443 protein-coding genes, 5 tRNA genes and 2 pseudogenes (2 of these 450 only partly in view) are annotated in these 453,377 nt (G+C 57.5%); 264 read left to right on the top strand and 186 right to left on the bottom strand.

The annotated features are described in order from the left end of the window. A protein-coding gene (locus AC0V6Q_RS05975; RefSeq protein WP_486169264.1) for an SDR family oxidoreductase crosses the window boundary here: on the bottom strand, positions 1-678 show its 5' portion. It extends 84 nt beyond the left edge of the window; 678 of the gene's 762 nt are visible here — the first part of the coding sequence; the start codon lies at positions 676-678; its stop codon lies off the left edge, out of view. An 83-nt stretch (positions 679-761) separates the two neighbouring features. On the opposite strand from AC0V6Q_RS05975, the gene AC0V6Q_RS05970 reads away from it, so the two are divergent. Beyond that, positions 762-1,601, top strand: a complete 840-nt coding sequence (locus AC0V6Q_RS05970; RefSeq protein WP_486167491.1) for a PhzF family phenazine biosynthesis protein — start codon at positions 762-764, stop codon at positions 1,599-1,601. Positions 1,602-1,649: 48 nt separating this feature from the next. Here AC0V6Q_RS05970 and AC0V6Q_RS05965 read toward each other — a convergent pair whose 3' ends face one another. The 6 genes from AC0V6Q_RS05965 to AC0V6Q_RS05940 all read right to left on the bottom strand — a co-directional run bounded on the left by AC0V6Q_RS05965 (position 1,650) and on the right by AC0V6Q_RS05940 (position 6,234). Next, positions 1,650-2,099 (bottom strand): glycine zipper 2TM domain-containing protein, encoded by a 450-nt coding sequence (locus AC0V6Q_RS05965; RefSeq protein WP_486167490.1) that lies wholly within the window; start codon positions 2,097-2,099, stop codon positions 1,650-1,652. 156 nt (positions 2,100-2,255) lie between these two features. Further along, entirely contained in the window at positions 2,256-2,906 is a 651-nt protein-coding gene (locus tag AC0V6Q_RS05960; protein ID WP_486167489.1) for an MOSC domain-containing protein, read from the bottom strand. Further along, the gene (locus AC0V6Q_RS05955; RefSeq protein ID WP_486167488.1) at positions 2,903-3,511 is read right to left on the bottom strand and encodes a class I SAM-dependent methyltransferase; all 609 of its coding nucleotides are present in this window, start codon (positions 3,509-3,511) and stop codon (positions 2,903-2,905) included. The genes AC0V6Q_RS05960 and AC0V6Q_RS05955 overlap by 4 nt, the downstream gene beginning before the upstream one ends. 9 nt (positions 3,512-3,520) lie before the next feature. After that, on the bottom strand, positions 3,521-4,438 hold the full coding sequence (locus tag AC0V6Q_RS05950) for a hypothetical protein (RefSeq protein WP_486167487.1): 918 nt from the start codon (positions 4,436-4,438) through the stop codon (positions 3,521-3,523). Between the two features lie 14 nt (positions 4,439-4,452). Further along, positions 4,453-5,703 (bottom strand): dual-specificity RNA methyltransferase RlmN, encoded by a 1,251-nt coding sequence (gene rlmN, locus AC0V6Q_RS05945; protein WP_486167486.1) that lies wholly within the window; start codon positions 5,701-5,703, stop codon positions 4,453-4,455. A 36-nt stretch (positions 5,704-5,739) separates the two neighbouring features. After that, positions 5,740-6,234: an invasion associated locus B family protein gene (locus AC0V6Q_RS05940; protein ID WP_486167485.1), complete on the bottom strand. Its 495-nt coding sequence runs from the start codon at positions 6,232-6,234 to the stop codon at positions 5,740-5,742. 51 nt (positions 6,235-6,285) lie between these two features. On the opposite strand from AC0V6Q_RS05940, the gene AC0V6Q_RS05935 reads away from it, so the two are divergent. Next, entirely contained in the window at positions 6,286-6,828 is a 543-nt protein-coding gene (locus AC0V6Q_RS05935) for an RNA 2'-phosphotransferase (RefSeq protein WP_486167484.1), read from the top strand. Here AC0V6Q_RS05935 and greB read toward each other — a convergent pair. Further along, on the bottom strand, positions 6,825-7,307 hold the full coding sequence (gene greB / locus AC0V6Q_RS05930) for a transcription elongation factor GreB (RefSeq protein ID WP_486167483.1): 483 nt from the start codon (positions 7,305-7,307) through the stop codon (positions 6,825-6,827). The two genes, AC0V6Q_RS05935 and greB, sit on opposite strands and share 4 nt — an antisense overlap. Before the next feature lie 11 nt (positions 7,308-7,318). Beyond that, a complete protein-coding gene (locus tag AC0V6Q_RS05925) occupies positions 7,319-9,283 on the bottom strand; it encodes a lytic transglycosylase domain-containing protein (protein WP_486167482.1) in 1,965 nt (654 codons plus the stop codon). Between the two features lie 95 nt (positions 9,284-9,378). Here AC0V6Q_RS05925 and dapA point away from each other — a divergent pair, with 95 nt between their 5' ends. Then, positions 9,379-10,260: a 4-hydroxy-tetrahydrodipicolinate synthase gene (gene dapA, locus AC0V6Q_RS05920; protein ID WP_486167481.1), complete on the top strand. Its 882-nt coding sequence runs from the start codon at positions 9,379-9,381 to the stop codon at positions 10,258-10,260. Positions 10,261-10,484: 224 nt separating this feature from the next. Beyond that, a complete protein-coding gene (locus tag AC0V6Q_RS05915) occupies positions 10,485-10,763 on the top strand; it encodes a hypothetical protein (RefSeq protein WP_486167480.1) in 279 nt (92 codons plus the stop codon). On the opposite strand, the gene AC0V6Q_RS05910 is transcribed toward AC0V6Q_RS05915, so the two are convergent. After that, positions 10,760-11,815, bottom strand: a complete 1,056-nt coding sequence (locus AC0V6Q_RS05910) for a succinylglutamate desuccinylase/aspartoacylase family protein (protein ID WP_486167479.1) — start codon at positions 11,813-11,815, stop codon at positions 10,760-10,762. The genes AC0V6Q_RS05915 and AC0V6Q_RS05910 overlap by 4 nt on opposite strands. Positions 11,816-11,916: 101 nt before the next feature. On the opposite strand from AC0V6Q_RS05910, the gene smpB reads away from it, so the two are divergent. The 9 genes from smpB (at position 11,917) to AC0V6Q_RS05865 (ending at position 24,548) form a co-directional block, all read left to right on the top strand. Beyond that, a complete protein-coding gene (gene smpB, locus AC0V6Q_RS05905; protein ID WP_486167478.1) occupies positions 11,917-12,399 on the top strand; it encodes an SsrA-binding protein SmpB in 483 nt (160 codons plus the stop codon). A 183-nt stretch (positions 12,400-12,582) separates the two neighbouring features. Then, positions 12,583-13,206, top strand: a complete 624-nt coding sequence (locus AC0V6Q_RS05900; protein ID WP_486167477.1) for a DUF2062 domain-containing protein — start codon at positions 12,583-12,585, stop codon at positions 13,204-13,206. A gap of 300 nt (positions 13,207-13,506) precedes the next feature. Further along, positions 13,507-15,882: a response regulator gene (locus tag AC0V6Q_RS05895; RefSeq protein ID WP_486169263.1), complete on the top strand. Its 2,376-nt coding sequence runs from the start codon at positions 13,507-13,509 to the stop codon at positions 15,880-15,882. A gap of 75 nt (positions 15,883-15,957) precedes the next feature. Beyond that, positions 15,958-17,454: a DUF4139 domain-containing protein gene (locus AC0V6Q_RS05890; RefSeq protein WP_486167476.1), complete on the top strand. Its 1,497-nt coding sequence runs from the start codon at positions 15,958-15,960 to the stop codon at positions 17,452-17,454. A 14-nt stretch (positions 17,455-17,468) separates the two neighbouring features. After that, entirely contained in the window at positions 17,469-19,160 is a 1,692-nt protein-coding gene (locus tag AC0V6Q_RS05885) for a DUF4139 domain-containing protein (RefSeq protein WP_486167475.1), read from the top strand. A gap of 156 nt (positions 19,161-19,316) precedes the next feature. Beyond that, positions 19,317-20,372, top strand: a complete 1,056-nt coding sequence (gene recA / locus AC0V6Q_RS05880; protein WP_486167474.1) for a recombinase RecA — start codon at positions 19,317-19,319, stop codon at positions 20,370-20,372. A 360-nt stretch (positions 20,373-20,732) separates the two neighbouring features. Then, a complete protein-coding gene (alaS, locus tag AC0V6Q_RS05875) occupies positions 20,733-23,390 on the top strand; it encodes an alanine--tRNA ligase (RefSeq protein WP_486167473.1) in 2,658 nt (885 codons plus the stop codon). Between the two features lie 95 nt (positions 23,391-23,485). Next, positions 23,486-24,007 (top strand): hypothetical protein, encoded by a 522-nt coding sequence (locus AC0V6Q_RS05870; RefSeq protein ID WP_486167472.1) that lies wholly within the window; start codon positions 23,486-23,488, stop codon positions 24,005-24,007. Then, positions 23,985-24,548, top strand: a complete 564-nt coding sequence (locus AC0V6Q_RS05865) for a hypothetical protein (RefSeq protein WP_486167471.1) — start codon at positions 23,985-23,987, stop codon at positions 24,546-24,548. Before AC0V6Q_RS05870 ends, AC0V6Q_RS05865 begins: the two co-directional genes overlap by 23 nt. On the opposite strand, the gene AC0V6Q_RS05860 is transcribed toward AC0V6Q_RS05865, so the two are convergent. The 5 genes from AC0V6Q_RS05860 to cpdR form a co-directional block, all read right to left on the bottom strand. Further along, on the bottom strand, positions 24,549-26,312 hold the full coding sequence (locus AC0V6Q_RS05860; RefSeq protein WP_486167470.1) for a cation:proton antiporter domain-containing protein: 1,764 nt from the start codon (positions 26,310-26,312) through the stop codon (positions 24,549-24,551). 150 nt (positions 26,313-26,462) lie between these two features. Then, entirely contained in the window at positions 26,463-27,683 is a 1,221-nt protein-coding gene (locus tag AC0V6Q_RS05855) for an NADP-dependent isocitrate dehydrogenase (protein ID WP_486167469.1), read from the bottom strand. A 138-nt stretch (positions 27,684-27,821) separates the two neighbouring features. Further along, positions 27,822-28,382: a DUF924 family protein gene (locus tag AC0V6Q_RS05850; protein WP_486167468.1), complete on the bottom strand. Its 561-nt coding sequence runs from the start codon at positions 28,380-28,382 to the stop codon at positions 27,822-27,824. A gap of 99 nt (positions 28,383-28,481) precedes the next feature. Then, positions 28,482-28,556, bottom strand: a tRNA-Val gene (locus AC0V6Q_RS05845). Between the two features lie 101 nt (positions 28,557-28,657). Beyond that, positions 28,658-29,047, bottom strand: coding sequence for a cell cycle two-component system response regulator CpdR (cpdR, locus tag AC0V6Q_RS05840; protein ID WP_486167467.1), 390 nt, complete (start codon positions 29,045-29,047; stop codon positions 28,658-28,660). A 300-nt stretch (positions 29,048-29,347) separates the two neighbouring features. On the opposite strand from cpdR, the gene AC0V6Q_RS05835 reads away from it, so the two are divergent. Next, positions 29,348-30,310, top strand: a complete 963-nt coding sequence (locus AC0V6Q_RS05835) for an N-formylglutamate amidohydrolase (protein WP_486167466.1) — start codon at positions 29,348-29,350, stop codon at positions 30,308-30,310. Positions 30,311-30,575: 265 nt separating this feature from the next. Here the strand turns inward: AC0V6Q_RS05835 and AC0V6Q_RS05830 are convergent, their stop codons facing one another. Next, the gene (locus AC0V6Q_RS05830; RefSeq protein ID WP_486167465.1) at positions 30,576-31,364 is read right to left on the bottom strand and encodes a SapC family protein; all 789 of its coding nucleotides are present in this window, start codon (positions 31,362-31,364) and stop codon (positions 30,576-30,578) included. A 128-nt stretch (positions 31,365-31,492) separates the two neighbouring features. After that, positions 31,493-32,941 carry an FAD-binding oxidoreductase gene (locus tag AC0V6Q_RS05825; RefSeq protein ID WP_486167464.1) on the bottom strand — a complete coding sequence of 483 codons (1,449 nt, stop codon included), beginning with the start codon at positions 32,939-32,941 and terminating at the stop codon, positions 31,493-31,495. A gap of 170 nt (positions 32,942-33,111) precedes the next feature. Between AC0V6Q_RS05825 and AC0V6Q_RS05820 the strand changes: the two genes are divergently transcribed. From AC0V6Q_RS05820 to trhA, 3 genes are all read left to right on the top strand, one after another. Next, a complete protein-coding gene (locus AC0V6Q_RS05820; protein WP_486167463.1) occupies positions 33,112-33,777 on the top strand; it encodes a hypothetical protein in 666 nt (221 codons plus the stop codon). 191 nt (positions 33,778-33,968) lie between these two features. Then, a complete protein-coding gene (locus AC0V6Q_RS05815) occupies positions 33,969-35,384 on the top strand; it encodes a DEAD/DEAH box helicase (protein ID WP_486167462.1) in 1,416 nt (471 codons plus the stop codon). A gap of 29 nt (positions 35,385-35,413) precedes the next feature. Beyond that, positions 35,414-36,046: a PAQR family membrane homeostasis protein TrhA gene (gene trhA / locus AC0V6Q_RS05810; protein WP_486167461.1), complete on the top strand. Its 633-nt coding sequence runs from the start codon at positions 35,414-35,416 to the stop codon at positions 36,044-36,046. Between the two features lie 14 nt (positions 36,047-36,060). Here the strand turns inward: trhA and AC0V6Q_RS05805 are convergent, their stop codons facing one another. Together AC0V6Q_RS05805 and AC0V6Q_RS05800 are read right to left on the bottom strand one after the other, a co-directional pair. Next, a complete protein-coding gene (locus AC0V6Q_RS05805) occupies positions 36,061-36,567 on the bottom strand; it encodes a DUF7282 domain-containing protein (protein ID WP_486167460.1) in 507 nt (168 codons plus the stop codon). A gap of 60 nt (positions 36,568-36,627) precedes the next feature. Further along, on the bottom strand, positions 36,628-38,874 hold the full coding sequence (locus AC0V6Q_RS05800) for an ATP-dependent helicase (protein ID WP_486167459.1): 2,247 nt from the start codon (positions 38,872-38,874) through the stop codon (positions 36,628-36,630). Positions 38,875-39,256: 382 nt separating this feature from the next. Here AC0V6Q_RS05800 and AC0V6Q_RS05795 point away from each other — a divergent pair, with 382 nt between their 5' ends. Then, positions 39,257-39,625, top strand: a complete 369-nt coding sequence (locus AC0V6Q_RS05795) for a hypothetical protein (protein ID WP_486167458.1) — start codon at positions 39,257-39,259, stop codon at positions 39,623-39,625. Positions 39,626-39,658: 33 nt separating this feature from the next. On the opposite strand, the gene rsmD is transcribed toward AC0V6Q_RS05795, so the two are convergent. The 3 genes from rsmD to AC0V6Q_RS05780 are packed head-to-tail and all read right to left on the bottom strand — an operon-like array spanning position 39,659 to position 42,232. Further along, positions 39,659-40,237, bottom strand: coding sequence for a 16S rRNA (guanine(966)-N(2))-methyltransferase RsmD (rsmD, locus tag AC0V6Q_RS05790; RefSeq protein WP_486167457.1), 579 nt, complete (start codon positions 40,235-40,237; stop codon positions 39,659-39,661). Further along, the gene (locus AC0V6Q_RS05785; protein ID WP_486167456.1) at positions 40,237-41,049 is read right to left on the bottom strand and encodes a pseudouridine synthase; all 813 of its coding nucleotides are present in this window, start codon (positions 41,047-41,049) and stop codon (positions 40,237-40,239) included. The genes rsmD and AC0V6Q_RS05785 overlap by 1 nt, the downstream gene beginning before the upstream one ends. Before the next feature lie 25 nt (positions 41,050-41,074). After that, on the bottom strand, positions 41,075-42,232 hold the full coding sequence (locus tag AC0V6Q_RS05780) for an aromatic ring-hydroxylating oxygenase subunit alpha (RefSeq protein ID WP_486167455.1): 1,158 nt from the start codon (positions 42,230-42,232) through the stop codon (positions 41,075-41,077). A gap of 73 nt (positions 42,233-42,305) precedes the next feature. On the opposite strand from AC0V6Q_RS05780, the gene AC0V6Q_RS05775 reads away from it, so the two are divergent. Together AC0V6Q_RS05775 and AC0V6Q_RS05770 are read left to right on the top strand one after the other, a co-directional pair. After that, entirely contained in the window at positions 42,306-44,120 is a 1,815-nt protein-coding gene (locus AC0V6Q_RS05775; protein ID WP_486167454.1) for an AmpG family muropeptide MFS transporter, read from the top strand. After that, positions 44,117-45,418 (top strand): AmpG family muropeptide MFS transporter, encoded by a 1,302-nt coding sequence (locus AC0V6Q_RS05770; protein WP_486167453.1) that lies wholly within the window; start codon positions 44,117-44,119, stop codon positions 45,416-45,418. The genes AC0V6Q_RS05775 and AC0V6Q_RS05770 overlap by 4 nt, the downstream gene beginning before the upstream one ends. Here the strand turns inward: AC0V6Q_RS05770 and AC0V6Q_RS05765 are convergent. The 10 genes from AC0V6Q_RS05765 to purB form a co-directional block, all read right to left on the bottom strand. Next, positions 45,415-46,722, bottom strand: coding sequence for a bifunctional folylpolyglutamate synthase/dihydrofolate synthase (locus AC0V6Q_RS05765; protein WP_486167452.1), 1,308 nt, complete (start codon positions 46,720-46,722; stop codon positions 45,415-45,417). The two genes, AC0V6Q_RS05770 and AC0V6Q_RS05765, sit on opposite strands and share 4 nt — an antisense overlap. A gap of 5 nt (positions 46,723-46,727) precedes the next feature. Then, complete coding sequence (gene accD, locus AC0V6Q_RS05760) at positions 46,728-47,582, bottom strand: acetyl-CoA carboxylase, carboxyltransferase subunit beta (protein WP_486167451.1); 855 nt, start codon at positions 47,580-47,582, stop codon at positions 46,728-46,730. A 30-nt stretch (positions 47,583-47,612) separates the two neighbouring features. Continuing rightward, positions 47,613-48,389 (bottom strand): tryptophan synthase subunit alpha, encoded by a 777-nt coding sequence (gene trpA, locus AC0V6Q_RS05755; protein WP_486167450.1) that lies wholly within the window; start codon positions 48,387-48,389, stop codon positions 47,613-47,615. After that, positions 48,386-48,907: a hypothetical protein gene (locus AC0V6Q_RS05750; protein WP_486167449.1), complete on the bottom strand. Its 522-nt coding sequence runs from the start codon at positions 48,905-48,907 to the stop codon at positions 48,386-48,388. The genes trpA and AC0V6Q_RS05750 overlap by 4 nt, the downstream gene beginning before the upstream one ends. A gap of 4 nt (positions 48,908-48,911) precedes the next feature. Beyond that, positions 48,912-50,147, bottom strand: a complete 1,236-nt coding sequence (gene trpB / locus AC0V6Q_RS05745; protein WP_486167448.1) for a tryptophan synthase subunit beta — start codon at positions 50,145-50,147, stop codon at positions 48,912-48,914. A 106-nt stretch (positions 50,148-50,253) separates the two neighbouring features. Beyond that, complete coding sequence (locus AC0V6Q_RS05740; RefSeq protein ID WP_486167447.1) at positions 50,254-50,892, bottom strand: phosphoribosylanthranilate isomerase; 639 nt, start codon at positions 50,890-50,892, stop codon at positions 50,254-50,256. Further along, positions 50,889-51,269 carry a bleomycin resistance protein gene (locus AC0V6Q_RS05735; protein WP_486167446.1) on the bottom strand — a complete coding sequence of 127 codons (381 nt, stop codon included), beginning with the start codon at positions 51,267-51,269 and terminating at the stop codon, positions 50,889-50,891. The genes AC0V6Q_RS05740 and AC0V6Q_RS05735 overlap by 4 nt, the downstream gene beginning before the upstream one ends. Positions 51,270-51,280: 11 nt before the next feature. Next, positions 51,281-51,967: an orotidine-5'-phosphate decarboxylase gene (pyrF, locus tag AC0V6Q_RS05730; RefSeq protein WP_486167445.1), complete on the bottom strand. Its 687-nt coding sequence runs from the start codon at positions 51,965-51,967 to the stop codon at positions 51,281-51,283. Continuing rightward, positions 51,964-52,320, bottom strand: coding sequence for a hypothetical protein (locus AC0V6Q_RS05725; RefSeq protein ID WP_486167444.1), 357 nt, complete (start codon positions 52,318-52,320; stop codon positions 51,964-51,966). Before AC0V6Q_RS05725 ends, pyrF begins: the two co-directional genes overlap by 4 nt. Before the next feature lie 78 nt (positions 52,321-52,398). Further along, entirely contained in the window at positions 52,399-53,724 is a 1,326-nt protein-coding gene (purB, locus tag AC0V6Q_RS05720; protein WP_486167443.1) for an adenylosuccinate lyase, read from the bottom strand. A 141-nt stretch (positions 53,725-53,865) separates the two neighbouring features. Here purB and AC0V6Q_RS05715 point away from each other — a divergent pair, with 141 nt between their 5' ends. Both AC0V6Q_RS05715 and AC0V6Q_RS05710 read left to right on the top strand, forming a co-directional pair. After that, the gene (locus AC0V6Q_RS05715; RefSeq protein ID WP_486167442.1) at positions 53,866-56,076 is read left to right on the top strand and encodes an FAD-dependent oxidoreductase; all 2,211 of its coding nucleotides are present in this window, start codon (positions 53,866-53,868) and stop codon (positions 56,074-56,076) included. A gap of 102 nt (positions 56,077-56,178) precedes the next feature. Further along, positions 56,179-58,956 (top strand): DUF3857 domain-containing protein, encoded by a 2,778-nt coding sequence (locus AC0V6Q_RS05710; RefSeq protein ID WP_486167441.1) that lies wholly within the window; start codon positions 56,179-56,181, stop codon positions 58,954-58,956. Positions 58,957-58,975: 19 nt separating this feature from the next. Here the strand turns inward: AC0V6Q_RS05710 and radC are convergent, their stop codons facing one another. Further along, the gene (gene radC / locus AC0V6Q_RS05705; RefSeq protein ID WP_486167440.1) at positions 58,976-59,770 is read right to left on the bottom strand and encodes a RadC family protein; all 795 of its coding nucleotides are present in this window, start codon (positions 59,768-59,770) and stop codon (positions 58,976-58,978) included. A gap of 39 nt (positions 59,771-59,809) precedes the next feature. Between radC and AC0V6Q_RS05700 the strand changes: the two genes are divergently transcribed. From AC0V6Q_RS05700 to AC0V6Q_RS05665, 8 genes are all read left to right on the top strand, one after another. After that, positions 59,810-63,103: an intermembrane phospholipid transport protein YdbH family protein gene (locus AC0V6Q_RS05700; protein ID WP_486167439.1), complete on the top strand. Its 3,294-nt coding sequence runs from the start codon at positions 59,810-59,812 to the stop codon at positions 63,101-63,103. Positions 63,104-63,114: 11 nt separating this feature from the next. Continuing rightward, positions 63,115-63,360, top strand: a complete 246-nt coding sequence (locus tag AC0V6Q_RS05695) for a YnbE family lipoprotein (RefSeq protein WP_486167438.1) — start codon at positions 63,115-63,117, stop codon at positions 63,358-63,360. Positions 63,361-63,417: 57 nt separating this feature from the next. After that, positions 63,418-63,798, top strand: coding sequence for a YdbL family probable chaperone protein (locus AC0V6Q_RS05690; RefSeq protein WP_486169262.1), 381 nt, complete (start codon positions 63,418-63,420; stop codon positions 63,796-63,798). A 152-nt stretch (positions 63,799-63,950) separates the two neighbouring features. Next, complete coding sequence (locus AC0V6Q_RS05685) at positions 63,951-64,277, top strand: AtpZ/AtpI family protein (RefSeq protein WP_486167437.1); 327 nt, start codon at positions 63,951-63,953, stop codon at positions 64,275-64,277. A gap of 82 nt (positions 64,278-64,359) precedes the next feature. Continuing rightward, positions 64,360-65,118, top strand: a complete 759-nt coding sequence (locus AC0V6Q_RS05680; protein WP_486169261.1) for a F0F1 ATP synthase subunit A — start codon at positions 64,360-64,362, stop codon at positions 65,116-65,118. Between the two features lie 50 nt (positions 65,119-65,168). Continuing rightward, on the top strand, positions 65,169-65,396 hold the full coding sequence (locus tag AC0V6Q_RS05675; RefSeq protein ID WP_027442220.1) for a F0F1 ATP synthase subunit C: 228 nt from the start codon (positions 65,169-65,171) through the stop codon (positions 65,394-65,396). An 89-nt stretch (positions 65,397-65,485) separates the two neighbouring features. Beyond that, a complete protein-coding gene (locus AC0V6Q_RS05670; protein WP_486167436.1) occupies positions 65,486-65,980 on the top strand; it encodes a F0F1 ATP synthase subunit B family protein in 495 nt (164 codons plus the stop codon). After that, complete coding sequence (locus tag AC0V6Q_RS05665; protein ID WP_486167435.1) at positions 65,973-66,497, top strand: F0F1 ATP synthase subunit B family protein; 525 nt, start codon at positions 65,973-65,975, stop codon at positions 66,495-66,497. The genes AC0V6Q_RS05670 and AC0V6Q_RS05665 overlap by 8 nt, the downstream gene beginning before the upstream one ends. 78 nt (positions 66,498-66,575) lie before the next feature. On the opposite strand, the gene AC0V6Q_RS05660 is transcribed toward AC0V6Q_RS05665, so the two are convergent. The 6 genes from AC0V6Q_RS05660 to aroA form a co-directional block, all read right to left on the bottom strand. Further along, positions 66,576-67,556 carry an NADPH:quinone oxidoreductase family protein gene (locus AC0V6Q_RS05660; RefSeq protein ID WP_486167434.1) on the bottom strand — a complete coding sequence of 327 codons (981 nt, stop codon included), beginning with the start codon at positions 67,554-67,556 and terminating at the stop codon, positions 66,576-66,578. A gap of 5 nt (positions 67,557-67,561) precedes the next feature. Further along, a complete protein-coding gene (gene gloB / locus AC0V6Q_RS05655; protein WP_486167433.1) occupies positions 67,562-68,317 on the bottom strand; it encodes a hydroxyacylglutathione hydrolase in 756 nt (251 codons plus the stop codon). Positions 68,318-68,430: 113 nt separating this feature from the next. Then, entirely contained in the window at positions 68,431-70,140 is a 1,710-nt protein-coding gene (gene rpsA, locus AC0V6Q_RS05650; protein ID WP_486167432.1) for a 30S ribosomal protein S1, read from the bottom strand. Positions 70,141-70,351: 211 nt separating this feature from the next. Then, positions 70,352-70,990: a (d)CMP kinase gene (locus tag AC0V6Q_RS05645; protein WP_486167431.1), complete on the bottom strand. Its 639-nt coding sequence runs from the start codon at positions 70,988-70,990 to the stop codon at positions 70,352-70,354. Then, positions 70,987-71,247, bottom strand: coding sequence for a CBU_0592 family membrane protein (locus tag AC0V6Q_RS05640; protein ID WP_486167430.1), 261 nt, complete (start codon positions 71,245-71,247; stop codon positions 70,987-70,989). The genes AC0V6Q_RS05645 and AC0V6Q_RS05640 overlap by 4 nt, the downstream gene beginning before the upstream one ends. Continuing rightward, positions 71,244-72,566, bottom strand: coding sequence for a 3-phosphoshikimate 1-carboxyvinyltransferase (aroA, locus tag AC0V6Q_RS05635; protein ID WP_486167429.1), 1,323 nt, complete (start codon positions 72,564-72,566; stop codon positions 71,244-71,246). Before aroA ends, AC0V6Q_RS05640 begins: the two co-directional genes overlap by 4 nt. Before the next feature lie 166 nt (positions 72,567-72,732). Here aroA and AC0V6Q_RS05630 point away from each other — a divergent pair, with 166 nt between their 5' ends. The 13 genes from AC0V6Q_RS05630 (at position 72,733) to AC0V6Q_RS05570 (ending at position 82,748) form a co-directional block, all read left to right on the top strand. Then, entirely contained in the window at positions 72,733-73,068 is a 336-nt protein-coding gene (locus tag AC0V6Q_RS05630) for a TIGR02300 family protein (RefSeq protein ID WP_486167428.1), read from the top strand. 100 nt (positions 73,069-73,168) lie between these two features. Then, a tRNA-Ala gene (locus tag AC0V6Q_RS05625) sits at positions 73,169-73,244 on the top strand. Between the two features lie 123 nt (positions 73,245-73,367). Next, positions 73,368-74,852, top strand: coding sequence for a signal recognition particle protein (gene ffh, locus AC0V6Q_RS05620; protein WP_486167427.1), 1,485 nt, complete (start codon positions 73,368-73,370; stop codon positions 74,850-74,852). 61 nt (positions 74,853-74,913) lie between these two features. Further along, positions 74,914-75,411, top strand: a complete 498-nt coding sequence (rpsP, locus tag AC0V6Q_RS05615) for a 30S ribosomal protein S16 (RefSeq protein ID WP_486167426.1) — start codon at positions 74,914-74,916, stop codon at positions 75,409-75,411. A 102-nt stretch (positions 75,412-75,513) separates the two neighbouring features. After that, positions 75,514-76,020 (top strand): ribosome maturation factor RimM, encoded by a 507-nt coding sequence (rimM, locus tag AC0V6Q_RS05610; protein ID WP_486167425.1) that lies wholly within the window; start codon positions 75,514-75,516, stop codon positions 76,018-76,020. 3 nt (positions 76,021-76,023) lie between these two features. Then, complete coding sequence (locus tag AC0V6Q_RS05605; protein WP_486167424.1) at positions 76,024-76,593, top strand: glycine-rich domain-containing protein; 570 nt, start codon at positions 76,024-76,026, stop codon at positions 76,591-76,593. Continuing rightward, positions 76,593-77,444: a TIGR04222 domain-containing membrane protein gene (locus AC0V6Q_RS05600; RefSeq protein WP_486167423.1), complete on the top strand. Its 852-nt coding sequence runs from the start codon at positions 76,593-76,595 to the stop codon at positions 77,442-77,444. The genes AC0V6Q_RS05605 and AC0V6Q_RS05600 overlap by 1 nt, the downstream gene beginning before the upstream one ends. 22 nt (positions 77,445-77,466) lie before the next feature. Next, the gene (locus AC0V6Q_RS05595; RefSeq protein WP_486167422.1) at positions 77,467-77,805 is read left to right on the top strand and encodes a hypothetical protein; all 339 of its coding nucleotides are present in this window, start codon (positions 77,467-77,469) and stop codon (positions 77,803-77,805) included. After that, complete coding sequence (locus AC0V6Q_RS05590; RefSeq protein WP_486167421.1) at positions 77,802-78,752, top strand: carbon-nitrogen hydrolase family protein; 951 nt, start codon at positions 77,802-77,804, stop codon at positions 78,750-78,752. The genes AC0V6Q_RS05595 and AC0V6Q_RS05590 overlap by 4 nt, the downstream gene beginning before the upstream one ends. Next, the gene (locus AC0V6Q_RS05585; RefSeq protein WP_486167420.1) at positions 78,743-79,168 is read left to right on the top strand and encodes a hypothetical protein; all 426 of its coding nucleotides are present in this window, start codon (positions 78,743-78,745) and stop codon (positions 79,166-79,168) included. The genes AC0V6Q_RS05590 and AC0V6Q_RS05585 overlap by 10 nt, the downstream gene beginning before the upstream one ends. Next, positions 79,165-80,010, top strand: coding sequence for a tRNA (guanosine(37)-N1)-methyltransferase TrmD (gene trmD, locus AC0V6Q_RS05580; RefSeq protein ID WP_486167419.1), 846 nt, complete (start codon positions 79,165-79,167; stop codon positions 80,008-80,010). The genes AC0V6Q_RS05585 and trmD overlap by 4 nt, the downstream gene beginning before the upstream one ends. Continuing rightward, the gene (gene rplS / locus AC0V6Q_RS05575) at positions 80,007-80,375 is read left to right on the top strand and encodes a 50S ribosomal protein L19 (protein ID WP_486167418.1); all 369 of its coding nucleotides are present in this window, start codon (positions 80,007-80,009) and stop codon (positions 80,373-80,375) included. The genes trmD and rplS overlap by 4 nt, the downstream gene beginning before the upstream one ends. A 153-nt stretch (positions 80,376-80,528) precedes the next feature. Next, positions 80,529-82,748, top strand: coding sequence for a S9 family peptidase (locus AC0V6Q_RS05570; RefSeq protein ID WP_486167417.1), 2,220 nt, complete (start codon positions 80,529-80,531; stop codon positions 82,746-82,748). Here the strand turns inward: AC0V6Q_RS05570 and AC0V6Q_RS05565 are convergent, their stop codons facing one another. Further along, complete coding sequence (locus tag AC0V6Q_RS05565) at positions 82,749-83,615, bottom strand: alpha/beta fold hydrolase (RefSeq protein WP_486167416.1); 867 nt, start codon at positions 83,613-83,615, stop codon at positions 82,749-82,751. Positions 83,616-83,690: 75 nt separating this feature from the next. Between AC0V6Q_RS05565 and AC0V6Q_RS05560 the strand changes: the two genes are divergently transcribed. The 7 genes from AC0V6Q_RS05560 to AC0V6Q_RS05530 are packed head-to-tail and all read left to right on the top strand — an operon-like array spanning position 83,691 to position 88,345. Continuing rightward, positions 83,691-84,716 (top strand): aspartate-semialdehyde dehydrogenase, encoded by a 1,026-nt coding sequence (locus tag AC0V6Q_RS05560; protein ID WP_486167415.1) that lies wholly within the window; start codon positions 83,691-83,693, stop codon positions 84,714-84,716. A gap of 25 nt (positions 84,717-84,741) precedes the next feature. After that, the gene (locus AC0V6Q_RS05555; RefSeq protein WP_486167414.1) at positions 84,742-85,362 is read left to right on the top strand and encodes a DUF2238 domain-containing protein; all 621 of its coding nucleotides are present in this window, start codon (positions 84,742-84,744) and stop codon (positions 85,360-85,362) included. 2 nt (positions 85,363-85,364) lie between these two features. Continuing rightward, positions 85,365-85,919, top strand: coding sequence for an aspartate-semialdehyde dehydrogenase (locus AC0V6Q_RS05550; RefSeq protein WP_486167413.1), 555 nt, complete (start codon positions 85,365-85,367; stop codon positions 85,917-85,919). Positions 85,920-85,956: 37 nt separating this feature from the next. Next, on the top strand, positions 85,957-86,607 hold the full coding sequence (locus AC0V6Q_RS05545) for a DsbA family protein (RefSeq protein WP_486167412.1): 651 nt from the start codon (positions 85,957-85,959) through the stop codon (positions 86,605-86,607). After that, positions 86,571-87,059 carry a GFA family protein gene (locus tag AC0V6Q_RS05540; protein WP_486167411.1) on the top strand — a complete coding sequence of 163 codons (489 nt, stop codon included), beginning with the start codon at positions 86,571-86,573 and terminating at the stop codon, positions 87,057-87,059. The genes AC0V6Q_RS05545 and AC0V6Q_RS05540 overlap by 37 nt, the downstream gene beginning before the upstream one ends. Further along, on the top strand, positions 87,056-87,802 hold the full coding sequence (locus AC0V6Q_RS05535; RefSeq protein ID WP_486167410.1) for an alpha/beta fold hydrolase: 747 nt from the start codon (positions 87,056-87,058) through the stop codon (positions 87,800-87,802). The genes AC0V6Q_RS05540 and AC0V6Q_RS05535 overlap by 4 nt, the downstream gene beginning before the upstream one ends. 24 nt (positions 87,803-87,826) lie before the next feature. Next, entirely contained in the window at positions 87,827-88,345 is a 519-nt protein-coding gene (locus AC0V6Q_RS05530) for a hypothetical protein (protein ID WP_486167409.1), read from the top strand. Positions 88,346-88,350: 5 nt separating this feature from the next. On the opposite strand, the gene AC0V6Q_RS05525 is transcribed toward AC0V6Q_RS05530, so the two are convergent. From AC0V6Q_RS05525 to rpsF, 5 genes are all read right to left on the bottom strand, one after another. After that, positions 88,351-89,865 carry a methyl-accepting chemotaxis protein gene (locus tag AC0V6Q_RS05525; protein ID WP_486167408.1) on the bottom strand — a complete coding sequence of 505 codons (1,515 nt, stop codon included), beginning with the start codon at positions 89,863-89,865 and terminating at the stop codon, positions 88,351-88,353. Positions 89,866-90,029: 164 nt separating this feature from the next. Continuing rightward, complete coding sequence (locus tag AC0V6Q_RS05520; RefSeq protein ID WP_486167407.1) at positions 90,030-91,466, bottom strand: AMP nucleosidase; 1,437 nt, start codon at positions 91,464-91,466, stop codon at positions 90,030-90,032. Positions 91,467-91,587: 121 nt separating this feature from the next. Continuing rightward, on the bottom strand, positions 91,588-92,265 hold the full coding sequence (gene rplI / locus AC0V6Q_RS05515; RefSeq protein WP_486167406.1) for a 50S ribosomal protein L9: 678 nt from the start codon (positions 92,263-92,265) through the stop codon (positions 91,588-91,590). 11 nt (positions 92,266-92,276) lie between these two features. Continuing rightward, positions 92,277-92,501 carry a 30S ribosomal protein S18 gene (gene rpsR, locus AC0V6Q_RS05510; protein ID WP_034957989.1) on the bottom strand — a complete coding sequence of 75 codons (225 nt, stop codon included), beginning with the start codon at positions 92,499-92,501 and terminating at the stop codon, positions 92,277-92,279. Next, positions 92,501-92,866 (bottom strand): 30S ribosomal protein S6, encoded by a 366-nt coding sequence (gene rpsF, locus AC0V6Q_RS05505; RefSeq protein ID WP_486167405.1) that lies wholly within the window; start codon positions 92,864-92,866, stop codon positions 92,501-92,503. The genes rpsR and rpsF overlap by 1 nt, the downstream gene beginning before the upstream one ends. A gap of 197 nt (positions 92,867-93,063) precedes the next feature. On the opposite strand from rpsF, the gene AC0V6Q_RS05500 reads away from it, so the two are divergent. Together AC0V6Q_RS05500 and AC0V6Q_RS05495 are read left to right on the top strand one after the other, a co-directional pair. Next, complete coding sequence (locus AC0V6Q_RS05500; RefSeq protein WP_486167404.1) at positions 93,064-94,008, top strand: DUF808 domain-containing protein; 945 nt, start codon at positions 93,064-93,066, stop codon at positions 94,006-94,008. Further along, a complete protein-coding gene (locus AC0V6Q_RS05495; protein ID WP_486167403.1) occupies positions 94,008-94,652 on the top strand; it encodes a glutathione S-transferase family protein in 645 nt (214 codons plus the stop codon). Before AC0V6Q_RS05500 ends, AC0V6Q_RS05495 begins: the two co-directional genes overlap by 1 nt. Here the strand turns inward: AC0V6Q_RS05495 and AC0V6Q_RS05490 are convergent. After that, on the bottom strand, positions 94,649-94,924 hold the full coding sequence (locus tag AC0V6Q_RS05490) for a hypothetical protein (RefSeq protein ID WP_486167402.1): 276 nt from the start codon (positions 94,922-94,924) through the stop codon (positions 94,649-94,651). The genes AC0V6Q_RS05495 and AC0V6Q_RS05490 overlap by 4 nt on opposite strands. Positions 94,925-95,240: 316 nt before the next feature. Beyond that, entirely contained in the window at positions 95,241-96,665 is a 1,425-nt protein-coding gene (locus tag AC0V6Q_RS05485; protein WP_486167401.1) for a glutamate ligase domain-containing protein, read from the bottom strand. A 55-nt stretch (positions 96,666-96,720) separates the two neighbouring features. On the opposite strand from AC0V6Q_RS05485, the gene AC0V6Q_RS05480 reads away from it, so the two are divergent. The 9 genes from AC0V6Q_RS05480 to AC0V6Q_RS05440 all read left to right on the top strand — a co-directional run bounded on the left by AC0V6Q_RS05480 (position 96,721) and on the right by AC0V6Q_RS05440 (position 103,716). Continuing rightward, positions 96,721-97,551, top strand: coding sequence for an LD-carboxypeptidase (locus AC0V6Q_RS05480; protein WP_486167400.1), 831 nt, complete (start codon positions 96,721-96,723; stop codon positions 97,549-97,551). A gap of 28 nt (positions 97,552-97,579) precedes the next feature. Beyond that, positions 97,580-98,515 carry an ACP S-malonyltransferase gene (gene fabD / locus AC0V6Q_RS05475; RefSeq protein ID WP_486167399.1) on the top strand — a complete coding sequence of 312 codons (936 nt, stop codon included), beginning with the start codon at positions 97,580-97,582 and terminating at the stop codon, positions 98,513-98,515. Beyond that, a complete protein-coding gene (locus tag AC0V6Q_RS05470; protein ID WP_486167398.1) occupies positions 98,512-98,940 on the top strand; it encodes a GNAT family N-acetyltransferase in 429 nt (142 codons plus the stop codon). Before fabD ends, AC0V6Q_RS05470 begins: the two co-directional genes overlap by 4 nt. A gap of 10 nt (positions 98,941-98,950) precedes the next feature. Continuing rightward, the gene (gene fabG, locus AC0V6Q_RS05465; RefSeq protein WP_486167397.1) at positions 98,951-99,712 is read left to right on the top strand and encodes a 3-oxoacyl-[acyl-carrier-protein] reductase; all 762 of its coding nucleotides are present in this window, start codon (positions 98,951-98,953) and stop codon (positions 99,710-99,712) included. A gap of 198 nt (positions 99,713-99,910) precedes the next feature. Next, positions 99,911-101,038: a DNA polymerase III subunit beta gene (gene dnaN, locus AC0V6Q_RS05460; RefSeq protein ID WP_486167396.1), complete on the top strand. Its 1,128-nt coding sequence runs from the start codon at positions 99,911-99,913 to the stop codon at positions 101,036-101,038. Continuing rightward, positions 101,038-101,460 carry a hypothetical protein gene (locus AC0V6Q_RS05455; protein ID WP_486167395.1) on the top strand — a complete coding sequence of 141 codons (423 nt, stop codon included), beginning with the start codon at positions 101,038-101,040 and terminating at the stop codon, positions 101,458-101,460. The genes dnaN and AC0V6Q_RS05455 overlap by 1 nt, the downstream gene beginning before the upstream one ends. A gap of 9 nt (positions 101,461-101,469) precedes the next feature. After that, positions 101,470-102,123 carry a glutathione S-transferase family protein gene (locus AC0V6Q_RS05450; protein ID WP_486167394.1) on the top strand — a complete coding sequence of 218 codons (654 nt, stop codon included), beginning with the start codon at positions 101,470-101,472 and terminating at the stop codon, positions 102,121-102,123. Between the two features lie 37 nt (positions 102,124-102,160). Continuing rightward, complete coding sequence (locus AC0V6Q_RS05445) at positions 102,161-103,255, top strand: DUF2855 family protein (RefSeq protein WP_486167393.1); 1,095 nt, start codon at positions 102,161-102,163, stop codon at positions 103,253-103,255. Further along, positions 103,252-103,716, top strand: a complete 465-nt coding sequence (locus AC0V6Q_RS05440; RefSeq protein ID WP_486167392.1) for a hypothetical protein — start codon at positions 103,252-103,254, stop codon at positions 103,714-103,716. The genes AC0V6Q_RS05445 and AC0V6Q_RS05440 overlap by 4 nt, the downstream gene beginning before the upstream one ends. A 23-nt stretch (positions 103,717-103,739) precedes the next feature. On the opposite strand, the gene AC0V6Q_RS05435 is transcribed toward AC0V6Q_RS05440, so the two are convergent. After that, complete coding sequence (locus AC0V6Q_RS05435; protein ID WP_486167391.1) at positions 103,740-104,570, bottom strand: SDR family NAD(P)-dependent oxidoreductase; 831 nt, start codon at positions 104,568-104,570, stop codon at positions 103,740-103,742. Continuing rightward, on the bottom strand, positions 104,567-106,333 hold the full coding sequence (locus AC0V6Q_RS05430) for an N-acyl-D-amino-acid deacylase family protein (protein WP_486167390.1): 1,767 nt from the start codon (positions 106,331-106,333) through the stop codon (positions 104,567-104,569). The genes AC0V6Q_RS05435 and AC0V6Q_RS05430 overlap by 4 nt, the downstream gene beginning before the upstream one ends. A 134-nt stretch (positions 106,334-106,467) precedes the next feature. Here AC0V6Q_RS05430 and AC0V6Q_RS05425 point away from each other — a divergent pair, with 134 nt between their 5' ends. Together AC0V6Q_RS05425 and AC0V6Q_RS05420 are read left to right on the top strand one after the other, a co-directional pair. After that, on the top strand, positions 106,468-107,397 hold the full coding sequence (locus AC0V6Q_RS05425; RefSeq protein WP_486167389.1) for a glycerophosphodiester phosphodiesterase family protein: 930 nt from the start codon (positions 106,468-106,470) through the stop codon (positions 107,395-107,397). Next, complete coding sequence (locus AC0V6Q_RS05420; protein ID WP_486167388.1) at positions 107,397-108,293, top strand: alpha/beta fold hydrolase; 897 nt, start codon at positions 107,397-107,399, stop codon at positions 108,291-108,293. The genes AC0V6Q_RS05425 and AC0V6Q_RS05420 overlap by 1 nt, the downstream gene beginning before the upstream one ends. A gap of 9 nt (positions 108,294-108,302) precedes the next feature. Here the strand turns inward: AC0V6Q_RS05420 and AC0V6Q_RS05415 are convergent, their stop codons facing one another. Further along, positions 108,303-109,160: an alpha/beta fold hydrolase gene (locus AC0V6Q_RS05415; protein ID WP_486167387.1), complete on the bottom strand. Its 858-nt coding sequence runs from the start codon at positions 109,158-109,160 to the stop codon at positions 108,303-108,305. Between the two features lie 117 nt (positions 109,161-109,277). Continuing rightward, complete coding sequence (locus tag AC0V6Q_RS05410; protein WP_486167386.1) at positions 109,278-110,975, bottom strand: alpha/beta fold hydrolase; 1,698 nt, start codon at positions 110,973-110,975, stop codon at positions 109,278-109,280. A gap of 218 nt (positions 110,976-111,193) precedes the next feature. On the opposite strand from AC0V6Q_RS05410, the gene AC0V6Q_RS05405 reads away from it, so the two are divergent. The 4 genes from AC0V6Q_RS05405 to lepA all read left to right on the top strand — a co-directional run bounded on the left by AC0V6Q_RS05405 (position 111,194) and on the right by lepA (position 117,683). Next, entirely contained in the window at positions 111,194-113,389 is a 2,196-nt protein-coding gene (locus AC0V6Q_RS05405; RefSeq protein ID WP_486167385.1) for an EAL domain-containing protein, read from the top strand. 227 nt (positions 113,390-113,616) lie between these two features. Next, a complete protein-coding gene (locus tag AC0V6Q_RS05400; protein ID WP_486167384.1) occupies positions 113,617-115,464 on the top strand; it encodes a putative bifunctional diguanylate cyclase/phosphodiesterase in 1,848 nt (615 codons plus the stop codon). A 33-nt stretch (positions 115,465-115,497) separates the two neighbouring features. After that, a complete protein-coding gene (locus AC0V6Q_RS05395; protein ID WP_486167383.1) occupies positions 115,498-115,773 on the top strand; it encodes a hypothetical protein in 276 nt (91 codons plus the stop codon). Between the two features lie 92 nt (positions 115,774-115,865). Next, complete coding sequence (gene lepA / locus AC0V6Q_RS05390) at positions 115,866-117,683, top strand: translation elongation factor 4 (RefSeq protein WP_486167382.1); 1,818 nt, start codon at positions 115,866-115,868, stop codon at positions 117,681-117,683. Between the two features lie 329 nt (positions 117,684-118,012). On the opposite strand, the gene AC0V6Q_RS05385 is transcribed toward lepA, so the two are convergent. Both AC0V6Q_RS05385 and AC0V6Q_RS05380 read right to left on the bottom strand, forming a co-directional pair. Continuing rightward, on the bottom strand, positions 118,013-120,226 hold the full coding sequence (locus AC0V6Q_RS05385) for a hypothetical protein (RefSeq protein WP_486167381.1): 2,214 nt from the start codon (positions 120,224-120,226) through the stop codon (positions 118,013-118,015). Between the two features lie 53 nt (positions 120,227-120,279). Further along, a complete protein-coding gene (locus AC0V6Q_RS05380; RefSeq protein WP_486167380.1) occupies positions 120,280-121,164 on the bottom strand; it encodes a hypothetical protein in 885 nt (294 codons plus the stop codon). A gap of 100 nt (positions 121,165-121,264) precedes the next feature. Between AC0V6Q_RS05380 and AC0V6Q_RS05375 the strand changes: the two genes are divergently transcribed. The 9 genes from AC0V6Q_RS05375 (at position 121,265) to AC0V6Q_RS05335 (ending at position 130,894) form a co-directional block, all read left to right on the top strand. Then, the gene (locus AC0V6Q_RS05375) at positions 121,265-123,361 is read left to right on the top strand and encodes a molybdopterin-dependent oxidoreductase (RefSeq protein ID WP_486167379.1); all 2,097 of its coding nucleotides are present in this window, start codon (positions 121,265-121,267) and stop codon (positions 123,359-123,361) included. A gap of 149 nt (positions 123,362-123,510) precedes the next feature. Next, positions 123,511-124,473 (top strand): tetratricopeptide repeat protein, encoded by a 963-nt coding sequence (locus tag AC0V6Q_RS05370; RefSeq protein WP_486167378.1) that lies wholly within the window; start codon positions 123,511-123,513, stop codon positions 124,471-124,473. Positions 124,474-124,580: 107 nt separating this feature from the next. Then, positions 124,581-125,375, top strand: coding sequence for an outer membrane protein assembly factor BamD (locus tag AC0V6Q_RS05365; RefSeq protein ID WP_486167377.1), 795 nt, complete (start codon positions 124,581-124,583; stop codon positions 125,373-125,375). A 99-nt stretch (positions 125,376-125,474) separates the two neighbouring features. Then, positions 125,475-127,142 carry a DNA repair protein RecN gene (recN, locus tag AC0V6Q_RS05360; protein WP_486167376.1) on the top strand — a complete coding sequence of 556 codons (1,668 nt, stop codon included), beginning with the start codon at positions 125,475-125,477 and terminating at the stop codon, positions 127,140-127,142. Continuing rightward, a complete protein-coding gene (locus AC0V6Q_RS05355; protein WP_486167375.1) occupies positions 127,142-127,660 on the top strand; it encodes a hypothetical protein in 519 nt (172 codons plus the stop codon). The genes recN and AC0V6Q_RS05355 overlap by 1 nt, the downstream gene beginning before the upstream one ends. A gap of 6 nt (positions 127,661-127,666) precedes the next feature. Next, the gene (locus AC0V6Q_RS05350; protein ID WP_486167374.1) at positions 127,667-128,029 is read left to right on the top strand and encodes a hypothetical protein; all 363 of its coding nucleotides are present in this window, start codon (positions 127,667-127,669) and stop codon (positions 128,027-128,029) included. A gap of 98 nt (positions 128,030-128,127) precedes the next feature. Beyond that, positions 128,128-130,209 (top strand): NAD-dependent DNA ligase LigA, encoded by a 2,082-nt coding sequence (gene ligA, locus AC0V6Q_RS05345; RefSeq protein ID WP_486167373.1) that lies wholly within the window; start codon positions 128,128-128,130, stop codon positions 130,207-130,209. Then, positions 130,206-130,400, top strand: coding sequence for a glycine zipper domain-containing protein (locus AC0V6Q_RS05340; RefSeq protein ID WP_486167372.1), 195 nt, complete (start codon positions 130,206-130,208; stop codon positions 130,398-130,400). Before ligA ends, AC0V6Q_RS05340 begins: the two co-directional genes overlap by 4 nt. Continuing rightward, entirely contained in the window at positions 130,400-130,894 is a 495-nt protein-coding gene (locus tag AC0V6Q_RS05335; RefSeq protein ID WP_486167371.1) for a CinA family protein, read from the top strand. The genes AC0V6Q_RS05340 and AC0V6Q_RS05335 overlap by 1 nt, the downstream gene beginning before the upstream one ends. A gap of 16 nt (positions 130,895-130,910) precedes the next feature. On the opposite strand, the gene AC0V6Q_RS05330 is transcribed toward AC0V6Q_RS05335, so the two are convergent. Genes AC0V6Q_RS05330 through AC0V6Q_RS05320 form a run of 3 tightly spaced genes read right to left on the bottom strand, consistent with a single transcriptional unit; the run spans position 130,911 to position 133,451 of the window. Further along, positions 130,911-131,816 carry a 50S ribosomal protein L11 methyltransferase gene (locus AC0V6Q_RS05330; RefSeq protein ID WP_486167370.1) on the bottom strand — a complete coding sequence of 302 codons (906 nt, stop codon included), beginning with the start codon at positions 131,814-131,816 and terminating at the stop codon, positions 130,911-130,913. Continuing rightward, complete coding sequence (gene bla / locus AC0V6Q_RS05325) at positions 131,813-132,736, bottom strand: subclass B3 metallo-beta-lactamase (protein ID WP_486167369.1); 924 nt, start codon at positions 132,734-132,736, stop codon at positions 131,813-131,815. Before bla ends, AC0V6Q_RS05330 begins: the two co-directional genes overlap by 4 nt. After that, complete coding sequence (locus AC0V6Q_RS05320) at positions 132,726-133,451, bottom strand: SDR family NAD(P)-dependent oxidoreductase (protein ID WP_486167368.1); 726 nt, start codon at positions 133,449-133,451, stop codon at positions 132,726-132,728. The genes bla and AC0V6Q_RS05320 overlap by 11 nt, the downstream gene beginning before the upstream one ends. 109 nt (positions 133,452-133,560) lie before the next feature. Between AC0V6Q_RS05320 and sdhC the strand changes: the two genes are divergently transcribed. The 4 genes from sdhC to AC0V6Q_RS05300 are packed head-to-tail and all read left to right on the top strand — an operon-like array spanning position 133,561 to position 136,560. Continuing rightward, on the top strand, positions 133,561-133,950 hold the full coding sequence (sdhC, locus tag AC0V6Q_RS05315) for a succinate dehydrogenase, cytochrome b556 subunit (RefSeq protein ID WP_486167367.1): 390 nt from the start codon (positions 133,561-133,563) through the stop codon (positions 133,948-133,950). A gap of 3 nt (positions 133,951-133,953) precedes the next feature. Next, the gene (sdhD, locus tag AC0V6Q_RS05310) at positions 133,954-134,340 is read left to right on the top strand and encodes a succinate dehydrogenase, hydrophobic membrane anchor protein (protein ID WP_486167366.1); all 387 of its coding nucleotides are present in this window, start codon (positions 133,954-133,956) and stop codon (positions 134,338-134,340) included. Then, positions 134,340-136,172, top strand: a complete 1,833-nt coding sequence (gene sdhA, locus AC0V6Q_RS05305) for a succinate dehydrogenase flavoprotein subunit (RefSeq protein ID WP_486167365.1) — start codon at positions 134,340-134,342, stop codon at positions 136,170-136,172. The genes sdhD and sdhA overlap by 1 nt, the downstream gene beginning before the upstream one ends. 1 nt (position 136,173) lies before the next feature. Beyond that, complete coding sequence (locus AC0V6Q_RS05300) at positions 136,174-136,560, top strand: hypothetical protein (RefSeq protein ID WP_486167364.1); 387 nt, start codon at positions 136,174-136,176, stop codon at positions 136,558-136,560. 12 nt (positions 136,561-136,572) lie between these two features. On the opposite strand, the gene AC0V6Q_RS05295 is transcribed toward AC0V6Q_RS05300, so the two are convergent. From AC0V6Q_RS05295 to AC0V6Q_RS05280, 4 genes are read right to left on the bottom strand one after another with little or no spacing between them, the layout of a single operon-like run. Beyond that, a complete protein-coding gene (locus tag AC0V6Q_RS05295) occupies positions 136,573-136,872 on the bottom strand; it encodes a type II toxin-antitoxin system ParD family antitoxin (RefSeq protein ID WP_486167363.1) in 300 nt (99 codons plus the stop codon). After that, positions 136,863-137,147 carry a type II toxin-antitoxin system RelE/ParE family toxin gene (locus tag AC0V6Q_RS05290; protein WP_486167362.1) on the bottom strand — a complete coding sequence of 95 codons (285 nt, stop codon included), beginning with the start codon at positions 137,145-137,147 and terminating at the stop codon, positions 136,863-136,865. The genes AC0V6Q_RS05295 and AC0V6Q_RS05290 overlap by 10 nt, the downstream gene beginning before the upstream one ends. Further along, on the bottom strand, positions 137,147-137,386 hold the full coding sequence (locus tag AC0V6Q_RS05285; RefSeq protein ID WP_486167361.1) for a type II toxin-antitoxin system ParD family antitoxin: 240 nt from the start codon (positions 137,384-137,386) through the stop codon (positions 137,147-137,149). The genes AC0V6Q_RS05290 and AC0V6Q_RS05285 overlap by 1 nt, the downstream gene beginning before the upstream one ends. A gap of 36 nt (positions 137,387-137,422) precedes the next feature. Continuing rightward, entirely contained in the window at positions 137,423-137,593 is a 171-nt protein-coding gene (locus AC0V6Q_RS05280; RefSeq protein ID WP_486167360.1) for a hypothetical protein, read from the bottom strand. Between the two features lie 186 nt (positions 137,594-137,779). Here AC0V6Q_RS05280 and AC0V6Q_RS05275 point away from each other — a divergent pair, with 186 nt between their 5' ends. After that, positions 137,780-138,769, top strand: a complete 990-nt coding sequence (locus tag AC0V6Q_RS05275) for a C13 family peptidase (RefSeq protein WP_486167359.1) — start codon at positions 137,780-137,782, stop codon at positions 138,767-138,769. Here the strand turns inward: AC0V6Q_RS05275 and AC0V6Q_RS05270 are convergent, their stop codons facing one another. Next, entirely contained in the window at positions 138,770-140,332 is a 1,563-nt protein-coding gene (locus AC0V6Q_RS05270) for an esterase-like activity of phytase family protein (RefSeq protein WP_486167358.1), read from the bottom strand. 137 nt (positions 140,333-140,469) lie between these two features. Between AC0V6Q_RS05270 and AC0V6Q_RS05265 the strand changes: the two genes are divergently transcribed. Beyond that, complete coding sequence (locus tag AC0V6Q_RS05265) at positions 140,470-140,874, top strand: BlaI/MecI/CopY family transcriptional regulator (protein WP_486167357.1); 405 nt, start codon at positions 140,470-140,472, stop codon at positions 140,872-140,874. Continuing rightward, complete coding sequence (locus AC0V6Q_RS05260; RefSeq protein WP_486167356.1) at positions 140,871-142,700, top strand: M56 family metallopeptidase; 1,830 nt, start codon at positions 140,871-140,873, stop codon at positions 142,698-142,700. The genes AC0V6Q_RS05265 and AC0V6Q_RS05260 overlap by 4 nt, the downstream gene beginning before the upstream one ends. A 64-nt stretch (positions 142,701-142,764) precedes the next feature. Here the strand turns inward: AC0V6Q_RS05260 and AC0V6Q_RS05255 are convergent, their stop codons facing one another. Continuing rightward, the gene (locus AC0V6Q_RS05255) at positions 142,765-143,391 is read right to left on the bottom strand and encodes a hypothetical protein (protein ID WP_486167355.1); all 627 of its coding nucleotides are present in this window, start codon (positions 143,389-143,391) and stop codon (positions 142,765-142,767) included. Continuing rightward, positions 143,369-144,253 (bottom strand): KPN_02809 family neutral zinc metallopeptidase, encoded by an 885-nt coding sequence (ypfJ, locus tag AC0V6Q_RS05250; protein ID WP_486169260.1) that lies wholly within the window; start codon positions 144,251-144,253, stop codon positions 143,369-143,371. Before ypfJ ends, AC0V6Q_RS05255 begins: the two co-directional genes overlap by 23 nt. A 173-nt stretch (positions 144,254-144,426) precedes the next feature. Between ypfJ and AC0V6Q_RS05245 the strand changes: the two genes are divergently transcribed. The 8 genes from AC0V6Q_RS05245 to AC0V6Q_RS05210 all read left to right on the top strand — a co-directional run bounded on the left by AC0V6Q_RS05245 (position 144,427) and on the right by AC0V6Q_RS05210 (position 151,715). Next, positions 144,427-145,179 (top strand): 3-hydroxybutyrate dehydrogenase, encoded by a 753-nt coding sequence (locus tag AC0V6Q_RS05245; protein ID WP_486167354.1) that lies wholly within the window; start codon positions 144,427-144,429, stop codon positions 145,177-145,179. Beyond that, entirely contained in the window at positions 145,176-146,705 is a 1,530-nt protein-coding gene (locus AC0V6Q_RS05240) for a M20/M25/M40 family metallo-hydrolase (protein WP_486167353.1), read from the top strand. The genes AC0V6Q_RS05245 and AC0V6Q_RS05240 overlap by 4 nt, the downstream gene beginning before the upstream one ends. Positions 146,706-146,717: 12 nt before the next feature. After that, entirely contained in the window at positions 146,718-147,443 is a 726-nt protein-coding gene (locus AC0V6Q_RS05235; protein ID WP_486167352.1) for a hypothetical protein, read from the top strand. A 74-nt stretch (positions 147,444-147,517) separates the two neighbouring features. Then, on the top strand, positions 147,518-148,978 hold the full coding sequence (guaB, locus tag AC0V6Q_RS05230) for an IMP dehydrogenase (protein ID WP_486167351.1): 1,461 nt from the start codon (positions 147,518-147,520) through the stop codon (positions 148,976-148,978). 9 nt (positions 148,979-148,987) lie between these two features. Then, the gene (locus AC0V6Q_RS05225) at positions 148,988-149,245 is read left to right on the top strand and encodes a hypothetical protein (RefSeq protein WP_486167350.1); all 258 of its coding nucleotides are present in this window, start codon (positions 148,988-148,990) and stop codon (positions 149,243-149,245) included. Next, positions 149,242-150,420, top strand: coding sequence for an RsmB/NOP family class I SAM-dependent RNA methyltransferase (locus AC0V6Q_RS05220; RefSeq protein ID WP_486167349.1), 1,179 nt, complete (start codon positions 149,242-149,244; stop codon positions 150,418-150,420). Before AC0V6Q_RS05225 ends, AC0V6Q_RS05220 begins: the two co-directional genes overlap by 4 nt. 77 nt (positions 150,421-150,497) lie before the next feature. Continuing rightward, positions 150,498-151,004, top strand: coding sequence for a tetratricopeptide repeat protein (locus tag AC0V6Q_RS05215; RefSeq protein WP_486167348.1), 507 nt, complete (start codon positions 150,498-150,500; stop codon positions 151,002-151,004). A gap of 39 nt (positions 151,005-151,043) precedes the next feature. Then, complete coding sequence (locus AC0V6Q_RS05210; RefSeq protein ID WP_486167347.1) at positions 151,044-151,715, top strand: glutathione S-transferase family protein; 672 nt, start codon at positions 151,044-151,046, stop codon at positions 151,713-151,715. On the opposite strand, the gene AC0V6Q_RS05205 is transcribed toward AC0V6Q_RS05210, so the two are convergent. Then, a complete protein-coding gene (locus AC0V6Q_RS05205) occupies positions 151,712-152,185 on the bottom strand; it encodes an RNA pyrophosphohydrolase (RefSeq protein ID WP_486167346.1) in 474 nt (157 codons plus the stop codon). The genes AC0V6Q_RS05210 and AC0V6Q_RS05205 overlap by 4 nt on opposite strands. A 2-nt stretch (positions 152,186-152,187) precedes the next feature. Further along, positions 152,188-153,132, bottom strand: coding sequence for an alpha/beta hydrolase (locus AC0V6Q_RS05200; RefSeq protein WP_486167345.1), 945 nt, complete (start codon positions 153,130-153,132; stop codon positions 152,188-152,190). 64 nt (positions 153,133-153,196) lie between these two features. On the opposite strand from AC0V6Q_RS05200, the gene AC0V6Q_RS05195 reads away from it, so the two are divergent. From AC0V6Q_RS05195 to AC0V6Q_RS05180, 4 genes are all read left to right on the top strand, one after another. After that, positions 153,197-154,159, top strand: coding sequence for a metal-dependent hydrolase (locus tag AC0V6Q_RS05195; RefSeq protein WP_486167344.1), 963 nt, complete (start codon positions 153,197-153,199; stop codon positions 154,157-154,159). Positions 154,160-154,252: 93 nt separating this feature from the next. Next, positions 154,253-155,644, top strand: coding sequence for a cryptochrome/photolyase family protein (locus tag AC0V6Q_RS05190; protein WP_486167343.1), 1,392 nt, complete (start codon positions 154,253-154,255; stop codon positions 155,642-155,644). An 85-nt stretch (positions 155,645-155,729) separates the two neighbouring features. After that, entirely contained in the window at positions 155,730-156,953 is a 1,224-nt protein-coding gene (locus tag AC0V6Q_RS05185) for a serine hydrolase domain-containing protein (RefSeq protein ID WP_486167342.1), read from the top strand. A gap of 28 nt (positions 156,954-156,981) precedes the next feature. Beyond that, a complete protein-coding gene (locus AC0V6Q_RS05180; RefSeq protein ID WP_486167341.1) occupies positions 156,982-158,172 on the top strand; it encodes a serine hydrolase domain-containing protein in 1,191 nt (396 codons plus the stop codon). 15 nt (positions 158,173-158,187) lie between these two features. On the opposite strand, the gene AC0V6Q_RS05175 is transcribed toward AC0V6Q_RS05180, so the two are convergent. The 3 genes from AC0V6Q_RS05175 to purF form a co-directional block, all read right to left on the bottom strand. Then, on the bottom strand, positions 158,188-158,535 hold the full coding sequence (locus AC0V6Q_RS05175) for a PilZ domain-containing protein (protein ID WP_486167340.1): 348 nt from the start codon (positions 158,533-158,535) through the stop codon (positions 158,188-158,190). 142 nt (positions 158,536-158,677) lie between these two features. Continuing rightward, positions 158,678-159,391: an SDR family NAD(P)-dependent oxidoreductase gene (locus AC0V6Q_RS05170; RefSeq protein ID WP_486167339.1), complete on the bottom strand. Its 714-nt coding sequence runs from the start codon at positions 159,389-159,391 to the stop codon at positions 158,678-158,680. Positions 159,392-159,403: 12 nt separating this feature from the next. After that, positions 159,404-160,921, bottom strand: coding sequence for an amidophosphoribosyltransferase (gene purF / locus AC0V6Q_RS05165; protein WP_486169259.1), 1,518 nt, complete (start codon positions 160,919-160,921; stop codon positions 159,404-159,406). Between the two features lie 270 nt (positions 160,922-161,191). On the opposite strand from purF, the gene AC0V6Q_RS05160 reads away from it, so the two are divergent. The 6 genes from AC0V6Q_RS05160 to AC0V6Q_RS05135 all read left to right on the top strand — a co-directional run bounded on the left by AC0V6Q_RS05160 (position 161,192) and on the right by AC0V6Q_RS05135 (position 168,717). Beyond that, entirely contained in the window at positions 161,192-162,430 is a 1,239-nt protein-coding gene (locus AC0V6Q_RS05160; RefSeq protein WP_486167338.1) for a lipoprotein-releasing ABC transporter permease subunit, read from the top strand. Continuing rightward, positions 162,423-163,097 carry an ABC transporter ATP-binding protein gene (locus AC0V6Q_RS05155; RefSeq protein ID WP_486167337.1) on the top strand — a complete coding sequence of 225 codons (675 nt, stop codon included), beginning with the start codon at positions 162,423-162,425 and terminating at the stop codon, positions 163,095-163,097. Before AC0V6Q_RS05160 ends, AC0V6Q_RS05155 begins: the two co-directional genes overlap by 8 nt. A gap of 94 nt (positions 163,098-163,191) precedes the next feature. After that, positions 163,192-163,740 (top strand): hypothetical protein, encoded by a 549-nt coding sequence (locus tag AC0V6Q_RS05150; RefSeq protein ID WP_486167336.1) that lies wholly within the window; start codon positions 163,192-163,194, stop codon positions 163,738-163,740. Next, on the top strand, positions 163,737-164,216 hold the full coding sequence (locus AC0V6Q_RS05145; protein ID WP_034957899.1) for a glutathione peroxidase: 480 nt from the start codon (positions 163,737-163,739) through the stop codon (positions 164,214-164,216). Before AC0V6Q_RS05150 ends, AC0V6Q_RS05145 begins: the two co-directional genes overlap by 4 nt. 168 nt (positions 164,217-164,384) lie before the next feature. Further along, entirely contained in the window at positions 164,385-167,885 is a 3,501-nt protein-coding gene (gene dnaE / locus AC0V6Q_RS05140) for a DNA polymerase III subunit alpha (RefSeq protein ID WP_486169258.1), read from the top strand. Between the two features lie 13 nt (positions 167,886-167,898). After that, positions 167,899-168,717: a DUF4019 domain-containing protein gene (locus AC0V6Q_RS05135; protein WP_486167335.1), complete on the top strand. Its 819-nt coding sequence runs from the start codon at positions 167,899-167,901 to the stop codon at positions 168,715-168,717. A gap of 80 nt (positions 168,718-168,797) precedes the next feature. On the opposite strand, the gene AC0V6Q_RS05130 is transcribed toward AC0V6Q_RS05135, so the two are convergent. Continuing rightward, complete coding sequence (locus AC0V6Q_RS05130; RefSeq protein WP_486167334.1) at positions 168,798-169,928, bottom strand: OmpA family protein; 1,131 nt, start codon at positions 169,926-169,928, stop codon at positions 168,798-168,800. A gap of 361 nt (positions 169,929-170,289) precedes the next feature. Between AC0V6Q_RS05130 and AC0V6Q_RS05125 the strand changes: the two genes are divergently transcribed. The 4 genes from AC0V6Q_RS05125 (at position 170,290) to AC0V6Q_RS05110 (ending at position 173,401) form a co-directional block, all read left to right on the top strand. After that, entirely contained in the window at positions 170,290-171,900 is a 1,611-nt protein-coding gene (locus AC0V6Q_RS05125; RefSeq protein WP_486167333.1) for a long-chain fatty acid--CoA ligase, read from the top strand. A 5-nt stretch (positions 171,901-171,905) separates the two neighbouring features. Beyond that, positions 171,906-172,367 (top strand): DUF411 domain-containing protein, encoded by a 462-nt coding sequence (locus tag AC0V6Q_RS05120; protein ID WP_486167332.1) that lies wholly within the window; start codon positions 171,906-171,908, stop codon positions 172,365-172,367. Positions 172,368-172,397: 30 nt separating this feature from the next. Next, positions 172,398-172,838, top strand: a complete 441-nt coding sequence (locus AC0V6Q_RS05115) for a DUF1330 domain-containing protein (protein WP_486167331.1) — start codon at positions 172,398-172,400, stop codon at positions 172,836-172,838. A gap of 167 nt (positions 172,839-173,005) precedes the next feature. Beyond that, positions 173,006-173,401, top strand: coding sequence for a hypothetical protein (locus AC0V6Q_RS05110; RefSeq protein WP_486167330.1), 396 nt, complete (start codon positions 173,006-173,008; stop codon positions 173,399-173,401). 62 nt (positions 173,402-173,463) lie between these two features. On the opposite strand, the gene AC0V6Q_RS05105 is transcribed toward AC0V6Q_RS05110, so the two are convergent. From AC0V6Q_RS05105 to AC0V6Q_RS05080, 6 genes are all read right to left on the bottom strand, one after another. Further along, positions 173,464-173,610 (bottom strand): hypothetical protein, encoded by a 147-nt coding sequence (locus tag AC0V6Q_RS05105; protein ID WP_486167329.1) that lies wholly within the window; start codon positions 173,608-173,610, stop codon positions 173,464-173,466. A 181-nt stretch (positions 173,611-173,791) separates the two neighbouring features. Continuing rightward, entirely contained in the window at positions 173,792-174,901 is a 1,110-nt protein-coding gene (locus AC0V6Q_RS05100) for a PA0069 family radical SAM protein (RefSeq protein ID WP_486167328.1), read from the bottom strand. Positions 174,902-174,955: 54 nt separating this feature from the next. Further along, positions 174,956-176,560, bottom strand: coding sequence for a hypothetical protein (locus AC0V6Q_RS05095; protein WP_486167327.1), 1,605 nt, complete (start codon positions 176,558-176,560; stop codon positions 174,956-174,958). Positions 176,561-176,657: 97 nt separating this feature from the next. Continuing rightward, positions 176,658-177,188 carry a molybdenum cofactor biosynthesis protein B gene (gene moaB / locus AC0V6Q_RS05090; RefSeq protein ID WP_486167326.1) on the bottom strand — a complete coding sequence of 177 codons (531 nt, stop codon included), beginning with the start codon at positions 177,186-177,188 and terminating at the stop codon, positions 176,658-176,660. Between the two features lie 9 nt (positions 177,189-177,197). After that, positions 177,198-178,955, bottom strand: a complete 1,758-nt coding sequence (locus AC0V6Q_RS05085) for a lytic transglycosylase domain-containing protein (protein ID WP_486167325.1) — start codon at positions 178,953-178,955, stop codon at positions 177,198-177,200. An 11-nt stretch (positions 178,956-178,966) separates the two neighbouring features. After that, positions 178,967-179,752 carry a uracil-DNA glycosylase family protein gene (locus AC0V6Q_RS05080; RefSeq protein ID WP_486167324.1) on the bottom strand — a complete coding sequence of 262 codons (786 nt, stop codon included), beginning with the start codon at positions 179,750-179,752 and terminating at the stop codon, positions 178,967-178,969. Between the two features lie 105 nt (positions 179,753-179,857). Here AC0V6Q_RS05080 and AC0V6Q_RS05075 point away from each other — a divergent pair, with 105 nt between their 5' ends. The 10 genes from AC0V6Q_RS05075 to AC0V6Q_RS05030 all read left to right on the top strand — a co-directional run bounded on the left by AC0V6Q_RS05075 (position 179,858) and on the right by AC0V6Q_RS05030 (position 189,099). Next, positions 179,858-181,504: an electron transfer flavoprotein-ubiquinone oxidoreductase gene (locus AC0V6Q_RS05075; RefSeq protein WP_486167323.1), complete on the top strand. Its 1,647-nt coding sequence runs from the start codon at positions 179,858-179,860 to the stop codon at positions 181,502-181,504. 7 nt (positions 181,505-181,511) lie between these two features. Further along, positions 181,512-181,934, top strand: coding sequence for a DMP19 family protein (locus AC0V6Q_RS05070; RefSeq protein WP_486167322.1), 423 nt, complete (start codon positions 181,512-181,514; stop codon positions 181,932-181,934). 80 nt (positions 181,935-182,014) lie between these two features. Beyond that, on the top strand, positions 182,015-182,419 hold the full coding sequence (locus AC0V6Q_RS05065) for an endonuclease domain-containing protein (RefSeq protein ID WP_486167321.1): 405 nt from the start codon (positions 182,015-182,017) through the stop codon (positions 182,417-182,419). An 86-nt stretch (positions 182,420-182,505) separates the two neighbouring features. Beyond that, positions 182,506-182,877, top strand: a complete 372-nt coding sequence (locus AC0V6Q_RS05060; RefSeq protein ID WP_486167320.1) for a hypothetical protein — start codon at positions 182,506-182,508, stop codon at positions 182,875-182,877. Next, positions 182,874-183,698 (top strand): 4-(cytidine 5'-diphospho)-2-C-methyl-D-erythritol kinase, encoded by an 825-nt coding sequence (locus AC0V6Q_RS05055; RefSeq protein ID WP_486167319.1) that lies wholly within the window; start codon positions 182,874-182,876, stop codon positions 183,696-183,698. The genes AC0V6Q_RS05060 and AC0V6Q_RS05055 overlap by 4 nt, the downstream gene beginning before the upstream one ends. 32 nt (positions 183,699-183,730) lie before the next feature. Beyond that, complete coding sequence (locus tag AC0V6Q_RS05050; protein ID WP_486169257.1) at positions 183,731-184,426, top strand: N-formylglutamate amidohydrolase; 696 nt, start codon at positions 183,731-183,733, stop codon at positions 184,424-184,426. Between the two features lie 41 nt (positions 184,427-184,467). Further along, positions 184,468-186,183 (top strand): dihydroxy-acid dehydratase, encoded by a 1,716-nt coding sequence (gene ilvD / locus AC0V6Q_RS05045; protein ID WP_486167318.1) that lies wholly within the window; start codon positions 184,468-184,470, stop codon positions 186,181-186,183. After that, positions 186,164-186,505, top strand: coding sequence for a hypothetical protein (locus AC0V6Q_RS05040; protein ID WP_486167317.1), 342 nt, complete (start codon positions 186,164-186,166; stop codon positions 186,503-186,505). The genes ilvD and AC0V6Q_RS05040 overlap by 20 nt, the downstream gene beginning before the upstream one ends. Beyond that, on the top strand, positions 186,506-187,894 hold the full coding sequence (locus AC0V6Q_RS05035) for an NAD(P)H-hydrate dehydratase (RefSeq protein ID WP_486167316.1): 1,389 nt from the start codon (positions 186,506-186,508) through the stop codon (positions 187,892-187,894). Next, positions 187,891-189,099, top strand: a complete 1,209-nt coding sequence (locus AC0V6Q_RS05030) for a class I SAM-dependent RNA methyltransferase (RefSeq protein ID WP_486167315.1) — start codon at positions 187,891-187,893, stop codon at positions 189,097-189,099. The genes AC0V6Q_RS05035 and AC0V6Q_RS05030 overlap by 4 nt, the downstream gene beginning before the upstream one ends. A gap of 7 nt (positions 189,100-189,106) precedes the next feature. On the opposite strand, the gene AC0V6Q_RS05025 is transcribed toward AC0V6Q_RS05030, so the two are convergent. The 4 genes from AC0V6Q_RS05025 to AC0V6Q_RS05010 all read right to left on the bottom strand — a co-directional run bounded on the left by AC0V6Q_RS05025 (position 189,107) and on the right by AC0V6Q_RS05010 (position 192,057). Further along, positions 189,107-189,895: a hydrolase 1, exosortase A system-associated gene (locus AC0V6Q_RS05025; RefSeq protein ID WP_486167314.1), complete on the bottom strand. Its 789-nt coding sequence runs from the start codon at positions 189,893-189,895 to the stop codon at positions 189,107-189,109. Continuing rightward, entirely contained in the window at positions 189,892-190,596 is a 705-nt protein-coding gene (locus AC0V6Q_RS05020) for a hypothetical protein (protein ID WP_486167313.1), read from the bottom strand. Before AC0V6Q_RS05020 ends, AC0V6Q_RS05025 begins: the two co-directional genes overlap by 4 nt. A 5-nt stretch (positions 190,597-190,601) precedes the next feature. Then, positions 190,602-190,961, bottom strand: coding sequence for an acyl carrier protein (locus AC0V6Q_RS05015; RefSeq protein ID WP_486167312.1), 360 nt, complete (start codon positions 190,959-190,961; stop codon positions 190,602-190,604). A gap of 70 nt (positions 190,962-191,031) precedes the next feature. Beyond that, entirely contained in the window at positions 191,032-192,057 is a 1,026-nt protein-coding gene (locus tag AC0V6Q_RS05010) for a GNAT family N-acetyltransferase (RefSeq protein ID WP_486167311.1), read from the bottom strand. A gap of 29 nt (positions 192,058-192,086) precedes the next feature. Between AC0V6Q_RS05010 and AC0V6Q_RS05005 the strand changes: the two genes are divergently transcribed. The 13 genes from AC0V6Q_RS05005 to AC0V6Q_RS04945 all read left to right on the top strand — a co-directional run bounded on the left by AC0V6Q_RS05005 (position 192,087) and on the right by AC0V6Q_RS04945 (position 208,589). After that, positions 192,087-193,649, top strand: a complete 1,563-nt coding sequence (locus tag AC0V6Q_RS05005) for an acyl-CoA ligase (AMP-forming), exosortase A system-associated (RefSeq protein WP_486167310.1) — start codon at positions 192,087-192,089, stop codon at positions 193,647-193,649. After that, positions 193,646-194,893 carry a pyridoxal-dependent decarboxylase, exosortase A system-associated gene (locus AC0V6Q_RS05000; RefSeq protein ID WP_486167309.1) on the top strand — a complete coding sequence of 416 codons (1,248 nt, stop codon included), beginning with the start codon at positions 193,646-193,648 and terminating at the stop codon, positions 194,891-194,893. The genes AC0V6Q_RS05005 and AC0V6Q_RS05000 overlap by 4 nt, the downstream gene beginning before the upstream one ends. Positions 194,894-195,072: 179 nt before the next feature. After that, complete coding sequence (locus tag AC0V6Q_RS04995) at positions 195,073-195,714, top strand: XrtA/PEP-CTERM system exopolysaccharide export protein (protein ID WP_486167308.1); 642 nt, start codon at positions 195,073-195,075, stop codon at positions 195,712-195,714. Between the two features lie 18 nt (positions 195,715-195,732). Next, positions 195,733-197,256, top strand: a complete 1,524-nt coding sequence (locus tag AC0V6Q_RS04990) for an XrtA system polysaccharide chain length determinant (protein ID WP_486167307.1) — start codon at positions 195,733-195,735, stop codon at positions 197,254-197,256. Positions 197,257-197,267: 11 nt separating this feature from the next. Continuing rightward, complete coding sequence (locus AC0V6Q_RS04985; RefSeq protein ID WP_486167306.1) at positions 197,268-198,293, top strand: P-loop NTPase; 1,026 nt, start codon at positions 197,268-197,270, stop codon at positions 198,291-198,293. A gap of 2 nt (positions 198,294-198,295) precedes the next feature. After that, a complete protein-coding gene (locus AC0V6Q_RS04980; RefSeq protein WP_486167305.1) occupies positions 198,296-199,945 on the top strand; it encodes a preprotein translocase subunit YajC in 1,650 nt (549 codons plus the stop codon). 24 nt (positions 199,946-199,969) lie between these two features. Continuing rightward, positions 199,970-201,253, top strand: a complete 1,284-nt coding sequence (locus AC0V6Q_RS04975; protein WP_486167304.1) for an XrtA/PEP-CTERM system-associated ATPase — start codon at positions 199,970-199,972, stop codon at positions 201,251-201,253. A gap of 20 nt (positions 201,254-201,273) precedes the next feature. Next, positions 201,274-202,206 (top strand): XrtA system polysaccharide deacetylase, encoded by a 933-nt coding sequence (locus tag AC0V6Q_RS04970; RefSeq protein WP_486167303.1) that lies wholly within the window; start codon positions 201,274-201,276, stop codon positions 202,204-202,206. After that, the gene (locus AC0V6Q_RS04965) at positions 202,203-203,264 is read left to right on the top strand and encodes a FemAB family XrtA/PEP-CTERM system-associated protein (protein WP_486167302.1); all 1,062 of its coding nucleotides are present in this window, start codon (positions 202,203-202,205) and stop codon (positions 203,262-203,264) included. The genes AC0V6Q_RS04970 and AC0V6Q_RS04965 overlap by 4 nt, the downstream gene beginning before the upstream one ends. 12 nt (positions 203,265-203,276) lie before the next feature. After that, entirely contained in the window at positions 203,277-204,500 is a 1,224-nt protein-coding gene (locus AC0V6Q_RS04960; protein ID WP_486167301.1) for a TIGR03087 family PEP-CTERM/XrtA system glycosyltransferase, read from the top strand. Next, on the top strand, positions 204,490-205,521 hold the full coding sequence (gene xrtA, locus AC0V6Q_RS04955) for an exosortase A (protein ID WP_486167300.1): 1,032 nt from the start codon (positions 204,490-204,492) through the stop codon (positions 205,519-205,521). Before AC0V6Q_RS04960 ends, xrtA begins: the two co-directional genes overlap by 11 nt. 14 nt (positions 205,522-205,535) lie before the next feature. Then, on the top strand, positions 205,536-207,434 hold the full coding sequence (locus AC0V6Q_RS04950; protein WP_486167299.1) for an XrtA/PEP-CTERM system amidotransferase: 1,899 nt from the start codon (positions 205,536-205,538) through the stop codon (positions 207,432-207,434). Positions 207,435-207,665: 231 nt separating this feature from the next. Continuing rightward, positions 207,666-208,589, top strand: a complete 924-nt coding sequence (locus AC0V6Q_RS04945) for a crotonase/enoyl-CoA hydratase family protein (protein WP_486167298.1) — start codon at positions 207,666-207,668, stop codon at positions 208,587-208,589. Positions 208,590-208,605: 16 nt separating this feature from the next. On the opposite strand, the gene zapE is transcribed toward AC0V6Q_RS04945, so the two are convergent. From zapE to AC0V6Q_RS04930, 3 genes are read right to left on the bottom strand one after another with little or no spacing between them, the layout of a single operon-like run. Beyond that, entirely contained in the window at positions 208,606-209,736 is a 1,131-nt protein-coding gene (gene zapE, locus AC0V6Q_RS04940) for a cell division protein ZapE (RefSeq protein WP_486167297.1), read from the bottom strand. After that, a complete protein-coding gene (locus tag AC0V6Q_RS04935) occupies positions 209,733-210,209 on the bottom strand; it encodes a PaaI family thioesterase (RefSeq protein WP_486167296.1) in 477 nt (158 codons plus the stop codon). The genes zapE and AC0V6Q_RS04935 overlap by 4 nt, the downstream gene beginning before the upstream one ends. 11 nt (positions 210,210-210,220) lie before the next feature. Continuing rightward, the gene (locus AC0V6Q_RS04930) at positions 210,221-211,003 is read right to left on the bottom strand and encodes a succinate dehydrogenase iron-sulfur subunit (protein ID WP_486167295.1); all 783 of its coding nucleotides are present in this window, start codon (positions 211,001-211,003) and stop codon (positions 210,221-210,223) included. Between the two features lie 274 nt (positions 211,004-211,277). Between AC0V6Q_RS04930 and AC0V6Q_RS04925 the strand changes: the two genes are divergently transcribed. After that, a complete protein-coding gene (locus AC0V6Q_RS04925; RefSeq protein WP_486167294.1) occupies positions 211,278-212,045 on the top strand; it encodes an SDR family NAD(P)-dependent oxidoreductase in 768 nt (255 codons plus the stop codon). Positions 212,046-212,123: 78 nt separating this feature from the next. Continuing rightward, positions 212,124-212,768 (top strand): class I SAM-dependent methyltransferase, encoded by a 645-nt coding sequence (locus tag AC0V6Q_RS04920; protein WP_486167293.1) that lies wholly within the window; start codon positions 212,124-212,126, stop codon positions 212,766-212,768. On the opposite strand, the gene AC0V6Q_RS04915 is transcribed toward AC0V6Q_RS04920, so the two are convergent. The 3 genes from AC0V6Q_RS04915 to AC0V6Q_RS04905 all read right to left on the bottom strand — a co-directional run bounded on the left by AC0V6Q_RS04915 (position 212,758) and on the right by AC0V6Q_RS04905 (position 217,563). Continuing rightward, the gene (locus AC0V6Q_RS04915) at positions 212,758-213,777 is read right to left on the bottom strand and encodes a D-alanine--D-alanine ligase family protein (RefSeq protein WP_486167292.1); all 1,020 of its coding nucleotides are present in this window, start codon (positions 213,775-213,777) and stop codon (positions 212,758-212,760) included. The two genes, AC0V6Q_RS04920 and AC0V6Q_RS04915, sit on opposite strands and share 11 nt — an antisense overlap. Positions 213,778-213,883: 106 nt before the next feature. Beyond that, on the bottom strand, positions 213,884-214,711 hold the full coding sequence (locus tag AC0V6Q_RS04910; RefSeq protein ID WP_486167291.1) for an NTP transferase domain-containing protein: 828 nt from the start codon (positions 214,709-214,711) through the stop codon (positions 213,884-213,886). 29 nt (positions 214,712-214,740) lie between these two features. Further along, positions 214,741-217,563, bottom strand: coding sequence for an Rne/Rng family ribonuclease (locus tag AC0V6Q_RS04905; RefSeq protein WP_486167290.1), 2,823 nt, complete (start codon positions 217,561-217,563; stop codon positions 214,741-214,743). A 469-nt stretch (positions 217,564-218,032) separates the two neighbouring features. On the opposite strand from AC0V6Q_RS04905, the gene AC0V6Q_RS04900 reads away from it, so the two are divergent. The 11 genes from AC0V6Q_RS04900 (at position 218,033) to AC0V6Q_RS04850 (ending at position 228,915) form a co-directional block, all read left to right on the top strand. Continuing rightward, positions 218,033-218,917: an N-acetylmuramoyl-L-alanine amidase family protein gene (locus AC0V6Q_RS04900; RefSeq protein WP_486167289.1), complete on the top strand. Its 885-nt coding sequence runs from the start codon at positions 218,033-218,035 to the stop codon at positions 218,915-218,917. A 49-nt stretch (positions 218,918-218,966) separates the two neighbouring features. Next, complete coding sequence (locus tag AC0V6Q_RS04895) at positions 218,967-221,492, top strand: penicillin-binding protein 1A (protein WP_486167288.1); 2,526 nt, start codon at positions 218,967-218,969, stop codon at positions 221,490-221,492. Further along, the gene (locus AC0V6Q_RS04890) at positions 221,492-222,022 is read left to right on the top strand and encodes a peroxiredoxin (protein WP_486167287.1); all 531 of its coding nucleotides are present in this window, start codon (positions 221,492-221,494) and stop codon (positions 222,020-222,022) included. The genes AC0V6Q_RS04895 and AC0V6Q_RS04890 overlap by 1 nt, the downstream gene beginning before the upstream one ends. Positions 222,023-222,089: 67 nt before the next feature. Beyond that, positions 222,090-223,217: a peptide chain release factor 2 gene (prfB, locus tag AC0V6Q_RS04885; protein ID WP_486167286.1), complete on the top strand. Its 1,128-nt coding sequence runs from the start codon at positions 222,090-222,092 to the stop codon at positions 223,215-223,217. Beyond that, a complete protein-coding gene (locus tag AC0V6Q_RS04880) occupies positions 223,198-224,232 on the top strand; it encodes a hypothetical protein (protein WP_486167285.1) in 1,035 nt (344 codons plus the stop codon). The genes prfB and AC0V6Q_RS04880 overlap by 20 nt, the downstream gene beginning before the upstream one ends. An 8-nt stretch (positions 224,233-224,240) precedes the next feature. Continuing rightward, positions 224,241-225,080, top strand: a complete 840-nt coding sequence (locus tag AC0V6Q_RS04875) for a caspase family protein (RefSeq protein WP_486167284.1) — start codon at positions 224,241-224,243, stop codon at positions 225,078-225,080. Then, entirely contained in the window at positions 225,077-225,817 is a 741-nt protein-coding gene (locus AC0V6Q_RS04870; RefSeq protein WP_486167283.1) for a class I SAM-dependent methyltransferase, read from the top strand. Before AC0V6Q_RS04875 ends, AC0V6Q_RS04870 begins: the two co-directional genes overlap by 4 nt. Positions 225,818-225,936: 119 nt before the next feature. Further along, positions 225,937-226,446 carry a bifunctional 3-hydroxydecanoyl-ACP dehydratase/trans-2-decenoyl-ACP isomerase gene (gene fabA / locus AC0V6Q_RS04865; RefSeq protein WP_486167282.1) on the top strand — a complete coding sequence of 170 codons (510 nt, stop codon included), beginning with the start codon at positions 225,937-225,939 and terminating at the stop codon, positions 226,444-226,446. Positions 226,447-226,492: 46 nt separating this feature from the next. Beyond that, positions 226,493-227,722, top strand: coding sequence for a beta-ketoacyl-ACP synthase II (locus AC0V6Q_RS04860; RefSeq protein WP_486167281.1), 1,230 nt, complete (start codon positions 226,493-226,495; stop codon positions 227,720-227,722). A 6-nt stretch (positions 227,723-227,728) separates the two neighbouring features. Beyond that, on the top strand, positions 227,729-228,181 hold the full coding sequence (locus AC0V6Q_RS04855; RefSeq protein ID WP_486167280.1) for a GNAT family N-acetyltransferase: 453 nt from the start codon (positions 227,729-227,731) through the stop codon (positions 228,179-228,181). Beyond that, positions 228,181-228,915, top strand: coding sequence for an alpha/beta fold hydrolase (locus tag AC0V6Q_RS04850; protein WP_486167279.1), 735 nt, complete (start codon positions 228,181-228,183; stop codon positions 228,913-228,915). The genes AC0V6Q_RS04855 and AC0V6Q_RS04850 overlap by 1 nt, the downstream gene beginning before the upstream one ends. Here the strand turns inward: AC0V6Q_RS04850 and AC0V6Q_RS04845 are convergent. Continuing rightward, positions 228,885-229,904, bottom strand: coding sequence for a 2-hydroxyacid dehydrogenase (locus AC0V6Q_RS04845; protein ID WP_486167278.1), 1,020 nt, complete (start codon positions 229,902-229,904; stop codon positions 228,885-228,887). The two genes, AC0V6Q_RS04850 and AC0V6Q_RS04845, sit on opposite strands and share 31 nt — an antisense overlap. Before the next feature lie 99 nt (positions 229,905-230,003). On the opposite strand from AC0V6Q_RS04845, the gene AC0V6Q_RS04840 reads away from it, so the two are divergent. Further along, entirely contained in the window at positions 230,004-230,534 is a 531-nt protein-coding gene (locus AC0V6Q_RS04840) for an SH3 domain-containing protein (RefSeq protein WP_486167277.1), read from the top strand. 56 nt (positions 230,535-230,590) lie between these two features. Here AC0V6Q_RS04840 and AC0V6Q_RS04835 read toward each other — a convergent pair whose 3' ends face one another. Beyond that, complete coding sequence (locus AC0V6Q_RS04835) at positions 230,591-231,787, bottom strand: thiolase family protein (protein ID WP_486167276.1); 1,197 nt, start codon at positions 231,785-231,787, stop codon at positions 230,591-230,593. A gap of 172 nt (positions 231,788-231,959) precedes the next feature. On the opposite strand from AC0V6Q_RS04835, the gene AC0V6Q_RS04830 reads away from it, so the two are divergent. The 27 genes from AC0V6Q_RS04830 (at position 231,960) to AC0V6Q_RS04700 (ending at position 254,167) form a co-directional block, all read left to right on the top strand. Further along, the gene (locus tag AC0V6Q_RS04830) at positions 231,960-233,390 is read left to right on the top strand and encodes a coniferyl aldehyde dehydrogenase (RefSeq protein ID WP_486167275.1); all 1,431 of its coding nucleotides are present in this window, start codon (positions 231,960-231,962) and stop codon (positions 233,388-233,390) included. A 241-nt stretch (positions 233,391-233,631) separates the two neighbouring features. After that, on the top strand, positions 233,632-234,018 hold the full coding sequence (locus AC0V6Q_RS04825; RefSeq protein ID WP_486167274.1) for an NADH-quinone oxidoreductase subunit A: 387 nt from the start codon (positions 233,632-233,634) through the stop codon (positions 234,016-234,018). A 38-nt stretch (positions 234,019-234,056) separates the two neighbouring features. Beyond that, entirely contained in the window at positions 234,057-234,632 is a 576-nt protein-coding gene (locus AC0V6Q_RS04820) for a NuoB/complex I 20 kDa subunit family protein (protein WP_486167273.1), read from the top strand. Beyond that, positions 234,629-235,141, top strand: coding sequence for a hypothetical protein (locus AC0V6Q_RS04815; RefSeq protein ID WP_486167272.1), 513 nt, complete (start codon positions 234,629-234,631; stop codon positions 235,139-235,141). The genes AC0V6Q_RS04820 and AC0V6Q_RS04815 overlap by 4 nt, the downstream gene beginning before the upstream one ends. Continuing rightward, positions 235,138-235,842 carry an NADH-quinone oxidoreductase subunit C gene (locus AC0V6Q_RS04810; protein WP_486167271.1) on the top strand — a complete coding sequence of 235 codons (705 nt, stop codon included), beginning with the start codon at positions 235,138-235,140 and terminating at the stop codon, positions 235,840-235,842. Before AC0V6Q_RS04815 ends, AC0V6Q_RS04810 begins: the two co-directional genes overlap by 4 nt. Then, complete coding sequence (locus AC0V6Q_RS04805) at positions 235,839-237,050, top strand: NADH-quinone oxidoreductase subunit D (RefSeq protein ID WP_486167270.1); 1,212 nt, start codon at positions 235,839-235,841, stop codon at positions 237,048-237,050. Before AC0V6Q_RS04810 ends, AC0V6Q_RS04805 begins: the two co-directional genes overlap by 4 nt. Before the next feature lie 162 nt (positions 237,051-237,212). Further along, positions 237,213-237,881 carry a complex I 24 kDa subunit family protein gene (locus AC0V6Q_RS04800; protein ID WP_486167269.1) on the top strand — a complete coding sequence of 223 codons (669 nt, stop codon included), beginning with the start codon at positions 237,213-237,215 and terminating at the stop codon, positions 237,879-237,881. Next, positions 237,881-238,081, top strand: coding sequence for a hypothetical protein (locus AC0V6Q_RS04795; RefSeq protein WP_486167268.1), 201 nt, complete (start codon positions 237,881-237,883; stop codon positions 238,079-238,081). The genes AC0V6Q_RS04800 and AC0V6Q_RS04795 overlap by 1 nt, the downstream gene beginning before the upstream one ends. Further along, positions 238,081-238,254 (top strand): hypothetical protein, encoded by a 174-nt coding sequence (locus AC0V6Q_RS04790; protein ID WP_486167267.1) that lies wholly within the window; start codon positions 238,081-238,083, stop codon positions 238,252-238,254. Before AC0V6Q_RS04795 ends, AC0V6Q_RS04790 begins: the two co-directional genes overlap by 1 nt. Further along, a complete protein-coding gene (locus AC0V6Q_RS04785) occupies positions 238,254-238,394 on the top strand; it encodes a hypothetical protein (RefSeq protein WP_486167266.1) in 141 nt (46 codons plus the stop codon). The genes AC0V6Q_RS04790 and AC0V6Q_RS04785 overlap by 1 nt, the downstream gene beginning before the upstream one ends. Before the next feature lie 88 nt (positions 238,395-238,482). Further along, positions 238,483-238,683, top strand: coding sequence for a hypothetical protein (locus AC0V6Q_RS04780; RefSeq protein ID WP_486167265.1), 201 nt, complete (start codon positions 238,483-238,485; stop codon positions 238,681-238,683). After that, on the top strand, positions 238,673-239,965 hold the full coding sequence (gene nuoF, locus AC0V6Q_RS04775; RefSeq protein ID WP_486167264.1) for an NADH-quinone oxidoreductase subunit NuoF: 1,293 nt from the start codon (positions 238,673-238,675) through the stop codon (positions 239,963-239,965). Before AC0V6Q_RS04780 ends, nuoF begins: the two co-directional genes overlap by 11 nt. Then, complete coding sequence (locus tag AC0V6Q_RS04770; protein WP_486167263.1) at positions 239,962-240,264, top strand: hypothetical protein; 303 nt, start codon at positions 239,962-239,964, stop codon at positions 240,262-240,264. Before nuoF ends, AC0V6Q_RS04770 begins: the two co-directional genes overlap by 4 nt. After that, a complete protein-coding gene (gene nuoG, locus AC0V6Q_RS04765; protein ID WP_486167262.1) occupies positions 240,257-242,302 on the top strand; it encodes an NADH-quinone oxidoreductase subunit NuoG in 2,046 nt (681 codons plus the stop codon). The genes AC0V6Q_RS04770 and nuoG overlap by 8 nt, the downstream gene beginning before the upstream one ends. Further along, positions 242,299-242,511 carry a hypothetical protein gene (locus AC0V6Q_RS04760; protein ID WP_486167261.1) on the top strand — a complete coding sequence of 71 codons (213 nt, stop codon included), beginning with the start codon at positions 242,299-242,301 and terminating at the stop codon, positions 242,509-242,511. Before nuoG ends, AC0V6Q_RS04760 begins: the two co-directional genes overlap by 4 nt. Continuing rightward, on the top strand, positions 242,511-243,653 hold the full coding sequence (gene nuoH / locus AC0V6Q_RS04755; protein ID WP_486167260.1) for an NADH-quinone oxidoreductase subunit NuoH: 1,143 nt from the start codon (positions 242,511-242,513) through the stop codon (positions 243,651-243,653). Before AC0V6Q_RS04760 ends, nuoH begins: the two co-directional genes overlap by 1 nt. After that, a complete protein-coding gene (locus tag AC0V6Q_RS04750) occupies positions 243,650-244,132 on the top strand; it encodes a hypothetical protein (protein WP_486167259.1) in 483 nt (160 codons plus the stop codon). The genes nuoH and AC0V6Q_RS04750 overlap by 4 nt, the downstream gene beginning before the upstream one ends. Further along, the gene (gene nuoI / locus AC0V6Q_RS04745) at positions 244,129-244,617 is read left to right on the top strand and encodes an NADH-quinone oxidoreductase subunit NuoI (RefSeq protein ID WP_218405600.1); all 489 of its coding nucleotides are present in this window, start codon (positions 244,129-244,131) and stop codon (positions 244,615-244,617) included. Before AC0V6Q_RS04750 ends, nuoI begins: the two co-directional genes overlap by 4 nt. 44 nt (positions 244,618-244,661) lie before the next feature. Next, the gene (locus AC0V6Q_RS04740; RefSeq protein ID WP_486167258.1) at positions 244,662-245,285 is read left to right on the top strand and encodes an NADH-quinone oxidoreductase subunit J; all 624 of its coding nucleotides are present in this window, start codon (positions 244,662-244,664) and stop codon (positions 245,283-245,285) included. Continuing rightward, complete coding sequence (gene nuoK / locus AC0V6Q_RS04735) at positions 245,285-245,596, top strand: NADH-quinone oxidoreductase subunit NuoK (protein ID WP_034957791.1); 312 nt, start codon at positions 245,285-245,287, stop codon at positions 245,594-245,596. The genes AC0V6Q_RS04740 and nuoK overlap by 1 nt, the downstream gene beginning before the upstream one ends. Positions 245,597-245,604: 8 nt before the next feature. Then, positions 245,605-247,599 (top strand): NADH-quinone oxidoreductase subunit L, encoded by a 1,995-nt coding sequence (gene nuoL / locus AC0V6Q_RS04730; RefSeq protein ID WP_486167257.1) that lies wholly within the window; start codon positions 245,605-245,607, stop codon positions 247,597-247,599. Positions 247,600-247,614: 15 nt separating this feature from the next. Then, complete coding sequence (locus tag AC0V6Q_RS04725; RefSeq protein WP_486167256.1) at positions 247,615-249,159, top strand: NADH-quinone oxidoreductase subunit M; 1,545 nt, start codon at positions 247,615-247,617, stop codon at positions 249,157-249,159. Beyond that, on the top strand, positions 249,159-250,640 hold the full coding sequence (nuoN, locus tag AC0V6Q_RS04720; RefSeq protein WP_486167255.1) for an NADH-quinone oxidoreductase subunit NuoN: 1,482 nt from the start codon (positions 249,159-249,161) through the stop codon (positions 250,638-250,640). Before AC0V6Q_RS04725 ends, nuoN begins: the two co-directional genes overlap by 1 nt. Beyond that, on the top strand, positions 250,637-251,380 hold the full coding sequence (locus tag AC0V6Q_RS04715) for a biotin--[acetyl-CoA-carboxylase] ligase (protein WP_486167254.1): 744 nt from the start codon (positions 250,637-250,639) through the stop codon (positions 251,378-251,380). Before nuoN ends, AC0V6Q_RS04715 begins: the two co-directional genes overlap by 4 nt. Beyond that, on the top strand, positions 251,380-252,177 hold the full coding sequence (locus tag AC0V6Q_RS04710) for a type III pantothenate kinase (RefSeq protein WP_486167253.1): 798 nt from the start codon (positions 251,380-251,382) through the stop codon (positions 252,175-252,177). Before AC0V6Q_RS04715 ends, AC0V6Q_RS04710 begins: the two co-directional genes overlap by 1 nt. Positions 252,178-252,212: 35 nt before the next feature. After that, positions 252,213-253,877, top strand: a complete 1,665-nt coding sequence (locus AC0V6Q_RS04705) for a ribonuclease J (protein WP_486167252.1) — start codon at positions 252,213-252,215, stop codon at positions 253,875-253,877. Further along, positions 253,877-254,167 (top strand): DUF1467 family protein, encoded by a 291-nt coding sequence (locus AC0V6Q_RS04700; protein WP_486167251.1) that lies wholly within the window; start codon positions 253,877-253,879, stop codon positions 254,165-254,167. Before AC0V6Q_RS04705 ends, AC0V6Q_RS04700 begins: the two co-directional genes overlap by 1 nt. Positions 254,168-254,187: 20 nt before the next feature. Here the strand turns inward: AC0V6Q_RS04700 and AC0V6Q_RS04695 are convergent, their stop codons facing one another. Then, entirely contained in the window at positions 254,188-256,770 is a 2,583-nt protein-coding gene (locus AC0V6Q_RS04695; RefSeq protein ID WP_486167250.1) for a coiled-coil domain-containing protein, read from the bottom strand. A 70-nt stretch (positions 256,771-256,840) separates the two neighbouring features. Here AC0V6Q_RS04695 and AC0V6Q_RS04690 point away from each other — a divergent pair, with 70 nt between their 5' ends. From AC0V6Q_RS04690 to AC0V6Q_RS04675, 4 genes are all read left to right on the top strand, one after another. After that, positions 256,841-257,158, top strand: a complete 318-nt coding sequence (locus AC0V6Q_RS04690) for an Hpt domain-containing protein (RefSeq protein WP_486167249.1) — start codon at positions 256,841-256,843, stop codon at positions 257,156-257,158. A 106-nt stretch (positions 257,159-257,264) separates the two neighbouring features. Then, complete coding sequence (locus AC0V6Q_RS04685) at positions 257,265-258,476, top strand: hypothetical protein (RefSeq protein ID WP_486167248.1); 1,212 nt, start codon at positions 257,265-257,267, stop codon at positions 258,474-258,476. 41 nt (positions 258,477-258,517) lie between these two features. Continuing rightward, the gene (locus AC0V6Q_RS04680) at positions 258,518-259,462 is read left to right on the top strand and encodes a hypothetical protein (RefSeq protein ID WP_486167247.1); all 945 of its coding nucleotides are present in this window, start codon (positions 258,518-258,520) and stop codon (positions 259,460-259,462) included. 10 nt (positions 259,463-259,472) lie between these two features. Next, positions 259,473-260,906: a sensor histidine kinase gene (locus AC0V6Q_RS04675; RefSeq protein ID WP_486167246.1), complete on the top strand. Its 1,434-nt coding sequence runs from the start codon at positions 259,473-259,475 to the stop codon at positions 260,904-260,906. Between the two features lie 73 nt (positions 260,907-260,979). On the opposite strand, the gene AC0V6Q_RS04670 is transcribed toward AC0V6Q_RS04675, so the two are convergent. Together AC0V6Q_RS04670 and gltX are read right to left on the bottom strand one after the other, a co-directional pair. Further along, complete coding sequence (locus tag AC0V6Q_RS04670; RefSeq protein WP_486167245.1) at positions 260,980-262,266, bottom strand: citrate synthase; 1,287 nt, start codon at positions 262,264-262,266, stop codon at positions 260,980-260,982. Between the two features lie 60 nt (positions 262,267-262,326). Next, complete coding sequence (gltX, locus tag AC0V6Q_RS04665; RefSeq protein WP_486167244.1) at positions 262,327-263,757, bottom strand: glutamate--tRNA ligase; 1,431 nt, start codon at positions 263,755-263,757, stop codon at positions 262,327-262,329. Positions 263,758-263,822: 65 nt separating this feature from the next. Between gltX and AC0V6Q_RS04660 the strand changes: the two genes are divergently transcribed. Next, positions 263,823-266,102 (top strand): ComEC/Rec2 family competence protein, encoded by a 2,280-nt coding sequence (locus AC0V6Q_RS04660; RefSeq protein ID WP_486169256.1) that lies wholly within the window; start codon positions 263,823-263,825, stop codon positions 266,100-266,102. A 46-nt stretch (positions 266,103-266,148) separates the two neighbouring features. Here AC0V6Q_RS04660 and lexA read toward each other — a convergent pair whose 3' ends face one another. The 11 genes from lexA to AC0V6Q_RS04605 form a co-directional block, all read right to left on the bottom strand. After that, entirely contained in the window at positions 266,149-266,847 is a 699-nt protein-coding gene (gene lexA / locus AC0V6Q_RS04655) for a transcriptional repressor LexA (protein WP_486167243.1), read from the bottom strand. Positions 266,848-267,048: 201 nt separating this feature from the next. Further along, complete coding sequence (locus AC0V6Q_RS04650; protein ID WP_486169255.1) at positions 267,049-268,257, bottom strand: molybdopterin molybdotransferase MoeA; 1,209 nt, start codon at positions 268,255-268,257, stop codon at positions 267,049-267,051. A gap of 5 nt (positions 268,258-268,262) precedes the next feature. Continuing rightward, positions 268,263-268,739 (bottom strand): cyclic pyranopterin monophosphate synthase MoaC, encoded by a 477-nt coding sequence (gene moaC, locus AC0V6Q_RS04645; protein ID WP_486167242.1) that lies wholly within the window; start codon positions 268,737-268,739, stop codon positions 268,263-268,265. A 193-nt stretch (positions 268,740-268,932) separates the two neighbouring features. Next, positions 268,933-269,721, bottom strand: coding sequence for an indole-3-glycerol phosphate synthase TrpC (trpC, locus tag AC0V6Q_RS04640; protein ID WP_486167241.1), 789 nt, complete (start codon positions 269,719-269,721; stop codon positions 268,933-268,935). An 8-nt stretch (positions 269,722-269,729) separates the two neighbouring features. After that, on the bottom strand, positions 269,730-270,722 hold the full coding sequence (gene trpD / locus AC0V6Q_RS04635; protein WP_486167240.1) for an anthranilate phosphoribosyltransferase: 993 nt from the start codon (positions 270,720-270,722) through the stop codon (positions 269,730-269,732). Beyond that, positions 270,719-271,318: an anthranilate synthase component II gene (locus AC0V6Q_RS04630; protein WP_486167239.1), complete on the bottom strand. Its 600-nt coding sequence runs from the start codon at positions 271,316-271,318 to the stop codon at positions 270,719-270,721. The genes trpD and AC0V6Q_RS04630 overlap by 4 nt, the downstream gene beginning before the upstream one ends. A gap of 1 nt (position 271,319) precedes the next feature. Next, complete coding sequence (locus tag AC0V6Q_RS04625; RefSeq protein WP_486167238.1) at positions 271,320-271,862, bottom strand: YcxB family protein; 543 nt, start codon at positions 271,860-271,862, stop codon at positions 271,320-271,322. Further along, a complete protein-coding gene (gene pip / locus AC0V6Q_RS04620) occupies positions 271,862-272,833 on the bottom strand; it encodes a prolyl aminopeptidase (protein WP_486167237.1) in 972 nt (323 codons plus the stop codon). The genes AC0V6Q_RS04625 and pip overlap by 1 nt, the downstream gene beginning before the upstream one ends. Beyond that, entirely contained in the window at positions 272,833-273,675 is an 843-nt protein-coding gene (locus tag AC0V6Q_RS04615; RefSeq protein WP_486167236.1) for a phosphodiester glycosidase family protein, read from the bottom strand. Before AC0V6Q_RS04615 ends, pip begins: the two co-directional genes overlap by 1 nt. Further along, a complete protein-coding gene (gene trpE, locus AC0V6Q_RS04610) occupies positions 273,672-275,201 on the bottom strand; it encodes an anthranilate synthase component I (RefSeq protein ID WP_486167235.1) in 1,530 nt (509 codons plus the stop codon). Before trpE ends, AC0V6Q_RS04615 begins: the two co-directional genes overlap by 4 nt. A 34-nt stretch (positions 275,202-275,235) precedes the next feature. After that, positions 275,236-277,173, bottom strand: coding sequence for a peptidylprolyl isomerase (locus tag AC0V6Q_RS04605; RefSeq protein ID WP_486167234.1), 1,938 nt, complete (start codon positions 277,171-277,173; stop codon positions 275,236-275,238). 317 nt (positions 277,174-277,490) lie between these two features. Here AC0V6Q_RS04605 and tpiA point away from each other — a divergent pair, with 317 nt between their 5' ends. The 3 genes from tpiA (at position 277,491) to pyrG (ending at position 280,532) form a co-directional block, all read left to right on the top strand. After that, positions 277,491-278,255 (top strand): triose-phosphate isomerase, encoded by a 765-nt coding sequence (gene tpiA / locus AC0V6Q_RS04600; RefSeq protein ID WP_486167233.1) that lies wholly within the window; start codon positions 277,491-277,493, stop codon positions 278,253-278,255. Positions 278,256-278,352: 97 nt separating this feature from the next. Further along, entirely contained in the window at positions 278,353-278,772 is a 420-nt protein-coding gene (gene secG, locus AC0V6Q_RS04595; protein WP_486167232.1) for a preprotein translocase subunit SecG, read from the top strand. Between the two features lie 122 nt (positions 278,773-278,894). Continuing rightward, positions 278,895-280,532 (top strand): CTP synthase, encoded by a 1,638-nt coding sequence (gene pyrG, locus AC0V6Q_RS04590; RefSeq protein WP_486167231.1) that lies wholly within the window; start codon positions 278,895-278,897, stop codon positions 280,530-280,532. Positions 280,533-280,910: 378 nt separating this feature from the next. Here the strand turns inward: pyrG and AC0V6Q_RS04585 are convergent, their stop codons facing one another. Then, positions 280,911-281,405 carry an Hsp20 family protein gene (locus AC0V6Q_RS04585; RefSeq protein ID WP_486167230.1) on the bottom strand — a complete coding sequence of 165 codons (495 nt, stop codon included), beginning with the start codon at positions 281,403-281,405 and terminating at the stop codon, positions 280,911-280,913. Positions 281,406-281,585: 180 nt separating this feature from the next. On the opposite strand from AC0V6Q_RS04585, the gene grxC reads away from it, so the two are divergent. From grxC to AC0V6Q_RS04565, 4 genes are all read left to right on the top strand, one after another. Beyond that, on the top strand, positions 281,586-281,849 hold the full coding sequence (grxC, locus tag AC0V6Q_RS04580) for a glutaredoxin 3 (RefSeq protein WP_486167229.1): 264 nt from the start codon (positions 281,586-281,588) through the stop codon (positions 281,847-281,849). Positions 281,850-281,861: 12 nt separating this feature from the next. Further along, a complete protein-coding gene (locus AC0V6Q_RS04575) occupies positions 281,862-282,689 on the top strand; it encodes a carbon-nitrogen hydrolase family protein (protein WP_486167228.1) in 828 nt (275 codons plus the stop codon). Then, positions 282,686-283,204, top strand: a complete 519-nt coding sequence (locus tag AC0V6Q_RS04570) for a DUF1178 family protein (RefSeq protein WP_486167227.1) — start codon at positions 282,686-282,688, stop codon at positions 283,202-283,204. Before AC0V6Q_RS04575 ends, AC0V6Q_RS04570 begins: the two co-directional genes overlap by 4 nt. 35 nt (positions 283,205-283,239) lie before the next feature. Beyond that, positions 283,240-283,316 (top strand) — tRNA-Arg (locus tag AC0V6Q_RS04565). Positions 283,317-283,444: 128 nt separating this feature from the next. Here the strand turns inward: AC0V6Q_RS04565 and ggt are convergent. From ggt to AC0V6Q_RS04535, 6 genes are all read right to left on the bottom strand, one after another. After that, a complete protein-coding gene (gene ggt, locus AC0V6Q_RS04560) occupies positions 283,445-285,235 on the bottom strand; it encodes a gamma-glutamyltransferase (protein WP_486167226.1) in 1,791 nt (596 codons plus the stop codon). A gap of 10 nt (positions 285,236-285,245) precedes the next feature. Next, a complete protein-coding gene (locus AC0V6Q_RS04555; protein ID WP_486167225.1) occupies positions 285,246-285,791 on the bottom strand; it encodes a PepSY domain-containing protein in 546 nt (181 codons plus the stop codon). A 70-nt stretch (positions 285,792-285,861) separates the two neighbouring features. After that, the gene (locus AC0V6Q_RS04550) at positions 285,862-289,143 is read right to left on the bottom strand and encodes a VPS10 domain-containing protein (RefSeq protein ID WP_486167224.1); all 3,282 of its coding nucleotides are present in this window, start codon (positions 289,141-289,143) and stop codon (positions 285,862-285,864) included. 502 nt (positions 289,144-289,645) lie between these two features. Beyond that, positions 289,646-290,791, bottom strand: a complete 1,146-nt coding sequence (locus tag AC0V6Q_RS04545) for an MFS transporter (RefSeq protein ID WP_486167223.1) — start codon at positions 290,789-290,791, stop codon at positions 289,646-289,648. A 74-nt stretch (positions 290,792-290,865) separates the two neighbouring features. Continuing rightward, positions 290,866-291,777 (bottom strand): haloalkane dehalogenase, encoded by a 912-nt coding sequence (locus AC0V6Q_RS04540; protein ID WP_486167222.1) that lies wholly within the window; start codon positions 291,775-291,777, stop codon positions 290,866-290,868. A 63-nt stretch (positions 291,778-291,840) separates the two neighbouring features. Further along, on the bottom strand, positions 291,841-292,686 hold the full coding sequence (locus tag AC0V6Q_RS04535) for a mechanosensitive ion channel family protein (protein WP_486167221.1): 846 nt from the start codon (positions 292,684-292,686) through the stop codon (positions 291,841-291,843). A gap of 159 nt (positions 292,687-292,845) precedes the next feature. On the opposite strand from AC0V6Q_RS04535, the gene AC0V6Q_RS04530 reads away from it, so the two are divergent. From AC0V6Q_RS04530 to AC0V6Q_RS04515, 4 genes are all read left to right on the top strand, one after another. After that, positions 292,846-294,003 (top strand): acyl-CoA dehydrogenase family protein, encoded by a 1,158-nt coding sequence (locus tag AC0V6Q_RS04530; RefSeq protein ID WP_486167220.1) that lies wholly within the window; start codon positions 292,846-292,848, stop codon positions 294,001-294,003. A 116-nt stretch (positions 294,004-294,119) separates the two neighbouring features. After that, positions 294,120-294,419, top strand: a complete 300-nt coding sequence (locus AC0V6Q_RS04525; protein ID WP_486167219.1) for an FtsB family cell division protein — start codon at positions 294,120-294,122, stop codon at positions 294,417-294,419. A gap of 177 nt (positions 294,420-294,596) precedes the next feature. Further along, a complete protein-coding gene (pdhA, locus tag AC0V6Q_RS04520) occupies positions 294,597-295,685 on the top strand; it encodes a pyruvate dehydrogenase (acetyl-transferring) E1 component subunit alpha (protein ID WP_486167218.1) in 1,089 nt (362 codons plus the stop codon). A 3-nt stretch (positions 295,686-295,688) separates the two neighbouring features. Continuing rightward, the gene (locus AC0V6Q_RS04515; protein WP_486167217.1) at positions 295,689-297,056 is read left to right on the top strand and encodes a pyruvate dehydrogenase complex E1 component subunit beta; all 1,368 of its coding nucleotides are present in this window, start codon (positions 295,689-295,691) and stop codon (positions 297,054-297,056) included. Positions 297,057-297,110: 54 nt separating this feature from the next. Here the strand turns inward: AC0V6Q_RS04515 and AC0V6Q_RS04510 are convergent, their stop codons facing one another. From AC0V6Q_RS04510 to AC0V6Q_RS04500, 3 genes are read right to left on the bottom strand one after another with little or no spacing between them, the layout of a single operon-like run. Continuing rightward, complete coding sequence (locus AC0V6Q_RS04510; RefSeq protein ID WP_486167216.1) at positions 297,111-297,812, bottom strand: TadE/TadG family type IV pilus assembly protein; 702 nt, start codon at positions 297,810-297,812, stop codon at positions 297,111-297,113. Next, the gene (locus AC0V6Q_RS04505) at positions 297,809-298,405 is read right to left on the bottom strand and encodes a TadE/TadG family type IV pilus assembly protein (protein ID WP_486167215.1); all 597 of its coding nucleotides are present in this window, start codon (positions 298,403-298,405) and stop codon (positions 297,809-297,811) included. Before AC0V6Q_RS04505 ends, AC0V6Q_RS04510 begins: the two co-directional genes overlap by 4 nt. After that, positions 298,405-300,357, bottom strand: coding sequence for a vWA domain-containing protein (locus AC0V6Q_RS04500; RefSeq protein ID WP_486167214.1), 1,953 nt, complete (start codon positions 300,355-300,357; stop codon positions 298,405-298,407). The genes AC0V6Q_RS04505 and AC0V6Q_RS04500 overlap by 1 nt, the downstream gene beginning before the upstream one ends. A 215-nt stretch (positions 300,358-300,572) precedes the next feature. Between AC0V6Q_RS04500 and AC0V6Q_RS04495 the strand changes: the two genes are divergently transcribed. Both AC0V6Q_RS04495 and AC0V6Q_RS04490 read left to right on the top strand, forming a co-directional pair. Then, the gene (locus AC0V6Q_RS04495; RefSeq protein WP_486167213.1) at positions 300,573-301,235 is read left to right on the top strand and encodes a hypothetical protein; all 663 of its coding nucleotides are present in this window, start codon (positions 300,573-300,575) and stop codon (positions 301,233-301,235) included. Between the two features lie 42 nt (positions 301,236-301,277). After that, positions 301,278-301,742 (top strand): EF-hand domain-containing protein, encoded by a 465-nt coding sequence (locus AC0V6Q_RS04490; protein ID WP_486167212.1) that lies wholly within the window; start codon positions 301,278-301,280, stop codon positions 301,740-301,742. On the opposite strand, the gene trmFO is transcribed toward AC0V6Q_RS04490, so the two are convergent. Continuing rightward, entirely contained in the window at positions 301,739-303,124 is a 1,386-nt protein-coding gene (gene trmFO / locus AC0V6Q_RS04485; protein WP_486167211.1) for a methylenetetrahydrofolate--tRNA-(uracil(54)-C(5))-methyltransferase (FADH(2)-oxidizing) TrmFO, read from the bottom strand. The two genes, AC0V6Q_RS04490 and trmFO, sit on opposite strands and share 4 nt — an antisense overlap. Before the next feature lie 64 nt (positions 303,125-303,188). On the opposite strand from trmFO, the gene AC0V6Q_RS04480 reads away from it, so the two are divergent. Further along, the gene (locus AC0V6Q_RS04480) at positions 303,189-303,839 is read left to right on the top strand and encodes a lysoplasmalogenase family protein (RefSeq protein WP_486167210.1); all 651 of its coding nucleotides are present in this window, start codon (positions 303,189-303,191) and stop codon (positions 303,837-303,839) included. On the opposite strand, the gene AC0V6Q_RS04475 is transcribed toward AC0V6Q_RS04480, so the two are convergent. Together AC0V6Q_RS04475 and gyrA are read right to left on the bottom strand one after the other, a co-directional pair. Next, the gene (locus AC0V6Q_RS04475; RefSeq protein ID WP_486167209.1) at positions 303,836-304,663 is read right to left on the bottom strand and encodes a TauD/TfdA dioxygenase family protein; all 828 of its coding nucleotides are present in this window, start codon (positions 304,661-304,663) and stop codon (positions 303,836-303,838) included. The two genes, AC0V6Q_RS04480 and AC0V6Q_RS04475, sit on opposite strands and share 4 nt — an antisense overlap. Before the next feature lie 52 nt (positions 304,664-304,715). Next, on the bottom strand, positions 304,716-307,490 hold the full coding sequence (gene gyrA, locus AC0V6Q_RS04470; protein WP_486167208.1) for a DNA gyrase subunit A: 2,775 nt from the start codon (positions 307,488-307,490) through the stop codon (positions 304,716-304,718). A gap of 404 nt (positions 307,491-307,894) precedes the next feature. Here gyrA and AC0V6Q_RS04465 point away from each other — a divergent pair, with 404 nt between their 5' ends. Beyond that, positions 307,895-309,244 (top strand): hypothetical protein, encoded by a 1,350-nt coding sequence (locus AC0V6Q_RS04465; protein ID WP_486167207.1) that lies wholly within the window; start codon positions 307,895-307,897, stop codon positions 309,242-309,244. 86 nt (positions 309,245-309,330) lie between these two features. Here AC0V6Q_RS04465 and AC0V6Q_RS04460 read toward each other — a convergent pair whose 3' ends face one another. The 4 genes from AC0V6Q_RS04460 to AC0V6Q_RS04445 form a co-directional block, all read right to left on the bottom strand. Next, positions 309,331-310,059, bottom strand: a complete 729-nt coding sequence (locus tag AC0V6Q_RS04460; protein WP_486167206.1) for an NYN domain-containing protein — start codon at positions 310,057-310,059, stop codon at positions 309,331-309,333. A 64-nt stretch (positions 310,060-310,123) separates the two neighbouring features. Beyond that, entirely contained in the window at positions 310,124-310,765 is a 642-nt protein-coding gene (locus tag AC0V6Q_RS04455) for a carbonic anhydrase (RefSeq protein WP_486167205.1), read from the bottom strand. 33 nt (positions 310,766-310,798) lie between these two features. Continuing rightward, complete coding sequence (locus AC0V6Q_RS04450) at positions 310,799-311,110, bottom strand: P-II family nitrogen regulator (RefSeq protein ID WP_486167204.1); 312 nt, start codon at positions 311,108-311,110, stop codon at positions 310,799-310,801. After that, positions 311,107-312,093, bottom strand: a complete 987-nt coding sequence (locus AC0V6Q_RS04445) for a sodium-dependent bicarbonate transport family permease (RefSeq protein ID WP_486167203.1) — start codon at positions 312,091-312,093, stop codon at positions 311,107-311,109. Before AC0V6Q_RS04445 ends, AC0V6Q_RS04450 begins: the two co-directional genes overlap by 4 nt. A gap of 138 nt (positions 312,094-312,231) precedes the next feature. Here AC0V6Q_RS04445 and lipA point away from each other — a divergent pair, with 138 nt between their 5' ends. Both lipA and AC0V6Q_RS04435 read left to right on the top strand, forming a co-directional pair. Then, complete coding sequence (lipA, locus tag AC0V6Q_RS04440; protein ID WP_486167202.1) at positions 312,232-313,197, top strand: lipoyl synthase; 966 nt, start codon at positions 312,232-312,234, stop codon at positions 313,195-313,197. Next, on the top strand, positions 313,197-313,658 hold the full coding sequence (locus tag AC0V6Q_RS04435) for a type II toxin-antitoxin system RatA family toxin (protein ID WP_486167201.1): 462 nt from the start codon (positions 313,197-313,199) through the stop codon (positions 313,656-313,658). The genes lipA and AC0V6Q_RS04435 overlap by 1 nt, the downstream gene beginning before the upstream one ends. Here the strand turns inward: AC0V6Q_RS04435 and AC0V6Q_RS04430 are convergent. The 3 genes from AC0V6Q_RS04430 to AC0V6Q_RS04420 are packed head-to-tail and all read right to left on the bottom strand — an operon-like array spanning position 313,619 to position 315,899. Beyond that, complete coding sequence (locus tag AC0V6Q_RS04430; RefSeq protein ID WP_486167200.1) at positions 313,619-314,131, bottom strand: CinA family protein; 513 nt, start codon at positions 314,129-314,131, stop codon at positions 313,619-313,621. The two genes, AC0V6Q_RS04435 and AC0V6Q_RS04430, sit on opposite strands and share 40 nt — an antisense overlap. Beyond that, positions 314,128-314,733, bottom strand: coding sequence for a hypothetical protein (locus tag AC0V6Q_RS04425; RefSeq protein WP_486167199.1), 606 nt, complete (start codon positions 314,731-314,733; stop codon positions 314,128-314,130). The genes AC0V6Q_RS04430 and AC0V6Q_RS04425 overlap by 4 nt, the downstream gene beginning before the upstream one ends. Continuing rightward, positions 314,730-315,899: a bifunctional 2-C-methyl-D-erythritol 4-phosphate cytidylyltransferase/2-C-methyl-D-erythritol 2,4-cyclodiphosphate synthase gene (locus AC0V6Q_RS04420; protein ID WP_486167198.1), complete on the bottom strand. Its 1,170-nt coding sequence runs from the start codon at positions 315,897-315,899 to the stop codon at positions 314,730-314,732. The genes AC0V6Q_RS04425 and AC0V6Q_RS04420 overlap by 4 nt, the downstream gene beginning before the upstream one ends. 96 nt (positions 315,900-315,995) lie before the next feature. Between AC0V6Q_RS04420 and dusB the strand changes: the two genes are divergently transcribed. The 7 genes from dusB to hflX all read left to right on the top strand — a co-directional run bounded on the left by dusB (position 315,996) and on the right by hflX (position 325,464). Next, entirely contained in the window at positions 315,996-317,018 is a 1,023-nt protein-coding gene (gene dusB / locus AC0V6Q_RS04415; protein WP_486167197.1) for a tRNA dihydrouridine synthase DusB, read from the top strand. A 17-nt stretch (positions 317,019-317,035) separates the two neighbouring features. Next, the gene (locus AC0V6Q_RS04410) at positions 317,036-318,142 is read left to right on the top strand and encodes a two-component system sensor histidine kinase NtrB (protein ID WP_486167196.1); all 1,107 of its coding nucleotides are present in this window, start codon (positions 317,036-317,038) and stop codon (positions 318,140-318,142) included. A gap of 21 nt (positions 318,143-318,163) precedes the next feature. After that, the gene (gene ntrC, locus AC0V6Q_RS04405) at positions 318,164-319,597 is read left to right on the top strand and encodes a nitrogen regulation protein NR(I) (RefSeq protein ID WP_486167195.1); all 1,434 of its coding nucleotides are present in this window, start codon (positions 318,164-318,166) and stop codon (positions 319,595-319,597) included. A 69-nt stretch (positions 319,598-319,666) separates the two neighbouring features. Continuing rightward, positions 319,667-321,928: a sensor histidine kinase gene (locus AC0V6Q_RS04400; protein ID WP_486167194.1), complete on the top strand. Its 2,262-nt coding sequence runs from the start codon at positions 319,667-319,669 to the stop codon at positions 321,926-321,928. 72 nt (positions 321,929-322,000) lie between these two features. Next, positions 322,001-323,386: a nitrogen assimilation response regulator NtrX gene (gene ntrX, locus AC0V6Q_RS04395; RefSeq protein ID WP_486167193.1), complete on the top strand. Its 1,386-nt coding sequence runs from the start codon at positions 322,001-322,003 to the stop codon at positions 323,384-323,386. Between the two features lie 168 nt (positions 323,387-323,554). Next, entirely contained in the window at positions 323,555-324,148 is a 594-nt protein-coding gene (gene hfq, locus AC0V6Q_RS04390; RefSeq protein WP_486167192.1) for an RNA chaperone Hfq, read from the top strand. Between the two features lie 17 nt (positions 324,149-324,165). Next, the gene (hflX, locus tag AC0V6Q_RS04385) at positions 324,166-325,464 is read left to right on the top strand and encodes a GTPase HflX (RefSeq protein ID WP_486167191.1); all 1,299 of its coding nucleotides are present in this window, start codon (positions 324,166-324,168) and stop codon (positions 325,462-325,464) included. A gap of 22 nt (positions 325,465-325,486) precedes the next feature. Here hflX and mazG read toward each other — a convergent pair whose 3' ends face one another. The 11 genes and pseudogenes from mazG to AC0V6Q_RS04330 all read right to left on the bottom strand — a co-directional run bounded on the left by mazG (position 325,487) and on the right by AC0V6Q_RS04330 (position 335,270). Beyond that, positions 325,487-326,269, bottom strand: a complete 783-nt coding sequence (gene mazG / locus AC0V6Q_RS04380; protein ID WP_486167190.1) for a nucleoside triphosphate pyrophosphohydrolase — start codon at positions 326,267-326,269, stop codon at positions 325,487-325,489. Positions 326,270-326,342: 73 nt separating this feature from the next. Next, on the bottom strand, positions 326,343-326,525 hold the full coding sequence (locus AC0V6Q_RS04375) for a hypothetical protein (RefSeq protein ID WP_486167189.1): 183 nt from the start codon (positions 326,523-326,525) through the stop codon (positions 326,343-326,345). Continuing rightward, positions 326,522-327,304 (bottom strand): MBL fold metallo-hydrolase, encoded by a 783-nt coding sequence (locus AC0V6Q_RS04370; protein WP_486167188.1) that lies wholly within the window; start codon positions 327,302-327,304, stop codon positions 326,522-326,524. Before AC0V6Q_RS04370 ends, AC0V6Q_RS04375 begins: the two co-directional genes overlap by 4 nt. Continuing rightward, entirely contained in the window at positions 327,301-328,077 is a 777-nt protein-coding gene (locus tag AC0V6Q_RS04365) for a TatD family hydrolase (RefSeq protein WP_486167187.1), read from the bottom strand. Before AC0V6Q_RS04365 ends, AC0V6Q_RS04370 begins: the two co-directional genes overlap by 4 nt. Continuing rightward, positions 328,077-329,657 (bottom strand): methionine--tRNA ligase, encoded by a 1,581-nt coding sequence (gene metG / locus AC0V6Q_RS04360; RefSeq protein ID WP_486167186.1) that lies wholly within the window; start codon positions 329,655-329,657, stop codon positions 328,077-328,079. The genes AC0V6Q_RS04365 and metG overlap by 1 nt, the downstream gene beginning before the upstream one ends. After that, positions 329,644-330,542 (bottom strand): annotated as a pseudogene (locus AC0V6Q_RS04355) (DNA polymerase III subunit delta'). The gene metG and the pseudogene AC0V6Q_RS04355 overlap by 14 nt, the downstream one beginning before the upstream one ends. 62 nt (positions 330,543-330,604) lie before the next feature. Further along, complete coding sequence (tmk, locus tag AC0V6Q_RS04350; protein WP_486167185.1) at positions 330,605-331,261, bottom strand: dTMP kinase; 657 nt, start codon at positions 331,259-331,261, stop codon at positions 330,605-330,607. Next, a complete protein-coding gene (locus AC0V6Q_RS04345) occupies positions 331,258-332,445 on the bottom strand; it encodes a D-alanyl-D-alanine carboxypeptidase family protein (protein ID WP_486167184.1) in 1,188 nt (395 codons plus the stop codon). The genes tmk and AC0V6Q_RS04345 overlap by 4 nt, the downstream gene beginning before the upstream one ends. Positions 332,446-332,495: 50 nt before the next feature. Next, positions 332,496-333,557, bottom strand: coding sequence for a lytic murein transglycosylase (locus AC0V6Q_RS04340; protein ID WP_486167183.1), 1,062 nt, complete (start codon positions 333,555-333,557; stop codon positions 332,496-332,498). 49 nt (positions 333,558-333,606) lie between these two features. Next, positions 333,607-334,356 carry a sulfotransferase-like domain-containing protein gene (locus AC0V6Q_RS04335; protein WP_486167182.1) on the bottom strand — a complete coding sequence of 250 codons (750 nt, stop codon included), beginning with the start codon at positions 334,354-334,356 and terminating at the stop codon, positions 333,607-333,609. Continuing rightward, positions 334,353-335,270, bottom strand: coding sequence for an aminotransferase class IV (locus AC0V6Q_RS04330; protein WP_486167181.1), 918 nt, complete (start codon positions 335,268-335,270; stop codon positions 334,353-334,355). The genes AC0V6Q_RS04335 and AC0V6Q_RS04330 overlap by 4 nt, the downstream gene beginning before the upstream one ends. Before the next feature lie 72 nt (positions 335,271-335,342). On the opposite strand from AC0V6Q_RS04330, the gene AC0V6Q_RS04325 reads away from it, so the two are divergent. Together AC0V6Q_RS04325 and AC0V6Q_RS04320 are read left to right on the top strand one after the other, a co-directional pair. Then, a tRNA-Ser gene (locus AC0V6Q_RS04325) sits at positions 335,343-335,432 on the top strand. A gap of 31 nt (positions 335,433-335,463) precedes the next feature. Then, positions 335,464-335,832, top strand: a complete 369-nt coding sequence (locus AC0V6Q_RS04320) for a hypothetical protein (protein WP_486167180.1) — start codon at positions 335,464-335,466, stop codon at positions 335,830-335,832. Positions 335,833-335,842: 10 nt separating this feature from the next. On the opposite strand, the gene lpdA is transcribed toward AC0V6Q_RS04320, so the two are convergent. Both lpdA and AC0V6Q_RS04310 read right to left on the bottom strand, forming a co-directional pair. Further along, positions 335,843-337,255, bottom strand: coding sequence for a dihydrolipoyl dehydrogenase (gene lpdA, locus AC0V6Q_RS04315; RefSeq protein ID WP_486167179.1), 1,413 nt, complete (start codon positions 337,253-337,255; stop codon positions 335,843-335,845). 183 nt (positions 337,256-337,438) lie between these two features. Next, complete coding sequence (locus tag AC0V6Q_RS04310; RefSeq protein ID WP_486167178.1) at positions 337,439-338,851, bottom strand: 2-oxo acid dehydrogenase subunit E2; 1,413 nt, start codon at positions 338,849-338,851, stop codon at positions 337,439-337,441. A 172-nt stretch (positions 338,852-339,023) separates the two neighbouring features. Between AC0V6Q_RS04310 and AC0V6Q_RS04305 the strand changes: the two genes are divergently transcribed. Further along, a complete protein-coding gene (locus AC0V6Q_RS04305; protein WP_486167177.1) occupies positions 339,024-339,476 on the top strand; it encodes a universal stress protein in 453 nt (150 codons plus the stop codon). Between the two features lie 3 nt (positions 339,477-339,479). Here the strand turns inward: AC0V6Q_RS04305 and rnr are convergent, their stop codons facing one another. The 9 genes from rnr to radA all read right to left on the bottom strand — a co-directional run bounded on the left by rnr (position 339,480) and on the right by radA (position 349,776). Further along, positions 339,480-341,801 (bottom strand): ribonuclease R, encoded by a 2,322-nt coding sequence (gene rnr, locus AC0V6Q_RS04300; RefSeq protein WP_486167176.1) that lies wholly within the window; start codon positions 341,799-341,801, stop codon positions 339,480-339,482. Continuing rightward, a complete protein-coding gene (locus AC0V6Q_RS04295; RefSeq protein WP_486167175.1) occupies positions 341,801-342,343 on the bottom strand; it encodes a DUF805 domain-containing protein in 543 nt (180 codons plus the stop codon). Before AC0V6Q_RS04295 ends, rnr begins: the two co-directional genes overlap by 1 nt. Positions 342,344-342,361: 18 nt before the next feature. After that, positions 342,362-343,918: a proline--tRNA ligase gene (gene proS / locus AC0V6Q_RS04290; RefSeq protein WP_486167174.1), complete on the bottom strand. Its 1,557-nt coding sequence runs from the start codon at positions 343,916-343,918 to the stop codon at positions 342,362-342,364. Positions 343,919-343,970: 52 nt separating this feature from the next. Next, entirely contained in the window at positions 343,971-344,558 is a 588-nt protein-coding gene (gene phaR, locus AC0V6Q_RS04285) for a polyhydroxyalkanoate synthesis repressor PhaR (RefSeq protein WP_486167173.1), read from the bottom strand. Positions 344,559-344,660: 102 nt separating this feature from the next. Continuing rightward, positions 344,661-345,695, bottom strand: a complete 1,035-nt coding sequence (alr, locus tag AC0V6Q_RS04280; protein WP_486167172.1) for an alanine racemase — start codon at positions 345,693-345,695, stop codon at positions 344,661-344,663. Further along, entirely contained in the window at positions 345,682-347,340 is a 1,659-nt protein-coding gene (locus tag AC0V6Q_RS04275) for an MFS transporter (RefSeq protein ID WP_486167171.1), read from the bottom strand. Before AC0V6Q_RS04275 ends, alr begins: the two co-directional genes overlap by 14 nt. 54 nt (positions 347,341-347,394) lie before the next feature. Continuing rightward, the gene (locus tag AC0V6Q_RS04270) at positions 347,395-347,847 is read right to left on the bottom strand and encodes an iron-sulfur cluster assembly scaffold protein (RefSeq protein WP_486167170.1); all 453 of its coding nucleotides are present in this window, start codon (positions 347,845-347,847) and stop codon (positions 347,395-347,397) included. Between the two features lie 20 nt (positions 347,848-347,867). Next, entirely contained in the window at positions 347,868-348,395 is a 528-nt protein-coding gene (locus AC0V6Q_RS04265; protein WP_486167169.1) for a CvpA family protein, read from the bottom strand. A gap of 13 nt (positions 348,396-348,408) precedes the next feature. Next, complete coding sequence (radA, locus tag AC0V6Q_RS04260) at positions 348,409-349,776, bottom strand: DNA repair protein RadA (RefSeq protein WP_486167168.1); 1,368 nt, start codon at positions 349,774-349,776, stop codon at positions 348,409-348,411. A 73-nt stretch (positions 349,777-349,849) separates the two neighbouring features. Between radA and AC0V6Q_RS04255 the strand changes: the two genes are divergently transcribed. Next, positions 349,850-352,180, top strand: coding sequence for a patatin-like protein (locus AC0V6Q_RS04255; protein ID WP_486167167.1), 2,331 nt, complete (start codon positions 349,850-349,852; stop codon positions 352,178-352,180). A 6-nt stretch (positions 352,181-352,186) separates the two neighbouring features. Here AC0V6Q_RS04255 and AC0V6Q_RS04250 read toward each other — a convergent pair whose 3' ends face one another. From AC0V6Q_RS04250 to dnaK, 4 genes are all read right to left on the bottom strand, one after another. Continuing rightward, on the bottom strand, positions 352,187-353,080 hold the full coding sequence (locus AC0V6Q_RS04250; protein ID WP_486167166.1) for an MBL fold metallo-hydrolase: 894 nt from the start codon (positions 353,078-353,080) through the stop codon (positions 352,187-352,189). Between the two features lie 65 nt (positions 353,081-353,145). Continuing rightward, a complete protein-coding gene (locus AC0V6Q_RS04245; protein ID WP_486167165.1) occupies positions 353,146-354,414 on the bottom strand; it encodes a putative 2OG-Fe(II) oxygenase in 1,269 nt (422 codons plus the stop codon). 3 nt (positions 354,415-354,417) lie between these two features. Continuing rightward, complete coding sequence (gene dnaJ, locus AC0V6Q_RS04240) at positions 354,418-355,557, bottom strand: molecular chaperone DnaJ (RefSeq protein ID WP_486167164.1); 1,140 nt, start codon at positions 355,555-355,557, stop codon at positions 354,418-354,420. Between the two features lie 69 nt (positions 355,558-355,626). Further along, positions 355,627-357,573 carry a molecular chaperone DnaK gene (dnaK, locus tag AC0V6Q_RS04235; RefSeq protein ID WP_486167163.1) on the bottom strand — a complete coding sequence of 649 codons (1,947 nt, stop codon included), beginning with the start codon at positions 357,571-357,573 and terminating at the stop codon, positions 355,627-355,629. A 202-nt stretch (positions 357,574-357,775) separates the two neighbouring features. On the opposite strand from dnaK, the gene AC0V6Q_RS04230 reads away from it, so the two are divergent. The 3 genes from AC0V6Q_RS04230 to AC0V6Q_RS04220 are packed head-to-tail and all read left to right on the top strand — an operon-like array spanning position 357,776 to position 359,348. After that, positions 357,776-358,270 carry a copper chaperone PCu(A)C gene (locus AC0V6Q_RS04230; RefSeq protein ID WP_486167162.1) on the top strand — a complete coding sequence of 165 codons (495 nt, stop codon included), beginning with the start codon at positions 357,776-357,778 and terminating at the stop codon, positions 358,268-358,270. Then, entirely contained in the window at positions 358,270-358,776 is a 507-nt protein-coding gene (locus AC0V6Q_RS04225; RefSeq protein ID WP_486169254.1) for a vgr related protein, read from the top strand. The genes AC0V6Q_RS04230 and AC0V6Q_RS04225 overlap by 1 nt, the downstream gene beginning before the upstream one ends. Continuing rightward, positions 358,773-359,348 (top strand): hypothetical protein, encoded by a 576-nt coding sequence (locus AC0V6Q_RS04220; protein WP_486167161.1) that lies wholly within the window; start codon positions 358,773-358,775, stop codon positions 359,346-359,348. Before AC0V6Q_RS04225 ends, AC0V6Q_RS04220 begins: the two co-directional genes overlap by 4 nt. 85 nt (positions 359,349-359,433) lie before the next feature. Here AC0V6Q_RS04220 and AC0V6Q_RS04215 read toward each other — a convergent pair whose 3' ends face one another. From AC0V6Q_RS04215 to hrcA, 3 genes are all read right to left on the bottom strand, one after another. Further along, positions 359,434-360,240 carry a hypothetical protein gene (locus tag AC0V6Q_RS04215; RefSeq protein ID WP_486167160.1) on the bottom strand — a complete coding sequence of 269 codons (807 nt, stop codon included), beginning with the start codon at positions 360,238-360,240 and terminating at the stop codon, positions 359,434-359,436. A gap of 128 nt (positions 360,241-360,368) precedes the next feature. Then, positions 360,369-360,977, bottom strand: a complete 609-nt coding sequence (locus AC0V6Q_RS04210) for a nucleotide exchange factor GrpE (RefSeq protein ID WP_486167159.1) — start codon at positions 360,975-360,977, stop codon at positions 360,369-360,371. 20 nt (positions 360,978-360,997) lie between these two features. Then, on the bottom strand, positions 360,998-362,062 hold the full coding sequence (gene hrcA, locus AC0V6Q_RS04205) for a heat-inducible transcriptional repressor HrcA (protein ID WP_486167158.1): 1,065 nt from the start codon (positions 362,060-362,062) through the stop codon (positions 360,998-361,000). Between the two features lie 79 nt (positions 362,063-362,141). On the opposite strand from hrcA, the gene rph reads away from it, so the two are divergent. Both rph and rdgB read left to right on the top strand, forming a co-directional pair. Then, entirely contained in the window at positions 362,142-362,855 is a 714-nt protein-coding gene (gene rph, locus AC0V6Q_RS04200; RefSeq protein WP_486169253.1) for a ribonuclease PH, read from the top strand. Then, positions 362,852-363,487, top strand: a complete 636-nt coding sequence (gene rdgB, locus AC0V6Q_RS04195; RefSeq protein ID WP_486167157.1) for an RdgB/HAM1 family non-canonical purine NTP pyrophosphatase — start codon at positions 362,852-362,854, stop codon at positions 363,485-363,487. The genes rph and rdgB overlap by 4 nt, the downstream gene beginning before the upstream one ends. Here the strand turns inward: rdgB and AC0V6Q_RS04190 are convergent. Then, positions 363,484-364,035 carry a CAP domain-containing protein gene (locus tag AC0V6Q_RS04190; protein ID WP_486167156.1) on the bottom strand — a complete coding sequence of 184 codons (552 nt, stop codon included), beginning with the start codon at positions 364,033-364,035 and terminating at the stop codon, positions 363,484-363,486. The genes rdgB and AC0V6Q_RS04190 overlap by 4 nt on opposite strands. Positions 364,036-364,087: 52 nt before the next feature. Here AC0V6Q_RS04190 and hemW point away from each other — a divergent pair, with 52 nt between their 5' ends. Further along, the gene (gene hemW, locus AC0V6Q_RS04185) at positions 364,088-365,263 is read left to right on the top strand and encodes a radical SAM family heme chaperone HemW (RefSeq protein WP_486167155.1); all 1,176 of its coding nucleotides are present in this window, start codon (positions 364,088-364,090) and stop codon (positions 365,261-365,263) included. Beyond that, entirely contained in the window at positions 365,260-366,162 is a 903-nt protein-coding gene (locus tag AC0V6Q_RS04180; protein ID WP_486167154.1) for a tyrosine recombinase XerC, read from the top strand. The genes hemW and AC0V6Q_RS04180 overlap by 4 nt, the downstream gene beginning before the upstream one ends. Here AC0V6Q_RS04180 and AC0V6Q_RS04175 read toward each other — a convergent pair. From AC0V6Q_RS04175 to rsmI, 4 genes are read right to left on the bottom strand one after another with little or no spacing between them, the layout of a single operon-like run. After that, positions 366,159-366,572 (bottom strand): hypothetical protein, encoded by a 414-nt coding sequence (locus AC0V6Q_RS04175; RefSeq protein ID WP_486167153.1) that lies wholly within the window; start codon positions 366,570-366,572, stop codon positions 366,159-366,161. The genes AC0V6Q_RS04180 and AC0V6Q_RS04175 overlap by 4 nt on opposite strands. Then, the gene (gshB, locus tag AC0V6Q_RS04170; RefSeq protein ID WP_486167152.1) at positions 366,569-367,519 is read right to left on the bottom strand and encodes a glutathione synthase; all 951 of its coding nucleotides are present in this window, start codon (positions 367,517-367,519) and stop codon (positions 366,569-366,571) included. Before gshB ends, AC0V6Q_RS04175 begins: the two co-directional genes overlap by 4 nt. A 10-nt stretch (positions 367,520-367,529) precedes the next feature. Continuing rightward, positions 367,530-367,886, bottom strand: coding sequence for a YraN family protein (locus tag AC0V6Q_RS04165; protein WP_486167151.1), 357 nt, complete (start codon positions 367,884-367,886; stop codon positions 367,530-367,532). Then, entirely contained in the window at positions 367,883-368,752 is an 870-nt protein-coding gene (rsmI, locus tag AC0V6Q_RS04160) for a 16S rRNA (cytidine(1402)-2'-O)-methyltransferase (protein ID WP_486167150.1), read from the bottom strand. The genes AC0V6Q_RS04165 and rsmI overlap by 4 nt, the downstream gene beginning before the upstream one ends. 40 nt (positions 368,753-368,792) lie before the next feature. Here rsmI and AC0V6Q_RS04155 point away from each other — a divergent pair, with 40 nt between their 5' ends. From AC0V6Q_RS04155 to AC0V6Q_RS04135, 5 genes are all read left to right on the top strand, one after another. After that, positions 368,793-370,016, top strand: a complete 1,224-nt coding sequence (locus tag AC0V6Q_RS04155; RefSeq protein WP_486167149.1) for a penicillin-binding protein activator — start codon at positions 368,793-368,795, stop codon at positions 370,014-370,016. A 76-nt stretch (positions 370,017-370,092) separates the two neighbouring features. Continuing rightward, a complete protein-coding gene (gene parE, locus AC0V6Q_RS04150) occupies positions 370,093-372,069 on the top strand; it encodes a DNA topoisomerase IV subunit B (protein WP_486167148.1) in 1,977 nt (658 codons plus the stop codon). Then, positions 372,062-372,448 carry a hypothetical protein gene (locus AC0V6Q_RS04145; RefSeq protein ID WP_486167147.1) on the top strand — a complete coding sequence of 129 codons (387 nt, stop codon included), beginning with the start codon at positions 372,062-372,064 and terminating at the stop codon, positions 372,446-372,448. Before parE ends, AC0V6Q_RS04145 begins: the two co-directional genes overlap by 8 nt. A 30-nt stretch (positions 372,449-372,478) precedes the next feature. Next, entirely contained in the window at positions 372,479-373,789 is a 1,311-nt protein-coding gene (locus tag AC0V6Q_RS04140; RefSeq protein WP_486167146.1) for a serine hydrolase, read from the top strand. A gap of 81 nt (positions 373,790-373,870) precedes the next feature. After that, positions 373,871-374,734, top strand: a complete 864-nt coding sequence (locus AC0V6Q_RS04135) for an AAA family ATPase (RefSeq protein ID WP_486167145.1) — start codon at positions 373,871-373,873, stop codon at positions 374,732-374,734. Positions 374,735-374,788: 54 nt separating this feature from the next. Here AC0V6Q_RS04135 and AC0V6Q_RS04130 read toward each other — a convergent pair whose 3' ends face one another. Further along, positions 374,789-376,189 carry a methyl-accepting chemotaxis protein gene (locus tag AC0V6Q_RS04130; protein WP_486167144.1) on the bottom strand — a complete coding sequence of 467 codons (1,401 nt, stop codon included), beginning with the start codon at positions 376,187-376,189 and terminating at the stop codon, positions 374,789-374,791. Between the two features lie 118 nt (positions 376,190-376,307). Between AC0V6Q_RS04130 and AC0V6Q_RS04125 the strand changes: the two genes are divergently transcribed. Continuing rightward, complete coding sequence (locus AC0V6Q_RS04125; protein ID WP_486167143.1) at positions 376,308-377,492, top strand: vWA domain-containing protein; 1,185 nt, start codon at positions 376,308-376,310, stop codon at positions 377,490-377,492. 21 nt (positions 377,493-377,513) lie between these two features. On the opposite strand, the gene AC0V6Q_RS04120 is transcribed toward AC0V6Q_RS04125, so the two are convergent. Beyond that, positions 377,514-378,527, bottom strand: a complete 1,014-nt coding sequence (locus AC0V6Q_RS04120; protein WP_486167142.1) for an aspartyl/asparaginyl beta-hydroxylase domain-containing protein — start codon at positions 378,525-378,527, stop codon at positions 377,514-377,516. 11 nt (positions 378,528-378,538) lie between these two features. Next, the gene (locus AC0V6Q_RS04115) at positions 378,539-379,759 is read right to left on the bottom strand and encodes an exo-beta-N-acetylmuramidase NamZ family protein (protein WP_486169252.1); all 1,221 of its coding nucleotides are present in this window, start codon (positions 379,757-379,759) and stop codon (positions 378,539-378,541) included. 125 nt (positions 379,760-379,884) lie between these two features. Here AC0V6Q_RS04115 and AC0V6Q_RS04110 point away from each other — a divergent pair, with 125 nt between their 5' ends. Then, positions 379,885-380,382 (top strand): TspO/MBR family protein, encoded by a 498-nt coding sequence (locus AC0V6Q_RS04110; RefSeq protein ID WP_486167141.1) that lies wholly within the window; start codon positions 379,885-379,887, stop codon positions 380,380-380,382. A 10-nt stretch (positions 380,383-380,392) separates the two neighbouring features. Here AC0V6Q_RS04110 and AC0V6Q_RS04105 read toward each other — a convergent pair whose 3' ends face one another. Further along, positions 380,393-380,923, bottom strand: coding sequence for a DOMON domain-containing protein (locus AC0V6Q_RS04105; protein WP_486167140.1), 531 nt, complete (start codon positions 380,921-380,923; stop codon positions 380,393-380,395). A 125-nt stretch (positions 380,924-381,048) separates the two neighbouring features. On the opposite strand from AC0V6Q_RS04105, the gene tyrS reads away from it, so the two are divergent. From tyrS to cysK, 4 genes are all read left to right on the top strand, one after another. After that, a complete protein-coding gene (tyrS, locus tag AC0V6Q_RS04100; protein ID WP_486167139.1) occupies positions 381,049-382,275 on the top strand; it encodes a tyrosine--tRNA ligase in 1,227 nt (408 codons plus the stop codon). Positions 382,276-382,431: 156 nt separating this feature from the next. Continuing rightward, positions 382,432-382,770 carry a PilZ domain-containing protein gene (locus tag AC0V6Q_RS04095; protein WP_486169251.1) on the top strand — a complete coding sequence of 113 codons (339 nt, stop codon included), beginning with the start codon at positions 382,432-382,434 and terminating at the stop codon, positions 382,768-382,770. A 154-nt stretch (positions 382,771-382,924) separates the two neighbouring features. After that, positions 382,925-384,151, top strand: a complete 1,227-nt coding sequence (locus AC0V6Q_RS04090) for an MFS transporter (RefSeq protein ID WP_486169250.1) — start codon at positions 382,925-382,927, stop codon at positions 384,149-384,151. Positions 384,152-384,161: 10 nt separating this feature from the next. Further along, positions 384,162-385,082 carry a cysteine synthase A gene (gene cysK, locus AC0V6Q_RS04085; protein WP_486167138.1) on the top strand — a complete coding sequence of 307 codons (921 nt, stop codon included), beginning with the start codon at positions 384,162-384,164 and terminating at the stop codon, positions 385,080-385,082. A gap of 8 nt (positions 385,083-385,090) precedes the next feature. On the opposite strand, the gene AC0V6Q_RS04080 is transcribed toward cysK, so the two are convergent. The 5 genes from AC0V6Q_RS04080 to AC0V6Q_RS04060 form a co-directional block, all read right to left on the bottom strand. After that, on the bottom strand, positions 385,091-387,388 hold the full coding sequence (locus tag AC0V6Q_RS04080; protein ID WP_486167137.1) for a penicillin acylase family protein: 2,298 nt from the start codon (positions 387,386-387,388) through the stop codon (positions 385,091-385,093). A 153-nt stretch (positions 387,389-387,541) separates the two neighbouring features. After that, the gene (locus AC0V6Q_RS04075) at positions 387,542-389,347 is read right to left on the bottom strand and encodes an acyl-CoA dehydrogenase C-terminal domain-containing protein (protein ID WP_486167136.1); all 1,806 of its coding nucleotides are present in this window, start codon (positions 389,345-389,347) and stop codon (positions 387,542-387,544) included. A 54-nt stretch (positions 389,348-389,401) separates the two neighbouring features. After that, entirely contained in the window at positions 389,402-389,881 is a 480-nt protein-coding gene (locus AC0V6Q_RS04070) for a MerR family transcriptional regulator (RefSeq protein ID WP_486167135.1), read from the bottom strand. Positions 389,882-389,914: 33 nt separating this feature from the next. Next, positions 389,915-390,316 (bottom strand): phosphoribosyl-AMP cyclohydrolase, encoded by a 402-nt coding sequence (hisI, locus tag AC0V6Q_RS04065; RefSeq protein WP_486167134.1) that lies wholly within the window; start codon positions 390,314-390,316, stop codon positions 389,915-389,917. 450 nt (positions 390,317-390,766) lie between these two features. Next, the gene (locus AC0V6Q_RS04060) at positions 390,767-391,456 is read right to left on the bottom strand and encodes a ComF family protein (RefSeq protein ID WP_486167133.1); all 690 of its coding nucleotides are present in this window, start codon (positions 391,454-391,456) and stop codon (positions 390,767-390,769) included. Positions 391,457-391,512: 56 nt separating this feature from the next. Here AC0V6Q_RS04060 and AC0V6Q_RS04055 point away from each other — a divergent pair, with 56 nt between their 5' ends. Continuing rightward, positions 391,513-392,244 carry a methyltransferase gene (locus AC0V6Q_RS04055; protein ID WP_486167132.1) on the top strand — a complete coding sequence of 244 codons (732 nt, stop codon included), beginning with the start codon at positions 391,513-391,515 and terminating at the stop codon, positions 392,242-392,244. A 3-nt stretch (positions 392,245-392,247) separates the two neighbouring features. Here the strand turns inward: AC0V6Q_RS04055 and ppdK are convergent, their stop codons facing one another. The 3 genes from ppdK to AC0V6Q_RS04040 are packed head-to-tail and all read right to left on the bottom strand — an operon-like array spanning position 392,248 to position 397,837. Continuing rightward, positions 392,248-394,923 carry a pyruvate, phosphate dikinase gene (gene ppdK, locus AC0V6Q_RS04050; protein ID WP_486167131.1) on the bottom strand — a complete coding sequence of 892 codons (2,676 nt, stop codon included), beginning with the start codon at positions 394,921-394,923 and terminating at the stop codon, positions 392,248-392,250. Next, a complete protein-coding gene (glyS, locus tag AC0V6Q_RS04045; RefSeq protein ID WP_486167130.1) occupies positions 394,923-396,968 on the bottom strand; it encodes a glycine--tRNA ligase subunit beta in 2,046 nt (681 codons plus the stop codon). Before glyS ends, ppdK begins: the two co-directional genes overlap by 1 nt. Then, positions 396,968-397,837, bottom strand: a complete 870-nt coding sequence (locus tag AC0V6Q_RS04040) for a glycine--tRNA ligase subunit alpha (protein ID WP_486169249.1) — start codon at positions 397,835-397,837, stop codon at positions 396,968-396,970. Before AC0V6Q_RS04040 ends, glyS begins: the two co-directional genes overlap by 1 nt. Before the next feature lie 354 nt (positions 397,838-398,191). Between AC0V6Q_RS04040 and AC0V6Q_RS04035 the strand changes: the two genes are divergently transcribed. The 9 genes from AC0V6Q_RS04035 to ychF all read left to right on the top strand — a co-directional run bounded on the left by AC0V6Q_RS04035 (position 398,192) and on the right by ychF (position 405,322). Beyond that, positions 398,192-398,386 (top strand): helix-turn-helix transcriptional regulator, encoded by a 195-nt coding sequence (locus tag AC0V6Q_RS04035; RefSeq protein ID WP_486167129.1) that lies wholly within the window; start codon positions 398,192-398,194, stop codon positions 398,384-398,386. Beyond that, positions 398,373-399,002, top strand: a complete 630-nt coding sequence (locus AC0V6Q_RS04030) for a hypothetical protein (protein WP_486167128.1) — start codon at positions 398,373-398,375, stop codon at positions 399,000-399,002. The genes AC0V6Q_RS04035 and AC0V6Q_RS04030 overlap by 14 nt, the downstream gene beginning before the upstream one ends. Positions 399,003-399,083: 81 nt before the next feature. Further along, entirely contained in the window at positions 399,084-400,010 is a 927-nt protein-coding gene (locus tag AC0V6Q_RS04025) for a TraB/GumN family protein (protein WP_486167127.1), read from the top strand. Then, positions 400,010-400,954 carry a TraB/GumN family protein gene (locus AC0V6Q_RS04020; protein WP_486167126.1) on the top strand — a complete coding sequence of 315 codons (945 nt, stop codon included), beginning with the start codon at positions 400,010-400,012 and terminating at the stop codon, positions 400,952-400,954. Before AC0V6Q_RS04025 ends, AC0V6Q_RS04020 begins: the two co-directional genes overlap by 1 nt. 132 nt (positions 400,955-401,086) lie before the next feature. Continuing rightward, complete coding sequence (locus AC0V6Q_RS04015; protein ID WP_486167125.1) at positions 401,087-401,752, top strand: 50S ribosomal protein L25/general stress protein Ctc; 666 nt, start codon at positions 401,087-401,089, stop codon at positions 401,750-401,752. Positions 401,753-401,858: 106 nt separating this feature from the next. Next, positions 401,859-402,428: an aminoacyl-tRNA hydrolase gene (gene pth / locus AC0V6Q_RS04010; protein WP_486167124.1), complete on the top strand. Its 570-nt coding sequence runs from the start codon at positions 401,859-401,861 to the stop codon at positions 402,426-402,428. Between the two features lie 40 nt (positions 402,429-402,468). After that, positions 402,469-403,083 (top strand): CPBP family intramembrane glutamic endopeptidase, encoded by a 615-nt coding sequence (locus tag AC0V6Q_RS04005; protein WP_486167123.1) that lies wholly within the window; start codon positions 402,469-402,471, stop codon positions 403,081-403,083. A 73-nt stretch (positions 403,084-403,156) separates the two neighbouring features. Continuing rightward, entirely contained in the window at positions 403,157-404,149 is a 993-nt protein-coding gene (locus tag AC0V6Q_RS04000; RefSeq protein ID WP_486167122.1) for an SDR family oxidoreductase, read from the top strand. 72 nt (positions 404,150-404,221) lie between these two features. Then, entirely contained in the window at positions 404,222-405,322 is a 1,101-nt protein-coding gene (gene ychF, locus AC0V6Q_RS03995) for a redox-regulated ATPase YchF (protein WP_486167121.1), read from the top strand. Positions 405,323-405,354: 32 nt separating this feature from the next. Here the strand turns inward: ychF and AC0V6Q_RS03990 are convergent, their stop codons facing one another. Beyond that, complete coding sequence (locus AC0V6Q_RS03990; protein WP_486167120.1) at positions 405,355-405,786, bottom strand: hypothetical protein; 432 nt, start codon at positions 405,784-405,786, stop codon at positions 405,355-405,357. Positions 405,787-406,088: 302 nt separating this feature from the next. Then, positions 406,089-407,948 carry a DNA mismatch repair endonuclease MutL gene (gene mutL / locus AC0V6Q_RS03985; protein WP_486167119.1) on the bottom strand — a complete coding sequence of 620 codons (1,860 nt, stop codon included), beginning with the start codon at positions 407,946-407,948 and terminating at the stop codon, positions 406,089-406,091. A 193-nt stretch (positions 407,949-408,141) separates the two neighbouring features. On the opposite strand from mutL, the gene AC0V6Q_RS03980 reads away from it, so the two are divergent. From AC0V6Q_RS03980 to AC0V6Q_RS03930, 11 genes and pseudogenes are all read left to right on the top strand, one after another. Beyond that, positions 408,142-409,185: a rod shape-determining protein gene (locus AC0V6Q_RS03980; protein ID WP_486167118.1), complete on the top strand. Its 1,044-nt coding sequence runs from the start codon at positions 408,142-408,144 to the stop codon at positions 409,183-409,185. A gap of 31 nt (positions 409,186-409,216) precedes the next feature. After that, positions 409,217-410,122, top strand: coding sequence for a rod shape-determining protein MreC (mreC, locus tag AC0V6Q_RS03975; protein ID WP_486167117.1), 906 nt, complete (start codon positions 409,217-409,219; stop codon positions 410,120-410,122). Continuing rightward, entirely contained in the window at positions 410,119-410,679 is a 561-nt protein-coding gene (locus AC0V6Q_RS03970; RefSeq protein ID WP_486167116.1) for a rod shape-determining protein MreD, read from the top strand. The genes mreC and AC0V6Q_RS03970 overlap by 4 nt, the downstream gene beginning before the upstream one ends. 62 nt (positions 410,680-410,741) lie before the next feature. Beyond that, positions 410,742-412,811: a penicillin-binding protein 2 gene (mrdA, locus tag AC0V6Q_RS03965; RefSeq protein ID WP_486169248.1), complete on the top strand. Its 2,070-nt coding sequence runs from the start codon at positions 410,742-410,744 to the stop codon at positions 412,809-412,811. 50 nt (positions 412,812-412,861) lie between these two features. After that, positions 412,862-413,935 (top strand): rod shape-determining protein RodA, encoded by a 1,074-nt coding sequence (gene rodA / locus AC0V6Q_RS03960; RefSeq protein ID WP_486169247.1) that lies wholly within the window; start codon positions 412,862-412,864, stop codon positions 413,933-413,935. A 107-nt stretch (positions 413,936-414,042) separates the two neighbouring features. Beyond that, a tRNA-Lys gene (locus AC0V6Q_RS03955) sits at positions 414,043-414,118 on the top strand. A gap of 111 nt (positions 414,119-414,229) precedes the next feature. Beyond that, positions 414,230-414,727: pseudogene (locus AC0V6Q_RS03950) on the top strand (transglycosylase SLT domain-containing protein); the annotation flags it as partial. 681 nt (positions 414,728-415,408) lie between these two features. Next, entirely contained in the window at positions 415,409-416,659 is a 1,251-nt protein-coding gene (gene ribB, locus AC0V6Q_RS03945; protein WP_486169246.1) for a 3,4-dihydroxy-2-butanone-4-phosphate synthase, read from the top strand. Positions 416,660-416,812: 153 nt separating this feature from the next. Further along, positions 416,813-417,235, top strand: coding sequence for a 6,7-dimethyl-8-ribityllumazine synthase (gene ribH / locus AC0V6Q_RS03940; RefSeq protein ID WP_486167115.1), 423 nt, complete (start codon positions 416,813-416,815; stop codon positions 417,233-417,235). Between the two features lie 204 nt (positions 417,236-417,439). Further along, entirely contained in the window at positions 417,440-417,652 is a 213-nt protein-coding gene (locus AC0V6Q_RS03935; RefSeq protein ID WP_486167114.1) for a hypothetical protein, read from the top strand. 224 nt (positions 417,653-417,876) lie between these two features. Beyond that, positions 417,877-418,488, top strand: a complete 612-nt coding sequence (locus AC0V6Q_RS03930; protein ID WP_486167113.1) for a MarR family transcriptional regulator — start codon at positions 417,877-417,879, stop codon at positions 418,486-418,488. Positions 418,489-418,517: 29 nt separating this feature from the next. Here the strand turns inward: AC0V6Q_RS03930 and eno are convergent, their stop codons facing one another. Continuing rightward, positions 418,518-419,807, bottom strand: a complete 1,290-nt coding sequence (gene eno / locus AC0V6Q_RS03925) for a phosphopyruvate hydratase (protein WP_486167112.1) — start codon at positions 419,805-419,807, stop codon at positions 418,518-418,520. A gap of 195 nt (positions 419,808-420,002) precedes the next feature. On the opposite strand from eno, the gene AC0V6Q_RS03920 reads away from it, so the two are divergent. From AC0V6Q_RS03920 to AC0V6Q_RS03895, 6 genes are all read left to right on the top strand, one after another. Next, the gene (locus AC0V6Q_RS03920) at positions 420,003-420,620 is read left to right on the top strand and encodes a hypothetical protein (protein WP_486167111.1); all 618 of its coding nucleotides are present in this window, start codon (positions 420,003-420,005) and stop codon (positions 420,618-420,620) included. A 34-nt stretch (positions 420,621-420,654) separates the two neighbouring features. Next, positions 420,655-421,104, top strand: a complete 450-nt coding sequence (locus tag AC0V6Q_RS03915; RefSeq protein WP_486167110.1) for a phage holin family protein — start codon at positions 420,655-420,657, stop codon at positions 421,102-421,104. Continuing rightward, complete coding sequence (locus AC0V6Q_RS03910) at positions 421,101-421,517, top strand: hypothetical protein (protein WP_486167109.1); 417 nt, start codon at positions 421,101-421,103, stop codon at positions 421,515-421,517. The genes AC0V6Q_RS03915 and AC0V6Q_RS03910 overlap by 4 nt, the downstream gene beginning before the upstream one ends. After that, the gene (locus tag AC0V6Q_RS03905) at positions 421,507-422,118 is read left to right on the top strand and encodes a hypothetical protein (RefSeq protein WP_486167108.1); all 612 of its coding nucleotides are present in this window, start codon (positions 421,507-421,509) and stop codon (positions 422,116-422,118) included. The genes AC0V6Q_RS03910 and AC0V6Q_RS03905 overlap by 11 nt, the downstream gene beginning before the upstream one ends. Positions 422,119-422,262: 144 nt before the next feature. Then, positions 422,263-422,493 carry a DUF4170 domain-containing protein gene (locus tag AC0V6Q_RS03900; protein ID WP_486167107.1) on the top strand — a complete coding sequence of 77 codons (231 nt, stop codon included), beginning with the start codon at positions 422,263-422,265 and terminating at the stop codon, positions 422,491-422,493. Between the two features lie 12 nt (positions 422,494-422,505). Continuing rightward, a complete protein-coding gene (locus tag AC0V6Q_RS03895) occupies positions 422,506-422,982 on the top strand; it encodes a GNAT family N-acetyltransferase (RefSeq protein ID WP_486167106.1) in 477 nt (158 codons plus the stop codon). Positions 422,983-423,016: 34 nt separating this feature from the next. Here the strand turns inward: AC0V6Q_RS03895 and greA are convergent, their stop codons facing one another. The 3 genes from greA to AC0V6Q_RS03880 all read right to left on the bottom strand — a co-directional run bounded on the left by greA (position 423,017) and on the right by AC0V6Q_RS03880 (position 427,494). Further along, the gene (gene greA, locus AC0V6Q_RS03890) at positions 423,017-423,493 is read right to left on the bottom strand and encodes a transcription elongation factor GreA (RefSeq protein WP_486167105.1); all 477 of its coding nucleotides are present in this window, start codon (positions 423,491-423,493) and stop codon (positions 423,017-423,019) included. A gap of 120 nt (positions 423,494-423,613) precedes the next feature. Then, positions 423,614-426,937: a carbamoyl-phosphate synthase large subunit gene (gene carB, locus AC0V6Q_RS03885; protein WP_486167104.1), complete on the bottom strand. Its 3,324-nt coding sequence runs from the start codon at positions 426,935-426,937 to the stop codon at positions 423,614-423,616. After that, positions 426,937-427,494: a hypothetical protein gene (locus tag AC0V6Q_RS03880; protein WP_486167103.1), complete on the bottom strand. Its 558-nt coding sequence runs from the start codon at positions 427,492-427,494 to the stop codon at positions 426,937-426,939. Before AC0V6Q_RS03880 ends, carB begins: the two co-directional genes overlap by 1 nt. Positions 427,495-427,676: 182 nt before the next feature. On the opposite strand from AC0V6Q_RS03880, the gene AC0V6Q_RS03875 reads away from it, so the two are divergent. After that, positions 427,677-427,943 (top strand): endonuclease domain-containing protein, encoded by a 267-nt coding sequence (locus AC0V6Q_RS03875; RefSeq protein WP_486169245.1) that lies wholly within the window; start codon positions 427,677-427,679, stop codon positions 427,941-427,943. A 23-nt stretch (positions 427,944-427,966) separates the two neighbouring features. Here AC0V6Q_RS03875 and carA read toward each other — a convergent pair whose 3' ends face one another. Beyond that, complete coding sequence (gene carA, locus AC0V6Q_RS03870; protein ID WP_486167102.1) at positions 427,967-429,148, bottom strand: glutamine-hydrolyzing carbamoyl-phosphate synthase small subunit; 1,182 nt, start codon at positions 429,146-429,148, stop codon at positions 427,967-427,969. Positions 429,149-429,299: 151 nt separating this feature from the next. On the opposite strand from carA, the gene AC0V6Q_RS03865 reads away from it, so the two are divergent. The 5 genes from AC0V6Q_RS03865 (at position 429,300) to parA (ending at position 435,164) form a co-directional block, all read left to right on the top strand. After that, positions 429,300-429,752: a GatB/YqeY domain-containing protein gene (locus AC0V6Q_RS03865; RefSeq protein WP_486167101.1), complete on the top strand. Its 453-nt coding sequence runs from the start codon at positions 429,300-429,302 to the stop codon at positions 429,750-429,752. A gap of 60 nt (positions 429,753-429,812) precedes the next feature. Next, complete coding sequence (gene dnaG / locus AC0V6Q_RS03860) at positions 429,813-431,663, top strand: DNA primase (protein ID WP_486167100.1); 1,851 nt, start codon at positions 429,813-429,815, stop codon at positions 431,661-431,663. Positions 431,664-431,780: 117 nt separating this feature from the next. After that, the gene (gene rpoD, locus AC0V6Q_RS03855; RefSeq protein WP_486167099.1) at positions 431,781-433,802 is read left to right on the top strand and encodes an RNA polymerase sigma factor RpoD; all 2,022 of its coding nucleotides are present in this window, start codon (positions 431,781-431,783) and stop codon (positions 433,800-433,802) included. 11 nt (positions 433,803-433,813) lie between these two features. After that, positions 433,814-434,416 carry a hypothetical protein gene (locus AC0V6Q_RS03850; RefSeq protein WP_486167098.1) on the top strand — a complete coding sequence of 201 codons (603 nt, stop codon included), beginning with the start codon at positions 433,814-433,816 and terminating at the stop codon, positions 434,414-434,416. 100 nt (positions 434,417-434,516) lie between these two features. Further along, positions 434,517-435,164, top strand: a complete 648-nt coding sequence (gene parA, locus AC0V6Q_RS03845) for a ParA family partition ATPase (protein ID WP_486167097.1) — start codon at positions 434,517-434,519, stop codon at positions 435,162-435,164. A gap of 11 nt (positions 435,165-435,175) precedes the next feature. On the opposite strand, the gene AC0V6Q_RS03840 is transcribed toward parA, so the two are convergent. Then, positions 435,176-435,865: a hypothetical protein gene (locus tag AC0V6Q_RS03840; protein ID WP_486167096.1), complete on the bottom strand. Its 690-nt coding sequence runs from the start codon at positions 435,863-435,865 to the stop codon at positions 435,176-435,178. Between the two features lie 163 nt (positions 435,866-436,028). Between AC0V6Q_RS03840 and rpiB the strand changes: the two genes are divergently transcribed. The 8 genes from rpiB (at position 436,029) to AC0V6Q_RS03800 (ending at position 442,150) form a co-directional block, all read left to right on the top strand. After that, positions 436,029-436,508: a ribose 5-phosphate isomerase B gene (gene rpiB, locus AC0V6Q_RS03835; RefSeq protein ID WP_486167095.1), complete on the top strand. Its 480-nt coding sequence runs from the start codon at positions 436,029-436,031 to the stop codon at positions 436,506-436,508. Continuing rightward, the gene (glyA, locus tag AC0V6Q_RS03830; RefSeq protein WP_486167094.1) at positions 436,505-437,827 is read left to right on the top strand and encodes a serine hydroxymethyltransferase; all 1,323 of its coding nucleotides are present in this window, start codon (positions 436,505-436,507) and stop codon (positions 437,825-437,827) included. Before rpiB ends, glyA begins: the two co-directional genes overlap by 4 nt. A 9-nt stretch (positions 437,828-437,836) precedes the next feature. After that, positions 437,837-438,313 carry a transcriptional regulator NrdR gene (gene nrdR / locus AC0V6Q_RS03825; RefSeq protein ID WP_486167093.1) on the top strand — a complete coding sequence of 159 codons (477 nt, stop codon included), beginning with the start codon at positions 437,837-437,839 and terminating at the stop codon, positions 438,311-438,313. A gap of 2 nt (positions 438,314-438,315) precedes the next feature. Next, entirely contained in the window at positions 438,316-439,062 is a 747-nt protein-coding gene (locus AC0V6Q_RS03820) for an RNA methyltransferase (RefSeq protein WP_486167092.1), read from the top strand. Positions 439,063-439,234: 172 nt separating this feature from the next. Then, positions 439,235-439,849, top strand: a complete 615-nt coding sequence (gene rpsD, locus AC0V6Q_RS03815; RefSeq protein ID WP_486167091.1) for a 30S ribosomal protein S4 — start codon at positions 439,235-439,237, stop codon at positions 439,847-439,849. A 184-nt stretch (positions 439,850-440,033) separates the two neighbouring features. Then, complete coding sequence (locus AC0V6Q_RS03810) at positions 440,034-440,486, top strand: ATP-dependent zinc protease family protein (protein ID WP_486167090.1); 453 nt, start codon at positions 440,034-440,036, stop codon at positions 440,484-440,486. Then, on the top strand, positions 440,483-441,388 hold the full coding sequence (gene rimK / locus AC0V6Q_RS03805; RefSeq protein ID WP_486167089.1) for a 30S ribosomal protein S6--L-glutamate ligase: 906 nt from the start codon (positions 440,483-440,485) through the stop codon (positions 441,386-441,388). Before AC0V6Q_RS03810 ends, rimK begins: the two co-directional genes overlap by 4 nt. A gap of 132 nt (positions 441,389-441,520) precedes the next feature. Then, complete coding sequence (locus AC0V6Q_RS03800; protein WP_486167088.1) at positions 441,521-442,150, top strand: NAD(P)H-dependent oxidoreductase; 630 nt, start codon at positions 441,521-441,523, stop codon at positions 442,148-442,150. Here the strand turns inward: AC0V6Q_RS03800 and AC0V6Q_RS03795 are convergent. The 11 genes from AC0V6Q_RS03795 to AC0V6Q_RS03745 all read right to left on the bottom strand — a co-directional run bounded on the left by AC0V6Q_RS03795 (position 442,147) and on the right by AC0V6Q_RS03745 (position 451,540). Further along, positions 442,147-442,461, bottom strand: coding sequence for a chorismate mutase (locus AC0V6Q_RS03795; protein ID WP_486167087.1), 315 nt, complete (start codon positions 442,459-442,461; stop codon positions 442,147-442,149). The two genes, AC0V6Q_RS03800 and AC0V6Q_RS03795, sit on opposite strands and share 4 nt — an antisense overlap. Before the next feature lie 56 nt (positions 442,462-442,517). Continuing rightward, the gene (locus tag AC0V6Q_RS03790; protein ID WP_486167086.1) at positions 442,518-444,548 is read right to left on the bottom strand and encodes an alpha/beta hydrolase family protein; all 2,031 of its coding nucleotides are present in this window, start codon (positions 444,546-444,548) and stop codon (positions 442,518-442,520) included. Between the two features lie 62 nt (positions 444,549-444,610). Beyond that, positions 444,611-445,735: a tRNA guanosine(34) transglycosylase Tgt gene (tgt, locus tag AC0V6Q_RS03785; RefSeq protein WP_486167085.1), complete on the bottom strand. Its 1,125-nt coding sequence runs from the start codon at positions 445,733-445,735 to the stop codon at positions 444,611-444,613. A gap of 7 nt (positions 445,736-445,742) precedes the next feature. After that, positions 445,743-446,522 carry an ABC transporter permease gene (locus tag AC0V6Q_RS03780; protein WP_486167084.1) on the bottom strand — a complete coding sequence of 260 codons (780 nt, stop codon included), beginning with the start codon at positions 446,520-446,522 and terminating at the stop codon, positions 445,743-445,745. Beyond that, positions 446,522-447,490, bottom strand: coding sequence for an ABC transporter ATP-binding protein (locus AC0V6Q_RS03775; protein WP_486167083.1), 969 nt, complete (start codon positions 447,488-447,490; stop codon positions 446,522-446,524). Before AC0V6Q_RS03775 ends, AC0V6Q_RS03780 begins: the two co-directional genes overlap by 1 nt. Positions 447,491-447,500: 10 nt before the next feature. Continuing rightward, positions 447,501-448,538 carry a tRNA preQ1(34) S-adenosylmethionine ribosyltransferase-isomerase QueA gene (queA, locus tag AC0V6Q_RS03770; RefSeq protein ID WP_486167082.1) on the bottom strand — a complete coding sequence of 346 codons (1,038 nt, stop codon included), beginning with the start codon at positions 448,536-448,538 and terminating at the stop codon, positions 447,501-447,503. Positions 448,539-448,607: 69 nt separating this feature from the next. Continuing rightward, positions 448,608-449,291 carry a peptidylprolyl isomerase gene (locus AC0V6Q_RS03765; protein ID WP_486167081.1) on the bottom strand — a complete coding sequence of 228 codons (684 nt, stop codon included), beginning with the start codon at positions 449,289-449,291 and terminating at the stop codon, positions 448,608-448,610. 130 nt (positions 449,292-449,421) lie between these two features. Further along, complete coding sequence (gene coaD / locus AC0V6Q_RS03760) at positions 449,422-449,934, bottom strand: pantetheine-phosphate adenylyltransferase (protein ID WP_486167080.1); 513 nt, start codon at positions 449,932-449,934, stop codon at positions 449,422-449,424. Further along, positions 449,931-450,368 (bottom strand): hypothetical protein, encoded by a 438-nt coding sequence (locus AC0V6Q_RS03755; protein ID WP_486167079.1) that lies wholly within the window; start codon positions 450,366-450,368, stop codon positions 449,931-449,933. The genes coaD and AC0V6Q_RS03755 overlap by 4 nt, the downstream gene beginning before the upstream one ends. Continuing rightward, on the bottom strand, positions 450,368-451,282 hold the full coding sequence (locus tag AC0V6Q_RS03750) for a polyprenyl synthetase family protein (protein WP_486167078.1): 915 nt from the start codon (positions 451,280-451,282) through the stop codon (positions 450,368-450,370). The genes AC0V6Q_RS03755 and AC0V6Q_RS03750 overlap by 1 nt, the downstream gene beginning before the upstream one ends. Further along, positions 451,283-451,540: an exodeoxyribonuclease VII small subunit gene (locus AC0V6Q_RS03745; RefSeq protein ID WP_486167077.1), complete on the bottom strand. Its 258-nt coding sequence runs from the start codon at positions 451,538-451,540 to the stop codon at positions 451,283-451,285. It abuts the gene before it with no gap. 101 nt (positions 451,541-451,641) lie between these two features. Here AC0V6Q_RS03745 and AC0V6Q_RS03740 point away from each other — a divergent pair, with 101 nt between their 5' ends. From AC0V6Q_RS03740 to purL, 3 genes are all read left to right on the top strand, one after another. Next, positions 451,642-452,055, top strand: coding sequence for a DUF2177 family protein (locus AC0V6Q_RS03740; protein ID WP_486167076.1), 414 nt, complete (start codon positions 451,642-451,644; stop codon positions 452,053-452,055). Between the two features lie 66 nt (positions 452,056-452,121). After that, the gene (locus AC0V6Q_RS03735) at positions 452,122-452,796 is read left to right on the top strand and encodes a hypothetical protein (RefSeq protein ID WP_486167075.1); all 675 of its coding nucleotides are present in this window, start codon (positions 452,122-452,124) and stop codon (positions 452,794-452,796) included. Between the two features lie 15 nt (positions 452,797-452,811). Next, positions 452,812-453,377, top strand: partial view of a phosphoribosylformylglycinamidine synthase subunit PurL gene (gene purL / locus AC0V6Q_RS03730; RefSeq protein WP_486167074.1) — the beginning only. 1,675 nt of this gene lie beyond the right edge of the window; 566 of the gene's 2,241 nt are visible here — the first part of the coding sequence; its start codon is at positions 452,812-452,814; its stop codon lies beyond the right edge, outside the window.

The following is a 453,377-nucleotide window of genomic DNA, read 5'->3' as shown; positions in this document are numbered from 1 at the left end:
GGAGCCGCTCTTAAGGGTGCCTGTGCTCAGGAACAGCGCTGCATCCACAATCTCATCCGCGCCCGTTTTTCGGCCCAGCAGATTGAGGCGGTGCGAGGTTTCGGTCTCATCCTCGGTCTGGTCATGGCTTGCCAAAATCGCTCCCGGAGCAATGCCATAGATGCGCGCCGTGTCGCCTGCTTCCATCGCAAACATCTCAATCGTTGAAGCAAGCGCGTGCTTCGACATGGTGTAGCTGAAGAAATCGGGATTAGGATTCTCGATCTTCATATCGGTCACCTGGATCGCGCATAAAGGCGCATCACCTTTCGCGATGTCGAGAAAGGCCCGCGTCATCAGGGCAGGGGTCAGCGCGTTCACTTGCATTGCTTGCCGGTTCGTATCGGCGTCGGGTTTAGTTGCACTGTCATAGTGAAAAACCGATGCTGAATTCACAAGGCACCGAAACTTGGGAAGATGCGCGGCGAGGTCTTCGATCATCGCGGTCGCTGCCGTCTCGTCGCTGAGATCGCATGAAACAGTTTCAGCAGAGGGCAAGGAGGCGGCCAGAGCCTCTGCCTCATCATGCGAGGTGAGGTGATGGATCACCACATGCCAGCCTGCCAACGCGAACCCTTTCGCGATTTCGGCGCCTATGCGCGTCGCGCTTCCGGTGATCAGAACGGCTGGCTTTTGCATAATCGTCATGGAGCAGAAAATTCTCGTCTTGCCTAGCGGCGTTCCGGTGCCACATGAGGCAATACGAAGAAGAGGAGAGAAAGTTGCCAACCTGCGATCTGGTCGATGTGTTTTGTGATGGGCCTTTGTCGGGCAACCCGCTTGGTGTTGTGCAAGGAGGGGATAACCTTAGCACAGAGGAAATGCAGGCCTACACCAATTGGCTCGGCTTTTCGGAGACAACTTTTCTGCTGCCACCCACAGCGCCCGAGGCGGATTACCGTGTGCGCATTTTCTATCCCGGCGGTGAGCTTCCTTTTGCGGGGCATCCGACCTTGGGATCGTGCCATTCATGGCTTGCCGCGGGCGGGAAACCGGCTCGCGAAGGAACCGTGGTGCAGCAGTGCGGAATTGGCCTTGTCGAAGTGCGCGTGGATGGCGACAACCTTGCCTTCAAAGCGCCCAGTCTTCTGAAATACGAACCGCTAACCGATGATGAGCGTGCCTTTGCGATTGCCACGACGGGCATTGACGAAGCGTCACTGGTCGAGGCGGTGCATGTGGTGAATGGCCCCAAATGGCAGCTTTTGCGCTTGAAATCCGCCGCAGATGTACTCGCCGCAAACCCTGCATCCAAGGCTCCGCTTGGCACTGATATTGGAATCGCTGGCCCCCATGAGACCGGATTTGAACGCGATTGGGAATTGCGAGCATTTTTTGCCGACACTCACGAACACCTCACTGAAGACCCGGTCACGGGCAGCTTCAATGCGGGCGTCGCGATCCATTTGTTTGGCACCGGCCTTGCAGCGGGTTCATACCGTGCAGGGCAGGGGCGAAAGATCGGCGCGAACGGGCTGGTGCTTTGCGAGCAGCATGCAAACGGCGATATCTGGATCGGAGGACGGTGCCATATTGTAAGCAAAAAAGGGACGCTCGCCTGAGTGCCTTAACGCCTGAGCGAACGTCCCATTGTGTCATGCTGAGTGCGATTAGCGGCAGCGAACATCGCCGCGGTCAAGTTCCCGGCCCAAGACCGCTCCCAGTGCGCCGCCAAGCAGCGTGCCTACGGTGCGGTCGCCGCGTGTGTCGATCGTGCGGCCAAGAAGCGCTCCAACGCCTGCGCCGATAACAAGACCGGTCGTTCCATTATCGCGCTCGCAATAATACCGGCCATCGCGGCCCCTCCAAACACGGTCACGGCTGCGAAGGCGGCGCGGTTCACGGTAACGCCCGCGGCGGTCATAGATGCGGTCGTTGTAATATCCACGACCCCGACGGTAATCGCGATCATCATCGTCCCAGTCATCATCCGCATAGTGAGATGTCAGGCTCATATCGATCAGTGAAGCGGTGGATGCAGGAGCAATCTCGGCGGCCTGTGCGGGCACGCTCAAAGCGGCAAGTGAGCCTGTCATGGCAATCATAGCAACAGTTTTCATCGGCGTTTCCTTTCAAGCCCCTCATGGGCGTGAATCGGTATTTCGTTCATCAAAGGCGAACGCCAGATGAACGGCACGTTGGAGTTCCGTTTAAGAGACGAAGCGATTGCCGCCTGCGACCAAATGGTGTGTGCGTGAAGTTCAGGTGCGACCAAATCAGGAGAGTTTGGCCTTTGCCCTCTTCCGCTCCTTAACCGACAATGCCTCCATCGCGGCAAGCTCGGCATAATCCTCTGCGGTCCCTTTCCCGGCGTGCAGGGCCAGAGACGCGCGTGCAATATCCCAGTGCTCGTGACCGATGGCTACACGTTCAAGGATATCGCCCGCCTCGGCCTCACCCATTTCCAGCACCCGAAAATACCATCCGCAGCGGGCGGTTTTAACGATAGTCGCCACCATGCCTTTGGAATTGCAGTGCTGGCCAAAGCGGTGCTCGATCTTCCAACACGGTTTGCGCGGCTGGCTGACTTCCAGCAGCGCCGTGCCAAGTCGGAAGCGGTCGCCAATATGGACTTGTGTTTCGATGAGGTCATCCACGCTAAGGTTTGACCCGAATGCGCCCGGCTCATTTAGCAGATCAATCGCGCCGAGTTTCTCGCGCCAGAAATCGTGGTGCGCCAGCGGATAGAGATGCACCGCCATATCCGGCCCGCCGTGGTTCTTGCAGTCGGCCTGTTCATCAGGGGCAAGGCCCTCTTCAAGGATCTGAACGGGCCCCACGCGCGGGCGTTTTATAAAGGCGCTCAGTTCTGCGTCGTTAAAGGGGCGGGCGGTGCCGGTGCAGATTGCTTCGAGCGTGCGTTTCAAATCTTCCTCACCGTGATGGCCAACCAGTCGCGCTGTGTTCCATCGCTGCCTTCGCCTGCGAAGACCTCGCTGTCAACGCGCTCAAACCCGGCTTCATCATAGGTCTGGATCAGCCAATCTGACGAGGGAAAATTGTGCAATCGGCCAAGCAAGTCGCGTCCGTCACTTTTGGCGTCTCCATCGCCCAATTTGTAGCTCGCATAATGATATCCTCCGGGCCTCAGGGCGCGGTGAATGCGCGCCAAAACATTAGGGAGCTCTGCGCGCGGGCAATGAAGCAGGCAGGCGTGGGCCCACACCGCATGATATTCGCCGCGTGCCTCTAGCTGATCGAAAGGCAACAAACGCGCATCGACGTCGTGGCGTTCATTGGCTTTGGCAACCATTGCCGGAATGCCGTCGGTTGCATCTAGGGTAAAGCCACGCTCTTTGATGCGCGCAGCATCACGGCCTGCGCCACATCCAAGCTCTAACACGCGCGCATGCTTGGGCAGGCGATCAAGAAACCCGTCCAGATGGCGCGAATGCGCGGCGGCGCTGCTCAAAGAAAAATGCGGCGCCTGCGACTGGTAGAAGTCATAAGTGGCAGGATCTATTTCTGGCATTGGATAATGCTATTTTTCGACCAGAAGGTGCTCGTAAGGGAAATCCGTCTTATCCCAATGCGACACATAGACATGGGGCGGGGCGAGAACGACACTCAACTGCCAGTCTGGCCTGATCGCTTGCAGTCGCTGATACTCTGCCTTGCTAAGCCGGGCGTTTCGCAGCCGCATACCCCACATGCGCGCGCCGTTTTCCGAGGCGGCTAACTGCTCATAAGCAGAAGAGGATGTGGCGCTAAAATCACCTTCTTGAGGGGCGTTGATGGAATTCCAAGGCTCAAGCGAGTCCCCGAAATCAAGAAACGTAAGTGCGGGGAAAAGGTCACTCTTCGACAAACGCTGAATGAAATTGTGATGTTGGAAGGCCGACCCGCAAGTCAGGTGCTCAAGTTTTTCCAGCGGCGCGTGAAGCTGTTCAAGGTCAAGCGGTTGAGGCACGCAGAGCAATTGCAAATTGGGCATGGCTGAAATGAGCCGCTCAAGCTGGCCCTCTTCAACAGATGAGAAATTGTGATCGCCCGGGTCCGTGGTCCTGATCCACAAAGTGCTCAGGACTGGAAAGGTGACACCGCTTTCTAGCACTTCTTCGAAATTGTATGTCCGTGAGCCATTGGCGCCCTGATCGGGTCCGCCGATGCGCAGACTACCCAAGGTTTCGGCCACGTCGCGCTCGCGCAGCACAGCCAGAAATTCATCCCAGCCTTGTGCATAGTCGGGCCCGTAATATTCGAGCGCCAGCATATCTCCGAGATGAGACGCACTCAGCCGCGCATGATCGTTGTCGATAAACCAACCGGTGCGTGGAAGGCTGGATGGATCGAAGTTTCCTTCGTCGTCTTCCTCGCCAAATTCCTCAAGCAGATGCGCGTTAATGCGCCGCTGGGCGTTTGTTATGATGGCCATTGCTCGGTCGATCTGGGTGGTCATCATTGCGCCCTTTTCTAACTGGTTGTGTTTTCCCTCAGGGCCGCTTCTTCGCGGTCTCTTTCAGCACGAGACTTCTTCTGCGCGGCTGTCTTGAGTTGCCCGCACGCTGCATCAATATCGCGCCCTCGCGGAGTACGCACAGGCGCGCTGATGCCGCCTTCGAAGACGATGTCGCTAAACGCCTTGATCCGTTCCGGCGTCGAGCATTCATATTCCGCGCCCGGCCACGGGTTGAACGGGATCAGGTTTACCTTGGCGGGCAAATTGAACTTTTTGAGAAGACGGACAAGCTCATGCGCGTCTTCATCTGAGTCGTTCTTGTCTTTGAGCATCACATATTCAAACGTGATCCGCCGCGCGTTGGAGGCTCCGGGATAATCGGCACATGCCTGTAGCAGGTCTTCGATCCCGTACTTCTTGTTCAAGGGCACGATCTCGTCGCGCACTTCCTTGTTTACCGCATGGAGTGAAACCGCGAGATTGACGCCGATCTCCTCACCGCAGCGCTCCATCGCCGGGATAACTCCGCTGGTGGACAGAGTGATCCGGCGCTTTGACAGAGCAAGACCCTCGCCATCCATCACCAGTTTCAACGCGTCGCGCACATAGTCGAAGTTATAGAGCGGCTCGCCCATGCCCATCATCACGATGTTGGTGAGCAGGCGGCCGTCAGACGTGTAGTCACCAGCATCCTCCGCCTCATCGAGGCCGTCCATCACGCCTTTGGGCCATTCGCCCAGAGCATCACGGGCAAGCATAACCTGACCCACGATTTCACCAGGGGTAAGGTTGCGCACAAGACGCATGGTACCGGTGTGGCAGAAAGTGCAGTTCAATGTGCAGCCTACTTGAGAAGACACACACAGCGTTCCGCGATCTGCATCAGGAATAAAAACCATCTCGAAATCGTGGCCATCATCGGTTTGCAGCAGCCATTTGCGCGTGCCGTCAGATGAATGCTGAGCCTCGACCACATTTGGACGACCGATCACAAACCTCTGGGAAAGCCACGGGCGCATCGCCTTGGAAATATCGGTCATCGCGTCAAAATCGGTGACGCCGCGGTGATAAATCCAGTGATACACCTGTTTGGAACGCAGCTTCGCCTGCTTCGCATCAAGGCCAGCTTCGGCAAAAATCTCGCGGATGCGGGGACGGGAGACGCCCATAAGGTCGATACGACCATCCTCGCGGGGCGTGATATCACGCGCGACGGGAACCGGATCCACCTGTCCGGGAATTGTCATTAGGTTCGTATCTGCCATGGTTGGTGGCGCATATAAGCGTGCGCGCGCGGTTTGTCAGCTTCTACTTGCGCAGCCGACGACGCTTGCATCCATCGCAGTGGCGGCACCAGTCAAACTGTATCGGTCGGAAAAACGCGCACCATTGCTGCCACGAGCAGCGACCGTCATGCGCGATGCTGAACGCATTGCGGCGATGATGCCGGCATCAACACTGTTATTCGCGGCCCACGCATTGCGGCCTTGGGTGACCAGCTCGAATTTCTTGTCACCGATGGTAAGGGTTGCGCTTGCATCCTCCCCCGTTTCGCGTGACAGACGAAAGTAGACCTGTCCGCGAAGGCCCTTGTCCGGCCAGGTGGCGACACTTGCGAAGGGACCAGCTGACCCGGAACGCGGCTTTGCAATGGCGTAGCAGCGCGAGGGGGTGTCATCGCGAAACGCTGCCCAATTGGAATAGACGCCAAGGCTGTCGCGTGCAGCGGCGGGGGCAGCCAGAGGGAGCGTGGCAGTTGCCAGAAGGCAGCATAGAAGCGCAATTCGAGTGTGCATCACACTGCTTAGATTGCCGCTCTTAAACGAATATGCAACCGCCAAACCATTATGTCTGATACTTTGAAGAAACGATCAAAGGCGCTGTCCTATTGGCTGCGTCATGCGCCTGAGAAAGGCGGAATTACGCTTAATGCGGAAGGTTGGGCCGATGTTGGCGCGGTCCTCGGCGCTTTGGAAAAGAAGGGCCTTGCCACCGACCTCGCTCTGCTCACCCGAGTGGTTGAGGAGAATGACAAGAAGCGCTTTGAGTTCTCACCCGACCAAGCTCAGATCAGAGCGCGGCAGGGGCACTCGATAGCTGTCGAAGGCTCATGGGAGCGCGCTGATCCTCCAACGATCTTGTACCACGGGACGGTCGAGAAATTTATGGAGGCGATCGAGGCGGAAGGGCTGACCAAGCGAAACCGCCATCACGTTCACCTATCGCCAGACCTTGAAACCGCGAACACAGTTGGCGGGCGGCGGGGCAAGCCAGTGATCTTGGCAATCGACGCGGCAGCCATGGTGGAGGCGGGTTTTGAGTTCTATCTCTCGGCCAATGGCGTGTGGCTGGTGGACGCGGTTCCGCCGCGCTTTTTTAGGCGCGCCTAGTCATAGCTAACCGCCATCACTTCCCACTCTTTGAGGCCTCCGGGAAGCTTTACCGTCCGGCAATCCCCAACCGATGCGCCTTTGAGGGCCTTAGCGATGGGCGAAGACCACCCGATGCGCCCCTTGCCAGCGTCCTGTTCGTCATCGCCAACAATCTGAACCGTCATGCGTTCATCGTCCTCATCGGCAAGCTCTACCCGGGCGCCAAAGAAAACACGGGCCTTGTCGGGTTGCTCGGACGGATCAACCACGCGGCACGCCTTCATCCGGCGTGAGAGATAGCCAAGCTCGCGGTCAATTTCGCGCATACGCTTTCGACCATAGAGATAGTCGCCGTTCTCGCTGCGGTCGCCGTTTCCGGCTGCCCAGCTGACGATCTCTACGATCTCGGGTCGTTCCTTGCCCAGCAAATGGTCATAGCGCGCCTTTAAGGACGCCATGCCTTCAGGCGTGATGGGCGGGCCCGGCTTACTCGCCATGGAAGCTGACCTTAGGGCAGGAAGCGATCGACAGTTCGCGGAAGGCCGGCCTCATCTGGATACATATGCGAATATGTGACCGCATTGCCGATGACGCGCATCACGTAATAACGGGTCTCGAAATTCGCCGGGATCTTCTCGATCCATTCGACCCAATCGATGCCACCATTGCGTGGGTCGCCGTTGAGACGCACCCATTGGCGCACACGCCCTGGACCTGCGTTGTAAGACGCAATCGCAAGCGGATATGCGCCCCGATAAAGGTCCATCCGCCGTGAGAAGTGAGCATCGCCCAAAGTGATGTTGTAGAGCGGGTCTTCTGTCAGCGAAGCGCTCATATACTGAATGCCGAGAATGCCCGCCTCTTCGCGCGCGGTGCTGCGCAGAAGTTGCATCATGCCAATCGCGTTCGCGTGGCTTTTGCGGGTGCGATCAAACTCGCTTTCCTGACGGGCAATGGCGTGAACCATGGTCCAATCGTTGACACGCGGGGTTGGAACGATGGGGAAACCTGCACGCTCAACGCCCTTAATGCCGCTGGCGCCTGCTTCCATGCCAAGGACAACAGCCATTTCAGGCAGAGCCGTTTGTTCGGCAAGCTGCGCGTACATTGCGACATCTTCCGGTGTTTTTGCACTTGCACCGATGGCTTGGAAGAAACGGCGCTCGGTTTGCCATTTTTGACGATTGCTCGCGATGGAGCGGATGGCTTTCACCAGTGGACGCGCCTCAAATTCGACGCGTTTTGCCTCATCCCAATTGACTGCTGGAAGCTGGGCAAAGGTCGGCATCGGACGGCCCAAAGCGCCAAGGGCAAGCTGTCCGTAATAATAGTGCGGATACTCGGCAGCCTTCTCAAAATAGGCCTGCGCATCTGCCGTGAGTCCGGCCTGGCGTGCGGCGCGGCCTGCCCAGAAATAGCCTTTCGATTTCGTCAGAGGGGTTCGCGCTGCATCGCCATATCGGTCGAACATCGGCGCTGCGGTCGCGCCACTACCCATGCGCCATAGGGCGTTGGTGCCGCCCTTCCACATAAGGTCGGTGTAACGATCACGCAGGCGGAAAGAGCCTTTGGATATGTCTGTTCCTGGCGCAAATAGGTCATCGATCTTGCTGGCGATCCGTACCGTGTCGGCAACATTTGCCGCTTCGGCGCTGGTCAACATGACGCCGACCAAATCCTCCGCATTGAACGCGGGGGAGGCAAATTGTGGGCGATTTTTCAGCAGGTTGATCGCAGACGCGCGGTCCCCGCGTTTGAGGTAATAGCTCGCCAGATTATAAACATAGCCCGCGTCATTCATCGCGCTAGCAGGGATCGTAAGACCTGCCGCCGACGGTGTGGACCCGCGCACAAGAGCAAGCCGCGCCAAAGCCATATCGCGCATGGCAGGATCAAGATTGATCAAATTGCGCTCAACCGCCTCTGCCTCGCCCTGCCAAAGCAAAGCGTCAATACGGGCTGCGTGATCTTCCGGCGTAAAGCGCGATCCATAAAGCCCGGTCAGATACGCCTCTGTTGGTCCCGACATTTGGCCGCCGCGCCATGCTTCGCGCGCGACATCAAACGCGTCAGCACGCTGAGCACCTGCAAGCGAAAGAGCGTAACGCGCGCGCCCAGCGTTGGTGAGCGGCGCATGCATGTCGAAAAAGGCGAGGATATCGGCCTGTGAGGGCGCTTCTTCATCCAACCGGCTTTCCGCTTTGCTGCGAATAATCTCCATCCGCGGGAAATCGGGATATTTGAGCGCAAAGCCCGCATAGGTTCCGAAAGTGTAGGTGCCGTCGCCCTGCAATTGTTCCCACCGCGCAATCGCCGCGCCTGCAAACTGTGGCTGGCCCGCGACCATATTTCCGCGCTGGTTTCCTTCGCCCATTTGGGCCGAAGACGGGGTGGAAAGCGCTCCGATTGAACACGCTGCAAGAGCTGCCAAGGCAATGGGTGATGTAAGCAAATTTCTGACCATGCTGGACATAATGCCGCTGGGCTCCTTAGTAGGCGCTGAACGAGAGGGTGGTTGACGCCCCTTCAACCAATTTCAAGACTATTGTTCAATACAGGATTATTACAATGTTCAGCGGCTCCATTCCCGCTCTAGCGACTCCTTTTCGCGACGGATCGTTTGACGAGAGCGCTTTTCGCAAACTTGTCGATTGGCAAATCGAAAACGGCAGCTCTGCTTTGGTGCCTTGCGGGACCACGGGCGAGGCGTCGACACTTTCCAATGCAGAGCATCACCGAGTGATCGAAGTTTGCATTGAACAGGCCGCGGGCCGGGTGCCAGTGATCGCAGGTTGCGGGTCGAATGACACGCGCAATGCCGCCTTGCACATGAACTTTGCCAAGAAAGCGGGCGCGGCGGCGGGACTGTGTGTGGCGCCTTATTACAACCGGCCAAGCCAGGCGGGACTGATCGCGCATTTCAGCTATTTGGCGGAAACCTGCGACCTGCCGATTGTTCTATACAACGTGCCGAGCCGCACTGTGACGGACATTGAAGACGAAACCGTCGTAGAACTCGTCAAGAAATACCCTGAGCAAATTGTTGCGATCAAGGATGCCAGCGGCGATTTGAGCCGGGTGGCCGATCACCGCATGGGCATTGGCCGCGATTTCTGCCAGCTTTCAGGCAATGATGAACTGTGGCTGCCGCACAATGCCGCAGGGGGCAGGGGCGCAATTTCGGTGACCGCCAATGTTGCGCCGGCTCTGTGTGCGGAATTCCAGGAGGCGATCAACAATAACGAGCTTAAACGCGCGCGCGAGCTGAATGACCGCCTGTTTCCCCTGCACTATGCAATGTTCTCTGATGCGAGCCCTGCACCTGTGAAATATGCGCTAAGCCGCGTGCACGACTGGTTCTCGCCTTCCGTCCGCTTGCCGATTGTCGAGGCTTCAGACGCCTCGCGCGAAGCGGTCGATTCAGCGCTTGAGCATGCTGGGCTGGTTTGAGGTCGATATGATTAGAGCATTTTCGAATACGTGGTTTTATTGGCTCTTGGTCCCATGCGTTTTTGCAGCTTGGCAATTGTCCCTAACTCCTGAGACTGCAGCTGATCCGATTATAACAGAGCGGGTTTTCCTGCTCGACTTCGCCCTTCTATTGCCGCTGTTGTATTTCGTGTTTTTGCGTTCCCGCGTTCCGCCCAGAGCAGCCATTTTGCGTTCGCTTGCTCTTGGCGCAGCAGGAATTCAGCTATGCGGCTTGGCTTATGCCAGAGGGCACTGGCCAAGTGCTCCCGTTTCTTAATTGGCTCCGATGGACAGTGCTGCCTGTCATTATTTTTATCGAGCTCGCCGCCTTCGTTGCGCTCATGCGCTATTTGTATGGTTCAGAGCCCAAAGAAGAAGAGTTGGTGAAGCAGGGAATACCCGCGCCTGTAGTCAAGCTTTTGCTGATTGAGGCGCGCTTTTGGAAACGGGTCTTTCGTTTCCTGACCGGACGCAGCGACTAAAGCACTTCGTCCTCGTCCAAGAGCGCTTCGGCAAAGCCTTCGGGTTCGCCTGAATAGATCGCATCGCTCAAGGTTTCGATCTGCGCGCCTACGTTTTCCGGATTTTCGACCTGCGCGATATGAAACATCGCGTCGCCCTGGTGCACGACGGGCAGGGTGGCGTGGCCGATGATGATACCGTCAATCGGGCTCACAAGCTCCTCTGGCTCCTCACCGAAAAGGCCGGACACAGCCGCCAGCAAGTCGCCTTTCCTAACCGCATCGCCTGACTTGCAGGCCCTGTGGGATACTCCGCCGCGCGGGGAGCGGACCCATTGCGTTTTCTTGGAGCGCGCAGAGGGTGTGGCTGGCGGCACATCTTCATCAAGCTCGATCATCCCGAGGTGAGCAAGAACGCGCTTGATACCGGTGACGCCCGTTTCAATGGAAAAGCGATCAAACCGCAGCGCTTCGCCGGTTTCCATCAAAAGCATATCAACGCCCTCTTTGGCAGCAAGCGCGCGCAAGGAACCATCGCGCAGAGGGCTTTCGATTATAACGGGCGCGGCGAAAGCTTTGGCGAGCTCTGCCAGTCGCGGATTTCCTGCGGCGATGCGGATTTGAGGCAGGTTGTAGCGGTGAATTGCAGCGGTATGGATATCAATGCCAAGCGAGGCGCGGCTCACAACCTCATTGAAAAAGACATTGGCAACCTGGCCCGCAAGCGATCCGTTTGCACTGCCGGGAAAAGAGCGATTCAGATCACGCCGGTCGGGCAGATAGCGGTTGTGATTGAGGAAGCCGAAAATGTTGGTAACCGGCACCAGCATCAGCGTGCCCGCTAGCTCTTTTGCGTCCAGATGGGCTGCAAGTCTCTGGATTATGGCGGTGCCGTTAAGCTCGTCGCCATGGATCGCACCGCTTATAAAGACAGTTGGCCCCGGTTTTGCGCCATGCAGAACGCGCACGGCGAGCTGCGAGTTATAGCCGGTCGCCATGGTCGTAATCGGCAAGCCGATGTCGGCCTCGCTTCCGGTCGAAACCGTCTCGCCGCCTATAGTAAAACTGGTCAATTCAAAGGGCCTTCATGCCGTTGATATTTTGCTTGGCGTTCACTGCGCTTCAATTACGCAGCTTGGCAAGCGAGAAGTGTGAGCCTATCTGCCACCCCACCATGGCACGTCCTAAACCCGAAACTTTCGACAAGCACAAAGTCGTCGCAGAAAATCGCCGTGCGCGGTTTGATTATCATATCGAGGACAAGTTTGAGGCAGGCCTCGCGCTGCAAGGCACCGAGGTGAAAGCTCTGCGCGCAGGTCAGGCGACGATTGCGGAAAGCTATGCCGAGGTTCGCGATGGCGAGGTTTGGCTCGTGAATGCCAATCTTCCTGAATACAGCCACGGCAACAGGTTGAACCACGAACCTAAGCGTCCGCGCAAATTGCTCCTTCACGAGCGAGAGATCAACAAGCTCTTTGGCGCGGTCGAGCGCAAAGGCATGACGATTGTTCCGCTCTCGATCTATTTTAACCGCACAGGTCGCGCGAAGGTGGAGTTGGCACTTGCAAAGGGCAAGCAGGCTCACGACAAACGCGCCAGTGTCAAAGATCGGGATTGGAAGCGGGACAAGGCGCGCCTAATGCGAGAGCGGTCTTAAGGTCGCTTTTCACGCCAGCGGTCATCATCTTGACGCAAAACAAAGTAATTTTGTCGCTATTCTAATTCACCCATTGGTCAGATGACCTGTGCTACCCATATGAGTGATCATGGTGGAACACACATCTCTTTACAGCCATCGCTCTGCAGCGCTCTTGCGTGCTTGCGGAAGGCGGTTGTGTAAATGAGCGTGCATTCACCATCATCTCCCGGCTTCTTTCCCAATCCCTGGATTTGGATGAAGCATCGCCTTGGCCGCACTATGCCAAGCCGTGAGGAAATGGCTAAGAACAGATATTTGGCACCTATTGGTCACCGTTTTCTCAACCCGGAATTGTGGCGCTTTACCCGCCGGTCGGTTCCCCGCGGTGTGGCCTTGGGTTTGTTCGCAGCGTTCATTATCCCTGTGGGCCAGATTTTTCTGGCGGCATTTCTTGCGTGGCCAGCGCGGGCAAATGTGCCTCTCGCTGCTGCGGTCACATTCGTGACAAATCCGTTCACCATTGCTTTTTGGGCAGTGGTAGCGAACCGGGTCGGCAATTTCATCCTGCGCATTGATGCCACCGCGACCGAAATGGTGATGACGCAGGCCGATAGCAGTTGGTGGGTTTACATCGTTGATGCGTTTCAGGTGGCAGGCGTCACCGTGGTGGGCTTTTTTGTGCTTGCCGTTGTGACGTCATCGGTGGGTTATCTGGCGGCTGGCTGGATCTGGCGCTTCATTGTGGGCCGGAAAGTTGCACGCAAACGGGCAAAACGCCTTAATCTTGAGACAGCAAGCCTCGACCCTGAGCACGGCTCGAAGTAATAGTCTTGACCAGACGAGATAGACGCCGACCCCAAGTGGGCGGGTTTGATCGGGATTGAGACTATCAAGAGCGTGATCGGGAAAGGCGTGGCTGGCAAAAGCGTGGACGGCACATCTGCACAAATCGACAAAAATCCCGTGTCAGGTCCCCCCGCTGGACCTGCGAAAGGTCTTGCCCCTTCCACCCAACTGCCCACGCAACTGCCATCTGAGAAACCAAACAGGCTTCTGCTTGCAGCAGTTGGGGCCGCACTTTTGTTGAGCGCTGCTCTGATCTTTGCCGTCACGTCCAGTCCGGTAATGGCTGGGGTCTATATCGGCGGGCTGATCGTATTATTGCTTGGCGCATTTGCGGCTGAACGATTTACCGGCGTTACGGAACAAGCGGAAATCGCGACGCCCGATTGGTCGGTCACAGTTGCCGCCATTGAAACGGGGAACGACGCTGTTCCCCAAGCGATAGCAATCACCGACAGAGCCAACAGGCTGGTGTGCGCGAACAAAACCTTCCTTGCAGCCTTCGGTACTCAGGCGGCGCCTCCCATGCTTGATGCCGAGCGTCCGGCATTGGAAGATATCAACCGTGCCGCCCGAGCTGCCTGGCGTGATGGCGAAGCGGTGATTGAAGAGTTTGTCGACAGCAGCCTGCGCAGTTGGGGTGTTCGCGCGACGCGGGCCGGGCGCGGTGATGATCACCTCATCTGGCGCCTGACGCGCAAGATTGTTCCGACCGCTAGCGAAGCATTACAGGTTGATCTTTCCGGTCCACTCAGCGGCATCCTGAGCCGGGCTGGCATTGAGGCAGCTATCACAGGTCCTGACGGAACCATCCGCAGTGTTGGTGCAGGCTTTGCCGAAAGGGCGGTCGGAGATCCCGCCGCAACCTTGGTGGGTCAGTCGTTTGTGTCTTTCCTTCGCGCCGATGAGCGCGAACGCATCTTCTTCGCCCGCGAAGGGCGCAGTGGAACGCCGCAGACTTTGATTGATGTGCCTTTGTCGGAGGCTCCGCTTGCTGGCACTGCTCCATCACCGGAAGACGGTGCGACCCTGATGCTGTTGGTGGACAGCGGCGTTGGTGTCGGAAGCGGTTGGGATGGATCGGCGCAGGCCGGCGTTGCCCAGCTTGAGGCGCTTTTGGCGCAATTGCCACTGGGCCTTGCGATGACCGACCGCGACGGGCGGTTCTTGTTTGGCAATGAAGCATTCCTGCGATCAGTCGGCAGAGGCGAGGGTGAATTGCCAGCCTTCCCGACAGACCTTGTCGTGCGCGAAGACAAAACCCCGCTTTCCGATGCTGTGCGCCGCTATGGCCGTGGACCCGCGTCGAGAGGCGACATGGCTGTTCGGCTAAGTTCGCAGCCTGATGAGCCTGTATCAATGGGGCTTGCAGGCGTTCGCGGGCTTGGTGAGGCAGCCGTTCTGCTCAGCCTTGCTGACAGTTCGGAAGAGACACAGCTTAAACGTCAGGTTGCACAGGCCACGAAAATGCAGGCGGTCGGTCAACTGGCAGGCGGCGTTGCGCACGACTTTAACAATGTCCTGACTGCGATCATCGGGACATGCGATCTTATGCTGCTGCGCCATACGCCAGGCGACAGCGACTATGACGATATTCAGCAAATCCGCGCGAACTCGAACCGTGCGGCTGCATTGACCCGCCAATTGCTCGCCTTCTCACGTCAGCAAACCTTGCGGCCAGAGATCCTGCAATTGCCCGATGTGATCAGCGAGGTTGGTCCTCTTATCAAGCGACTTCTGGGTGAGAAGATCGACTATCACGTCCAACATGACCGCAACCTTGGCCAAGTGCGCGCCGACCCGCAGCAGCTTGAGCAGGTCATTATGAATCTGGCCGTGAACGCGCGAGATGCGATTAACACCAATGGCGCTCATGGCCGCACCAGCAAAGAGAATGTCCAGGGGCGCATTTCGCTACTCACCCGCAGCGTTAAATCGCACGAGGTGGTCAAGTTCGGTTCGGAGATTTTGCCAGCTGCAGACTACACGGTCCTGATCGTGCAGGACAATGGCGGCGGTATCCCTACCGAGGTCCTGCCAAAACTGTTTGAGCCATTCTTTACGACCAAGGAGCTTGGCAAGGGCACGGGGCTTGGCCTTTCGACCGTTTACGGGATCGTCAAGCAAACCGGCGGCTTTATCTTTGCTGACAATGTGACAAACACTTCGGGCCGGCCAATGGGCGCGCGCTTCACCATTTATTTGCCAGTGCACGCAGGCGAAGCGCCTCAAAGGCGCAAGGTCGAAGCACCCGAAACCTCGTCCGAATGGTCGGCTGGGGGCAGGGTCCTGCTGGTCGAAGACGAAGATATGGTGCGCGCCGTTGCCGAACGCGCTCTTGTAAGGGCCGGTTATCAGATCACAGCATGCAGCGATGGCGAGGACGGACTGGAAGCCTTTGAAGCCGACAGCGACTTCGATATTGTTGTCAGCGACGTTGTTATGCCCGGCATGGATGGTCCGGCCATGGTGCGCGGTATCCGCAAGCTGAATCCTGAGATCCCTGTGCTCTTCATGTCCGGCTATGCAGAAGAGGCTTTGCGTAAAGACATCGACGTGCCCCACATGCACTTTTTGCCCAAACCCTTTAGCGTCGCTGCGATCACCGATAAGGTCGCCATGGTTATGTCTGAGGCACGGGCACAAAAGGCCGATTAGTCGTAAGTGGCGGGCGTTCATATGGCATAAAGCCTCAGAATCGCAGGCATTGTGTTCGGTTTATGGGGAGTTTGCATGAAACAGGTACATTGGCTCTTGGCTGCGGGCGCGGGCGCGCTTTTGAGTTCCGCAGCAGCGTCGCAGACCACGAACGCGAGCGGCGAGGAAACCTCTCAGGGTGATGTGTCGGTCACGATCTACAATTCCAATCGCGCGCTTATTCAGGATGTGCGTCAGATCGACATCGATAGGGGCCGCAGCCGCGTGGAATTGCCCGATGTTTCCGCCAGCATAAGCCCGCAGACCTTGAGCTTTTACGCTCCGCAAACCACGATCATCGAACAGAATTTCGATTTCGATCTCCTCACTCCGGGCAAGCTGATGGACAAGGCCATTGGCGAGACGGTCACCTTGCTGCGTACAAATCCCGCCACGGGCCGTGAAACGCGCGAGCGTGCCAAGGTGCTCTCAACAGCAGGCGGCGTCGTGGTGCAGATTGGCAACCGGATCGAGGTTTTGCGCGATGATGGTCTGCCGGTGCGTGTGATCTTTGACGAAGTGCCGCCAAACCTGCGCGCGCGGCCAACGCTCTCCGTCAATCTGGAAAGCACGGGATCGGGACGGCGCCCTGTTTCGATCCGCTATTTGTCAAGCGGGCTTGGATGGAGCGCGGATTACGTCGCTTTGTTCAATGAAGAGAACAGCACGATTGATATGCAGGGCTGGGTAACGCTCACAAACAACACGGGAACTACCTTTCACCGTGCTAACACATTGCTGGTCGCTGGAGACCCTGTCAGCAACAGGCGCGGCGGGCGCGGCTCTGTCAACATGAGCACCCTTTCGCCCGGTACAGAGGCTGCTGACCGGGAGCGGCTGGGTGACTTTTATCTCTACCCGATTGCCGAACGCACAACGATCGCCAACGCCCAAACAAAGCAGGTGAGCTTCCTGGACGTGCAAAGCGTGCCTGCACGCAAGGTCTATACGCGCAATGTTGGTTGGCTCGCCAATGATAGCAACCCGATCAACGTCGCAAGCGGCATATCCTTTTCCACCTCGCGTGATCAGGGGCTGGGCGATGCTCTGCCCGCGGGTACGGTGCGTTTTTATCAGCGCGACAGTCAAGGCACGCCGCAGTTTATCGGCGAGAACGGTCTTGGTCATACGCCTATGGGTAGTGAGCTCTTGCTTCAAACGGGCGCTGCTTTTGACATCACTGTTCAAGCGGAGGTCGAATCCCGCGAGTCAATTACATCAAGGGAATGGGAGCGCACCGCGCGATACCGTGTGATAGAGGATGGCGAGGTAACGCGTCAGTACGACGTCGAGCGTCCCAAACGCTTTTACCGAACAACCATGCGCTACACCCTCACCAATGCCAAATCGCAAGCGGTTGACGTTGATCTGACCCAATCGGGCCTGATGCGATATTGGTGGGCGGATGATTTCCGCATTGTCAGCGAGGATGTCGAAGGCAAGCAGATCAATGCCGACCTTCGTAAATGGATCGTCCCTGTGCCTGCCGAGGGTAAGCGGGTCGTAAGGGTCGTCTACGAGACACGATACTGAGGAAAGGGCACCGCATGATGCGTTCCTCCCTCCTGACTGCAGCCTTTGGCGCAGTGCTGGCTTTCGTGCCGGCGCGGGCAGTGCTGGCCCAGGATCAATCTGCGTCCGATATCGCGCCGGTGCAGCGCACTGTCATCTATGCAGATGCGCCAAGCGATCTGTCGGTCACGATCTATCGCAATCCAAACAGGTTTGAAGGTCAGGCGATGGATGCGGACAACCCCCGCGGCTTTGCTATGATCAGCGAGACCCGCAAGGTCACCTTGCCCCAAGGCGAAAGCACGATCCGATTTGAAGGGGTCGCGGAAGGTATGATCGGGGTCAGCGCGATTGTGACCGGCCTGCCCGGCGGCACGATCGAGAAAAACCGCAATGCCGAGATTTTGTCGCCTGCTGCGCTTGTAAACGGCACATTGGGCAACCGGGTCACAATTACCCGGACCAATCCGGCAACCGGAAAGGCCATATCCGAACAAGCGATTGTGCGCACGCGTGCCGACGGCGGTCTGGTGCTGCAAACGGGAAACGGCTTCGAGGCGGTGCGATGCGCGGGAATAGCCGAAACGCTCGGCTTTGACCGCGTGCCCGAAGGTTTGTCCGCTCAGCCCGTCTTCTCGATCGACACACGCGATGAGAATGGCGGCACCTATGAAGTGACGCTTACCTATCTTTCGTGGGGCTTCGACTGGCAGGCCAATTACATCGCTTCTCTGAAGGAGGAGGGTGGCTCGGATGATTTCGAGATGGGGATGCTTAGCTGGCTGACGGTGCTCAATGACAATGCCCAAAGCTTTGCCGATGCACAGCTTCTGGTGGTCGCAGGCGAGCTTAGCGTTGTGAGCGACTATGAAGGACTGGCCAGCCCCCCTCGCGGTGAGCCGTTGAGCCTGTCCTGCTATCCCATTGGTAGCACAGCGGCCGGATCGCCCATTCCAACGTTTGCCGGCCCCCTCGGCCTCTCAAAGTATAATGCCGCCAACTATGAGGGTAACGATATGATCGTTGTCACGGCTCAGCGACGTTCCAGAGCAGATATGGAAGCGCCAATGGCTGTTGCTTCTATCAGTTCCGAAGTGATGGAGGCGGCAGAAGAGCAGTTGGGTGATCTCAAGCTTTACCGTGTTCCGGAACGGGTCACGGTCAGCGCGCAAGGGATCAAGCAAATTGCCTTCCTGAACCGCGATGAGGTTAGCGCGCGCTATATCTATGAACTCGGCTGTGCCGCCGAGGCGATGATGCGCCCGAACCCTCCGGCCGGTATTCGGCAAGCCACAGTTTTCCTTCAAACCGAAAATGAGACCGAGCAAGGCCTGGGCATTGCCCTTCCCCAAGGGGCGTTCAATCTGTTCGAGCCCAGTTCCCATGGCCCTCTTCTGGTGAATGAAAACTCCCTTCGCGATTATGCGGTGGGCCAGGACATCGAGCTTGATGTCGGGCAGAGCCAGCATGTCACCGCAAGCTGCGCGCCAATGGCGGCCTATGATGAAAAACGCGATGACAGCAAATGGCAAGAGGTCGAAGCCGAACTCACCAATACCAACGATCACAGCGTTATGGCGCGCCTTGTTCTGGGCCGCGCCGGTTCGTGGCGCATTCGCTGGCCGGGTAGCTCAACCAAAATCAAAGACGGGAAGGTTATCGCCAAACTTGTTCTTGCACCGCACGAAACGCAGACAGTCCGGTGGAGAGTAAGGCGTCCGGAATAGCCCGTTTCAGACATAATTGAAAAATTTCTGTTCCCCTCTTGTTCTAGTGGAACAAATGGGATACATGCATTCCTACAGGGGGGCAGCAATCAAGCTTTCCCAGATGGCCGGTTAAAAGTACTTAATCGGACCTATGCAAGCGAAGGAGTGCATGCGATGGCTACGCAACTTAAGCTGGTAGACAAGGAAAAAGACGTGGACCGTCAAAAAGCGCTGGACGCTGCTCTTCAACAAATTGACCGTGCCTTTGGTAAAGGTTCAGCGATGAAGCTGGGCTCGAAAGAGGCGATGCAGGTTGAATCGATTTCAACCGGTTCGCTTGGTCTTGATATCGCGCTTGGCATCGGCGGCCTTCCGAAAGGTCGCGTGGTAGAAGTCTATGGCCCAGAAAGCTCTGGTAAGACAACGCTGGCATTGCATTGCATTGCCGAGGCTCAGAAAGCTGGCGGTACGGCAGCATTTGTCGATGCGGAACACGCGCTTGACCCTGTCTATGCAAAGAAGCTTGGCGTGGACATTGACGAACTGATCGTCTCGCAGCCCGATACCGGCGAACAAGCGCTCGAGATCACGGACACTCTGGTTCGCTCTAATGCGGTTGATATTCTGGTGGTCGATTCGGTCGCCGCACTTGTTCCGCGCGCTGAGATCGAAGGCGAAATGGGCGACAGCCATGTTGGCCTTCAGGCACGCCTTATGTCGCAATCGCTGCGTAAGCTGACAGGCTCGATCAACCGATCAAAGTGCATGGTGATCTTCATCAACCAGCTGCGCATGAAAATCGGCGTGATGTACGGTAACCCGGAGACAACGACAGGCGGTAACGCGCTCAAGTTCTACGCCTCGGTTCGTCTTGATATTCGCCGCACGGGCCAGATCAAAGACCGCGACGAGGTGATCGGTAACTCGACCCGCGTCAAAGTGGTGAAGAACAAAGTTGCGCCTCCGTTCAAGCAGGTCGAATTCGACATCATGTACGGAGAGGGCATCTCCAAGATTGGTGAGATACTCGACCTTGGTGTGAAGGCCGGCGTGGTTGAAAAATCGGGTAGCTGGTATTCCTACGACAGCGTGCGAATTGGCCAGGGGCGTGAAAACTCCAAGCTTTACCTCAAGGAAAACCCTGAAGTTTGCGACAAATTGGAAGCCGCCATTCGCGGTAAAACCGATGAGGTCGCCGAGGAGATGATGACCGGTCCGGACGCGGACTGAGAATTCACATCCTCAAGCGGGCGCTCCTGATGTTCCTGATCGGCCCAATGGCCCGATTTGGATGGGAGCAGTAGAAGAGCGGGACCTAATTCTCGCCGCCCGGAAACATGGAATACCGGTGTAGATCGCTTTTTGCCCCACGGGCGGACCGCGGATTTGCACCGGTTTTTCGTTTGCAGGTCCAGCCACAGTTAACTGCAGGATCAAGGCCGCAGTCAAAGCCGTCCCAAAAAGTGCCCACGGGGAACTTGGCCTCCAAGCTGAACACTGTGATCGAAAATCAGTGATGAGCTTTCGCTTGTCGCATTCCGGTCCATGGATTACCTGCACGCCATAACATTCAGCGGTTCGGCTACAGGCATGACTTCAACAAACGATATTCGTCGCTCCTTCCTCGATTTCTTTGCAGGTGAAGGCCACGTTTGTGTGCCAAGTGCACCGCTCGTTCCATACAACGATCCAACGCTCATGTTCGTGAACGCAGGGATGGTGCCGTTCAAGAACGTATTTACGGGGCTCGAAACACCTCCGGGCCCTTGCGCCACCTCGTCGCAAAAATGTGTCCGTGCAGGCGGCAAACACAATGACCTCGACAATGTGGGTTACACCGCGCGTCACCACACATTCTTTGAAATGCTGGGCAACTTCTCGTTTGGCGATTATTTCAAAGAACAAGCGATCCATAACGCCTGGAATTTGTTGACCCGCGAATGGGGAATTCCGGCGGACAAGCTGTTGGTCACTGTCTATCACACCGACGATGAAGCCTTTGACCTGTGGCGCAAGATTGCGGGTCTTCCCGAAGATCGTATCATCCGCATCGCCACCAATGACAATTTCTGGTCGATGGGCGAAACGGGCCCGTGCGGACCGTGCTCTGAAATTTTCTACGATCACGGCGCACACATTCCCGGCGGCCCTCCCGGAAGTCCAGACGAAGACGGTGACCGTTTCATTGAAATCTGGAACCTCGTTTTCATGCAGTTCGACCAACAGGCAGACGGCACGCGTAAGGATTTGCCAAGCCCTTCGATCGATACGGGAATGGGCCTCGAACGCATCGCAGCCGTGATGCAAGGTGTTCACGACAATTACGACACCGACACATTCAAGGCGCTGATCGCAGCGTCAGAAGGTCTCACCGGCGTTGCTGCAACGGATGAAACCACCGCGTCTCACCGTGTCATTGCAGACCACTTGCGTTCGACTTCTTTCCTTATGGCCGACGGTGTGCTCCCGTCTAACGAAGGGCGCGGCTATGTGCTGCGCCGTATTATGCGCCGCGCGATGCGCCATGCCCATTTGCTGGGGGCAAGTGAGCCTTTGATGCACCGCCTTGTTCCATCGCTGGTCACTGAAATGGGGCAGGCCTATCCCGAACTCGGCCGCGGCCAGGCGCTGATCGAAGAAGTGCTCCTTCGCGAGGAAACCCAGTTCCGCAGGACGCTTGATAAGGGTCTGAAACTCCTCGACGAAGCAACCGGCGATATGGGCGAGGGCGGAGAGCTTGACGGCGAGACCGCCTTCAAACTCTACGACACTTACGGTTTCCCTTATGATCTGACCGAAGACGCCCTTCGTGCACGCGGCATTGCGGTGGATCGCGGTGGCTTTGACGCCGCGATGACCCGGCAGAAAGAGGCAGCGCGCGCAGCCTGGAAAGGTTCCGGCGAGGCGGCTTCTGATGAAATCTGGTTCGATATCGCCGACCGCGAAGGTTCCAGCGAGTTCACTGGATACGTTGCGACCTCAGGCGAGGGCAGCGTCGTTGCCATCGTCAAGGATGGCGCAGAAGTGCAAAGCGCTTCGGCAGGTGATGAGGTTGTAATTCTGTGTAATCAGACCCCTTTCTATGGCGAGAGTGGTGGTCAAACCGGCGACACCGGCGCGATCAGCACACCCGAAGGGTTCGCCGCAAAGGTCACCGACACCAGCAAACCGCTCGGCCGCCTTCACGCGCATCACACCAAGATTACCGCTGGTGAGGTCAAAGTCGGCGACAATGTGCAGCTCGAAGTCGATGTAAAGCGCCGCAATCAGGTTCGCGCCAATCACTCGGCGACGCACCTTGTCCACGCGGCCCTGCGCGGTCAGCTTGGGGATCACGTAACGCAAAAAGGTTCGCTTGTCGCAGATGATCGCCTGCGCTTTGACTTCTCGCACCCCAAGGCGCTTTCGCCTGAAGACATCAACGCTATCGAAGCCGAGGTGAATGCCGAAATCCTTGCTAATCAGGAAGTCAGCACACGGCTGATGAGCCCCGATGACGCGGTCGAAGCGGGTGCGTTAGCGCTGTTTGGCGAGAAATATGGCGACGAAGTCCGCGTTCTTTCGATGGGCCGCACAGGCGGGTCAGGGCGCAGCTACTCTGTTGAATTATGCGGTGGCACCCACGTGAAAGCGACCGGCGATATTGGCCTGTTCCGTATCATCTCGGAAAGCGCGGTGTCCTCAGGCGTGCGCCGGATCGAAGCGCTTACCGGTGATGCCGCTCGCCAATGGCTGGTTGCGCGTGAGGAAGCGCTCAAGTCTGCTGCGAGCGTCATCCGGGCAACTCCCGAAGAGGTTCCTGGCCGGATCACTGCCTTGATGGAAGAGCGCAAGCGGCTTGAGAAAGAACTGGCGGAAGCCAGGAAAGCGCTTGCCCTTGGCGGCGGCGGATCAAGCGGTGAGGCGTCGGGTTCAAGCGACGAAGATATTGGCGGCGTCGCGTTCAGCGGACAAGTCCTCGAAGGGCTCAACCCCAAAGAGCTTCGCCCGTTGCTGGATGAGACCAAGCAGCGTTTGGGCAGCGGCATTGCGGCGATCGTTGCGGTGAATGACGGCAAAGCGAGTATCGCAGCTGCAGTTACGGACGACCTTACTGACCGGTTTAGCGCGGTTGACCTCGTGCAAGCAGGTGTTGCAGCGCTTGGCGGCAAGGGCGGCGGCGGGCGGCCCGACATGGCGCAAGGCGGCGGCCCCGACGGGACGAAAGCGTCCGATGCGATTGCGGCCGTGAAAGCTGTGCTTGCATAATCCGCCGCATTAAAGAGCCAGTATTTCAGGCTTTTTCAACTTTTCTGACCCAATTCTTCGTCTCTTGTTTCAGAGAGTTTGAAGGATTGGGGAATATGAAGAGCACATTTAGCGCGCATCTTTCGGTGGTTTGGGCAGCCAGTTGTTTTGCTTTGGTTACACCTGCCGTTGCGCAGGATCCCAGTCCGCCACCACCAGTGATGGAAATCCCGGCTAACGTTAGAACAGCGGAAGCGCAGCGTCAGGCCGAACCCTTCACGATTTCTGTGCGGATTATGGGACAGGATCGCGAGCTTTGGGCGGGCGATCTGGCTATGTGGGGCTCTAACCGCGCACAGGTTCGCCTCGATGTGCAAGATGTCGATATCACATGCCCCTTGGAAAACGCCCGCTTTGCCTCCCGGCGTAATGCGATCGAGCTTCAGGTGCGTCGCGGATATGGCAGAGACAACGCCAGATACACCGTCGAGGCAAACTGGACGCGCCCAACCGCTTCCTGCGCAGAGCAAGGCTCTCGCGCCACCGGCTTTGAAGTACAGGTTGAACTTGAAGAGGGAACACCGCGCGTGATCGAAGCAGACGGGGGTCTTCGTGTTGAGCTTACGCGTCGCAAGTAGCTCGCTGGAGAAAGTCCTTTTCCACACAGCACTGAGTGCTGTCCTGCTTGCGCTGCCTGCCCATTCGGGTGCGCAAGACCGCAGTGCGCGTGATCATGATAAACCACGGGCGATCCCCAACTATCACGTCCTGACTGATACCCCCAGACGCGATACAGCAGAGCAGAACTTTGCTTTCTTTGTCAGCGTCAAGGGGAGGGGGCGGGTCCTTTGGGCAGGCGATTTGTTTCTTGCCGAATACAATGGCGCGCGTATTGAAACGGACCTTCAGGACGTAAATCCCACGTGCGGATTTGATGATCGCCGCATCTCGTCACGCAATAATGCATTGGTTCTATCGCTTTCGCCGGTCGATTTGATCGAAGGCTATCGCTTCAGATTGAAAGCGTATTGGAAGCACCGCTTGCCATCTTGCGAGGAGATGCGCAGCGAGACCGAGTGGTTGAACGTTCCCGTCGAAATCGCTGAAGGCGAGACCAAGGTTCTTTCTGGCGATGGTGATCTCGAAGTCGAGTTGACGCGGCGCGCATGGCCTCAATGATCAGTTGTCGATCGTTGACGTCCGCAGTTTAGGGCGCGACTTCAAACCGCCGTCGATCTCAAGCTTTTCGCGATATTCGTCACGCTTTTCGTGGATCGAGGCGATGACCGGTCCCATGGCAACTCCGATGTCGACAAGCACCGCTTCTGATAGCTGCAGAGAACTCTCTAGCGTTTCCGGTACGGCGTGACTTGCCCCTGCACGGTAAAGCTGTGCGGCGTGGTCGGTGTCTCTTGCGCGCGATACGATCAGCAGATCCGGGTATTCGCGGCGGAGTTTTGAAACGAGGCGCTGTGCAAGCACAGGCTCGTCCATGGTCAGGACGACCGACGGTGCGTTTTCAATGCCGAGCCTAGTCAGAGCATCGCCTCTCGCCGCATCGCCGAAGGTTGCACGATACCCTGCGCGTTTTGCATCAGCGATGAGGTCGGGATCAGAATCGAGGATCACATAGGCTTGATCGTGCTCGGTCAGCATATCGGCGATCAATCGGCCAACACGGCCACCGCCAATGATGATCGTGCGCGCATCCTCTTCGTCTTCATCGGGCAGTTCGGGCGTGGCTTCGATCCGCCGGGCGATGACGCGGCCAAGTTTTGCCAGAAGCGGGGTAACGGTCAGGCCAATCGCGGTGACGATCTGCCAGAATTGTGCAGTGTCGGAATCGATAACCAGTGCGCTGGTCGCTGCTGCCAGAACAATGAGGCTGGTTTCTGACGGGCTTGCCATCAAAACGCCCGTTTCCGCAGCGGTGCTGCGCCGTGCACCCATCATCCTAAGCAAGGTGCCAGTGATCACGGCCTTGAATACGAGAACACCAACAACTGCGGCCATGATCTCCCAGACATTGGCCCAGATTTCAATCAGGTTGACGCTCATCCCGATGGTGATGAGGAAAATGCCGAGCGCAAGACCTTTGAACGGCTCGATGATCAATTCTACCTCGCTGTGATACTCGGTCTCAGCGATGAGCAGACCAGCGATGAGCGCTCCCACGATTGGCGAGAGGCCGGTCGCAGATGTGGCGAGGCTGGCGCCAATAACGACAAGCATCGTTGCTGCAAGGAAAAGCTCAGGGCTTTTCGTCCGCGCGGCCTGGCTAAACAGGCTTGGCAGGGCATAGCGGCCCACCACAAGCAGCACCAAAATAACAATCCCGCCATAGATCAACGTGTCGGTGATTCCTTCAACCCCGCCGCCCGCAGCGGCAGGGGCGAGCGCACCCAGGATAAAGATGATCGGCACGATCATGATGTCTTCGAACAGAAGCATCGACAGCGCGGCGCGCCCGACCGGGCTTTTCGTGCCTGATATCGGCAGCACAATCGCGGTGGACGAGAAGGCGAGGGCGAACCCGAGGGCCAGCGCCGCTGTTGTATTCATCCCGCTGTATTGTCCGAAGAAAGCGGCCGAAATGCTGCCAATGATGAGAAGCTCCAGGCTACCCAAACCAAAGACAAGTTTTCGCAGTTGCCACAAGCGGTTGAACGATAGCTCCAACCCAATCGCAAACAGAAGCAGGATTATCCCGAAGTCTGCAAAAGGCGTCAATCGTTCCGGGTCGGATATGGTCACATATTGAAGCCAGGGCACCTCATCGACCAAGGTGCCAAGTCCAAAGGGGCCAACAGCCACCCCGATCAGGATGAAACCGATAATTGGCGTAATCCGGAAGCGGGCGAACACCGGGATAACGATCCCTGCCGATCCAAGGATCACCAGAGCGTCTTGCATAACCGGAGAGAGGGTCAGTTCGCCTGCCATAAGTTCCTTTGGGCCGAGCTTTCAGTGTTGGGTTGCCCGGATGCAGATTGCTCCTCCAGGCCGACATTGCAATGCGCTATACCATTTCAACCAAGAGGGGCGGCCGTTCGTTCCAACAGCCGCCCCTCAAAAACCGATCAAACTGAACGTCTAGGCCCAGTTTTTCATCTCTGTTTCGAGGTTCTGCACGATCGCCTCGAAGAATTGCTCGGTTGTGAGCCAGTTCTGGCCAGGGCCGATAAGCAGCGCCAAGTCTTTGGTCATCTGACCCTTTTCGACCGTTTCGATGCAAACCCGCTCAAGAGTTTCGGCGAATTTAACCACATCGGGTGTGTCGTCGAACTTGCCGCGATACATCAGGCCTCTGGTCCATGCGAAGATCGAGGCAATCGGGTTGGTCGAGGTCGCCTTGCCCTGCTGGTGCTGGCGATAGTGGCGGGTAACGGTGCCGTGTGCGGCTTCTGCTTCGATGGTTTTGCCATCGGGCGTCATCAGAACAGACGTCATCAGACCGAGTGAGCCGAAGCCTTGAGCCACGGTGTCAGACTGAACGTCGCCGTCGTAGTTCTTACATGCCCAAACAAACTTGCCCGACCACTTGAGGGCGGAGGCAACCATGTCATCGATCAACCGGTGCTCATAAGTGATGCCGGCCTCAGCGAATTTCTCTTTGAACTCAGCTTCGAACACTTCTTCGAACAGGTCTTTAAAGCGGCCATCATAAGCTTTCATGATGGTGTTTTTGGTCGAGAGATAGACCGGCCAGCCGCGGTCGAGGCCGTAGTTCATCGACGCACGCGCAAAGTCGCGGATCGAGTCGTCGAGGTTGTACATCGACATAGCGATACCAGCGCTCGGGAAGTCGAAGACGTTGAGATCAATTTGGGTGCCATCATCGCCTTCGTAAACCATGCGAAGGCGGCCAGGACCCGGGATCAGCGTGTCGGTTGCACGGTATTGGTCACCAAATGCGTGACGACCAACCACAATGGGGTCAGTCCAGCCCGGCACAAGGCGCGGCACGTTGTCGATCACGATAGGCTCACGGAAAACCACACCGCCAAGGATGTTGCGGATCGTGCCGTTTGGCGACTTCCACATTTTCTTGAGGTCAAACTCTTCAACGCGCGCCTCATCCGGGGTGATGGTGGCGCATTTGACGCCGACGCCGTGCTCTTTGATCGCGTTTGCTGCGTCGATCGTGATCTGGTCATCGGTCTCGTCGCGCTTTTCAACCGAGAGATCGTAATACTTCAGATCAACGTCGAGATAAGGCAGGATCAGCCTTTCGCGGATCCACTGCCAGATGATTTTGGTCATTTCATCGCCGTCGAGCTCGACGACCGGGTTCTTAACCTGAATTTTTTGCATGGGCGTACGCCTGTTCCTTCCGTCCAGGGGACAGTCATAAATTTGCTTTTGCGGATGTGTGATCCCATCCCTGTGACGGGGCTTTAGCAGAGGAGCGGCGTTGCGCAAGTCAGGCAACGGGCGAGAGGCTATTTGGGGCTAAAATCCACTTCCTGGTTCTCGCAGATATGCCTCTTCAGCCGCTGTCGAGGTTCGGCCCAAAATAGCATTTCTGTGAGGGAACCGGCCAAACCGTTCAATTACATCCCTGTGCGCGTGCGCGTAACGCGTGTATCCGTCATCACCCAGCGCCTCAATCAACCGAACCGCTTCGTTTTGGTCGGCCAAATCCTCGCTGTGCTCGAACGGGAGATAGGCGAACACTCTTCGGTTAACTGCAATGTCCTGATCCCAACCTCTGCTTACTAATTCGCGTGCAATTTCCAAGCCTATCGGATCGCTCGCAAAACTGCGCGGGTCGCCGCGGTATAGGTTTCGGGAAAACTGATCGAAGACAATGATTGCGGCAAAGGCCTCGGAGGGCGATCCCATCAAGTCACCGAGCGACACTTGCGAGAGCTCTTTGTGCAGTCCGCAAAAGCGAGCGCGGATTTCATCGTCCAGCGCCTCGTTCTTGTAAAACCAGTCTTTGGCATCCAGTTCATCGAACCAAAAGCTGAGGACCATGCCGGGCCAGTCAGCGTGTCGAGAATTTGTCATGCAACGAGCCTATAGCAATCCAAGCCAATCATTCGGGCCAAATACACAAAAAGGCGCCGCTTTTGCGACGCCTCTTGAGTGGTGCTGTTTAGCGGATGATGGTGGGCGTACCAAGATTTGAACTTGGGACCCCTACGATGTCAACATAGTGCTCTACCCCTGAGCTATACGCCCGCACCATCATCAAGCCCGCGTCGTATCGAAGCGGGAAGCGGCGAGTTAGCGAAGCTCGCGGATCAGTGCAAGCGATTCGCTGACGCTGCGTCCAAGTTTTCTCAGATACGTGCTTCCTGCTGTTCTTCGAACACGCGCTCCACCTCAAGGACAAGATCGCGAAGGTGGAAGGGTTTTGACAGTACTTTGGCATGGGGCTGTTCGCGGCTTGCGCGCAGCGAAACGGCAGCAAAGCCTGTAATAAACATGACTTTAGTGCGCGGGCTCACCTCGGCGCAGCGCTGCGCCAATTCAATACCGTCCATTTCTGGCATAACGATGTCAGACAAGAGCAGATCAAAGAACTCCGCCTCAAGCAGCGGCACAGCCTCTGTCCCGCGGTCAACGCTGACCACTTCGAAGCCGGCTTTGGTTAGCGCGCGCTCAAGGTATGCACGCATGGCTTCTTCGTCTTCAGCAAGAAGGATTCGCGGGATTTGCGGTGTTGTCATGTGCAGCGTGATACAATCGATCGCTTAATAAATCTTATTCATTTTACCAAGGTGACCAGCTTTGGAACGCCTGTTTGGGGCATTTTTCATCCGAAGTGGATTAACTATATCCGGCTGACCACACGCCATTGAGACTGAAATCGAGCCGTGATGCGGCGCGAAGTGGGTGATTTTGCCTTTGACTCGCACAGTCAAAGCAGGCAGCACTAAGTGAACATGTCATCATCGCCCAACAACCGGCAAACCTCTCGATTAGACACAACCGTACGCAGCCAACCGGGAAGCGTGCGAAGGGACCTTGTGACCAACAAAGGTGGCTCGGTCGCTGGATCATCGCCCAGTGTGGATGGGCATGCGTTTGTTCATGTCGCTCCGCGTCACATGCCGCTTCCCGTGCTTATTGCGGTACCGCATGCCGGGCGGGTGTATCCATCTGAAATAAAGGCGCAAATGCGCGATGTTCGCCATAGCCAGCTTCGCCTTGAGGACAGGCTTGTTGATACAATCGGGGTGGAGGTCGCGCGGGCGACTGGGACGGGCCTGCTGGTTGCTCATGCGCCGCGTGCAATGATCGATCTTAACCGTGCCGCCGATGATATTGACTGGGGCATGGTCAAAAAGCCCAGAGGGTTTGATCAGGGTGCCTTTGCCGAGGGCCTTATCGGCGTAGGGCCGACGGTTGGTTCCGCTAATGCGCGTTCTCGCAGCGGTTTGGGTCTTGTTCCACGGCGTTTGCCGGGATTTGGCGAGATATGGCGCTCCGCGATTTCTGCAGATGAAATAAAGCGCAGGGTGGAACAGATTCACCGCCCTTATCATGACTTTCTTGCCCGTGAGCTTATCCGGATACGCGACGCCTGGGGCGCTGCACTTCTTATCGATTTGCACTCCATGCCACCGTTGCGGCGACGTGATGGCGAAAAGCAGGCCCCGCGCATTGTGTTGGGCGATCGTTACGGAGTCTCGTGTGACAGCACCATTGCTAATCACGCCTTCAACTATCTGGAACATCATGGCTGTGTGACGGCGCATAATCGCCCGTATTCAGGTGGTTATGTGCTTGATCGTCATGCAAGGCCAGCGCGCGGAATTCATGCCATTCAGGTTGAGATATGCCGAAGCACCTATCTTGATGCCGCCTATGAAGAGACGACCGATGGCGCTTCTAATTTGGCACAATTGCTTGCTGGACTAGTGCGCGTGCTGGGGGCCGAGACCGCTGGTCTTGTATCAGGCGGCCGTGTTCCCCAAGCTGCTGAATAGGGCTCGCTTAATAGCACCTTCGAACGAACGCCCTCTTCCCAAATTCCAAAAAAGAAGCCACCTCGCGCGAAAGGGGGGAGCACGAGGTGGCCAGGTTCAGGGAGGATCACGCCAATGAATGGCGAATCCGGAGCGGCTCATGAGGGGGTAACCGCTCCATGCTACTAAATAAGCTTGGGGCGACCCGCTTTCAAGCTGCGGGCCGCCCCAATTGTATCGCAAATGGACGCAAATTACGTCCGGTAGCTCTTTTGCTTTGAGCCGTTTATTTGGCTTTGTCTTCGGGCATAGGCACTTTGCCTTGCGCGCTTTGGCGTTCGAAGATGATCCGCATCAGGTTCATTGAGAACAGGTGCGCATGGATCAGCATAAGCATACCGCTCTTGTTGAGCTCTTCCACCTTCTCAGCAGGAAGCTCGCGCAGCTTCTCTTCGTTCACCATGCGGAAGCCGCGATAAACAAATGGCTTGTCCGGCATGTCGTTGCGGGTGATCGCAATTTCGCCGTCCATCATAAGGTCAAGGGCAGTGAGTTGCTCGAGAAACGCCTTTGTGCGCTGACCCGAGGTTTCAAAGCGGCGGCAGAACTCCAGGACATCATTGGTGTACTGGGTCGGCTTTTGCTCGTCACCATCCGCTTGGAACAGCGCATTGCCTTCATTGGCTTTGCCTACAACGCCGGATTCCGGGTCGAAGCAAAGAGACATTTCCTCGCTGCCCTGATTCAGCTTTGCGAGGATGAAGGGGTAGCGGCGGATGTAGGCTGGTACATAGACGCCTGCTTCAAGCTTGCCGTTTTCTTCGATGAAGGTGTTCACGCCTTCGTTGAGGCCCATCAGAGCGATTGGCAGCGGCGCGTCGTTTGCGGTGAAAACGATCGGATAATGGCGCTGAGCATCGACAAATTCATCAACCGTAAGCGGGATGGCGTGCGTATCGGCCATGAAGGATGCATCATCAAAGCTGCTTACTGACCAGTCAGCGTGATCTTTGCTGTTGAGCGGAAGCAAGTCTTTGTAAAAAAGCGGTAGTTGTGGCTGCGGCGCGGTCGCCATGGATAGTCTCCTAGATCCCATAAGTGAGTGTTGATTGAGGGCGGCGCGCGGCTTCAGCTTAGTCCCCACCCAAGAATTGTGAGGCGCTTTAGGCGTTCAGGGACGTAAGGGCAAGCGCGCAAGGCGTACTACTCGTCAACCAATGGTACAAGCTTGCCCGGATTGAGTAATCCTTGCGGGTCGAGCGCCTGTTTTACGCTGCGCATCATCGATAAAGCCACCGGGTCGCCCAGGCGTCCAAGCTCGCCCACTTTCATTTGTCCGATGCCGTGTTCTGCGCTGATCGATCCGCCCCACCGGGTGACAAGATCATAGACGCGCGCGCTGACCTGTTTGCCTTCGCCTTCTTCCCATTCACCGGGCACCGCCCCTTGCGGGGCGAGGACGTGAAAGTGGACATTGCCATCGCCCAGATGGCCAAAAGCAACCGCCGTTGTGCCCGCGAATTCTGCTTCGACTTTAGGGGAGGCGTCCAGAATGAACTCGGGCATTTTTTCGACGGGCACGGAAATATCATGCTGCATCGCCGGGCCCAGAGCGCGCTCTGCTGCTGAAATGGAATCGCGAAGGGTCCAGAAATCTTCGGCCTGCCGCTCGTTCGCGGCGATGACTGCGTCGCTCAACAGACTGTCTTCAGCGGCTTGCCCAAGCGCTTCCTCAAGCCGTTCGCGCAGGCTTGTATCGTCACAATCGACGGCTACACATTCGACCAGCGCATTCCATTCGTGGCGCTCGCTTAGCGGACAACGCGCGACAGGTAGATGTGCAAGGACGCTGCCCAGGCAATGGTCCGGAATAACCTCGAACCCTTCCAATGTGTCGCCCAATGCCCGGTCTACCCGTCGAAGGAGCGTGCGCGCATCAATGATCGAAGAAAGCCCAACCCACGCCGTCGCCCGGGCGCGCGGTGCAGGCAAGAGGCGCAATGTCGCACCTGTGACAATTCCAAGCGTACCCTCTGATCCGATCAAAAGCTGCTTAAGGTCGAACCCGCGATTGTCTTTTTTCAAAGCGGTGAGGGCATTGAAGATGCTGCCATCGGCAAGCACAGCCTCGACGCCCAGAACCTGCGCGCGCATGGTTCCGTGGCGCAGGACCTGTGTGCCGCCTGCATTGGTAGAGATCAGCCCGCCGATGGTCGCAGAACCCTTGCCGCCAAGGGTCAAAGGAAAGCGCAGATCCGCTGCGTCAGCTGCTTCGTGAAGCGTTTGCAGGATCACGCCCGCATCGCACACCGCAAGTCCGGCATCTGCGTCCAATACGCGGATCGCGTTCATGCGGCGCAGTGACAGCAGAATGGCATTGCCGCTCGCGTCCGGGGTCGCTCCGCCAGCCATTCCGCTATTGCCGCCTTGGGGCACAATCGGAATGAAGTGCTCCGCGCACAGCTTCACCAGTGCGGCGACTTCAGCCGTCGAAGCGGGTGATGCAAGCCCGAAAGCTTTGCCCGAATAACGACCACGCCAATCTGTCAGCCAAGGCTCCAGATCGTCAGCAATCGTGGTCCACCCTTTGGAACCAAGCAGTTCGGCGGCCTTCTTTGTGAAGTTTGAGATGTCGATAGTTGGAGCTGTCATTGTTGCGCCTATGCCACAATCGCGCGGGAATGCACCAGACCTTTGGCGTCACGGAGCCGCGAGGTTAAGGCAGCGTTCAATCACTGATGCTAGGCCAATCGCTCGCTTTTATGAGACGGCTCAGGTGGGGCCAGGTTGAAATTGTTGTTTGGAGGGTCCGCAAGACACTGATGTCTAGCCTATACGCCTTGGCAGCGTCGGCCGCTCTGTTCTTGCCGTTTTTGGGGCAGGCAAACGATGCGCCTGCGGCTTCCGCTCCGTTGGCTCCATCCTCTGCTGTGACTTCCGCTCCGCAATGCTCGATCACCAATGCTGGGCCGGTTTCCGGTGCCGAGCCTCTCAAGCAATCTGCGCAAAATAGCGAGCCACCAGCTGCGCAACTGCCATTGCCGATCTCATCTGAAGGGCGTGCATCCACTCCGCTAGAAGCGTTTTATGCCACGCGCACCGCCAATCAAGTGAGGATCGAGCGGCGCGTGACAATTCGGATCGCTCCCTATCGCCAAAGCAACCGCAACAGCCTTTTAGCCCAGCTCCCAAGGCGCGGCGTTGCCCGCGAGTACGAAGAGCGCAAGATGGATGACTGCATTCCTGTGGCGGGCATCGCGGGCGTCCAGACGGGCACGGGCAATCGCTTGCTGTTGTTCCTGCGCGACCAGCGCATCATTAGCCTCAACCTTGAACGTGGATGCGAGGCTCGTGACTTTTATTCCGGCTTCTACGTCGAGCGAAGCGAAGATGGTCGGCTTTGCGTGAAACGCGATCAACTTCAGTCCCGAAGCGGTGCCAAATGCGAAGTTGAACGCATGCGCCGTCTTGTCGCCGCTGACAACTGATCGTCTGCACATTGTTGCAACCAAGGGCGCAGCCTCTGGAACCTCAGGGGGCGAAGAGGCGCAATTCCTTGACTCCGAGCGCCTTTTTGGCCAAGCGAAGCACGCCTTCTTGGACGGCGTTAAGCCCAGATGCGTTCTGCCTTTCATGAAACAGCAATCCTTGCATTTTTTATCCGGACATTTTTGCGCCTATGACATTTGCCGATCTCGGCCTCTCTCCTGAATTGCTCAAAGCGGTTGAAGAAGCCGGCTATACCGAGCCGACCGCTATTCAAGCAGAAGCAATTCCTTCCGTCCTAATGATGAAGGACCTCATCGGGATTGCACAAACAGGCACGGGTAAAACCGCCAGTTTCGTGCTGCCGATGATCGATGTGATGGCCTCTGGTCGCAGGCGTGCATTAATGCCGCGCTCGCTCATTCTTGAGCCGACGCGCGAACTTGCTGCGCAGGTTGCCGAGAATTTCGAAAAATACGGCAAGAACCATGACCTTAAGATGGCGCTGCTTATCGGCGGCGTGCAGATGGGCGATCAGGTTAAGGCTCTGAACGAGGGCGTTGATGTCCTGATCGCGACGCCGGGCCGGATGATGGACCTGTTCGAGCGGGGCAAAATCCTGCTTTCGGGCTGCGAACTTCTGGTGATCGACGAAGCGGACCGGATGCTCGACATGGGCTTTATCCCGGATATCGAGTTTATCTGCGACAAGCTTCCAGAGACGCGTCAAACCATGCTGTTCTCGGCCACCATGCCTGCGCCGATTGAAAAGCTGGCGAAGAAGTTCCTGAACAATCCCAAGCGGATCGAGACGGCGCGCGCGGCGACCACGAACAAGGACATCACGGCCTTCAAAGTGCCAGTAAAGAGCCGCCAGAAGCGCGATACTCTTGAGTGGCTGCTGGCGAACGATCAGGTCGAAACCGCCATCATTTTTGCCAATCGCAAAACAACCGTTCGCGACCTCAACAAGCATTTGCAAAAGCGCGGCTTTGCCTCAAGCGAGATCCACGGCGACATGGACCAAGGGTCGCGGCTTAAGGAGCTGGACCGGTTTAAGTCGGGTGATGTGAACATTCTGGTGGCGTCCGATGTGGCCGCTCGCGGGCTTGACATCAAAGGCGTCAGCCACGTCTTCAACTTCGATACGCCGTGGCACCCGGACGATTATGTCCACCGCATTGGCCGCACCGGCCGTGCAGGCGCAAAGGGCCGGGCGTTTACGCTCGTATCTGATGAGGACGCAGAAGCGATCTCGAATGTCGAAAAACTCACCGGCCATCCGGTCAAGGTGTTCGGCAAAGAGGACGTTCGCGTCGAGCTTGCCGATTCAGGCTCTGAGCCAAAAGCCGAAGAAGGTGAAGAGCGCGAAGAACGCGAGGAGCGTCCCAAGCGTTCGCGAGGTGGCAAATCGCGCCGCGATGCGTCAGACAAGAAACCTACTGATGAAAAGCCGAAGCGGGCCAAGCGTTTGCGTGACGACGATAGCGACGAAAAGCAGCGCAAAGCGCGCAAATCCCGCCGCCGCGAGGAGGACGATGAACCCGTCGCGGCAGGTGAGTGGAACGGGCCAAAGCCAGGGTTTCTGGATATCGGATTTAGCGGCTAGAGCCGCGAAATCTCTTCAGCTGCCTTCCAATGTATCCCAGCAAAAGACCCGAAGAGCGCAAGGCTGACTTTATCATCCACGCGATAAGCGTGGCACTCATCGTGCCGGTGAGCGGGCTTTTTATCCAGTGGGCCTCGCAGCGCGGTGATCCGCTCTTGCTGATTGCGACCATCGGTTATGCTGTGACGGCACTGTTTTCGATTGCGGTCTCGTTTGCCTATCACTTGTTGCCGCGCCATGATTTGCGTGCTGTGCTGCGCAGATGGGATCATGCCGCCATTTATGTCGTGATCGCCGGGACTTTCAGCCCGCTGCTGATTATGGCGGGAACGCCGAGTGCATTTCTCATCCTCGCAGTGATCTGGGCGCTTGCGTTGTTCGGTTTTGTTTTCAAGCTGGCGGCGTCCAACATGGACCCGCGCTGGTCGGTCGTTTCCTACCTTGGTCTTGGCGCACTGGGTTTGTTGGCCATGCCGGACTTCTGGCGCGAGCTGCCCTTGCTAACCACCGTCGCGATCGGGGTGGGTGCGCTTTTCTACACGGTCGGAACGTGGTTTTACCGGCAAAAAGAACGTCCTTTCAGATACCCGATCTGGCACTCATGGGGCACCTTGGGCGGTACGTCTCTATGCGCAAGTATCGGGATTGCGCTCGTGGGTTAGACCCAAGCCACGCGTCAGGGCACGGCAAAGACATGCGCGATCATTGTGCTGCCTTCGAAGACTGCGCGGTCTTCGACATTTATACCGTCCTCAACAAAGACAAAATCGAAAACACCGTCTGAATTGCTGTCAGAATGCAGCATGACCAGAAACATTGTCCCCGGCTTTGGCGCAGGGTTTAATGTGACGGCGACGTCCTTACTGGTTCCGCTTTCCACGAATGTGTAGCCTGCGACCCAGTCACCATTCGGCTTGCCGTCGATAAACGGGTGAAGCACCAGCCAGCCATCGCCCTCGATATGCACCTCGTCAAAGGTGAGGGTGGCCCCGTCACCTCTGCGCACGGCGCTGTTGGCAGAAGTTATGCGTTGTTCGGTGTAGGTCGTATCGGCGGAGCGGCTGACCCCTTCCACCATGATCCAGTTTTTCTCGCCATTGCCCAGAGTGATGGCAGGCGCATCCTGTGCCTGCGCATTGGCGCCGCATGCCAGAGCGAAAGCCAACCCAAGTGTAAAACGCATCGATAATCCCCTCTCGAGCTCCGTATTGCAGACCTTGCCAAAAGGGGGAAGAGGACCGCTCTAGCTAACTACACTCACAAAGCTGTCGATGACGCGCTTCTCGCCTGCCTCTTCGAATTGAATGGTGAGTTTGTTGCCTTCCTGATCGATCACGCAGCCAATCCCGAACTTCACATGTTCAACCATCGCGCCAATTGCGATGTCCGAGCGGGGTTGCGCGGCGAAGCTGGCGGCACTTCGACCTGGTTCGGCGAGGCGTTTGGGCTGTGTGTCGTACCCTGAAGAAACAGCACGTCTCCAACCAGGGCCACGGGTTTCGGCGCGGCCCGGATTTTGCTGGGCGACATGGGCGAAGGGGTCTTCGTTCTCTGACCAGTTTGCCCGCCAAAGCGATGCGCCGCCTGTCATCGTGCTTTCCTGATCGATGAATTCCTCTGGCAATTCTTCGATAAAGCGCGACGGGATGGAGCTTGTCCATTGCCCATAAATTCGCCGGTTGGCCGCGTGCATAATGATGCATTTGCGCCGTGCTCGTGTGATCGCGACGTAGGCCAAGCGTCGCTCTTCCTCGAGAGAGGCAAGGCCCCCTTCGTCGATTGCGCGCTGTGAAGGGAAGACGCCCTCTTCCCAGCCAACACAGAAAACATGGTCGAATTCGAGACCTTTGGCCGCGTGGATCGTCATGATTGTGACAGTTTCCTCGCCATCGTTCCGGTCATTGTCCATGACGAGGCTGACGTGTTCGAGGAAGTCGCCGAGCGTCTCATACTCCTCCATTGCGCGGGCAAGTTCGGAAAGGTTTTCTGCCCGCCCGGCGCTTTCGGCAGAGCGGTCTTTCGCGAGCATGTCGTTATAGCCGCTCTCATCGAGGACGAGCCGCAGCAGGTCTGCAGGCGATGTGACTTCAGCCGCTTCACGCCAAGACAGGAACTGCCGCATAAGCGTGCCGATGGTGTTCGCCGCGCGCTTGGGCAATTCATCGCTGTCCGCCAATTGCAACGAGGCCGCCGCCAAAGGCAGGTTCACCCGGCGCGCGTGAATGTGCATTTTCTCCAGCGTTTTCGAGCCAAGCCCGCGTTTGGGCTGGTTATATATACGCTCGAAAGCCAGATCATCTTGCGGCTGTGCGATTACCCGCAAATAGGCGAGGGCATCGCGGATCTCGGCCCGTTCGTAGAAGCGAAAACCGCCGATAATCCGGTAGTTAATGCCCACTTGTATAAAACGGTCTTCAAATTCGCGGGTCTGGTATTGCGCGCGAACAAGGATGGCGACTTGGTCGAGCGGTGCGCCTTCGCGCTCCAGCCGTTCGATCTCTTCGTTGACACGCCGCGCCTCTTCGGGGGCGTCCCATACGCCGATGACCTTGACCTTGTCGCCGCCATTGGCATGCGTCCAAAGCGTCTTGTCATGCCGCTCTGAATTGGCGCGGATGAGGCCAGATGCCGCGCCCAGAATTTGCGGGGTCGAGCGATAGTTTTGCTCAAGCCGCACGACATGTGCGCCGGAAAAATCCTTTTCAAACCGCAGGATATTGGCAACTTCTGCGCCGCGCCATGAATAGATCGACTGATCATCATCGCCCACAACGCATATGTTCTTGTGCGACTGGGCCAGCAGTCTTAGCCACAGGTACTGAACCGCATTGGTGTCCTGATACTCGTCCACCATGATATATTTGAAGCGGCTCTGATACTCGGCCAGCACATCGGTATGCTTGCGGAAAATATTCAGAATATGCAGCATCAGATCGCCGAAATCACAGGCATTGAGCGCCTTTAACCGATCCTGATACGCGCCATACATCTGAGCGCCTTTGCCGTTCGCATAAGCCTCATTCTCAGCCGCATCCAAATCAGCGGGATTGAGCCCACGGTTCTTCCATCGGTCGATGCACCCCGCCAATTGCCGCGCGGGCCAGCGCTTTTCATCGATCTGATGATCGTTGATGATCTGTTTTAGCAAACGCAGCTGATCATCGGTGTCGATAATGGTGTAATTGCTCTGTAGCCCCGCAAGCTCCGCGTGACGCCGTAGCATTTTTGCGCAGATTGAGTGGAAGGTGCCGAGCCACGGCAAGCCCTCTCCCGGTGCGCCCAAGTGGGCTGCTACCCGCTCACGCATTTCTTTGGCGGCCTTATTGGTGAAAGTCACACACAGGATCTGGCTAGGCCAAGCGCGGCGTGTCGCCACCAAATGCGCCATTCGCGCCGTGAGCGCCGCTGTTTTTCCTGTGCCAGCACCCGCCAGCATCAGCACCGGCCCTTCGGTCGTAAGGACGGCCTCGCGCTGAGGCTGGTTCAGCATCTGCGCGTAGGGCGGCACCGAAGAATCAAGCGGCGCACCGCTGCTAGTGTGGGGTAGGTTGGGGGTCATCGCACCAGAACAACTAGAGAACATCAGTTACGGATGCAATGTCGCATATTCAATTGCGGCGTGCACCCCCGGGGACGCCGCAATCTCGATATCGTCCCCACAATTGGCCGAAAAAGCGGCTCACCGCGTTTGGGAAACGGCTCTCGGCAAGGCGGTTTGAAAGCGCGATGCACGCAATTGCGGGCGGTTCGCAAAGGCACAAAACCCTGCCATCAAGCGGGTGTCGGGGCAAACGGGAAGCAACCAGTGGGGATTCTCGCCCGGCAAAACACAGTTCGTCATCGCTTGGGTGTCACCATTAAGGAGTATCCCAATGCGTAAATCCAAGTACCAAGCCTCAGGTGTTGCAGCAGCAGCGCTCGGCTTTCTTGCCGCGACGCCTTCTATGGCTTTTGCGCCGCAAGACGAAGGGGTGGCTGATGCAGGGCCCGCACAGCCGTCCGATCCTGATCTTTCGAGCGAACAACAGGCCGAGGTGGACAGTTGGCCGGTCGAACAGCAGACAGCCTATATGGGCTGGCCTGCCGAGACGAAGGGCTATTACTGGTCTCTGTCGCCAAGCCAGCAAATGCTGTTCTGGCGATTGACGGATGAGCAGAAGATCGCCCTCACCGCAATGACCGGTCCTGAACGCGACGCAGCTTGGCAGCAAATCGAAGGTCGCGCCTCTTCTTCGCGTTAGGCGGGTCATTCACCCCGCGGACCAGCGTCCTCTTCAGTCCAGGGCCGGGTCCGCAACCGGGGTGGCGGCAGGCTCACGTGTAAAAAGCGTGAGCCTGCCTTTGCCAACCCTGCGGCTTTTCTCGATCCGCAGGCCTTTGATTTCAGGCTCTTCGTTGAAGGCCGTTTCAAGCGCAATCCAGGTCTCGTCACCGATCCAGCCAAGGCGCTGAAGGCGGTCGAGGGCGACCTCGCCAGCGCCGGTATGGTACGGCGGATCGAGAAGGAGGATGTCATAGGGCTCGCACGCAGGCCGGAGGGTCATGACGGAATTGGATTCGACTGTCGTGCGGGCGCGGGCATCGAAGGTCGATATGTTCGCGCGAATTGTATCCACCGCCGCGCGATCTTGTTCAACGAACAGGCAATGCGCAGCACCCCTGGAAAGTGCCTCCAGCCCTAAAGCGCCGGACCCTGCGAAAAGGTCAGCGACGCGCAAATCCTCGAAACTGCCAAGCCTGCTGGTCAGCATCGAGAATAGAGTTTCGCGTGTGCGGTCGGCAGTGGGGCGGGTCGCATCGCCCTTGGGTGCCACCAGCTTACGTCCGCGCCAGTCGCCTGCAATAATGCGCATTAGTCTTGCTTGCCTCTCGAACCGTTTCTGGAACCACTTTTCAGGCTGCTCACAAAACGATCGAGGTCGCCCTTTTTGATGCGCGCAGCCTGGCCACGGGGCAGTTCGTCCAGATAGAACGGCCCGTAACCCACCCGGATCAGGCGGTTCACTTCAAGTCCGAGGAATTCGAGAACCCGCCGTACTTCGCGGTTTTTGCCCTCTGTAATCGTCATCTCAATCCAGTGGTTTTTGTGCCCTTTGCCACCGGAGCCACGTTCAAGATTGGCGTCGATCGAGCCGTAGCGCATACCTTCAATCTCTACCCCCTCGCTCAAGGCTTCGAGCTGATCCTGATGAATCTCACCAAAGGCCCGCGCGCGATAGGTGCGTGGAATGCCGCTCGATGGAAGCTCCATCGTGCGTTTGAGGCCGCCATCATTGGTAAGCAACAACAACCCTTCGGTGTTAAAATCAAGCCGGCCAATGGGCATCACCCGCGGTGTGCCTTTCGGTAGGGCATTGATCAGCGCTGAGTAAATCGTTGCGCGTCCGGCCGGATCGCTTTCTGCAGTGATCAGCCCTGCCGGTTTATGAAATGCGAAAAGCTGTGTGGGCTCCGGCGCAGCAACAGGTTTTCCATCGACGCTGACACCCCTGAGGCTGGTGAGGAATGTGGCAGGCGTTTCCACCGGCTTTCCATTCAGTGTGATGCGCTTGTCAGCAATCATGCGCTCGATCTCGCGGCGCGAGGCAATGCCTGCGCGGGCGAGCAATTTGGCGATCCGGTCTCCCTCGGGGCGATCGTCTGACTTTTTCGGATTAGTGGGCATGCGCTTCCTTAGGGTTTGGGGCCCTTTAGGCGCTTAAGTGCTCCTGCACAATCTCGTCGAAGCGAACGATCCCGCTTTCAAGCGTGCCCAGCGTCAGTTCCTTGATCGCGCCGCTTTCAAGGCCTTGCTGGCCAAGCTCGGCTGCGCGGAAGTCTTCGCTAGCAAAAACGCCGCCATCCAGAAGCTTCCAACTGCGCTCCCAATGGCTCAAAGCTTTCTCTGTCTTGGGCTCTTCGGGGATAAGCATAAAGTCCTCGACCACGGTGTGATTATGCGCGGTTGGCATCAGCACCATGACGTTCACATAATCGGGGCTGGGCACGATGATGGTCGCAGGAAACAGTTGATACGCAAAGGTAATCACCCGGCGCATGGCAGCCATATCGGTGAAGTCCACGCCTTCCATTTCCTCCAATCGGCCAACGGCGGAGCGCATATGCGGGCCCACGATATCGCCGCTTGTGATGCCGTCCTTGAAGAAGGGGCCGATGGTATTCGCATGGAGGCGCGTCACATGATAGCTTTCCAGAAACGCATCCATGATGAGCTTCCAATTGCCATTCACCTGATGGGTTTTGCGCCGGAACAGGTGCAGGCCTCGCATGCCAAATGCATCAAAATCTGCGCTAATCGCTTTTGCATCACCGAAGTCCGCACGTTCCTTTGGCGCGAACCAAATGAGGCCGCCGGTTTCAAGGGAAGGGAGCTCGATCAGGCTATGCTCGCTTTTTTCGAGGCCCGGGAATGTCTCTGGCCGGGGGAGGGCAAGGAGCTTGCCATCCAACCGGTATGTCCAAGCATGATAGGGGCAAACCATACGCGCTGCGCATTGCACATCCTTGCCCTCAACAAGACGGGTGCCCCGGTGGCGACAGACATTGAGGAAGACGTGAACCTCTCCGTCTCTGTCTCGGGTAATCAGCAGTTGGCGCCCTGTATCGTCATGCGGCACGACCATACCGGGCTCTGGAATGAGGGCAGAGGGGGCAAGCACTTGGGGCAGGCGGTCAAACAGTCCTGCTTGCTCTTTCGCGAAGTGATCAGCGCAGGTGTAGCGGCTGGCCGGGACGGTGCCTATCGTGTCGACGGGCCGCGCTTTGCCCTTACGAATATCCTCAGCAAGCGCCAATTGGCCCGGAGTTGGCTGTAAACTGGGTAAATCTGCCGTTGCGGTCGCGTTCATCGCCTTGTCCCTATTTCCCTCTCGCGCTTTATGTCCCACACAGCCTAGCAAATAGCAAAGGATGAGCGAGCCTGTGAATACCGCAACAGCCAATGACGCTGAAGAGGGCAAACCCAAAAAGCCCGGCATCCGCGAAGTCCTGCGCGCACTGCGAAACAAGAAGTCCGCCTATATGGCGCTGTTCGGCTTCACCAGCGGGCTGCCCTTCGCGCTGTTTCTGGGCACGCTCTATGCGTGGCTGTCCGAGGCTGAGGTGGATCTGGAGACGATGGGTGTCTTCTCGCTGATTGGCCTTGCCTACGCCTTCCAGTTCATCTGGTCGCCATTGGTGGACAAGGTGAACTTCCCTGGCCTTCGCAAATTGGGCAAGCGCAAGCAGTGGATTGCTCCCATGCAATTGAGCCTCGGGATTATCCTTGTGACGCTTTCGCTGCTTGAGCCCAAGACACAGCTTGGCTGGTTCTCACTGCTGGCCGGTATCGGAGCGCTCGCCAGCGCCACGCAGGATATCGCGATCAACGCTTGGCGGATTGACGTGGCGGACGAAGAAGCAACGCTCGATATGCTCTCCACCATCTATCAGATGGGTTTTCGTCTCGCCTCGCTGTTCGGCGGCGCATTGGGCCTCATAATCGCGGCGCGCATTGGTTGGCCCGAGACTTATATGATCTTCGGTGCGAGCGTGCTTCTGATCGGATTTGCCGGACTTTTCGCGCCGGACAGCGACCGCGAACAAACGAAGGCGGTAAGCACCAGCGAAGAGGAAATCGAAGAGCTTTACGCCGTTGGCGAAGTTCGCCCGGGTGTGCGCCGCCATTACCTTTGGATGGTGGTCGGCCTTTGGGCATGGGCGCTGACGATCCTTGGTATTTTCATGGTTCGCGCCCTTGGCGGATATGTGCCGATGATGGGCGTTCTGGACCTGGGGCTTTTCGCGCTTGATCCGAATTACCTGCTCGGCATGTTTGCCTTGAACGAAAGCGGGCGGCCCGACCCAACCGAATTCACCGCCAAGATGGGCCCGCTGATTATCGCGGCGACCATAATCCTTCCGGCAGCGATTGCCGGAATGCTTCACCGGCGCAAGCTGGATGGGCGCGATGTCATCGCGGCAGGTGAAACCACTGCCAGGGCATCAGGGGCCATCGACCATCTCTACCGCGCATTGCTAGCGCCACTGGTGGAGTTTGTCGGGCGCATTGGCTGGTCGCTGGTGCTGATCCTCGCGCTCGTCCTCACATACCGGATTTGCGATGCGATCTGGGGCACCTTTGCCTATCCGTTCTACTTGGGCGAGCTCAATTACACCAATGACGAGGTCGCCTTTGCCTCCAAGTTCTTTGGCGTGGGCGCGATTATCGCAGGGCTCGCTTTGGGCGGATATATGCTGACCGTTTTGGGGCGGATGTTGACGCTGACCTTGGGCGCGCTTCTGGCAGCGCTCACAAACCTCCTGTACGCCGATATGGCCGTGGGCGGGGCCAATATGCAGGCGGCAAGCGACATGATCGGCTTCACTTGGCTGATCAGCACCTTTGCGCCGTTTGGTTCAGACGCTCTTCCGCGCCTCACGTTCACGATCATGTTTGAGAACCTAGCCATCGGCATAGCAGGGGCTGCCTATATCGCATGGTTGTCCTCTATAGTTTCTAAGAAGTATGCCGCAGTTCAGTATGCGCTGCTGTCATCGCTCACCCTTCTGGTCGGCACTCTGGGACGTGGAGCCTTGGGCGAGATGATCGAGGAGCAGGGCTATTTCGATGTCTTCGTGCTCACCACGCTGATCGGGCTGTTCGCCGTGGTGCTGTGTTTGGCGGAATGGTTTCGTCAATCGCGCATGGGCACCGATGATGTAGGACCCGAGCCAAAGGTCGAACCGGCGCAGTGAGCTCGGCCAGCCAAGGGGTTCGGGGAGCGATCGTTCCTTACCTTGAAAAAGAGGCTTTGGCGGCCTTCTTCGTCGGAGTCTCTTCCGGCTTTCCGTACGCGATGATCGGCGCAACGCTGACCACACGGCTTGCGCAAGACGGGATCGACAAAGCCACTGTCACGGCGTTTACGCTTGCCTTCCTCGTCTACAATTTCAAGGTCTTCTGGGCATGGGTGGTCGATGGTGTGCACCTGCCAGTGATCGGGCGATTGGGTCAGAGGGTCTCGTGGATGCTCTTATCCGGCGCCATGGTCATTGCATCGGTGGTCAACTTGGCGCTTGTGGACCCAGCGGCAAGCCTTACGGCAACCATCATCGCCGCCGTTTTAGTGGGCGTGGCGGGCGCTACTTTCGATATAGTGATCGACGCCTACCGGATCGAGACGTTGCGGCCCGACCAACTCGGCACGGGGTCGGGCATGAGCCAATATGGCTGGCGTATTGGAGCCGCAGGCGCTGGGGCGCTCGCGCTGGTTGTGGCGGCGCGCTACGGTTGGTCGGCGGGCTATCTCGCCTGCGCAGCCTTCGCTCTCCCTGCAATGCTCACCGCGCTGATCATAGGAGAGCCTGCAAGGCGTACCGTCACCATCGCCAAAAAGGGCGTCGCCGATGTGTGGCAATCCATCGCGGGGCCTTTCCGAGAGTTTCTTGGAAGGCACGGTGCGTGGTTGGTGCTCGCCTTTATCCTCGTCCACAAGATCGGCGACACACTCGCGAACCTCACCTTCCGCCTGCTGTTTGACGACCTAGGTTTTACCAATGACGAGATTGCGCTTTACGATGTGGGGCTGGGCTTTTGGGCCTATATGGTGGGGATATTCCTCGGCGGGATATTGTACGCGAAATTGGGCCTGAAACGCTCAGTGATGCTCGCGCTGATCCTTATGGCGGTGTCCAATGTGAGCTTTGCGGGGCTTGCAATAGTCGGACACTCAAATTGGGCGATGGCAGGAGCGATCGGGTTCGAGAATTTCGCCAGCGGATATGGCGGCGTGGTGGTGGTCGCCTATTTCTCGGCGCTGTGTGACCTGCGGTTTACGGCGGCTCAATATGCGCTGATTTCAGCGGGCGCGAGTGTTGTGGGAAGGCTCCTCACCGGCACAACGGCGGGCGGGCTGATCGAGGGGATCGGCTATGTGAATTTCTACCTGCTCACCACCCTGCTCGCACTGCCGGGAATAGCGCTGTTCTGGTGGATGATGCGCAGCGGTTTGGTGGATGAGGCGCTGGGCACGGCGGGTAAGGATCAGCTTTAGTCTGGAAGCTCGTCATTCAATCGCAGCGCCTCGCCTGCGAGGTAGAGCGAGCCTGCGATCAGGATGGGATAGCCATCGTCGGGGATATTCAGCAGCGCGTCTTCGAGGTCGGCGCGTGCGACTGCTTCCGGTCCGAACGCTTCGACCGGATGGTGGTCGTGACCGGGGACCGGCACGATTGAGAGGGTCCGCACCCGGTCGCCTAGCGGATTAAGCAAAGCGCGCGGGTTCTTGTTGTCGAGCATGCCTAGGATGAGGTGGATCGGGCCGTAGAAATGCGCAGCAATCGCCTCGCCAGCGCTGGGGTTGTGCCCACCATCGAGCCAGACCGCCGGAGCCGAAGTCAGTGCAGTAAGCGGCCCTTGGGAGAGGTTTTGCATCCGGGCGGGCCATTCTGCTCTATGCAAGCCAGAAAGAATCGCACCCTCATTCAAGCGCACTCGGTTTTGATGTTCGATCATCGCGATTGCGAGACCGGCATTTAGGTATTGATGATCGCCTTTCAGACCAATCTTTTCATTGGACCAAATTATGCGCCTGCTCTTGTCAGAGTACTCACCCTGAAAGAGCCCATCGGCGAACCACTCACTGCCCAATTCGAACGTAAGTGCTCCAAATCTATCGGTCAGCTTGCTGATCGCCTCGCGCGCTTCTGGAGGGTACTCGTTGCCCATCGTCACCAAAGGCACGCCCTTCTTCGCAATCCCCGCCTTCTCAAACGCAATCCGCGCTATCGGCTCGGTTGGCACACCTTCCTCTGGCGCGAGCAAGAACCGCTCATGGTCCAGCCCCAACGCCGCAATCCCGCACGCCGCGAGCGCCTCAGGCTCGAGCACATTGGTTGCATCAAAGCGCCCACCAAGGCCTACTTCGACGACGCAAGCGTCTGCTGGCGTGCGGCTGAAGGCGAGGAATGCGGCGGCGATGGTGACTTCGAAGAAACTGGGTGCGAGGTCCTCGCCTGCGTCCAGTACCTCTTCGAGCAACTTCGCCAGCGGCCCATCTTCGATAAGCTTGCCTGCAATTCTTATCCGCTCGTTATAGCGCACCAGATGGGGCGAGGTGGTGACGTGGACGCGCTTGCCATCGGCCTCGAGCATGGCGCGAAGGAACGCGCAGACCGAGCCTTTGCCGTTGGTGCCAGCGACATGGAACACGGGCGGCAGCTTGCGGTGCGGGTTGCTGAGGCGTTCCATCAGAGCGCGTATCGTCCCCAGCCCCAAGCGCCCTTGTGGCACGCTAAGCGCGCCTAAACGGTCGAGTTGCGCCTGGACGCGCGGGTCATCCGAGCGGCCAAAATCCATAATTCTTAGGCAGCTTCATCTGCCGGCTGAAGGAACCCCAACACCGCCGCCAAGCGCTCTTTGAGCTCACTGCGAGGCACAACCATATCGACCATGCCGTGCTTGTGAAGATACTCTGCGCGCTGGAAACCCTCGGGCAGGCTTTCGCGGATGGTGTCCTGGATCACCCGCTGGCCAGCAAAGCCGATCAGTGCGCCGGGCTCTGCGATGTGGATGTCGCCGAGCATCGCATAACTTGCCGTGACGCCGCCAGTGGTGGGGTCGGTGAGCACTACGATGTAAGGCAGACCAGCCCCCTTCAAACGCCGGGTCATCACGGTCGCGCGCGGCATCTGCATAAGGGACAAAATGCCCTCTTGCATGCGCGCACCGCCCGCTGCTGTCACCACGACGAAGGCGCATTTGCGGTCCAAAGCCTTTTGCGCGGCCTGACAAAACGCCTCGCCCACGGCCATACCCATTGAGCCGCCCATAAACGAGAAATCCTGCACGCCCACGACGGCCGCCTGACCATTGATCGAGCCCGAACCTGTGACAAACGCATCAGCATGCGGGCTCTTGGCGCGCGCTGCTTTCAACCGGTCGGTGTATTTCTTGGAGTCTTTGAATTTGAGCGGATCTTCGGTCACCGTCGGCACGGGGAGAAGCTCAAACCCGTCATCCAAAAGCAGCGCAAGGCGCGCGTCGGCATTGATCCGCCCGTGGTGCCCGCACTTGGGGCACACAGAAAGGTTTTGCTCATATTCCTGAACGAACAGCATTTCCTGACAATTGGAACATTTGATCCAAAGGTCTTTTTCAGTGCTCGATTTCTCTGTGCCAAAGCCCAGAGAATTGCGGACGCGGTTTAACCAGCTCATTTCAAAACGATCCCTTTGGTGCCTCGGCCTTTACACCGCTTTGATGGCGTCAACCATGGCAGCGGTCAGCTCTTTTAGCTTTGCCGGAGCCTTTGCGCCATGTTCGCCTACCAAGTCAACAAAGGCTGACCCTACGACAACCCCGTCTGCATGCTTGGCAATTGCCGCGGCTTGAGCGGGTTCGCGCACGCCAAAGCCGACGGCGACCGGCAAATCGGTGGCAGCTTTGAGGGCTGCGACAGCCTCTTCGACGGAGCCTGCTGCGGCTTGCTGTAGCCCGGTGACCCCCGCGACCGAGACATAGTAGAGAAAGCCGCTCGACCCCTCGAGCACTTGCGGAAGGCGCTTTGCATCAGTGGTGGGGGTTGCAAGGCGGATGGGCGAAATTCCAGCATCGCGCAAAGCCGGACCCAGCGCATCATCCTCTTCAGGCGGAATATCGACGCAGATAACGCCGTCCACGCCTGCGCCTTTGGCCGCATTGGCGAACCATTCAGGCCCGCGCCGGATCATCGGGTTGGCATAGCCCATAAGGACCAGCGGCACATCGGGGTGACGCTCGCGGAACTCATAGGCGATTTGCAGCACATCGGCGGTGGAGGTGCCTTTGCCAAGCGAGCGCAGATTGGCGCTCTGGATCGCAGGGCCATCGGCCATCGGATCGGTGAACGGCATCCCCAATTCGATCACATCCGCGCCGCCTTCGACGAGGGCATCGAGGTTGGCAGCGGTGTCGCCATCGCCAGCGGTGATGAAGGCAACGAATGCGGCGTGGGATTTGGAAAAGGCTTTTGAGAGGCGGGTCATTGGGCTCCGGGCAATCGTGATTTGATGGTGACAATGGCTTTGCCAATGCAAAGAACTAGCGAAAACAGCAAGGGGACAAAGATCAGCGTCATGATCCAGCCGTCGATCCCGACCCTGCATGAATGCGGAAACGCATCATGAGGTAGATCATCACAGGAGTTCCAATCGAACCATCCAGTCATCGATAGTACCATGCCAACTTGCGAGAAAAGTATGGTGGCAGCGAAGACAGTATAGCTTGCGAATAGCTTGAGAATTGAACTCAAGTTCTCGCGTTGCGTTTTCTCGAAGAAATCAAGCAAATGCCAAGTGATCAATGGGGGAAAAAGCACCGCATAAGTTACAATCGCCTCGCCCATCATTGCGGCAATCCAAGCGCCGCGATCCATGTAAGGTGAAGGATTTATAAGCGGGACTTTTAGAATCCAAACTACCAACAACCCTGTCACAAGTGTGGCCATCAGCAGAAGAACGCTACAAAACCAATTGAGAAGTTTCTGGCGAAAGTCGGCGGTCACCGCTTCACATCTCCACCCCAAGCTTCTCCGCAACGGTGAAAATGTCCTTATCGCCGCGGCCGCACAGGTTCATGCAGATGATCTCGTCTTCGCGCATTTGCGGGGCGCGTTTGGCGACGGCTGCCAGCGCATGGCTCGGCTCCAGCGCAGGGATGATTCCCTCAGTGCGGCAGAGCAATTGGAAGCCTTCAAGCGCCTCATCATCGGTGACGGCGGTGTATTCGACGCGGCCTGTGTCTTTGAGCCATGCGTGCTCGGGTCCGATACCGGGGTAGTCTAGCCCTGCGCTAATCGAGTGGCCTACGGTGATCTGGCCATCTTCGTCTTGCAGGAGGTAGGTTTTATTGCCGTGGAGTACGCCGGGAGCGCCTCCGAGCAAGCTTGCCGCATGTTCGTCGCCGTCAAGACCGTGGCCTGCGGCTTCTACGCCGAGCATTTTAACGTCTGCATCGTCCAGGAATGGGTGGAACAGACCCAGCGCATTGGAACCGCCACCGATGCACGCGATGAGGAGGTCAGGAAGGCGGCCAGTTCGGCTAAGCAATTGCGCGCGCGCTTCGGTGCCGATGACGCTTTGGAAATTGCGGACGAGTTCTGGGTAGGGGTGGGGGCCAGCGGCGGTGCCGATGATGTAGAAGGTGTCGTGCACATTGGCGACCCAATCGCGCAGGCCTTCGTTCATCGCGTCTTTGAGGGTCGCGCCGCCGCTGGTGACGGGGACAACTTCTGCGCCCAGCAGCTTCATGCGGAAGACATTGGGAGACTGCCGCGCAACGTCCTCTGCGCCCATGTAGATGACGCAAGGAAGGCCGAAACGCGCGCACACGGTCGCGGTCGCCACCCCGTGCTGCCCCGCACCGGTTTCCGCAATGATGCGGGTCTTGCCCATGCGCTTGGCAAGCAGGATCTGCCCGATGCAATTGTTGATTTTGTGCGCGCCGGTGTGATTGAGCTCATCGCGCTTGAACCACACTTGCGCGCCCATGCCTTCGCTAGCGTCTTTGCGCAGTTCCTCGGTCAGACGCTCGGCGTAATACATCGGGGAGGGGCGCCCGACATAGTGCTCCATGAGATCGTCAAACTCAGCCTGAAACGCGGGGTCTTGCTGCGCTGCGCGATACTCGCGCTCCAGGTCCAAAATCAGCGGCATCAGCGTTTCAGCGACATAGCGCCCGCCAAAATCGCCAAAATGGCCGCGGTCATCAGGTTGGTTTCTAAAAGTGTTGGGCAAGTCGTTCAAAACAAAAATCCGTTCGGGCTGAGCGTGTTGAAGCCTTTTCTCGGCCTCCAACCCAGCCAATTTGTCTGCGCGCGCCCTTCGAAAAGCTCGGGGCGAACGAGGGTGGTTAGGGGTTTAACGCCGCTTTACAGAACGCGGCAATCTTGTCCACGGCCTTGATGCCGGGCGCGCGCTCTACGCCTGATGCGGTGTCCACCAGAGCGGCGCCAGTCGACCGGATTGCGTCTGCGACATTGTCTGGGTTAAGCCCACCTGCAAGTCCCCATGGGACAGCCCGATCGTATGCTTCAAGCAAGCTCCAATCGAAACCAAGACCCATGCCGCCAGGGAGCGATGCGCCCTTGGGTGTCTTGGTGTCGAAAAGCAGAAAATCGGCATTGGCAAAGTCGTTTGCCCGCGCAACGTCCTCGGCCGTCTCCACGCTTAGCACCTTCCAAACTGGCAGGCCAAAACGCGACCTTATCGCTTCGAGTTGGAGCGCATCTTCCTTGCCGTGCAGTTGGATCGCATCGAGCTTCCCTGCAGCGACGCTCTCTTCGAGAAATTCGTCATCCGGGTTCACAAAAACGCCGACTTTCAAGAGGTTTGCAGGCGTGTTTTGCGAAAGTTTCTCGGCTTGATGCGCGGAGACGAAACGCGGCGAAGGCGGGTAGAAGTTAAACCCGATATGTGTCGCACCAGCGTCCGCACAAGCCCCAATGGTCTCAGGCGTAGAGAGGCCGCAAATCTTGATCTGGACGCTCATGGCTCATCGTTCTGGATCAGGCGTATCAGTGTCCCGTCCGGATCGACCATATACGCAATGGTAAGGCCGCTCGCTTCTTTTTGAGGAGGGGTAAAACGAGGTATTCCCAAGTGTCTTTGCGAGACATCGCTTGCCGCGATCTCCTCAATGATTGCGGGCAGGTCGTCAAGGCGCAGGCAGGCGCTGAACCAACTGCTTTTGGGATCGAGATCAGGGTGGAGAAAGAATTCGAGGACCGCGCGGTTTCCCTTTGGCCCACGATGCAGGATCATCCATCCGCCATCCTTATACCCGCATTCAAAGCCGAACTGCGCATAGAAAGCCTGCGTCGCGTCAAAGTCTCGCGAGGGAAGGTTGGGCGTCGCTATATCAGACATCAGATGCTTCCCTAAAGGGTAGCCTCAATCGCCCGTGCAGCTGTCTCTGGATCATCTGCGCGGCTGATCGGGCGGCCTATTACCAGGACGCTTGCCCCATCATCGCGGGCTTTTCGCGGGGTGACGACGCGTTTTTGGTCGGCCCCGAACGTTTTGGCTCCGGTGCCTGCGGGGCGAAGGCCGGGGACGACGAAATAGCCGTCTTTCCATTGCTTGTGGACTTTGCCCACTTCCTGACCCGAACACACTATCCCGTCGAGCCCCGATGCATGGGCGAGTTCGGCAAGACGCATGACCTGGTCCTCGGCGCTACCGCTGACGCCGGTTGAGGCAAGGTCGCTTGCGTCCATGCTGGTCAGCGTGGTGACAGCGACTACCTTGCAGCCTTCGGCGGCTGCGGCCTTCGCATCCTCCATCATGGCGCGCCCTCCGCTGGCGTGGATGGTGACGATTTTAGGTTCGTAAACATGGATCGCCATCATCGCGGATGCGACGGTGTTGGGGATGTCGTGAAATTTGAGATCAAGGAATATCGGCAAGCCCATATGCGCGATTTCGTGGACGCCGTGGCCGCCATGCGCGCAAAAGAACTCAAGGCCGAGCTTCACTCCGCCAATATGCGCTTTCACCTTCTCGATGAGCGCTTTGGCAGGGTCGATTTGCGGAACATCCAGCGCCAGAAAAACGGGGTTGCTCATGCAGGCTTCTCTTCAACCGGGTTCAAACTGTCCCCGGACTTATCCTCTAGTTTCTCGACAGGCTTATCCACAGGCTCTTGGGTGCCATGGTCGCGTTGCCGCGCGAGCGCTGCGGATTTGATCGAATTTTCAAGGCTGCGGATGCGGCGATCAAGGCCCCATTTGACCGAGCGGTGGTAGAGCCACATCGGAAACAGGCCGAGCAGAAACGCGAGGATCACAAGCGCGGGCACTTTGGTTTCGACCAGAAGCCCATCCCACAAGGTCACTTCAACCGGTGTCCAGTTGAGGAACGAAAAGAGCATGATTGCGCAGGCCAATATGACCCACAAAATGGTGCGCACTATCTGCATAAGGTCCCGTGATCCTTCCTGATGGTCGCGAAGGGCGTAAGCCTAGGACTTTTGGCTCTTGAGTCCAGTGTTTGGGGCTTAGCCAAAGACGCGGGCGAAAATCGTCTCGACATGTTTGAAGTGGTACTCAAGGTCGAATTTCTCTTCCAATTGCTCATGGGAGAGCGCCGCTGTCACCTCTTCGTCGCCCTTCAGCAGGTCGAGCAGCATCAAAGAGCCGCCCGATTCCCACACCTTCATCGCATTGCGCTGAACGAGGCGGTAGGCGTCTTCGCGGCTAACCCCGGCTTGGGTGAGGGCGAGGAGGACGCGCTGGGAGTGCACAAGGCCGCCCATGCTATCCATGTTGGACATCATGCGGTCAGGATAAACCAGCAGCTTCTCAACCACACCGGTCAGGCGGGCGAGGGCGAAATCGAGAGTTATCGTCGCATCAGGGCCGATAAAGCGTTCGACCGAAGAGTGCGAGATATCGCGCTCATGCCACAGCGCCACGTTTTCGAGCGCGGGAAGGGCATAGGCGCGGATCATGCGCGCTTGGCCGGTGAGGTTTTCGGTGAGGATCGGGTTGCGCTTATGCGGCATCGCCGATGAACCCTTTTGGCCCTTGGAGAAGAACTCCTCTGCTTCCAGAACTTCGGTGCGTTGCAGGTGGCGCACTTCGACGGCGAGGCGTTCGATCGAGCCTGCGATTACGGCTAGCGTCGCGAAGTATGCCGCGTGCCGGTCGCGCGGGATGACCTGCGTACTGATCGGCTCGATCTCGAGGCCCAATTTCTCCGCAACATAAGCCTCAACCTCTGGGTCGATATTGGCGAAAGTCCCAACCGCGCCAGACACAGCGCAGGTCGCGATTTCCTTGCGAGCAGCGATAAGGCGGGTCTTGCAGCGGTCGAACTCGGCATAGGCCTGCGCAAGCTTCAACCCGAACGTGACGGGCTCTGCGTGGATACCGTGGCTGCGTCCGATGGTGGGGGTGAACTTGTGTTCCTCGGCGCGGGTTTTGATCGCGGCCAGAAGCGCATCGAGGTCTTCCAAAAGCAGGTCTGTTGCCTTGGCCAATTGCACAGCAAGCGTCGTGTCGAGCACGTCTGAGCTAGTCATGCCCTGGTGCATAAACCGCGCTTCGCCGGTGTAGCCTGCCGCGTCCACTTGCTCGGCCACCCATGTGAGGAAGGCGATCACATCGTGCTTGGTCACCGCTTCAATCGCGTCGATGGCCTCGACGTCGATTTTGGGGTTCGTCGCCCACCAATCCCACAGCGCTTTGCCAGCCGAAGCCGGGACCACTCCAAGCTCGCCCAGCTTCTGCGTCGCATGCGCCTCGATTTCGAACCAGATGCGAAACTTGGCTTCCGGCTCCCAAAGAGCAGTCATGGCGGGGCGGGCGTAACGGGGGACCATGTCAGGCGTCCTTCGTATGGGTTTAAAGTCGTTGGGGCGCGGCTATGCGCGTGAGCGCGGCTTGGCAAGAGCGAATAGGGCGCTATCAACTGTAACTCATGGGGGGCTGGGCGCGAATGAGCCGGGCAGGAGGACAATTCAATGAAAAGCGAGAATGCTGACCCGCCCGAAACCCTGCCAGCACAAACGCGCCTGCAAGAAGAAAGGTATTCGCCGTTTTTGCGGGTCACTTTCCGGAGGTGGACCAAATGGTATCTGGAGGGGACCGAGACGTTCTGGCCGTTTAGCGATCTCGCCATCCGCTTTCTTATCGGCATGTGGTTCCTTCGCTCGGGCCTTGTGAAAGCGGCCGACTGGGATACTGCGCTTTTGCTCGCGACGGTCGAGTATCCGGTCAGCTGGATGACCCCCGCCAATGCCGCAATGACCGGCGTTGCGATTGAGCTTATTGGGCCGATCCTTCTCATCGCAGGGCTTTTTACCCGGCCGGCAGCGCTTGCCATGGCCGTGCTGACAATTGTGAGCCAAGCGGTTTACGTGCCCACCACGACCAATCTGATCGTGAGCGCGATGTTAATCTGGTATGTGTTCCACGGGCCGGGCGCATTCTCGCTCGACCGGGTTCTGGCCTTGGGTTTCAAGTCCTCTGCACTTCCCTTGGCGCAGCCTGCTATCATCGCATCAGAATGGTCGCGTCAGCATCTGGCACCGATTGTCATGGCGATTTTGCGGCTGTGGATGGGGGTGAGCCTGCTTACCTATGCCGATGTGATCGAACCGCCGATTGCGGTTATGACATGGCTGCCGGTCACAATCTTCGCAGGATTTCCCGATTGGCTTGCGCTGGTTTCCGCCGCTTTCTTCTTCACAGGCTTTGGCGCGGTCATCGTGTCATACGGCCTGTTCTTCTTGATCGCAGCGTTCATGATCGCAGGCGCGCACCCCAATGTGACGCTGTTCCCGTTCCTCTTTCTCGCTATCTACGAAGCCAAGGGAGCAGGCATATTCTCGGTCGACCGCACAATCCTGAGCTGGCTTGAAAAGAACATTCTGTTCGACCGCGACTATTCGGAGATTCCCGACCGTTGGCCCCATGTGGTGGTTGTCGGAGCAGGATTTGGCGGGCTGGCCGCCGTCGAGCGCCTTAAGCGCCTGCCCGTGCGCATTACCTTGATCGACAAGCGCAATTACCACCTGTTCCAACCCCTGCTCTATCAAATTGCAACCGCGACATTGAACCCTGCCGATATTGCGGCACCCATCCGCTCATTGTTTAAAGGCGATGGCAATGTGCGGGTGCTGAAAGGTGAGGTCACCGGCATCAATGCCGAGGCGGGCACGCTAACCTATGGAGACGGGGCGGAGCTTTCTTACGACCGTCTGGTCCTCGCGACCGGCGCAACGCACAGCTATTTTGGCCGCGATGAATGGGGAGCCTTTGCACCGGGCCTGAAAACCATCGAAGACGGCGTGGAAGTACGTGCGTCCATCCTCAACGCGTTCGAAGAGGCCGAGGCGTCGGGAGATGAGGAACGTATCAAGCGCCTGCTGACATTCGTGATCGTTGGCGCAGGGCCGACAGGCGTTGAGCTTGCCGGAGCAATTGCAGAGCTTGCCAGGGTGAGTGTCGAGCGCGAATTTCGCACCATCGATCCAGCGACTGCGCGCGTCATTCTGGTGCAATCAGGCGACCGCATCCTTCCGGCTTTCCCCGAAGAATTATCGGCCAAGGCAGCCCAGTCATTGAAGTCCCTTGGCGTCGAAATCCGAACAGGGGGCCGCGTCACGGAAATTGCCGAACGCCACGTATGCATTGGCGAGGATATCACGCTTGAAACCGAAACCGTCCTTTGGGCGGCGGGTGTTGCAGCCTCCCCTGCTGCCAAATGGCTGGGTGCCAAATCAGACCGGGCAGGGCGCGCGCAGGTCACCGATCACTGCCGCGTCATCGGCGCGGACGGAGAAGCATTCGCGAACGTTTTTGCCATCGGAGACACAGCCGGAAGCAATGGTTGGGACGGGAAAGCAGTGCCGGGCCTTGCGCCTGCCGCGAAACAGGCGGGGGCGTATGTGAGCAAGGTCATCGAGGCTGAATTGCTTGATAAGGAGTGCCCGGGCCCCTTCGTCTACAGACACCAGGGAAGCCTGGCGACCATCGGCCGCAAATCGGCGGTTGCTGATTTTGGTGTGTTCAAATTGTCGGGCGCGCTTGCATGGTGGCTTTGGGGCCTGGTTCATGTCGGTTTTCTGACCGGTGCACGCAACCGCGTGACGGTGACGGTGAACTGGGCGTGGAGCTTTTTTGCGAAACACTCAGGCGTGCGGCTGATCACGGGCAAAGAGAGCTCGTAGGCCCTGGCCCCAATAGATTTCTTGAAATCGTTGATGAGCCGAGAAAACAACTGGAACAGTGCGGTGTTTTCTTGATAGGCATAGGAAAAACAGGGATTCTTAATGCGTTTTTCTTCTGCGTGCTGTGCTATTTCGTGTCTTGCTTTGGGTTGGTCGTCGGCTGTTCTCGCCGGTGAAACCCCGCTCTATCAACCTGTGCCCGACTGGGTTGAACGGGTTGATTTATCCGAGCTGGAACGTGATCCCGCCAACACCACTTTGGTCGCCGATACTCAGATCAGGATCGAGGAGGGCCAGCGTTGGCAGTATACCGACGAAATTATCCGGATTGCCGGATCCCAGCAGCTGACCAATGCAGGCACAGTCAAGGCTGTTTGGTACCCTGATAAAGGCGACCTTATCGTCCATGACATTGCGATTATACGCGATGGAGAGGTCATCGACGTGCTCGCACAGGGCGAAAGGTTTGAGGTTCTTCGCCGCGAACGTCGCCTCGAAGACGCTATTGTAGACGGCTCCTTGACTGCAACGCTGTTTGTGCCTGGCCTCCAGATCGGGGACGAATTGCGCGTCAGCTATTCCATGACCCTTTCGGATCAAGCGCTTGGCAAAGAGGTTCAGAGCCAGACCTATTTATGGCGCAAGCCTGACCGAACTGCCGACTTTGCGCGTGTATTGGTCTCTTGGCCTGAAGAGCTGGATGTGAGCTACAAGGCATGGCCGCAAGCAGAGCTGGCACCGGTCGAGACCCGAAAGGGATATGATTGGCTCAACGTCGAGTTGCCTTTAGCCGAAGCCATCGAGATGCCGAGTGATGCGCCCATGCGTTTTCGCCAGTCCTCCATTCTCCAAGTTGGGACATTTGCGAATTGGGGCGAAGTTTCCTCGACCATGGCGCCTCACTACACGGTTGAGGGCGCGCTTGAGGGGCTTGACGATCTGATCGCACGTGCAGACGCAATCCGGTCCGAAAACAGCAGCGATCTGGAGCGCGCTGTGGCCGCTCTAGATCTTGTGCAAAGCGATATCCGCTATCTCTTAAACGGGCTCGATGGCGGGAATTACATTCCGCAAGATGTCGCGACTACTTGGGACAAGAGATATGGTGATTGCAAAGCCAAAACACTGATCTTGCTTGCATTGCTTGACCATTTGGGGATCGAGGCCGAGCCTGTTCTGGTCGATGTTGACGCAGGAGATGCGGCGCAAATATCTCTGCCAATGCCCGGCGCGTTTGACCATGTCCTGGTGCGCGCGACAATTGATGGTCAGCTTTACTATCTGGATGGCACCTCTACGGGCGCAAATATCGATCTGGTCGGGAATGTTCCGGGTTTTCAGTTTGCTCTGCCGCTCCGCGAAGCAGGAGCCGATTTGGAACCGATCGTTCAGGTCCTTCCACGGGTCCCGGAAATGAAATTGCTTGCAAGGTTTGATGCCTCCGCCGGTGCCGATCTCCCTGCGCTGATCACATTTGAAATGCGGATGTTCGGGCCAGCAGCCGCGCAGATGAATGCGATTGCGGATATGATGACCGCGGATGTCAAACGCCGGATCGCGCGCGAAAATTCTTCCGAGATTGAATTGATCGATGTCGAATTCATCAAGGGCGCCACCAAAAGCGAAGCGGTGATGAGATACAAGGGCATTTCAGAACCTGTCTTCGATTTTGACAGCGGGCGCGGCGAATTGGGCGGCGGTGACTCCGCTGGGAGAGTTGATTTCTCCCCAAACCGATCGCGCCGCGATTGGCGTGAAATTCCTGTCGCGATTGAAGGGCCAACCGCGACGGAGATTTCGTCGCTGATCATTCTACCCTCCGATTCTGGGGGATATGAGATGGTTGGGGGACCACAGATCAAGGTCGAGGCCGCTGGTCAGGAAATCACGGTCAACTCCTCGCTGGACGGCAATGAATATAAGGTCGTAGGCACGACTATCGCTCGTGGCGGTGAGATCGCGGCTGATCAGGTGCTGACCGAACGCCGCAAGGCTATGGGCTTGGCACGCAATGAACTCAAACTGCTTGCCCCCGAGGACACCCCCCGATTGTGGCGTTTTGCGCAAAAGAAGGATCGCAGTGAGCTCGCTGCTCTTGATAGCGCTTACGCGGAGCTGATTGCATTCGATCCCGAAAAAGCCGCACCCTATCTGAAGAGATCATGGTTCCGGTATGACACATTCGACTTCGCCGGGTCGCTCGCAGATATGGACAAGGTCATCGAGATCGAGGGAACGGCCGGCCATTACTCCGGGCGCGCTTCTGTGAAAAAACAACTGCTTGATTACGAAGGGGCAAAACAGGACCTTGAGGAAGCATATGCGCTCGATCCTACACCAGACCGGGCGATGGATTTGGCTTCTATCCTGCTTGATATGCAAGACCCACAAGCAGCGCGCGAAGCGATTGAATACGAAGACGGTGATGAGGATGTGCGGCGCAGACTCGCGTACTGGATGGCTGACGCTGACGCACTAGAAGGCAACGCTGCACAAGGGCTTGAGCGGTACGAATTGCTTTTGCTTGATGACCCAAACAATGATGGTGTGCTCAACAATAAGTGCTGGTTTATGGGGGTTTGGCAGGTCCAACTGGATCAAGCAGCACAAGTTTGCACCCGGGCGGTTGAGGTTAACGGCACTGCCGATGCGCAAGACAGCCGGGCAATGGCGTATTACCGTTTGGGCCGCTTTGAGGAAGCGCTGAGTGATTTGAACGCTGCGCTTGAGATTGATCCTAGCCTTGCCGCATCTCTTTTGCTGCGCGGGTTTGTCAGACTAGAGCTTGGTGACAAGCAAGGTCAGGCCGATATCACTGAGGCGCTTTCTCGTTCACCAAATCTCGCTGCACGATATCGCAAATGGGGTTTTGACCTGTAAGCAGATCGGACCTGTGAGGCTAGATTAGACCTTTGGCGCGCATGCTGACGTGGCCTTCGCGGCCCACGATCACGTGATCGTGCAGTGTCACACCAAGCAGGCGGCCTGCCTCGGCAATGCGCTTTGTGATCTGAATATCGGCGTTGCTTGGCTCCGGGCTTCCCGAAGGGTGGTTGTGCACCAGGATTAGCGCCGCTGCGCCCACATCCATCGCCCTTCGTATCACTTCGCGCGGGTGGATCGCCGCCTCATCGATTGAGCCATCGCCCACGTGGTGGTCGTCGATCAGCCGGTTCTTTGTGTCGAGATAAAGCACCCGCACCCGTTCAACGGTCAAGTGCGCCATGTCGATCGCGAGATAGTCGATCAGTGCCTGCCAGCTTGAAAGTAGCGGCTTTTCGCTTACCTCGCTTCGGGCCATGCGTCTTGCAGCGATTGCGACGCTTTTGAGGGCGGCTGCGCTGGTCTTGCCAACACCTTTGGTGCGTTGGAGAGCATTCACATCTGCGTTCAGCACACCGGAAAGAGAACCGAATTGGGCAAGGAGCGCCTTGGCAATCGGCTTTGTATCGCCCTGCTTGATTGCTGCAAAAAGGAGATATTCAAGCACTTCGTAATCAGCGAGCGCCTCTGCTCCGCCTTTCAAGAGCCGTTCTCGCAACCGTTCTCGGTGACCGAGCCCGGCGTGCTTTCCCGAGTCCGACTTCTCACCAGTCGCCGCCGGAGCAGGAGAGCCTGCACCGGTATCGCCAAAGTCAAACGCGTCTTCAGATTGCGGCAACCTTGCCTCGCACACTGTTTTACTTGAACCCATCATTGCCTTTGCGGGCGATACGCGCAAGTGATGTGATTGATGTCTGAAGTTTTGCCCGAACCTGATTTGCCCGAATTGGCAGGCACAAGGCGGCTTCGGCTGTGGCCTCAGCGCTGGCGCTGGCGGATCAGTCTGGTGCTTGCTTTGTTGATTGCGCTGGCTGGCGGGCTTGCATGGTACAACCGGGAGCAGATTGCAGCAGACCTGATTGATGACACCCTGACCCAATATGGGTTGGAGGCATCTTACAATATCGAGGAGATCGGGGCACGGCGTCAGGTGATCACCGACCTTGTGATTGGCGATCCGGCTCTGCCCGATTTTACCGCTGAGCGGGTTTCGCTCGACATATCGTATACTTATGGCCCGCCCGAGCTTGGACTGATCGAGCTTGTGGGTGCGCGGGCTTATGGTTCTTTCCGAGAAGGTGTTCTTAGTTTTGGTAGCCTTGATCCGCTCATTTTTGCCGAGAGCGAAGAGCCCGCCGGTCTTCCTGCGCTGAACCTTCGGGTTGTTGATGGCCGCGCGCTGTTGCAAACGGATTATGGTGACATCGGGGCAAAGCTTGGAGGTGAGGGACAGCTCAATGATGGCTTTGCTGGCACGCTAGCGGCGACAGCGCCCGGCGTGGGTGCGGAAGGGTGCAGGGCCCAAGCGGCTACCGTCTACGGCGATGTGAGCAGTTCGGACGGGCGCCTGAGTTTTGATGGGCCAATCCGCCTGCGCGAAGCGAGCTGCGAAGGTGCGAGGATCGATGCGGCTGATATTGGCGCGCAGCTTACGCTTTCGAGTGATTTCGCAGCGGTCGAGGGCGATCTGGCGCTTTCGGCCACACGCTTGGCCGGTCCCGGAGCCGCACTTTCCAAGCTTGGCGGGGGCGCGAATCTCGCCTGGCGTTTTGATGGTGAGCTAAGTGTTCGGCATGACCTTGATGGGGAAGGTTTCACCTCCGCATATGCCAATGCGCAATCTATCGGTGCAGATGGCACCCTGCGAAGCCGCGAAGGGTTCACCCGCAGTGAATGGACCACAAGGCTAACTGGCCGCGGGATGGATGCGCAGGCGTTCGCCCGCAGCGCTGCATTGGCGCAGGCACGCGAGGCGAGCGCAGGGACGTTCGCACAAGCCCTGCTTGGCAGATTTGGAAGCGGGCTCGCAGGCGCTGTCAAAGGCGGAGCGTTTGCAGGGGATGTTTCGGTTCGCACAGATCCGGACAGCATCCGGCTTGTGATACCAGAGGCGCGGCTGCGCAGTTCTGATGGCGAGACTCTCCTCGCTCTTTCGAGGATTAACTACGCGAGCGCAGCGGGTGATCAGCCGCAGCGGCTTACCGGAAATGTACTGACAGGCGGCGCAGGCCTGCCACGTATCAACGCAAGGCTGCAGCCGGTGAGTGGCAATGCAACGACCCTGCGGATGACCATGGCAGAATACCGGGATGGTAGAGACGCGATAGCCATTCCAAGGCTCGAAGCGACGCGTGATGCCACAGGTCGTGTTCGCTTCACCGGCATGGTGCAGGCTGAAGGGGCAATTCCAGGCGGAAGTGTGCGCGGGCTCTCGCTGCCAATCGAAGGTGGATGGTCACAAGCTTCGGGCCTCGCTTTCGGATCGAAGTGCCTCGATGCAAGGTTTGCAGCGTTGGAAGCCTATGACTTTGTATTGAGCAACCAAAGCCTCTCGATTTGCCCGATCCAAGGCCGCTCGATGATCCGCTATAATGACAGCCTCGAAGTGGCTGCCAAGCTCGATGAATTGGCCATTGCAGGACAATATGGAGAGGCTCCGGTCGCTCTGACTACAAAAGGTGCAACTCTGCGTTATCCGGGCGGGTTCGAGGTTCTGGGCATCGACGCGACAATAGGTTCCGGTGATGAGGCCATAAGCTTTGCTGCCACCAGCTTTGATGGCAGCCTAACCGGGGGGCTCGAAGGTCGCTTCGATGGTGGATCTGCAGACCTTGGCACTGTGCCAGTCAATCTTTCAGATATCGCGGGTCGGTGGAGCTATGCCGATGACGCTTTGCAAATACGCGAGGGTAGGTTCCTTTTGACGGATCGTCCCGATCCCGCTTTGGGCGAAGAAGCGCGCTTTGAACCGGTTATCGGCGTAGGTGCGAACCTCGATTTGATCGATGGCACGATCGCGGGGGGATTCGGGGTCGAAAACCCGTGGAGCAGGCGGAAACTCGCGGAGGTGTCGTTTGGGCATGACCTCACGACCGCAAAAGGAAGCGCTGAATTTCTTGTCCCGGGCATACGTTTCGAGGAGGGGTTCCAGCCGGATGACCTGACGCCGCTTACCAAGGGTTTGATTGCCTTTGCCGACGGCGTGATCGCAGGTCGCGGCCAAATCGCGTGGGATGAGGACGAACTGACGAGTTCGGCCTCGTTTTCGACGGATCGGTTCGACTTTGCTGCCGCCTTTGGGCCGGTGCAAGGTGTCAAGGGAACTATCGAATTCACCGATCTGCTGAACCTCACCACGGCGCCCTCGCAAGTGGCGACCATTCAATCGGTCAATCCCGGTATCGAGGTGTTCGAAGGACGGGTTGTTTATGCGATTGAAAACGGAACCCTCATCACGCTCGAGGATGGACGCTGGCCGTTTATGGGCGGCGAGCTGATATTGCGGCCGGTTACCCTCGACTACGGTGGCGGGCAGGGGCAGAGCTATATCTTCGAGATAGTCGCTCTTGATGCAGCGACATTCGTTACAGAGATGGAGCTTGCCAATATCGGTGCCACTGGCAAATTTGACGGAACCATCCCCATCATCTTCGATGCGCAAGGTAACGGCACCATTCAGGGCGGCCTTCTCATATCGCGGCCACCGGGAGGAAATGTCTCCTACGTCGGAGAGCTCACTTACGAAGATCTTGGCGCAATGGGAAATTTCGCTTTTCAGACGCTTCGCTCGATCGACTACAATCAGATGAGCGTCGAACTGAATGGCAATCTTGCAGGCGAGATAATCACAAACTTCAACATTGATGGTGTGCGCCAGGGTGCAGGGGCGAGCCAGAATTTCGTGACCCGGCAATTGTCCAAATTGCCAATCCGCTTCAAGATCAACGTCAGGTCTTCGAACTTCTACACCTTGGCGCTAATCGTGCGCGGGCTGTTTGATCCGACAGTTTTTGCCAGTGCTGCCGAAGTTGAGCGGTTTGTTGGCGACAACCTTCCCGCTCTGCAAAACGGGCGCGGGAATAAAGAGCCCGACCAAACAGACCCGCAACCCGGGCAAAGTCCCGACCCCGATACAATTGTTGACCAAATACAACGGCGCAATGAACCGCCCGTTCAACCTCCAGAAAGCGATGAGATGCCATGAGAGAGCGGAATTTGACCCAGCTTTGCGCCAATGCCAGAAACTCAGGCCTGTTGTTTGAGGGGCGCAAGATGGATTGGAAACGATGTTGGGCTTCGCTCGCACCTATGGGTTTTTTGGGTACGGCGGCCTGTATCAATGTCGCGGCGCCTGATGAACCGATTGTGATCGAGCTAAATGTGAACATAGAAGCGCGGCTCTTGGTCGAACTGGCCGAGGATGCGAATGATGCGATTGAAGAGAATGCCGACATTTTTTGACTGGCATTTTTCAAAAGGCTGCAAGCCGGCTTTGGAGGAATTAGAGTGATGAACAGCATGCAAAAGCTCGGATTGGCGGCTTTAACCGCAATTTCAGCCGCAAGCCTTTTTGCAGCGCCAGCACAGGCACAGCGCGATCCGGCGTATGCGGCTGCTCGCGCCAACGGAACCGTAGGTGAGCAGACCGATGGATATCTTGGCATCGTGGGTGAGGCTACGCCTGCTCTTCGCGACATGGTGAATGATATCAATATCCGCAGGCGTGCGGTTTATACCGAGCGTGCCCAAAGCAATAGCGCCACACTTGAGGCATACGCCACGACTGCCGGTTGTCAGGCGATTGCCCGCACAGTGCCGGGCGAAAAGTACCAGGCCCCCGATGGTTCATGGAAGACCCGCACGGACGCGCCTCCAGAGCGTTTGGCGATTTGCCCGTAAAAGTGTAAGAATCGCCACGGGTTTGCGGAAACTATCGCAGCGCACCATTGACTTGAGAATCGCCCTCTTCTAGGGGGCACTCGCCCTTGGCGGGCACTGGTCTTCGCTCGCGCACCTGCATCCCTTAAAGGAGGCCCTTGAAAGAGGTCGGCATGAGCGAGGATAAACCCGCCCAAGAACCCATCGTTGAGGATGCGCGAATTGATGCGCTCGAAGCGCGGCTTAAGGCTGCGAAAGAGCGCGAAGAGGAACGCACTGGGTCGCAAGTGAAAGGGGCCGATGCGAACTATCGCAGCGGCAACCGAGTGCTAGCGGACTTAATCGGCGGGATCCTTGGAGGCTGTGTGATCGGATGGGCGGTAGACGCCATATTCGACACAACGCCATGGGGTCTGTTGGTAGGCTTGTTCCTCGGAATAGGTGTTGCCTTCAGGAACATCATCGTTGCGGCAAACAAGGCCTCGAAGGGTTCTGATTAGAGCGCTTCAACAGGGCCTTTCGTTTTTACTGGTACCAAGGATACACACGATCGTGGCAGCCGAAGAAGGCAAAGTCGATCCGATGAAGCAATTCCAGATCGAGCCATTGTTTGGCTCGGATGTATGGGAAATTGCCGGATACAACATCGCGTTCACCAACTCAGCCTTGTGGATGGCTCTCACCACAGTGCTGCTTTGGGTGTTTATCGCCGGTGGGATGAAGCGTGAGCTCGTGCCAGGTCGCTGGCAGATGGCGGTGGAGACTTTCACTGGCTTTATCGACGATATGCTCGATGCAAACATCGGTAAGGAAGGTCGCAAATACCTCCCTTACATTTTCAGCCTCTTTATGTTCATCCTGTTCGGCAACCTTCTTGGCCTTTTGCCGGTTGGATTGGTTGGGGCGCACCCATTCACATTCACAAGTCACTTTACCGTTACAGGCGTGCTTGCCGTGATCAGCTTCTCGATTGTGCTGATCGTCGGTTTCTTCAAGCACGGCATCAAGTTTTTCACATTGTTCGTGCCTCACGGTACGCCGCTGCCGATGATCCCGATCATTTTCCCGATCGAGCTGATCTCGTTCCTCGTGCGTCCGTTCAGTCTCGCACTGCGTCTTTTCGTTGCGATGATGGCAGGGCACGTTCTTTTGAAGGTTCTTTCCAGTTTCGTGATGGATGGCATCAATGCCGGCGTCGGCTTTGGCCTTTTGGTCAGTGCCCCGAGCTTCATCTTGATGATCGGCATTTCGGCTCTCGAAATTCTGGTGGCAGGCATTCAGGCTTACGTCTTTGCTCTGCTCACCTCGCTCTACATCAACGATGCAGAACACCTTCACTAAGTTTCACTAATCCAACAAACAACATACTGATTTTCTAAGGAGTTTTTACAATGGAAGCAGAAGCAGCCAAGCTCGTCGGCGCAGGTCTCGCAGCAATTGGTGCCGGTATGGCAGCGATCGGCGTGGGTAACGTCTTTGGTTCGTTCCTTGAGAGCGCTCTTCGTAACCCGGGCGCTGCAGACGGCCAACAAGGCCGCCTGTTCATCGGCTTCGCCGCAGCTGAGCTTCTCGGCCTGCTGGCGTTCGTTGTTGCGATGATCCTGATCTTCGTCGCCTAATTCTACTATCTCACGGGGGTGAATTGCTTTTGTGGCGATTCTCCCCCGTCAGTGTTTTATCAACCCCCTCTCGGCGAAGGCCCTGATCTATGCCTCAGATAGCCCAGCTTATGGACACCTACTCCAGCCAGATTTTCTGGCTGTTAGTGTTCTTTGGCATTACCTTTTTCCTTATCGGTCGCGGTATGGTGCCCAAGGTGATGGGCACTGTTGAGTTGCGTGACAATCAAATCGCAAGCGACCTTGCCGCAGCGCAGGCCGCCCGTGATGCAGCGGATAGTGAGGAACAAGCATGGCGCGAGCGTGAGAACGCAAACCGTGCCGCTGCTCAAGGCCTGATTGCTGAGGCGAAGGCCAAAGCAGCCGTCACTTCCGAAAAGAAGCTCGCGGCGGCGCAAAAGCGTCTCGATACCAAGATCGAGAAGGCAGAGGCGGACATTGCCGCTGCGCGTGACAGTGCCATGGCAGAGATTGAAGATGTCGCGGTTGACGCTGCTCAAGACATTGTGTCGCGGCTTGCCGGGACTAAAGTTGACAAGCGGAGCGTTCGCTCTGCTGTGAAGAAGGCGCTTTCAGATGCCTAATCTCATTTCACTCACCATCGCCGCTGGCGAGGGCGCTCCATCAGCGTTCGGTCTGCAGGACTACCAGTGGGTTTCGCTCTCTATGGCGGTTCTGATCGCCGTGATGCTTTGGAAGAAGGTTCCATCGGTCATTACCGGCGGGCTCGACAAGAAAATCGCCGAGATCAAAGCCCAGCTTGACGAAGCGAAAAACCTTCGTGCCGAAGCTGAAAAACTGCGCGATGAATATGCCGCCAAGATTGCTGGCGCTGAAAAAGATGCCGAAGCGATGATGGAGGGCGCGCAGCGTGAAGCGGACGCGATCCTGGAAAAAGCGCAGGCTGACAGCGAAGCGATGGTTGCCCGTCGCAAGCGCATGGCCGAAGACAAGATCGCAGCGGCTGAACGTGAAGCGGTCGCTGGCGTGCGCGCTACGGCGGTTGATGCAGCGTCTTCTGCATCGCGTGCCCTTATCGCTGACAAGCACAGCGCGGATGCCGACAAAGCTCTCGCTGATGAGGTGATTGGTTCGCTCTAAGAGCGTTTTCTATATAGCGATTTTTTGAAGAGGCGGCTCGATTGGGCCGCCTTTTCCTTTGAGAGTCTTCGGCGCGGTTCAGCTGCCTGGCTCGAACACCACTTTGCCCACCAACTTGCGTGCCGCCATCGCGTCAAAGCCCTCTCGCCATTTGGACAAGGGTAACGTCCGGTCGATGGTAGGCGTAATCCGCCCAGAAGCTGCAAGTTCGGCGATCGCCTGGTTGATAGCCTTTCCACGCTCTGGAAAGCGACGCGCGTATTCCCCCGCACGCAGACCCACGATGGAGAAGCCTTTTATGAGCGGAATGTTGGTAGCGACGCCAGCGATCCGTCCGCTCGTGAAGCCTACCACAACAAGCTTCCCTGCAAAGCTTACACAGCGGGTCAATTCGTCGAATACATCGCCGCTAACGGGGTCAAATACGATCTCGCACAGATTACCATCGGTCAGGTCGGCTACGGCCTCTCTGAAGCGTCCTGAGGCGGTGATGACTGCATCTGGAGCGACGGCAGCTTTGATGCCTTCATGTTTGTCTGAAATGCCGGTTGCGGCGATAACCCGCGCTCCCAAGGCTTTGGCCAAATCACAGGCGGCAAGACCAACCCCGCCGCTTGCTCCATGCACCAGAACCCATTGCCTGGGTTTCACATCACACAGCTCGACCAATCCGGTGTAAGCGGTTTGATACGCCGCTCCCATCGCAGCCCCTTGCGCAAAGGTGAGGCCTTTGGGGAGGGGGGAGAGCCCGCGCGCAGGCACGCTTGCCACCTCGGCAAATGCGTCCGTCTTCTTGCCACCGATGACTTTGTCTCCGGCAGTAAGGCCGCTTTCGGGCTCGGCCTCGATGACTTCGCCTGCCATCTCCAGACCGCTGGTAAAGGGGACGGGCGGCTTGAATTGATACTCGCCTTTGGTCATCAGCAGATCGGGGAAGTTCAACGAGGCGGCGCGCACGCGCACCAAGACTTCGCCCGGTCCTCTTTCAGGTTCCGGCATATCGACCAGTTGGACCCCGGAGAGGTCTTGCGAGAGCGTTTCTACGCGTAAGGCTTGCATGGCGCTTAGAAGCTGTCCTTGGCAGTTCTCAGCGCTGCAAAAGTTTCGTGCGGCGCATTGCCGCCCCACCGCGCCTGCATCGCGGGATCATCGGCCCGCAGGAATGGATTGGTCGCAAGCTCGCGCTTCAAGACGGTCGGTACGGTCCATTCGCCGCGCGCTCGCTTGGCATCGATCTCGGCAGCGTATTCCTGAAGATCGGTGTTGTCCGGATCGGCATGCAAAGCAAACTTGGCATTGGCCTGAGTGTATTCGTGCGCGCAGTAAAGCACTGTGGCAGTAGAAAGCCGCTTGATCCGCTCAAGGCTGCGCCAGAACTGCTCGGGCTCCCCCTCGAACATCCGGCCGCATCCAAGTGCGAAAACACTATCGCCGACAAAGGCAATGCCATCCTCGACGACATGAAACGCGATATGGCCGTTGGTATGGCCTGATACGTCGATGACATCGGCGCGATGTTCACCCAGGTTCACCGTATCCCCATGCTCCACCACACGGTCTATGGGCGAGAGCTTTTCTACCTCTTTGGGAGCCAGAACGCGCGCGCCGGTGGCCTCCACAATCTCTACATTCCCGCCTGCATGATCGGGGTGCCAATGGGTGTTCCAGATATGCGTGATGGTCCAGCCTTTGGCCTTGGCCTGATCGAGATACTCGCCTGCATCGGGCGTATCGATTGCGGCGGTTTCGCCCGTCACTGAATTGTGCAGCAGAAAGCCGTAATTGTCGGAGAGGCAGGGGAATTGATGAACTTCAAGCATGACGCGGGGATCCTTCTCTTGAGTGCCATTCTAACCGCGCGGCACCCAATAGAAAAGGCCCGCCTGCATCGCTGCAAGCGGGCCTTTCTTGATTTGCCAACTGGCGGAAAGACTTAGTCGTCTTTGCCCTTGAGAGCTTCGCCAAGGATGTCGCCGAGCGATGCGCCTGAGTCGGATGAGCCGAACTGCTGCACTGCCTCTTTCTCTTCGGCGATCTGACGCGCCTTGATCGAGAAGTTCGGCTTTTTTGAACGATCGAAACCGGTGACCATTGCGTCGACCTTGCTGCCAACCTGGAAGCGGTCCGGACGCTGCTCGTCACGGTCACGGCCAAGGTCGCTGCGCTTGATGAAGCCGGTTGCGCCATCGTCGCCAACCTGAACTTCGAGGCCGCCATCGCGAACTTCGAGAACGCTGACAGTGACGGTCTGACCCTTGCGAAGCGAACCGGCTGCTGCTGCGCCTGCTTCGGTTGGTGCGCCTTTTTCAAGCTGCTTCATGCCAAGGCTGATGCGCTCTTTCTCTACGTCAACGTCGAGCACAACGGCTTTGACTTCTTCGCCTTTGCGGTGAAGCGCCAGAGCGTCTTCGCCCGAGATGCCCCAAGCGATGTCTGACATGTGGACCATGCCGTCGACGTCGCCTTCGAGACCGATGAAGAGACCAAATTCGGTGGCGTTCTTTACTTCACCAGCAACTTCGGTGCCCACTGGGTGCGTTTCTGCAAACTCTTCCCAAGGATTGCGCTGAGCCTGTTTGAGGCCGAGCGAAATGCGGCGCTTGTCGCTGTCGACTTCGAGGATCATCACATCGACTTCTTGTGAAGTGCTGACGATCTTGCCCGGGTGAACGTTCTTCTTGGTCCAGCTCATTTCAGAGACGTGGACGAGGCCTTCGATACCCGCTTCGAGTTCAACAAATGCACCGTACTCGGTGATGTTGGTGACGTTACCGGTCAGTTTGGCACCGATTGGGTACTTCGCAGCAACACCATCCCATGGATCGCTTTCGAGCTGCTTCATGCCGAGGCTGATACGCTGTGTATCGGCGTTGATGCGGACAATCTGCACCTTCACGGTGTCGCCGATGGCGATCACTTCGCTTGGGTGATTGACGCGCTTGTAGCTCATGTCGGTGACGTGGAGGAGGCCGTCGATGCCGCCAAGGTCAACAAATGCACCGTAATCGGTGATGTTCTTGACCACGCCCTCGATGACCTGACCTTCAGCCAGATCGTTGATGAGTTCGCTGCGCTGTTCGGCGCGGGTCTCTTCAAGAACGGCACGGCGCGAAACAACAATGTTGCCGCGGCGACGGTCCATTTTGAGGATCTGGAAAGGCTGAGGCACTTCCATAAGCGGAGTAACGTCGCGCACAGGGCGGATATCGACTTGTGAGCCCGGAAGGAACGCAACAGCGCCGTCGAGATCGACAGTGAAGCCGCCTTTGACACGGCCAAAGATGCGACCTTCGACGCGCTTGCCTTCGCCAAATTCGTTTTCGAGCTTGTCCCAAGCTGCTTCGCGGCGGGCGCGATCGCGGCTGAGCATGGCTTCGCCGTCAGCGTTCTCGACACGGTCGACATAGACTTCGACTTCGTCGCCTACCGACAGGCCGTGATCATCGTCACCGCGTGAGAATTCTTTGAGGTTGACGCGGCCTTCGCTTTTGAGACCCACGTCGATTACGGCGTGACCTGCTTCGATTGCAGTGATCGTGCCCATAACAACGCGGCCTTCAAAGCCTTCGTCGCCGGCACCGCCGAGTTGTTCGTTAAGGAGCGCTTCGAAATCGTCGCGCGTTGGGTTAGGTGAGGTTGCCATAAGTCTTGGCTAATCCTTGGTTTTGTTTGCTACCGGCCACCGGTTTTTCCGGGGTCTTAAACTGCCTCCCACGCACCATTGCGAGGGCTAGCAGGGCAAGAGGCCGACGTCTGCGCGGAGCCGGATGCATACCACGCAGGTTCTTTCCACCAATAAAGATGTTCGGAACGGGCGCGCGCCTAGCGGTAAAGGGGCGCAGATGCAAGCGAAATCACCGGCGACCAAGGGCCTCTTCGACAGCTTCGAGCACCATCTCAAACGCCGCCTCGCGGTCAAATGAGGTGGTATCGATGACCAAAGCATCGGGAGCAGCCTTTAGCGGGGCGTCCTTGCGATTGATATCGCGGGCATCACGCGCAACGACATCCTTCTCGATTTCCGAGAGTGGGATTTCCTCTTCATGGTCGAGTTTCTTTTCGACCATTTCGAGCCAGCGCCGCCGCGCGCGGGCTTGAACACTGGCGGTGATGAAAAGCTTCACATCGGCATCCGGCGCAATGACAGTCCCGATATCGCGCCCGTCTAGCACTGCACCGCCGGGTTGTTCGGCAAACGAGCGCTGTCGCTTGAACAAAGCCTCGCGCACCTCTGGGTGGACAGAGACTCGGCTTGCAAGGCTTCCGCTTTCTTCGGTGCGAAGGATATCATCGTCCATAAGGGTATCGGGAAAATCGCAAGCCGCAAGAGCATCTGCGGCATTGTCAGGGTCGCCTTCATTGATCGCGACCTGCCGTCCCACAGCGCGATAAAGGAGCCCTGTATCGAGGCACGGTATGCCCAGATGTGCGGCGAGACGTTTTGCAAGGGTGCCTTTGCCTGAGGCAGTGGGTCCGTCAACCGCGATGATCATGCCTTAGACCTTCTGCTCTTTAGCGCTTTCGCGAGCCCAAATATCGCAATCGCTGCCCAAAATCCCTCAAGCACGAGGCTTGGCCAATTGGTGTGCACCAGAAGGCTAATTGTGAGCAGCGCTGCGCCTATCAGATTTGTGCCGTGCAGGATAAACGGATTGGGCTCATTGACCCAGGTCAAATATGCATATGCGCCGATAATGCAGGCGGTGCCGATGAAGCCGATGAAAGAATAAATGTCTAGCGGTGTGGTCATTGCCCGTTTGCTGCTTCTTTAAGCATGTCCGCAAACGCGGGGAAGCTTGTCGCGATTGGCGCGGTGTCGTCGACCTCAACCCCGTCTTTGCTCGCCAGACCTGCAACCGCCATGCTCATCGCAATCCGGTGATCGAGATGGGTTTTGACGCTGGCGTTGGAAGTCCCGCGAAGGGGTTCGCCGCCGGTGCCTTCGATGATCAAGCCGTCTTCAAGCTCTTCGACCTGCGCACCCGCAGCGGTGAGGGCAGCGGCCATTACTGCAATGCGGTCGCTTTCCTTGACGCGCAATTCTTCAAGGCCTGTGCATCGTGTGGTCCCTTGCGCAAAAGATGCGGCGACGAAGAGGACTGGAAACTCGTCCACCATGCTGGGCACGATATCGGGGTCGACATCGATGCCTGTGAGCGGCGCATGACGCACCCGCAAGTCAGCAACAGGTTCGCCGCCAACCTCGCGCGGGTCTAGCTCTTCGATATCTGCGCCCATCTGTTTGAGCACAGTTACGATCCCAGCACGCGTCGGGTTAAGGCCGACGTTCTCAATCACCAGATCGCTTCCCGGTACTATGCTCGCTGCAACGAGGAAGAAAGCGGCGGAGGATGGGTCGCCGGGGACTACCACATCCATCGGGCGCAGATCGGCCTCACCGTGGATCGCAATCGCGCGCTCGCCATTCTCCTCGCCCACCTCAAGCTTTGCGCCAAAGCCAGTTAGCATGCGTTCTGTATGGTCGCGTGTGGCGACAGGTTCGATCACACGGGTGATGCCTGGGGTGTTGAGGCCCGCAAGAAGCACAGCGCTTTTCACCTGAGCGCTCGCCACAGGAAGGCGATAAGTGATCGGCACCGCCGGAAAAGCGCCATGAATCATAAGCGGGAGGGTGTCTCCGCTGGAGCTTTCGAAACTTGCGCCCATCTGGCTTAGCGGATTTATCACCCGGTTCATGGGGCGACCCGAAAGGCTCGCATCGCCGATAAAAGTCGCTTTGATCGGGTGGCTCGCCAAAAGGCCCATCATGAGCCGCGTCGAGGTGCCCGAATTGCCCATATCGAGGGCCTGTTTGGGCTCCAGAAGGCTGCCAACGCCAATTCCGTAGACGCGCCACGTCCCGTCGTCTGTGCGCTCTATATGAGCGCCCAATTGCCGCATCGCTGCAGCCGTTGCGAGCACGTCCTCGCCTTCCAAAAGACCAGTGATGCGGCTTTCGCCCACAGCAAGCCCTGCAAACATCAACGAACGGTGGCTGATCGACTTGTCGCCAGGCACGCGCAGGCGGCCGGTTAAAGGGGCGGAAGAGGTGAAAGTAGAGCCTTGCATATCGGAGCAGGTCTTTGACAGCGGCCAAGGGCTATGGCAAGGCGCGCCCGCCCAATCCGAGGGATCTAATTCGAATGCACTTGATTCCAGTGCAAGTTGAACCCAACTGACCTTCTCATGTTTGCTGCCTGCCTTTTTGATGCAGGACCAGATAAGGACTAAATCAATGCCCAAACCCGAATGGGGAACCAAGCGTACCTGCCCACAGACGGGCGAGCGTTTTTACGATCTTGGCAATGACAACCCTGTGACCAGCCCAAATGGCCACCAGTGGTATCCAGAGCCCGTACTCAAATCCAAGCAGCCAATTCCGATCGACGACCCTGAAAAGGCGAAAACCGGCGAAGCGGATAGCGATCTTGCGGATGACGATGATGATCTGAAAGACATCGAGAACATCGATGATGAAGAAGATTCGCCAGACAACGACGTTGACCTTGGCGGTGACGATGATCTTGGTGTGAAGCCCGCCAAAGACGACGACAGCAGCGACGATAGCTGATTTTGCTCTTGCGTTTCGCAAGGGGCGGTCTTAAGGGAGCGCTCCCTTGTGAAGGCAAGGATAGGCTTTATCTTTGGTAAGGCCAATACGATGGATACATGGGGCCTTAGCTCAGCTGGGAGAGCGCAACACTGGCAGTGTTGAGGTCAGCGGTTCGATCCCGCTAGGCTCCACCATCGAAAAAGACACATAAGCCGGACGTCTGTCGAAGATTTCCGTACGCTGGCCGACGAGGTTTCGTCCGCCGGCGTTTTTCGCGTTTATCAGGGCTTGAACAGTCTTGAGAGGAGTTGAAGACTATGTTTGACAATCTGTCCGACCGCCTTGGCGGGGTCTTTGACAAGCTCAAAGGTCGCGGCGCTCTTAAAGAACAAGATGTGCGCGACGCGATGCGTGAAGTCCGCGTGGCTCTGCTCGAAGCAGACGTCGCGCTTCCTGTGGCGCGCAGGTTTATCGATGCGGTTACGGAAAAAGCTGTTGGGCAAGATGTGCTCAAATCGGTCACTCCGGGCCAGCAAGTCGTCAAAATCGTCCATGATGAACTTGTCGCCATGCTCACTGGTGAGGGCGACGAAGTTGGAGCTGGCGAAGAGCTGAACTTCAACGCGACCCCTCCGGTCGTCATCATGATGGTCGGCTTACAGGGTTCTGGTAAGACAACCACAACCGCAAAGCTCGGGAAGCTGATCCGCGAGCGTCACGGCAAAAAGGCCATGATGGCCTCGCTCGACGTCAACCGTCCTGCGGCGCAAGAGCAGCTCAAGGTTCTGGGCGAGCAGGTTGATGTTGCCACCCTGCCGATTGTCGAGGGCCAGCAACCTGTCGACATTGCACGCCGCGCGATGGAATCGGCAAAGCTTCAGAACTTCGACGTACTCCTGCTCGATACCGCAGGCCGTCTGCACGTAGACGAAGCTTTGATGGCCGAAATGAAGGCGGTGAGCCAAGTCTCTGCGCCTACCGAAGTTCTCCTCGTGGTCGACTCGCTGACAGGTCAGGACGCGGTGAATGTGGCGCAGAGCTTTAGCGGCGAAGTCCCGCTCACCGGCGTGGTGCTGACCCGGATGGACGGCGATGCGCGCGGCGGTGCGGCGCTTTCGATGCGCGCGGTCACAGGCAAGCCGATCAAATTTGCGGGGACCGGCGAAAAGCTCGATGCGATCGAGACATTCCGCCCGGCCTCAGTTGCCGATCGTATCCTTGGCATGGGCGATGTTGTCAGCCTTGTCGAAAAGGCGGCAGCGACCATCAAAGAAGAGGAAGCGGCACAGCTCGCTGAAAACTTCGAGAAGGGTAAATTCGACCTCAACGATCTGCGGATGCAGTTGAAGCAGATGCAGAATATGGGCGGTCTCGGCATGCTGGCGGGTATGATGCCGGGCATGAAAAAAGCGAAGGCTGCAATGGCGGCGTCTAATATGGATGACAAGGTACTGGTCCATATGGATGCGATTATAGGCTCGATGACGGCCAAGGAACGGATCAATCCAAACCTTATGAACGCCAAGCGCAAAAAGCGCGTTGCGGCGGGTTCTGGCACCGACGTACAGACGGTCAACAAGCTCCTGAAGATGCATCAGGAGATGTCCAAGGCGATGAAACAACTCAAGAAGATGGGCGGCCTCAAAAGTCTTGCTGCCATGTTTAGTGGTGGGGGTGGCGGAATGCCTCCCGGTATGGGCGGCGGAATGCCCGGCGGTCTGCCCGGAATGGGCGGCCCCGGCGGTGGAATGGGCGGCCTTCCGCCCGGTCTCCCCGGCCTCGGTGGTCCCAAGAAGAAATAGCGCAAAAATAACTCACAAATTCAAACGAATACAGACAGTATAACTCGAAAGGTAATCTACAATGGCAGTTGCAATCCGGCTTTCGCGCGGTGGCGCTAAAAAGCGTCCTTACTACCGCATCGTCGTCTCTGACTCGCGTAGTCCACGCGATGGTAAGTATCTCGAGCAGATCGGCACCTACAACCCGCTTCTCGCGAAAGACAATCCCGAGCGCGTAAAGCTCAATGAAGACCGCGCGCGTCACTGGCTTTCGGTTGGTGCAAAGCCTTCGGACCGTGTTCATCGTTTCTTTGATGCTGCTGGCATTCTCGAGCGTGAAGCGCGTAATAACCCGAACAAAGGCAAGCCTGGCGAAAAAGCTGTCGAGCGTGCTGAAGAGAAGGCTGAAAAGCTGAAAGAAGCCGAAGAAGCAGCAAAAGCAGCTGAAGAAGCGGCAGCCGAAGCACCAGCAGAAGAAGCCCCTGCTGAAGAAGCTGCGGTTGAAGAGGCTCCTGTTGAGGAAACGCCTGCCGAGGAAGCAGCTGCTGAAACGGCCGCTGAAGAAAAGAACGAAGGCTAAGCTTTCCATGAAAAACACCGTTCGTGCTGAGCTTGTCGAAGCACGGTTGGCGTGCGCAATCGCGCGCCGCCAGGCAGGCTTAGGGCGAACGGAGTTTTGTGTATGAGCGGCGATGAACCCATTGTCCTTGCAGCGGTCACCGGTGCGCACGGTGTCGCGGGCGAAGTTCGCCTCAAATTGCTTGGCGAGGGGCTGGACGCTCTTCGTGAACATAAAACCTTCAACGCGGGCGAGTTGACGCTCAAGAAGGTGCGTTCCGACAACAAAGGCGGCGCGATTGCGCGCTTTGCCGAAGTCTCGGGTCGCAGCCAGGCCGAAAAGCTGCGCGGGACCACTTTGAAAGTACCGCGCGAAGAATTGCCCTCGCTTGAGGATGGCGAGTATTACCATGCTGACCTTGTCGGTCTGTCTGCCGTGACTGACACGGGCAAGCCGATTGGCTGCGTCGAAGCAGTCCAGAACTTTGGCGCAACCGACATCATCGAAATCGCGCTTGAGCCGGTTCCAGCGAAAGGCATGAAGACTATCATGGTCCCCATAACCAAGCAGGCTGTCATCGAATGGGATGAGACACGGCTTGTCATTTCGGAGGATTTCGCCGACCAATAGCGCATGAACGCAAGGGGAAACGCGACCACGACTGAGCTTTGGGAGCGTCTTTTGGCCCATTCAATCGGGCCGAATGACGCGCCTTTGTCTTTTGCGGACCGTCTCGCGCGCGAAAATCGCTGGTCTGCGCCATTCACCGAACGTGTGATCCTCGAGTACAAGCGCTTTTGTTACCTCGCTTGCACTGCTGGCCATGAAGTGACGCCCTCTGACGCAGTCGATCAGGTCTGGCACCTCCACCTTACCTACAGTCGCGATTACTGGGGCGTGTTTTGTCCTAATGTTCTGGACGCAGAGCTTCACCATGGGCCGACAGCGGGCGGGCAGGTCGAGCGAACCCGCTATTACGACCAGTATGCGCAGACATTTCGCTCCTATGAGGATGCGTTTGGCGAAGCGCCTCCCCCTGACATCTGGCCCGGTGCAGGACGCCGCTTTGGCGTTGATCCACAGGGACTTCGCGTTAACCCGAATGATGTTATGATCCTTGATAAACGGCTCGCACTGCTGGGTGCAGCGGGCTGGATTGCGCTTGGCATTGTGATCGCTGTTATGATTGGAGTGATTTTCTGATGGAAATTTTCAGCTCTTATTCGGGTGCGGGCTTCTTGGGATTTTATGCCCTGATGCTCGCCACAAGTGTTGCCGCGGGTGTTTGGTTCCCGGCCAATCTGCGTCCATTGGGTAAGCGCGGCGAGGTTGAGGACTTGGAGGAAGTCGCGGTGCTGAATGGCGGGGCGGACCGATTAAACTTAGCCGTGCTTTCATCGCTTTTTGCGAAGGGGGCGCTCACATCCGGCAATTCGAAAAAGCTCTTCTCTACAGATAAAAATCAGGCAGCAAGCGAGGCCGAGCGCGCAGTGTTGGCCAAGGTTGGCGGTTTTAGCCTTGCCGATGCCAAACGGACTTTGCTCGAGCAAGCAGCGCAGGTTGAACAGCGGCTTATCCAGCGCGGGCTTATGATGAGCGAGCAGGAGCGGCTGCGCCTCAAGTTATTCTCCACCTTGCCATTTGCGGTGCTGTTTGTGATCGGGCTCTATCGCCAACAGGCAGGTGCGGCTTTGGGTGAGCCGACCGGCATTTTGATCGCGCTGTTGATTGTCACCTTCGTGCTTGGCCTGATCCGGTTTTTCACCGGCACAAAACGCACTATCGCGGGCCAAGAGTTGGTCATGGAGCTTGAAGAAAGCAAAAGTCGTCTAAGGCGCGCACCGCAGGCTAATGAGGCCGGGTTTGCCGTGGCGCTGTTCGGGACGGGCGTCCTGGTCGGCACCCCATGGGAGGCGGTGCATGCTGCGCGTGCGGCGAGTGCAGGCGGGGGCGCAGGCGGTGTGTACGGCGGCGACGATGGCGGCTCTGACGGCGGCTCAGATGGCGGGGGAGGCGGCTGCGGTGGTGGTGGCTGTGGCGGTTGCGGGGGCTGATTTTGCGCCTTAAGGGGCAGGTATGAATTCTGACGCCCTTATGGTCATTCTCCTTCTTGTTTCCGGTGCTCTTATCCAGGTTGCGGCGACGCTTGGATGTGTTCTTCTGACAAAGCTCTGGCTTGGCCGGTTTTCACGCGGGGTTCGTACAATGATTGCCGCTTTGAGCGGTTGTCTCGTCATGGTCTCACCTGTGATGATTGTGGGTCTGGCAGATGAGAGTTTTGGGGGTTGGGGCGAGTTTTTTGGCGTTATCGCCGTGCTTTTGTTTTTTTGTATGGTCGTCGCATGGTTGCCCGCGCATTTCGTGACACGCCGCCTCGACCAGCTAACCGAATTCGACATTGAGACGTTCACATGACCCAATTGCCCGTTGCCATTTGCCAAGCTGCGCCGATCCCGCTGGATTTCACCGGAGGGATTGAAAAAGCGACGCGCCTATCCCGAGAGGCGATCGATGCTGGCGCGCGGTTTGTAGCGTTTGGGGAGACGTTTCTGGGCGGTTATCCGCTGTGGCTGGATGAGGCTCCGGGCGCGGCGCTGTGGAACCATCCGGGGACCAAGGCGTGCCACCAGATCATGCTCGATCAGGCGATTGGGCCGGGAGATGAGCGGCTGCTGCCATTGCAAGAGCTTTGCGATGAGAGCGGGGCTTGCATCTCCATCGGCGCGCATGAGCGGGTGCGCTCGAGCCTTTACAACAACCAATTGCTCTTCCGCCCCGGCCTGCCGCCGCTTGATCACCGCAAGCTGGTGCCAACCCATGGCGAGCGCCTCATCTGGATGCGCGGCGATGGCTCGACCTTGGGCGTGCATGAGGCCGAGTGGGGCAATGTGGGCAATCTCATCTGCTGGGAGCACTGGATGCCGCTAGCGCGCGCGGCGATGCACAATCTGGGCGAGGCGGTGCATGTCGCCGCTTGGCCCACTGTGCGTGAGGAATATGCGCTTGCCTCACGGCACTATGCGATGGAGGGGCGGTGCTTCGTCCTTGCCGCAGGTCTGGTGCAGCACCGCGATGACCTGTTTGATGGGTTGGAGCGGGTTGGCGGTAATCCGCAAGCGAAGGAGTTGTTCGAGGCAATTGAGGGCGAGGCGCTCAATCGCGGTGGCTCGATGATTATCGCGCCCGATGCGCGGGTTTTGGCGCAGGCCGGGGAGGGCGAGGAAATTTTGCACGCGCAGCTCGACCTGTCAGAGCGCGGACAGGGGCTCACCAGCCTTGATACCGACGGGCATTATTCGCGGCCTGATGTGTTTGAGCTTAATGTGGATACGCGGGCGAAGGATGGGGTAAGTTGGGGCTGACGATTTTTGAAATTTTTGCGGCGGCCGCTGGGCCAATTGAAATTGCGCCTCAAGAAGCGCCGGGATTTCCGTGGCTTGCGGGAGTAGCCATTGTCTGTGCTGTTGTCTCTTCGACCGCTTGGGGGTTGGTTGCAGTACTCAACAGGGTCGTCGCAAAGATGCCATGGATTGTGCGAACGCTTATTGTTGTCGTTGCCACCCCGTCCTTTTTCTTCGCGGCGTTAACTTGGCTTTGGACAATCGAGACAGGTCGCAGTTTCTCAGACATCCTCGCCATCGTCTTCCCGCTCTCCTTGAAAGGTTTCGTGGTTTTATTTGCGATGATGGCAAGTGCAGGCCTTGTTGCAGCAGCGTCAGCAAAGCGGTTCGACAAGAGAAGCACTTCGTTGCGTGAGAACATGGATGCCTTTGAGTGACCTTCGCTGCCACCATCCTCACGCTCTATCCGGAGATGTTCCCCGGTCCCCTCGGCACTAGCCTTGCGGGTAAGGCGCTTGAGCGCGGGGATTGGACTCTCGACACCGTCAACCCGCGCGACTTTACGACCGACAAGCACCGTACCGTTGACGACACGCCCGCCGGGGGCGGGGCGGGGATGGTGCTCAAGGTCGATGTGATGGCGCGGGCTTTGGACTCCATCCTCCCCGGATCGGGGAGGGGGACCGTCGAAGACGGTGGAGGGGAACTTTCGGATGGGCGCGACCTGCCCCTCCACCAGACTGCGTCTGGTCCCCCTCCCCATTCTGGGGAGGATATTCCCGTCCTCGCCATGACCCCTCGGGGCAAACCCATCACCCAAACCCGTATCCGCGAACTCGCAGAAGGCCCCGGCGTCACCATTCTTTGCGGCCGTTTTGAAGGCTTTGATGAGCGCCTTTTCGAAGCGCGGCCTCAGATCGAAGAGGTATGCCTTGCCGACATCGTCCTTTCCGGGGGCGAAACAGCAGCGATCACCATACTTGATGCTTGCATTCGGCTGCTTCCCGGCGTAATGGGCGCGGCTTCTAGCGGGACTGAAGAGTCGTTTGAGGACGGCCTACTTGAGTACCCGCAATACACCCGACCTCAATCATGGGAAGGGCGCACGATCCCCGAAGTGCTGCGATCTGGGGATCATGCGAAGGTGGAGGCTTGGCGTAAAGCTCGGGCTGAAGCTGATACTAGGTTACGCAGGCCGGACCTTTGGGAACGCTATAACAGTGTTCGGGACCAGTCTGCCTCTGGCGCGCGGCGAAAGAAAAAGGAAACGGACCAGTGAACCTGATCCAGCAAATCGAAGCTGAAGAAATCAGCAAGGTTACAAAAGAAATTCCCTCATTTCGCGCAGGCGACACCGTTCGTGTCGGCGTGAAGGTGAAAGAGGGCCAACGCGAGCGTATTCAGAACTTTGAAGGCGTCGTGATCGCGCGTTCAAATCGCGGCATGGGCTCCAACTTCACCGTGCGCAAAATGAGTTTTGGCGAAGGTGTGGAGCGTGTGTTCCCGCTCTATGCGCCAATCGTTGACAGCATCACTGTCGTGCGTCGCGGCGTTGTGCGCCGGGCGAAGCTCTACTATCTGCGTGGCCGCACCGGTAAGCGTGCGCGTATCGCGGAACGCCGGGAAAACGCTCCTAAGAAATAAGACCTTAGGCGAACGAATTATCAGAAGGGCGGTCCGGCAAGGGCCGCCCTTTTTCGTTTCCAGGGCTTGCGTTTGGGGTCAGCCATTGCAAGGAACAACGCCACGTAGCCGAGCGTTCAAACAATGCTCTGACAACTAAAGGTATAATACGCGATGCGCCTGTTTCTTGCCGCTGCTTCTGCCGCACTTCTCTCCACCACAGCCTTGGCCGACGATCACATGACCGATACACCCCAACTCACATTTGAGCGCGTTTTTGCTTCGCCCTCTTTGAACGGTCCGTCGCCGCGCAGCGTTCAGTTTTCGCCCGATGGCCGGTATCTGACACTGCTGCGCAACCGGGCAGATGATGCGGCGCGCTATGACCTTTGGGGCTTTGATCTCCAGACCAGCGAATGGCGTATGCTGGTTGATAGCGAAGCGATTGGCACCGGCCGCGAGCTTTCCGAAGATGAAAAGATGCAGCGCGAGCGGGCGCGGGTGGGGAACCTTAAAGGCATCATCACCTATCAGTGGGCGAGCGATGCGTCTGGCGTGCTGGTGCCGATTGATGGGGACCTCTATTTCGCGAAACTCGATGGAGATGTGCAGCGCCTGACCGATACGGAGGAGAGCGAGCTTAATCCCAAGCTTTCCCCGCGTGCAGGCTACGTCTCTTTCATTCGCGATCGTCAGCTTTGGGTTGGCGAAGTGGGCGGTGATGCAGTTCCTATAACACCCAAAGAAGACGACACCATCCGCTGGGGTGAGGCTGAGTTTGTGGCTCAAGAAGAGATGAGCCGCCTCACCGGCTATTGGTGGAACGGCGATGACACGCGCCTTGCAGTCCAGCGCACTGATGAAAGCCCGGTTGGAATCGTCACACGGGCGGCTATCGGCGCGACCGGCACCAAAGTGTTCGATCAACGCTATCCGGTCGCTGGCTCAAACAATGCGATTGTCGAGCTTTACGTGATGGACCCCGATGGCGGTAACCGTGTGAAGGTCGACCTTGGTGAAGAAACCGACATCTACATTGCGCGGGTCAACTGGGGGCCAGACGGTTACCTCTACGTCCAGCGTCAGAACCGCGAGCAGACCGTGCTCGATATGCTCAAGGTCGATCCTGCCACGGGCGAGAGCGAGGTCTGGTTCACCGAGAGGGCTGCGCGCGAAGAGTATTGGATCAACCTCTCCGACAACTACCGCTTCCTCAAGGACGGCTCGCTTTTGTGGTGGTCAGAGCGCGATGGCTTTGGCAATTTCTACCGCTTCGACGGCAGCGAATTGACGCAGCTTACCAGCCTCAAAGAGCCGGTGACCAAGCTCGTCGGGGTCAATCAAGACAAGGATCAGCTGTTCTTCACTGCCGTGGAAGGCGTGCTGACCGAGCAGGTCTATTCTGCGAGCCTCACCGCCGCGACAGAGCCCAAGCGCCTAACCGAGACCGACTACACCAACACCGCCAGCATGGACCCAACCGGCAACCTTATGCTGGTAAGCCGTTCCGCGCCCGATCAGCCCACGCAAAGCTATCTTGCAGGCGACCTTGGTCAGCGCCTCACCTGGGTTGAAGAGAACGCGCTGGATAAAGATCATCCTTATACGCCGTTCCTGCTTGGCCATACCATGCCCGAATACGGGAAGATCGCGGCTGAAGACGGGACCGAGCTGCATTACATGATGCTCAAACCCGATATGGAGCCGGGGAAGAAATACCCCGTGTTCTATTACCACTATTCGGGGCCGGGTCCGCAGATCGTGGACAAGGGCTGGGGCGGGGCGCTCGCACAGGCTGTGGTCGATAAGGGGTATATCTACTTCGCGCTCGACAACCGGGGCACGGCCAATCGCGGCGTGGATTTTGAACAACCGATCTACCGCGCGATGGGCGGGGTTGAAGTGGTCGATCAGAAGACTGGCGCTGAATTCCTGAAGACGCTTCCCTTTGTCGATGGCGACAAGATCGCGCTCTATGGCTGGTCCTATGGCGGCTATATGACGCTGAAGCAGTTGCAGGCCGATCCGGGGCTGTACGCAGCGGGCATTTCCGGTGCGCCTGTGACCAAGTGGGAGCTTTACGACACCCACTATACCGAGCGGTTTATGGGCGACCCGCGTGAGGTGCCTGAGGCTTACGAAAAGGCCAGCGCCATTCCCGATGCGACCAAGATCAGCGATCCGCTGCTCCTCATCCACGGCATGGCCGATGACAATGTGGTGTTTGAAAACTCCTCAGAGCTGATCAGCGTTCTGCAAGAGAACAATGTGCCCTTCGAAATGATGCTCTACCCGGGCTACACGCACCGCGTGTCGGGTCCGAACATCAGCCCGCATATGTGGAACTCGATCTTCCGCTTCCTAGAGGCGCACGGTGTGACGCCGCCGGAGTGATCAAGCGCTGAGCCACTCCAGCGCTTTGGCTCCAACCTCATCAGGCGCCTCAACCTGAGGGTAGTGACCAACGCTTGGTAGCAGGTGGTGCCGCGCGTCCGGCACCACTTCGCGCCATTTGTCATAGGCGTGCTTGCCAGATACCGGGTCGAGTGCACCATTGATCAGGCCGATCTTGTCTTGCGCCCCCACCAGTGCCGTTTCCCAGCGCTCCTTATGCGTGCGCCTGTCTGCGATGTAGTGGAGCAGTTTGTGCATGATGCGGTTGCCTGAATTGTGGCTGATGAAGTCCCAGAACTGGTCGAGTTCCTGTGCGTTAGGTTTGGTGTCGGGTCCGAAAACCTGAGAGAAGCTTTTGCCAAAGCTCTCCCGGTTGATGAGCAGGCCCAACAGAAAGCCTAAAGGTGACACTCCGATCTTCTGCATCAAAACGGGCCTGTGCTGGTCAGGGAAGATACCGCCATTGAGAAACACCATTTTGCCGAGCCCTTGGGCTCCCGCGCCGTCCTGTTGCCTTGCGAGCAATTCCTGCCCCACCGAAACCCCGTAATCGTGCACCAACGCGTCAAACTCGCCAATGCCCAGATGCGCCAAGAGCGCCTCTTGAATGTCGGTTTGTTTGTGGATGGAGTACCCCGACTTGGGTTTATCGGAGAGCCCAAATCCCAGCATATCGCAGCCGATCAGATGATGCTCCGCGCCGAGCCGATCCCACACGTGGGTCCAGTCCCACGCGCACGTCGGATAGCCGTGGACGAGCAATAAAGGCCGTGCAGACGTATTCTCGCTTGTCCAATAGGCAATCTGGTGCCCCTGAAAGTCGAAATATTGTGCCTTTTCGCGCCAAATGTGTGTATCGGCTGCCATGAAATCTCCCTTGAGGGAGGATGCTAGCCACCCATCTAGGCAGCGCAACCCAAATTGACGTGAAGGAAGATAAGAATGGGCTACCGTGTAGCAGTCGTCGGTGCGACCGGAAATGTGGGCCGCGAAGTGATGCAGATCATGGCGGAACGCGAGTTTCCCGCCGATGAGATCGCAGCTGTCGCAAGCTCGCGCAGCCACGGGACCGAGGTCGAATATGGCGACACGGGCAAGATGCTCAAATGCCGCAATATCGAGCATTTCGACTGGTCTGGCTGGGATATTGCCCTCTTCGCCGCCGGGTCTGGCCCAGCGAAGGAATATGCTCCCAAGGCGGCGGCCGCGGGCTGCGTCGTAATTGACAATTCCTCTCTCTACCGCATGGACCCCGACGTACCGCTGATCGTGCCAGAGGTGAACCCGGATGCGATTGATGGCTATTCCAAGCGCAACATTATCGCCAACCCCAACTGCTCAACTGCTCAGCTTATGGTGGCCCTAAAACCGCTCCATGATGCGGCGACCATCAAGCGCGTTGTTGTCTCGACCTATCAGTCGGTTTCAGGCGCTGGCAAAGCGGGCATGGACGAGCTTTTTGAACAGAGCCGCGCGATTTTCGTGGGCGATCCTGTCGAGCCTGCGAAATTCACCAAGCAGATCGCGTTTAACGTGATCCCTCATATCGATGTCTTCCTTGACGATGGTTCGACCAAGGAAGAGTGGAAGATGATGGTCGAGACCAAGAAAATTCTCGATCCCAAGATCAAGCTCACCGCGACCTGCGTTCGCGTGCCGGTGTTCGTTGGTCACTCGGAAGCTGTGAACATCGAGTTCGAGAAAGAGATTTCAGCTGAGCAGGCACAGGAAATCCTGCGCGAGGCTCCCGGCATCATGCTGATCGATAAGCGCGAGGATGAAGGCTACGTTACGCCGGTTGAGAGCGCCGGTGACAGCGCCACCTACATCAGCCGCGTTCGCGAAGACCCGACGGTTGAGAACGGCCTTGCGCTGTGGTGTGTCTCCGACAATCTTCGCAAAGGCGCAGCCTTGAACGCGGTGCAAATCGCAGAGCTTTTGGGTCGGCGGCACTTGCAGAAAGGCTAAGCGAGGCTTGGGCTATCTGTCGCATTTGACGAAGTTTCAAGGCTGGCTCTTGGGGCTTGGCCTTGTTGGTCTGGCATTGGCTCAGGTCGGTCAGCCATTCCCGAACGTGGCCCCACTGCATCACGTGCCCACATTGCTGGTTATCCTTGCAGCGCCCGCTTTTTTAAGGCGCTGGCCGCTTTCGAATGCAGCGCTGTTATCTTTGTTTGCCTTCCTTGCACTGCACACGCTGGGCGGGCGATACACCTATACCAACACTCCCTATGATGCGTGGGTCGCGGCGCTTTTTGGAAGCGATCTGAGCACAATCATGGGCTGGGATCGCAACCACTACGACCGCCTCGTCCATTTCAGTTTTGGCCTTCTCATGGTGCTCCCGGTGGCGGAAATCCTCCGCCGATACGTTGGCGTGACCAAGGTGCTTGCACTCTATGTTGGCGTTGAATTTGTGATGGGCATCAGCGCCATTTATGAAATTTTTGAGTGGCTTTTGTCCATCCTCCTCGCGCCCGACAATGTTGAGGCCTATAATGGTCAGCAAGGCGACATCTGGGACGCGCAAAAAGATATGGCACTGGCGTTTGCAGGTGCTCTTATCGCCGCTTTTGTGATCTGGATAATAGAACGCTCGAAACAGGAGGAGTAACTATGCGTAGGCTTGCTTTGGGTGTGATGGTTTTGGCGCTTGCTGCGTGTGACAATGGCCAGGTGCCTTCGCCTGCCGACCGCATGGCAGGGGATATCCCTGTCGATACCGTCGATGAGGGTCTTGTCGCGCTCCACGGCGAAGGCGTGGTTGCCGGCGCTGAGAGTTTCTTTTTCGCAGCGGGTCGCAATGAGGTCGAAACCGCGCTCACAAAGGTGCTAGGCGAACCTGTTAGCCGCAACGAGATTGAAGAATGCGGGGCAGGGCCCATGGCCATGACCAGCTATGCGGGCGAATTGACGCTGAATTTTCAGTCAGGCTCGCTCGTGGGCTGGAACATCGGCTCTGCGCCTGAAGGCGAAGGGGAAAACATCCAGATCGATGCTGACGTCACAATTGGGATGGCCGCCGATGACCTTGCGGCTGCCACCGGCTACACCCCGATCGAAGGCAGCACCTTGGGTGAGGAATTCGCGCTCAGCAACACTATGGGCGGCTTTGTTGATGGCGGCGCTGTCACCATGCTCTATGCCGGGACCCAGTGCTTTTTCAGGTAAATGTGTTTTTTCCGGTAAAGCGCGTTAAGCTGTACCCATGACACTAAAAGCCGACCTCTTTTTCAGTTTCCGCTCACCCTACTCCTATCTTGCTGTGGGACGGTACCGGGACATGGCGCGGGAGTATGATCTCGACATAACACTGCGAACGGTTTTGCCGATTGCGGTGCGCGATCCCGATTTGCTTTTCACAGGCAATCCGGCCGCTCCTCGCTACATCTTCATGGATTCGTTCAGAACTGCGCAGATGCTGGGAATTCCCTTCCGCTGGCCGCGCCCTGATCCGATTGTTCAGGACATTGCCACCCGCGAGATTGCCAAAGACCAGCCCTACATATTCCGGATCTGTCGTTTGGGTCAGGCTGCCACGCGCCGGGGCAGGGGCCTGGAATTTGCCGCCGAGGTTGCATCCATCATATGGGATGGTTCGACCGACAATTGGCACGAGGGCGATCACTTGGCCGGCGCTGCGACGCGGGCAGGCCTCGACTTTGCAGAGCTAGAGGCGGAAGCGGCGTCAGGTGCGGACGCGCTGGATGCGGAGATCGAAGGCAATACCAAAGCGCTCGATGAAGCAGGACATTGGGGCGTCCCCACCTTGGTCGTCGATGGCGAACCCTTCTTTGGTCAGGACCGTGTGGACATGGCCAAATGGCGCATGGAGCAAAAAGGGCTGGCCAAGAGGTGAAAGGAGAGCTCACTGGAGGGTGCCTCTGCGGTGCAGTGAGGTATCGCCTCGCTGAGGGCTTTCGCCTCAATCCCTATGCTTGCCACTGCACCGACTGTCAGAGCCGAACAGGCTCGGCGTTTAGTGAACATATGCTGTTTGCGATGAATGATATTTCGATTGAAGGCGAACTCGATTGTGGGCGCTACGTTCAACCCAGCGGAGTGGAAGCATCGATCACAGGTTGTCCAGTATGTAAAACTCGTGTTTATGCCGAAAACCCCTCGCGGGCTGGCATGGCAAGTCTGCGCTGCGGCACTCTTGACCGAAGCAACGAAATAGAACTGACTGCGCATATCTGGGTCAAAAGCAAGCAGCCTTGGATCAAACTACCCGAGGATGTGAAGACGATGGAAGAAGCGCCAAGAACTTCTGAGGAATGGGTCAGACTTCTCGGGATTGTTCGAAGATGAGAGTTGAGTCTGTTCCAAGTTTCGATGGCGCACGCTTGGCAGTCACCGTCATGGGTGAGGGCAGGCCTCTTGTACTAGTCCATGGCCTGTTTTCCTCAGCTGAAATGAACTGGGTGAAGTTCGGGCATGCGCAAAAGCTGGCTGAGGCTGGTTTACGGTGCATTATGCCGGACCTTCGCGCGCATGGGGCAAGCGTTAAGTCGCACAATGCCCTCGACTACCCTTTTGGAGTGCTCACCAAGGACCTTGCCGCGCTCGTCGACCATTTTGATCTTGAAGACTATGACCTGGCTGGCTTCTCATTAGGCGCACGTACATCTGCCAAGGGTGTGATCGACGGTCTAGCTCCCCGCCGATTGGCGCTGTGCGGGATGGGATTGCAGGGGCTTTCAGGGTGGAAGAACCGGGCAGCTTTTTTCATCGATGCGATTGACCGATTTGATGAGATCAAACGCGGTGACCGTGCTTTCATGGCCAAGAGTTTCATGAAAACTATGGGAATCGACCGGGAGGCGGCACGCCTATTGCTCGGCGCGGTTGATGACGTGGCGGACGCTGATTTGGCCAAAATCACCATGCCAACAGCGCTCATTTGTGGGAACAAGGATCAGGACAATGGTTCTGCCAAAGACTTGGCACTCGCGCTTCCAGATGGCCGGTACCGCGAGATACCCGGTACGCATATGAGCAGCGTTGCCGATGGCGCTTTCGGAGATGCACTGGTTGAGTTCTTCAGTAGCTAGATAACGGTCGAGGGAGGCGGGAGCATGGACAGCAAGATTAGCATCAAGATGTGGCTCATAGGTCTTGTGGTTTTCCTTGCGGTTATCGCAGTGACCAACATGGTAGAGCAGGGTGACGTGACCTTTGGGATCATCGACCATCAAGCGGCAAAAACCGCCGAGCGTGTTGATCAAATCCAGACACAGTGGCGTGAAAACGGCGTGCGTAACCTAGCTATAATTGCCGTAATCGCCGACCTTGTGTGGATTTGGATCTATGCTCTTGGCAGCTTTCTTGCGGGCAGAGGCTTTGCAACTCGGCGGCAAGGGGCCTTGCGTGCAATGGGGCTGCTGATTTGCGCATCGGCGATAGTGTTCGGGATCACCGACTACACGGAAACAACCTTGCAGTTCATTCAACTGTTCAACGACAAGGGTAACGACGTTATGGCGGGCATTGCAGCGACGGCTCAGCCCATCAAGGTCGCAGCATTCATTGTGAGCTTCGCCGGGATCATAATCGCGCTTGCGGTGGATCGTTTTAGATCAAAAGCTTACCGGTGAATGCGTTAAGCGACATCCAGCTTTGACCGGAACCGGCGACTGGATTCTTCAAGCTGCCGGACATGTTCAGCCAGGCTTATGGCTGCCTCGTCGACTTCGTCTGATAGCATTTTGGACCGTGTGGCGCGTTCAGCCAAAGCGCGGCTGTGTTTGACCATCTCGTCAGCATCATCAGCAGCACCGCGTGCGAAGGTCTCAATCGTGCCTGCCGATTGCCGATGGTTTTCAACATTATAGCGGATAGCCTTGGCATTGCTATCGAGCTCGCTAATTGCCGTTTCGATTTTGTGAAAACTAAGCTCAGCCTCCAGAGTGCCCGATTGGACGCCTCCCAGAAACTCCTGAATCCGGTTTGCCGCATCACTTGCTTGGTCAGCGAGCTGTTTGACTTCATTAGCGACGATGCTGAAGCCGCGTCCTGCAGGGCCCGCAGAAGCGGCTTCGATCGCAGCATTAAGCGAAAGAAGGTTGGTCCGTTCCGCTATTCGCACGATGGAGTGGGTTGCCTCACCAATGGTCTGCGATTGTGCGCTGAGTTTCTCGATTGCCTGACTGCCATCCCCTGAGCATTGACTTGCATCCTTACTCAAGGAAGACTGCTGGCCGGCATCATCGGCGACTTCTGCGATAGAGACCGAAAGCTCTGCCAGACCTGCTGCGACTGTATTGGCTGCTCTGCTGGCGGTTTCAGCGGAGTTTAGCACTCTGAGCGCTTCATTTCCGGTCTGATCCGCATTGAGCTTGAGTTGGTGAGCACTTTCCTCAAGCAATCGGGCCGTTGCGGTCACTGATGTTGTCACACTGGCCATGGACTTTTCGAACGCGGCCGCGACCTCTTCATATTCGGCCTTACGCTGCTCGATTACTTCTTCGAGAGCTCTTGTCTTGCTGGCCTTCTCGGCCGCGAGAATTGCTTCCAATGCGGCCAACTCGGTGTTTTTTGCGCCAAGGGTTTGCTGGCAATTTCCAAGCTCGGTTTGCAGTTCACTCGATCTTTCGACTGCTGTCCTGAGAAGCGCAGTGATCCAGCTCAGAATTGCACCGCCTAGAATAGTGGCTCCCAACCTTATGGATGAAAGGCCAATGTGCATCTGCTCATAGGCAATCCACTGCGGTGCAAAGCTCACCAAACCGACATGTTGCAGAGCCAGAAGGGTCGAGGCAATCAGGATGGGGCGGTGATCGCAAAGCGTTACAAGGGCGACCAGTCCCGCAGCCAGCAACAGCAACAATTCCGGCTGCCAAAGCGTCCCTTGGAGCGCGTAAAACAAGAGCGCCGGTATCAGTCCAGCTTGAACGCCAAACGAAAGGCGAGCGATGCTGTCTACGCGCCCCGTTAGCACCATCCAAGTGGGCACGGCATTGATCAGTGCCGCGAGTGCGGTTGCAGGAAGGGCAAATTGATATTGGGAAAAGGCAAGGCTCAAAGCGGCTAGGGTCAGGACAATGACCCATCCGCTTACAACCAAAGCGAGCATGGAGCGCCTGCGCAGTTCTTCGATAGGCGGAAGCATCAGCATCGCACGCCTCCACAAACTGACTGGCGAGGTCTGTGTTGATGCCGATATCGGACGCGGGAGATCATACGCTCTCTAGTGCGACAGTTTGGTTAGAACAATCACCTCGCCCGCTTGCGTAGCTTCCCCTGGTCGTAGGGGGTAGCTGCGCGAATTGGCCTGTGAAACTACCTAAATGGTGGCTCGTTGAACGCTCTCAGCTTGCGGCTGTGCAAGCGGTCGCCTTCATCCCGGAGATATTTGCATGCCTCGAGACCAATCTGGAGGTGGGCAGCGATGGCCTCTTCGTAGAACTTGTTGGCCTGGCCCGGCAGCTTGATCTCACCGTGAAGCGGCTTGTCCGACACACACAGCAGCGTGCCGTAAGGAACGCGGAAGCGGTACCCTTGAGCAGCGATCGTGGCGCTTTCCATTTCAACTGCGATCGCCCGGCTTTGTGAAAAGCGCTTGGCCGAGCTGGAGTAGTGCAGCTCCCAGTTGCGGTCATCGGTGGTGACGACCGTGCCCGTGCGCATGCGCTGTTTGATGTTCGCGCCTTGAACACCGGAAACCGATTCTGCCGCACCGGCGAGGGCAAGTTGCACCTCGGCAATTGGCGGGATCGGCACTTCTGGAGGCAGCACGCCATCAAGCACATGGTCATCGCGCAAATACGCGTGAGCGAGTACGAAATCGCCGATCTTCTGGCTTGAGCGCACACCGCCGCAGTGACCAATCATCATCCAGGCATGGGGACGAAGCACTGCCAAGTGGTCGCAAATCGTCTTCGCATTGGATGGGCCAACGCCAATGTTCACCAGTGTGATGCCCTTACCGTCCTCGCGGATCAGGTGATAGGCGGGCATCTGGTGTTTGCGCCAGGCGGTGTCGTTCAATTGGGCCTGCGCATTGTCAGTGCATTCTTCAATGATGAGCCCAGCGGCGCCTTTGAGAGCGGTATAGCTTTCCTTGCCGATTTGCTGTGCGCCCCAATTCACGAACTCATCGACATAGCGGTGGTAGTTGGTGAACAGGATAAAATCCTGAAAATCCTCAACCTTTGTGCCAGTGTAGTGGGCGAGGCGAGCCAGCGAGTAGTCGGTGCGAAGGCCATCGAAAAGCGATAGCGGCATGTCCGCATTTTCATCGAATTCGATCCCGTCTGCCAGCTCGTCGCCGATCAAAGAGAGATCAGTCGAAGGGAAGTGCTGCGCGATATCTTGAGGGGCAATGCCCTGCATCGCAGCACCAGCCTCGCCATCCAATACGTACGGGAAGGGGATCTCCTGGCGCGAACGACTGACGGTCACGTCAATCTCGTACTCAGCTGCGATCAATCCAAGCTGCTCTTCCAGATAGGCAGCAAACAGATCAGGCCGCGTGATCGTCGTGGTATAGGTCCCTTGCAGTTCCAACCGGCCAAACGCGCGGCTGCGGTCCTGAGGGTCACCCACTCCCGAATAATGCAAGGTCAGCTGGGGATAGGCGTAAGAGCCGTCATGGCGCTTGCGCTCAGGCGGTATGGTGCCGTTCTTCCCGAAAGCGATAACGTCTTCGCGCAAGGCGCGGACGGCTTGGTCGTAGTGCTGCTGCAGTTGTTCAAGGATTGTGGGGATTGGTGTCATATATTTTTGTCCGTTGTTATTTCTGTATCATTTAGGGCTTTTGAGGGCCTTTTACAAAAAGGGCGCGAAAGTCTTGTGACTCTCGCGCCCTTTTGATTGGCTTTTATGACAAGCGAGAGGCTTAGCCTTCGCTCTCCTCCGCCGCAGCGTCTGCATCGGCTGCTGGGGCTTCTGCGGCAGCTTCTTCTGCTTCAGGCGCTGCGCCTTCTTCGAAGAGCTCCTCGGGGATTTCGCCAGGCTCAAGACCGGCATTGTCGATCTTGGTGTCAGCAGCTGCTTCTTCGATCTCGCGCTGCTCTTCTTCGAACATTTGCGCAAGAACGTCGACGCCTTGGGTCTGAAGCTCGGCTTCATCGTCAGAGCGGGCAACGTTTGCTTTCACAGTTACGTGCACTTCTGGGTGCAGGGCGACAGTCACATCGTGCATGCCAATCGTCTTGATTGGCGCACCCATGATGACCTGCTTCTTGTCAACATCGTGACCCTGCTCGGTCAGACCAGCGACCATGTCGCGGACGTTGACCGAACCGTAAAGCTGACCGGTGTTCGATGCTGCACGGATGAGGATAACCTCAGCGCCTGCAACTTTCTCACCAGCGGCTTCTGCCACAGTCCGCTTTTCAGCGTTTTCTTTTTCAAGACGTTCACGGTTGGCTTCAAACACGGCCTTGTTGGCATCGTTTGCGCGCAGGGCCTTCTTTTGTGGAAGAAGGAAGTTGCGAGCATAGCCATCCTTTACGGTGACAACATCGCCAATCGAGCCGAGTTTTTCGACGCGTTCGAGAAGAATGATATCCATGTGCTCTTCTCCTATTTCACGATGTAAGGAAGCAAGCCGATGTGGCGTGCGCGCTTGATGGCTTTGGCCAATTCACGCTGCTTCTTGGCTGAGACGGCGGTGATGCGCGAAGGCACAATCTTGCCACGCTCGGACATAAAGCCCTGCAGCAGACGCACGTCTTTGTAATCGATTTTCGGGGCTTCCTTGCCTGAGAACGGGCAAGATTTGCGGCGGCGGAAGAAAGGACGGGCCATCAGTCGCGCTCCTCACGGTCTGAACGGCGCTTACGATCGCGCTCGTTTTTACGCATCATTACCGAAGGACCTTCTTCGTGCTCTTCAACACGGATGGTCATGTAACGGATGACGTCTTCATTGATACGGGTTTGGCGCTCGAGCTCTTCAACAACCGAGCCAGGGGCGTCGATGTTGAGCATGACGAAATGCGCCTTGCGGTTGCGGTCGATCTTGTAGGCGAGGGATTTAAGGCCCCATGTTTCGGTCTTGGTGACCTTGCCTTCGTTCGCTTCGACGATTTCGGTCGCCGAGGCCGCCAGCGCGTCTACCTGGGCCTGCGAGAGGTCCTGACGCGCGAGGAAGATGTGCTCATAAAGAGCCATATCCACGTCCTTACATTGTAATGCCGATCGCTGGCTTGTCTGCGGGATTGCAGGGCCCCTCCGGCTTTCTTCTGGCCTCTGTCGATGAAAGAGGTTTCGCGCACATACCGAGTTTGGTGGGGAATGCAAGCCTTGTGCGCTTGGCGCAGGCAATGCACTCGGGCATGGCTGGGAGCGCTTAAAGGAGAATTATCGAGATGCCATCAGGATTGGTAGCGCTGTTCGACGACGTAGCGGTGATTGCACGGGCAGCATCGGCATCGGTTGATGATATTGCAGTGGCAGCGGGCAAGGCGGGATCAAAGACCGCAGGCGTTGTGATCGACGATGCGGCGGTTACCCCAAGCTATGTAACCGGCCTTTCGCCAGCGCGCGAGCTCCCGATTATCTGGGCGATCACCAAGGGCAGCTTGTTCAACAAGCTTATTATTCTGCTCCCTGGCGCAATCTTGCTTTCCGAATTTTTGCCGCAAGCAATCATCTGGATCCTGATGCTGGGCGGCGCTTTCCTGTGTTACGAAGGCGCGGAAAAGGTGATGGAGAAGCTGGGCGGGGCAAAGCACGGCAAGACGGTCGAGGATGAAATTGCCGACCCCGCGGCTTTTGAGACACAGCGCATCGCAGGCGCCATTCGCACCGATCTGATCCTGTCTGCTGAAATCATGGCGATCACCTTGAACGAGCTTGATCTTCCCACGTGGTGGGAACGCGGCCTTGGGCTTGCATTGGTTGCGTTTGTAGTGACGGTTGCGGTTTACGGGTCTGTGGCGCTCATCGTAAAGATGGATGATGTGGGCCTGCGATTGCTGCGCGAGAGCGAAGTCACCAATGTCCGCCGGTTCGGGGTGTTCCTGCTTCGAGCCATGCCGAAGCTTCTCATTGCGCTGTCGTTTATAGGCACCATTGCGATGCTTTGGGTGGGCGGCGGAATCATCGTTCACGGCACGCATGAGGTTGGCTTCGACCTCCTTTATGACATTGCCCACGGGGCCGAATATGCGGTTGCGGGCGCAACAGGCGCTCTTTCGGGTGTGGCTGGCTGGGTCACCTATGCCGCGATTTCAGGGCTTATCGGCCTCGCGCTTGGAGCGGTGATCGCTTTCGTCTTGCACAAAGTCATCGGCTATGAAGGGGCGCATTGATGACCCAAGAGCAACAGGGAGCGCCCATTCTCTACACCTGCGTTGGATCACGCGGTCAGCGCTGCACGTGGGCAGCAGAAGAGGCAGGCGTCGAGCTAGACCTGCGGGTCCTTCCATTCCCGCCGCGTCATAAAGCACCGGAGTATCTGGAGACCAATCCGCTGGGCACGATTCCGATGTTGATAGACGGCGAGACACAAATGACCGAAAGCTGCGCAATTGCGCACTATTTGGCGGTAAAGGGCGGGGCAGATCACCTTATCATAGCGCAGGGCAAGGCGGACTATGGCGAGTATCTCGATTATACCTATCACGCGGACGCGACGATAACCTTTCCGCAGACGGTCTACATGCGCTTTGCCCTGTTCGAGAAGCACAAGGGCTGGGAGGAGGCCGGACATGCCTATGCCAACTGGTTTGAAAAGCGATTAGTGAAGATCGAGCAACGGTTGAAGACGCGCGAATATCTATGCGCAAACCGTTTCACCGTGGCGGATATTTGCGTGGGCTATGCGCTCATTTTGGCCAAGGCCGTCGGGCTGGACGAACGGATTCCGGGGCCGCTTAAGGCATACCGCGAAAGGCTAACATCAAGGGACGCTTACAAGGCTGCTATCGCAAAGGAAAAGGCCGTCGCGCCTTAGCCCAGCTGGTCCAATTCCGCCCCGCATTGACCACAGGTTTTGTTTGGCCAAGGCACGATCAGGGGCCCGCGGAAAAACAGGTTTTTGCCGCATTTGGGGCAGTTGAAGAGCCTGATCCGTACATTGACCACGATCAAGAGCAGCACCGCGACAGCAAAGGCCCAAGTCGAATGGCCCAACCATTTGTCGATGGTGATCACAAACATAAAAGCCGCCAGCGTTGCGAACAGCATCAATTGCGCATGGCGCACGGCAAGGCGGTAGATTGTCACGTGAGCTGTTCCAACACAAAGCGGTGTCCGCATTCGCGGCATCGTATTGGTGGTGGCAGGAAAGCGAACCGCATTCCCAAGACGAGAAACAAGCGTGGTGTTCCCCAAATGCTCGTCATGCATTCGGTGCAGGAATAACGATCTGCCAATCTGAAAAGGCCTACAAAAAGCCAGACTCCCAGAAAGGCTGCAGCCCATGGTATTGGCTCACCAATAAGAGAGTGGGCTGTGAGTACAAAAGCTAGCAGGATAATCATCCCGCCTAATGGAGCTCCGACCCACAAAAACCAGATAAGCCATAGGCGACTATAGTAAGTCATCCCAATCGCTCTAGCACACTCTTTGCAAACGCACTCAAAGTATCATCGCGCGCACCCATTATAACGATGCGGTCACCGGGCCGGGCAAGCTCAACCATCCGGTCGCCGCAAGCCTCGCGTGTTGCAATGTGCTCGGCGGAACCGCCATTGTCCTCGATAAGCTTGATGATCCGCTCTGTCCCTTCGCTGCGGTCCACTGTTCCGCCAAAGTACACAGGATCGCACATAATCGTGATGTCACCATCGCCAAGCTCGCGCGCAAAGGTCTGTGCAAGCTCATCGCCCATCTGGCGCAATGGGCCGTAACCGTGCGGTTGGAAAAACGCGATTACGCGGCCTTCGGTTGCCTTCAGGGTGCGCAATGTCGCCGCGCATTTCTCCGGGTTGTGGCCAAAATCGTCGATCACGCTGATGCCAGAGGGACTGGTGCCCACAACATCAAACCGCCGCGCAAGCCCCTTAAAACGGCTGAGCGCGTAGACCGAGCGAGTGATTTCAATTCCCGCCGCGCTCATCGCTGCAATCGCAGCCAGCGCGTTTGCGAGATTGTGGATGCCTGGCATCGGCAAATCCAGCGGGAAAACTTCGCGTGTGCGGTTGTCGAGAAGAACTGCACGGATGCTCAATGGCCCTTCTTCAATGCTTTCCGGTTCAACCGTGATGTCGGCGGATTGATCGCAAATGCCAAAGGTTACTTTTTGCGTCGCTCTGCCTGCGAGCTCTCGCGATTCCTCGTCGTCCATATTGATGATTGCACAGCCTGCCTCGGCAAGAAAATTGCCAAACAATTGGCGCAATTCCTCAATGGACTTGTGATCGAGGCTCACATTCAGAAGCACACCGATTGTGGGCTTGTAGAGGGCGATCGAGCCATCGCTTTCATCCACTTCGCTGACAAAGATACGCGGCGAACCCACCCGTGCGCTGGCGAAGGGGTTGGCCTCATCGGCGAAATTCTTCATCACCGCGCCGTTCATAACAGTGGGATCATGATCAACGTCCGCCATGATCCAGGCGATCATGCCCGTAACCGTGCTCTTTCCCGAGGTGCCGCCAACCGCAACCGAATAGCCCGCCTCGTTGAAAAGCTCAGCCAAAAGCTCTGCGCGCGTCATTCGTTTGCAGCCAAGTTCGTGCGCGCGCGCAACTTCGGGGACAGTGTCTTCGACAGCAGCAGATGCAATCAATACCTGATCCGTGGAGGTGATCCCGCTCCCATCTTGTGGAAACAGCGTGAAGCCATTGTCCGCAAGCCAAGCGAATTTCTCAGGAGTGCGACCCTGATCGTAGGATCGGTCTGATCCTGCGACTTCATGGCCAAATCCTTGAGCAAGCTGGGCAAGCGGGAGCATGCCTGAACCGCCAATTCCGCAGAAAAAGAAAGGGCGCTCTTCAGGCGCTTGATCCACCGTTTCACTCATGGCGCACATGGTTATGGGCTTGCCACGCGAGTTACAAGCGCCCTAGGCTGAGTTAATGACAAATATCGCCATCTGTGCGCCTGCAAGGGCAATTACCCGCGATCACGCCGCCGCTTTGGAGGCCTTGGTTGAGGCAGAATTTCCCGATCATTCGGTAACATTCCATGATCAATGCTTTGAGCGGGTAGGGCACTTTGCGGGGGATGATCTGACGCGGCTTACTGGCTTGCTCGATTGCGCGAATGACCCTTCGTTTGACGCAGTGTGGTTTGCGCGTGGCGGCTATGGCTCCAATCGCATTGCAGAGGCAGCGATTGCGCGGATGAATGCGTCGGCTAGGTCGAAAACCTATGTCGGCTATTCGGATTGCGGATACCTTTTGGGCGCGCTTTACCGGGCCGGAATCGGGCAATGCGCTCATGGCTCCATGCCGATCAGTGCGAGTTCTTCAAGCGGTCCTAAATCGGTGCGCCGCGTGCTGAGGTGGTTTAGCGGCGACAACTCCGGGCTTGAGCCCAGCCTTGATGGCACAACGCCAACAGCAGCGTTCAACCTCATCACCCTGGCCATGCTCGCCAAGACCCCTTTGATGCCTGACCTAACAGGGCACGTAGTCATGGTGGAGGAAGTGAGCGAGCAGCTCTACGCTATCGACCGCGTGTTTTTCGCGCTCGCCGGCAGCCTTCCGCGTCTTGCTGGTATTCGCTTGGGCGCAGTTACGGATATCCCGGAGAACGATATTCCTTTCGGCTCAACCGAAGAGGAAATCGCCAAGTTCTGGTGCGCAAGGGCGGGTATCCCCTATCTTGGCCGCGCAGAGATAGGGCACACATCTGCCAACAAGGTTGTGCCATTCGGGCTTGCAGGTCCTGCCGGGGCTTCGTAACGGCTCGCGGCAACAGGAGGAATTTTGCATGAAGGCTTTTGTTTTCCCGGGTCAGGGCAGCCAGAAAGTGGGCATGGGGCTGGATCTAGCCGCTGCAAGCAGCGCAGCGCGCGAGGTCTTCGAGGAGGTCGATGATGCGTTGGGGCTAAAACTGTCGGCGATTATGGCAGAAGGGCCAGAGGACCAGCTTACCCTTACAGCGAATGCTCAACCGGCGATCATGGCCAATGCAATTGCGACCTTGCGGGTGCTTGAGGCTGAGTTTGGCGTCAAGCTAGCCGACAAGGGGTATTGCGTCGCGGGCCACTCCTTGGGCGAGTATACCGCATTGTGCGCCGTGGGGGCATTTGATCTTTCCACTACAGCGCGGCTGTTGAAACTGCGTGGTTCTGCGATGCAGGCGGCTGTTCCAGTAGGCCTGGGCGCGATGGCGGCATTGCTTGGAGCAGATATCGCGAAAGCGAATGCGCTCGCCGAAGCTGCTGCCGAGGGTGAAGTCTGCGAAGTCGCCAATGACAATGATCCGGGCCAGGTCGTGATTTCCGGCCACAAGGGCGCGATTGAACGCGCTGTGGCTCTGGTCAAAGAACACGGGATCAAACGCGGCGTACTTCTGCCGGTATCAGCACCATTCCACTGCTCATTGATGCAACCAGCGGCCGACCGGATGAAAGAGGCTTTGGCCGAGACACCTCCGGGCGCGCTCTCTTTGCCGCTTTATGCCAATGTGACCGCTGCCAAAGTCACCGATCCTGCCGAAGAGCAAGACCTGCTTGTCCAGCAAGTCACGGGCCGCGTCAGGTGGCGCGAAAGCGTGGCGGCAATGCACGCAGATGGAGTGGAGCACTTCGTGGAACTTGGAGGCAAAGTCCTCTCACCCATGATCCGCAAAATCGCAGGCGAAGCTGAGACGGCCAGTCTCATCACGATGGAGGATCTGGAAGGTTTTGCGAGCTCGCTTTGAGCACGTTAAGCCTCTCGATCCAGTGGATTACTTCGCAGAACACACATCTTCTTGACCGGGTGGCAAAGGGAACGTTCGATCACGCGATCGACCCTGCGAGGCTCAAAGCCTATCTCGATAACCCTGCCAACTGGATGGGTGTCGCAGTTCATGACGGCTTGGTGGTGGGCATGGTGATGGCCGTCATCCACACCCATCCCGACAAGCCAACAGAGCTCTTCCTTGACGAAATTGGCACAGGGGACGAATGGCGACGCAAGGGCATAGCTCGCTTGCTCATGCAGGCTCTTTTTGACAGAGCCGATGATGAAGGCATTGAAGAGATTTGGTTAGGGACCGAGCCGGATAATGATGCGGCAAATGGTCTCTATCGGGGTTTCAAGCACGAGCGTGAAGACGCCGTGATCTATTATTTTGATTGGTGAGGAGCCGACAATGTTTCGATTGGATGGAATGAACGCGCTGGTGACCGGCGCGAGTGGCGGGATCGGTTCGGCGATTGCAATCGCTCTTGCCAAACAAGGAGCGCGTGTGGCGCTTTCGGGCTCCAACGGAGACAAGCTGCGCGCTTTTCGCGAACAGCTTATCTCGGAAGTGGGCTCTCCCGAGGCGGGCGACCATGTCGAGATCACCTGCAATTTGTCTGATAGCACGCAGGTCGATGAGCTTATTCCGGCAACTGTCGATACACTCGGCGGGATCGACATCCTAGTGAACAACGCCGGCATCACGCGCGATGGCTTGGCGATGCGGATGAAGGATGATGACTGGAACAGCGTGATTTCGGTCAACCTTGAGGCCGCCTTTCGCCTCATGCGTGCTTCCGCTCGTCCGATGATGAAGGGCCGGTTTGGCCGCATCATCAACATCACCTCGGTTGTTGGCCATACCGGCAACCCCGGACAGATGAACTATTGCGCCGCCAAAGCAGGCCTTACAGGCATGACGAAGAGCTTTGCGCAAGAAGTCGCGAGCCGCGGGATCACTGCCAATTGTGTTGCGCCCGGCTTTATCCGCACCGCTATGACAACGGCGCTCGACGAGAAACAAACCGAGACGATCAACGCCAAGATCCCCATGGGCAAAATGGGTGAGGGTGATGACATCGGCTCTGCCTGTGCTTTCCTCGCAAGCCGTGAGGCGGGCTACATCACGGGTGAAACCATCCACGTGAATGGGGGCATGGCAATGCTCTGATTTGGCCCTAGAGGGGTAAATTGGTCGCTAAGGAGCATTGATTGCGGCCTTATCCCCAAAGGAATGCGCCCTAGGGCAGCTGCAATCTTGCCCCTAGTGACAGCCTCGCTAAGGTTTTTGCGATCCAGAGGCTTTTTCAGGGGCGATTCCTTGCCCTTTGACAATGCCCGAGAAACACGAAGACGATAGGTTACGCTGATGAAGGCTACGATCGAACGCGCGACGCTCCTGCGTTGTCTCTCCCATGTTCAATCTGTGGTTGAACGCCGCAACACCATCCCGATCCTCTCCAATGTCCTGATTGAGGCATCCGAGGGCGGAAATGTAAAAGTCATGGCGACCGACCTCGATTTGCAAGTGGTAGAGACGATGAGCGCGGCCTCGGTGGATGCACCTGGCGCGATTACAGTTTCGGCGCATTTGCTTTTCGACATTGCCCGCAAGCTGCCAGAGGGTTCCCAAGTCAGCCTTGATTCTTCCGATAACCAGATGGTGATCAAGGCAGGCCGCAGCCGGTTCAAGCTGCCGACGTTGCCGCGTGATGACTTCCCAGTGATTGTCGAAGGCGACCTTCCAACCTCGTTCGAGCTGCCTGCCCGCACACTTGCGCAGATGATCGACGCGACCCGCTTTGCGATCTCTACCGAGGAAACGCGCTACTATCTGAACGGCATCTTCCTGCATGTCAGCGACGATGATGGGCCGGTTTTGAAGGCGGCTGCGACCGATGGTCACCGCTTGGCGCGCTTCACCATCGCGCAGCCTGATGGCGCCGATGGGATGCCTGATGTGATTGTGCCGCGCAAAGCTGTGGCAGAATTGCGTAAGCTGTTGGAAGAAGCGCTGGACGGCGCGGTGATGATTGATCTTTCAGCGTCGAAAGTCCGCTTCACACTTTCGGGCGAGGGCGGCGTGGTGCTGACCAGCAAGCTGATCGATGGGACTTTCCCTGACTACAGCCGTGTCATTCCAACCGGAAATGACAAATTGCTAAAGGTTGATCCAAAGTTGTTCTTCCAGGGCGTGGACCGCGTGGCAACCATCGCAACGGAGAAAACCCGCGCGGTGAAGATGGGCCTTGATAAGGACCGTGTGACCCTCTCGGTGACCTCGCCTGACAACGGTAATGCAGCGGAAGAACTGGCAGCAAGCTACGGCAGCGATAGCTTTGAAATTGGCTTTAATGCCAATTACTTGAAAGACATTCTTGGGCAATTCGATTCAGAAGAGATCGAGCTACACCTCGCTGACGCAGGTGCCCCGACGCTGATCCGTGAAGATGATGAAAGCCCGGCGCTTTACGTGCTTATGCCGATGCGCGTCTGATGCGTGGTCTTGGTGGGATCATCGCAGGCGTCTTGTTGCTCAGCGGATTTTCCGTTTCAGCACAAGAAAATACGCAGAAAACCGGCCAAGGATTCTCACCTGAGGATGATCTGGATTGTGCACTCTATACAGCCGGACTTCTGGCGTCTGATGACGGTGTGATGACACCGGATGCCCGAACAGCGCTCGTGGGCACGATGACCTATTTCCTCGGCCGGTATGAAGCGCAGCGCGGAACACCAATTAGTGTTGCTTTGGCAGAGCGTTATCCTGTCTATCTCGAGAGCGACTCAACCCAGCTCGAACAGATCTGCGGCCTTCGTGCGCGCGGCTTTGCAAGCCGTATGGAAGATATGGGCCGTGTGCTGATTGAGGCGGAAAGCGAAGCGCAATCGGATGTTGATCCTTCGGAAGCGCCATAGGGTCGTTCCATGAGCGGCGTTGACAAGGGGCAGGTCCGTATTTTCGGAACTGTTATATCGACTTACACCCGAATTGTTCAGATCACTTCTGAAGAGGCGGACCTAACTCACGAAACAATCGCAACACCTGCGAATTCACCGCAAAATCGCCACCCTTTTGGCAAAGTGCCTGTTGTCGAGGTTGATGGCCTTGAGTTGGTCGAGAGTGTTTCGATCGCCCACTATTTGGACAATGCGCACAATACCGGCGCGTTGCAGCCGGGTGATCCATCACATCGTGCTGTGATGGATAAGTGGATTGCGATTGCCAACAATTACCTCTTTCCGTTGTTCGAGAATGGCTTGGTGATGCCATGGATCATGCACCGCGTTGCTGGCTATCCCATTGATCCTGATAGGATTAATCGCGCGCTTCCGCAGATCAGTCGTGCATTGGGCTTCCTCGAAGCCGAAATTCAGAACGATGGCGCGTGGACCGCAATCCCGGCCGAACGAGGGATCACATTGGCCGATGTCTTTCTCTATCCCATCCTGCGCTCGCTCGAGCTGACCCCGCAAGGCGAGGTCGGAATTGCCCAATGCGATCACATCAAGGCGTGGCTTGAGACCCTCAAAAATCGTCCTTCAATCGCGGCAACACGCTGGGAAATCGAAAAGGGATAGGCTAACCTTGTGGCCAAACCACAAGGATCTTGACCCAATGACGCTATCCCAAGTTCATGTCCGCAAAAACGAGTTGACCCATGCAACCCTTGCCGAGGTACCAGTTGGTGAGCTGGCAGATGGTGCGATCCGCCTGAAAGTCGAGAGTTTTTCGGTCACAGCGAACAACATCACCTACGCGGTTGTGGGTGACGGATTTGGCTATTGGAACTTCTTTCCGCCGGCCTCTGACGAAGATGGCCTCGGCATTGTCCCGATGTGGGGCCACGCGGTTGTGACCGAGAGTAAGTGTGTCGATATCGCGGAGGGTGAGCGGGTCTACGGCTACCTTCCAATGGGCACGCAGTTTGACGCAGTGCCGGGCAATATATCTGCCGCGAGCTTCTCTGACATGACCGATTATCGCCAGCCAATGAGCCCGGTCTACAACAACTACAATCGCCTGGCTGCTGATCCGGAGCATGATCCGGCCCGCGAGAATGAGCGGATGATCTACGGCCCGTTGTTCAAAACCGGCTTTGTGATCGACTATTTCATGCGTTCAGAAGATTGGTTTGGCGCAGAGACTGTGATCCTCACCAGCGCATCGTCAAAAACCGCAATGGGCCTTGCCAGCGTTGCCAAGCAAAACTCGCCGGGTGTGAAGCGGATTGGTCTTACGTCACCGGGCAATGTTGATTTTACGGAAAGCACCGGGCTTTACGACAAGGTTTGCACATATGATACGATCGGGACCTTGCCTATCGGTCCGTGTGTGACGGTGGATTTTGCCGGGAATGCAGACGTTTTGGGTAAGCTTCACCATCACTTCACCGACAATCTCAAATACTCGTGTCTTGTTGGAGCGACCCACATTGAAGCGCGCAGCTCGATGGGGGGAGATGCAGGCGCGCTGCCTGGACCAAAGCCCACACTGTTCTTTGCGCCCGACCATTTTGTCTCGTTCTTCAAAGAGCATGGCGCTGCCGAAGGCGGCCAGATGATCGCCAAGACCTGGCATGCATTCTTGGACGCCGTGGATGGCACGGTTACGATTGAGGTTCACGAGGGGCTGGACGCAGCGCGCGCGACATATCTTGAGATGATCAGTGGGAAGATCGACCCGGCCAAGGGCATCGTGGTGAGACCATGAGCGGCGGATCGCAAGACGTCTGGATCTACGCCGCCGCAATGCCGGTCTTGGTGGCCGCGATCTGGTTCGTCGTAACCGTCCTTTTATCCAAAATGACCGCTTGGGCCGTGCTTGAGGAGCACTATCCTGACCGCGATGATTCGGCGATCCAGACCTTGCGTTTCAACGGGTTTTATCTCGGCAAGGAAAAGCTTGGCGTTTCATATCGTGGATGCGTGACGTTTGAGGTGTGTAAGAGCGGTTTGCGCGTGCGCATCTGGAAACTCTTCGCACCTTTGAGCAGGCCGATCTTCATTCGGTGGGACGGATTGGTTGTCGAGGAAGCGAAGGTCTTTGCGATGTCGGGAGCGCGCATGAAGCTTGGGCCTGGCGGCACGTATTGGATGACGATTGCGAGCGGAACCGCACGCCGCATCATCGATGCAAGCGCAGGAGCGTTTACGGTTCCCAAACCTGCTTGATGAAAAACCGTTGGAGAGGGGTGCTACTTGCCCTCTGATTGCACGGCATAGTCGAACAAGCCTTCGGCTTGCGCGGCGTGGCGCTCGGCGATCTTTTCGGCTGTGTCATGCTCGGTTGGAACGATGCACCATCCACCACCTTTTGCGAGCGTTTCCTCGAGCCCTTGCTCCAGAACTTCGGGGCCGGGCTGCGCGCGCCAGTGGTCGCCTAGCTCATCGGGGGCATTGCGCGCGCCCCCGAACCGCTCGGGCCGAGCCTGAGCCGCATTCCATATCTGCGTGTTGAGAATGCCGGGGCAAAGGATCGTTACGCCGATGTGGTCTTCTGCCAGTTCCGCCATGAGCGCCTCGCCAATGGCGGCGGTCATCTGTTTTGTGGTGGCATAGAGCGTAAAGGGACCGCTGACTGGTGTGACCGATGCCGAGCTTGCGGTGATGCCGACATGGCAGGGCCCCTCTTGTGCCTTCAGAACGGGGAGCCATGCCCTCGCAGTATGCATCGGGCCCATCACGTTTACACCCATCAACCAATCGAGGGTACGGGGTTTTGCGCCGCTAACCGTATCAGCCGTGCCGACGCCCGCATTGATCCAGAGGAGCGAGGGCTCAACCCCTAACGCAATCAGCTTTTCGGCAACCCGCGCGGTTTCCTTCGCGTCGGACACGTCGCATCCGTGCGCGCGCGAATCTGTGCCGCATAATCTCGCCGTTTCTTCTGCTTCGTAAGCATCGATATCGAGCGCACAGATGCGCATTCCCTTGGCCGCAAAGTGCTGCGCCAACCAACGCCCGATCCCGCGCCCAGCGCCGGTGATAACCGCCCAGTCACCGGCCTTTGGCACAAACGCGCTCATTCGGCAGCTTCGGCAAGCTCAGCGCGTTGAGGCCCGCGGATAAGACCGCCCGGTGCCTCGCCCGTCCACCTGCCTCCCTCAAAGGTCACCGTGCCGTTCTTGATGGTGTAATCATAGCCTTCTGCTTTCTGCAAAAGGCGCTTACCACCTGCAGGCAAGTCAAAGGCAAGCCAAGGCTTGCCAAGGGTCAGTCGCTCCAAGTCGATCACATTGAGATCGGCCATATAACCAGGCGCAATCACACCGCGGTCTTCAAGGCCGTAGAGCACTGCTGTGTCGCGGCACTGGCGCTTGATCGCATTTTCCAGAGTGATCCGCTCGCCGCGTTTGCGGTTTTTAACCCAGTGTTCGAGCATGAAAGTGGGCGATGCAGCGTCGCAAATCGTGCCGCAGTGCGCGCCGCCGTCTGAGAGCGAGTTCACCGTATCATCGGAATGCTGCAAGGGGTGGAGGAAATCGAGATTGCCATCCGCATAGTTGAGGATCGGAAGATAGATGAAGCCTGTCGCATCGTCGCGGCAAAGCAGGTCATAGGCGTATTCCTGAGGGTCGACGCCCGCTGCTTGGCCGCGAGCGTTGATGCTGGCCGTTGCGTCGGGTTCATAGTCGAAATCATCGTCCATTTCGTACTGCAGGGCCCAGCCCATGGTGATAACCGCAACGACTTCCATAATGTCCTGCGGCGCGTCGGTGTAATCGCTGGTTTCAGAGAGCAATTGCGCTTTGAATGCAGGGTCGAGCAATTTCGCCTTTTGCTCTTCCCAAGGAAGGTCTGCGATGGCCATCCAGCTGGGGCGATAGACGAAGGGGTGGACCGTTCCCTGCCACGCCATGATGATACCGTTTCCGCGAAGCGCGATTTGCGCAACGATATTGGCACCATTGTCATTCTCAGCGCGCATCTTGTCAATCTGCTCTTGTAGCGGCAGTTCCTTGGCAATGGATTGGAGCGCTGCGAAGGTTACCGGCACGCCCGCCTCGCGGCTTAGCTTGCCCATCCATTCAAACTCGTTCCATTCGCGCTTCAAGTCGCTGGCCATTTCGAAGACGGCATGACCGCCTGCTTTCTGGCCGCGGCCCATAGCGTGGCCAATCGCGACCAACTCTTCGGCGGTGGCAGTGGTGCCGGGGACTAGTTCGCCATCGACCGATTTATGCAGGACTGTGCGCGAGGTGGAGAAACCCAAAGCACCGGCGCGAACGCCTTCTTCGACGATGTCCGACATCGCCTTGATGTCTTCATCCGTTGGCACAGCGCCCGGTTGTTCACGGTCGCCCAGCACATAGGCTCGCACCGCTCCGTGAGGCACATGGGTTCCCACATCAACCGCGCGAGGGAGCTTTTCGAGAGCGTCGAGATACTCCGGGAAAGTCTCCCAATCCCAGGTGATCCCCTCGGCGAGAGCCGTGCCGGGAATGTCCTCAACCCCCTCCATCAGGCTTATCAGCCATTCGTGGCGGTCGGGTTTGGCAGGGGCAAAGCCAACGCCGCAATTGCCCATTACCACTGTCGTGACCCCGTGCCAGCTGGAGGGAGCCATTTCCTGATCCCATGTTGCCTGGCCGTCGTAGTGAGTGTGAATGTCAACAAAGCCCGGCGCGACGATCTTGCCGCTTGCATCAATCTCACGTGCTGCATCGCCGCGCACCTCTCCGACTTGCGCAATCAGGCCGTCTTTCACGGCGACATCTCCGATGAAGCGCTCTGAGCCTGTACCATCGACGATGGTTCCGCCTTTGATGACTAGGTCGAATGCGGGCATGGTTTCTCTCCTGTGTCTCTCCCTTCAGAAAGTCTCACATCAAAACTGTCTTGGCAACCAGCTTGTCGAGACGGATGAGGGCGCTAATCTGGCGGGTAAAGGAGAACGAATCCGTGCAATCGAAAGCGTTATTGATGGCGGTCAGCACCGCTGTGCTTGCTGTATCCGCCCCGGCGATGGGGCAATTTCAAGGGGGCCCCTGGGAAATGCCGACCGAGGGCGATTTGTCCGCCACGCTCGATTGCCTTGAAGCAGAGGGCGCCACGATCATATCCGCACACCGCGGCGGCCCATCGCCAGGGCTTCCTGAAAATGCGATCCCGACCATGGATGCAGTGCTCCACGCAGCGCCTGCAATGATGGAAATCGACGTCGCGGCCAGCCCGGATGGTGTCCATTACCTGATGCATGACCGCACGCTGGATCGCACTACCACAGGCGCAGGCTCTGTCACCGATGTGCCATGGGCCGAGGTTTCCCGGCTCAACCTGGTGGATGAAGCGGGGTGGGTAACGCCCTATAAGGTGCCGACGTTTGCTGAGACGCTGGAATGGGCGAAGGGAAAGACTGTCCTTCAGGTGGATTTCAAACGCACCGCTGATTTCGCGACAGTGATTTCCGAAATCCGCGAAGCCGGGATGGAGCAAGGCGTGATCCTGATCGCTTACACACAGGCCCAAGCTCTTCGGCTGTATGAACTCGCGCCAGAGATGCTGATTTCCTATTCGGTCAATGCGCCAGGGGACCTTGATGAGATCGTCGCAGCGGGAATTCCGCTGAGGAATATTGTTGCGTTTACTGGAACACGGGTGGCCCGGCCTGATCTTTATGCGGCGCTTGATGAGCAGGATGTAGAGGTTATCTTCGGGACGCTTGGGCGGCCGGATCGCTCGCTTGACGGGGTATTTGCGCGTTTTGGCACCGATGAACGCTATGCGGAACTGGGCGAGGGCGGGGTCGATATCATCGCGACCGATCGCCCGCGTGCAGCCGCAGCTGCTCTTGCGACAGCCAAGAGGCTGCCGACATCAGGCGTCTGTGGCATCACACGCGGCGGAGACTGATGGACCCAACGCCAAGCTGGAACCCGCCTGAAGACAGCGGCGTCGCGATCCGCTTTGTTGAAACAAGCGGGCTGACCTTTGAAGTCGCAGAAGCGGGAAAGGGTGATCACCTTGCTCTGATGCTGCATGGTTTTCCCGAATTGCATTATTCGTGGCGGCATCAAATGCCTTTGCTTGCTGAAATGGGATACCGCGTCTGGGCCCCCAATATTCGCGGCTATGGCGCAACCGACCGGCCCGAAAGTGTGCGCGATTATGCGCTCGACCGGCTGACGCAGGATGTCGCCGACCTGATTGATGCAAGCGGGGCCAAAAAGGTCACTTTGTTTGCCCATGACTGGGGAGCGATCATCGCTTGGGCCTTTGCAATTACCAAGCTGCGCCCGCTGACAAGGCTTGTCATCATGAATGTGCCTCATCCGATGGTGGCGCGGCGTGAGATCCGGAAATGGAGGCAGTTCAAGAAGAGCTGGTACATCTTTGCCTTTCAACTTCCTTGGCTGCCAGAGAAGATGCTGGCGCGCAAAGACGGCAATGCTGTCGGCGATCTGATTGCGCAGACGTCTTGCAATCAGGAGCGCTTTGGCCCGGAAGAACGCGCAATCTACAGCAATGCAAGCAAACGGCCCGGTGCCCGATCTGCCATGGTCAATTACTACCGCGCTCTTTTGCGCCATGACGATACAATGGATCTAGGCGACGCGCGCGTGGACGTGCCGACATTGATGATATGGGGAGAGGAGGATGTGGCGCTCAATATCCATTGCACGCGAGGGACCGAAGAGTGGGTGAGCGACTTCACCCTAAAGCGTCTTCCCGGCGTATCCCACTGGGTTCAGCAGGATGCGCCTGATGAGGTAAACGCAATTCTGGAAGAGTGGCTGCCCGAAGCCTAACCCAATCGACTAGGCCGCTTGGGTCTTTTCCGAAGCTTCTGGCCGGTCAAGAAAAGACTGGATCGCCGAAATGCTTTCTTCCTCGTGGCTTAGCAGGAACAGGTGCCCGCCGCCTTCCATCACCACCAATTCGCTATTGGGGATGAGCATGTTGAGAAACTTGCCGTTGGCAAGCGGCACAATCGCATCATCGTCGCCCATCATGATGAGCGTTTCTTGTTTCAGCAAGAATGGCAGAGCAGGCGCGCTGGTCCAGCCGAGCATGCACATGAGCTGATACATATAGCCGCGCGGGGAAGGTGGCTTGAGGCGTGACATATGACCGCCTTTGCCTTTGCTCTTGCCAAGGCCGTCACCGTACAATGTCTCAAAGTTTTTGATCATGTAATCGGCATCGACATAGCGGCGCGGATTGGCCATTTTGGTAAGCGCCTTGGGGCTTCCCGGCATCATCAACATGCCAGCGCTTGTCGCGATAAGGATGACGCGGCGGCTGCGTTCTGCGTGCTGCATGGCGAAATGCTGTGCGATCCCGCCGCCCCAGCTAATCCCCATGACATCCACATCGCCAACACCCAATTGGTCAAGCAATTGGGCCGCGGTCCAGCTGATGGTGAAGGGGTTGTAAGGCAGCAACGGATCAGGCGATTCGCCCACACCCGGCATGTCAAACATGATGAAAGGCCGCTCGGCCAAATGATCGGCAAGAGGCGCGACCGCTTCGATATTTGCACCGATGCCATTGAAGAACAAAACCGGCAGATGATCGGAAGGCTGATCGAGCCTCCACGTAGCAACCCGTAGCGTCCGTCCTGCCACCTGTTTCATGGTGACGACCGCATCCTTCATAAATTCATTCACGTCCATTCCAACCCTTCAGCCTGCATCTCGTTGGGTAAAGAGGGTGGGAGACACGGCTCGCAGATCCCTTGCGGGCTGTGCCTCCCATAAGCTCTTTTGGATGCGCTTTAGATTGGCTCTCTATCAGACTTCTTCAACAACGTAGAGTCCCGGCGCGCTTTCCTGCGCAGAATACGCATCGCTGCCCACAGTCTTTGGTGCCGGGACTTTCTTGCCGGAACGCTTTTGGATCCACTCCATCCAGTAAGGCCACCAGCTGCCTTTGACTTCTTCGGTGCCTTGCAGCCATTCGTCAGCCGTTTCAGGCAATTTGCCCTTTTTCTTCTGGACGAAATATTTGGCTTTGGGATTGGTTGGCGGGTTGAGGATCGCCTGCATATGGCCGCTTTGCGAAAGGACGTAGGTGACGTCTTTCGAACCAAACAGCTGGGTCGAACGATAAGTCGCTTTCCACGGCGTAATGTGATCGGTGACGCCGCCAAGGATGAACAGGTCCGCTGTCACTTTGGTGAGGTCGATCTTGTGATCGGCCATCTCGGTTTCACCCGGCGTTGAGAACGCAAGGGTTTCATAAAGGGTGAGGAAATCACCCATCAGGCTTGCCGACAGGTTCGTTGCATCGGCATTCCAGTAAAGAACATCGAATGCGGGCGGGTCCATGCCGAGCAGGTAGTTATTGATCACGTAGTTCCAGATGAGATCGTTGGGCCTCAGCCACGCAAACCCGCGTGCCAGATCATCGGCTTTGATAATGCCCTTCTTGGCAGCACGCTTCTTGGCGATTTGCATGCCATTTTCACTGACCAGAGAGCCCGCCTCGATGTCGGTGGGCTTGGGATGCAATACGCAAACCATCAGTGTCAAAGTGCCCAGGACAGGATTGTCTGTCGCCGCCAGCTTGGAGGCGAGCACAGAAGCGGTCTGTCCGCCTGAACAGCCGGCGGAAACGTTTACTTTCTTCGATCCGGAGATTTCGGAGACCACCTGTAACGCTTCCTCGCAGGACGCGATGTAATCGGCCATGTCCCAGTGGCCCTGTTCCTTTGACGGGTTGCGCCACGAAATGACAAAGGTCTGCATCCCGTTATCGACCTGCCATTTGATGATCGACTTCTCCGGCGAGAGGTCGTTGATATACATCTTGTTGATTTGGGGCGGGATAGTAAGCTGCGGGACTTCGTACACTTCATCTGTGGTTGGCGCGTAATGCACCAATTCGTACATCTCGGTGCGGTGCACGACATTGCCCTTTGATGTCGCGATATTCTCGCCAAGCTTGAATGGTCGTTTGTCGACCTGGCTAACCATGCCCTTATTATGGACGATATCATTATAAGCGTTTTGCAGGCCTTTGATCAGGCTGAGCCCGCCCGAGTTTATCACCTGTTTTTGCGCAATCGGATTGCCCGCCAATGAGTTTGTCGGAGCAAGGCTATCAATGATGATATTCGAGATGAAGTTTGCGCGATTGCGCTCAAGCTCGTCAAGTTCGAGGTCTTCGAGCCAGTTGTTCATACCCTTCTGAATCGCAAGGTAATATTGTGCACCTGCGCGGAAGAAAGGGTTGAATTGCCATGCGGGATCATGGAACCGTTTGTCTTTTGGATCGGGTGCAAGGTCGCTTTTTCCGGTCACGATCTTGATCATGTCTTCGCCCATGTTTTGTGCGTGTTTCATCAATCGTTTGGGATCCGATGCGGTCTCGCGCAAAAGCACTGCAACAGCGCCGACAAAATCTTCGCGTGCGAGGCCCACAACCGGTCCCAGCGCATTGGTCGATTGGGCGGCTTCGTTTTCAAGTGTGATTTTCGGTTCAGGCATTCATGTCTCCCTTCATGATCGGCTGACATGTCTCGATCGGACATACTCCACTGATGACCGTAGCAGACCAGCTTTGCAAGATCGACTTGGGGCGCAGCACTCGCGACATTCCGATATGTGGCGTGCGCAATAGACGGTGATGACCCGGAACGCGGTTTAATCTTCCTTCACCCATTTTGAATAGGCAGCCTTGGACTGTACGAGGATTCGAGACACCAATGAGTGGCCTGCTGTCTAAACTGTCTGGGGGACAAACACTTGCTTCTGCGCCAAAGCAGAAACAAGTGATCCCGCATGGCACCAAACGCAGCGCAGCTTTGCTCGCAGGCCTCGAGGCTGCGAATCTGGGCTGGTTCTGGGAAAGCGATGCCTCCGGCCGGCTTACCTATCTGACCGATTCCGCGATCACTGCCATTGGCTCTGGAAAAGACGACGTGCTCGGGGCGAACCTGACCGAAATCTTTGCGACAGGCGATGTCGACGAGAGTGATACAACTTCGCGCCCTCTCAAATTCCGGCTCGCATCGCGCGGCGCTATTTCTTGTCTGAATGTCAAGGTTCTTGGTACTGAAGATAAAGAAATCTGGTGGGAAATTTCCGCCACGCCGCGTCTGGATGGTCAAGGCGACTTTGCAGGGTTTTACGGCACCGCGCGCGATATCACTAGCAGTCTTGCGAGAACGCGCGATTCAGAGCGTGCTGCACAATATGACTCGCTGACAGGCCTCGCCAACCGGTTTCGTATGACAAGGCAGCTTGAACAAACATTGAAGACTTTCAAGCAGTCCAAGCGATCCTGCGCGATCATGCTCCTTGATCTGGATCTCTTCAAAAAGGTCAATGATACGCTAGGGCACCCGGCAGGCGACGAACTGCTTAAACAGGTGGCTACCCGGATCAAAAAGCTCGTCGGAGATATGGGCGAAATTGGCCGGCTTGGCGGTGACGAGTTTCAGATAATGCTCCCTGACAAAGATGATCGCGGGGACTTGGGTGACCTGTCAAAGCGGCTTGTCCAAATGCTGTCTCAGCCATATTCGATTGGCGGTGCGCGAGCGATCATCGGTTGCTCGATTGGTGTGGCGGTTGCTCCGTACGATGGTATCGACGCTAGCGAACTGATCAAGGCGGCTGACCTCGCGCTCTACGCGGCCAAGGATGCAGGCCGAGGCACATATCGCTTCTATTCCAGCCAACTCAGCCATAGCGCAGAATTCCGTCAGCGGATTGAGGACGATTTGCGCGATGCGCTCTCGCAAGGTGAGCTGCGTATCCAGTATCAGCCGATTGTTGATGCAAAGACCCACAAAGTTGCTTCGCTCGAAGCCCTGTTGCGGTGGGATCACCCCGAACGCGGACGGGTTTCTCCAGCAGAATTCATCCCGGTTGCCGAAGAATTGGGTATCATCACGCAGATCGGTGAATGGGTTCTGGAACAGGTGTGTATTCAGCTTAAAAGCTGTCCTCCTGAAGTGCGCGCGGCAATCAATGTTTCACCGATCCAGTTTGCTTCCGAAGACTTCTATTCGACGGTCGACCGCATTCTCACCAAAACCGGCGTTGATCCTGCTCGGGTCGAGTTGGAAATCACTGAAAGCGTTTTCGTCGGTGACCTTGATCGCACTCTCCACCTGTTCAAGAAATTGAAACGCAGAGGCGTCCGGCTTTCTCTTGATGACTTTGGGACCGGCTATTCCTCGCTCAGCTATCTGCGAGATGCGCCGTTTGACAAGCTCAAGATAGACCAGAGCTTTGTTCGCGGTTGTACAGTCGAAGACAACAATAACGGTGCATTGGTGTCTGCGATTGTCAGTATGGCCAAAGCGCTGAAAATGGAGACTGTGGCCGAAGGCATCGAGACCAAAGACGAGCTTGCAATGGTTACCGGCCACGGGGCGACCCATTTGCAAGGCTACCTATTCTCTGCTCCAATCTCTTTTGAAGATCTGATCGAGAGGTTTGAAAATAAGGAGCTCGAGTTCAAGCCGCGTGGCCCTGAGAAGTATCGTGCCGAGCGACGAACCGAGTTCCGCCGTATCGGTCTTATTCACGGTGATAGCCGTTATGATGTATTCCTGCGGAACATCTCCAAAACCGGTGCCCGAATTGAAGGTTTGCTTGATGTACCCATAGGCACCGAGCTTGTTCTCGATCTTGGCGATGGCCAATTGGCAGTCGCTACTGTGAGGCGTTCTAAAGGGTTCACCCAGGGCGTCGAATTTGAAACGCAACTTGTCAGCGACGGTGCGCAGGGCCTTTGCACACGGCACCGTGTTTCACCGTATCAGATCGAAGCGGCTGGTAGACCATTGGGCGCGCTTACCAATTCGGCAGTCGCCGCTTACACCGGCGCAATGCAATCAGCGCCCAAGGCCTTCGTCGAAGTCGACATCAGCAAACAGATCAGGCGATAATCTTGCGTGGCCATTCCGTGGCAAAACCCCAAGACAATTCCATGGCACCATCAGCGTGGCGGCGCTTTTTCAGCGTCCCAGTAACCTGGCCAACCTTTCGCAGATTAACTTTCGGCTTTAGCGAAAAAATAACCAACCGGGTTTACTCCTAATGAACACAGCGATTTGAGTTCTTGAACAATCGCAAATGCGGAAAGGAAAGGCGTCAGGTGCCCCTTAAGGGTTTCTTGTCATCAATTAGCGGCGCAAGCTCACGCGGGGCAGTTAGCAAACTCTCCGACGGGGAGAAACTTGCCATGTTGGATGATCTTGAACGCTCCGGGCTCGGCTGGTTCTGGTCATGTGATCGCCAAGGCAATCTGACCTATCTCAGTGCGACTATCGCTGAACGGCTTGATCTGCCTCTTCAGGATATCATTGGTCAGCCGCTTTCGAGCGTGTTCGTGTCTGCCGAGCGGGATGGCCGCACCAAATCGCTGGCCTTAATGCTGGGTGCGCACAAATCCTTTTCCGGTTTCGCCGTAAGGGCTGAAAAACGCCCCAATGGCGCGGTTCTGAGACTTTCGGGCCAACCCACCTTCAACGGCAACACATTTGAAGGTTTTCGCGGTACCGGATGGGACATAACCGACGAGTTTTTCCGCGAAGAAGAAACTTTGCGGCTGGCGAAGTTTGATTCGCTCACAGGCCTATCCAATCGGCACCGGATGAAAAGCCTGATCGACACAACGCTTACCGCATTCAAGGCGGCCAAACGCAGCTGCGCGTTGATGATGCTTGACCTTGATAAATTCAAACACGTCAATGACACACTGGGTCATGCCGCCGGCGATGAACTGCTCAAACAGGTTTCAGACCGGTTACAGCGCTCAATCGAGGTCGAGTGCGAAATCGGGCGCCTTGGTGGTGATGAATTTCAGGTGCTGATCCCTGATCTCGACGACCGCGGAGAGCTTGGTGAGATCGCGCTGAAGATCATAACGATGCTCAAACAGCCTTACACCCTTGAAGAAGGGCGTTGTGTCATCGGATGTTCTGTCGGGATCGCTGTTGCGCCCCATGACGGTGTGACGATGGACGAGGTAGTGCGATCTGCCGACCTAGCCTTGTATGCTGCGAAAAATGGTGGACGCGGGCAGTACCGCTTTTTCTCCGGCGAGCTCGAGAATGAAGCGATCTTCCGGCGTCGCCTTGAAGAGAATCTGGGTGAGGCCGTTCGCGGCGAGCAGCTGTTCCTGAAATACGAACCAATTGTCGATGCCAGCAGCGGGACTGTGCGCGCGTTAGAGGCGCATATCTGCTGGATGCATGAACAACGCGGCGAGATCGACGAAGAAGAGTTTGCCTCGATCCTCGATGGCTCGAGCCAGGTGACCGAAGTAGGCACTTGGGCAATCCAAGAGGCCTGCGCAGAAGCGATTGATTGGCCCGACACAATCAAGGTGGCGGTCAACGTCCCTGTTGCCTTGTTTGCTTTCGATGGCTTCGTCGAATCCGTCTCGGAGGCGCTCGCTGAAACCGAGCTGCCACCGCACCGGCTCGAACTTGAGGTGAGCGAGGCAGTGTTTTTTGGTGACACCGACGCGGTAGATCGGACACTTGGCCAGCTGTTCAAGCTTGGCGTGAGCCTGACGCTGGACGAATTTGGCAGTGGCTATTCCTCGCTCGCTTACCTGCGCCGCGCTCCATTTGACGCGATCAAGATCGACGAAAAGCTGGTGGAGGAAGCCGAGCAACACGATAGTCCCGATCTTGGCCTAATTCGCGCTATTGTTGCTCTTGCCGGAGCACTTGAAATGGACACCATCGCCAACGGCATTGAAAGCACCAAACTTCTTGAACGGCTCAAAGAATGCGGCATAAAACGCATGGAAGGCCCGATCTACTCCGATCCTGTTGGGCGCGATGTGGTCGAACAGGAACTGGTTGGCGACAATTGGAAGATTACGCCAACCGCTGACCGGATCAAGCGTTCCAAACGCCGCACGGTCTATCGCCGGATAAGTGTCATTCATGACGATCATTCCTATGAGGTCGTGCTTCGCAATCTGTCTAAGACCGGCGCTCTGATTTAGGGGCTTGATGATGTTCCCAAGGGCACTCAATTTGTGGTTGATCTTGGCGGCGGACAATTAGCAGTGGCAACCGTCATCCGCTCGAACGGCGATACGCAAGGGCTCGAATTTGAACAGCATTTGATCGACGATGGATCGGGTGGCTTGTGCACCCGCAACCGCGTTTCGCCATACGCATTGTCTGCCGCAGGTGCACCTCTCGCGGCGCTCTCGCCGGGAAGCTATCACAAGATGCAAGGCGGCGTATTGGGGCAGGGTAGCGTGCCCAAGTTCACCTACGCTCCGCAGGCCCGTTTCGAAGCAGCATAAACTGCATCTTCTTGCTTGGTAGCAGTCGGCATTTGACTGTTGCAATATTCGCGAATGACATAAGGCTTTATGCTCGCTAAACGGCGGGGGAAATGACTGACCTCTCCAAAATCCGCAACTTCTCTATTATTGCTCATATTGACCATGGCAAGTCCACGCTGGCCGACCGGTTGATCCAGTTCACGGGCGGCCTCACCGCGCGTGAAATGTCCGAGCAAGTCCTTGATAATATGGACATTGAGAAAGAACGCGGCATCACCATCAAGGCGCAGACCGTGCGCCTCAACTACACCGCCAAGGATGGCGAAACCTATCAGCTCAACCTGATGGACACGCCCGGCCACGTCGACTTTGCCTATGAGGTCTCGCGCAGCCTTGCCGCATGCGAAGGCGCGCTGCTGGTCGTCGACGCTGCCCAAGGGGTCGAGGCGCAAACCCTCGCCAATGTCTACCAATCGATCGAGCATGACCACGAAATCGTCTGCGTCATCAACAAGGTCGACCTCCCCGCCGCAGAGCCAGAGCGCGTGCAGGCCGAGATCGAAGAGGTCATCGGCCTCGACGCATCTGACGCCGTCATGACGTCAGCCAAAACCGGCATCGGCATTGAAGACGTGCTCGAAGCGGTCGTCGCCAAAATCCCGCCTCCGCAAGGCGAGCGCGACGCACCGCTCAAGGCCTCCCTCGTCGATTCATGGTACGACCCCTACCTCGGCGTCGTCATCCTTGTCCGCGTTATCGAAGGCGTCCTTACCAAGGGCCAGCAGATCAAATTCATGCAAGGCGGCACCCAGCACCTCGTCGACCGCGTCGGTTGTATGCGCCCCAAGATCGAGCAACTGCCAGAACTCGGCCCCGGCGAAATCGGGTTTATTACGGCGCAAATCAAAGAGGTCGAACAGGCCCGCGTCGGTGACACCATCACCACCGTCAAAAACGGCGCTACCGAGCCGCTCAAAGGCTATAAGGAAGTCCAGCCCGTCGTCTTCTGCGGCCTTTTCCCCGTGGACGCCGCCGATTTTGAAAAACTGCGCGAGAGCATCGGCAAGCTGCGCCTGAACGATGCCTCTTTCTCCTTCGAGATGGAATCGAGCGCGGCGCTTGGCTTTGGCTTCCGCTGCGGGTTCCTTGGCCTCCTGCACCTCGAAATCATCCAGGAACGCCTCAGCCGCGAATACGACCTCGACCTCATCACCACCGCGCCGTCCGTTGTTTACCGCCTGCAACTCAGCAAGTCGAAGACCGAGGATGCGAAGGAAATCATGCTCCACAACCCGGCCGACTGGCCCGATGTGAACCGCATCGCCATGATCGAGGAGCCGTGGATCAAGGCGGTGATCTACACCCCCGACGAATATCTCGGCTCTATCCTCAAACTGTGTCAGGACCGGCGCGGTATCCAGACCGATCTGACATATGTGGGCGGGCGCGCGCAGGTGACGTATGAGCTGCCTTTGAACGAGGTGGTGTTTGATTTTTACGATAGGTTGAAATCAATTTCGCGCGGCTATGCCAGCTTCGATTACGAGCAAATCGGCCTTCGCGAAGGCGACCTTGTGAAGATGAACATCCTCGTCAACGCGGAACCCGTCGATGCGCTGTCCCTGATCGTGCACGCCGGCGTCGCAGAAGAGCGCGGCCGCGGCATGTGCGAGCGTCTCAAAGACCTGATCCCGCGCCACTTGTTCAAAATCCCCGTGCAAGCCGCCATCGGCGGCAAAATCATCGCCCGCGAGACAATCGCTGCGATGCGCAAAGACGTGACGGCCAAGTGTTACGGCGGCGATATTTCGCGAAAGAAGAAGCTGCTGGAGAAGCAGAAAAAGGGCAAGGCCAAGATGCGCGAGTACGGAAACGTGAGTATTCCGCAGGAAGCATTTATTGCTGCATTGAGGATGGGTGAGGAGTGAAGCCCCGCAGCTAAGTTGAGGATTGCGCAGCAACCGCAGGCTTAGATGCTAGCGGCTCTAACTCCGGCCAGCGGGTCCGTGCTAGCGGAACCCGTCTGACGTCACGCGGCGCATGGAGCGATTGCGCTAGTAATCGTGGAACGGCGTGTGGCAAATGCAATTGACCATACCTTGAAATAGGGTCAATTCTTCATCGCGTTACGAATGTGAACCTCGGCACTCTGTATTTTGGACACGATCACTTTGCCTTGGCCGCCTTCTCTGCTGGCTAGCGAAAATGCGACCTGCAAGTGCGAAAGAGCTTTCTTCAATTCAGTGTCCATAGCTTGTCACGCCTCCTCAATCTGGAGCTTACCTATCGTTTCAGTTCCCAAGGCGCTAACCTCTTCAAATAGCCGCTTGAGGTGAAGGTTCGCCATGTCGAGGATCGGCTCATACATGAACGAATTTAGGTGAATATTCTCCGGGGTCATCAGATTGACTTTGTTCAGGACTTTGATTTCCAGTGTTCTATCTGGAAACAGCTCTCGATACTTCTTCGTAAGTTCAAAAGTCTGGTTCTTTGAGATTTGCGTCACGAACTCATCATCTGCGATCTCTTGGATCATAAACTCCTCGGCTTTCAAACGGATCGCGATAGAAAGTACAATCTTCGACTCTAGCTCGATCGCCTCTTCGTCAAGCTCCTTGGCGGCCTCCGCTTGGGAGAAAAGGACTTCCACATAGGATTCGCTTTCTCGTGAAAGACTCAGAGAAGCGGGAAACTTCGCGACGCCCTCAATGATCGATTTGAGATCTCCAATCGTCAATGCTGCCGTTCCCGATTGAATATGCAAAAACTGGGTGAGCAAATTCTCGCTGTTCTCATCTCCAGCATACTCGGCAAGGTTACGAAAAAGCGGGATTGATGCTAATAAGAAGTCGTAATTCTGATCCAATGGGATCTGTTCGCGCCAATGCTTGAACGGGTTGTTCTGATACTTCTCTTGTTTGAGCGTGACGCCCTCTCCATCTTTGATGGCATGTAGCTTATGTTGCCTACTCAACCCAACTCGTCCGGAGAATGTCCGGTAAAAATCGTAGTTGTGAGTGAGGACAATTTGGTAAAAGAACTCAGTCTCAGAGATATCGCGGAGGTACTCCACGATGGCATACTTATTCTTGTAGTCAAAAGAGTCAGCGATATCGTCGAGTACGAACAAAGTCTCAGTTTTGGCGTCAAGGCGCGCCATAACCTCGAAAATCACATTCAATATGTAGAGTGCCCGTTTCTCACCGGTACTTAAACTACGAATAAGGTCCCCCTCGGAAACTGCCTTCTCGGTTCCGTCACGATCTTTGAACCGGAAATTTATGCTGGGCGCGTCACGTCGAAGTATTACATCCTCCTGGTTCTCCATCGTTACAATAAACGGTACCGAAAACCGTTCGTTAAACTCAGCGAGTACCTGCGACCAACGCGTAGCTTCTTCACCAGCAGCCTCGATAATTTTATCGAGTTTCTCTTTGCCATTTTGATAGGTTTCGAGAGCGGTATTGAAGCGTTCTTCGTGCGCTGAAAGATAAGCGATCCAAAAACGCTGTTTCAATCGTTCCGGACGAACAAGTTCTGGAATTATCTCGTCATTCTCCGAGATATAATCACGGAATGCTTTGAGATCAGCATTCTTGGTCAGAATTTTGTCAATATTCTCGAACGCGGTCTGAAGCTCTGGATTGCCGATGATCGACTGCTTCTCAATCTCAATGTATTTGACGAGATCAGCTTCGGTCTTAATCTCCTCCCGCACGTCCTTATTGTTCACATAGACAGAATGCTCAGCTTCAAAGAACCCATTTTTCTTCAGGCTGCTTGCGACATCGGACGCGTTGTTGTGGTTGAACACTCCTCTCTTGAAGAAGAACGAGTCGCTAGTAAGCTTATCGTATACTTCCATATACCGTTGAATTTGCTCTTGAAAATCACGTGAAAACAAGACCTCTTGAGCCTTGGGCGTGAACACCTTGTTATATTTCAGACTTGCCAAATGTGCGAATGGCTTCTCCGCGACTTCGTCGCGAAGCCTGAGTAACGATCGGAAGAATTGCTTGGGATCTTGAGACACATCTTCGCTCAAGATCTCCTCGGCCTTTGCGGCCGGCCTTAGACCAGCGTCCGTGCCGAGTTCCTTGATCAAGCTCTCTTTTTCTGCATCGATTTGACGTCGTACATCATCGTATTCGCGGCGGAGAGCTTGGTTTACCAAGAGGGTCGAGACCCTCTCAGATTTGAATGCTTCATTATAGGGCTCGACGACAAATACGTTTTCTTGCGCTAAATCGTTGCCATCAGACAGCATGGTACGAACCAATTCTCTTTCGGGAAAGATCCGGTCACCTGAGGGTTTGCCTTTCTCGACGTCTTGAAAACAACGAGCCAGCGAGCTTTTCATCGCGCCATTCGGCGCATAGATTGCAAATTGCCGGTCCTTTGTGAAATCAAAATCATAGCTAAGGCGCTGAATTCCATAGCAATTCTGGATTTCAATTTTTAGTTTATCCATGACTTTTCCTTTGGTTAGTTTGGTGCCTCTTGAAAGGCGGATTGGCAAGGTCATCAGTCAGTGTTTCCCCACCCATCATCCTTAAGCGAGTGCACCGTCTTCCTCACCTTAGGCTCGGGCTTCTTGCGCCAATCGAAGGCTTCCGCATTCACCGCCTCCCTCGGCCCCTCGTAATGCCTGCGGCGCATGGCTTCGTTGGCGGCTAGGCGCTCGAAGTCGGCGTTGCGTAGAGTCTCGAACGCCTTCCACGCCTTGCGGGTTTCTTCGGAGAATTGCTCCCATTCGCGCTGGCGGGTGAGCTCAACCTCGCGGCGGACCCCGGCGATTTTGGCGTCGATGTTATCGCGGATGGCCTGCACGGTGGCGGGGTCGGCGCGCTTTTTTGCCTCTTTGGCCAGAGAGGCGGCTTGCTCGGCCTCCCATTTTTTACGGAATTTGGCGCGCCATTTCTTTTTGAGGCGGCGCTTTTCCATTCTGCCGACCGCGTTGAGGCCCTTTAGGCTCGACTTGCCTTGGCCAAAGCGATCGGGCGCGCGGCTTTTCAGCATGAACATCAGCAGCTGATCGTTGACCTTTTTGCGCATGCCGACAAGCTCGCCATAGGAATAGACGGGCTCCTCCACGCCGTTCAACGCGCGCTCCATCGCGACGTCTTCGAGGCGCTCTACACCGAGGTCCAGCGCCTTTTGCCACGCTTCGCGAAAGCTTGACGCGCCCTCTTTTCGGCGCAGGTCATACGCGCCCCTCTGGCTCATATCGACGGCTCTGCACGCGGACTGGACGCTGCCGGTCCGGGCGAGCGCTTCGATAAACTGCTTCTGGCGCGTCGGGGTCCAGCCGTCATTACGGATGCGCCGGGGGACGACGGGAGTGAAGGCGGGGAGCTGGCCGGGGGGGACAGCCAAGCGAGTGGTGCGGGGATCGGTACGGCGGGTCATGGGGGCTTAACCAAGCAGAAAAGCGCCGAGTAGGAAAATGCGAGTGCTTGCCCTTGGGCGCGCTGGGCGGCACAAGGGGGCTCAAGAGAGAGGCCTACACATGACTGTCATTCATAAGCGCACGTGCCACATTTGTGAGGCGAATTGCGGGATTTTGGTCGAGGTTGAGGGGCGCCGCGTGCTCTCGATCAAGGGCAATCCCGACAACCCGCTCAGCCGGGGGTATATCTGTCCCAAGGCGACTGCGATTGCTGATCTTCAGGATGATCCTGACCGCTTGCGCAAACCGGTGAAGCGGGTGGGGGACAGCTGGGAAGAGATGGATTGGGACGCGGCCTACCGCGAGATTGCGGCGAAAGTGGCTGCGATTGATCCCGATGGCACGGCGTCGGCCTTTTACCGCGGGAACCCGAGCGCGCATGACTATGCTCTGGTGCTGCAATCGCGCCATTTGCAGCGGGCCGTTGGGGCAAAGCGCAGCTATTCCGCCTCCACCCTCGACCAGATGCCGCACCATTATGTGCAGTATCAGATGTATGGCCATGTGAGCTTGGCCGCGGTGCCTGATATTGATCGGACAATGCATTTGTTGATCCTTGGCGGCAATCCGATGGCGTCCAATGGCAGCTTGTGGACGGTGCCCGATTTTCGCGGGAGAGTGCGCGAGCTTCATGCGCGCGGCGGGACGATGACGGTGGTGGATCCGCGCAAGACCGAGACGGCCAAGGTCGCCGATCACTGGGTGCCGGTGAGGCCTGGCACGGACACCGCATTGCTGGTTGCGATCTTGAAGATTGTGCTTGAGGCGAAGCCGGACCTGCGCCCCGATTTGGCCGAGGTGTGCGATCAGAACCTTGACCCTGTGCGCGATGCTCTGGCGCAGTTCGACATTGCGAAATTGTCTGCCTTTTGCGGGGTGAGCGAGGCGGAAATCCGCGAGATGGCCGCGCCATTCACAGGCGATGTGCCTGCCGCCATCTATGGCCGGATGGGGGTGTCTGTTTGCGAGTTCGGAGCGCTCAACCATTGGATCGTCCAGCTTATCAATCTGGCCTCGGGCAATCTTGACCGCGTTGGCGGGACCATGTTCCCCAAACCGCTGTTCGATCTGGTCGGCCTAAACGGCCCGGGCGGGATCAGCACGGTCGAGACCGCTCGCGGCACGCTTCCGTCTGTCATGGGCGAAACCCCGATGGTGGCCTTCGCCGACGAGATGCTGCGCGAGGATGATGGGCGCATCAAAGTCCTGTTCGTCCAGTCGGGCAATCCTGTGCTGTCTGCCCCCGATGGCCGCAAGACCGAAGAGGGCCTGCAGAAACTTGACCTGATGGTCGCCTTCGACCCGCATATCACCGAGACATCACGCCACGCGGATTACGTTTTGCCTCCGTGCGGACCGCTTGAAAAAGACCATTTCAACATGTTCTTTGGCCCACTTTCGGTCCGCAATTTCGGAGCTTACTCTGCACCGACCCTGCCGATGGAAGAGGGCGCGAAAACCGATTGGGAAATCGTCAGCGAGCTCGCCATTGCGGTCCATGCGGCCAAGGGCAGCTCTGCCCCCAATATGCAAACGCCCCGCGAGCAATTGGACGCTCTGCTCAAAGCGTCGCCTGCCGGAATGACACTCGCCGAAGTGGAAGCAATGCCGGACGGCGTTGACCTTGGCCCGCTTGAGCCTTGTATCAAGGACCGACTGCAAACCCATGACAGGACAATCCACGTAGCGCCCGCAGAATTGCTCGCCGATATCGAGCGATTTGCGCAAACGATGAACGAAGTTCCCGAAGACGCGCTGCGCCTTATCGGCAGACGCCACGTTCGCTCCAACAACAGCTGGCTCCACAATTCGCACCGCCTCGTCAAAGGGCCGGACCGCTGCACTCTTATGATGCACCCAGAGGACGCAAAGCTGCGCGGGATCACAGATGGACAGGCAATCGCCATTCAATCCGATGTCACCGTGATCGAAACCACTGCCGAAATCACCGATGACATGATGCAAGGCGTCGTCTCTCTGCCGCACGGGTGGGGGCACAATCGCGGCGGGCTAAGCTGGAAAACGGCGGCCGATCATGCAGGCGTTTCCTTCAACGATCTGGTCGGGACACAGCGGTTTGATGCGCTCACCGGAAATGCCGTTCTGAATGGCATTGCGGTGAGCGTTTCGCCCAAAGAGGCTGCACTCGCTTCCTAGGACAGGACACCAAGCCAGAGCGGCGGCCAAGGGCTTAGCAAAAACTTAGTGCATTTTGCGCTACGGCGACGAGCATGGAAAAGCTGTGTTCAAGATTGTGGTCTTGCGCTCTGGCAGCGGTCATGGCCGTCTCGCTTGGAGCATGCGAAATGCTCAGCACGTCGTCCACCTATGAGGACGCGCAAAGCGCCTTTGACCAAGGGCAGTATCGCATTGCCAATGCGCATTTGAACGATGTCCTTGCAAGCGGGGAGGCCGATGACCGGGCGCGCAAGCTGCAACTGGCGCTCATGCTCAAATTTGGCGACGGAAACCGCGCATTGGCGGCGCTTGGGCAGTTGTCGAAAGATGCGTTGAGCGAGGACGAACGCAGGGTGGCTCTTGCCCACGCGCTCCTTTTGCAAGGGTCGGCGCAAAATGTGATCGAACTGTACGATCCCATCCTCCTTGATGACCATTCCGAGCAGGATTTGCGCATGCTCTTGTGGGCGCTGGTTCAGTTGAACGATGAGCCGACATTCACGCAGCGTCTCGAATACGCTCTCGGGCGTTTCCCGAACAGCGCGCATATCAATGCTCTTGCCGCCAATCGCTTGTATGACCTCAGAAAGCCGACCGAGGCAGCGCCCTATGCCGTCGCGGCGATCAAAAATGGCGAGGACAACCTCGAAGCGCGGCTCGTCGCCGGACGCAAAGCGATCTTTGATGGCAGGCTGGAAGAAGCGATAGATCACTATCAAAAAGCGAACACAATCAACCCATTGGCACCTTTGCCTCTTGCTAATGTAGCCGGCTTGCAGCTTGATCTTGGTCAGGTTGATGCAGCCGCAGATACTCTGAAAATCGCGCTGGACAATCACCCGGACTATCCGTTCCTGCAATGGCAATTGGCGCGCTACAGGGTGGCGATTGGCAATTTTCAGGGAGCGCGCGAGGCGAAGGACCAGGCGGAGCGAGCGTTTGCCAACAATCCTGAATTTATTTTGCTCACTGCCCAGATCGAAGACGGGCTGGGCAATAGGGCGCTCGCCCTCGATAACTATCGAAGGTTCGTGCGCGAAGCTGGTGAAGTGCCCGAGGTTATGGCCAAAATCGCAGAGCTTGAAGGGTGATCTGACCCGCCAATCGCCCGTATTTTTCGGGTAGCCGGACTTTGATGGCGCAAAAGCCCAAGAACTTCACTTGGCGTTCACCTTGAGGCTGGCTATATCCCGCTCCCATGACACGCTCAATTCGTTCGAAAATCACTCGCGCTGCCATCCTTGGAGGCGTCATTGCTACCACCGCTGCATGCGGAGGCGGCTCTGCCAATGAAGATGTCGCCTATGTCGCGCGCGATGTGGAGACGCTTTACGCCGAGGCGCAAAACCGCCTGGATAGCGGCAATACACAGGTAGCGGCGGCTCTGTTCGACGAGGTAGAGCGTCAGCACCCCTATTCGCCATGGGCCCGCCGCGCCCAGTTGATGAGCGCGTTCAGCTATTACATCTCGCGCGATTACAACAAGTCGATCCAGAACGCTCAACGCTTCTTGTCGATCCACCCGGGTAACAAAGACGCGCCTTACGCCTATTATCTCATCGCGCTTTGCTATTACGAGCAAATCTCCGATGTGAACCGCGACCAGTCGATTACCGAGCAAGCGCAAACCGCGCTTCGCGAAGTAAACCGCCGTTTCCCGCAAACCGAATACGCAGCAGATGCGCGTCTGAAGCTTGACCTTGTGGCTGACCACCTGGCCGGCAAAGAAATGGAAATCGGCCGCTTTTACCAGCGTTCCGGCCGCTGGCTCGCGGCGCAATTGCGTTTCCGTAACGTGGTCGAGGATTTCGAGACCACCAGCCACACACCAGAAGCGCTCTACCGCCTGACCGAAAGCAGCCTTGCGCTGGGTATCCGCGAAGAAGCAGTGAAGTACACCGCCGTTCTTGGCGCGAACTATCCGGGCACGGAATGGTACGAGAAAGCCTACGAACTCGTGCAAGACCACGCGAGCGACGTGACGCCGATCTAATCGCTGCGACTGCTTAAGAATGCCGTCTGATTAAAGCTGTTCGTTTCCGCACAAACCCTGCGTGACGAGGGCGTAGGATTGCGTTAAGCCAGCGTTGCAATGCTAACCCGGCTTTCCATCCGTAATATCGTTCTGATCGAAGCGCTTGACCTTGATTTCAGGCGCGGGCTGGGCGTGCTCACGGGTGAGACAGGGGCGGGTAAGTCGATTTTATTGGACGCGCTCGGGCTTGTGCTTGGCGACAGGGCGGAGACCGCTCTGGTACGCGGAGGCGAGGATAAGGCGAGCGTTTCCGCAAGCTTTGAATTTGCCACTATGCCGCCAGCGATAAGCCGGGCTCTGGATGATGCCGATATTGAAATCGAACCAGGCGAGCCTCTGATTATCCGCCGTCAGGTCAAGGCGGATGGAGGGTCAAAGGCGTTTATCAACGACCAACCGACCAGCGTTGGCTTGCTGCGTGAGCTTGCCGCAAATCTGGTTGAGCTGCATGGACAGCATGATGATCGCGGCCTTGTGAACCCGCGCGGGCATATGGCTTTGCTCGACCGGTTTGCAGGCACCGACCTCGATGCGCTGGGCCGCCGCTGGAAGGCTTGGGCCAAGGCGGAAGCGCAGCTTGCCGAAGCACGCGATGAGGTCGAGCAGGCGCGCGCGGATCAGGATTTGCTGATTGCGCATTTGGCCGAACTCACCGCCCTTGAACCACAGGCGGGCGAGGAAAGCCGTCTCGCTCTGTCGCGCGCGGACATGCAGAAGGGCGAGAGGCTTTCAGGCGACCTTGAAGAGCTGCGCCACCTTTGGGAAGGTTCGGATTCCCCGCTCGCCAATCTGCGGGTGGCCGCGCGCAAGCTTGACCGGATCGCCGAAGAACATCCCTTGCTCAAAGAGGCGCTTGAGGCGCTTGACCGGGCTGTCATTGAGGCGGGCGAGGCGGAGGACAAGCTGGAAGCAGCAGCCCTTGCGCTAGTGCACGATCCGCAAGCCTTGGATGCAGCCGAAACGCGGCTTTTTGAATTGCGCGCACTGGCGCGAAAGCACCGCTGCGAAGTGGATGCTTTGCCTGAACTCATGCGCGATATGCGCGTGCGGCTTGATGCAATTGAGGGCGGCGAGGCGCAGCTTGACGCGCTCGAAGCGGGCGCGCGCGAGGCGCGTGAGGCGTATCTGAAGACAGCCGAGAAAGCGCATGAGACCCGCGTCAAAGCGGCGAAAAAGCTCGACAAAGCGGTGGCTGCTGAATTGGCGCCGCTGAAACTTGATGCAGCGCGGTTCCAGACCTCGATCAATGTTCTGCCCGAAGATCGCTGGGGCGCGTCAGGCATGGATGGGGCAGAGTTCCTGATCTCCACCAATCCGGGTTCGGATTTTGCGCCCCTCAACAAAATTGCGTCGGGCGGTGAGCTTTCCCGCTTTATCCTCGCTCTTAAAGTCGCTTTGGCCGAGAAAGGCGGGGCAGCGACCATTATCTTTGACGAGATTGACCGCGGCGTTGGCGGCGCTGTGGCAAGCGCCATTGGCGAACGATTGGCCCGGCTCGCAAGCGAAGAAGGCCAGCTTCTCGCCGTCACCCACAGCCCGCAAGTGGCCGCACGCGGGTCACAGCATTACCTCATCGCGAAATCGTCGAAAGGCACAGTCACTAAGACCGGTGTCATTGAGCTCGACGCTGAAGGCAGGCAGGAAGAGATTGCCCGCATGCTTTCGGGTGCAGAGATCACTTCGGAGGCACGCGCGCAGGCGGATCGGCTGCTGGAGGAAGTGTAATGGAAATACTGGGCGGAATTCTCGCTGGGCTGGTGCTGATGGCGCTGTTGGCAGGCGTCGGGCTTGCGGCCATCGTCGCGCTTGCGCTGATGGGGGTGCTCTATTTCCTGACCGAGCTGGACTTCAGGAAAGTGTTTCTCATCTCCGCAGGTGTGGGGCTACTGGCGCCGGTCTTCCTGGGGCTCGCGATTTCCGGCGCGGTGGCGGATGGCTCGCTTGAACGTGATTTGCGCGACGAATTGGGCAGTATTGTCCAATTGCCGGATGATGCGGGCGAGAAATGGCGCGAGGCGCTGCCCAAGCTGCGCGAAATCGGCGAGGCAAGCGAGCGCGGCGAGCTGTCCGACGAAGAGGCCGAGGCGCGAGTGCGCGAAATTTTCGGCGAGTTTGAAGACCTCCGGATCGGTATCGATGTGAACGGCGATGGCATCGTAATCGGAGACAGCGATACAGGCGTTCCGCTAGAATTACCGGAAGGCGTTGAGGCCGAAAACGCAAACCCCGATGGAGCTCAATAAGAAGCGATGAGCGAAGGGCTGTCCAAACCGGGCTTACCATCCAATTTCATGGTTGGTCTTGCGGTTTTGCTTTCGCTCGCGGGTACACTGTTCGGTTTTGCCGGGCTGCTTATGTGGAGCTTTCGCGCGGCTGAAGTGATGATGCCGGACGCGCGCACGCCGCCTGAATGGCTGGATACGCTTTTTCCATACGCAACGCTTGTGAACTTTGGCCTGATGGCGACGATCACGGTTCTGGGCCTGCTGAATATCCTCCTGGCTGTTCGTGCCCGGGAATTTCTTGCCGGCGGGTGGAAGCGTTGGATGATCCAGTCCATGATAAGCATCATCGCTGCTATCATTTTTTTGAATGCCACCAATGTCGCCTGACTCAAAGAATCCATCTCCCAAAGACATGTCCGAAGTCGATGCCGCCAACGAATTGATGCGGCTTGCGCGAAAAATCGCCATAAGGGCGGAATTCTAACATGCCCAAAAAACTGACACCCGAAGAACGCAAGGAGTTAGCGCGAGAACTGTCTCAGCTTCAGAACAGCATTGTCTTTCACAGGCATAGATATGACGACTTGGATGATCCGATTATCTCTGATGATGAATTTGATGGGCTAAAAATGCGTGCCCAAGAAATTGAAGATAAGCTCGTAATAACAGAGGACGACCTCTTGAGCGTACAGCGGCTAGTGGGCGCCCCCTCAACTTCTTCGCTATCAAAGGTCTTGCACGAAGTAAGGATGCTTAGTCTCGACAACGCGTTCAAGGCTCAGGACGTAGCAGAATGGGTCGAGCGTATTCGGCGCTATCTCAACCTGTCCGAAAGCGATCCGGTTGTCATTACCGCCGAGGATAAGATTGACGGTCTGTCGTGCTCGCTTCGCTATGAAAAGGGCAAGCTGGTACGCGCCGCCACGCGCGGGGACGGGCAGGTGGGCGAGGATGTGACGCCCAATGCGCGGCATATTGCGGACATTCCGCAAGAGCTGCCAGAAGGCGTTCCGGACGTTTTCGAGGTTCGCGGTGAGGTCTATATGTCGCGGGCCGATTTTGCTGCACTGAACGCGGCTCAGGAGGAGGCGGGCGCAAAGCTTTTTGCCAATCCGCGCAATGCAGCCGCCGGGTCATTTCGCCAGAAGGATGCGAGTGTTACGGCAAAGCGTCCGCTCAAATTCTGGGCCTATGGCTGGGGCGCGGCGTCCGAAGTCCCTTGCGATACGCAATCCGACATGATGCGCAGAATTGAAAGCTGGGGCTTCCCCTTGTCGCCCTTCCTCACGCGCACTGAAACCGTCGATCAAATGATCGCGCATTATGAAGAAATCGGGCGTCAGAGGCCTGATCTTCCTTATGAAATTGACGGCGTGGTCTATAAGGTCGACCGGCTTGATTACCAACAACGCCTCGGCTTTGTCGCAAAGGCTCCGCGCTGGGCGCTGGCGCACAAATTCCCGGCAGAGCGTGCGCAAACCACTCTTGAAGCCATCGACATTCAGGTCGGGCGCACGGGTAAGCTGACCCCTGTGGGCAGGCTTGCTCCGGTGCTGGTGGGCGGTGTGACGGTCACCAATGTAACGCTCCACAACCGCGACGAGATCGAGCGGCTTGGCGTGCGCCCCGGTGACCGGGTGGTGATCCAGCGTGCAGGCGATGTTATCCCGCAAGTGGTCGAGAACCTGACCCGTGATGAACCGCGTGAGCCTTTCATCTTCCCCGACCATTGCCCCGTCTGCGACAGCGAGGCGGTGGCGCAGGATGATGATGTCGATGTACGCTGCACAGGCGGGCTGATTTGTCCGGCACAGCGCACACAGCGGCTTGAACATTTTGTCAGTCGCAAGGCGCTCGACATTGATGGCTTCGGGACGAAGACCATCGCGCAATTCTTTGAAAAAGGCTGGCTCGAAAGTCCTGCCGATATCTTCCGGCTTCGGCAGCGTCGCGAGGATATTCTGGCGCTTGAAGGGTGGCAGGATAAGTCTGTCGATAAGCTGTTGGAAGCTGTGGATAGCAAGCGCGAACCCGATGCGGCGCGGCTGCTGTTCGGCCTTGGCATTCGCCACATTGGCGAGGTGACGGCGCGCGATCTGCTGAAACACGTCCACGAACTCCCCGCCTTGCGAGAAATCGCCGAGAAAGTGCGGGCTAAAGACGGCGAGGGCGACGAGGATGCGGCCAGCGAACTCACCGCGATTGATGGCATTGGTCCTAGCGTAATCGAGGCTCTGGGCGACTTCTTTCACGAACCGCACAATGTCGCGGTGTGGGAAGATTTGCTGAGCCTTGTGAACCCGCCGCGCTACGAAGTGGAAACGGTGGAAAGCCGTGTCGCGGGCAAGACGGTTGTCTTCACCGGCAAACTCGAAACCATGAGCCGCGATGAAGCCAAGGCGCAGGCCGAACGGTTAGGCGCAAAGGCGGCAGGCAGCGTAAGCGCCAAGACCGATCTACTCGTCGCAGGACCGGGCGCAGGCTCAAAGCTCAAGAAGGCTGAAAGCCTCGGCATCGAAGTGATTGACGAAGCGGGATGGGCCGCGATTGTGGAGGCAGCAGGATGAGCATAGCCGAGAATAAGGGCGCCCGTATGGGAGTTGCCATTGCAATCGGGGTCGCTTTGGGTGTGGCCTTGGACAATCTGGCGCTCGGCATCGGTGTAGGCGTTGCGATCGGGGCTGCTCTTTCAATGACCGGGGCGGGCAAGTCGGACGCCGACGATGACGTGGATGATAACGCGGGTAAGGGCGATTGATGGATACTCTGCGTGAGTTCCATCCCCAAGCGCTTCGTATCGCGGAAGGCTTGCGCGCTCGCGGGGAGAAAGTCGCGGTCGCCGATGGAGCGACAGGCGGACTGATTATGGCGAGCCTTTTGACGGTTCCTGGCGCGCTCAATTTCTTTGTGGGCGGAGGCGTGGTCTATTCTTTCCGTGCGCGCGATGTTCTGTTTAATCAACCGCGCGAGGCGTACAAAGGCATTCGCGGGCCGTGCAAGGAATATGCGGCGCTTCAGGCGCGTTCGATCAGGGACAATATGCAGGCCGATTGGGGCCTTGCCGAAAGCGGGTCGGTCGGTGGTTCCGCCCATCCCGGCGGCGCGCCTTCGGGGCTTAGCGTCGTAGCGGTCGCGGGACCCGGCGGGTCTGAAGCGCATACCGTTTTGGAGACGGCTAGCGATGATCGCATCGCCAATATGTATGCCTTTACGCGCAATGCGCTAAACTTTCTGGAGGATGCAGTCCGCTAGGCTGTGTTTGATCAGATCAGATAAGGCGGCGTTTGCGGAACCACAAAATCGCCCAATCGCCGCGCTCAAGTCTGGCAACCAAGCGAAAGCCCATACGGCGGTATGCACGGCGCACGCAGCTTTCCTGATCCCCGCTCAAAAGGCCCGCCAGAAGCAGGTTTCCACCCGGCGCAACCGAACCGCTAAAATCAGGGGCAAGCTCGACCAGAGGCCCTGCAAGGATATTGGCGATCAAAAGGTCATAGGGCCCGCGCAGCCGCAAAAGCGGGTCGTCCATCCCGTCGGCGATCACCATCGTCACCTGATTGGGCAGGGGGCCAATCGCGACCGAGTTAAGCTCTGCATTGGTGTGGACGACATCGGCACAGATCGGGTCGATGTCGGATGCGGTGACACGGGCAGAAGGCCACAATCGGGCAGCGGCAAAGGCGAGCAATCCGGTGCCGGTCCCGATATCAGCGATGCTGCGGGCGCGCATTCCGGTGGATTTCATCGCGCTTAAAACTTCAAGGCATCCTGCGGTCGTCTCGTGCTGGCCGGTGCCGAACGCTTGCGCTGCGGGAATGGTGAAATTGATAAGGTCGGGTTCGGGATCAAAATCCGGCGTGTGCACGAAGAATCGGCCAGCGGTTATGGGCGGGGTGCCTTGCTGGCTTTCGCTCACCCAATCTGTATCGGGCAGCTCTTCCACTGAAATAGCGGGAGCTTTGCCTTCAAACAGGCTTTGGAGCGCCCGCTTCTCGGTTGCGGTTGGCTTGGTGGGAAACCACCCTTCGAGAACCCAATCTTGGGGGCGATCTTCGCTGATCTCCCGCCCCGAAATGACCAGATCGTAGTCCCATTCCTCAATCTCGTCATGCGCGAGGAGAGCCGCCTGTACGGTCTCTTTGGGCGCGTGGGCGATCAGTTTCCAGCTTTTCATCGGGCGCGATCTTCGTCGGTTAGCGCTTCATTGGAAAGTCGCGTTTCAAGGTCGAGCAATTTACCCCCTGCATAGCGCGCGCATGGCCTTACGCCGGGCGCGTTTTCGATCAGTGTTCCCGCCTGCATGCGCCGGATCATGCGGCTGTGCGACGGGTGCGGGGTTAGCAACACGGTGCAATCCTCGCGTCCCAATGCGACCAGACCGGCGCGGTATGCGGCGACATATTCGGGGTGATCGCCAAACAGGTAACCGTCGCGGCTGATCGGGGAGAGGCTGTCGGCATAGACGATGTTTTCGCAGCGTTCCCTGCATTCCTGCCAGCGCCAGCTCATCGCGCCAGGGGAGTGGCCGGGTGTCTCGATCGCGCGAATGGTGGTGCCGCCCAGCTCGAGGATGTCTCCTGTGGCCATGATCCGTCCCACGGCAACGCCTTCGAACGGTTCGTGCATCCCGTGTTGCGGGTCCGCCAGCGAATCTTCACCAGTTGTCAGCACGGGCTCTGCGGATTTTGAAGCGACCACCAGTGCGCCTGTTGCGCGCTGAAGCTTTGCCATCCCGCCGACATGGTCAAAGTGTTCGTGGCTGTACAGAAGATAGCGCACGGCCTGAAGATCAAAGCCCAGAGCAGTCACATTGGCCATGACAATATCCGCGCCTGCCTCGGTCCCGCTGTCGATCAGGACGTGGCCTTCGTCATCGGTGATAAGGATCGCTGCAATACCGCATGTGCCGACATAATAGGTGTCGCGGTAAATCCGGAAGGGCGGGGCGGGTTTGTCCCATTCATCCCATGGCTTGCAGGTGTCGAGAAAGGCTTGCTGGTCGGCAGGTATCTCCGCCTTTGTATCCTGCGCGCAAAGGGATGAGCCGACGAGGACAAGTGAAGCGGCGAGCGCATGCAGGGACTTAACGAACAAAGCTTGCTCCGTTGGCGTCTATGACTGCGCCCGTCATGCTGGCTGGCGCATCGAGTGCGCAAAAGGCGATGATGGACGCGATCTCTTGAGGGGTTGCCACCCGGCCAAGCGGGATGTCGGTGAGAAGCCCTGCACCGCCGCGGCTCTGCAGGTAATCTCCTGCCATCGACGTATCGGTAAAGCCGGGCGTTACTGCAAAGCTCAAAATGCCTTCAGCGGCATAGCCCCTTGCGATGGTCTTGTGCATTGCGACCATGCCGCCCTTGGCTGCGGCATAATGCCAGTGAGCGGGCGAATCGCCCCGATAGGCGGCGCGGCTTGCAACATGGACAAGACGCCCGCGTTCGCCGTTCTTGCCGGCGAGGCGACCTTGCCAATGGCGCACGGCAAACCGGCTGAGTTGTGCAGCGGAAGTCAGGTTGATCCGGAGGGTATCTTCCCACCGGTCGAGCCATTCAATATCGGACGAATCAAGCGAGTTGTGTTCGAACGATCCGGCATTGTTGACGAGCGCGATTATATCGCCGCCGCTCCTCTCAAGTGCTTCATTCCACAGCATTTGTGTGGCCATCGGGTCGGCAAAATCGGCCGCGATCGTATCGGGCTCTTCGCCGCGCGTGCTGTGCCCGATCACTGTGATCCCGCGCGATTCCAGCGCTTCTTTGGCGCTCGCCCCGATACCGCGGCTTGATCCGGTGAGAAGAATGTAACTCATGCAACCCCCTATCGGGAAAATTGCAAGTAAAGTCGAGCGGGTCTAGGCTTGCTTGTGGGGCCCACTTCGCTAAGTGGGTTGGGGGATAAACAATCAACATGAGACGAGTATGAGCCAAAGACCGCTTTCGCCGCACCTCCAGATATGGCGGTGGGGACCGCATATGCTGGTGTCGATCCTGCACCGCGCAACCGGAGACGGCATGGCCTTGGTCGGCCTTGGCGTTCTGGTGTGGTGGCTTGGCGCGCTTGCCAGCGGCCCGGCGGCTTATGAAACATTCATCGATATTGCGTCATCGCCGGTCGGATATGTTGTGCTGGTGGGCCTGACCTGGGCGTTCTTTACTCACATGATGAGCGGGCTTCGCCACTTCGTCCTCGATATTGGTGCAGGCTATGAACTCGACACCAACCGGTTCTGGTCGATTGCGTCACCGATCATTGCGATTGTCCTTACGGCGTGCCTTTGGGCTTACATTATCTTGGGTAAGGGAGCGTAAGCGATGGGCAACGGCACTTCAATCGGACGCGTTCGCGGGCTTGGCTCCGCACACGAAGGCGCGCATCACTGGCTGGTTGCTCGCACGACCGCCGTGGGCAATCTCATCTTGATGACGTGGCTTATCGTAAGCTTCGTCCTTCTCCCGAATTTCTCATACGAAACGGTCAGTGGCTGGATCTCTCAGCCTATTGCTGCCGTACCTATGATGCTTTTGATTATCAGCGTGTTTTACCACGCAAAGCTCGGCCTTCAGGTCCTGATCGAGGATTATGTCCACGAAGCGGGCCTGAAGTTCGGAACGCTAACCGCCCTTAACCTTGCCGCATTTGGCGGCGGCGCATTCGCTTTGTTTAGCATTGCGCGTCTAGCCCTTACAGGAGCTGCCTGATGGCAACTGCACCCGCAAACGACGCCTATAAGATTATCGACCACACCTATGATGTGGTGGTTGTAGGGGCAGGCGGTTCTGGCCTTCGCGCGACTACGGGCGCTGCTGAAGCCGGCCTTCGCACCGCAAACATCTCCAAGGTTTTCCCGACCCGCTCGCACACGGTTGCAGCGCAAGGCGGGATCGCGGCATCGCTTGGCAACAACACGCCCGATCACTGGACCTGGCATATGTATGACACCGTGAAAGGATCAGACTGGCTGGGCGATCAGGACGCGATTGAGTATCTCGTGCGCGAAGCGCCCCAAGCGGTTTACGAGCTTGAGCATGCTGGCGTCCCGTTTTCGCGTAATGAAGATGGCACGATTTATCAGCGTCCTTTCGGTGGCCACATGCAGAACATGGGCGATGGTCCTCCGGTGCAGCGCACCTGTGCTGCGGCTGACCGTACCGGCCACGCGATGCTTCACGCGCTTTACCAACAAAGTCTGAAGTATGACGCGGACTTCTTTATCGAGTATTTTGCGCTCGACCTCATCATGGCGGATGTCGACGGTCAGCAGCAATGCGTCGGCGTGATGGCGATGTGCCTTGATGATGGCACCATCCACCGTTTCCGTGCTCAGAGCGTGGTGCTGGCAACCGGCGGTTATGGCCGTTGCTACTACACCGCGACCTCTGCACACACCTGCACCGGCGATGGCGGAGGCATGGTGCTGCGTGCTGGCTTGCCATTGCAAGATATGGAATTCGTTCAGTTCCACCCAACCGGTATTTACGGCGCTGGCGTTCTCATCACAGAGGGCGCACGCGGTGAGGGCGGTTATCTGACGAACTCCGAAGGCGAGCGCTTTATGGAGCGCTATGCACCTTCTGCCAAAGACTTGGCGTCCCGCGATGTTGTCAGCCGCTCAATGGCTCTCGAAATGCGCGAAGGGCGCGGTGTTGGCGCAGATGGCGACCATATCCACCTGCACCTTGACCACATTGCGCCAGACGTTCTGGCCCAGCGTCTTCCCGGCATCACCGAGAGCGGCAAGATTTTCGCAGGCGTCGACCTGACGCGCGAAGCTTTGCCCGTGACGCCGACGGTCCACTACAATATGGGTGGCATCCAGTGTAACTATCACGGTCAGGTTGTGACCATCGGCAAGGACGGCAATCCCGATGAGGTTGTGCCGGGCCTCTATGCCGTTGGCGAAGCGGCGTGTGTGTCGGTCCACGGCGCAAACCGTCTGGGTTCAAACTCGCTCATCGACCTTGTGGTCTTTGGCCGCGCAACCGGTCTGCATTTGAAAGAAACTCTGACCGCTGGCGCATCGCAGCCCGAACTGCCAACCGACAGCGCAGACTTCTCGCTCACCCGCCTCGACCACTTCCGCTTTGCGAAGGGTGGCTCACCCACCGCCGCAATCCGTTCGGACATGCAAAAAGCGATGCAGAAACACTGCGCCGTCTTCCGCGACACTGAATTGATGGACGAGGGCGTCAAACTGCTCGCCGAGCAGAACAAGCGCATGGAAGACATCCACGTGACCGACCAGTCGCTGATCTGGAACAGCGACCTGATTGAAACGCTCGAGCTCGATAACCTCATGAGCCAGGCCAATGTCACCATGGCATCGGCTGCAAACCGCAAGGAAAGCCGCGGCGCGCACGCTCACGAAGATTTCCCGGATCGCAACGATAAAGAGTGGATGAAGCACACGGTCGCATGGTTCGAAGGCTGGGGCGGCCAAGGCAGCAACATCCGCATCGATTACCGTCCGGTGCATGAGTACACGCTTACCGAAGATGTGAGCTATATCGAGCCGAAAGCGCGGGTTTATTGATTTGAACTTTCTTGAGTTCCTACTCTTCGTCGGAGCTCTTTGGCTATGCTGGCTTGCTTGGGAGCGGCTCTCTGAGTTCGCTTTTGGAAGGGTTTTCCAAGTTATACTGGTCACTGCAATCTATGCAGTTTGGTTGATGGTCTATCCGGTAGCGGCCATTCTGAGCGCTAACGCGGCCTATGAAGCCTTCACGAGCGGTAACTATGTCGGCACGGTTCTCGGCGTTGTCGGCGTTTTTTTGATGATGCCAATTGGTTTGGTCGCTTTGATACCGTGGAATTATTTCTGTCGTTGGGCTTGGCTTAAAGTTGGAGTTCGACTGCCACAAAGTAGTCATTTTGCCGGAGGTGGTGGCTATCATCAACGGCCAGACGGAAGCCGCTATTGAGCAAAGACTACGTCAGTTTCCTTCACCAAACCTACTCGCCATAAACTCGTCCCAATCGAACCCTTCTGCCGGGCCACTCTCTTCGCCATCCTTGATGAGCGCCGCGAGGATTTGCTGCATCAGCGCAGATGGCGCATCGATGGGGAGCCCTTCGCCTGTCACGGGTTGATATGACCCGTACTCGGTGTGGATCACGCCAGCCTCGTCCATTTGCACGCCAGGTATCTGGGTCACGTTTGAGGTGAGGTGCTCGGGCTCCTTTCCGTCATTCATCATTGCTACTCCGCGAAACTTCTTTTCAATCAAATCCACCGCCCAGCATCTCTCGAGACGTGCAATATCCGCACTATTTCAATCCGCTCCTCTCCAACCATATAGAACACGGCGTGCCGCCCGCTGTTCATGCGCCTTAAGTTGGTCCGGCCCTCGACTTCGGCATATCTGAGCGGAAATTCCTTCAGAGCTTTGATCTCGGAGCGCAGTTTCGCAACATAGCGTTTCGCTTGTTCCTTGCCCCATGCTGCCCGAGTTTCGCGGGAAATTCCGCGCAGGTCTGCTGACGCGTTCGCGCGGAAAATCAGGCGCATTACTCGGGCCCGAACTCTTCCTCAAACCAGCGGTCAATATCAAACTCCTCATCAATCGGGCTTGCCAGTCCTTCATCAATCGCTTCGAGAAGTTTGGATTTGAAAACAGAGCGCTCTTCATGCAGCCGCAAAGCTTCGCGAATGACTTCGCTGGTTGAGCTGTACTCTCCGGTTGCAACCTTGCTTCGAGCGTATTCCTCAAAGTGGTCGCCAAGCGAGACGGATGTGTTCTTTCCCATGCGTCGAGCGTTACCAGAAATTGGTAACGTCTGCAATCAGGCCGCTTCGCCTGTCAGCTTGCCCATTTCTGCGGCGGGCTCTGGCGGTGCCGAAACTCGGCGGCCAAAAAGGCCGAATGCCAGATTTTGATTTGGGTTTTGCGCAGGCGCTTTCGCGTCTTTGTTGGCTTGGCTGTCTGCTGGTCGAGTCTTTGTATCGCTGTTCATAAACCATCCCCCTCTCGGGGCCCCCTAACATGGCTGCGTGAAGGTGCACCAACTCGCTTGAGGGCGGTGTAGGCGCTCTTGGGGTGAAACAATTGTACGCTCGCGACATGTCTTGAGAATGTCGTTTCGGTACAATTGCTCTTACCAAACCTTGACGCAGCGTCCTTGCTTCGTGATTGATTGACTATGGTCAAAGGGATTACCCTCGGATTTGCAGGAGCGCTGTGTTGTGCATCACTTTGGGTGCCGCAAATCGCAATTGCGCAAGAAAATCCCAATCAACCGCCCGAGCACACGCAAAGCTGGCCCAATATCGCGAGCGGCCAATCGCCGGAGGAATTGGCTGCGAGCATGGAAGGCGCCCCCCAGCTTCGGCGCGCAGTGCCCGTGCGTGAAATTGTCGAGCAACGTCGCCGCCTTGATGCAAGCCTCGCCGCGCTCCAGCCCGAGCGGGCAGGCGTAACGGACGTCTATGTGCTCTCTGTCGCGCTGGACAGTGATCCCGTGTTTGCGCGTGAGGCGCGCGAGGCAGCCAATGTGCTGAGCCGCCGGTATCAGGGGGAAGGGCGAACAATCACGTTGGCGGGGCCCGACGGGACGCGCGACGATCTTCCCCAAGGGTCGATTAATAGCCTGCTTGTCTCGCTCGCCCGTATGGCCGAGGTTATGGATACATCGCAGGATGTGCTTGCGCTCTTCACCACCAGCCACGGAAACAAGCTGGGGCTCGCATATCATTATGGCGACACAGGCTACGGCATTCTCTCTCCGGCGCGGCTCAAAAGCGTGCTCGAAGAGCTTGGTCTGGAGCGGCGTATTGTCATTATCAGCGCGTGCCATTCTGGTGTGTTTGTGCCCGCTTTGTCGTCGCGCGATACGGCAATCCTCACCGCATCAGCATCGGAGCGCAATTCGTTCGGGTGCAAGCCTGAAAACGACTGGACATTCTTTGGCGATGCATTGATCAATCGGGAGCTGCGCAAACCCCAAAGCCTGGACGAGGCAGCGCGCGCCGCGTCTTTGACGATTGCCGGATGGGAGGCGCAGCAGCGCCTTCTCGCCTCACTCCCGCAAAGCGCATTTGGGGCAGGGGTGAGCCAATGGCTCCCACAGTTGGAGGCGCGCATGCCGCAAGTTGCGAGCGCGCCCGTTGGGCGTCCCGCCGTCGGGGAGTAGCTATTCCGGCCTGGGCGCGGCTCGGCGTGCCTTGGTAATCACCACGGGCTCAGCAAGGATTTGTCCGGCAAGCGAGCCTTTCTCTTTCGGATCAGCCGCGCCTGCATGGATTGCCGCGACCACTTCCATCCCGTCGATGACATAGCCGAACACTGCATAACCTGGGCGTTCGTCCGGCTTTTCGGCGTCGGGATTTGCATCAAGGTTGGTGAGGTCGCCCAGCATGATAGTGAAATCGCCATTGGCCGTGCCCGGCGCAAGCCGTGCCATGGATACCGCGCCATTGGTGTGGCTAAGGCCGGTGACGGTGGTTGGCTCATGCGCGATATCGGGCCGCAAGCGTTTGCGCTCATACCGCGTGCCCCCCTGGACAAGGCCATAGGGTTTGGGCTCAAGCCTGAATTTGAGAGAGCGGTAGAATTTCGTTCCGTCAAAGCGGCCTTCATCGACATAAGCGAGGAAGTTGGCGGCGGTGATCGGTGCGCGCTCGACCTCGAGGCGTATTGTGATGTCGCCCTTGGTCGTCTGCAGGACCACATCAGTCGTCTCATAGACGATTTCTGGCTCGGGCGGAGGCGGGATAGTGACCGGTTCGGGTGCTTTGATTTCGAACTTCATCAAAAGGGTGCGTTGATTGTCGGAGAAATTGTTGTCGGAAACGATGTAGAGATAGGTCCTGCCAAATTGCTCGCGCACCGCCAGCCCTTCGAAATTGTCGAGGGTAAGGGGCGCGGTAAAGACGGCGAGGGTTTCCGGTTTGCCTTCTGTGGGCAGCTTGAGAATGGCGGCACGGTTGCCTTCGCCTTCACGGTAGCTGCGAAAGAGGACAAAGCAGGTGCCGTCCTTTTTGCACGCCGCATCGGTGGGAACGCCGCCGTGTTCGGCAAGTTCGGGCGGGGGGGCGAGTTCGAACTGTCCGCCAGGGCCCCTGCGCAAACAATTGGCTTGGTCTGGAATGTGATCCTCGACACAGGCGAAAATGGTGCCCGAATAAGTCGCCAAGGCTTCCACACCCTTGTTGGGCTGAGTGATCGGGAAGTTCTCATCAAGCAACATCAAGGCATCGCCAGCAGGCCCCGAGAGATCGTCATACTCTACCCATCGGTGATCGCGTTCAAAGCTTATGAGCCACGTGTCTTTCCCGTTTTCACGAATTAGGGTGATCGCTTCGGCATCGCTGTCATCCTTGCCTTTGAGCCGCCGCCCGCGTTCATCAAGAAGACGCCCGCGTTCAACCGTCAGCAAATCGATAAGCCGCCCGTCGATCTCGTCAGGCTCTATCGTCAGCCAATGGCCATCGTCGCTGACTGCATAAAGCCGGTCTTCGTGCCAGGTGAGCCCCGAGATACCGCCGATCTCTTCTTCGCCCGGTGCAATCTCCAGACCGCCGCGATAGATCAGCTCGCCGATCTTGTCTTGCGCTGCGTCTTGTGGATTGAGCGTTACCGGCTCGGTCTCGGCGAAGATTTCATCCTGAGCGGATGCTGCCACGGGCAGCCCAATTGTGAGGCCCACGGCCAAGGCAACTGCAACGAGTGTCTTGCTAAGATCATTCCATGTCATTCGTCCTGCAATATCGGCGTTTTGACGAGAGACAAGGGGGGAGGGCAAATGTTCATCTGGCAGCAATGTTTACAAGCGTAGTCGTTGTGACTACAGACGTAATCACGTTTTGTCTTCGAGAGGCAGAGGAGGCTGTTTTGAGTAAGTCAGGCAATAATGGGCCAGAGCGAATAAGCCGCGAACGCATCAGTGAAGCCGAGCATGCTGTGATGGAGGCCCTTTGGGATCGAGGTACCGCCACTGCTTCGGATGTTTGCGATACGGTGTGCGAGGCGCGCGGTTGGAGTCTCGCTACCGTCAAAACCCTTCTCTCGCGGCTCGTGCAAAAAGGCGCGATTGAAACGCGCCCTGATGGCCGCCGCTATATCTACTCACCTCTGATCGCCCGCTCTGACTATGTCGGCGGGGAATCGCGGCGTCTGGTTGATCGCCTGTTTGGTGGCAAGGCCGCATCGCTTGTGGCGCATCTGGCCGAGACCGAGGCACTGACCGAAGACGACCTCAGCGAAATCGAGGCTTTGCTCAAGGAGTTGAAGTCATGACGGATTGGATGATGGAAACCCTTGTCTGGACAGCGGTGCTGATCGTCTTTGTCCTGATAGTCCGCCGCCCGGTTTCGCGCGCCTTTGGTCCGCAAATCGCGTATGCCTTGTGGGCATTGCCAGCGATCAGACTGGTGCTGCCTCCGATTGAGCTTCCTGCATGGATGCGCTTTGCCGAGCCCTCAACAGCTGCAGCCCCGCTTGCGTCGTCTGAACCTTTAGAGCCCATTGCCGCTACCGTCTCTGAACCATCCCCCGCGCGTTTTGAAAACGCGAGTGTGGCGCAACCTGATGGTTCTTTGATGGCGGCGTCCGATACCACATCCCCGCTTACCCAGACTTCCGGTTTCGACATGAGCAGTTTCGATACTGGTCTACTTGTCGATCTAGGGGTCAGTTTGTGGCTTGTCGGCGCCGCCATTTTCCTGATCTGGCGTTTTTCAGCCTACTTCCGCCTCCGCGATGAGCTGTTGGAAGAGGGCCGCGAGGTTGGGCGCGAAGGGTCGGTCCGTTTGGTTGAAACGCCCGGAACGAAGGCCCCATTGGCCTTTGGCGTTATCGACAAGGTCGTGGCGCTTCCTGAAGGCTTTATGGCGCATCCTGACCAAAAGGCGCGCGATCTGGCGCTCTCCCACGAGCTGCAACACCATAAGGGCGGCGATCTTTTAGCCAATGTTCTGGTCCAGCCCCTGTTCGCTATTCACTGGTGGAACCCGCTTGGCCGGTATGGCTGGCTTGCCCTTCGCCGTGACCAGGAGGCGGCCTGTGATGCGCGCGTCATGGCCAGTGCCAAGGCGCGGGATCGCGAAGTCTACGCCAATCTCATTGTCAGCTTTGCTGCCTCTCCCACTGTCGCTCTAGCCGCCCCGATGGCTTGTCCGGTTCTGGGTGAGAAATCGATCATTCACCGTTTAAGGAGCCTGAAAATGGACCAAACCAACACAAAACGCCGTATCGCAGGCAAAGTTCTGCTGGGCGCTGCCGTTGTCGCACTGCCGATGACCGCTTCGATCAGCTATGCCGCAAGCGAAGCGCCGCTTGCGCCTCTGCCACCCGTTGCCACCAGTGCGGCATTGGCGCCGCCTGCTGCGCCCGAAGCGCCCGGTGCGCCCGCCGCTCCAGAAGCGCCCGAGGCACCGCTGGTCGAAGAGCAGATCATCGTGATTGACCCCGATGGCGACGTGTCGAACGTCGATACCAACGGCGAGAATGTGTTTGTCTGGAAATCCGAAGACGGCGGGGAGGAAACGCGCATCGTCCTTCGGAGTAGCGAGAATTCGGCGCGTTTTTTCGACGGCAAGGATTTTCCGGGCAGCAGGGGCATGAGCAGGGAAGAGCTGGAGCGTTTTCTGGGACGTTCCGAGTACCCCAAACTGCTTTTGCGCAGCCGCAACAATTCCGTTCGCTTCATCGACCGCTCGGATCTCGATGCCCAAGGCCAATTGAGCGAGAAGCAGATCGAAGAGATCCTTGAGGAAGTGCGCGAGGGCCTTGAAGAAGCAAACAAGGTGATGGAAGACCTTCCCGAGATCATCGAAAAAGCACAGGCTGAAGCAGAAGCTGCGCGCGACCAGCAGGGCCGCCAGGTGGTCCGTGTGGAATCGAGCTGCAAAGGCGGAAACAGCGAGATCGTCACCGAGAGGGAAGACTCAGACGGTGTGAAGGTCATCCGCATTTGCCAAAAGCGGGTGATGGCTCAGGCTTTGGACGGGCTTCGCGAAGCACGCCGTTCGATCAAGGAATCGGACATGGAAGGCAGCGCTCGCAGCACCGCTATTCGCGAGATTGACCGTGTGATTTCCCGTTGGGAGAGCGAGGCTCGCTAGGAAGCGGTCACCTCGAACCAAGTAAAAGAACCGGCGCAAAAGGGTTTGCCTTTGCGCCGGTTTTTTATTGCTCGATAGGGGCGAGGTCCTGACCAGTGTCCTGCATGTTATCTTGGACAGTGTCTTGCGCAGGACCGCGTTCGATGTTTGGTGGAACCAAGGAATCTCCGGCGGTATCGACCACGTTTGTCTCGTCCCTCGGGCGGGCAGGATAATTGCATCCGCGCGCCTCGCCCATGCCTTTAAGGTAGGCACGGCGCACCATGCCCGCAGTGTAGGCGACACGCCGTTCGGTGCGTTTCTTGTTTGCGCCTGATACCTCCCTTACGATCCCGCGAAACGGTACGAATGAGCCGATCACGCTTTTGGCCACGCGCCCTGCGCTAATGCGACTGGCTTCGTCCTGCGGAACATCGAAATCGGGGCCAAGCACATTGTCGAGAACCGCGATTTCCTGGACCACCGCATTGCAATTGGTGATGCCGGTGTCGTCATAAGGGTTTTCGGCTGCCTTGATCAGGACTTCGGGTATGTCTTTTGAATCGATGTTGAAATCTTCAAGCGGCGTTCGCGCCACATCCGCCATATCAGGATCTTCCTGACGCATTTGTGCATGGGCAGCATCAAGGGGCATCAAAAGCGCTAGAACGGCGCCCAATGCCATCGTTTTAACTGGCTTCGAAATAGACATCACATGCTCCCGCATCTGCGCTTTGCAGCCCGCGCCTTAGCGCTTCCATCCGCTGCTGGCTTGTTCCGTGGGTGAAGCCTTCCGGATTAATCCGCTGGCCTGCGCCGCGTTGCAGCGTGTCATCGCCAACCGCGCTTGCGGCGCGCATACCCTCTTCAAGGTCGCCTGCTTCAATCAGATTGCGGTTCATGCCTGCCCATACCCCAGCGTAACAATCAGCCATAAGCTCTAGGCGCACGAGAAGCTGATTGGCGCGGCGCGGGTTTTGCGCCTGCGCGCTGCGCACTTGCGCGGAAATCCCGGTCAGGTTCTGGATATGGTGACCATATTCATGCGCCATGACATAGAGCCGTGCAAAGTCGCCGTTGGTGCCAGACATGCTGGCGAGCTGGTCGAAAAAGCCTGTTTCGATGTAAATGCCCATGTCGGCAGGGCAATAGAAAGGGCCAGATGCAGAGCTTGCATTGCCGCAACCGCGTGTGGAGACGGGGCCGGGGGGGTAGAGCACCAATTCCGGCTGTTCGAATTGAACGCCTGCCTGGCGGAACACCGGAGACCACGTTTCATTGAGGCTCGTCATCGCCTGACAGGCTTCCTGGGCATAGGGGCCGCTGGAGCACAATTGATCTTCGCTTACGCCCGATTGCTGGCTGACCTGCGGGGCATTACCCAGTCCTGCGCCTTGTCCGCCGCCAAGAACGCCGATGGTTTGCATCGGATCAACCCCGAAGACGAGCGCGGCGATGATCGCGATTACGATTGTGCCACAGCCGACGCCGCCCGCTTTGCCCGCGCGTCCACCCATGCGGCCACCGCCAGAGCGGACCTTGATCTTCGATGTGTCATACCGGCCAAGCCGCACTGTGTTTCCCCTCAAACCTGAAACCCGAAATTCGCGCTTCAATTTCGTTATTGTTCGCTATTTTCTGGACACAGAGGCCCAGCAAAGCAAAAGCATATTTGCACATGGTACACGTCTTGATGGGCCCCGCAATGGCCTAAAATCCAAGCTGTAATGGGAAAAGGAACTCGGCAATGCTAAGCGGTAAACGCGCGCTCATAACAGGCTCAACCTCGGGGATCGGCCTTGCGATTGCCCGCGCCATGCGAAGCGAAGGCGCCGAGGTTATTCTCAATGGTTTTGGCGACGAGGCGGAAATCGCGCAGCTTTGCGAAGAGCTGGGCGCGAGCCACTCGGGTGCAAACCTGCTTGATCCCGGCGCGATAGAGGCGATGATGGAAGAGATCGGCGGGGTCGATATCCTCGTCAACAATGCAGGGATGCAGCATGTCTCACCGGTTGAGGATTTCCCGACGCAGAAATGGGACCAGATCATCGGCCTTAATCTAAGCGCCGTTTTTCACACCACGCGCCTTGCCGTTCCCTATATGAAGGAACAGGGCTGGGGCCGGATCATCAATACCGCCAGCGCGCATTCCAAAACCGCCTCGCCTTTCAAAAGCGCCTATAACGCCAGCAAGCACGCAGTCGATGGCTTTACCAAGACCATCGCGCTCGAACTTGCAGAGACGGGCGTGACCGCCAATTGCATTTCGCCGGGCTATGTCTGGACCCCGCTTATCGAGGGTCAGATCCCCGATACGATGGCCGCGCGCGGGCTTAGCCGCGAGGAAGTCATCAACGATGTCCTTCTCGCCAAGCAACCGACAAAGAAATTCGTTCAGCCTGATGAAATCGGCGCGCTTGCAGTGTTCTTGTGCCGCAAGGAGGCGGGCAATGTGACAGGGGCAAATTGGAGCATCGACGGAGGCTGGACCGCCGAATGACGGCTTGGGGGCGCCTCTATTTACTGATCCTTGTGTGCGCGGGTCTCTCGGCTTGCGCCACAGTGCCGTCTGGACCCGATCCGCAGATCGAACGCGACGCGATCGCTGCACGGATGATGGCCGATATCGAAGTGCTGGCCAGTAATGAATTCGGCGGACGAAAGCCGGGCACGCCGGGCGGCGAGAAAACCGTCTCCTATCTGATCGACCGGATGCAAGCGATTGGCTTGGAATCCGGCACAAATGACCCGGGAAGTGAATGGCGCGCGCCGGTCGAACTGGTCGGGGCAAAGCCTCTTGACCACAAGGTCACAGTGCGAACTTCGATGGGGGTGCGCGAACTTCCCATTGAAAACAGCGCTGCCTATTCGCTCAGCAGCCGTGTGCTGGTCGACGGGGTCGAGGTCGTCTTTGTCGGTTCGGGCTCACGCGCTTTGCCGGAGAGTGAAATCACAGGCCGGATCGTGATCCTCGCGCGGTCCGATCAAGGCAGGCCCGATCAAGACAGGCCCGATCAGGATAGGGAGGCGCGCGAGCTCCTGTTCGCTGCCAATCCGGCTGCGGTATTGACGGTGGTGCCCGATGATTTTGCCCTGAGCGGGGTAAAAGCCCGGTTCGAAAATGAACGCCTTTTTCTTGCTGGCGAAGTCAACGATCGCTTGTCCGCCTTTGTCACGCGCGATGCCATTGCAAGCGCGTTACCTCGCGGTGAATGGGACCGGCTGACGGCAGAAGCTTCGCGGCCCGGCTTTATGTACGAAGTTCTCAAAGCGACGATTGCTATCGATGCGCATTCAGTGCGGCGTGAATTCACCAGCTCTAATGTGATCGGCCTTATTCCGGGTCAATTGCGCGGCTCGGGCGCTGTTCTTTTGATGGCGCATTGGGACCATTTGGGCGAATGTGCTCCGGATACACCAGACCCCATCTGTAACGGCGCGGTTGATAATGCGAGCGGCCTTGCGCTGATGCTTGAACTGGCGCGCAGGTTAAAGTCGGGCCCGCCGCTTGACCGGGACGTCTACTTCCTTGCGACCAGCGCGGAGGAAGCCGGGCTTTTGGGTGCAAAGGCCTTTATCGAAGAGCCGGCAATTCCTCTCGACAGCATAATTGCTTCGTTTAATTTCGATACCGTCGCCGTGGCCAAGGCCGGAGAGGCGTTTGGATTTGTGGGTGAGGGGCGCACACCTCTTGATAGCGTGGTTAAAGACGTGGTGAGCGAACGCGGCGGTCAACTTGGCAATCGCGAGTTTGCGGCCACTTTCCTGCAACGCCACGACGGCTGGGCCCTGCTTGAAGAAGGCGTGCCTTCGGTCCTGGTCTCGACGGCTTTCTCTTCAGAGATCGTGCTCGGACCCTATCTTGCGGCGCGGTACCATAAACCGGGCGACAAGGTTCCCGGGATTGAGCTGGGTGGAGCGATTGATGATCTTCTACTGCATGAGGAACTGATAACGCGAGTTGCAAACACTTTGAGCTACCAGGTAGAAGGGCAAAAAATTTCCGAGTTTTCAACGACGGATTAACCCAGTCCTGTCATGTTGCTCGACCTTAGAGACGGGCACGACTGGGGGGCGAGCATGATACAAGACTATAGCTACGATGCGCTCCGTCACGAGGGTGACCTGATCGAGTGGCTGAGGGATAACGTTCGCGACACAGAGTTTTACCACATCACTGTCAAAAGCGCTCTTTACATGGGGAAGCACGATCTCGTCTCGTGGATCCTTGATCAGCGTGAATGTTCGGTTGGTACCGCACTGTACGTCTATCTGATTGCCATGCACTATCATCCCAGCGAGCTTTTCGAGCAACACTGGAACATGAACATTTACTACTTTCCGGAGGACCGAGATCTAAAGCTCCAGGCGGCAAAGGGCCTGCGCGAGGGGCGATATGTTCCGATAGGTTTTGCCGAAGAGGGCCACAGGGGCGACAATCCCAGAATCTCGGATGCCGAACTGTTCGACATGATAAGAAGTTTGCCCGACACCGATCCGCTGGCCATTCCCGCTTCTACGCTGGAGGTTCCATGGGATAAAGAAGCGCGTCTTCGGTATCCATGGTACCTCAGCGAAGAATTTGGCACATTTGCAGAAACTCAAGAAACATGGCGGTTGCGAAGGTTCGGTGAGCCGAAGCCAAAAGCGAAATCTCGGCCCAAAAAATCAGCCCAAAAAGCGCAGGAATTTCGCGAAGTCGCACCCATTCTGGGGGCGGCGGCGATTGGTGCTATCGGATATTTCCTCAAGCGCAGGCACTGACGCTCTGGCGCTCTTCACCATACCGTCCTACAGGGACCTGCACGATTCGCTCTTGCCAAAGAAAGCTGACCCACGTGCACACCCAAATCCCTCTCGGCCTTACTTTTGATGATGTCCTGCTTCGTCCTGCGGAAAGCAATGTTCTTCCCAGCATGGCGAAAACGCACACCAAACTGACGCGCGATATTGCTCTTAATATCCCCGTCCTGTCGTCCGCGATGGATACGGTGACAGAGGCCGATATGGGAATTGTCATGGCCCAATTGGGCGGCATTGGCGTGCTTCACCGCAATTTGACCGTTGAAGAGCAAGTCGCCGCCGTTCGCGTGGTGAAACGCTTTGAAAGCGGCATGGTGGTGAACCCCATCACGATCAGTCCCGATGCGGTGCTCGGCGATGCGCAGGCCCTTATGGATCAACACCGGATCAGCGGCATTCCGGTTACAGATAATGCAGGCAAGCTGGTCGGCATTCTCACCAACCGCGATGTGCGCTTTGCGGAAAACCCCGCACAGCCCGTGCGTGAGTTGATGACCACCGAGAATTTGGCAACCGTGCCGCTTGGCACAGGGCAGGAAGACGCGCGCAGGCTCCTTCACCAACGCCGGATTGAAAAGCTGCTTGTCGTCGATGATGATTACAGGTGCATCGGTCTGATCACGGTCAAGGACATCGAGAAGGCCGTGACCTATCCCGATGCCACCAAAGACTCCGCTGGCCGCCTTCGCGTCGCAGCGGCAAGCACGGTTGGGGACAAGGGTTTTGAGCGTTCTGCCGCGCTTGTCGACGCCGAAGTCGATGTTGTCGTGATCGATACAGCGCATGGCCACAACAAGGATGTGGGCCGCGCGGTCGAGCGTGTGAAAAAGCTCTCCAATTCTGTTCAGGTGATCGCGGGCAATGTCGCCACCGCAGAGGCAACGCGCGCCTTGATTGACGCAGGCGCAGATGCGGTGAAAGTGGGTATTGGTCCGGGCTCCATCTGCACCACCCGTGTGGTTGCTGGTGTAGGCGTACCGCAATTGACCGCCGTCATGGAAAGCGCGGAAGAAGCGGCCAAATCCGGCGTTCCCGTAATCGCAGACGGCGGCCTTCGCACATCGGGCGATGCGGCCAAGGCTCTTGCCGCTGGTGCATCCAGCGTGATGGTCGGCTCAATGCTGGCCGGCACCGCCGAAAGCCCGGGCGAAGTGTTCCTTTATCAAGGTCGCTCTTACAAGGCATATCGCGGCATGGGCAGTGTCGGCGCAATGGCGCGCGGCTCGGCTGATCGCTATTTCCAGCAAGATGTGTCGGCGCTTAAACTGGTGCCTGAAGGCATTGAGGGTCAGGTGCCGTTCAAGGGTCCAGCAGCAGACGTCATCCACCAATTGGTGGGCGGGGTTAAAGCGGCTATGGGCTACACTGGCTCCGAAACAATCGCCGACCTGCAAAAGCGCGCGCAATTTGTTCGCATCACAAATGCCGGGCTTTCCGAAAGCCACGTCCATGATGTTGCAATCACCCGTGAGGCACCAAATTACCCAACCCGTTAGGATCTGGTCTTGATCGAAATTGTTCCCATTATGTTGTTCTTGCTTGGCTGGCATCCCGACCATGCGGAGGCACCCGAACTGCAACGGATTCCGGTTGTGTATGGTTCGTTGGAAGCGTGCGAAGAAGCGGGCGCCAAGATGGCTGCCGACATGACAGTGGCCGCGAGCGAGAGCACCGGCATGCGTTATTCGCATCATTGCCAGACATTGCCGCCAGATCAGGAGTTTCGCGAACTGTTCGAGAACAACGGGCACGCTGTTCAGTGACCCCTGCAGCACGCGTCCAGGCAGCGATTGAGCTGCTCGACCAGATCATTGAAGGCGCAAAATCCAAAGGCGCGCCTGCCGACCGTTTGATCTCGGCCTATTTCAAAACCCGCCGTTACGCAGGGTCGAAAGACCGGCGGGCGGTGCGCGATCTGGTGTACCAGGCGATCCGGCTGTGCGGCGAAGTGCCCCATGACGGGCGCTCTGCGATGTTGGCTGTGGCGACACAGGATGAAAACCTTGTGCCATTGTTCGATGGCTCGGCCCATGGCCCTGCAAAGATTGGCGGCGGCGAAATGGCGGCCTTCATCGGGGTGGCGCCGGAATGGTTGGAGAAAAAGCTCACCGATTCGGCCATCACCGGCAACGAGGCAAAGGCGCTGCTTGGCCGCGCATCGCTGGATGTGCGGGTCAACTCGCTCAAAGCATCGCGCGAGGACCTTGAATTGCCCGAACAGGGCGAAGCTCTGGCTGCGCCAAATGGCCTTCGTTTTCCTAACGGCACACAGGTTGAACAATGGCCGCAATATCGCGACGGCCTGATCGAGATACAGGACCACGCCAGCCAATGGGTGTGCGAGAGCGTTGGAGCCGCGGCCGGAGAGACGATTGTCGATCTGTGCGCAGGCGCTGGCGGTAAAACGCTCGCTCTGGCGGCAAAGCTGGGCAATGCGGCAAGCCTTGTGGCGTGTGACACCGACAAACGGCGGCTTGGCAATTTGGCACCGAGGGCGGCGCGCGCTGGCGCTGAAGTGGATCACACCGTTCTGCTTAATCCGGGCGAAGAGCGCGATGCTCTCGCCCAATGGATCGGGAAAGCCGACCGCGTTCTGGTCGATGCGCCGTGTTCAGGCAGCGGAACCTGGCGGCGCAGTCCCGAGGGACGCTGGCGGCTTGATCGCAAAGAGCTCACACGGCTTACCAAATTGCAGGACCATGTCCTTGATATTGGAGCAGACCTTGTGAAACCGGGCGGGACGATGACATTCGTCACATGCTCCGTTCTCGATGATGAAGGGCCTGCGCGCATCGGTGCGTTTCTGTCCCGCCATGAAGGGTGGAGCGCGGTCCCTATCGAGATGCCGCTTGGCCGCAAACGCGGTGAAGGAAAGCGGCTCACACCGTTCCATGACGGCACGGACGGGTTTTTTGTCGCCAACCTGCATTTCGGATGATAGCTATTTGAGCCATGGCTGAGCCATCATCTTTCGGGTCTGGTAACTCCCGGCCCACTGACCTCAAGGAGCTGTTCATGCGTTTCGCGCCCGTTGCTGCTGCCCTCTCGCTTTTGTTTGCCACCACGGCAAGCGTGACGAGCGCCGGTGACCGAACCCCTGATCCGCGCGCGGCGCAATTGATCGCGCTCGGGCAAGCGGCACTTGAAAATGGCGATACGCAAGGCGCGATTGATGCGTTTGAATCAGCCTTTGCGGTGGACCCGGCCTACACGCCGATCTTCCTGCAACTGGCCGAAGCCGCGCGCCAGGACGGCCTTCAGGGCAAGGCGATCGCCTATTACCGCGAAGCATTGCAGCGCGACCCTGACAATTTCGCAGCGATCTCGGGCGAGGGTGAAGCCCTGGTCGAACGCGGCGCGGTTGACAAAGCGCAGCGCAATTTGTCGCGGCTTGAAAGCCTGTGCGGGTCATCTTGTCCTGAGACGCAGGCCTTGCAACAACGCATCGCAGCAGGCCCGCCTGCGCGCCTTGCGGTTGAGAGAGTGGTTGAAACGGGCGAAGAATCCTCGGTCACCAATTGAACCTGTTCTCAGCTCTGAATGCCCGCTAAGGCGAGCGCCATGCTGACACTTCACCACCTCGAATATTCGCAAAGCTTTCGTATTCTCTGGCTGCTCGAAGCATTGGGCGCGGATTATGAGCTTAAGTGCTACAACCGCAATGCGGACGATAATCTTGCGCCTGACGCGTATAAGGCCTTGTCGCCCTTGGGCACGGCTCCGGTGGTGACCGATGGTGATCTGGTGCTGTGTGAAAGCAATGCGATCATCGACTACATCCTCGACAGCTATCCCGAAAGTGACCTTCGCCCTGGCGCAGGGCACAAGGACCGTGCGCGGCATCTGTTCTGGTTCCATGCATCACCCGGCTCATTGATGAGCCTTCAGGGGATCGCGATGGTGCTTGGCCTCTTGGAGATGCGTTCGCCGTGGCCGATTTCGTCTTTGCTCAAAGCTGTGTTCGGACAGGTGCGCAAAATCTTCCTCGGTCCGCGCAGCAGCGCTTTGATTGATTTGATGGAAGCGGATTTGGTCAAGCAACCCTTCTTTGGAGGCGACAATCTGACCGCGGCTGACATCACATTGGTCTATCCGATGTATGCCGCTCTCGACAAAGGCCAGTTTGAAGGGCGCACCAACATCCTTGCGTGGTTTGCGCGGATCGAAGCGCTCGACAGCTTTAAATCCGCCCGCGCCAAAGATGACCGCGAGCGGATTATCTTCAAGTTCTAAATCAGCGGCGCAAACTCCGCGACCAGCTCTTCATAAACCGCGCGTTTGAACGGGATGATGAGCTGCGGCAGATCGTGTACCTCCACCCAACGGAACGTCTGAAATTCGGCCGGATCGTGCGCATTGAGGTCAATATCGGCATCGGAGCCGGTAAAGCGGCCCAGATACCAATACTGTTCCTGCCCGCGATATTTACCCTTCCAGATACGGCCCAAAAGGTCTGGCGGGAGGTCATATTTGAAGGTCTTTGAACCGGCGGCGACTATCTCGACCATGTCGGACCCGACCCCGGTTTCTTCTTCCAACTCCCTCAATGCGGCGGTCTCGGGGTCTTCGCCCGGATCAATGCCGCCTTGGGGCATTTGCCAAAAGCCATGCGCGCGCTTGTCGATGCGTTCGCCCACAAAAACGCGGCGTTCCGCGTTGACCAGCATAAAGCCAACGCAAAGACGGTAAGGAAGATCGCTCATCACTATGCGTTTCCAAGCATCATTTTCATCGCACCGACCATCTTTTCAAGATCGGCTTGAGCGCTGGGAACGGCAGCGCGGATGTTGGTGTGAGCGTGGCAAAGACCCTTCATCTCAAGGAAGACGACATCGCGGCCAGCTTCGATGAGCGCTTTGCCGTAATCGCGCCCTGAATTGCGGATGGGATCAAGGCTGGCAGTTGTGAGGACGGTAGGGGGCGCTGTGCTATGATCTCCAAGGATCGGAAAACCGCGCGGATCGGTGCGATCTGCCTTGTAGGCCGCATCAAAGAATTCGATCGCGGCTTTGGTGAGAACATAGCCTTCGGCAAATGTTTCGAGACTTGCAGAGCCCATCGCATCGCTGGCGAGCGGGAAGATCGGCACTTGCAGGACAACCGGAACATCAGCGGGCTTTGCACCCAGCTGCTGGCTCACCACAATGGTCGCATTGCCGCCTGCGCTATCACCAATGGGGATGACGCCGGTTGCTGCGCGGCCAAGCTCGGTGGGTGAGGACGCGACCCAGCGCGTTGCCGCTTCGCAATCTTCAATCGCTGCGGGGAAGGGGTGTTCAGGCGCACGTCTGTAATCAACTGCGACCACCGGCAGATCCATCAATGCGGCAATTTCGGTGCAGAGGTTATGGTGCGTATCAAGGTCACCAATCACAAATCCGCCACCGTGATAGAAGGTGATGATAGGGCCAGGTTCGCGCGTCTCGCGTGCATCGTAGAGGCGCAAAGGAATGTCGCCAGCGGGCCCTGCGCAGCTAAGATCGCGGATCACAGCAAGATCGCGGGCAGGGCGGTCGGCCATGCCATGGAGCGCGACGTAGGATGCGCGCGCCTCTTCCAATGTCATTTCGGCCAGTGTCGGCCCATCCATGGCTGCAAGGCCATCTAGGAAGGCCTGCATATCAGGGCGAATAAAAGGCGTATCGGTCATTTTCAGCGTCTCTCCGGCAAGTCTCGTTTTGACCAAGCTATGCACCATCGCTAATCAGTTGCAAATGGATAACCTAACGCACAGCCTCGTCGGCGCAGTCATGGGCCAAGCGGGGCTTAAGCGGAAAACCGGGCTTGCGATGCCTGCTCTCATTATTGGTGCTAACCTGCCCGACGTTGATGCGGCCTGTTTCTTTTGGCTCGAGGGGACAGAGCATCTGGGTTTCCGGCGCGGGATCACCCACGGACCGCCTGCATTGGTTATCCTGCCGCTGATATTGGCGGGTATCCTTTGGTATTATGATCGCTGGCAAACCAAGCGTGGCACGCGGCCTGAAAAGCGCGTGACGGTCCATTTTGGCTGGCTCTATGCGCTCAGTTTCCTTGGCGCGCTCAGCCATCCGCTGCTTGACTGGATGAATGTCTATGGCGTTCGGTTCTGGGAGCCCTTCGCGCCGACATGGGCATATGGCGACACACTATTCATCATTGATGTGTGGCTCTGGGCGCTGCTCATTATCTCGGTGTGGTGGGGTTACCGGCGGGAGAAATCCGGCGGTAACCAGCGCCCGATTGCTCGCGGGGCGATTGCGATTATGCTTGGCTATATTGCGATGAATTGGACGATCACATGGATGGCGTACCAGACCAAAGGCGTGGTCGCAGAGCCTTATCCGTCGGAATTTATCGCCTCGCCCAAGCCAGTGTTTTCCCTTGGCCGCGAGAGGATTGCAAAGCTTGAAGATGGACGCTGGGTTTCTGACACATGGCAAGGAAAAGAGGCAGGCTTCGGTTACCGCCATTCCGAGGCGACCCAATGCGCACTTCCCGATTTGAGCGATGAGCGGCACGACAACAGCCAGCTTGATGCGTTTCTGTTCTGGTCAAGGGCGCCCTTTGGTACACGTGCGCAAGATGGTTCGGTGATCCTCAACGATGCAAGGTTTTACGACCCGCGTGCGCGCGACCGTTTCTCTCTGGCACTGCCTGATGTGCAATGTGAGCCTTTATCCGAACCGTCATCCTGAACTCGTTTCAGGATAACTGGCGCAATCAAGCTCGCGAGTGGATTTTTCGAGGGTTATGCTGAAACAAGTTCAGCATGACGGCGTTGGTAGCGCATGACTGAAACACAAATCGTATGGCTGCGGCGCGACCTGCGCATGGCCGACAATCCCGCCCTTTATGAAGCCGCCAAGCGAGGCCCGGTTGTTGCGGTCTATGTGCTGGATGACGATATTGCCAAGACCCACGCCTATGGCGGCGCATCGCGGTGGTGGCTTCATCATTCGCTGGCGAGCCTTCAAACAAGCTTTGCGAAGCGACACGCAAAAATCATCCTTCGCAAAGGGGATGCGGTCGAGCAATTGCTGGAAATCGCAAAGGAAGTGGGCGCTACCACTGTCCATGCGAACCATCATTACGAACCATGGTGGCGCAATGCGGAAAAGGCGCTGGGCGAACAGATCGAGCTAAAGCGGTATCAGGGCAACTTCCTGACCGTGATGGGTTCGATCAAAACCGGATCGGGCGGCCAGTACAAAATCTACACTCCGTTCAGCCGGGCTGTGCGCGCGCAATTCCCGCCGCGCGATCTGGTGCCAGAGCCGGAGACCTTGTCATCACCAGAGGCATTTCCCGCTTCGGATCAGCTGTCGGACTGGGACTTGCTCCCTACACGGCCCGATTGGTCTGGCGGTATTCAGGACGCATGGGAAGTGGGCGAGGAGGCTGCGCACAGGCGGCTTGAATGGTGGGATGACCATGTGGACGACTATGACGAGGGGCGCAATTTCCCCTCTGTCACAAAGGTTTCGCGCCTGTCCCCGCATCTGCATTTCGGCGAGATTACGCCGGTGCAGATATGGCACCACTTTAAACACAAGCGTTCGGTCGGCTGGAAGACCTATGAGAGCGAGCTGATCTGGCGCGATTATGCGCAGAACACCGTGGCGCAATTCCCGCTTTATGCGCGCAGCAATTACCGCGAGGATTTCGACCAGATCGAATGGCGCGATCCTTCGAAGGATGAAAAAGCGGCAAAAGACCTCAAGAAATGGCAGCAGGGCCGCACAGGCTATCCCATCGTGGATGCTGGCATGCGCGAGTTGTGGCAGACCGGATGGATGCACAACCGTGTGCGAATGATCACGGCAAGCTTCTTGATCAAGCATTTGCTGATTGATTGGCGCGAGGGTGAAAAGTGGTTCTGGGACACGCTGCTTGATGCCGATTACGCCTCTAACGCGACCAATTGGCAATGGACGGCGGGAACGGGCGTCGATTCCAACATGTTCGTGCGCATCATGGCCCCGCTAACCCAGTCGGAGAAATTCGACTGCGCGGCCTATATCCGCAAATTTGTGCCCGAGCTTGCCGAGCTTGGTGAGCCCCATATCCATGACCCCGAAGAGTTTGGCCGTTTGCCAAAGGCATACCCGCCCAAAATGATCGGCCACAAAGCCGCGCGCGAGCGGGCATTGGCCGCTTACAAGGCGATGAAGGGTGAATAGCTGACAATTCCGGTGGGCCGCTATTGCCTGTCCTTTTCCCTCGTGCCTATGAAGGTTGTGTGAGCAAAGGAGAGCACAAAGCACCATGAGGAAAGCACTTTTAATCGTCCCTGCGCTGTTGGTGCTTTGCCTGTGCGTTGTCTGGTTTTCTTTCGACAAGGATGCGCGCGCTTTTCTGGCAAAAGGGCAGACGAGCCCAGATGTGCTGTTCTGGTCGATTGACGAGCGCGATGCGGGATTTCGCACTCTCGATGCTTTCCCCTTCCTTGCAGGTTCGCGCACGATTGCGGCGGGTGATAAGACGCTTGCTCTATCCAAAGGTGAGCCCATCGACCTGCCCGTGGATGTCGAAAGCTATATGGCCGATCAACGCGCCTCGGCCTTGGTGATCGTCCACAAGGGCAAGGTGGTCTTCGAAGACTATGGCCTAGATTTTTCGGCTGACGGCAAATGGACCAGCTTTTCGGTTGCGAAAAGCCTCACATCGACGCTTGTCGGGGCTGCTGTTGCCGACGGCTCTATCGCGTCCATTGATGATCCTGTGACCAAGTATATCGCCGACCTCAAAGGCTCGGCCTATGACGATGTATCGGTTGCGCAATTGCTCACTATGACCAGCGGCGTTCAATGGAATGAGGATTACGGCGACCCCAATTCTGATGTTGCCAGGTTCAACAACCACGTGCCCGAAGAGGGGATGGACACCACCGTCAGCTATATGCGCTCTCTTCCAAGAGAAGCACCTGCAGGCGAGAAGTGGGTCTATAAGACAGGCGAGACCAATCTCATCGGCATTCTGGTAAGCGAGGCGACCGGCAAACCGCTTGCTGACTATCTTTCAGAGAAAATCTGGGCACCTTTCGGGATGGAGCAGGATGCGACCTGGCTCCTCAACAATACCGGCAATGAAATCAGTGGTTGCTGCATACAGGCCGCGACACGCGATATGGCGCGTTTCGGGATGTTTATGCTGGGCGGCGGTAAGGTTGGCGGGGAGGCGGTTTTGCCAGAGGGCTGGATCGAAGCGGCCACAACCCGTCAGGCCGATATCGGCACACCTGGTGAGGGCTATGGCTACCAATGGTGGACCTATGACGATGGTTCATACGCGGCACAGGGCATTTTCGGACAGGGCATCTTTATCGATCCTTCGCGCGATTTGGTGATTGCGTCGAACGCCAATTGGCCTGAAGCAGTGCCACAAGACCAAGCGCAGCAGCGGCTAAGGTTCTATCGCACAGTGCAAAGCGTGCTTGAGCCGAAGAGCGGTGAGGGCGTGACAGAGGTAGCAGGCGAAACCGCACAATAAGCGGCATGCCAAGGGGAGAAAGACTACAATGACGCGAATTTCACTGATGCTGGTAAGCGCCGCGTCCCTTGCGCTTGGCGGATGCGGTTATGGCGCGGCGGCAGGCTTTGACAGCGGTCCAGCGCCGCTTGCAGCGGTCGAGGACACCGCCCCGCCGCCGCGCGATCCGTCTGAACTGCAAGTGCTGTTCTGGAGCGATGAAGAGCGGTCGGCCCGTTTTCGTGAGATGGAAAACTGGTTCGCTGGTAAAGAAGTGCCAGCCTCGACCAACCCAAGAGAACTCCCCGAGGGCGAGGCATTGCCTGCTGACCTTGCAGGAGAAATCAGGCGCGTGATGGCCGAGACCAATGCCGCGGGCGTGATGGTGTATCACAAGGGAGCGGTGCGGTTCGAAGGTTACGGTCTTGGCTTCGCCCCGGATCAGCGTTGGACGAGTTTTTCAGTCGCCAAAAGCTTCACCTCGACCTTGCTTGGCGCAGCAGTGCGTGATGGCTTTATCGCCAGTCTTGATGATCCTGTGACGCTCTATGTTCCGGGCCTTGCGGGGTCTGCCTATGAGGGCGTCACCGTCCGCCAGATCGCGACCATGACCAGCGGCGTTACCTGGAACGAGGACTACACCGACCCCAATAGCGACGTTGCCCGGATGAACAATTTCATCCTCGAATTCGGGGCCGAGGCAACCGTTGCCCAGATGCGCGCCCTTTCGCGAGAGGCACCTGCGGGGGAAAAATGGCTCTACAAGACGGGTGAAACAAACCTGATCGGCCTTGTCGTGGAGAACGCTGTCGGTCTTTCTCTCGCCGAATATGCGCAAGAGAAGATTGTCGAGCCAGCGGGCCTTAAAGACGGCCTGTTCTGGATGGCGGATGCGCGCGGCGGGAGCATTGGCGGATGCTGCCTATCGCTATCGCTCGGCGATTACACCCGTATGGGCGTGTTCGCTCTCGAAGGGGGCGGGGATAGCGTTCCCGAGGGCTGGTTTGCCGAAGCAGGCGACAGCCTTGTCGATTTTGGCGATACGGGCTTTGGCTATGGCTACCAATGGTGGACCTACCCCAGCGGATATGGCGCGCAGGGCATCTTTGGCCAGTCGATCACCATCATCCCTGAAAAACAGCTTGTCCTGACGGTGGTCAGCAACTGGTCAACCGCAACCAGCAACGCGCACCGCGCCGCGTGGCGCGATGTCGCTGATAAGCTTGCTTCGCTCGACTAAAAAGTCGGGGTGCGATCAGATGATCGTGCGGCTCACACCGGTGCTGCTGTAACGCTGCAGAAGGTTGTCGTGCACGATCGGGCTGAGGAGCTCTTCGAACGCGACGCCGACGACGCAGTTTTCCCACCATACGACCTGGCCTTGAAGCGATTCGAGGCCGGGCAGGGTGAGCCAGCACATTTGCCCGTCGTGCATGCGGTTGATCGAGCTTGCCGAGAAGCCCGAAATCGACAGATCCTGCACATTGGTTTGAAACGCGCGGCCGCCTGATGCCCGCAAAGTTGCAGGAATTACGAGGCGCGTTCGGGGTGAGCAGCGATCTTCCTGTGCTGCTTTGTGGTAATGACTACTTCCGGTTGGCATAGCCGTGCATACCTTCTTCAAATCAGTGGGTGGTCTCTGATTACGAGTGGCATGCCACGGGAGTGCCTAACGAAGCGTTGCTCCGAAGGGTTAATGGCCGGTTAGGGATGAATAATTCGCCCGCTATGGCGAAAATTGACGCTTAGTCGACCCGTTCGCGGTGCCCGGTCTCAAATCCATCGGTGGCAAGCGCAACGATGCGATCGGCCACAACTTCCGGAGTTTTGAGCGTTTCGGGGTTTTCCCCTGGGTAAGCGCGTGCCCGCATAGCTGTGCGGGTTGCGCCCGGATCAACGATCGCAACGCGAAGCTCGCTGAGCTTCTCTACCTCTGCACCATATGTATCGAGCAGATTGTCAAACGCAGCCTTGGTTGAGCCATAAGCGCCCCAATAAGGACGCGGATCGGCGCCAACGCTGCTGGTGAGGCCAATGATCTTGCCCGCCTTGGCGCGGCGCAAAAGCGGGTCAAACCCTGCCAAAAGCGCCTGCGTGGCGACCACATTGGTCAGGATCGCGGTGTTGAACTGCTTGGGATCAATCTGGCTAAGCGGTGTGAGCTCGGGCAGGTAAGCTGCTGAAATCACCATCAGATCAATCGTGTCCCAGCGCCCCGCGATAGCAGAAGCCAGGCGGCTGATGGCATCGGGTTCCATCAGGTCGACAGGCGCAATGGTCGAGGTTCCGCCGATGGCGTGGATCTGGTCTTCAACCGCCTCAAGCTCTTTAACTTTACGCGCCGTGATAATCACATGCGCGCCAGCCTTAGCAAGGGCAATCGCGGTCGCAGCGCCAATGCCGCGACTTGCGCCGGTGACAAGAGCGGTTTGACCTTCGAGGGGTTTTGTATCTGTCATGTGTGGTGTGCCTTAGGCAGCTTTGGGATCAGCAAAAGGGAGCTCATCGCTGCCTTCCTTGGTCTTTGCAAGATCGGTCAGAGAGGTCGGATAATCGCCCGTGAAACAGGCATCACAAAACTGCGGGCACTTGCTGTCGCGCCCCTTTGAACCGACCGCGCGGTAAAGGCCGTCGATGGAGATGAAAGCAAGGCTGTCTGCTTTGATAAACTCGCGCATCGGTTCCAGATCCATGCGCGCCGCCAGCAGTTTGGAGCGTTCCGGCGTATCGACACCATAGAAACAGGAATGCGCCGTTGGCGGACTGGCAACGCGGAAGTGCACTTCGCTTGCGCCCGCATCGCGCATCATCTGAACAATTTTAAGGCTGGTGGTGCCGCGCACGATGGAATCGTCGATCAGGACGATCCGCTTGCCCTCGACCAGACCGCGATTGGCGTTGTGCTTGCGCTTTACGCTGGAATCGCGCGCCCCATCGCCCGGTTGGATGAATGTGCGCCCGACATAGTGTGAGCGGATGATACCAAGTTCGAACGGTACGCCCGATTCTTGCGCATAACCGATAGCCGCAGGGACGCCGCTGTCGGGAACGGGCACGATAAGATCGACATCGCAGGGCGCTTCGATAGCAAGCTCACGGCCGATGGCTTTGCGCGCTTCATAAACGCTTTGACCGGCGAAAATGCTGTCGGGCCGGCTGAAATAGACGTGTTCAAAAATGCACGGGCGCGGCGCAGGGCTGCCAAAGGGGCGCATGCTTTCGACGTGGCCATCAAAGCCAACGGTCAGCATTTCGCCCGGCTCGACCTCGCGGATCATTTCCGCGCCAACCACGTCAAACGCCACGCTTTCACTGGCGAACAGGACGGACTCAGAACCATCGCTGTTCGTCATCTTGCCCATCACAAGTGGGCGAATGCCCAAGGGATCACGGCAAGCAATCATGCCTGTGGGTGTCATCACGATTAGAGCATAGGCACCCTCTACCAGACGCAGCGCATCAATCAGGCGATCAGCGACCGTCGGATAACGCGATGTGGCGACCAGATGGATGATGACCTCGGTGTCAGAGGTCGACTGGAAGATAGACCCCTTGCCAACGAGGTCTTTTCTCAGCGCCAGAGCGTTGGAGATATTGCCATTGTGCGCGATTGCAAAACCGCCGCTCGCTAGCTCTGCATAAAGCGGTTGCACATTGCGAAGACCTGCGCCTCCGGTGGTAGAATACCGCACATGTCCGGCGGCCATATTGCCGGGAAGCTCGTCAATCGCCTCTTGAGAGGAGAAGTTCTCCGCCACATGGCCAAGACCTCGGCGAGAGATGAAATCTTTGCCATCGAAACTGGTAATGCCGGCCGCTTCTTGCCCGCGGTGCTGTAAAGCATGAAGGCCAAGAGCCGTGGCGGCTGATGCTTTCTCGGCGTTGATCGCGCCAAAAACACCGCATTCCTCGCGCAGCTTATCGCCGTCTTCATCAAGGAAAGGATGTGTGAGATTTCCGTCGAACTGATCTGACCCGGTAAGTGCCATCGATTCCTCGCCCGCTGCCCCGACGTTTTGTGACCGTGAGATGGTGTCCCCGCCGATGGGGGCGTCAATGACGGTGTTACGGTTCAATTACAAGTATTCTTCCTGCCGACTCCCCGAGATTTTCGCGTAATGGCTGCGGTGCCAGTAAAACTGCAGCATTTCGATTACACACAGTTAGCGCCGCTTTGCGGATTGTGCGCGCGCGGATGGCCGCTTAAAGCCCGCCTACAGCTAACATTCACAAATCGCAGTTCAAAGACGCCGATACAAATGCTCACCCCCTTCGAAAGAATGATCGCCAAGCGCTATTTATGGCCGGGCAAAGGCGAGGCGTTTATCGCGCTGGTCGCCGGGATTTCTGTGGGCGTCGTCATGCTGTCGGTCGCGATGCTGGTGCTCGTGATGAGCGTCATGGGCGGCTTTCGCAGCGAGATGCTGGACAAATTTGCAGGGCTTAACGGCCATGCCGTGATCCAGGCATATGGCGGTGAGCTTGACGATTGGGAGCGTGTGCTTGCCGATGTTCAGGCGACCGATGGGGTCATCAATGCATCGCCCCTGATTGAACAGCCTTTGATGGGTGCCTTCAATGGCCGAAGCAATGTGATCTTTGTACGCGGCAATACTGACGAAGATATCGCCTCCATGAGCGATAAGGTCATCATGGGCGATATGGCCAATGTCGTGCCGGGCAGCGGAAAAGTCGCAATTGGCGTTCAGCTTGCCACGAACCTTGGCATCCGGGTCGGCGACACGATCACCATTATCAACCCGCAAGGACGCGCGACACCCTTTGGCACCTCGATCCGGCAGGTCGGTTATGAGGTGGGCGCGATCTTTGAGATCGGCCTTTATGATTTTGACGAAACTTTCGTCATTATGCCGATGTCCGATGCGCAAACGCTGCTTCTTCTGGGCGATAAGATCGGCCTGATCGAAGTGACAGTGACGGACCCCGATAACGTCGGCGATATTCTTGGCGGGATTGAAGAGCAGTTGACGGGCCGCGCCGTAATTGCCGACTGGAAATCGATCAACTCAACCTTGTTTGAGGCGCTTGAGGTTGAACGGGTCGCAATGTTCTTCGTGCTGAGTTTTATGGTTCTGGTTGCCTCGTTCAACATCCTCTCCAGCCTTGTGATGCTGGTGCGCGCCAAGACCCGTGATATTGCCATCATGCGCACCATGGGCGCATCGCGGCGGTCATTGCTCAAGATATTCGTGACGACGGGCACCACGATTGGCTCTCTAGGAACGCTTGTGGGCCTTTTGCTTGGTCTGGTGCTTTTGTATTTCCGCAATGGCATTGTGAATGGTATCGCAGCTGTCACAGGCGTTGAAATCTGGGACCCTCAGGTTCGGTTTCTCACCACTCTGCCGGTTCGGGTTGATCCGTGGGAGATCACCGGGATTGTAGCGCTCGCCATTGGGATGAGTTTCCTTGCCACGCTCTACCCCGCGCTAAAAGCGTCCAATACTGATCCGGTTCAGGTGCTGCGCTATGAGTAGTCCCATTGTCTCTTTACGCAGCCTGTGCCGCTCGTTTGAACAAGGGGGCACGCGCATTGATGTCCTGCGCGGTGTCGATCTCGACATTATGCCGGGCGAAATTGTCGCGCTTTTGGGGCCGTCTGGCTCTGGCAAATCGACTATGCTTCAAGCTGTCGGCCTTCTGGAAGGCGGGTTTGAAGGGTCGATCCATATCGCAGGTGAGGCGGCGGAGAACCTCGCGTCAGATGGCCGGACCCGTGTGCGGCGCGAGCATTTGGGGTTTGTCTATCAATTCCACCATCTGCTGCCCGACTTTAACGCGACAGAGAATGTGGTGATGCCGCAAATGGTGGCGGGCACGCCCGAAGCAGAGGCAATCGCGCGCGCCGAGAGCCTGCTGACCAGCCTTGGTTTGGGTCACCGCCTGACCCACCGGCCAAGCCAGCTTTCCGGTGGTGAACAACAGCGTGTGGCCGTCGCAAGGGCGCTTGCAAACCGTCCCACGCTTGTTCTTGCCGATGAGCCGACGGGCAACCTTGACGAGGCCACTTCTGACGCCGTTCTTGGCCAGTTTCTGGAGCTTGTGCGCGGGGAGGGCAGCGCTGCTCTGGTCGCGACACACAATGAACGCTTGGCCGCCCGCATGGACCGGGTGGTGCGCCTGCATGACGGCGTGCTCGAATAGGGCACTTGGCGGCTGACATTGCCGTTTTGTAGATTTTTGTTTCTCGTTTCGGGGTGAATGGTGGCACAGTCCTGCGTGTCAGGGAGGGACTAACATGCTCACCGTTTTCTATCCGATCGCTCTGCTTCAAGCCGCCACTGCTCCTGCACAGACGCCGACACCACCTCCGCCGCCGGAACCTTGCGCGAGCGAAGTGCATGCAGGCTTCGATTTGTGGGTCGGGGAATGGGACGTCTATCCCAACGGCCAAGACAATCAGGTTGCAAGCAGCCGGATCGAGAAGCTCTCGGGCGGGTGCACCATTCGGGAGCAATGGATGCCTTTGCAAGGGAATGGCGGGATCAGCCTGTCTTCGGTCAATCACAATACCGGCCGCTGGGAACAGACATGGGTTGGCAGCGACGGCACACGTGTCGACTTTGAAGGAGGCGTTGTCGCCGATGAAACTGGGGCCAAGATGGTGCTCACCGGATATTGGGACAATATCGCAGGGCCGGGCGTGGATGCGCTTGTGCGCATGACCTATTCAAAGATGGACGATGGAGCTGTGCGCCAGTTTGGTGAGGCCTCGACGGACCATGGTCTTTCGTGGCAGACGAGCTTTGATTTGATTTACAGACCAAAGGATTCTCAAGAACCATGACCACTGTCGCTGATTTCACCGTCACCACCAACCGGGGCGAAACGCTCGATCTTGCGACCAAGAAGGGCAAAGTCCTGCTGGTGGTGAACACGGCGTCCAAATGCGGATTTACCCCGCAATATGATGGGCTTGAGGCTCTGTATCAGCAGTTCAAGGATCAGGATTTCGAGGTTCTGGGTTTCCCTTGCAATCAATTCGGCGCTCAGGAGCCGGGCAATGCCGATGAGATCGCTGAATTCTGCAAGGTCAATTTCGGCGTCACCTTCCCGTTGATGGCGAAGGTTGATGTTAACGGTGATGACGCATCGCCATTGTTTGACTGGATGAAGTCGGAAAAGAAGGGCCTGATGGGTTCGACCTCGATCAAATGGAACTTCACCAAATTCCTGATCGACCGTGAGGGGAATGTGGTGAAGCGTTATGGCCCGCAAGATGCCCCAAAGACCATCGTGAAGGATATCGAGAAGCTGCTTTAAACCTGTCCCATTTCGTCATCCTGAACTTGCTTCAGGATAACCGATGATGCTTGGCGCTGATCCGAAAGCGTTATCCTGAAGCAAGTTCAGGATGACGTGGTCGAGTATGGCAAAATCCTGTGGAAGCTGCCCTTGGCCTCGCTGCCCGAAGAGCGCATATTTCCATCCATGTCATTTGCCCCGTTCATACCCCTTCGCGTTTTGTCGTCCTATTCGATGCTCGAAGGGGCGATTGATCCCAAGGCGATTGCCAAACTGGCGAAAGAACGTGGCTATCCCGCTATCGCGATTTGCGACCGCAACGGGCTTTATGGCGCGGTGATGTTCGCCAATGCCTGCAAGGGCGAGGGCGTGCAGCCCATCATTGGCACATTGCTCGGCGTGGCGCGGGAAGGGTCAGACGGGAGGCTCGTTGATTACTTGCCGCTCTTTGCCAAGGATGAGGCCGGGTATGACAACCTTTGCCATCTGGTCTCTGCTGCGCACCTGGACCGGCCTCTGGAGCTGGAGCCGCATGTGCAAATGTCTGACCTTGAGGGGCATTCGGACGGCCTGATCGCTTTGACGGGAGCGGGCGAAGGGGCTTTGACGCGGCTTTTGGCAGAAGGACAGCATGACGCGGCGCGCGAGTTGATCGAACGGCTAGAACACCTCTTCCCGAACCGCCTCTACATCGAACTGGCAAGGTCAGGCGATGCCGCGTGCGAACGCGCGGAAGAACCGCTTATCGACATGGCCTATGCCCGCAATCTGCCATTCGTGGCGAGCAATCCTGCCAACTTTGCCGAGCCGCATATGCACAAGGCCCATGACGCCATGCTGTGCATTGCCAATTCGACCTATATCGAAAACGAAGACCGCCCGCGCACCAACCCGCAAGCCTTCGTCAAGTCTGCGAGCATGATGGAAGAGCTCTTCGCGGATATCCCGGAGGCCATTTCCAACACGCTCGTGATCGCACAGCGCTGCGCCTATGCGCCGCCTTACCGTGATCCGATTTTGCCCAGTCTCGCCGGCGACCTTGAAGGCGAGGCCAAGATGCTCGCCGACCTTTCCAAGGCGGGGCTCGAAGACCGGTTGTCGACCTATGAAGACCTCTCGGACGAGGCCCGCGCGAAATATTTCGAGCGGCTTGATTACGAGATCGGCATCATCGTTGGCATGGGGTTCCCCGGCTACTTCCTGATCGTTGCGGACTTTATCCAATGGGCCAAGGACCAAGGCATTCCGGTGGGGCCGGGACGCGGGTCTGGTGCGGGTTCGATTGTCGCCTGGGCGCTGACGATCACCGATCTGGACCCCATTCAGTTGGGCCTTCTTTTTGAGCGGTTTTTGAACCCGGAACGTGTGTCCATGCCCGACTTCGATATCGACTTTTGCGAGACACGGCGCGGCGAAGTCATCCGATATGTGCAGGAGAAATACGGGGCCGATCACGTCGCGCAGATCATCACCTTTGGTAAGATGAAAGCGCGCGCAGTGCTGCGCGATTGCGGGCGGATTTTGCAAATGAGCTACGGTCAGGTCGACCGGCTGTGCAAGATGGTGCCCAACCACCCGACCGATCCTTGGACGCTGCCACGCGCGCTGAATGGTGCGGCGGATTTCAAGAAGGAATATGACAACGACAATGAGGTGAAACGCCTGGTTGATCTGGCTTTGCAGCTCGAGGGCCTGCCACGAAACAGCTCCACCCACGCGGCGGGCGTTGTGATTGGCGACCGGCCATTGGCGCAATTGGTGCCGCTCTACCGCGATCCGCGTTCCGATATGCCGGTGACGCAATACGACATGAAGAATGTCGAGAGCAGCGGCCTTGTAAAGTTCGACTTTCTAGGCCTCAAGACGCTGTCGGTTTTGCGCAAGGCGGTGGACCTGCTCGCCGAAAGGGGCATCGACATTGATCTTGGCGCGCTGCCCCTGGATGACAAAGGCGTTTATGACCTGATGCAAGGCGGTAACACGGTCGGCGTGTTCCAGCTGGAATCGGAAGGCATGCGCCGCACGCTGAAAGCGGTGAAGCCGTCCAATTTTGGCGATATTATCGCGCTCGTCTCGCTTTATCGCCCGGGCCCGATGGACAACATCCCGCTGTTCGGAAAGCGTAAGGCGGGCGAGGTGCCGATTGAATATCCTCACCCCAAACTGGAAGGCATTTTGGCCGAAACCTACGGCATTTTCGTCTATCAGGAACAGGTGATGCAGGCCGCGCAGATCCTTGCGGGATATTCGCTGGGTGACGCTGACCTCTTGCGCCGCGCGATGGGTAAGAAGGTGCAAGCCGAGATGGATGTCCAGCGCGGTCGTTTTGTCGAAGGCTGCAAGGAAGTCTCTGATATCGAGGCGAAACAGGCGAACGAACTGTTCGATTTGATCGACAAATTCGCAGGCTACGGCTTCAACAAATCGCACGCGGCGGCTTACGCCTTGCTCGCGTTCCAGACCGCTTGGCTCAAAGCGCATTACCCGGAAGAATTCTACGCTGCATCCATGTGCTTCGACATGCACCAGTCGGACAAGCTTTCCGTCTTTGTCGACGATGCGCGCCGATATCCGGCAGAGCGGGAAGGGGGGACTGGTGTCGAAGTCCTGCCGCCGGACGTGAACTATTCCCACGCGAAATACACGACCGAGCAAACCGACCACGGTTATGCGGTCCGCTACGCGCTCGCAGGCATTCGCAATGTCGGCGAAAAGGCGATGGACGCCGTGGTCGCGGAGCGCGAGACCAATGGGAAGTTTGAAAGCCTCAAGGACTTTTTCGAGCGTATCCCGCAAGGTTCGATGAACCGGCGTCAGTTGGAGGGCCTCATCTGTGCAGGCGCTTTGGATGGCCTTCACCCCAATCGCGGGGAGCTGTTTGCCAATGCCGACTTGCTGCTCGCGACAGCCGACGCGGCGGCGCGTGAGCGGTCCAGCGGGCAGGGCGGGCTTTTCGGAGGCGACAATGCGCCGCAAGATGACCTGCGGCTGCAACCAAGCGAGCCCTGGCCGCGGATCGAACAAATGGCGAAAGAGCGCGAAAACTTCGGCTTTTACTTCTCCGCCCATCCGGTCCAGCAATATCGCGAGGCGGCCAGCGCCCACGGCGCGCGCACCTATCAAAGCCTGATGGAAGGCGGCGCGCCAGCAGGAGGCCGCTCCACCGCGATGATCGCCGCTATGGTCGAGAGTGCGAGCAAGGGGCGCACCAAGCGCGGCGCGGAATTCATCCGGGCCGATTTCTCCGATTTATCGGGGCAATTCTCCAGCGCGTGCTTCGAGGAATCTTTGGTCGAGAAATTCCCCGAGTGGGCCGCGAGCGGCGAATGCGTGCTTTTGACGGTTGAGCTAGACAGCCCCAATCCGGGCGAACCCCCAAGGCTTACCGTTCGCGGCGCGCGGCCATTGGCGGCGGTCTCTGGCTCAATCCCCATGCTGCTCAAAGCGGACGTGCACAGCCTTGATGCAGTTGCAGAATTGAAGCTTGAGCTAACGAAAGATCCAGCTGCCCAGGGCGAGGTGCTCTTGCGCCTAATCCTTGGCGAGGCCGAGGACGCGCACGTGCGCCTTGGCACTGATTTCGTCCTCAATGGCGATCTTGCGGAACGTTTGGCCGAGATGGAAGGCCTTGCCAATGTCACCCTTACGCCTGCGCGCGGGCGGGCGAACCTGAAACTGGTGGCGTAATGGTTGAGGTGAGATGACAGCGGCAATCGAGACTTTAACCGACAAGGAGAAAGAAGCCCTTCGCCTGCTTGTCGAGGGCCACGATGCGAAATCGTCTGCCAACCTGCTTGGCCTTTCGGTGCATACGGTCAACGATCGGCTGCGCAATGCACGCCGAAAACTGGGTGTGTCGAGCAGCCGCGAGGCCGCAAGAATTTTGCGGGATGCCGAGGGGGAGACACCCCAAAACCCACCCCAAAACCCTGCACACACATCTTTCGGGATGGCTGAGGGCGGGGAGCGTGGCGATACTGCAGTCCTCGATCAACGAAGCCAGAAAGCACCCAATCGCTGGGTCTGGCTAGCAGGAGGAATGTTTATCATGTCACTACTCATTGCAGCCGCAATTTTTGCCGCCGTTTCCTCTTCGGGTGACGCTTCGATCTCTTCCGCATCTGGCGAGGCGCAAGACACAAATGCCAGCGTCATGTCGACGCTCAGCGATCAACGCGATGCGAAAAGCTACGCGACGGCGGTACGTTTTTTGGCTGAGGTGGACTCAGGCGATTGGGAGGGCAGCTGGGATGTTGCAGGCAACTTTATTCAGCAACAGGTCTCAAAGGAGAAATGGGCAGAGACAGTTAAACCTGTTCGAGAGCCACTAGGAACGGTTCTATCGCGCGAGCTTACCAATGTTCAGAAGACAGACTCCCTTCCGAATGCACCTGCGGGCGAGTATGAAATTCTGCAATTCGCAACCGCGTTTCAAGGCAGTGAAGCGGGGCTTACCGAAACAGTCATCATGATCCGCACCGAAGATGGCTTCGATGTGGCGGGCTTCTTTATCCGCTGAACAGCGCGGTTTCCTGAACCCACAAAAAAGGGGCCGGATCACTCCGGCCCCTTTGTTTATTTGGCTTGTGTAGCCTTGCCTTACATGCCCGAACCCGGACCGTAAGTGACTTCCACGCGGCGGTTTTGCAGTTCACGAACGCCGTCTTCGGTCGGGACGCGGTTCTGCGTTTCACCGAAGGCTTGTGCAGAGATACGGCCCGTTGGAATGCCTTTGCCAGCCAGGTATTGGGTGACGCTTGCGTTACGGCGCTGTGCCAATGCCTCGTTGTAGGACACGCTGCCGGAACGGTCAGTGTGGCCTGCGAGCATTACGGACGCCGAACCGCAGTTTGAATAGGCTGTCACAGCACTGTCCAGAATGGTCGCTGCGTCCGCAGTGATGTTCGATTGGTCAAAATCGAAGAACACGATGTACGGGCCAGTGTTGCATGCAGGTGCAGGCGGTGGCGGTGGGGGCGGCGGTGCAGGTGGCGCGGGTGGGGGTGGCGGCGGTGCTACTGGTGCCGGTGGCGGTGGTGGAGGCGTTGGCGCACCGAAGTTGAAGAGCACGCTTGCCAGAATCGAGTGTGTTTCGAAGTCCGCATCAAGCTGCGTCAGATTGGTTGCATCAATGCCGACATCGTCCGCCACGAAATAACGGTACTTCAGGCCAAGATCGATATTGTCGGTAACCGCAACGCGGGCACCTGCGATCGCCTGATATGCAAGACCAGTGTCACCATCGCTGATCGGAACGCCGATGGTGTTGTTGCCTGTGCTGATCTCGACATGGGCAACACCCACGCCGCCACCGGCAAAGACAGTAAAGCCATCATCTTTACCCACTTCGAACAGACCATTGACCATGGCTGCGAAAACATCCGCGTTGCCGAGATCGGTCTGGTTCAGCGCAATCGGGAGGCCCGATGCATTGCTGAAGCCCGGGGTGATGACTTCGAACTGGTCGGTATCGTTTTCGCGATAGCTGACGTCGGCTTCCAAGCGGAAGTTGCCGAAGTCGTAACCTGCGACTGCGCCAACCTCGAAGCCACCTTCGCGATCAACGCGCGCAGCGCGCTCCTCGCTGACAGGTGATTCCAGGTCCATATCGATGTCGGTGCCAAGGACGTAACCGCCCTCGATGCCGATATATGGCTGTCCTTCGCGTGCATGGGCAGGCGCGGCGATGACCGCAGCGGCTCCGGCAAGCAATAATATTTTTCTATTCACAATAAGCCCTCTGTTTCTGTTTAGGGGAAAAGACTCAGCCTCTGCTATAATGTCGATAGCCTAACCATTCCAAAAAATACTGAAAAAGAGTGAAAAATTCTGCTCCATTTGCGGTGAGTTGAGTGTTTTGAGGCCTTAAAGGTGCTCGATTGATATTGGGTCGGCATATCTGGACCCTTCAACTTTGCGCTGCTTGCCGCCCCGCCTGTAATTTTCGTTCTACCTCTGGGCTTTTGTTTCCTCTGCTCAACCGGACCAATGATCGCATATCGCGATTGCAAACGGCAATCTTGCGCGGCATTGTCTCTTGCGAAAACGTTATCCAAACGGGTGCGACAAGCAATTGAGGAGAGAGAAACCCATGCCCACACAAACTCTTGGTGCGATGCAGGATTGGTCGATGCGTATCACCCATGTGATTGATCACGCAGCCCGCGAGGCAGGCTCGCGCGAGATTGTGACCCGCTGGGCCGACGGAAGCGAGACCCGCACCGATTGGGCAGGCATCCGCCGCGATGCTTTGAAGATGGCGCAGGCTTTGGAAGCGCTTGGCATCAAGCCGGGCGAACGCGTTGCCAGCCTTGCAATGAACCACTCGCGCCACCTGGTCAGCTGGTACGGGGTCGCTGGGATGGGAGGGGTGCTCCACACCGTAAACCCGCGCCTGTTCGAGGATCAGCTTGAATACATCGTAACCCACGCAGAAGACCGCGTGCTTGTGTATGATGCTGCATTCCAGCCAATCGTCGACAAGATGAAAGACCGATGGACCACGGTTGAGCACTATATCTGCTTCGATTCAGGAGAGCATTCGCAATCCTTTGAAGACTGGATTAGCGCGCAGGATGGCGATTACCAATGGTATCAGGGGGACGAGTGTGATCCCTGCATGATCTGTTACACTTCGGGCACCACCGGCAACCCTAAAGGTGTGCAGTACGAACACCGCTCCACAGTGCTTCACGCGGTCTCCGGCTTGCAGCCTTCTACCTTCAACTTTTCGAGCGCATCCTGCATGCTGCCTGTGGTGCCGATGTTCCACGCTGCCAGCTGGGGCCTTCCCTATGCAGGCGCGATGGCGGGGATCAAATTTGTCTTCTCCGCCGTCAACGACCCTGCGGTTCTGCACGAATTGATGATCCGCGAAGGCGTGACCGATAGCGCGGGCGTGCCCACCGTATGGCTCGCCCACTTCCAGTATTGCGACAAAGAAGGGCTTGATCTTCCACCTTTGAAGGCAGCGACCATTGGTGGTTCCGCCTGTCCGCGTTTTATGATCGAACGCCTGATGAAAAACGGCACACGGGTTCAGCACGCATGGGGCATGACCGAAACCTCGCCCATCGGCACCGTTGGCGGGCCGACCTGGGACTGGGATCAGCTTTCCTTCGAGGAAAAGGTCGACAAGACCGCGATGCAGGGCCGCCCGATCTTCGGCGTGGAGCTGCGGATTGTTGATCTGGACGATATGACCACCGAATTGCCCCGCGACGGCGTGGCATCTGGCGCCTTGCAAATCCGTGGGCCCTGGATCATCCGCCGCTATCTGAAGGCCGAGACCGATGCGACCAATAACGATGGCTGGTTCGACACAGGCGACGTTGGCATCATCCATCCGGACGGCACGCTTCAACTGACCGACCGCACCAAGGATGTGATCAAATCAGGCGGCGAATGGATCAGTTCGGTCGAGCTTGAGAATGCAGCCGTCGGCCACCCCGAAGTTGCCGAGGCGGCGTGTGTGGGCATGTACCACTCCAAATGGGATGAGCGGCCTGTGCTGTTCGTGGTCCGCAACGAGGGTTCGAGCGTCACGGCGGACGACATCATCGAGCATCTCAAACCGCTGATTGCGAAGTGGTGGTTGCCCGATGCGGTCGAGTTTGTGGATGATATTCCGCACACCGCAACCGGCAAGATTTCTAAGAAAGACCTGCGAGAGCGGTTCTCTGACTACAAACTGGAAGGATGAGTACCATGAGACGCGCGCATTCCCGTTTCGCCACACTTATGGCGCCTCTTGCTTTGCTGGCTTGTACATCCTCTGCCGCGGCGAGCGTGATCGACGTGGCCAAGACGGCGTGGTGCGGGTGCTGTGCGGTTTGGGTAGAGCGGATGGAAGCGGCGGGCTTCACCATGCAGGTGCGCAATGTCGATGACCTTAATCCGGTGGCCGATGCCGCAGGGGTGCCTCGAACCTTGCGCGGGTGTCACACCGCCATGGTCGAAGGCTATGTGATCGAGGGCCATGTGCCCGCTGAAGACATCAAACGCCTGCTTGCCGAGCGCCCCGATGCCGTTGGGCTCAGCGTTCCGGGTATGCCGATTGGTTCACCCGGAATGGAGCAGGGCAACCGTGTCGACCGTTATCAAGTCGTGTTGATCATGCGCGATGGCCGCCACCTTGTCTGGGCAACCCACGGCCCCGCTTCCTCGTAACGGCGCGGTCAACGCAGAAGGATACAAAGCATGGCTAAAGCCTATATCGACCCGAGTCCTGCCAATTTTCAGGCGTTCAAAGACCTCCCGCGTGATGAGCCGATCCATATGCTCAACCTGCTGCGATACCGCGAGCTTGCCGAGTATCCGCAAGGCCACGAGCACCACGGCAATGGCTGGACCGGGCGGCGGGCTTATGAAGAATACGGCAAGACCTCACACGCCATCTTCGCAGGCGTCGGCGGCAAAGTGGTCTGGCGCGGCGCATTCCAGACGATGGTCACGGGACCAGAGCCCGATGATAAAGTCTGGCACGATGGTTTTGTGGCCGAATACCCCAATTCAGGTGCATTCTTTGCGATGATCAAGGATGCAGATTACCAGCTTGCCGTGGTGAACCGGACGGCAGCTCTGCTCGATAGCCGCTTGATGCGGTTTAAACCGGGGAAGACCGGCGGGGGTTTTGGGTGAGGGTATTTGGACTGCTTGCCGCATTTCTTCTGGTGGGATGCGATTCACTTGGGATCGGAAAATCTCCTGTTATTGGAGAAGAAGTCCATGAGCATATCCGAAATTGTTACGAAGACACAGTTATTGTGCCAATGGAGCGGTCGGAAAACTGTCTTGCGGCTCTTCGAATGATTGACGCAGCATACCAGCTCGCGGAAGACTGTGATCCGGAAGCGTTTTTCAATCAATGCGATGCGTGGGAGGACGACGATCTCGCTGTTGCGAATAATGGGTACAGCGTTGCGGCTGAACAATCTCTGTGGTTTCACGGAAGGCCGTCCGAAGAGCTGCTTCAACAATATGGAAACGGATCGGGCTACGGTACTTGGGTTTACCGCGATCTGAGGTTGATGGAGAAGCTTTTTCAGCACTGCCTCCAGTTAGAGAGTGGCATTGAACCAGCTTCCACTCAACGCTCCACTCATGGTAACTTTCAAGAAGTCTATAGTGTTTGGCCGCCGATCTTGCGCGAGGGCGAACTGTGTTTTCGTGTGCGATACGAACGCGGCACACCGAAAGCATGAGGTTCCACCAATTGCGCGCCAGCAAATCGCCAACCTAAGCTCAAAACTCATAGAACCCGAGCTCAGCACTGGCACGTGATGCTGTCAGCCCCGCGGATGCTTCCGCCGCTCAGGTCCGGAATAAGGCTCATCGCTTTGGCGACGTTCGCCTTTGCGGCGATCCTCGACGCCGCGGTCGCCTTGTCTTCGATCGCTTTTGCGACGATCAAATTCTTGCTCGTTCTTTGGATCTGTTGCTTCTGTCATGGTCTGCACCCCCAGTTACAAGACGTTAATACGTCGATTTACTTAGCGAGTCCTTAAACGGGGTTAATTTAGAGTTAAACCGGTCCCGAAGAGCGCTGTCAGGAGTGTATTTCCACATTTTGTGACCAAAATAATTGAGATGCATCAAAGTAACCGCATCTGTCCGCCCAATTCCGGTGGTCGAAACTTCGAACAATCCAGCTCAAATCTTGGCGCAGTCTTGCCATGACCAACGCCGCTGCGCTTGCATGCTATGCGAAAACGGGCGCGGAACATGTCTGCCCATACGCCTGTAGGCTTCATGCGGGTGAAGAAGTCGGGATCGTTGTCTTTCCCCCCTCTGATTGACTGGACAATGCGCATCACTTTGCTGGCGCGGTCGGGATAATGCACGGCGAGCCATTCGCGGAAAAGCGGGGCAACTTCATGGGGAAGGCGCAAGGGTATCCAATTGGCGCTTTTAACCCCGACGCCCGCCGCCGCCTCGATAATCCCTTCCATAAATTCATCCGTAATCGCGGGGATGATGGGGGAAACCGAGCAATGCACCGGAACGCCGTGCTCTATAAGCTTGCCCAGCGCCGCAATCCGCTTCGCCGGAGCGGCACAGCGCGGCTCAAGCTTGACTGACAGCTTTGCATCAAGGGTGGTCACAGAAATAGCCACCGCGACCAAATTGGCCTGTGCCATCTCCTCCAGAATATCCACATCGCGCAAAACGCGATCCGACTTCGTTGTGATCGTCACCGGATGGCGCGCATCAAAGCAAACTTCCAAAATCTCACGCGTGATCTCGTACCGTTTTTCAATCGGCTGATACGGGTCGGTGTTGGTGCCAAGCGCAATGGGCGCTGGCTTGTATCCGCGCTTGTTCAGTGTCTTGCGCAAAAGCTCTGCTGCACCGGGCTTGGCGAACAGCTGCGTTTCAAAATCAAGCCCCGGCGACAAATCGTGATAGGCATGGGTAGGGCGCGCATAGCAATAGACGCAGCCATGCTCGCACCCCCGATAGGCGTTGATCGAGCGGTCGAACGGGATGTCTGGCGAGGAATTGAACGAGAGGATCGTCTTGGGGTGTTCTTCCGTAACATGGGTGCGCAGTTTGATGGGCGGCGCTTCATCGACGCCAAGACCCTCCACATAGTCACGCCAATCGCCATCGGTCTCCCGCTCCGCAAGGCCAAAGCGGGTGGGAACCTTGGCAGAAGCCGCGCCGCGTCCATACTGTGCATCGGGATGTTCTGGTGCTCTCATGAGTAGAACATATAAAGAACATTGTGCCGTTTGGCTACATCGAAACTGGTTTGTCTAAGACCCTTTGCCGCCTTCAATGCGGGGCACGAGATTGTCCAATCCCGTGGCCAGCGGCATACCGATAACCCGCGCCTCATGGATCATCTTGGTGATCACCTGCTCAAATTCTGGACTGAGTTTGAACAGGCCAATATAGAAATAGGGAAAATCGCGCATAAGGCCAAAACCTGCCCTTTCAGTCGCCATACGCCCGAAAATCGGGGCTCCGGCCGGATAGGGCGGATTGCCATTGGGCAAGACCATATTGGTGGGCCAAGTCATCGCCAAAACGCGCGTGTTAAAGGCTTCAAGCATCTCTGTGCCGCACTGCTTCCAGACGCTGACAGGCATTTTCTCGATCAGGCTTGTTGCGGCCTGGACTTCGCTAATCAAGCTTTCATTCCGGCAGCGGCGCAACCAATCGAGCGCCGACAAAAGATCGATGCGTTCGCATTGGTCCGCTTTCTCTCGCAGAAGATCATAATCTTCCTTGTGGTTGAGATAGCGCTCACCAGCGTACATCGCCTGCCAGAACCGCTCTCGCGCCTCCTTGAAGCTTGGCTGCATGGCGATGATCTGCTCTTCAAACTCGCCCAACGCCTCGGTTTCGAACTGGGGACCTTCAGGAATTACCAGAAGATCGCGCAAGACCATCCTGCCATAGTCGACCCCTTCTTTGAGAGGGCCAAATTCCCTTTGATCAAAATGGGCTACGCGTTGATTTTTGCCGTGGATCGAGATGAAATAGAACAAGTTGAAGAGGGGCCAGCGCGTCACAAATGCCTTGCCTGTGATGAGGACAGCGCATCTGGTTCCATCATCAATCTGCGTCTGAAAGAGCTCACCGCGAACAAGGCCGAATGGGTCCCGGTAGGGTTTAGTCGTAATCGAAAGTTTCAACTCATCCCCGCTGGCTGGCATCGACAAGACAAAATACTCGTCGCGCTCGGCCAGCCACCAGCCCTTGGGAAGAAGGCCATTGCTGGTCTCTTCAAGCTGTTTTCCCGCTTCTTTTGACAATCGATAAGTGATGCTGCCTTCCCCGTTTTTGCGCGGGGAGTAGACACGCGCTGCGGTGCCGGCTTTGATCGGATCACCATCTTCAAAGCGATTGTTCGCAAGTTCGAGCCAGAGATTGCCAAGCTCGACGGGATCGAACGCTTGATTGTTTCGAGCGAGCCTGCGCGCGCGCAACGGGCCGCCAATTAGCTGGTACAGATAATAAACGAGGTAAGCAGAGGGCAGGATCAACCACTTTTCATCCGCCCGGCCCGTTAAGGAGTCTCCGACCATTGCACACAGCATCACGATTATCAGCACGGCCTGAACAAGTCGCCCGCCCATGGCCAATGCGGCCCAGCTGATCACCGGGATCGAGAGGGTTACGCTCAACAGCAGGATCGGGATTAGAAAAACCGTCCATCTCGGTTCTGCGCCCAGGTCTTCAAGAATGCCAAGGTCTGCACCCGGCGCAACAAAGGCTGTGGCAGCCCAGGCTAACGACAGGATAAGGATGAGCGGAACCAGCAACGGGTGAACCGGCACCATAAAGGTGCTGATCGGTGTTACCCAGCGAAAGCCCAGCCATCTGAGAAGGCGGAATTTCGTTTCGCTTCGCACTATGCACTCTACCTTCAAATATTCGCGCAAGATATTCTTGCCGAAATTCAATAGGTCAACTTGGTGTGCATACCTTTAAGGACGGCTCGCCCCCGGATTATGTCTCTAGCAATCTCGGCATCAATTCGACAAAATTGCAAGGGCGATTGCGACTGTCCAATTGCTCGGCAAGGATGCCATCCCAGCCGTCTTTGACCGCTCCGTTGGAGCCGGGGAGGGCAAAGAGATAGGTTCCTCGCGCGACTATAGCGCAGGCGCGTGACTGGACCGTGCTTGTGCCGATGCTTTTATAGCTGAGCCAGCGGAACAGTTCGCCAAAGCCGGGAATATCGCGGGCGCCCTCGATCCGGGCGAAGGCTTCGGGTGTCACATCGCGGCCGGTGAGACCGGTGCCTCCGGTGGAGATGATGGCGTCGATTTCGGCATTGTCGATCCATTGGTTGAACTGCGCGGCAAGCTCGCCTGCGTCATCTTTCACTATGGTGCGTTCGGCGATCCGGTGCCCTGCGCCTTCAACCCGAGCGGCGAGGATATCGCCCGACGTGTCGGTTTCGCGGGTTCGCGTGTCAGAGACGGTGAGAATGGCGATATTGATCGGTGTGAAAGGTCTGCTCTCGTCAATCGCCATTTGGTGTCCCTATTGGTTGAGGTTTGAAGACCCCGTACTAGCAGTCTGTGTCCTCGCGGGAAGCGGGAATTGTGGCCACTGCCCCTGTGCCAGCGCGCGGCGGGATGGCGATGGGGCCCCTGCGGCACGTTCATACATCCAGTAATTGCGCATCACGATCGCGACATAGCCGCGCGTTTCCCAATAGGGGATCGATTCCATCCAGAGCAGGGGATCGCCCTGGTCGTTGATCTCATAGTTCCAGCGGCTGACCGGAGTGAGCCCGGCGTTATAGGCCGCCATGATCTTTGGCAGGAGCCCTTGCGTCGCGCCGCTATCGCGCAGCATCTCAAGGTGCTGCTGACCATAGGCGAGGTTCACCTCTGGCTTGTTGAGATCGGCATAGCTTGCACCGAGGTTGAGGCGGCGGTTGTGATCGCGCGCGGTGCCGGGCATGATCTGCATCAGGCCACGTGCATTGGCAGGCGAAACGGCGCTCGCTCTGAAATTGCTCTCTTGCAGGGCGTGAGCAAAGGCGAGAGACGGATCGACCCGCCATCCTGTGCTCGGCTGCCAGTGGGCGACGGGGAACCGCAGCGACGGGTCAGCGCGATATCCGCGCGGCGCGTAATTCGCCATGTAAAGCTGCGTCGAAGGCAGCCCGAGTTCGCGGGCGAGCTTGGCAACAGCGTAGTAATCCTCGGCGCGCCCGATGCGCGCTTCGTGGCGCAAGACTTCATCAGCAAGAGCGGGACGGCCGATTTCGACCAGAGCTTTTGCAACGCGGATATTGCTGCGGTCCGATATTGCGCTCCATTCCGCGCTAGAGAGTGGCTGAACCGGCGCAGACGATGGCACTTCTATGCCAAGCTGGTCGACGGCAAGCAGACCATAAAGCGTCTCGTCAAAGCGCGCGGCGTTTTCAAGGTGGGCCTGTGCAGCCCCCGGCTCACGACAGCGGATGTAGGAACGGTGCGCCCAGTAATGTGCCGCCGATGTCAGTTCGACATTTTCTGAACGGTCAGCTGCGCGCGCGAAGGCTTCGGCTGCGACCTGACAAGAGCCCAGCCGCCACGCGGCAAGCCCTGCGACCCATTCACCTTCTGCGACCCAGGCTCCTGACCCTTCGGCAACGGTCTGCGCGAGAGCAAGAGCGTTCTGGTCGTCATTCTCGATGTAGAAGCTCCAAGCCACACGCTGACGCCATTCGGCGCGGGCTTGCGGGCTTAGAGAAGGATCGGCTTCGAGCAGAATATTGTACGCGCTGATCGGGTCGTCATTGCGGATCGCATCAAGAATCGCAGAGCGGGTCTGTGCAGGCAGTGTGCCGTCATCAATGGTGCGCGGACGCATGCGTTTTGTGATGCCGGGCTGACGAGTAAGGCTAAGCGTGCGCGGGAAAGCGGGAAGCCATTCGAGGCCCCGCCGTGTGCCAAGCCGTCCAAGCTGTTCTGATTGGGGCAGTTCAACGCCGGCGCGAAACCATTCGGAGATCTGTTCCGCCGACACACGCGGACTGTTCGCATGGGTGTAAAATTCGGCAAGCGCAGTCTGATGAAGGACGCTGTCAGTGCGTTGATTGAGCATCGAGCGGACATCGTCCCACGCTTGCGCGTCTATCGCTGCGAACAATTGTTGGTAGTGGAGACGCTCATCAGCGCTCAATTGCGCAGGCACCGAGCTATTCTGCCGATCATATTGCGCGACCAGACTGCCGCTTTGTGCCGATACGGCCGGGGTCATCGCAAGGGCGGAGATCATACCAAGACCGGCAATGAGTGCGCGCATAGTTTTCAAAGTCATCCCTTGATCGACCATTCGATCCATCTCCGCCAGAATTTTGCCTTCAGACGGGGCATCGCCATCATGGCGTCCAGTCCTTCGGTTACGAACAGCGGTCTTGGTGTGCTTGTTTGGTTGATTTCGCGTAAAAGCGAGAGGTCATTCGTTAATGCGTGGCCCAAAAGCGGCGGGATGCCTGCGCCAAGGGCCAAGACTTTCTGCGGATTAACAAGGTTAACGTGAAACTGCGTTATTTCATCCATTCCGGAGGCACCCAGCGACGCTGTGTCAGCCATGGGCGTGTGACGCGGCAATGCAGAGGCGAAATAGACCGATTCCTGGTCAATCCCCATCGCCGCAATGATTCGCGATAGAAGCCGACCCTGCGGCCCGCTGAGCAATATGTCCTTGTCGCCTTGTTCCGGATCGATCACCAGCACCATCAGTTCAGGGTTCGCGGCCCCTCGCGGTGCCACTCTTCCGCGCGGGCCAATCGTGTCGAGCCCGGGGGCCGACATCCACCATTCCTGAAATGCAGCAAGGTCGCCCGGGGGATTCGGTCCTAGAAGATCGACCCTTGCGGGTTTGACCGGCTCTGGAGCGGGCTCTTGATTTTGATAGGCGCCTTGCGGCGTTGCCTTGGCGGTATCGGCACCTGAAGGCTTTTCGCCCGCACCGTGATCGCCAGCGCTGCCCAGCCAGTCCGTAGCGTCATCGGCATAGTCGCTGTCAACACCGGCCAGCCGCCACCAATCCAGGGCCGCCTGCAATTCGTAGCTCAAAGTGGGATTGGATGCGTTCATACTGTTCAATGCCCCCCTTGACTGTCACCGCCTCGCTTAGCAAGTGCAGTGCTACACATAAGTGCGAGATAACTCGCAAGACGAAAGATTGGGATAGAAAAGCTCATGAGCGAACGGGAATCAATGCCATGCGACGTCGTGATTGTGGGTGGCGGGCCAGCTGGCCTTTCCGCTGCAATCCGTTTGAAGCAGTTGAATGAGGAACTCGAAGTCGTAGTCCTTGAAAAAGGCTCAGAAATCGGGGCACATATTCTCTCAGGCGCGGTTGTCGATCCCAAGGCGTTGAGCGAGCTATTCCCTGACTGGCGCGATATGGATTGCCCGATGGCGGAAACACCGGTCACCGACAATTGGCACTGGTCGCTCTCAAAGACCGGCAAGACCTCCATCCCGCACATCATCATGCCGCCGCTGATGAGCAATGCAGGCTGCTACACCGGATCGCTTGGCAATTTGACCCGCTGGCTTGGCGAACAGGCCGAAGCGCTTGGCGTGATGGTCTTCCCCGGTTTCCCGGCATCGGGCGTCTTGTATGACGACAATGGCGCGGTCAAAGGCGTCGCTACGCAGGATATGGGCATCGCCGAAGACGGCAGCAAAAAGCCCGACTATCAGCCCGGCATGGATATCGAGGCGAAGTACACGCTCTTTGCAGAAGGCGCGCGTGGGAGCCTTACCAAAGGCATCAAAGCCAAATTCGATCTCGAAGCCAATTGCGAGCCTCAGGTTTACGGACTTGGCATTAAAGAGCTGTGGGACATTGACCCTGCAAAGCACGTCCCCGGCCGTGTGATACACACCCAAGGCTGGCCGCTTAGCGAAAGCGGCACATGGGGCGGCGGCTTCTTCTACCACCAGGCGAACAACCAAGTCGCAATCGGCTTTGTCACCGCGCTTGATTACAAAAACCCATGGGTTTCGCCCTATCAGGAATTCCAGCGCTGGAAGCAGCACCCTGCGATCCGCGAATATCTCGAAGGCGGCACCCGTGTCGCTTACGGCGCGCGCGTGATCAACGAGGGTGGCTGGCAGTCTGTGCCAAAGCTTGCATTCCCCGGCGGTGCACTTATCGGCTGTGCGGCTGGTTTCGTGAACGTGCCGCGCATTAAAGGTAGCCACACCGCAATGAAGAGCGCGATGCTGTGTGCCGAGGCGATCGCTGAGGAAATCGGAAGCCACGAGAGCCAGCCAGAGCTCCAAGGATATGAACCCGCGGTGCGTTCAAGCTGGATCGCGGACGAACTTAAGAAGGTTCAAAACGCAGAGCCAGCGGTTGCGAAGTATGGCGAGGACATCGGCACGATCCTCGCTGGCGCAGACATGTGGATGCGCACGCTCAAAATCGGCCTGCCGATCAGCATGAAGCACCACGCCGATTACACCCAAACGGGCCGCGCGGACCTTTATCCCAGGATTGAGTACCCCAAGCCCGACGGCGTGATCAGCTTCGACCGCCTGACCAATGTGGCCTATTCCTTCACCAACCACGCGGAGGACCAGCCGGTCCACTTGCAAGTGGGTGATCTCGACCTGCAAAAGGCGAGCGAATACGACGTCTTTGGCGGGCCATCTGCACGCTATTGCCCTGCGGGTGTGTATGAGTGGATCGAGGAAGAGGGCAAAGAGCCCAAGTTCCAGATCAACTCGCAAAACTGCGTCCACTGTAAGACGTGTGATATCAAGGACCCGAACCAGAACATCAACTGGGTAACGCCTGAAGGCGCGGGCGGTCCTAACTATCCGAATATGTAGGGTTGTGTTGGCCGATCCCAAAACTCAAGCTTGGAACAACTTCGTTCTAAACTGCGATCCTGACGCGTATGAGTTCGGGACGGAAAGGCGCGCCGCGTCGCTCGTATCTGAGTTCATGGGCATGGCCAATAATGGAGGGGTTAACAGTTACCTCACCGCCTCGTGGGATCGGGATGCGCATGAAGTGCTAGGGGCGCTTCAGGCTCTCAGTGCGAATAAGTGTGCTGAAAGATTCTCTCTAATTCTTGATGTTCTCGGCGTGGAACTTCCAGTTATGTCGCAGGACGAAAGATGGAATATCCTTGATGTTCATTGGACCGATAGTCTTGACGACTTCGATAGCCTCGATCGGGAGTTAGACACTGAATTAGTGACGGTTTTAGAAGCGCACGTTGACGAGAACATGTCTCACTATCTCGCGCGCGGTTAACTGATGAAAGAAACCGCCTACGCCAAACACATCCTCCCCGGACCGGGGAGGGGGACCACGAAGTGGTGGAGGGGCATGAAGTGATCACAGGACCTCGCCGCACCGTAAAACTCGCCCGAAAGCTTCGCAGCGAGATGACTTTGCCGGAGGTGAAGTTGTGGACCGAGCTTCGTAAACGCCCGGGCGGCTACAAATTCCGGCGCCAACATCCGGCTGGACGGTTTGTGCTGGATTTCTACTGTGTCGCAGTTCGATTGGCTGTTGAAGTCGATGGTCGGGCGCATGATGCTCGGGTTGAGAAGGACAAGCAGCGTTCGGCTTGGCTTCAGGCGCACGGCATTGCCACTACGCGCATTACGGCGCGGACAATACTTGAGGATGTTGAAGCGGTTGTGACCCGGCTTGTTGAAATCTGTGATGATCGCGATAGGTCGCCCCTCCACCATCCTCCGGATGGTCCCCCTCCCCAGAATGGGGAGGATTAAATGCAGGAAACCGCTTACGCCAAGATCAACCTTGCGCTGCATGTCCGCAGACGGCGCTACGGGCCATATGATCAGGGGGTACCGCTTTGAGCGCTGATATGCTTCAAACACAAGGCGATCCGGTCCTGTTCCAGCACGTGTTGTGGCTGTTTGGTCATCCCGGCGTGTGGGCTACGATTGCGAGCCTGATCCTTTGCGCAATTGGTGCGTTTAAACTGGCTCGCGTGCTGAAAGCCTTGGACACCAAAGTTTGGTTCCGTGTTTTCCTGATCGCACTAGTTGTGTTTGTCGGGGTTTATCTGTTCCTGCTCAGGCAGACTTACAAAGCCTTGGTAGACGGCGCGCCGAACTTTTACGCTTTTGAGGGCTTGGTTTGGATCGAGATCGGTTTGGTAGCGTTTGCGGTGGTCACTTTGATCTGGATTGCTATTGACCTGTTTCGCCGAAAAAAGGTGTGATCATTTCGACTTCACTCTCTGAAACCGCCTACGCCAAGATCAACCTCGCGCTGCATGTCCGAAGGCGGCGCGAGGATGGCTATCATGAGCTTGAGACGCTGTTCGCCTTTGTTGACGCTGGTGACACGCTGAGCGCGCAGGCTAGAGAGCAAGACCAAGTCACCACAATCGGCGAGTTTGCAGGTGGGATCGACGATCCTTTCGACAATCTCGTGGCCAAGGCGCTGTCTGTACTTCCGCGCCCGAAGGGCATGAGCATCACCCTTGAAAAGAACCTTCCCGTCGCTGCTGGCCTTGGGGGAGGGTCTGCTGACGCGGGCGCAGTCTTCCGGCTGGTCGAGCGTCTCCACGGCCTTCCCGATGACTGGCAGGCGCGCGCGGCAAAGCTTGGCGCAGATGTGCCGTGCTGTGTGCGCAGCGAAACGGTGATCGGGCGGGGCACCGGCACCGAGCTGGAACCCATTGAAAGCGACCTTACAGGCACGCCCGTCCTACTGGTAAACCCGCGCATACCGCTTGCCACGGGGCCAGTCTTCAAGGCCTGGAATGGATTTGACGAAGGGCCGCTTCCCGAAGGAACAGCCAGAGATATCGCATTGTTTGGCCGCAATTCGCTTGAGAACCCGGCCTGCGATATTGTTCTACCTATCTGCGATGTGCTCGAGCAATTGACGGCGACCGACGCGATCATCGCTCGCATGTCTGGGTCCGGTGCGACGTGTTTCGCGCTTTACGCTGACGAAGAGTCCCGCGACGACGCGGCGAGGGCAATTGCCCGCAAGCGACCCGACTGGTGGCAACTTGCAGGAAAGCTGCGGTGACATCGCCATACGTTCATATCGGAGATGCCGCGATGAGCGGCCCAATTCGCGGAGGCATCGTCTGCGTCTCTGACCACGCATCCAACCGAGTGCCCGAGGGCATTGACCTTGGCATCGACCACGCGCTGATGAATGAGCACATCGCCATTGATATCGGCGTTCAAGGCGTCGCCGAAGAGATGGCCGCGAACCATAGCATCCCCGCGCATCTCGCCACGGTCAGCCGCCTGGTTGTCGACCTCCACCGCGAAGAAGACCACCCCGGCGTCGTCCCGCAAGAGAGCGATGGTCACGTAATCCACGGCAACATCGGTTGCGATCTCGAAGCGCGCCTCGCCCGGATTTATCGCCCCTATCACGATGCAATGGCCAAGTGGCTCGACGAGCGCGCACCCGAACTCATCATCTCGCTCCACAGCTTCACGCCAAAGCTCGCCACTAGTGACGAGGACCGCCCATGGGAAGTGGCATTCTTGTATAACCAGGACGACCGCGCGGCGCGTCTCGCGATCCGTTTCTTCGAGGAAGAGGGTTTCACGGTTGGGGACAATGAACCGTATTCCGGCCGCCAACTGAATGCGACCATGAACCGCCATGCTGAAAGCTGCGGGAGGCCCTATCTCGCGACCGAGATCCGGCAGGATTTAATCACGACACCGCAAGGGCAAAAGCACTGGGCCGGACTGCTTGCCAAAGTTGCGCGGAGGGTTGTGCTTGCATTACCCTGAATGTAAGGACGTTTCGCAAAATCAATTCAAAGAGTAATAATATGTCTTTCGACAAGTCCAAACTTCCCTCTCGCCACGTCTCCGTAGGCCCGGAACGCGCGCCGCACCGCTCGTATTACTACGCCATGGGTATGACCGAGGAAGAGATCGCGCAGCCATTCGTGGCCGTCGCGAGCGCGGGCAATGACTCAGCGCCTTGCAACACCACGCTGAACGCGCAGGCCGATATCTGCCGCGAAGGTGTGATTGCAAACGGAGGCACACCGCGCCGGTTCAACACGATCACCGTCACAGACGGCATTGCCATGGGCCACCAGGGCATGAAAAGCTCGCTGATCAGCCGCGAGATTATCGCCGACAGTGTCGAAGTCTCCGTGCGTGGTCACTGCTATGACGCGCTGGTCGGATTCGCGGGCTGCGACAAGAGCTTGCCCGGCATGATGATGTCGATGCTGCGCCTCAACGTGCCGTCGATCTTCGTCTATGGCGGCTCGATCCTTCCCGGCACCTACAAGGGCGAGGATGTCACCGTCGTCGATGTGTTCGAGGCCGTGGGTCAACACGCCGCTGGCAATTGCCCCTTGCAAGAGCTTATCGCGCTCGAAAAAGTCGCTTGTCCCGGCCACGGCGCGTGCGGCGGTCAGTTCACGGCGAACACTATGGCGTGCGTGGGTGAGGCCATCGGATTGTCGCTGCCAAACAGCAATATGGCGCCCGCTCCTTTCAGGTCACGCGAGGAGATTGCGCGCGCTGCTGGCGCACAGGTGATGGAGCTTTTGAAGCTGAACCTGCGCCCACGCGATATCTGCACCAAGGAAGCATTTGAAAACGCCGCGCGCGTTGTTGCCGCGACCGGCGGCTCGACCAATGCCGCGCTCCACTTGCCCGCCATGGCGAGCGAGGCGGGAATCGATTTTGACCTGTTCGATGTTGCAGAGATATTCAAATCAACGCCTTACATCGCGGACCTCAAGCCTGGCGGTAAGTATGTCGCCAAAGACATGCACGAGGCAGGCGGCATCTACATGGGAATGAAGACGCTGCTCGAAGGCGGTTTCCTTGACCCCAATCCGATGACGGTGACCGGTAAAACGCTGGGTGAAAATATCGAAGAGATCACCTGGAACCCTGATCAGAAAGTCTTCTACGACGTGGCAAAGCCGATCACTCCGACAGGCGGTGTTGTTGGCCTCAGAGGTTCGCTCGCACCCGAGGGGGCGATTGTGAAGGTTGCTGGCATGGAGCGCCTGCAATTCACGGGAAAAGCGCGCGTTTTCGATTGCGAGGAAGACGCTTTCGCCGCTGTCGAGAAGCGCGACATCGCCGAAGGAAGCGTCATCATCATCCGCTACGAAGGCCCCAAGGGCGGCCCCGGAATGCGCGAAATGCTCTCCACCACCGCTGCGCTGTACGGGCAAGGCATGGGCGAGAAAGTTGCGCTTATCACCGATGGACGCTTCTCAGGCGCGACCCGCGGGTTCTGCATCGGGCACGTGGGTCCAGAGGCAGCGGATTGCGGGCCGATTGCTCTGGTCGAGGACGGCGATACCATTTCCATTGACGCCGAGGGTGGCACAATCGACCTTGAAGTGGATGAAGCGACCCTCGCCAAGCGCAAAGAAGCTTGGCAACCGCGCAGCAATGACTATCAATCCGGTGCCCTTTGGCGCTATGCTCAAAACGTTGGACCAGCGCGCGATGGTGCGCTCACCCATCCCGGAGCAAAGGCAGAAACTCATGTATTCGCGGATATCTAGCGGGCTTATCGCCTTCGCGCTCTTAACAGCGTGCGAAGCAACTCAATCGCCAGAGCCAGAAGGCGATATGCTTGATTGCGCTATCGGGGCCGGTGCGGAATACGCCAGTGTTTGCACCGCTGAGCGTCTGTCTGAAAGTATGATTGTCATCCATCATCCCGATGGCGGCTTTCGACGTTTTGTAACGGCCGATGGAGGTGTGAAATCTGCTGATGGCTCTGATGAATCGACGTTCACTCAAGATCCGGTCACCGGTGACTTCGAAGTGTTTATTGCCGATGATCGTTACTACCTGTCCAAGAGCATCGTTTTGACCCAGTGAATGGTTAGCCCCCAAATCCTCACGGCACAGCAAATGCGCGACGCCGAGCAGCGCCTGTTCGATGCAGGAATGCCTGAGTTTGATCTGATGAAGCTTGCTGCGGGCCGCGCGGCAGAATGGGTTAGACGTCTCGCGGCAGGGCGATCCGTTACAATCCTATGTGGCCCGGGCAACAATGGCGGCGACGGTTACGTCATTGCGCATTGCCTTCAAAAAGCGGGCCTTAAAGTCACGATTGTAGCGCCCGAGGCACCCAAAACCCCCTCGGCCAAACAGGCACTTGCCCTCTGGGGCGGCGAAGTTCTGACGTCAGGAGGCTCTGCCGAAGGCGAGGTCTTCGTCGATTGCCTGTTCGGTTCGGGGCTCACACGAAAGCTCAGCGGTGAGCACTCATTGCTTTTGCGCGATCTGGCAGATCGGCATCAGATGGCGATTGCTCTGGATGTTCCCAGCGGGATTGCCAGCGATAGCGGCGCAGTTCTGAATGAGCGGCTTCCCCGTTTCGATGTGACATTAGCGCTTGGTGCGTGGAAATTTGCGCATTGCCTCTTGCCAGCGCGTGACAGAATCGGGACGCAGCGCCTTGTGCCGATTGGCGTTAGCGCGGTCGAAGAAGCGGCGGTGCGCATCACAAAGCCAAAGCTCGCGCCGCCCGCTTTCGCCGATCACAAATACACCCGAGGTCTTGCGGCGATTGTCGGTGGTGACATGCCGGGAGCCTCTGTTTTGGCCGCCCAGGCAGCGATGAGAGCGGGTGCAGGATACGTCAAACTTGCGGCGCATGCGGCACCAAATGCGGGACCGGAACTTGTTGTGGACACATCGCATGTGCGGGTCGCACTTGATGACAAGCGGATCAATGCGGTGCTGATCGGACCCGGACTGGCGCGCCATGAGGGCTCGATCAAGGCTCTTGAGGCGGCGCTTAAATGTAAGGGCGGTCACGTGCTGGATGCCGACGCTTTGCATCTGGTTGAGCCCCATATGATTGATCCGCAAATGTCTGTGCTCGCAACGCCGCATGACGGGGAGCTTGATGCGCTTTGCCGCAAATTCGCGATTGTCGCCGAGGGCCGGATGGCTCGCGCCAAGGCGCTTGCGGCCATGAGCGGCATGGTCATTTGTGCCAAGGGCCCCGATACGATCATCGCCTCGCCACAAGGCAGGGTGGCAATTGCTCCGCCTGCGGCATCGTGGCTTTCGATTGCAGGTACGGGTGATGTGCTCGCGGGGATCGCGGTCAGCCGCATGGCCAATGGGTCGGACCCGTTCACAGCTGCTTGCGAGGCGGTATGGCTTCACGGTGAGGCGGCAAGGATTTGCGGGCCAGCGTTCACTTCGCTCGAATTGGCGCAAGGTGTGTCACGCGCATTGGCGAGGTGTTTGTGACCGCTGTTCAGAAAATCGTCCGGATCGCTGCAAAAGGCGATGGCGTGAGCGAAACAGGCACGCATTTCGCGCGGGCTGTGCCGGGCGACAGCGTTCGGTCGGATGGAACCATTATTCCCGGACCGCATCACACAGCGCCTGCTTGCGAGCATTTTGGCACCTGTGGTGGCTGTCAATTGCAGCATGGTGATGACGAGGTGCTTAGCCGGTTTGTGCGTGAGCGTGTGGTCAATGCGGCCACGGGGCAAGGCCTCGACATTGGTGAGCTTTTGCCAGAGCACCTTTCGCCGCCAGGTTCACGTCGGCGTGCTGGTCTTCATGCGCAAAGAACGCGGGGCGGGGCGATTGTCGGCTACCGCGAAGGCGGCTCGCACACGCTCGTCGATTTGGCGCAATGTCCGGTGCTGGACCCGAAGCTTGCTGGACTGATCGAACCCTTGCGGCTCTTTGTCGCAGCGCATGGCCCAAAGGGTAATGTCGATATCGCTCTGACCTTGTGTGACCAGGGGATTGATCTGGGCCTCACCCATTTCCCGCTGGAAGGGCTTGCCGCAACAGAAGGCGCACTTGAGTTTGCGCAAGGCGAAGGCCTGGCACGGCTTACCATCGATCAAGGTTATGGGCCCGAGACCATTTGGGAACCTGAGCCTGCGACCGTCACCTTGTCCGGCTTGCCCGTTGGCCTTCCTGCAAATGCGTTTTTGCAGGCCACCCCCGATGCAGAATCTCTCATGATCGACGATGCGTCACAATGGCTTGGTGACGCGCGCATTGTGGCGGATTTGTTTTCAGGGCTCGGCACCTTTGCTTTTGCGATGGCCAAGGCGGGGAAGGGGACGCGCAAGGTCCTTGCCGCAGAAGCGGATCAAGCGGCGCACCTCGCGTGCAAAGCGGCTGCTGCGCGAACGAGTGGGCGCGTGATTGCGCTGCACCGCGATCTGTTCCGTAACCCTTTGCAGGCTTCGGAACTCGACCGCTTTGACGCTGTCCTGCTCGATCCGCCGCGCGCAGGGGCACGCTCGCAAGTCGCCCAGATCGCAGAAAGCTCGCTTTCGCGGGTGGTCTATATCAGCTGTAATCCGTCAAGCTGGGCGCGTGATTGCGCGGTGTTGGCGGAGGCTGGCTTCAAATTGAAACGGCTGCGCCCGGTGGGGCAATTTCGATGGTCCACCCATGTCGAATTGGTGAGCCTTTTCGAACGCTAGATCGCGCTTAGCTGCGCAAGGCCGAGATAATCTGCTGTTCGAGCCAAACACGGTGTTCAGGCTCTACGTATGAATGGCCTGCGCCCGGGCATCGTTTGATCCGCGGGTCGCCTTTATCCCACGACGTTTCGAACAATTGCGCGGTGCGATCGCCCTCGGCCAAGAGGATGTGCGTGCTCCCGCTAAACGCTTGAACTCCTGCCTCCATATCCTGCGCAAGACTGGTCGGCGCAGGGGCAGGGCTAAGGGATGCCTTGATACCTTGAGCGAGCTTTCGAAGGCTCACGCCGCCTTTGAGCAACCGCCCGATTTCGCGCGGGTTTTTCAGTTTTGCGGCATAGCGCGAGCGGATGGCGTCGGGAGTGTGCGTTGGTTCGGCGGCCTCGGTCGCGGTTTCTTCGATGGTCCAGGGGTTGGATAGGACAAGACCATCAAATCCGGCCCCCTCCATCAGCATCAGCGCAGAGGCCGCATCGCAATTGCCAAAGGCAAAAACCCGTTCGACTTGCGGAGCCATGGCGCGGAATGCTTCGAGCGCGGCTTCGATATCGCCTGCGCTTTTGCGAAATCCTCTGTTCTCGCCCTCGCTGTCGCCTGTGCCACGGCGATCAAAGCGAAAGACCGGAAACCCCTTTTTGGCAATCCGCGCAGCAAGCTGTGATTGGCCGGAAAACGCGCCAGAGCGGATTTCATTCCCTCCGTTTACGATGAGAAGGCCGGTTACGCTGGGCGCTGTATCGAGAGACCCTGCGAGCTTCAGGCCCCGGCAGCCGAAATGGAATTGCAAGCGGCTCATTGAGGATTGCTCTCTTCGTTCGAAACAACCCTTGCCAAGGCCTCTGACATGCCTTGATCTTCATCCGGCTCGGCCCGAAGCCAAAGCCCTGCGCCGCCCAAATCCTTTTGCTCGATGATTGTGTGGTTGCCCGAAGCGGTCGGCACCGCGCTCTCTAATTCGCGCAGCATTTCACTACCAAGGTGCCATCCGGCAAGTTGCAGACCAGACGCGCGACCTTGCTCCATCAATTGATCGGAGCTGGTCTCGACGCCCGCCTCGCGCGATGCAATTGTCTGCGCCCGGACCATCGCGCGCAGCAGCTTTGCTCCGGTGAGCGGCGCATATTGCCATCCTGGCAATGTCTCGGGCGCGAGCAGCGCGCCGCCTCTGATGGCCAACACATGCGTGGCACCAAAAGTCAGTGCTGCGGTTGCCGCAACTGTGCGCCAGCTTGCGAGCGTCTGTTTCTCGAGAGAGGCAAGGCTCTCGTTGCAGGCCGGAAGATCGGGCAGGAATGTGTCCACGCCGCTTTCATCACAAGCGCGCATCATTTGAATGGTAAAGCGCCGCAGCTTGTTTGCTTCATCAAACAGCGCAGGCAAAATGAGGATCCGACGTGTCCGGCCCTGATCGAACGAGACGAGCAATTCATCGGCCGTCTTGTCGCCCGTCAATGGGGCCTGCCAGCTTGCGATCATGCGCGGCTCTGGCGCATCCATCGAGGTTAAGCCTCTGCCGAGTCGGGGTTCAATTTCGCCTGCGCAAAAGCCAGCAAGCCGCCATAGGTTTCAAGCATTTCGCCATCGACATCTTCGTCCTCGATTACGATATCGAGCCGGTCTTCGATCTCGGTCAGAAGTCCTGCGACAGCCATGGAATCCAGCTCGGGCAAGTGACCGAAAAGGCCGCTGTCCTCATCAAGCTCATTTGCTTGTTCGGCATCGATCCCCAGGACATCGGCGATGATTGATTTAAGTGCGGTGTCCAGCGTCTCGTTTCCGCTGGTCTCAGCGCTATCCTCGCTCGCTGCCGCGCTAATCGCTGCGTCTGCACTCGCCGGTTGAGAGCCTGTTGCTTGCCCCATTGCTTGGTTGTCCTTTTCTGGAGGCCTTTTAACCCATGGCGCACCCGATTGCACCAAAGCGATGCGCGCCTTAACCAGCCTTGGGGGAACGCGCAAGTTCCGGGACTTCCGGCAAGGTCAGGCGTTTCGCGGTGAGACGCGCCAGGTCAAGCCATGCACGAGGCGAGGATAGATCAAGGCAATCAATGCAATAGCGGGGCCGCGTGTCTTCCATCCAGTCTTCTTTGTAGCGCTGTGTGCCTGTCCCAAAGTCGATCACCTCCACATTGTCAGTGTCGATGGCGTGCCTGAACAAGGCGGCTGAAAGCGTGGTTCCCGCCGACAGTTTCTTGAAGCTCTCCAGATGGGCGAGCTTGTGAATGAAGGCGGTTTTATTCTCAATGGTCCAGCATTGCGCTGCAACCGGCTCACCATCATAAAATGCTAAACCCAGCCTCAATCGACCGGCAGCGCCCTCGTTTTGAGCGAATTTGCGCAGCATCTCTGGGTGGTCTTCGTCAGGTTTCCAACTGGCCTCGTAAATCGCTTCGTAGGCGGTCCAAAGGTCGGGATCGAAATGTGTGACGATCCTGGTTTCAACTTTATTGGCCTTGCGCTTCAAAGTGGTGCGCAATGGGCCGGGGCGTGAAGACCAGTATTCATCGAAACTGCGTCCTTTGACATAGAGAACGTGATTGGTGTCGCAGCGTGTCACCTCGACGCGCCAGCCCGCATCGGCAAATGCCGCGGAAAGCCGCGTTGCTGACCCGTCTTCGTCAGGCACAGGCTCCAATGTCACCCTGTGCGCTTTGGTCTTGAGCTGCTTTGCAAGCTCGATCAGCAATGCGTCCCCTTGAGGCCCCTGTGGTGCCAATGCACGCCAGGTGAAGCTGTACCAGTTTCGCAAGGAAGTAGCGCGGCGATTGTTCAGGGCTAAAACTAGAGCTGCTTTCTGATCCGTGTCGCATGCGGCCGCGATAAAGGGATCGATACCCGTCTGTGCCAAAAGGGCATACCACTCTGCCCGATCGAAGGGCGCACGTACAATTCCTGAAGGGCTGTCTTTAAACAGCTCTTGCAAGACGTTAACCGTGTCGTGATACCTCGTTTCGATCACTTGATTGAGTGCCCTTCAAAAGGAAGCCGATGACTGCAAATCCCGATACCCAAGGCTTGGATCCTGCGCCGTACCCGTTAGATCACCTCGCCGAACGAGCGTGCGCAATGGGTGCTGGGGAGCGGCCTGCTTTGGTTCTTCGGGACGAGAGCCTTAACCACAAGGCGTTAAAAGAGCGTGTGGCAACTCTTGCCGGTTGGTTAGCCCGCGAGCTGCCGGAAAAGGGGGCGCGGGTGGCCAGTTGGGCGGCCAAGGGCGAGCTGACATGTTTGCTGCCTCTTGCCGCCGCACGGGCGGGGCTGGTCCATGTGCCGATCAATCCCCTGCTCAAAAGAGCGCAGGTTGCGCATATTTTGAGCGACAGCGGCGCACAATTGCTGATTGCGACACCATCGCGGTTGAAGTCGCTGGATGAAGGCGATGTGCCTGCCGGTTGCTCTCAGATAGCGGAGGCTTCGGCTTTGGAAGCGGCATACGGTTCCGGCATTACGCTTGATCCCTCCAAGGCTGACCCCGACGATCTATGCGCTATCCTTTACACCAGCGGCTCAACCGGGCGGCCTAAAGGAGTGATGTTGAGCCATACCAACCTATGGCTGGGTGCGGTTAGCGTGGCGCATTATCTAAAGCTTGCGGATGACGATGTGACCCTCGCTGTCCTGCCTCTGTCGTTTGATTACGGGCAAAACCAGCTTCTATCGACCTGGTTTGCAGGTGGAAGCGTGGTGCCGCTTGATTTCCTCTTCCCCCGCGATGTGTCCAAGGCTTGCGCCAAACACTCTGTCACCACGCTTGCCGCGGTGCCGCCATTGTGGGTGCAACTGACCGAGCTGGAGTGGCAAGAGGAGGCAAGCGCGCCGCTTAGGCGGCTGACCAATAGCGGCGGTGCGCTTACGACAGAATTGGTCGAGGGGCTGAGAGGTATTTTTCCTCATGCGGACCTTTATCCGATGTATGGCCTGACCGAGGCGTTCCGTTCGACCTACCTCGATCCATCGCTGGTCGATGCCAATCCCACAAGCATGGGCATCGCGATCCCGTTTGCAGAGATCATGGTGATTAATGACGACGGCGAAGTCGCAGCGCCGGGCGAAGAGGGCGAGTTGGTCCATTGCGGTCCGCTTGTCGCGCAAGGGTATTGGCAGGACGCAGAACGCACCGCTGAACGCTTCAAACCCGCGCCCGCCGCATCGCAATATGGCGGAACTGCTGTCTGGTCCGGCGACCGTGTTAAGCGCGATCCCAACGGCCTGCTCTATTTCGTCGGCCGCCGCGACGCGATGATCAAAAGCGCGGGCAATCGCATCAGCCCGCAAGAAATCGAAGAGGCTGCCATCTCAACCGATCTGGTCGTCGAAGCGGTGGCTCTGGGCATTCCCGACGAGAGGCTTGGGCACCGCGTCCATCTGGTGGTAAGGGGGACGCTCGACCGTGAAGAGCAATCCAAGCTTCCCAAGGCTTTATTGAGGGAACTTCCAAATTTTATGCAACCTCAAGAGATCCACTGGCGCGAGACTATGCCGCTTAACCCCAATGGCAAAATTGATCGCACGGCGCTCTACCGTGAACTGAGCGGGGAGAGCGGGTCGTGAAGGCGAAAGTGAAATCGAAATCCAAGCCGTTAGGGCCAATCCCCGCCGGATACGCCGCGATAGATGGTGAATTGGCCATCGGCGGGCGCAAAGCGAGCGATCTGGTGCAGGCTGCGGGAAGGACGCCGCTGTTCGTCTATTCCAAAACCCGCCTTGATGCGCGCGTATCAGAGCTTCGCAATGCTTTGCCCGAGCGTGTTGGCATCAATTACGCGGTCAAAGCCAATCCGCATACGCAAGTTATCGCTCATATGGCGGGTCTTGTTGACGGGTTCGACATTGCCTCATCGGGTGAGTTGGCGATGCTGGAAAAAGCCGCAATTGACCCGGCGCGGGTCAGCTTTGCAGGTCCTGGCAAGCGCGACGACGAGCTTGAGACAGCAATTGCCGCTGGCGTTACCCTGAATTGCGAATCCGAAGGCGAGGCGCAGCGTTCGCTCGCCATTGGCCAAAGGATCGGTAAAGCGCCGCGCGTTGCCATAAGGGTCAATCCCGATTTCGAGCTTAAAGGCTCAGGCATGAAGATGGGCGGGGGCGCAAAACCGTTTGGCGTGGATGCCGAGCGTGTGCCCGCTTTGGCCAAAACAATCATTGCAGAGGGTGCCGAATGGCGCGGACTGCACATCTTTACCGGAAGCCAAACGCTGAGCGCCGACGCAATTATCGAGGCACAAGGCAATGTGCTCAATCTGGCGCAGTCGCTGGCCGATGACATCGGCCATGCCTTGCCCAAGCTCAATATGGGCGGCGGGTTTGGCATTCCTTACTTCCCGGGTGATGAGCCGCTGGACCTTGCCGCGGTGGGAGACGCCCTACATGGACTTGTCGCGGGACACACTGCGCTTGAAGGCACTGATCTTTGTGTCGAGCTTGGCCGCTATCTCGTTGGAGAAGCAGGGGTTTATCTGTGCCGGGTGATCGATCGCAAGGTCAGTCATGGCCAGACATATCTGATCACCGACGGTGGATTGCACCACCAATTGGCGGCCTCTGGAAACTTTGGAACAGTCGTCAGGCGCAATTATCCGGTAGCGATTGCTTCACGTTTTGACGCTACCACCGAAGGACCGGTCAATGTTGTGGGATGCCTTTGCACCCCGCTAGACAGGCTTGCGGATATGGCAGAATTGCCCCGCGCTGAGGTCGGCGATCTGGTCGCGGTTTTTTGTGCAGGTGCTTATGGCGCGAGCGCTTCGCCGGTTAACTTTCTTGGACATGGTCCTGCGGCAGAGGTGTTTGTTTAAACATCACTAATTCGCCTGTCCCGAAATGGGATACGCCTCCGATTGTCCCATCAATACTAACATTATATTCACCATTATCGGCGAGATAGTCCGGGTCATTCGCGGAATTACCAGTTTGCGTGGGGTCGCTCCTCACATTGGCAAGCGTTCCGCATCAGTTGACCTAAGGATTTGCATCGATGCCTACTTCGCCCTCTTTTACCCGTATTACCGGCGCCCTTTTTGCGACTTTAGCGCTCGCGGCCTGCGCAGGATCGGGTCCTGAGCTTCCTTCGGCGAGCTACACCGAAGCACAGACAGCCTCGACCGAGGAATACATCATCGGTCCGCTCGACCAGCTCACAATCCATGTCTGGCGCAATCCAGAGCTGAGCGCAGAAGACATTCAGGTACGTCCCGATGGCCGGATCACTATCCCGCTCGTGCGCGACATGACCGCGGTCGGCAAGACCGCGACCCAGCTTCAAGACGACATCAAAGACGTGCTTGTTGAGTATATCGAACAGCCCATCGTCTCTGTCATCGTGAACGAGTTTAACTCGACCTTTGACCAGCAAATTCGCGTGGTCGGTTCGACTGCACAACCCGCTTCATTGCCTTACCGCGCCAATATGACGGTGCTTGATGCGATGATCGCAGTGGGCGGTTTGGGTGAGTTTGCCTCAGGCAACTCGGCAAAGCTCCTGCGCATCAATCGCGAGACCGGCACCCAAAAGGAATACCGCCTGCGCCTTTCTGACCTGCTTAAGCGCGGGGACAGCTCGGCCAATGTCATGCTTCGTCCGGGGGATACCATCATCATCCCCGAGAGCCGGTTCTAAGGGAGCAAGGTCGGGATAATGAACGAGCTTTTCGAAGAACTGCGCGCAGCGCTCTATTCGGTCTGGCACCGGCGCTGGCTGGCGCTGGCTGTTGCCTGGGGGGTGTGCCTTCTGGGTTGGCTCGTCGTGGCGCTGATCCCGAATACTTACGAATCCAAGGCGCGCATCTTTGTCGATGTGGATGATGTTCTGTCAGAGCAACTCGGCATTGCCGGCGATGGCAAAGAAGAAATCGCCCATGTCCGCCAGACGCTGCTTAGCTCGGTGAACCTCGAAAAGGTTATTACCACGACAAAGCTGGGTGACGGCATTTCGGAACGCACACAGCTTGAATCCGCGATTGCTTCCCTTGCCAAGGATGTGAAAGTGGAAAGCGAAGAGGACACACTCTTCGCGATCAGCGCCACTGTCGGCAAAAGTGGTCTCAGCGATTCCGAGAATGCTGTTCTGGCGCGTGATGTGGTGCAAAAACTGCTCGACATTTTCCGCGAGGAACACATTTCCGGAAACCGCGCAGAGATCAGCGGCGCGATCAACGACCTGAACGATCAGCTTGATGAGCGTAAAGCAGAGCTGGAAGAGGCGGAAACGCGTCGTCTGGCATTCGAAGCGCAATATCCTGACCTGATTGGCGGAACGGCAACGCTCTCCACCCGTGTCCAACAATCGCGCACCGAATTGCGTGATATTGATGCGGACCTTGCTGCGGCACAAAGCGCTCTTGCAGCGCTTAACAACCAGATTTCCAGCACACCGCGCACCATTATCGGAGCTGCAGATTCCGGTGGCCCACAAGCCGCTTTGCTGCAGGCGCAAACCCAATTGGCAGGCCTCCGCTCGCGCGGCCTTACCGAGGCGCACCCCGATGTCGTCTCAACAAAACGTCAGGTCGAATTGCTCACCAAGCAAGCTGCCGCTGCTGGCCCCAATGACGTAAGCGGGACACCAAACCCTGCCTATTCGTCTCTGGTTGCCCTTCGCGCAGACCGTCAGGCATCGATTGAATCGCTTCAGTCGCGCCGTGCGGCCTTGCAATCGCAACTGGCATCGCTTGCCGCGAGCCAGGCAACCGAACCTGCCGTGGCAGCCGAAGCCAACCGGATCAGCCGCGATTACGAAGTGCTGCGTGACAATTATGAGAAGCTACTCGAAGATCGCGAAAAACTGCGCACCCGCAGCGATGTGGTTGATGAAACAAGCCAGTACAAGTTTGACCTCGTCGATCCTCCCGTTGTTCCGCAAAAGCCGGCTGCACCAAACCGTCCGCTGCTGCTGCTCGGCGTATTGATAGCCGGGCTTGGCGCTGGTGTAGGTGTTGCATGGGTTATGGGCCAGTTGCGGTCTGCTTTTGCCACTGCGAAAAAGCTTGAAAAATCGATGGGGCTGCCGGTCATCGGTTCGGTGTCGCTCAACCTTTCGGAAGCGGCCCAATCCTTGCGCAAGCGGCGCACCAGACAATTTGCCGGGGCCTGTGCAGGCTTGGTCGGCGTTCTCGCAATTCTGCTGGTCATCGAGGTCGTCTCGATCGGGACGATTGTGTGAGGAGACCCTGAATGACTGAGCACAGCAAATTTACCCGCAAACAGCCTGGCTCCAACAGGCGTCGTTCCTCGATTCTCGAAAGAGCGGATGCAGCCTTTGGTCTGGATAGTTTTGGCACAAAACCTGTGCCGAGGGACCTTCCATCGGCTCCGCGCGCGTTTGTGCCGCCGCGCGAACGTGACGAAACGCCAGAAGGCGGAGCATCGCAATCTGACCAACACGTCGCGCGCCCACGCAGCGAAAGCCAGTTCCAGCAAGAAAACGCACCCGTCCAACAGCCCGCTCCAAAGCCTCAGCCTGCTGTGGCTTTACGGGGCCCACGTGTTCAGATTGACCGCGAAGTCCTTCAGCGAGAGGGCCTGATTTCACCTGACGATCAGGTGACGGGCCTTTTGGAAGAGTTCCGCATTATCAAGCGCGAATTGCTCGCCGATGCGCGCCACTCTGGCGATGATCTTGCGCGCCGTGTCCTTGTAAGCTCTCCCCATATGGGCGAGGGCAAGACCTACTGCGCGACAAACCTTGCAATTGCGCTTGCTGCGGAACGTGATGTGGAAGTCATTCTGGTTGACGCTGATGTGATCAACCCCTCTGTCACGCGCCGTCTTGGCGTAGAGACGGGCATGGGCCTGATGGATGCGTTGGTGGACAAGAGCTTGCGTCCCGAAGACTTGGTCTCTCCCACCGATATCAATGGCTTGTTTATCCTGCCTGCTGGCACCAGCAGCGCGCGCGATGCAGAATATCTCACGAGCAATCGCACAGGCCAGGTGCTCGATCGCCTGACGCGCGGCGCGCCCAATCGATACCTTATTTTCGATACGCCGCCCGCGCTTGCCGCATCTCCTGCCGCAGAGCTTGCCGCTTACGTGGGTCAGGCGTTGCTGGTGGTTCGCGCAGATGAAACAAGCCGCGCCGCGCTCGATGATGCCGTCCAGCTTTTGTCGGCATGTTCGGACATAAAACTACTTCTCAATGCAACACAGTTCAGCCCGTCCGGTCGCCGCTTTGGCGATTATGGCGAGAGGGAGGATTGATCATGCGTCACGTCACTGGAACCCTGTTCGCCGGGATCACCGCACTAGCCATCGCAACCCCTGCATTTGCGCAAGACGCGCAAGGCGGCAATCGCGCGGGTTCTCAAGGCAGCTCTCAAGATCGGGCAGTCACCGTTCAGCCTTATATCGAAGTCTCGCAAATCCTGACGACGCAGTTGTCGCCGGAAAGCGATACCTTGACCTTCACCCAGATTGCAGCGGGCGTTGATACCAACATTCAAGGCCGCAACAGCGGTGCGTCTGTGTCGGTGCGCTATGAGCGTAACATCGGCTATGGCGATGATGCGGTGGATACCGACACGGTAAGCGGTATTGCACGCGGTTATCTCTCCGTGATCCCGCAAAACCTGACACTTCAGGCAGGCGCGCTCGCAAGCCGCACGCGAGTGGATGGCGGGGGCGCTGTTTCAGCAAACCCGTTGGTCAGCGATGATGCGACCAGCCAAATATACAGCGTCTATGCCGGACCGGATTTCCAGACCCGTGCCGGTGCGCTTGAGATCGCTGGTAACGCGCGTGTCGGATACAACCGGTTCGAAGCCAATGATGCCGTGTTTAACTCTGCGGGTGAGCAGGTCGATGTATTCGATGACAGCACCACCTACAGTGGCCGCTTGGCAGTTGGCACTCGCCCGGGCGATGTTCTCCCGATTGGCGTTGCGGTTAGTGCCGGCGGTTTTCAGGAAGACGTTTCAAACCTCGATCAACGTGTTCGTGATGTGTATGTGCGCGGCGATGTAACCATTCCTGTGTCACCGACGCTCGCTCTGGTTGGCGGTGTCGGGTATGAGGATGTCGAGGTTTCCAGCCGCGATGCAGTCCGTGATATCGACGGCAATCCCGTCTTTGGCGATGATGGCCGCCTGATTACCGATACGGCTTCAGATCGCTTGATCGCGTTTGAAGTTGATGGTCTTCTTTGGGATGCAGGCATTCTGTGGCGTCCATCCTCACGCACCAGCCTCGAAGCGCGCGTTGGCCGTCGTTATGACAGTACGACCTATTATGGCACCTTCACCTATGTCCCGAGCGATCGCAGTTCGTTCGCGGTTAACGTCTATGACGGAATCTCCGGTTTCGGCGGCGTTCTGGGCAATTCACTTTCACAGCTTTCCAGCGACTTCGAAGCGCAGCGCAATCCGCTTTCGGGTGACTTTGGCGGCCTTGTACAAAGCAACGATGGAGTTGGCATCATCAACCCGCTTGGTTCCATCCGAAGCTCGGCTTTCCGTGGTCGCGGTGTTGCAGCCAGCTACCAGCAACGCATAGGCCGTCTGAACGCGAGCATTGGCGCAGGCTATGACCGCCGCAGCTTTATCGCACCACAGGACAGCGTTCTTGCCTCGGTCGATGGCCTTGTCGATGAAAGCTACTACGTCACCGGCGCGCTTAGCCGTGACATCGGGCGCAGCGGTGTAATCGCCGCCAACGCCTATGCCAGCCTGTTTGAAACAAGCGGCGACCCTAATGGCGATCTGACGGCATTTGGTGCCTCGGCCGCATACAGCCGCGCGATTGCCGGTCGGCTTTCAGCACGCGCCGCGGTTGCGGTGGACTATTTTGACAGTGAATTCTCTGATGAAGATTTCGCCACGGCCACAGCTTTGCTGGGCCTTCGGTACGACTTCTAAGAGCGACATGGAGCGTTAGGAAACATGTACGATCAATATTACGGCTTCAGCGGACGACCGTTTCAGCTGACCCCTGATCCCGATTTCTATTTCGAGAGCGCGAGCCACAAAAAGGCGATGAGCTATCTCGGATACGGGCTTAATCAGGGTGAAGGCTTTATCGTCATCACTGGCGAAGTGGGCGCCGGTAAGTCTACGCTGGTCGCACACCTTATGCAGCGCATCGATCCAGAGGCGTTGACGGTTGCCCAGGTTGTCACCTCCGCGCTCGATGGCGAAGAGCTGATCCATGTGGTTGCGCAGTCCTTCGGGATTGCGGTTGATGGCAAGGACAAGGCCGGCGCTTTGGGCGCTATCGAACAGTTCTTGCAGGATGAAGCACGCGAAGGTCGCCGCTGTTTGCTGATCGTGGACGAGTGTCAAAACCTTGAATTTACCGCGCTTGAAGAGTTGCGGATGCTGTCCAATTTCCAGCTGGGCTCGCACCCCTTGTTGCAAAGCCTTCTGCTGGGTCAGCCGGAATTTCGTCGTACGCTGGCGCATCACCCGAACCTTGACCAATTGCGCCAACGCATTATTGCATCGCATCACCTCGAAGCGCTCGATGAAGAAGAACTGGAGGACTATGTCCACCACCGTCTGACGCATGTGGGTTGGGAAAATCAGCCATCGCTTGGCGAAGGGCTTTTGCCGGCTTTGTATGGGGCGACCGACGGTATTCCGCGCCGTGTGAACCAGATCATGAACCGTATCCTTTTGCTGGGCGCAATCGAGGAACGTGATGAGATTGGCGTGAGCATGCTCGATGCCGTCCTCGAGGAAATGGACGAGGACCATTCACGGGGCAGCCGCGCGCGTTCCGCGCCTGCGGAAGTCACAATGCCTGCAGCAACGCTCGAATTGGCCGAGGCTCAAATGGCTGAAGCACAAGAGAGCGAGCTGGACCTGGCCGATCATGAAATCGCCGAGGCAGAGCCGTTTGCTTCAAACGTCGAAGTGGCGGTGCCCGCTGAACCAGTGGCACCCGAAGCCGAAGCCGAGATCGAGAGCGTTCCCGCCGCCGAAGTTGCCGCCATCATGGCGCAGCGCGATGCACGCGCCGCCGAACTCGAAGCCGCTATTGGCGAGCTTCAGGCAGCAGGCGCGGATCCTGCGCTCCACATGCCCCAAACTCAGTCTGATGAAGATGTGAACGAGGCGCTTGGCCGGATCGAAGCGCGCCTTGAGGAACAAGAGCGTTCTTTCCGTCACGTGCTGACCATGCTGATCGAATGGCTTGAGGATGACCGGTCCCGCGAGGCGGCCTGATTGATGAGTGCGCAAGGGTCATGAATGCTCAAAGTCCAATTCCTTTCGAGGTTTCCAAAGATCAGTCGATTATCAACGGCCTGTCGGTTGATGTTGAGGACTGGTTTCAAGTTGGAGCCTTCGAAAATGTCATTGAGCGTGATGACTGGGACGGCCTGAAAAGCCGGGTTGAAGGCAATGTCGATCGGATCCTTGATCTGTTTGATGAAGCCGGTGTCAGCGCAACCTTCTTTACTCTCGGATGGGTCGCAAAGCGTTGCCCGCAAGTCATCCGCCGTATCGCCGATAGAGGCCATGAAGTCGCAAGCCACGGCTACGACCATGCGCGCGTCTTTACCCTTGATGCAGCGAAGTTTGCAGAAGACATTCGGGTTACCCGCGAAATCCTCGAGGATGCCTCGGGACAAGCTGTAATTGGCTACCGCGCGCCCAGTTTCTCGATCGACCCGCGTTCGCTTTGGGCTTTCGATGTCCTGGCTGAGCAGGGCTATACATATTCGTCAAGCGTCGCGCCGGTGGTCCACGATCATTATGGTTGGAGGGAAGCTCCGCGATTTGCTTTTCGCCCCATTGCAGGTTCTGATCTCGTAGAAATTCCGGTGACCACCGCACTGCTTGGTTCGCGCCGTTTGGCAGCCGGTGGAGGGGGTTTTTTCCGCGTCCTGCCTTACGCCTTTTCACGCTGGGCCATTGCGCAGGTGAACCGCGAGGATGCGCGCCCCGCAGTCTTCTATTTCCACCCGTGGGAAGTGGATCCTGATCAACCGCGCGTCGACAATGCGCCGCTGCGTTCAAAGCTGCGTCATTATACCAACCTTGACAAGATGGCGGGCAAGCTCGGCAAGGTGGTGCGCGAGTTTGAATGGGGCCGGATGGACGCTTTGGCGCAGATCGAAGCTCGCCGTGCCAGTGAGTTTCATGTCGCATCGGCCGCCGCGAGTGATGCGCAGTGAATGTGCCCGTCAGCCTTTCGCTCAATGTCGAGCTTGCTGAGCTTTCCGACCCCAAAAGTTGTCTGAAAGTCGACGAGTTCGTGAAGGAAGCAGGCGCGAGCCTGTTTCATCGCACGGCGTGGCTGCGCGCTGTCGAGCGGGCGACCGGTCAAAAGGCCAGCGGCCTTCTCGTCGAGCAATTGGGTGTCATCAGAGGCTGGCTGCCGTTGACCCAAGTGCGATCCGCGCTCTTTGGCAAAGCCCTGGTTTCAAGCGGATTTGGCGTTGGCGGCGGAATTTGCGCCGAAACGCCGCAAGCCGCAGATGCTCTGGCCTGTGCAGCGCAGGACTACGCTCAAAAACTGGGCGTTGGCAGTGTCGAGCTTCGCGGCGGCGAAGTCCCGAAAGGCTGGGATGCAATCACCGACAAACACTGCGGTTTCGAACGTGCTTTGGCTGCAGATGATGAAGCAGAATTGCTGGCCATTCCGCGCAAATCGCGCGCGGAGGTGCGTAAAGGTCTGAAAAACGGGCTTGAGGTGCGTGTCGGGCGATCTCCAAGGGACCTTGCATTGCACTATGCGGCGTATTCCGAAAGCGTTCGCAACCTTGGCACACCGGTTTTCCCGAAAGCGCTTTTCCGCGAGATGATCGAGGCGTTTCCGGATGAAAGCGACATTCTCACTATCTTGCGCGACGGCCAGCCATTGGCGAGCGTTTTTTCCTTCTATCACAATGGCGCTGTCCTGCCTTTTTGGGGCGGGGGAAGCTTTGCGGCTCGCGGTGCACGCGCCAATGAACTCATGTATTATGAGCTGATGTTGCATGCCCGCAAACGCGGGATGGAGCGGTTTGATTTCGGGCGTTCCAAAGTGGGAAGCGGCCCTGCCAAATATAAGAAAAACTGGGGTTTTGAGCCGCAGCCTTTGACCTACGCATCCTGGACACCGCCGGGGGCCAAGGCCCGCGATGTCGATCCGACAAGCGAATCCTACAGCCGCAAGATCGAGCTTTGGAAGAAGCTGCCGCTTCCGGTTGCCAATATGATTGGCCCGTTCATCGCGCGCGGGCTTGCGTGAAGGGGCGGACCGATGGGCGAAATCCTCTTCCTTGCGCACCGTGTGCCGTTTCCACCCAACCGCGGTGACAAAATCCGCAGTGCCCATTTGCTGCGCAAGCTCGCAAAGCTGGCACCGGTTCATGTCGGTTGCTTTGCAGAGACTGATGAGGACAGGGAAGGGGGCAAAGAGGTGGCGTCACTTGCGGCCTCGCACTGCGTGGTCAATCGCAGCAAACCCCTCGTGGTTGCCGGTGTTGAGGCGGTGCTTTCAGGAAAGCCTGTCAGCTTGACCGCCTTTCACAGCGCAAGACTCGAAAGCTGGGTGCGCGAGACCCTCGCCAATCGCCCGATCACAACGATTTTCGTGTTTTCGGGACAGATGGGGCAGTACATTCCTGATGACTTTGCCGGACGGGTCGTCATCGACCTGTGCGATGTTGATAGTGCCAAGTTTGAAAACTACGCCGATGCCGGTCAGCGTGTTTGGCTGAACGCGCGCGAAGGGCGTCTGCTTGCCCGCGAGGAAGAACGCCTTGCCAAGCGTGCCGACGCAACGATCCTGATCAGCGAAAATGAAGCGGCCCTGTTCCGCTCGCGCCTTGCAGAGTCCGCAAAGGCCAATGTGCAGGTGATCGGCAACGGGATCGATGCAGCGTTTTTTGACCCTGCCGCAACACAGCCTCATCCAGAGCTAACCTCGAGGCCCGGGCCGCATTTCGTGTTCACCGGGCAAATGGACTATCCACCCAATGAGCAGGCCGCGCTTTGGGCCATTGGATCGTTCTGGGCCGCCTACGCCTGCGATAATCCCACCGCAGAGATTCACATTGTTGGCCGAAACCCGACGAAACTGTTGCAGGATCAGGCGGGTGACGGCGTGACGATCTGGGGAGAGGTCCCCGATGTGCGCCCATTTATCGCAGCAGCAGACTGCGTTGTTGTGCCCCTTTCAATCGCCCGAGGTGTCCAGAACAAAGTGCTCGAAGCGATGGCGATGGCACGCCCTGTGATGCTCACCAAGCAAGCCGCGACCGGGATTGACGCGCAAGACAACGAACATTGGCTGCTGTGTGACGACGATGCCGAGGCGATGGCGCAGCGCTTCGCCGCGATGAAAGTTGATCCGCAATTGGCGCAGCAGATCGGTGCAAATGCGCGCCAATTTGTGCTCGACCATCACGATTGGGACGCGATGCTCGCGCCCCTCGATGCGCTGGTTGACCTTGATAACGAGGAGCCGCGCAATGCCGCATGAGGCCTCTTTGGAAAACGCGTCTTGGGCGTCATTTTTTGGCCGCCTCAGCAAAGCCTGGCGTGAAGCGATTGCCTTGCTTGCATTTGGCACGTTAGCGCTTTTGACCGTCACCTTGCGCGAATGGGCAGAGATGCTACACCAATGGTGGAACATCGATACCTATTCCCACATATTGCTGGTGCCCTTCATCATCGGATGGCTCGTCGCATTGAAGGCAGACGAGCTTGCCAAAACCGACCCGCGTCCCTGGCTTCCGGGCCTTCTGGTGATTGCTGCTGGTCTGGGATTGTGGCTGATAGGCAGGGTGAGCGGGGCCAACCTCATCGCTCATGCAGGCGCAGTTGGCGCGCTCCAAGGGCTCGTGATCACCGCGCTGGGTCCTCGCGTATCCACATTGATCGCATTGCCGCTTTGCTTTGGTGTCTTCCTTGTGCCTTTTGGCGATGAGATCATTGAGCCCTTGCAGGTCATCACAGCGCATATCGCAATCGCTCTCACCAAGTGGAGCGGCATTCCGGCCCATTTCGATGGCATCTATATCGACACGCCGGTGGGGCTGTTCGTGGTCGCCGAAGCATGCTCTGGCGTGCGTTTCCTTATCGCGATGGTGACATTGGCGGTGTTGGTCGCGTTCACGCGGTTCACCAAGTGGACCTATCGCCTCGCATTCCTCGCCGTGTCGGCCATCGTCCCCATCATCGCCAATGGCATCAGGGCGTGGGGAACGGTTTACATCGCTCAAAGCCAGGGCGTCGAATTTGCAGCCGGGTTTGACCATGTCTTTTATGGCTGGTTCTTCTTTGCCTTTGTCGTGGTCTTAATCCTCGGCCTTGCATGGCGATTTTTCGAACGCGATCCCGAAGATTACGGTTGGACGGCCAAGCAGGTTCAGAGCTTTGCCCTCTTGCAGCCTTTAGAGTTCGGATTTGCGCGCCCGATTGTTGCCCTTGCAGCTATCTTGGCCCTGAGTGTTTTTGCAGGCGTCACAGCGATGATTGCTGCCCAAGCGACTATAAGCTAACCGCTTGACCCATAATGTGCGGGATCGCTGGAATATTTCACTCTGAGACGCCGAAGCCGGTCGATCCTGTTCGGGTCGAGCGGATGTGCGAGGCTATGGTCCATCGGGGGCCGGACGGGTCCGGCGTTTGGACAGACCTTGGCATAGGCCTTGGCCACCGGCGTTTGTCGATCATTGACCTTGAGGGGTCTCCGCAACCAATGCATTCGGCCGATGGCCGCGCGGTTATCGTCTTCAACGGCGAAATTTATAACTTTCGCAAGCTTCGTTCGGAGTTGGAGCGCGAAGGTGCCACGTTCCGCACCCAAGGCGATACCGAGGTTATCCTTGCTGCGTGGCGTCGCTGGGGACCCGATTGCCTTTCCCGGCTCGATGGCATGTTCGCCTTTGCGCTCTACGATCTGGACAAACGCCAGCTGTTTCTGGCCCGCGACCGGTTTGGCGTGAAACCGCTTTTCTTAAGCCGGCTTTCTGACGGCAGTCTCATTTTTGCCTCGGAATTGAAGGGGCTTCTCACCCATCCGCTGATGCGGCGTCGCCTCAATCCGCAGGCGCTCGATGCCTATTTGGCTTGGGGCTATGTCCCCGACACGCATTCCATCCTCGATGGTGTGACAAAGCTTCAGGCGGGCCATTTTCTCCTTCTTGAGCAGGGCAAAGGGCTGAAACCGCAGCGCCGTTGGTGGGACATCAGCTTTGCCGAAAGAAGCCAGGGTAAAGAGGCCGACCTTTCCGCAGAATTGGTTCACTTGCTGCGCGAAGCGGTTCAGTCGCGAATGGTCTCGGATGTGCCATTGGGTGCATTCCTTTCCGGCGGGGTCAATTCATCCAGCGTCGTCGCCTTGATGAGCGAGGCGAGTTCAAAGCCCGTTCGGACGTGTTCGATCGGCTTTGATGTCGATGCACTCGACGAGACAGGCTACGCAAAAAGGATCGCCGAGAAGTTCGAAACCGATCACGATGCCCGCACTGTCAGTCAGGATGACTTTGCCGAAATCGACACGCTTGCGGGCATGTTCGATGAACCGTTTGCGGACGCCTCGGCGCTTCCAACCTGGCGTGTTTGCCAACTGGCGCGTGAGAAAGTGACAGTGGCACTTTCGGGTGACGGTGCGGACGAAGCCTTTGCAGGATACCGCAGACAGGTTTTCCATCACAATGAAGAGCGTGTGCGCTCTCTCCTCCCCGCAAGTGTCCGCGGAAGCCTGTTCGGCGCGCTCGGGCGGGTTTGGCCTAAAGCCGATTGGGCACCGCGCCCGTTACGGGCCAAGACGACTTTGCTCGCGCTAGCTGAGAGCGGCGAGGAGGGATATGCGCGCGCTCTGAGTGTGACTGGCGGCGATACCCGCTCAACGCTCTACACTCCATTTCTACGCCAGCAGCTTACCGGGTTCCGACCCGAGGACGAGTTGATCAAGCTGATGAAAAATGCACCTGCGCGCAGCGGGCTTGACCGGGCGCAATATGCCGATCTTGCGTTTTGGCTGCCCGGGGACATTCTTACCAAAGTCGACCGGACAAGTATGGCCGTGAGCCTTGAAGCGCGCGAGCCGCTGCTTGATCATCGCCTGGTCGAGTTTGCAGCAAAGCTGCCCGATGCGATGCGCGTGCGGGGTACCACGGGCAAGTATCTGCTCAAGAAATGTATGGAGCGGTATCTCCCGCAAGATGTCCTCTACCGCCCGAAACAGGGTTTCGTGACGCCGATCGCTTCCTGGATGCGCGGACCTTTGGCAAAAGAAGTGCGCGCAATCGGGCGAAACTCAATTTTGGTCCAGTCTGGATGGATCAATGGCAAGGCGGTGAGTGCGCTCGCCGAAGCGCATATCTCCGGGACAAGCGATCACTCCCGCACTCTGTGGCAACTGCTAATGCTTGAAAAATCGGTCTCGAGACTGGGCGTTCAAGGGTAAGTTCCTGTCGCGAAACGAGAAAGAGTTGATTCAGTCGAATAACCTTATTGCGCCTAACTGTCCCAAATTGTCACAGTAGTATTCGAGACTGTCTACACCTGTAAAATATGTGTTTGCAAAAATGTGCAACATCGGAGTAAACTTCTTTGAAAGCGTCGACAAAAAATAAGGGCGTGTGCGCACTGATTTGCTCAGGTTGGTGCGATTTGGGTCGCATTCGGAGAAACGTACATGGACAGCACTGCTGGAAATCCCATCCTGTTTTCGGGAGATGATGACGCGCTTAGTGAAAGCGTGCTGAATAGCGCGGTTCCGGGCGCTCTTTTCGAGCTGAACGAGCTTGATGTCCTGTACGATAATCGTGCCGCAGTCCTGTGGTCGTATATGCGGCCGGAAGGGCGACCAAGCTTCACATCATCGATGCTCACCGATTTCGAACGGTGGCAGGATCTGATCTCTGACGGGTTTGGCGAAGATAAAGTTCCTTTGCGGTATCTTGTGCTTGGAAGCCGATCGCAGGACGTCTTCTGCTATGGCGGCGATCTGCACCTGTTTCAGAAATTGATCCGCTCACATGACCGGGCAGGTCTTGTCGAATACGGTCACCGCTGCTGCGCGATTCTGGAGCGCAATATGCGTTCGCTCGATCTTCCGATCTTGACCATTGGCCTGGTTCAGGGCGCAGCGCTTGGCGGCGGGTTTGAAGCGCTCCTTTCTTTCGATCACATCATTGCCGAACGGCATGCTACATTCGGGTTGCCCGAGATCATGTTTGGCCTGTTCCCCGGTATGGGCGCGCATGCATATTTGTCGCGCAAACTGGGCAAAGCGATGGCCGAACGCATCATTGTCTCGAATAAGACATATACCGCCGAGGAAATGTATGATCTTGGCATCGTGCATCAGGTCGTAGAGCAGGGCGAAGGTGAAAGCGCTGTTCGCGAATTCATCAAGAAATCGGAACGACGCCATGCCGGTTTGGTGGGTGCACGCCAGGCGAGCAAGAAAGTCTTCCCGCTCACCCTTGAAGAGTTGAACGAGATCACCGAGCTTTGGGCCGAAACAGCGCTCAAGCTTACCGAAACCGATCTCAAGGTTATGAACCGCCTTGTTGCGGCACAGGGCCGCATCGCTGACCGTTTGGCAGCAGCCTGAGACCGTCCGTTACGCTTTAACCAGTTAAAGCTTCGGCATCAGCGCCGTGGCCCAATGCCATGTATTCGTCGCTTTGCATCTCGTTCAATCGGCTGACTGTCCGCTCGAATTCGAAGCTGCCGTCGCCAGAAGGGTAGAGCTCTTCGGGCTCGCTTGCGGCGGTGGCAAACAGTTTGACGCGGTGTTCGTACAGGGCGTCGATCAAAGTCACAAAACGCGCCGCCTCGTTGCGGTTTTCCGGCCCAAGCTTCGGAATTCCAACGATAATCACCGTATGATATGCCCGCGCGATCGCGAGGTAATCCGGTGCACCTCTGGCCTCTGCGCAGAGGCGTTTGAAGCTGAAAACGCCCACGCCTTTAAGCGATTTGGGAACATACATCGTCCGCTTTGATCCCACTGCCAATTCGCCGCTCGGCACGTTGGCCGCATCATCGGGGTCATAATCGGTCAGCCTGAAAAACACCTCGCGAACCTTGGCTGTCGCCTCATCACCCATGGGCGCATACCAGCTTTCCAAATCACCAATACGGTCGAGCCTGTAGTCATTGGGACCATTAAGGCTCAACACATCAAGCTCGGCGTGTATCAGGTCGATAAAGGGTAGGAAATGTTCGCGGTTAAGCCCGTCTTTGTAGAGGTCCTGCGGCGGGCGGTTTGACGTGGTCACGATTGTTACATCGCGCTCCAAAATGAGCTGGGTAAAAAGCCGGCTCATGATCATGGCGTCGGCGGAGTTTGTCACGACCATCTCGTCAAAGGCAAGGACGCGCACGCCGTCAGAAAGCCTGGCCGCAACCGGCGGGATGGGATCGCCTTCATGGGTTTTGCGCGCTTCCCGCATGGCCTCGTGCACTTCTTGCATAAAGGCGTGGAAATGGACGCGGCGCTTTTCTTTGATCTGAAGGCTGTCGTGGAACAAATCCATCAACATGGACTTGCCGCGTCCAACGCCGCCCCACATGTAAACGCCCTCGGCCCTAGGGTTTTTCCGGGCGAAAAGCTGGCTGAGAAGTCCGCCGGGGCTTTCCGCCTCAAGCTCTTTTTGCAAGGCATCAAGCCGGACCGCTGCGCGCCTTTGATCCGGGTCTTCGCGAAGCTCTTTATTCGCGATCAATTGCTCATACCGGGCGAGCGTGCCGATCATGCCGCTGCGTCGGTCTTGGTGCTCGAAAACTTGCGCACTATGCCCGAATGCGAGGCGACTACGTTGTCGCCTTGAACCACTTGCCCCCGAACAAACACCAGCTTGCCGGTTTCGCGCACTATCTCGTTCACTGCATCAAGGGGGAGAGCGGGATCGCCGCCGCCCACAAATTGCGTAGACAGCTCCAGCGTCACAGATGGCCCCGCATTCCCTCCGCCGATCATATGCATGGTTGTGAACATGGATATGTCGATCAGTGACAGGCTGATCGCGCCGTGGATCATCCCTTGCAGGTTCTCGTGTTTGCGCTCCGGGAACATGCGAAGGCGCGCTTTCCCGTCATCATCAACCCGCGTGATGAGATGCCCCATCACCGCGCCGTTAAAGATGGTCTTGTCGCGTATATTCCATTGCCGCCAACCCGGATTTTCAGGGCAGGGGCCGTCCTCGAAATACTCTTCGCGAAGAGACATAAAGCGCCGGCTTAAATCGCGCGCTCGGCCATCATCTTCTTGGTTTCCGCAATCGCTTTGGCTGGCGACAAACCTTTCGGGCAGACATTCGCGCAGTTCATGATGGTGTGACAGCGATAGAGACGGAACGGATCTTCGAGCTCGTTCAAACGCTCACCCGTCATTTCATCCCGGCTGTCGGCAAGCCAGCGATAGGCCTGAAGCAGGATCGCAGGGCCAAGAAACTTGTCCGAGTTCCACCAGTACGATGGGCAAGAGGTCGAACAACACGCGCACAAGATGCACTCATACAGGCCATCCAGTTTCTCACGCTCTTTCGGGCTTTGCAGGCGCTCTTTACCCGAAGGCGTCGTGCTGACCGTTTGCAGCCACGGCTTGATCGAAGCGTATTGCGCGTAGAAATGGGTGAAGTCAGGCACGAGGTCCTTGATCACATCCATATGCGGAAGAGGCGTGATGCGAATCTCGCCTTTCAAGTCCTCAATCGCGGTGGTGCAGGCAAGGCCGTTTTTGCCGTTCAAATTCATCGAACACGACCCGCAAATCCCCTCACGGCACGAGCGGCGGAAGGTCAGCGTCGGATCGATTTCATTCTTGATCTTGAAAAGCGCGTCCAGAACCATGGGACCGCAATCATCAAGGTCGATCTCAAACTTGTCATAGCGCGGGTTTTCGCTCGTATCGGGATCATAGCGATAAATCTTGAACGACTTCACCCGCGAGGCGCCGGATGCCTTGTGAACCTGGCCCTGGCCTTTGATCTTCGAGTTTTTCGGTAGCGTGAAAGTCGCCATGATCGCTTAATCCCTGTTTGCGTTACACTCTATCTAGCGCCTTGGCCGTCAGTGGCAAGAGAGTGGGTGTTGCGACAATTGATATGGTGCTTGTTTCTCTCTCAACTGATGCGCTTGAAAATCGGCCCTATTAGACACCAGTGTCTCATAGGATTGCCTGCCCTTTCCTACTTCACACGCAAATTCAATGCCTTGCTTGTTAACCCTATGAGACACTTTGGCTGCAAAGGCGCAAAAACGGGAACTCAATGCGTTGTGCATCACTGTAGTCGTGATGACCAATGTAGGAAATATCGGCGCGGACAAACGCGCTTTGGTGCCCCGGACAGCAGCGATCTTTGGCGCAAGCGGAGGGATCGGTGCAGGGCTGGCCGCGCATCTTTCAAGCCTTGGGTGCGAGCGCATCTATGCCGGATCGCGAAGCGGCAATGTATCGGGCGAGGGCGTGGTCCCGTTTGCCTTTGATCTGAGCGATGAGGCGAGCATTGCAGAAGCCGCGCAAATGATGCGCGCCGAGCCGTCTGAATGGGTCCCAGAATGGGTGATTGTTGCGAGCGGCGTCCTCACCCTTGAAGAGGGGAAGGGGCCGGAGCGCACGTACAAAAGGCTGGACCCTGACGTCATGGCCAAAGTTCTGGCGATCAATACCATTGGCCCCGCTATGGTTGCAAAGCACATGCTGCCGATGATGCCTAGAGAGCGCCCGTTCACCTTTGCCGCGCTCAGCGCACGGGTCGGATCAATCTCTGACAATGGCCTTGGCGGATGGCATTCCTACCGCGCATCGAAAGCGGCGCTCAATATGCTGATCAAGAATTTCGCGATTGAGATGGCGCGAACGCATGACAAAGCCGTTGTGGTTGGCCTGCATCCGGGCACGGTCGATACCGCTTTGTCCGAGCCTTTTCAAAAAGGTCTGGCCGAGGGGCAATTGACCGATCCATCGCAGGCGGCGGACAATCTTGTGCGCGTTCTTTCATCGCTGACACCCGATCAAAGCGGGCGCGTCTTTGATTTTGCGGGGATAGAGATCGCGCCATAGCTGGGCAAAGTTTTCCCTTGGCAAAGCGGTCATTTTCCCTGAGCCTCCCTGAAACAAAAATAGGTGAGGGCACAGCATATGGGACTTGGGCAATGGTACGATGCGAATGTCATGCCGAAGTTGATCGGTTGTGCATGCGGGACGGGGCAGGTTCTCAAACGGCGCTCTATGGTGGTACCGCTTGCGAAAGGCGACGTGTTTGAGCTGGGTTGTGGCTGCGGGATCAACCAACAGTTTTATGACACAAAAGCGGTCAAGAGCTATGCCGGCATCGACCCGCACGAAGGCATGCTGGAGATCGCCCGCGAGGCCGCAGCCGCCAAGGGCTGGGATGCCGATATGCCGCCCTTGGACCTGAGACAGGGGGTCGGAGAAGACATCCCTTTCGCAAGCGAATCTTTCGATACTGTCGTCTGCACCTTCACGCTGTGCTCGGTTCAGGAGCCGGAGCGCGTTTTGTCCGAAATGCAGCGTATTCTGCGCCCGGGTGGCACAGCATTGTTCCTCGAACACGGACGTGCACCCGATGCCAATGTCGCCAAATGGCAGGACCGGATCGAGCCCGTTTGGAAGCGATTGGCGGGCGGTTGCCACCTGACCCGCCCGATTGCCGCCGCCTTTGAAGGGGCCGGGTTTGATGTCGATCTATTGGGCAAGGGCTACATGCCCAAAACGCCAAAGTTTGCGATGTGGAACGAATGGGGCGCGGCGCTCAAGCGCTGATCATCCCATACCGTCGCCAGCTTTCCGCCAGAAGTGTTTCGAGCAGATCGGCATGGCTGAACCCGGCCTGCGCCGCTGCCTTTGCCATGACCTTTTCGCTCCATAGGTTGCAGTTGAGATTGATCTCGATGAAATTGATTTCGCCGGTTTTCAGATCAACGCGAAATTCGATGCGGCCGTAATCGAAAGGCACAAGTTCGGCTGCCACTGCATTGGCCATCTGTTCGATTTTCGGGGCGAGTTCCGCATGATCGAAACGCTTCAATGTCGCTTTTTCCGCATTGGGAACAAGGTCGCGCTTCTCGTAATAGGTCCACAGCTTCTGCGTGTCCTCACGTTCATACCAAAGCATGGGAAGAGCGGTGGGCCTCCCGTCCAGAGTGATGAACGCGCATTGCACGTCATAGCCATCGAGATAGGGTTCGACGATGGCATCGTGCCCCTGTTCATGGATGTGTGCGACAGCATTGGTCACACCGGACCAGTCGAACGCATCCGATATGCCCCAGCTGGCAGAAGACGCATTGGGTTTTATGACCCAGCGACCATCGGCCGATGGCGGCAAGTTTTCCTCTCTTACCTCTGCACCACGGCGATAACAAAACCATGGCGCGGTTGGTACACCGGCATGGGTGCACACAAGCTTGCTGACCGATTTGTCATCGCCCAGTCCGCGCAGGAACGGCATCGCGCCCAGATACGGGATACGGTGCATATTGCACAGCACCGGGATCAGCATCTCGCTGTTCACAAAGCCCCCGCGATTGAGCAGCGGGAACACGAAATCTATGCCCTCCGGCTGCTGGAAAAGGACATCGTAGCTGTTCGTCATTTGCAGGTTGAGGCCGAGGTTTTCGAGCGTTGTGCGAACCTCGTGGTGATAGATCGCATGATTGCCATCTTCGGGATGCATCCCGCCGCCCCACAGCGCATGTTTCGCCATGAAGAGGGTCCGGATGCGCTCCTTTGCCTCGGCGGGAATGCGAAGAGGCTCAATAGATGATGTCATAGAAAAATCTTTTGCCTGAAATGGGTTATCGGGGATTATGCCTTGCGCCTTTGTCTGGCAAGGGATCAACGTGAACGATCAGCGATAGGCCCCACGCGGGTTCGCGTTATGCGTCGGGTGCAATGACAGGTTTGGGGATGTCCATCCCGAGCCTCTGGCCCAGGACCCATTCGGCGATTGAATAGGTCCTTTCATTGTCAACATCGACCGCAAGCGCGCCGTCTTCGAACAAAACGGCTTCGACATGCAGGCCAAAGCGTTTGCCTAGCCGCTCGATACCTTTGCGCATTGTCACGAGTTTCAGGCCCATAAGGATGATGTTCCACAAGCCGAAAGCGCGCACCATCCTGCCCTTGTTCGACATGAACTGGCCGCCTTCGCGAAACACTTCGGCGACGCGCAAACTCTTTTGTCCGTTCAGGCCGAAAAGGTTGCAACTGGCATAACCGGCGTCCCTGAAATGATAAAATCCCCGCTGCGCATCGGGGTGTACGCCCAAGACCCGTTCCCGCGTGGAAAGGCTGATGATGGCGTCGCACGAGAGGAGTTTCGCGCGAGCCTTTTCAAATCCATCACGGGTGAGCAGGACATTGTCAGCGGTGGTAATGATGAAGGGCCGGTCCTCGCCTTTCGTTGCGGCAATCACACTTTCGACGATATTCGCATCGGAGTTGATCAGCTCTATCGCAATGCCGCGCGCCCGGAATGGCTGCAGGACAGCATCGAGAGCATTCTGCCCATCGGGTTCGAGGACGATACGAATGCTCTCGATTGCCGGGCTGGTGGTGAGCACTTCGAGCACATGCTCGATCAATGGCCGCCCGCAGATAGGCGCCAGCGCCTTGTTAACGACACCGGCGCGCTGTGCGAGCGGATTGGTCACGCCGGTACGCTGCGCCGCCAGCAGAATGACGCTGACCGGAGTATCAGACATGACCGATCTCTGTTCCGTCTGCCGTATGGCTACTCACCAAAAGTGCGTTGCCACCAACCACGCTTTTTAGGTGCGCCATCATCGGCGGAACCGGTTTCTGCCCCGGTTTCAGTCGAAGTGTCCGCCCCGTTGTCAGGTTTGGCGTCAGTCGCTTCGCCAGCGCTGGCCGTTGCGTTGCTGTCTTTATCGGCACCCGCCGCTTTTGCTTTGGACTTGGCTGGCGCGCGTTTCCTCGCAGGCGCTGCTTTTTTCGCAGGAGCTGCTTCTTCGGCAGGTACCTCATCGGCTTTTGCCTCTGGCTCGGCTTCCACCTTTTTCTTCCTGGGCGCACGCTTGCGCTTCGGCTTCTCTTCCGCAGCAGCTTCCTCAGCGGCAACTTCTTCGGTCGTTTCAGCTTCTGCGCCGGATTCTGCCTCAGCTTCAGCCTTCTTGGCGGCAGGCTTCTTGCGAGGAGCGCGCTTGCGTTTCGGTTTCTCTGCGGGCTTCTCTTCTTCCGCAGGTTGGGTAACCGCGCCTTCTTCACCGTCCGGGGCGGCGACGACGGCAATGTTGTTTTCGACCTTCTCGGCAACCTCTTCTAGCGCCTCAGTGTCCGAACCTTGCTCGTCATCATTCGCTGCTGAACCGTTATCGTCCTGCTTGCGGCGGCGGCCACGGCCACCACGGCGACGGCGACGCTTGGGCCTCTCTTCGCCATCGGCGTTTTCGTCAGAGGAACCTTCGTCCGACGCGTCATCTTCCGAAGCGTCGTCGGAGTCCTCGTCGCCTTCGTTGCCATTTTCATCATGGCGTTTTTTGTTGCGGCCACGACCACCACGGCGGCGGCGGCGCTTTTTCTTGCGCGGCTGATCGTCGTCGTCCTCGTCGAAGTCCTCTTCGACGGGCAGATCATCGTCGTCGTCATCATCGACAATCGGTTCAAACTTCGGCGCTGCGGACGGGCGGGGGCCAGAGCTTGAAACGCTCATCTTCGCGCCTTCGTCTTCGCCTTCCGGAGAGACTTCGATTGTCACGCCGTAACGCTGCTCGATCTCGACCAGTTCGCCGCGCTTCTCGTTGAGCATGTAGATCGCCGCCTCGGTGCTGGCGGCGAGTTTGATGATCGTGCCTTTGCCCTTGGCCGCTTCGTCTTCGATCAGGCGAAGTGCAGAGAGACCTGCAGAGGACGCCGTGCGAACAAGACCTGTTCCATCGCAGTGCGGGCATTCACGAGTGGTGGCTTCCAAAACGCCTGTGCGCAGACGCTGGCGGCTCATTTCCATCAGGCCAAAGCCCGAAATGCGGCCCACCTGAATACGCGCGCGGTCGTTTCTCAGCGCGTCTTTCATCGCCTTTTCGACCTTACGCACGTTGGAGTTGTACTCCATGTCGATAAAGTCGATCACGACCAGACCAGCCATATCGCGCAGGCGCAGTTGGCGAGCGATTTCGCGCGCGGCCTCAAGGTTGGTGTGAAGGGCGGTCTGTTCAATGCCGTGCTCTTTGGTGGAGCGTCCGGAGTTGATGTCGATCGAGACAAGCGCCTCGGTCGGGTTGATGATGAGATAGCCGCCGGATTTCAGCTGAACCATCGGATCATACATCGCGCGCAATTGATCCTCTGCGCCGTAACGCTGGAACAATGGAACGGGGTCGGAATAGGCTTTCACCCGCCGCGCGTGGCTTGGCATCAGCATTTTCATAAATGCCTTGGCCGATTTGTATCCCTCTTCGCCCTCGACCACGACCTCTTCGATTTCTCGATTGTAGATGTCGCGGATCGCGCGTTTGATAAGGTCGCTGTCCGAGTGGATCAGCGAGGGCGCAGTCGAGCTGCGTACATTGTCACGAATGCCATTCCAGAGACGCGCTAGATAATCGAAATCGCGTTTGATCTCGGTCTTGGTGCGCGAAATACCGGCGGTGCGAACGATCAGACCCATCGTTTTTGGCAGGTCGAGACCGCTGACAACTTCTTTCAAGCGCTTGCGATCGCTGGATGAATTGATCTTGCGGCTTATCCCGCCACCGTGGCTGCTGTTCGGCATAAGCACGGTGTAACGGCCAGCAAGGCTGAGATAGGTGGTGAGAGCCGCGCCTTTGTTGCCGCGCTCTTCCTTGACCACCTGCACCAGCAGGATCTGGCGACGCTGGATAACGTCCTGGATTTTGTAGCGGCGACGAAGGGCCATACGCTTGGCGCGGACTTCATCAACCTGTTTGGCGCGGCTGCGACCGCCCTTGTTGTTGCCTTTACCCTGACGGCGGCGGCCACGGCCACGGCGACCACGGCGCGGTTTCCGATCGCCGTCCCCGTCTTCGTCACTGTCACCGTCTTCAGAACCAGCCTCATCGGCTTCATCTTCGTCCTCGTCGGTATCGTCATCATCTTCGCCGTCATCGTCAGATGCGCCGTCTTCTATGGTCGAAACCTTGTCCTTGTCGCTCGTGTCGATCTCTTCAAGGCCATCTTCGGCGAGATCTTCGGCCAGAGCCTCGGCGCTTTCTTCCTCGGCGTCGTATTCTTCGCCGGGGGTGACACCCTCTTCCTCTTCCTCGGCACGCAGACGCGCTTCTTCTTCGGCGGCCTCGGCTTCTTCAGCGAGAAGCGCCTCACGGTCGTCCTGTGGGATTTGGTAATAGTCCGGGTGGATTTCGTTGAAGGCGAGGAAGCCATGGCGGTTGCCGCCAAAATCCACGAATGCGGCTTGCAACGAGGGTTCGACCCGCGTGACTTTCGCCAGATATATGTTGCCTTTTATCTGCTTGTGTTCGGCAGATTCAAAATCGAATTCCTCAATTCGGTTGCCTTTGAGCACCGCCACCCGGGTTTCTTCCGAGTGGCGCGCATCGATTAGCATGCGCGTTGCCATTAAATATTCTCCAAACGCCCCGCGCTCGTTCCGCCTGGCACGCATTTATGCGTAGTCGTCGGGAAGGGGTGGGGCGTAAATTGTGTGGGTAAACAGCGCAGTGGTTCAGCCCTTGGCTGTGTGCGCTGATGTTAGGAACAACGTCTTCTCTAATGGAAGAGAAAGATGTCATGAACGTGTCTGCTGTGAACGAGCTTCGGTCTTGTACCGGCTTGCGACTCGCAAATTCTCCAGCGGCAAAGCGCCGGGCATTTTCTTGCGAGGAGAAGCGTCTCGTCACTGCATCAACCTGTGTGTGGCCCGGTGCGCAAAGAATGTCGCGCGGGGGAGGCCTTGTGAATAAAGCGAAATTTCAGATGGACCATAACAGGTCACCCTTTCCGCTTTCCTGGCATTGACTAGCACCGTGGGTAGTTAGTCGCAACACTATTGCGCTATTGGTGCGCAACATTCTAATCCGCCTGTGACCATGAGTGTACGCACGCTCCTTTTGCTGATCCTTGGACTTCCCGCACTTGTGCTGGGGGTTGCGATGGCAATGGGCACGAGCATACCGGTCCCCGAATGGGGGCGCGATTATGTGATGCGCATTGTGTTTGCATCCGAAGCGCCGCCTCTCGAACTCCCCGACATCAAAGGGCCGAATGACACGACGCGGCCTCTGGTTGTAATCGATGCAGGGCATGGAGGACGCGATCCTGGCAAGGTTCAGAGGCGACCGAATGGTGAGGAGGTTTATGAAAAAGACCTCGTGCTCGCACTGTCGCTGGAATTGCGAGACCGTCTGCTGGAAAGCGGCGGTGTGCGTGTGGCTTTGACCCGTGACGACGACCGCATCATCCCGCTTGCGTATCGCCCTGAAATTGCGCGGCAATTGGAAGCGGACCTGTTTGTCTCGATCCATATCGATTCTGCTGGTGACAGGTCGGAGGTGTCGGGCGCGACCGTTTACACACTGTCCAACGAAGCATCGAGCGAGGCGGCTGCGCGCTTTGCCGAGCGGGAAAACGCCGCCGACCGTCTGAACGGCATCAGTGTTGAGACCGATAATTCGCAAGTGAGCGATATCCTTGTCGAATTATCACAACAACGAACCCAGGAAGACGCAAGCGAGCTTGCAGCGCTTATCCTTCGCGAGGGCGAGGGCAAGATCCGCTTCCACCCCTTTGCCAAACGCTCCGCCGGGCTTGCCGTGCTGCGAGCACCCGATGTTCCCGGCGTGTTATTCGAGAGCGGATTTGTCACCAATGAAAACGATCTTGCCCAGCTCATGAGCGAAGAGGGGCGCAGCGCTTATGTTGATACGTTAGAGCGTGCGATCAGGGTCTATCTTGCGCGCAGGGTCGAAACTTGATCTGTTGACGCTAGCAATTGTCTGCGAACCCACGTAAATCGATCCCGTAATGTCTAGCGATAACCCCACCCTCGACCCAAGCGAACTCTCTTTTCCGGCCTATTTCCGCTATCGCGTGACCCGCGATCTGGGCGGGGCGATGGCGTGGTTTGGCGAGAAATGGCGCGGCAGCCTTTTGTTCAAACTTGTCGCGTTTGCGCTGATCGGGCTGATGCTGCTTTGGCTTGCCTTGTGGTTTTTCCTAGCAAGCGACCTGCCAGAGGCGGAAAGCCTTGTGGAATATCAAACCCCACTGCCCACCGTTGTGCGCGGAGCCGATGGCGAGATTGTGCACTCTTATGCCCGCGAACGCCGGGTTCAGCTGCAATTTGCCGATTTTCCCGACAGGCTGGTTCACGCCTATATTTCTGCCGAAGACAAAACCTTCTTTAGCCACGGCGGCGTGGATGTGACGGGCACGGCCAATGCGGTGTTCGATTATGCGACCAAATATGGTTCGGGTGAGCGCGCGGTTGGCGGGTCGACCATCACACAGCAGCTGGCAAAAATCCTGCTTCTGGGTGACGAATATTCGATCACCCGCAAGCTGAAAGAGATGATCCTTGCCAGCCGGATCGAAGGTGTTTTGAGCAAAGAGGAAATTCTCGAGCTCTATTTGAACGAGATCCCGCTGGGCCGACGCTCTTTCGGTGTTCAGGCCGCAGCGCGCGCCTATTTCGACAAGGATGTGGGCGATCTTGAGCTGCACGAGGTTGCCTTCCTCGCGATCCTTCCCAAAGCGCCGGAGCGGTATGGCCGTTCGGGCCAAGAGGAAGCCGCGCTGGATCGGCGCGACTTTGTGCTGGCCCAGATGGAAGACAATGGCTTCATCACCGAGGCCGAGCGTGCTGCTGCTGCTGCGCAGCCTCTGGGGCTTGTGCAACAAAGGAGCCAGCGCAGCGCCGATGCAGGTTATTTCCTTGAAGAAGTCCGCCGCCAGCTGATCGCCGACTTTGGCGAAACCGCCGAGGATGGCGAGAACAGTGTTTATGCAGGCGGGCTTTGGGTTCGCACCTCGCTTGATGTGGAAATGCAGAACGCGGCGCGCGACAGCTTGCGCCGCGGCCTTATGCGGTATCACGGACGGCGCGGGTGGTCCGGGCCAATTGCAACCATCGATATGAGCGAGGGCAATTGGGCAGGGCAGCTGGCAAGCTCGTTCCTTTCGGTCCGCTACGAGGACTGGCGGGTGGGCGTTGTAACGGCGCGCACCGGCTCTACGGCAACGATTGGTTTTTCAAACGGTGACGAAGCGCCACTCACCAATTTGCCCAATGCTTTGAAAGCGGGCGACGTCATCACGGTCAGCCCGAGCGGCAATGGCTTCCGCGTTGAAACTCCGCCCGCTGCCGAGGGCGGGCTTGTGGTTCAAAACGCTCAGACAGGCCGCGTGCTTGCGATGCAAGGCGGGTTCGACCATCGCCTCTCCGATTTCAACCGCGCGACACAAGCCATGCGTCAGCCAGGCTCCACCATTAAGCCGTTTGTCTATGCGACGGGTCTCGACAACGGCATGACCCCATCGACCGAGATCGATAACACGCGCTATTGCTATTATCAGGGCAGGCAGCTTGGCGAAAAGTGCATTCGCGGCGGGCGCGCCGGTCAATTCCCGATGCGTTACGGGCTTGAGCAATCGCAAAACATCATGACTGTGCAGATCGGTATGCAGGCGGGCATGGATAATGTCGTCGATACGATCAAGGCGCTTGATATCAGCGATGATGCAGACCCTTACGCGGCGACTTCCCTGGGGTCGGAAGAAACCACCGTTTCGCGCATTGTGGCGGCTTACGGAGCGCTTGCGAACCACGGGCGTCTCAACCGTCCGACAGTGATTGACTATGTGCAAGACCGTCAGGGCAAGGTCATCTGGCGCGCGGACAACCGCCCGTGCAATGGCTGTAACATGGCGTCATACGATGGCTCGCCGATGCCGCGCTTTGGCATCAAGGGTCGTCAGGCGATGGACGCGCGCACTGCGTTCCAGACGATGCATATGCTAGAAGGTGTTGTGACACGCGGCACAGCGACCGTTCTTAACGATCTTGGCCTGCCGCTTTTTGGCAAAACCGGCACCACTTCCGGGCCAAAAGATGTGTGGTTCATTGGCGGCACACAGCGGATTGTCGCTGGCGCTTACGTCGGTTTTGACACACCGCGCAATATGGGCGGATATGCCTATGGTGGTACGATTGTCGCGCCGATCATCAAGGATTTGATCAAGAGCTCGCGCGGAGCTTGGTCCGACCTTCCTCCCGTTGCACCAGAAGGCATCCGCATGGTCCGTGTGGACCGTCGCACCGGTAAACGTGTTCAGGCAGGCTGGCCCAGCAGCGATGCGAAATCGGATATTATCTGGGAAGCTTTCAAACCCGACACAGAGCCGGAGCGTTCCACCCGTCAGGACGAAATTGCAGCCAAGCGCGATGAAATTCTCGCTCTGATCAAGGCCGGACGCGACGGCGGCAGCACCACGCGGCGCGCACAAGGCGAGCCGGAGAATTTTGCTGAAGAACAAGGAGGGATCTACTGATGCGAGCATTGAAACTGGCCATTGCCGGTGTTGCAGCAAGCCTGATGATGGCAGTCCCTGCAAAGGCTGATCTGCCCGTCGGCGAACAAGCTCCCACTTTCACGACAAGGGCGGCTCTTGCGGGGAAAGAGATGGGCTTTTCGCTCGCCGCTGCATTGCGGCGCGGCCCCGTGGTTCTCTATTTCTACCCCAAGGCGTTCACTTCGGGCTGCACGCTTGAGGCAAACGCGTTTGCCGAGGCCATGCCGGACTTTCGCAAAGAAGGCGCGAGCGTGATTGGCATGTCCAATGACGATATCGACACGCTCAAACGGTTTAGCAAAGAAGAATGCCGCGATGCTTTTCCGGTCGGCGTTGCTGGCAAGCAGTTGATCGAAGCCTATGATGTGGCTCTTGGCCAGTCGGGTCTGGCAAGCCGCACATCCTACGTGATTGCGCAAGATGGCCGGATTGCCCTTGTCCATTCTGACAGTGACTATCGCGCCCACGTGACAAAAACCCTCGAAGCAGTCCGCGCTCTCTCGAATTAGAGGCACCGCTTTACAATCGCGATTGCAGCGCTAATCGGGCTTCGCAACCCAAGACGAAGGAATTCTCATGCGGGCCGAGGCCCAAGCCTATATCGACCGGATCGAAGCAGCGCTCGATCTTGTTCGCCAATCACTCGATTGGGACAGCGCTTTACGGCGTCTGGATGAACTCAATGCGCGGGTTCAGGACCCGACTTTGTGGGACAATCCCAAGGAAGCGCAAAAGATCAGCCGCGAGCAGAAACTGCTCGAAAATGCGGTGAACACGGTCAACGATATCAGCGCCGAGATGGGCGATGCGGTTGAATTCATCGAAATGGGAGAGGCTGAGGGCGAAGAGAGCATCATCAATGATGGTCTTTCCAGCCTTGAGAAGCTTGCCGCGCGTGCCGATGCCGACAAGGTGCAGGCGCTCTTGTCAGGCGAAGCAGACGGCAACGACACCTATCTTGAAATTCACGCTGGCGCTGGTGGCACGGAAAGTCAGGATTGGGCAGAGATGCTGTTCCGCATGTATGGCCGCTGGGCCGAGAGGCGCGGGTTCAAGGTCGAAACAGTCGAGTATCAAGCGGGCGATCAGGCAGGCATCAAGTCTGCGACCCTGCTGATCAAGGGCGAGAACGCCTATGGCTATGCCAAGACCGAAAGCGGCGTCCACCGCCTTGTGCGGATAAGCCCCTATGACAGCGCAGCGAAGCGCCACACGAGCTTTTCATCCGTCTGGGTTTATCCCGTGATCGACGACGATATCGACATCGAGATCAACCCCGCCGACCTCAAGGTCGATACCTACCGGGCGTCTGGTGCAGGTGGTCAGCACGTCAACACCACCGACAGTGCCGTTCGCATCACCCACCAACCCACCGGCATTGTGGTGGCAAGCCAGAATGACCGGTCACAGCACAAGAACCGCGCCACTGCGATGAACATGCTCAAAGCGCGCCTGTTCGAACGCGAAATGGCGATCCGCGAGGCAGAGGCGTCTGGCGAGTATCAGGAAAAAAGCGAGATTGGCTGGGGTCACCAGATCCGCTCCTATGTCTTGCAACCGTATCAAATGGTGAAGGACCTTCGCACAGGCTTTACCAGTTCTTCGCCGGACAAGGTGCTGGACGGGGAAATCGACGGTTACATATCTGCGGCACTTGCCCAGCGCGTTACAGGAGAAACGGTTGATGTTGAGGATGTCGAATAGGGCGCTGCTGCGTAGCGGCCTTTGTCTGGCCGCCATTGCGAGTGCGAGCCCTGCTGCAGCCGATGTGATCATCGGCCCGCGCATCGCCTATTACTTCGATAACTCGAACCTTCGCACCTCTGATGGCAGCGATCAGGCGCTCATCGTGCAGCAGCCGGACGAGGCTTTCCTGCAAAATGTGCGCGACGTGTTTCAGACAGATGACGTGGCGCTTGATACCTCTTTCGAAGGGGAAGGGGTGACCGCGAACCAGATCGGTTTTGCGATGTATGGCGGCATGATCAATTTCGGCGATGACCGCGACCGTTTCACGCTGAGCGCAGGGTATGGCGAAGGCTCTGGTGAAATCGAGCTACTGTCCGCAGCGACTTCGACGTTAACCGCAGGCGATCGCACGATCACCGATATCGCCACCCAAACGCTTTCGGGCACGGTCGATTACAAGCGGATCGACCTCGAGGCGACATGGCAAAGGCGTCAGAACGAACAGTTTGCGATCTTCGCAGGTGTTCGGTTCGAGCGGATCGAGGCCGATGCCCAGATCAACGTGCGCAGCGCCCAAACCGGCACCATCGCCTCCGAGATACAGACCGTCGAAACCGGCACATTCGTTCCCCCGCAATCCAGCGTGCTGGAATTTGCAACGACGAACGAGGCACAGCTGACAACGGCCAGCGCGCGGGCAGGGGTCACAATGTTCGCGCCTTTTGGCGATAGCGCTGTCGCCTTTGCAAACGGTATGGTCCACGCAAGTTACCAGCCCGCCTACACCGCGCGGGTCATCACGCGGCCTATCACGCAAGGCGGCGAGGAGCTTAATTCGGACTTCGAGAACGCCGATGAATTCAGCTTCGGACCCGATATTGCAGTTGGCGCCCAGTTTATCTTGTCAGACGCGTTGGCGCTGGATGTGCGGTATCGCGCCGTGCTCTTCTTTCCGGTGACCGGGGAGCAAAGCTTCTCCGATGCGCGCGTCAATCATGGGTTAAACTTGGGCTTGTCATTGAGACTGTGATGGTGGTTATGCGTTTCTTGAGCGTGCGTCTTTTAGGCGTTCTGGCACTCGCTTTTTCAGCATTGATTTTGCCAAGCGTCGCACAAGCCGAGGTGAAAGCGCTGCTTGTCGCATCAAACTACGATAAGGCCGAGGACGAGCAGCTGAGGCTCGCCAATCCGATTGCGGATCTGCGCCTTATCCGCTCGTCCTTGCGCTCCACCACTGTGCGCGACCTGACCGTTTTGGAAGAACCGACCGCCAAGGAATGGCAGGAAGGGTTCGATGCTTGGCTCGATACGCTGTCGGGCGACGATATCGGCATGTTCTATTACGCGGGTCACGGGTTTCAGTTTGACGGGCTGAATTATCTGCTCAGCTCCGATGGCGTATCGCTGATCCCTCTGGATGCGCTGGTTGGCCAGATAACGGCACGTGCGCGCGGGGCGGTGATCATTATTGATGCCTGCCGAAACAATCCCTTTTTCGACGCAGAGCCCGAAACGAGCCTTGATATCATCGAGATTGACGGGGCGACACGCAGCCTATCCTTCATCCGCTTGGAAGACATGTCGGGCGCAGGTGACGGGCTTGCCCAGCTTGGCAATCTGCGCGGACTATCGGCGGTTGCGTTCTTCTCTACCGAGCCTGGAAATGTCGCCGAAGATGGCGATCAACCGGGCAAAGGCAGTCCTTTTGCAATCGAGTTCGCCAAACAGATCGACCGGCGCCAGTCCTTGGACGAGGTATTTCGCAAGACCGCCATCGCGGTAAACAAGCGCACTGACGAACGCCAGTCTCCCTGGAGGCAGGGGGACCTTGCCTTCGATGTGTTCATTTCCGGAATGCGGGCGCTTCCCATACCATGATCGCCGGTCCCGTTATCTTCCGATCCGCCGTCCTTGGCATGTGTGCAATCGCGCTTGCAGGGTGCGATGCGTTTGCTCCCGTGTCTGACCGTCCGGAAGGCGTAGCCGAGTTTCCGGCCCCAGACCGCTCCGTCCCCGAAAATGGGGAGAGCGTGGCCACACCCTTCCCCGACGAGGACGCCCGTGAAGAGCGCGGCGAGGCACAGGCTATCATGGACCTTGCCAATATCTCGGAAGGGATGACCGTCGCGGATATTGGCGCGGGCGAGGGGTATTACACCGTGCGCCTGGGCACCCGTGTCGGTGAGGGTGGACGCGTTCTTGCGCAAGACATCGACAGCGAAGCGCTAGCCCGCCTCGGCCAGCGGGTGGAACGCGAAAGGCTGGAAAACACCTTTATCAAGCTTGGCGAAGTCGATGATCCGCGGCTTCCCACAGACAGCTTTGACCGGATCTTTCTCGTCCATGTCTACAGCGAGGTGACCGAACCATACGCCTTTATGTGGCGCATGTGGCCGGCCCTTGCCCAAGGCGGGCAGATCATCATCGTCGAATATGATCGCCCGACCAATGCAGGCGGCATCCCTCCCAAGCTGCTGTTCTGCGAGATGGACGCGGTGGGATACAAGCTTGTCGAGTTTGTTGAGCGCCCTGATCTGCGCAGTTACTTCACGCGCTTTGAACGCGGCGAAGAACGGACCGAGCCCGAACAGATCGAGGCCTGTGCCAACGCTTGAAGCGCTGGAGAGCTTTCCACTTATCAACGCGCGTTGCCACCCGGTCTTTCCATAGCGTGAACGCGGTGCTAATCGCCCCGGCACAGAAGAGATAAAAGGCTAGGAGCCAAGGGTTCGCAATGACAGATTTTCCGACCAGTTTTGACCGCGAAGACTTATTGAAATGCGCTCGCGGAGAGCTGTTTGGTGAAGGCAATGCACAATTGCCTGCGCCGCCGATGCTGATGATGGACCGGATCACCGATATCTCAGGCGACGGCGGTGAACATGGCAAGGGTCATGTTGTCGCAGAATACGACATCAATCCCGACCTCTGGTTTTTCGACTGCCACTTTCCGGGCAATCCGATCATGCCGGGTTGCTTGGGGCTCGACGGCCTTTGGCAGCTGACCGGTTTCAACCTTGGTTGGCGCGGTTGGAAAGGTCGCGGCTATGCGCTTGGCGTGGGCGAAGTAAAGCTCACCGGAATGGTGCGCCCTGATCGCAAGATGCTCAAATACCACGTGACCTTCACCAAGGCCGTGCAAACGCGCCGTCTCACCATGGGCGTTGCAGACGGTATCGTCGAAGCCGATGGCGAAGTCATCTATCAGGTTAAAGACATGAAAGTCGCGCTGTCCGAGGCCTGATTTGGTCCGAAGCGTGAAATTTTCGCACTAGCATTCAGGGGATATAATGCGCCGCGTAGTGATAACAGGTTTGGGGATTGTATCCTCGATTGGGAATAACGCCGAAGAGGTAACCGCCTCTTTGAAGGCTGGCAAATCCGGCATTTCTTTCAACGAAGATATGGCCGAGCACGGCTTTCGCTCGCAAATTGCGGGCGCGATTGACCTTGATCTGAAAGAAGCAATCGACAAGCGCACGCTTCGTTTCATGGGTCCGGGCGCTGCCTATGCCTATCTCGCGATGGAGCAGGCGATTGCGGATGCAGGCCTTGAAGAAAAAGACGTGATCAACCCGATGACAGGCGTGATTGCGGGCTCTGGTGGGCCTTCGACCTCGGCCATGTTCGCAGCGCACCAGACGGTGCTGAAATCGGGCGCGACAAAGCGCATTGGGCCGCTCGCAGTGCCAAAAACTATGTCCTCAACCGTCAGCGCAAACCTCGCGACCGCTTACCAGATCAAGGGGATGAACTTCTCGATCACTTCGGCGTGTTCAACCTCGCTCCACTGCATCGGCATGGCCGCGCAGCAGATCGCTTTGGGAACGCAGGACGTGATGTTTGGCGGCGGCGGCGAAGAGCTTGACTGGACGCTATCGTGCCTGTTCGATGCCATGGGCGCGATGTCGAGCAAGTATAACGACACGCCAGAGCGCGCGAGCCGCGCGTTTGACGCCGACCGCGATGGCTTTGTCATCGGCGGCGGCGGTGCGATGCTGGTGCTTGAAAGCCTTGAGCATGCGCAGGCACGCGGCGCGAAGATCTACGCCGAGGTCACTGGTTTTTGTGCCACTTCGGACGGCGCCGACATGGTCGCGCCATCGGGTGAGGGCGGCGAGCGGGCAATGGCCGGCGCGCTCAAGACCCTGCCAGAAGGCCGCAAGGTCAGCTACATCAACGCCCACGGCACATCGACGCCCGTCGGCGACGTTGGCGAGATCGAGGCGGTGCGCCGTGTGTTTGGCGAAGGCTCCACTCCGCCGGTAAGCTCAACCAAATCGATGACTGGCCACAGCCAGGGCGCAACGGGTGCGCAAGAGGCGGTTTACTGCCTTCTCGCATTGAAAGATGACTTCATCATCCCGTCGATCAACGTCGAAAACCTCGACCCGGCATTGAAGCCCGAAGAGATCGCGACAAGCCTCGTCGAGAATGCAGGGCTCGATACGGTGATGACCAACAGCTTCGGCTTTGGCGGTACCAATGGCTCGATGCTGATGAGCAAGTTTCAAGGATAGGCCCTGATGCAGATCCGGCGCACTGACCTTAGCGAACCTGAAGTCATCGCGCTGATCGAATTGCATGGGCGTGAGATGGATGCGGGATCTCCTGCGGGCACGTGTCATTTCCTCGACGTGTCGGGGCTCAAAGTGCCCGAGGTTGAGGTCTATGCCGCGTGGGACGGTGCGAGGTTGCTATCCATCGGCGCGCTTAAGCACCACGGTGATTTTGGTGAGCTCAAATCGATGCGCGCCCACCCCGATGCACGCGGCACCGGCGCTGGCAAGGCGATGTTGGTCCATCTGATCAAGCGCGCCCGCGAACATGGCTTCACCGCTGTGAAACTTGAAACCGGATCAGGCGAACTGTTTGAAGCCGCGGTCGGGCTTTACAAGAGTTTCGGATTTGTACCATGCGAGGCCTTTGGCGGATACGAACCGGGCGAGTTTAACAAACTGTATTCGCTCGATCTTTAATGAGCGATGCCCGTCCCCCTTCATTGGCGCTGTTCCTGCGCGAATTGCCTTGGCTTCCGCTCATCGCGGCCAGCCGGTTTCGTCGCGCGGACAAGGTCGATTTAGCGGGCGATCTGGGCGACCAATCGCCGCCCGTTGTCGTTTTCCCGGGCCTTCTGTCCCACGATAGCTCAACCAGCCTTCTGCGACGCACTTTTTCGGCGAGCGGGTTTGCTGCCTACCCATCGGGATTGGGGTTTGTCACCGGCGTCACACCCGAACGCCTCGAGAAAGGCTACCGGCGGCTTGAGGAAGTCCATGCTAGCCACGGTGAAGCGGCGATCATCGTGGGTTGGAGCCTTGGCGGAATTTATGCGCGGGTTCTGGCGCAGAGGCACCCGGAGCTTGCCAAGATGGTTGTGACTTTGGGAACGCCGTTTTCAGGCGATCGGCGTGCGAATAATGCCTGGCGAATTTACAATGCGCTAAATGATCACACGGTCGACGCGCCCAGTCTCGCTGACGATTTTAGCGCGAAGCCGCCCGTGCACACCGTGGCAATCTATTCCCGAACCGATGGCGTTGTCCCGCCAGAATGCGCGTGGGGGATGGAGCATGAGAGGGATGCGGCGCATTGTCTCGACGTACCGCATATGGCGTTTGGCAGCGGCAGGCGCGCCGCCCAAGCGGTTACGCGCATCGTCTCGAGTGAGCTTTCGAAGGCTCAGCCGCCGACAAGTGCCGTCAGAACCTGATCGGGCGGTCTGTGGCCGTTTACCCAAAACTGGATATTGGCGATGACTTTTTCACCCGACGCCTCGCGGCCCTCGACGGTGGCGCTGCCGATATGGGGGAGGGTCATCACATTGGGATGCCGGATAAGGCGGGGGTCGACCAGAGGTTCGTCCGGGTACACATCAAGGCCTGCGCCTGCGAGGTGCCCTGATTGAAGCGCTGCGATCAGCGCCTCTTGATCTATAATCTCGCCGCGCGCCGTGTTCACAATGCTGGAACCCGGTTTCATCAAAGCGATGCGGCGTGCATCAATCATCCCGCGTGTTTGATCCGTCAAAGGGCAGTGCAGGGTGAGAATATCCGCCTCAGCTATAAGCGTGTCGACATTGGCGACAAATCGCGCGCCCAGCATGGATTCCATCGCGGCAGGAAGCGGCTTTCGCCCCGTGTATGCGATCTCCATCCCGAATGCTCTGGCACGGTGGGCAACGGCCTGCCCGATGCGGCCCATGCCGATGATGCCGAGCACTTTTCCACCAATCTTGCGGCCAAGCATTCCGGTGGGGGCCCAGCCTGTCCATTGGCCGGTGCGGATGAGTTCGACCCCCTCGCGAATGCGGCGCGGCACGCCGATAATCCCGGCCATGGCGAGGTCGGCGGTGTCGTCAGTGAAAACGCCCGAAGTGTTCGTAACCATAATCTTGCGCGCAGCAGCAGCGGCAAGGTCGATATGCTCGGTCCCAGCGCCAAAATTGGCTATGAGGCGCAGGTTTGCGCCAGCGCCGTCAATCATATCGGCATCAATCCGGTCGGTTACCGTAGGCACAAGGACATCGCACCGGGCCATCGCGTCCATCAACGCTTCGCGCGTCATGGGTTCGTCGGTTGTGTTCAATGACACGTCAAACAGTTCGCTCATGCGAGCCTCAACGCTGGGCGCGAGGTGGCGCGTGACGACGACTTTGGGCTTGCCAGAGGCGAATTGCGGCGGGTTATCGATCTGAGACATTGTGGTGCATGCGCTAGTGCCAATGGCCCCGAAGCGTCAAGCAGATGCGTAGCAAGGCGAGCGGTTCCCGAATTGGCACAAGTTACCATGAGAGGGCCTATGGGTACCTTGAAAGTTGGGAGGCACTCTGGCTATCACGGCACGATGAAACTTCTGCAATTCCTAGGTATTTTTGCGCTCGTCCTCACGGTTTGGACAGGCGTTGCCCACACCACAGCTCAAGCGCAAAACCGCGAGGTGCCCTATTGGGCGACTTTGCGCTTTGACGAGGTCAACATGCGCAAAGGACCGAGTGAAAACTATCCGATCGATTGGGTTTACAAACGCAAAGGTTTGCCGGTGCAGGTGATACGCCTGCGCGAAAGTTGGCGTCTGGTTCAGGACCCCGACGGCACGCAAGGGTGGATTGCATCCAGCCAGCTTAGCCCCAAACTGGGCGCGCTGATTATCGGCGATGGCGTTGTTGAGCTTCGCGAGGCGGCTTCTGCGAGTTCGCCTATACTTTGGCAGGCAGAACCCGGCGTTGTTGGCGAATTGCTGCGCTGTCGTGACAGTTTTTGCGAGATCGATATCGCAGGCAAAAGCGGTTGGGTGCTCGCGACCCGCATTTGGGGTGCGGGCGAGATGTAGGTCGCAAAATGTAGAGCGGTCCGGGCTCCGCGCATGATGCGCAGAGCCCTTGCTTCTTAAACTAGCTCAACCGCCACAGCAGTAGCTTCACCACCGCCAATGCACAGGCTTGCGACACCGCGTTTTTTGCCTTGGGTCTTAAGCGCATTGAGAAGCGTCACGATAATGCGGGTGCCCGACGCGCCGATGGGGTGGCCCAGAGCCGTTGCACCGCCATTGACGTTGATCTTTGCGTGATCGATGCCGATGTCGCGCATTGCGAACATGGCGACACAGGCGAACGCCTCGTTCACTTCCCACAGGTCCACGTCGTCAATGGACCAGCCAGCGTTCTTCAGGACCTTCTCGATTGCGCCAACGGGGGCAACGGTGAAGTCCTTTGGCTCGCGCGCATGGGCCGCCATAGCGGTGATCTTGGCGATCGGTTCCTGACCGTTCTCCTTTGCGAGGCTTTCACGTGTGAGGACAACTGCAGCCGCACCATCGGAAATCGAGCTTGATGTGGCCGCTGTGATCGTGCCGTCTTTGGCGAAAGCCGGGCGAAGGGCGGGGATTTTGTCAGGGCGGCCTTTGCCGGGTTGTTCGTCGGTGTCGACGGTGACTTCGCCTTTGCGGGTTTTGAAGGTTACCGGCACCACCTCATCGGCAAACGCACCGCTTTCAATCGCCGCATTGGCCCGGGTCAGCGATTCAATCGAATAGGCGTCCTGCTCTTCGCGGGTCAGCTGGTATTCGTTCGCCGTGTCCTGCGCAAAAGTGCCCATCGCGCGGCCTTCCTCATAGGCGTCTTCAAGCCCATCAAGGAACATGTGATCATAGGTCGTGTCATGCCCGATGCGCGCGCCCGAGCGGTGCTTTTTGAGCAGGTACGGCGCATTGGTCATGCTCTCCATGCCGCCCGCAATGACATAATTGACTGTACCGCTCGCCAGCGCTTCTGCGCCCATGATTACAGTTTGCATGCCGGAGCCGCACACCTTGTTGACGGTGGTGGCTTGAACAGATTTTGGAAGACCCGCTTTCAATGCCGCCTGACGCGCTGGCGCCTGACCAAGGCCTGCTGGCAGGACACATCCCATGTAGGCGCGGTCGAATTTGTCTCCGGCAACGCCCGAACGCTCCACCGCGGCTTTCACCGCAGTCGCGCCCAGTTCCGTTGCTGACACATCGGAAAGTGCTCCTTGCATGCCGCCCATCGGGGTGCGGGCATAGGAGAGAATGACAATCGGATCAGACGCGGCGAATTGAGACATGGCTTTTGTCCTTTTGAAAGGGGTCATGGATTTGCCAGAGCAAGTAGGGAGAGCTTACGCGAAAGGCAACGCACATACACCTCAGCTTTTCGTATTAGTCTTGCACGCCGCGCACAGTTCGCGCAGTGTGAGTATCAAATCGAAACTAGACCGGGTTTGGGAGAGAGCAACCATGGCTGATGATCTGCGAGAACAACAAGAAGCGGCGCTGAAACTGCAACGCAGCGCCTTTACCGCATCACGGCCAGAGCCGATGTCGATGCGCAAGGATCGTGTGAAGCGCGCGATGGCGCTGTTGAAAGACCACGGCGAGAACTTGTGTAAAGCGATGGCGGCCGATTTCGGCAGCCGGTCGATGACGCAATCGATGTTGACCGACATCGCGGCGACGGTTGGTGCGGGCAAACACTCGCTCAAGCACATGGACAAATGGGCCAAAACCGAAAAGCGGGGCGTGCAATTTCCGCTGGGGCTTTTGGGAGCAAAAGCTGAGCTTCGTTATGAGCCCAAGGGCGTTATTGGCATTCTTTCCCCGTGGAATTTCCCGGTGCAGCTGGCATTCGGGCCGCTGATGCAGATTTTTGCCGCCGGTAACCGGGCGATGATCAAGCCAAGCGAGTTTACCGAGCGCACCAGCATGTTGATGGCGGAGCTTGTGGCGGAGTATTTCACGCCCGATGAACTGACCGTCATCACCGGCGGTCCAGAGGTCGCAGCAGCGTTTTCTTCGCTTCCATTCGATCACCTCGTCTTCACAGGCTCCACCCCGACAGGGCGGCGAGTGATGGAGGCCGCGTCGAAGAACCTCGTGCCCGTCACACTGGAACTGGGCGGAAAATCGCCTGTTATCATGGGCAAAAGCGCAGACTTTGCCAAAGCTGGTGAACGCATTGCGTTGGGCAAAATGATGAACGCAGGCCAAATCTGCCTTGCGCCTGATTACATGTATGTGCCCCAGGAAAGCGAAGACGAGGCGGTCCAAGGCGTCGTTCAAGGCGCTAGCGCGATGTATCCGACCCTGCTGCAGAATGATGACTATGCCTCCATCGTGTCCGACCGCCACTTCGAACGGCTTCAGGGCTTGGTCAAAGACGCACGCGACAAGGGCGCAGAGGTGATCGAGGTCAATCCGGCCGGCGAAGATTTCAGCAACGCCAACCAGCGCAAGATGCCGCTTACCATCCTCAAGAATGTGAACGACGAGATGGAGGCGATGCAGGAGGAAATCTTTGGTCCGGTCCTGCCGATCAAGACTTATCGCGCAGTTGATGAAGCGATTGATTATGTGAACGAAAATGATCGTCCACTTGGTCTGTATTACTTCGGCGATGACAAGGGCGAGCAAGAGCGCGTTCTTACCCGGACGATCTCCGGCGGTGTCACCACCAATGACGTGATCTTCCATATCTCGATGGAGGACCTGCCCTTTGGCGGCGTCGGCCCGTCGGGCATGGGCAGCTATCATGCGATCGAGGGCTTTAAGGAATTCAGTCACGCGCGCGCCGTCTATCATCAGCCCAAGATCGACATTGCCAAGCTTGGCGGGTTCAAGCCGCCCTATGGCAAGGCAACCGACAAGGCGATTGCCGGCATGATGAAGTGAGCCGGTTTTTCAGGCAAGGATCGCCTGGAAATCTATAGATTGGTCTAGTTTGGCATAGTGTTGCTCAGGGCCGCGAATGGTCCTTGCCCCCTGTTTGCTTTGCGAAACGGGCAAGCACGAGGTTTGGCCGTTCGATTTTGTGCACGAATAATGCCGTGATTTACGCGTTTCTGCCCCTTGCACACAGGGCGGCTCAGGCGTAGGGGGCAGCGCACTGGGATAAAAACACATGGACAGCGTAATGATCGACCAAACCGTCGACCTTGGCCAATATCTGCCGATACTCCTCTTTATCGGCGTCGCTCTTGGACTTTCCGTCCTATTCGTATTCTTGCCTATGGGCGTTTCGCGTCTGACCGGCGCGCACAATCCGGACGCAGAAAAGCTCTCCGAATATGAGTGTGGTTTTCCCGCTTTTGAAGATTCGCGCAGCCAGTTCGACGTACAGTTTTATCTGGTAGCGATCAGCTTTATCATCTTCGACCTCGAAGCAGCGTTCCTCTTCCCCTGGGCCGTAAGCCTGGGTGAAACGGGCTGGGTCGGTTGGATCGGTATGATGACCTTCCTCACCATCCTCGCCATTGGCCTTGCCTATGAGTGGAAGAAGGGTGCCCTCGATTGGCAATGAGGTATTGGCAATAGGGCATCGGCCCTAAGGGATTAGCTATGAACACGATTACTCCCCCAGCAAGTCTCCCCGACGTAAGCGCTCTGGAAACCGCCAAAGGCGGCGAAGTGCGTGCACCGGACCAGGACTATTTTCGCGCGCTTCAATCCGAGGTGAACGACAAGGGCTTTCTCGTCACATCGACAGAGGACCTGTTCCAATGGGCGCGTACAGGCTCGCTCTGGTGGATGACCTTTGGTCTTGCGTGCTGCGCGGTGGAGATGATCCATGTGAACATGCCACGCTACGATATGGAGCGGTTTGGCGCAGCGCCTCGCGCATCCCCGCGTCAATCAGACGTGATGATCGTAGCGGGCACGCTGTGCAACAAAATGGCCCCTGCGCTGCGCAAGGTATATGACCAGATGTCTGATCCCAAATATGTGATCAGCATGGGTTCTTGCGCCAATGGCGGCGGCTATTACCACTATTCCTATTCCGTTGTGCGCGGATGCGACCGGATTGTTCCGGTTGATATCTATGTGCCCGGTTGCCCCCCAACGGCAGAGGCTCTGCTCTACGGTGTGATGCAATTGCAGCGCAAAATTCGCCGTGTCGGGACGATTGAACGGTGAGGATTTACCCTACCTTTCTTGCATTCATGCTCGCGGCAATCGCAGCGCCCTTGGCGGCTCAGCCAGTCCAGTGGAGCGCCGCGCAAACCACGTTCGGCACTGCATCGGTAGAAATGCCGTGTGCGAAAGAGGCCGTTCAGGTCAGAGAGCGCGAAGGCGTGGAGGCGGTCCGCTGTGATGTGTCCGGCGTGACGGTTTTCCTCTTCGTTCTGAAGAATGAGATGTTGTTTAGATTTGGCTTCCCGGGTGCGTCTGTGCCGGAAATCCGAGGGAATATTGAGCGGGATTCGAGTACGGAATACCTCATCGACGGATCGGTTAGCGGCTATGAGGCCTTCTACAGCGAAGGCCGCGCCTCCGATGGTAAGGTCGCGGTTGGTATCGTCGATCTGAAAGATGGCCGTACAGTGATGCTGAATGTTCAAACGGACGGAAGCGAAGCTGCCGAAGCGGCGATCTCAGATATTTTTGTGCGTTCATGGGGTTCTTTGCAGGTGACTAGGCCGTGACAGTTGTACACTCCGCTCCGAAATTCGCCTCTAACGAGGGCGTGATCGACGCTCTTGCGGGCTCTTTAAGCGTTTGGCTCGAGGGGACGGCCGAGCAGCACGGCGAGATTATCCTCACCGCAAAACGCGAAGAAATCGCGACCGTGCTCAAGTCCTTGAAAGAAGATCACGAGTATCAGCAGCTCATGGAAATCGCGGGCGCTGACTATCCCGACCGGCCTGAGCGGTTCGAGGTAGTTTACATGCTCCTTTCGCTCACCAAGAACCACCGCGTCATGGTGAAGTGTTCGACCGATGCGAATACGCCTGTGCCAACGGTGACGACGCTTTGGCCAAACGCGGGCTGGCTCGAGCGCGAGGTGTTCGACCTTTATGGCGTGGTGTTTGCAGGTAATCAGGACCTTCGCCGCATCCTCACCGATTATGGCTTTGAAGGGCACCCGTTCCGCAAAGACTTCCCGATGACCGGCTACACCGAACTGCGCTATTCCGAAGAGGAAAAGCGTGTTGTGTCCGAGCCGGTTGAACTGCCGCAGGATATGCGCACCTTTGACTTCCTCTCCCCTTGGGAGGGCGGTGAATATGTGCTTCCCGGTGATGAGAAAGCCGAAGAGCCTGCGCTGGCAGCAGAAGAAACCAAGGATGAGGCACCCAAGGACGGTGTCGAGTTTGAAATCGATGATGAGGAGGACACAAAATGAGCGTCCAAATCGAAGAATCGCCCACCAATGATGGCGAAGTCATCAAGAATTACACGCTGAACTTCGGGCCTCAACACCCGGCAGCCCACGGCGTGCTTCGCATGGTGATGGAGCTTGATGGCGAAGTTGTTGAGCGGGTGGACCCGCATGTGGGCCTGCTCCACCGCGGCACCGAAAAGCTGATCGAGCAGAAGACTTATCTGCAAGCGCTGCCGTACTTTGACCGCCTCGATTACTGTTCGCCGCTGTGTCAGGAGCACTCTTATGTGCTCGCGATCGAAAAGCTTCTGAACATCGAGGTTCCAGAGCGCGCGCAGTATCTTCGCGTGCTGTTTGCGGAGCTCACCCGCATCTGCAATCACATGCTCAACATCGGCGCGCACGTCATGGATGTGGGCGCGATGACGCCCAACCTTTGGGTATTTGAGCTGCGCGAAGATTGCCTGAACTTCTTTGAACGGGCATCTGGCGCGCGGATGCACTCGGCATGGTTCCGCCCCGGCGGTGTGCATCAGGATGTGCCGGAAAAGCTGCTGGTTGATATTGGCGATTGGCTCGACAACCGGTTCTTCCAATTGTTCGACGACGCAATGAGCCTCGTGATGGACAACCGCATCTTCAAGCAGCGCAATGTCGATATCGCCATTGTGGGCCGCGATGATGCGATTGCCTGGGGCTTTTCTGGTCCGATGATCCGGGCGGCCGGCATTCCGTGGGACCTTCGCAAGTCGCAGCCTTACGATGTGTACGACCGGATGGAGTTCGACATTCCCGTCGGCACCAATTCGGACTGCTACGACCGTTTTATGGTGCGCGTGAAGGAAGTTCGCGAGAGCGCCAAGATCATTAAGCAATGTATCCGCGATATGCCGCAAGGCCCGATTGCGAGCACAGATGGCAAAGTCTCTCCGCCCAAGCGCGGCGAGATGAAGCAATCGATGGAAAGCTTGATCCACCACTTCAAGCTCTACACCGAAGGCTTTCACGTGCCTGAAGGCGAAGTCTACGTCGCCACCGAAAGCCCCAAGGGCGAGTTCGGCGTCTACCTCGTCAGCGATGGGACAAATAAACCCTACCGCTGCAAAATCCGCCCGACTGCGTTCTCACACCTTCAAGCGATGGAGATGATGACCAAAGGCCACATGCTGGCCGATGCGACCGCGATCCTTGGCGCGATTGATGTGGTCTTTGGGGAGTGTGATCGGTGAGGCTTGCACGCAAACTTGAATTTGGTGTGGGTGTTCCAGCGTGGCTAATCGGCCTAGCGGCGATCTTCGGGTTTCCTCCGCTGCATTTCGGAGCGATCGCGATATTTGTGTTTTTGGCAGTTTGTGCCTTCCGCTTTTTGAGCGACCAAAGTGAGTTTTACCGTGGCTGACCGTACACCTGCACCCGATACCCCTGAACTGCGCGCGCGCTGGGGTTCTTTTGAGTGGTCGAAAGAGAACAAGAAAAAGGCAGATTACCATATCGCCAAATACCCCGAAGGTCGGGCGAAGTCGGCGACGATGCCGCTGCTTGATCTGGCACAGCGTCAAGTGGGCGAAGAGACCGATACGCAAGGCTGGCTCCCGCTGCCAGTGATCGAATATGTCGCCAAATACATCGACGTACCGGTGATCCGCGTGCTCGAAGTTGCGACCTTCTATTTCATGTACAATATGAAGCCGGTCGGGAAATATCACGTGCAGGTTTGCGGCACGACGCCGTGTATGCTGCGCGGATCTGACGACATCATAGCTGCGTGCAAGAAGCGCGGCATGAAGATGGGACATGTGTCCGAAGACGGCCTTTGGACGCTGACCGAGGTTGAGTGCATGGGCAATTGCGCCACCGCTCCCATGGTTCAGATCAACGATGACAATTACGAAGATCTGACGCCAGAGCGCCTAGATGCCGTGCTTGACGCGCTGGCCGCTGGCGAAACGCCGAAAGCTGGCACGCAGGAGCCTGGGCGTCATACGTCAGAGCCTTCGGGTGGACCCACCACTCTTAAAGAAATGGTCGATGCCAATCACGATTACCGGGGTGACTGGTAATGGGTGACAAGCCAGCCAATACCGCAAGCGGCAATCGCGCTCTGGGCATATCGTTTATGGTGCTCGGTGTGTGCATGTGCGTCGTTTTCGGATTGACGCTGGGCCCGGCCTTTATCGGTCTGGGTATGCCATTTGCTGTGCTTGGTTTTATCTTCCTGCCCAAGTCAGGCGAAGGGCAAAAAAGCGAGGGAGACCGGTAATGGCCAGTCCCAAGACCAACCTTGGCATGGGCGCTGTGGGCCTGTTGTTTTTTGCGCTCGCCGTTTGGGAGTTTCTCTCCGGTGATGGCTGGATCGTTTGGGTCCTGCTTGGCGTGTTGTTCGGCGGAGTTGGCGCAGCGCGTCAGCTGTTGAGTAAGGGCGATGCGCAGTAATGGACATCGTCACAATCATTCTTGCCCTCGCTGGTGCCTTCATCGCCTACAAGGTGTTGATGGGCTTGCTGCGCGTGGCAGTGATTGTGTTGATTTTTGGCGTCACAACGGGGCTGTATCAACAAGGGGTGATCGGGTGATGGCCGTCTGGATTGCCCTTGGTTCTGTTATGCTCGCGCTTGCGGTGGTGCTGTTTGTCCTCAACGCCAAAACGATGGATGACGACAAATGAACGGCGGCACTCTTGCAACAATGATTGCAGGCTTGGCCTGCTTCGGATTGGGAGCCTATCTGTCGGCGACCGGTGAGAAGAACACCGGGATTGTGTTGATGGGTATGGGCCTTGTTTTTCAGGTTTTGACTTTGCGGCGGCTACGGATGGCGCGCAAAGGCACGACAACGCAGAAGGGATCGAGCGATGCTGGCTGATAAGGACCGCATCTTCACCAATGTATACGGCTTCCAGGATTGGGGCCTCAAAGCTGCGCAAAAGCGCGGCGATTGGGATGGCACCAAGGCTCTGATCGAGCGTGGGCAAGACGCGATCATTGAAGAGATCAAAGCCTCTGGCCTGCGTGGCCGGGGCGGTGCTGGCTTCCCGACCGGTCTCAAATGGTCATTCATGCCCAAGACCAGCGCGGATGGCCGGCCAAGCTTCCTCGTCATCAATGCCGACGAATCTGAACCAGGTTCGTGCAAAGACCGCGAGATCATCCGCCACGATCCGCACAAGCTCATTGAAGGCGCGCTGGTTGCCGGTTTCGCCATGCGGGCGCGCGCTGCCTATATCTACATTCGCGGCGAATACATTCGCGAGGCTGAGACGCTGCAGGCGGCGATCGACGAGGCGTATGATGCAGGGCTGATCGGCAAGAATGCCAGCGGGTCTGGTTATGACTTCGATGTGTTCATGCACCGGGGTGCTGGCGCGTATATTTGCGGCGAAGAAACCGCGATGATCGAAAGCCTTGAGGGCAAAAAGGGTCAACCGCGTTTGAAGCCTCCGTTCCCTGCGGGCGCTGGCCTTTATGGCTGTCCTACGACCGTGAACAATGTTGAGAGCATCGCGGTTGTGCCAACGATCCTTCGCCGTTCAGGTGCTTGGTTTGCGGGCTTTGGCCGCGAAGGAAACGCGGGCACCAAACTGTTCCAGATTAGCGGCCATGTCGAAAAGCCCTGCGTCGTCGAAGAAGAGATGAGCATTCCGTTTGAGGAGCTTATCGAAAAGCACTGCGGCGGAATTCGCGGCGGGTGGGACAACCTGCTTGCGGTCATTCCGGGCGGTTCTTCGGTGCCGCTGGTGCCTGCTGAGCAAATTCGCAGCGCTCCGATGGATTTTGACGGGCTCAAAGAGCTTGGCTCCGGCCTTGGCACGGCTGCGGTTATAGTGATGGATAAGTCCACTGATATTGTGCGCGCAATTTCTCGCCTCAGCTACTTCTACAAGCACGAATCCTGCGGCCAATGCACGCCGTGCCGTGAGGGCACCGGTTGGATGTGGCGCATGATGGAGCGGCTCCGCACAGGCGATGCCGAGATCGAAGAGATCGACATGCTGCACGAAGTCACCAAGCAGGTTGAAGGCCACACAATCTGCGCGCTTGGCGATGCAGCGGCCTGGCCGATCCAAGGCCTAATCCGCCACTTCCGCCCCGAGCTTGAGCGCCGGATCGAAGAACACAACGCACAATTCCGGGAGGCTGCGGAATGACCCACCTAGTCTATCGCGACCGTCATCACACAGATGGCGAGTTTGCCGGTCGAACAGAACGGTATTGGCCTGATCCAGACGAGCGCGGACTTTTCGAGCTGGGTGATCCGCGAGTGCCAAAAAAGTCAGATGGTAAGAACCAGAACCAACGCAAGGAATATGCTGTTTTCGTTGAGAACGAGAAAAATGCAGTAAGGCTAGTCAGAGAATACGGTTTCTCTCTGCGCATGAGGGGCGAACTTACTGGCCAGCGCAATCTCATTCAGCCCGATAGCATCAAGGACGCGCCTAATGCCTAAGGTAACCGTAGACGGTCAGGAAATCGAAGTCCCACAGGGCGCGACTGTCCTTCAGGCTTGCGAGCAAGCGGGCAAGGAGATCCCGCGCTTCTGCTATCACGAGCGGCTCAGCATTGCGGGCAATTGCCGCATGTGTCTGGTTGAAGTGAAGCCCGGGCCGCCAAAGCCTCAGGCATCGTGCGCGCTTCCTGCAAGCGAGGGTCAGGAGATCCGCACCGACACGCCGATGGTCAAAAAGGCGCGCGAAGGAGTGATGGAGTTTCTGCTCGTCAACCACCCGCTTGATTGCCCGATTTGCGATCAGGGCGGTGAGTGCGATCTTCAGGATCAGGCTGTGGCCTATGGCCGTGGTTCGTCGCGCACCAAGGAAAATCGCCGTGCGGTCACTGAGAAATACATGGGTCCGCTGATCAAGACGGTGATGACCCGCTGCATTCACTGCACGCGTTGTGTGCGGTTCTCTGAAGAGATCGCGGGCGTGGATGAGATCGGCGCGCTGTATCGCGGCGAAGATATGCAGATCACGACCTATCTGGAAAAGGCGGCGGCGCATGAGCTTTCCGCCAATGTGATTGATCTGTGCCCTGTCGGTGCTCTCACTTCGCGTCCTTACGCGTTTGAGGCTCGGCCTTGGGAATTGAAGCGCACGCTTAGCATTGACGTATCCGACGCAGTGGGTGCGAATATCTCGCTGCACTCCAAAGGCCGCGAAGTGATGCGCGCGCTTCCTCGCATTAATGATGATGTGAATGAGGAGTGGCTCTCGGATAAGGCGCGCTATCAGGTCGATGGCCTGACCAAGCGCCGCCTCGACCGTGTGTTTGTGCGCCCAAAAACCGGAGAAAACGCCGGAAAGCTCGCGGCGTCTGATTGGAACGAGGCGTTCGGCATAATTGCGGGCGCGCTTGAGACCGATAAATCCTCTGTCGCAGCGGTGGCCGGCGATATGGTCGATTGTGAGACCATGTTTGCAGCCAAGGCTCTGCTCGAGGCTTGCGGTTCGACGCTTCTCGAAGGTCGCCAGACCGGCATGACTTATGATGTGTCCAACTTGGCTGCGGTGAATTTCAACTCGACGCTTGCCGGGATTGAGACCGCCGATTGTATCCTCATCGTTGGCAGCCACATCCGCTGGGAAGCGGCCCTGGTGAATGCTCGTATTCGTAAGGCCGTGAAGACGGGCGCGAAAGTGTTTGTGGTGGGCCCTCTCTGGGAGACCACCTATCCGGCCGAATTTCTCGGCGAAGACCTCAAGGTCCTGAACCGTGTGCCCAAGGCTCTTGGCGACGCCATGAAGGCAGCGACACGCCCTGCGGTGATCCTTGGCGGTGCGGCTTTGGCTGCAGGTGCTCTTGGCGCGGCGCTGAAGCTGGTCGACAAGTTCGGCCTTGTGAAAGACGATTGGAACGGCTTCAACGTCCTCCATATGTCCGCAGCACGCATGGGCGGGTTGATGCTCGGCTACGCGCAAGATGGCGGCATGGCGGATATCGCGGCGGCGAAACCCAAAGTGCTCTTCAGCCTTGGCGCGGATGAGATGGATTACGAGCCATTCGCGGACAGCCTCAAGGTCTATATCGGCCACCACGGCGACAAGGGCGCGCATAACGCTGACATCATTCTGCCCGCTGCCTCCTACGCCGAGAAAGACGGCACTTACGTCAACACGGAAGGCCGCGTTCAGTTCGCTGAAAAAGCAGTGTTTGCACCCGGTGATGCGCGTGAGGATTGGACGATCCTGCGCGCTCTGGCGGATGCGATTGGCGTAAGCGTTGGCTTTGACAGTTTTGAGCAGCTTCAAGGTGCGATGATTGCCGAGGTGCCTGCTTTGGGTGAAGAGGCTCTCGCCGACATTATGGCACTTTCTGGGGGCGCGCTTCCAAAAGCTGACAGCAAGGCCAAGGCAGAAGGCGTTATAAGTGCCTATCCCATCAAGGATTTCTACCTCTCCAACCCCATCGCCCGCGCATCCGCTGTGATGCAGCAATGTTCGGCAGAACTGCTCCACGCGGAAGAGATGAAGGAGGCTGCGGAATGACGCTTTTTCTTAGCATCTTGGTAGGCGTGGTGATCGCGGTTGGTGTGATTGGCGGTGTTCTTTGGACTTCTATGTGGCTGGCTGATCGGAAAACTGATGCAGACGCAGAAGGCTGGAAAGACAATGGTTCCGGCAACGTTGATGGATATGGATCTGGCTATGGAAGTTCGTTCAGCGACTCTGGCTGCGGCGGCGGAGGAGGCGACTAATGACCGCGTTCTTTGAAACTCTCGGCCTTCCGTATGAGTGGGCCTGGTTTGTCGCCACGATTGCGGGCATCCTCCTTATCGCGCTCCCTGTCATGCTTGCCGTTGCCATGGTGATCTATGTCGACCGCAAGGTGCTGGGCGCGATTATGCTTCGGCGCGGGCCCAATGTGGTGGGGCCGTTTGGCCTGCTTCAGAGCTTTGCCGACGGGCTTAAGGTGTTCTTGCAGGAAACCATCATCCCAAGTGCCGCCAACAAGGGCATCTTCCTGCTTGCGCCGATCATCACCTTCACCGTGGCCTTGGCCGCATGGGCGGTGATCCCGTTTGGCGATGGCGTGGTGCTCGCTGACATCAATGTAGGCTTGCTCTACATCCTCGCGATCTCGTCGCTCGGCGTTTACGGTGTGGTGATGAGCGGGTGGGCTTCGAACTCGAAATACCCCTTCTTCTCCGCCATGCGGGCCGCCGCTCAGATGATCTCTTATGAGGTCTCTATCGGATTTATCTTGGTGTGCGTCGTCCTGTGGGCAGGCACGTTCAATATGAGCGGCATTGTCGAGGCACAGCGTGGCCACGGGCTTGGTTTCGTCAACGGGTTCTTCTTTAACCCGCTGTTGTTCCCGATGTTTGTGGTGTTCTTCATCTCGGCTCTGGCTGAGACGGCGCGCGCTCCGTTTGACCTGACCGAGGCCGAATCCGAGCTCGTCGCAGGCTATCAGACCGAATATTCGTCGATGGCCTTTGCGCTGTTCTGGCTGGGTGAATATGCCAACATCCTGTTGATGTGTTCGCTGTGCGCGATCCTGTTTATGGGCGGGTGGTTGCCGCCATTTGAGTGGGCACCGCTGTACTATGTGCCGGGCTTTATCTGGTTCCTGTTGAAGACCTTCTTCTTCTTCCTGCTGTTCAGCTGGATTTGGGCAACCGTACCGCGCTATCGCTATGACCAGTTGATGCGTCTTGGCTGGAAGGTGTTCCTCCCGATGAGCCTTGGCTTTGTCGCGGTGATCAGCGGATACTTGATGGCGACCGGTCACTTTACGAGCGCCGCGCCGCTGGTTGAGCCAGCAAGTGTGACGCCTGATCAGATTGTTGAAACCGTGGTAGATGAACCGTCACGCGCGACAGGGCACATCGGATGATCCGATCACTCGTCCCTATTTCTGCGATTGCACTCATGGCTCTAGCAGCTCCGGCAGCTGCGCAAAAAGAAGCTCCGAGCCCGCGCTACTTCAGTTTCGCCTGTCATCTGGTCGATATTAACGGCGCAGGTAAAGAGATGACTGGCTTGCTTCGAAGAGATGCGGAGAGGAATTATTCCGGCATCTGGGATTTCAGGACGCGTTGGTTCGAAGTAACCGATGATAGCAAGATCAAGAGAGATGATCGCGTATTTGGCAAAGGGTACGAGTTTGAAGCCAGAATGCCGCTTCCCCCCGTGGAGGGCAAACCCCTTGCAGGAATTGGACATTACGAAGCCTATCAAGTGTATTGGTCCGGGTATTCTGATGGAGTGATCGTGCACAAAACATGGCGGGAGCTGCGCCCTGCTGTGCGCTCAGACGAGAGACTTCTGGCTGCCGGGCTCTGCAAGTTTAATGAAGAGGAAAACGCGGGATGACCAGCGCTACCCAACTCCTTAAATCCTTCACCCTCTGGGAATTCCTGAAAGCGCACGCGCTGACCTTGAAGTATTTCTTCAAGCCCAAGGTGACGATCAACTATCCGTTCGAGAAATCGCCGCTTAGCCCGCGTTTTCGCGGTGAGCACGCGCTGCGCCGTTATCCAAACGGCGAAGAGCGCTGCATTGCGTGCAAGCTTTGCGAGGCGGTGTGCCCGGCTCAGGCGATCACGATTGAGAGTGAGCCGCGCGAAGACGGCAGCCGCCGCACCACGCGCTATGACATTGATATGACGAAGTGCATCTATTGCGGCTTTTGTCAGGAGGCCTGCCCGGTGGATGCCGTGGTCGAGGGGCCAAACTTTGAATACGCCACCGAAACGCGCGAGGAATTGCTTTATGACAAGGCAAAACTGCTCGCAAATGGTGACAAATGGGAACGGGCCATCGCGGCTAACCTTGAAGCGGACGCCCCCTATCGTTAAGGGCGCGGCCAAGTCTTGACGGGCTGGACGGAAAAACAGGGATCATGATTCAGACACTCGCCTTTTATCTCTTTGCGACGCTTGTCGTGGCCAGCGCGGTCATGGTGATCATGTCGCGAAACCCTGTGCACTCCGTGCTGTGGCTCATCCTGTCGTTCTTCAACGCGGCAGGATTGATGGTGCTGGTGGGGGCAGAGTTCATCGCGATGCTGCTCGTCATTGTATACGTGGGCGCGGTTGCGGTGTTGTTCTTGTTCGTGGTGATGATGCTCGACATCGACTTTGCGGCGATGCGGGCCGGGTTCATCAAGAACTTCCCGCTGGGGATTGCGATTGCGCTGATCCTTCTGGCTGAGCTTGGCCTGGGGCTGGGCGCATATGGCGCTGGCGGGATTGAACTTGGCACGCCCGATGGCACCGCTGCTGCGAGCGCGAATGTCTCTAATATCGAGGCTATCGGCGCGCTGCTATATGGCCGCTATATCCTGTTGTTTGAAATAGCTGGCATCATCCTGCTGGTGGCGATGATTGGCGCGATTGTGCTGACCTTCCAGCCGCCGCCTCCAGGGAGCCGCGCACAGCAAGACATCGGCAAACAAATTGCACGCCGCCCCGAAGAGGCGACGGTTATGAAAAATCCAGATATTGGCAAAGGGGTCGAGCTCTAATGGGACCCGTAGGCGTTGAACATTACCTTGTCGTGGGCGCGATTCTTTTCGTGCTTGGCGTGCTGGGTATCTTCCTCAACCGGAAGAATGTGATTGTCATCCTGATGGCGGTGGAGCTGATCCTGCTCGCCGTGAACATCAACCTTGTCGCGTTCAGCGCCTTTATGGGCGATCTGGTGGGACAGGTGTTTGCCATGATGGTTCTGACCGTTGCGGCAGCAGAAGCCGCGATCGGGCTTGCCATTCTCGTCATCTACTATCGTGGCCGCGGAACGATTGCGGTCGATGATGTCAACCGGATGAAGGGATAAGCGCCGCCATGGAAACGCAAATCCTATTGATCGTCTTCGCGCCTCTGGTCGCGGCGATTGTCGCCGGGCTGGGCAACCGTATGCTGGGCAATACGATTGCAAAGTCGATTACTACCGGCGGTCTTTTCCTGTCTGCGGCTTTGAGCTGGCCGATTTTCATCGGGTTTTTGACCGGCACTCACACCGCCGAAGTCGTGCCTGTGCTGCAGTGGGTGCAGTCGGGTGATTTGACCTTTGACTGGGCCTTGCGCGTCGATGCTCTCACCGCCGTTATGCTGGTGGTGATCAACTCGGTTTCCGCGCTCGTGCACCTGTATAGCTGGGGCTATATGGAGGAAGACCCGGATCAACCGCGCTTCTTCGCCTATCTCTCGCTTTTCACCTTCGCCATGCTGATGCTGGTGACCGCCGATAACCTCGTTCAGATGTTCTTCGGTTGGGAAGGGGTGGGGCTTGCCTCTTACCTGCTCATCGGGTTCTGGTTCAAAAAGCCTTCTGCGGGCGCTGCGGCGATCAAGGCATTTGTGGTCAACCGCGTGGGCGACCTTGGCTTTATGCTGGGTATCTTCGGCACGTTTCTGGTGTTCCAGACGACCTCTATTCCAGAGATCCTGGCAGCTTCCGCTGGCATGAGCGGATCGACCATCGGCTTCCTCGGCATGCGCTTGCCGACGATGGATATCCTGTGCTTCCTGCTCTTCATCGGGGCGATGGGTAAGTCGGCGCAATTGGGTCTCCACACATGGCTTCCTGACGCGATGGAGGGGCCGACGCCTGTGTCCGCTCTCATCCACGCAGCAACTATGGTGACAGCTGGCGTATTCATGGTCTGCCGTCTTTCGCCAATGTTCGAAGCGGCTCCGACAGCCTTGATGATCGTGACTATCGTGGGCGCGGCAACATGTTTCTTTGCGGCAACCATCGGCACGACGCAGTGGGACATCAAGCGGGTCATCGCTTACTCAACCTGTTCGCAGCTGGGCTATATGTTCTTTGCCGCAGGCGTCGGTGCGTACGGAGTTGCGATGTTCCACCTGTTCACGCACGCGTTCTTCAAGGCGCTGCTGTTCCTTGGCGCTGGCTCGGTCATTCACGCGATGCATCACGAGCAGGACATGCGCTACTATGGCGGTCTCAGGAAAGCGATCCCGATTACCTTTGTGGCGATGCTCTTGGGCACTCTCGCGATTACGGGTCTTGGTGTTTATCACCTCGGCGCAGGGTTCGCTGGTTTCTGGTCGAAGGATGCGATCCTTGAAGCGGCCTTTGCGCGCGGTACCACCACTTCGACCATTGCCTTCTGGGCAGGTGTGACGGCGGCGCTTCTCACCAGCTTCTACAGCTGGCGTCTGATGTTCCTCACCTTCTGGGGCAAGCCTCGCTGGATCGAGAGCGAGCACATCCAGCACACCGTCCACAAGACACCAGAAGAGGCGGGTGTAGACACAACCGGCGGCTATCACCCGCATGAAAGCCCGATTGCTATGCTGATCCCGCTTGTGGTGTTGTCCACCGGAGCGGTTCTGGCTGGCCAGGTGTTCGCGCCGAGCTTCATTGATGATGCAAGCTTCTGGGCGGGTTCGATCTTCTACAACGAAAACCTCATCCACGCTCTTCACGAAGTACCCTACTGGGTGAAGTATTCCGCCTTTGTGGTCATGGTTCTGGGCTTTATCGGCGCTTACATCGCCTACATCGCGAAGCCTGACATGCCGGCCAAGTTCGTCGCCAACTTTGGCTGGCTCCACAACTTCGTGTTCCGCAAATGGTATTTCGACGAGCTTTATGACGCGATCTTCGTAAAGCCGGCCTTTTGGCTTGGCCGTCAGTTCTGGAAACTGGGCGATATCGGCGTGATTGACCGCTTTGGACCAAACGGCATCGCCGCCGTGGTTCAGCGCGGCTCGGTCGCGGCCAAGACGATCCAGTCGGGCTATCTCTACACCTACGCGCTGATCATGCTTCTCGGGCTGATCGCCGCTGTCACTTATGTGCTGCTCTAGGGGTCTTTGAGCGTAATGGACTTTCCCATCCTCACCACGATGATGCTGGTGCCGTTAGCGGCAGCCATCGCATGTCTGTTCGCCGGGCAAGCCTCGCGAGTGATCGCGCTTGGCGCGACGCTTGTGACCTTTGGTTTGGGCGTCATGCTCTGGGCCAATTACGAGATCGGCGGCGCGCAGTGGCAGTTCCAAGAGAAGTACGAGCTTGTCGCGGGCTTCTCTTACGCGCTTGGTATCGACGGCATTGCCTTGATGCTGATCATGCTCAGCGTGTTCCTGATGCCGATCTGTATCCTTGCCAGCTGGGATTCGATCAAAAAGCGCATTGGCGAATACATGGCCGCCTTCCTGTTTATGGAAGTGCTGATGATTGGTACCTTCGCGGCGCAGGATTTGTTCCTGTTCTACATCTTTTTCGAGGCTGGCCTTATCCCGATGTATCTTATCATCGGCGTTTGGGGCGGCGATAACCGCATCTACGCTTCGTACAAATTTTTCCTCTACACGCTGATCGGCTCGGTTCTGATGCTGATCGCAATGTTCTGGATGGTGAGCGAGGCGGGCACCTCGGACATTCCGACGCTGATGCAGTACGACTTCCCCGGCGGCGCGCAGACGTGGTTGTGGCTGGCGTTCTTTGCGAGCTTTGCGGTGAAGGTGCCGATGTGGCCGTTCCACACCTGGCTTCCCGACGCGCACGTTCAGGCACCAACTGCGGGTTCGGTTATTCTGGCGGGCGTTTTGCTGAAGCTCGGCGGCTACGGTTTCATCCGTTTCAGCCTGCCGATGTTCCCTGAGGCCAGCGCCGACTTTGCATGGTTCGTCTTCATCCTCTCGATGATCGCGGTGATTTACACCTCGCTCGTCGCTCTGGTGCAGGCCGATATGAAGAAGCTCATTGCGTACTCATCGGTTGCTCACATGGCGATTGTGACCGTGGGTCTGTTCGCCTTCAATGTGCAGGGCCTTGAGGGTGCGATGATCGTCATGCTTTCGCACGGCCTTGTATCGGGCGCGCTCTTCCTGTGTGTGGGCGTCATCTACGACCGGCTCCATACTCGTGAGATCGAACGCTACGGCGGGCTTTCGATCAACATGCCGTATTACGCGCTGTTCTTCCTGCTGTTCACCATGGCCTCGATCGGCCTTCCGGGCACCAGCGGCTTTGTCGGCGAATTCCTTTCGCTTGCGGGCATCTACCAAACATCAAGCCTTGCGGCGCTTGTCAGCACCACCGGCATCATTCTGGGCGCAGCATACATGCTCTACCTCTACCGCCGTGTGGCCTTTGGCGATCAGAAGAACGCCGATGCTGCTGCTATGAAAGATATTACAGCGCGCGAGTGGCTTATGATGACACCGATTGCTGCCGTAGTCCTATGGATGGGCGTCTATCCGGAGAGCTTCCTTGCCCCAATGCGCGCCGACATCGCCGCGCTTGATGCGCAACTTGCCGCTGCCGCTCCTGCTAGCGACGCTGCGCTTGCGAGCGGAGAGCCGCTCTCGGCGGCGGCCAATGCCATGGAGTTTGAGGGCCATGAAGGGGAGGGCCAACACTGATGCTTGATTTCCCATCATCCTTCGCCCTCATCACGCCAGAGCTTATCCTTATCGGCACGGGCCTTGTCCTGCTGCTCGTCGCTGCATGGGTTGGCGACAAGGCTGCACGCGTTGTGACTATAGTTGCTGCCAGTGCGCTGTTCGTTGCGGGCCTCTTCACCATTCCGGGTTTGCACCTCGGGGTCGATGGCCCTGACAGCTACGCCTTCGGCACGCTTCTTAAAGTCGATAGCTTTGCGCTATTCTCAAAAGCCTTGATCTATCTTGCAGGCATTGGCGCGCTTGTTGTCGCGCCAGCCTTTTTCAACGGTCCCGCTGCGTCGAGCGAGCGCGGGCTGCGCGCGGAATACCCCGTCCTGATCCTGTTCGCGACCGTAGGCATGAGCATCATGGTTTCGGCAAGCGACTTTATGACGCTTTACATGGGGCTCGAATTGAACTCGCTCGCTGCTTATGTGCTCGCAGCAATCCTGCGCAAGGATGAGCGTTCAACCGAAGCGGGGCTTAAATACTTCGTCCTTGGCGCGCTTGCATCGGGTATCCTGCTTTACGGGATGAGCCTGCTCTACGGTTTTACCGGCGGAACCGACTTTGCCAGCGTTCGCGCTGGGCTAGAGGGTGAACTTTCCACCGGACAGCTGTTCGGCCTCATCTTCGTGATGGCAGGCCTTGCCTTCAAAATCGCAGCGGTGCCGTTCCATATGTGGACGCCGGACGTTTACGAAGGCGCACCGACACCGGTCACCTTGTTCTTCGCTACTGCTCCCAAAGTCGCTGCTGTGGCGCTCACCGCACGCGTGGTGTTCGAGGTATTCGGAGCTCAGGTTCAGGCGTGGCAGCAAATCGTCATGTTCACCGCATTGGCCTCCATCGTGTTCGGTGCGTTGGGAGCCATCGGTCAGGACAATCTGAAGCGCCTGCTTGCATACTCCTCGATCAACAATGTCGGCTTTATCCTGCTGGGTCTGGCTGTTGCCACGCCTGCTGGTGCCAGCTCGATGCTGGTTTATCTCTTCATCTATGTCGTGATGAGCCTTGGCAGCTTCACCGCATTGCTGATGCTTCGCGGCGAAGATGGCAATCTGTTTGAGACGTTTGGCGACATCGCTGGCCTTGCTGTTACACGTCCCGCAATCGCATGGGCGTTGCTCGTCTTCATGTTCAGCCTTGCGGGCATTCCGCCGCTGCTCGGTTTCTACAGCAAGTTTGTAGTGTTCCAGGCCGTGGTGGACGCGGACCTTGTGGTCTTCGCAGCTATCGCCATCGCGGCAAGCGTTATCGGTGCGTTCTACTACATCAAGTTCGTGAAAGTCATGTTCTTCGATGAACCTGCAGGCGTTGCCACCGGGAAAGCCGAGACCTCGCACTGGGTGCTCTTGGGCATCTGCGCTCTGATCATCTCGCCGCTTGGCTATCTGCTCACCGGATCGCTGACCGACCTTACCAATAAGGCAGCTTCCTCGCTGTTCCTGGCGATTTGACCTCGACCGCTGTAATCGAAACAGTTGAAGAGACCGCTTCGACCAATGCAGACTTGTTGCAACGATTGGCGGACGGGGAGGCGATAGCCGAGGGCTATTGGCTGCAAGCCGAGCGTCAAAACGGGGGCCGTGGGCGGCTTGGACGAAAATGGGAAAGCCCCAAGGGCAATCTCTTTTGCAGCACCCAAGTTGCTCTGCGCGCCGCCGATCCGCCTGCGCATACCCTTTCGTTTGTCGCCGGGCTCGCGGTTGCAGAGACGCTTCGGCGTTCTCTGTTTGCGAACACCCCGATAATGCTCAAATGGCCCAACGATGCTCTCGTCAGGGGCTGCAAGATCGCGGGCATCCTGCTGGAAAGATCGAAGGACAGCGTCGTGGTCGGGATCGGCGTGAACGTATGCCATGCGCCCGAGGTGCCCGGCCGCGAGACAACCTCCATACTTTATGAGAATGGAAAACATGACGGGAACCCCGGCCTTGTGCTCTCGATCCTGGCCGACGAGTTTGCCCTTCGCCTTTCGCGTTGGCGCGAAGAGCCGCTTGCACAAACACTTGATGCCTGGACGAACGCGGCGCACCCGATCGGTTCGCAATTGACGGTTGGATCGGGCGATGACGCTGTGACAGGAGCGTTTGCGGGCCTTGGCGAAGACGGCGCATTGCTCTTGCGCTTGGCGAATGGTGCAATCCGCACTATCCACGCAGGCGACGTGTCGATGATTTCTCAAGGGAATAGCTAATGCTGCTGGCAGCTGATGTTGGAAACACCAATGTCGTTTTCGCTCTGTTTGAGCCCGATGGACAGGGCGGCTATGTCACGCCTCCCAAGGCGCGCTGGCGTATCGCCACCGATCCGCGCCGGACAGGTGACGAGTACGCAGTATGGCTGCTGCAACTCCTGACGATTGAGGGCGTTTCGCGCGAGGGTATCACAGGGATTATCTATGCCTCTGTAGTCCCGCGCGCCGATCACAATCTGACGGTCCTTTGCCAGAAATACTTTGGCGTGACGCCGCTAAAAGCGGGTGAGGGCAAGGCGTCCTGGCCGTTTGTAGCCGATGTCGACCAGCCAACTTCGCTGGGTGCAGACCGCGCGCTCAATATTCTGGCCGCCCATCACAAATTTGGCGGCGACCTTATCGTCATTGACTTTGGCACTGCGACCAAGTTTGAAGCCATCGATTTCAACGGCACCTATAAAGGCGGATCCATCGCGCCGGGGATCAATCTGTCTCTCGATGCATTGGTGGGGAAGACGGCAAAACTTCCGCGCATCGCTATCGCCACTCCGGCCAGCACCAGTGTCATCGGACGCAACACCGAAGACCAAATGCTCATTGGAGTGTTCTGGGGCTATGTCGCTATGATGGAAGGCATTGTCGAGCGGATGAAAGCCGAAATCGGGCGCCCTGCGAAAGTGGTGGCGACTGGTGGACTGGCGATCCTGTTCGATGATGCGACACAGATATTTGACGTAGTAGACACTGATCTGACGATTGAGGGCCTTGCAATTCTGGCCACAAAGGCCGCGGCCTGATCATCGGATACTTGGGATAGAACGACACACAATTCGTGAATAAAAATTACAAACCAGAGCAAGAACTGCTTTTCCTGGCCCTTGGCGGCTCGGGCGAGATTGGCATGAACGTCAACCTGTACGGGTGCGACGGCAAATGGCTGATGGTCGATTTGGGCATGACCTTTTCGGGCGGAGAATATCCGGGCGTTGACCTGGTCTTTGCCGATCTCGACTTTATCGAAGAGCGGACCAAAGACCTTCTCGGCATTGTCCTGACCCACGCGCATGAGGACCACATCGGCGCGGTGCCATATTTCGCGGGCGAATTGGGCGTGCCGCTTTATGCGACCCCGTTCACTGCCGATCTGGTGGCGAGAAAGCTCGAAGAGGCGGGGCTGCTTGGTCAGGTTGAGCTCAACATTATCGAGGAAGACCACGGCCAGATCGATATCGGTCCGTTCAATGTCACCTATCTTCCGCTCGCCCACTCTATCGCAGAGGGCAATGCGCTTCTGATCGAAACGCCGTATGGAAAGGTCTTTCACACCGGGGATTGGAAGCTCGACGAAGATCCCATCATCGGCGAGCCCACCACGGAAGAAGAACTTCGCGCGATTGGCGATGAGGGCGTATTGGCGCTGGTTTGCGACAGCACCAATGTCTTTAATCCCAACCCCTCTGGTTCCGAAGGCGCCGTGCATAAAGGCCTTATGGAAGAGGTCGCCAAGCACAAGGGCAAGCGCGTCCTCGTTACGACCTTTGCGAGCAATGTCGCTCGGCTCCATACCCTTGGCGAGGTTGCGCGCGAAACGGGTCGCCAAGTGTGCGTGGCTGGCCGCTCGATCGACCGCATCCTAGAAGTCGCGCAGGACAATGGCTATCTCGAAGACTTCCCGGCACCTGTGGATTTCGACACCGCCATGCGTTTGCCGCGCGGTGAGGTGATGATCCTGGCCACAGGCGGGCAGGGCGAACCTCGCGCGGCCCTTGCGCGGATTGCTGACGACAATCATCCGCTTGAACTGGTCTCTGGCGATGTTGTGCTGTTTTCATCGCGCCTCATCCCCGGCAATGAAATCTCGGTTGGCAAGATGCAGAACCAGTTGGCCACGCGCGGGATTGAAATGATCACCGACCGGCAGAGCTTTATTCACGTGTCCGGCCATCCGGGCCGTCCTGAACTGGAAGCGCTCTACAGCTGGCTTCGCCCCGAGACACTTGTCCCGGTCCATGGCGAGATGCGGCATATGCAGGAGCAGGCGCGGCTCGGAAAGTCATGCGGCATCCCCAACAATGTGGTGCAATCCAATGGCGATATCGTTCGCCTTGCACCGGGCGCTCCGGGCAAGATTGCCGAAGTGCGCAATGGCCGCCTTGTGCTTGATGGTGACATCATCTCGCCTGCCGATGGTGATGCGGTCAACACGCGCCGCCGGGTGTCTTTTGAAGGAATGGTGATTGTCGTACTCGCCCGAGGCGAAGCGCCTTTGATCGAGGCCATCGGCCTGCCGCTTGATGAAGATCTGCCCGAATTCGTCGAAGAAACGCGTGAGGACATCCTTAAGGCTATCGGAAAATTGAAAGGCCGCGATGCGGGCGATCCTGCAGCGGTGCACGAGGCCGCTCGTCTTGCCGCGCGTCGTGCTGCGCGGCGTTGGTCTGGCAAGAACCCGCAAGTGCGCGTGCTTATGCCAGGGCTCACGAAGGGCGCCGAGTGATGCAGTGGACTTCGATCCTCGCGGTCTATTTTCTCATCTGGGTGATGAGCGCGTTTATCATGCTGCCTTTCGGGGTGCGTACTTCCGAGGAAGTGGGAGAAGCGCTGGTGCCGGGTCAGGCGGAAAGCGCACCATCAAGCTTTAAGCCGGGCAAGCTTCTCATCCGCGCAACGGTGATCGCGATTGTTCTGACAAGCTTGTTCGTGCTCAATTACGAATATGGCTGGGTGACCCCTGAGGATCTGGACATTCTGCCCAAACCCCCGGCCTCAGTCACTACGCCGCGCTGATTGCTCTATTCGCACACCGATTATTGTCTGAGCCGTTCAATCGACTGCGCCAGCACAACGTAAAGCTTGCCCACGTCCGAACCCAGAACCGTCACGCCCAAGGCCTTGCCATCGCGGGTGGATAGCACCGAGCGCAGCATCGCCTCGAAGTCGTGAATGTAGCGGCTGACATTGGCCCTGAACTCGTCATCGTTCTGATAAAGTTCGGCAATCTCGCGCGCTTCGCCGCTATCAATCAGACGCACGGCGCGCCTGGTAAAGATACCGCGGTCACCTTTGAGATAGGCATCCCACGAAGTGTCCGACACCTCTTGCGCCAGCGCCGATGTGAGGTCGATTGCTGACGAATTGAGGCTGTCTGTGATCAATGCCATGCGCCGTGCAAAGTCATTGTTGACCTGCTCTTCGGCAAGCTCGCGGGCGCGCGCGATGCGCTGCTCAAGGTTTTTGGTAAGCTCGTTCACTTTGGCCAATTGATCGCGCAGTTGGACGGTCGCCTCCCGGCTGACGCCCGACGCATGCGCAGCCGCCTGTTCCAGCTTACCGGCGGCTTCGGCCGAATTGTTACGCAAGGACCGCTCAAGCTCTTCGACCGCACGTTTTGAAAGGGTTGCTGCGAGTTCGCCAACTTTCTCTCGTGCACCGTTGTCAAGGGTTTCGAATACATCTTTGGTGGCCGTATCAAGCTTTGCAAGCTCTTCGCGCAGACGTTCCTGCGTGCCGCCTGCCAGGGTCTCGCTTTCCTCGGCAAGGCGGGCAAGTCCGCTTTGCAGCCCTTGAATGCGCGCCAATGCTTCGTCTGAATTTTCGGCGGTTTTGGAATGCAAAGCCTCGATCGATGCATCGTTCTCATCGATCTTGCCGCGTGCTTCGATCAAGTAATTGGTGAGCGCGTCGGCTTTTTCATTGGTCACCAGCATCAGCGTGGAGACCTCTTGCGCGCGTTCTTCAACGTTTGTCAGGGTGCCAAGAGTGACCTTCATTGCCTCTGGCAAATTTTCGCGGGTGAAGGTTGCGCTCGACTGGATGATCTCGAGAAGGCGCACGCCTGCTTCGGTAAGTTCGGTGATCTCCGCTTGCGTCTGGCGCAGCTTCTCGCGCTTTTCTTCAATCTGCTCGTCGAGAGATTGGAGACCCGATGACAAAATGGTTTCGGCAGAACCTGTTTCTTCCTTGGCTTGCGCAATCAGCGCCGTGAGCTCTTCGATCTTGTCATTGAGCTCGGCCGAATGGGAGACCAGTTTTTCTGTCTCTGCACTATGGGCCTGCCGGCGCTGCGATAGGGCATCATCAAGATCGGCCAGGCGCTGGGCAAGAACCTCGCTTGCCTGCGCTTCATTGGTCGAAAACTCCTCTTGAACGCGCACAACCTGTTCGTTGAACTGACGATCGCGCGTTTCCAATTGCTCGACGAACAAGGCGACTTTGGCGTTGAGGTCTTCGACACGTTTTTGCGCAAGGCCGATGGCTTTCGCATCGACTTCATCCAGCCAATTGATTGTCTTCACAACTTCATCGGAAAAACGCTGTTTTGAGGCATCAAGCTTAGCCATCGCCTGCTCTTCGCTGTTGCGAAGGGCCGATCCCATTTGTTCGGTTTCGGACCTCAGAGTGTTCAAGCGCTCCTTAAGAGCGTCGAGCGCCGTGCGTTCCGCGTTTTCGACTTCGCCCTGGTATTGCTGGGTGCTGGCTTTGACTTCGTCGAGCCTTGCCCCGGCGCGCTCTTGAATAGAGCTTATCTGCTCTTCAAAGCGGGTCAGGACATCTCCGACACGGCCTTCAATCGAGGTCACCTGCGTCTCGCTCGCCCGGCCAAATTCGTTGAGGCGATCAAAGCTCGTGACCAGTTTTTCCAGATTCTCATGCGCGGTCCGCCCTGCTGCGCCCACCTGATTGGACACATCGCGAGCAGAATTGGCGACAACGGGCAAATCGTCGCGCAGTCGCGTCATATTGGCAAGCGCGCTCTCGCTAGCGCTTCCGATGGCTTCGACTTGCTTGCCATTGGTTTTGATCAGGCTCTGCAGCGTGTCAGCATGGGTTGAGATGCGCTCGCTCGCCAAGCGGCCGAGGCTCTCAAGCTCGCGCGACTGGGCACCCAGAAATTCGCGCGCAAGGCTAAGTTCGCGGTTCACAACTGTAAGGCGGTTTTCCAGCTCCCGGCTCTCTTGCGACAAAAGCGCGGCGCTTTGCGCAAAGCGATTGGCCTCAGAGCGTGAATTGCGCATCGCGAGAAGCCACGCGACACCAATGAGCAGAATTGGCACAGACCAATCCACGAAAAGGCGGGTCCACTCGCTTGGCATGGTTGCGGCGCTCAACAGTTGATCCTGAACGGCCCAGCCATAAAATCCTGTCCATCCGATCACCGCCACAATGGCCAGGGCAGGCGCGGCCCAAGTCATTCCACGCTCAGTGGCTTCTTCTTCGAAGCCTTCCTCCAAATCGTACTGCGTCAGATCAAGCTCGTCCTCCGGCTCAATCGCATCGGCGAAATCCACGCCTTCATCGTGCATTGCGTCCGTTGCCGCTTTATCGGTATCAGATTGCGCCTTGGTCTCGGCATTTTGGCCGACCGCGCGAATGTGCTTTCCACTTGCCATTTGACGAGAATACCACAGCCGGTGGAAGGATAAACCCCACATTAACCCGAATCCGGCTAATCGGCATTTTATGGCTTTTGAAAATGGTGCTCTTGATGCGACTCTCGCTGCGGCAGCAGGCGATAACCCGGCCTTGCTCGGAGAGCTTCGTGGTGCCTTTATCGAAAGTGCCGAGAAGCTTCTCGACCTGTTAAAGCGTTCACGATGCGATGGAAATTGGAACGTTGCAGCCCATCGGCTGAAAGGGCTCGCCGCAAGCTTTCATGCGCAAGATCTGCTCGACGCGGCGGAAAACGCGCTTTCCTCCGCTCCCGGCGAACCGACCGCGATCCGCGAAATCGAAGCCGTGCTTGCCCGCTTTAACGGCAACACTCCGGGACGCTTCTAGCTCTAACTGCCTCAAAATCGTGGATACTGCCTCGCTCTTACGCTTGATGCGCTAGGGGCATAAGGCGTAGCGCATGCGCTAGCCCATCCTTGTAGGGAGCTTGGCTTTGCGCATTGCTTTAGTCTCGGCGATCGAGCGTACTTCAAATGATGAATTGCGAGCAGAGCAGCAGCTTGCCGGGCGAAGCGTGCTCGAATGGCAGATTGATCTGGCGCTAAAGCTGCGATGCGAGCGGGTGATCTGCCTTTGCATGGTGCCGGCCAGCGAGTTGGTCATTGAACAGCAACGAAGGGTAGAGCGTGCAGGGGCATCCTTTCATGCCCTGCGCAATCATATGCAATTGACCAATCTGGTCCGCAATGGGGACCAGCTGTTCGTCCAGCTTGATGGCCTCATCATCGATCAGGATGCGCTGGATGAGGATTTGGAAGCAAATGGCGATTTACAAAACAGCATTTTCGAACTTGATGCAGATCACTCGCTAAGCGCGGCATATCCTTCTGATTTTGAACGGATTGACGGGCAAAAGCACTGGGGCGGCGTTGCCGTCCTACCCGGAGAATGCGCTGAATCGCTCAAAGAAATGCCGGATGATGCCGATGCGGTATCATTGCTGTTGCGGATCGGGCTTCAGGCGCGCGTGGCCCGTGAAAATGTGCCTGCGCTCCTTCTGGAAAACAACCAATGGGTCCTCGCAAGCGACCGCGAGAGCCTCGATCTTCGCGGCAAGGCACTGATGGAGGCGAGCCTTCCCGAGGCAAATTGGGCGGGGCCAGGGGCAGGTTTAGCAACCACTGTTGTTCGGTTGTCGGCAAGCCGATGGTTTGGTTCGGGAAGCGAAATCGCAGCTGCGGCTGCTGTCACCGGAATGGTAATAGCGGCAGGATTGGCCGGTTTCGGGTTCGGAGTATCGGCACTGGCGCTCGCTAGTCTGAGCGCATTTGCTGCGTTTTTGGCACAAGGTTCGAGCAGTTTGCGCAGCGGCATTTCAGGCCAATCGGGCAAGAACGCACGCCTGCGCTGGCTTACACTTGCGATAAGCGCGCTCGCGTGCGTGGTGCTTGTTCTGGCAAATTTGGGGGCCTCCGACTGGCAGTCCAGTATCGCTATCCCGTTGTTTGGATTAGGGCTTTCTGCCCTCTCTGCCCATGATAGGCAGGCGCAAATTCAGGCATTCTGGCGCGACACGCCCTTGCATCTTGCAATATTTGCTGTCTGTGCCGCCTTTGGTTTCCTTCACACTGCCTTGCTTGTGTTCGCTCTTGGCGCGCTTTTCCAATTGCTGCTGCGCGCCTACACAAAAGGAGATAGTCTGTAAGGCTAACCGGGGCTTAACCTTAACCCTGTAGGGGCTACGCAATGGGCAAGATGGCGATAGACCGATCTCAGTCCACCTTGGTGGATGCATTCCTTCGGGATGAAATGGCGCGCGGCAACCGCGCGCTGCGATCGGTTGCGCCTGTTGTCGGGCATCTGCTCGAAGGGGAGGGGACCAGCCTTTTTGGCGATGCGATTATCGCGCGCCTGCGCGGAATGATGCGCCATATTGCAGAGCAATTGCTCGGCGAATTGGTCTCTGACGCAGTCGCCATTCCAGATATGGAAGACCGCACAGAAATGCTGGCGCAGCATTTGGCCGCGGATGAGGCGATTGTCGACCATCTCTACGTGGCCGCTCTCGAAGGGCATTTGACGGGAAGACTAGCGCATTCAGCGTCTATTGACCCTGTGCTTAGCCCTTTGATGCAGGAGCTTATCGCCTCGGAACGGCCCGAGATTGCAGAGCTTGCGATGGGCGCAATGGCCGCACAATCACGCTTTTCCCAAAGCCAGCAGCGGATGGAAATGCTGCTTGGAGAACTTCCGTTCGAGGTGTTTAGCCGCGTTCTTGACCGGTTTGCGGATGCGCCTCTTGGCGCGGACACCGACACAATCGCAGCGGCTGTTACAAGACTGAAGCACGGGTTTGATGAAGGCGCTGGCAGAATTGGCCTTTTGGGAAGGCTGGTTTCGGCAATGCAAGGCGGCGCTGTTGCCGCTCTTGATCTTGGCCACGCTGGCCTTGCCCTGTTTGCAAGCGCTGCGGCGTCCCTGACACAGCAACCGCGTGAACGCACAGTGTTTGCCTGTCATGAAAGCCAGACCGTGAGGCTTGCCCTTATGCTTAAGGCTGGAGGGCTCAGCTCACATGCGATCGATGCGCAGATAGCGCTCTTGGGTGGGACCAAGTCACTGCCGAGCGGTTTTGAGGCGCTTTCTCAAGCGCTTGCTCAAGACACCTTGCGCGAAATGAGCGAGGTGTAGAGCGCCGCTTATGAACCGCCAGCAATCCATCATTGCCGCACACGGCCTGACCGATGAACATGATCGGCTCGTCAAAGCGGATGAGCTGCTTGCAGAACTGCAAGAGGCTTGTGGTGGGCGTTTGCCGGGTGCCTTGGCGGTGCCTGAACTGCGCGAACTCGTCCGCCAATGCCGCGAGAGGGGGCTGCGCATTGCCCGCGAATTCAGCGCCTTTGACGGTCAGGACAGGGTCGGCGGTTTTGTCCGCGTAAATCCGGTTCTTGAAGCCGTTGATGACAGTGACGTTGCAGGCGGCTGCGAGATCATCATAGAAAACTGGCTAGGCGGCGCGCAGGATGATGCCCAGACGCGGACAAGCACGGGCTGGCTCGATGCAGCTGACCGCGCGTCGGCGGAGATTACGGCACGGCTTGATGCTTGGCAAAAGCTTCAGGTTATCACATCATTGAGCAGCGATGCTCAGGCGCTTTGTGAAGCGGTTGAGGCGGCTCCGGGCAAGCTTTGGAGCGAGTATGTTAAGCTTGAAGGCATTGCCCATGAACAACCGCTCCATTGGCGGCTTTTGGACGGGGCAAAGGCCACTATTCCGGGTTCAAGCCGCAGTTGGCGGGCGCGGTTGCTGCCTGTCGGGCCATCGGCCTCTGCGCCTCGCGGGTTTGAGCTTTTGTTTGTAGCGAACGAACCTTTAAGTGATGGTGCCGCCCATGGCGATGCGCCCGACAAGGACGCTCCAGAGCATTCTCGCCTGGTTGGTAGCGCGCTAACCCCTGTGCTGCGCCAACCCATCGCGCGAATTATCGCCAATGCAGAGACAATCCATGCCCGGCTCGCAGGGCCGCTGCGTGCAGAGTATAGCGAATACGCCGCCAATATCGCGGCCGCTGGCCAGCACCTTGCCGGTATGCTCGATGATCTTGCCGACCTCGAGGTGGTCGAAGCGCCCGGCTTCAGGACCGCGAAAGAGCGCGTCGATCTGGCGGATGTCGCTCAGCGGGCTGCGGGCATTCTGGGCGTAAGAGCACAGGGGCGGGGAATCTCGGTGAAAGTCGATAGGCTGGCCGAACCGATTTACGCCGCCGCAGAGTTCCGGCGCGTATTGCAGATTCTCATCAATCTGATCGGGAACGCCATCGCCTATTCGCCCGAGGAGAGCCAAGTGTCAGTGAGCGTGGGCGAAGACGGTCGCGGCTTGGTCAGCGTGACGGTGAGCGATCAGGGGCCCGGCGTGACAAGGGAGCAGGCTGACAAAATTTTCGACAAGTTCGAGCGCCTTGGCCGGGATAGCGACGGTGGCAATGACACTGGATCGGGTCTTGGGCTGTTTATCTCTCGCAAGCTTGCCCTTGCGATGGAGGGGGACCTTCAGGTTTTGCCGCAAAAGCAAAGCGCGGATCATATGGGCGCGCAGTTCAAGCTGACCTTGCCCGAGATCGACACTCAATAAAGCCTAACGCGACAAAAAGGCGCGGCCTGCATATCTGCAAACCGCGCCCGTTTTATCTTAGGATTGGCGTCGCTTAGCGCTGGCCTACCGGCACATAGTCGCGCTGCGTTGGGCCCGTGTAGAGCTGACGTGGACGGCCGATCACCTGCGCTGGATCAGAGATCATCTCGTTCCACTGAGCAACCCAGCCAACGGTGCGTGCAAGCGCGAAGAGCGCGGTGAACATCGTTGTCGGGAAGCCGATCGAACTCAAAATGATGCCCGAGTAGAAATCGACGTTCGGGAACAGCTTCTTCTCTTTGAAATAATCGTCATTGAGAGCGATTTCTTCAAGCTTCAGCGCGGTTTCAAACACAGGATCGGTGGTCTTGAGGGCTTCAAACACCTCGCGAAGTGTCTTCTGCATGACGGTCGCACGCGGATCGTAGTTTTTGTAAACACGGTGACCAAAGCCCATCAGGCGGAACGGATCGTTCTTGTCCTTCGCACGCTCGATGTAGTGCGGGATGCGGTCTGGCGTACCGATCTCTTGCAGCATGTTGAGCGCCGCTTCGTTCGCGCCGCCGTGTGCCGGGCCCCAAAGACAGGCAATACCCGCAGCGATACAGGCAAACGGGTTCGCGCCCGATGACCCTGCAAGGCGCACGGTAGAGGTCGATGCGTTCTGTTCATGATCGGCGTGGAGGATGAATATCCGGTCCATTGCTTTTTCGATTGCCGGGTGAACTTCGTATTCTTCCGCCGGAACACCAAAGGTCATCCGCAGGAAGTTGCCGGTGTAAGACAGCGAGTTATCGGGATAAAGGAACGGCTGCCCAACCGAATATTTATATGCCATCGCCGCGATTGTCGGCATCTTTGCGATCAGGCGGTGCGAGGAAATCTTGCGGTGTTCAGGGTCCGAAATATCGGTGCTGTCATGGTAGAATGCTGACAAAGCGCCAACAACGCCGCACATGATAGCCATCGGGTGAGCGTCCCGGCGAAAGCCCTGAAGAAACGTCCTCAATTGCTCATGGAGCATAGTGTGACGGGTGATGGTGTCTTCAAACTCGGTGAGTTCACCAGCATTCGGCAGTTCGCCATTCAGCAGGAGATAGCTGACTTCCATAAAGCTGGAGTGTTCAGCCAATTGGCCAATCGGGTAACCGCGGTGGAGCAGAATGCCTTCCTGACCGTCGATATAGGTCAGCGCGCTTTCACAGCTTGCAGTTGACTTATAGCCAGGGTCGAAGGTGAACGCTCCGGTTGCGCCATAGAGCTTGCGAATGTCGATTACGTCGGGTCCGGTGCTGCCTTCGAGCACGGGAAATTCGTGTGTCTTACCGCCAAGTTCGAGCTTCGCTTGCTTGTCAGCCACCATGTGTCTCCTAATCAATCTTTCCTAGATCCTTGTTAGCCCTGCTTCTTACTCAACTTCCTAGGAAGCCTGCGCGTCGATGCGAGCCAAGGATTCATCCCGTCCCAAGAGGACCAGTACGTCAAAAATTCCGGGCGAGGTTGTCGTCCCGGTGAGGGCAGCGCGCATTGGCTGCGCCAGCTTGCCGAAGCCCAGATCCAGTTCCTCTGCAAGCGCTTTCGTAGTGGCTTCGAGAGCCTCCATTGTCCAGTCATTTTCGGCTGATAATGCGTTGGAAATGGAACTAAGCCGCGCGCGGCCGTCATCGTCCAGCAATTTGGCGGCCTTTTCGGTCATTTCGAGCGGCCGTTTTGCAAAGAGAAAGCCCGCGCCTTCAGCCAGTTCGTCGAGGTTCTTCGCACGGGTTTTCAAGACCGGCATCGCCTTGGTCAATAGCTCGATATCCACATCGCCATCAATGCGCTGCGCAACAAGCGGTGCAAGCTTTGCATCGTCTGCTTCGCGGATATAATGGCCGTTAAGGTTTTCCAGCTTTTTCAGGTCGAAGCGCGATGGGCTTTTGCCAACGCCAGACAGATCGAACAGCTCGATCGCTTCCTCGCGAGTGATTTCCTCGCGGTCGCCATGGCCCCAGCCAAGGCGCAGTAGATAATTAAAAAGGGCCTCAGGAAGGATGCCGAATTCGTCGCGGTATGTTTCCGCGCCCAATGCACCGTGACGCTTTGAAAGCTTGGCCCCGTCTGCACCGTGGATGAGCGGAACATGCGCATACACCGGATCAGGCCAACCACCCTCGATGGCGTCCATCGCGCGGTAAATCGGCAATTGGCGAAAGGCGTTGTTCAAATGATCATCGCCGCGGATCACATGGGTCACGCCCATGTCATGGTCATCAACCACAACCGCGAGCATATATGTCGGCGTGCCGTCTGCGCGAAGGATAATGTAATCGTCGAGCTCTTCGTTCTTGACCGAAACGCTGCCCTGAACGCGATCTTCGATGGTTGCCTCGCCGTCTTGAGGCGTCTTCAATCGCACCGTGTAAGATGCACCTTCGGGCGCCTCCAACGGATCACGGTCACGCCAGCGCCCGTCATAACGCATTGGTTGTTTATGGGCACGCTGCTCGGCGCGCATTGCCTCTAGCTCTTCAGGTGTCGCAAAGCATTTGTATGCATGGCCCGCCTCGAGCAGTTGGTGCGCAACCTCGGCATGACGTTCTGCGCGTTTGGACTGGAAAACCGGCTCGTCGTCATAGTCCAGGCCCAGCCAAGCGAGCCCGTCCAGAATGGCATCAATAGCTTCCTGGCTTGAGCGTTTCTTGTCGGTGTCCTCGATCCGGAGAAGCGCTTTACCCCCGTTGTGCCGGGCAAAAAGCCAATTGAACAACGCCGTTCGCGCGCCGCCGATATGCAGGAACCCCGTGGGCGAAGGGGCAAACCTGGTTACCACAGGCGCATTGTCCAAAGAATTTGACGCAGGGGCCGTCATAGAATTAAGCTTCCTATCCGTTTGGTGCAAAAGGAACGGTGCCTACCCCGGGGGGAAGCGAGCCGATGGCCGATGCGCCGATTATTCCGATGGGAGACAAACCCGCAGGCGATAGCGCCACTGCGGGAACGATCCCAGCCACGCCTCGAAAGGCTTTCGCTGGCCTGTGGCAAAGGGATGCTGGATTGTCCAGCATTTGGCGCGCCTTTGGCGGTGTGATTGCCGAGCGGGCAGAGCGTTTTCTTGCAGAAGCCGGCTTTGACCGGGCACCGTGGCTGGCGGTGGTTTTCGCCAGCGGCATACTCTTCTGGTTCTATCTGAAATCCCCGTGGCAATGGGCGAGCGCGATTGGCCTTGCGATCCTTCTTGCCCTGTTTGCCTTTGCCGCATGGCGCGACAATACGGGCCGCGATCATTTGCGCGGTGCGATCATAGCGTGCGCTCTGCTCTTCGCGGCCGGGATAAGCGTGATTTGGATGCGTTCGGAATTTGTCGGCGCAAGGGCAATCGAGCGCCCGAAAGTTGAACGCGTGCAGGGGTACATCCTTTCGCGCGATGATCAGCCCGCACAAGATCGCATCCGCCTCACAATGGCTGTACGCGATGCTGAAAGCGGCGAAAGCCGAAAAATCCGAGTCAATATCCCTTCCGCCACCATGGTTCAGACCGGCGCTGGCACCGGACTTACGAGCGATGATAGCGGGTTGGTCGAGGGGGCAGTTGTGCGAATGCGGGTGCGATTGATGCCGCCTGCAAGCCCGATGCTGCCCGGCGCATATGACTTTGCAAGAGCCGCTTGGTTCAAGGGGTTGGCTGCGTCGGGAAGCGTTATTGGCGACATCGCAATTGTGACACCTGCCGAAGCTTCGGGAATGATCCCGCGCGCGCAAAGGGCTTTATCAGCGCACGTGCGAACGCGGGTCGATGGCTCTGCCGGGCACATCGCCGCAGCATTTGCCAGCGGAGACCGGGGCGCCATCGGTGAGGAAGACCGCGAGGCGATGCGCGATGCAGGGCTCACCCATCTGCTTGCGATTAGCGGTTTGCATGTCAGCGCCGTGATTGGTGCAGCCTATCTTGTCACGCTCAAGCTGCTTGCCCTTTTTCCAGCGCTTGCGATTCGCGTGCGTTTGCCGGTGATTGCTGCGGGCGTCGGAGCACTGGCGGGCATTGCCTACACGCTTTTGACAGGGGCGCAGGTCCCGACCGTTCGTGCGTGCGCTGCTGCTATGCTGGTTCTTGTTGCGCTTGCCAGCGGACGAGACGCTTTGTCGCTGCGCATGGTGGCAGTGGCAGCGATATTCGTGCTTCTTCTCTGGCCCGAAAGCGTGATCGGGCCCAGCTTCCAGATGAGCTTTTCAGCGGTCCTTGCCATTGTCGCCCTGCATTCGAGCGCGCCTGTTCGCGCGTTTCTTGCAGCCCGTGAGGAGAGCAGCTTTGCCCGGTTGGGGCGCGGGACTGCGATGCTGTTCCTGACGGGGCTCGTGATCGAGATTGCTCTTATGCCGATCGTCCTGTTCCACTTTCACCGCGCCGGGGTCTACGGCGCTTTTGCGAATGTGCTGGCGATCCCGTTGGTTACGTTCGTGTCGATGCCGCTAATCGCCTTGGGCCTTGTGTTCGACATTATAGGTCTTGGCGCACCGTTTTGGTGGTTGACCGAGAAGTCGCTCGATCTTCTTCTGGCAATTGCCCATTTCACCTCGGCCCAGCCTGGCGCTGTAAAACTGATGCCCCAGATGAGCGGCCTCACCATAGCGCTTTTCACCGCAGGCGGGCTTTGGCTCGCGCTGTGGACGGGCAAAGCACGATTGCTTGGTTTTGTGCCCGCATTGATTGCCGCGATCATATTGCTGCTTACCCCCATTCCCGATGTTCTGATAGGAAGGGACGGGAGGCATGTCGGGCTTACGGTGACCGCGCCTGATGGAAGCCGAAGCCTTTTGTCCTTGCGCGATAGCCGGTCTTCATATTCGCGCGACAACCTGCTTGAGCTTGCCAGCGTGACATCAGAACCGATCCCGTTGGCGCAGTGGGATGGTGCGCGATGCTCGCCTGAATTTTGCACCATTGTCCTTGAGCGGGGAGGGCGCGATTGGTCGCTGCTCCTTGCCCGCAATCGGGAGCTAATCGAAGAACGCGCTCTTGCTGCTGCTTGCGAGCGTGCGGACATTGTGGTCGCTGACCGTTATCTGCCCCGGTCATGCAGCCCGCGATGGCTTAAAGCGGACCGAGGGTTCCTCGAGCAATCAGGCGGCCTTGCGATCGACCTTGAAGGCCAAACCATCACCAGCGTTGGCGAGAGCCAAGGCGAGCATGGTTGGTGGCTCGGTTCCCGGGATTGACGGGCGGGCCCAAACGCAAACGCGGGTCCCGCCCAAATCATGCCCGTCAGTGGTAGCGTCGCAGAAGCCCTGCAAGCTTGCCCTGAACCTCAACCTCGCCCGGACCATAGACCTGCGGGTCATAGCTCGCATTGGCAGGATCAAGGCGCACAAGGCTGCCGTCTTTGTGAAGGTATTTGAGCGTTGCTTCCTCGCCGTTCACAAGAGCCACCACGATCTCGCCATCGCGGGCCGTATTGGTCCGGCGCACAAGCGCAAAATCACCATCAAAGATGCCAGCCTCGATCATGGAATCGCCAGACACCTCAAGCGCATAATGCTCTCCCGGGCCAAGCAAGGCTGCAGGAACAGGAAGCGAGCTTTGCCCCTCTAGCGCCTCAATCGGAGCGCCAGCAGCGATCCGGCCGTGCAGAGGGATCTCTATCACGTCATTGGCAGGCTCTGGCGCTGCTTTGGGAGCAGACGCAGCAGCCGCAACCACCCGGTCATTCGCCGCAACAGCAGGAGCGCTGCGCGGGATGGGGGTGGAATCCTCGGGGTTCTTGATCACTTCCAGCGCGCGTGCCCTGTTGGGCAGACGCCGGATAAAGCCGCGTTCTTCAAGGGCAGAGATCAGGCGGTGAACGCCCGACTTGCTCTTTAAATCGAGCGCTTCTTTCATTTCTTCAAAACTGGGTGAAATGCCGGTTTCTTCCAGACGCTGCTGAATGAAACGGATCAGTTCGTGTTGCTTTGCCGTTAGCATGGGCAAACTCCATCAGCCGCACTCTACGTGCACCGGAACGATAGGGTCCCGAGGCACAGTGCCAAAGTTGCGCACCCCATAGAGGCACCGATCCGGAAAACGGAACAGGTGCGATACAGAACGCTAACCGTCCGACCATTATGGTGAACGAATGCGGAACGAATAGGCAACTTGATTCGCCAAGTCAAGCGTGTGCCTTGGTTAAACTCCCGCAAAACCGCCATTGTGGAGGAGATATACTTCCACATGCTCGCCTGACTGGACTGGGGGTGAATGGGCTGGCCGGCTGATAAGGCAATTGGCCATGGCCAAGGCTCCCAATGCGCTTGAATCCTGAGAGGACGCAAGACGTGCTATCCCGTCGTTCAGTATGCCACGCATGAACTCGTGGCGCGGACCAGTCGCAGGCAGCTCCTCACCCGCAACTAGTTGTATGGTCCCCGGGAGCGGATCAGGGGCTCCCAAAGAGGCGCGCACCAGGGGAAGGGCGAAGAGGAAGGCGGTTACGAAGCTCGACACAGGGTTTCCCGGAAGCCCGAGGATGACTTGCTGGCCCCATTTGGTCTGGCGTGTGGCCACCATTAACGGCTTGCCCGGCTTGATCGCGACCTTCCAGAACTCGATTTCCGCGCCCCACTCTCGCAAGGCCTCTTGCACAAGATCATGGTCGCCAACCGATGCCCCGCCCGAGGTGATGACGATGTCATGCTCATCGGCCTGTTCCAGAGCTACCGCAAGCGCGGCGCGGTCGTCGGCGACGGGGCCGATTGGCTTTAGCGTTCCGACATAGGGGCTGAGCATTGCGGTAAGCATTATGCCATTGCTTGCCGGGATTTGATGGAGTGCACAGGGCCTTCCGGCAGGCACCAGTTCATCCCCGCTATCGAGCACTGCCACATGAGGCGCGCCCCCCACACGCAAAGAGTCCAAGCCCGCAGAGGCTGCCACGGCAATTGTCGCTGGAGTGACAGGAGCGCCTTTTTCGAGCACTACCTCTCCAGTTCCAAAGTCAAATCCTGAACGGCGGATGTGTTCGCTTGGCGCAGGCGTCGCTGTCGCAAATACCACCGCGCCGTCGACCCTGGCATTCTCTTGGATCAGCACCGCGTTCGCGCCTTCGGGCATATGCGCGCCGGTCGAGATGCGGGTGCACTGGCCGGGAACAAGCGTGCCATGAAATGGGGTTCCCGCCTTGCTTTCGCCCACTCTTTCCCAAGGGCCATCGCCAGAGACCGCGTAGCCATCCATTGCAGACAGATCGGCTGCAGGCTGTGTGCGCCGTGCTTTGTGGTTGCGCGCGAGCCATCGTTGGCAGGTGACGTTGGCAGCGATTTCCAAGCCGACGTTAAAGGCCTGTGTTGTCGGCGCTAGCGCGAGTAGCCGTTTCTGCGCTTCTTCGAGGGAGAGCATGGCACTCACAGCGCGTCCGCTTTCCAGGTGCCAGACTTGCCGCCGCGTTTTTCGATCAGGCGAACCTCGCCAATGACCATTCCTTTGTCGATTGCCTTGGCCATATCGTAAATGGTGAGGAGCGCTGTCGATACAGCCACCATCGCCTCCATCTCAACGCCGGTTTTGCCGGTCAGAGAGGCGCTGGCGTTGACGCGGATACCCGCTTCTTCAAAGGTGAAATCCACCGTGACCGCCTCAAGGCCCAGCGGATGGCACAGGGGGATAAGGTCGCCCGTTCGCTTGGCTGCCATAATTGCGGCCACGCGCGCTGTCCCTAACACGTCGCCTTTGGGGGCATCCCCTTGGCGGATCGCTTCAAGTGCGTCCCTGGACATGGTGATAAGCCCGCTTGCGATCGCCACGCGGTGCGTTTCGGCTTTGCCGCCCACATCGACCATATGCGCCGCGCCGTCCTCGGCAATATGCGTTAAGCGGCTCATTTTACTTCCTTTTCGGCACTTTTTGACACACTTGACACACTGTTCAAGAGCAAAAAACCAATTGATCAGTGATGCGCGTTTCAATCGCTTGGATCGATGAAAGAGGCGGCTGAATGGTCATTGCGCTCACCTGATGACATTTTTCGCAGTTGTAGGACAGTGCAGCATGGGGGAACCGGGCCTTGCCGATAGGCTATCCGTTCAAAAGCTCGGACGTTGCCGCCGCCACATCATCGGCGCTCATCAGGCTTTCGCCCACCAGAAACCCGCGCACGCCGCTTTTCGACAGGCGGACACAATCGGCATGGGTGGCGATCCCGCTTTCTCCGATCAGCATAGTGCCTTGCGGCACCATTGGCGCGAGGCGTTCTGTTGTCGCAAGCGAAGTGGTGAAGGTTTTAAGGTCGCGGTTGTTCACACCGATCAGGCGGCTGTTGAGGTGGGTGAGGGCGCGCTCCATCTCTGCCTCATCGTGCACCTCGACCAGCACATCCATGTCGTGGTCGCTCGCGGCCGCTTCGATTTCCGCCATCACGGTATCGTCGAGCGCTGCGACAATGATGAGGATTGCGTCTGCCCCGATGCTGCGCGCTTCAAGGCACTGCCATGGATCGACCATGAAATCCTTGCGAAGTGAGGGAAGCGTGCAGGCGTTGCGCGCTTCGACGAGGTAATCTTCATGGCCCTGGAAATAGGGCGCGTCGGTGAGGACGCTGAGACAAGCCGCGCCGCCTTTTTCGTAATCGCGTGCATGATCGGCGGGGTGAAAATCGGGGCGGATGAGGCCTTTTGAGGGGCTTGCCTTTTTGACTTCCGCGATCAGGGCAAAACCGGTTTCGGCCTTTGTGCGCAGCGCTGCTTCAAACCCGCGCGGGGCCGTTTGCTGTGCAGCCAGCGCCTCAAGGTCAGTGGGGGAGTTCGCAGCTTTACGAGCGGCAACTTCGCCGAGCTTTGTCTGGCAGATTTCTTCAAGTTTGTTCATCGGGGGCGCTATACCGTCAATTCGATCCATTTGGCGAGCAGGGCTTTCGCCGCGCCGCTATCGAGCGCTTCGGCAGCTTTGGCGGCGGCTTCTTTCCAATCATCGGTAACGCCTGCGACAATCAGGGTGCCTGCCGCGTTCAACAGGACAGCGTCGCGATATGCGCCTTTTTCACCGCCAAGCAGGCGGGTGAGCGCGGCTGCGTTGTAGGTGGCGTCATCGCCGCGAATGGCTTCGAGCGGAGCATTGGGAAGGCCAAGATCGCCAGCATCCACGCGCCGCATGGTGACTTGCCCGCCAGCCACATCGGCAAGGGTATTGCCGCCTGCAAGGCTGAGTTCGTCCAGCCCCTCATCACCGGAAACGATGAAAGCGGGGTCTGTATCAAGGCTCGCCTTCGCCTCGGCATAGGCTGGCACGAGTTCGGGGCGGGCAAGACCGATCAACTGGCGGCGAACCCCTGCGGGATTGGTGAGGGGGCCAAGGAGGTTAAAGATCGTGCGCTTGCCGATTTTCTCGCGGATCGGCGCAATGGGGCCAAGGGCAGGGTGGTGGACGCGCGCGAAGAGGAAGCAGATGCCAACCTCGTCGAGCGTCTTTTGCGCGCAGCGAACGGCTGCAACCATATCAAGGCCGAGCGCTTCCAACGTGTCTGCTGCGCCAGATTTCGACGAAGCTGCGCGGTTGCCATGTTTGGCGACAGGAACTCCGCAAGCGGCGACCACGAGGCTGACGGCGGTGGAGACGTTGAGCGTGTGCTGTCCATCGCCGCCCGTGCCGCAGCAATCGACCGCATTGTCTGGCGCTTCGATGCCATTGACGCGCGCGCGCATGGCACTGGCCGCTGCCGCGATTTCGGTTGCGGTTTCGCCGCGTTCGGACAGGGCGATGAGGAAAGCCTCGATTTCCTCTGCGCTGGCTTTCAGGTCGAGGACATTGGCGAAGACTTCATCCGCCTCGGCGCGGGTGAGGTGAGGCGCATCAAGGGGTAGGACGCTCACGGTAGTTCCTCTGGTTCAAGCCCGCAAATCTGCATAAAATTGGCAAGCAATGCGTGTCCGTGCTCGGTCGCGATGCTTTCGGGGTGGAATTGCACAGAATGGATGGGAAGCTCTGCGTGACGAAAGCCCATAACGCTGGGGTGATCTTCGCCCGGCGTATCGGCATGGGCATTTGCGATCAGGCTTGTCGGCACATCGACCACCTCAAGGCTGTGATAGCGCGTGGCGGTGAAGGGGCTGGGGAGACCTTCGAAAAGCCCGCTGCCATCGTGTGTCACAGGCGAGGTTTTGCCATGCATCAATCCGCCGCGTGTGACCGTTCCGCCGAAGTGTTGCCCGATGGATTGGTGGCCAAGGCACACCCCCATCAAAGGCTTGCCCGCATCTGCACAAGCCGCGACCAGATCAAGGCTGACCCCGGCCTCATTGGGGGTGCAGGGTCCGGGCGAAATGAGAAAACCGCTGGCATTGGTGGCAAGCGCCTCAGCCGCGCTCAAAGCGTCATTGCGCTCCACCCGCACATCCGCACCCAGTTCCATCAGATAATGGACAAGGTTGAAGGTGAAGCTGTCGTAATTATCGATTACTAGGATCATATTACCGGCCTCTAAACGGTTTTCCTACACAGGCCAGTAGACATTGGCGCAGTTGATCAATTTCGGGGGTATCAAGTTGGTTCTTGACGATGAAGTAGTAAGACTTTGGCGCACGATAAAGAAGCAGAATGCTATCGGTTTCGTGCCAACCGTAAAGATCGCTTAAGGCTAGCGTCTCTGAGGAAGTGCCAGTTTCGACGCGCAGTTCTTCATTGTTGAAGTGATACGTCGAAGATTCGCTTAAAGCCCCCACTTGCTCTCGATAAGCGACGATTTGCCTCTTCATTCCGAGCGTTAAAAGTCTTTTTGGAGGCCAAACAATCAGCCAAGAAAGCGCGCCGCAAACTGGAATCCAGGTCAGCCCCCACTGGATCGAAGGAGACTTGTCTTCAGAAATCCCGATCGACAAAAGGATCAAAAAAACAAATATGACGATGTAAGTTGCGCGTGGCTTTGACTTCGAATGAGCCGCCCTTGAGTAGGCTGCGTGCGCTTCGACGGCTTGGTCTAAATCAAACTTTTGAGTAAAGCTGAGATTGGACATCAAGACGCCGCAAACTTGTCCGTCGCGCGCACCAGTCCGTCGATGATGCCCGGTTCGCCAGCAGAATGCCCTGCGTCATGAACCATCCACAATTCAGCCGTCGGATGCGCCTTTTTCACCGCCCATGCAGCGCCCGGTGGCGTGCAGATATCGTGGCGGCCCTGAACGATGATCATCGGGATGTGGGCGATTTTGTCCATGTCGCGAAGCAGCTTGTTTTCCTCAAGGTAGAAATCATTGAGGAAGAACCGCGCACAGATGCGAGCAAATGGTACTGCTTTGGCCGGGTCTTCAAAGTCGGCAAGCAAATCGTCATTCGGCAGAAGAGTCGCAACCGTGCCTTCCCACAAGGACCACTGCGTTGCAGCCGCCAGCCGCGTTGCTTCGTCCTCGCTCGTGAGGCGCTCGTAATAGGCTTTTACCAGATCGCCGCGTCCGGCATCCGGGATATGGCCCGAAAACGCATCCCATTGCTCGGCCATGATCTCGCTTGCGCCATATTTGTAGAGCCACGTCTTCTCATTCTGCCGCGCGAGGAACACGCCGCGAAGGATGATTTCAGACGCGCGGTCGGGATGGGCCTGCGAATAGGCGAGCGCGAGCGTTGCTCCCCAGCTTCCGCCAAAGACCTGCCATTGATCATGCCCGCACATTTCGCGCAGCCGCTCAATATCGGCAACGATCCGCCATGTGTCGTTGTTTTCAATTTCGGCAAAGGGGAGCGATTGCCCGCAGCCGCGTTGATCGAACAGGAGAACGTCGTATTTCTCGGGGTCCCATTGGCGGCGGTGCGAGGGCGACATCCCGCCCCCGGGCCCCCCATGCAGGAACACCGCAGGCTTTGCGCCCGGAGTGCCCACACGCTCGTAATAGAGCGAATGCCCTTCACCCACATCGAGCATGCCCGTCTCGTAAGGCTCAATCTCCGGGTAGAGTGTGCGCTCGTAGCTTAGCATGTTGCTATTGCTCATTATTTATTCTCCACCACAAGAAGAGGGCCAACGCGGCGCGCGTCCATGCGGCCACTGGCCGGGTCCCACAGGGACGAGATATTGCCATCGAGGAACAGCGCATTGGGCGTCTTCAATTCATCGCGGAAATACCGCGCAATCTGGCCAAAGCTCAGGGGCTCGTTGGAAATCACAAAATGCGCTTTGCCATCAGAGGCAATGCCCACTCCGTTGCGAATTGCCTTGGATGGGCCGTTCTCCTGAATATCGGGATGGAGCTTTCCATTGATGACCATCATCGGCCCCGACTGGGTGCCGAATTGCGGCCGAGTGCCCACGGTGCGAAGGAAAGTGTCGGTATCCAGAATGCGCCAGGTGCCGCCCGTCCCGAAGAACACGCCATTGGGCTTCATATAGAAATTGCCGCTTCCCTCTCCGCGATTGAGTTCGACCAGGCGATCCTCGTCGCGCACGAAATAGCCGATGGCTTTCAAATCATCGCCATACATTCCGCCGTTCATGACAAAAGCGATGCGGCTTTCATCGCGGCCCGCAGCCCACCCTTCGATGGTGCCGAAACGATCACCGCTGGAGGGGGCAAGTCCGGTTTTGATCCGGTGCTTTTCAGGATCGGCAATGCAATGGGTAAGGGACACGCCCTCAAAGCTCGCTGCACGGCAAACCGCGTCGGTGTCCGCATCGGTTGCTTCGGCAATTTCGGGCACTGTTTCGGCCACTTCGCGCGGGATTGCATCACCGATTTGCGCGCGGGTGACAGGTTCGCCCGCAGGTTGTTCCTGACACGCGGTAAGGACGAGTGCAGGGGCAAGCGCGCCCAGAAGAACAATCGAAAAACGCGTCATTGGCCAAACCCTGGTTCACTTGCGACACGCACCGCTTCTTTGGCGGCGGCTATCAATGCGCCCGCTTTGGCGCGGCATTCGGCAAGCTCTGAATCGGGAACGCTGTCGGCCACGATCCCGGCGCCCGCCTGGACGTGCATCGTACCATCTTTGACAACAGCGGTGCGTAAAACAATGCAACTGTCAACCGAGCCATCGGGCGCGAAATAGCCGACCCCGCCAGCATATGCGCCTCTGGTCTCGGGCTCCAGTTCGGCGATAATCTCGCACGCTCTGATCTTGGGCGCGCCGGAGACTGTTCCTGCGGGAAAGCCTGCGAAAACGGCATCAAGCGCGTCTTTATCATCGGCAAGCTTACCCACGACATTGCTGACGATGTGCATGACATGGCTGTATCGCTCGATGGTGAAGCTGTCGGTGACCTCGACACTGCCGCGCGCAGAGACGCGTCCGGTGTCATTGCGGCCAAGGTCAAGCAGCATCAAATGCTCGGCCAATTCCTTGGGATCAGCCAGAAGCGAGGCTTCGCTGGCGTCGTCTTCGGCGCGCGTGGCCCCTCTGGGGCGAGTGCCTGCAATGGGGCGAATGGTAACGTCGCCGTCTCGCACACGGACAAGGATTTCCGGGCTCGAACCGACAATAGCAAAGCCGGGAAGGTCGAGGAAATACAAGAACGGAGACGGGTTTACGCGGCGCAATGACCGGTAAAGCGCCAAGGGTGGCAATTCAAACGGACAGGTGAAGCGCTGAGCCAGCACCACCTGAAAGATATCGCCTGCAAGGATGTAATCCTTCGCCTTTGCGACCATGCCTTTATAGTCTTCGCCCGACATGACAGGGGTCAGTTCCGGCTCGGCAGTATCGCCCGAGGTGCGGGGCTCTTCGGGGCGGGGCCGGGTCAGGGCGCGCAGGGTCTCGTCAATACGCTCGCCTGCACGTTCAATCGCTGCATCGGGAGCGTCCGCCTCCCAAATGGGGGCGACGCAAAACAATTCATCGGACAGCCCGTCAAAGATCAGGATAATAGTCGGGCGCACGAACAACATATCGGGCAGGGCCAGTTCGCCCGCAGGCGCGCGCGGGAGCGTTTCGACAAGACCGATCGTCTCATACCCGAAATAGCCGACAAGACAGGCAAGGGCGGGGGGAAGCCCCTCTGGCACATCAAAGCGGCATTCCTGCGACAGCGCCCGAAGCTCCTGCATCGCATCGCCATCACAGGGCTCAAACGCGTCGCGGTCAATCTTCCACTGTGCGTTGATCGCAGCGCCCGCGCTGTCTGCACGAAATACAAGATCGGGGTCGAGGCCAAGCAGGCTGTATCGCCCGCGCACTTCGCCGCCTTCGACCGATTCCAGCAGAAAGTCACCGCGCCCCGGCTCTATCAAGCGCCTTGCCGCGCCCACCGGCGTGTCACAATCGGCAACGACCTTGCGCCAGACAAGCGAAGGCTTGCCCGATGCAAGGATCCGGGCCGCCTCGTCTGCATTCTCGAGATTTGATTGCGTAACCGGTGCAAGCGTCACTGCGAGGACCTATCCCAAAGCTGTAAGAGGCCTATCAGCTCTCACCTGAAAGTTGGCGCTTCAACGCTTCAATCGCGTCTTCATTGCGCTCAACGCCGACTTCTTCGCGGACAGCGGCAGACAATTGCTCTGCATATTCACCGCTCAGCGCCCTTGCGATCTGTTCCTGCGTTTGGAGAAGCAGCGGATCATCATCCGCCACATCTTCAACCACGATCTCGTCGAGATTGACGATGAACCAGCCAAGATTGCCCTGATTTTCCAGAAGTTTGGCGGAGCCTTGAGCCATGGAGAACATGAGCACCAAGGAAGAAGGGAGGCGCTGGTTTGCGTTTGCCAGAAGCTCTGCGCGGGTAAGGTCGATCTGCTCCAGCTGACGCGCGCTGTCCCCGGCGTCGGTCAGCGCTTTTGCAATCGGCGTACCGCTACGAACCGCTTCGAGCGCCGCTTCTGCAACCTCTTTCGCTTTCTTGCTGCCTTCCGAGATACGCCATGCAGCAACCGCGGCATCGCGCACTTCGCTGAGCGGCGGGGCGGCGCTTTCGGTGATCTCGGATACGTCGAAGATCAGGAATTGTGCGCCCGGTACGATTTCGGCGAGTTGCGGATTGCCCTCTTCCATCTGGAAGGCGGTGTCAACAACGGGGCGTACTTCAGGAGTGACCGTTTGACCGGGTGCTCCGAAGACCTGCCCATTGGCAAGAAGGTCAGGGGTCACATCAACCTGAAGGCCGAATTGCTGGGCCACATCGGTGAGCGAAGTGCCGGTATCCACCAGCTCTTCAATTCGCGAGCTTAGCTCTTCCAGCTCGGCGGCAAGTGCTTCTGCCTGGAGCTGTTCGGCAATATCGCCGCGGACCTGGTCAAGGCTGCGGGCAGGGGTGCGCTCGATCGCGTCGACGCGCGCCACGTACCAGCCAAGCGCGCTGCGGGCGGGGTTGATAAGAGCGCCTCGCTCTGCTGCGAACAGAGCTTGCGCAACGGCTGCGCTGGTCGAGGTGCCGGTCTGCTCCCGATCGCGCAGTTCGCTTTGCGATACGTTAAAGCCAGCCTGTGCAGCGGCCGCTTCAAGGCTTGTGCCGGCGCGGATGCGGTCCGTGATGGCCTTGGCTGCATCTTCGGTCGGGACAACGAAGGACGTGAATGCACGGCGCTCTTGCGCTGCGTATGTCTCCGCATCGCGTTCGAACCGGGCGGCGATCTGCGCTTCATTGGGCGCAAGGTCGCTTGTCACGCTCTCTGCACCAAACCTGGCAAAGCGAAGCGTGCGGCGTTCAGGCAGGATGAAATCACTGCGGCTCTCTTGGTAGAATGCGTTCAGGACTTTGTCGCTCGGCTCACCTTCGGGCGCATATGCAAGGCTGGGGATAAGGGCGATCTGGCCGCGGCGACGCTCAAGCGCGAGAGAAGCGTAATGCTTGGCCACCGTTTTCGGCAGGCGCGGTGCACCAAGGGTAGGGCGCAGGATTTGCTGGGCAAGCAGGCCATCGGCAATGTCTTTGCGCAAGATCGCATCTGTGATTCCCTGACGGCGAAGCGCTGCCTGATAGACATCGGGGTCAAAGTCGCCGGTAAGGCTGCGGAACGCAGGAATTTGCAGTATTTCGCTGTTCACAAGGTTGTCACCTGCGCGAAGACCGTATTCCCTGGCAAAAGTGCCCAAGGCGTAGCGGTCGATCAGCACAGAAATCTCGGCGTCAAAGCCGCCTTCGGCCACAAACTGGGGCATGGTGATCGTCGGGTTCTGCTGCCGCTCGCGCGAGAGCGCATTGTTCACAGCGCCATTCGCCTCGTTTGCGGAGATGGTTTCCCCTCCGACCGCTGCGATCTTGTCGTCACCGCTAAGGCCGCCAAAGGTTGCCGAGCCCGAAATGTCACTGGCAGCGAAGGCCAATGCGACGATGATAAGAAAGCCGATAAAAATCGGCAGGCCGATCTTCGACTGGAAAAAATTACGGAAAAGCGAAATCATTTAGGTCAATTCCCAGTGCTTACATCGAATGTAATATTTTTGCGGGGTTACCGCATTTCATCAAGCCCATTAGCGAGCGCAAAGGGCAACGCCCAGTGCTCCACAATGCCGATACAAGCAATTGGACCGTCTGAAACGGGCGAAACTTGCGCTTTACCCGGTTAGATTGATTAGATTTGCGCTTTATCGGCCATGCGACCTCGCGGCAACAGGTTGGATGGGTTTTGACTAAACTTGCACGCTCGGCTAGCGGACCGGCCCGTCTGACCCTACATCCCGGTGTCAAGATTCGTATCATTTGATTTCAGGAACCATGAATGTCCCAGCGCCCCTACATCGTTGGCAATTGGAAAATGCACGGCACCCGCGCCATGCTTTCCGAGGCGCGCGCCATTGATAGAGCGGCCCAGCGCCATATGAAGGTCGAAGTGGCAATCGCTCCGCCTTACACGCTGATCCACCCGATCCACCGCGAAGCAGAGCAGATCGCTGTTGGCGCGCAAGACTGCCACGAGCAGGAAGGTGGCGCGCACACCGGCGATATTTCCGCAGCAATGATTGCGGATGCGGGCGGCAAATTTGTGATACTTGGCCATTCTGAGCGTCGCCAATCGCACCGCGAGGGCAATGCTTTGGTCAAAGCAAAGGCCGAATCGGCTCTTTCGGTTGGCCTGCGCGTCATCATGTGCTGCGGGGAAACGAATGAGACCCGCGAGGAAGGAAACGCCGTTTCTTTCGTGACGAAGCAGCTCAAAGCCTCGTTGCCGGCGGAAATCGAGAACCCGACAGAGCTTCTTGCCGTCGCTTACGAGCCTATTTGGGCGATCGGGACAGGTAAAACCGCTCAGCCCGCCGACATCGAGGAAATGCACGCAGCAATCCGCGATTTGCTGATCAAACTCTATGGCGAAGAGCACGGAGAACAGGTTCGCATCCTTTATGGCGGGTCGGTAAAGCCTGAAAACGCAGCCGAAATCTTTGCTGTGCCCAATGTGGGCGGCGCATTGGTCGGCGGGGCAAGCCTTACCGCGGACAGCTTTATGGGCATTGCATTGGCCGCAGGCGAAACATCCGAGGCATAACGGATTTACCTCAAACCTTGTCGTTCGAACCGCTTATGCCTAAGTGCGTGGCCAAGAACGCATGTTCACAAAAACGCAAACCTAAAAAGAAGCCACTATGTCGCTGTTCCTTATCCTTACCGTCATTCAGGCCATGATCGCGGCTGCCCTTGTCGCAGTTGTGCTTATGCAACGCTCCGAAGGCGGGGGTCTTGGTATTGGCGGCAATCCATCGGGCGCACTTGGCGCACGCGGTGCAGCGGACTTTCTGACCCGTTCAACCAAATGGCTGGCTGTGGTTTTTGTTGTGATGTCGATTGTTCTGGCAGCGCTGGCTGTTAGCGAATCGAGCGTCAGCGAAGTGTCGACCACACTTGACCGCGATGCATCTGCGCCGACCGCCGAAGACATTCTTGGCGGACCTGTTGATGATGGCGGGGCTGCTTCGGCCGATGACCTATTGGGTGAAGGCAGTGAAGGGGGAGCGGAAAGTGCTCCTGCCGCGACGGACACAGACGCCGATCCGCTCAGCGAATAAGCCTCTCAGCGGGTAACCTCGAACAAATTTACATAAAAATCGCCACACTTGTGGATTGGCGGCGCTTTGCCTCACCAATTTGCTTGCCCCGAATCCCAACACACGCTTAAGGCTCAACTCCCATGGCGCGGTACATTTTTATCACCGGCGGCGTGGTCTCCTCGCTCGGCAAAGGTCTCATGGCGGCAAGTCTTGCTGCCCTCCTACAGGCACGCGGGTACAAGGTCCGCATTCGCAAGTTCGATCCCTATCTCAACGTCGATCCGGGAACGATGAGCCCGTATCAGCACGGCGAGGTCTATGTGACCGACGATGGCGCGGAAACCGACCTTGATCTGGGACACTACGAACGCTTTACCGGTGTCTCTGCGCGGCAAAGCGACAATATCACCTCGGGCCGCGTCTACCGCGACATTATCGCGAAAGAGCGGCGCGGCGATTACCTTGGCGCGACTGTGCAGGTGATCCCGCATGTGACCGACGCGATCAAACAGTTCGCGCTTGCCGATCAGGATGACCACGATTTTATCCTGTGCGAGATTGGCGGGACGGTTGGCGACATCGAATCGCTGCCTTTCATGGAAGCCATCCGTCAGATCCGTAATGAGCTAGAGCCGTTTCAAACTTTGAGCGTCCACGTGACGCTGGTTCCGTACATTGCCGCTGCTGGTGAGCTTAAGACCAAACCAACACAGCATTCTGTGCGCGAGCTGGCATCGCTTGGGATCAAGCCTGACGTACTGCTTTGCCGAGCAGAACACCCGATCCCCGACGGCGAACGTCAAAAGATCGCCAACTTCTGTAACGTGCGCAAGCAATCGGTCATTCCAGCACTTGATGCGCCCTCGATTTATTCGGTGCCGCTGCAATATCATCAGGAAGGCCTCGATGCAGAAGTGCTGCGCGGCTTTGGCATTACTGATGCGCCCGAACCCGATCTTTCGTCATGGAACGATGTCACCGACCGTTACTTCAACCCGGAAGGCGAAGTGACAATCGGCGTTGTGGGCAAATATGTCGGGCTTCCCGACGCTTACAAAAGCCTCAACGAAGCACTTGTCCACGGCGGCCTTGCCAACCGGGTGAAGGTCAACATCAAGTGGATCGATGCCGAGGTTTTTGAAGGCGAAGATCAAAGCGACATCGTCGCAGCGCTAGAGCCGATGCACGGCATCCTTGTGCCCGGTGGCTTTGGCGAGCGAGGCAGCGAGGGCAAGATTTCCTCGGTCCGGTTTGCAAGGGAGCGCCAAGTTCCGTTCTTCGGGATCTGCCTTGGCATGCAAATGGCCTGTATCGAGGCGGCGCGCGCTGTTGGTATTTCGCAGGCATCCTCCACCGAATTTGGCGAAACCACAGAGCCGGTTGTGGGCATTATCACCGAATGGATGACCGAAGAGGGCCTGCAAAGCCGCGAGGAAGGCGGCGATCTTGGCGGGACGATGCGGCTTGGCGCGTATGAGGCAAAGCTAAGCGCAAATAGCCATACCTCGCGCATTTACGGCGGCGCACAGGCGATCTCAGAACGCCACCGCCACCGTTATGAGGTCAACAGCGCCTATATTGAGCCATTGGAAAGCGGCGGTCTGGTCTTTTCCGGCATGTCACCCGATGGCCTTTTGCCAGAGATTGTAGAGCGGCCTGATCATCCGTGGTTTGTCGGGGTTCAGTTCCACCCGGAGCTTAAATCCAAGCCGTTTGATCCGCATCCTCTGTTTGCGGGCTTTATCGCTGCTGCATTGGAACAATCGCGCCTCGTTTGACGGCGTTCCTCGGGCGCAATGGGCGTTTTGACGAATAGTCTGTCGCATACTTACAAGAATGTCAGTTTTACCCTTGCGCGTATGGTCCAAATCGCACTACGCGCACATCTGTCTTAAGGATTTTACAATTGCTTGAGCGGCAGGGTTAGGCTGCGCCGTCTCGACAATTCGTATGCTTGGGGCGGTGCATAGATTTTTGCAGCACAGTTGAACCGGTCGTGGACGTTCGCTGCCCGCTGCACCGAGCTCGAGCCGGGGATTGACCATCTATTGCGACCCGGATGGTCAAACCTGGTCGGGGCGACATAAGTCGCGGGGGCGGTTCCATTGGAGCCGCCCCCACTTGTTTTGGGCTAGATTTTGAAAGCTTCGCGAAGTTTAGGCAGCGTCTGCCTCATTCTCGCTATCGTCAGAAGCGGATGTTTCATCCGGCACTGCGGCCAAAGTCGCCGCGCCGTTTACAGCGATCTTCTTCGGCTTCATCGCGTCCGGAATTTCGCGAAGCAAGTCGATGACGAGAAGGCCATCGGCGAGCGCTGCATTCTCCACGCGGACATAATCGGCCAGTTCAAACCGGCGTTCAAACCCGCGGTTCGCAATGCCGATATGGAGCATTTCAGCGCCTTCATCGGTGTCTTCGCGCTTGCGACCCTGAACGGTCAGCAGATTGGCCTGCGCAGTGATGTCGATATCCTGCGGGCGAAAACCTGCGACAGCAAGCGTGATCCGATAGCTGTCCTCACCATTGCGGGCTATGTTGAAAGGGGGATAATTGTCACCCGAAGACGCGCGCGCCTGGCTCTCTAACATGTCGAACAGACGGTCAAAGCCAACGGTGCTGCGGCGATAGGGTGTAAAATCAAGACGTGACATAATATGCAAATCCTCTTGCTTGAGCAATTTGGTTCAAATGCAGGCCTGCCTTTTGCAGCGCCTGCGGGTACATGTTGCGGATGCATCTCCCAAGACTGGCGAAATGCGGCAACACACATTAGTTAGGGGTTCGAAAACGGCTTTCAAGAGGTTCTTGTCAGCCTCAAATGGGATTGAGAAATGACCGCACCGACCATTGATATCTACACCAAATTCGCATGCCCGTTTTGCGTGCGGGCAAAGCATTTGCTCGACAAAAAGGGCGCCACTTACAACGAATATGACATCACCATGGGCGGTGAAAAGCGCGACGAGATGATTGCCCGCGCACCCCATGCGCGCACTGTCCCACAGATTTTCATCGGTGAGACACATGTGGGCGGCTCGGACGATCTCGCAGCATTAGAGGCCAAAGGCGAACTCGACGCTTTGCTGGCTGCATAAGGCGCGCTGGCAATGCCCAAGATTGCCGTCTTGCAGATGACCTCGGGCATTGATCCCGAAGCGAATTTTCAGACGATCGCCCGCGCGGTTCTTGATGCGAGCCTTGAGGGGGCAGAAATGCTGTTCACCCCCGAAATGTCGTTGCATCTGGACCGTGACCGCAGGCGCGGTGCCCAGCATATCGAAGACGCAGAGCGCAGCAGCATGGCGGGACGCCTCGCCAGTTTAGCAGCCGAAGCTGGTCTGTATCTTACAGTGGGAGTGCCGCTGCGCCGGTCGGGGGAGAAGTTGGCCAATTGCCAATGGGTATTTGGGCCCAATGGCGGCCCACCTGTCTCCTATGACAAAATCCACATGTTCGATGTTGAGCTTTCGACCGGTGAAACGTGGCGCGAGAGCAACGCCTATGCCCCCGGCGAACAGGTTGTGACCATCGATCAGACACCCTTGGGAAGGCTCGGCCTCGCAATCTGTTACGATATGCGCTTCCCCGCCATGTTTGAAGAACTCGGCCGCCGGGAATGCGATGCCATCGCTGTGCCCGCTGCCTTCACCAAGCCCACGGGCGAAGCGCACTGGCACGTTCTTTTGCGCGCACGAGCTATCGAAGCGCAGGCCTTCGTGATTGCGGCGGCTCAAGTCGGCAAACACGAGGACGGTCGCGAAACTTACGGTCACTCCCTCGTAGTCGACCCGTGGGGCGAAGTGCTTCTCGATATGGGCGGTGATGAGCCGGGTCTTGGCTTCTGTGACATCGACCTTGGCCGGATCGCAGAAGTCCGGGCACAAATCCCAAGCCTTGCCAACAGGTGCGAAATCACCAGATACAGCGAACAATGATCGTATTCGACCTCCATTGTGAACACGGCCACCGTTTTGAAGGATGGTTCAAGTCATCTTCCGCTTTTGAGGATCAAAAGGCGCGCGGACTGGTGTCTTGCGCGGAATGCGGCACCACCGAGGTTAGCAAAGCGCCGATGGCGCCGGCGGTCCCGGCCAAGAGCAATACCAAACCGGATTCCGGGCAACAGCGCGTGCCTCAGCAGCCGATGCAGCCACAGCCCGTTCAAGCCTCCGAGGCTGGAAAAGAGCAGGCCGTCACTAACGCCCCGCCACCTGCCGAAGTGCAAAAGGCCATCGAAGCGCTTGCAAAAGCGCAGGCCAAGGCCCTGGAAAAGAGCACTTACGTGGGCAAGGATTTCGTCAAGGAAGCGCGCGAAATGCACTATGGCGAGCGCGACGCCGCCCCAATCCACGGACAAGCAAGCCTTGAAGAAGCCAAAGAGCTTGTCGAAGAAGGCGTGGCCGTTGCCCCGTTGCCCTTGCCAATTGCACCACCTGACAAACTGAATTGATCGCTTGTCCTATGATGCTATGGAGCACCCGAGGTGGTCCCGTAGCTCAGGTGGATAGAGCGTTGGATTCCTAATCCAAAGGCCACAGGTTCGAATCCTGTCGGGATCACCATCTTTTGTTTTTCGCACCCGCATCCGCGGGTGCGTCCTCGCTATATGGGCAGGCAAGCTGCCCCCGCTGCGGGCGGCCGGTCGGCCTTGCGAACCCCTTGGGTTCGAGTTGGGCGGGCAGCTCTTAACTCAATACCCGCTCGCTTGTCCGTCTTTGCGCATCTCTGTGCCGCCTGCGTAAACGCCGGTTTCGGGATCGCGCATGATCGCCTGGTATCCGCCGAACATAATGCCGTTGGAGACAACGCGGACGTTGTGGCCCATGGCGCGCAGGGCTTCGACTGTCTCATCCGGGATGCCCGGCTCGACATTCAGAGTGCCCAGCGGATCAGCAGAAGGGCCGGTCATGCCTTCCGTTGGCTGACGCCCGCCATCGTGGTTGATGCGCGCAGCATCGCCCGCTTCCTGAATGTTCATGCCGAAATCGACCATGTTGATCAGCACTTGCACATGGCCCTGAGGCTGCATCCCGCCGCCCATCAGGCCAAGTGTCATAAACGGTTTGCCGTCTTTTTTGACGAATGCGGGGATGATGGTGTGGAATGGTCGTTTGCCCGGTTCGTAGGCATTGGGATGCTCCGGATCTAGGCTGAAGAGTTCGCCGCGATCTTGCAGCATAAAACCCAAACCATCGGGCACGAGCCCTCCGCCCATACCGCGATAGTTTGACTGGATAAGGCTCACCATCATGCCGTCTTTGTCCGTGACGGTGAGGTAGGTGGTGTCACCTTCGCCTTCGAGCTTCGGCTCAACCGCAATTTCGCCCGCGTCATATTCCGGTGCCGCCCTATTCGGGTCGATCAGAGCGAACCGCTGTGCCCCGTATTCCTTGGTCAGTAATTCTTCGGGAAGCGCCGAAAAATTGGGGTCGGCATAGAAACGCGCGACATCGGCATAGGCTAGGCGCTTTGCCTCGGTGATGTAGTGGATGACTTCCGGGCTACCGCGCTCCCATTGGCGCAGGTCCACATTGCGAAGGATGTTGACCATCTGGAGCGCTGCGAAACCCTGGCTGTTTGGCGGAAGCTCGCACAGTTCGAACCCGTCACGGTATTCCGCGCAGCCGACATCAACCCACTCGCTTTTGTGGGCGGCGAAGTCTGCAAGCGTAAAGGCAGAGCCTTGTCGCTGAAGGTAATCGACCATCACCTTTGCCAATTCGCCTTCGTAAAAGGCATCGCGGCCTTCGCGCCCGATTGTTTCAAGCGTGTTTGCAAGATCCGGGTTCTTGAAAATGTCGCCAGCTTCTGGCGCACCATTGGCGAAATAGGTCGCGCGGGCGTTGTCAAACTCGAACTGTGTAGTCTCAAGCCGCCGCGTGTAGGAGCGCAAGGAACGGTCGAGATACATGGCGATCACGGGCGCGACCGGATGGCCCTTGCGCGCATATTCGACGGTGGGGGCAAGTACATCGGCCATCGGCATTTTGCCAAAGCGTTCATGCATGGCAAACCAGCCATCAACTGTCCCGGGTATAGTGACGGGGAGGGGGCCCACGGGCGGGAGTTCAGTGGCTCCGTCCAGCTTCTGCAACAAGTCGTCCAGCGATTGGCCACGCGGCGAAGCACCCGAACCGTTGAGCCCATAAAGCTGATCGGTCTTTGGATCATAGACAATCGCAAACAGATCGCCGCCAATCCCGTTGCCCGTAGGCTCCATCAGGCCCAGCGCCGCGTTTGCCGCAATCGCTGCGTCAACTGCATTGCCGCCATCGCGCAGCACTTGAAGCGCGATTTGTGTCGCCAGAGGATGGGCAGTCGCCGCCATCCCGTTCTCGGCATAGACGGGGCTGCGCGACCAATTGGCCCCGACCGGACGCCCGCCCGCGCCGATTTGCTCCTCAACCGGTTTGTTCGTCTCAGCCGCAATCGGCACCGTGACAAGTGCCAGAAGGGAAGCGGCAGCAGCAAGAATTCTCATAGGATTTCTCTCAATTGGTAGCGGGTATTGATGCGGCCTTCTTGGCGCGCTTCTTTTTGGACTTCGCCAGATATGGCAACACAAACAGATAGCCGCCGGTTCCCCACATAATGATGAGGATGATGCCAACCGGCAGGAAGATATAGAGCTTGATCCAGTCGGCAAACCACGATCCATCGTGGATCGCCTCGATAGTGTCAGAGCGGCGATAGGCGACTTTCAAGACCTCTGCGGTGCTGGTGTCGACCTGCACCTCCCAACCGGAATTGGCGCGCAGTTTTGCGATGCCTCTGTCAACGCGAAGGTCGATGCGGTCGATATCGGTCCATTCCTGAATCCCTGCTTCGGGGTGAGCGCTCGCAGCCTCGACCATTTGTTCGTAGGAGACCGTCGGTATGGTGTCCTCGACGCTCCCACGTTCAGTGCCCGGTTGAATCCACTCAACCTCTTTTTTGAGCATCAGAAATCCGCCTGCGACAAACATGATCGCAGCAGGAATGAAAACAGCGACGGAAAGCCAGTAGTGAACCTGACGAAACAAGCGTTTTGCGTTCATGATCCCTCATGTGAAGCGGGGGCCGCCCTATGGCAAGCCCCCGCTTATGTCTTGGTGTGAGCGGTTTGTCCTATGGAAGCGCGCTTCCGGCAACCCATGGCGCACCTGCCGCTGCAAGCTCTGCTTCGAAGGCAGGGATGCTGCTTTCGGTGAGAGTACGCAGACGGTCGCGAATGCTGGCGAACTCTGCCTGAGCATAGCCGAACTGGTCACGGTGCGTCTGCGTCGGGCCATAGGTGGATGCGCCAACGCCCATCATCACAAGGCCAAGGCGGCTGCGAACGGTTGGCTGTGTACGCTCTGCGATGGCATTGCGAGCCTGGTTGCCGTTCAACATGGCATCAAGCGTGTTGGCCTCATCACGAAGCGCCGTCAGGCGATTGTCGAGAGCCGTCACATCACCGCCAGCACGCGCCACAGCGACTTTCATCAAGTCGATCCGGCGTTGCGCCTCGTTAAGAGTTGCCGCTGCTGCCGTGACCGAGCGGTCGAAGGCTGAAATCTCGGCCCAGAAGTCGCTCGCATCCGCTTGCGCTGGCAATGCACCATCACGAAGCCGTTCGACATTGAAGGTCTGCGGTCCGACAAGCTGCGTGGTGACACCGCGAACCCGCTTGGAGAGCGAGACGGTGTATTGACCCGGGCTCACCAGGAAGCCGCTGCCATCGTCGTCCTCTCCCGGCATCCGAGTGAGCGCAGACTGGCTCGGGAAACGAAGGTCCCAGTTGACGCGGTGGAAGCCCTTCTTGGTTGGCCCCTTGATCCGGCGAACAACGTTCCCTGCGCTGTCACGCACAGTCAGATAGATCGCTGGCTCTTCCTCGAGAATTTCGCGGGTGAGGCTGTCAAAGCTGGGGAAGGGATTGTCGCCGCCGCGTTCGGCAATCGGCTTCTCGCGTTCCTGACGGATGTCTTTAAGCGACTGGATGTCATCGGCGAGATAGTAAGTGAAGTTTGCGCCAAACTCGGGGTTGGGCGCGCGGTAGTAACCGTGCCCTTGCGAACCGCCAGCTGAGAAGGCGAGCGGGTGCTGTTCAATGTACCACCACGCCTTGCGCCCCGGGAACAGCATTGCTTCGGACCGGAGGCTTGCCTCGCTTACCTCGCGCAAGGGCGAGATATCATCGACGATGAAGAACCCTCGGCCAAAGCTTGCCGCTACAAGGTCGTCTTCGCGGCGCTGGATCGTCAGATCGCGGAAAGCAATCGTCGGAGCATCGCCGGTCATCTTGACCCATTTGCGCCCGCCATCAACGCTAAAGAACAGCGCAAATTCGGTCGCGGTGAAAAGCAGGTTGGGGTTCTTGTGATCCTGAACAATGCGCCACACGAGGTGACGGTCGGGGATATTGCTCTTGATCGAAGTCCAGGTGCGGCCACGGTTCGTGCTCTTGAGCAAGTAAGGCTTGAAATCGCCATATTTATGATTGTCGAGAGCGACATAGACCGTGTTCACATCGAACAGATCGGCACGAATGTCGTTGACGTAGGCTGTGTCCGGTACGCCCGGCATTGAGCCAACTTCGACACGGCGCCATGTATTGCCGCCGTCTTCGGTGACCTGGATCAAGCCGTCGTCGGTTCCAACATAAAGAAGGTTCTCATCCAGCGGGCTTTCACCGATGTTCGCAATCGTGTTGTATTGCGACATGGCAAGCAGATCCCAGCCCGCATCCCAGCTTTGCTGGCGGCCTTGAATGGGCAAACGCAGACGGTTTTCATCGCGGGTGAGGTCAGGCGAAATCGCACGCCAGGTGTCGCCGCGATCGTCCGAACGCCACAGGCGCTGTGACGCGTGATAGATGCGTGTCGGCTCATGCTGGCTTACCAGAATAGGCGCGTCCCAGTTCCAGCGTGCAATCGGCTCTCCCGGAGCGGCCTGCGGTTGAATATGGACAACCTCGCCAGTGATCCGGTCGATGCGGGCAAGATTACCCTGTTGCCACTGGGCATACATGATATTCGGATTGCCCGGCTCGGTCGCAGATTGGTGACCATCGGCAAACAGCGTAATGAACCAGTCATCGTTGCGGATACCGTGGCGGTTGTCCGTGCGCGATGGACCGCCTTGAGAGTTGTTATCCTGTGTCCCGCCGTAAACGTAATAGAACGGCTCTGCATCGTCGACAGCGACCTTATAGAATTGGGTCACCGGCAGATTGTTGATGAAGCGCCACGTTTTGGTGTGGTCATAGCTTTCGTAAAGACCGCCATCAGAACCAAACAGCACGTATTCGGGATCATCGGGACGGAAAGCGAGCGCGTGGTCATCCACGTGCTTCAACTCGTTGTTGAGGTCGCTGAATGTCTTGCCGCCATCGTTGGAAATCTGTGACGTGTTCGACATCAGGTAGATGCGGTCGAAAAAGTGCGGGCTTGCGTAAAGCTCTTGATAATAGTGCGGGCCTGTACCGCCCGAAACGGTCTCGGACATCTTGGTCCAGCTCGACCCGCGGTCGTTCGAACGCCAGATGCCGCCTTCGCGCCGGTCAAGCTCGATCGCTGCGTACACAACATCGGTCTGAATGGGTGAGATTGCGATACCGATCTTGCCCATGTTTCCTTCGGGAAGGCCGGTTTTGAGCTCAGTCCAGGTCTCACCGCCGTCTTCGCTGCGCCAGATGCCGCTTTCAGGACCACCGCCAACATAGGCGGCAACCGTGCGGTGACGCTGCCAAGTGGTGGCATACAGGCGGTCAGGGTTGCTTGGGTCGATCATCAGATCGCCTGCGCCCGTGTGGCCATTGTCTGAAGAGAGCACTTGTTCCCACGTGTCCCCGCCATCGGTCGTCTTGTAAACGCCGCGCTGTCCGCCTGCGCTCCAGATCGGGCCCTGCGCTGCTACCCAAACGGTGTTGGAATCTTCAGGGTGAACGATAATCTTGCCGATACGTTCTGAGTTTTCGAGGCCTTTCTTGACCCAGGTCTGTCCGCCATCTTCCGACAGATAAATGCCGTCGCCATAGGCAAGGTGGCGTCCACCATGGTTTTCGCCTGTGCCAACCCAAATGCGGCTCGGGTCGTTGGGGTCAAGGCCAAGCGAACCGATGGAATAGGAGGTTTGCCCGTCGAACAGGCTCTTCCATGTGGTGCCCGCATTCTCCGTCTTCCAGACACCGCCAGAGCCAACGGCCACATACCAGGTCGCCGGGTCGTCCTGAACAATCGCGATGTCGGCGATGCGCCCGGACATAAACGCAGGACCAATGCCGCGCAGTTTAAACGCGTCAAACGTGCCGCTGGAAAGGGCAGGTTGATCCTCGTCATCTTGCGCAAAGGCGACTGTACCAAGACCAGAAACGGCCAAACCAAGTGCAGCCAGAAGTGTAAGGAAGAGTTTTTGTAGCGACATTCAGCCCCCCATTCGTGGGGCTCAGTCCCTCACGAGTGATGTGATGTAAAAGCGCGAGAGCGCTCGAGTCTCCCGAACGCGAAAAGGCTAGGGCTTGGTCTAGAGTTCATCAACCGGAAAGCCGAAGTCTTATGCGTATTTGTAAAATGATCGAACGTGTCTGGCTCTGCGGGGCAAGATTGATCCGACCAACCGCACATAGGGCCGGACGAACGACAAGCAGAATGGAGAATGTATTGCGCCAAAACAAAAAGGCGCTCGGCAATTTCCGGAAAAGAGCGGCGCGACCCAGGATCGTGCCATTCGGAAATAGATGCCGCAGCGCCTTTTCATATTTCGGCTGCTCTCTCGAACAGGCCGGGGTGGCTTTGAGAACGTTCGGTGTAGGCCGGAGAAAAGAAGCGTTAGGTACTTCTGCTTTCGGCGTGTCCCGTAGCGAGCTCTTCACCTCTTTAGCCATGACCTTACCAAAGAGCACTAAGAAACAGATAGGCACTGTTACCTAAGGGGTTTCTTCTCGGAACTTTGCGTGTGAAACGAAAGACAGGATCAGGACGCTGACCGAGAAGCCTGCCAACAGGCCTGATGTTCCGGCCCATCCCGCAGCGTCATAAACGCTCGTGCCCAGTATACTGCCCAAAGCACCGCCCAGGAACATGAGCATAATGTATGAGGTAGTGAGCCTTGTGCGGATCTCCGGCTCTTCGGTGAGAAAGGTCATGCGTCCGGTCACATCAATTGTGGGGCCGACCGCGTTGATGATGAAAAGGGGCACAATGATGAGCCACACCGAACCGCCCATCGGATAAAGCAGAGCAACCCCGATGCACTGTATAATGGCCATCACCAAGCGCGCGCGGCGAGGGCCAATCCGGTCTGCCAGTCGCCCGAGCCGCGGTGTTGCGATGATACTGACAATCGCGATACCGGCGAGATAACCAACTGTATCCACCCCGTATCCCATTTCATCGCTCGTCAGATGCAGCGCAAGGCCAAGCCAAACGGCAATGAAGCTGCCGAAATTGAGTGCCTGGATAACGCCGCCGATCAGCATATCGCGGTTGGAACGGGCGAGAGTGAAGACCGACGCAATCAGCGCGCCATAGCTGCTTGCGGGACCTTTGCTCGTCCGGCCTTCACTGCGCATGGCCAATGGCAGACACACAGTGATGCCAAACATAAGTATAACTGCGCACCAATAGACGCTTCGCCAGCCAAAAGCGTCTGCGACAATTCCTGCGCCCACGCGTGCGATCAGAATACCAATGATCACGCCAGTCGTGAGAAGCGCCATAACCTGACCGAGCCGTTCTGGCGCAACCCGTTTTGAGGCAAAGGTCGGGATCAGATAAGGCGCAATGGTCACAAAACCCAAAGCCGTCGAAGCCAAGGTGAAGAGCGCAAAACTCTCGGCCAGAGCCATGCCGAGCATAAAGACGCTCTGCGCGCCGACGAACATCAGGTTGAGCGTTTTGTTGGAATACCGGTCGCCCAGCGGCAGCAGAAAGAGGATGCCAAACACCAAAGCAAGCTGGTTCAGAGCCGGGACGATGCCGATCTGCGCGTCGCTCACGCCGAAACTGTCCGCAACCTCGCCAATGATCGGATGGATGTAATAGGCATTGGCCGTGACGACCGCGACCGTCACCGCTAGTGCATATTCCTGACCCTTGGTGAGATAGCCGAGCGATTGCTGCGTTGGCCCGGTGGCGGCGTTTTCGGTCAGATTACACCCGCCTTCTTGGCCGTGTCGATCACCCCTTGAGCAAGCTCTACCGGTCGATCTTCCTGACAGAAATGGCCGCAAGTCGAAAGCATGCCGTGTGGCTGATCTTTTGCCCCTGCGATATTGTCGATTAGGGGCTGTGCAAGGCCGCCGGTGACAGGGTCATCTTCGCCGAAAAGCGTGAGGAAAGGTTTGTCGAAACCGGCGAGCCCTTTCCAGGCGGCTTTGTTTTGTTCGATCCCGTCCATGCCATCTTCGACCGGGACAAGGGCGGGGAAGGCGCGCGCGCCTGCCTTGCTGGCTTCATCGGGGAAGGGCGCGTCATAGGCAGCAACTTCCTCGGCGCTGCGTTCGGTGGCGGTGGCGCGTTGCAGCAATTCACCAATCTGGAATTCGGGTGAGGACTTTGCAAACTCGCGCCATGCGAGAAACGCTGGCGAGGGGGTTCCGCCCGTTGGCAGGAAAGTGTTGGAGGCAACCACATATTGGAAGCGTTCCGGTGCTTCGCCCACCATCCGCAGTCCCAAAAGACCGCCCCAATCCTGACAAAAAAGCCCCGCATCGCCAGGCACAACTGCATCGCGCCACTTGCCAAGCCAGCTTACGTGGCGGTCGTAAGTGTAAAAGCCGATATCATCAGGCTTATCGCTTTTGCCAAACCCGATAAGATCAGGCGCAAGGCAGCGGAACCCTGCGTCAAGAAGCACAGGGATCATCTTGCGATAAAGGAAGCTCCAGCTGGGTTCACCATGGAACAACAATATGGCGGGCGCGTCCTTTGGTCCTTCGTCGATATAGTGCATCTGACCCGAATACCCCTCGCCAAGATCGACGGTCTGCCAATTCTCGGCAAAGGGGTAATCAGGGATGTCACTGAAACGGGCAGGGTCGTACTTAAGGACATGCATGGGGTCTCTCTCCCTTTTTGTTCACGGAGAGAGCGCTTCCATGGTCACGCCGCTAAGGCGTTGTCACTCCCCCAAAGGCACGCTCTCTTTGAACGTATGTGTGATGTAAGGGAAGGGGATTTCGATCCCGGCATCATCCAGACCGCGTTTGATTGAACGCACAACCTGGTCGCGGTTCATCACCGCATCTGTCCCCGATGAAGCCGCCCACCACCGCACGCGAAAGTCGACCGAACTGGCACCGAAATTATCGGCGAGTACCTGAACATCCTTGTCCTTGCTGACCAGATCGACACTCTCGACAGCTTTGAGGAGGACCTTGCCCGCCTTATCCAGATCCGTGTCATAGGAGACACCGATCATGACTTCGAAGCGGCGCTCTTCGAGGTCGGTGACAACCTCGAGCGGTTCTTTGAACAGGATGGAGTTGGGAAGCACGTGAAGCTCGCCGGAAAATGCGCGGATGTGGCTTTCACGAAGAGAGATAAATTCAACCTTGCCGTGAATATCGCCGGTTTTGACGACGTCCCCGATTTGCATTTTCTCGCGCAGCATGATCATCACGCCGGCAAGGAAATTCTCGAAGAAATCCTGAAACGCAAAACCGATCGCAACTGCGCCAATCCCAAGGCCAGCAAGCAGGCCAGACGGGCTGAAATTTGGAAACACGACGAGTGCGGCAATCATGGCACCTGCGATCCACACGCCCAGCCGGACGAGGGTTTCGATCAGATTGCGCAGTGACGGTCGAAGGTCGGTTTTGCCGATGAGCCGTGCGCTGATCCTGCTGGCGGATCTGGCGATAAGCCACGTGATGAGCAGAATGACGGCGGCGATAACAATTGAGGGAAGTGCAGCGATGGCCCCTGTGGCCATGGCATTGATTTGGTCAAAAACTGTTTGAAGCATAAATAGTTAGGTTTTCCTCCTTGTGGCAAATCAACGGGCTACACCCCTGAATTGTTCCGGATTTTCCCATTTTCCATCGGGAATTATCCGGTTTTGGTGGTGGACTTGATGGCCCCGCAAGGGCAGTGAGCGCCTTGCTAAAGGGATAGAGACAAAACAATGAATGAAACCGAAGATTTGGCCGAAATCCGCCGGTCCGTGCGGGCACTTTGTGAGGGGTTTCCGGGCGAGTATTGGCGCGCCAAGGACGCTGCGCGCGAATATCCGGGTGAATTCGTCGACGCGCTCACCAAGGCCGGTTTTCTCGCTGCGCTTATTCCCGCTGAATATGGCGGCAGCGGGTTGAGCCTGCATCAGGCTTGCGTCATTATGGAAGAAATCCAGGCGACCGGCTGCAACGGCAGTTCGGCCCATGCGCAAATGTATATTATGAACACGCTGCTGCGTTATGGCTCTGACGAGCAGAAGGCGCAGTATCTGCCGCGCATCGCATCGGGTGATCTTCGGCTTCAGGCGTTTGGCGTTTCCGAGCCCACCAGCGGCACCGATACTCTGAGCCTGAAAACAAAGGCAGTGCGGGACGGCGATGAGTATGTTGTCTCCGGCCAGAAGATTTGGACCAGCCGCGCAGAGCACTCCGACCTCATGATGCTACTGGCCAGAACCACGCCGCGCGATCAGGTTGAGAAAAAGACCGAGGGCCTCTCGATCTTCCTCGTCGATATGCAAGAGGCGCTTAAAAACGGGATGAGCATCAAGCCTATTCGGACCATGATGAACCATTCCTCGTGTGAGGTGTTCTTCGATGATCTGCGTATTCCGGCAAGCAGCCTTGTTGGCGAAGAGGGCAAGGGCTTTCGCTACATCCTCTCTGGCATGAATGCAGAACGCATCCTGATTGCGGCAGAGTGCATTGGCGATGCCAAGTGGTTTATCGAGCAGGCCAAGACCTATGCCAGCGACCGCAATGTCTTTGCCCGGCCCATTGGCCAAAACCAGGGCGTGCAGTTTCCAATCGCCCGCTGTTATGCGCAAACCTGTGCCGCCGAACTCATGGTTCAGCACGCAGCAAAAGTTTATGATGAGGGCGGCAATCCGGGGGCAGAGGCCAATATGGCCAAGCTCCTTGCATCAGAGGCAAGTTGGGCCGCGGCCGATATGTGTGTCCAAACCTTTGGCGGCTTTGGCTTTGCCGAGGAATACGATGTTGAGCGCAAATTCCGCGAAGCGAGGCTCTACACCGTTGCTCCGATCTCAACCAATCTGATCCTGTCCTATCTGGCCGAACACGTGTTAGGGCTCCCCCGCTCCTATTGAGGCACATTAACCCGCGAATTCGGCCAATTTGCCGCAAAATCTGCAGGCAAAGCGCATTTCGCTTGCAAGCCTTGGTTAACTATGATTCTGTGCAATTGGACTAGGGGAACGGGACAATGCGTAAACAGCCAAAAGAACACGTGAAACAAAGCTTCGCGCTTGTTTTGCTTGTCGTCCTGACGGTTGGCGCGATTGCCGGGCCAACCGGCCTTTTGGCATGGGCCGAGAATTCCGAAGTTCTGGCTGAGCGTGAGGCGCGGATCGCGCTTCTTACGGAAAAACGTGATGCGCTGAAGAACCGCGTGAACCTGCTTGACCCCAATGGCGCCGATCCGGATTTGGTGGGTGAGCTTGTCCGCCAAGACCTTGGCGTGATTTATCCTGATGAGATTGTGGTCACGCTGGACGAGGATTGAGCGTTTTTACGCATTTGCGGTTTCCTGAAATCCCAAAATTCACCACATTGGTAATTTAATACCTATTCAGCCCTGTTGCCGTTGCGTAACCCTGTTTGTGGTGCCTATAGCCTTCTCGAGACGGTCGTTTTGGTGAAAACACCAAAGCGAAGGAATTGAGAGAGAAGGGATCTCCACTTGGCCAAAAAACCAGCTGCTAAGGCCGCGAAGAAGCCGGTTGCTTCTGCCGCACCATCGGATGACACGGATTTCATTCTGCATTCGCTTCAGGAAGAATTTGAAGCGGCAAAACGCTTTGCCGCAACCGACGAGCAGATGCTTGAGTTTTACAAGCAGATGCTTCTCATCCGCCGGTTTGAAGAGAAAGCGGGCCAGCTATACGGTCTTGGCCTGATTGGCGGATTTTGTCACCTTTACATCGGTCAGGAAGCGGTCGCGATTGGCCTTCAATCCGCGCTCGACAATGACCGCGACAGCGTGATCACCGGATACCGCGACCACGGCCACATGCTCGCCTATGGGATTGATCCCAAGGTCATCATGGCAGAGCTTACTGGCCGCGAAGCCGGTATCTCGAAAGGCAAGGGCGGGTCGATGCACATGTTCTCGACCGAGCATAAGTTCTACGGCGGCCACGGCATTGTGGGCGCGCAGGTTGCTCTGGGCGGGGGCCTCGCGCTGGCGCACCAGTACAATGAAGACGGCGGGCTGTGCCTTGCTTACTTCGGCGATGGGGCGGCGAACCAGGGGCAGGTCTATGAGACGTTCAACATGGCAGCGCTTTGGAACCTTCCCATTGTTTTTGTGGTCGAGGACAATCAATACGCAATGGGCACATCAAGTGCGCGATCTTCTGCTGAAACCCGGTTCCACCGCCGGGGCACCGCGTTCCGCATTCCTGGTATGGAAGTGAACGGCATGGACGTGCTCGAGGTGCGCGCTGCTGCCGAAGTCGCTTTCAAACACGTTCGAGAGGGCAAAGGCCCTGTGCTGATGGAGTGCAATACCTATCGCTATCGCGGCCACTCGATGTCTGACCCTGCAAAATACCGCACCCGCGACGAGGTGCAGGATCAACGCGAAAACCACGATCCGATCGAGCGTTTGAAAAAGAGCCTGATCGAAGGGGGCCATGATGAAGCGGCTCTCAAAGCGATCGACAAGGATATTCGCAAGGTCGTGACCGAGGCCGCGGACTTCTCTGAAAGCTCGCCCGAGCCAGCGCCCGGCGAACTCTACACCGATGTGCTGGTGGAGGAGTATTGATCCATGGCTATCGAACTCAAAATGCCTGCGCTCTCTCCGACGATGGAAGAAGGTACACTCGCGCGCTGGTTGAAATCCGAAGGCGATACGATTGAGCCCGGCGATATCATAGCCGAGATCGAAACCGATAAAGCGACGATGGAATTTGAAGCCATCGACGACGGCGTGCTTTCGAAAATTCTCGTCGCTGAAGGCACTGAAAACGTCGCTGTCGGTACGGTGATTGCTCACATGGAAGGCGAGGGGGCAGAGGCCGCTTCGACGCCCGCTCCAACCCCTGCGCCAGCCGCCGCTCCTGCGCCTTCACCGGCGCCATCACCAGCACTGACCGAAGAGCCTCCGAAAGCCGTTGCAAGAGCAAGCGATCCGGCTATCCCCGAAGGCACGAGCTTCACCCCGACCACCGTTCGTGAAGCTTTGCGCGATGGTATGGCCGAGGAAATGCGCGCTGACCCGCGTGTGTTCGTGATGGGTGAGGAAGTCGCCGAGTATCAGGGCGCTTACAAGGTCACGCAAGGTCTGCTCGATGAGTTTGGCCCCAAGCGCGTGATCGATACGCCGATTACCGAATACGGTTTTGCCGGCATCGGTACAGGGGCTGCGATGGGCGGGCTTCGTCCTATCGTTGAGTTCATGACGTTCAACTTCGCGATGCAGGCGATTGACCACATCATCAACTCTGCAGCTAAGACCAATTATATGTCCGGCGGGCAAATGCGTTGCCCAATCGTGTTCCGTGGCCCCAATGGCGCGGCAAGCCGGGTCGGCGCTCAGCACAGCCAGAACTATGGCCCGTGGTACGCAAGCGTGCCTGGCCTCATCGTGATTGCGCCTTATGATGCGTCCGATGCGAAAGGCCTGATGAAAGCCGCCATCCGTTCAGAAGACCCCGTCGTCTTCCTCGAAAACGAGCTTGTCTACGGCCGCAGCTTTGACGTGCCTGACCTTGACGATCACGTCCTGCCCATCGGCAAGGCGCGGATCATGCGCGAGGGCAAGGATGTCACGGTTGTGAGCTATTCCATCGGTGTAGGGCTTGCGCTGGAAGCGGCAGAAACGCTTGCGGCAGAAGGCATTGATGCGGAAGTCATCGACCTTCGCACTCTGCGCCCTCTCGATAAGGAAACAGTCCTCAAAAGCCTGGCCAAGACGAACCGTCTGGTCATCGCCGAAGAGGGCTGGCCGACCTGCTCGATCGCGTCGGAAATCACGACCATCTGTATGGAAGAAGGCTTTGACGACCTTGATGCACCCGTCACGCGGGTGTGCAACGAGGACGTGCCGCTGCCCTATGCTGCCAATCTTGAGAAGCTCGCACTGATCGACGCAGCCCGGATTGTCGAGGCGGTCAAGAAGGTCTGCTACGTGTGAATATGAAGGGAAGGGCGGCAATAGCTGCCCTTCCTGATCAAAGGTCAGCCCTTGTTAGGCTGGGCGTGCCGCCGAGAAGGTTGAACATGAAGCGACGGGGCTTACCGGGTTGGTCTGCCGCAGCCCGGTCAAATCGCGAATATCGCGAATGTTGTAAGCGGCGGTGTAGTTCAGCGTATTGTCGCCGAAAAACTCGAACGGAGTGATCGGATCGTAGTCGTAATAGACTTCGACGAACATCACAGCCGTTCCTGCGCTTGCCGTAATAGGGTTGCTGGAATCGCCCATGCCAGCAAAGCTTTGGCCATTCTGACCCAAACCTTCGGCACCGTAGGCCGATGCGACATTCTTGGCCCCGCGGCACCGTTGCCAAGCGATCCACTGACCACCCTCGCTGTTTTGCTGCAGGCTCGAGATGATAATCCGTCCGTTCTGGAAAATGTCGTTTCGTGCGCCAAGCTTTTCCGCACCGACAAATGTGCCGTTGATATCGGCTTCGGTCACGATTTGCGTTGCAAGCTGGCTTTCGCCAACACGCGATGCGTTATCGGCGACCTGCATCGCGATTTGGCTGATCTGCATGTGCGTGATTGAGTAATAGGCGGTTTCGGTGCCCATCATTCCCATGCCCAACACCAGCGGTGCAGCATAAGCGAATTCGACCAGGGCAACCGCCGAGTTGTCGCGCGAAAGACCGCGAAGCTTTCGCAGCGCGTTGCGGAATCGTTTTGCAGCAGTGGGTTTGGTGATGCTCATGTGCAATTCCCTTGGGAAATGGTGACAACCTGTTCGGCAAATGGCTGGTTGCGAAGGACAGTCGATGCGGACAGTTCCACTTTTTCCGGAAGCCCGGCGAGGCCGTCCATCGGGAAAAGCCGGTCATAGCTCACATTGACGGTGTAAAGCACAGCATCCTTCGCCCCGCCGATGCCGATTTCACCGCGATTTGAATCCCATTGACCGTTGTTGTTGTAGTCAATGAACGGCTCGTTGTTGTTGCAAATGCCGTCGCCATTATCGTCGGTGTATTCTTCTTCTTCGCCGATATCCTCAAACTCTGTGTGCGACAGCTTGACCAGCTCGATGGTGGCAGACGCAGGCACAACAGATCGGATCTGGTCGATCACGCTGGCGTCAATCGCGCCTTGGGTCACACTACCCGTCTGCAAGGTGAGGTCGCGGCCCGCTTTTTGCATCGCCCCGTTCATAAGAGCAGAGGTGTATTGCGAGTGCGCCATGTCGAAGATGCCCATGACCATGAGGATCAGGACAGGTGCGACAATAGCAAATTCGATGAGTGTCGCACCCGTTTCATCACGGCCAAGGCGCTGAAGGAATTGTCTAGCCATCACTGGGTCAACCTCAAGTCTGCAATTTTCTCACCGATGTCGCGGAAAGCGGTATCGAGCTCTTCACCATTGGCGGCGAAATATGCGCGGCCAGGCGTGGCGCAATCGATCAGGTTCTGCGTGAGCGCAGTACCGAATGCCACGACCCACACGGTGATGTTCTTGTTGCGAACAGCCCGGCACGCCGCCTGGAAGCGTGATGCGTGAATGGCTGTGTTGTTATTCTGATTGCCATCGCTGGTGACGCGGCGATCCCACCACTCATATCCGTACGGCGAATACACGCGGTTGTTTCCGAACATCACACCGTCGGTCATGAAGACCACGTGGCGTGCGATGGATTCACCGTTAGGCGCGGTTGCGTTGCGGCTTGCGAAAATCCCGTTCGGAGAGATCATCCGGCCTGCCCAAACCATGCCAATGTCGTGATAGGTCGCACCATCTGCGACAAAGCCGTTGGCCGCCGCGAGATAGTTTTCGAGCTCGGAGCGGTTCGGCATCTCGTTCAACTGACGCGCAGCCTTTGGACAGGTAGTCCAGATGGGCTCTTTGTCTTCAAGCGTGCGCATGTTGCCAAGGATGTAGTTCGCCTCGGTATACTTCGAGGTGCCATCGGCATAACGCGGCCTCACCAAAGTCGGGAGCATAGGCGCCCAGCGTTCGGCTTCATTGCTTGGTACAAGGTCGATATCGATATCATAAGCGCCCGCTGGAACAGGGTCCCACGTCGCAGTATTCACCGTCTGGGCTTCTTCGATACAGCCGTTCCACGTGTGCGTTTCATTGGCCATATCTACGCCGGTTGGCGCAACGAGTTGATTGGAGCTGAAGACGCCCGAGACGTTGTAGCTAACCGGCTTGTATTCCCAGTCCCAGGTGTAAGGGACATCTTCAACGATGGTGATCGTTGAATCAGCCAGATATGATTGCTTGTTAAACGTCAGACGACATTCGCGGTTGGTCGAGCTTGTCGAACCAAACCACGTACCACCGGCAAACGAGAGGCTGAGGAATGTGGCAGGACCTTCGTAAACCGAAATCCGCGGGCTCGTTCCTGACTGCGAAACCAGTGTCAGATCGCCAAGATCGTGTGACAGATAGGTGTTGTTTCCAGGCTGGTTCGTGAAGGCAACATCAACGCAGTCGTTATAGGTTGCCAGGATCTCGCTGTAGAATTCCTGACCGGACAGGTCTTCAAAGTCGTAGGCACTACCCGTGCGGACAACATCGACGCTCTGTAGAACCGGTGTACCAGTGGTCCGGATTGTCTCGCGTGACTGGTAGGTGTGGTTCGTCTTCATCCAATTCGCATTGAGAAGCCCGCCCACATTCACCTGTGAAGAGTACGGTACAATCCCGTAACGCACCTGCGCGTTTTGTGATGTCGCCTGTGTAACGGCATCATAAAAAGACATGGTCGCATCGCGCAGGTTCTGGATCTTTACGCCGCCCATCGAACCTGTCGTATCGAGCGCAAGCACAATATCGGTGTTCGCGATGTTGATGTCTGCCTGACACTCAACTGCAAGATCGACCTCGTCGAAACCAAATGCGGCCATGATACTTGTTGGCATTGTGCCTGTGGCCACACCGTTTACTTCGCCGTCGTCGGTGCCGGTGTATGTGTGATCAAGAGATTCGATCCCGAACAATCCGTCCGAGAAGTTCTCTTCGAAGAAAGCATCGCCGATTTGCCCCGGCGTCTTGTTGGTGCCTTCAACGATATCGGTAAACTCGTTATTGGCCATCGCGCGGCGGGCCGCGAGAGCGCCAGCGTCACATGCCGCCTGAAGCCGCGCTTCAGCCATATAAAAACGACTGGCGTCGATCCCGCCGCCGACCATTGCCATCAATGGCACAAGAGACGCCGCAGAAATTGCGAGCGTATTGGCGGTCGCATCCTTCGCTAGCCGGCGAAAGAACGACATGCTTTTTTGATCTTGCTGGCTCATTTTTGCACTTGTCCTTCGTGATCGATTCACGCGTAAAAATTACGAGATTTCTCTATTGGACAACGCAATAGCCCAGGGCAGGTAAGCGGTTTGCGAAGTAAGATGGTTAACAAGAGATTGATTTTTGGTCCTCGCTTTAACCTTTGTTGTCACCCTTGTGTTTTGTGCGTCGTGACTTGACAAAACGGGCGTCTGCCCGCCTATGCGCAGGCCCGATGACAACGCCTTCAACAGACATTTTGCAGCCCGAAATCCAGCTTGCATTGGCTCATACGAGCCCTGCCTATCGCGACGCGTTAAGGATTTTCTTTGACCTCGATTTGCGGCTTGGGCGGATATTGGCAGGCACTACCGAACCTATGCTTGGTCAAATGCGCCTAGCGTGGTGGCGCGAAACCCTCTCACAACCGGTCACACAGCGCCCCAATGGCGACGAGGTGCTCGACGCGATCGGGGTGCATTGGGTGGGGCGCGAGGCGGCTTTGGTTGAATTGGTCGATGGTTGGGAAGAACTCCTGGCAGAACCGCCATTGGGCGAAAATCATGCTCGCAAATTTGCCCAAGGAAGGATTGCCGCGATCAAGACCGCTTTCGGCGATCAGGCGGGCATTTGGGATGAGGAAAGCACAGGCGCGCTGGCATGGCATTGGGCCTTGGCAGATCTTGTGACAAGCGTGTCACAACCCGAAGAGCGCGAGATGCTGATTGCTCTTGCACTGGAAAAACAGAAACCCGCAACAAGGCAAAGAGCACCCTTTAAGGGCATAGCTGTCCTGGGCGCTTTGGCGTTGAGATCACTAGAAAACGGCGGGCGCCCCTTAATGGAAGGCCGCGGCGCGTCAGTCACGGCATTAAGAGCGGCTATCTTCGGGCGCTAATCCTATGTACTCTATGCATTGTGAGACATGAAAGGGATCACAATGCGTCAGACAGTATTAGGGGTTTTGTTGGGTCTTGTCTTTGCCGGTGTCGGTGTATTCTGGTGGCAGGGCCGCGCACAAGTTGAACAGAACGCGCCTCCTCCGCCGGAGCCCGAAGAGATTGTCGAAGTTGACCCGAACGCTTTACCGGAAAGTGATGCGGGAGAGATGGTGGGGCCTGCACCGCCAGAAGCAAGCGAGCTCACCCGCGAAGAACGCCGCTTCTTTCGTTATGACCGCAACCGCGACCGGAAGATAACACGCAACGAAATGCTCTCCACCAGGGCTGATGCCTTTCGCAAGCTTGATAAAGACGGCAACAATCTGCTGACCTTTGAGGAATGGGCGGTGCGCACATCGGACCGCTTTGCCGAGATGGACGGGGATGGCGATTTGGAGCTGACGGCAGCAGAGTTTGCAACCTCTGCGCCTAAGCGAACCCGCAAACCTGCCTGCCGCTGTTAGGCGGGGACATCCTCGCGCGTCTCGCTAATCCATTCGGCCAGGTCGGCCTTCGCCCGCGAAGTGTAAGCTTCTTTCCGCTGTTTTTTCTTGACCTCATGCAAGGGCGGGAAAAGCCCGAAGTTTACATTCATCGGTTGGAAGGTCGCTGCATCGGCGTCGCCTGTGATGTGGCTCAATAGCGCACCAAGAGCCGTCGTGGCGGGGAGGGGCGACCACTCTTCGCCGGCCAGTTCGCACGCAGTCATCATCCCTGCGACAAGGCCAATGGCAGAGCTTTCAACATAGCCTTCGCAACCTGTCACTTGCCCGGCAAAGCGGATGTGGGGGGCTGCTTTCAGCCGGAGTTGCCGGTCGAGCACTTCGGGTGAATTGAGAAATGTGTTGCGGTGCAGACCGCCAAGCCGCGCAAATTCGGCATTCTCCAAGCCTGGAATAGTGCGGAACAGTTCAACCTGCGCGCCATATTTGAGCTTGGTCTGGAAACCAACCATGTTCCAAAGCGTGCCAAGCTTATTGTCCTGACGCAGTTGCACCACAGCGTAGGGCCAGCGCCCTTGGGGGAATTCCTCATTGGTATCGAAGGGATTGTCGAGGCCAACGCCTTTCATCGGGCCATAACGAAGCGTCTCCACCCCGCGCTCCGCCATGACCTCAATCGGCATACAGCCATCGAAGTAGGGCGTGTCCTTTTCCCATTCCTGAAATTCACCCTTTTCGCCGTCCATCAACCCTTGATGAAAGGCGAGGTATTGCTCCTTGGTCATCGGGCAATTGATGTAATCGCCGTCTTCATTGGAGGCCGCCGTTGTCTTGTTCCAGCGCGACTGGATCCAGCATTTCGACATATCGATGCTGTCGCGGTGCACGATAGGCGCGATGGCATCGAAAAAGGCGAGCCGGTCCTGACCCGTCGTCCCGATAATGCTCTCGGCCAGTTGTTGAGCAGTAAGCGGGCCTGTTGCGACAATTGTGAGCCCTGCTTCGGGCAATTGATCGATCCGCTCGCGCACGATTTCCACATTGGGATGTTCGCTGAGCGCTTTCTCAACCTCGCCGGAGAACACATCGCGGTCCACGGCCATCGCGCTTCCCGCAGGAACCCGTGCAACCTCGCCTGCACGCATCACGATAGAATTAAGCTCGCGCATTTCATGGTGGAGCAAGCCCACTGCATTCTTCGTGTCATCATCAGAACGGAAGGAATTGGAGCACACCAGCTCTGCCAGTCCATCGGTCTGGTGAGCAGGCGTCATCTCGCCTGACCCGCGCATTTCCGAAAGGCGCACTTTCACGCCTCGGTTGGCGAGCTGCCAAGCGGCCTCGGACCCGGCAAGCCCGCCGCCAATAATGTGAACATCGTGAGTTTTAGGAGGTGTAGTCATGGCGGGCGACGTAGACGCGTGCTAGCCCTCCTTCAAGACTGTTCGAACAAAGGGGAAAGGACCCATGCCCAAACGCGCGCTTGTTGAGCATCGCCCTTGGCTGCTGGCCGGGGTTATTGCGGCGTTTGCCTACTACTTTTTGCAGGACAATCCGATCGGCGAATTGTGGCTCATCCTGATCAAAGGCGCAGGGGTTGGCTTTCTGGCTATCTACGCCCTCCGCCGCGGGACTGGTGTAGACGGGATGATCCTCGCCTTGGCGCTCGCTCTTTCGGCAGCGGCGGATATGGCATTGGAATTGTGGTTCGAGGTTGGGGGCGGCCTGTTTGCCCTGTCTCATCTGGTTGTTATTGCACTGTATCTGCGCAATCGGCGCGAGAGCCCGTCATTCAGCCAGAACTTGCTGGGGCTGACGCTCGTGATTGCAGTTCCCGCGCTTTCTTATCTGCTGAGCGGTGATCCGCTTATTGCTGTTTATGCCGTTACTCTTGGCGCCATGGCGGCAGCGGCCTGGACCAGCCGGTTTCCCCGCTATCGTGTGGGTCTCGGCGCAATATTGTTCGTGATCAGCGACTGGCTGATTTTCAGCCGTATGGGGGCCTATGATCTGGGGCAACTGCCTGACCTGTTGACCTGGCCGCTTTATTTCGCAGGGCAGTTGATGATTGCGACGGGCGTTGTGCAGACTTTGCGCGGGGAAAAGCCGGTCGCTTAAACCGCAATGGTGGTGCGGTGCAGCTCGCGCCGGTGCCCTTCATATCCGCCTGTTGCCTTGTGATTAAGGCAACGATTGTCCCACATCACCAGCATATCAGGCTCCCACTTGTGGCGGTAATGGAATTGCTCCTGTTCGCACCACTGGTGGAGATCGAGGAGCAGCGCCATTGCCTCGGCTTCATCCATGCCTTCGAAACCGATGGTGTAGCTGATCGAGCAAAACAGCACTTCCTCGCCCGTTTCAGGATGCGGCTTTATCAAGGGGTGGGTGAAGGTCGCCATGGCCGCTTCGCCGGGACGGATCGCCATACTGCGGCCTTTGTCACTGTCACCATAAAGCCCATCGGGCGCATAGCCGCGGCGGGCGGAATGGATCGCCTTGATCTGGCGCAGCTCGGCTTTTCGGGCATCTGGCATTGCCTCAAAGGCCGCCGCCTGATCGCAAAACATCGTGTCGCCGCCGACGGGCGGGATTTCTACCGCCATCAAACAGGTCGCTTTGGGTGGATGCTCCATAAAGCTCCAGTCCGAATGCCATTGTTCGGCAAACAGCGGGCTTGTTTCATCGGCTTCACGCTGAATGGCGGCGATGTTTTTGCGGCCCTCAATGGGATCAAAGAACGGGTCATCACCAAAGTCACCCATCGCGAGGCTAAAGCGCTCTAGAGCGTCATCATCCATCCGCTGATCGGCGAAGGCGAGGACCTTGTGCTCCAGCCACGCCGCGTGAATGTCCGCCATCAGCTCTGGCGTAAGTTCGCCCGCCAAATCGACTCCGCGAACGGTTGCGCCGCAGGCTTGCCCTGATGGTTGAATGTCCAATTTCCCTCTCCCTTAGCGGTAAGGCTAAGGGGAGGGGGCGTTTGGTGCAAGATCACTCGACTTCCGTCGGACCTTCAGGAGAGGTTTCGTCCCCGCCACCGCGACGTTCCACCATTTCTTCAACGACGGCCTCTTCGCCTTCGTTTTCAGGCTCTTCAGTCTCATCGATCTTGACCGCCGAAACGACATGCTCGTTCTTGCCAACGTTAAACAAGCGCACGCCTGCGGTGTTGCGGCCAAGAATGCGCAGGGTCTCAAGCCCGATGCGGATAAGCTTTGCCTGATCGGTGACGAGCATTAGCTGATCGCCCTTGCTCACGACGAAGCTTGCGACAACAGGGCCGTTGCGTTCGATATTGTCGATGTTGACAACGCCCTGTCCGCCGCGCCCTGTCTTGCGGTATTCGTAAGAGCTGGACACCTTGCCATAGCCATTGGCGCATACGGTAAGGATGAATTGCTCCTTCTCCTCGATCTCCGCAAAGCGTTCCGGCGTCATGTCCGGCTCGCCCTCTTTATCGCCCTTGTAAGGCGCGTATTTGAGGTATTGCTCGCGTTCTTCCGGAGTTGTGCCGGTTGCGCCGAGGGTCGAGAGCGAGACGACCTCATTGTCATCGGCCAGCTTCATGCCGCGCACACCGGTTGATGTGCGAGAGGTAAACTCGCGCACATCTTCAGCGGCAAAGCGGATGGCCTTGCCGGTTTTGGATGCGAGCATCACGTCGTCGCCTGTTTCCACGAGGCGCACACCGATCAGGCGATCATCGCTATCCTCGTCGAAGCGCATCGCGAATTTACCGTTTGATGGAATATTGCTGAACGCATCCATAGAGTTGCGGCGCACATTGCCCTTGGCGGTTGCAAAGACCACCGAAAGCGCGCCCCATGTCTCTTCATCTTCGGGAAGCGGAAGGACAGTCTGGATCGTCTCACCATCATCAAGCGCAGGAAGCAGGTTGATGATTGGACGCCCGCGTGTGGTTGGACCACCTTCGGGCAGTTTCCACACCTTGATGCGGTACACCTTACCAGCGGTTGAGAAGAACAGCACTGGATTGTGCGTCGATGTGACGAACATTTCGGCGATGGCATCCTCGTCCTTGGTGGACATGCCAGCTCGGCCCTTTCCACCGCGATTTTGCGCGCGGAAAGTGCTGAGCGGTGTGCGCTTGATATAGCCGTCGAGCGTCACAGTGACGACCATATCGTCGCGCTCGATCAGATCTTCGTCGTCAAGACCATCCCACGCGGGCGCAATCTCGGACACGCGCGGTGTGGCGTATGTCGCGCGGATCACCTCAAGCTCCTCGCGCATCACGGCGTAAAGCTTCACCCGGTCGGCAAGGATTGCGAGATATTCCTCGATCCTGTCAGCCAGTTCCTTAAGCTCGTCACCGATTTCATCGCGGCCAAGTGCGGTCAGGCGGTGAAGGCGCAGGTCGAGGATAGCTTTTACCTGACGCACAGAAAGGCGGTATGTGCCGCCTTCCTGGTCAGCAGACGGCTCAATCGCCTCAACCAGGCGGATGTATTGCGCAATATCGCCAATCGGCCATTCTTTGACGAGCAGGCGTTCGCGGGCTGTTGCCGGGTTTGGCGCGCCGCGGATGATCGCGACAATCTCGTCAAGGTTGGAGACCGCAACCACAAGGCCAAGCAAGATATGCGCGCGTTCACGGGCACGGTTAAGCTCAAACTTGGTGCGGCGGGTAATGACCTCTTCACGGAAAGCGATGAAAGCCTGAATGAAGTCGCGCAGCATCAGCGTTTCAGGACGCCCGCCGCGAATAGCCAGCATATTCGCCGGGAAGGAACTTTGCGCAGGGGTGTGACGCCAGATCTGGTTCAGCACAACCTCGGCGGTGGCATCGCGCTTAAGGTCGATGACCACGCGCACGCCGTTACGCGAACTTTCATCGCGAATGTCGGAAATGCCCTCGATCCGCTTTTCCTTGGCGGCGTCCGCGATTTTTTCGACCAGACCCGCTTTACCCACTTGATAGGGGATAGAGGTAAAGACGATGCTTTCCCGGTCGCCTTTGCGAGTTTCAATCTCGTGGCGGCAGCGCATCAGGATTGAGCCCCGACCTGTGGTGTAGGCCGCTTTTGCGCCGCTGGTTCCAAGGATCAGTGGTGCGGTCGGGAAATCGGGCCCCGGGATATATTCGATCAACTCTTCCGAAGTGATCGCGGGATTGTCCATAAAGGCAAAGCAGCCGTCGATCACCTCACCAAGGTTATGCGGCGGCACGTTGGTCGCCATACCCACCGCAATCCCGCCTGCGCCATTGACGAGCAGGTTGGGGAAGCGGGCGGGGAGGACTGACGGCTCTTTCTTACGGCCATCATAGTTGTCGACGAAATCGATCGTATCTTTGTCGAGGTCATCCAGCAACGTATCGGCCACACGGGCAAGGCGCGCCTCTGTGTAACGCATGGACGCAGGCGGATCGGGATCCATCGAGCCAAAATTGCCCTGACCATCGATCAATGGCACGCGCATCGACCAGTCTTGCGTCAGGCGGGCAAGGGCATCGTAAATCGCGCTGTCGCCGTGAGGGTGGAAATCACCCATCACATCGCCCACGATCTTCGCAGATTTCACGTAAGGGCGTCCGGCAACAAAATTGCCAACCTTGGAGGCGTATAAAATCCGGCGGTGAACAGGTTTCAATCCATCGCGCACATCGGGAAGAGCACGGCTCACGATCACGCTCATCGCGTAATCGAGATAGCTCGTCTTCATCTCATCGACGATGTCGATGCGATCATACTCGCTCGCCGGTGATGCGGGCGGGGTGTCGATAATGTCGTTTTCGTCGCTCAAAGCGGATGAGCCTTTTGTTGCTTACAATGGTAAAATCCAGAAGACCTAATGTAGGCGTTCATTGCCCCTTCCGCCACATGCGCAAGCCGCCATTGCAGCGACATTCGACCTTTTTCCACACTTGGTTTGGTGAATGGGACGAGGCTGGCCTCAATCAGGCGAGGACGGCCTGCGTGGACGCCTGCCGGGAGGATGTAACATTTGGTAAAAGGTGCGTTAGACCAATGGCTCAAGGCATCCCCATTCAAACGCCATTCAGCCCGTTTCAGCTAGTTCGAAATTGCAAATATGATCGCGCTCGTCCATTGGCCGTAGCAGAGCGATTTTCACGCTGAAACAATTCCAGTCCGCACCCCATTGCAGTTTTGCGGACCCATCAAACACTTTTTTGGAGTGCACCTAGAATGATTACACTTCTCTCACGCAAACGCACCTCATCGCTTGCCCTTGCTATTGCATTGGCAACAGGCGGCGCGGTTGTAACGACAGCCGTTTTCCCGACCGAGGCAGCGGCACAGCGCAACAAGAAGAAGGACGAAAATGACGGCGGCGGCTATTCCAAGGAATTCCGCGAAGTCTACGTTCCACTTGACGAGCTTCTGAAGAGCGAGAGCCCCGATCTTACCGGTCTGAAGGGCAAGCTTGAAAACCTCGCTGGGTTCCTGAATTCAAGCGACGAGAAGCTTGCTGGCGGGCAGATGATTTACAATTCCGGGACCAAGCTTCAGGATCAATCACTTCAACTGCGCGGCATGGAATTCATGCTCGCCAGCGGCAAGCTCCCGGCTGAAAACCTTGGTCGATACAATTTCATTGCGTATCAGATTGCAAACCAGCTTGGCCAGTTGCCTAAGTCGCGTACCTATCTTCAGGCTGCGATCGATAACAACTTCACCACGGACGGGGTAACCGCCTCGGGTCTTCGCGTGGCGATGATGGAAAGCTTCTTTTCCGGCGGCGAGTATGACGCAGGCTTCAATTATTTGAAACAGGCTATCGAAGCGCAAAAAGCGCAAGGTCAGCCAGTGGAAGAATCCTGGTATCGCCGCGGGCTTACCGTCGCATATGAAAACGAGCTTTCGCCGCAGGTTTACGAAGTTGCTGCGATGTGGCTGAGCGATTACCCAAGCTCGACCAACTGGCGTGATGCGATCAATATCGCCCGTAACCTCAACGATTTCCAGCCTGGCGAGATGCTGGACCTGTTCCGTCTGTCACGTAAGGCCGGAGCGCTGATTGATGCTGCTGACTATGACTATTACATCGAAGTCGCAGACGCGCGCCGCCTTCCAAGCGAAGTGAAAGCCGTGATCGAAGAAGGTCAGGCAGCGGGCGTTGTAAAAGACAACAACCTCTACCTCGCCGAAGCATTGGGCATTGCCAATGGTCGTATCAGGGCTGACCGCGCCGATCTGCCTGCGCTTGAGCGCGATGCTTCCGCCGCAAACGCCGGTCTCCGCACAATCGTGGCCGCAGGCGACGCGTTCCTCAGCTATGGCGAATATGCGAAGGCCGCTGGTTTTTACGAACGGTCGCTGACTATGCCGGGTGTCGAGCTCAACGAAGAGCTTACCCGCCTTGCGATCGCACAGGTCGGGATGGGCGACTATGCCGCTGCGCGCGCGACCCTTGGCCGCATCACGGGTACACGCATGCCGATTGCAAGGCTCTGGACGGCATATCTCGATCAGCAGCAGTCACCATCCGCGCCAACGGTTGTACCCGGGCCTGCCCCGGCGACCGCAACCGAATAGACGCTAGACCAATCTGGAAAAAGAAAGGGGCGCTTGGTAACCAATCCAAGTGCCCCTTTTTATATTCTAATTCGCCGACGGTTGTTTCAGCGAAGCCGTTTCACATAGACTTGATTGTCGCCGCGACGTTCAAGAGCAAAGTTGTCAAGCGTCGCAAACATGTCTGACAAGCTCTTGAAACCGAAATTGCGGACATCGAAACTGGAACGGTTGCCAGCGATCTGGCCGACCTGCTGAAGCCGTGCAAAGCCGTTTTCGTCCCGCTTCGCTTCGGCGTAGGCTGCGGTGACAAGCTCCATAATTTCTTCGCTTATTCCTGCGCTACCTTCGTTGGCAGAAGTTGCATCTGTACCTTTGTTGTCGGCTGCGTAGTTAGCGATGAGTTGTTTGATGTCGATAAAGCGGGTGCAAACCGATTTGAATGCTTGCGGCGTTTTCTGCTCGCCAAAGCCATAGACAAGAATGCCATCCTGGCGCAGCCGAGTCACAAGCGGCGTAAAGTCGCTGTCCGATGTCATGATGCCAAACCCGTCGACCTTACCCTGATAAAGGAGGTCGATTGCATCAATGGTCATGGCCATATCGGTCGCGTTCTTGCCCTTCGACACGTCGAATTGTTGTTGCGGGCGAATACCGAACTTGTTGGTGATTTTGTCCCATCGCGCGAGGTTATCTTTGGCAAAGTTTCCGTAAGCGCGGCGGATATTCACTTGGCCAAGTTCCGCCATGACGGTCAGAACCGGGTCGATCCCTTCAGGGGTGGTGTTGTCCGCATCAATAAGAAGAGCGATATTTTTGAGGTTGTTGTCAGTCATACGCGTTTTGATGGCGTTTGCGTCGTGATCGGGCAAGCGCATCTTTCAAGTGAACGATTTGGCGTCAGTCCTCGGGCAAGAATTCGCCCGTATCCTCATCAAGGGAATACAGCACGCCCTCGACGATGGAAAAGTGCGCACCGCGAAGTTTCAGGTGACCTGCAGCCTCCTTCTCCGCGACCCAAGGGAAAGTTCGAAGGTTTTTGAGGCTTGCCCTGATGGCGGCAAATTCCATCGCCAGTTCCGCTTTGCGTCCGCTGGTGCCGTGTTTGCGTGCAACGGGTTCTCGTGCTTCGCTGAGCAGGCTTACCCATTTGGCAACAAACGCGCCTTCACCCGGATCAGCGGCATCAAGCGATTGGGTAAGAGCCGCCTTGCAACCACCGCACCTGCCGTGGCCCATGACCAGAATCTGGCGCACCTCCAGCATTTGAACCGCAAATTCGACGGCGGCTGATACCCCGTGTTGGCCAGGGGATATTTCGAAGGGCGGCACAAGCGCTGCAACATTGCGCACAACGAAGATATCGCCCGGATCAACATCGAAAATCTGCGCAGGGTCAACCCGGCTGTCAGAGCAGCCGATGATCATCAATTTGGGATGCTGACCTTCGGCAACAGTTTCATCAAAACGCGCTTTTTGACGAGGGTATGTATCCTCGCGAAACCGGCGATAGCCTTTTAAAAGCTCGGTATATTCAGGCACGTATATTCCCTCCCCAGGGCGGGGAGGCGGTGCTTACTGGAACCGCTCGCCCCGGATGACCTGAACATCCCACATGCTCAGGATAAAGCCGAAGTTTGTAAGCATAGGTGCAAGCTCCTCTGCAAGAGCCTGTGCCTTATCTTCCGCAGCAATCGTGAGAACAAACACCTTGTCGGTGCCCATCACGCTCTCTTCGCGCCACACGCCTTCGCGCCCCTTGCCGCTGTTGACAGGAAGAATGGTCCAACCGGTGATCCCGACACGGTCAATCGCGTCGGTCACACGTTTCTGGAGCGCTTTGTCGGTGAGGATTTCGATCCTCTTGCGAGTGACGGTTTCGATCATGGAATCCCTGCGTTTGTCCCGGTCAAGAGCGCGGCGAAGGCGCTGATGATACCGATGTTGATAAGCACGTTGAATGGGAAGGTTATGCTGAGCGACATGGTGAGGTAAATGCCCGGATCGGCTTCAGGCAGCGCGAGGCGCATGGCAGCGGGAACCGCGATGTAACTCGCGCTTGCACACAGAACACCAAGCGCTGCTGATGAACCGACATCGAGCCCGATCCCAACGCCCAGAGCCGTTCCGACAAGCCCGTTCACAATCGGCAGGAAGATCGCAATTGCAGCAAGCCGCCACGTGACAGCGCGCGCATCGATCATGCGCCTTGCTGCGATTAATCCCATGTCGAGAAGGAAGATACAAAGGACGCCCTTAAACCCTGCTTCAAAAAACGGGCTGACCGGTGCAAACCCTTCCGCGCCGCCGATCATGCCGACGACAAAAGCACCTAAAAGAAGCATGATGGACGAATTGGTGAAGACCTCGTGCAGCATCTCACCCGTGCTTTGCGAGCCGCCCGAGCTGCCGAGCCCGCGTGCAAGAACAAGCCCGCTTAGGATAGCGGGCGCTTCCATCGCGGCCATGACAGCCACCATATATCCGCCCGGTTCACGTGCTTGACCGGTGAGAATTTCGGTCGCTGTCACAAAGGTCACCACGCTGATCGAGCCATAGTGCGCCGCAACAGCGCCAGAGTTAATGCGATCCAGCTTTCCGAAGGTTTTGAGAACTGCGTAAGCAAAAAATGGCAGGAAAAACCCTGCGACAATGCCGGCGCCAAGGGCAGATATCACCGTTGCATCGATGCCCGATTTGGACACTGCAACCCCGCCTTTAAGGCCGATCGCTGCCATCAGGTACAGCGACATTGCCTTTGCAATGGGTTCAGGGATCGCAAGGTCGGACCTGACGAAGGCTGCTAAGAGCCCCAGGACGAAAAAGAGCACCACCGGAGAGGTGAATGTCTGGATTGCTGTCTCAATCATGGAAGGCCCCGATACCCGATTTGATGTCGCCCTACTAATACTTGTTCAGTCACAGTGTTCCCCGAATTTGGCCTAGGCTGTGCGGCCTATGGCTCACTCGGCTTGCAGCCTTTGGGTAACGCGCCTAAATGGGCGGCCATGAACGACCTTTCCAACGCCCCCGAAGGTGAGCGGCCCGACGACCGGCCCATACGCCAGCGTAAGCCAGACTGGATTCGCGTACGCGCTCCGGTGAGCAAAGGCTACCATGAAACGCGCAAGCTCATGCGCGAACTGAACCTCAATACGGTTTGCGAAGAGGCGGCGTGTCCCAATATTGGCGAGTGCTGGTCGAAGAAGCACGCAACGGTCATGATTTTGGGCGATGTTTGCACACGCGCCTGTGCGTTTTGTAATGTCAAAACAGGCATGCCACGCGCCGTTGACCCGATGGAGCCCGAGAACACCGCTATTGCTGCAGCGAAGATGGGCCTTGAACACATCGTCATCACCAGCGTTGACCGCGACGATCTGCCCGATGGCGGGGCAGGGCAGTTTGTCAAGGTGATCGAGGCGCTGCGCCGCAATACGCCTTCGACAACGATTGAGATTTTGACGCCTGATTTCCGCGGCAAGATGCGCGCAGCGGTCGAGGCGATCTGCGAGGCGGGCCCGGATGTGTACAACCACAATCTGGAGACCGTACCGCGTCTGTATCCAACCATTCGCCCCGGTGCGCGCTATTACGCATCGCTTCGTCTTCTTGAGGAAGTGAAAGCGCACAACCCGCTAATCTTTACCAAATCGGGCATCATGCTTGGCCTTGGGGAAGAGCGTTTGGAAGTGCACCAGGTCATGGACGACATGCGTTCTGCCGAAGTCGACTTCATGACGATGGGCCAGTATCTCCAGCCAACGCCAAAGCACGCCAAGGTCGAGGAATTTGTGACACCAAAGGCCTTCAAGGCATACGGAACAATCGGCCGCGCCAAAGGCTTTTTGCAGGTTGCCTCCAGCCCGCTTACCCGCTCAAGCTACCATGCTGGTGAAGACTTTGCGGTCATGAAAAAGGCCCGCGAAGAAAAACTGCAGAAATCGCGCAAGCCAGACCGTATTACGCTTTAATGGTTGGAATTCGCGAAACACGCAGGCTGCCTTACAGCGCTGAGCAGATGTTCGACCTTGTGGCGGACGTTGCCAAATATCGCGAGTTCCTGCCTTGGGTAATCGCGACGCGTGTGCGTTCAGATAGTGACACCGAAATGCTCGCCGACATGGTCGTGGGGTTCAAGTCTATTCGCGAGACTTTTACCTCCCGCGTGATGAAAACCCGTGCCTCGCAAATCGCGGTCCATTATGTTGATGGGCCGCTGTCCGATCTCGACAATGTCTGGACCTTTCGCGCTGTCGACGAGAACACCTGCGAGATCGATTTTGCCGTCGATTTCGAGTTCAAGAACCGCGTTTTTCAGGCAATTGCCGGTCAATATTTCGACCGCGCGTTTCGCAAGATGGTTGCCGCATTTGAAACGCGCGCCGGTGAGCTTTACGGCAACAGCAATTCAAGCGCACACAGCGTTGCCTGACGCCTGATTGCGGCGCGCCCGCCTGGCTCGTCGCCCCCTTCAAAATGTTTGAGCTCGCCTTCGGGTTCGCCGTCCTGATTGCGGAATGCCCGTGCGAATACGACCGTGCCCACAGGCTTTAACTGAGTGCCGCCTCCCGGACCTGCAACGCCGCTCACCGCGACAGCAACATCAGCATTCGAGCGCTCCAGCGCGCCCTGCGCCATTGACCAGACACAGGCGATGGAAACCGCGCCGAAAGTTTCGATGATGTCTTGTGCAACGCCAAGCGCTTCCATCTTGGCTTCGTTGGAATAGGTCACAAATCCGCGATCCAGCACCGCTGACGAGCCCGCAATCTCGGTAATGGCCCCAGCGACAAGTCCGCCGGTACAGCTTTCAGCCGTTGCGACTTTGCGGCCCGCTTTGGCGTTTTCTTCCACCACGCGCGCCGCAAGATCGGTTATTGTGTTTTCAAGCAGGTAATTGCTCATTGATCTGTCACGACTGGCGGTAGAGCATAAGAAACCGGTGGCGCTTCATCGGGCGTGCTCGCAACTCCGCAAATTTTCGGATTGTCGAGTTCTGCCTGCTTGGCAAGAAACACTGTAAGACCCGAGATATTCTCAGGAGGCAGAGGCGCGATAAGTTCCATGGCTTCTGCGATATCCGAGCACGTGCTTACCTTGATATTTTGTGCGATCCTTTCGCTGACCATCTGTCCGATGATCACATCGACAAGTGGGCGCAAAGAGCCTTCGGGCATCATCGCGATTGCTTCAGCCATGCCATCATCGCCGCCATCTTCGCTTTGAGTTGCCATGAAGACCTTCAAAAGGCGCAAGGTGCCGGGCCATGCGGCATCTTGTCGTTCACGGAACTGGTCGAGGAAGGCGTCCGCTTCGTTTGTCATAAAGGCGCTTTGCGCAAAGATAGTCGAGCAGGGGGCCTCAACAGCTTGGTACAGCATCGGCATGGCGTAAGTGATTGTATCGCCCAAATCGTCGGCCTCGACGCAGGCCTGCTGGGCCGCAAGGGCTTGCCCCGAGGCAAGGGCGGTGAGCGCCAAAGCAGCGCTGACAATCTTGGTTTTCATGATGAGGTCTCCTGTAGGAAGAGCGATACGATGGCCTGCGCAGCGATACCTTCGCCGCGCCCGGTGAACCCGAGCTTTTCTGTGGTGGTTGCTTTGATACTGACTGCGTTCTCTTCAAGACCAGTCAAGCGCGCAACTTCTTCGCGCATGGCCGGACGGTGCGGACCGATCTTCGGTGCCTCGCAGATTATAGTGAGGTCGATATTGCCGATGGCATAACCTTTTTGCGCGGCGAGTTTTGCCGCATGTTCAAGGAATTGGCCGGAACGCGCGCCTTTCCATTGGGGGTCGCTTGGCGGGAAATGTGTCCCGATATCTCCATCGCCAATTCCTCCCAGAACGGCATCGGTGATAGCGTGGAGCGCCACATCGGCATCGGAATGCCCCGCAAGCCCGTGTGTATGCTCAAGCTTGATCCCGCAAAGCCAAAGCTCCTCGCCTTCTTCAAGGCGGTGAACATCATATCCTTGGCCAACGCGCATTGGTGGCATGGTGGAGGCGCTCATAAGGTCTTCCGCAAAAGTGATTTTCTTTAGTCGCTCATCCCCCTGGACGAGCGCGACTGAACCTGCGCTTGCTGCAAGCACCTGAGCATCATCGCCTGCGTCGCTTGTGCCATCCCATTGCTTGTGTGCCGCAAGAATATCCGCAAAACGGAACGCTTGGGGTGTTTGAACCCGGCGCAAGGTCTCGCGGCTAGCCGAGCCTGCCATAGTCTCGTCTGCGCTCGCAATTGCGAGGCTATCGACCACGGGCAGGGTGGGGATCGCGCCGGGGTGATGGTCGAGAGCTTCGAGCAGCCGTTCAATCACGGCCAAAGGCAAATCAGGGCGCGCGGCATCATGGATAAGCACGCTTTCAGGCGCATCGCCAGCCATCGCTTCAAGTCCGGCGCGCACGGATTCCTGCCGCGTCGCACCGCCATTGACGAGGCGGTATCCTTCCAGCCCTGCCAAAGCGTCCTTGGCGTCTGCATCAGCACCTGGCGCGATCACTACCACCAACGGCTTTGCCCCTGCCTCAAGCATAGTCTGCAGCGAGTGCCGGAGAACGGGAATTCCGCGATGGTCGCGGTACTGTTTGGGGGTGTCGCCGCCCGCTCTCAATCCCTTGCCAGCGGCAACGATGAGCGCTCCAAATGAGGGGAGGGGTGGGGTGCGGGCCATATGCTCGCTGCGCTTAAGGTCTGGACGCGTCTTTAGCAATCCACTATGCGCTGCACAAAATTTAAGCACCCCTATCGAGCGGCACCCGTTAAAGCCATGTCAGACATTCCAGCACCTCCACCACAAAAGCCGATCCACATCGGTCCTGTGACAATTGACGAGCCGGTCCTGCTTGCGCCGATGACGGGCGTGACCGATATGCCGTTTCGCACGCTTGTGCGGCGCTATGGCTCTGGCCTGAATGTGACAGAGATGGTCGCAAGTGAAGCGGCCATCCGCGAGACACGCCAATCGCTGCAAAAAACGGAATGGGACAAGACTGAAGAGCCGGTTTCGATGCAGCTTGTGGGCTGTGATCCGGCTTCCATGGGGGAGGCGGCAAAGTTGCAAGAGGGCAATGGCGCGGCGATCATCGACATCAACTTCGGATGCCCGGTGCGCAAGGTTGTGGGGCAGCTTGCCGGTTCTGCCCTGATGCGCGAAGTGCCTACTGCGACAAAGCTTATGGAAGCCACCGTTAAGGCGGTGAATGTGCCGGTTACAGTTAAAATGCGCATGGGCTGGGACCATCAAAGCCTGAATGCGCCGGAAATGGCCCGCATTGCCGAGGATTTGGGCGTCAAGATGATCACCGTTCACGGCCGCACCCGCAATCAGATGTATAAAGGCAGCGCCGACTGGTCCTTTATCCGCAAGGTCAAAGAGGCTGTGTCCATTCCGGTCATTGTGAACGGCGATATTTGCACGATTGATGACGCGGCAAAGGCGCTGGAACAATCAGGCGCTGATGGTCTGATGATCGGGCGGGGCGCTTATGGCAAACCATGGCTTTTGGGTCAGGTAATGCATTGGTGGCGCACAGGCGAGGCGATCCCGACGCCCAGTTTTGACGAGCAATACAGCGTTCTGGTGGAGCATTATCACCGGATGCTCGACCACTATGGCCGTGATGTAGGCACAAAGATCGCGCGCAAGCATCTGGGCTGGTACACCAAAGGCATGCACGGCTCTGCCGACTTCCGCAACAAGGCCAATTTCATCGACAATCCGGATGAAGTCCTGGGCGAGATTGAGCGGTTTTATGAGCCGTTCCTTGGCCGAACCGCCAAAGCCGCCTGACAAGAGCGGCCCGGCCCATGGCGCAGCCAAACGACCTGTCAACCTTCGACCCGGCAAGGCCGGAAAGCTCCGAGCAGATTGCCGGGCTTTTGTTCGCTCTCATTCTGGTTGATCCAAATCTTCAGATTGCCCAAGTCAATCAGGCAGCGGAAAACATGCTTGGCAGGGGCGCCAAACGCATGCTTGGCAGAGACTTCCTCGAAGTCATTGGCCCGTTGGATCCGCGGGTAGAACATCGCCTTGGCGTTAATGATGCCGCCTTGGTGGCCCGCGAGATTGCGATCTCTACTGGAGAAACCGAAAAGCGGATCAATCTTACAGTGTCGCCGCTGGTCAGCCATCCGGGATGGCGGGTGATTACCCTGTCGGAGGTTGGCCATGATGAAGCCGGAAATGACGAGGAACTGGCTTCATCCATGGGCGCGCCTTCGATCCTTGCTCACGAGATCAAAAATCCGCTTGCGGCTATTCGCGGTGCGGCGCAATTGGCGTCGCGCAAGCTCTCGGGTGCAGACACAAAGCTTGCAACCATGATCACCGACGAGGTTGATCGCATTGTCCGCCTGATCGACCGGATGCAGCAATTGGGCGCGCGCAGCACGGAAACGGGCGAACCTTGTAATCCGCACGAGGCCATACGCTCGGCGATCGCGACTGTGAGGGCCGCCAACAAGGCAAAAGTCGAAATCATCGAAGAGTTCGACCCTTCCTTGCCCCCTGTAATCGCCAATCGCGATGCCTTGGAGCAGGTTCTTATCAACCTCATTTCTAACGCTCGCGATGCGGTCAGCACGTCAGGGCAGGGCCAGGTCACCGTTCGCACAAGGTTCGTCAGCGGCCTTGCGTTCAGCGCTATTCGCCTTGGCCGGGCGGTACGGCTTCCGATCGAGATCACAATCAGTGACAATGGCCCGGGCGTAGAGCGCGGTATGCGCGATCACATCTTTGAACCTTTTGTGTCATCCAAAAAATCAGGGCAGGGCCTTGGCCTCGCTCTGGTGCGAAAACTGGTCCACGATATGAACGGTTCGGTCAGTCACGAACGCGATGCGAAGCGGGGGCTGACGCGGTTTCGCGTGCATCTGCCGATGGCCAGCAGCAAGCCCCAGAAAACCTCGCGGTAAAAAGAGAAAGCAAGCGGCACGATGGCTCGATCTATCCTCCTTGTCGAAGATGACAGCGCGATTGCGACCGTGATTACGGCAGCATTGGAAGATGAGGGATTTGAGATATTCCACTGCACATCCATCACCAAACGTGATGAGCATTTGGGGGCCCGTCAGTTTGACGTGATGTTGACCGATGTCATGCTGGAAGATGGCGATGGTCTGCAAAGCCTGTCCGATGTTCGAAGCGCGGCGCCTGACATGCCGGTGATCGTGCTGTCTGCGCAAAACACGCTCGATACTGCGGTGCGGGCAAGCGACAACGAAGCCTTTGAATATTTTCCAAAGCCTTTTGACCTTGATGAACTGGTCCGCGCGGTCAGGCAGGCTGCTGAAACCCGCAAAGAAAGCGTAAGCGAAGTATCCCAGGACGGCGAAGACGGCGGAATGCCTCTGGTTGGCCGCAGTCCGGCCATGCAAGGCGTTTACAGGATGATCGCGCGTGTCTTGCGCAACGATCTCACCGTGCTCGTCACCGGGGAAAGCGGGACGGGTAAGGAGCTTGTCGCTGAAGCCATCCACCAATTGGGCAGCCGGAGGACCGGGCCCTTTGTCGCTGTCAACACAGCGGCCATCCCCCATGACCTGATCGAAAGCGAGCTTTTCGGCCACGAGAAGGGCGCATTTACCGGCGCGATCACGCAGGCCATCGGCAAGTTTGAACAAGCGAACGGCGGAACCCTCTTCCTAGACGAGATTGGCGATATGCCGCCAGAGGCGCAAACCCGCTTGCTCCGCGCTCTTCAATCCGGACGTGTGCGCAGGGTAGGGGGGCGGCAGGAAATCGCGGTCGATGTGCGAATAATCGCTGCGACCAACCGCGATCTTCTTCCTTTGATCGAAGCAGGCAGGTTCCGTGAAGACCTGTTCTATCGCCTCAACGTTGTCCCGATTGAAATGCCGCCCCTGCGCGAAAGACGCGAGGACATTGAGGTGCTCGCGCGGCATTTCCTTGCTCAAGCTGTAGAAGAAGGGTTGCCGACACGCTCCTTCACCGCCGAAGCGCTCGAAGGGCTTTCTCAGCGATACTGGCGTGGAAATGTGCGTGAGCTTCGCAATGCGATTTATCGGCTTGCCGTGATGAGCCGCAAGGACGAGATCGATACAGAGGTCTTGACCGACACACTTGGCGAAGAGCGCGCTATAACCTCGCCAGATGGGGGAGCCGATCACCCGGATGCGGGCATCGCCGCTGCGCTCGAGCAATGGCTCCTGCGGCAAGACCCGGCGCACGGCACGGTTTACGGCAGCGCGCTTTCTGCCTTTGAAAAGCCGCTGATTGAATATGCGTTGAGGCAAACCGGTGGCAACCAACTGCGCGCCGCGAAATTGCTGGGCATCAATCGTAACACTTTGCGCAAGCGCATTACCGAGCTTTTGATAGAGCCTGATCGCTATACAAGACCGCTCTAACGCAGTTTGCGGCATAAATGTCACTTTTGACTTGCGCAAATGCAACAGTCGAGTTGTAACGTCGCCACAATGGACGTTGGAACGGCAATCGGCTCGCAGGAGGCAGGGCGTGAGCATAGCGCAAAGGCTGTGCCGGGCGTGCGCCATTCGCCGCGCTGGTGGCGTGAACTAAGCGTTTTCCTGAGGCGTACCAACGCATTTCGTGTTCTTGAATGGCTCTCCGTCGCCGCGTTAATCATGGCGGTGATAGCCAATTACCTTGCCTACATGAATACGCCGGAGGACGCAGGCGCTTTGCCTTCGCTGCAAGTGTCGATCCTGCTGGTCGCGATCCTTGTGCCAGCGATGGCAATTCTGGTCCTTATTGGCCGACGTGTGGCACTTGGCAGAGCGGCAGGCAGCACTGCGCGCCTGCATGTGCGTCTGGTGTTCTTCTTTTCAATGGTCGCAGCGGTTCCGACACTGCTCGTCGCCGGATTTGCAGCCTTCCTGTTCCAGACAGGGGTGGCTTTCTGGTTTTCAGATGAATCGCGCGGCCTGCTTGAGAACGCCAATGCGCTTGCGCAAAGCTATTACGATGCCAATCAGCGCGATGTGCAGCAGCATACAATCACTATGGCAGTCGACATGGGAGAGATATTGCGCCGCGTGCCTATCAGCGACCCGGACTTCCCCGATTTCTACGCGTTTCAAGCCCAAGGCCGCGAGATCAGCGAAAGCGCTATCCTCCAGCGCCTTGATGACGGAAGCCTGCGCACCGCTGCCATTATGAATCTGATGGAGGACAACAGCCCCCTTGCGTTCAGCACAGCCGCACTCCGGGAATTGGATGCGGGCGAATTCGTGGTCGTCGAAGGCAGCACCGAACGCATCGCCGCCATTGCTCCCATTGACCGGGAAAGCGGCATTTACCTCTACAATGCACGCACCACCGAAGAGACTATGTTCAATTCGTGGGAGCGGGCGCAGGCAATCGGCACTGCTTACGAAACCCTCACCAACGAAGCGCGCACGCTTCAATTGCGGTTCAACATTGCGCTTGTTGCGATGAGCCTGCTTTTGGTGGGACTTGCGGTCTGGTTCGCGCTTCGCTTTGCGGATCGACAGGTTGAGCCTCTGACCGAGCTTATCGGTGCAGCCAACAAAGTGGGGCAGGGCAATTTCTCTCTTCGGGTAGAAGGGCGCACGGGCGCCGATGAGATCGGACTTCTCAACCGCGCCTTTAACCGCATGACCTCGCAGCTTGAGAAGCAAACCGACGCATTGGTAAGCGCAAACCATCAAATCGACGAGCGCCGCGCCTTTATGGAGGCCGTGCTTCAGACGGTTACCGCCGGCGTGATCTCGGTTGATGAAGACATGCGCGTCCTCCTTATGAATGGAACAGCGCAGCGCCTTTTTTGTCAGGACGAAGAGGCCAATCCCGAGGGCCAGTCTCTCGCAGAGCTCTCTCCGGAAATCGTGCAGATGATCCGTGATAGCAAGGAACGCTCTATCATCAGCCATGACCACAAGGGCGAGCTCTTCACTCTCGCGGTAACGATGGCCCCTGGCATCAGCGGTTATGTGATCACCTTCGAGGACATTACCCGCCAGCTTCTCGACCAACGCCAGGCCGCATGGTCAGACGTTGCGCGCCGCATCGCGCACGAGATCAAGAACCCGCTTACCCCGATCCAGCTCGCAACCGAGCGGTTGAAGCGCCGCTATCGCAAGCAAGTGTCCGATGAGGAAGGTGAGCTGTTTGACGAATTGACCAGCACCATCGTTCGCCAGGTCGGGGACTTGCGCAAGATGGTGGACGAGTTCTCGTCATTTGCGCGCTTGCCCAAGCCGGTCTTTCGGCCAGAGGATGCGCTCGATCTGGTTCGTCAGGCGGTGTTTCTTCAAGAGGTCGCCCATTCAAACGTGACCTTTGAGGTGAATGCGGACAATCTTTCCGAGCGCGAGATCGAATGCGACCGCCACCAATTGGGCCAAGCCATGACCAATGTAGTCAAGAACGCTGTCGAAGCGGTCGAGGCGCGGGCGAAAAATGCTGAACCCGACTATCGCGGCCGCATAACGGTCACCATGATAGACGACGGCGACCGTATCGCGGTCTTGGTGGAAGACAACGGGATTGGCCTTCCAGCAGACCGCGAACGCATCGTCGAACCCTATGTGACCACCCGCGAAAAAGGGACCGGCCTCGGCCTCGCAATCGTCAACAAGATTGTCGATGAACACGGCGGCGATATGAGCTTTGCCAGTGCTGGCAATGGCGGCACTCGCGTTACGCTGCGGTTTGCAAAGTCCCCTGAACCCAAACGGGAGGACGATCCCTCATGAGCACCGGATTTACGATCGGAACCTTCCCGATGAACCACGTTTCAAAACCCAATTCTTCCCATGGAGATGCGCATGGCGCTTGATATCCTGATTGTTGATGATGAACGCGACATTCGCGAGCTTGTCGCCGGCGTTCTGGGTGATGAAGGCTATGAGTGCCGCACCGCTGCCGATTCCACCAGCGCGCTTGCCGCGGTCGATGAACGCCGCCCCAGCCTGGTGCTGCTCGACGTGTGGCTGCACGGGAGCGAGATGGACGGGCTTGAGACGCTTGACGCGATCAAGGCGCGCGAACCTGATCTTCCCGTCATTATCTTTTCCGGCCACGGCAATATCGATACAGCGGTGTCGGCGGTTCAACGCGGCGCAATGGACTTTATCGAGAAGCCGTTCGAGGCTGAACGCCTGATGCTTCTCGTTGATCGAGCGACCGAGACCGAACGCTTGCGGCGAGAGAACACGCAGCTGCGCGAATCCAAGTGGAGCGATCCCGATTTCACCGGCAATTCACCCGCCATCAACAATGTTCGCGCGACGTTAAAACGCGTTGCCAATACAGGCAGCCGCGTGATGATCACAGGGCCTGCGGGGGCCGGTAAAGAGGTTGCAGCACGGATGCTTCACGCATGGAGCAACCGTGCCGATGCCGCCTTCGTCCTCGTCAACTCGGCCCGCATTACCCCAGAACGGTTTGAGCAAGAACTCTTTGGGGAAGAGATCGACGGAAGGCAGGTCAAACCCGGTCTGCTCGAACTGGCCGATGGCGGCACGCTGTACCTTGATGAGGTCGCCGATATGCCGCTTTCCACTCAAGCCCGTATCTTGCGGGTTTTGACCGAGCAAAGTTTCCTTCGCGTTGGGGGAAGCCGCCAGATCGGGGTCGATGTTCGCGTCGTTTCCTCGACCTCGCGTGACCTGACCGCCGAGATGGAAGAAAAACGCTTTCGCGAAGACTTGTTCTACCGGCTCAATGTTGTGCCCGTTGCGGTGCCTTCATTGTCAGAGCGGCGTGACGATATTCCTGCGCTCGCTGACCATTTCTTCACCCGCTATTCGAGTGATCAGGGCATCGCGCCTCCTGCGATCAGCGAAGAAGCTATGGCAGCGCTCCAGGCCTATGATTGGCCCGGCAATGTGCGCCAATTGCGCAATGTGGTCGAACGCACCATCATTATGACCCCGCGCGAGCGTTTGACGAGTGTCGAAACCGACATGCTCCCCGCAGAAGTGACAGGCGGCAGAATGGTGAATTCGGGCGAGGGACTGACCGCGATGATGGGTGTGCCATTACGCGAAGCACGCGAAAGCTTCGAGCGGGAATATCTCACCATTCAGATCCGCCGCTTTTCGGGAAATATTTCGAAAACCGCGACGTTCATCGGGATGGAACGATCTGCATTGCACCGCAAACTCAAGCTTTTGGGCATGGCCGACCGGCGAGAAGTCGAGCGCAAGTAAAGGCAACTATTTGCGCCGGAAAAAGTTAACTTATCACATCGTTAAGCAAATCAACCATTGCGGCTAAGCTGTGCAAGCGCCATTATGGATGAGAGTTGCTCCTCGACTTCATGGGGGAGTGATGAGAACGCAGATCGTAAAGGCGACTGCCAATAACAGGAGCATAATATGTCCAGTGGGCGAACCCTCTCTCCACGCCCTCGTCCTGCCTCAGGTGAAGGTCAACAGAGCCGGTCAGTAAAGCAGCAAGGAAACTTGCAGGACGCTTTCCTGAACCTACTTCGCAAGAACAAGACGCCAGTCACCATGTTCCTTGTGAAAGGTGTGAAACTTCAAGGGATTGTCACTTGGTTCGATAATTTCTCGATCCTTTTGCGCCGCGATGGGCAATCGCAGCTCGTCTATAAGCATGCCATTTCGACCATTATGCCTGGCGCCGGTATCGATGCAGCGCAGTTCGGCAGCCGCAATGGCTCTGGAAAACAGCGCCTGCTTCAGGACGTCTTCCTGAGCCGCGTGAGCGAGACAGGCGTAGAAGTGACTATGTTCCTTGTGAACGGTGTTATGCTTCAAGGGCGTATTGCCGCATTTGACCTCTTTTGCATGCTGCTTGAACGCGATGGCGCGGTCCAGCTGGCTTACAAGCACGCGGTCTCCACCATTCAGCCGGCAAGCCCTGTCGACCTGTCTGACGATCCCGATTATGCGGGAAGCGACGAGGACGAGGATGACGGCGACGATGGCTATGAGGACGACTACTGAGCTTTGATGAAACCTTGATGGACGAGGTAACGCGCGGTGCGCGGTGCCTTGTCTTGTGCCCGGATATCACGACCTTATCCTACGACCTTGATGCAAAGGATCGCTTGGCTGAGGCCGAAGGGCTGGCGCTGGCGATCGGTGTGATAATCGCACACAGCACCGTTTTGCCTGTGCGTCAGATGCAGCCAAACACGCTTTTTGGTTCTGGTCAGGTCGCCAATATTGCGACCTGGTGCGAGCAATATGAGTGTGAGCTCGTCATTGTTGATGGTGCGCTAACCCCCATTCAGCAACGTAATCTTGAAGACAAATTCAAGCGCAAAGTCATTGATCGCACTGGCTTAATCCTTGAAATCTTTGGTGAGCGTGCGGCCACGGCCGAAGGGCGATTGCAGGTCGAACTTGCGCACCTTGATTATCAGCAAAGTCGGCTTGTCCGCTCGTGGACCCACCTTGAACGTCAGCGCGGCGGGTTTGGCTTCCTTGGTGGTCCCGGCGAAACCCAGATCGAAGCCGACCGGCGGATGATCCGTCAACGCATGGGACGCCTGCGCCGTGAGTTGGAGCAGGTGCGCAAGACCCGGCAACTTCATCGTGCACGGCGGGGCAGGGCACCTTGGCCTGTGATCGCCCTTGTCGGATATACGAATGCCGGAAAATCCACGCTTTTTAACTATTTGACGGGCGCAGAGGTGATGGCGGAGGACCTTCTTTTTGCCACACTGGACCCGACCATGCGTGCAGTCAGCCTGCCTGGTGTTGAAAAAGCGATCCTATCGGACACAGTGGGCTTCATCTCGGATCTTCCCACACAGCTTGTCGCCGCTTTCCGCGCCACCCTTGAGGAGGTGACGGGCGCAGATATCATCTGTCATGTGCGCGATATGGCAAATCCGGCGCACGCTGCGCAAAAGAAGCAGGTGATGGAGGTCCTGGCGGAGCTTGATGTTGTGGACGTCGAAACCGGCCATAGCGATGTTCCCATCCTTGAGGTTTGGAACAAGGTCGATCTTCTGGATGACGAGCGTGCTCAAGAGCTCCGCGAGGCGGCAGTTGGTCACGATGCTGTCGTTGTGTCGGCTGCAAATGGTGTGGGTTTAGAGGACTTTGAGGCCCGTATTGCAGAAATTCTCACCGAAAAGGCCAGTGAGGTCACCGTTTCCCTTCCGGTGTCAGACGGCCGCCGGATTGCATGGCTGCATGCCCATGGCGAAGTGATTGCGGATGAAGATGCCGGGGAAGGGGAGGAGGGCCCAATGCGCCGGATGACGGTCCGCCTGAACCCCAAGGAAATGGGCCAGTACACCTCGCTCTAACCCAGCAATTTTGGGGCTGAATTCAGGAGGCTTTTTCCTTTGATTTGACCCGTTGCCAGTAGGCTTCCTGATCATCGAGGGAAAGCGACGCGAAGTCCACGCCGTCGGCTTTGGCCAACTCTTCCATTGCATGGAAACGGGCTTCAAACTTGCCATTGGAAGCGCGCAAAGCCTCTTCCGGATCCACGCCGTACCTGCGCACAATATTGACGGCCACGAACAAAACATCGCCCGCTTCCATCAATTTGTCGTCATCGCTGGCCTCATCCAGCTCTTGAAGCTCTTCCTCAAGTTTGGCCATTGGTCCTCTGATATCATGCCATTGAAAGCCGACTCTAGCCGCGCGCTTTTGCAGTTTGTCAGACCGCATCAACGCAGGCAGTGCCTTTGCAACGCCATCAAGCGCACTGACTTCGCCGGTTTCAGCACGCTCATTGGCCTTGATGTCTTCCCATCGCGCGTTTGTCATGGTGCCATCTTCGTTGCCGAAAATGTGGGGATGTCGGCTTTCCATCTTGTCGCTGATCGAGCGTGCCACGTCTTCAAAGGTGAAATGTCCGGCTTCCGAGGCCATCTGCGCATGAAAAACGACCTGGAGGAGAAGATCACCGAGCTCGGATCTCAGGTCGGCCATATCATTGCGCTCTATGGCGTCAGCGACTTCATAGGCTTCTTCGATGGTGTACGGTGCGATTGTCTGGAAGTTTTGCGCGGTGTCCCATTCGCAACCGTCATTCGGGTCGCGTAAACGTGCCATGATTTTGAGCAGTCGGTCGATCTGAGAGGGCTCAGGGCTATGGGTCACTTCGCTGGGTCCGCCTCTGTTATGCTGGGTTGATAATATATATTATGTTAAATCGAAGTGTGTGCTACCTAGGTCAGCCGGGCAACCTCGCCCCTAACAAATCAGCAACCACAAAAAGCCCCGCAAAGATCGCAAACCACACAAGCGCCATCTGAGCCAGTTTGCTCCAACCAAGTTTGAAGCTCGCAAGCGCGCCTCCTGCAAGGATCAACCAGCCAAGCATCGCCACAATCGAGATAATCATGCCTTCGTTCATGCCGTCATCTCCAATCCGTCATAACCCACCGTCACAAAGTCTGGTACTTCGTCGCACAATGTTCGATAATCCATACTCTTGTCGAGATGGCTTAGAACCAGTTTCTTCGCACGCGATCGCTCGGCCAGTTCGATGGCCATTGCCAAATGCGCGTGTGTCGGATGCGGTTCGCGCCTGAGACAGTCGCTCACCAGAATATCGACTTCATAACACAGGTCGATCATATCTTCGGAAATACTTGAAAAATCAGTTGTATATGCGATGGACTTCCCGTCGGCATCAAAGCGAAAACCTGTGGTTTCACCTGGTCCGTGTTCCATCTGGCACCACTCGACACCAAAACCTGCGACCATGCGCAAACGGTCGAGCGTGTCGATTGTACAGATCGTCGGATAGCCTTCCTGACCGGCAAAAACATAGCCGAAGCGTTGACGCAGACGCCTTACAGTTTCTGTATGGGCGTAGCCAGGTATCGGCCCGCCGCGGCCATAACGAAGAACCCGCAGGTCATCGATCCCGTGGCAGTGGTCTGCATGATCATGCGTCCAAAATATGGCGTCCAAGTGACTGATTTTATTTGCAAGAAGCTGTGCGCGGCAATCGGAACTGGTGTCGATCAATACCCGCGAGCCATCGTCGCTCTCAATCGCAATTGACACCCGCGACCGGCGATTGCGCGGTTCATCGGGATCGCATGCGCCCCAATCGCCCATACCGTCCTCTCCGCCAAGACGGGGAACGCCGGTGGACGTGCCCGAACCGAGCATGATGACTTTCACAAGCCAGCCTTTGCAAAAAGCCTGGTGAAATTGCGGGTCGTTTGTTCAGCAAGCCGTACGGGATCAGTCCCGCGAAGCTCGGCCACAAACCGCGCGGTATCAGCGACAAAGGCAGGCTCACACGATTTCCCGCGATGCGGGACTGGCGCAAGGAATGGACTGTCGGTTTCAACCAGCAGCCGATCTTCAGGAACATCCTTAGCTACCGCCTGCAAATCCTTGGCATTCTTGAAAGTCACAATGCCGGAAAGCGATATTGTCAGCCCAAGGTCCAGCACTTTGCGCCCAAACTGCGCCGATGCGGTAAAGCAGTGAATAAGGGCAGGAAACGCGCCCTTCTCCATCTCTTGGGCGAGAATTGCATAGGTATCGTCTTCGGCATCGCGGGTGTGAATGATAACGGGCAGTCCGGTTTCACGCGCCACATCGATATGCATCGTGAAAAGGTCTGCTTGAACCTGGCGATCAGAATATTCGTAGAAATAGTCAAGGCCGGTCTCGCCAATCGCGATAACCCTTGGATTTTTAGTCGCTTCCAGCAAAGTGGCGCGGTCGAGGTCCTTGTGATCGTCCGCTGCGTGCGGGTGAATGCCGACGCTTGCGAAAACATCGGGTTCGCGGTTTGCTGTCGCGACGACTTGTTCCCATTCGGCCTGTTTGGTGGAGATATTGAGAAAGGCCCCTACCCCTGCTTCTCGCGCACGGGTGAGCACGCCAGCCTGATCCTCGACAAGCCCCTTATACTCAAGGTGACAGTGGCTATCGATAAGCATCAGGCGCCCTCCTCCACCTCTTCCGGCAGTTCAAGACGCGGGAACAGCGGAGTTGGTTTTTCGATCTGAAAACCGCTTTCGGCCAAAGGCGAATACCAGTGCGAGCGAATGCCCTCATAGGTTCGCAGTTCATCAGAAATCCCGAGCATATCCAGAAGCTTGCCAGCACTTTCGGGAATGACAGGCTGAATTGCGACGGCCAGTTGGGCAATACAGATGTAGAGCGTTGCAAGGACAGTTTCCATCCGCTCAGGATCGGTCTTGCGAAGCGCCCAGGGGGCCTCTGCATCGATGTAGGCATTGCAGGCAAATACCGCCTGCAGCCACAGCTCAACCGCTTGTTGAAGCGCTAATTCTTCAAAGGCTTGCGGGATATCCTTGGCAATCGCCTGATGCACCGTTTGGAACAGAGCGTTGTCCGCATCCTTATGCCCGTGGATCGCTGGCAGATTGCCATCAAGGTTCTTGGCCATGAATCCAAGGGTGCGCTGTGCGAGGTTACCAAACGCATTGCCGAGCTCACCGTTGGATCGTTCGACGATCGCATCGGGAGAATAGGTGCCGTCCTTACCAAAGGCGACTTCGCGCATGAGGAAATAGCGCAAGGTGTCGACCCCGAAAGTCTCAGCCAATTCAAGCGGGTCAATGACATTGCCAAGGCTTTTGCTCATCTTCTCACCACCGCGGGCGAGCAAGAAACCGTGCCCGAACACCTTTTTTGGCACGGGCAGCTTGGCGCTCATCAGGAACGCTGGCCAATAGATCGTGTGGAACCGGACGATGTCTTTACCGATCAGATGCAGGTCAGCGGGCCAGAATTTGGCCATGCTCTCCGTGTCGTCAGGAAAGCCCAGGCCGGTCAGATAGTTTGTGAGGGCATCGACCCAGACATACATGACGTGGTTTTCTGAGCCGGGCACTTTCACCCCCCAGTCAAAACTGGTGCGGCTCACCGACAAATCGCGAAGCCCGCCTTCCACAAAGGCGACCATTTCATTGCGGCGGCTTGCCGGTTCCAGAAAGCCGGGCGTTTTCAATAGCTCAAGAAGGGGTTCTTGATACTTTGAAAGGCGGAAAAACCAGCTTTCCTCCACAGTCCATTCAACGGGCGTATCTTGCGGGGAGAGTTTTTCGCCGCCCTCGCCCTCTTTCAGCTCGCTTTCGTCGTAGTACGCCTCATCGCGGACCGAATACCAACCTTCGTAGCGATCGAGATACAGGTCGCCTGCTTCCTCCATGCGCTGCCAAATGGCCTGGCTGGCGCGGTGGTGATCGGGCTCTACGGTGCGGATGAAACGGTCAAAACTGATATTCAGTTTCGCGTCCATCTCCTCGAAATATCCCGACATTTCATCGGCGAGCTCGCGCGCGGTGCGGCCTTGCTCTTCGGCTTTGCGGGCCATTTTGAGGCCGTGTTCATCCGTGCCGGTTTGAAAACGCACTTCGCGCCCCTGAAGGCGTTGGAAACGGGCGATGACATCAGCGGCAATCCCCTCATAAGCGTGTCCGATATGCGGACGGCCATTGGGGTAATTGATCGCGGTGGTGATGTAATAGGGTGTTTTCTCAGCTTCTGGCATGGGCATGCTCGCTAGAGGCATGAACGCGGGAGAGCAAGGTGCCGATTTCAAGCGACAACAGCCCCGTGTCGAAATTGTAGCTTGGCGCCTGGCCTGCGAGGGTCACCAATTGCGAATGCGCTTCGACCAAAGCGGCTCGCTCGCTCGAGCTTTCGGACGTTCGTGCGCGCTGCGCCACGATGGATTGCGCAAGTTCGAAAATGGCGCCTAGACGCTCGCGGTCAGCGCGCGGACCGATCAGCCGGGATAGCGCGCCGCGTCCGTCCATGGTGGGATCACCCTGATCGAGTAGCGAGGAGATGTGGTCAGCAACAGGACCCAGGTCCTGCTTTGCAAATTCGAGCGCTGCTCCGAAGGACCCTTCTGCTGCTTGAATCGCTGCCTGAGTGTCGCCTTGCACCTGTGCATCGCCAAGCATGCGGCGCATCTGGCCTTCATCCAGAACCGGAAAGCGCAATATGCGACAGCGCGAGCGGATGGTGGGCAAAAGCCGGGCGGGACGGTGCGTCACAAGCATGAAGAATGTCCGGCGGGAGGCTCCTCTAGGCTCTTGAGAAGCGCATTAGAGGTCGCCCGCTCCATATCATCTGCGGGATTGATAATGACCACCCGCCGCGAGCCAAGTGTCGGGCGCACATTCAAACGACGCTGCATATCGCGAATCTGGGCGATACGGATGCTGCGAGCGAGTTCAAAGGGTTTACCGGCCTCTTGGGCTGCAGTCGCCTTTTTGTCTTTGGGGCCGTAGGTGACGGTCATAATGTCGGGATGGTCGCCTGCGGGTTGTGGCACACCCTCTTCGGCGACCAATTCGCGCGCTGCAGCGAGGGCAAAATCGTTTTTGCCAAGCCCTTTTTTGCCGGCAAGGATCCAGCCATGATGCATCCGCGCGCCCAACATCGCGCTGCGCCATTCGCGCCATGCTTCCTCGTGGTTGGGCCAGGCGGTCATGCCGCGTGACCTTCAAGAAGATCGGCAATCGCCTGCATCACCAACGCGTGCACTTCATCGGGAGAGCCGGTGCCGTCGATGATCTTGAAGCCATCGGGATCGCGCTTTGCAAGCTCGCGAAAGCTCATTGCTACCGCATTGTGATACTCGGCGCTTCGTCCACCGATTGCATCGCTTGTATCGCCATCGCGCGCGGCAAGGCGTCGCCCTCGCACAGCGTCATCGACCTCAAGCAAGATTGTGCAGTCTGGTCGCATCCCGTGGCTCCCGAATTCGTGGAGCGCGGTGATCGCATCATCGCCAAGACCCCCTGCCCCGCCCTGATATGCGCGGCTTGAATCGACAAACCGGTCGCTGATGACCCAAGCACCCTCTTCCAAGCGTGGCCGGATCAGGCGCGCAACGTGATCGGCGCGGGCGGCTGCGAACAAAAGCGCCTCTGCCTGCGCATTCCAGCTTTCGCCTGGAGGATCGAGCAGCAGCGACCGAATGGCTTCGGCACCCGCCGTGCCCCCAGGTTCGCGGGTGACTGTAACATCAATGCCGTAAGTCCCACTCAGAGCCTCGGCGAGCATGCGGCCCTGGGTTGATTTGCCAGTCCCCTCGCCGCCCTCGAGCGCGATAAATCTTCCGGTGGTTGCGGCGTCGCTCATGAAAACCACCCTGTGATACCGTTCCAGATGCGCGTGAAAAATCCGGCTTCGCCAATATTGGCTTGCGCCACAAGCGGTATGCGTGCGGGCTCTGCGCCGGGGACTTGAACGACCAATGTGGCCACCTGTGCCCCCGCGACAATCGGTGCATGCAGCGGACCATCATAGGCGATCGAGAGCTTCACATCGGCATCGCTTCCATTGGGAAGGTTCACAAAAACCGGCCTGACGGTTGCAAGGCTGACGCTTCTTGCATCGCCATTTTGCACGCGGGCAGAGCCCATGGTTTGGTCTTTGCGCGCCACCTGCACGCGGTCAAATGCGGCAAAGCCCCATTCGATCAGACCGCGCGCGGCCGCTGCGCGTTCGTCTTCCCGGTTTGCACCAGCAACCACAACGACCAACCTCTGATTTCCGCGCTTGGCAGTACCAAGGTAACCGAGGCCGGATTCATTAGTGTAGCCGGTTTTGATCCCATCAGCGCCCTCGACCCTTCCGATCATCGGGTCGCGGTTGCTTTGGGCGATGTTGTTGTAGCGAAAGCCCTCTTGCCCGACATAGCGCGCGTATTTCTGAGGATGGCGGCTGACCAAAGCCTTCGCGAGTTTCACCAGGTCCGCCGCGTTGGTGAAGGTTCGCCCTTCATCAGGCCAACCGTTGGGCGTCCCGAAGTGGCTATTCGTCATGCCAAGCGCGCGCGCACGTCCATTCATGCCCTCAAGCCACGCTTCAAGCGTTCCCGCCTGCCCCTCGGCGAGCGCGATGGAGCCATCATTGGCCGAGACATTTGCAATACCCATCAAAAGGTCGTCCACCAGCACGCTGTCATCGCTTCCGATAAACATTGTGGAGCCTTTGCGGTGCCAGAGCTTCCATGTCTCTTCGTTCATCTGAAATTGTTGGCGCGGGTCGAGATTGCCCTCTTCGATGAGTTCAAAAGCATGAAACAGCGTCATCACTTTGGTGATCGAGGCAGGGACAAAGCGGCGGTCCGCCTCGCGCGCAAAGAGAACCTGGTCGCTCGTCACATCGACCAGCAAGGCTATGGGCGCTTTATCCTCGGGCGCGATTGTTTCGGGTGCCTGCGCGAACGAGATACTCGCGCAAGCGGCGCCAATAGTCCCGAAGGCCAAAGCGCCAAGGCTACGCATGACAACGCGCAGAGGGTGTTTGATACCGGTCACGCGTTCAACCATAAGCCGTGTCGGCGTGCGAAGCGAGAGTGCCCGCGCGCTTAGTTCACGATTTCGTCAGCCAGAAGGCCAACGCTCATCGCGTAGTAATTCGAGCAATTGTACTCGAGGATCACGCGGTAATTGCCGGTCAGCAGATACGCGGGCTTTCCGGGACCGTCAGGCTGGAACAAGGATGTCATCGTGTCCTCTGGCAAAGGCCGTTGCGGTTGAACACCAAGGGCGCGCCATTCCGCGACGGTTTTCCATTGGCTATGGCGTTCGTGAACCCGCGAACAGACCGGCGAGACCAGCTTGTTCTTGTAGGCATCCACATCAAAGCCCGAAGGTACAGAGGCCCTCACGCCCCAAGGTTGACCCGTGCGCCATCCGGCATCGCGGAAGTAGTTTGCAATCGAGGCGAAGGTATCGGCCCGGTTGTTGAAGATATTGGCCCGCCCGTCGCCGTCACCGTCGGTGGCAAGGCGCAGGTAAACCGACGGCAGGAACTGAGGATTGCCAAAGGCACCTGCATAACTTCCTACAAGCTCGCCCCTCGAGTAGCCTTTGTCGGCCACCTTCATCAGCGCGATCCACTCGCCTTCAAACAGCGCGCGCCGACGCCCTTCCCATGCGAGGGTTGCAAGGCTGCGCGAAAGATCGAAATCACCCCGGATGCGGCCATAGCTTGTCTCGTGACCGAAGATCGCGATGACGATTTCGCCTGGAACTCCGTATTGCTGCTCTACCGCGCGAAGGATGCTGCGGTTGTTTTGAAACTCGCGCCGACCGCTGTTGATGCGGGTCGAATTGACGTGGGTCGCGATATAGGGCGCCATCGCCGGATAACCGCGTACTGTTGGACGGCCGGGCTGCCCTTGATCCAGACGGATGACGCGGGGGTTCGGAGTAAGTCCCGAAGTCATGCGCCGCAGAGTGGCCTCAGAAACGCCCTCGGCCCGTGCCTTCGCTTTGATCAGCTCCAGATAGGCATCAAACGCGATCCCGTCACGCGCCGCTACCTGTGCATTGGCAGGCTGTGTCGGGGCAAGCTGTGAAGCTGCTCCCAGCGCCAGGGTTGCTGCGGAAAGAAGGCCTAGTGATGCGAGTTTGCGAAAGTTCATTTGCTCTGTTTCTTACACCTTAGTTGAACCGGGAATGAGCGCGCTGAAGTCACGCGCCATCGTTGTCCGGAGTAATCGCATGTTTGGCAAGATAGTCATAGTCCTCGCGGCACTCTTCTGCGACTTTTCGGTATTCATCACTGAGACTTGGCAATGTTCCGGGCGCATTGCCAAATCCGGTCGAGGCGTTGACCTTGTCGTACCAGTGCGCGCCCCAAATGCCATCGTCGGGGAGCGGCCCTTTTTTCCATGCGAGCATAGCCGGATCCCATTTGATTGACAGCGCGTCGCACAGTTTGCGCAGCACGGTTTCGGGCGATGCAAGGATCGTGTGACTGTCAACCACAGGCGGCGCAGCGCCGGTCTTATCCGCGATTAGATCGAAGTATTCCCTCTGCCGCGCAATCCCCAGATGGCCCGAGTTTATCTTGCTGCGCTTGCTTGCATAGCTTGCTGCAACGCGCACGGGGTCGCGGATCAGGAAGGCATGCCGCATATCGGGAAAGTCGGCGATGCTGATCGGCCCTTCCATATGGTGGGGCATGTGCTTTTGATACCAGATCGGCTTTCGGCCGGGCACATCACCGCGCAACGCCTCTGCGACGGAATGCCAGTCACAATCCATGTCTCCGATAATCGCGTCAGCCATTGGCTGTGGATCGCCGGTTGCTTTGAGATAGGCACCATAGAACGGCTCATCACTGACCGCAGTATCGGCGCGCGATCCAAAGCTGCGCATCATTGCAGTGGAGAGGTTCCTGGGCCCAGACCACATTGCGATCCTGATCGTCTCGCTCATGCACCTACATCCCGATCCATAAGGTCGCGGTAGAGCCCTTGCAGTCGCTCAACCATTGGCCCGCGAGCCGGTGTCATGGCTCGCCCATCGATTTCGGTCACAGGGACAACGCCTGCGAATGTCCCCGTCACAAAGGCCTCATCCGCGCCGTACACGTCGGTGAGCGAGAAGTTCTTCTCATAAACCGGAATGCCCGCCTCGCGGCACACCTGAATGACATTGCTACGGGTGATACCGCCAAGGCAGTAGTCTCCAGAAGATGTCCATACCTCGCCCTTGCGCACGATGAAAAAGTGGGTCGAATTGCAGGTCGCGACAAACCCCTGCGGGTCCAGCATCAGGGCTTCATCCGCGCCCGCCTGCGTCGCCTGAATACAGGCCGTGATGCAGTTCAGTTTGGAGTGCGAGTTAAGCTTCTGGTCCTGAACCGCCGGATCGCCGCGCCGCACGTGCACTGTGAAAAGGCGAATACCCGTTTCAATGGTCGAAGGAAGCGGAGATTTGTACTCAGGGATGATGACAATAGTCGCAGGCGATATGACCACGCGCGGGTCCTGATAAGGCGTGGAGCGGATACCTCGTGTCACCATCAAACGGATATGCACACCCTCCTGGTCACGCATGGCGTTCCCATCAATCGTCGCATCAATCCGCGCCACAAGCTCTTCGCGCGTCAGGCCGATATCCATCGCAATGGCTTTGGCCCCTTCGAAAAGGCGAGCCATATGCGCATCGAGGAAGGCAATCTTTCCGCGGTGCACACGAAGCCCCTCCCAAACCCCGTCGCCCAGCATAAAGCCACTATCGAAAACCGAGACGCTGGCCTCTGCGCGCGGGACGAGAGTGCCGTTTACATTGATCAATATCGCGTCATTGCGCGGGTCTGCCTGGTAGTCATGTGTGCCTTTAGCCAAGGGAATTCTCTCCAAATTCGCAAAAAACGGGGTGACAGAATCAAACTACACCGCTAGCTCGCTGCCCCAAGCGGACAGTTGGCAGAGTGGTCGAATGCACCGGTCTTGAAAACCGGCAAGGGTGCAAGCCCTTCCAGGGTTCGAATCCCTGACTGTCCGCCACAAGCTCACCTACCAGCACAAGGGGCTCGGAATGGCTAAGCGTCTTATTTGGATCGGACTTCATCCCGATGTCGTTGACTGGGACAAGTGGCCGGACCTTTCTCCTGAGAAGCTCATCAAAGGCGCTGAGGCGACTAAGGATATGCTTTCTGGCGAAGGCTATGACGTCACAATAGGGTTCATCAAAACAGGCGATGAAGGCGTGGCAGAAGCCGTCGCATTGCTTGAGGGTGACCATTACGATTTGGCCCTGATCGGGGCAGGCGTGCGCAAGGATGACGAACAGTTCTTGTTGTTCGAGCAACTCATCAACGTCATCCACACCCACGCGCCAAGTGCCAAGATCGCCTTCAACACAAATCCAAATGACACGCTTGAGGCTGTCAAACGCTGGGAGTAGCCCACATCCATCAGATATGGATCGCCTTCCCGTAAGCATCCAGCACGCTTTCGTGCATCATCTCAGATAGTGTCGGGTGAGCGAAGACGGTTTGCATCAGCTCCGCTTCGGTCGTTTCCAACGTCTTGCCCACGGTGTAGCCCTGGATCAGCTCGGTCACTTCTGCGCCGACCATATGCGCGCCCAGCAGCTCCCCTGTTTTCGCATCAAAGACGGTCTTGATGAAGCCCTCCGCCTCGCCAAGAGCAATCGCTTTGCCGTTGCCGATGAAGGGGAAGTTACCGACTTTCAGCTCGTATCCTTCCTCTTTAGCTTTAGCCTCGGTCATGCCGACGCTTGCGACTTGCGGATGGCAATAGGTGCAGCCCGGAATGCTCGACCGGTCGAGCGCATGCGGGTGCACTTCTGAATTGCCCAGTTCCTGAGCGATAGCTTCGGCGGCCGTTACACCTTCGTGGCTGGCCTTGTGGGCAAGCCAGGGACCCGGCGTGCAATCACCAATCGACCAGAGCCCTGCTGATTTCGTGCGGCCAAAGTCGTCAATCTGAATGAAGCCCCGGTCCATATCGGCGAGTTCTTCGAGCCCGATGTTCTCGGTATTGGGCACGATGCCGATGGCGGTGATGACGTGGCTGTATTCGGTGGTTTCGACCTTGCCTGCCTTGTCCTTGATCGTCGCGGTCACGCCTTTGTCGCCAACCTTCAGGTCCTCGACGCCTGCGCCCGTCATGATCGTGATGCCTTGCTTGGAAAGGCTCTTCTCCAAGAAGGTTGAGACATCCGCATCTTCCACCGGCACGATCCGGTCGAGCATCTCCACAACCGTCACATCGACCCCGATGTCGTTGTAGAAGCTTGCAAATTCGATCCCGATAGCGCCTGAACCAATCACCAACAGTTTGGTCGGTTTCTCCGGCGGGGTCATCGCGTGGCGGTAAGTCCACACGCGTTTTCCATCCGCTGGTGCAAAGGGCAGATCGCGGGCGCGCGCACCGGTCGCCACGATGATGTGCTTGGCGCTGAGCTGTTCTTCGCCCTTGTCGCTCTTCACCGTCAAAGAGGTCGGACCGGTCAGAGTCCCTTCGCCCATATGGACGGTGATCTTGTTCTTCTTCATCAGATGCGTGACGCCCTGATTAAGCTGTTTCGCAACCCCGCGGCTGCGCTTCACAATCGCAGCCAGGTCCGCCTCGATCTCGCCCGCAACGCTCAGTCCGTAATCGCTCGCGTGCTGCATCTGGTGGAAAACCTCGGCAGAGCGCAGCATCGCTTTTGTCGGGATACAGCCCCAATTGAGGCAGATCCCGCCCAGAAGCTCCCGTTCAACAATCGCGGTTTTGAGCCCCAGTTGCGACGCGCGAATAGCCGCCACATAGCCACCCGGCCCCGAACCCAATACGATAACGTCGTAAGCTTCTGACATTGCTTAATAACCTTCACTTTTTGACACACTTGACACACTGTCCAGGGGTAGAAAATCCGACCACCTGAAACCGGTGCCATTTTCAAGTGTTTCTCAAGGGAAGAAGGCGCATGTTCATCGCCTCACCCCTCGCATTTTCCTATCCGTGTAGGACAGCGCTATTTGAGCCGCCCTCAACTCTCATCAAACAACCAGCCCCATCGGGTTCTCGATCAGGGTCCTGAGCTGATCCATCAGCTTTGCCCCGTCCACGCCGTCAATCGCGCGGTGGTCAAAGCTGCCAGTCGCGCTCATCACGGTGGCGACGGTCAATTCGCCGTCCACGACATGAGGCCGCTGTTCACCAGCACCCACGGCGAGGATCATGCCCTGTGGCGGATTGATGACCGCGTCGAACTGTTTGGTCCCGAACATACCGAGGTTTGACAGGCTCGCCGTGCCGCCTTGATACTCATGCGGTTGCAGCTTGCCCTCGCGCGCTTTCCCCGCAAGCTCTTTCATCTCGGCAGAGATTTCCGAAAGGCTCTTGCGTCCGGCATCGCGGATGATCGGCGTTATCAGGCCCGATGGGGCGGCCACCGCAACCGATATATCGGCGCGGGCGTATTGGTGCATGACGTCGCCCTGGAAGCTGACGTTGCACTGCGGTTCACGCGTCAAAGCGCGGGCGAGCGCTTTGATAATAAGGTCGTTGACCGAAAGCTTCACGCCGTCCGCTTCAAGCGCCTCGTTTAATTGCTTGCGCATGGCGAGAAGCGGGTCGAGCCGGATATCCACGGTGAGGTAGATATGCGGGACGGTTTGTTTCGCTTCTGTCAGGCGGCGCGCGATGACTTTGCGCACATTGTTGAGCTTTTGCTCTTCGTACGGCGCGTCGAGATCATTGGTAGGGGCAACCTTCGCAGAAGGTCCAGACTTGGGTTCCTGCGAGGTCGCGGCGGGCGCTGGAACGTAATTGTCGATATCGGCCTTGATGATGCGGCCACCCGGGCCAGTGCCGGAAACAGCCGCAAGGTCAATTCCCTTGTCGCTGGCAAGTTTCTTGGCAAGCGGGGATGCGATCACGCGGTCACTGCTGGATTGGGGCACAGATGCCGAAGCAGGAGCACCGCCCGCGGCAGCCTCCACATCAGCTTTAATAATCCGGCCTTTGGGACCGGATCCAGAGACAGAGGCAAGATCAACGCCTTCATTGGCCGCAATCCGGCGGGCCAGCGGGCTTGCCTTTGGCGTGTCACCCGAAACGGGGGGCGGCGCCGGTGTGGGCGCAGGTGTTGGCGTTGGTGCCAATTCAGCAGCAGGCGTTGGAGCAGGAGCGGAGGCCGACGACGCGCTTACATCGCCAACATCCTCGCCCTCTTCGGCAAGCATTGCGATAACCGTGCCCACAGCGACATTCTCTGTGCCCTCTTCGACAACAATCGCGGCCAGAACGCCTTCATCAACGGCCTCGAATTCCATCGTCGCCTTGTCGGTTTCGATCTCGGCCATAATGTCGCCGGAGGAAATTTCGTCGCCCACTTTGACAAGCCAGCGGGCCAGCGTCCCCTCTTCCATTGTCGGAGAAAGAGCAGGCATTTTCAGTTCAATCGCCATTGGCTTTGATGATCCCCATCACGTGTTTGATCGTGTTTCTTTCCGTTACGGCTTGGCACCACCTTGGGCAAGTGTTTGCATACGACTGCACCGTTTCTAACCGCCCGTCTCTTGCAAACTTTCGCATTTGGCCGGATACCGCATCATAATAACGCAAGGTCAAGGGGCGTTCATGCGCACATTTTTGGTGATCATTGATGAAAGCGATGAAGCGCGCGCTGCCTTGCGATATGCCGCGCGGCGCGCCGTTGCCGTGGGCGGCGCGGTCCATCTTTTGGCGCTGGTGGCACAGCAAAGCGTCAGCGCGTTCGGCGGGGTTCAGGCCACCATCGAACAGGAAGCGCGCGACCGTGCAGAAATGCTTGCACACGGGGTTGCGGGCAATCTGCTTGCCGAAAGCGGGGTTATGCCCACCATTTCTGTGATGATCGGCAATGGACCAAAGCTCGTGACCGATTTTCTGTCAAACCACAAAGAAGTCGCAGCGCTTGTTCTGGGTGCTGCTAAAGGTAGTGCGCCGGGGCCACTGGTGTCTCACTTTGCAGCGCAAGCAGGGAGCCTGCCCTGCCCGCTTTACGTCGTGCCCGAAGGTTATGACGAAGCGAGGAGCGACCACGAAGCCTAAGGTTTAGCGGCGCCGTCCCTGATGGCGGATATTGCCGGGACGCCCGCGTTTGTTTGTCTGGTATTTGCCCTTCTTGGGGCCGGAGCCTTTCCGGTCACCCCCGCGGCCATATCGCGGTGTCGGGCGCGTGCCGCGCGGTTCGATCACATTGCCATCGGCATCAATCACCGCAAATTTGAGCGCGCCGGTAAGCGCATTCGCCTCTGCCAATTGCAGCTTTAACCGGTCGCCCGATTTGTAAGTCGTCCCGCTGTCTTCTCCGATGAGAGCTTGCGCAGCCTCCTCATAACGGAAGTGTTCACGGCCCAGTGTCGAGACGGGCACCAAGCCATCGCCGCCGAGACCTTCGATAGTGGCGAAAAAGCCGAAGCTTTGCACGCCAGTGATGCGGGTGTTGAATTGCTCGCCCACGCGCCCGGAAAGCCATGCCGCAACATAGCGGTCGATGGTGTCGCGCTCTGCTTCCATAGCGCGGCGTTCGGTCTGGCTGATGGCGTCGCTGATTTCCTTAAGGTTGCTGCGATCCTTGTCGGAAAGCCCGCTTGTATCGGGAAGCGAACCGGGAGGCTTGGGCTGTTCAAGCTTATAGGCATCGACCAGAGCGCGGTGCACGAGAAGGTCGGAATACCGCCGAATGGGCGATGTGAAATGGGCATATGACCCCAGCGCGAGGCCAAAGTGCCCAGTATTGGCAGGACCGTAATAGGCCTGCGTCTGGCTGCGCAGCACCGCTTCCATCAATTGCGCCTTCTCGCTTTCATCCGTGATGTCGGAAAGCAGGCGGTTGAACAGCGACGGCTTGATCACCTGACCAAGCGAGAGTTTCTTTTCAAGCGTTGCCATGTAATCGCGCAGAGCAATCATCTTTTCGCGCGCGGGTACCTCGTGATTGCGGTAGACAACCGGTGAGTTTTTGGTCTCGAGAGCTTTGGCCGCCGCCACATTGGCTGCGATCATGAAATCCTCAACGACGCGGTGCGCATCAAGTCGCTCGCGAACGGCGATTTCGGCAATCTGCCCCTCATCGTTCAGCATGACGCGGCGTTCGGGTATCTCCAGTTCGAGAGGTTCCCGCTTTTCACGCGCCTCCGCGAGCAATTTCCACGCGCCCCAAAGGTTGGCGAGATATTCCGGCGGACTGCCTGCATCTACGGCGCTTTGCGCATCTTCATAAGCGATATTGTGGTGGATGCGCACGATTGCGCGGGTGAATTTGCGTGTTTTGACTTGGCCCGATGCATCGATATGCACGTGGCAAACCATCGCCGCCCGGTCCTCGCCCTCGCGCAAAGAGCACACATCTGCCGAGAGCACTTCGGGAAGCATGGGCACGACGCGGTCGGGGAAATAGACCGAATTGCCGCGCTTCCTTGCCTCTTTGTCGAGCGCGGAGCCGGGGCGCACATAGAAGCTGACATCTGCAATCGCGATGAGAGCGTTATAGCCGCCCTCCCCGTCAGGCTCTGCCCAGATGGCATCGTCGTGATCGCGCGCATCGGCAGGATCAATCGCGACGATGGGCACATGGCGCAGATCTTCGCGCTTGTCCTGCGACAGGCGCAAAGTCGCTGCACGCTCGGCCTCCTGATGGACTTCATCGGGAAAAACGTGCGGAATGCCGTGTTTGGCAATCGCGATGAGGCTAAAGCTCTTGGGCGCGAGCGGGTCGCCAACAACCTCGACCACTTTGACACCGGCGCGATCTGAGCGGCCCGCTTTTTCTGCGAGAACCAATTGGCCTTCTTCGGCGTTGCCAAGATCAACGATTTTTGCCGAATTGCGCACGCGTTTATCAACCGGAGCAAGCCAGGGTGTGCCCGTGCCGTCAAGCTCAACCACGCCCATAAGACCCTCTGTGCGTGCGGGCAGTTTCTTCATCGGATAGGCGATCCAGCCGGCATCGCTCTCCTCCGTCCGGCTCAGCACACGGTCACCGCGTTTGAGAGCAGGCGCACTCTTGCCGCCTCCCCTGCCTTTGGGTGCCTTCATCTCCTTCATAGTGAGACGCGGAGGCTCACTCGGCGCTTCGGGAGACCAATTGTCGGGAATAGCGATGGCCTCGCCATCCTCGATCTCGACCACGCGAAGAACCGTCACCTTGGGCACCCCGCCCATCCGGTGGTATGCGGTCTTCTTCCCGTCGATCAGCCCCTCTTCCGCCATGTCCTTGAGCAAGGCTTTAAGAGTGATCTTCTCCTGACCTTTCAGCCCGAAAGCCCGCGCGATTTCGCGCTTGCCCGCTGGGATGTCGCTGGATTGGATGAACTCAAGGATTTGCTTTTTCGACGGCATCCCTTGAGGAAATTTGGGTTTAAATTGAACCATCAAGTGGCTTTACTAGGCATAAGGCCAAGGCCGATGATGACCAGATATCCCAGCCATCCCAAAAGCCCCGTTGTGGCCGATGAGGCGGTCATCTCTTCCACCGCGTCCAGATCCCCTGCCGCCATAAATTGGCTCATCTCTCCGACCAGCTGGATGCTGAAATAAGACGATACCACTGCCGTTATGATGGGAATGATTGCAAGGAAAGCAGGCAAACCAGCATCGCGAATACGGCGCGCAAATGCGGCGATGATCAAGGCCAATCCCAGAAAGCTGATGACTACGCCAATCCAGGTTTGTGTGATCAGCCCATCTGCCATGGACTGCATCATTTCAACTTCAATCTGGGCTTCATCTGCGCCCTGCGCGGCCGCTGACATCGCTCCGCCAACCGAAGATGCGACAAAGCCGATGCTGGCAATCATATTGATGCCAAAGGTGATGATCACGATGAACAGAACCCACCACCAAAATGTGGGGCGATTGTCTTTCCCTGCGAAATTCGCAAGGTTTGCCAAGCCGTGTTTGATTGCGTCACCCATGATAAAGTCCCTCTTTGATTAGTAAGCGCGCGCCACCAAAATCCGCTCGACCGCAGGTTTGCCCGAGAAGATGCAGACGCCATCTGCAGGCGTGCAATCGCGTGGCACATTGCGGAAAGTGAGCTTTTCGGCTTTCAGTTTTTCGACCACTGCTTCGAGTTCCGCGCCGCTTGGCCGTGCCCATTGGACCTCGACCCAGCCCGGATACTTGCCGCCCTTGCGGAAAGAATTCACAACATCATGCCAATCGGTCATGCCGCGCGTGATCTTCGCATCGCGGCGTTCCTTGGCCTCGTTGAAAATCCCCATTTGAATGTCTTCAAGGAGAGCCGCAGCGCTGCCTGCAAATTCATCGCGGGGCGTGAAGGCCATGGCAGGCTTGCCATTGTCCATGTTCCACAGCGCATCGCGGCGAAGGACGGCGACCTTCCCGTTCTCCATATCGCGAGGGCCAACCTCGACGATCACAGGCGCGCCTTTCTTGACCCAGTTCCAGCGTTTTGTCGCAGCCTTGCCCGGTGTCTTGTCGAGCAGCACGCGGATCGGCTCACCCAATGCGGATACGCCCTCCAAGGATTTGCGAACTTCTTCGCAATAGGCGAGCACAGCCTCATCCTCTGGCTTGTCGCGCAGCATGGGCAGGATGATGATTTGGTGCGGCGCAATGCGTGGGGGCACGCGCAGACCGTCGTCATCGCCATGGGTCATCACAACGCCGCCAATCAGCCTCGTGGAAGTGCCCCAGCTTGTGGTGTGGCACAGCTGCTGCTGGCCCTCTTTGTCCTGATAATGAATGCCCGCCGCGCTTGCGAAACTGGTGCCCAGATAATGCGATGTGCCCGCTTGGAGCGCTTTGCCATCCTGCATCATGGCCTCGATCGACCATGTCTCATCCGCGCCGGGAAAACGCTCGTTCTCCGGCTTTTCGCCAGCGATCACCGGCATGGCGAGGTCCTCTTCAACGCAGGCCCGGTACATTTCGAGCGCGCGGTGCGTTTCCTCCAACGCCTCTTCGCGGGTTGCGTGCGCCGTGTGGCCTTCCTGCCAAAGGAACTCGCTCGTGCGCAGGAACATCCGCGTACGCATCTCCCACCGGACAACATTGGCCCATTGGTTGAGCATCAAAGGCAGATCGCGCCATGACTGGATCCAGCGCGCCATGGCATCGCCGATAATGGTCTCGGACGTCGGGCGCACAACGAGAGGTTCTTCGAGCTTTGCCTCGGGATCGGGGATCAATCCGCCCTTCCCGTCTGCAATCAAGCGATGGTGGGTGACAACGGCCATTTCCTTGGCAAAGCCGTCAACATGGTCCGCCTCACGCTCAAAATTGGCGAGCGGGATAAACAGCGGGAAATAGGCGTTCGCAATGCCGGCGGCCTTGATCCGGTCATCCATCAGGCGCTGAACACGCTCCCAAATGCCATAGCCCCACGGCTTGATCACCATGCACCCGCGCACGCCTGACTCTTCGGCGAGGTCAGCTGCGCTGATGACTTCCTGATACCATTTGGCGAAATCGTCTTCGCGCTTCACATTAAGCGCGTGCCTGATCGCTGGGCGAATGTTGGACACGTTTGGTGTTTCCCGTTGTTTGTGGCTTGCAATATGACAGCGGCGCCTGCCGTTATTTGCTCAAGTCGTCCAGCTTCTTTTGCATGGCTGCCATCTGTTCGCGCAGGGCAGCAATCTCGTCGCTCGATCCCTCTTGCGGTTTGGTTTCCGATTTTTTCGATCCGGCCTTGCCGCCGACACCGGGGATGAAGGTCTCCGCCGCCGCGCGCATCATGGCCATGTTGGTTTCATGAATCGCGCTGATCGGGTTGTTCGCCATGCCCTTCTCAAAGGCCTCACGGATTTCGGTCTGCTTTTCGCGGAAATTTGTGACCGTCGCCTCAAGGTAAGATGGCATCATGCTTTGCATTGAATTGCCGTACATGGAGATCAACTGGCGAAGGAAGCTGACGGGCAGCATTTGCTCGCCATTGGCTTCTTCATCCATGATGATCTGGGTCAGGATCGAATGCGTAATATCATCGCCTGATTTTGCATCGAAGACCGCAAATTCAACATTTTCGCGGACCATCGAGGCAAGGTCATCAAGCGTAATGTAGCTGGAGGAGGCAGTGTTGTAGAGGCGCCGATTGGCGTATTTCTTGATTACAATGGTGTCTTCAGAGACATTCATCGCCGGATCAGCGTTCTTGCGAGCCATAACATTTCCCGAGATAGTTATGCTGCAGCCTTAGCACCTGCACAATGTGCGGTGCAACATGTGTGTAACATCTGTGAACAAACCCGCAATTACGCGGCAATCTCAACCCAAGCGCGAGCCCAGAACAGTCAGCAATTCATATTGCGAAAGAGAGCTTTGCTGCGCAGCATCGGGAAGGTTGAACGGCACTTGCAACCAGTCCCCTTCTGCAATGCGGGGCGCGGATGAAAGGTCGACGACCACCATGTCCATCGACACTTTGCCAAGAATGGGGAGCCTGTTGCCTTCGTGGAACAGTGCATTTCCAGGGCCGCGCGAACGAAGGAAACCATCGGCATAACCAAGCGATACTGTGCCCACGTGCATCGCGGATCTAGCCACAAATTCTCCGTTGTATCCAACCGCATCGCCTGCATCGAGGGTGCGGGTCTGGATCACGGCTGCGTCAAGATGAGCGACCTGCCGGATAGTCTCGCGCAGCTCTGATCGCGGTACGCCGCCATAAAGCGCAAGGCCGGGACGCGTCACGTCGAACGCATATTCGCGGCCAAGTGCAATGCCTGCGCTGTTCGCAAAGCTTGCGCGTTTGAAGGTGACGGCGGGGAGGCACTCGCGAAAGGTTTTTATCTGCCGCGTGTTCGCGTCGCTCTCTTCATCAGCGCTCGAAAGGTGGCTCATCACCATATCGATATCGAGCGCTTGTATCGCTGGATCGCCGAGCTCGGACGGCGACACGCCCAGCCTGTTGATCCCTGTATCAATCATGAGGTGGCAGGTTTTCCCTGCGCCTTGTGTCCACCGCCGCGCCTGCGCAAGCGAGTTGATGACGGGCACCGCTCCGCTCGCTTTGGCATAGGCAACGTCGCCATCGCGCATCGGACCATGCAGCACCGCGATTTTGTGCGCAGGCACGTGGGCGCGCGCTGCATCGACCTCGCTCCAATGGGCGACAAAGAAGCTCTCGCAGCCCGCATCGCGCAAGGTGGGCAGGCAATGATCGGTGCCAAGACCATAGCAATCGGCCTTTACCGCAGCGCCTGCTGCGGCATCTCCAGAAAGCGCATCAAGCTCACGCCAATTGTGCGCCAGGGCCTCTTGGTCGATGCGCAGCCGTAAGCTTGGCTCAGGTGGCAACATCGTCTGCAAAATCTCTTGGTGGACCGCCGGGGATACCCCACCAGGCGACCAAAATTCCGAATGCAACAACGGCCCAAGTGTACCAGAGCCCAGCGTAAATATCGCCGGTGCTCGCCACGATCACGCCTGCGATAAGAGGCAGAAACCCTCCCAGATACCCTGCCCCGATATGATAGGGGATCGACATCGAAGAATAGCGGATTTTGGGCGGAAACATCTCCGACAAAAGCGCTGCGACAGAGCCGTATGTGAGGGCGGACAGCATCGAAAGGACGAGCAATATCGCGATGATGCCGACAATGTTCGCAAAGGATGGCTGCTGCTTGGAGAAGTCAAAGCCGTATTCGCTCAAAGCCGCCTGCACTCCTTCGGTCCGCGCTGTACCGCTTTCGAACCATTGCGGCTCCTGATCGATTGCGTTGCCATCAACCGTAATCTTGAGCTCATCACCAGGCGTCAATGTGTAGGTCACGCCAGACGCCGTCAGAGTGCCAAGGATCTTGCCGCAATCGGTCTGGTCCCGGTCAAACAATTCCGCGAACGGATCGGTCACGCATTCAGGGCCGCTGACCACAATGGGCGCACGTTCGGATGCTTCGGCAAGCGCGGGGTTGGCAAGGCTTCCCAAACCCCAGAATGCGGGGAAAAGAAGCGCCAAAGTAGCAATCGCACCGATCATGATCGGCAGCTTGCGCCCGACCTTGTCCGACCATTTGCCCACCAGAATATAGAAACCCATCCCGATTGACCCTGCGACAAGGAGGATGAGTTCAACCGTGAAGGCCTCCACATGCATCGGCCCTCGAAGGAAGCTCATGCCGGAGAAAAAGGCGGTGTACCAAATGGTCGTCAAAATGCCGGTGACACCAAAGAGCGCGACAAAGATACGCTTTTTGTTGCCGGGATAGGTGAAGCTTTCGACAAACGGATTGCCGGCCGTCTCGCCCGCTTCCTTCATCGCTTGAAACACCGGACTTTCCGACAGCATAAGGCGCATCCAGAGCGAGATCGCGAGCAGCAAAATCGACAGCAGGAACGGCACGCGCCAGCCCCATGCCTCAAACTCGGCCTCAGGGATAAGGAAGCGACAGGCCAGAACGACGATGATCGACAGCACGAAACCACCTGCGACACTCGCCTGAATATAGCTGGTGTAATAGCCGCGCTGATCAGGGGGAGAGTGTTCCGCGACATAGATTGCCGCCCCGCCATACTCGCCGCCTAAGGCCAGCCCCTGAAGCACGCGCAATATGATGACGATAATGGGTGCAGCGATGCCGATAGTATCGACCGTCGGAATAAAGCCCACCCCGGCCGTCGCGATCCCCATCAATGTAACCGTCACAAGGAAGGTGTATTTGCGCCCCAGCTTATCCCCCAGAAACCCGAACAGGATCGCGCCGATCGGGCGGAAGGCGAAGCCGACCGCGAAGGTCGACCACACGAGCAAGAGCCCAAGCGTCGGGTCATCCACATCGTAAAACGCGTCTTTCAAAATGTAGGCAAGCGTTCCGTAAATAAAGAAATCGTACCATTCAAAAATGGTGCCTGCGCTGGACGCGCCAACGACAAGGCGGATTTCTTTCTTGGTCGGCTCGCGCGCTGCAAGTGCAGCGGCATCACTTGTTACAGATGGTGATGACATATTTCCCCGTTCGCTTAAGCCTACTTGGTCAAATGCGGCTCTTGGGCCAGAGGCTTAACGCCTGCCTGCCCCGGTGGAAAGCGCCCTTGTGATGGTATCCCACGCCAATAACAGCGCGCCATGCCGCCCTTTGTGCTCGCGCGCAGGTTCCAGCGCATCAAAGCCGGGCCAATCCGGCAGCTCTCCACCACCGGCAGACGCGCTGCCAAGCCACGCCTCAATCGCCAATTTTGCAGTGACGAGCTCTTGCGCGCTTCGCCCTTTGGCCGCGTTTGCCATGATCGCGGCAGAGCTCTGCCCGATGGCGCAAGCGCTCACCTGCATCCCGAGGCGCGCAACATTGCCATCCGCGTCAAGGTCGACACCGACTTCCAGCGTGCTGCCACATGTGCGCGAGCGCCCTTCGGCGCGGTGGGCGAACTCTTTATCCAGAGGAAAGTCCGCAAGGCTGGTCGCCAATGCCAGGAGGTTCGCGGTGTAGAGCTTGTTTGAAGGCTGATCAGCCACGGCCCGCTCCACCAAGAGGGCTATTCATTCTCGGCAGCATCGCGGTCAGCATTGATCTTGTCACGGCGCTCGGCGATCATTTTGACAAGCTCACGTGAGAAGGCATCTGCCGCAGGATAGGTGCGCGCCTGAGCGATCCAATCGGGCCTGCCTTTGAAGCCCCATACAGTATCGAAACCCAGCACCAGCACCGAAAACGCAAAGATGACAATCAGCGCGCCTTTGATCGCGCCAAAGCCAAATCCCAAAACGCGGTCGATAGGCCCTAGGATCGAGCCACGCGATGCTTCCCCGACATTGCCCGCGATCAACTTCATCGCGGCATAGGGAATGAGCAACAGAATTGCGAAGGCCAGAATGCCCGCGCCCGGATCAAGGTCATAGAACCCGCGCAAGAACTCGGTGAAATCACCATGGAGGTAATAGACCGAACACGCCGCAAGGATCCAGGCCGCGAGGCTTAAGACTTCCTGCACAAGCCCCCTCAGGAACCCCCCGACCGCTGCAACCGCAACGATAATCAGTACAATGATGTCAAAAATCGTCATAGTGGCATGCGAATTATGCGTTCGTCATCACATGGTCAACGAGATTGGAAAGCTGCATCAATCCTTTGTAATCAAGCTTCGACGAGCCGGTCTTTGCATCCGATGGACCGTAGCCTTTTGCAAAGCCGAGTTTAGCAGCTTCTTTCAACCTCAAGTCTGCGTGGGCGACAGGGCGAATCTCTCCTGCAAGGGAAACCTCGCCAAACCACGTCGACTTTTGCGGCAAAGCTTTATCGGCGATTGCTGAAACCAATGCTGCGGCCACTGCCAAATCGGCAGCGGGATCGGCCAGCCTGTATCCCCCCGCAATATTCAAATACACCTCAGCGCTCGAAAAGCTGAGGCCACAGCGCGACTCCAGCACTGCAAGCAACATCGCCAAGCGCCCGTTGTCCCAGCCGACCACTGCGCGGCGCGGAGTTGCACCCGATTGAAGCCTGACAATAAGCGCCTGTATCTCGACCAATACCGGCCTTGTCCCTTCAAGCGCGGGGAAGACGGCGCTGCCTGCCAAAGGCTGATCGCGGCCCGACAGGAACAGCATTGAGGGGTTCGACACCTCTTCCAGCCCCTCGCTCGCCATGGAAAAGACGCCGATCTCGTCCACTGCACCAAAACGGTTTTTGAGAGAGCGAAGGATGCGGTACTGGTGGCTGCGCTCACCCTCAAAGCTCATCACGACATCGACCATATGTTCGAGCACGCGGGGCCCGGCGATATTGCCATCCTTGGTCACATGCCCGACCAGAACAAGCGCGGTGCCCGTTGCCTTGGCAAAACGGATCAGTTCCAGCGCGCATCCGCGAACCTGGCTGACTGTGCCGGGCGCGCCTTCGATTGTGTCGGAGTGCATAGTCTGGATCGAATTGATGATGAGCAGCGCGGGAGGATCGCCTTGCCCCAATGTTGTCAGGATATCGCGAACCGATGTCTCTGACGCGAGCCTGATCGGTGCATCGACGACGCCCAATCGCTGTGCCCGCAGGCGGACCTGGCCCGCGGCTTCCTCACCGCTGACATAGACAACGTCATTGCCCCCGCGCGCAATCGTTGCCGCTGTTTGCAAAAGAAGTGTCGATTTACCAATACCCGGATCGCCGCCCATAAGGATCGCCGACCCCGGCACGATGCCGCCGCCTAGCGCACGGTCAAATTCGGCAAGGCCCGTTGATTTGCGAACCGGCATTTCAGCGGGGCGATTAAGGGGAATGAACTCGATCCCCCTGCCCCCGCTGGAAAGGTCATGCTTCTGCGAGAAAACGGTTGCGGGCAGATCTTCGGTCAGCGTGTTCCATTCCGAACAATCACCGCATTGCCCCTGCCAACGCGGGCTGACCGCGCCGCAATTGGAGCACACATATCTCTTCTTTGCCTTTGCCATGGCTCATCTTTAATCAGAACATTTGCAGAACGCAATTGCGCGGCGCGAGATTTCCCGTCATGTGCAAGTGACTATGCGGCAAAAAGAACTTCGCCTTGCTCTTGTCTGTTACGGCGGCGTCAGTCTCGCGGTGTATATGCACGGCGTTACGAAGGAAATCTGGCACCTTGCCAGAGCCAGCCGTGCGCATCTTGACGGCGAAGAGCTGGACGGGGTGGCGGGTGTCTACCGCGATCTTCTGGCGAAGATTGAAGCGGAAGAAGACCAGAGGCTGCGCGTACTGCCTGACATTTTGACAGGGGCAAGCGCGGGCGGGATCAACGCGGTGTTTTTGGCACAGGCGCTTTATTCCGGATGCTCGCTTGAGCCGGTGACTGACCTCTGGCTCAGAAATGCTGATGTGACAGAGCTGACCGCGATGGAAGCAAGGCCCGGGTGGCGCTTTGCCAAATTCTGGGCGCAGCCTATTGCAGACTGGTTCTTGCGGCGCGGCGGAAACGGGGTTGATGAGACCGTTGCTCCTGAAACCCGTAGCGAGGTTCGCGAGAAGGTATCATCGCTCGTCCGGGGACGGTGGTTCAACCCGCCGTTTTCCGGTGAACGGTTTTCCGAAATGCTGTTCGAAGCTTTGCAAAGCATGGGCGATGCCAACTCGGGCCCTGTGTTGCTGCCGCCAGGTCACCCCGTTGACCTGCTTGTCACTGCGACTGATTTCAGGGGTCATGCAGAGACGCTTCGTCTGAATTCACCTGCGCAAGTGCAAGAAACAGAGCACCGGATGCCGATCGGTTTCAAGGGCAAGGCCCAGCGCGAAAGCGGGCATCAACTCGCAGACCGTCTTGAACTGGTTCTGGCCGCGCGCGCAACGGCGAGTTTTCCCGGCGCCTTTCCTCCGGTTGTCCTGAACGAGATTGACCGTCTGGGCGCATCCGAAGGCCACCATTGGGCCACCAGAGGCAGCTTTCTAAAACGCATCATGCCTGGCCATGTGAACGAGGGCACCGTTGATGAAGTGGCCCTTATCGATGGCGCTGTATTGGTGAACGCGCCTTTCGGTGCAGCGTTAAAAGCGATGAAGGGGCGCACGTCCCAGCGCGAAGTCGACCGGCGGTTCGTCTATATCGAGCCGCGCCCTGATCGCTCACCCATGGCGCGCGAGAACCAGGAGGGTGAGACCATCACCGAGCCACTTGGCTGGTTTGGAACGATCTTTGGCGCACTGTCGACCATCCCGCGCGAACAACCCATCCGCGATGATCTTGAACGTATCGAAAAGCAATCGCGGGACGCTCACAGGCTGCGCGAGATTGTAATGGGATTGCGGCCTCAAATCGACCGTGCGGTGGAGAAACTGTTCGGGCTTACATTCTTCCTCGACAGCCCAACGCCCAAGCGTCTTTCAAATTGGCGGGCCAAGGCGCAGCAGGCCGCCTCGCAAAGGGCGGACTACACCTTCAGCGCATATGCGGAGACCAAGTTCAGCGTCATTCTGGACCGTCTTGCAGAGCTCACCTGTAAGGCGGCACCCAATCTGATATCGGCTGATGCCGCCAGGGTTGCCTCTGCCTTGCGCCGCGAATTTGCGTCAGGCGGACTGACACGGCTGTGCGAAGAGAGCGGCGGCGCAACGCCGGAGGCTATCACCTTCTTCCGCTCACACGATGTCGGCTTTCGGATCAGGCGTCTGCAATTGCTTGCCCGCAGGTTGTCTCGAGACTGGGAGATTGATCCCGACATTCCCGATGACGCCCTCGATATTGCACGCAGCAAAATCTACCACATCCTGAGCCTTTACGAGGGCCTTGATGATGTGGCGCATTTGGGCGAAGGCTTTGTGCCCATTGCCGAGGCCGCGATGGAAAACCCGGGCGCTCTGCTCGACTATTTTGCCCGCAAACGCATGCCGCCAGAGATCGACAGCGAGGCAGAGGACCTCCTTGCCCAAGCGCTGGCAGAGATGCCGCGCAATCTGAAACGCCGGATGCTGCTCACCTATCTGGGCTTCCCTTTCTACGATGTCGCGACCTTGCCTTTGCTCCAGAGCGAGCGGCTTGATGAATACAATCCGGTCAAGATCGACCGTATCTCGCCAGATGATGCCCGTTCCATCCGCGAGGGCGGGACGCAGGACACCTTGCGAGGCACCGAATTCTATAACTTTGGCGCATTTTTCAGCCGGTCTTATCGCGAGAATGACTACATCTGGGGCCGCTTGCACGGTGCAGAACGGATGATTGATTTGGTTGTCTCGACCTTGGAAGTACCAATGGCCGAAAGTGACGTGCGAACCGCCAAGCGTTCCGCCTTCCTCGCCATTCTCGACGAAGAGACGAAAAGCAAACGCTGCGACCCCGCTTTGGTTGAGCAATTGCGCAGCGAAGTGATTGCGCGTCTAGGCGAATAGTTCCGCTTAGCGGGCGCTGTCCCAGACCGCCGTTACGAACGCATCGGGACCGATAAACCCGCCCTCGCCCCGGTCGATGTCCGCCAGAGGTTTGGTCGCAAGGGCTTCTTCAAGGGTCAATCCTCGCCCTCGAAGCTCCTCTACCCGGCGAACCACCTCGCCAATCATAGCGCGATAGGCGGTAAGTTCCGCTTTGTTCGACATCGGACCATGGCCCGGGATCACCTTTGTATCGCTATCGATGAGAGCAATGACGAGGTCCAATGAACGCATCGCGTCATAGACATTGCCTCCTGATTTGATGTCGATGAACGGGTAGCCTGAAATCTTGAAATAGAGATCGCCCATGTGGACGACATTGTCCTCTTCCCAGAAGATGACGCTATCGCCGTCGGTGTGACCACCGCCAAGGAACATCACATTGATCGTGTCGCCATTGAGGTGAATGCGAAGGCCTTGATCATAGGTCACAATCGGCAAGGCAACTCGCGGCGCAGGCGGAATATTGCGCCCGCCCGGCCCGTCCGGATTCCCTTCGGCCATGCGCACACGCACATCTTGATGAGCGAAAATGGTCGCGCCCGTTTTGCCGAAATGTTCGTTCCCTCCGGTGTGATCAAAGTGCCAATGCGTGTTGACGACATATTTGACTGGCTTTGCATCGAGGTCCGCGATAGCCGCCTCGATCTTGGCCGACAAAGGCGCGAATTGATCGTCAATGATCAAGGTCGCCTCATCGCCATGGCTGACCCCGATATTGCCCCCTGCGCCGAAGAGCACGGCGATACCCGGCGCGATTTCTTGTGCTGTGACCTCGACGCCTGAAAAATCGCTTTGCGAGCTTGCGGTCGTGGCAAAGAGCGCAGCGGGAATAATTGCCAGATGGGCCAAGCGGGTCATGGGAAAATCTCCTTTAAGTAAGACCGCGGTCTATAATCCCAAGGCACCTGTGTCGAGCCACTCCCTCAAACCGCATCAAAAGCGACTGTGAGGCGTTCGCCTTCGGCAAAGCGTGATGTGGAATGATAGACAAAGCTTGGAAACAACACGAGATGGCCCGGCTTAGGCGCAAAAGAGGCGATGGGCTCAACCTTCAGAGGAATATCTTCCGGCGGTCGTCCCAGCTCGAGCAGACCTTCGTTTTTCGCCAAGTCATCGGGGATGGAAATATGAGCCGCCGAGCTGATCAGCCCTCCGTCGTGCAAATGCGGCACGTGGCGTCCGCCTTTGGAGAGCAGGATCGACCAGCTGGCCGAAATCTGAGGAGGCCGCGATTGGATCGCGGCCATAGGGTGAGCTTCCGGCAGTTCAGGTAAAGCTGCGGTGTAGTCCTCGATCGCTGCTTCGATTTTCTCGAACAGAAGCTTGATTGAGGTGTCATCGCGAAGGCGCAAGTTTCCGTGGGTCTGCGTTCCGCCCTCGACACTTTGACCAAGCGGCGCCGAGCGGGTGACATGAAGCGCACGCAGCGTATCTCTCAAGGTGCCCAATTCCCCTTGCGAAAGCCCGAGGTCTGCTTGCGCAAAGAACGCATCACTTGGGCACAGCCATGCGTGCCTCGGGTTATCGGAAGTGCGCCACGTGAGTTCGGCCAGAGCCCATGCGCCGATGTCTTTAGGGTTTTCTTTGAGAACGATTTCAAGCGCGGCGCTCGCGCTGTCCAATTCGCCCATCCGCAGCGCGTTGCGCGCCCGCTCGAATTCAAGTTCCGGCAGGCCCGCTGGCAGGTCAATAAGAAGGCTCTGCGCCTGCGCAAACTGTTTGGCAAAGCCTCTATGACGGGCCTCGACCAGGCGAAGTTCCGGCAAGTCCGCGATTGTTTTGCGTAAACTCGCTGTATGCCCTGCTGCCTCTTCGTGCCGTCCCGCTGACCCCAGTAATGTGAGATAGGCCATCCACAGGCGCGGGCTCTTTGGCGCTTTTTCCAAAGCTGCTTCAATACTCGCAAGCGGACTGGGAGCGCGCGCTTCGGCCCGTAATCGGCAAAGCGCTTTATGCCCGTCGACCCAGTCCGGAGCTTTCTCCAATATGGTCTCAAGACGGGCAAACGGTTCGGGCGCGCCCGCACGCAACAAGGCCGCAGCATGTGCGATCAGCACAGCGCCATCATGGGGGCCCTCTGCCAAAGCCTGTTCGAGGAGTTGGGCTGCGCCCTCTTCCCCACGTTCAAAGGCATTGAGCGCCCTATCCTTGAGGGAGCGTTTGAGCGGCGACATTGGAACCTCGCCGCTCATCCATCAGGCTCCGAATGCGTCCTTGATCTTGCTAAAAAAGGTGCGGCTTTCAGGGCATTCATCGCCGGTTTCCGTCTCGCGGAATTCCTCGAGAATTTCTTTCTGCTTGCGGGTCAGCTTGGTCGGGGTTTCGACCATGATCTCCACCACCAGATCGCCGCGGCCGCGCCCTTGCAGAACCGGCATACCGGCCCCGCGCACACGCAATTGCTTGCCCGATTGAATGCCCACAGGAATGTCGATCGTATTGGTCGAGCCATCGAGATCGGGGATATCGACCGATCCGCCCAACGCAGCCGTTGTGAAGGTCACAGGCACACGTGTCGCGAGCGTTGTACCCTCGCGCTCAAACAGAGCGTGCCGCTTCACATGGATAAAAATGTAGAGGTCACCCGGAGGCGCGCCGCGACCACCAGCTTCGCCTTTGCCGGACAGACGAATACGGGTGCCAGTGTCAACGCCGGGCGGAATTTCCACCTCGAGCGTTTGCGCCTGATCGCTACGGCCTTCACCGCGGCAATCACCGCAAGGGTCCTCGATAACAGAGCCGCGCCCGCCGCATGTTGGACAAGGGCGTTCGACCACGAACAACCCTTGTTTGGCGCGCACTGACCCTTGACCGTGGCACATGTTGCATGTGCGTTCGGACGTGCCGGGGGTTGCGCCAGAGCCATCGCAGGTTTCGCATTCGGTGCTAACCTCGATCTCGATCTCGGTAGTCTTGCCGTCGAATGCTTCTTCGAGGGTGATCTCCATATCGTAACGAAGATCAGCGCCTCTGCGTTGACGTTGGCGTCCGCCGCCCATTCCGCCACCGCCGCCAAAGGCGCTGCCGAAAATGGTTTCGAAGATGTCGCCAATGTCGCCAAAGCCTTCCTGGCCGCCGCCGAAACCGCCGCCGCCACCGCCGCCATTCATGCCTTGAGTGAAGGCTTCGTGGCCATAACGGTCGTAGGCCGCGCGTTTCTGGGGGTCTTTTAGGACTTCGTATGCCTCGCCCAATGCCTTGAACCTGGCTTCAGCCTCGGCATCGCCCGGATTGCGGTCCGGGTGCCATTTCATTGCAGCCTTGCGATAGGCAGATTTGAGCGTTCCCGCGTCAACGTCGCGGGACACACCCAGAGTTTGATAATAATCAGCCATGAGAATGCCTTTGAAAAATCCCTGCCCCCACCGCTGATCGCGCTGGCGGGGACAGGGAGTTTATGAAGGTTACTCTTTGCCCGAATTATCGCTGGGCTTCTCGTCATCGACTTCCGAGAACTCGGCATCGACAACGTCTTCATCGGCTTCTTCAGCAGCGCTGGCGTCTTCACCGGCACTTTCTGCGGCCTGATTTTCCTGCTCTTGCTTGTAGATCTGCTCGCCCATTTTCATGGCGGCTTGCGTCAGCTCCTGGGCCTTCGCGCTGATCTCTTCGGCATCGTCGCCTTCAAGAGCGGTCTTGGTCGCAGCGATTGCTTCCTCAACGGCAGTCTTGGTCTCGGCGTCGATCTTGTCGCCATTGTCTTCAAGTTGCTTTTCGGTTGCGTGGACAAGGCTGTCCGCCTGGTTGCGGGCTTCGGCACCCTCGCGGCGCTTCTTGTCCTCTTCGGCAAACTTCTCTGCATCCTGAACCATCTGGTCGATGTCGCTGTCCGACAGACCGCCAGACGCCTGGATCTTGATCGTTTGCTCTTTGCCGGTGCCTTTGTCTTTGGCGCTGACTGAAACGATGCCGTTGGCGTCAATGTCGAAGGTCACTTCGATCTGAGGAACGCCGCGCGGTGCTGGCGGAATGCCGACAAGGTCGAAATTGCCGAGGATCTTGTTGTCTGCAGCCATTTCGCGCTCGCCCTGATAGACTTTAATCGTCACAGCGTTCTGATTGTCTTCGGCGGTCGAGTACGTTTGCGTCTTCTTCGTCGGGATCGTCGTGTTGCGGTCGATCATGCGGGTGAAGACACCGCCCAGCGTTTCGATACCCAGCGACAGCGGGGTCACGTCGAGCAGGAGAACGTCTTTAACGTCGCCCTGAAGAACGCCAGCCTGAATGGCGGCACCCATCGCGACCACTTCGTCCGGGTTCACGCCGGTGTGCGGTTTGGCTTCGAAGAACTTCTCAACCACTTCGCGAACGCGCGGCATACGGGTCATACCGCCGACAAGGATAACCTCGTCGATTTCGCTTTTGGAAACGCCCGCGTCTTTCAATGCTTTCTTGCAAGGCTCAAGCGTGCGGTCGATCAGACCACCAACCAGCTTTTCAAGGTCAGCGCGGCTGATGGTCTCAACAAGGTGAAGCGGGGTCGATGCGCCGCCTTCCATACGCGCGGTGATGAAGGGCAGGTTGACTTCGGTTGTGGCCGACGAGGAAAGCTCGATCTTCGCTTTTTCCGCTGCTTCCTTCAGACGCTGAAGCGCGAGCTTGTCGGCTTTCAGGTCCATGTTTTCCTTCTTTTGGAAGGCGCTCGCAAGGTGCTCGACAATCGCATTGTCGAAATCTTCACCGCCAAGGAATGTGTCGCCATTGGTCGACTTCACTTCAAAAACGCCATCGCCGATCTCGAGGATGGATACGTCGAAAGTACCGCCGCCAAGGTCATAAACCGCGATGGTTTTGCCGTCTTCTTTGTCCATGCCGTATGCAAGAGCAGCGGCTGTCGGCTCGTTGATGATGCGAAGGACTTCAAGACCGGCAATCTCGCCTGCGTCTTTGGTCGCCTGACGCTGTGCATCGTTAAAGTATGCAGGGACGGTCACAACCGCTTGCGTCACGGTTTCGCCAAGATAGCTCTCGGCGGTTTCTTTCATCTTTTGGAGGATGAAGGCAGAAATTTGTGAAGGCGAGTAGTCGTCGCCATTGGCTTCGACCCATGCATCGCCGTTCTTGCCCTTGACGATGTCGTAAGGGACAATTTCCATGTCCTTCTTCGTCAGCGGGTCATCAAACCGGCGTCCGATAAGGCGCTTGATTGCGAAGAGGGTGTTGTCTGGATTGGTGACTGCCTGGCGCTTGGCCGGCTGACCGATGAGACGCTCGCCGTCTTTTGTGAAAGCGACAATCGAAGGCGTCGTGCGGGCGCCTTCAGAATTTTCGATGACCTTTGGTTTGCCACCATCCATAACCGAGACACAGCTGTTGGTCGTGCCAAGGTCGATACCGATTACTTTTCCCATGTTTTTTCCATCCTTTGAGGATCTAGTTGGACACCGCGCCTTGCGCCTCCCTTATTTGGCGAGACAGCTCGGCGGCTCGAATATGAGGCGGATATAGGTGCGGTTTTCCTTGGCACAAGAACCCCGAGCCCCTAGATTTTGCATCATCCACAAGAGGAACAGCTTCTTTGGGATGATCTTTGCGAATTTAAGGTGAGTTTTTATGAAGAGCGCGGCAGTCGCCCCCATTACGGCATTTGCATTGGCAATAACGCTTGCAGCTTGCAGCCAAGGCGCAAGTGATACCGACACGCTGACCGACACCGCTTCGCTGCAACTTGCGGACGGTATTACCATTGCCAACCCGAGGCTGACGCTTGCACCGGTATCCGGCAATCCGGCCGCTGTGTATTTTGACCTCACCTATGTCGGGGACAGCGCCATCACACTGGAGAGCGTCACCGTCGAAGGCTCGCAAAGTGCCATGATCCATCAGATGGGCGAAGATGGGAATGGGGGTATGATGATGGCATCGGGGCCCCTCACCCTCAATGCCGGAGAGACGCTGGAGTTGAAGCCCGGCGGTTTCCACGTGATGGCCATGCAAGTCTCACCCCAGCTCAAAGTCGGACAAACCACCAGTGTTACAATTGCCCTTTCGGATGGCACAACGCATTCATTTGATGCAGAGATTTGCTCCGCAGGGGATGAACGCTGATTGAGCCAAGTGCGAAACCATGTCCAGTTGGGGGCGAGCGCCCGCTGACCCGGGGCGAAATCGGTCTTGCGCGGACCATATTTGGTGACGCGCTCGATTATGAGCCCATCCGGATACGGCGCCGCAAATGGTGGCCGTTCCAGCCAAAGCGCATCACCATGGCGCCCAACGGGCACCTCTATTTTCACCCGGACGGACAGGCATACTGCGATGACTTTTCGGATGCGCCGCTAACCACTCAGGCGTTCTTTATCCATGAGCTGACCCATGTGTGGCAGACGCAAACGTTCGGGCGCTGGTATCTGATACTGCACCGCCACCCCTTTTGCCGTTACAGCTATTCCTTGAAACCCGGCGCTGCGTTGACCGCCTATGGCATCGAGCAACAGGCCGAAATTGTAGCCCACGCATTTCTACTTAGACACGGGGCCAAATTGTCCGGAGTGGCGGATAAGTCGGCGTATGACTTGCTCGTCCGGTTCAAGGGTGCGACCCTGCCCCAATGACACCATTCGAATTTGTATTTCTGCTCTACGCCCTGATCCTTGGGCTTTCGATGATCGAGCTGCTCACGGGGCTTGGGCGCGCGATGGAATACAAATTTGCGCGCGAGGCAGAGCATAAGACCTTTACCATAGGTTGGCTCACTCCGCTGATGGGTGGATTTGTGATGCTTGACCTTATCAGCTTCTGGATGTTCGCATGGGTCGTGCGCGACTTCATCGAAGTGAACGCCGCCACCGTCACCGCAGTGATCGCTTTCGCCTCGTCCTATTACATCGCCGCAAGATTGGTTTTCCCGACCGATCCGGAAGGTTTTACCGATCTGGACGACCATTTTTACCGCACGCGCAGGGTTGTATTTGGCATCCTGATCGCCTTGGTGTTTGTCCAATGGGGATATTTGCTAACGCAGGTCAATCCGACGGTGCTTGCAAGCAATCCGGTGTCGATTGCGCTCACCGTCTTGCTCGTGGCACTAATGACAGCGGGCATGATCTGGCGAAAAGACAACGTGAATATCGCGATCCTTAGCGCCCTTATTGTACGCTATCTCATTCTTTACCTCATATTGTGACGCATACGCTCGAATGATCGGGCGGCCGGTCAGCAGTGTTCGGCTCCTAAGTCCCAAAAAAGTGACTGGCCCGAAACCTTGCAACTTAAGAATACTCGTAGTCAGCGCTGACAATCTTGGGGTCGCCGTCGCCCTCGGCATAAAATTCATAGATAAAGCTCAACCGCTTGCCGTCTTGCTCGTAATAACCAGAAATCATGAGGTACCCGTCATCATTGAGCGCGGTTGCGGGCTCAAATTGGGGTTCCTGCATTATTATCCGACGAATTTGTTTTTCTCCCGGTCGAAAAAGACCAAAGCTCTCTTCAAGATTCTCCAGCGTCATCGCTTCGACCCAGCGCTTTTCCCACGTGCTGAAATCCCCCGAGCTAAGCGCATTGGCAAAGCCGGTTGAAGCAAAGAAGATGAGGTCCTCTTGATCCTCCGCAGACGGGATGACCATAGGAACAGCATTCCTTGCCGATCCGTCGCCGTCTGATGATCCATTGTTTATCGAGCCGCCTTTGATATCAAAGCCGTCGATTTTCCATTCATCGTTCTCTGAAACAAACAGCACCGTCAGCGGTATGGTCCCGCCCGCACCTGTGGTGACCGTTCCGCGAAGCTCGCCAGTGTTGTTCTTGATCAGACGGTTGCTCCAGCTGGTATCCGCTACATCTTGCAAGCCGGTGCTTTCGATAAAGCGCTCCAGCCTTTCCGGGCTTTCGCTTTGCTGGAGGCGCTGTGACGTCAAACCATGGGCTGTGTCGAAGTCACCAGCATTGGTAGCGGCAAAGAATTCATCTGCGGTGTCGGATATCCCGCTGGTTGCGTAGAAGGCGACGCCAACGATAAGTCCGATGAATGCAATAATGCAGACCGCCGCGCAGCCTACTTTTTGGCCGGTGCTCATGATTCCCCCCCATGCTCAACTGATGCCCATTGTCTTTATTGGCGGCATGATAAGCAGCAAGAAGGGTGCCGTATGTGAGGATTAGCACACCGGCCGACGGCTCTACATCAGGATACTCTGGTCAGGAATCAGTCCGGCTTCTTCGCCACACCCACCATTGCAGGGCGCAGCAGCCGGTCTTTGATCATCCAGCCTGACTGCATTTCCTGAATGACAGTGCCTGCCTCATGGTCATCGCTGGGGATTTCCATCATCGCCTGATGCTGGTTGGGGTCCAGCGGCATGCCGACCGCTGCAACACGCTCAACGCCGTGTTGTTTGAAGACCTTTTCAAGCTCGCGCTGGGTCGCTTCAATGCCGACCACCAGGCCTTTCATCTTGTCATCTTCGCGCAAACTATCGGGGATTGCGTCAACAGCGCGGGAAAGATTGTCCCACACGCTCAAGACATCGCGGGCAAAGCCGGTTGCGGCATAATTGCGCGCGTCCTGAATGTCCTTTTCCGCGCGGCGGCGCACATTTTGCCCCTCTGCCTTGGCGTAAAGGACATCCTGCTTGGCCGCTTCAAGATCGTTGCGCAAAGCTTCCAACGCTTCGGCCATTGCGTTGTCGCCGTCGCCATCAGCGGCGCCATCTTCTGCGCCTTCACATGTCCCAGTGTCGAGCAATTCCTCTGGTACACCTTTGAGTTCGGCTTCAGCCGCCGCATCATTCTGCGGCTTGTTTTCGTCGTTCATGTCTATGTATTTCCTGCGGTTTACGCGATCAGTTTGCCCAATGATCCGCCCAGCGATTTGCTGAGCGAGCGGGCTGTTAAATCAACCATGGGGACCACGCGGGCGTAATTCAAGCGCGTGGGGCCAATCACCCCCAGAACGCCGACCACCCTTCCCTCCATATCACGGTAGGGCGATGCGATTACGGACGAACCCGAAAGGCCGAAAAGCCGGTTTTCACTGCCGATGAAAATGCGCGTCGCCTCTGCCTCGCGCGCGCTTTCCAGAAGCGTGGCAACCGATTGCTTGTCCTCAAGATCATCGAGCAGCGAGCGCACTCTCTCGATATCGTCCATTGCCGCTTCGTCGATGAGATTGGAGGCGCCGCGCACGATCAGGACGGGCCGCTCGTTGGCATCTTCGCTCCAAACGGCAAGGCCGCGTTCCACAAGGTCACTGCTGGCCGCGTCAAGCTGGCTTTTGCCTGCACTGATCTCGGCGCGCATTGCTTGGACCGCTTCGGCAAGAGTGCGTCCGGCGAGCCTTGAATTGATATAATTGCTCGCCGCTTCAAGCGAACCCATTTCAGACGCGCCCAGTTCCAGAACGCGGTTTTCCACCCCGCCATCCTCACCCACCAGAACCGCCAGAGCGCGTCCTTGACCAAGGCTTACAAGGCTGAATTGCGACAATCGTTGTTCGCGTGTCGGGACCATCACCATGCCCGCCGCCCCGGAAAGCTCCGACAATAAAGCGCTCGCCTGTTGCAAAGCTTGCTCTACCGGCCCGCTTTCGGAAAGCCGCGCCTCGATCTGGGCTTGTTCTTCACGCGAGGGTTCGGCCACGCGCATCATGCCATCGACAAAAATGCGAAGCCCCGCATCGGTCGGCATGCGCCCTGCGCTGGTATGCGGCGCGGCAAGAAATCCCTGCCCTTCCAGTTCTGCGAGCACCGATCGAATAGAGGCAGGCGACAGGTTCAGGCCCCCATCGGCGGCAAGCGTCTTGGACCCGACAGGTTGCCCGTTTTCCAGATACTCCTCGACCACGCGCTGAAATATGTCGCGCGCTCGGGTGGTGAGTTCGGTGATCGAAGGGCCGTTCATGTGGCTAATCTTAGTGTTTGCGCTTGCAGCGGCAAGTCTTCGCTGTCAGTTGAGCGGCGAAACATACTCGGAGAACACAATGCGCCCTTCAGGACGTAGCGCGGATGAAATGCGCGCTATCACAATCGAAACAGGCTTTACCAAACACGCAGAAGGCTCGTGCCTGATCAGTTTTGGCGACACACGCGTCCTGTGCACAGCCTCTGTTGAAGAGCGCATCCCGCCATGGCTTCGTGGTAAAGGCGAAGGCTGGGTCACGGGTGAATATTCGATGCTCCCACGTGCCACGCACACCCGTGGCAGCCGTGAAGCTGCACGCGGCAAGCAATCGGGCCGCACACAGGAAATTCAGCGTCTTATCGGTCGTTCTTTGCGTGCCGTGGTGGACTTGAAGAAGCTGGGTGAGCGTCAGATTACTCTGGATTGCGATGTTATTCAGGCAGATGGGGGGACCCGCACAGCCTCGATCTCTGGCGCATGGGTTGCGCTGCGCCTTGCGGTGAACAGCCTCATGGCATCAGGCGATCTCAAAGAAGATCCGATCACAGCACAAGTCGCGGCGATCTCCTGCGGGATATACAAAGGCACGCCCGTTCTCGACCTCGACTACCCCGAGGACAGCGATGCGGATGCGGACGCAAACTTTGTTTTGATCAGCGGCGGCCAGATCGCCGAAGTTCAGGCAACTGCCGAGGGCGCGACATACGATGAAGAAGGCCTTTTGCGCCTCCTTCGTCTTGCAAACATCGGTTGCGACGGCATCTTCAAAGCGCAAATGGAAGCGGCAAAGTGACACGCAAACTGGGTGGCGGGTCGCTGGTGATTGCGACCCATAATGAAGGCAAGCTCAAGGAAATCTCGGCGCTGCTTGAACCCTATGGTCTCAAGTGCATTTCTGCCGGGTCTTTGGGCCTGCCTGAACCACCCGAGACGGGCACTACATTTGTGGAGAATGCGCTTATCAAGGCGCGCGCCGCGGCTGAGGCCTCCGGGCTTGCCGCACTGGCTGATGATAGCGGTCTTAGCGTCAATGCGCTTGACGGGCGCCCCGGCGTCTACACCGCCGATTGGGCAGAGCGGCAATGGTTTGAAGGGAGCCCTGGCCGTGACTGGTACATGGCGATGGGCAAGGTTGAAGGGATGCTCCAACAATTGGGCCCTGATACCGACCGCTCGGCGGCGTTCCATTGCGTTCTCGCGCTGGCTTGGCCCGATGGCGAGCATGCGGTTTACGAAGGGCAATCCCCCGGCGCGCTCACCTGGCCACCACGCGGCGAAATGGGCTTTGGATATGATCCGGTGTTTGTGCCCTCGGCGCGCGATGGCTCTGAGACTTTCGCCGAAATTGCCCCGTCAGAAAAGCACGCCATCAGCCACCGCGCCGATGCATTTGCGAAGATGCTTGCCGACCAGTTCGGCGCCTAACGCCGTGCAACCTTACGCTGCGGAGCGATCACCTCGCCCAGCACGTTGCCACTGGGATAATAGCGGCAAACTAGCACGTCATTGCGGCCATTGCTGGCCTTGGCGCATCCCACTTCGCGCGTGTCAGCCCACACTATCTGCGTGTAATGCCCAACGTCTGCCCAATTTCCCGTGCGTGATACATCGGGAAACCGGCCTGACCTGAAATACTTCTGCTCATCAACGAAAAAGCCGATCATCTGGGAGGCATGAAAATTCCCGCTGGTGCCCATCCACAAGTTCTCACCCGTTCGCCCGCGATCTTCTGGCCGCGAGTGGCGCATGGTGTTTTCGCGCGCAAGCTGTTCGGCCCATTGCTGCGCTTCTCTGGTTAACCTGTCCGACCACTTGAGAGGCGCTGTGCCGAATGCATCGCGCGCTTCATTATGAGCGGTGAGCCAAGCGGTCTCCTCACCCGACAAGCCTCCGCGGGCCTCGGCACCACTGCCAACCGACAGGGCGCAAGCGAGCGCTGCAAAGGCGGATAGAATTGTCGCATGAGTACGCATGCCCTAAAGGATGGACGATCAACCCTTAACGAAAGACTGAGACACCCCAATTTTGGCCCGCGCTCTTTACATTCATTGGCCGTTTTGCGCCAAGAAATGCCCTTATTGCGACTTCAACAGTCACGTGCGCGACACCGTGGATGTGGAGGCGTGGGAGCGCGCGCTGATCGCCGATATGCGCGCCGAAGCCCAAGTTGCTGGCGGGGTCGCAGGCCGGGTTGCAGGGGGTAACACGCTGACGTCAATCTTCTTTGGCGGGGGCACGCCTTCACTCATGCCGCCGCGCCTGGTCGAAGCTCTACTCAAAGAAGCCGAGACGCTTTGGGGCTTTGATGCTGGCATTGAGATCACTCTTGAAGCCAACCCTTCTTCCGTCGAAGCCGCCAATTTTGCGGGCATCGCGCAGGTAGGCGTGAACCGAGTTTCGCTGGGTGTGCAATCGCTTGAGGACGATACTTTGCGCTGGCTCGGGCGACTGCACGGCGCGGATGAGGCATTGGCGGCTTTAGAGGTCGCGCAGGCGCATTTTTCGCGGGTCAATTTCGACGTGATCTATGCCCTGCCGGATCAAACGCCGGAGTATTGGGAGGCGCAGCTCGCCCGCGCGCTTGGTCTTGGCACTTCGCATCTATCGCTTTATCAGCTCACGATTGAGCCCGGCACCAGATTTGCAACCGATGTGCGGCGCGGAGTTTTTGCGCCATTGGACGATGATGAAGCCGCTGAGCTTTTCGCGATCACGCAAGCAATGACCGCGGCGCACGGCCTTCCCGCCTATGAGATCAGCAATCATGCGAAGCCGGGCGAGGAAAGCCGCCACAACCTTACCTATTGGCGGTATCAGGATTACGCCGGTATTGGCCCCGGAGCGCACGGTCGCCGCGGCGGATTTGCGACAACGCGGCACAAGAAGCCCGAGAACTATCTCAAAGCCGTTGGCGAGCGCGGGCATGGCATCGCCGAGCAACGCCATTTGACGCGAGGCGAACAAGCATCCGAAGCCCTGCTTATGGGCCTTCGCCTTGTTGAAGGGATTGATCTGGGCGCACTGGGTAAGCGGCTTTCGGTGAATGCTGGCACGCTGATTAATGAGGCAAAACGCGACCATCTAAGCTCGCTTGACCTCTTGTGGACTGATGAAACCCGCATCGGGGTAACGGGTAAAGGCTTGCCACTGCTTGATGCTATCCTTGGCGAGCTTGTCGCAGAGGAATTGGTGCTGTCATGAAGGAAGCGGCGCTCATCGCTGACTGGCGCGCGCATTTGACCGATGCACGGCGGCGCTCCCCCCATACGGTGCGTGCCTATGTCTCTGCGGCGCAGCGATTGATCCGTGCGCGCGGCCTTGCCTCATGGGAGGATGTCGCCGCAATCGAAGCGCAGGATTTGCGCGCCCACCTCGCCTCGCGGCGTGCGGAGGGTCTCGCCAATGCAAGCGCTGCAAGAGAGCTTTCCGCTTTAAAGGCTCTGATCGCTTTTGCGCGGGCAGAAAGCGGCGACCCCGACCCCGCCGCCCCTCGCCTTCGCGGCCCGCGTCTGAAGAAAGGCCTGCCCCGCCCCGTCACGCCCGACGATGCGGTCAACATCGCTGACCTCATCGACGGGACAGCGGCAGAAGACTGGATCGGTGCGCGGGACCGGGCGGTCTTGCTGCTCATGTATGGCTCAGGCCTGCGGATAGCCGAGGCGCTGTCCCTGCAAGGCCGCGATGTGCCAATGGGTGAGACGCTTCTGGTAACGGGCAAAGGCGGCAAGCAAAGGGTGGTACCCATCCTGCCGATCACAGCAGAAGCTGTGGCAGAATATGTAGGCCAGTGCCCTTACCCCTTGAGCGCAGACGAGGCTCTTTTCAAAGGCGCAAAAGGCGGACCTCTCTCTCCCGGCATGGTGCAAAAGGCGATGGCCAAAGCGCGGCGGGCATTGGGCCTGCCCGATACGGCCACACCCCACGCCTTGCGGCACAGCTTTGCAACGCATTTGCTAAGCGCTGGTGCGGATTTGCGGTCTTTGCAGGAGCTGTTGGGTCATGCATCGCTAGGTTCGACGCAGATTTACACGAAAGTCGATGCGGCGAGTTTGCTGGAGACGTACCGCGGGGCGCATCCAAGGGCGGCGAAGAAAAGCTAGGTCGAAGGTGGCGAAACTTCGTGTAAAATTTCGTCCTCACCTAATTCCCTAAGCGCACGGTCGACGTAACTCTGATACTTGGATAGTGCATCCGATGATCGCCATGTCACAGTAAAATCGCCTTTCGCGTCGCAAATCTGTTCGATTGCATCTAGTGACAAACGGCCTTCGACTTCACCCAGATCGTTACTGATCTTCTCGCGCGCCAAATCCAAGAGCTTTGAAAGTCTAGTAAAGCGCCAATTCTCGGGGCGATGGGCGAGCAAATCTGGAAGACGGCGGCCCACTCTGCCTCCCTGCCGTATTCTCCCGAAGAAGCCATTATCTTCAAGTGCAAACGGCAGATCCTTGCCAACCTCAGAGCGCTCATGTTCGCCGAAAAGTTTGGTAAATAACTTAGGCAATTTCACCCCAAACGCGCCTCAATCGCATCCCAGATCATGCCGGGAAGATCAGTCCCGTCAAACTCCGAAATCGCAACAATGCCCGTGGGCGAGGTCACGTTGATCTCGGTCAGCCATTTGCCGCCAATCACATCTATCCCGACAAATGTCAGGCCAAGGCGCTTCAGGTCTGGTCCCATAGCAGCGCAAATCTCTTGTTCGCGTGTCGTCAAACCCGTCGCCTCCGCGTTTCCGCCCATGGCAAGGTTTGAGCGGAACTCGCCCTCGCCCGGAATGCGGTTGATGGCGCCTGCTACTCTTCCGTCGATCAGAACAATGCGTTTGTCACCTTCTGCCACTTCGGGAAGGAAGGGCTGCACCATATGGGGCTCTGGCCACGTCTGGTTGAAGACCTCAAATAAGGCTGTGAGGTTGTCGCCATCCGCTGGCACACGGAAGATCGCTTTGCCGCCATTGCCGTGGATAGGCTTCACCACAACCGCGCCATGCTCAGCCATAAAGCGGCGAACTTCATCGACGCTGCGCGTGACCAATGTGGGCGGCATAAAGCGGCGGTAATCGAGGACCATCACCTTTTCCGGCGCATTGCGGACACTTGCCGGGTCATTGACCACCAGTGTCTCGTCCTTGATCCGTTCAAGCATGTGGGTCGCAGTGATATAGCCCATGTGAAACGGCGGGTCCTGACGCATCAGGACGACGTCAATATCGCGGCCAAGGTCCAACCTTTGCGCTTCGCCCTTTTCAAAATGATCGCCCACGACGCGCTTCACCTTCACCGGAAAGCACTCCGCAATCAGCCGGTCATCGGCATCCAGCGTCAGGCTTTCGACATGATATTCAAAACACTCATAGCCGCGTTCCTGCGCCGCCAGCATTAGCGCAAAGGAGCTGTCGCCTTTGATGTTGATGTTTTCGATAGGGTCCATCTGGACCGCGATCTTCAATGTCATGTCGTGTTTCCTAAGGCATCCAGGCGTTTTCAATGTGGGTCGGGCGTGATCCGGGTGCAAGCAGGATAACGTCGATCCTTATGTCCTCACCGCCGCCCGCATATTCGTGTGCAACGACCTCTACAGCGGCGGCCACGCGGGCCAAACGATGTTCGTCTATGGCCGTTGCAAGGTCAGCTTTGCGGGCGCGCCATTTGACCTCGGCAAAGACAACAAGGCCCGGTTTTCGGGCGATCAGATCAATTTCGCCAAGCTTGGTTTTGCGGCGTTCAGCAACAACTTCATACCCTTGCTGCCTCAGGAATTGCGCGGCTTGCGCCTCGGCCTCGCGCCCCTTTCGGTCGGCAATGACGCGCTTTTCGGTCATTGATTTTTGAGCTCTACCGCGCGGGCATAAAGTGTTTGCCGGTCAAGTCCGGTGGCCTTTGCGACCTTGCCCGCCGCCTTGCTGACGCTCATTTCGGTAAGCGCTTCTTTCAACAGCGAGTTGGAATTCACGATCTCATCGCTCGGCGTTGGTGGACCGATCATAAGCACAATCTCGCCCTTGGGCGGGTGCGCGGTGTAATGCTCAATCAATTGACTGGCGGTGCCAGAGCGGCATTCCTCATGCAGCTTTGTAATCTCGCGCGCGACCGAGGTTTCGCGTGTCGGCCAAAGAGAAGCAATCGTCTCAAGCGAACGCACCAAACGCGGGCCCGTTTCGTAGAAGATAAGCGTCGTTTCAACCGCGCCCAGTTCCTCAAGTACGCCCGCCCTCGCCTTTTCCTTGACCGGCAGGAAGCCTGCAAAAAGGAAGCGGTCATTGGGGAGGCCCGACAGCGTCAGCCCAGCGATCGCCGCGCATGGGCCAGGGATCGTGGTGACGGCGATGCCCGCCTCTCTTGCCTCGCGCACCAACCGGTATCCGGGATCAGAGACCAGCGGCGTGCCGGCATCGCTAACCAAAGCCACAGGTTCGCAGCGCGCGGTATCAATCAGCCGCTCTCTCACCGCAGGCGAAGCGTGGTCATCGTACCGCTGCATTCGGGTCGAAACATTGCACGCTTTAAGCAATTTGCCGGTGACTCTTGTGTCTTCACAAGCGATTAGGCTGACCGAGCGCAATACATCGACAGCACGCATCGTTACATCGCCGAGATTGCCAATTGGCGTCGCAACGATGTAGAACCCCGGATCAAGAGTTTTGGATCCGCTTGACGGATCAGGTGATTCTAAGGTTCGCGCAGTCACAAGAGCGATCCTAGTATAGAGCTTTGAGGGGTCTTCAAGAATGAAGCGTATGAATAAGTCGTTTTTCGGCATGGAATGGGTGCGTGTCGCATCGCGTCTTGTTGCGGGTGGTTTCAACCGCCGCACAGTGGCAATTGCCGGCTCTGCTGCGCTTTTGGCCGGGTGTCAGGTGGTTCCGCGCACCGAAACCGTGGCCAGCACCCCTGACCCAACACCCAGCGCTCAACCGAGCGCGACAACACTGCCAAGCGATACAACGCGCCACCGCGTCGCTTTGCTGGTCCCCATGGGCGGCAATGCAGCCGATGTGGGACAGGCGATTGCCAATGCGACGACAATGGCGCTTCTCGATACGAATGCCGACAACCTCCGCATCACGACATATGACACGTCAGGCGGCGCTGGCGGCGCAGCACGGCGCGCGATTGCGGACGGCAACCGCCTGATCCTCGGCCCATTGCTTGCAGATAACGTTCCTGATGTGCAGGCCGCTGCCGCAAGAGCAAGAGTTCCGGCCATCGCCTTTTCCAACGATGCAAGCGTTGCGGGCAATGACGTGTTCGTGATGGGCCATGTGCCCGAACAATCGGTCGCGCGCTCGGTCCAATATGCCAGAGCCAATGGCTCGTCGAGCTTCGCTGCTCTTTTGCCAGAGGGTGATTACGGCCAGAAAGCCTACAGCGCCCTGCAAAATTCTCTGCGTGATTATGGCGGCAATCTCGTCGGGTTTGAACGTTATGCGCGGGGCAACACGTCCATCGTAGGTGCAGCCCAGCGTCTTCGCCAACGCGGAGGCTATGACACTGTCCTGATCGCCGATGGCGCTCGTCTTGCCATGCAGGCAGCTGGCGAATTGCGCAGTCAGGGTGCAAGCGGAACGCGGCTTTTGGGCACGGAATTGTGGAGCGGTGAAAGCGCCCTCACCCGTTCGGCATCGGTCGATGGCGCCTTGTTCTCGGCCGTATCCGATGGCCGTTTCCGCCGTTTCTCAGAGAGTTACGAAGCACGCTTTGGCGCAAAGCCTTTCCGCATCGCCACCTTGGGATACGATTCTGTTCTCCTGACCCTGCGGATTGCGCGCGAATGGCGCGTGGGTGACAGGTTCCCAAAAAACCGGCTTTACGACAGCGGCGGATTTCTTGGCGTGGACGGAGCCTTCCGCTTCATGCGCAATGGCGTTGCAGAACGCGCTCTTGAGGTAAGGCAGGTCAGCGGAAATCGGGTTGTCTCGGTCGAGGCGGCTCCAACCAGCTTTAGTAACTAAGATTTCCGGCAATAAAGGCGCAAAACGGGTCTGCCTGTGCTTGTGAGCAGGCGGGCCCCGTGCCTATATCAATCCCATGTCTGATGACCTGTTTGAAAATGCGCCTGCCTCGAGCGGCGATTACGATTCCTCATCCATCGAAGTTCTTGAGGGTCTTGAGCCCGTTCGCCGCCGCCCGGGCATGTATATCGGGGGCACCGATGACCGCGCGCTGCATCACCTCGCGGCAGAGGTCCTCGACAACTCGATGGACGAGGCCGTTGCAGGCCATGCGAACCGGATCGAAATCCGCCTTGAAGAAGGCAACCGGTTGAGCATTTCGGACAATGGGCGCGGTATTCCGGTGGATGAACATCCAAAGTTCCCCGGCAAATCCACATTGGAAGTCATTCTCTCCACCCTGCACTCTGGCGGTAAGTTTTCCGGCAAAGCTTACGCGACCAGCGGCGGCCTTCACGGCGTCGGGGTGAGCGTGGTCAATGCACTCTCATCCAAGACCCGCGTCGAAGTGGCGCGCGATAAACAGCTTTACGCGCAGGAATTTTCAAGGGGGCAAACTCTTGGCCCGATCGAAGTCGTTGGCGCTGCTCCGAACAGGCGCGGGACCACGGTCACCTTCGTTCCCGACACCGAGATTTTCGGAGAACGCCATTTCAAGCCTCACCGCCTGTTCAAGCTTGCCCGGTCAAAGGCGTATCTGTTTGCAGGCGTCGAAATCCGCTGGAAATGCGTGGAATCGCTTTCGTCCGAAGACGTACCGCAAGAGGCCGTGTTCAAATTCCCCGGCGGGCTTGCGGACCACTTGGCCGAACAAGTTGGCGGGCGCGAATGTGTGACGGCCCAGCCTTTTACCGGTCGCCAAGAGTTTCCCGATGAGGCTGGCCGCGTTGAATGGGCGATTGCATGGCCGCTTTATTCCGATGGCTCGACAAGCTGGTATTGTAACACTGTGCCAACACCTGATGGCGGCACGCATGAACAGGGTCTTCGCGGAGCACTGACAAAAGCGCTTCGCAGCTTTGGCGAGCTTACCGGCGTTAAGAAAGCCAAGGACATAACCGCCGATGATGTGATGACCGGTTCTGAGGTCATGCTCAGCGTTTTCATCCGCGATCCGCAGTTCCAGTCACAGACCAAAGACCGGCTGACCTCTCCCGAAGCGGTGCGCCTGGTCGAGAATGCTGTGCGCGATCAGTTTGACCTGTTTCTCACCGATAATATGGACCGCGGGAAAGCGCTTCTTGGCGAAGTGATGGAGCGCATGGATGAACGCCTCAAGCGCAAGCAAGAGCGCGAGATCAAGCGCAAGACCGCGACCAATGCGAAGAAACTGCGCCTGCCTGGCAAGCTTACCGATTGTTCGGGCGAAGGCGACCGCGAGACCGAGCTTTTCATCGTCGAAGGCGACTCGGCCGGCGGCTCTGCCAAACAGGCGCGCGATCGCAAGACGCAGGCGATATTGCCGATCAGGGGCAAGATCCTGAACGTGGCCAGCGCCACCAAGGACAAGATCAGCGCAAATTCGGAAATCGCGGACCTCACCCTCGCGATGGGGTGCGGGACGCGCAAGGACTGCGACCCTGAAAACCTGCGCTATGACCGGATCATCATAATGACCGATGCGGACGTCGATGGCGCTCACATCGCGACGCTTTTGATGACATTCTTCTTTCAGGAAATGCCCGAGCTCGTTCGCAAAGGGCATTTGTTCCTTGCCCAACCGCCGCTTTACCGTCTGACCGCTGGTAAAGAGAGCCGCTATGCCCGCGATGACGCACACAGGGCAGAGCTTGAGGAGACGGTGTTCAAGGGCAAGAAAGTCGAAGTGGGCCGGTTTAAGGGTCTTGGCGAAATGAACCCGCAGCAGCTTCGCGAGACAACCATGAACCCGGAAACGCGAAGCTTGGTTCGGATCACCCTACCCAATGAATTTGAGGACAGGGCCGGCGTCAAGGAACTCGTCGAACAATTGATGGGCCGCAATCCGGAGCACCGCTTCAACTTCATCCAGAACCGCGCGGGCGAAATGGACCGCGATATGATTGATGCCTGACCAGGGCTCCAATAGAGAGGGCGAATACCCCGACCCGCGCAAAGAGGATATCTACGCTGGCGACAGGCGCATCTCGCGTCCCGATAGCGCAATCCCTGACTGGCATATCCCGGACGCCAAATACCGCCCCATTCCAATCGCATGGTTCGCGGCTGCTTTCCTTGTTCAGATGGTCGTTCTGTTTGCGATTTTCATTGTGCTGGTGGGTCAGACAGGCTGGCTGACAATCGCCCTATCCAGCCTGGCGACAGGCGCGATTGGGATGTGGACATGGGAGCGCGGGATGCGTGATGCGGGCATTGGCTGGCGCAGTGCCACAATCCTCGTTCTCGTCTTGCAGCTCGCCTTTGTCTGCCTTGGCGCCAGCGCGCGGCTTTAGCATCGGTCCGGGGAAAACAGGAGAAAGAGCATGAGACACGTCGGCCTTGCAGCGCTGGTCGGACTGATGTTCGTCTTGGCGATACCTTCGCAATCCTTGGCACAAGACACGCCCTCTGCCGCCGTTGAGGAGATCGAAGCCTCTCCCCTGCAAGAGCGCGCTGATCAAATTGTAAAGCTGCTCAATGGCGAAATTGCACCCGAGGAGGTTTTCACCGAGGCGTTCCTGCGCGCCGTACCGCCTGAACAGTTCAGGACCATTTCAAACCAGCTCACCTCGCAATTCGGGGCGGCCCTATCGGTCGAAAGCCTTGATCCTCCCGGCGCCGCGCGCGCGTCACTGTCCATCCGAATGGAGCGCGCCATCGCAAAGGGCGGCATCGCGATTGATCCCAGCAATGACAATAAGGTCAGCGAACTTCTTTTCCAGACGTTTGATCCGGTCGATGACAGCCTCGAGAAAATCGAAGCTGACCTTGCTGCGCTTAGCGGCACTGTGACCTGGTGGTTTGGAACGATCGATGACGGGTCACCTGCCATCACATCATCCGGGGCAGAGGAGCAAATGCCCATCGGTTCAACCTTCAAGCTCTATGTTCTCGCAACCCTTTCCCGCGAAGTGGCCGAGGGGAAACGCAAATGGAGCGATACAGTTGAGCTTGCCGAAAACCGCAGTTTTCCAAGCGGAATGATCCAGGATTGGCCCAAAGATGCGCCACTAACGCTCCACACGCTGGCAAGCCTGATGATCTCGATCAGCGATAACACCGCAACCGACACCTTGATCGACGAGCTGGGCCGCGACGCGATTATCAGGACGATGGAAGAAAGCGGCCATTCTCAGCCCGAACTCAACAATCCCTTCCTCAAGACGCGCGAGATGTTCCTGCTTAAAGCGGGGCCAGAGGGCCGGCTGGAGACCTATCGGCGAAGTGGGCCCGATGTTCGCCGTCAGATTTTGGACGGGATCGAAGATGTGGACGTCCCTCCTAACGACGTGGCGGCTGCTTTCTCCGGCGCACCGGTGGCATTGGACGTTGAGTGGTTTGCAAGCGCCCGCGATATTGTGAGTTTGCTGCGATATATGCGCAGGACCGCCGATCCGAAGGCCCGCGAAATCATGGCGATAAACCCTTCCATGTCCAAAGAGCGGCGCGAGAAATACCACTACGTTGGCTACAAGGGAGGCTCGGAACCGGGCGTTCTTAATTTGACATGGTTGCTCGAAGACAAAACCGGTCGCGATTACGCATTGACCCTTAGCCAGCGCGACGATGACGTCCGGTTTGACCCTAGCTCGCTTGAACTCATCGCTCAGCGGCTTCTTGCGTATCAGCCATAGGCCTGGATTACTGCCCTCTTGCACACCTCCCCTCGCATCCGTATCGGGGTGCGCAAAGATATACGTTTTGAAGGAAAACCCATGAGCGACACGAACAACCAACGCTTTGAAGGCACCAGCAATTACATCGCAACCGACGACCTTAAAGTCGCGGTGGACGCAGCGGTTACCCTTCGGCGCCCGCTTCTGGTGAAAGGTGAGCCGGGCACAGGCAAGACGGTTCTCGCTCATGAGATTTCCAAGGCTCTAAATGCCCCGCTGATCGAGTGGAACATCAAATCCACCACCAAAGCGCAGCAAGGTCTGTACGAATATGACGCGGTCGCCCGTCTTCGCGATGGTCAGCTTGGTGACGAGCGCGTTCACGACATCAGCAATTACATCAAGAAGGGTAAGCTCTGGGAAGCCTTCACCAGCGAGCAACTCCCTGTCCTTTTGATCGACGAAATCGACAAGGCCGACATCGAGTTCCCGAACGATCTCTTGCAAGAGCTCGACCGGATGAGCTTCGACGTCTACGAGACTCAGGAGCGTATCGAGGCCAAAGAACGCCCGATTGTGGTCATTACCTCGAACAACGAGAAAGAGCTTCCCGACGCATTCCTGCGCCGCTGCTTTTTCCACTATATCAAGTTCCCAGACCGCGACACGATGGCGTCCATCATTGATGTCCACTTCCCCGGCATTCAAAAGACGTTGGTGAAAAAAGCGATGGATGTTTTCTACGAGCTGCGCGAAGTGCCGGGCCTGAAGAAGAAGCCTTCAACCAGCGAGCTGCTCGATTGGCTCAAGCTGCTTCTCAACGAAGATATGCCTCTGGAAGTCCTGCAGGATTCCAACCCGAACAGCGCGATCCCGCCGCTGCACGGCGCTCTTCTAAAGAACGAACAAGATGTGATGCTGTTTGAACGCCTCGCCTTTATGGCGCGCCGTAACCCGAGCTAAAATCGACGCCAAGACATGAGCGGGCGCTTCTGAATAGAGGCGCCCGCAGGCTTTTTAGCTCTCGCTATATCCAACCAGATAATCGCCCCAGCGTTTGCCCTTGATGATCAGGGGCACAAACACTGCGCGCGTAAGGATGAAGTTGACCCCGTCGCCTTCCTGACGCGAGACGGAAATCAGATAAGGCGCGTTGTTGCGCTTGGCCTTTTTCGTGGCCGGATCATCAAGGATCCGCCCGTTACGGCAGTGCGTAGTGTCGTGGACAAGCTCGCCCGTCGGGGCGGCTGAATATTTTGACATATGGGTCGGCATAAACCCGTTCACATCAGAACACACCGAGGCGATCATCTGAGGGTTTTCCGCCATGTGTTTGTCAAAAATCGGTCGCCAGTTGCGGTCGGTCCAATCGCTGAATTTGTTGCGAAAACGCTCCGGCCTGCTGCCTTCGACAAGCACATAATCGGTATCGAACAGGCTGGCTTGATCGAGCTCGCCGTTGTCGATTGCTTCCTCGACCAGCTTGACCAGCTCTTTGGCATGATCCTGCGTCTTTTGAACCCAATGGCTGTCTTCAGGGCAGAGGCCCGCCTCGACCATAGAGGCGAACATCTCGTTGGCTGTGTCCTCCAATTCGCCCATTCGCTCGTGCACGTCTTTAAGCTCGGTCTCGCTTTTTGTGGCCGATTGAGAAAATGCCTCAAGCCCTCGTTGGACCGAGTCAACGTGACCGCTAATCGTGCCGGTTGCCCTCGCGATCACGTCGTTCTGTTTATCGACCTCTTCGACAAGAGTGCCGACGCTTGTGATCGTGCTTTCGATCTGGGCAACGGAAGCCTTCGCCTTGTCGCTCGCCTTCGAACCTTGTTCGATTCGTTCGATAACAATGCTGGCCTCTTCGCCAAGCGTGTCGATCGTGTTTGCAATTTCTACGGTCGCTCTTCGGGTTTCGTTGGCAAGACTTTTGACCTCGTCCGCAACGACGCCAAAAGTGCGTCCGGCATCCCCTGCTCTCATCGCTTCGATAGTGGCGTTGAGGGCCAGAATATTGGTGGTCTCAGCGATTTCCTCGATGTCTTTGGTGCTGCGGCGCACCTGCTCCATCGCTGCTGCAAATCCTGTAACATGCTGGCCAAGGGTATCGACAAGCTCGAGCATGGACGCGATCTGGCCAAGCGACGATTGAATGAGGTCTGTCCCTTCGTTCAATCGCTCAATCGCGCGTTCGGACAAAAGGCGCGCCTCGTCGCTCGCCTCGGATACTTTCACCTGATCGCTTTCAAGAGCCCTGACCGTTCCGCTGAGAGCAGAGTGCTCTTTGCGCAAAGCCTCGGACGATTGGATCACCGCATTCACAATACCCGCTACATCGGTGCAACCGACCGTCACTTGACCGCATTTTTCCGGTATCGCGCCGAGCGCTGAGGCATTGTCGGTATCAATCGCGATTGGCTTCATTTTTATCAGTCCCCTTGGAGAGCCTTTCCTTAGGCAAGATATGGTTATCGAAGGCTTAAGACACACGGGCGTTCAATGGGGCTAGCAAGAGCGGTTTTTCGTGATTAGGACGGGGCCCATGTTTTTCAATTTCATGGATGAGCTGCGCGAAGCTGGCATTGGCGCAAGTTTCAAAGAACATCTGACGCTGCTTGAGGCGCTGGATAAGGACGTGATCGAGCAGACGCCCGAGGCGTTTTACTATCTCAGCCGCGCGACTTTCGTGAAAGACGAAGGGATGCTCGACCGCTTCGACCAGGTGTTCCACAAGGTCTTCAAAGGCATCATGTCCGACTATGGCCAAAACCCGGTCGACGTGCCCGAGGATTGGCTAAAGGCGGTTGCCGAGAAATTCCTCACCGAAGAGGAAATGGCCGAGATCGAGAAGATCGGCGATTGGGACGAGCTTATGGAAAAGCTCAAGGAACGCCTTGCTGAGCAGGAAAAGCGCCATGAAGGCGGGAACAAGTGGATTGGCACAGGCGGCACATCCCCGTTCGGCAATTCAGGCTACAACCCCGAAGGCGTGCGCATTGGCGGTGAGAGCAAGCACAAGCGCGCGGTGAAGGTGTGGGAAAAGCGCGAATTCAAGAACCTCGACAGCACCAAGGAGCTTGGCACCCGCAACATCAAGATGGCTCTTCGGCGTCTTCGCCGTTTTGCCCGCGAGGGGGCGCAGGATCAGCTGGATCTGGATGCCACGATTGATGGCACAGCAAAGCAAGGCTTTCTCGACATCCATATGCGCGCCGAACGCCGTAATGCGGTGAAACTCTTGCTGTTCCTTGATGTGGGCGGGTCGATGGACCCATTCATCAAGCTGTGCGAAGAATTGTTCAGCGCGGCCACTACCGAGTTTAAAAACCTTGAATTCTTCTACTTCCACAACTGCCTTTACGAAGGCGTGTGGAAGGACAACAAGCGCCGCTGGCAGGAACGCACCAAGACATGGGACATCCTCCACAAATACGGCCACGACTACAAAGTGATCTTTGTGGGCGATGCAGCGATGAGTCCCTATGAAATAACCCACGCAGGCGGCTCGGTCGAGCATATGAACGAGGAAGCCGGCGCCATGTGGATGAAGCGTGTGACCGACACCTATCCTGCAACCGTATGGCTCAACCCCGTACCCGAAAAGCAATGGGGCTATTCGCAATCCACCAGGATGCTCAAAGAGCTCGTGAACGACCGCATGTATAGCCTGACGCTAGAAGGCCTCGATGATGCTATGCGCGAGTTGAGTAGGAAACAGGGGCATTAACTCGTTTCGGTTTGGGTACCCTCAATAACTATCAACCGCTTGGAAAAGCGCGTTTAGCTGTTCGCGTTCGGCCTGTTCCAATTCCGGGCGCCATACATCGAAGATCAGGACCAGGCGATCCTTGTCCGCATCGTTCCATGCCTCGTGTTCGACGCTGTCGTCGAACGCCATAAGCTCGCCCTCGGTCCAGCTCTTCGTCGTATGTCCAACCCTAAGCGCGCCTTCGCCCGGGATGATCAGTGGAAGATGGCAGATGTAGCGGACATTGATCATGCCGGTGTGGGGCGGAATGCGTTTGCCCGGCGAAAGGCGCGAGAACATCGGCGTGGGCGCGCGCCCCTTAATCCGGCACAGCGGAAGGTCCTTGAGTGCGTCATAGGTATCGGGGCAAAGAGCTGTGCGTTCGGGCACAAATTCGCCGCCTTGCGACAATTCAAAGCTCGACCAGTCCTCGTTTTCAAGCATGCCGTGCACATCGCCTTGGGGCCGGTCGCCCACTTTCTTGACGTAAGCCGACAGGTGCGTGCCTTCTTTTAGAAGCTTTTCCCCTTCCGCCCGGATCGCATCGGTGCGCGACTTTAAAGCTTCGGCCCAATCGAATGCATCGCGGGATGCAAATTCGCAGTACTTCATGTCGGCGTAAAACATGGTCATCGGATTTTGAGGGTACTGCCGCGCTTCGGGTGGGCGCTCGATCTGGCCGATCATCATCGCAAGTGATCGGGTGAAGCGCGGATGCCAATCCTTGCGCGGGTGCCCGGCTTCCTCGACGCCTTTGACCATATGCTCGACATAGCGCGCGTTGATCCACTGCATCGCTTCATAGGCCCGCTGAGCGTCCGGCCCCTGCCCTTGCCCTGATTGTGAAAGCAGTTGGAGGGCCGCTTGATAATAGGCGCCCGCAGCCCGCCTGTCCCCTGCACGCATACGGTTGTCCGCCTTGGCAAGCATCGCTGTCGCATCGCGGTTGTTCGCTGTCAGTCTGCGGTCCGCCTCTGCCTCGTCGAAAGCTGGAGCGGGCTTTTCAATGCTCATCAATCACGCCCTCAATACAACAAATGTGCCCGCACGGTCTGGATCCAAGCCGCTTCATCGGCAGAGGCCATCGCGTCCAGATCATCGGGGACCGCGCTCGGATCATCGACCCATTCGCGCAAGCAAGGCCCGCCGTTGATGACGTCGATCGCAAGCACGTCATTGGTGTATTCGTACTTGAAATCTGTTCCGCGCCACAGCTCATAGTCAGGGTAAAGATTGCGGATCGCCTTGAATGCGAGCGCCTGCATCCGCCATGGCTTGAACGCATCGTGATCGTAGTCCGGTCCTTCGGCATGGAGCATAAGCGCATTGCATAGCTTGCCTTGATGCTTGTGGAAGGTTGGCTCAAACCAGCAATCGCGCATCGTCACACCCGCGCACCAATCGGGCGCCATACTCAGCATTTCCTTCGCCACTGCTTTGGCGTTGATGTCAGGCGCTCCAAACAGGACCTCGAGGGGCCGCGTTGTCCCCCTGCCCTCGCTCACGGTTGCCCCTTCGATCATTACGGTACCAGCATAACAGCGCGCCATATTGAGGCTTGCGGCATTGGGTGACGGGTTCACCCAAATGCGCTCTGCGGGCCAGCCATAACCACTTGCAATCGCTTTGCCGCCTTCGTCCGGTTTCCAGCCTTCCATGGCGACAACCTTGTACGCCACGCCGAGGTTGAAATGCTCGACAAACCAGTGGCCCATCTCACCCAGCGTCAGCCCATGGCGCATGGGCATAGGAGCAGCGCCAACGAAGCTTTCATGCCCCGGGATAAGCATGGTGCCCTCTACCGGACGCCCCGCGGGGTTAGGGCGGTCCAATACCCAGACTTCTTTGCCAAGCTTATCCGCCTCTTCCAGCAGATAGAGCAGCGTTGTCACAAAAGTGTATATCCGGCAGCCCAAATCCTGAAGGTCGAACAAGAACACGTCAGCTGCTGACATCATCTGGCCCGTTGGCCGGCGCACTTCGCCATAAAGCGAGAAGATCGGAATGCCGTATTCGGCATCCATCTCGTCAGCCGTCTCGACCATATTGTCCTGCTTGTCGCCTTTAAGCCCGTGCTGCGGACCAAAAGCGGCTGTCACATTGACGCCCGCCGCGATCAGAGCATCAAGGCTATGCGTCAAATCCTGCGTCACGCTGGCAGGGTGCGCGACAAGGGCGACACGGCGGCCTTTTAGCTCATCCAAAAGCTCGGCATTTTCGAGCAGGCGATCAATTCCGAATTTCACTTGTGAAGTCATGACAAGCGAATTGGCGCAAGGGCTCTTCAAACGCAATGCCGGATGCATAGCTTACGCGCGCAAATGCGTAGCTTGGCTGTATCTAATCCAGCTCGAAGTGTGTAGGAAACCGCATGGATATTAATTGGACCTTGGCTCTTGTCGCGGCATTGTGGGCGATAATTCTTGGCGGCGCGGGAGGCCTGCTCACCGATATTGGTGAGTGGTATCGCAACCTCAACAAGCCGAGCTGGCAGCCGCCTGACTGGCTGTTTGGTCCTGCATGGACCTTGATTCTGGGACTATCGGGCTGGAGCCTCTATCTCGCCGTATCAGAGGCGCAGACATCGAGCGATGTGATGTTCATCGGTGCCTTGTTCGGGATCAATTTCGTCCTGCATCTTGCATGGTCGCCGCTGTTTTTCAAAATCAAGCGGCCCGACTGGGCCTTGTTTGAAAACGTGTTTCTTTGGCTTTCGGTTTTATCCTTGTGCCTGTTCCTGCCTGCCTATTCCACGCTTGCCGGGTGGCTGAACGTTCCGTACATTTGCTGGGTCAGTTTTGCGCTGCTGCTCAACCGCGAGATTGTGCGTCTGAACCGTCCGTTCGGAGATGCTAAAGCAGCATCTTGAGGTAGAGCTTCTATTCGCCCCCGAGCACCCATTGACGGCACGCTTCGGAGTGGAATTCGGCCTTGCCGGGCGCAAAGGCGAGCGCCCAGAATTGCAAACCGCCATCCTCGTGCTCGACAATCGCGTTCAAGGCAACTTGCGCTGGCGTTGGCAGGTCAGAGGCAATGGTCGCGATCAGTTCAAGTTCGCCGACGCCGTTCGATGACCCTTGGGCAACGCTCAATGAAATCGCATCGACGGGCGCATCGCGCATTCCTTCGCGGAAATTGTCAAAATCATACGCGGCCCAGCGTCCCGAAGGCGATAGGTTGAACTCGCGATAATAGGTCCCGCCAATCGGCTGCCAGAAAATCTCAAAACAGGTGGTCTTCCACAAATCATCGGTTCTGACCGATGGCGCAGCTGCGGGAACCTTTATGCGATCGACCCCGCCTTCAAGCCTGAACCGGGCCTCGCACCCGACATCTGTGTCCTTCACCTCAGCGGTGACAGAACGGATCGGGCCAAGGTCGCAAGAGTTGTGGAGCATCAGAGGTTTCATGACCTTTCCTATCGCCAAGAGGGATAGCTTGCGCAAGTGACTTTCCCCCAAGTTGGAGCGGGCGCGCATGCCCCCTAGCCCGCGCCCCCTAGCCCACTTGGTCCCACACTGATAAGCGCGCAACTATGACTTACGAATCCGACCTGTTGCGCCTGCTCGAAGAACGCGGCCATTTGCACCAAATCACCGACCCCGGCGCATTGGACGCGCGCGCCAAAAAACAGGTCATCACCGGATATGTAGGTTTCGACCCCACAGCCTCCTCGCTCCACATCGGCAATTTGGCATCGATCATGCTGCTAAAGCGGCTGCAACAAGCGGGTCACCGCCCGATTGTGATCATGGGCGGCGGCACTGCGAAAGTGGGCGATCCTTCGGGCAAGGATGAAACGCGGCAATTGATGACGGATGAAAGGCTCGCAGCCAATATCGCGGGGATTAAAGGCAGTTTTGAACGCATCCTCGAATTCAATGACAGCGACACTGGCGCGCTGCTCATCAACAATGACGATTGGCTCAGCAAGCTGGGCTATGTCGAGATGCTGCGCGATGTGGGGCCGCATTTCACAATCAACCGGATGCTGACATTCGATTCGGTGAAGACGCGGCTTGATCGAGAACAGCCTTTGAGCTTCCTCGAGTTCAATTACATGATCATGCAGGCGTATGATTTCCTTGTGCTGGCGCGCGATTATGATTGCACGCTGCAACTGGGCGGAAGCGACCAGTGGGGCAATATTGTCAACGGGATTGAACTGAACCGCCGCATCGACGCGCGCGAGGTTTACGGGGTGACGGCGCCTCTCATTACGCGGGCCGACGGTGCCAAAATGGGTAAGTCGGTTGATGGGGCCATCTGGCTGAATGAAGACGCGCTTCCAGCCTATGATTTCTGGCAATACTGGCGCAACACCGATGACCGTGACGTGGGCCGATTCCTGCGTCTCTTCACCGATCTGCCATTAGATGACATCGCCAAATTGGAAGCGCTTGAGGGGGCCGAGATAAATCACGCGAAGGCCGTTCTTGCCAATGAAGTCACCGCCATGGTGCGCGGGTTCGAGGCAGCAAAAGCTGCAGAAGCAACTGCGCGTGAGACATTTGCAGGCGGCGGTGCAGGCGAAGATTTACCAACCTTTGCCGCTGGTTCAGGCGGTGCGCGCCTTCTGGAGGTGCTCACCGGGATTGGCTTCACCGCGTCCAACAAAGAAGCAAAACGCAAGATTGGCGAAGGCGCGGTCAAGATCGACGGCGATGTCATATTTGACGCAGGCTATGTGGTGCATGTCCACGAAGGGCAACCGCTAAAATTGAGCCTTGGCAAGAAAAAGCACGGCCTCATCACCGTTTGAAAACACGGGAATTCAACAGCTTAACTGCTGCAGTTTGGCTAGCCAACAAGGTTAACCTCGTAACTGTCCCAGACGCTTTACGAAATATCAGCCTTTTTTCCGCAATTTGCAGATTGTCCGCAAGGGTTCGGGCAAGTGTTAATGGAGACTGGGCCTGTGGCAGGCGGAGCAAATCTTAGTGTAACCGATATGCGGCGCGCGGCGCGCCACCCTGTAGATTTCCCAGTGATCGTTGAGCATCACTCGAAAGGGGACATCAATCTGCATGTCTCCAACATTTCTGCGCACGGCTTTATGGTCGATGATGCGGATAACCTTGGGCGCGGAGAGCGCGTTATCATTCGTCTGCCAGTCGTTGGCCGGATCGAAGCTTATGTCATCTGGACCCGCGAAAAACGCGCCGGTTTCCAATTCGAGCGGATTATTCGCCTCGATGATTTTGTCGCCATGATCGACACGCTGCAACCCAACCCTCGCCTTCGCCGCACGCGCTAAGAGCCAGCTCTAAAGCACAACTAAGACCCCGCGAATAAACCCTGCGCTTGGCAAGCTCATGCGTGCCTGTCATGGCGCATGTGTGACTTCAAATAACCCTAGCCACCCGCTTCAGGTCCACAACTTTCGCGCCTATCTGACGTCGCGATTTTCGATGACGCTGGGCCAATACGCGATCATTTTGATCATCGGTTGGCAGACTTACAATCTGGCGCGCGATGCAGGGATGAGCATTCCTGCCGCCTCTGGCCAGCTGGCATTGATCGGACTGTTGCAGTTTCTGCCACTGTTCGTGCTCACCCCCTTTACCGGCCTTGCCGCAGACCGCTTTGACCGGCGCACTCTGGCACTCCTCACGATCCTTTTGCAGATGGTTTGTGCGGGCGTTCTGGGCTGGTTTACTTACATGGGCACGCTTTCCCTGCCGGTCCTGTTTGGCGTGGCGGTGCTTCTTGGAATAGCGCGCGGCTTTGCTGGCCCTGCATATTCCGCCCTTGCCCCCAATCTTGTTCCCAAAGAGCTTTTGCCAACGGCCATCGCGGTTTCGACGGTCGCCTGGCAGTTGGGCACTATCCTTGGCGCTGCGATGGGAGGGTATCTTTACGCGCTCGGCGCTCCCCTTCCCTATGCGGTGGCACTTGGCCTCTACATCATCGGATTTGCCGCGCTTTGCAGCGTTGGCAAAGTACCCCAACCGGCCATGCGAAAGGATCAGCGACCCATCGGCGCGATCGTGGATGGGCTGCAGTATGTGGGCCGCAACAAAATGGTTCTGGGCTCGATCACACTGGATCTGTTTGCTGTGTTCCTCGCAGGCGCCAATGCGCTTTTGCCAGTGTTTGCGCGCGACATTCTAAACGTCGGAGCCGATGGCCTTGCGCAGCTCGCAATGGCGCCTGGAATTGGCGCTGCGCTCACCGCTGCATACTTCTCCTTCCGCCCGCTCAAGACCCAGGTCGGTCCCAAAATGCTCTGGGCGGTGTTCGTATTTGGCCTTGCCACAATCGCTTTTGCGTTCTCGCGCAGCATGGCGCTCAGCCTGGCGATGCTCTTCATCATCGGTTCGGCCGATATGTTCAGCGTCTATGTCCGCCAATCGCTGATCCAATTGCATACCCCCGACGACAAACGCGGGCGTGTCTCTTCGGTATCGCAAATGACCATTAGCGCCTCGAACGAGGGCGGCGATGCTTTCTCGGGCGCACTGGCCTTTGCCATCGGTCCGGTGGCGGCTTTGGTCGCAGGCGGTGCGGGCGCAATTGTAACCGTATTGCTGTGGAGCCGAATATTCCCAGTGCTACGCACAACAAAGACCTTCGATCCGCCGAATGATTTGCTAGAAGGTCGACCAAGCAAAAAGACTCAAGCCCAAACACTTTAGGGAGCAGACCATGAAAGCAGCAAACATCCTCGAGACGATCGGCGCAACACCGCACATCCGATTGTCGAAGCTGTTTCCCGATCACGAGGTCTGGCTGAAGTCCGAGCGCAGCAATCCGGGCGGTTCGATCAAAGACCGTATCGCGCTTGCGATGGTCGAGGATGCTGAAAGCAAAGGTCACTTAAAACCAGGCGGGACTATCGTAGAACCGACCTCGGGCAACACAGGCATCGGCCTTGCAATGGTCGCAGCGGTAAAGGGGTACACACTTGTACTGGTCATGCCTGAAAGCATGTCAATCGAACGCCGCCGCCTGATGCTTGCCTACGGTGCGACCTTCGATCTCACGCCCAAGGAAAAGGGTATGAAGGGCGCGATTGCCCGCGCGACCGAAATCGTCGAAACGACAGACGGCGCATGGATGCCAAGCCAGTTTGACAATGGCGCAAATCCCGCAGTGCATGCACGCACAACGGCTCAGGAAATCCTTGCCGATTTTATCGACAACCCAGTGGATGTGATGATCACCGGTGTTGGGACAGGCGGTCACCTGACAGGCTGTGCGGAAGAGCTCAAGAAGCACTGGAAGGACTTTAAAGCCTATGCAGTCGAGCCCGAAGCCTCGCCCGTCATCAATGGCGGAGAGCCCGGCCCTCACCCGATCCAGGGGATCGGCGCTGGCTTCATTCCCGGCAACCTTCATACCGATGCCATCGACGGCGCGGTCAAGGTCGATGCCGAAGACGCCAAGGAAATGGCCCGCAGAGCCGCGCGCGAGGAAGGCATGCTGATCGGTATTTCTTCAGGCGCAACTCTGGCCGCAATCGCGAAGAAGCTTCCCGAACTGCCAGCAGGCTCACGCGTCATGGGCTTCAACTATGATACCGGAGAGCGGTACCTTTCGGTGCCTGACTTCCTGCCGGTCGAGTAAGCGCCCGCTTACTCGCTGATTGTCACCGTCTCGCCAATTCGCGCCGCTTCGATTTCTTCGTCAGAGAACGGCAGGCGGTACCATTTCTTCTCGGAATAAAGCCGAGTCTGATCGGCATAAAACGGTGATGCCGGATCGGTGCTTTGCGAATAGCTGAGGATGGCGTCTGCAACTGGTCCATCTTCGTCAAAGCTGACAATCTGGATGTAGCTGGAGCCGTGCACCGGGGTCATGCCGCCTTCAATCAGGCGAGAGCGTTGCATATTGAGGATGCCGGGACCGCCCGGACCACCGTGGATGGCGATTTTTTCATCACCATTGGCGCGTGTGACCACATCTCCCAAGGAAGCATCAAGAGCAATGCCAGCCTCGGTAAGCTGCTCCACCGCCTCACGCAGAGCGGTCAGCAGCTTCTCGCCTGCGTCTCCTTCGATATTGAGGTCCGCTGGTGTCGCAACCGGATTTTCAGGGTCAAACTTCGTGTTCCAAAAATTGGGCCCGCCCGATGTTTTTTCCCAGAAAGCAACGAACAAATGCGCGCCCTTGCTTTCATTATTGACCCGGCGATCCCAGCGGCTGAGCACGCCGCACGCCTCTGAAAGCGCGTTGTTGCCTTCGCAAAGCTCCAGAACCGCATCCAACGCCATTTCCGCGGACAGCACTTTGTTGCCGAACACCAATTCTTGCGCGCGGGAATGATCCATCGGGCCCGCTGCCAGCATAGCCTCTGTTTCGATAAAGTTTGACCTCGAACGCAGAGAAAGCCGCGTTTTGTGGCCCCCAAGGATGGGCGACAATTCGCGGTAAGGCTCGCCTGCGTGGCTCAGCCAATAGCTGTCGTTGGAATTGGTGACATAGTCGGTACGCGTTCGCGAGGCCTGATCGCTTGCGGGCATCAGGCCGGGCTGCGACGCAGCTGTGGGTTGTGACATCCAATCGCACTCAGAACGACTGCCATCTAGCAGTGTGATCTGCCCTGCAACCATCTGGGTGAAAGGCGTCCCGCAGCCATCAATGAACTCTTTACTCACGTTAGGAACCGCCGTGATATCGGCGTGGAGAGCATTGCCTTCGCGGTCAGCGGCAATTGTGTTCACCCACGGAATGCCGAGCGTCTCACTGATCGCGCTTTCAACTTCGCCAACTGTGCTCGCAAAGCCAATTCCAAGCCATGCATCCATCCCGCGCTGATTGCCGGTGTTCGCATCGCGCAAGGTGAAAGCCATTTGCCGCGTCCACTGCGCCCCTGCACTGGGCAGGGAGACAACAGGGCCGAACTGGGTCGAATAAAGCACTGTTTCAAAAGGCTCTTCCTCTCCTGGCATTGGCACGCTGACAAGCGTCTCTTCCATCGGTACCGCTTCGCCATCGACCATGTAACTGGTTGGGTCACCGGGAGCGAGTTGGAGCATGTAAACGGTGAAGTGGCGCGCGGCGGTCACCGTGTGGGTCCAGGCGACATCCTTGTTAAAGCCAAGCGTTGGTAGCGGGGTTCCCGCAATCCCCACTCCCATTGCGTCATAACCGCTTGGCCCCCTCACGTGCATCTGCCAGAAGCGCGCTGGTCCTTCCCACGGGAAGTGAGGGTTGCCGATGAGCAGCCCCTTCCCATCTGCTGTAGCTTCCGAGCCAAAGGCCCAGCCATTGCTGCCGTAATTGGGATCAGGTGGACCGGGGAATGAGAGGCTTTTCGGGTCAGAGACGGCGACCTCGCTGCTGGGCGGTTTGGCCTTCGCAATTGCCCCTGCAAATTGGAGCGAGCTTGCCAGAAGCATCGTCTTTTCATTGATGCGCAGCATGTCATCGGTGGTGATCGGGCGCACCCATTCCGCATCGCGGCATTCCTTGGGCAAGGTTCCAACCGGATTGTCGAACAGAAAGCGATTGTAGCCCGCCACATAGCCCGCGATCAGCGCCTGATTAACTGCGCTGGATTTGGCCAACCCTTCGCGAAGGGCGGGCAGATTGATCTGGCTGCGAAAGAAGATATCGGAGGTGATATTATATGAGGCCCTGAGGCCAAGGGTGGTCTCTCCTTCTCGCCCGAAATATAAAGACCGCTCGCCGCGCACGCTGACGAATTCCTCGGCGAGCATGCAGATATTGTCCTGCGCATAGGCATAGGCGACGCCGTATCCGACCCCTTCCCAGCTGTCCGCCTCGATGTGAGCGATGTTGTGCGTGGTACGGGTGATGTCAGCCTTGAACGGGCCGTGACCGGACGCAGCGTGATCGTCGGCGGCGGCAGTGCCAGCCAGTGCGGTCGATGCCAGCAAGGCCCCCAATCCAGTTGCCAAAATGCGCATACTCACTCTCCCCTTTTTGCTCTCGAGTACAAGGCTATTGAGGGTGGGTGCATCTGGCAAGCGTGTCTGTGATCTGCATCAATCAACCGCGCAAAGATAAAGCCCCCGTCAGCGTATTGCTGACGGGGGCTTTGTTGTCTGGATCGTCGCTGATTATGCTGCGGTCGAGAACGCCTCTTCGGGAAGCGCCATCATGTTGTCCGAGCCCGCTTCAAGCTTGCGACGCAGCGCGCCTGCATCGGGAAGGAAACGTTCGGCATAGTATGCCGCCGAGGTCATCTTCGCCTCGTAGAACGCCTTGTCTTCGGGGTTGCCGGCAAGAGCTGCGGAAGCCGTCTTGGCTTGTTTGAGCCAGAAGAAGCCAAGTGTCACAATGCCCATGATGTGCATGTAGTGATGCGCGCCTGCGCCCAGGTGATTGGGGTTCGCCATCGCGTTTTGCATGAACCACATGGTCGCTTGTTTTTGCTCGCCCAGCGCTTTTTCAAGCTTGGTGGCGAGGTCACTCAGCGCTTCATTACCCTTGGCCTCGGCAATCTCGTCATCGATCATCTTGAAGTAGGCCTGGATCGCGCGACCGCCCTTGTGCGCAAGCTTACGCCCGCAAAGGTCCATCGCCTGAACGCCGTTGGTGCCTTCGTAGATCATCGCAATGCGGCTATCGCGCACGAATTGCTCCATGCCCCATTCCTTGACGTAGCCGTGGCCGCCGTAGACCTGCTGCATATTGTTGGCGATATCATAGCCCTTGTCGGTGCCATAGCCTTTGATGACCGGGGTCATGAGGCCAATGAGGTCGTCGGCAAGTTGACGCTCTTCTTCGGTTTGCGCCTTGTGGGTCAGGTCGACTTGCAATGCGCCCCACAGGCACAGAGCGCGCATCCCTTCGTTGAAGACTTTTGCGTCCATCAGCATCCGTCGCACATCAGGGTGCACAAAGATCGGATCGGCTTTGGCTTCTGGTTCCACCGGACCGGTAAGACCGCGGCCCTGACGACGGTCGAGCGCATAGGTAACGCCGTTCTGATACGAGACTTCCGCCTGTGCGAGCCCTTGAAGACCCACGCCCAGACGCGCTGCGTTCATCATTACGAACATGGCGGCAAGGCCCTTGTTCTCCTCGCCCAGCATGTAGCCTGTCGCCTCATCATAGTTGAGGACGCAGGTTGCGTTGGCGTGGATGCCCATCTTCTTCTCGATCGAACCACACGAAACGCCGTTGCGCTCTCCGGGCTCGCCATTCTCATCAAGGATGAACTTGGGAACAATGAAAAGCGAAATGCCCTTCGATGAGTCCGGTGCGCCCGGCGTCTTGGCCAGCACGAGGTGAATGATGTTGGAGGTGAGATCGTGTTCACCTGCCGAGATGAAAATCTTGGTGCCGGTGATTTTGTAAGAGCCATCTGCCTGCGGCTCAGCCTTTGTGCGGATCATACCCAGATCGGTCCCGCACTGCGGCTCTGTCAGGTTCATCGTGCCCGACCATTCGCCCGAAATCATCTTGGGCAGATAGGCTTCTTTTTGCTCCTGCGTACCCGCCGCTTCGAGTGCCGCAGAAGCGCCATTGGTGAGGCCGGGGTACATGCCAAACGCCTGGTTTGCAGACGCGGTGAACTCTTCAACCACCATGGCAAGAGTGTGCGGAAGGCCCTGCCCGCCGAACTCTTCCGGCTTGCCCAAAGTGCCCCAACCGCCTTCGACATAGGCGTCGTAGGCTTCTTTAAAGCCCTTTGGCGTGGTCACGCTGCCGTCTTCGTGGCGGGTGCAACCCTCTTCATCGCCCGACTGGTTAATTGGCGCCAAGACTTCCGAGCAGAACTTGCCTGCTTCATTAACGATCGTGTCGATCAAATCTTGCGTTGCGTTCTCGAAACCCGGCAGATTGCCATAGGATGCAAGGTCAAGCATTTCGTTGAGAACAAAGCGCGTATCGCGTGTCGGAGCGGTATAGGTTGGCATCAGGTGATCCCTTTGTCTGAGGCTGTAAAATAAGAGAGGTTTTGGGGGAGCGGGTTAACCCAAGTCGAGTTTTTCGATCTCGACCACAAAATCGCTGAGCTCTTTGATCGAACTGTCGATATCGTCGCGCTGCTCTTTCAGCTTCGCGATATGCGCACGACAACGCTCAATCGTGACGCGGCGTTGTTCAACACGGCCATCGTCAAGATCATACAGGTCGATCATCTCGCGGATTTCAGTAAGGCTGAACCCGACGTTCTTCGCTCGCATGATCCAGGCGAGCCGCGCACGGTCACGCTTTGAATAAACGCGGGTGAGCCCAACGCGGGCCGGGCTGATCAGGCCTTCGTCTTCGTAAAAGCGCAGCGCACGGGCCGTGCAGCCGAATTCCGAAGTCAGGTCAGAGATCGAAAATTGTTCACGCGCAAGATCATCGGGCCGATCAAGATGCGCGCCATTGCGGCGCGGTTCATCCGAAGATGCATTCACAGCAGATTTGCGCGTGTCAGCGAGCGAGTCAGTTTGGGTGTCCATAGGTCCATGAACTACCTTACCTTTACGTGAGCGTCAAGTCCTTACCCTTACGAGAGCAGAGCTATCGTCAGCCTTTGGGTCAAGCCTGCGATAGAAGCATGAAGCGCGTCCCGTGTGGCACGTTGGCCCGGCGGGTCTGGCGTAGATCACGAGCGCATCCTGATCGCAATCGACCAGAATATCCTCGACCTTGAGGACGTTCCCGGATGTCTCGCCCTTCATCCAAAGCTTCTGGCGCGAGCGCGACCAGAAAGTCACATTTCCGCTCTTCCGCGTAGCGGCCAGTGCCTCTCCGTTCATAAAGGCCACGACCAGCACTTCCTTCGTCCGAGAATCGAGCACGACCGCTGATAACAGGCCATTGCCATCGAATTTCGGAGCGAACAGCGTCCCCTCTTCTCGTTCTTCGGCGTTTAAAGATGCAGGCGCAGACAAGAATGCTCTCCTTAGGCGTAACAATGTGAGACAAATGACGGTCAGAGGTTCATCTCATGCGACAGGATGTTGCAAGATAACAACATCTGACTCTCAAAATACGCAAAATTCCGTGTTTCGACTTTAAGATATGGAACCAGAGTGGAACAACGCTCCCACGGACGCCGTTAAACGCGTCCATCCACCTAACAATCGGTGTTGTCAAACGCCGGGTTCAGGGGGTGTCGGTTCAAACCAACAGCGGGGTGTTGGCAGGGCCGATTGAACGAATGAGGCATAAGGTCCTGAAAGCGAAGTTAGGGGGTCGCTTTCTGAGCTCTTTTGAGCGGATCTAAACCGTTTCGTCACGTGGCGCCCGGGGTTTAACGACCTCGGGCGTTTCGTTTTTCCGGTTCAGACACGCATGGTGAAACTGGCTGGATGCAGGGCGCAGTTGTTGCGCCTTCCTGCTCAGCGCCGGTCTGCTCGCGCAAAGCAAGCGAGCCGCACCGAGGCAGCGCCGCCACCAAGCAATGCTTCAAAGCATGCATCACTGGTCGCGCCGCTGGTGAGGACATCATCCACCAGAATGACCTGTCGGCCCTTGATCGCCTGCATAGCGCCCGGCCGCACGGCAATTGCTCCTGCGAGTACGTTCTTGCGTTTATCCGCGCTCATATTACCAAGACTGGGCGTGCGCTTCTGCCGGATCAGGGCATCGACGATCAATTCCCCCTTCCCTGCTTTGGCCAATTCCCGCGCGAGCATGGCGGATTGGTTGAACCCGCGCTGCCAAATGCGCGTGCGATGAAGCGGCACCGGGATAAGAAGAGGTTCTTCGCCCTTCTCAAGGTGAATGCGCGAGGAGATCATCTTGCCTAGCAATGGGGCAAGCGCAATCTTTCCCCCGTGTTTGAACTTCAGCAAAAGCCCGCGCGACATATCATTGTAAAGCGTCGCAGCGATGACGCCGGAAGGGTGTTCTCCGTCTGACGCTGCCTCGGCTTTGGGAAATTCCAGACCGCCCCAGCAATCCACACACAGCGCCCCTTGGTCCGCTGTTGCCGCTCCGCATGAAGGGCAGCGCGGCGGATAGACCAGATCGACCAGAGGCCGAACGCCCTCCTTGATTTCTCGACTAAGTTCTTTGGGCCATGCCATCGCGCATCATTGTGCACCTCTTGCGCGAGCGCGGCAAGCACGCCTAGGGAAGCGCCATGAATTCCCCGCAAGTCCCGCAAATCTTCGACCGCCAAGCCGCTGCTGCAAAATGGGCCCGTGCGCGTGCTCGCCAAGATCGGCCGCACAGCGCATCCTATCTCTATTCATCCATCGCAGAGGACATCGCAGATCGACTGGATTTCATGCGGTTTGAGGCCGAAGCTGCGCTATTGATTGGTGACGAGGCAGGAGGATTATCCGGCGATACAGACGCGCAGCTTGGCAGGTTCGATGAGGAAGCCCCTGTCGGTTTTGAAGACTATGACCTGATCGCCCATGTGCTCGGTCTTGGCACGGTCAACGACCTTCCCGGCGCTCTCATCCATGCGCGCAACGCACTAAAGGAAGGCGGGCTATTTATCGCCGCGTTTCCAGGAGCGGGCTCGCTTCCGGCGCTGCGCCACATTGTGCTTGAGGCAGATGGTGACAAGCCCGCTGCGCGTATGCATCCCTTGGTCGATAACCGCGCAGGGACAGCCTTGCTTGAACGCGCAGGGTTCTCTCGCAAAGTGGTGGACAGCTTCCCGCTTGATGTGCGGTTTTCCTCGTTCAATCAGCTAATTAGCGATCTGAGAGACCATGGCCTCACGCGGAGCCTCAACAGCCCCGTGCCGCCTTTGACACGCGAATGGATGAGCCGCGCTGAAGCCGCCTTTGATGCATTACGCGAAGAAGATGGGAAGGTAACGGAGACCTTCAACATCCTCGTCCTGACTGGTTGGCGGTAAGCCTTATTTGAGCGCAGCCTGAGCCGCCGCAAGCCGTGCAATGGGCACTCGGTAAGGCGAGGCGCTGACGTAATCGAGACCGACACTTTCGCAGAACGCGATGGATGCTGGATCCCCGCCATGCTCGCCGCAAATGCCAAGCTTGATGTCAGGCCGCGTTGCCCTGCCCCGCTCTGCCGCAAGCTCGACCAACTGACCCACACCTTCGACATCAAGGCTCACAAACGGATCGCGTGCGAAGATGCCTTTCTCGACATATGGCGCAAGGAAGCGCGCTGAATCATCGCGGCTCACCCCGAGGGTGGTCTGCGTCAAATCATTGGTGCCAAAGCTGAAGAACGCGCCTTCCTCGGCAATTTCGCCCGCCATGAGCGCCGCGCGCGGCAGTTCGATCATAGTGCCAACGAGGTAGTCGACCGTAGTGCCCTTCTCAGCGAACACTTCCTCAGCCACCCGATCAACGAGGGTCTTGAGAATAGCGAGCTCTTTCTTGGTCGCCACCAATGGGATCATGATCTCAGGCAGCGGAGCTTCGCCAGACGCTGCTTTCACATCGCACACCGCTTCAAAAATGGCGCGAGCTTGCATCTCGTAGATTTCGGGGAAAGTGATCCCCAAGCGGCAACCACGGTGGCCCAGCATCGGGTTGAATTCGTGAAGCTCGTTTGCGCGGCGCTTCAAGTGATCAACACCCAGCCCCGTTACATCGGCAAGCTCCTCGAACTCACTGTCTTGCGTGGGCAGGAACTCATGCAACGGCGGATCGAGCAGGCGGATCGTGCAAGGCAAGCCCGCCATCACCTCGAAAATCGCAGTGAAATCTGCCCGCTGTTCCGGAAGCAGAATGTCCAAGGCCGCGCGGCGTCCGGCGTCTTCCTCAGCTAGGATCATCTGGCGAACGGCCTTGATGCGGCCTGCATCGAAGAACATATGCTCGGTGCGGCAAAGGCCAATGCCTTCTGCGCCAAACGCCCTCGCCATTTCACAGTCCGCAGGCGTTTCGGCGTTGGTGCGCACTTTCATGCGGCGGTGAGCATCCGCCCACACCATAAGAGTGCCAAAATCACCGGCAAGCTCAGGCTCAACCGTTGGCACAATACCCAGCATAATCTGACCGTTAGCGCCATCCAGAGTGATCTCATCACCCTCTTTGAGTTCCTCATAACCAATGCGCAAAGTGCGAGAGGAAAGGTCAATGGACACCGCACTTGCACCTGATACACAGGGCCGCCCCATGCCGCGCGCAACCACCGCTGCGTGGCTGGTCATGCCGCCGCGCGCTGTAAGAATGCCTTGCGCTGCGTGCATGCCGTGAATGTCTTCGGGTGAGGTTTCCACCCGGACCAAAATGACCTTTTCGCCGCGCTCAACCCATTGTTCCGCTGTATCGGCATCAAGCACAACCTTGCCCGCTGCCGCGCCTGGTGACGCGGGCAGACCGCTGCCCAGAACATGGCGCTCTGCATCAGGATCAAGGGTCGGGTGAAGCAGCTGGTCCAGTGCCATGGGATCAACCCGGCGCACCGCCTCTTCCTGCGTGATGAGGCCTTCGCCTTCCATATCTACCGCCATTTTAAGCGCAGCTTTCGCCGTGCGCTTACCAGAGCGGGTTTGCAGCATCCACAGCTTGCCGCGCTCGACGGTAAACTCGATGTCCTGCATGTCTTTGTAGTGACCTTCGAGAAGGTCGAACACGCGCGCCAGCTCGCCGTAAGCCTCAGGCATCGCTTCTTCCATCGAGAGCGGCTTTGCCCCGGCAGCTTCGCGTGCAGCTTTGGTCAGATATTGCGGCGTGCGGATACCGGCGACAACATCCTCGCCTTGCGCGTTGATGAGATACTCGCCGTAATAGGCGCGCTCACCGGTCGCAGGATCGCGGGTGAAGGCAACGCCGGTGGCCGATGTGTCGCCCATATTGCCAAACACCATCGCCTGAACATTGACGGCAGTGCCCCAGTCGCCCGGAATGTCGTTAAGGCGGCGGTAAACCTTGGCGCGGTCGCTATCCCAGCTGTCGAACACAGCACGGATCGCGCCCCACAATTGCTCGGTTACATCTTGGGGGAACGGCTTGCCCCATTCGGCCTCGACGATGCCTTTGAACTCGGTAACCAGCGCCTTCCACTCATCGGCAGAAAGTTCTGTATCGGCGTAGTAGCCGTTGTCTTCCTTGCAGATTTCGAGCGCTTCCTCGAACAGGCCGTGGTCGAGCCCGAGCACCACATCGGAATACATCTGGATAAAGCGGCGATAGCTGTCCCATGCGAAACGTTCGTCGCCAGACGTTGCTGCAAGCCCCTCAACAGTCGCGTCGTTAAGACCAAGGTTGAGGACCGTGTCCATCATCCCCGGCATCGAAACCCGCGCGCCGGAGCGCACTGATACGAGCATTGGGTCAGCCGCATCGCCAAAGTTCTTGCCAACCGATTTCTCGATATGGCCAATCGCAGAGGTCACCGCCTCGCGCAGGACGTCAGAAAACTCTGCGCCGTCCTGCAAATACGCGACGCACTCTTCGGTGGTGATGGTGAAACCGGGAGGCACCGGCAGGCCAATACTCGCCATTTCGGCAAGGTTTGCCCCCTTGCCTCCGGTGATCGTCTTGTCGCCCTGGCGTTTAACGATTTGGGGATCATCGTGAGCGGCATCACCGCCAAAGGGGTAGACTGTTTGGACCATCAACCTTCAATCCTTGAGAAATCGGCGACTTTGTGAACCGCATCGCGAAGCCGCGCTAGCAGATCGAGCCGGCTTGCGCGCACAGCCTTTTCTTCCGCGTTTACAATCACAGCTTCGAAGAAGTCATCAATCGGCCCGCGCAAAGATGCGAGCGCTTCCATGGCGGCTTCAAAGTCTTCTGCTTCAATAGCGGCAGCGGCTTTGGGCTCAGCCTGATCAAGCGCAGCGATCAGAGCAACTTCGGCGGGTTCGGGAGCAGGGTTTGTGGCGCCCGGCTCCCATTCCTCTTTCTTGAGGATGTTCGCTGCGCGCTTGTAGCCAGCAAGCAGATTTGCGCCGTTGTCGGTTTCGAGGAATTCTTGGAGCGCTTTGGTCTGCTGAACAACGCGAACCGTGTCCCCGTCAGTTTCCATCGCCAAAACAGCATCAAGCATGTCGTGCCGAATGCCGGATTCGCGCTGCTGGACTTTCAAACGTTCAATCAAGAAGCCAGCAACCTCCCGCCCTGCAACCGCACTGCCGCCCTCGTGGGCTGCCGCTGTGATCAAGGAACGCATTGTACCTCGGATGTTATTCTCGAGGATCAGACTAAGGATCCCGATCGCAGCACGCCGAAGCGCGAATGGATCTTTTGAACCTGTTGACTTCTCATCAATCTGGAAAAAGCCGACCAGTGTATCGAGCTTATCGGCAAGAGACACCGCCACTGTCACCGGAGCAGTCGGCACATCATCGCCCTGCCCAACCGGCTTGTAGTGATCGCGGATAGCGTTGGGGACTTCTTGCGGCAGGCCTTCTTTCTCGGCGTAATAGCCGCCCATCAAACCCTGCAGCTCGGGGAACTCACCGACCATTTCGGTGACAAGGTCCGCTTTACACAGGCGTGCGGCTTGTTCGGCAAGATCAGCGTCGCCTTTGACAATGCCTTCTTCGCACAGCCACCGCGCAAGCTTTGCCACCCGCTCAACCTTGTCGGCAACTGTGCCAAGCTTCTCGTGGAAGGTAATGCGTTCAAGACCCTTTGAATGGTCTTCAAGCGAAGTCTTCTGATCGAGCTCCCAGAAGAAGCGCGCGTCAGCTAAACGTGCTGCAAGCACCTTGCGGTTGCCATCGACCACGACTGCGGGGTCCGCTGCATCAATATTGGCTGTGCAGATGAAGGCGTTGGCGAGTTTGCCATTTGCATCCTCGCACACAAAATACTTCTGGTTCACTCGCGCGGTAAGCTGGATGACCTCGGGCGGCACATCGAGAAAGCTTTCATCAAAGCGGCCCAAAAGCGGCGCTGGCCATTCGGTGAGGCCTGCGTTTTCGACCACCAGCCCCTCGTCAGCGACAACCGTAAGCCCAGCGGCTTTGGCGGCCTTCTTTGTGCCTTCACGGATGATCCCGGCGCGTTCTTCCTGATCAACGATCACATGGGCCGCGCGCAGTTTGGGCGCATAGTCATCCGCGTCATCGATACCGATGAGGCCATTGGAATGGAAGCGGTGCCCCATGGTCGTGCGTCCGCTTGACAGACCATCCATCACCACCGGCACAACTTCGCCGCCGAGAAGCGCCAGAATGCCAGACAATGGCCGAACCCATCGAAGGCTCTCAGATGAAATGGACGCCTCGCCCCAGCGCATGGATTTGGGCCATGAGAAATCGCGGATAATCGCAGGGATCGCTGACGCGAGAAGGTCAGCAACCTGCTGACCCGGCTTTTCGATCACCGCGAAATAGGTGGCGCGGCCCTTGACCTCGCGTTCCTCCAATTGGTCGCGGGTGACACCGTTCTTGCGGCAGAAACCGTCCACGGCCTGATCCGGAGCGCCAACGGGCGGCCCCTTGGCCTCTTCGCGCACCGCTTCGGTCTCCGTGGGTAGATCACGGGCAATCATGGCCAGACGGCGCGGGGTCGACCATACGGTGATGTCGCCAGCTGAAACGCCAGCAGTCGACAATTCGCGCACAAACAGCTTTTCCAGCTCGGCACGCGCGCCTTTTTGCATACGCGCCGGGATTTCTTCGGTGAGAAGTTCAAGTACGAAATCAACCATCAGACAAGGCTCCATTCCGGGTATTTCTCAACCCATTCAGGCGCCATCTTCTCGGCATATTTCTCACAGGATGAGCGCGCAAGGTCCCTCACCCGGCCCATGTAGGATGCGCGTTCCTGCACGCTGATCACGCCGCGCGCTTGAAGGAGGTTGAAGATGTGGCTGGCCTCAACAGCTTGTTCGTAAGCGGCAATAGGAACATCGGCGGCCAGCGCGTTCTGGCATTCGGCTTCTGCCATCTCGAAGGCTTTGAAGAGACCCTCGGTTTCGGCGACCTCAAAGTTCCATTTAGACATCTGACGCTCGTTCTCAAGGAATACGTCGCCGTAGCTTACGCCCTGCTTGCTGAACGCGAGATCGTACACATTATCAACGCCTTGAATGTACATCGCAAGGCGCTCCAACCCGTAGGTGAGCTCGCCTGCCACGGGCTTACAGTCAAAACCGCCCATCTGCTGGAAATAGGTGAACTGGGTGACTTCCATCCCGTCGCACCACACTTCCCAACCAAGACCCCATGCGCCAAGTGTCGGGCTCTCCCAGTCGTCTTCGACAAAGCGAATGTCATGGGCGAGCGGGTCGATGCCAATCGCGCGCAGGCTCTCAAGATAGAGGTCCTGGATATCGCTAGGGCTTGGCTTCAGGATCACCTGATATTGATAGTAATGCTGCAACCGGTTCGGGTTCTCGCCATAGCGCCCGTCGGTCGGTCGGCGGCAAGGTTGCACAAACGCGGCATTCCAAGGCTCAGGACCGAGCGCGCGCAGAGTGGTTGCGGTGTGAAACGTCCCTGCCCCCATGCGCATGTCATAAGGCTGAAGGATCACACATCCATTGGCCGCCCAGAAATCATGCAGGGTCAGGATCATGTCCTGAAAGCTGCCAGAGGGATCGCGAGCGGGAATCGTGGCGTGAGAAGGCGCTATATCCATGGGTTGGAGCCAATGACCGATGCCCCCTAATGCGTCAATGGTGCGACGCACCATGAACGAATTCTATCAGCGATAAAGTCAGCTTTTCTGCGCCTTTGGTCAATCTAACACGACATAAAGTCAGGTCATCTTGACATTGTCAGCGAATCACTACATAAAGTAAGGGCAACCTGACATTTCGTAAGGTACGCCACACAATTTCGTACAGTTTACTGATCGGAGCCTATCACATGCGCACCATATTAAACTCGCCTGCCGCTTCCTGGCGGATTGGTTGAAAAGCGCCAGTCCATGAAAAACCGACTTAAAGTGCTCCGCGCGGAACGCGATTGGTCGCAGGCGGACCTTGCCGGACATCTTGATGTCTCGCGGCAAGCTGTGAACGCCATCGAAACCGGCAAGCACGACCCATCACTCCCACTCGCCTTTCGCATCTCGCGCCTGTTCGACATGCCAATTGAAGAGATTTTCCATGACGAAGCCTGATCAAACATCTTATGAAAATGGCGGCAAGCCCACGCCTCGCCCGTTTCTTGGCCAAGTGCTGTTTTACTTCGGCTTTTCCCTGTTCGCAGGGGCCATTGGTGCAGCCTTCATGTTTATGAACCGGGGCGATCTTGGTGGCATAGAAATCGGTGTGACCGCGGTCTTGCTCGCGATCGGCGCCGCCATGACTTACGCCGCTGTTCGGATCGGAGATTTCGATCCACCCTCTTTCTCTTCGAAAACGGGCCGGTCTCAGCTGTTACTGCTGTCCTATGTGGTGCTTGGGGGCGCTGCCGGCATCTACGTAAACGCTGTGCACACAGACAGCATCCTCGAAGGAACGTTCCAACCAAGCCAAACCGAAGCAATCGTTGCCTTGGTCATTTTGAGCGCCATGATCCCGACTGCAATCTATCAGTGGATGCAGTTTGACGATTTTCAGAAAGCAGCGATGAAAGACGCCGCATTCTGGACTTTCAACGTCTACGTGTACGGATACATCGCTTGGGTTATCGGCGCATTTGGCGGAGTTTTCCCCCAATTCGATCACCAAGTGATGTTTCTCATCGTTACGTTCACTTTCCTCTTCAGCTGGGCGTTCAAACGCTCAGGCTGATCCCGATAATGAGCCGAAACCTGTTCATTCCACGTCAAATACTTTTGCACTACCCACCCCTCCCTTGAAAGGATCCTCCTAATGAAAATCTCCTCAATCCTCGCATCTAGCGTTGCTGGCCTTGCGCTGCTTGCCTCAAGCCCTGTTCTCGCCGACGATCACGCGGCTCCCGCTGCAGATGCGGCCATGGAACTGCCAAGCGGTCCCGAAGGCCCTGCCCTTTGGAAAGTGTCGGATGAAGACACCACGATTTACCTGTTCGGTACGGTTCACGTGCTTCCCAAGGAGCTCAAATGGTATGACGCAGAAATCGACGCCGCTTTGAGCGCGTCAGACACCGTCGTAACCGAAATCAAGATGGACCCGGCCAGTGAAGCAGCGATGGGCCAATTGGCTCAGGCTCGGGGGGTGTACACCGATGGCACCACCTTGCGGTCGCTTCTTAGCCCAGAGCAAACGGCGTCTTACGAAACTGCACTTTCCGGCCTTGGCATTCCGGCGGAGGCTTTTGATCCCATGAAGCCTTGGCTCGCAGGGCTCACGCTGTCGTTCCTCCCGCTCATGCAGCAAGGCTACGACCCGAATGCTGGCGTTGATAAAATCATCATCTCCAAAGCCGGTGACCGCACTCAGGATGCATTGGAAACGGCCGAATTTCAGATCGGCATCTTCGACGGTCTTCCACAGGACGCTCAAGTCGAATTCATGATGGAAGCGGTCGAAGGCATGGGCGAAGTCAAAGAGACAATCGATGCCATGGTGGCTGAATGGGTCGAGGGTGATCCTGATGGTCTTGCCGAAGTGATGAATGCCGATCTTGAAGACGAAGCCCTCGCCGAAGCGCTGCTTTATTCGCGCAATGCGACCTGGGCTGACTGGATCGAGAGCCGCCTTGAGACAACGCCTGGCACAGTCTTTATCGCTGTGGGTGCTGGCCACCTTGCGGGCGAAAAGAGCGTTCAGGACTACCTTGCCCAGCGCAACATCGAAAGCGATCGGGTTCAGTAATGACCGATCTAAGTGCCAGCACCGCCGATCAAGCCCGCCCCGCGTGGCAGGCGGTGCTGGCCCTTGCCTTGGTCCTGCTCCTGTTTGCCATCACGGCTTGCAGCGAGGAGGAAAAGGCAAGCGAGGTGGAGCCCTATCCCCCGCCCAACCCGCTTATCTACGAGCTCGCAAACGCTGACGGGGAGGTCGAGGGATGGCTTTTAGGCACCATCCACGCCCTCCCCGAAGGCGTTTTGTGGCGTACCGTTAAAATCGACAGTGCGATTGAAGAGGCTGATGTCCTTGTCGTCGAAGTCGCGAGCCTTGGCCAGAACGATGCGGCCAGACAGGCTTTTATGGAGCTCTCCCAAAGTCCTGGTCTTCCGCCGTTGACGGAACGTGTACCCCCTGACCTTCGCCCTGAATTGGACGAGATGATTGCCCGCCTCAATACATCGCGCGCCATTCTACGGTCCTCGGAAGACTGGGCAGCAGCGATCATGCTGGCTCAGGTCGATGCGCCGGGAGACCCCGAACTCGGCGTCGATAGAGCCCTGATCAGTGAGTTTGGCGACCGTCAGGTGATCGGGTTTGAGACCGCGCGCGGACAGCTTGCCATTTTCGATGGGCTCGCCGCCGAAGACCAGCGCGAGCTTCTTGAGGGAACCATCGAGGATTGGGCATCCTCAAAGAATGCGCCAGACCGGCTTTTGCGCGCGTGGCTAAGAGGAGATGCAGCGACCCTCGAAGAAGCCACAAGCGAAGGGATCATGGCAGATCCGGAAATCCGGAACGCCCTTCTGGTGGACCGGAATATCGCATGGATGGAACAGCTTACGCCAATGCTGAAACAGACCCCCAAACCGCTTATTGCCGTGGGGGCAGCGCATCTGGTGGGGCCTGATGGCCTTGTGACGATGCTTGAGGGTCAAGGCTACACGGCAACGCGCATCTCTGCGCCCTAGGGCACGCAAGCGAGTTTTCGGTTGTATTATAGCGCCCACACGCTATGTGCCCGCTTCTTGGCGTTCTGGTCATCCCTGGAGGCGGGACGCGCAAGGCACTTTAATTAATTACGCATTCGAAAGGCTAATGTTATGAGCGACGCTCTGAATTTGCCCGCTGAAGCGCGCGAACGGGCAGGCAAGGGAGCCTCCCGTGCACTTCGCCGCGAAGGTCGGGTCCCCGCTGTCATCTATGGCGGCAAGGAAGAACCTCAAATGATCCACGTCGAGGAAAAGGAACTGGTCCGTCAGCTGATGATCGGTCACTTTATGAACTCGATTGTGCAGGTTGAAGTGAACGGCAAGCCCGTTCGCACCATTCCAAAAGATGTCGCTCTGCATCCGGTCACCGACCGCCCGACGCACGTAGATTTCTTCCGCCTGTCGAAAGACGCCAAGATCGACGTGTCGATCCCGGTCGTCTTCGTTGGCGAAGCAGATGCCCCTGGCCTTGTTAAAGGCGGCGTTCTCAATGTTGTGCGTCACGAACTTGAACTGGTTTGTGAAGCAGACAAGATTCCCGGCGAAATCGAAATCTCGGTTGCTGGCAAAGACGTTGGCGATGCAATCCACATCAGCGAAGTCAAGCTTCCCGAGGGCAGCGAAAGCGCGATCACAGACCGCGACTTCACTATCGCAACTCTCGTTGCTCCATCTGCGCTCAAGCAGTCTGAAGGTGACACCACCGAGGAAGACGAAGCACCAGCAGCAGACGAAGTCGAAGCAACTGCTCAGAAGAGTGAAGACGACTCTGAGTGATTGGGGGCAAGTAAGCCTCTCTCCACTGTTGAAATAACCAAGGCACCGGGCTTTCCGAAAGGAGCCCGGTGTTTTGTTTTGTGGAAGGTATCGCTAGAGGAGCACCATGCAAATCTGGACAGGCCTCGGAAATCCCGGCCCAAAATACGCACTCCACCGGCACAATGTCGGATTTATGGCCCTCGACGTAATCGCCGAGATGCACGGCTTTGGGCCTGAGCAAAAGAAGTTCCAGGGTTGGGTCAAAGAAGGCCGGATCGGCCAAGAGAGAATCCTGCTGCTAAAACCTGCCACCTTCATGAATGAAAGCGGTCGAAGCGTTGGCGAGGCGATGCGCTTTTATAAGCTTGGGCTTGATGCGCTCACCGTCTTCCATGACGAACTCGACCTTGCCCCGTTCAAAGTGAAGGTGAAGCAAGGCGGCGGTCATGCGGGGCACAACGGCCTTCGCTCCATCGACAAACATTTGGGAGCAGACTTCCGCCGCGTCCGCATCGGTATCGGGCATCCCGGGCACAAGGACCGCGTGAACTCCTATGTGCTGGGCAATTATGCCAAGGGAGAACAGGACGACCTCATCGAAATGCTGGGCGCGATTGGCGCAGAGGCACAATGGCTGGCCGAGGGCAACGACCCCCGTTTCATGAGTGACGTTGCGCTAAGGCAGCAAGGATAGCCAGTTGGTTGACAACCACCCAAGCAACGAAATGGCTGAGATGACCACTCGCGAGTTGGTCAGTGCGACCTGTGCTCAAGCAGCATTGTTCTCAGGGATCGGAGCGTTGATCTGGTACGCGTCAGGGCGCGATATACTGGCCTTTGTGACCTTTGACCTTGTTCAGGTCGCGTATGGATTAGCAATCGCAGCCGCGATGATCGCAAGCGGCTTTGCTCTGTTCAAAGTGTTCCCCCGGTTCTCAGAGCAACTGGTGCGTGACCAGGCGCACAGCCTCGCCTTCCTTAAGAACAAGCTTGGCATGGGCCCCATCATCGTCATTTCACTCTGCGCAGGCATTTGGGAAGAAGCCTTCTTTCGCGGGGGGCTTCTGACTTTGGCAGGCGATTATATGCCCCTTTGGATCGCCGTGATCATCACATCGGTCATGTTCGCAGCGATCCATCTGGCAAAGCTCAAAGTCGCTATCCTGATCGCCGTTATCGGCTGCGTGTTCGCAGGGCTGTATCTGGCGCTTGAAAGCTTGCTCGCTGTGATGATCGGCCATGCGGTCTATGATATTTGGGCGCTTTGGTACGTCCAGAATGAAATGCACCGGTTGGGCGTCTTTGACGAGGCGCAAAGCGATATCGACGAAGCGCCAGAGCTGAGCTAGTATGCGCCCACATTTCGCCAGGGGCGCATAGGCCCCGAAAAGACACTCGCCTTCGAAACCGGAGATTGATCCCATGCCCAATATGAACCGCCGCACCCTCCTTGCAGGTGCCGCTGCCACCGGAGCGCTTGCTGCTACCGCGTCCATTGCTGCGGACGATTTGGTCGAAGCCAGCCACGACATGACGGGCAAATCTGTTCTGATCACCGGCTGTTCAACCGGCTTTGGGCGCCTCGCTGCCGAAGATTTTGCCCGCAAAGGTGCCAAAGTCTTCGCAACCATGCGCAACCTCCCCCGCCCCGAAGCCGACGAGCTACGGATGCTTGCCCTCAACGAAAAACTCGACCTGCAAGTGATCGAGATCGATGTGACCTCTGACGAGCAAGTGGAAAACGGCGTACAGCAAGCGCTTAATGCGGCCGACGGAACTCTGGATGTACTCATCAACAATGCCGGTACGTCCTACGGCGGCCCGCTTGAAATTCAGGACATGGAAGCAACGCAGCATCTGTTCGATGTGAACGTCTTTGGCCCTCACCGCATGGCGCGCGCAGTCCTGCCAGCGATGCGGAAAGCCAAATGCGGACTTATCATCAATGTCACATCGCAATTGGGCCGCGTTATTGTTCCTGCCTATGCACAGTATTCTCCCACCAAGTTTGCGCTTGAGGCGATGAGTGAACAGCTCGCATACGAGCTTGTCCCCCACGGTATTGATGTGAACATTATCGAGCCGGGCGGCTATCCAACCATGATCTGGAAAAATTCGAACGAGAACAGCCTCGCTCTGCTCGAACGCGCGGAAGAGAGGCACACCGACGGCTATCAGGCTCTGATCGCGCAGCTTGGCGGGCGCACAGGTGGCGGGTCAACCGATCCGATGGATGTGCCGAAAGCTATGGCTGAGATTATTTCGATGCCTGCCGGAACGCGCCCGCTTCGGCGCGAAGTGCACCCTGGTGCCAAACCGCAGATGGCAATCAACAAGGTCAGTTCCGAAGTTCAGGTCGGCTGGCTTGGCGGGAGCCCTTATGGCCCTTGGATCAAGGCGGTTCACAACTCCTGACCAAGCAGGCTGGTCAAGCGCCCTGCCCCAAGCTAAGGCGCGCGAAAACCTCTTACATGAAAGAATTGACCCATGGGTTTCCGTTGCGGGATCGTGGGACTGCCCAATGTTGGCAAGTCCACTTTGTTTAATGCACTCACCGAAACGCAGGCTGCACAGGCTGCGAATTATCCGTTTTGCACGATTGAACCCAATGTGGGCCAGGTCGCCGTGCCGGATGAGCGCCTCGACAAGATCGCGAAGATTGCATCAAGCGCCAAGGTCATCGCAACGCAGCTTGCCTTTGTCGATATCGCAGGCCTTGTGAAAGGTGCGAGCGCCGGCGAGGGTCTGGGCAACCAATTCCTCGGCAACATCCGCGAGGTTGATGCGATTGTGCATGTTCTTCGCTGTTTTGAAGACGACGACATTCAGCACGTCTCGAACCATGTCGACCCCATTGCCGATGCCGAAGTGGTAGAGACAGAACTGATGCTGTCCGACCTTGAAAGCCTGGAAAAGCGGGTTGCCAATGCGGCGAAACGCGCAACCGCTGGCGACAAAGAGGCCAAGATCATGGCATCTGTTCTTGGACAGGCGCTTGAGCTTTTGAAAGACGGCAAGCCTGCCCGCCTGGTCGAACCAAATGACGAAGAAGAGGCGCGCGTCCTTGCGCAGGCGCAGCTTTTGACAGCAAAGCCGGTTTTGTACGTCTGCAATGTCGCAGAAGATGAAGCAGCAACCGGTAATGCATTGTCTGAAAAGGTTTTTGAAAAGGCTGCATCCGAGGGCGCTCAGGCGGTTGTCGTATCTGCTGCAATTGAGGCTGAGCTGGTCACGATGCCGCAGGAGGACCGGTCCGAATATCTCGCTGAACTCGGTCTTGAGGAAAGCGGTCTCGCACGGGTGATCCGCGCCGGATACACTCTTCTTGGTCTGAAAACCTTCTTCACTGCCGGGCCCAAGGAGGCGCGCGCATGGACGTTCCCCGACGGTGCCAAGGCGCCGCAAGCCGCAGGTGAAATCCACACCGACTTCGAAAAAGGCTTCATCCGGGCAGAGACCATTGCATATGACGATTACATCGAGCTCGGCGGTGAGGCCCCCGCACGTGAAGCAGGCAAGCTTCGTCAGGAAGGCAAGGAATATCTTGTCCAGGACGGCGACATATTGCTGTTTAAGTTCAACGTCTAAGCGTTAGTATCGCGTGCCGCGTTTGCGGCAGGTCATTCGCTTTCGCTCATGCCGACGCTGGAGAATTGGATAACTCCGTCTCCTGCGCCAAAATCGTGCATCACCTCTCGAATGTGCGCGTTGAGCAGCTGCCTTATCTTGGTGTGCGCGCTTTGTGTGATCGCTATTGTCACTCCATAGTCCTCGATCAGTCCCTGTTCCGAGAGGCGTTCAATCCAGCTGCGTATTTCGGTGGCAGAGATATCCAATTCATCTGCCAATCGACCGGCAACGCACACTCGGGAATTTCCCGACGCGATGAACGCGTAGAGAAGAATATCCCAAGCAGGCTCACCAAACAGATCGGCCCCAAGAATTTGATTGCGCGCCTTCCTGTGCGCGAAAAGCCGCTCGGCTTGGGCGGTAGCGATATCGGTCAGCGTGTCGGTCCAACCGCTGCTTGTCTCTGCATTCGTAATTTTCATGGTAAAATGTAAAATCAGCCCCCAAAATCGGGGAGCCGTATACTTAAGAATTGTTTATGAGCGCACTTCTACCGAAAAACTGTTCGATATGACTTAAAGTCATGACGTACAGCCAGAATGTAAAACAGCTCACGCTTCTTGAGCGTTACGACCCCACCGGTGAGCTAACACATTTCTATCCGAAATGGGAAGGGCTTTGAACAAAACAGACCGGACCTTATTTTTCAAGGACTTGAGAGCGACAACATATTTACTTCGCAAACTAACTAAACTTGATCTCTGGGTGTACGGCCGAATCTGCCTCAGTGCCGGCCGAAGAGCTTCTCGACGTCTTCCATAGAGAGCTTCACCCAAGTGGGCCTGCCGTGATTGCATTGGCCCGACCGCGGCGTTGCTTCCATTTCGCGCAGGAGCGCATTCATCTCGGCCACGCTAAGCACGCGCCCTGCCCTGACCGATCCGTGACACGCCATTGTCGCAAGCACATATTCGAGGCGTTCTGCCAGCAATAGGGACCCGCTTTCCTTTTGCGGGCCATGTTTAGCGATATCGTCGGCCAGATCGCGCAGAAGCTTGCCCGTGTCCGCCTTTGCAATCGCAGAAGGTACTGCGCGCACCAGCATGGCCGCGGGACCAAAGCGTTCGACGGTCAATCCAAAGCGCGCAAGACCCTCCGCCGCATCTTCAAGCCGGTCGCAATCTGCCTCGTCCATTTCGACGACGTCGGGAACCAGCAAAGCCTGACTGCGCTGCACCGCCTCTTCTGCGCCGGCGCGTTTGAGCCGCTCAAGCACAAGGCGCTCGTGCGCTGCGTGTTGGTCGACAAGGATGAGCCCGTCTTTGCTTTCCGCCACGATATAGGTGTTGGCCACCTGTCCGCGCGCAATGCCAAGGGGATAGTCCTGCGTCTCCTCGGAAAGCGGCGTGGCCTCTTCGGCGCGGCCTCGGGGAAGCGCTGCATCACCTGGCGGCGGCGCATAAGGCGAGGCAAAAGCCGGGCGGGCTTCGGCAAGATATGCGTCGTTAGAAGGCCGATCGGGCGCATCAAATATCGAGCGAAGCGCAGGCGACTCCTCGTGGGGTACCGGCTTTGAGGGCTCTGCCACCCATCTGCCCATGGCCGCGCGATCCGGCCCTTGCGCTGAACGTCTGTCGCCCGTCGCCAGAGCCTGACGCAAGCCGGATACGATAAAGCCGCGCACGCCTGCTGCATCTCTGAAACGCACTTCGGTTTTTGCCGGATGGACGTTCACGTCCACATCTTGCGGCGGAATTTTGAGGAACAGCGCAAGCACCGCATGGCGATCACGCGCCAGCATGTCGGAATAGGCCCCGCGCACCGCTCCAGTGAGCAATTTGTCCTTCACAGGGCGTCCGTTCACAAACAGATATTGGTGATCGGCAACGCCTCGATTGTATGTCGGCAGGCCCGCCAGTCCGGTAAGACGCAAAGCCCCGTGTTGCCCTTCCCTTGTAAGGTCAATCTCGACCGCATTGTCTTTCAACTCGCGCGCGACAATTTGTGAAACACGCGTTGCAAGTGCCTCATCTCCCTGGGTGTTCAGTCCTTTTCGGACCTTCCCGTCAGTGACATTCTCCAAAGTGAAGGCAATATCGGGCCGCGCCATGGCAAGACGCCGGACGTTGTCGAGGCAGGCCATATATTCACTGCGCGCCGTGCGAAGGAATTTGCGGCGTGCAGGGATGCGGGCAAAGATCTGCTCAACCCTAACCCGCGTTCCATAGGGGAGCGCTGCCGGCCCCTCTTCCACCAAATCGCCATGATCCACCACCCGGCGCCATCCGTCCTCAGCCCCGCGCACCCGGCTTTCGAGCGTCAGGCGTGCAACACTGGCGATGGAAGGGAGCGCTTCTCCGCGAAATCCCAGGGTTGCAACCATTTCAATGGCTTCATCCGGCAATTTGGATGTGGCATGACGCTCCAGCGCCAGCGCCATCTCATCCGCGCTCATCCCGCAACCGTCATCTGTGACCTCGAGCCGGGACAGGCCACCATCCACAAGCGATACAGCAATTCGCGAAGAACCTGCATCAATCGCGTTTTCAACCAGCTCTTTGAGCGCAGAAGCAGGCCTTTCAACGACTTCTCCGGCCGCAATACGGTTAACAAGCGTTTCAGGAAGGCGTCGAATTTGGGGCATTTGTCTCAAGCTAGCGCTTAAGCGTCGCAAATTCGAGGGCAGCGGGGGAAAATCCGCTCCACAGTCAACAAAAAATTTTCCCTTTTTGCGTGGGGTTCGCTAGGCGGAATGCACAAGCGATATGAACTTATAAGGCTTTGTGCGGTTCGCTCCGGCGGATCGTGCTTACGGGATATCACGGAACACTTCGAAAATGAGCTTTTTTGCCAATCTTTTCAAATTCGGATCGCAAAACATGGCGATCGATCTGGGGACCGCCAACACGCTGGTCTATGTTCAGGATCAGGGGATCGTCCTGAATGAGCCTTCGGTAGTTGCTATCGAGACTATCAACGGGATCAAGCGCGTCAAAGCAGTTGGCGACGATGCAAAGATGATGATGGGCAAGACGCCGGATTCGATCGAAGCGATCCGCCCGCTGCGTGACGGCGTTATTGCCGACATCGAAATCGCAGAAGAAATGATCAAGCACTTCATCCGCAAAGTTCACGGCAAGCGTAACCTGTTTCGCTATCCCGAAATTGTGATTTGTGTGCCTTCGGGTTCCACATCGGTTGAGCGGCGCGCGATCCGCGATGCCGCATCGAACGCTGGCGCTTCCGAAGTGCACCTTATCCTTGAGCCAATGGCGGCGGCTATCGGCGCTGATATGCCTGTGACAGAGCCTGTGGGTTCAATGGTCGTCGATATTGGCGGCGGCACGACCGAGGTCGCCGTTCTTTCGCTTCGCGGTCTTGCCTATACCACGTCGGTTCGCACCGGCGGCGACAAGATGGACGAAGCAATCGTTTCTTATGTTCGTCGACATCACAACCTTTTGATCGGGGACAGCACCGCTGAACGGATCAAGAAGGATTACGGCATCGCCATCATCCCGGATGACGGGATCGGCGAGACGATCACTCTGAAGGGCCGCGACCTTGTGAACGGCGTGCCTAAAGAGATCACAATCAACCAGTCGCATGTAGCAGAAGCTTTGTCAGAACCGATTGGCGCCATTGTTGAAGGTGTGCGCATCGCTCTTGAGAACACTGCGCCAGAACTTGCGGCCGACATCGTCGATCAGGGTATTGTTCTTACCGGTGGCGGCGCGCTCATTCGCCGGTTGGATGAACATCTGCGCGAGGAAACAGGCCTGCCTGTGTCCATCGCAGAAGACCCACTCACCTGTGTTGCGATCGGCACTGGCCGCGCAATGGAAGACCCGGTTTACCGCGGCGTTCTGATGACCGCGTAAGGAAACTCGAATTAAGGGATCATACTAGGCCATGGCGTCGCCCAAATCGCGTCGATCGGGCTTTTCGAAAAAGCAGCAGTATTCGGTATTTACCGGATATCTGTTGGCGACGCTTGGTGCGGTAATCGGGCTTGCCCTTCTGACGATTTCCTTGTGGCAACCCTCGATCCTGCAGCCTTTGCGCGGCGCGGCCACCACCGCGGCCAGCCCGGTCGGCGAAGCAACCGCGACGGCGCGTTCGGGCGGGAACGGTATCTGGGACACGGTCAGCGGCTTCTGGAGAGCAGGTAGCCAGAACGCAGCCCTTCGCGAAGAAGTTGAAGTCGCTCGCATCCGGCTTGCGGAGGCGCAAGCTGTGGAGGCCGAGAACGACCGGCTAAAGGCGCTCCTTGGCTTATATAACCAGGAAAACCCGCCCGTTGCGACCACAAGACTGGTCGCGTCCAGCGCATCCTCGGTGCGTCGCTTCGCCTATATCGGCGTTGGCCGCGCCGACGGAGTTGAGATCGGTATGCCGGTCCATTCCGAACGCGGTGTGATCGGCCGCGTGCTCGAAACTTCGTTCGCCTCATCGCGCGTGCTACTTCTGACAGACACCGAAAGCGTCTTGCCGGTGAGGCGTGCGTCTGACCAAACGGTCGCATTCGCCGAAGGGCGCGGGGACGGTTTCTTGCGCATTCGGCTCATCAATCTTGGGCTAAACCCTCTGGAAATCGGCGATGTTTTCGTAACCAGCGGTGCCGGCGGGTATTATCGCCCCGGCGTTGCGGTGGCGGTGCTTTCCGAAATCACGCCAGATGGTGGTATTGCTCAGCTAATCGCAGAGCCTGCAGCCACCAATTACGTCAGTGTCGAGCCGATCTATGAACCTTTAGCCGTTGAGGTAGCTGGGGTACGCGAACGCGACGAACTCAGCGAAGAGGAGCTTGCCAATTGATCGATCGGCTTGATCCCCCCTTACAGCACCGCGCCTACGGCGGCGACAGAATCAACCGTGTTCAAGATCCATGGCGTACAAGAACAGTTCACTACGTCACAATTCTTCTGGGGTCGCTGATTCCCCTCTTTATCATCGCCGATGTCATGCCCGTCGCCCCGCCGCTGGGCTTTATGATCTTCCTTGGCTGGAGGCTCATGCGCCCGGGACTTATGCCTTTGTGGGTCGGTGTGCCCTTGGGGGCATTTGACGACCTTTTCAGCGGGCAACCCTTTGGCAGCGCTATCTTTTTGTGGTCCCTGACCATGATCGCGCTCGAACTTATCGAAACGCGTTTCCCCTGGCGCGGGTTCTGGCAGGACTGGTTCACCGCCGGTTTTGCCATTTTGCTGTATATTGTGGCCGCTATGATTGTGTCCGGGGCAACTCTTTCGTCTCATGTCTTGATCGTGATCCTCCCTCAGATCGCGCTTTCGATCATGCTCTATCCGCTGATCGCAAGAGTGATAGCGCGCGCTGACCGGTTCCGCCTGTCGCGCGCACGGAGGATCGGGTGAAGCGGTTTTTCAAACTTCGCAGCGGTGCAAAGCGCAGCGGTCCGGTCGTCAATGCATCAACCATGCGGCACACGTTTGAGCGGCGCACGGTTGTAATCGGCGGTATTCAGGCTTCAATCGCGGTCCTCCTGGCTGCCCGGATGGGCTATCTGGCCATTGCGGAGAATGAGAAATATCGCCTCGAGTCAGAAAGTAATCGGGTAAACCTTACTCTCATTCCACCACGCAGAGGGTGGATATTGGACCGCAATGGTGCTCCGCTCGCCTCTAACCGCGCCGATTTCCGGGTGGACGTCGTGCCAGATCGGCTGGCCGATCCCGAAGCTATGATCGATGAGATCGGCGGACTGCTTGATCTTGAAAGCGATCGCATCACCGACCTCAAAGCAAAGGTCTCAAGCGCACGAGGTTTTGCGCCGGTCGAGGTTGCAAGTGGGCTCCAGTACGAGCAATTCGCCGCTCTTAGCGTGCGCCTGCCCGATATGCAGGGTGTTGTGCCCCAACGCGGCTTTTCCCGCTTTTATCCAACCGCATCCTCGGTCGGCCATCTCATCGGCTATGTCGGCCCCGCATCTGCCGAGGAGTACGAGCAGGATCGCAACCCCATCCTCATCACACCGGGCTATAAGATCGGCAAGGATGGTCTTGAAAAACAATTCGAACAGGACCTTCGCGGGACCCCGGGAGCGCGCCGTGTCGAAGTGACCGCTGGCGGACGCATTGTGCGCGATCTGGAAACGCGCGACGACATCCAGGGCGATGCGGTCAAGCTTACGATTGATGGCCCTCTTCAAGACTACGCAGCGCGCAGGATCGGGCTGGAAAGCGGTTCGGTCGTGGTCATGGACTGCCGAACCGGCGACCTTCTGTGCATGGCGTCGATGCCGAGTTTTGACCCCAACAGCTTTTCCGACGGCATCGGATCGGTTGAATATTCCATGCTGCGCGAGGATCAGCGAGTACCTTTGCGCAACAAGGTTCTAAAAGGACTTTATCCCCCGGGATCAACGGTTAAGCCGATGCACTGCCTGGCCTTTCTACAGGCTGGAATTTCTCCCGATGACACGATTGTGTGCGGTGGCGGCAGACGAATTGGCAACCGCTTTTTCAACTGCCACTCCAATCACGGCGTTGTGAATATGGACAAGGCTATCGCGCAAAGCTGCGACAGCTATTTCTACCATTTCGCCCAGCGAATCGGCTTTGACAATGTCGCCGCGCTCGCCAAAGATCTTGGCATGGGTCAGGAATTCGAGCTTCCTGTAACAAGCCAGTTTTACGGAACCGTCCCGACATCTGACTGGAAATTCAATAAGTTCGGACGCGAATGGCAGTCATTTGACACGGTGAACGCTTCGATCGGCCAAGGCTATTATCTTGCCAGCCCTTTGCAGCTGGCGGTGATGAGTGCGCGGCTTGCTACGGGCACGCGGGTTACCCCCCGGCTCCTGCTTGATAAAGAGGTCAAACCTGCCGAGAGCTACGGTTTCGATCCGGAACAGCTTTCATATGTTCATCAGGGTATGAGCAATGTTGTGAACGGTGCAGGCACCGCCCGCCGCGCACGGCTGCCTATCCCCGACATTCAGATCGCAGGGAAAACGGGCACGGCGCAGGTTGTCTCGCTTAGCGTATCTGATGGACGAAGCGGCCCATGGAAGTTTCGCGACCATGGCCTTTTCACTTTCCATGCGCCTGCCGACAATCCGCGGTATGCTGGCGCTGTGGTGATCGAGCACGGCGGTGGTTCTGGCGCCGCCTACCCCATCGCGCGCGATGTGATGACGTTCATGTTCGATCCGGCCAAAGGCGTCGAAGCACTGCGCGCGCTTGAACGTCAATGGGGTGGTACAGCGCAAGAACGCCTTGAACGACGCTATGCCGCCTATGCAGCAGAGCGCGGCACAACTGTGACGCCCCCTCCCCAGCGCGATGAGGACATTTTTGACAAGGTCGAGGCCGAAGCTCGCCTTGAGGCTGAACAAACCCAGGAAATCGGTGAAGCCTTCGTGGTTCCGCGCGAGGACCAAGCCGCATCAGGCGCTACCCCGCCGCCCGATGCGATTGTGACCACGCCCGAACAATCGCCAAGTCCAAGCCCGGCCGCCTCCAATCAAGAGACGTCTCCGTGAGCGCGACCAACAGCGTTATCCCCGAGCCCATTGCGCGTCAGCCGTGGGGGATGCTTATCCCCTTGTTCTTGCTCGTCTTGTTTGGCGCAGCGGTCCTCCATTCCGCCGCTGGTGGGCGGATGGATCCCTTCGCCTCCTCGCATCTCATTCGTTTCGGCGTCTTTTTGGTGATGGCCGCGATCATTGCCTCGCTGCCGCGTGGTTTTGTGCGCTTTATGACCTATCCCGCTTATGTGGTTGTCCTGATATTGCTGCTTGGCGTCGAGATACTGGGGAATGTGCGAGGGGGAAGCCAACGCTGGCTGGACCTTGGCTTTATGGTTTTACAGCCCTCTGAGATAATGAAGCCGGTCATCGTGGTCACGTTGGCCCAGTTTTATGCAAGTCTGCCGCTGGGCATGATCACCGGATGGCGCGCCTTGGTGATCCCAGGGACACTCATCGCATTGCCGGTGTCCTTTGTTCTATTGCAGCCTGACCTTGGCACCTCGCTCGCCATTGCCTTTGGCGGTGCGGTTGTGATGCTTCTCGCCGGCCTTCCGTTGAAGTGGTTTATTGGTGGCGGGGTTGCAGCCCTCGCTGCGGCTCCAATAGTATTTTTCTTCGGGCTGCAGGACTATCAACAGCGCCGTGTCTTGACAATGTTCAACCCGGAAGCGGACGCGTTGGGTGCCGGGTATCACATCAATCAATCAAAGATTGCAATTGGATCAGGCGGTATCTTCGGAAAAGGCTTTAACAACGGATCACAAAGCCACTTACAGTATTTACCCGAACCTCAAACCGATTTCGTCTTTGCCACAATGGCAGAGGAATGGGGGCTTATCGGGGGACTGTTTGTCCTTGGGGTGTTCACCATTATCCTCAGCTGGGGCCTTCGTGTGGCGCGTGATTCCCGCGACCGCTTCGCCAGCCTTTTGGCGGCAGGCATGGTGGCGACCATCTTCTTCTATGTCGCGGTCAACTTGATGATGGTGATGGGAATGGCTCCGGTCGTCGGCATTCCCCTACCCTTCATGAGCCACGGCGGATCATCGATGATGACCAATATGATCTGCATCGGGGCATTGATGATGGTGAACCGCTGGAACCGCGAAGCGCCTCGTTACGGGCTTTCGGGATAAAATATCGCAGCGGGAGCCCTTTTAATCCAAAAAGGGCTCGCTATATGCGCTCCACCTTGCGACTGGATGGGCTTTTGAACCGCCAACTCCGTTTTCGCAATTCGTGTGGACGCATAGCTCAGTTGGTAGAGCAGCTGACTCTTAATCAGCGGGTCCCAGGTTCGAGCCCTGGTGCGTCCACCACACCCCTTCCTCACAATTTCCGCAAGCTGCTCAGCGGGTTTTTCGTGTTTGGGTAAAATTCACCATTTTCCCACAGCCCCTCTTTAACCCGCTCGCGCGTACGCGTGATCAATGGTTCGGGCAGCGGCAATTTTCAAAGGTTTGGTGCTTGCGTGCCTTTTGGGCACTTCTCTGCCTGCGAGCGCCCAATCCGGCAGCACCTTGCCAGCCCCGCCTACCACCGAAGACTCCAGCTATGAAATGCTTGGAAAACCGTCAGAAAACCCAAGACAGCTGATCGCGGAGTATCTTCCAGGTCGGGGCTCTAGCAAGGCCCCCTCCTCTGCGCGCAAACAGGTGATGGACGCCATATGGAATGCGTCGCAGCAAACCGGTGTCGACTACGAATACCTTCTGGCAAAAGCACAAATCGAATCCGGTCTGAACCCAAAGGCCAAGGCAAGATCATCAAGCGCTGCAGGATTGTTTCAGTTTATCGAGGGGACGTGGCTGCGCAATCTTGATCGCTATTCCAGCCACACAGGGGCGGTCGCAGATCAAAAGCATGGCGCTTCCCGGCGGCAGAAACTTGACTGGCGCTTCGACCCCGAACTCGCGTCGATGGTTGCAGCGGCCTATGCGCTGGAGAATGGAAAGCGACTTGAAGCTGTACTTGGCAGGCGCGCGACCGGTACCGAGCTTTATCTCGCACACTTCCTTGGCACTGGCGGTGCCTCGCGGTTTATGACCGCATGGAAACGTGACCCTCTGCGGTCTGCTGCATCCCTTTTTCCCCGGGCATCGCGCGCAAATCGGTCGATCTTCTATTCACGCTCTGGCCAGGCGCGGAGCCTTCATGGCGTCTTGCAGCATTTCGATGCAAAACTGAGCAAAGCGCTTGATCAATTCAGTGATCATGAGAACTCTCGGACGTTCGGTGCCACGCCTGGCTCCTATGCTTCGGCAGAATTCTTGAGCCTCAAGTCGACCGTTGAGAGCCTGAAACAAGATGGCGGTCAAAGTCAGAGGCAATTGGAAGGCAGTCGTGCCGTGGGAAGCCGCACCACTTCCAGCATTGTTCTTGGCCTGCCAACGGGCCAGATAGTCAATGTATATCAGAGTGATGTAGTGCTTTCTGCAGAAACGATCTCAGGCACTGCTCCAAGCATTCCGAGTGCTCCAACCACCGCTAGCTACCGGTCAATCAATCAGTCAGCCACGTATCTTCGAAAGCAAGACACGCGGCGGCAATCAAAAACAGCATCACATCACCAAACTTGCAATCACATTGAAATGTGCTATCCAAAAGGTATGAGCACATCAGCAATCACACAGGTCCGCGACCTGATCGACCAAGGCGCCTACACAAAAGCGGGAATTGCGCGTGCAGCAGGCCTTCACGCCAACACCTTGCGCGACGCCAGCGAGCCTGACTGGAACCCGACGGCGGATACTCTGACCAAGCTTCAGAAGTTTCTCGACGCCAATGACGATACCCCCGTCCTCGTCGGAGCCGAGGAAATCATCGACGAAGCGCGCAACGGCCGCATGTATATTCTCGTTGATGATGAGGACCGCGAGAACGAAGGCGACCTCATTATTCCGGCCCAAATGGCGACCCCTGCCGCTGTGAATTTTATGGCGACCCACGGGCGCGGTCTGATCTGTCTTGCGCTCGACAAGGCGCGGGTGGATCAGCTTGGTCTCGACCCGATGAGCCGCAACAACAAAGAAAGCATGCAGACCGCCTTCACCGTTTCAATTGAGGCCAAAGAGGGGGTGACAACGGGTATCTCTGCCGCAGACCGCGCACGTACTATCTCTGTTGCCATTGATGCGACCAAAGGCGCAGATGACATCGTGACGCCAGGTCATGTCTTCCCTCTGATGGCGCGTGACGGCGGCACTCTTGTGCGCGCTGGCCATACAGAGGCAGCCGTGGACATCTCGCGCCTCGCTGGCCTTAATCCCTCTGGTGTGATCTGCGAGATCATGAATGAGGACGGGACGATGGCTCGTCTGGATGATCTTATCGAATTTGCACGCAAGCACAGCCTCAAGATCGGCACCATCCGCGACCTAATCGCTTATCGCATGCGCAATGACCATCTGGTCGAGCGGGTCGATGAAAGCAGCTTTGAAAGTGATTACGGCGGCCAGTGGCGCATGATCACCTATCGCAACACGGTCTCCGACAATATGGCCTATGTCCTTCAGAAAGGCCATGTGACACCCGATGAGCCTACGCTTGCCCGTGTGCACCCGATCTCTGTGTTTGACGATGTCTTGGGCGCTCCGGGTCCGCGCAAACGCACGTTGCAGCGCGCAATGGGCGCTATTGGTGACAAAGGCGCAGGGGTTATTGTGATCCTGACACAGCGCGTCGGCCAAGGGACCAAATGGACCCAGGACGAAGAGCACCGGAACATCGGCATCGGATCGCAAATCCTGGCCGACCTTGGGGTGCACGACATGATCCTGCTTTCCAATTCGCGCCCGGATCTGGTTGCGCTCGAAGGCTATGGCATCACCATCGCCGGGCACCAGCCCATCCCCGAGTGACCTGACACGGCATGATGTGAGCAATATTGGTGAGTGGCACCTTGCCACGTACACCAACACGCATCATAGGCAGGCCCCTCTCCCAATTTGGCGCACAGGCTGTGTGCATGAACGCTCAGTCCGCCCGAACTCATCGCAGCAAAGGATAACTCCATGGCCAAAATCTTGATCGTCGAAGCGCGTTTCTACGAATCCTTTAACGACAAGCTTATTGCTGGCGCGATGGCTGCGATCGAGGCCGAGGGTCACGAGACCGAGGTCCTGACCGTCCCCGGCGCGCTTGAAATTCCGGGAGCTATCGCACTGGCTGCGGAAAGCGGTGAGTATGACGCCTTTGTTGCGATTGGCGTGGTGATCCGGGGCGAAACCTACCACTTTGAAATTGTGGCTGGTGAAAGTGCGCGGGCCATTATGGCTCTTACGATGGACGGGATTGCAATCGGCAATGGCATCCTGACGGTCGAGAACGAGGAACAGGCGCTTGTGCGGGCTGATCCTGCGCAAAAGGACAAAGGCGGAGAGGCTGCGAAGGCTGCATTGGCGTTGCTAAAGCTGGCGGCTCGTTTCGACGCCTAGGTCAGGCATCAATCTGGGCAAATCGTCCAGCATCTCCATAAAGTATCGAGAAAGCGGCCACCTATCCTCCTGATCGCCCATCACCCGGCTAAGTGTTTCTACGGATGCACGGGGTCATAAATCGCGCCTAAGGAAGACATGAGGGAACTTACTTAAGATCCCCTCGGTGCAATTAATGACAGAAGTTATGAGACGGAGGTTGGGATGATCCAGCTCACTTCACTTGAAATCGACGATATTGATCACTGCAAGCGCGAGCTTGAGGCGGTGCTGAAGGTGCTGGATACTGTGGGAGCCGGGATAGCGGCAATCCATGTGAACGCCGCCATCGAGCAACTGAAAAAGAACCTTGCAGCTGTGACGCCAGATTGCGACCCCATGGGGTCAGCCTTCTTCGTTAAGGAAGACCTTGGCTGATCCCTCCAATTTGAAGGTTCTTTTACCGTAATTGGTCGGAAATGGCTGAGACATAACCCCTTTCTACGCATTCCCACGTAATGTGCCCTTGCGTGGGAATGCCTAAGCTTCCTTCGGGGCGAACGATCAATTGAACCCAGGCAAAATCGGCTTGGCGCGGGGCCTCACCTGGACGGGTGACACCTTTTTCAAGGTGCCTTCATCGACGTTTTACGGAGGAACCGATGCTCAATGAGACTGTTCAACCACAGCCTGAAAACAGCTCCAACTCGGAAACCGATCTGGGTGCATTGGCCGAACACCTATCGATAATCGCGGACGCTTTGCGCAAGACGACCACGGGCCCGCATAATGAGGGCAAGGCTCTCTCTCCGGCTTTAAAGGTTCCTGAGAACGCGACAATTGGCGGGCAAGGCGAGGCAACGTTGGCGCAGTATTCGGGGGCCGATACCCTCGCCACTGCATCACTCTACACCTCTGATCTGAAGATCAGGCGGAGGCGCTACGCCAAGATGGCGAAAGACGCGTATGCCGTTCGTCGCCGCAGGGGCACGATATTCGCCAATGACGATATTTTCGGAGAGCCCGCTTGGGATATCCTTCTCGATCTCTACGTCGCCCATGTCGAAGGCAAACCGGTGTCCGTATCCAGCGCGTGCATAGGCTCTGCCGCGCCGCCTACGACGGGACTGCGCTGGCTTGGCGTATTGGCCGAACACGAGCTTGTCCTGCGGCAACACGATCCCGAGGATCAACGCCGCGTCCTCGTCTGCCTGACGGACAAAGGTTTGACCGCGATGGATGAGTATTTTTCAAGCACCGGAACGGCCGCTTGACTGCAGGCGACCATTCTCAAGCTTTCAACTTAAGCGCCGAGCGATCCGAAACATCCGCGGCCTGCATAAACGGCGCTGTCGCCCAACTCTTCCTCAATCCGGATCAGCTGGTTGTATTTCGCCAGCCTGTCTGAGCGCGCAAGGCTACCGGTTTTGATCTGACCGCAATTGGTCGCAACCGCCAAATCAGCGATGGTCGCATCTTCGGTTTCGCCGGAACGGTGGCTCATTACTGAAGTGTAACGCGCACGGGTCGCCATATCGACGGCCGCAAGTGTTTCGGTCAGCGTGCCGATCTGGTTGACTTTCACCAGCAATGAGTTGGCCAGACCATCCGCGATCCCCTGTCCCAAACGTGCCGGATTGGTGACGAAGAGGTCATCGCCCACGAGCTGGACCTTGTCGCCGATGGCTTTGGTGACGGCTGCCCAGCCCTCGAAATCATCTTCGCTCATGCCGTCTTCGATCGACAGGATCGGATAGTCATCGCACAGCTTGGCAAGGTAATCCGCCATGCCCTGACCATCGAGGCTAAGCCCCTCGCCCGAGATTTCATATTTGCCATCGCGGTAGAATTCGGTCGCGGCGCAATCCAGCGCAAGAACGATGTCTTCGCCCGGCTTAAAGCCCGCTTGTTCAACCGAGGCCATAATGAAGTCGAGCGCAGCGCGCGTGCTGGCAAGGTCAGGGGCAAAGCCGCCTTCATCGCCAACACTGGTTGCGAGAGCCTTATCATGGAGGCCCTTTTTCAAGGTGTGGAACACTTCAGAGCCCCAGCGCACAGCCTCTGCAATGCTGTCCGCGCCCACCGGCATGATCATGAACTCCTGGATATCGATAGGGTTATCCGCATGTTCGCCCCCATTGATGATGTTCATCATCGGAACTGGCAAAACGTGAGCGGAAACACCGCCAAGGTAGGAGTAGAGAGGAAGTCCGCGCGCATTGGCAGCGGCTTTGGCAACCGCAAGGCTGGTGCCAAGAATGGCATTTGCGCCAAGGCGCGCCTTGTTATCGGTGCCATCCAAAGCAATCAGGGAGAGGTCGATGTCGCGCTGATCTTCGGCGTCAAACGCACCGATGAGAAGGTCGCGGATCTCGGTGTTGACGGCATCTACCGCTTTCAACACGCCCTTACCCATATAGCGATCCTTGTCGCCGTCACGCAGTTCAACCGCCTCGTGAGCGCCGGTTGAGGCCCCCGAAGGCACTGCTGCACGGCCAAAACTGCCATCGTCGAGCAGAACATCCACTTCGACCGTGGGATTACCCCGGCTGTCGAGAATTTCGCGGCCATGGATGTCAATTATCGCTGTCATTATTTGAACTCCGGCGTGAGAGTGTTATATAAGGTTAAGACACCCAGTGTTACCCCTATACTGGGCGTCCGCATCACTTCTTTCCCGCACCCCTTATGCGGGAGAAAAGAACGGTGCAAGTGACATAGATTTTCATGACATAAAGTCGCGATTGCGTTATGCTGCATTGCGCAAAACCGAAGGCAAGAGACCGAGATGGCTGAAACAAAGACAACCAAGACCACGAGAAAGACCCCCGCAAGGACCCCTGCAAAGACCGCCGCAAAGCGGACAAGCGCCAAAAAGGCTGCTCCAAAAAAGACGGGTGCGACTGCGAAAAAGGCTGAACCAGAGGCCACCGCTGGCGCTGGCGAGGCAAAAAGCCGCTTCAACGCTGCCCTCCAAGAGGCAAAGGCAGGCGCAGCAGCGCTTCGTAGCGAAGCCAATACCCGCGCGGATGCTTACCGCGATCAAGCGAAAAACCGTGGAGATGACGTAATGGCTGAAGCCAAGGAATATGGTGAAAAGGCGAAAGTGAAAGCAGGCGAGCTGGCCGTTGAGGGCAAAGCGGCGGCAAGCGATGCGATTGCCTCTGTCGGCAAGGCATTGGGCGACACCGCTACCCAGCTCGACGACCGCTTTGGCGAACAGTATGGCGACTACGCCCGCTCAGCTTCGCGCACTTTGGCTGAAACTTCGGCCAAGCTCGAAGCCAAGAGCCTGGAAGAAATCGGCGAAGACACCCGCGAAGCGATCCGCAAAAGCCCGGCTGCAGCCGTTGGTATTGCCGCGGTTGCCGGTTTCCTTATCGCACGGCTTTTCCGTAACCGGTAATAAGCCAGCGTTAAGGCGCAAGAAAGGGGACTGAATGGCGGAGGCCCAAGGCCAGTCGGGCGCGAAAAGCGCTGACGATGGCTCTCCCGACCTGTCGCAAGTCAAAACTGAGGATTTGGAACCCGTTTCCGATCCTCAGATCGATCCCTCATTGATGGATGAAGCCTCGGCGCTGATCGACAATGCGCGCACCTATGCCGAGGCAGAGCTGGGCTTTCAAAAGACCAGAGCCGCCTTTGCAGGGCGATTGGTTGGCGTATCGCTCGGCCTTGTTGTCGTAGCGCTCATCCTTCTGCACATCGCCTTTCTCGCGCTTGCGGTCGGGCTTGTCCTCGCGTTCGAGCCTGTTGTGGGCATTTGGGGCTCTATCGGAATAGTCTTCGGCGGGCTGATGCTCGTCGTCGCCTTGCTTGGATGGGGGGCGTTTACCCGTGCCCGAAAGCTCGCTTCACTGTTCTCCTCCCCTGAAGAGGACGAGGCATGAGTAAGATCGAAGACCGCCTCGAAGATTACCGCGCCTTGCGCGACTCTTCTAAAAAAGTGCTCATGGCGGACATTGAGCACGCGCGTTCTACGTATTCTGCCAAAGGTTTGACCTCGCGCTATCTGGGCGGTGTGATCGAAGGCGGCAAAGACGTATACGAGGTTGCCAAGGTCCACACTGTAGACAATCGCGGGATCATCGCGATTGTGCTGGGCGCCCTCGCCTTGTGGTTTGGCCGCGAACCTTTGCTTGCTGCAATGGCAGAGGACCTTGGGGCAGAGGACCTTGGGGCTGAAGATCTCGAGATTGGAGACGAACCGAGCGAAGTGCAGGGCCAAGAGCCCGCTGTTCAGCAACCCGAAACCGACAATACCCCAGAAGACCTCGCTTCCGGAGATACACATGACAACTAATACCCCGATCACCGACGATGCAAAACGTGATGCACTTCGACAGAAGATCGAAGCCAACGAGCGCCGGATTGCCGAGCGCACCTTGGGCGAGCAAGCCAAGGAAGCGGTTGATGCTGCGGTCGATTACACCCGCGCAAATCCCCTGAAAGTGATTGGCGGCGCTGTGGTAGTCGGAGTTGCCATCGGTCTTATGACACAGCCGGGCCAACGCGTTGCCGGCAAAGCGGCATCTACTGCCGCAAGCGCAGCATCAGGCGCTGCTAGCAAGGTTGGCGGAGCGGCCAGCAGCGCTGCAGGAGCCGCAGCGGGAACCGTCAAGAACGCCGCAAAAGATCGCACAAGCGCCCTGTGGACGCTCGCCGCTGACGCGATTGTGGGATATGCAATCAAGTTCATCGATGACGCATTGGGCGCTCCCACCGCTGCGAAAGACACTCTCGAAGATCTTGGCGACAGCGCCGCAACAAAAGCGCGGACCCTTCGGCGTGAGGCCAGCTATCTGGCTGGAACGGCAGCCGACAAGGGCCGCGCCGCCACGCGTCGGACCAAACGCCGCGCAGAACGAGCGGTTCGCGACCTTACGGACCGCGTGAGCCACTAAGGCAGCGGCTACGCTTCGGGGCCAAGTTTCGGGAAATTGGTATGCACATCTCTTGTGCTGCCAGCGCGCTTCGCTTAACGGGCGAGAAATGAGGGTCACCGCACAGCGGTCAGGCCCACCAACTCCTCCCCAAGGAAGCGATCAATGGAAGAACGAACCCCAAGCCAGCGCCTTCACCTTGTTATGGGTGGCCGTGTCACTGACCCGCGTGGTCATGAATTTGCCGACCCTGAAAGTGTCCACGTCGTCGGTGTATATAGCTCATACGATGCAGCCGTTGATGCATGGCGCGCACAAGCACAGCGCACCGTGGATGATGCCGAAATGAAATATGTCGTCGTGCACATTCACAAACTTCTGACGCCAGAAGAATAAGCGCCCTTCACCGTGACCTACCGGGTTCGCCCATTCGAGGCAGGCGATGCCCCTGCCCTCGCCGCGCTTACTCTGGACGCGATCCGCAGTATTGGCGCGCGGGCCTATTCGGCTGAGCAAGTTGAGGTTTGGTCCTCTGGCCACATCAACGCGGAATGGTTTTTGGAACGTGCAGAGGCTGGCCAACACATTTACGTAATGGCCGATCAGGCGGGTGCACCTGCCGCCTATGCCCTCCTCGAACCGGACGGGCATCTCGATATGCTCTACTGTTCGCCGGATCATGCGGGACGCGGCCTGGCAGTTCAATTGCTCGCACACGCTGAAACGCAGGCACGCGAAATGGGGGTGACCAAGCTTTACACCGAGGCAAGCGAGCTGGCGCTCGCGCCATTCGAACGCGCCGGATACGAGATGGTTCAACGCCGCGACTTTAATCTGCGCGGCGTTGCAATCCACAACTATGCCATGGAAAAGACTCTAGCGTGAAAGCCTCTGATTTGAGGCCCTCACGAGGTAAAGCTTAGACGAATTCGATCTTTTCGATGAGGTAGAACTTGTCACCAGATGGCACTGTTACCTCAATCTCGTCTTCAAGCTGCTTGCCGATCAAAGCTCGTGCAATCGGAGAAGAATAGGAGATGCGTCCCTTTGAGGCATCTGCCTCGGTCTCGCCCACGATCTGGTACTTCACCGGCTTATCGTCTTCATCAAGAAGCGTGACAGTCGCACCGAAAACAACTCTGTCGCCTGACAAAGTAGTGGGATCGATGATCTGTGCGCGGCTGATTTTGCCTTCAAGGTCGCCGATCTGCGCCTCAACCTGGCCCTGACGCTCTTTTGCAGCATGATATTCGGCGTTTTCCGAAAGGTCGCCATGCGCGCGCGCTTCTTCGATTGCGTCAACAATCCGGGGCCGCTCATCGCGAAGCGCCTTAAGGTCAGCGGTCAGACGCTCATAACCCTCTGCGAGCATCGGGACCTTATCCATCGTAGCCATTCCTATTTCTTTCTGTCTGGACACCCTCCCAAGCCGTTTCACTCGGGAAACTTTGCCCCTGACCGCCTCGCTTGAAGCGGCCTTGCATAGGCAAAATGGTGGGGAGAGCGTCGTAAATGCCTAACTATAATAGTCTTGCAACGACCGAACTTCAAGCTGTGAGGGTTTGAGCGCTTTAATTGAGGCCGCAACAGCGCGCGAAGCGGCGGCGGTTGTGTAGTAAGGAAGCTTCTTCTCCAGTGCGCTTGCACGAATGGATTTTGAGTCCTTCAACGACTGCCAGCCCTCGGTCGTGTTGAAGATCAGCGCGATCTCGCCGTCGATGATTTTGTCGACAATGTGCGGCTGACCCTCCGCAACCTTGTTCACCCGCTCCACCGCAAGCCCTTGTTCGGAGAGGTACTTTTGCGTGCCCGCCGTCGCCACGATTTGAAATCCGCATTCGAGCAGGTCTTTGACCGCGGGCACGATGTTCGCCTTGTCTGAATTCTTGACCGAGACAAACACGGTGCCTCCTTCGGGCAGAGTCATTCCGGCGCCTAGCTGTGATTTGAAAAAGGCAGGCTCAAAGGCGCAATCGAGACCCATCACTTCGCCGGTCGACTTCATTTCGGGAGATAACACAGGATCTGCGCCCGGGAAGCGGGCGAACGGGAACACGGCCTCTTTGATCGCCATGTAAGGCAGGTCGCGGCGGAAAGGTTCAAAGTAGGCAAGCTTCTCTCCTGCCATAACGCGGGCTGCGATCTTGGCCACGGGTTGTCCGATAGCCTTTGCGACGAATGGCACGGTGCGGCTTGCGCGCGGGTTGACCTCGATGAGGAAAACCTCGCCGTCCTTCACAGCGAATTGGACGTTCATCAGGCCGCGGACCTTGAGGGCAAAGGCGAGCGCTTCTGCCTGACGCTCCATCTCGGCGATAATCTCGGGCGAAAGCGAATATGGCGGCAGCGTGCAGGCGCTATCGCCGGAGTGGACGCCCGCTTCTTCGATGTGTTGCATGACGCCAGCAACGCGAACTTCGTCTCCGTCACACAGGGCGTCAACATCGCATTCAATCGCATCACGCAGATATTGATCCACCAGCACAGGGCTGTCACCGGATACGTTCACAGCCGTCTTGATGTAGTCATCAAGCTGCGCCTCGCTGTCGACGATTTCCATAGCCCGGCCACCCAGCACAAAGGATGGGCGCAGAAGCACAGGATAGCCAATACGCGCCGCTGCCGCTGCTGCTTCATCGCGGGTGTAGGCAATGCCATTGTCGGGCTGTTTCAGGCCCAGCTCATTTACAAGCTTTGCAAAGCGTTCGCGGTCCTCGGCATGGTCGATGGCATCGGGTGATGTGCCAAGGATCGGGATCCCGGCATCTTCCAAGGCCTGGGCGAGTTTGAGCGGCGTTTGACCGCCAAATTGGACGATGACGCCGACAAGCTCACCCGATTGCTGTTCCACACGCAGGATTTCGAGCACGTCTTCGGCTGTCAAAGGTTCGAAATAAAGGCGGTCGGAAGTGTCGTAATCGGTCGAAACGGTCTCTGGGTTGCAGTTGACCATGATTGTCTCAAAGCCTTGCTCAGCCAAAGCAAAGCAGGCGTGGACACAGCAGTAGTCGAACTCAATCCCCTGCCCGATCCGGTTGGGTCCGCCGCCAAGGATGACGATCTTTTTGCGGTCGGAAACGTCCGCCTCGCACTCGGGCTCACCAAAACTCGGGGCCTCATAGGTCGAGTACATGTAGGGCGTGATTGCCTCAAATTCGGCGGCGCAGCTGTCGATGCGCTTGAACACCGGATTGACGCCAAGCTTCTGGCGAAGCTCGCGCACTTCCTCTTCGCTGGTAGCGCCCGCCATGGCTTGGAGTGCATCGTGGAGGAGGCCCGAACGCTTAGCCTGCGTCTCTGCAAGGCCGCCTTTTACACCAACAGAGCGCACCGCAAGGGTGGCAAGCCGCTTGTCGGAAAAGCCCATCGATTTGAGCTTGCGCAAGGCGACTGCATCGCGCGGAAGGCCATCGGTTTGGACCTGTTTCTCCGCTTCGATAATCTCTTCGATCTGGCGCAGGAACCATGCGTCGTAGCCGGTCACGCTCTGGATCTCCTCGAGGGAAAGTCCCTCACGGAAAGCTTGTCCTACTTGGAGCAGACGGTCCGGTGTGCGCTTCGATAGGGCGGCGGTGATGACGTCCTTTTGTACGCCCTCAAGCTCGACCATACGGTTAAACCCGTCGAGACCCGTTTCGAGGCCGCGTAGTGCCTTCTGCACGCTCTCCTGGAAGTTGCGGCCAATCGCCATGACCTCACCCACCGACTTCATCGCGGTGGCAAGGAGAGGCTCAGCGCCCTTGAACTTCTCGAATGCAAAGCGCGGGATCTTGGTGACGACATAGTCGATTGTCGGCTCAAAGCTCGCAGGCGTCGCTCCGGTGATCTCGTTTGTGATCTCATCAAGAGTATACCCCACCGCCAGTTTCGCGGCGACGCGCGCAATCGGGAAGCCGGTCGCCTTGGATGCGAGCGCCGAAGACCGCGACACGCGAGGGTTCATCTCGATGACGATGAGGCGACCATCCTTGGGGTTCACCGCGAATTGAACGTTGGATCCGCCTGTCTCAACGCCGATCTCGCGCAAAACCGCAATCGAGGCGTTGCGCATTATCTGGTATTCTTTGTCGGTCAGCGTCAATGCGGGCGCAACCGTGATGGAATCGCCCGTGTGCACACCCATCGGATCAACGTTTTCGATTGAGCAGATGATGATGCAATTGTCCGCCTTATCGCGCACAACTTCCATCTCATATTCTTTCCAGCCCAGCAGCGATTCTTCGATCAGAACTTCGGTCGTGGGAGAGGCGTCCAGACCCTCGCGCACGATCCGGTCAAATTCCTGCGTGTTGTAGGCAATCCCGCCGCCGGTCCCACCAAGGGTAAAGCTTGGGCGGATGATCGAAGGCAGGCCGGTACGCTTCACAATCTCGCGCGCTTCTTCGATGGTGTTGGCAACGCCGCTGCGAGCGCTTTCCAGCCCAATCTTGTCCATCGCGTCGCGGAAACGCTGGCGGTTCTCGGCCTTGTCGATGGCATCGGCCTTCGCGCCGATCATCTCGACCCCGTGCTCAGCCAATACGCCCATGCCCTCAAGCGCGAGCGCACAGTTCAATGCCGTCTGCCCGCCCATCGTGGGGAGCAGCGCATCGGGTTTTTCCTTGGCGATGATCTTGGCGACGATTTCCGGCGTGATCGGCTCGACATAGGTCGCGTCGGCAAATTCGGGATCGGTCATGATCGTTGCCGGGTTCGAGTTCACCAGAATGACCCGGTAGCCCTCTTCTTTCAGAGCCTTAATCGCCTGCGTGCCCGAATAATCGAACTCACACGCCTGCCCGATAATGATCGGCCCTGCACCAATCACAAGGATCGAGGAAATGTCATTACGTTTGGGCATTATCGGCTCTCGTTCTCGGGAATTGTTTCGGTGTTGTCAGGGTCGGCTTCGGGTTCGGGAATACGGGTGTAGTCGACCCGAATAAGCCTCATATTCTCTTGTTGGCGCGCACAGCCAGCAGCAACGCCGCCTCCGAAAAAGACAGGCTCTCCGCGAACACGGTAAAGCGCCGGATCTCTTGCGAGAAAGAACGCGCCATTCTCATCCACCGGTTCATCCATAAACTGTGCAACCGCGGTGGACGTCTCATTGGTGCTAGTTCTCAGCGTCGTGCCTGCAGTTTCATCGGTGCCTTCCACGGACAGTTCCTGAATTGCCTCCAACCCAAGCTTGGTCACGTCATAAGTAAAGATTGGGTAAAATGGCGCGTCGGCGGCGGGCGACGCATCTAGTTCAGGATCACCGCCAGAGTTTCCGAAACTGCTTTTGAGCTCTTGCTCCATGCGGGAAATGCATTCATCTTCCGGTTCAACACCGAGACGCGGGTCTTCGGGGAAAAGGATGCTACAGCCGGTGAGGCTTAGGAGGGCGAGTGAGGATAAAGCAATTCGGATCACACGATAACTCCGCAATCAGCGTTCCGGGCAAGTTTTACTATCGGAATATTTGCTAGCGCTGTGAAAGTTGGCATACGCCTTCCCTGTAATCTGCGAGAGACTGGGGAAATGACGTGAAACGAAGGTCGGGCCGTAATCATTTCGCTCACACTCTCAGGGAGAACGCGACCGCTGCGTAACGAATTCTCTGGGATCGCCTGTCCAAAAAGCAGCTTGGAGCCACTTTCATTCGCCAAGAACGTATTGGCACCCGTTACGCCACCTTCGTAGCGCGTTCGCGCAATCTGGCAGTCGAGGTCGATCGTGGCGGCACGAACAACAGCCCGAATGCCTTCAGAAGAATAACCCCCGATGTGAGAACAAAATTTGATGTTCTCTTCTTTTGGGAGATCGACGTTCTCTCTCGTACCGATGAGGTCGTCGATGCAATTCGCGAGGCGTTGCAATAGCTGCCGGTGTGTCGAGAAAAGTCTCACCCCAGCCCCCCGACGAATTTCTCGAAGAGGTAGAAGCTATCCTGCGGCCCCGGCGAAGCTTCCGGGTGATACTGCACTCCAAACGCATTCTTCCCCTTCACCGCAATCCCGCAGTTGGAGCCGTCGAACAGGCTCACATGGGTCTGCTCCAGCGTCTCGGGCAAAGTGTCCGCATCCACCGCAAAGCCGTGGTTCATGCTGGTGATCTCAACGAGGCCTGTGGTCTCACCCCAACCCTCTCCAACCCGCTGAACCGGGTGGTTTGCGCCGCGGTGGCCCTGGTGCATCTTGATCGTCTTTGCGCCCGCTGCGAGAGCCAGCATCTGGTGGCCCAAACATATGCCGAAAAGCGGCATGTCAGCTTCGAGCAATTTCTGGATCACCGGCACAGCGTATTCGCCCGTCGCCGCCGGGTCTCCAGGGCCGTTGGAGAGGAACACACCGTCGGGTTTAAGCGCCATGATGTCGTCATAGGATGTCTTGGCAGGCACCACAGTCACCTTGGCACCAGCGCGCACGAGGTTCCTAAAGATGTTGTCCTTTGCGCCATAGTCGATTGCGACCACGTGCGGGGTAGCGTCATGCGCCGCGCGGCCATAGCCGTGGCCCAAGCGCCAATAGCCGCCTTCCCAATTCTCTTGGGCCTCGCGGGTAACCCGCACGGCCAAGTCCATGCCTTCCAGCCCTGCCCACTCCTTGGCGCGGGTGATGAGAGCGGGAATGTCGAATTTACCCTCGGGCGAATGCGCGATCACCGCATTGGGCGCGCCTGACAGACGGATGCGGCGGGTGAGCGCTCTTGTATCCACGCCCGAAAGGCCGATCTTGCCTTGCCGCTCCATCCACTCCTGAAAACGCTCCAGGCTGCGGAAGTTTGATGGCTCGGTCACATCTTCGCGCACCACGCAGCCGACCGCGCCTTCAACTGCGCTTTCCACATCCTCGCCGTTCGCGCCTACATTTCCGATATGGGGAAAGGTGAAGGTCACAATCTGCGCAGCGTAAGAGGGATCGGTCATCACCTCCTGATAGCCAGTCATCGCCGTGTTGAAGCACACCTCGCCAACCGCATCACCGACCGCGCCAAAGCCGCGCCCCCAAACAATCGTTCCGTCTGCCAGAACGAGACAACCTGTCGCGTCTTTGGGTTGCGCAGGAGTAGAGGCGGAATGGGCCATGGGGCGCTCCGAATAAGAGAGGTTTTCCAGCAATGTCGCTAAGTCTCACCGGCTAAGCTTGCGCGGGGCCTACGTCAACCTATCTCGCACGGGATAATTCGGCTAAGCCGTGCATCAGAACAATCCATCCACAAGAAAGACGTGAATTACGATGATCCGTGACGACATCAAAGCAGCGACCATTACCGCAATGAAGGCGAAAGAGAAGGAGCGCACCGCGACGCTTCGCCAGATCAGCGCCAAGATCAAGGACCGCGATATCGAAGAGCGTACGAGTGGCAAAGATATCGACGATGATGCCCTCGTCACCAGCGTGCTCCAGAAAATGGCCAAACAACGCCGCGAATCGATCGAGATGTACGTAACCGGCGGTCGTCAGGAATTGGCGGATAAAGAAACAGCCGAGCTTGCCGTAATCGAGGAGTTCCTGCCGCAGATGATGAGCGAGGACGAAACCAAGGCCGCGATTGAGGCGATCAAGGCGGAAACCGGAGCGTCATCCATGAAGGACATGGGTCAGGTCATGGGCGCTCTTAAGGCGAAGCATGGCGCGGTTCTAGACGGGAAACTGGCGAGCGGGCTTGTGAAGGCGGCGCTGAGCTAAACACAGACTTGTCCACCACAGCGCTTGCTCAGGCGCGCTTACACGAGCATCTTTGATCCTATGTCAATCACCCCGCAATGGAAGGACGAGCTGCGAGCGAGGATCACGCTATCAACCGTGATCAATCGATCGACCAAGCTCACCCGTGCGGGGCGCGAATGGAAAGCCTGTTGCCCTTTCCATAACGAGGCGACACCAAGCTTCTACGTCAATGATCAGAAGGGGTTTTACCACTGCTTTGGCTGCGGGGCGCATGGTGATGTGATCGCGTGGATGACAGAGCAGCGCGGGCTGTCCTTTATCGATGCGTGCAAGGAATTGGCAGCAGAAGCCGGGATGGAGGTCCCTGCCCCGGACCCCGTGGCGGCGCAGAAGGCCGAAAAACGCGCTGAGCTGATCGACGTGACGTCCGATGCACAACAGTGGTTTTACGACAATTTGCGTGGACGCGATGGCCGTGAGGCGATGCAATATCTGACGGGTCGAGGGCTGAAACCGGAAGTTCTGCAAGAGTTTGGCTTTGGCTATGCGCCAGAGAGCAAGCAGGCTTTGAACAACGCTCTTTCCCGTTACGAAGACCAGATGCTGCTTGAAACCGGCATGCGCATCAAGACCGATGATGGCACCACCTATGACCGCTTTCGTGGCCGGGTCATGCTGCCCATTCAGGATGCGCGGGGCCGGGTCATCGCCTTTGGCGGGCGGATCATGCAAAGCCGTGACGGTGTCGCAAAATATCTGAATTCCCCCGACACGCCGCTCTTCGACAAGGGCCGCACGCTCTACAACCTCCACCGGGCCTCGCCTGCCTCGCGCCAATCAGGCCGCGTGATCGTGGTCGAAGGCTATATGGATGTGGTCGCGCTGGCTCAGGCGGGCTTTGAGGATGCGGTTGCGCCTCTGGGAACGGCTCTGACGGAAACGCAGCTCGAGATGCTGTGGCGCATGGTTGAGGTGCCGGTGCTCTGCTTTGACGGTGATAAGGCCGGAGAGCGAGCCGCGATGCGCGCTATCTCCCGCGCCCTGCCACTGCTCGCCCCCATGCGGTCCCTTTCTATCGTGCGCCTGCCCAGCGGCATGGACCCCGATGATCTGATCAACCGCGATGGTCCCAAGGCTATGGGTGAGCTGCTCGACAATCCCAAAAGCCTGCTCGATGCCCTTTGGGAAGGCGAACGCGATGCAAAGCCTCTTAGCAGTCCTGAATCCAAAGCAGGGCTCAAAGTTCGCCTGATGGCTCATGTCGATACCATCGAGAACAAGGACATTCAGGCGCTCTACCGCCGCGAGCTGCTTGACCGCTTTTCCGCATTTGCCTTTCCGCGCCGTGAGAACAACCGGGGACCTCAGCGCCAGCCCCAATCGCGCGGCAATTGGCAGAACCGGAATGCGGCGCCGCCCAGGCTTTCCCAAGAGGCGCGCGACACCCTTGGCCGCGCCATGTCAGGCGGCCAGCGCGCCTCGCTATTGACGGCCGTGATTGCCGGACTGGTGCGTTTCCCGACCGAAATCTCGCGCCATTCCGAAGCGCTTTCCCGGCTTGCCCTTGCTGACCCAAATGCAGCGCCTGCGATAGAATCGTTGATGGAGCTGTCAGAAACACTTGATTCGCAGGGGCCAAACGCCATATCGGACCCTGAAGGCATTCCTGCCCCACCGGTAAACCAACAGTTCGCCTTTCTTCGAGAAGGCACAGACCCCGGTGAAGCGCGCGAGGAATTGACCGAAGCTGTATCGCTGCTGGCCCAAAAACCAGCGCTCGAAGCCGCTATGGCGGCAACGATCGCGCGGTTTGACGAAGACCCGGAAGGGGCTTTGGCTGAGCAGGTCCGCTTGCGAGAACAGCTCCAGACAGTTGACGAACGCCTGAAAGCATTTGGGCGAAAGAAGGCCGGAGCACCGGCTGAATAGAGTTTTTTCCGGGTTTTTCGATCCGGAATGGGATTAACGGTAAGAGTTTGCGAAGTCTGCGGTCCGGTAGGGGTGACCAATGACGAAACAAGCTCCGGCGAACGGACAAACAAGTACATGGCAACGAGCGCTAAGAGCGACAAAGACGACGCACCGCTGATCGACCTCAATGAGGCGTCTGTGAAGAAGCTCATGACCAAGGCAAAGAAGAAGGGCTACATCACTTATGATGAGCTCAACGCTGCTTTGCCTTCCGGGGAGATGAGCCCCGATCAGATCGAAGACATCCAGACTGCCCTTTCCGAAATGGGCGTCCAGATTGTCGAGAACGACGAAGAAGCCGAGGCCGAGGCGGAACAAGACGCCGAAGTCGAAGCGATGGAAGTCGACGACGAGAAGAAAAAGCCTGCCGCTGCTGCCAAGCCTGCTGCCAAGAAAACCGGCACGGGTGAACGCACCGATGACCCAGTGCGTATGTATCTGCGCGAAATGGGCGCGGTGGAATTGCTCAGCCGCGAGGGTGAAATCGCGATTGCCAAGCGTATCGAAGCGGGCCGCGACATGATGATCATGGGCCTTTGCCAGAGCCCGATCACTTTCCACGCCATCATCCAATGGTCCGAAGCGTTGAATTCCGAAGACATGCAGCTTCGCGAAATCCTCGATCTTGACGCGATGCTTTCTAAAGAGCCTCCGCCAGACAAGATGGAAGAGGAAAACGAGGAAGCTGAAAAAGGCGGCGAAATCTCTGAAGAGACCGCTGGCCCGACCATCCGTGACGACGACGATGAAGTCGAAGATCACAAGGAAGAGGGCGAAGACGGCGAAGACGGCGAAGGCTCCAAAAAGGAAGAGGAAGAGGAGGAGGACAACACTCTCTCCCTTGCTCAAATGGAAGCCGCGCTTAAGCCTGACGCGATTGAGCGTTTTGCCCGGATTACCAAGCTTTTCAAAAGCTTCGAGAAGCTTCAGCTTGAGCGGGTTCAAGTGCTCGCCGATGGCGGCGTCTTCCCGAAAGCCAAAGAAAACAAGTACGAAAAGCTCTCGGACGAGCTTACCGCAGAAGTCGAAAGCGTGCAGTTCCATGCCGCGAAAATCGAATTCCTCGTCGACAATCTTTATGCCTTTAACCGCCGTTTGACCGCCCTGGGCGGCCAGATGCTGCGCCTGGCTGAGCGTCACAAGATCAAGCGGATCGACTTCCTCAAATCCTACGTCGGCAATGAGCTTGATGACAGCTGGATTGCCGAGCGTGCGGCCAAGGACAAAAAATGGGCTGCCTTCGCCGAGAAGGAAGAAGGCGCGCTTGACCGTATCCGCACCGAAATCACCGATATTGCCGCAAACACCGGCATGGCGCTCCCCGAGTTCCGCCGCATCGTCAACATGGTGCAAAAAGGCGAGCGCGAGGCACGCATCGCGAAGAAGGAAATGGTGGAAGCCAACCTTCGACTGGTGATCTCCATCGCCAAGAAATACACCAACCGTGGCCTGCAATTCCTTGATCTTATTCAGGAAGGTAACATCGGCCTGATGAAGGCGGTCGACAAATTCGAATACCGCCGCGGCTACAAATTCAGCACTTATGCAACGTGGTGGATCCGTCAGGCGATCACCCGCTCAATTGCCGACCAGGCGCGGACGATCCGTATTCCGGTACACATGATCGAGACGATCAACAAGCTGGTGCGCACAAGCCGCCAGTTCCTTCACGAAGAGGGCCGCGAGCCGACGCCTGAAGAAATGGCAGCGCGTCTCTCCATGCCGCTCGAAAAGGTTCGCAAGGTGATGAAAATCGCCAAAGAGCCGATCAGCCTCGAGACGCCAATTGGCGATGAAGAAGATTTGCACCTTGGCGATTTCATCGAGGACAAGAACGCGATCATCCCAGTGGATGCCGCTATTCAGGCAAACCTCAAGGAAACCGTCACCCGCGTGCTTGCATCGCTGACCCCGCGTGAAGAGCGCGTTCTGCGGATGCGCTTTGGTATCGGCATGAACACCGACCATACTTTGGAGGAGGTCGGTCAGCAGTTCTCCGTTACCCGTGAACGTATCCGTCAGATCGAGGCAAAAGCGCTGCGCAAACTGAAGCACCCAAGCCGTTCGCGCAAAATGCGTTCGTTCCTGGATCAGTGATAGGACAGGCAATGAAGCTCCTGAAAACACTCGTATTTGGCGCGGGTGCTCTCGCGCTTGCATCCCCTGCCCTTGCACAAGACGACGGGTACACCCCGCCCGCCGATGAGATGACTGAGGCCATGGCGATCATGGACATCATGTTTCCGATCGACACGCGCGAACAGGAAATGGTCGATATTGCGACCACGATGGGCAATCAAATGGCAACGTCAGCAATGACAGGTCCGATATTCGAAGAGCCTGGCATCCGCGCGATCATGGATGGTTTTCTCGCCTCGCTCCCAGAAGTGATGCGCCCGATGATCACCAAGCACCTGCCGAGCATGATCAAATCGACAGCGATTGCCTACACACGCGAATTCACGCTCGCCGAGTTGAAAGACATTCGCGCATTTGCATCTACGACGAGCGGTCAGCGTTACTTCTCCCAGACCCAGAAACTCCTCTCAGACCCGGCTGTTGCGGCTGCCAATGAAGCGTTCTTTACGGATGTAAACGAAGTTCAGCAGGTTGAGGTGCAAAAGCTGCAGGCCGAGGTTGTCGAATACCTCGAAAACAACCCCGAAGTGATTGAGCGCCTTCAAGCGGCAGGCGTCGGACAAGGCAGCTAGTCGGGCTTTCAACTTCGCACTTGCGGAAAACACGCCTTCGCACTTGCAATATATGGCCAGTTGGGGGATCGTGGACGACTAAAGATCACGGGAACACCCCATGCCAAAATCCGACCCCATCACTATCGCCATCGTCAGCCAAAAAGGCGGTTCGGGTAAGACCACGCTTGCGGTGAACCTCGCCACTCGCGCTGCCGCAGCAAAGCACGAAAGCTGTGTGGTGGATACCGATCCGCAAGCCACCGCTGCGGCGTGGAGCGATTGGCGCGGCGACTTCCTGCCCGTTGTTGTAACCGCTCCCCCTGCCCGACTTGGCCGCACGATTGAGAGCGCGAAAAAGAATGGCGTCGACTTTATCGTGATCGACACCCCTCCCCATGCTGATGCAGCGGCGCGCGAAGCGATCAAAGCGGCGGACATTGTCCTTATCCCGACAAAGCCACGCGCGTTCGATCTGGCAGCGCTTGAGCCGATTGCCGACCTCGTGAACTACGCGCAGACGCCCGCTTTTGTCGTTTTAAACGGTGTTCCCACTGGCGCGACCAAGCTTGCCAAAGAAGCGAAGAAGGCGGCCAAAGACATGGGTCTAGAGATCGCTCCGGTGCAATTGGGTGAACGGGCCGATTTCCACCGGTCAAGCGCCAAGGGCGAGACCGCAAGCGAACTGTCACCTGACGGGAAAGCCGCCAAAGAGATAGACAAGCTTTGGAAATGGCTGAACAAAACGCTCAACAAGTCGAAAGACTAATCGACGCGCGCCTAATATCGGCGGTGCCGGTCATCCTCGAAACTGCGCGGGAATAGCCCGTATTTCAGCGCGAATCCTTCAGGTATCACAGGTTCAGGCCCGGATTGCAGTCTGCGAAACCGCTGGCTCGCTTTGCGAAATTCCTTTGCCGGAATGGCTGACCACTCGATTGAGTTGCGCGATGTCAGAGCAAAGTCGCCGGCATTGGTCAGCATTCCTTCGCGAACCTCGAAAGTCGGCGCGATATCGCCATAGCCGCGCGACGGACGCGACACTTCGACGGTTCCGGTCAATCCTCTGCGATCAATCAGGCAACGCTCGTCCTCGGCCGGAATTTTGGGACAATCGATGCCGTGGGCAACCAGGCGATAGGTTCCGGCCCTCAATTGATAGGCACGCACCTGATACTTCACTGTAGAATTGCCGAACGCAAAGAAGCTCTGCTTTCGCCCAAAGGTCACGACGTCCGCCGGGTTCGTGACCTCACCACCTTCGCGCAAAAAGAAGACGTCCAAAGGTTCTTCCAGATAAAGTTCGCTGCGAATCGAGATGATCACAGCGCCATAGCCCGGTTCGATTGCCGAGGCGCGCTTCACCTGCTCTGCCGCGAGCGCTGGCACTCCTTCGGATTGTGCGGCCAAATTGCTCCCCAAAGGGACCGCTGCGGCCAGCAATATTGCAAGAAGGAGGACAAAACGCATCGCACGGCACCTAAGACGAAATCTTGATGCTGTGGCATGAAACATAGTGCCCCCCTTATCAAGAGCCGCGCCCAAGCGATTGTCCTATGGGCGCACAAGAAACGTCGAAAAGCACATCTATTGGGGTGGAGAAGCAGGCGCGATCACACTATGTAGCGGTGCCATGCGTATAGCCATTGCCTCCGATCATGCCGCCACTGACCTGAAAGCCGAGCTTGCTGAATGGTTGATGGAAGAGGGCCACGAAGTTGCCGACCTGGGTCCAGAGCCTGGAGAAAGCGTCGATTATCCTGACTATGGATACAAGCTTGCCGATGTGATTGCCGATGGCACCGCTGACTTTGGCGTCGCCTTGTGCGGGTCTGGCATCGGCATTTCGATCAGCGTGAACCGTCATCCGGGCGTTCGCTGCGCTCTGGTATCGGAGCCTTTGTCCGCGGCCCTCGCGCGGGAACACAACAATGCGAACTGCATTGCCTTGGGTGCGCGTTTGACAGGCATCGAAATGGCGAAGTCTTGCGTAGCTACTTTTCTTGCCACTCAGTTTGCCGATGAAGGTGATCCGGCTGGCCGTCATCAACGCCGCGTTGCAAAGCTCGGCAATCCACCAATCGACCCCGATCACATTGAGGCCCACCAATGAGCACTAACCCTTCGACCCTGACCGACCCCCTAAACACTCCTGGGCACGGGTTTTGGCATGACGATCTGGCGAGCGCTGATCCGGAAATTGCTGCAGCTGTCGGCAAGGAGCTTGCGCGTCAGCAGGATAAGATCGAGCTGATTGCATCTGAGAACATCGCATCGAAAGCGGTTCTTGAAGCGACGGGTAGCGTGTTCACGAACAAATACGCAGAAGGCTATCCGGGCAAGCGTTATTATGGCGGCTGCGACTATGCCGACGTGGTCGAAACACTGGCAATTGAGCGCGCCAAGCAATTGTTTGGATGCAATTTTGCCAATGTTCAGCCAAACTCGGGCAGCCAGATGAACCAGGCGGTGTTCCTCGCAATGCTTGAGCCGGGCGACACTTTTATGGGCCTGGATCTCAATTCAGGCGGGCACCTTACACACGGTTCGCCCGTCAATATGAGCGGCAAGTGGTTCAACCCGGTCAGCTACGGCGTGACCGAGGGCGAAGAACTGATCGATATGGATGCGGTTGCGGCTACAGCGCGCGAGCACAAGCCCAAGCTCATTATCTGTGGCGGCACGGCCTATTCGCGCCAATGGGACTTTGCCGCATTCCGCGCGATCGCTGATGAAGTGGGCGCGATCCTGCTGTGCGATATGAGCCATATCTCCGGCCTCGTGGCTGGCGGCGCGCACCCCTCGCCCTTCCCGCATTGCGATATTGTGACCTCGACGACGCACAAGTCGCTGCGTGGCCCGCGTTCCGGCATCATCCTTTGGAATGACGAGAAATATACCAAGCCATTGAATATGGCGGTGTTCCCCGGCCTTCAGGGCGGCCCGCTGATGCATGTTGTGGCCGCCAAGGCGGTGGCGTTCAAAGAAGCGCTGGCGCCTGAGTTCAAAACCTATGCCCACCGCATCGTTGAAAACGCCCGCGCGCTCGCTGCGAGCCTTGAAGAGAACGGCCTGCGGATTGTTTCAGGCGGCACGGACAACCACTCTATGTTGGTCGACCTCACAGCGAAGGATGTAACTGGTAAAGCCGCAGAAGCTGGCCTCGACCGGGCATGGCTCACATGCAACAAGAACGGCATTCCCTTCGATACGCGTTCGCCCTTTGTGACCAGCGGCATTCGCCTCGGCACGCCAGCGGGCACCACGCGCGGCTTTGGTCCGGTTGAATTTCGTCAGATTGGCCAGCTTATTGCCGAAGTCGTCGACGGGCTTTCGAAGAATGGCCCGGAAGGTGATGCACAGGTCGAAGAAAGCGTGCGAGGCCGCGTTGCCAAGCTGTGCGCTGACTTCCCGGTCTATCCGAAAAGCTGAGCACCACACATGCGCTGCCCCTTTTGCGCTCACGAAGACACACAGGTGAAAGACAGCCGCCCTACCGAGGACAATACCTCGATTCGTAGGCGCCGGCAGTGCAATTCTTGTGGCGCACGCTTCACCACGTTTGAGCGCGTGCAATTGCGCGAGGTCGTGATTGTCAAAGCCGGGCCAGACGGTTCGGATTTGAAGCGCGAACCGTTTGACCGTTCCAAGCTTGAGAAATCCGTCGCTCTTGCCTGTCGCAAACGCGATGTGTCGCAGGAACGGATCGACCAACTCGTGTCCGGCATTCAGCGCCAGGTTGAGACCGCTGGCGATCCCGAAGTGCCCTCCTCGCGCATTGGGGAGATGGTAATGGACGGCCTGAAGCAGCTCGATTCGGTCGCCTACATCCGCTTTGCCAGTGTCTATCGCGATTTTTCAGAGGCCAAGGACTTTGAAGAGTTTGCCAGCACCATCGCCGACGCGGCCAAAGACTGAGCATGTCTGACAAGCCGATCATCGTGCTGGTCCGCCCGCAATTGGGTGAGAACATCGGTAAAGCTGCGCGTGCCATGCTCAACTTCGGGCTGACGGAAATGCGCATTGTTGCCCCTCGCGATGGCTGGCCAAACCCGAGCGCTGGACCTGCGGCAGCGGGTGCCGATATCGTTCTGGACGAGGCGAAGATTTACGAGACAACCGCAGAGGCCGTGGCTGACTGCGAGCATGTCTATGCAACCACGGTTCGCAAGCGCGGCGTGACCAAGCCTGTTGTCGGCCCGGATGAGGCAGCGCGGCAGATGCACGCACAAAGCGGGCGTCATGCGGTGTTGTTCGGACGTGAGGCGTCGGGGCTGGCAACTGAGGACGTGGCTCTTGCCCGTTACATCCTGACAGTGCCGATCAATCCCGAGTTCGGTTCGCTAAACCTTGCGCAAGCAGTAATCCTTACCGCCTATGAATGGTCACGCATCGGTCGTGAGCTTGAACAAAGCGACTTGGTCCAGCCTACAGCCGAGGAAGACACCCTTCCCCCTGCCCCGCAGGACGAGCTTGAGGGTCTCATTGCGCATCTTGAGGGGATGCTTGGCCCCAAGGGGTACTTCTACCCCGAGGCCCGCGCAGAGGCGACAAGGCGCACCCTTCGCACAGTGCTGACAAAGCCGGGTTGGAACCACCTTGAGGTGCGCACCTTGCGCGGGGTTCTCACCTCGCTTGGCCGGCCAGATAAAGACGTTTCCGATTAAACTTGATTTAGGCGCGCGGCACTGTATACGCGCCCTCGCAAGATTGGTCCCGCACCCCGGTGAAGCGGCGACCGCACTGAGCAAATAGGCTTAGTGGTGCGATACCGGGTTCAACGCCTGCTGCCGGTTCATGTGATTGGGGGTAGGCCAAGCAAATTTAAAGGAAAGACATATGTCGAAGCGTAAGAGCTCCAAGCATAAACTCGACCGCCGCATGGGTGAAAACATCTGGGGCCGTCCAAATTCACCAGTGAACAAGCGTTCGTACGGTCCAGGCCAACACGGTCAGCGTCGTAAGAGCAAGATGAGCGACTTCGGTCTTCAGCTTCGCGCCAAGCAGAAGCTCAAAGGCTATTACGGCGACGTGACGGAGAAGCAGTTCCGCTCAACCTACAAAGACGCAACCCGCATGAAGGGTGACACCGGTCAAAACCTCATCGGTCTGCTCGAGCGTCGCCTCGACATGATCGTGTACCGCGCCAAGTTCGCGCCAACAATCTTTGCAGCGCGTCAGATCGTCAACCACGGCCACATCTACGTCAACGGTGTGAAGTGTAACATTCCTTCGCGCCGCTGTGACGTTGGCGATGTGATCAGCCTCGGCAACAAGGCCAAGGAAATGGTTCTCGTGATCGAAGCGCAAAGCCTGCCAGAGCGTGAAATTCCTGACTACGTTGCTCCGGATGGCAACGACAAGGTTCAGTTCACCCGCGTGCCTAAGCTTGACGAAGTGCCTTACCCGGTAACGATGGAACCAAACCTCGTGGTCGAGTTCTACTCGCGTTAATTCTAACGCCGAACACCACCAGGAATTCAGGGCGATCCTTCGGGGTCGCCCTTTTCTTTTGGCCCCTATTACATCGCGGTCAGATGCCGACCAATGAGGGATAATTCTGCTAGGAACCTGCTCGGTCTTCGCCTATCCCCGTCTTGGAAAGCAGGACTGAGGCCGATGGCAATCGCGTGCATTTATGACAGATAACGCCCCCCGGGTCGTTGGTTGGCGCGAGTTGGTCACTCTGCCATCGCTCAACCTGTCAGACATCCAGGCCAAAATCGACACAGGCGCCCGCACCTCGTCGCTTCATGCCCATGTCCTTGACGAAATCGACCGGCCCGACGGCCAATATGTCCGCTTTGCTGTCGACTGGAACGGCGAAACACACGAATGCGAAGCGATCCACGTCGATGTAAGGGGCATCACCAGTTCAAATGGTGACACCCAAAAACGCTATGTCATCAAAACGCCTGTGCGGATCGGTGACCTCGAATTTAAAGCCGAAATCAGCCTTGCGGACCGGTCTGATATGAAATTTCCCATGCTCATCGGGCGGACGGCTTTGCGCCGGCGCTTCCTGGTGGACAGTGGACACTCCTGGTTGCAGCCCCCTCTGCGAGAAAAATCGAAAGGCTACATGCCGTGAAAATTGCCATGCTTGCACGCAATCCGAACCTCTATTCGCACACAAGGCTGAAAGAAGCGGCCGAAGCGCGTGGCCATTCTTTGGAGATTCTCAACACCACGCGTTGCAACGTAAATATCGCAAGCCATCGGCCGACCCTGACGTACAATGGCGAAACCATGAGCACATTTGATGCCGTGATCCCGCGCATCGGGGCCTCAATCACGAATTATGGCCTTGCCGTGCTGCGTCAGTTCGAAATGCAAGGCGTCTGGCCTCTCAATGAAAGCGTCGCCATCGGGCGTAGCCGGGATAAGCTGCGCAGTATGCAGATCCTCTCCAAATACGGGATCGGCTTGCCATTGACGGCCTATGCCAATGATCCCAAGGCAGCCGAGGAAATTATCAAGGCGGTCAAAGGGCCGCCGGTTGTCATCAAGCTGCTCGAAGGAACACAGGGCATTGGCGTCGTTTTGGCTGAAACCATGTCGAGCGCAAAGTCGGTCATCGAAGCGTTCCGCGGGGCCAATGTAAACATCCTAGTGCAGGAATTTATTGCAGAGGCCGGCGGCACTGACATCCGCGCACTGGTCGTGGGCGGCAAGGTTGTTGGCGCGATGAAGCGGACAGGTGCGCCGGACGATTTTCGCTCAAACCTGCACCGGGGCGGCAGCGCGCAAGTTGTCAAAGTCACGCCAGCTGAACGATCCACCGCCGTTAGCGCAGCTAAAAGAATGGGTCTGAATGTCTGCGGTGTCGATATGCTGCGGTCCAATCACGGACCGGTTGTGATGGAGGTCAATTCGTCGCCTGGCATAGAAGGTATCGAGAAAGCCACAGGCCTCGACCTCGCCACGAAAATTATTGAATTTATCGAGCACAACGCAAAGGCCGGAAAAACCAAGACCAAAGGCAGCGGATAAGGCGGATGGTGCACATTGGATGTGCGCTAATCCCTTCCAGGCAAATCGGTACAGAATTCAGGGCGATCCTTCGGGGTCGCTCTTTCCTTTTGTCCTTCGCTTTGCAAGGTTGATCTCAAAGGGGATCGACACATGAACGTACTGCTAATTGACGGGCACCCGGATGAGGGGCGCTTCTCATCGCATCTGCTCGATATCTATCAGGCAGCTCTGCCTGCAGGCACCGACATAACCCGCGTCAATGTTCGCGATATGGAATTCGCTCCAATCCTGCGACACGGCTATCTAAAACGCACCGATTGGGAGCCGGATATCCAATCAATGGCTGAGAAGTTTGACGCCTGTGACCATGCCGTATTCGCATTTCCCATGTGGTGGGGCGCAGAACCAGCTGAGCTTAAGGGCCTTATCGACAGGCTCTTTCTGCCCGGATTTATGTACCAGTTTCACAAGGAAGGCATGATGTGGGACAAATATCTTGAAGGGCGTTCAGCGGATGTGATCGCCACGATGGACACCCCGCCCTTCTTTCTGCGCCTTCTCTATGGCAACTCCATCATCAAACGCTGGAAGGGCCAGGTGCTTGGCTTTGTCGGCTTTGCTCCCGTGCGTTTCCTCGCTTGCGGCGTGATCAAAGATGGCGGGGCAGAGAAGAATATCGCCAAATGGCAAACGAAGATCGAGAAGATGGCACGTTCAATTCGTGCGAAATCGCCAGAAAAGAAACAAATGCGGCTCGATCGTTTCTTAGGTCGGGGCTAGCCCCTCGTCTTGTCCCATTCGTCAAACTCATAAGCGATAGAGCCCTCGACCAATTGGTCCCATAACTCTGCGATCAAGTCACTGGGCAGGCCGCGTGCCTTCGCTTCTGCCTTTGCGGCCGCAATAACACTTGCTTTGCGCTCTTCGTCCCGGACAGCGTCACGAGTTGGCTTTATCCGGGCCGCTGCACGCATATAGCCAAAGCGCCGTTCAAGCAGTGCCACAAGCTCGCGGTCGGTGGCATCAACGCCTGCGCGCACATCGAGCATAGTTTCGCACTGTTCAGGGAGTTTGGCGGAAAAGTCGTTCATGCGAAGGCACTTGGCCTCTCCCCGCCCATTTGTCGAGAGGGCTTTGGCCGAGAATCTCAGCGGCCAAGGCTCTCTGTCAGGAAACGGTCAATGTCGCCCAACATCTTCGTACGCGCATCGCTGTCCTGCAAACCATGTTGCAGGTCTTCGAACTCGACAAAGCTAACCGGTTTTCCAGCATCCTTGAGCGCATCTGCCATCCCCTTGGAATGCCGCACATCCACGTTGACGTCCCGTGTTCCGTGGAAAAGGGCAACAGGGCTTGCAAACTTTTCCGCATGGCGGCGTGGACTGCCCGCTTCGATGTGAGGTCCGCGCCCTAACTGCTCATCGCGAAAGCGAAAGCTGGTGTAGGCCCGGGCGTCGGAGCGCAAGTATTCAAGGTCGGTCACCGGAGCGATGGCGACAACGGCTTTGTAGAGGTCGGGGTCAACAACCTGCGATTGCAAGGCTGCATAGCCGCCATAGGACCAGCCCACGATTGCGAGCTTTTGCGCGTCTGCAATCCCTTCAGACACAAGCCAGCGTCCCGCATCGTTCACATCGCCGATCGCCACGTCCCATGCCTTGAACCCGTTGCGCCCATACCAAGCTTCGCCATACCCTGATGACCCGCGAAAATTGGGCTGGAGCACGGCATAACCACGTGCAGTGAAGAACTGTACGATCCAGTCAAAGCCCCAATAATCACGCGCAGCCGGACCTCCATGCGGGAGTACAATTGCAGGAAGGCCCTTACCCTCGGAACCGACCGGAAGGGTCAGATAGCCAGGTATTTGCGTGCCATCTGCGGCCGGAAACGTCACGGCACGCATTTCACCCATAGGTTGATTGATGAGGGAGTCGCGCATCGCCAAAAGGAGCTCGAGGTTTTTGGACGCCTTGTCGAACAAGTAAACTGTGCCGGGGTCCGTGTCTGATGAAGCAATGATGATAAGCTTGTTCTCATCAGCGCTCGCTCCGGCAAAATTGATAAGTGGCTGTGTTGGCAAAGCCTTTTCCAACGCCTTTGCAAGCGAAGCCAATTCCTCGTCGAAATACTCGACCGCGCGCTTCTCTGTCGCATAGCTCACTCCGACCACGCGGCGCTGGCGACCGATGCGAACAAGGCCATCCACGTCGACGTCATCGCGCGCTGCAATGACCTTTGCGGTGGCGGTCCCATCAAGCGCAATACCTACCAGCGCATTGTATCCATTGATAGAGGTGTAAGCGAGAAGCTGATTTGAACCTGCGTCAATGGCCGCGGGCCTGAAATCGATGACATCCCCGTTCAAGGTGACGTTATCCAACCGCTCCCAATCATTCTTGCCGCTTTCGCGCACCAGATACATTTGGCTGTCTTTCACATAGCCGCGGCTATCAGTTGCACTTCGCGCTTTTAACCGGACATATCCCTTGTCGTCGGCGAGGTAATAATCGGCATCGCCATCAGGCTGCAGCTCAACCCGCCGCTTGCCGTTTTCTACGTCGATTTGGTCAACACCCAGCCCCTCTTTGCTGCTCGCCATCCGGGTGCCGGTTTCTCTTTCCGGAATGTAGTTGCGCGTTATCAGAAGGCGGCCTTCCTCACCTTCGACATCCAGCGCAACAATATCGCCGCCATTCTGATTGAAGCCAAGCGCGCGAATGCTACGCCGTTCGGTCAAGGAGGTGACGTCAGAGCCATCATCGCCGATTGTGAACATACGCGTAAACGGGACAAGCACGCCGTCGCCGGCCTTGCTCATGCCGGATATCTCGCACACCAAGCGTTCATCGGTCGCCCATTCGCAGCGGGAAAGATCGGCATGGACCGCGGAATTTGTGCTGATTGGAGTGACGCCTTTGCCATCTTCCATATCGATCACAAGGAGCTGTTCTGTATGGCCGGGGCCTGGCGCAATCCACGCGAGCTTTGTCCCGCTAGGCGACAGGCTGATGTCGAGCACGGATGACCGCGCGCCAAATCTCTTGGCAGCATCTTCGGCTTCGTTCGCATATGCCGGAGATACCGAAGACAGGGGCCCCATGCCCGCAATCGACGCCGCGCCCGCAAATGCAGCGCAAGCCATCAGGCCCAAACGGACCTTCCCACTGTTTTTCATGAAATGTGACCCCATAGACAATATGGAGCGAATATTGCGAAGTATCAGAGCTTTGTCAAAGCTCACTTCCCCAAATAATTACGCCTGAACTCAGTCGCGAATGCAGTAAAAGTGCCTTGCGCAATCGCATCACGCATTTTTTGCATCAAAGCCTGATAAAAGGCGAGGTTATGTTCGGTTAAAAGCATCGCTCCCAATATCTCGTGGCTCTTGTGCAAGTGATGCAAATACGCCTTTGAGTAATCGCGCGAGGCCGAACAATCGGACGCGGGGTCCAGCGGCTCTTGATCCTCGGCAAATTTTGCATTGCGCAAGTTAATCGGCCCATTCCATGTGAAAGCCTGCCCATTGCGACCCGATCGTGTCGGAAGGACGCAATCGAACATGTCGATCCCGCGTTCTACAGCGCCGACCAGATCGTCAGGTTTGCCAACGCCCATAAGGTAGCGTGGCCGATCCTTGGGCAACATTTCGGGGGCGTAATCGAGCACGCCAAACATCGCCTCTTGCCCCTCGCCCACGGCAAGGCCGCCTACCGCATATCCATCGAAGCCGATGTCGATGAGCTTTTGCGCGCTGACACGGCGAAGGTCTTCGTCCAACGCCCCTTGTTGGATGCCGAACAGGGCTGAGCGCGCGGCATGTTCCTCGCCGCTGTCAAAGCCATCACGGCTGCGCTTGGCCCAGCGCATGGACAATTCCATCGAGGCGGCGATTTCATCACGCGGACGATCTGCGCGCGGGCATTCGTCAAAGCACATGACAATGTCGGAGCCGAGCAAACGCTGAATTTCCATCGAACGCTCTGGCGTCAGCATATGTTTAGAGCCATCGATATGGCTGCGAAACTCAACGCCTTTCTCGGTCAATTTGCGAAGGTCGGACAGGCTCATCACCTGATAGCCGCCGCTATCGGTCAGGATCGGGCGGTCCCATTTCATGAAATTGTGAAGCCCACCAAGCCGCGCCACTCGCTCTGCCCCAGGGCGCAGCATTAGGTGATAAGTATTGCCAAGGATAATATCCGCGCCGATCTCGCGCACACTTTCGGGCTTCATCGCCTTGACCGTCGCAGCGGTGCCCACAGGCATGAACGCAGGCGTCCGGATTTCGCCGCGCTGCATCGTGATTTTGCCTGTGCGCGCACGGCCATCTGTGGCGTGGAGATTAAAGGAAAAACGGGTCATGTGCGAATTATTCTCTTAACCGCCATCCGGTTTTGAAGATGAAAGCGATGACGCCGACACACAGCGCCAAAAAGCCAAATGTCATGCCCAGCGATGTCCAGATCGACACATCAGACGTGCCATAAAACGTCCATCGAAGGCCGCTTACCAGAAACGCAATCGGGTTGGCATAGGCGATGGTGGACCAGATGCCGGGCAAGTCATCAATCGAATAAAATGTGCCCCCAAGGAACGTCAGCGGTGTCAGGAAAAGCAGGGGGATAATCCCGAGCTTTTCAAAGCTATCCGCCCACAGCCCAAGGATAAATCCGAAAAGCGAGAAGCTGGCTGCAACGAGCATGATGTACCCCATCGCGGCGAGCGGATATTTGATCTCATAATCGACAAAAAAGGTCGCGGTTCCAAGGATGATTGCGGCGAGGATCAGTCCCTTGGTCGCGGCTGCTCCAACAAAGCCGACCAGCGTTTCACCCACACCAACAGGCGCAGACAAGAGCTCATATATGGTGCCGGTAAAACGCGGCATATAGATGCCGAAAGAGGAATTGCTGGTCGTCTCGCCCAGCAAGGTGAGCATCAAAAGCCCCGGAATGATAAACGCACCGTAAGACACCCCGTCGACAGGCTCCATCCGCGCACCGATCACGGTCCCAAACACGATGAAGTAAAGCGATGTTGTAAGGACCGGCGAAAGGATCGACTGAAACGCCGTGCGCATCGCACGCATCAGTTCGCGCTTGTAAATTGACCATGCGCTGCGGAAGTTGAAGATCCTGCCCTTTGCCATCACGCACGCTCCTCTTCGCGTTCGGAGACAAGGTCGACAAAAATATCCTCAAGCGAGGAATCATGAATGTCGATCCCGGTGTAGTCGATCCCGTTTGCAATCAGAGCCTTGGTGAGCTTTGCTACCTCGGCATTGCTTGTCTGCTCGGCCTCGTCCGCGCCGCCGCCGCGATAGATCAGCGTGCGCCCACCCTCGCCCAGCGTCAGCGCAAACTCTGCAAGGCTTGCCGGAACGGCGTCCAATGGTTCAGCCAGTGTTAGCACGGCTTCGGTGCTGCCCATGTGTTGCATGATGGATGCCTTGTCATCGACCATCAGAATACGGCCCTTGCGGATGATGCCCACACGGTCGGCCATCAGTTCGGCCTCTTCGATGTAATGCGTTGTCAGGATGATCGTCGCGCCGCGATCGCGCAGAGCACCGATCTGTTCCCACATACCTTTGCGAAGTTCGACATCGACGCCGGCCGTGGGCTCATCAAGGAACAACAGGTCGGGTTCATGCGCTAGCGCCTTTGCGATCAGGACCCGGCGCTTCATCCCGCCGGAAAGCTCGCGGATCTGATTGTCCTTCTTCTCCCAAAGGCTGAGCGCGCGCAGGATTTCCTCGATCCGGCCCTTGTCAGGTGCAAGCCCGAACAGGCCGCGCGAATAGGATACGGCGCGCCAGACCGTTTCGAACATGTCGGTCGAAAGCTCTTGCGGGACCAGTCCGATCCGCGCGCGCGCGGCGCGCCAGTCGGTCGCAAGGTCGCTGCCAAACGCGGTGATCGTGCCGGATGTCGGACGCACAAGGCCGCATACCGCGCCGATCAAAGTCGTCTTGCCTGCACCGTTGGGTCCCAAAAGCGCAAAAATCTCGCCTTTGCGAATGTCGAGATCGACATTGTCGAGCGCTTTGACGCCTTGGCCACCTGGCCCTGAATAGACCTTGGTCAGGCCGGTAATGGAGAGAATGGGATCGGACATGCTTCACCCGCTAGGGCAGGAGCAGCGATGAGTCACCATAGGAATAAAAGCGATACTCGTTTTCGATCGCATGGGCGTAGGCATCCATCATCCGCTCGCGCCCCATAAGGGCGCTGACCAGCATCATCAAAGTGGATTTGGGCAGGTGGAAATTGGTCATCAACCCGTCCACCACGCGGAAGCGATAGCCCGGCGTAATGAAAATGTCCGTATCGGCGGCAAATTCGCACACTTTCCCATCCTCGCCCGCCGCGCTTTCAAGGGTTCGGAGCGATGTTGTGCCGACCGCAATAATGCGCCCCCCTGCCTCTTTCGCAGCGTTCAATCGTGCCGCGGTCCCTGCGTTGATCCGGCCAAATTCGGAATGCATCTGGTGGTCAACGGTATCCTCGGCCTTCACCGGCAGAAAAGTGCCAGCGCCGACATGCAATGTGATCGTTTCTCGCTTGATCCCGGCGTGATCGAGGGCGGAGACGAGCCTTGTGGTAAAATGAAGGCTGGCAGTTGGCGCTGCAACCGCGCCATCTTCGGCCGCGAACATGGTTTGGTAGTCAGACAAGTCCTGCTCATCCACGCCGCGCCTTTGCGCAATATAGGGGGGAAGCGGCATCGTCCCTGCCCGGTCCAAAAGAACCTCGACCGGCTCGTCACCTTCAAAACAGAGTGTGATTGAACCATCTTTAAAGCGCGCCTGGGCAATTGCGGTCACGCCCCCGCCAAAGATCAATTGATCGCCCTCTTTAACCCTTTTGGCATTGCGAACAAATGCCTGCCAACGGCGAAGGTCGAGGCGTTTGTGCAGTGTTGCACCAATACGGGCCTCACCGCCCACGCGGCGACCTTCCAATTGCGCAGGCAAAACGCGCGTGTCGTTGAAGACCAGAACGTCGCCGGGCCGCAGCATTTTTGGCAGGTCCAGAACGCCAGCGTTCTCAAGCGGTACATCTTGCCCGCGAACAACCAGCATGCGCGCCGCATCGCGCGGGCGAACCGGTCTTAAGGCGATACGGTCCTGGGGAAGCTCAAAGTCGAAAAGGTCTACACGCATGCGCAGCGCAGTAGTGCGTCCATGCGTTTGCGAAAACCCATTTCTGCGTAGGCCTTCCGGCCTACAATTCTATTGTGAGCCGAGCGGCGCGTTCAAAAGGTCAGCGGTAAGCTCTTGCTCGATTGCCGGAGCGGGGGCTGGAGCAGGCACCGGTTTGTTGTCGATGGCAAGCGAAGCCTGAACGATACGGGTCGGGTCGGCTGGCGGCTCGCCTTTGTTGATCGCATCGACGGCGGCCATATTTTCGATCACACGGCCAAAATTGGTGTAGCGTTTGTCGAGGCTGAAGCGCGGGTAGAACACGATGAAGAACTGGCTGTTCGCGCTGTTTTCTTCGGTAGCACGGGCCATCGCGACCGAGCCGCGGACATGCGGCATCGGGTTGAACTCTTCATTGAGATCGGGAAGCTCGGAGCCGCCCTGCCCTGTGCCGGTAGGGTCGCCGCCCTGAGCCATAAAGCCGTCAATCACACGGTGAAAAATCACACCATCGTAAAAACCCTGACGCGTCAGTGTCTTGATGCGCTCCACATGGGCCGGTGCCCATTCTTCCATCAGGCGGATTTTCACCCGTTCACCATTGGAAAGATCAAGCACCCACACGTTTTCAGGCTTCTCGGTCTGATCAAAGCTTACAGGAGGATATGTGCGCGTGTCCTGTGGAGCAGGCGCCTCTTCGTCCTGCGCAAAAGCGGTGCCCGAAAACGCGAGCAGACTTAGAGCCGTCAAAGAGGTGGTGAGCGATTTGATCATGGATTTTGCTTTGGTCCGTAAAAATTTGTTACGTGCCATCTAACGGCGCATCCCTGACACTTCAATGAATGAGTGTGGTTTGCTGCACAGATGCGCGCCCGCGCCTAAAAGCCGCACTTAATACCCGTGCTCAGTAATCGCCTTTGCGCCCTGTTTCGGCAACGCGGGTGTTGACCTCGCCTTTGACCTCGGCGCTGACAAACGGAGTAATATCGCCGCCATACAGGGCGATCTCTTTGACCAGTTTCGAGGCAATCGGCTGGAGCGAGACGTCCGCCATAAGGAAGACGGTCTCGATTTCCTCATCCAGTTGCTGGTTCATGCCGGCCATCTGATACTCATATTCAAAGTCCGCCACAGCGCGCAGGCCGCGGATTATGACATTGGCGCCCATCTTGTTCGCAAACTTCACGAGAAGCGCGTTGAAACCCACCACTTTCACATTGGTAAGGCCAAGTGCCTTCACCTCGCGCTCAACCATCGCAAAGCGCTCTTCGGTAGAGAACATGGGGTTTTTGGAAGGGTTCGTGGTGACCCCGATGATCAGCTCATCCACCAATTTGGCACCGCGCCGAATGATATCGGTGTGCCCCAAGGTGATCGGATCAAAGGTGCCGGGGTAAATCCCGATGCGCTTGCTCATGGAATTACCTCCACCCATTTAATTGTGCCTGTCTGCGTAGCTTCATCGAAGTCTAGAGCAACACGCTCGACCCAACCACGGTCACGCCGCGCCACATATGTGTTGTCGCCCTCGGCTTTGAAATCAAGGGACTGCATCTCAGCTTCGACTGACATCAGGCAATCACGATCCGCATTGTAGAAGCGGTTCACTTCATGCCCGACGTCCCGACGTTTTCCGGCAAACTCTAATACCTGTGCATCAATGCAGGCTTGAGCATCGAAACGATCAACGAGGGTATCGACATACATTTTCATCTGCGAGGCCGCTACTTCGGGTGGCGGCGTCAGGATGAAGGGTTGATCGGAAACCGGTTGACCATCAACCTCGGCCGGTTCTGACGAGCAAGCACTTAAAGCAAGACCAAGGCCTACAAGGATCACGTCTGAACGCATTACCTGTCCCGCTCCACGATAAAGCGCGCCAATGCCCGCAAAGTGTCTGCCTCGGACCCGTGCGAGCTTAGGTGACCAATGGCCTGATCGACTAGCATTCGCGCCTGATCGCGGGCTTGATCTGCGCCCATCAGGGTGACGAATGTCTGTTTGCCCTGACCTTCGTCTTTACGAAGAGCCTTGCCGGCCAATTGCGCATCACCTTCAACATCGAGAAGGTCGTCGGCAATCTGAAAAGCAAGGCCAATGTCGCGCGAATAGGCGCGCAGGTGGGCGCGGCCCTCAACCGGAACCTTGCCCAGAACAGCGCCCATCTCAACCGCGCATGACAAAAGCGCGCCGGTCTTCAATTGCTGAAGCCGCGTGATTGCTTGAAGATCGTATGTGACGCCCTCTTCATCGGCGACCATATCCATCATCTGACCGCCCGCCATGCCGTTCATGCCGCTGGCGGTGCCAAGAGTTGCGATAAGCTCGCTGCGCACAAATGGATCGGAGCTGGTGCCGTGATCGGCCAGGATTTCAAAGGCCAATGCGTGGAGAGCGTCACCTGCAAGAACGGCTGTTGCCTCATCATAGACATGGTGCAACGTCGCTTTGCCGTGACGAAGGTCGTCATCATCCATGCATGGCAGATCATCATGGATCAGCGAATAGCAATGGATCGCCTCTACTGCTGCGCCTGCGCGCAGGGCCGCTGTGCGATCAACGCCAAAAAGCTCCGCAGTTGTCACAAGCAGCAATGGCCTGACCCGTTTGCCACCGCCAATGGCGGCATATCGCATGGCCTCGATAAGCCGGGCCCGCGTGTCGTCTGGAACCGGCAAAAACGCATCAAAGACCGAATCGATTTCTGCCTGCACCCGCTTAAGCCCGTCTTGAAGCAGGTCACCGTGCATCCCGACCACGCTCATTTATTGGCCTCCATCAAGCGGTACGGTTCCGCTTGGCGTGCCATCGCTTCCGGCGACAATTTTTTCGATCCGGGCCTGCGCGCTATCGAGCCTTTTCTGACAGGCCGCGCGCAATTTCTCGCCGCGCTCATATAAGGCGATCGACTGATCAAGCGGAACATCACCGCGTTCCAATTGCGTCACAATCTCTTCGAGCGCGGTTAGCGCCTGTTCGAAGCTCATCTCGCCGATTTGTGGCGTTTGCGTTCCCTCGTCCATGGGCCTGAGCATTGACGTTGCGCGCACTCGCGGTCAAGGCCTGAACGTCAAGGCCTGAACGTGAAGGCCTGAAAAAGGCAAGCAACCACAAGGATAGGTCGATGGGCAGATATTTGATCGCGTTTCTGAGCGCGGCCGTGATTTTCGGCGGGCTGGATGCGATGTGGCTGAATTGGGCAGGCCCCAATCTCTATGAGCCCAATATCGGCGAGATTATGGCTGAGAGCTTCAACGTTGCACCAGCAGGCGTTTTCTATGTCGCCTATCTTTTGGGGATGACGTGGTTTGCAATTCGCCCCGGCCTTGAAAGCGGCGATGTGCGCAAAAGCCTGTTGAACGGCGTCCTGCTAGGCGCGCTCTGCTATGCGACGTTCGATCTGACCAGCCAGGCGGTTTTCAAGGTATGGGCGACCAAAGTGACCGTGTTTGATATCTTCTGGGGAGCATTTGCGACTGGCACCACCAGCACACTTGCATGCTGGATCGCATTGCGCTTCACCGGCGAAAAGAGCTAACAACAGCTAACAAAGGTCAGGCGGTCACAGGCTGGACCATAAAACGGGGCGTTACGCGGGGCACACATGTTCATTGGTCACTTTGCACCAGCATTCGTTGCTGCAGCAACCTATTCGCGCGGGCCGAAGCTTGCGACCTATTTCGTCGCAGCTCAGCTGGTGGATTGGGCGTTTTTTGCTCTGGCCATGGTCGGGATCGAGAAGATGCGGATTGATCCGCATGCAACGGTGATGGTGCCGTTTGACCTTTATTACCTGCCCTGCACCCACAGCCTGCTGGGAGCGGGGCTTTGGGCACTAGCTTTCGCGATTGTGATCGCGATTTGGCACCGTGACACGCTTGCAGGCCTTCTCACAGCATTGGTCGTGGGGTCACACTGGGTGCTGGATTGGGTGACACACCGCCCTGACCTCACCCTTGCGGGCGGAGAGAAAACCTATGGCCTTGGCCTTTGGAACCACCCTGAGATCGCGATGCCGCTGGAGATCGGGATCACCCTTGCGGCGTTTGTCTTTTACATAAAGAAATCACGCGGGCCGATTATTCAGCCATTGGTGCTGCTGCTGGCTCTGTTTGCGATGCAGGCGATCAACTGGTTTGCCCCTCACCCGACAGAGGCCAACCTGTTTCTCTATCTCCAATCGCTTTTTGCCTTTGGCGTTTTGACGCTTCTGGCCATGTGGGTGGGGAAGAATCGCTATTTTACCCAAGCTGGCGGCTTGGCGGCGGCGAGCGTGTAGCTTATGGGGTCGCTCATGAGCGAAATCACCCCTGAAGTTGTCGAACAACACGGCCTCTCACCCGAGGAATACGAGCGCGTGCTGGCAGGTCTTGGCCGCGAGCCTAACCTGGTTGAGCTTGGCATTTTCTCGGTCATGTGGTCCGAGCATTGCTCCTACAAAAGCTCGCGCCTGCACCTGAAGAAGCTTCCGACCGAGGCGGATTGGGTGATTTGCGGCCCCGGCGAAAACGCTGGCGTGATCGATATTGGCGATGGTCAGGCTGCGATCTTCAAGATGGAGAGCCACAACCACCCCTCTTACATTGAGCCCTATCAGGGTGCAGCAACGGGTGTTGGCGGAATCTTGCGCGACGTCTTCACCATGGGCGCGCGGCCTGTGGCGAATATGAACGCGCTGCGTTTTGGCCGGCCTGACCACCCCAAGATGAAGCACCTTGTGCAAGGCGTGGTTGCTGGCATTGGCGGCTATGGCAATTGCGTGGGCGTGCCGACTGTGGGCGGAGAGACCAATTTCCACCCCGCTTACGATGGCAATATCCTTGTGAACGCCATGACGGTTGGCATCGCGGACGCTGACAA

The organism is Erythrobacter sp. S227, assembly GCF_057364925.1.
This window is presented reverse-complemented; position numbering and strand designations above follow the sequence as displayed.

Coding starts and splice junctions, on each gene's coding strand:
- AC0V6Q_RS05690 (WP_486169262.1), top strand. CDS start 63,418: ATGCAAAAGCTCGGATTGGCGGCTTTAACCGCAATTTCAGCCGCAAGC.
- AC0V6Q_RS04680 (WP_486167247.1), top strand. CDS start 258,518: ATGGGCAAGATGGCGATAGACCGATCTCAGTCCACCTTGGTGGATGCA.
- AC0V6Q_RS03795 (WP_486167087.1), bottom strand. CDS start 442,461: ATGAACGACTTTTCCGCCAAACTCCCTGAACAGTGCGAAACTATGCTC.
- gltX (WP_486167244.1), bottom strand. CDS start 263,757: ATGACGGCCCCTGCGTCAAATTCTTTGGACAATGCGCCTGTGGTAACC.
- AC0V6Q_RS04130 (WP_486167144.1), bottom strand. CDS start 376,189: ATGAAGCCAATCGCGATTGATACCGACAATGCCTCAGCGCTCGGCGCG.
- AC0V6Q_RS05415 (WP_486167387.1), bottom strand. CDS start 109,160: ATGGACGTGAATGAATTTATGAAGGATGCGGTCGTCACCATGAAACAG.
- AC0V6Q_RS05450 (WP_486167394.1), top strand. CDS start 101,470: ATGAGCGGCGTTGACAAGGGGCAGGTCCGTATTTTCGGAACTGTTATA.
- AC0V6Q_RS03780 (WP_486167084.1), bottom strand. CDS start 446,522: ATGGCAAAGGGCAGGATCTTCAACTTCCGCAGCGCATGGTCAATTTAC.
- AC0V6Q_RS04700 (WP_486167251.1), top strand. CDS start 253,877: ATGCAGTGGACTTCGATCCTCGCGGTCTATTTTCTCATCTGGGTGATG.
- recN (WP_486167376.1), top strand. CDS start 125,475: ATGCTAACCCGGCTTTCCATCCGTAATATCGTTCTGATCGAAGCGCTT.
- AC0V6Q_RS04230 (WP_486167162.1), top strand. CDS start 357,776: ATGAAGAGCGCGGCAGTCGCCCCCATTACGGCATTTGCATTGGCAATA.
- rodA (WP_486169247.1), top strand. CDS start 412,862: ATGCTTATCCCCTTGTTCTTGCTCGTCTTGTTTGGCGCAGCGGTCCTC.
- carA (WP_486167102.1), bottom strand. CDS start 429,148: ATGGCCCATTCCGCCTCTACTCCTGCGCAACCCAAAGACGCGACAGGT.
- AC0V6Q_RS05350 (WP_486167374.1), top strand. CDS start 127,667: ATGAGCGAAGGGCTGTCCAAACCGGGCTTACCATCCAATTTCATGGTT.
- AC0V6Q_RS04155 (WP_486167149.1), top strand. CDS start 368,793: ATGAAGCGTATGAATAAGTCGTTTTTCGGCATGGAATGGGTGCGTGTC.
- AC0V6Q_RS04890 (WP_486167287.1), top strand. CDS start 221,492: ATGCGAGCATTGAAACTGGCCATTGCCGGTGTTGCAGCAAGCCTGATG.
- aroA (WP_486167429.1), bottom strand. CDS start 72,566: ATGCAAGGCTCTACTTTCACCTCTTCCGCCCCTTTAACCGGCCGCCTG.
- AC0V6Q_RS04695 (WP_486167250.1), bottom strand. CDS start 256,770: ATGGCAAGTGGAAAGCACATTCGCGCGGTCGGCCAAAATGCCGAGACC.
- AC0V6Q_RS04090 (WP_486169250.1), top strand. CDS start 382,925: ATGACGCTGGGCCAATACGCGATCATTTTGATCATCGGTTGGCAGACT.
- AC0V6Q_RS05435 (WP_486167391.1), bottom strand. CDS start 104,570: ATGAGCGCGTTTGTGCCAAAGGCCGGTGACTGGGCGGTTATCACCGGC.
- ffh (WP_486167427.1), top strand. CDS start 73,368: ATGTTTGACAATCTGTCCGACCGCCTTGGCGGGGTCTTTGACAAGCTC.
- ribH (WP_486167115.1), top strand. CDS start 416,813: ATGGCCAAAATCTTGATCGTCGAAGCGCGTTTCTACGAATCCTTTAAC.
- AC0V6Q_RS05570 (WP_486167417.1), top strand. CDS start 80,529: ATGCGCCTGTTTCTTGCCGCTGCTTCTGCCGCACTTCTCTCCACCACA.
- AC0V6Q_RS04555 (WP_486167225.1), bottom strand. CDS start 285,791: ATGAACGCAAAACGCTTGTTTCGTCAGGTTCACTACTGGCTTTCCGTC.
- AC0V6Q_RS04980 (WP_486167305.1), top strand. CDS start 198,296: ATGCGTCACGTCACTGGAACCCTGTTCGCCGGGATCACCGCACTAGCC.
- mreC (WP_486167117.1), top strand. CDS start 409,217: ATGGCGTCGCCCAAATCGCGTCGATCGGGCTTTTCGAAAAAGCAGCAG.
- AC0V6Q_RS04960 (WP_486167301.1), top strand. CDS start 203,277: ATGGGCGAAATCCTCTTCCTTGCGCACCGTGTGCCGTTTCCACCCAAC.
- AC0V6Q_RS04005 (WP_486167123.1), top strand. CDS start 402,469: ATGACCACTCGCGAGTTGGTCAGTGCGACCTGTGCTCAAGCAGCATTG.
- AC0V6Q_RS04040 (WP_486169249.1), bottom strand. CDS start 397,837: ATGATCCTGACCCTGCATGATTTCTGGGCGGCCAATGGATGTGTGATC.
- rpsP (WP_486167426.1), top strand. CDS start 74,914: ATGGCAGTTGCAATCCGGCTTTCGCGCGGTGGCGCTAAAAAGCGTCCT.
- AC0V6Q_RS03775 (WP_486167083.1), bottom strand. CDS start 447,490: ATGTCCGATCCCATTCTCTCCATTACCGGCCTGACCAAGGTCTATTCA.
- AC0V6Q_RS04905 (WP_486167290.1), bottom strand. CDS start 217,563: ATGGCAACGCGCATGCTAATCGATGCGCGCCACTCGGAAGAAACCCGG.
- ntrC (WP_486167195.1), top strand. CDS start 318,164: ATGGCTCGATCTATCCTCCTTGTCGAAGATGACAGCGCGATTGCGACC.
- AC0V6Q_RS05015 (WP_486167312.1), bottom strand. CDS start 190,961: ATGGGGCAAGCAACAGGCTCTCAACCGGCGAGTGCAGACGCAGCGATT.
- AC0V6Q_RS05595 (WP_486167422.1), top strand. CDS start 77,467: ATGAATTCTGACGCCCTTATGGTCATTCTCCTTCTTGTTTCCGGTGCT.
- AC0V6Q_RS04165 (WP_486167151.1), bottom strand. CDS start 367,886: ATGACCGAAAAGCGCGTCATTGCCGACCGAAAGGGGCGCGAGGCCGAG.
- AC0V6Q_RS04795 (WP_486167268.1), top strand. CDS start 237,881: ATGGGTGACAAGCCAGCCAATACCGCAAGCGGCAATCGCGCTCTGGGC.
- AC0V6Q_RS03910 (WP_486167109.1), top strand. CDS start 421,101: ATGAGTAAGATCGAAGACCGCCTCGAAGATTACCGCGCCTTGCGCGAC.
- AC0V6Q_RS05900 (WP_486167477.1), top strand. CDS start 12,583: ATGAGCGTGCATTCACCATCATCTCCCGGCTTCTTTCCCAATCCCTGG.
- AC0V6Q_RS04060 (WP_486167133.1), bottom strand. CDS start 391,456: ATGGCATGGCCCAAAGAACTTAGTCGAGAAATCAAGGAGGGCGTTCGG.
- AC0V6Q_RS04320 (WP_486167180.1), top strand. CDS start 335,464: ATGGCTAAGCGTCTTATTTGGATCGGACTTCATCCCGATGTCGTTGAC.
- AC0V6Q_RS05330 (WP_486167370.1), bottom strand. CDS start 131,816: ATGAAAAGCTGGAAACTGATCGCCCACGCGCCCAAAGAGACCGTACAG.
- AC0V6Q_RS04805 (WP_486167270.1), top strand. CDS start 235,839: ATGAGCGTCCAAATCGAAGAATCGCCCACCAATGATGGCGAAGTCATC.
- AC0V6Q_RS05195 (WP_486167344.1), top strand. CDS start 153,197: ATGGATAACCTAACGCACAGCCTCGTCGGCGCAGTCATGGGCCAAGCG.
- AC0V6Q_RS05785 (WP_486167456.1), bottom strand. CDS start 41,049: ATGCCCACTAATCCGAAAAAGTCAGACGATCGCCCCGAGGGAGACCGG.
- alr (WP_486167172.1), bottom strand. CDS start 345,695: ATGTTGCCACCTGAGCCAAGCTTACGGCTGCGCATCGACCAAGAGGCC.
- nuoG (WP_486167262.1), top strand. CDS start 240,257: ATGCCTAAGGTAACCGTAGACGGTCAGGAAATCGAAGTCCCACAGGGC.
- AC0V6Q_RS05645 (WP_486167431.1), bottom strand. CDS start 70,990: ATGATCATCGCGGTTGACGGACCCACTGCCTCAGGCAAAGGCACCCTT.
- AC0V6Q_RS05795 (WP_486167458.1), top strand. CDS start 39,257: ATGCGTAAATCCAAGTACCAAGCCTCAGGTGTTGCAGCAGCAGCGCTC.
- AC0V6Q_RS04340 (WP_486167183.1), bottom strand. CDS start 333,557: ATGAACTTTCGCAAACTCGCATCACTAGGCCTTCTTTCCGCAGCAACC.
- AC0V6Q_RS04265 (WP_486167169.1), bottom strand. CDS start 348,395: ATGACGATTTTTGACATCATTGTACTGATTATCGTTGCGGTTGCAGCG.
- AC0V6Q_RS05320 (WP_486167368.1), bottom strand. CDS start 133,451: ATGAGTTACATTCTTCTCACCGGATCAAGCCGCGGTATCGGGGCGAGC.
- metG (WP_486167186.1), bottom strand. CDS start 329,657: ATGCCAGAAGCTGAGAAAACACCCTATTACATCACCACCGCGATCAAT.
- AC0V6Q_RS04305 (WP_486167177.1), top strand. CDS start 339,024: ATGCGCACATTTTTGGTGATCATTGATGAAAGCGATGAAGCGCGCGCT.
- AC0V6Q_RS05890 (WP_486167476.1), top strand. CDS start 15,958: ATGAAACAGGTACATTGGCTCTTGGCTGCGGGCGCGGGCGCGCTTTTG.
- AC0V6Q_RS05215 (WP_486167348.1), top strand. CDS start 150,498: ATGCGTTTCGCGCCCGTTGCTGCTGCCCTCTCGCTTTTGTTTGCCACC.
- AC0V6Q_RS03765 (WP_486167081.1), bottom strand. CDS start 449,291: ATGATCAAATCGCTCACCACCTCTTTGACGGCTCTAAGTCTGCTCGCG.
- AC0V6Q_RS04630 (WP_486167239.1), bottom strand. CDS start 271,318: ATGATCCTAGTAATCGATAATTACGACAGCTTCACCTTCAACCTTGTC.
- rsmD (WP_486167457.1), bottom strand. CDS start 40,237: ATGCGCATTATTGCAGGCGACTGGCGCGGACGTAAGCTGGTGGCACCC.
- dapA (WP_486167481.1), top strand. CDS start 9,379: ATGTTCAGCGGCTCCATTCCCGCTCTAGCGACTCCTTTTCGCGACGGA.
- AC0V6Q_RS04025 (WP_486167127.1), top strand. CDS start 399,084: ATGAAAATCTCCTCAATCCTCGCATCTAGCGTTGCTGGCCTTGCGCTG.
- AC0V6Q_RS05170 (WP_486167339.1), bottom strand. CDS start 159,391: ATGACAGATACAAAACCCCTCGAAGGTCAAACCGCTCTTGTCACCGGC.
- purF (WP_486169259.1), bottom strand. CDS start 160,921: ATGGCACTTACCGGGTCAGATCAGTTCGACGGAAATCTCACACATCCT.
- AC0V6Q_RS05500 (WP_486167404.1), top strand. CDS start 93,064: ATGCCATCAGGATTGGTAGCGCTGTTCGACGACGTAGCGGTGATTGCA.
- cpdR (WP_486167467.1), bottom strand. CDS start 29,047: ATGACAACACCGCAAATCCCGCGAATCCTTCTTGCTGAAGACGAAGAA.
- coaD (WP_486167080.1), bottom strand. CDS start 449,934: ATGAGCAAGCGCATCGGGATTTACCCCGGCACCTTTGATCCGATCACC.
- AC0V6Q_RS05290 (WP_486167362.1), bottom strand. CDS start 137,147: ATGCGCCTGATTTTCCGCGCGAACGCGTCAGCAGACCTGCGCGGAATT.
- AC0V6Q_RS05855 (WP_486167469.1), bottom strand. CDS start 27,683: ATGCAAAAAATTCAGGTTAAGAACCCGGTCGTCGAGCTCGACGGCGAT.
- AC0V6Q_RS04780 (WP_486167265.1), top strand. CDS start 238,483: ATGAACGGCGGCACTCTTGCAACAATGATTGCAGGCTTGGCCTGCTTC.
- AC0V6Q_RS05830 (WP_486167465.1), bottom strand. CDS start 31,364: ATGGCGACCGCGCCGCAGCCACAACTACCGCTTTTTTACAAAGACTTG.
- tmk (WP_486167185.1), bottom strand. CDS start 331,261: ATGAGCGACGCCGCAACCACCGGAAGATTTATCGCGCTCGAGGGCGGC.
- AC0V6Q_RS03745 (WP_486167077.1), bottom strand. CDS start 451,540: ATGGACGAGGGAACGCAAACGCCACAAATCGGCGAGATGAGCTTCGAA.
- AC0V6Q_RS04180 (WP_486167154.1), top strand. CDS start 365,260: ATGAAGGAAGCGGCGCTCATCGCTGACTGGCGCGCGCATTTGACCGAT.
- ppdK (WP_486167131.1), bottom strand. CDS start 394,923: ATGGTCCAAACAGTCTACCCCTTTGGCGGTGATGCCGCTCACGATGAT.
- AC0V6Q_RS04830 (WP_486167275.1), top strand. CDS start 231,960: ATGGCTGATGATCTGCGAGAACAACAAGAAGCGGCGCTGAAACTGCAA.
- AC0V6Q_RS04895 (WP_486167288.1), top strand. CDS start 218,967: ATGTCTAGCGATAACCCCACCCTCGACCCAAGCGAACTCTCTTTTCCG.
- AC0V6Q_RS05940 (WP_486167485.1), bottom strand. CDS start 6,234: ATGCACACTCGAATTGCGCTTCTATGCTGCCTTCTGGCAACTGCCACG.
- AC0V6Q_RS05525 (WP_486167408.1), bottom strand. CDS start 89,865: ATGCTGATGCTTCCGCCTATCGAAGAACTGCGCAGGCGCTCCATGCTC.
- AC0V6Q_RS03750 (WP_486167078.1), bottom strand. CDS start 451,282: ATGAGCGTGGTCGGGATGCACGGTGACCTGCTTCAAGACGGGCTTAAG.
- sdhC (WP_486167367.1), top strand. CDS start 133,561: ATGAGCCAAAGACCGCTTTCGCCGCACCTCCAGATATGGCGGTGGGGA.
- AC0V6Q_RS05765 (WP_486167452.1), bottom strand. CDS start 46,722: ATGGATTTTGGCCGCTCGGATGACCCGCGCGTCCAGGCGCAACTCGAC.
- AC0V6Q_RS05870 (WP_486167472.1), top strand. CDS start 23,486: ATGAAGAGCACATTTAGCGCGCATCTTTCGGTGGTTTGGGCAGCCAGT.
- AC0V6Q_RS04480 (WP_486167210.1), top strand. CDS start 303,189: ATGCCCAAACGCGCGCTTGTTGAGCATCGCCCTTGGCTGCTGGCCGGG.
- AC0V6Q_RS04675 (WP_486167246.1), top strand. CDS start 259,473: ATGAACCGCCAGCAATCCATCATTGCCGCACACGGCCTGACCGATGAA.
- AC0V6Q_RS03820 (WP_486167092.1), top strand. CDS start 438,316: ATGTCTGACAAGCCGATCATCGTGCTGGTCCGCCCGCAATTGGGTGAG.
- mutL (WP_486167119.1), bottom strand. CDS start 407,948: ATGCCCCAAATTCGACGCCTTCCTGAAACGCTTGTTAACCGTATTGCG.
- rplI (WP_486167406.1), bottom strand. CDS start 92,265: ATGGATATCATTCTTCTCGAACGCGTCGAAAAACTCGGCTCGATTGGC.
- AC0V6Q_RS03900 (WP_486167107.1), top strand. CDS start 422,263: ATGGAAGAACGAACCCCAAGCCAGCGCCTTCACCTTGTTATGGGTGGC.
- AC0V6Q_RS05210 (WP_486167347.1), top strand. CDS start 151,044: ATGCTGACACTTCACCACCTCGAATATTCGCAAAGCTTTCGTATTCTC.
- AC0V6Q_RS05665 (WP_486167435.1), top strand. CDS start 65,973: ATGCCTAATCTCATTTCACTCACCATCGCCGCTGGCGAGGGCGCTCCA.
- AC0V6Q_RS04510 (WP_486167216.1), bottom strand. CDS start 297,812: ATGAGCATCACCAAACCCACTGCTGCAAAACGATTCCGCAACGCGCTG.
- AC0V6Q_RS05365 (WP_486167377.1), top strand. CDS start 124,581: ATGACACGCTCAATTCGTTCGAAAATCACTCGCGCTGCCATCCTTGGA.
- glyA (WP_486167094.1), top strand. CDS start 436,505: ATGAGCACTAACCCTTCGACCCTGACCGACCCCCTAAACACTCCTGGG.
- AC0V6Q_RS05430 (WP_486167390.1), bottom strand. CDS start 106,333: ATGCCCGCATTCGACCTAGTCATCAAAGGCGGAACCATCGTCGATGGT.
- rpsD (WP_486167091.1), top strand. CDS start 439,235: ATGTCGAAGCGTAAGAGCTCCAAGCATAAACTCGACCGCCGCATGGGT.
- AC0V6Q_RS05550 (WP_486167413.1), top strand. CDS start 85,365: ATGCGTAGGCTTGCTTTGGGTGTGATGGTTTTGGCGCTTGCTGCGTGT.
- AC0V6Q_RS04365 (WP_486167187.1), bottom strand. CDS start 328,077: ATGCTTATCGATAGCCACTGTCACCTTGAGTATAAGGGGCTTGTCGAG.
- AC0V6Q_RS04210 (WP_486167159.1), bottom strand. CDS start 360,977: ATGAACGACGAAAACAAGCCGCAGAATGATGCGGCGGCTGAAGCCGAA.
- AC0V6Q_RS05820 (WP_486167463.1), top strand. CDS start 33,112: ATGTCTAGCCTATACGCCTTGGCAGCGTCGGCCGCTCTGTTCTTGCCG.
- AC0V6Q_RS05680 (WP_486169261.1), top strand. CDS start 64,360: ATGAAGCAATTCCAGATCGAGCCATTGTTTGGCTCGGATGTATGGGAA.
- nrdR (WP_486167093.1), top strand. CDS start 437,837: ATGCGCTGCCCCTTTTGCGCTCACGAAGACACACAGGTGAAAGACAGC.
- dusB (WP_486167197.1), top strand. CDS start 315,996: ATGTCAGACATTCCAGCACCTCCACCACAAAAGCCGATCCACATCGGT.
- AC0V6Q_RS05270 (WP_486167358.1), bottom strand. CDS start 140,332: ATGACATGGAATGATCTTAGCAAGACACTCGTTGCAGTTGCCTTGGCC.
- AC0V6Q_RS05100 (WP_486167328.1), bottom strand. CDS start 174,901: ATGAGAGCACCAGAACATCCCGATGCACAGTATGGACGCGGCGCGGCT.
- sdhD (WP_486167366.1), top strand. CDS start 133,954: ATGGGCAACGGCACTTCAATCGGACGCGTTCGCGGGCTTGGCTCCGCA.
- AC0V6Q_RS04920 (WP_486167293.1), top strand. CDS start 212,124: ATGGGACTTGGGCAATGGTACGATGCGAATGTCATGCCGAAGTTGATC.
- AC0V6Q_RS04790 (WP_486167267.1), top strand. CDS start 238,081: ATGGCCAGTCCCAAGACCAACCTTGGCATGGGCGCTGTGGGCCTGTTG.
- AC0V6Q_RS05280 (WP_486167360.1), bottom strand. CDS start 137,593: ATGAACAGCGATACAAAGACTCGACCAGCAGACAGCCAAGCCAACAAA.
- AC0V6Q_RS05120 (WP_486167332.1), top strand. CDS start 171,906: ATGAGACGCGCGCATTCCCGTTTCGCCACACTTATGGCGCCTCTTGCT.
- gloB (WP_486167433.1), bottom strand. CDS start 68,317: ATGCTTGAAGTTCATCAATTCCCCTGCCTCTCCGACAATTACGGCTTT.
- AC0V6Q_RS04995 (WP_486167308.1), top strand. CDS start 195,073: ATGCCTACTTCGCCCTCTTTTACCCGTATTACCGGCGCCCTTTTTGCG.
- dnaK (WP_486167163.1), bottom strand. CDS start 357,573: ATGGGAAAAGTAATCGGTATCGACCTTGGCACGACCAACAGCTGTGTC.
- AC0V6Q_RS05175 (WP_486167340.1), bottom strand. CDS start 158,535: ATGCCAACCGGAAGTAGTCATTACCACAAAGCAGCACAGGAAGATCGC.
- AC0V6Q_RS05005 (WP_486167310.1), top strand. CDS start 192,087: ATGACTGCAAATCCCGATACCCAAGGCTTGGATCCTGCGCCGTACCCG.
- AC0V6Q_RS05590 (WP_486167421.1), top strand. CDS start 77,802: ATGACCCAATTGCCCGTTGCCATTTGCCAAGCTGCGCCGATCCCGCTG.
- AC0V6Q_RS04930 (WP_486167295.1), bottom strand. CDS start 211,003: ATGGCGACTTTCACGCTACCGAAAAACTCGAAGATCAAAGGCCAGGGC.
- AC0V6Q_RS05370 (WP_486167378.1), top strand. CDS start 123,511: ATGCTCAGCACGTCGTCCACCTATGAGGACGCGCAAAGCGCCTTTGAC.
- AC0V6Q_RS05115 (WP_486167331.1), top strand. CDS start 172,398: ATGGCTAAAGCCTATATCGACCCGAGTCCTGCCAATTTTCAGGCGTTC.
- AC0V6Q_RS04870 (WP_486167283.1), top strand. CDS start 225,077: ATGATCGCCGGTCCCGTTATCTTCCGATCCGCCGTCCTTGGCATGTGT.
- AC0V6Q_RS04450 (WP_486167204.1), bottom strand. CDS start 311,110: ATGATCGAAACCGTCACTCGCAAGAGGATCGAAATCCTCACCGACAAA.
- ribB (WP_486169246.1), top strand. CDS start 415,409: ATGAGCACATCAGCAATCACACAGGTCCGCGACCTGATCGACCAAGGC.
- AC0V6Q_RS03865 (WP_486167101.1), top strand. CDS start 429,300: ATGATCCGTGACGACATCAAAGCAGCGACCATTACCGCAATGAAGGCG.
- AC0V6Q_RS04880 (WP_486167285.1), top strand. CDS start 223,198: ATGTTGAGGATGTCGAATAGGGCGCTGCTGCGTAGCGGCCTTTGTCTG.
- AC0V6Q_RS04945 (WP_486167298.1), top strand. CDS start 207,666: ATGGACAGCACTGCTGGAAATCCCATCCTGTTTTCGGGAGATGATGAC.
- AC0V6Q_RS04785 (WP_486167266.1), top strand. CDS start 238,254: ATGGACATCGTCACAATCATTCTTGCCCTCGCTGGTGCCTTCATCGCC.
- AC0V6Q_RS04460 (WP_486167206.1), bottom strand. CDS start 310,059: ATGACTGACAACAACCTCAAAAATATCGCTCTTCTTATTGATGCGGAC.
- AC0V6Q_RS04625 (WP_486167238.1), bottom strand. CDS start 271,862: ATGTCCAATCTCAGCTTTACTCAAAAGTTTGATTTAGACCAAGCCGTC.
- AC0V6Q_RS05640 (WP_486167430.1), bottom strand. CDS start 71,247: ATGACCACACCGCTAGACATTTATTCTTTCATCGGCTTCATCGGCACC.
- tyrS (WP_486167139.1), top strand. CDS start 381,049: ATGACTTACGAATCCGACCTGTTGCGCCTGCTCGAAGAACGCGGCCAT.
- AC0V6Q_RS05125 (WP_486167333.1), top strand. CDS start 170,290: ATGCCCACACAAACTCTTGGTGCGATGCAGGATTGGTCGATGCGTATC.
- radA (WP_486167168.1), bottom strand. CDS start 349,776: ATGGCAAAGGCAAAGAAGAGATATGTGTGCTCCAATTGCGGCGCGGTC.
- AC0V6Q_RS05825 (WP_486167464.1), bottom strand. CDS start 32,941: ATGACAGCTCCAACTATCGACATCTCAAACTTCACAAAGAAGGCCGCC.
- dnaE (WP_486169258.1), top strand. CDS start 164,385: ATGTCATTTGCCCCGTTCATACCCCTTCGCGTTTTGTCGTCCTATTCG.
- nuoN (WP_486167255.1), top strand. CDS start 249,159: ATGCTTGATTTCCCATCATCCTTCGCCCTCATCACGCCAGAGCTTATC.
- sdhA (WP_486167365.1), top strand. CDS start 134,340: ATGGCAACTGCACCCGCAAACGACGCCTATAAGATTATCGACCACACC.
- AC0V6Q_RS05860 (WP_486167470.1), bottom strand. CDS start 26,312: ATGGCAGGCGAACTGACCCTCTCTCCGGTTATGCAAGACGCTCTGGTG.
- AC0V6Q_RS05685 (WP_486167437.1), top strand. CDS start 63,951: ATGAGCGAGGATAAACCCGCCCAAGAACCCATCGTTGAGGATGCGCGA.
- AC0V6Q_RS05190 (WP_486167343.1), top strand. CDS start 154,253: ATGACTGAAACACAAATCGTATGGCTGCGGCGCGACCTGCGCATGGCC.
- AC0V6Q_RS03735 (WP_486167075.1), top strand. CDS start 452,122: ATGTTCATTGGTCACTTTGCACCAGCATTCGTTGCTGCAGCAACCTAT.
- AC0V6Q_RS05410 (WP_486167386.1), bottom strand. CDS start 110,975: ATGCCTGAACCGAAAATCACACTTGAAAACGAAGCCGCCCAATCGACC.
- lexA (WP_486167243.1), bottom strand. CDS start 266,847: ATGCTAACGGCAAAGCAACACGAACTGATCCGTTTCATTCAGCAGCGT.
- fabG (WP_486167397.1), top strand. CDS start 98,951: ATGTTTCGATTGGATGGAATGAACGCGCTGGTGACCGGCGCGAGTGGC.
- AC0V6Q_RS05075 (WP_486167323.1), top strand. CDS start 179,858: ATGAGCGAACGGGAATCAATGCCATGCGACGTCGTGATTGTGGGTGGC.
- AC0V6Q_RS05155 (WP_486167337.1), top strand. CDS start 162,423: ATGAGTAGTCCCATTGTCTCTTTACGCAGCCTGTGCCGCTCGTTTGAA.
- recA (WP_486167474.1), top strand. CDS start 19,317: ATGGCTACGCAACTTAAGCTGGTAGACAAGGAAAAAGACGTGGACCGT.
- AC0V6Q_RS03920 (WP_486167111.1), top strand. CDS start 420,003: ATGGCTGAAACAAAGACAACCAAGACCACGAGAAAGACCCCCGCAAGG.
- ntrX (WP_486167193.1), top strand. CDS start 322,001: ATGGCGCTTGATATCCTGATTGTTGATGATGAACGCGACATTCGCGAG.
- AC0V6Q_RS05020 (WP_486167313.1), bottom strand. CDS start 190,596: ATGGATGCGCCAGAGCCGCGCATGATCGCAAGCTGGCAGGCCCCATTG.
- AC0V6Q_RS05955 (WP_486167488.1), bottom strand. CDS start 3,511: ATGCCAGAAATAGATCCTGCCACTTATGACTTCTACCAGTCGCAGGCG.
- AC0V6Q_RS04490 (WP_486167212.1), top strand. CDS start 301,278: ATGCGTCAGACAGTATTAGGGGTTTTGTTGGGTCTTGTCTTTGCCGGT.
- AC0V6Q_RS05540 (WP_486167411.1), top strand. CDS start 86,571: ATGGCGCATGGAGCAAAAAGGGCTGGCCAAGAGGTGAAAGGAGAGCTC.
- AC0V6Q_RS04740 (WP_486167258.1), top strand. CDS start 244,662: ATGATTCAGACACTCGCCTTTTATCTCTTTGCGACGCTTGTCGTGGCC.
- AC0V6Q_RS04400 (WP_486167194.1), top strand. CDS start 319,667: ATGGACGTTGGAACGGCAATCGGCTCGCAGGAGGCAGGGCGTGAGCAT.
- AC0V6Q_RS05670 (WP_486167436.1), top strand. CDS start 65,486: ATGCCTCAGATAGCCCAGCTTATGGACACCTACTCCAGCCAGATTTTC.
- hfq (WP_486167192.1), top strand. CDS start 323,555: ATGTCCAGTGGGCGAACCCTCTCTCCACGCCCTCGTCCTGCCTCAGGT.
- AC0V6Q_RS05420 (WP_486167388.1), top strand. CDS start 107,397: ATGGACCCAACGCCAAGCTGGAACCCGCCTGAAGACAGCGGCGTCGCG.
- AC0V6Q_RS04935 (WP_486167296.1), bottom strand. CDS start 210,209: ATGTCTCTTCGCGAAGAGTATTTCGAGGACGGCCCCTGCCCTGAAAAT.
- AC0V6Q_RS04605 (WP_486167234.1), bottom strand. CDS start 277,173: ATGATTTCGCTTTTCCGTAATTTTTTCCAGTCGAAGATCGGCCTGCCG.
- AC0V6Q_RS05110 (WP_486167330.1), top strand. CDS start 173,006: ATGATTGACGCAGCATACCAGCTCGCGGAAGACTGTGATCCGGAAGCG.
- AC0V6Q_RS05180 (WP_486167341.1), top strand. CDS start 156,982: ATGACGCGAATTTCACTGATGCTGGTAAGCGCCGCGTCCCTTGCGCTT.
- AC0V6Q_RS05375 (WP_486167379.1), top strand. CDS start 121,265: ATGACTGTCATTCATAAGCGCACGTGCCACATTTGTGAGGCGAATTGC.
- AC0V6Q_RS04985 (WP_486167306.1), top strand. CDS start 197,268: ATGACTGAGCACAGCAAATTTACCCGCAAACAGCCTGGCTCCAACAGG.
- fabD (WP_486167399.1), top strand. CDS start 97,580: ATGAAGGCTTTTGTTTTCCCGGGTCAGGGCAGCCAGAAAGTGGGCATG.
- AC0V6Q_RS04255 (WP_486167167.1), top strand. CDS start 349,850: ATGCGGCAAAAAGAACTTCGCCTTGCTCTTGTCTGTTACGGCGGCGTC.
- AC0V6Q_RS04410 (WP_486167196.1), top strand. CDS start 317,036: ATGGCGCAGCCAAACGACCTGTCAACCTTCGACCCGGCAAGGCCGGAA.
- AC0V6Q_RS04425 (WP_486167199.1), bottom strand. CDS start 314,733: ATGAAAACCAAGATTGTCAGCGCTGCTTTGGCGCTCACCGCCCTTGCC.
- AC0V6Q_RS03905 (WP_486167108.1), top strand. CDS start 421,507: ATGACAACTAATACCCCGATCACCGACGATGCAAAACGTGATGCACTT.
- AC0V6Q_RS05160 (WP_486167338.1), top strand. CDS start 161,192: ATGCTCACCCCCTTCGAAAGAATGATCGCCAAGCGCTATTTATGGCCG.
- AC0V6Q_RS04915 (WP_486167292.1), bottom strand. CDS start 213,777: ATGACATCATCTATTGAGCCTCTTCGCATTCCCGCCGAGGCAAAGGAG.
- alaS (WP_486167473.1), top strand. CDS start 20,733: ATGACTTCAACAAACGATATTCGTCGCTCCTTCCTCGATTTCTTTGCA.
- AC0V6Q_RS05135 (WP_486167335.1), top strand. CDS start 167,899: ATGACAGCGGCAATCGAGACTTTAACCGACAAGGAGAAAGAAGCCCTT.
- AC0V6Q_RS05675 (WP_027442220.1), top strand. CDS start 65,169: ATGGAAGCAGAAGCAGCCAAGCTCGTCGGCGCAGGTCTCGCAGCAATT.
- trmFO (WP_486167211.1), bottom strand. CDS start 303,124: ATGACTACACCTCCTAAAACTCACGATGTTCACATTATTGGCGGCGGG.
- AC0V6Q_RS04500 (WP_486167214.1), bottom strand. CDS start 300,357: ATGAGCCAGCAAGATCAAAAAAGCATGTCGTTCTTTCGCCGGCTAGCG.
- AC0V6Q_RS05150 (WP_486167336.1), top strand. CDS start 163,192: ATGCTCACCGTTTTCTATCCGATCGCTCTGCTTCAAGCCGCCACTGCT.
- nuoI (WP_218405600.1), top strand. CDS start 244,129: ATGACCAGCGCTACCCAACTCCTTAAATCCTTCACCCTCTGGGAATTC.
- rpiB (WP_486167095.1), top strand. CDS start 436,029: ATGCGTATAGCCATTGCCTCCGATCATGCCGCCACTGACCTGAAAGCC.
- prfB (WP_486167286.1), top strand. CDS start 222,090: ATGCGGGCCGAGGCCCAAGCCTATATCGACCGGATCGAAGCAGCGCTC.
- AC0V6Q_RS04975 (WP_486167304.1), top strand. CDS start 199,970: ATGTACGATCAATATTACGGCTTCAGCGGACGACCGTTTCAGCTGACC.
- AC0V6Q_RS04925 (WP_486167294.1), top strand. CDS start 211,278: ATGACCAATGTAGGAAATATCGGCGCGGACAAACGCGCTTTGGTGCCC.
- ligA (WP_486167373.1), top strand. CDS start 128,128: ATGCCCAAAAAACTGACACCCGAAGAACGCAAGGAGTTAGCGCGAGAA.
- tgt (WP_486167085.1), bottom strand. CDS start 445,735: ATGACCCGTTTTTCCTTTAATCTCCACGCCACAGATGGCCGTGCGCGC.
- AC0V6Q_RS05885 (WP_486167475.1), top strand. CDS start 17,469: ATGATGCGTTCCTCCCTCCTGACTGCAGCCTTTGGCGCAGTGCTGGCT.
- AC0V6Q_RS04660 (WP_486169256.1), top strand. CDS start 263,823: ATGGCCGATGCGCCGATTATTCCGATGGGAGACAAACCCGCAGGCGAT.
- AC0V6Q_RS05245 (WP_486167354.1), top strand. CDS start 144,427: ATGCTAAGCGGTAAACGCGCGCTCATAACAGGCTCAACCTCGGGGATC.
- AC0V6Q_RS04375 (WP_486167189.1), bottom strand. CDS start 326,525: ATGAACGAAGGCATGATTATCTCGATTGTGGCGATGCTTGGCTGGTTG.
- grxC (WP_486167229.1), top strand. CDS start 281,586: ATGACCGCACCGACCATTGATATCTACACCAAATTCGCATGCCCGTTT.
- AC0V6Q_RS04710 (WP_486167253.1), top strand. CDS start 251,380: ATGCTGCTGGCAGCTGATGTTGGAAACACCAATGTCGTTTTCGCTCTG.
- AC0V6Q_RS04140 (WP_486167146.1), top strand. CDS start 372,479: ATGAGACACGTCGGCCTTGCAGCGCTGGTCGGACTGATGTTCGTCTTG.
- AC0V6Q_RS05050 (WP_486169257.1), top strand. CDS start 183,731: ATGAGCGGCCCAATTCGCGGAGGCATCGTCTGCGTCTCTGACCACGCA.
- AC0V6Q_RS05925 (WP_486167482.1), bottom strand. CDS start 9,283: ATGTCCAGCATGGTCAGAAATTTGCTTACATCACCCATTGCCTTGGCA.
- AC0V6Q_RS05035 (WP_486167316.1), top strand. CDS start 186,506: ATGGTTAGCCCCCAAATCCTCACGGCACAGCAAATGCGCGACGCCGAG.
- AC0V6Q_RS05530 (WP_486167409.1), top strand. CDS start 87,827: ATGGACAGCAAGATTAGCATCAAGATGTGGCTCATAGGTCTTGTGGTT.
- AC0V6Q_RS05385 (WP_486167381.1), bottom strand. CDS start 120,226: ATGGATAAACTAAAAATTGAAATCCAGAATTGCTATGGAATTCAGCGC.
- AC0V6Q_RS04650 (WP_486169255.1), bottom strand. CDS start 268,257: ATGCTCTCCCTCGAAGAAGCGCAGAAACGGCTACTCGCGCTAGCGCCG.
- AC0V6Q_RS04850 (WP_486167279.1), top strand. CDS start 228,181: ATGAGCGATGCCCGTCCCCCTTCATTGGCGCTGTTCCTGCGCGAATTG.
- AC0V6Q_RS05200 (WP_486167345.1), bottom strand. CDS start 153,132: ATGACCGATACGCCTTTTATTCGCCCTGATATGCAGGCCTTCCTAGAT.
- AC0V6Q_RS05485 (WP_486167401.1), bottom strand. CDS start 96,665: ATGAGTGAAACGGTGGATCAAGCGCCTGAAGAGCGCCCTTTCTTTTTC.
- AC0V6Q_RS03915 (WP_486167110.1), top strand. CDS start 420,655: ATGGCGGAGGCCCAAGGCCAGTCGGGCGCGAAAAGCGCTGACGATGGC.
- AC0V6Q_RS05480 (WP_486167400.1), top strand. CDS start 96,721: ATGACAAATATCGCCATCTGTGCGCCTGCAAGGGCAATTACCCGCGAT.
- AC0V6Q_RS04245 (WP_486167165.1), bottom strand. CDS start 354,414: ATGAGCGGCGAGGTTCCAATGTCGCCGCTCAAACGCTCCCTCAAGGAT.
- AC0V6Q_RS04860 (WP_486167281.1), top strand. CDS start 226,493: ATGCGCCGCGTAGTGATAACAGGTTTGGGGATTGTATCCTCGATTGGG.
- AC0V6Q_RS04515 (WP_486167217.1), top strand. CDS start 295,689: ATGGCTATCGAACTCAAAATGCCTGCGCTCTCTCCGACGATGGAAGAA.
- AC0V6Q_RS05145 (WP_034957899.1), top strand. CDS start 163,737: ATGACCACTGTCGCTGATTTCACCGTCACCACCAACCGGGGCGAAACG.
- greA (WP_486167105.1), bottom strand. CDS start 423,493: ATGGCTACGATGGATAAGGTCCCGATGCTCGCAGAGGGTTATGAGCGT.
- AC0V6Q_RS05600 (WP_486167423.1), top strand. CDS start 76,593: ATGGAAATTTTCAGCTCTTATTCGGGTGCGGGCTTCTTGGGATTTTAT.
- tpiA (WP_486167233.1), top strand. CDS start 277,491: ATGTCCCAGCGCCCCTACATCGTTGGCAATTGGAAAATGCACGGCACC.
- AC0V6Q_RS04760 (WP_486167261.1), top strand. CDS start 242,299: ATGACGCTTTTTCTTAGCATCTTGGTAGGCGTGGTGATCGCGGTTGGT.
- AC0V6Q_RS03755 (WP_486167079.1), bottom strand. CDS start 450,368: ATGCGTTCAGACGTGATCCTTGTAGGCCTTGGTCTTGCTTTAAGTGCT.
- trpC (WP_486167241.1), bottom strand. CDS start 269,721: ATGAACAAACTTGAAGAAATCTGCCAGACAAAGCTCGGCGAAGTTGCC.
- AC0V6Q_RS05965 (WP_486167490.1), bottom strand. CDS start 2,099: ATGAAAACTGTTGCTATGATTGCCATGACAGGCTCACTTGCCGCTTTG.
- nuoK (WP_034957791.1), top strand. CDS start 245,285: ATGGGACCCGTAGGCGTTGAACATTACCTTGTCGTGGGCGCGATTCTT.
- AC0V6Q_RS04110 (WP_486167141.1), top strand. CDS start 379,885: ATGGATATTAATTGGACCTTGGCTCTTGTCGCGGCATTGTGGGCGATA.
- AC0V6Q_RS05815 (WP_486167462.1), top strand. CDS start 33,969: ATGACATTTGCCGATCTCGGCCTCTCTCCTGAATTGCTCAAAGCGGTT.
- rpsA (WP_486167432.1), bottom strand. CDS start 70,140: ATGGCAACCTCACCTAACCCAACGCGCGACGATTTCGAAGCGCTCCTT.
- AC0V6Q_RS04585 (WP_486167230.1), bottom strand. CDS start 281,405: ATGTCACGTCTTGATTTTACACCCTATCGCCGCAGCACCGTTGGCTTT.
- AC0V6Q_RS05025 (WP_486167314.1), bottom strand. CDS start 189,895: ATGAGCCGCTTGCAATTCCATTTCGGCTGCCGGGGCCTGAAGCTCGCA.
- AC0V6Q_RS05735 (WP_486167446.1), bottom strand. CDS start 51,269: ATGTCTGATATAGCGACGCCCAACCTTCCCTCGCGAGACTTTGACGCG.
- nuoH (WP_486167260.1), top strand. CDS start 242,511: ATGACCGCGTTCTTTGAAACTCTCGGCCTTCCGTATGAGTGGGCCTGG.
- rimM (WP_486167425.1), top strand. CDS start 75,514: ATGAGCGGCGATGAACCCATTGTCCTTGCAGCGGTCACCGGTGCGCAC.
- AC0V6Q_RS04770 (WP_486167263.1), top strand. CDS start 239,962: ATGACCCACCTAGTCTATCGCGACCGTCATCACACAGATGGCGAGTTT.
- AC0V6Q_RS05850 (WP_486167468.1), bottom strand. CDS start 28,382: ATGACAAATTCTCGACACGCTGACTGGCCCGGCATGGTCCTCAGCTTT.
- AC0V6Q_RS05805 (WP_486167460.1), bottom strand. CDS start 36,567: ATGCGTTTTACACTTGGGTTGGCTTTCGCTCTGGCATGCGGCGCCAAT.
- dnaG (WP_486167100.1), top strand. CDS start 429,813: ATGTCAATCACCCCGCAATGGAAGGACGAGCTGCGAGCGAGGATCACG.
- AC0V6Q_RS04570 (WP_486167227.1), top strand. CDS start 282,686: ATGATCGTATTCGACCTCCATTGTGAACACGGCCACCGTTTTGAAGGA.
- pyrF (WP_486167445.1), bottom strand. CDS start 51,967: ATGAGCAACCCCGTTTTTCTGGCGCTGGATGTTCCGCAAATCGACCCT.
- AC0V6Q_RS04145 (WP_486167147.1), top strand. CDS start 372,062: ATGCCTGACCAGGGCTCCAATAGAGAGGGCGAATACCCCGACCCGCGC.
- AC0V6Q_RS04615 (WP_486167236.1), bottom strand. CDS start 273,675: ATGACGCGTTTTTCGATTGTTCTTCTGGGCGCGCTTGCCCCTGCACTC.
- AC0V6Q_RS05710 (WP_486167441.1), top strand. CDS start 56,179: ATGCGTTTTTCTTCTGCGTGCTGTGCTATTTCGTGTCTTGCTTTGGGT.
- AC0V6Q_RS05740 (WP_486167447.1), bottom strand. CDS start 50,892: ATGAGCGTCCAGATCAAGATTTGCGGCCTCTCTACGCCTGAGACCATT.
- AC0V6Q_RS05255 (WP_486167355.1), bottom strand. CDS start 143,391: ATGTCTATTTCGAAGCCAGTTAAAACGATGGCATTGGGCGCCGTTCTA.
- AC0V6Q_RS05340 (WP_486167372.1), top strand. CDS start 130,206: ATGAGCATAGCCGAGAATAAGGGCGCCCGTATGGGAGTTGCCATTGCA.
- AC0V6Q_RS05440 (WP_486167392.1), top strand. CDS start 103,252: ATGAGCGGCGGATCGCAAGACGTCTGGATCTACGCCGCCGCAATGCCG.
- hrcA (WP_486167158.1), bottom strand. CDS start 362,062: ATGAACGGCCCTTCGATCACCGAACTCACCACCCGAGCGCGCGACATA.
- AC0V6Q_RS04080 (WP_486167137.1), bottom strand. CDS start 387,388: ATGCGCATTTTGGCAACTGGATTGGGGGCCTTGCTGGCATCGACCGCA.
- parA (WP_486167097.1), top strand. CDS start 434,517: ATGCCAAAATCCGACCCCATCACTATCGCCATCGTCAGCCAAAAAGGC.
- AC0V6Q_RS04910 (WP_486167291.1), bottom strand. CDS start 214,711: ATGTCTGATACTCCGGTCAGCGTCATTCTGCTGGCGGCGCAGCGTACC.
- AC0V6Q_RS05800 (WP_486167459.1), bottom strand. CDS start 38,874: ATGCTGAACCAGCCTCAGCGCGAGGCCGTCCTTACGACCGAAGGGCCG.
- AC0V6Q_RS04835 (WP_486167276.1), bottom strand. CDS start 231,787: ATGTCTCAATTCGCCGCGTCTGATCCGATTGTCATTCTCTCCTATGCC.
- AC0V6Q_RS04190 (WP_486167156.1), bottom strand. CDS start 364,035: ATGCGTACTCATGCGACAATTCTATCCGCCTTTGCAGCGCTCGCTTGC.
- nuoF (WP_486167264.1), top strand. CDS start 238,673: ATGCTGGCTGATAAGGACCGCATCTTCACCAATGTATACGGCTTCCAG.
- AC0V6Q_RS05605 (WP_486167424.1), top strand. CDS start 76,024: ATGAACGCAAGGGGAAACGCGACCACGACTGAGCTTTGGGAGCGTCTT.
- ychF (WP_486167121.1), top strand. CDS start 404,222: ATGGGTTTCCGTTGCGGGATCGTGGGACTGCCCAATGTTGGCAAGTCC.
- AC0V6Q_RS04310 (WP_486167178.1), bottom strand. CDS start 338,851: ATGGCGATTGAACTGAAAATGCCTGCTCTTTCTCCGACAATGGAAGAG.
- AC0V6Q_RS04000 (WP_486167122.1), top strand. CDS start 403,157: ATGCCCAATATGAACCGCCGCACCCTCCTTGCAGGTGCCGCTGCCACC.
- AC0V6Q_RS04105 (WP_486167140.1), bottom strand. CDS start 380,923: ATGAAACCTCTGATGCTCCACAACTCTTGCGACCTTGGCCCGATCCGT.
- AC0V6Q_RS05185 (WP_486167342.1), top strand. CDS start 155,730: ATGAGGAAAGCACTTTTAATCGTCCCTGCGCTGTTGGTGCTTTGCCTG.
- rpsR (WP_034957989.1), bottom strand. CDS start 92,501: ATGGCCCGTCCTTTCTTCCGCCGCCGCAAATCTTGCCCGTTCTCAGGC.
- AC0V6Q_RS04015 (WP_486167125.1), top strand. CDS start 401,087: ATGAGCGACGCTCTGAATTTGCCCGCTGAAGCGCGCGAACGGGCAGGC.
- AC0V6Q_RS05935 (WP_486167484.1), top strand. CDS start 6,286: ATGTCTGATACTTTGAAGAAACGATCAAAGGCGCTGTCCTATTGGCTG.
- AC0V6Q_RS04900 (WP_486167289.1), top strand. CDS start 218,033: ATGAGTGTACGCACGCTCCTTTTGCTGATCCTTGGACTTCCCGCACTT.
- glyS (WP_486167130.1), bottom strand. CDS start 396,968: ATGGTTGATTTCGTACTTGAACTTCTCACCGAAGAAATCCCGGCGCGT.
- lipA (WP_486167202.1), top strand. CDS start 312,232: ATGAACGACCTTTCCAACGCCCCCGAAGGTGAGCGGCCCGACGACCGG.
- AC0V6Q_RS05085 (WP_486167325.1), bottom strand. CDS start 178,955: ATGCGCGCACTCATTGCCGGTCTTGGTATGATCTCCGCCCTTGCGATG.
- AC0V6Q_RS04125 (WP_486167143.1), top strand. CDS start 376,308: ATGTTTTTCAATTTCATGGATGAGCTGCGCGAAGCTGGCATTGGCGCA.
- pip (WP_486167237.1), bottom strand. CDS start 272,833: ATGAGCAATAGCAACATGCTAAGCTACGAGCGCACACTCTACCCGGAG.
- gshB (WP_486167152.1), bottom strand. CDS start 367,519: ATGACATTGAAGATCGCGGTCCAGATGGACCCTATCGAAAACATCAAC.
- rlmN (WP_486167486.1), bottom strand. CDS start 5,703: ATGGCAGATACGAACCTAATGACAATTCCCGGACAGGTGGATCCGGTT.
- AC0V6Q_RS04575 (WP_486167228.1), top strand. CDS start 281,862: ATGCCCAAGATTGCCGTCTTGCAGATGACCTCGGGCATTGATCCCGAA.
- AC0V6Q_RS05260 (WP_486167356.1), top strand. CDS start 140,871: ATGACGGATTGGATGATGGAAACCCTTGTCTGGACAGCGGTGCTGATC.
- AC0V6Q_RS05520 (WP_486167407.1), bottom strand. CDS start 91,466: ATGACACCAATCCCCACAATCCTTGAACAACTGCAGCAGCACTACGAC.
- AC0V6Q_RS04420 (WP_486167198.1), bottom strand. CDS start 315,899: ATGGCCCGCACCCCACCCCTCCCCTCATTTGGAGCGCTCATCGTTGCC.
- AC0V6Q_RS04820 (WP_486167273.1), top strand. CDS start 234,057: ATGAACACGATTACTCCCCCAGCAAGTCTCCCCGACGTAAGCGCTCTG.
- AC0V6Q_RS04540 (WP_486167222.1), bottom strand. CDS start 291,777: ATGCATGTCCTTAAGTACGACCCTGCCCGTTTCAGTGACATCCCTGAT.
- AC0V6Q_RS05455 (WP_486167395.1), top strand. CDS start 101,038: ATGCGTGGTCTTGGTGGGATCATCGCAGGCGTCTTGTTGCTCAGCGGA.
- lepA (WP_486167382.1), top strand. CDS start 115,866: ATGACTGACCTCTCCAAAATCCGCAACTTCTCTATTATTGCTCATATT.
- AC0V6Q_RS04275 (WP_486167171.1), bottom strand. CDS start 347,340: ATGTCATCACCATCTGTAACAAGTGATGCCGCTGCACTTGCAGCGCGC.
- AC0V6Q_RS05425 (WP_486167389.1), top strand. CDS start 106,468: ATGGCGGTCAGCACCGCTGTGCTTGCTGTATCCGCCCCGGCGATGGGG.
- nuoL (WP_486167257.1), top strand. CDS start 245,605: ATGGAAACGCAAATCCTATTGATCGTCTTCGCGCCTCTGGTCGCGGCG.
- AC0V6Q_RS05895 (WP_486169263.1), top strand. CDS start 13,507: ATGGCTGGGGTCTATATCGGCGGGCTGATCGTATTATTGCTTGGCGCA.
- AC0V6Q_RS05495 (WP_486167403.1), top strand. CDS start 94,008: ATGACCCAAGAGCAACAGGGAGCGCCCATTCTCTACACCTGCGTTGGA.
- AC0V6Q_RS04825 (WP_486167274.1), top strand. CDS start 233,632: ATGATCGACCAAACCGTCGACCTTGGCCAATATCTGCCGATACTCCTC.
- AC0V6Q_RS04505 (WP_486167215.1), bottom strand. CDS start 298,405: ATGGCTAGACAATTCCTTCAGCGCCTTGGCCGTGATGAAACGGGTGCG.
- smpB (WP_486167478.1), top strand. CDS start 11,917: ATGGCACGTCCTAAACCCGAAACTTTCGACAAGCACAAAGTCGTCGCA.
- AC0V6Q_RS05535 (WP_486167410.1), top strand. CDS start 87,056: ATGAGAGTTGAGTCTGTTCCAAGTTTCGATGGCGCACGCTTGGCAGTC.
- AC0V6Q_RS04070 (WP_486167135.1), bottom strand. CDS start 389,881: ATGGACACCCAAACTGACTCGCTCGCTGACACGCGCAAATCTGCTGTG.
- AC0V6Q_RS04135 (WP_486167145.1), top strand. CDS start 373,871: ATGAGCGACACGAACAACCAACGCTTTGAAGGCACCAGCAATTACATC.
- AC0V6Q_RS04430 (WP_486167200.1), bottom strand. CDS start 314,131: ATGAGCAATTACCTGCTTGAAAACACAATAACCGATCTTGCGGCGCGC.
- AC0V6Q_RS04690 (WP_486167249.1), top strand. CDS start 256,841: ATGGCTTTTGAAAATGGTGCTCTTGATGCGACTCTCGCTGCGGCAGCA.
- eno (WP_486167112.1), bottom strand. CDS start 419,807: ATGACAGCGATAATTGACATCCATGGCCGCGAAATTCTCGACAGCCGG.
- ggt (WP_486167226.1), bottom strand. CDS start 285,235: ATGAGAATTCTTGCTGCTGCCGCTTCCCTTCTGGCACTTGTCACGGTG.
- AC0V6Q_RS03990 (WP_486167120.1), bottom strand. CDS start 405,786: ATGAAAATTACGAATGCAGAGACAAGCAGCGGTTGGACCGACACGCTG.
- AC0V6Q_RS04875 (WP_486167284.1), top strand. CDS start 224,241: ATGCGTTTCTTGAGCGTGCGTCTTTTAGGCGTTCTGGCACTCGCTTTT.
- AC0V6Q_RS04220 (WP_486167161.1), top strand. CDS start 358,773: ATGACACCATTCGAATTTGTATTTCTGCTCTACGCCCTGATCCTTGGG.
- AC0V6Q_RS05275 (WP_486167359.1), top strand. CDS start 137,780: ATGGTCAAAGGGATTACCCTCGGATTTGCAGGAGCGCTGTGTTGTGCA.
- AC0V6Q_RS04845 (WP_486167278.1), bottom strand. CDS start 229,904: ATGTCTCAGATCGATAACCCGCCGCAATTCGCCTCTGGCAAGCCCAAA.
- AC0V6Q_RS05715 (WP_486167442.1), top strand. CDS start 53,866: ATGAAAAGCGAGAATGCTGACCCGCCCGAAACCCTGCCAGCACAAACG.
- greB (WP_486167483.1), bottom strand. CDS start 7,307: ATGGCGAGTAAGCCGGGCCCGCCCATCACGCCTGAAGGCATGGCGTCC.
- AC0V6Q_RS03810 (WP_486167090.1), top strand. CDS start 440,034: ATGACAGATAACGCCCCCCGGGTCGTTGGTTGGCGCGAGTTGGTCACT.
- dnaN (WP_486167396.1), top strand. CDS start 99,911: ATGAAGGCTACGATCGAACGCGCGACGCTCCTGCGTTGTCTCTCCCAT.
- AC0V6Q_RS04855 (WP_486167280.1), top strand. CDS start 227,729: ATGCAGATCCGGCGCACTGACCTTAGCGAACCTGAAGTCATCGCGCTG.
- xrtA (WP_486167300.1), top strand. CDS start 204,490: ATGCCGCATGAGGCCTCTTTGGAAAACGCGTCTTGGGCGTCATTTTTT.
- AC0V6Q_RS03840 (WP_486167096.1), bottom strand. CDS start 435,865: ATGCGTTTTGTCCTCCTTCTTGCAATATTGCTGGCCGCAGCGGTCCCT.
- AC0V6Q_RS05285 (WP_486167361.1), bottom strand. CDS start 137,386: ATGGGAAAGAACACATCCGTCTCGCTTGGCGACCACTTTGAGGAATAC.
- AC0V6Q_RS04725 (WP_486167256.1), top strand. CDS start 247,615: ATGGACTTTCCCATCCTCACCACGATGATGCTGGTGCCGTTAGCGGCA.
- rnr (WP_486167176.1), bottom strand. CDS start 341,801: ATGGTTCAATTTAAACCCAAATTTCCTCAAGGGATGCCGTCGAAAAAG.
- AC0V6Q_RS04445 (WP_486167203.1), bottom strand. CDS start 312,093: ATGATTGAGACAGCAATCCAGACATTCACCTCTCCGGTGGTGCTCTTT.
- fabA (WP_486167282.1), top strand. CDS start 225,937: ATGACAGATTTTCCGACCAGTTTTGACCGCGAAGACTTATTGAAATGC.
- AC0V6Q_RS05335 (WP_486167371.1), top strand. CDS start 130,400: ATGGATACTCTGCGTGAGTTCCATCCCCAAGCGCTTCGTATCGCGGAA.
- AC0V6Q_RS05545 (WP_486167412.1), top strand. CDS start 85,957: ATGACACTAAAAGCCGACCTCTTTTTCAGTTTCCGCTCACCCTACTCC.
- AC0V6Q_RS04535 (WP_486167221.1), bottom strand. CDS start 292,686: ATGCTTCAAACAGTTTTTGACCAAATCAATGCCATGGCCACAGGGGCC.
- AC0V6Q_RS05240 (WP_486167353.1), top strand. CDS start 145,176: ATGACGGCTTGGGGGCGCCTCTATTTACTGATCCTTGTGTGCGCGGGT.
- AC0V6Q_RS05355 (WP_486167375.1), top strand. CDS start 127,142: ATGGAAATACTGGGCGGAATTCTCGCTGGGCTGGTGCTGATGGCGCTG.
- parE (WP_486167148.1), top strand. CDS start 370,093: ATGTCTGATGACCTGTTTGAAAATGCGCCTGCCTCGAGCGGCGATTAC.
- AC0V6Q_RS05380 (WP_486167380.1), bottom strand. CDS start 121,164: ATGACCCGCCGTACCGATCCCCGCACCACTCGCTTGGCTGTCCCCCCC.
- AC0V6Q_RS05405 (WP_486167385.1), top strand. CDS start 111,194: ATGAGTGGCCTGCTGTCTAAACTGTCTGGGGGACAAACACTTGCTTCT.
- radC (WP_486167440.1), bottom strand. CDS start 59,770: ATGGGTTCAAGTAAAACAGTGTGCGAGGCAAGGTTGCCGCAATCTGAA.
- trhA (WP_486167461.1), top strand. CDS start 35,414: ATGTATCCCAGCAAAAGACCCGAAGAGCGCAAGGCTGACTTTATCATC.
- AC0V6Q_RS04215 (WP_486167160.1), bottom strand. CDS start 360,240: ATGAGCACCGGCCAAAAAGTAGGCTGCGCGGCGGTCTGCATTATTGCA.
- phaR (WP_486167173.1), bottom strand. CDS start 344,558: ATGGCTCGCAAGAACGCTGATCCGGCGATGAATGTCTCTGAAGACACC.
- moaC (WP_486167242.1), bottom strand. CDS start 268,739: ATGAGCCGCTTAACGCATATTGCCGAGGACGGCGCGGCGCATATGGTC.
- pyrG (WP_486167231.1), top strand. CDS start 278,895: ATGGCGCGGTACATTTTTATCACCGGCGGCGTGGTCTCCTCGCTCGGC.
- AC0V6Q_RS04030 (WP_486167128.1), top strand. CDS start 398,373: ATGACGAAGCCTGATCAAACATCTTATGAAAATGGCGGCAAGCCCACG.
- AC0V6Q_RS04075 (WP_486167136.1), bottom strand. CDS start 389,347: ATGCCAACCTATACCGCTCCGACACGCGATACGCGCTTTGTTCTCAAC.
- AC0V6Q_RS04435 (WP_486167201.1), top strand. CDS start 313,197: ATGGTTGGAATTCGCGAAACACGCAGGCTGCCTTACAGCGCTGAGCAG.
- lpdA (WP_486167179.1), bottom strand. CDS start 337,255: ATGTCAGAAGCTTACGACGTTATCGTATTGGGTTCGGGGCCGGGTGGC.
- dnaJ (WP_486167164.1), bottom strand. CDS start 355,557: ATGGCTGATTATTATCAAACTCTGGGTGTGTCCCGCGACGTTGACGCG.
- AC0V6Q_RS05040 (WP_486167317.1), top strand. CDS start 186,164: ATGTATTCGCGGATATCTAGCGGGCTTATCGCCTTCGCGCTCTTAACA.
- secG (WP_486167232.1), top strand. CDS start 278,353: ATGTCGCTGTTCCTTATCCTTACCGTCATTCAGGCCATGATCGCGGCT.
- AC0V6Q_RS04120 (WP_486167142.1), bottom strand. CDS start 378,527: ATGAGCATTGAAAAGCCCGCTCCAGCTTTCGACGAGGCAGAGGCGGAC.
- rph (WP_486169253.1), top strand. CDS start 362,142: ATGCGCCCTTCAGGACGTAGCGCGGATGAAATGCGCGCTATCACAATC.
- carB (WP_486167104.1), bottom strand. CDS start 426,937: ATGCCCAAACGTAATGACATTTCCTCGATCCTTGTGATTGGTGCAGGG.
- mrdA (WP_486169248.1), top strand. CDS start 410,742: ATGCGGCACACGTTTGAGCGGCGCACGGTTGTAATCGGCGGTATTCAG.
- AC0V6Q_RS04035 (WP_486167129.1), top strand. CDS start 398,192: ATGAAAAACCGACTTAAAGTGCTCCGCGCGGAACGCGATTGGTCGCAG.
- cysK (WP_486167138.1), top strand. CDS start 384,162: ATGAAAGCAGCAAACATCCTCGAGACGATCGGCGCAACACCGCACATC.
- AC0V6Q_RS04295 (WP_486167175.1), bottom strand. CDS start 342,343: ATGGGTGACGCAATCAAACACGGCTTGGCAAACCTTGCGAATTTCGCA.
- ilvD (WP_486167318.1), top strand. CDS start 184,468: ATGTCTTTCGACAAGTCCAAACTTCCCTCTCGCCACGTCTCCGTAGGC.
- AC0V6Q_RS04525 (WP_486167219.1), top strand. CDS start 294,120: ATGCGTAAACAGCCAAAAGAACACGTGAAACAAAGCTTCGCGCTTGTT.
- AC0V6Q_RS04055 (WP_486167132.1), top strand. CDS start 391,513: ATGAATTCCCCGCAAGTCCCGCAAATCTTCGACCGCCAAGCCGCTGCT.
- AC0V6Q_RS03980 (WP_486167118.1), top strand. CDS start 408,142: ATGAGCTTTTTTGCCAATCTTTTCAAATTCGGATCGCAAAACATGGCG.
- AC0V6Q_RS04750 (WP_486167259.1), top strand. CDS start 243,650: ATGATCCGATCACTCGTCCCTATTTCTGCGATTGCACTCATGGCTCTA.
- AC0V6Q_RS03930 (WP_486167113.1), top strand. CDS start 417,877: ATGCTCAATGAGACTGTTCAACCACAGCCTGAAAACAGCTCCAACTCG.
- AC0V6Q_RS05950 (WP_486167487.1), bottom strand. CDS start 4,438: ATGACCACCCAGATCGACCGAGCAATGGCCATCATAACAAACGCCCAG.
- queA (WP_486167082.1), bottom strand. CDS start 448,538: ATGCGTGTAGACCTTTTCGACTTTGAGCTTCCCCAGGACCGTATCGCC.
- AC0V6Q_RS04950 (WP_486167299.1), top strand. CDS start 205,536: ATGTGCGGGATCGCTGGAATATTTCACTCTGAGACGCCGAAGCCGGTC.
- AC0V6Q_RS04250 (WP_486167166.1), bottom strand. CDS start 353,080: ATGACCCGCTTGGCCCATCTGGCAATTATTCCCGCTGCGCTCTTTGCC.
- AC0V6Q_RS04530 (WP_486167220.1), top strand. CDS start 292,846: ATGAATGAAACCGAAGATTTGGCCGAAATCCGCCGGTCCGTGCGGGCA.
- AC0V6Q_RS04020 (WP_486167126.1), top strand. CDS start 400,010: ATGACCGATCTAAGTGCCAGCACCGCCGATCAAGCCCGCCCCGCGTGG.
- AC0V6Q_RS05235 (WP_486167352.1), top strand. CDS start 146,718: ATGTTGCTCGACCTTAGAGACGGGCACGACTGGGGGGCGAGCATGATA.
- pth (WP_486167124.1), top strand. CDS start 401,859: ATGCAAATCTGGACAGGCCTCGGAAATCCCGGCCCAAAATACGCACTC.
- AC0V6Q_RS04550 (WP_486167224.1), bottom strand. CDS start 289,143: ATGTCGCTACAAAAACTCTTCCTTACACTTCTGGCTGCACTTGGTTTG.
- AC0V6Q_RS05080 (WP_486167324.1), bottom strand. CDS start 179,752: ATGAACGCATCCAATCCCACTTTGAGCTACGAATTGCAGGCGGCCCTG.
- AC0V6Q_RS03790 (WP_486167086.1), bottom strand. CDS start 444,548: ATGAAAAACAGTGGGAAGGTCCGTTTGGGCCTGATGGCTTGCGCTGCA.
- AC0V6Q_RS04970 (WP_486167303.1), top strand. CDS start 201,274: ATGAATGCTCAAAGTCCAATTCCTTTCGAGGTTTCCAAAGATCAGTCG.
- moaB (WP_486167326.1), bottom strand. CDS start 177,188: ATGGCGATTGACGAGAGCAGACCTTTCACACCGATCAATATCGCCATT.
- rpoD (WP_486167099.1), top strand. CDS start 431,781: ATGGCAACGAGCGCTAAGAGCGACAAAGACGACGCACCGCTGATCGAC.
- AC0V6Q_RS03935 (WP_486167114.1), top strand. CDS start 417,440: ATGATCCAGCTCACTTCACTTGAAATCGACGATATTGATCACTGCAAG.
- rpsF (WP_486167405.1), bottom strand. CDS start 92,866: ATGGCTCTTTATGAGCACATCTTCCTCGCGCGTCAGGACCTCTCGCAG.
- AC0V6Q_RS04465 (WP_486167207.1), top strand. CDS start 307,895: ATGATTACACTTCTCTCACGCAAACGCACCTCATCGCTTGCCCTTGCT.
- AC0V6Q_RS04495 (WP_486167213.1), top strand. CDS start 300,573: ATGACAACGCCTTCAACAGACATTTTGCAGCCCGAAATCCAGCTTGCA.
- AC0V6Q_RS04840 (WP_486167277.1), top strand. CDS start 230,004: ATGGGTACCTTGAAAGTTGGGAGGCACTCTGGCTATCACGGCACGATG.
- trpA (WP_486167450.1), bottom strand. CDS start 48,389: ATGACCCGCCTCTCAAAAGCCTTTTCCAAATCCCACGCCGCATTCGTT.
- AC0V6Q_RS03740 (WP_486167076.1), top strand. CDS start 451,642: ATGGGCAGATATTTGATCGCGTTTCTGAGCGCGGCCGTGATTTTCGGC.
- AC0V6Q_RS05205 (WP_486167346.1), bottom strand. CDS start 152,185: ATGAGCGATCTTCCTTACCGTCTTTGCGTTGGCTTTATGCTGGTCAAC.
- AC0V6Q_RS05565 (WP_486167416.1), bottom strand. CDS start 83,615: ATGGCAGCCGATACACACATTTGGCGCGAAAAGGCACAATATTTCGAC.
- AC0V6Q_RS05660 (WP_486167434.1), bottom strand. CDS start 67,556: ATGCAAGCCTTACGCGTAGAAACGCTCTCGCAAGACCTCTCCGGGGTC.
- AC0V6Q_RS05700 (WP_486167439.1), top strand. CDS start 59,810: ATGTCTGAAGTTTTGCCCGAACCTGATTTGCCCGAATTGGCAGGCACA.
- AC0V6Q_RS05725 (WP_486167444.1), bottom strand. CDS start 52,320: ATGCAGATAGTGCGCACCATTTTGTGGGTCATATTGGCCTGCGCAATC.
- AC0V6Q_RS03800 (WP_486167088.1), top strand. CDS start 441,521: ATGAACGTACTGCTAATTGACGGGCACCCGGATGAGGGGCGCTTCTCA.
- zapE (WP_486167297.1), bottom strand. CDS start 209,736: ATGATCGGCACGCTCGCCCGGTATGAGCAATTGATCGCGAATAAAGAG.
- AC0V6Q_RS05780 (WP_486167455.1), bottom strand. CDS start 42,232: ATGAACGCGACCGCAACGGCAGATTTACCCAGTTTACAGCCAACTCCG.
- purB (WP_486167443.1), bottom strand. CDS start 53,724: ATGGTCCCCCGTTACGCCCGCCCCGCCATGACTGCTCTTTGGGAGCCG.
- AC0V6Q_RS05630 (WP_486167428.1), top strand. CDS start 72,733: ATGCCCAAACCCGAATGGGGAACCAAGCGTACCTGCCCACAGACGGGC.
- AC0V6Q_RS04990 (WP_486167307.1), top strand. CDS start 195,733: ATGAACGAGCTTTTCGAAGAACTGCGCGCAGCGCTCTATTCGGTCTGG.
- AC0V6Q_RS04335 (WP_486167182.1), bottom strand. CDS start 334,356: ATGAGCGAGACGATCAGGATCGCAATGTGGTCTGGGCCCAGGAACCTC.
- AC0V6Q_RS05560 (WP_486167415.1), top strand. CDS start 83,691: ATGGGCTACCGTGTAGCAGTCGTCGGTGCGACCGGAAATGTGGGCCGC.
- hflX (WP_486167191.1), top strand. CDS start 324,166: ATGGACGAGGTAACGCGCGGTGCGCGGTGCCTTGTCTTGTGCCCGGAT.
- AC0V6Q_RS03850 (WP_486167098.1), top strand. CDS start 433,814: ATGAAGCTCCTGAAAACACTCGTATTTGGCGCGGGTGCTCTCGCGCTT.
- AC0V6Q_RS05445 (WP_486167393.1), top strand. CDS start 102,161: ATGACGCTATCCCAAGTTCATGTCCGCAAAAACGAGTTGACCCATGCA.
- accD (WP_486167451.1), bottom strand. CDS start 47,582: ATGAGCTGGTTAAACCGCGTCCGCAATTCTCTGGGCTTTGGCACAGAG.